General features: G+C 59.1%; 441 protein-coding genes, 11 tRNA genes and 7 pseudogenes (2 of these 459 only partly in view). 211 read left to right on the top strand and 248 right to left on the bottom strand.

Features of this window, described 5'->3' with window-relative positions:
* On the top strand, positions 1-676 hold the 3' portion of the coding sequence (locus tag FHT86_RS08115; RefSeq protein ID WP_133706330.1) for a porin. It extends 425 nt beyond the left edge of the window; only the last 676 of its 1,101 coding nucleotides appear in the window; its start codon lies beyond the left edge, outside the window; its stop codon occupies positions 674-676.
* A 245-nt stretch (positions 677-921) separates the two neighbouring features.
* Positions 922-1,269, top strand: coding sequence for a hypothetical protein (locus FHT86_RS08120; protein ID WP_133706331.1), 348 nt, complete (start codon positions 922-924; stop codon positions 1,267-1,269).
* A gap of 191 nt (positions 1,270-1,460) precedes the next feature.
* Here the strand turns inward: FHT86_RS08120 and FHT86_RS08125 are convergent, their stop codons facing one another.
* Together FHT86_RS08125 and FHT86_RS08135 are read right to left on the bottom strand one after the other, a co-directional pair.
* The gene (locus FHT86_RS08125) at positions 1,461-1,634 is read right to left on the bottom strand and encodes a hypothetical protein (RefSeq protein WP_166656772.1); all 174 of its coding nucleotides are present in this window, start codon (positions 1,632-1,634) and stop codon (positions 1,461-1,463) included.
* Positions 1,635-2,284: 650 nt separating this feature from the next.
* A tRNA-Asn gene (locus FHT86_RS08135) sits at positions 2,285-2,359 on the bottom strand.
* A gap of 117 nt (positions 2,360-2,476) precedes the next feature.
* On the opposite strand from FHT86_RS08135, the gene FHT86_RS37905 reads away from it, so the two are divergent.
* The gene (locus FHT86_RS37905) at positions 2,477-2,791 is read left to right on the top strand and encodes a hypothetical protein (protein ID WP_133706332.1); all 315 of its coding nucleotides are present in this window, start codon (positions 2,477-2,479) and stop codon (positions 2,789-2,791) included.
* A 9-nt stretch (positions 2,792-2,800) separates the two neighbouring features.
* Here FHT86_RS37905 and FHT86_RS08145 read toward each other — a convergent pair whose 3' ends face one another.
* Together FHT86_RS08145 and FHT86_RS38420 are read right to left on the bottom strand one after the other, a co-directional pair.
* Positions 2,801-3,358 (bottom strand): sugar O-acetyltransferase, encoded by a 558-nt coding sequence (locus tag FHT86_RS08145; protein ID WP_133706333.1) that lies wholly within the window; start codon positions 3,356-3,358, stop codon positions 2,801-2,803.
* Between the two features lie 100 nt (positions 3,359-3,458).
* The gene (locus FHT86_RS38420) at positions 3,459-3,584 is read right to left on the bottom strand and encodes a hypothetical protein (RefSeq protein ID WP_281413643.1); all 126 of its coding nucleotides are present in this window, start codon (positions 3,582-3,584) and stop codon (positions 3,459-3,461) included.
* Positions 3,585-3,824: 240 nt separating this feature from the next.
* Between FHT86_RS38420 and FHT86_RS08150 the strand changes: the two genes are divergently transcribed.
* The 4 genes and pseudogenes from FHT86_RS08150 to FHT86_RS38840 all read left to right on the top strand — a co-directional run bounded on the left by FHT86_RS08150 (position 3,825) and on the right by FHT86_RS38840 (position 7,482).
* Complete coding sequence (locus FHT86_RS08150) at positions 3,825-5,177, top strand: extracellular solute-binding protein (protein WP_133706334.1); 1,353 nt, start codon at positions 3,825-3,827, stop codon at positions 5,175-5,177.
* 221 nt (positions 5,178-5,398) lie between these two features.
* Entirely contained in the window at positions 5,399-6,283 is an 885-nt protein-coding gene (locus FHT86_RS08155; RefSeq protein WP_133706335.1) for a carbohydrate ABC transporter permease, read from the top strand.
* A gap of 7 nt (positions 6,284-6,290) precedes the next feature.
* Positions 6,291-7,208, top strand: coding sequence for an ABC transporter permease subunit (locus FHT86_RS08160; protein ID WP_133706336.1), 918 nt, complete (start codon positions 6,291-6,293; stop codon positions 7,206-7,208).
* Positions 7,205-7,482, top strand: a pseudogene (locus FHT86_RS38840) (phosphotransferase-like protein). Before FHT86_RS08160 ends, FHT86_RS38840 begins: the two are co-directional and overlap by 4 nt.
* An 83-nt stretch (positions 7,483-7,565) precedes the next feature.
* Here the strand turns inward: FHT86_RS38840 and FHT86_RS08170 are convergent.
* The gene (locus tag FHT86_RS08170) at positions 7,566-8,678 is read right to left on the bottom strand and encodes a sn-glycerol-3-phosphate import ATP-binding protein UgpC (protein ID WP_133706337.1); all 1,113 of its coding nucleotides are present in this window, start codon (positions 8,676-8,678) and stop codon (positions 7,566-7,568) included.
* Positions 8,679-8,923: 245 nt separating this feature from the next.
* Between FHT86_RS08170 and FHT86_RS08175 the strand changes: the two genes are divergently transcribed.
* The gene (locus tag FHT86_RS08175) at positions 8,924-10,381 is read left to right on the top strand and encodes a deoxyribodipyrimidine photo-lyase (RefSeq protein WP_133706338.1); all 1,458 of its coding nucleotides are present in this window, start codon (positions 8,924-8,926) and stop codon (positions 10,379-10,381) included.
* Positions 10,382-10,383: 2 nt separating this feature from the next.
* Here FHT86_RS08175 and FHT86_RS08180 read toward each other — a convergent pair whose 3' ends face one another.
* Positions 10,384-11,214: an SDR family NAD(P)-dependent oxidoreductase gene (locus FHT86_RS08180; protein ID WP_133706339.1), complete on the bottom strand. Its 831-nt coding sequence runs from the start codon at positions 11,212-11,214 to the stop codon at positions 10,384-10,386.
* Between the two features lie 63 nt (positions 11,215-11,277).
* A complete protein-coding gene (locus FHT86_RS08185) occupies positions 11,278-11,511 on the bottom strand; it encodes a hypothetical protein (protein ID WP_133706340.1) in 234 nt (77 codons plus the stop codon).
* On the opposite strand from FHT86_RS08185, the gene FHT86_RS08190 reads away from it, so the two are divergent.
* The 6 genes from FHT86_RS08190 to FHT86_RS08215 all read left to right on the top strand — a co-directional run bounded on the left by FHT86_RS08190 (position 11,510) and on the right by FHT86_RS08215 (position 16,843).
* Positions 11,510-12,550: a cysteine synthase A gene (locus tag FHT86_RS08190; protein WP_133706341.1), complete on the top strand. Its 1,041-nt coding sequence runs from the start codon at positions 11,510-11,512 to the stop codon at positions 12,548-12,550. The two genes, FHT86_RS08185 and FHT86_RS08190, sit on opposite strands and share 2 nt — an antisense overlap.
* A gap of 4 nt (positions 12,551-12,554) precedes the next feature.
* Positions 12,555-13,292: an alanyl-tRNA editing protein gene (locus FHT86_RS08195; RefSeq protein WP_133706342.1), complete on the top strand. Its 738-nt coding sequence runs from the start codon at positions 12,555-12,557 to the stop codon at positions 13,290-13,292.
* A 53-nt stretch (positions 13,293-13,345) separates the two neighbouring features.
* Positions 13,346-14,203, top strand: a complete 858-nt coding sequence (gene sseA, locus FHT86_RS08200; protein ID WP_133706343.1) for a 3-mercaptopyruvate sulfurtransferase — start codon at positions 13,346-13,348, stop codon at positions 14,201-14,203.
* Positions 14,204-14,262: 59 nt separating this feature from the next.
* Complete coding sequence (locus FHT86_RS08205; RefSeq protein WP_133707113.1) at positions 14,263-14,775, top strand: GNAT family N-acetyltransferase; 513 nt, start codon at positions 14,263-14,265, stop codon at positions 14,773-14,775.
* Positions 14,776-14,993: 218 nt separating this feature from the next.
* On the top strand, positions 14,994-16,103 hold the full coding sequence (locus FHT86_RS08210) for a sulfite oxidase (RefSeq protein WP_133706344.1): 1,110 nt from the start codon (positions 14,994-14,996) through the stop codon (positions 16,101-16,103).
* Between the two features lie 221 nt (positions 16,104-16,324).
* Positions 16,325-16,843 (top strand): DUF1203 domain-containing protein, encoded by a 519-nt coding sequence (locus FHT86_RS08215; RefSeq protein ID WP_133706345.1) that lies wholly within the window; start codon positions 16,325-16,327, stop codon positions 16,841-16,843.
* A gap of 16 nt (positions 16,844-16,859) precedes the next feature.
* Here the strand turns inward: FHT86_RS08215 and ald are convergent, their stop codons facing one another.
* Positions 16,860-17,978, bottom strand: coding sequence for an alanine dehydrogenase (ald, locus tag FHT86_RS08220; protein ID WP_133706346.1), 1,119 nt, complete (start codon positions 17,976-17,978; stop codon positions 16,860-16,862).
* Positions 17,979-18,129: 151 nt separating this feature from the next.
* Here ald and FHT86_RS08225 point away from each other — a divergent pair, with 151 nt between their 5' ends.
* Entirely contained in the window at positions 18,130-18,591 is a 462-nt protein-coding gene (locus tag FHT86_RS08225) for an Lrp/AsnC family transcriptional regulator (RefSeq protein ID WP_133706347.1), read from the top strand.
* A gap of 18 nt (positions 18,592-18,609) precedes the next feature.
* On the opposite strand, the gene FHT86_RS08230 is transcribed toward FHT86_RS08225, so the two are convergent.
* Positions 18,610-19,419 (bottom strand): endonuclease/exonuclease/phosphatase family protein, encoded by an 810-nt coding sequence (locus FHT86_RS08230; protein WP_183868560.1) that lies wholly within the window; start codon positions 19,417-19,419, stop codon positions 18,610-18,612.
* A gap of 199 nt (positions 19,420-19,618) precedes the next feature.
* Here FHT86_RS08230 and FHT86_RS08235 point away from each other — a divergent pair, with 199 nt between their 5' ends.
* The 3 genes from FHT86_RS08235 (at position 19,619) to FHT86_RS08245 (ending at position 22,579) form a co-directional block, all read left to right on the top strand.
* A complete protein-coding gene (locus tag FHT86_RS08235) occupies positions 19,619-19,978 on the top strand; it encodes a PilZ domain-containing protein (protein ID WP_133706349.1) in 360 nt (119 codons plus the stop codon).
* A gap of 116 nt (positions 19,979-20,094) precedes the next feature.
* On the top strand, positions 20,095-20,454 hold the full coding sequence (locus FHT86_RS08240; protein WP_133706350.1) for a PilZ domain-containing protein: 360 nt from the start codon (positions 20,095-20,097) through the stop codon (positions 20,452-20,454).
* Positions 20,455-20,590: 136 nt separating this feature from the next.
* Positions 20,591-22,579: a bifunctional 2',3'-cyclic-nucleotide 2'-phosphodiesterase/3'-nucleotidase gene (locus FHT86_RS08245; protein ID WP_133706351.1), complete on the top strand. Its 1,989-nt coding sequence runs from the start codon at positions 20,591-20,593 to the stop codon at positions 22,577-22,579.
* 50 nt (positions 22,580-22,629) lie between these two features.
* Here FHT86_RS08245 and FHT86_RS08250 read toward each other — a convergent pair whose 3' ends face one another.
* Positions 22,630-23,598, bottom strand: coding sequence for a LysR family transcriptional regulator (locus FHT86_RS08250; RefSeq protein WP_133706352.1), 969 nt, complete (start codon positions 23,596-23,598; stop codon positions 22,630-22,632).
* Between the two features lie 135 nt (positions 23,599-23,733).
* Between FHT86_RS08250 and FHT86_RS08255 the strand changes: the two genes are divergently transcribed.
* Positions 23,734-24,348 carry an FMN-dependent NADH-azoreductase gene (locus tag FHT86_RS08255; protein WP_133706353.1) on the top strand — a complete coding sequence of 205 codons (615 nt, stop codon included), beginning with the start codon at positions 23,734-23,736 and terminating at the stop codon, positions 24,346-24,348.
* Between the two features lie 58 nt (positions 24,349-24,406).
* Here FHT86_RS08255 and FHT86_RS08260 read toward each other — a convergent pair whose 3' ends face one another.
* A complete protein-coding gene (locus tag FHT86_RS08260) occupies positions 24,407-24,994 on the bottom strand; it encodes a TetR/AcrR family transcriptional regulator (RefSeq protein ID WP_133706354.1) in 588 nt (195 codons plus the stop codon).
* Between the two features lie 106 nt (positions 24,995-25,100).
* Between FHT86_RS08260 and FHT86_RS08265 the strand changes: the two genes are divergently transcribed.
* Positions 25,101-25,877, top strand: coding sequence for an SDR family NAD(P)-dependent oxidoreductase (locus FHT86_RS08265; RefSeq protein WP_133706355.1), 777 nt, complete (start codon positions 25,101-25,103; stop codon positions 25,875-25,877).
* 72 nt (positions 25,878-25,949) lie between these two features.
* Here FHT86_RS08265 and FHT86_RS08270 read toward each other — a convergent pair whose 3' ends face one another.
* Together FHT86_RS08270 and ilvA are read right to left on the bottom strand one after the other, a co-directional pair.
* Positions 25,950-26,291, bottom strand: coding sequence for an HlyU family transcriptional regulator (locus FHT86_RS08270; RefSeq protein WP_133706356.1), 342 nt, complete (start codon positions 26,289-26,291; stop codon positions 25,950-25,952).
* A gap of 37 nt (positions 26,292-26,328) precedes the next feature.
* Positions 26,329-27,579: a threonine ammonia-lyase gene (ilvA, locus tag FHT86_RS08275; RefSeq protein WP_133706357.1), complete on the bottom strand. Its 1,251-nt coding sequence runs from the start codon at positions 27,577-27,579 to the stop codon at positions 26,329-26,331.
* Between the two features lie 707 nt (positions 27,580-28,286).
* Here ilvA and FHT86_RS08280 point away from each other — a divergent pair.
* A tRNA-Leu gene (locus tag FHT86_RS08280) sits at positions 28,287-28,372 on the top strand.
* A gap of 113 nt (positions 28,373-28,485) precedes the next feature.
* Here the strand turns inward: FHT86_RS08280 and FHT86_RS08285 are convergent.
* Positions 28,486-28,803 (bottom strand): hypothetical protein, encoded by a 318-nt coding sequence (locus FHT86_RS08285; RefSeq protein ID WP_133706358.1) that lies wholly within the window; start codon positions 28,801-28,803, stop codon positions 28,486-28,488.
* 230 nt (positions 28,804-29,033) lie between these two features.
* Here FHT86_RS08285 and FHT86_RS08290 point away from each other — a divergent pair, with 230 nt between their 5' ends.
* Entirely contained in the window at positions 29,034-29,336 is a 303-nt protein-coding gene (locus tag FHT86_RS08290) for a hypothetical protein (RefSeq protein WP_133706359.1), read from the top strand.
* A gap of 70 nt (positions 29,337-29,406) precedes the next feature.
* Here the strand turns inward: FHT86_RS08290 and wrbA are convergent, their stop codons facing one another.
* The gene (gene wrbA, locus FHT86_RS08295) at positions 29,407-30,006 is read right to left on the bottom strand and encodes an NAD(P)H:quinone oxidoreductase type IV (RefSeq protein WP_133706360.1); all 600 of its coding nucleotides are present in this window, start codon (positions 30,004-30,006) and stop codon (positions 29,407-29,409) included.
* Positions 30,007-30,247: 241 nt separating this feature from the next.
* Between wrbA and FHT86_RS08300 the strand changes: the two genes are divergently transcribed.
* The 5 genes from FHT86_RS08300 to FHT86_RS08320 all read left to right on the top strand — a co-directional run bounded on the left by FHT86_RS08300 (position 30,248) and on the right by FHT86_RS08320 (position 39,066).
* Positions 30,248-31,021, top strand: coding sequence for a competence/damage-inducible protein A (locus FHT86_RS08300; protein WP_133706361.1), 774 nt, complete (start codon positions 30,248-30,250; stop codon positions 31,019-31,021).
* Between the two features lie 117 nt (positions 31,022-31,138).
* Positions 31,139-31,981 carry a universal stress protein gene (locus tag FHT86_RS08305; protein WP_133706362.1) on the top strand — a complete coding sequence of 281 codons (843 nt, stop codon included), beginning with the start codon at positions 31,139-31,141 and terminating at the stop codon, positions 31,979-31,981.
* A 343-nt stretch (positions 31,982-32,324) separates the two neighbouring features.
* The gene (gene gpt / locus FHT86_RS08310; protein WP_133706363.1) at positions 32,325-32,822 is read left to right on the top strand and encodes a xanthine phosphoribosyltransferase; all 498 of its coding nucleotides are present in this window, start codon (positions 32,325-32,327) and stop codon (positions 32,820-32,822) included.
* 770 nt (positions 32,823-33,592) lie between these two features.
* Complete coding sequence (locus tag FHT86_RS08315; RefSeq protein ID WP_133706364.1) at positions 33,593-37,402, top strand: vitamin B12-dependent ribonucleotide reductase; 3,810 nt, start codon at positions 33,593-33,595, stop codon at positions 37,400-37,402.
* Between the two features lie 857 nt (positions 37,403-38,259).
* Positions 38,260-39,066: a class I SAM-dependent methyltransferase gene (locus tag FHT86_RS08320; protein ID WP_133706365.1), complete on the top strand. Its 807-nt coding sequence runs from the start codon at positions 38,260-38,262 to the stop codon at positions 39,064-39,066.
* Positions 39,067-39,207: 141 nt separating this feature from the next.
* Here FHT86_RS08320 and FHT86_RS08325 read toward each other — a convergent pair whose 3' ends face one another.
* Positions 39,208-40,488 carry a serine hydrolase gene (locus tag FHT86_RS08325; RefSeq protein WP_133706366.1) on the bottom strand — a complete coding sequence of 427 codons (1,281 nt, stop codon included), beginning with the start codon at positions 40,486-40,488 and terminating at the stop codon, positions 39,208-39,210.
* Between the two features lie 162 nt (positions 40,489-40,650).
* Here FHT86_RS08325 and FHT86_RS08330 point away from each other — a divergent pair, with 162 nt between their 5' ends.
* Positions 40,651-41,124 carry a hypothetical protein gene (locus FHT86_RS08330; RefSeq protein WP_133706367.1) on the top strand — a complete coding sequence of 158 codons (474 nt, stop codon included), beginning with the start codon at positions 40,651-40,653 and terminating at the stop codon, positions 41,122-41,124.
* Positions 41,125-41,241: 117 nt separating this feature from the next.
* Positions 41,242-41,925 (top strand): HAD family hydrolase, encoded by a 684-nt coding sequence (locus FHT86_RS08335; protein ID WP_133706368.1) that lies wholly within the window; start codon positions 41,242-41,244, stop codon positions 41,923-41,925.
* Between the two features lie 735 nt (positions 41,926-42,660).
* Here FHT86_RS08335 and FHT86_RS08340 read toward each other — a convergent pair.
* Together FHT86_RS08340 and FHT86_RS08345 are read right to left on the bottom strand one after the other, a co-directional pair.
* Positions 42,661-43,521 (bottom strand): hypothetical protein, encoded by an 861-nt coding sequence (locus FHT86_RS08340; RefSeq protein ID WP_133706369.1) that lies wholly within the window; start codon positions 43,519-43,521, stop codon positions 42,661-42,663.
* Between the two features lie 165 nt (positions 43,522-43,686).
* Positions 43,687-44,259: a hypothetical protein gene (locus tag FHT86_RS08345; RefSeq protein WP_133706370.1), complete on the bottom strand. Its 573-nt coding sequence runs from the start codon at positions 44,257-44,259 to the stop codon at positions 43,687-43,689.
* Between the two features lie 481 nt (positions 44,260-44,740).
* Here FHT86_RS08345 and FHT86_RS37910 point away from each other — a divergent pair, with 481 nt between their 5' ends.
* The gene (locus tag FHT86_RS37910) at positions 44,741-45,394 is read left to right on the top strand and encodes a hypothetical protein (protein WP_133706371.1); all 654 of its coding nucleotides are present in this window, start codon (positions 44,741-44,743) and stop codon (positions 45,392-45,394) included.
* 1,258 nt (positions 45,395-46,652) lie between these two features.
* Positions 46,653-47,159 (top strand): GrpB family protein, encoded by a 507-nt coding sequence (locus tag FHT86_RS08350; RefSeq protein ID WP_133706373.1) that lies wholly within the window; start codon positions 46,653-46,655, stop codon positions 47,157-47,159.
* 138 nt (positions 47,160-47,297) lie between these two features.
* Here FHT86_RS08350 and FHT86_RS08355 read toward each other — a convergent pair whose 3' ends face one another.
* Entirely contained in the window at positions 47,298-47,519 is a 222-nt protein-coding gene (locus FHT86_RS08355; protein ID WP_133706374.1) for a hypothetical protein, read from the bottom strand.
* Between the two features lie 94 nt (positions 47,520-47,613).
* Between FHT86_RS08355 and FHT86_RS08360 the strand changes: the two genes are divergently transcribed.
* From FHT86_RS08360 to FHT86_RS37915, 4 genes and pseudogenes are all read left to right on the top strand, one after another.
* Positions 47,614-48,030 carry a GNAT family N-acetyltransferase gene (locus tag FHT86_RS08360; RefSeq protein WP_133706375.1) on the top strand — a complete coding sequence of 139 codons (417 nt, stop codon included), beginning with the start codon at positions 47,614-47,616 and terminating at the stop codon, positions 48,028-48,030.
* A gap of 282 nt (positions 48,031-48,312) precedes the next feature.
* Entirely contained in the window at positions 48,313-49,065 is a 753-nt protein-coding gene (locus FHT86_RS08365; protein ID WP_133706376.1) for an aminoacyl--tRNA ligase-related protein, read from the top strand.
* Between the two features lie 129 nt (positions 49,066-49,194).
* Positions 49,195-49,386: pseudogene (locus tag FHT86_RS38845) on the top strand (DUF982 domain-containing protein); the annotation flags it as partial.
* A 677-nt stretch (positions 49,387-50,063) separates the two neighbouring features.
* On the top strand, positions 50,064-50,261 hold the full coding sequence (locus FHT86_RS37915) for a hypothetical protein (RefSeq protein ID WP_246779409.1): 198 nt from the start codon (positions 50,064-50,066) through the stop codon (positions 50,259-50,261).
* 1,172 nt (positions 50,262-51,433) lie between these two features.
* Here the strand turns inward: FHT86_RS37915 and FHT86_RS08380 are convergent.
* Positions 51,434-52,486, bottom strand: coding sequence for an aldo/keto reductase (locus tag FHT86_RS08380; RefSeq protein ID WP_133706378.1), 1,053 nt, complete (start codon positions 52,484-52,486; stop codon positions 51,434-51,436).
* Between the two features lie 135 nt (positions 52,487-52,621).
* On the opposite strand from FHT86_RS08380, the gene FHT86_RS08385 reads away from it, so the two are divergent.
* A complete protein-coding gene (locus FHT86_RS08385) occupies positions 52,622-53,524 on the top strand; it encodes a LysR family transcriptional regulator (RefSeq protein WP_166656773.1) in 903 nt (300 codons plus the stop codon).
* A gap of 6 nt (positions 53,525-53,530) precedes the next feature.
* On the opposite strand, the gene FHT86_RS08390 is transcribed toward FHT86_RS08385, so the two are convergent.
* Positions 53,531-54,265 carry an SDR family NAD(P)-dependent oxidoreductase gene (locus FHT86_RS08390; protein WP_133706380.1) on the bottom strand — a complete coding sequence of 245 codons (735 nt, stop codon included), beginning with the start codon at positions 54,263-54,265 and terminating at the stop codon, positions 53,531-53,533.
* A gap of 183 nt (positions 54,266-54,448) precedes the next feature.
* On the opposite strand from FHT86_RS08390, the gene FHT86_RS08395 reads away from it, so the two are divergent.
* Entirely contained in the window at positions 54,449-55,354 is a 906-nt protein-coding gene (locus tag FHT86_RS08395) for a LysR family transcriptional regulator (protein ID WP_133706381.1), read from the top strand.
* Between the two features lie 427 nt (positions 55,355-55,781).
* On the opposite strand, the gene FHT86_RS08400 is transcribed toward FHT86_RS08395, so the two are convergent.
* Positions 55,782-55,973: a hypothetical protein gene (locus FHT86_RS08400; protein WP_133706382.1), complete on the bottom strand. Its 192-nt coding sequence runs from the start codon at positions 55,971-55,973 to the stop codon at positions 55,782-55,784.
* Between the two features lie 107 nt (positions 55,974-56,080).
* Here FHT86_RS08400 and FHT86_RS08405 point away from each other — a divergent pair, with 107 nt between their 5' ends.
* Together FHT86_RS08405 and FHT86_RS08410 are read left to right on the top strand one after the other, a co-directional pair.
* A complete protein-coding gene (locus FHT86_RS08405) occupies positions 56,081-56,644 on the top strand; it encodes a type II toxin-antitoxin system VapC family toxin (protein ID WP_133706383.1) in 564 nt (187 codons plus the stop codon).
* A 68-nt stretch (positions 56,645-56,712) separates the two neighbouring features.
* Positions 56,713-58,026 carry a hypothetical protein gene (locus FHT86_RS08410; RefSeq protein ID WP_133706384.1) on the top strand — a complete coding sequence of 438 codons (1,314 nt, stop codon included), beginning with the start codon at positions 56,713-56,715 and terminating at the stop codon, positions 58,024-58,026.
* A 468-nt stretch (positions 58,027-58,494) separates the two neighbouring features.
* Here the strand turns inward: FHT86_RS08410 and FHT86_RS08415 are convergent, their stop codons facing one another.
* The 3 genes from FHT86_RS08415 to FHT86_RS08425 all read right to left on the bottom strand — a co-directional run bounded on the left by FHT86_RS08415 (position 58,495) and on the right by FHT86_RS08425 (position 60,506).
* Positions 58,495-59,475, bottom strand: coding sequence for an SDR family oxidoreductase (locus FHT86_RS08415; RefSeq protein ID WP_133706385.1), 981 nt, complete (start codon positions 59,473-59,475; stop codon positions 58,495-58,497).
* Between the two features lie 343 nt (positions 59,476-59,818).
* Positions 59,819-60,043: a DUF2798 domain-containing protein gene (locus FHT86_RS08420; protein WP_133706386.1), complete on the bottom strand. Its 225-nt coding sequence runs from the start codon at positions 60,041-60,043 to the stop codon at positions 59,819-59,821.
* 37 nt (positions 60,044-60,080) lie between these two features.
* Positions 60,081-60,506 (bottom strand): ester cyclase, encoded by a 426-nt coding sequence (locus tag FHT86_RS08425; RefSeq protein WP_133706387.1) that lies wholly within the window; start codon positions 60,504-60,506, stop codon positions 60,081-60,083.
* A 166-nt stretch (positions 60,507-60,672) separates the two neighbouring features.
* Between FHT86_RS08425 and FHT86_RS08430 the strand changes: the two genes are divergently transcribed.
* A complete protein-coding gene (locus FHT86_RS08430) occupies positions 60,673-61,587 on the top strand; it encodes a LysR family transcriptional regulator (RefSeq protein ID WP_133706388.1) in 915 nt (304 codons plus the stop codon).
* Between the two features lie 166 nt (positions 61,588-61,753).
* Here the strand turns inward: FHT86_RS08430 and FHT86_RS08435 are convergent, their stop codons facing one another.
* A complete protein-coding gene (locus tag FHT86_RS08435) occupies positions 61,754-62,461 on the bottom strand; it encodes a type 1 glutamine amidotransferase domain-containing protein (RefSeq protein ID WP_133706389.1) in 708 nt (235 codons plus the stop codon).
* A 706-nt stretch (positions 62,462-63,167) separates the two neighbouring features.
* Here FHT86_RS08435 and FHT86_RS08440 point away from each other — a divergent pair.
* Positions 63,168-63,368, top strand: a complete 201-nt coding sequence (locus FHT86_RS08440) for a hypothetical protein (protein WP_133706390.1) — start codon at positions 63,168-63,170, stop codon at positions 63,366-63,368.
* Between the two features lie 221 nt (positions 63,369-63,589).
* Here FHT86_RS08440 and FHT86_RS08445 read toward each other — a convergent pair whose 3' ends face one another.
* Positions 63,590-64,597, bottom strand: coding sequence for a transporter (locus tag FHT86_RS08445; RefSeq protein ID WP_133706391.1), 1,008 nt, complete (start codon positions 64,595-64,597; stop codon positions 63,590-63,592).
* A 196-nt stretch (positions 64,598-64,793) separates the two neighbouring features.
* Here FHT86_RS08445 and FHT86_RS08450 point away from each other — a divergent pair, with 196 nt between their 5' ends.
* Both FHT86_RS08450 and FHT86_RS38850 read left to right on the top strand, forming a co-directional pair.
* The gene (locus tag FHT86_RS08450; RefSeq protein ID WP_133706392.1) at positions 64,794-65,567 is read left to right on the top strand and encodes an adenylate/guanylate cyclase domain-containing protein; all 774 of its coding nucleotides are present in this window, start codon (positions 64,794-64,796) and stop codon (positions 65,565-65,567) included.
* A gap of 264 nt (positions 65,568-65,831) precedes the next feature.
* A pseudogene (locus FHT86_RS38850) lies at positions 65,832-66,008 on the top strand (cupin domain-containing protein); the annotation flags it as partial.
* 195 nt (positions 66,009-66,203) lie between these two features.
* Here FHT86_RS38850 and FHT86_RS08460 read toward each other — a convergent pair.
* Positions 66,204-66,626, bottom strand: coding sequence for a helix-turn-helix domain-containing protein (locus FHT86_RS08460; protein ID WP_133706393.1), 423 nt, complete (start codon positions 66,624-66,626; stop codon positions 66,204-66,206).
* A gap of 71 nt (positions 66,627-66,697) precedes the next feature.
* On the opposite strand from FHT86_RS08460, the gene FHT86_RS08465 reads away from it, so the two are divergent.
* The 3 genes from FHT86_RS08465 to FHT86_RS08475 all read left to right on the top strand — a co-directional run bounded on the left by FHT86_RS08465 (position 66,698) and on the right by FHT86_RS08475 (position 72,790).
* A complete protein-coding gene (locus FHT86_RS08465; RefSeq protein WP_133706394.1) occupies positions 66,698-68,956 on the top strand; it encodes a heavy metal translocating P-type ATPase in 2,259 nt (752 codons plus the stop codon).
* Positions 68,957-69,293: 337 nt separating this feature from the next.
* Entirely contained in the window at positions 69,294-71,015 is a 1,722-nt protein-coding gene (gene poxB, locus FHT86_RS08470; protein ID WP_133706395.1) for a ubiquinone-dependent pyruvate dehydrogenase, read from the top strand.
* Positions 71,016-71,167: 152 nt separating this feature from the next.
* Positions 71,168-72,790 carry an ABC-F family ATP-binding cassette domain-containing protein gene (locus FHT86_RS08475; RefSeq protein WP_133706396.1) on the top strand — a complete coding sequence of 541 codons (1,623 nt, stop codon included), beginning with the start codon at positions 71,168-71,170 and terminating at the stop codon, positions 72,788-72,790.
* Positions 72,791-72,848: 58 nt separating this feature from the next.
* On the opposite strand, the gene FHT86_RS08480 is transcribed toward FHT86_RS08475, so the two are convergent.
* The 7 genes from FHT86_RS08480 to FHT86_RS08510 all read right to left on the bottom strand — a co-directional run bounded on the left by FHT86_RS08480 (position 72,849) and on the right by FHT86_RS08510 (position 80,591).
* Entirely contained in the window at positions 72,849-73,787 is a 939-nt protein-coding gene (locus FHT86_RS08480; protein WP_133706397.1) for an SGNH/GDSL hydrolase family protein, read from the bottom strand.
* Between the two features lie 158 nt (positions 73,788-73,945).
* Positions 73,946-74,938 carry an OmpA family protein gene (locus FHT86_RS08485; protein ID WP_133706398.1) on the bottom strand — a complete coding sequence of 331 codons (993 nt, stop codon included), beginning with the start codon at positions 74,936-74,938 and terminating at the stop codon, positions 73,946-73,948.
* On the bottom strand, positions 74,932-75,969 hold the full coding sequence (locus FHT86_RS08490) for a hypothetical protein (protein ID WP_133706399.1): 1,038 nt from the start codon (positions 75,967-75,969) through the stop codon (positions 74,932-74,934). The genes FHT86_RS08485 and FHT86_RS08490 overlap by 7 nt, the downstream gene beginning before the upstream one ends.
* Positions 75,969-76,784 carry a hypothetical protein gene (locus FHT86_RS08495; RefSeq protein WP_133706400.1) on the bottom strand — a complete coding sequence of 272 codons (816 nt, stop codon included), beginning with the start codon at positions 76,782-76,784 and terminating at the stop codon, positions 75,969-75,971. Before FHT86_RS08495 ends, FHT86_RS08490 begins: the two co-directional genes overlap by 1 nt.
* Positions 76,762-78,210, bottom strand: coding sequence for a hypothetical protein (locus FHT86_RS08500; protein ID WP_133706401.1), 1,449 nt, complete (start codon positions 78,208-78,210; stop codon positions 76,762-76,764). Before FHT86_RS08500 ends, FHT86_RS08495 begins: the two co-directional genes overlap by 23 nt.
* A gap of 205 nt (positions 78,211-78,415) precedes the next feature.
* Positions 78,416-78,634 (bottom strand): hypothetical protein, encoded by a 219-nt coding sequence (locus FHT86_RS08505; RefSeq protein WP_133706402.1) that lies wholly within the window; start codon positions 78,632-78,634, stop codon positions 78,416-78,418.
* A 40-nt stretch (positions 78,635-78,674) separates the two neighbouring features.
* Positions 78,675-80,591: a hypothetical protein gene (locus tag FHT86_RS08510; RefSeq protein WP_133706403.1), complete on the bottom strand. Its 1,917-nt coding sequence runs from the start codon at positions 80,589-80,591 to the stop codon at positions 78,675-78,677.
* A gap of 377 nt (positions 80,592-80,968) precedes the next feature.
* On the opposite strand from FHT86_RS08510, the gene FHT86_RS08515 reads away from it, so the two are divergent.
* The 6 genes from FHT86_RS08515 (at position 80,969) to FHT86_RS08540 (ending at position 84,508) form a co-directional block, all read left to right on the top strand.
* Complete coding sequence (locus tag FHT86_RS08515) at positions 80,969-81,985, top strand: ketopantoate reductase family protein (protein WP_133706404.1); 1,017 nt, start codon at positions 80,969-80,971, stop codon at positions 81,983-81,985.
* A 258-nt stretch (positions 81,986-82,243) separates the two neighbouring features.
* Positions 82,244-82,471, top strand: coding sequence for a hypothetical protein (locus FHT86_RS08520; RefSeq protein WP_133706405.1), 228 nt, complete (start codon positions 82,244-82,246; stop codon positions 82,469-82,471).
* A gap of 14 nt (positions 82,472-82,485) precedes the next feature.
* Positions 82,486-83,427: a 4-hydroxy-tetrahydrodipicolinate synthase gene (dapA, locus tag FHT86_RS08525; protein ID WP_133706406.1), complete on the top strand. Its 942-nt coding sequence runs from the start codon at positions 82,486-82,488 to the stop codon at positions 83,425-83,427.
* A gap of 139 nt (positions 83,428-83,566) precedes the next feature.
* Complete coding sequence (locus tag FHT86_RS08530; RefSeq protein ID WP_133706407.1) at positions 83,567-83,764, top strand: hypothetical protein; 198 nt, start codon at positions 83,567-83,569, stop codon at positions 83,762-83,764.
* A gap of 31 nt (positions 83,765-83,795) precedes the next feature.
* Positions 83,796-84,065 carry a hypothetical protein gene (locus tag FHT86_RS08535; protein ID WP_133706408.1) on the top strand — a complete coding sequence of 90 codons (270 nt, stop codon included), beginning with the start codon at positions 83,796-83,798 and terminating at the stop codon, positions 84,063-84,065.
* Positions 84,066-84,175: 110 nt separating this feature from the next.
* Positions 84,176-84,508, top strand: a complete 333-nt coding sequence (locus tag FHT86_RS08540) for a DUF1883 domain-containing protein (RefSeq protein WP_133706409.1) — start codon at positions 84,176-84,178, stop codon at positions 84,506-84,508.
* Positions 84,509-84,516: 8 nt separating this feature from the next.
* Here the strand turns inward: FHT86_RS08540 and FHT86_RS08545 are convergent, their stop codons facing one another.
* Both FHT86_RS08545 and FHT86_RS08550 read right to left on the bottom strand, forming a co-directional pair.
* Positions 84,517-85,833 (bottom strand): replication-associated recombination protein A, encoded by a 1,317-nt coding sequence (locus FHT86_RS08545; RefSeq protein ID WP_133706410.1) that lies wholly within the window; start codon positions 85,831-85,833, stop codon positions 84,517-84,519.
* Positions 85,830-87,233 carry a DegQ family serine endoprotease gene (locus FHT86_RS08550; RefSeq protein WP_133706411.1) on the bottom strand — a complete coding sequence of 468 codons (1,404 nt, stop codon included), beginning with the start codon at positions 87,231-87,233 and terminating at the stop codon, positions 85,830-85,832. The genes FHT86_RS08545 and FHT86_RS08550 overlap by 4 nt, the downstream gene beginning before the upstream one ends.
* A gap of 174 nt (positions 87,234-87,407) precedes the next feature.
* Here FHT86_RS08550 and FHT86_RS08555 point away from each other — a divergent pair, with 174 nt between their 5' ends.
* Positions 87,408-87,755: a lysozyme inhibitor LprI family protein gene (locus tag FHT86_RS08555; RefSeq protein WP_133706412.1), complete on the top strand. Its 348-nt coding sequence runs from the start codon at positions 87,408-87,410 to the stop codon at positions 87,753-87,755.
* 195 nt (positions 87,756-87,950) lie between these two features.
* On the opposite strand, the gene ilvD is transcribed toward FHT86_RS08555, so the two are convergent.
* A complete protein-coding gene (gene ilvD, locus FHT86_RS08560) occupies positions 87,951-89,789 on the bottom strand; it encodes a dihydroxy-acid dehydratase (protein WP_133706413.1) in 1,839 nt (612 codons plus the stop codon).
* Between the two features lie 356 nt (positions 89,790-90,145).
* On the opposite strand from ilvD, the gene msrP reads away from it, so the two are divergent.
* A complete protein-coding gene (gene msrP, locus FHT86_RS08565) occupies positions 90,146-91,093 on the top strand; it encodes a protein-methionine-sulfoxide reductase catalytic subunit MsrP (RefSeq protein WP_133706414.1) in 948 nt (315 codons plus the stop codon).
* Complete coding sequence (gene msrQ / locus FHT86_RS08570; RefSeq protein ID WP_133706415.1) at positions 91,093-91,746, top strand: protein-methionine-sulfoxide reductase heme-binding subunit MsrQ; 654 nt, start codon at positions 91,093-91,095, stop codon at positions 91,744-91,746. The genes msrP and msrQ overlap by 1 nt, the downstream gene beginning before the upstream one ends.
* 46 nt (positions 91,747-91,792) lie before the next feature.
* Here the strand turns inward: msrQ and FHT86_RS08575 are convergent, their stop codons facing one another.
* The 36 genes from FHT86_RS08575 to rpsL form a co-directional block, all read right to left on the bottom strand.
* Positions 91,793-92,686, bottom strand: a complete 894-nt coding sequence (locus tag FHT86_RS08575) for an HlyD family secretion protein (RefSeq protein WP_133706416.1) — start codon at positions 92,684-92,686, stop codon at positions 91,793-91,795.
* The gene (locus FHT86_RS08580) at positions 92,683-92,892 is read right to left on the bottom strand and encodes a DUF1656 domain-containing protein (protein ID WP_133706417.1); all 210 of its coding nucleotides are present in this window, start codon (positions 92,890-92,892) and stop codon (positions 92,683-92,685) included. Before FHT86_RS08580 ends, FHT86_RS08575 begins: the two co-directional genes overlap by 4 nt.
* Before the next feature lie 4 nt (positions 92,893-92,896).
* Positions 92,897-94,966, bottom strand: a complete 2,070-nt coding sequence (locus tag FHT86_RS08585) for an FUSC family protein (RefSeq protein ID WP_133706418.1) — start codon at positions 94,964-94,966, stop codon at positions 92,897-92,899.
* Entirely contained in the window at positions 94,963-95,439 is a 477-nt protein-coding gene (locus FHT86_RS08590) for a MarR family winged helix-turn-helix transcriptional regulator (protein ID WP_133706419.1), read from the bottom strand. Before FHT86_RS08590 ends, FHT86_RS08585 begins: the two co-directional genes overlap by 4 nt.
* A gap of 133 nt (positions 95,440-95,572) precedes the next feature.
* Positions 95,573-95,953 carry a DUF2809 domain-containing protein gene (locus FHT86_RS08595; protein WP_133706420.1) on the bottom strand — a complete coding sequence of 127 codons (381 nt, stop codon included), beginning with the start codon at positions 95,951-95,953 and terminating at the stop codon, positions 95,573-95,575.
* 193 nt (positions 95,954-96,146) lie between these two features.
* Positions 96,147-96,569: a 50S ribosomal protein L17 gene (rplQ, locus tag FHT86_RS08600; RefSeq protein WP_107107815.1), complete on the bottom strand. Its 423-nt coding sequence runs from the start codon at positions 96,567-96,569 to the stop codon at positions 96,147-96,149.
* A 48-nt stretch (positions 96,570-96,617) separates the two neighbouring features.
* Positions 96,618-97,628: a DNA-directed RNA polymerase subunit alpha gene (locus FHT86_RS08605; RefSeq protein ID WP_028753958.1), complete on the bottom strand. Its 1,011-nt coding sequence runs from the start codon at positions 97,626-97,628 to the stop codon at positions 96,618-96,620.
* Between the two features lie 103 nt (positions 97,629-97,731).
* Positions 97,732-98,121 (bottom strand): 30S ribosomal protein S11, encoded by a 390-nt coding sequence (rpsK, locus tag FHT86_RS08610; RefSeq protein ID WP_004118426.1) that lies wholly within the window; start codon positions 98,119-98,121, stop codon positions 97,732-97,734.
* A gap of 133 nt (positions 98,122-98,254) precedes the next feature.
* Entirely contained in the window at positions 98,255-98,623 is a 369-nt protein-coding gene (gene rpsM, locus FHT86_RS08615) for a 30S ribosomal protein S13 (protein WP_004118424.1), read from the bottom strand.
* A 218-nt stretch (positions 98,624-98,841) separates the two neighbouring features.
* Positions 98,842-99,492, bottom strand: coding sequence for an adenylate kinase (locus FHT86_RS08620; RefSeq protein WP_133706421.1), 651 nt, complete (start codon positions 99,490-99,492; stop codon positions 98,842-98,844).
* Positions 99,489-100,829, bottom strand: a complete 1,341-nt coding sequence (secY, locus tag FHT86_RS08625; RefSeq protein WP_133706422.1) for a preprotein translocase subunit SecY — start codon at positions 100,827-100,829, stop codon at positions 99,489-99,491. The genes FHT86_RS08620 and secY overlap by 4 nt, the downstream gene beginning before the upstream one ends.
* A gap of 225 nt (positions 100,830-101,054) precedes the next feature.
* Positions 101,055-101,525, bottom strand: coding sequence for a 50S ribosomal protein L15 (gene rplO / locus FHT86_RS08630; protein WP_133706423.1), 471 nt, complete (start codon positions 101,523-101,525; stop codon positions 101,055-101,057).
* A 16-nt stretch (positions 101,526-101,541) separates the two neighbouring features.
* The gene (rpmD, locus tag FHT86_RS08635) at positions 101,542-101,754 is read right to left on the bottom strand and encodes a 50S ribosomal protein L30 (RefSeq protein ID WP_007690786.1); all 213 of its coding nucleotides are present in this window, start codon (positions 101,752-101,754) and stop codon (positions 101,542-101,544) included.
* A gap of 13 nt (positions 101,755-101,767) precedes the next feature.
* Positions 101,768-102,337, bottom strand: coding sequence for a 30S ribosomal protein S5 (gene rpsE, locus FHT86_RS08640; RefSeq protein ID WP_133706424.1), 570 nt, complete (start codon positions 102,335-102,337; stop codon positions 101,768-101,770).
* Positions 102,338-102,465: 128 nt separating this feature from the next.
* Complete coding sequence (gene rplR / locus FHT86_RS08645; RefSeq protein ID WP_028753963.1) at positions 102,466-102,828, bottom strand: 50S ribosomal protein L18; 363 nt, start codon at positions 102,826-102,828, stop codon at positions 102,466-102,468.
* Positions 102,829-102,840: 12 nt separating this feature from the next.
* Positions 102,841-103,374 carry a 50S ribosomal protein L6 gene (gene rplF, locus FHT86_RS08650; protein ID WP_133706425.1) on the bottom strand — a complete coding sequence of 178 codons (534 nt, stop codon included), beginning with the start codon at positions 103,372-103,374 and terminating at the stop codon, positions 102,841-102,843.
* 42 nt (positions 103,375-103,416) lie between these two features.
* A complete protein-coding gene (rpsH, locus tag FHT86_RS08655) occupies positions 103,417-103,815 on the bottom strand; it encodes a 30S ribosomal protein S8 (protein WP_112572299.1) in 399 nt (132 codons plus the stop codon).
* A gap of 12 nt (positions 103,816-103,827) precedes the next feature.
* Positions 103,828-104,133 carry a 30S ribosomal protein S14 gene (gene rpsN / locus FHT86_RS08660; RefSeq protein WP_133706426.1) on the bottom strand — a complete coding sequence of 102 codons (306 nt, stop codon included), beginning with the start codon at positions 104,131-104,133 and terminating at the stop codon, positions 103,828-103,830.
* Between the two features lie 33 nt (positions 104,134-104,166).
* Positions 104,167-104,724: a 50S ribosomal protein L5 gene (gene rplE, locus FHT86_RS08665; RefSeq protein ID WP_133706427.1), complete on the bottom strand. Its 558-nt coding sequence runs from the start codon at positions 104,722-104,724 to the stop codon at positions 104,167-104,169.
* Positions 104,717-105,025 carry a 50S ribosomal protein L24 gene (gene rplX / locus FHT86_RS08670; RefSeq protein ID WP_133706428.1) on the bottom strand — a complete coding sequence of 103 codons (309 nt, stop codon included), beginning with the start codon at positions 105,023-105,025 and terminating at the stop codon, positions 104,717-104,719. The genes rplE and rplX overlap by 8 nt, the downstream gene beginning before the upstream one ends.
* 11 nt (positions 105,026-105,036) lie before the next feature.
* Positions 105,037-105,405, bottom strand: a complete 369-nt coding sequence (rplN, locus tag FHT86_RS08675; protein ID WP_003573790.1) for a 50S ribosomal protein L14 — start codon at positions 105,403-105,405, stop codon at positions 105,037-105,039.
* Between the two features lie 224 nt (positions 105,406-105,629).
* A complete protein-coding gene (gene rpsQ / locus FHT86_RS08680; RefSeq protein WP_133706429.1) occupies positions 105,630-105,869 on the bottom strand; it encodes a 30S ribosomal protein S17 in 240 nt (79 codons plus the stop codon).
* A gap of 12 nt (positions 105,870-105,881) precedes the next feature.
* The gene (rpmC, locus tag FHT86_RS08685; protein WP_007690763.1) at positions 105,882-106,082 is read right to left on the bottom strand and encodes a 50S ribosomal protein L29; all 201 of its coding nucleotides are present in this window, start codon (positions 106,080-106,082) and stop codon (positions 105,882-105,884) included.
* Positions 106,083-106,093: 11 nt separating this feature from the next.
* A complete protein-coding gene (gene rplP / locus FHT86_RS08690) occupies positions 106,094-106,507 on the bottom strand; it encodes a 50S ribosomal protein L16 (RefSeq protein ID WP_003547555.1) in 414 nt (137 codons plus the stop codon).
* Positions 106,508-106,543: 36 nt separating this feature from the next.
* Positions 106,544-107,269, bottom strand: a complete 726-nt coding sequence (gene rpsC, locus FHT86_RS08695; RefSeq protein WP_133706430.1) for a 30S ribosomal protein S3 — start codon at positions 107,267-107,269, stop codon at positions 106,544-106,546.
* Positions 107,269-107,658, bottom strand: coding sequence for a 50S ribosomal protein L22 (gene rplV / locus FHT86_RS08700; protein WP_133706431.1), 390 nt, complete (start codon positions 107,656-107,658; stop codon positions 107,269-107,271). Before rplV ends, rpsC begins: the two co-directional genes overlap by 1 nt.
* A gap of 2 nt (positions 107,659-107,660) precedes the next feature.
* Positions 107,661-107,939, bottom strand: a complete 279-nt coding sequence (gene rpsS / locus FHT86_RS08705) for a 30S ribosomal protein S19 (protein ID WP_120663682.1) — start codon at positions 107,937-107,939, stop codon at positions 107,661-107,663.
* Between the two features lie 15 nt (positions 107,940-107,954).
* A complete protein-coding gene (rplB, locus tag FHT86_RS08710) occupies positions 107,955-108,791 on the bottom strand; it encodes a 50S ribosomal protein L2 (protein ID WP_133706432.1) in 837 nt (278 codons plus the stop codon).
* A gap of 11 nt (positions 108,792-108,802) precedes the next feature.
* On the bottom strand, positions 108,803-109,096 hold the full coding sequence (locus FHT86_RS08715; protein ID WP_028753972.1) for a 50S ribosomal protein L23: 294 nt from the start codon (positions 109,094-109,096) through the stop codon (positions 108,803-108,805).
* Positions 109,093-109,713: a 50S ribosomal protein L4 gene (rplD, locus tag FHT86_RS08720; protein ID WP_133706433.1), complete on the bottom strand. Its 621-nt coding sequence runs from the start codon at positions 109,711-109,713 to the stop codon at positions 109,093-109,095. The genes FHT86_RS08715 and rplD overlap by 4 nt, the downstream gene beginning before the upstream one ends.
* Before the next feature lie 13 nt (positions 109,714-109,726).
* Entirely contained in the window at positions 109,727-110,368 is a 642-nt protein-coding gene (gene rplC / locus FHT86_RS08725) for a 50S ribosomal protein L3 (protein ID WP_028753974.1), read from the bottom strand.
* Positions 110,369-110,407: 39 nt separating this feature from the next.
* On the bottom strand, positions 110,408-110,716 hold the full coding sequence (gene rpsJ / locus FHT86_RS08730) for a 30S ribosomal protein S10 (RefSeq protein ID WP_003547547.1): 309 nt from the start codon (positions 110,714-110,716) through the stop codon (positions 110,408-110,410).
* Positions 110,717-110,875: 159 nt separating this feature from the next.
* Positions 110,876-112,051, bottom strand: coding sequence for an elongation factor Tu (gene tuf, locus FHT86_RS08735; RefSeq protein WP_133706434.1), 1,176 nt, complete (start codon positions 112,049-112,051; stop codon positions 110,876-110,878).
* A 67-nt stretch (positions 112,052-112,118) separates the two neighbouring features.
* The gene (gene fusA, locus FHT86_RS08740) at positions 112,119-114,218 is read right to left on the bottom strand and encodes an elongation factor G (protein WP_133706435.1); all 2,100 of its coding nucleotides are present in this window, start codon (positions 114,216-114,218) and stop codon (positions 112,119-112,121) included.
* Between the two features lie 30 nt (positions 114,219-114,248).
* Complete coding sequence (gene rpsG, locus FHT86_RS08745) at positions 114,249-114,719, bottom strand: 30S ribosomal protein S7 (RefSeq protein WP_028755233.1); 471 nt, start codon at positions 114,717-114,719, stop codon at positions 114,249-114,251.
* Positions 114,720-114,796: 77 nt separating this feature from the next.
* A complete protein-coding gene (rpsL, locus tag FHT86_RS08750; RefSeq protein ID WP_003507760.1) occupies positions 114,797-115,168 on the bottom strand; it encodes a 30S ribosomal protein S12 in 372 nt (123 codons plus the stop codon).
* Positions 115,169-115,675: 507 nt separating this feature from the next.
* Here rpsL and FHT86_RS08755 point away from each other — a divergent pair.
* A complete protein-coding gene (locus tag FHT86_RS08755; RefSeq protein WP_133706436.1) occupies positions 115,676-115,969 on the top strand; it encodes a transcriptional regulator in 294 nt (97 codons plus the stop codon).
* Between the two features lie 110 nt (positions 115,970-116,079).
* Here the strand turns inward: FHT86_RS08755 and rpoC are convergent, their stop codons facing one another.
* The 12 genes from rpoC to FHT86_RS08815 all read right to left on the bottom strand — a co-directional run bounded on the left by rpoC (position 116,080) and on the right by FHT86_RS08815 (position 131,531).
* Positions 116,080-120,291, bottom strand: coding sequence for a DNA-directed RNA polymerase subunit beta' (gene rpoC, locus FHT86_RS08760; RefSeq protein ID WP_133706437.1), 4,212 nt, complete (start codon positions 120,289-120,291; stop codon positions 116,080-116,082).
* 189 nt (positions 120,292-120,480) lie between these two features.
* The gene (rpoB, locus tag FHT86_RS08765) at positions 120,481-124,623 is read right to left on the bottom strand and encodes a DNA-directed RNA polymerase subunit beta (RefSeq protein ID WP_133706438.1); all 4,143 of its coding nucleotides are present in this window, start codon (positions 124,621-124,623) and stop codon (positions 120,481-120,483) included.
* Positions 124,624-124,886: 263 nt separating this feature from the next.
* Positions 124,887-125,264, bottom strand: coding sequence for a 50S ribosomal protein L7/L12 (rplL, locus tag FHT86_RS08770; RefSeq protein WP_133706439.1), 378 nt, complete (start codon positions 125,262-125,264; stop codon positions 124,887-124,889).
* Positions 125,265-125,322: 58 nt separating this feature from the next.
* Positions 125,323-125,841, bottom strand: a complete 519-nt coding sequence (gene rplJ, locus FHT86_RS08775; protein ID WP_133706440.1) for a 50S ribosomal protein L10 — start codon at positions 125,839-125,841, stop codon at positions 125,323-125,325.
* A 334-nt stretch (positions 125,842-126,175) separates the two neighbouring features.
* Positions 126,176-126,874, bottom strand: a complete 699-nt coding sequence (gene rplA, locus FHT86_RS08780; protein WP_133706441.1) for a 50S ribosomal protein L1 — start codon at positions 126,872-126,874, stop codon at positions 126,176-126,178.
* 4 nt (positions 126,875-126,878) lie between these two features.
* Positions 126,879-127,310, bottom strand: a complete 432-nt coding sequence (gene rplK / locus FHT86_RS08785; protein ID WP_104822776.1) for a 50S ribosomal protein L11 — start codon at positions 127,308-127,310, stop codon at positions 126,879-126,881.
* A 178-nt stretch (positions 127,311-127,488) separates the two neighbouring features.
* A complete protein-coding gene (nusG, locus tag FHT86_RS08790) occupies positions 127,489-128,019 on the bottom strand; it encodes a transcription termination/antitermination protein NusG (protein ID WP_075857230.1) in 531 nt (176 codons plus the stop codon).
* 18 nt (positions 128,020-128,037) lie between these two features.
* Positions 128,038-128,238, bottom strand: a complete 201-nt coding sequence (secE, locus tag FHT86_RS08795) for a preprotein translocase subunit SecE (RefSeq protein ID WP_133706442.1) — start codon at positions 128,236-128,238, stop codon at positions 128,038-128,040.
* Between the two features lie 196 nt (positions 128,239-128,434).
* Positions 128,435-128,510: transfer RNA gene (locus FHT86_RS08800), tRNA-Trp, on the bottom strand.
* A 214-nt stretch (positions 128,511-128,724) separates the two neighbouring features.
* Positions 128,725-129,582 carry a 3-deoxy-manno-octulosonate cytidylyltransferase gene (locus FHT86_RS08805; RefSeq protein ID WP_183868758.1) on the bottom strand — a complete coding sequence of 286 codons (858 nt, stop codon included), beginning with the start codon at positions 129,580-129,582 and terminating at the stop codon, positions 128,725-128,727.
* Positions 129,583-129,626: 44 nt separating this feature from the next.
* On the bottom strand, positions 129,627-130,313 hold the full coding sequence (locus FHT86_RS08810; RefSeq protein WP_133706444.1) for a glycosyltransferase: 687 nt from the start codon (positions 130,311-130,313) through the stop codon (positions 129,627-129,629).
* Positions 130,314-130,637: 324 nt separating this feature from the next.
* A complete protein-coding gene (locus tag FHT86_RS08815; protein WP_133706445.1) occupies positions 130,638-131,531 on the bottom strand; it encodes an NAD(P)-dependent oxidoreductase in 894 nt (297 codons plus the stop codon).
* Between the two features lie 164 nt (positions 131,532-131,695).
* Here FHT86_RS08815 and FHT86_RS08820 point away from each other — a divergent pair, with 164 nt between their 5' ends.
* Complete coding sequence (locus FHT86_RS08820) at positions 131,696-132,235, top strand: GrpB family protein (protein ID WP_133706446.1); 540 nt, start codon at positions 131,696-131,698, stop codon at positions 132,233-132,235.
* 9 nt (positions 132,236-132,244) lie between these two features.
* On the opposite strand, the gene FHT86_RS08825 is transcribed toward FHT86_RS08820, so the two are convergent.
* The 3 genes from FHT86_RS08825 to FHT86_RS08835 form a co-directional block, all read right to left on the bottom strand.
* On the bottom strand, positions 132,245-132,763 hold the full coding sequence (locus FHT86_RS08825) for an AAA family ATPase (RefSeq protein ID WP_133706447.1): 519 nt from the start codon (positions 132,761-132,763) through the stop codon (positions 132,245-132,247).
* A 71-nt stretch (positions 132,764-132,834) separates the two neighbouring features.
* On the bottom strand, positions 132,835-134,010 hold the full coding sequence (gene tuf / locus FHT86_RS08830) for an elongation factor Tu (protein WP_133706434.1): 1,176 nt from the start codon (positions 134,008-134,010) through the stop codon (positions 132,835-132,837).
* A gap of 382 nt (positions 134,011-134,392) precedes the next feature.
* A complete protein-coding gene (locus FHT86_RS08835; protein WP_133706449.1) occupies positions 134,393-134,836 on the bottom strand; it encodes a DUF3597 domain-containing protein in 444 nt (147 codons plus the stop codon).
* Between the two features lie 346 nt (positions 134,837-135,182).
* Here FHT86_RS08835 and FHT86_RS08840 point away from each other — a divergent pair, with 346 nt between their 5' ends.
* Positions 135,183-135,518: a hypothetical protein gene (locus FHT86_RS08840; RefSeq protein WP_133706450.1), complete on the top strand. Its 336-nt coding sequence runs from the start codon at positions 135,183-135,185 to the stop codon at positions 135,516-135,518.
* A 185-nt stretch (positions 135,519-135,703) separates the two neighbouring features.
* On the opposite strand, the gene FHT86_RS08845 is transcribed toward FHT86_RS08840, so the two are convergent.
* Positions 135,704-135,777 (bottom strand) — tRNA-Gly (locus FHT86_RS08845).
* A gap of 24 nt (positions 135,778-135,801) precedes the next feature.
* A tRNA-Tyr gene (locus FHT86_RS08850) sits at positions 135,802-135,886 on the bottom strand.
* Between the two features lie 198 nt (positions 135,887-136,084).
* Between FHT86_RS08850 and rlmB the strand changes: the two genes are divergently transcribed.
* The 3 genes from rlmB to FHT86_RS08865 all read left to right on the top strand — a co-directional run bounded on the left by rlmB (position 136,085) and on the right by FHT86_RS08865 (position 138,636).
* Positions 136,085-136,993 carry a 23S rRNA (guanosine(2251)-2'-O)-methyltransferase RlmB gene (gene rlmB / locus FHT86_RS08855; protein WP_133706451.1) on the top strand — a complete coding sequence of 303 codons (909 nt, stop codon included), beginning with the start codon at positions 136,085-136,087 and terminating at the stop codon, positions 136,991-136,993.
* Between the two features lie 40 nt (positions 136,994-137,033).
* Positions 137,034-137,729, top strand: coding sequence for an AprI/Inh family metalloprotease inhibitor (locus FHT86_RS08860; protein ID WP_133706452.1), 696 nt, complete (start codon positions 137,034-137,036; stop codon positions 137,727-137,729).
* 112 nt (positions 137,730-137,841) lie between these two features.
* Entirely contained in the window at positions 137,842-138,636 is a 795-nt protein-coding gene (locus FHT86_RS08865; protein ID WP_133706453.1) for a class I SAM-dependent methyltransferase, read from the top strand.
* 114 nt (positions 138,637-138,750) lie between these two features.
* On the opposite strand, the gene FHT86_RS08870 is transcribed toward FHT86_RS08865, so the two are convergent.
* The 3 genes and pseudogenes from FHT86_RS08870 to FHT86_RS08880 form a co-directional block, all read right to left on the bottom strand.
* The gene (locus FHT86_RS08870) at positions 138,751-139,044 is read right to left on the bottom strand and encodes a hypothetical protein (protein ID WP_133706454.1); all 294 of its coding nucleotides are present in this window, start codon (positions 139,042-139,044) and stop codon (positions 138,751-138,753) included.
* Between the two features lie 152 nt (positions 139,045-139,196).
* Positions 139,197-139,466, bottom strand: a complete 270-nt coding sequence (locus FHT86_RS08875) for a hypothetical protein (protein ID WP_133706455.1) — start codon at positions 139,464-139,466, stop codon at positions 139,197-139,199.
* A 469-nt stretch (positions 139,467-139,935) separates the two neighbouring features.
* Positions 139,936-140,159, bottom strand: a pseudogene (locus FHT86_RS08880) (aldo/keto reductase); the annotation flags it as partial.
* Positions 140,160-140,227: 68 nt separating this feature from the next.
* Between FHT86_RS08880 and FHT86_RS08885 the strand changes: the two are divergent.
* From FHT86_RS08885 to FHT86_RS08890, 3 genes and pseudogenes are all read left to right on the top strand, one after another.
* Positions 140,228-140,554: a hypothetical protein gene (locus FHT86_RS08885; RefSeq protein WP_133706456.1), complete on the top strand. Its 327-nt coding sequence runs from the start codon at positions 140,228-140,230 to the stop codon at positions 140,552-140,554.
* 113 nt (positions 140,555-140,667) lie between these two features.
* Positions 140,668-140,850: pseudogene (locus FHT86_RS37925) on the top strand (integrase); the annotation flags it as partial.
* A gap of 274 nt (positions 140,851-141,124) precedes the next feature.
* Positions 141,125-141,361, top strand: coding sequence for a hypothetical protein (locus tag FHT86_RS08890; RefSeq protein WP_133706457.1), 237 nt, complete (start codon positions 141,125-141,127; stop codon positions 141,359-141,361).
* A 2-nt stretch (positions 141,362-141,363) separates the two neighbouring features.
* On the opposite strand, the gene FHT86_RS08895 is transcribed toward FHT86_RS08890, so the two are convergent.
* Positions 141,364-141,439: transfer RNA gene (locus tag FHT86_RS08895), tRNA-Thr, on the bottom strand.
* Positions 141,440-141,606: 167 nt separating this feature from the next.
* Here FHT86_RS08895 and FHT86_RS08900 point away from each other — a divergent pair.
* Positions 141,607-142,380, top strand: a complete 774-nt coding sequence (locus FHT86_RS08900; RefSeq protein WP_133706458.1) for an NAD kinase — start codon at positions 141,607-141,609, stop codon at positions 142,378-142,380.
* A 91-nt stretch (positions 142,381-142,471) separates the two neighbouring features.
* Here the strand turns inward: FHT86_RS08900 and prfB are convergent.
* From prfB to FHT86_RS08915, 3 genes are all read right to left on the bottom strand, one after another.
* A protein-coding gene (gene prfB, locus FHT86_RS08905; protein ID WP_133706459.1) for a peptide chain release factor 2 occupies positions 142,472-143,603 on the bottom strand; the annotation gives its coding sequence in 2 pieces (ribosomal slippage) (positions 142,472-143,533 and positions 143,535-143,603; 1,131 coding nt in all).
* 126 nt (positions 143,604-143,729) lie between these two features.
* The gene (locus FHT86_RS08910) at positions 143,730-146,195 is read right to left on the bottom strand and encodes a penicillin-binding protein 1A (protein WP_133706460.1); all 2,466 of its coding nucleotides are present in this window, start codon (positions 146,193-146,195) and stop codon (positions 143,730-143,732) included.
* Between the two features lie 261 nt (positions 146,196-146,456).
* Positions 146,457-147,632, bottom strand: a complete 1,176-nt coding sequence (locus tag FHT86_RS08915; protein WP_409527584.1) for an N-acetylmuramoyl-L-alanine amidase — start codon at positions 147,630-147,632, stop codon at positions 146,457-146,459.
* A gap of 723 nt (positions 147,633-148,355) precedes the next feature.
* On the opposite strand from FHT86_RS08915, the gene FHT86_RS08920 reads away from it, so the two are divergent.
* Positions 148,356-151,244, top strand: coding sequence for a ribonuclease E/G (locus FHT86_RS08920; protein ID WP_133706462.1), 2,889 nt, complete (start codon positions 148,356-148,358; stop codon positions 151,242-151,244).
* A 198-nt stretch (positions 151,245-151,442) separates the two neighbouring features.
* On the opposite strand, the gene FHT86_RS08925 is transcribed toward FHT86_RS08920, so the two are convergent.
* Positions 151,443-152,600, bottom strand: coding sequence for a pyridoxal phosphate-dependent aminotransferase (locus FHT86_RS08925; protein ID WP_133707114.1), 1,158 nt, complete (start codon positions 152,598-152,600; stop codon positions 151,443-151,445).
* Positions 152,601-152,811: 211 nt separating this feature from the next.
* Here FHT86_RS08925 and FHT86_RS08930 point away from each other — a divergent pair, with 211 nt between their 5' ends.
* Complete coding sequence (locus FHT86_RS08930) at positions 152,812-153,579, top strand: DsbA family protein (protein WP_133706463.1); 768 nt, start codon at positions 152,812-152,814, stop codon at positions 153,577-153,579.
* 281 nt (positions 153,580-153,860) lie between these two features.
* Here FHT86_RS08930 and FHT86_RS08935 read toward each other — a convergent pair whose 3' ends face one another.
* Positions 153,861-154,580: an SDR family oxidoreductase gene (locus FHT86_RS08935; RefSeq protein ID WP_133706464.1), complete on the bottom strand. Its 720-nt coding sequence runs from the start codon at positions 154,578-154,580 to the stop codon at positions 153,861-153,863.
* A gap of 155 nt (positions 154,581-154,735) precedes the next feature.
* Here FHT86_RS08935 and FHT86_RS08940 point away from each other — a divergent pair, with 155 nt between their 5' ends.
* The 6 genes from FHT86_RS08940 (at position 154,736) to FHT86_RS08965 (ending at position 159,588) form a co-directional block, all read left to right on the top strand.
* Positions 154,736-155,314 (top strand): TetR/AcrR family transcriptional regulator, encoded by a 579-nt coding sequence (locus FHT86_RS08940; RefSeq protein WP_133706465.1) that lies wholly within the window; start codon positions 154,736-154,738, stop codon positions 155,312-155,314.
* A 291-nt stretch (positions 155,315-155,605) separates the two neighbouring features.
* Positions 155,606-156,043 carry a type II 3-dehydroquinate dehydratase gene (aroQ, locus tag FHT86_RS08945; RefSeq protein WP_133706466.1) on the top strand — a complete coding sequence of 146 codons (438 nt, stop codon included), beginning with the start codon at positions 155,606-155,608 and terminating at the stop codon, positions 156,041-156,043.
* Positions 156,044-156,066: 23 nt separating this feature from the next.
* On the top strand, positions 156,067-156,531 hold the full coding sequence (gene accB, locus FHT86_RS08950) for an acetyl-CoA carboxylase biotin carboxyl carrier protein (protein WP_133706467.1): 465 nt from the start codon (positions 156,067-156,069) through the stop codon (positions 156,529-156,531).
* Between the two features lie 5 nt (positions 156,532-156,536).
* The gene (accC, locus tag FHT86_RS08955; RefSeq protein WP_183868562.1) at positions 156,537-157,889 is read left to right on the top strand and encodes an acetyl-CoA carboxylase biotin carboxylase subunit; all 1,353 of its coding nucleotides are present in this window, start codon (positions 156,537-156,539) and stop codon (positions 157,887-157,889) included.
* Positions 157,890-157,892: 3 nt separating this feature from the next.
* Complete coding sequence (aat, locus tag FHT86_RS08960) at positions 157,893-158,516, top strand: leucyl/phenylalanyl-tRNA--protein transferase (protein ID WP_133706469.1); 624 nt, start codon at positions 157,893-157,895, stop codon at positions 158,514-158,516.
* 433 nt (positions 158,517-158,949) lie between these two features.
* Positions 158,950-159,588 carry a DUF1062 domain-containing protein gene (locus FHT86_RS08965; RefSeq protein WP_133706470.1) on the top strand — a complete coding sequence of 213 codons (639 nt, stop codon included), beginning with the start codon at positions 158,950-158,952 and terminating at the stop codon, positions 159,586-159,588.
* An 83-nt stretch (positions 159,589-159,671) separates the two neighbouring features.
* On the opposite strand, the gene FHT86_RS08970 is transcribed toward FHT86_RS08965, so the two are convergent.
* The 6 genes from FHT86_RS08970 to FHT86_RS08995 form a co-directional block, all read right to left on the bottom strand.
* Positions 159,672-160,112, bottom strand: a complete 441-nt coding sequence (locus tag FHT86_RS08970) for a DUF2155 domain-containing protein (RefSeq protein WP_133706471.1) — start codon at positions 160,110-160,112, stop codon at positions 159,672-159,674.
* A gap of 104 nt (positions 160,113-160,216) precedes the next feature.
* Positions 160,217-160,615 (bottom strand): NADH:ubiquinone oxidoreductase subunit NDUFA12, encoded by a 399-nt coding sequence (locus tag FHT86_RS08975; RefSeq protein WP_133706472.1) that lies wholly within the window; start codon positions 160,613-160,615, stop codon positions 160,217-160,219.
* 105 nt (positions 160,616-160,720) lie between these two features.
* A complete protein-coding gene (locus FHT86_RS08980; RefSeq protein WP_246779411.1) occupies positions 160,721-161,194 on the bottom strand; it encodes a GNAT family N-acetyltransferase in 474 nt (157 codons plus the stop codon).
* 15 nt (positions 161,195-161,209) lie between these two features.
* A complete protein-coding gene (locus FHT86_RS08985) occupies positions 161,210-161,713 on the bottom strand; it encodes a GNAT family N-acetyltransferase (RefSeq protein WP_133706474.1) in 504 nt (167 codons plus the stop codon).
* A gap of 5 nt (positions 161,714-161,718) precedes the next feature.
* Positions 161,719-163,224, bottom strand: coding sequence for an Asp-tRNA(Asn)/Glu-tRNA(Gln) amidotransferase subunit GatB (gene gatB / locus FHT86_RS08990; protein WP_133706475.1), 1,506 nt, complete (start codon positions 163,222-163,224; stop codon positions 161,719-161,721).
* A gap of 87 nt (positions 163,225-163,311) precedes the next feature.
* Positions 163,312-163,821, bottom strand: coding sequence for a GNAT family N-acetyltransferase (locus FHT86_RS08995; protein ID WP_133706476.1), 510 nt, complete (start codon positions 163,819-163,821; stop codon positions 163,312-163,314).
* A gap of 300 nt (positions 163,822-164,121) precedes the next feature.
* Between FHT86_RS08995 and FHT86_RS09000 the strand changes: the two genes are divergently transcribed.
* Positions 164,122-164,379 (top strand): YjhX family toxin, encoded by a 258-nt coding sequence (locus FHT86_RS09000; protein ID WP_133706477.1) that lies wholly within the window; start codon positions 164,122-164,124, stop codon positions 164,377-164,379.
* Positions 164,380-164,454: 75 nt separating this feature from the next.
* Here FHT86_RS09000 and gatA read toward each other — a convergent pair whose 3' ends face one another.
* The 3 genes from gatA to FHT86_RS09015 form a co-directional block, all read right to left on the bottom strand.
* Positions 164,455-165,936, bottom strand: coding sequence for an Asp-tRNA(Asn)/Glu-tRNA(Gln) amidotransferase subunit GatA (gene gatA, locus FHT86_RS09005; RefSeq protein WP_133706478.1), 1,482 nt, complete (start codon positions 165,934-165,936; stop codon positions 164,455-164,457).
* 60 nt (positions 165,937-165,996) lie between these two features.
* Positions 165,997-166,284, bottom strand: a complete 288-nt coding sequence (gene gatC, locus FHT86_RS09010) for an Asp-tRNA(Asn)/Glu-tRNA(Gln) amidotransferase subunit GatC (protein ID WP_133706479.1) — start codon at positions 166,282-166,284, stop codon at positions 165,997-165,999.
* A 68-nt stretch (positions 166,285-166,352) separates the two neighbouring features.
* A complete protein-coding gene (locus tag FHT86_RS09015; RefSeq protein ID WP_133706480.1) occupies positions 166,353-167,063 on the bottom strand; it encodes a metal-dependent hydrolase in 711 nt (236 codons plus the stop codon).
* 118 nt (positions 167,064-167,181) lie between these two features.
* Here FHT86_RS09015 and ruvX point away from each other — a divergent pair, with 118 nt between their 5' ends.
* Positions 167,182-167,676 (top strand): Holliday junction resolvase RuvX, encoded by a 495-nt coding sequence (gene ruvX, locus FHT86_RS09020; RefSeq protein WP_133706481.1) that lies wholly within the window; start codon positions 167,182-167,184, stop codon positions 167,674-167,676.
* Here ruvX and FHT86_RS09025 read toward each other — a convergent pair.
* The 5 genes and pseudogenes from FHT86_RS09025 to FHT86_RS09045 form a co-directional block, all read right to left on the bottom strand.
* On the bottom strand, positions 167,613-167,945 hold the full coding sequence (locus FHT86_RS09025) for a DUF6105 family protein (RefSeq protein WP_133706482.1): 333 nt from the start codon (positions 167,943-167,945) through the stop codon (positions 167,613-167,615). The genes ruvX and FHT86_RS09025 overlap by 64 nt on opposite strands.
* Before the next feature lie 299 nt (positions 167,946-168,244).
* A complete protein-coding gene (locus FHT86_RS09030) occupies positions 168,245-168,904 on the bottom strand; it encodes a TetR/AcrR family transcriptional regulator (RefSeq protein ID WP_133706483.1) in 660 nt (219 codons plus the stop codon).
* A 103-nt stretch (positions 168,905-169,007) separates the two neighbouring features.
* Complete coding sequence (locus FHT86_RS09035) at positions 169,008-169,625, bottom strand: GNAT family N-acetyltransferase (protein WP_133706484.1); 618 nt, start codon at positions 169,623-169,625, stop codon at positions 169,008-169,010.
* A 63-nt stretch (positions 169,626-169,688) separates the two neighbouring features.
* A pseudogene (locus FHT86_RS09040) lies at positions 169,689-169,793 on the bottom strand (type II toxin-antitoxin system RelE/ParE family toxin); the annotation flags it as partial.
* 18 nt (positions 169,794-169,811) lie between these two features.
* A complete protein-coding gene (locus tag FHT86_RS09045) occupies positions 169,812-171,470 on the bottom strand; it encodes an acyl-CoA dehydrogenase family protein (RefSeq protein WP_133706485.1) in 1,659 nt (552 codons plus the stop codon).
* Positions 171,471-171,655: 185 nt separating this feature from the next.
* On the opposite strand from FHT86_RS09045, the gene FHT86_RS09050 reads away from it, so the two are divergent.
* The 10 genes from FHT86_RS09050 (at position 171,656) to rpmG (ending at position 183,301) form a co-directional block, all read left to right on the top strand.
* The gene (locus FHT86_RS09050; RefSeq protein WP_133706486.1) at positions 171,656-172,612 is read left to right on the top strand and encodes an aspartate carbamoyltransferase catalytic subunit; all 957 of its coding nucleotides are present in this window, start codon (positions 171,656-171,658) and stop codon (positions 172,610-172,612) included.
* On the top strand, positions 172,609-173,898 hold the full coding sequence (locus tag FHT86_RS09055; protein ID WP_133706487.1) for a dihydroorotase: 1,290 nt from the start codon (positions 172,609-172,611) through the stop codon (positions 173,896-173,898). The genes FHT86_RS09050 and FHT86_RS09055 overlap by 4 nt, the downstream gene beginning before the upstream one ends.
* 87 nt (positions 173,899-173,985) lie before the next feature.
* The gene (gene plsY / locus FHT86_RS09060; protein ID WP_133706488.1) at positions 173,986-174,603 is read left to right on the top strand and encodes a glycerol-3-phosphate 1-O-acyltransferase PlsY; all 618 of its coding nucleotides are present in this window, start codon (positions 173,986-173,988) and stop codon (positions 174,601-174,603) included.
* The gene (gene dprA, locus FHT86_RS09065; RefSeq protein ID WP_133706489.1) at positions 174,603-175,754 is read left to right on the top strand and encodes a DNA-processing protein DprA; all 1,152 of its coding nucleotides are present in this window, start codon (positions 174,603-174,605) and stop codon (positions 175,752-175,754) included. The genes plsY and dprA overlap by 1 nt, the downstream gene beginning before the upstream one ends.
* Before the next feature lie 240 nt (positions 175,755-175,994).
* Positions 175,995-178,685, top strand: a complete 2,691-nt coding sequence (gene topA, locus FHT86_RS09070; protein ID WP_133706490.1) for a type I DNA topoisomerase — start codon at positions 175,995-175,997, stop codon at positions 178,683-178,685.
* Positions 178,682-181,060 (top strand): ribonuclease R, encoded by a 2,379-nt coding sequence (gene rnr / locus FHT86_RS09075; RefSeq protein ID WP_133706491.1) that lies wholly within the window; start codon positions 178,682-178,684, stop codon positions 181,058-181,060. The genes topA and rnr overlap by 4 nt, the downstream gene beginning before the upstream one ends.
* A gap of 30 nt (positions 181,061-181,090) precedes the next feature.
* Positions 181,091-181,546, top strand: coding sequence for a DUF983 domain-containing protein (locus FHT86_RS09080; RefSeq protein ID WP_133706492.1), 456 nt, complete (start codon positions 181,091-181,093; stop codon positions 181,544-181,546).
* Entirely contained in the window at positions 181,543-181,842 is a 300-nt protein-coding gene (locus FHT86_RS09085; RefSeq protein ID WP_133706493.1) for a hypothetical protein, read from the top strand. Before FHT86_RS09080 ends, FHT86_RS09085 begins: the two co-directional genes overlap by 4 nt.
* A gap of 10 nt (positions 181,843-181,852) precedes the next feature.
* Positions 181,853-183,037 (top strand): MFS transporter, encoded by a 1,185-nt coding sequence (locus FHT86_RS09090; protein ID WP_133706494.1) that lies wholly within the window; start codon positions 181,853-181,855, stop codon positions 183,035-183,037.
* 96 nt (positions 183,038-183,133) lie between these two features.
* Complete coding sequence (rpmG, locus tag FHT86_RS09095; protein WP_003587245.1) at positions 183,134-183,301, top strand: 50S ribosomal protein L33; 168 nt, start codon at positions 183,134-183,136, stop codon at positions 183,299-183,301.
* A gap of 821 nt (positions 183,302-184,122) precedes the next feature.
* On the opposite strand, the gene FHT86_RS09100 is transcribed toward rpmG, so the two are convergent.
* A complete protein-coding gene (locus FHT86_RS09100; RefSeq protein ID WP_133706495.1) occupies positions 184,123-185,496 on the bottom strand; it encodes a PleD family two-component system response regulator in 1,374 nt (457 codons plus the stop codon).
* Between the two features lie 16 nt (positions 185,497-185,512).
* A complete protein-coding gene (locus FHT86_RS09105) occupies positions 185,513-185,884 on the bottom strand; it encodes a response regulator (protein ID WP_028754034.1) in 372 nt (123 codons plus the stop codon).
* A gap of 131 nt (positions 185,885-186,015) precedes the next feature.
* On the opposite strand from FHT86_RS09105, the gene FHT86_RS09110 reads away from it, so the two are divergent.
* Both FHT86_RS09110 and FHT86_RS09115 read left to right on the top strand, forming a co-directional pair.
* The gene (locus FHT86_RS09110) at positions 186,016-186,324 is read left to right on the top strand and encodes a DUF3572 domain-containing protein (RefSeq protein ID WP_133706496.1); all 309 of its coding nucleotides are present in this window, start codon (positions 186,016-186,018) and stop codon (positions 186,322-186,324) included.
* 2 nt (positions 186,325-186,326) lie between these two features.
* Positions 186,327-186,974 (top strand): hypothetical protein, encoded by a 648-nt coding sequence (locus FHT86_RS09115; protein ID WP_133706497.1) that lies wholly within the window; start codon positions 186,327-186,329, stop codon positions 186,972-186,974.
* A 17-nt stretch (positions 186,975-186,991) separates the two neighbouring features.
* Here FHT86_RS09115 and FHT86_RS09120 read toward each other — a convergent pair whose 3' ends face one another.
* A complete protein-coding gene (locus FHT86_RS09120) occupies positions 186,992-187,573 on the bottom strand; it encodes a GNAT family N-acetyltransferase (RefSeq protein WP_133706498.1) in 582 nt (193 codons plus the stop codon).
* A gap of 80 nt (positions 187,574-187,653) precedes the next feature.
* Here FHT86_RS09120 and FHT86_RS09125 point away from each other — a divergent pair, with 80 nt between their 5' ends.
* Positions 187,654-188,943, top strand: coding sequence for a DNA polymerase IV (locus tag FHT86_RS09125; RefSeq protein ID WP_133706499.1), 1,290 nt, complete (start codon positions 187,654-187,656; stop codon positions 188,941-188,943).
* Here the strand turns inward: FHT86_RS09125 and FHT86_RS09130 are convergent.
* Positions 188,913-190,676, bottom strand: a complete 1,764-nt coding sequence (locus tag FHT86_RS09130; protein ID WP_133706500.1) for a GNAT family N-acetyltransferase — start codon at positions 190,674-190,676, stop codon at positions 188,913-188,915. The genes FHT86_RS09125 and FHT86_RS09130 overlap by 31 nt on opposite strands.
* A 201-nt stretch (positions 190,677-190,877) precedes the next feature.
* Here FHT86_RS09130 and FHT86_RS09135 point away from each other — a divergent pair, with 201 nt between their 5' ends.
* Positions 190,878-192,143 (top strand): L,D-transpeptidase family protein, encoded by a 1,266-nt coding sequence (locus FHT86_RS09135; RefSeq protein ID WP_133706501.1) that lies wholly within the window; start codon positions 190,878-190,880, stop codon positions 192,141-192,143.
* Here the strand turns inward: FHT86_RS09135 and dnaE are convergent.
* Entirely contained in the window at positions 192,140-195,637 is a 3,498-nt protein-coding gene (gene dnaE, locus FHT86_RS09140; RefSeq protein ID WP_133706502.1) for a DNA polymerase III subunit alpha, read from the bottom strand. The two genes, FHT86_RS09135 and dnaE, sit on opposite strands and share 4 nt — an antisense overlap.
* Before the next feature lie 355 nt (positions 195,638-195,992).
* Here dnaE and FHT86_RS09145 point away from each other — a divergent pair, with 355 nt between their 5' ends.
* A complete protein-coding gene (locus FHT86_RS09145; RefSeq protein ID WP_133706503.1) occupies positions 195,993-196,589 on the top strand; it encodes a hypothetical protein in 597 nt (198 codons plus the stop codon).
* An 84-nt stretch (positions 196,590-196,673) separates the two neighbouring features.
* The gene (locus FHT86_RS09150) at positions 196,674-197,141 is read left to right on the top strand and encodes a DUF5680 domain-containing protein (RefSeq protein ID WP_133706504.1); all 468 of its coding nucleotides are present in this window, start codon (positions 196,674-196,676) and stop codon (positions 197,139-197,141) included.
* Between the two features lie 9 nt (positions 197,142-197,150).
* Here FHT86_RS09150 and FHT86_RS09155 read toward each other — a convergent pair whose 3' ends face one another.
* From FHT86_RS09155 to FHT86_RS09275, 25 genes and pseudogenes are all read right to left on the bottom strand, one after another.
* A complete protein-coding gene (locus FHT86_RS09155; protein WP_133706505.1) occupies positions 197,151-197,834 on the bottom strand; it encodes an ABC transporter ATP-binding protein in 684 nt (227 codons plus the stop codon).
* Positions 197,835-197,849: 15 nt separating this feature from the next.
* A complete protein-coding gene (locus FHT86_RS09160; RefSeq protein ID WP_133706506.1) occupies positions 197,850-199,160 on the bottom strand; it encodes a lipoprotein-releasing ABC transporter permease subunit in 1,311 nt (436 codons plus the stop codon).
* Positions 199,161-199,184: 24 nt separating this feature from the next.
* Positions 199,185-200,507 (bottom strand): proline--tRNA ligase, encoded by a 1,323-nt coding sequence (proS, locus tag FHT86_RS09165; RefSeq protein ID WP_133706507.1) that lies wholly within the window; start codon positions 200,505-200,507, stop codon positions 199,185-199,187.
* Positions 200,508-201,144: 637 nt separating this feature from the next.
* Entirely contained in the window at positions 201,145-201,423 is a 279-nt protein-coding gene (locus FHT86_RS09170; protein WP_133706508.1) for a DUF1467 family protein, read from the bottom strand.
* 198 nt (positions 201,424-201,621) lie between these two features.
* Positions 201,622-202,035: a methylmalonyl-CoA epimerase gene (gene mce / locus FHT86_RS09175; protein WP_133706509.1), complete on the bottom strand. Its 414-nt coding sequence runs from the start codon at positions 202,033-202,035 to the stop codon at positions 201,622-201,624.
* Between the two features lie 35 nt (positions 202,036-202,070).
* Positions 202,071-203,747: a ribonuclease J gene (locus FHT86_RS09180; protein ID WP_133706510.1), complete on the bottom strand. Its 1,677-nt coding sequence runs from the start codon at positions 203,745-203,747 to the stop codon at positions 202,071-202,073.
* 13 nt (positions 203,748-203,760) lie between these two features.
* On the bottom strand, positions 203,761-204,528 hold the full coding sequence (locus FHT86_RS09185) for a biotin--[acetyl-CoA-carboxylase] ligase (RefSeq protein ID WP_133706511.1): 768 nt from the start codon (positions 204,526-204,528) through the stop codon (positions 203,761-203,763).
* Positions 204,528-205,970 carry an NADH-quinone oxidoreductase subunit NuoN gene (gene nuoN / locus FHT86_RS09190; RefSeq protein WP_133706512.1) on the bottom strand — a complete coding sequence of 481 codons (1,443 nt, stop codon included), beginning with the start codon at positions 205,968-205,970 and terminating at the stop codon, positions 204,528-204,530. The genes FHT86_RS09185 and nuoN overlap by 1 nt, the downstream gene beginning before the upstream one ends.
* Before the next feature lie 18 nt (positions 205,971-205,988).
* The gene (locus FHT86_RS09195) at positions 205,989-207,500 is read right to left on the bottom strand and encodes an NADH-quinone oxidoreductase subunit M (protein ID WP_133706513.1); all 1,512 of its coding nucleotides are present in this window, start codon (positions 207,498-207,500) and stop codon (positions 205,989-205,991) included.
* A complete protein-coding gene (gene nuoL, locus FHT86_RS09200) occupies positions 207,500-209,494 on the bottom strand; it encodes an NADH-quinone oxidoreductase subunit L (RefSeq protein WP_133706514.1) in 1,995 nt (664 codons plus the stop codon). Before nuoL ends, FHT86_RS09195 begins: the two co-directional genes overlap by 1 nt.
* Before the next feature lie 7 nt (positions 209,495-209,501).
* On the bottom strand, positions 209,502-209,810 hold the full coding sequence (gene nuoK / locus FHT86_RS09205; protein WP_120703848.1) for an NADH-quinone oxidoreductase subunit NuoK: 309 nt from the start codon (positions 209,808-209,810) through the stop codon (positions 209,502-209,504).
* A 30-nt stretch (positions 209,811-209,840) separates the two neighbouring features.
* Positions 209,841-210,455: an NADH-quinone oxidoreductase subunit J gene (locus FHT86_RS09210; protein ID WP_133707116.1), complete on the bottom strand. Its 615-nt coding sequence runs from the start codon at positions 210,453-210,455 to the stop codon at positions 209,841-209,843.
* 150 nt (positions 210,456-210,605) lie between these two features.
* Entirely contained in the window at positions 210,606-211,097 is a 492-nt protein-coding gene (gene nuoI / locus FHT86_RS09215; RefSeq protein WP_028754013.1) for an NADH-quinone oxidoreductase subunit NuoI, read from the bottom strand.
* Between the two features lie 40 nt (positions 211,098-211,137).
* On the bottom strand, positions 211,138-212,181 hold the full coding sequence (gene nuoH / locus FHT86_RS09220; protein WP_133706515.1) for an NADH-quinone oxidoreductase subunit NuoH: 1,044 nt from the start codon (positions 212,179-212,181) through the stop codon (positions 211,138-211,140).
* A gap of 12 nt (positions 212,182-212,193) precedes the next feature.
* Positions 212,194-214,275 carry an NADH-quinone oxidoreductase subunit NuoG gene (gene nuoG / locus FHT86_RS09225; protein ID WP_133706516.1) on the bottom strand — a complete coding sequence of 694 codons (2,082 nt, stop codon included), beginning with the start codon at positions 214,273-214,275 and terminating at the stop codon, positions 212,194-212,196.
* 248 nt (positions 214,276-214,523) lie between these two features.
* Positions 214,524-215,255, bottom strand: coding sequence for a 5' DNA nuclease (locus tag FHT86_RS09230; RefSeq protein ID WP_409527574.1), 732 nt, complete (start codon positions 215,253-215,255; stop codon positions 214,524-214,526).
* A gap of 5 nt (positions 215,256-215,260) precedes the next feature.
* Positions 215,261-216,565, bottom strand: a complete 1,305-nt coding sequence (gene nuoF, locus FHT86_RS09235) for an NADH-quinone oxidoreductase subunit NuoF (RefSeq protein ID WP_028754009.1) — start codon at positions 216,563-216,565, stop codon at positions 215,261-215,263.
* Positions 216,566-216,620: 55 nt separating this feature from the next.
* A pseudogene (gene nuoE, locus FHT86_RS09240) lies at positions 216,621-217,400 on the bottom strand (NADH-quinone oxidoreductase subunit NuoE); the annotation flags it as partial.
* Positions 217,401-217,415: 15 nt separating this feature from the next.
* Positions 217,416-217,733, bottom strand: a complete 318-nt coding sequence (locus tag FHT86_RS09245) for a hypothetical protein (protein ID WP_133706518.1) — start codon at positions 217,731-217,733, stop codon at positions 217,416-217,418.
* Positions 217,733-218,923 carry an NADH-quinone oxidoreductase subunit D gene (locus FHT86_RS09250; protein ID WP_133706519.1) on the bottom strand — a complete coding sequence of 397 codons (1,191 nt, stop codon included), beginning with the start codon at positions 218,921-218,923 and terminating at the stop codon, positions 217,733-217,735. Before FHT86_RS09250 ends, FHT86_RS09245 begins: the two co-directional genes overlap by 1 nt.
* Positions 218,924-218,990: 67 nt before the next feature.
* The gene (locus tag FHT86_RS09255; RefSeq protein WP_133706520.1) at positions 218,991-219,593 is read right to left on the bottom strand and encodes an NADH-quinone oxidoreductase subunit C; all 603 of its coding nucleotides are present in this window, start codon (positions 219,591-219,593) and stop codon (positions 218,991-218,993) included.
* A gap of 18 nt (positions 219,594-219,611) precedes the next feature.
* A complete protein-coding gene (locus FHT86_RS09260) occupies positions 219,612-220,193 on the bottom strand; it encodes a NuoB/complex I 20 kDa subunit family protein (RefSeq protein WP_133706521.1) in 582 nt (193 codons plus the stop codon).
* Positions 220,184-220,720 carry an NADH-quinone oxidoreductase subunit A gene (locus FHT86_RS09265; protein WP_133706522.1) on the bottom strand — a complete coding sequence of 179 codons (537 nt, stop codon included), beginning with the start codon at positions 220,718-220,720 and terminating at the stop codon, positions 220,184-220,186. The genes FHT86_RS09260 and FHT86_RS09265 overlap by 10 nt, the downstream gene beginning before the upstream one ends.
* Before the next feature lie 88 nt (positions 220,721-220,808).
* Positions 220,809-220,885 (bottom strand) — tRNA-Asp (locus FHT86_RS09270).
* 52 nt (positions 220,886-220,937) lie between these two features.
* Positions 220,938-221,014: transfer RNA gene (locus tag FHT86_RS09275), tRNA-Asp, on the bottom strand.
* Positions 221,015-221,406: 392 nt separating this feature from the next.
* Here FHT86_RS09275 and FHT86_RS09280 point away from each other — a divergent pair.
* Positions 221,407-221,482, top strand: a tRNA-Val gene (locus FHT86_RS09280).
* A 100-nt stretch (positions 221,483-221,582) separates the two neighbouring features.
* On the opposite strand, the gene FHT86_RS09285 is transcribed toward FHT86_RS09280, so the two are convergent.
* From FHT86_RS09285 to FHT86_RS09315, 7 genes are all read right to left on the bottom strand, one after another.
* The gene (locus FHT86_RS09285; protein WP_133706523.1) at positions 221,583-221,819 is read right to left on the bottom strand and encodes a hypothetical protein; all 237 of its coding nucleotides are present in this window, start codon (positions 221,817-221,819) and stop codon (positions 221,583-221,585) included.
* Positions 221,820-221,905: 86 nt separating this feature from the next.
* Complete coding sequence (locus FHT86_RS09290; protein ID WP_133706524.1) at positions 221,906-223,207, bottom strand: capsule biosynthesis protein; 1,302 nt, start codon at positions 223,205-223,207, stop codon at positions 221,906-221,908.
* Positions 223,204-224,781 carry a sulfatase-like hydrolase/transferase gene (locus tag FHT86_RS09295; RefSeq protein WP_246779412.1) on the bottom strand — a complete coding sequence of 526 codons (1,578 nt, stop codon included), beginning with the start codon at positions 224,779-224,781 and terminating at the stop codon, positions 223,204-223,206. Before FHT86_RS09295 ends, FHT86_RS09290 begins: the two co-directional genes overlap by 4 nt.
* Positions 224,782-224,923: 142 nt before the next feature.
* Complete coding sequence (locus FHT86_RS09300; protein ID WP_133706526.1) at positions 224,924-225,778, bottom strand: SDR family oxidoreductase; 855 nt, start codon at positions 225,776-225,778, stop codon at positions 224,924-224,926.
* Between the two features lie 18 nt (positions 225,779-225,796).
* Entirely contained in the window at positions 225,797-227,218 is a 1,422-nt protein-coding gene (locus tag FHT86_RS09305) for an aminotransferase class I/II-fold pyridoxal phosphate-dependent enzyme (RefSeq protein ID WP_133706527.1), read from the bottom strand.
* Positions 227,215-234,687 carry a type I polyketide synthase gene (locus FHT86_RS09310; protein ID WP_133706528.1) on the bottom strand — a complete coding sequence of 2,491 codons (7,473 nt, stop codon included), beginning with the start codon at positions 234,685-234,687 and terminating at the stop codon, positions 227,215-227,217. Before FHT86_RS09310 ends, FHT86_RS09305 begins: the two co-directional genes overlap by 4 nt.
* A gap of 341 nt (positions 234,688-235,028) precedes the next feature.
* Positions 235,029-236,207: a polysaccharide biosynthesis/export family protein gene (locus tag FHT86_RS09315; protein WP_133707117.1), complete on the bottom strand. Its 1,179-nt coding sequence runs from the start codon at positions 236,205-236,207 to the stop codon at positions 235,029-235,031.
* 666 nt (positions 236,208-236,873) lie between these two features.
* Here FHT86_RS09315 and FHT86_RS09320 point away from each other — a divergent pair.
* The 7 genes from FHT86_RS09320 (at position 236,874) to FHT86_RS09350 (ending at position 245,567) form a co-directional block, all read left to right on the top strand.
* A complete protein-coding gene (locus FHT86_RS09320; RefSeq protein ID WP_246779413.1) occupies positions 236,874-237,734 on the top strand; it encodes a class I SAM-dependent methyltransferase in 861 nt (286 codons plus the stop codon).
* Between the two features lie 141 nt (positions 237,735-237,875).
* Positions 237,876-238,961, top strand: a complete 1,086-nt coding sequence (locus FHT86_RS09325) for a hypothetical protein (RefSeq protein WP_133706529.1) — start codon at positions 237,876-237,878, stop codon at positions 238,959-238,961.
* Positions 238,942-240,237: a capsule biosynthesis protein gene (locus FHT86_RS09330; protein ID WP_133706530.1), complete on the top strand. Its 1,296-nt coding sequence runs from the start codon at positions 238,942-238,944 to the stop codon at positions 240,235-240,237. Before FHT86_RS09325 ends, FHT86_RS09330 begins: the two co-directional genes overlap by 20 nt.
* 14 nt (positions 240,238-240,251) lie before the next feature.
* Complete coding sequence (locus FHT86_RS09335; RefSeq protein WP_133706531.1) at positions 240,252-240,905, top strand: ABC transporter ATP-binding protein; 654 nt, start codon at positions 240,252-240,254, stop codon at positions 240,903-240,905.
* 29 nt (positions 240,906-240,934) lie between these two features.
* Positions 240,935-242,200, top strand: a complete 1,266-nt coding sequence (locus tag FHT86_RS09340; RefSeq protein WP_133706532.1) for a capsule biosynthesis protein — start codon at positions 240,935-240,937, stop codon at positions 242,198-242,200.
* On the top strand, positions 242,197-243,327 hold the full coding sequence (locus tag FHT86_RS09345) for a hypothetical protein (RefSeq protein WP_312862265.1): 1,131 nt from the start codon (positions 242,197-242,199) through the stop codon (positions 243,325-243,327). The genes FHT86_RS09340 and FHT86_RS09345 overlap by 4 nt, the downstream gene beginning before the upstream one ends.
* A gap of 53 nt (positions 243,328-243,380) precedes the next feature.
* On the top strand, positions 243,381-245,567 hold the full coding sequence (locus tag FHT86_RS09350; protein WP_183868564.1) for a glycosyltransferase family 2 protein: 2,187 nt from the start codon (positions 243,381-243,383) through the stop codon (positions 245,565-245,567).
* 61 nt (positions 245,568-245,628) lie between these two features.
* Here the strand turns inward: FHT86_RS09350 and FHT86_RS09355 are convergent, their stop codons facing one another.
* From FHT86_RS09355 to FHT86_RS09365, 3 genes are all read right to left on the bottom strand, one after another.
* A complete protein-coding gene (locus FHT86_RS09355; protein WP_133706534.1) occupies positions 245,629-246,024 on the bottom strand; it encodes a cupin domain-containing protein in 396 nt (131 codons plus the stop codon).
* A gap of 118 nt (positions 246,025-246,142) precedes the next feature.
* Positions 246,143-249,604 (bottom strand): YhaN family protein, encoded by a 3,462-nt coding sequence (locus FHT86_RS09360; protein WP_133706535.1) that lies wholly within the window; start codon positions 249,602-249,604, stop codon positions 246,143-246,145.
* Between the two features lie 3 nt (positions 249,605-249,607).
* Positions 249,608-250,843 carry an exonuclease SbcCD subunit D gene (locus tag FHT86_RS09365; RefSeq protein WP_133706536.1) on the bottom strand — a complete coding sequence of 412 codons (1,236 nt, stop codon included), beginning with the start codon at positions 250,841-250,843 and terminating at the stop codon, positions 249,608-249,610.
* 219 nt (positions 250,844-251,062) lie between these two features.
* On the opposite strand from FHT86_RS09365, the gene FHT86_RS09370 reads away from it, so the two are divergent.
* Positions 251,063-252,049 (top strand): aldo/keto reductase, encoded by a 987-nt coding sequence (locus FHT86_RS09370; protein WP_133706537.1) that lies wholly within the window; start codon positions 251,063-251,065, stop codon positions 252,047-252,049.
* 131 nt (positions 252,050-252,180) lie between these two features.
* Entirely contained in the window at positions 252,181-252,918 is a 738-nt protein-coding gene (locus tag FHT86_RS09375; RefSeq protein WP_133706538.1) for an SDR family oxidoreductase, read from the top strand.
* Positions 252,919-253,063: 145 nt separating this feature from the next.
* Here FHT86_RS09375 and hupB read toward each other — a convergent pair whose 3' ends face one another.
* The 4 genes from hupB to clpP form a co-directional block, all read right to left on the bottom strand.
* A complete protein-coding gene (hupB, locus tag FHT86_RS09380) occupies positions 253,064-253,339 on the bottom strand; it encodes a DNA-binding protein HupB (protein ID WP_120703827.1) in 276 nt (91 codons plus the stop codon).
* A gap of 207 nt (positions 253,340-253,546) precedes the next feature.
* Positions 253,547-255,967, bottom strand: a complete 2,421-nt coding sequence (gene lon / locus FHT86_RS09385; protein ID WP_133706539.1) for an endopeptidase La — start codon at positions 255,965-255,967, stop codon at positions 253,547-253,549.
* 420 nt (positions 255,968-256,387) lie between these two features.
* Positions 256,388-257,665 (bottom strand): ATP-dependent Clp protease ATP-binding subunit ClpX, encoded by a 1,278-nt coding sequence (clpX, locus tag FHT86_RS09390; protein WP_133706540.1) that lies wholly within the window; start codon positions 257,663-257,665, stop codon positions 256,388-256,390.
* Positions 257,666-257,969: 304 nt separating this feature from the next.
* A complete protein-coding gene (clpP, locus tag FHT86_RS09395) occupies positions 257,970-258,602 on the bottom strand; it encodes an ATP-dependent Clp endopeptidase proteolytic subunit ClpP (protein WP_133706541.1) in 633 nt (210 codons plus the stop codon).
* Between the two features lie 410 nt (positions 258,603-259,012).
* Here clpP and FHT86_RS09400 point away from each other — a divergent pair, with 410 nt between their 5' ends.
* Positions 259,013-260,266 carry a sensor domain-containing diguanylate cyclase gene (locus tag FHT86_RS09400; RefSeq protein WP_133706542.1) on the top strand — a complete coding sequence of 418 codons (1,254 nt, stop codon included), beginning with the start codon at positions 259,013-259,015 and terminating at the stop codon, positions 260,264-260,266.
* A 41-nt stretch (positions 260,267-260,307) separates the two neighbouring features.
* Entirely contained in the window at positions 260,308-261,552 is a 1,245-nt protein-coding gene (locus FHT86_RS09405; protein ID WP_133706543.1) for a cytochrome P450, read from the top strand.
* Positions 261,553-261,746: 194 nt separating this feature from the next.
* Here the strand turns inward: FHT86_RS09405 and pstB are convergent, their stop codons facing one another.
* From pstB to FHT86_RS09440, 7 genes are all read right to left on the bottom strand, one after another.
* Entirely contained in the window at positions 261,747-262,583 is an 837-nt protein-coding gene (pstB, locus tag FHT86_RS09410; protein ID WP_133706544.1) for a phosphate ABC transporter ATP-binding protein PstB, read from the bottom strand.
* 29 nt (positions 262,584-262,612) lie between these two features.
* The gene (gene pstA / locus FHT86_RS09415) at positions 262,613-263,464 is read right to left on the bottom strand and encodes a phosphate ABC transporter permease PstA (protein WP_133706545.1); all 852 of its coding nucleotides are present in this window, start codon (positions 263,462-263,464) and stop codon (positions 262,613-262,615) included.
* A gap of 11 nt (positions 263,465-263,475) precedes the next feature.
* Positions 263,476-264,447, bottom strand: coding sequence for a phosphate ABC transporter permease subunit PstC (pstC, locus tag FHT86_RS09420; RefSeq protein WP_133706546.1), 972 nt, complete (start codon positions 264,445-264,447; stop codon positions 263,476-263,478).
* Positions 264,448-264,518: 71 nt separating this feature from the next.
* Complete coding sequence (pstS, locus tag FHT86_RS09425; protein ID WP_133706547.1) at positions 264,519-265,544, bottom strand: phosphate ABC transporter substrate-binding protein PstS; 1,026 nt, start codon at positions 265,542-265,544, stop codon at positions 264,519-264,521.
* Between the two features lie 270 nt (positions 265,545-265,814).
* Positions 265,815-266,159 carry a cupin domain-containing protein gene (locus FHT86_RS09430; RefSeq protein WP_133706548.1) on the bottom strand — a complete coding sequence of 115 codons (345 nt, stop codon included), beginning with the start codon at positions 266,157-266,159 and terminating at the stop codon, positions 265,815-265,817.
* A 34-nt stretch (positions 266,160-266,193) separates the two neighbouring features.
* Positions 266,194-267,477 (bottom strand): O-acetylhomoserine aminocarboxypropyltransferase, encoded by a 1,284-nt coding sequence (locus FHT86_RS09435; protein WP_133706549.1) that lies wholly within the window; start codon positions 267,475-267,477, stop codon positions 266,194-266,196.
* Positions 267,478-267,647: 170 nt separating this feature from the next.
* The gene (locus FHT86_RS09440; RefSeq protein ID WP_120703816.1) at positions 267,648-268,076 is read right to left on the bottom strand and encodes a CoA-binding protein; all 429 of its coding nucleotides are present in this window, start codon (positions 268,074-268,076) and stop codon (positions 267,648-267,650) included.
* A 111-nt stretch (positions 268,077-268,187) separates the two neighbouring features.
* On the opposite strand from FHT86_RS09440, the gene FHT86_RS09445 reads away from it, so the two are divergent.
* The gene (locus FHT86_RS09445) at positions 268,188-268,514 is read left to right on the top strand and encodes a hypothetical protein (protein WP_133706550.1); all 327 of its coding nucleotides are present in this window, start codon (positions 268,188-268,190) and stop codon (positions 268,512-268,514) included.
* Positions 268,515-269,378: 864 nt separating this feature from the next.
* Positions 269,379-270,215, top strand: coding sequence for an EamA family transporter (locus FHT86_RS09450; protein ID WP_133706551.1), 837 nt, complete (start codon positions 269,379-269,381; stop codon positions 270,213-270,215).
* Between the two features lie 39 nt (positions 270,216-270,254).
* Here the strand turns inward: FHT86_RS09450 and FHT86_RS09455 are convergent, their stop codons facing one another.
* Entirely contained in the window at positions 270,255-270,455 is a 201-nt protein-coding gene (locus tag FHT86_RS09455) for a hypothetical protein (protein WP_133706552.1), read from the bottom strand.
* On the opposite strand from FHT86_RS09455, the gene rplM reads away from it, so the two are divergent.
* From rplM to FHT86_RS09485, 6 genes are all read left to right on the top strand, one after another.
* Entirely contained in the window at positions 270,454-270,918 is a 465-nt protein-coding gene (rplM, locus tag FHT86_RS09460; RefSeq protein WP_004122374.1) for a 50S ribosomal protein L13, read from the top strand. The genes FHT86_RS09455 and rplM overlap by 2 nt on opposite strands.
* A gap of 2 nt (positions 270,919-270,920) precedes the next feature.
* Positions 270,921-271,391 carry a 30S ribosomal protein S9 gene (rpsI, locus tag FHT86_RS09465; protein WP_133706553.1) on the top strand — a complete coding sequence of 157 codons (471 nt, stop codon included), beginning with the start codon at positions 270,921-270,923 and terminating at the stop codon, positions 271,389-271,391.
* 486 nt (positions 271,392-271,877) lie between these two features.
* Positions 271,878-272,255 carry an antibiotic biosynthesis monooxygenase gene (locus FHT86_RS09470; RefSeq protein WP_133706555.1) on the top strand — a complete coding sequence of 126 codons (378 nt, stop codon included), beginning with the start codon at positions 271,878-271,880 and terminating at the stop codon, positions 272,253-272,255.
* Positions 272,236-273,189, top strand: a complete 954-nt coding sequence (speB, locus tag FHT86_RS09475; RefSeq protein WP_133706556.1) for an agmatinase — start codon at positions 272,236-272,238, stop codon at positions 273,187-273,189. The genes FHT86_RS09470 and speB overlap by 20 nt, the downstream gene beginning before the upstream one ends.
* Before the next feature lie 83 nt (positions 273,190-273,272).
* Positions 273,273-274,199, top strand: a complete 927-nt coding sequence (gene argC, locus FHT86_RS09480; RefSeq protein ID WP_133706557.1) for an N-acetyl-gamma-glutamyl-phosphate reductase — start codon at positions 273,273-273,275, stop codon at positions 274,197-274,199.
* A 461-nt stretch (positions 274,200-274,660) separates the two neighbouring features.
* On the top strand, positions 274,661-276,196 hold the full coding sequence (locus tag FHT86_RS09485; protein ID WP_246779415.1) for a tlde1 domain-containing protein: 1,536 nt from the start codon (positions 274,661-274,663) through the stop codon (positions 276,194-276,196).
* Between the two features lie 36 nt (positions 276,197-276,232).
* Here the strand turns inward: FHT86_RS09485 and FHT86_RS09490 are convergent, their stop codons facing one another.
* Positions 276,233-277,336, bottom strand: coding sequence for a COX15/CtaA family protein (locus tag FHT86_RS09490; protein ID WP_133706558.1), 1,104 nt, complete (start codon positions 277,334-277,336; stop codon positions 276,233-276,235).
* A 114-nt stretch (positions 277,337-277,450) separates the two neighbouring features.
* On the opposite strand from FHT86_RS09490, the gene FHT86_RS09495 reads away from it, so the two are divergent.
* Complete coding sequence (locus FHT86_RS09495; RefSeq protein ID WP_028755205.1) at positions 277,451-277,660, top strand: DUF2842 domain-containing protein; 210 nt, start codon at positions 277,451-277,453, stop codon at positions 277,658-277,660.
* 142 nt (positions 277,661-277,802) lie between these two features.
* Positions 277,803-279,062 carry a GNAT family N-acetyltransferase gene (locus FHT86_RS09500; protein WP_312862268.1) on the top strand — a complete coding sequence of 420 codons (1,260 nt, stop codon included), beginning with the start codon at positions 277,803-277,805 and terminating at the stop codon, positions 279,060-279,062.
* On the opposite strand, the gene FHT86_RS09505 is transcribed toward FHT86_RS09500, so the two are convergent.
* Positions 279,063-281,279 carry a GumC family protein gene (locus FHT86_RS09505; protein WP_133706560.1) on the bottom strand — a complete coding sequence of 739 codons (2,217 nt, stop codon included), beginning with the start codon at positions 281,277-281,279 and terminating at the stop codon, positions 279,063-279,065.
* 193 nt (positions 281,280-281,472) lie between these two features.
* On the opposite strand from FHT86_RS09505, the gene FHT86_RS09510 reads away from it, so the two are divergent.
* The 6 genes from FHT86_RS09510 (at position 281,473) to FHT86_RS09535 (ending at position 287,688) form a co-directional block, all read left to right on the top strand.
* Positions 281,473-282,048, top strand: coding sequence for a polysaccharide biosynthesis/export family protein (locus FHT86_RS09510; protein ID WP_133706561.1), 576 nt, complete (start codon positions 281,473-281,475; stop codon positions 282,046-282,048).
* A 12-nt stretch (positions 282,049-282,060) separates the two neighbouring features.
* Positions 282,061-283,206, top strand: a complete 1,146-nt coding sequence (locus FHT86_RS09515; RefSeq protein ID WP_133706562.1) for a glycosyltransferase — start codon at positions 282,061-282,063, stop codon at positions 283,204-283,206.
* 76 nt (positions 283,207-283,282) lie between these two features.
* Positions 283,283-284,845, top strand: coding sequence for an undecaprenyl-phosphate glucose phosphotransferase (locus FHT86_RS09520; RefSeq protein WP_133706563.1), 1,563 nt, complete (start codon positions 283,283-283,285; stop codon positions 284,843-284,845).
* Positions 284,842-286,101, top strand: coding sequence for an O-antigen ligase (locus FHT86_RS09525; RefSeq protein WP_133706564.1), 1,260 nt, complete (start codon positions 284,842-284,844; stop codon positions 286,099-286,101). The genes FHT86_RS09520 and FHT86_RS09525 overlap by 4 nt, the downstream gene beginning before the upstream one ends.
* Positions 286,098-287,303 (top strand): glycosyltransferase family 4 protein, encoded by a 1,206-nt coding sequence (locus tag FHT86_RS09530; RefSeq protein WP_133706565.1) that lies wholly within the window; start codon positions 286,098-286,100, stop codon positions 287,301-287,303. The genes FHT86_RS09525 and FHT86_RS09530 overlap by 4 nt, the downstream gene beginning before the upstream one ends.
* Positions 287,304-287,433: 130 nt before the next feature.
* Positions 287,434-287,688: a DNA-binding protein gene (locus FHT86_RS09535; RefSeq protein WP_246779416.1), complete on the top strand. Its 255-nt coding sequence runs from the start codon at positions 287,434-287,436 to the stop codon at positions 287,686-287,688.
* A 3-nt stretch (positions 287,689-287,691) separates the two neighbouring features.
* Here the strand turns inward: FHT86_RS09535 and FHT86_RS09540 are convergent, their stop codons facing one another.
* Together FHT86_RS09540 and FHT86_RS09545 are read right to left on the bottom strand one after the other, a co-directional pair.
* A complete protein-coding gene (locus FHT86_RS09540; protein WP_246779417.1) occupies positions 287,692-288,711 on the bottom strand; it encodes an alpha/beta hydrolase family esterase in 1,020 nt (339 codons plus the stop codon).
* A gap of 212 nt (positions 288,712-288,923) precedes the next feature.
* Positions 288,924-289,136 (bottom strand): hypothetical protein, encoded by a 213-nt coding sequence (locus FHT86_RS09545; RefSeq protein ID WP_133707121.1) that lies wholly within the window; start codon positions 289,134-289,136, stop codon positions 288,924-288,926.
* 486 nt (positions 289,137-289,622) lie between these two features.
* Here FHT86_RS09545 and FHT86_RS37935 point away from each other — a divergent pair, with 486 nt between their 5' ends.
* The 5 genes from FHT86_RS37935 (at position 289,623) to FHT86_RS09570 (ending at position 291,959) form a co-directional block, all read left to right on the top strand.
* Positions 289,623-289,778, top strand: coding sequence for a hypothetical protein (locus FHT86_RS37935; RefSeq protein ID WP_246779418.1), 156 nt, complete (start codon positions 289,623-289,625; stop codon positions 289,776-289,778).
* A gap of 91 nt (positions 289,779-289,869) precedes the next feature.
* Entirely contained in the window at positions 289,870-290,544 is a 675-nt protein-coding gene (locus FHT86_RS09555) for a thermonuclease family protein (protein ID WP_133706568.1), read from the top strand.
* Positions 290,545-290,722: 178 nt separating this feature from the next.
* Positions 290,723-290,799, top strand: a tRNA-Pro gene (locus tag FHT86_RS09560).
* 580 nt (positions 290,800-291,379) lie between these two features.
* Positions 291,380-291,682 (top strand): hypothetical protein, encoded by a 303-nt coding sequence (locus tag FHT86_RS09565; protein WP_133706570.1) that lies wholly within the window; start codon positions 291,380-291,382, stop codon positions 291,680-291,682.
* A gap of 52 nt (positions 291,683-291,734) precedes the next feature.
* Positions 291,735-291,959: an Sf3a2-prov protein gene (locus FHT86_RS09570; protein WP_133706571.1), complete on the top strand. Its 225-nt coding sequence runs from the start codon at positions 291,735-291,737 to the stop codon at positions 291,957-291,959.
* 262 nt (positions 291,960-292,221) lie between these two features.
* On the opposite strand, the gene FHT86_RS09575 is transcribed toward FHT86_RS09570, so the two are convergent.
* The gene (locus tag FHT86_RS09575; protein ID WP_133706572.1) at positions 292,222-292,611 is read right to left on the bottom strand and encodes a BA14K family protein; all 390 of its coding nucleotides are present in this window, start codon (positions 292,609-292,611) and stop codon (positions 292,222-292,224) included.
* Between the two features lie 181 nt (positions 292,612-292,792).
* Between FHT86_RS09575 and FHT86_RS09580 the strand changes: the two genes are divergently transcribed.
* Positions 292,793-293,053: a hypothetical protein gene (locus FHT86_RS09580; RefSeq protein WP_133706573.1), complete on the top strand. Its 261-nt coding sequence runs from the start codon at positions 292,793-292,795 to the stop codon at positions 293,051-293,053.
* 102 nt (positions 293,054-293,155) lie between these two features.
* Here FHT86_RS09580 and FHT86_RS09585 read toward each other — a convergent pair whose 3' ends face one another.
* Both FHT86_RS09585 and FHT86_RS09590 read right to left on the bottom strand, forming a co-directional pair.
* Positions 293,156-293,485 (bottom strand): hypothetical protein, encoded by a 330-nt coding sequence (locus FHT86_RS09585; protein WP_133706574.1) that lies wholly within the window; start codon positions 293,483-293,485, stop codon positions 293,156-293,158.
* A gap of 316 nt (positions 293,486-293,801) precedes the next feature.
* A complete protein-coding gene (locus FHT86_RS09590; protein ID WP_133706575.1) occupies positions 293,802-294,902 on the bottom strand; it encodes a porin in 1,101 nt (366 codons plus the stop codon).
* A gap of 398 nt (positions 294,903-295,300) precedes the next feature.
* Here FHT86_RS09590 and FHT86_RS09595 point away from each other — a divergent pair, with 398 nt between their 5' ends.
* Complete coding sequence (locus FHT86_RS09595; RefSeq protein WP_133706576.1) at positions 295,301-295,588, top strand: hypothetical protein; 288 nt, start codon at positions 295,301-295,303, stop codon at positions 295,586-295,588.
* 169 nt (positions 295,589-295,757) lie between these two features.
* Here the strand turns inward: FHT86_RS09595 and FHT86_RS09600 are convergent, their stop codons facing one another.
* From FHT86_RS09600 to FHT86_RS09625, 6 genes are all read right to left on the bottom strand, one after another.
* Positions 295,758-296,300, bottom strand: a complete 543-nt coding sequence (locus FHT86_RS09600) for a MerR family transcriptional regulator (protein ID WP_133706577.1) — start codon at positions 296,298-296,300, stop codon at positions 295,758-295,760.
* A gap of 229 nt (positions 296,301-296,529) precedes the next feature.
* On the bottom strand, positions 296,530-296,868 hold the full coding sequence (locus FHT86_RS09605; RefSeq protein WP_028753299.1) for an integration host factor subunit alpha: 339 nt from the start codon (positions 296,866-296,868) through the stop codon (positions 296,530-296,532).
* A gap of 107 nt (positions 296,869-296,975) precedes the next feature.
* Complete coding sequence (locus FHT86_RS09610) at positions 296,976-297,947, bottom strand: beta-ketoacyl-ACP synthase III (protein WP_133706578.1); 972 nt, start codon at positions 297,945-297,947, stop codon at positions 296,976-296,978.
* 19 nt (positions 297,948-297,966) lie between these two features.
* Complete coding sequence (plsX, locus tag FHT86_RS09615) at positions 297,967-299,013, bottom strand: phosphate acyltransferase PlsX (RefSeq protein WP_133706579.1); 1,047 nt, start codon at positions 299,011-299,013, stop codon at positions 297,967-297,969.
* Positions 299,014-299,115: 102 nt separating this feature from the next.
* Entirely contained in the window at positions 299,116-299,673 is a 558-nt protein-coding gene (locus FHT86_RS09620; RefSeq protein WP_133706580.1) for a DUF177 domain-containing protein, read from the bottom strand.
* A 9-nt stretch (positions 299,674-299,682) separates the two neighbouring features.
* Positions 299,683-300,318 (bottom strand): ubiquinol-cytochrome C chaperone family protein, encoded by a 636-nt coding sequence (locus tag FHT86_RS09625; RefSeq protein ID WP_183868762.1) that lies wholly within the window; start codon positions 300,316-300,318, stop codon positions 299,683-299,685.
* Positions 300,319-300,540: 222 nt separating this feature from the next.
* Here FHT86_RS09625 and FHT86_RS09630 point away from each other — a divergent pair, with 222 nt between their 5' ends.
* Positions 300,541-301,050, top strand: a complete 510-nt coding sequence (locus FHT86_RS09630) for an outer membrane protein assembly factor BamE (RefSeq protein WP_133706582.1) — start codon at positions 300,541-300,543, stop codon at positions 301,048-301,050.
* Between the two features lie 71 nt (positions 301,051-301,121).
* Here FHT86_RS09630 and FHT86_RS09635 read toward each other — a convergent pair whose 3' ends face one another.
* From FHT86_RS09635 to FHT86_RS09645, 3 genes are all read right to left on the bottom strand, one after another.
* A complete protein-coding gene (locus FHT86_RS09635; RefSeq protein WP_133706583.1) occupies positions 301,122-303,260 on the bottom strand; it encodes a sodium-translocating pyrophosphatase in 2,139 nt (712 codons plus the stop codon).
* A gap of 249 nt (positions 303,261-303,509) precedes the next feature.
* A complete protein-coding gene (gene nusB / locus FHT86_RS09640; protein WP_133706584.1) occupies positions 303,510-303,992 on the bottom strand; it encodes a transcription antitermination factor NusB in 483 nt (160 codons plus the stop codon).
* A gap of 4 nt (positions 303,993-303,996) precedes the next feature.
* Entirely contained in the window at positions 303,997-304,452 is a 456-nt protein-coding gene (locus FHT86_RS09645) for a 6,7-dimethyl-8-ribityllumazine synthase (RefSeq protein ID WP_133706585.1), read from the bottom strand.
* Positions 304,453-304,653: 201 nt separating this feature from the next.
* On the opposite strand from FHT86_RS09645, the gene FHT86_RS09650 reads away from it, so the two are divergent.
* Together FHT86_RS09650 and FHT86_RS09655 are read left to right on the top strand one after the other, a co-directional pair.
* Positions 304,654-305,157 (top strand): cupin domain-containing protein, encoded by a 504-nt coding sequence (locus FHT86_RS09650; protein WP_133706586.1) that lies wholly within the window; start codon positions 304,654-304,656, stop codon positions 305,155-305,157.
* Between the two features lie 52 nt (positions 305,158-305,209).
* Positions 305,210-305,731 carry a GNAT family N-acetyltransferase gene (locus FHT86_RS09655; protein WP_183868566.1) on the top strand — a complete coding sequence of 174 codons (522 nt, stop codon included), beginning with the start codon at positions 305,210-305,212 and terminating at the stop codon, positions 305,729-305,731.
* A gap of 27 nt (positions 305,732-305,758) precedes the next feature.
* Here the strand turns inward: FHT86_RS09655 and FHT86_RS09660 are convergent, their stop codons facing one another.
* Together FHT86_RS09660 and FHT86_RS09665 are read right to left on the bottom strand one after the other, a co-directional pair.
* Positions 305,759-306,328, bottom strand: coding sequence for a cytochrome b (locus FHT86_RS09660; protein ID WP_133706588.1), 570 nt, complete (start codon positions 306,326-306,328; stop codon positions 305,759-305,761).
* Positions 306,329-306,749: 421 nt separating this feature from the next.
* On the bottom strand, positions 306,750-307,712 hold the full coding sequence (locus tag FHT86_RS09665) for a LysR family transcriptional regulator (RefSeq protein WP_133706589.1): 963 nt from the start codon (positions 307,710-307,712) through the stop codon (positions 306,750-306,752).
* A gap of 111 nt (positions 307,713-307,823) precedes the next feature.
* On the opposite strand from FHT86_RS09665, the gene FHT86_RS09670 reads away from it, so the two are divergent.
* Positions 307,824-308,453 (top strand): nuclear transport factor 2 family protein, encoded by a 630-nt coding sequence (locus FHT86_RS09670; protein WP_133706590.1) that lies wholly within the window; start codon positions 307,824-307,826, stop codon positions 308,451-308,453.
* 146 nt (positions 308,454-308,599) lie between these two features.
* On the opposite strand, the gene FHT86_RS09675 is transcribed toward FHT86_RS09670, so the two are convergent.
* The 7 genes from FHT86_RS09675 to FHT86_RS09705 form a co-directional block, all read right to left on the bottom strand.
* Positions 308,600-309,220, bottom strand: coding sequence for a riboflavin synthase (locus FHT86_RS09675; protein WP_133706591.1), 621 nt, complete (start codon positions 309,218-309,220; stop codon positions 308,600-308,602).
* Positions 309,220-310,329 (bottom strand): bifunctional diaminohydroxyphosphoribosylaminopyrimidine deaminase/5-amino-6-(5-phosphoribosylamino)uracil reductase RibD, encoded by a 1,110-nt coding sequence (ribD, locus tag FHT86_RS09680; RefSeq protein ID WP_133706592.1) that lies wholly within the window; start codon positions 310,327-310,329, stop codon positions 309,220-309,222. Before ribD ends, FHT86_RS09675 begins: the two co-directional genes overlap by 1 nt.
* A 2-nt stretch (positions 310,330-310,331) precedes the next feature.
* On the bottom strand, positions 310,332-310,808 hold the full coding sequence (gene nrdR / locus FHT86_RS09685; protein ID WP_028753312.1) for a transcriptional regulator NrdR: 477 nt from the start codon (positions 310,806-310,808) through the stop codon (positions 310,332-310,334).
* 9 nt (positions 310,809-310,817) lie between these two features.
* Positions 310,818-312,116, bottom strand: a complete 1,299-nt coding sequence (gene glyA / locus FHT86_RS09690; protein WP_133706593.1) for a serine hydroxymethyltransferase — start codon at positions 312,114-312,116, stop codon at positions 310,818-310,820.
* A gap of 174 nt (positions 312,117-312,290) precedes the next feature.
* Positions 312,291-313,604, bottom strand: coding sequence for a murein L,D-transpeptidase (locus tag FHT86_RS09695; RefSeq protein WP_133706594.1), 1,314 nt, complete (start codon positions 313,602-313,604; stop codon positions 312,291-312,293).
* A gap of 518 nt (positions 313,605-314,122) precedes the next feature.
* Positions 314,123-314,638, bottom strand: coding sequence for a transcriptional regulator LdtR (gene ldtR / locus FHT86_RS09700; RefSeq protein WP_133707122.1), 516 nt, complete (start codon positions 314,636-314,638; stop codon positions 314,123-314,125).
* A gap of 131 nt (positions 314,639-314,769) precedes the next feature.
* Complete coding sequence (locus FHT86_RS09705; RefSeq protein WP_133706595.1) at positions 314,770-315,207, bottom strand: DUF6163 family protein; 438 nt, start codon at positions 315,205-315,207, stop codon at positions 314,770-314,772.
* 145 nt (positions 315,208-315,352) lie between these two features.
* On the opposite strand from FHT86_RS09705, the gene hemB reads away from it, so the two are divergent.
* The 4 genes from hemB (at position 315,353) to FHT86_RS09725 (ending at position 318,857) form a co-directional block, all read left to right on the top strand.
* Positions 315,353-316,366, top strand: a complete 1,014-nt coding sequence (gene hemB, locus FHT86_RS09710) for a porphobilinogen synthase (RefSeq protein WP_133706596.1) — start codon at positions 315,353-315,355, stop codon at positions 316,364-316,366.
* Positions 316,367-316,545: 179 nt separating this feature from the next.
* Positions 316,546-317,004, top strand: coding sequence for an RDD family protein (locus tag FHT86_RS09715; RefSeq protein WP_133706597.1), 459 nt, complete (start codon positions 316,546-316,548; stop codon positions 317,002-317,004).
* A 194-nt stretch (positions 317,005-317,198) separates the two neighbouring features.
* Positions 317,199-317,975 carry an arginyltransferase gene (locus FHT86_RS09720; RefSeq protein WP_133706598.1) on the top strand — a complete coding sequence of 259 codons (777 nt, stop codon included), beginning with the start codon at positions 317,199-317,201 and terminating at the stop codon, positions 317,973-317,975.
* On the top strand, positions 317,976-318,857 hold the full coding sequence (locus FHT86_RS09725) for a DMT family transporter (RefSeq protein ID WP_133706599.1): 882 nt from the start codon (positions 317,976-317,978) through the stop codon (positions 318,855-318,857).
* Between the two features lie 184 nt (positions 318,858-319,041).
* Here the strand turns inward: FHT86_RS09725 and parC are convergent, their stop codons facing one another.
* Complete coding sequence (gene parC, locus FHT86_RS09730) at positions 319,042-321,300, bottom strand: DNA topoisomerase IV subunit A (protein ID WP_133706600.1); 2,259 nt, start codon at positions 321,298-321,300, stop codon at positions 319,042-319,044.
* Between the two features lie 227 nt (positions 321,301-321,527).
* Between parC and FHT86_RS09735 the strand changes: the two genes are divergently transcribed.
* Positions 321,528-322,715, top strand: a complete 1,188-nt coding sequence (locus FHT86_RS09735) for a hypothetical protein (RefSeq protein ID WP_133706601.1) — start codon at positions 321,528-321,530, stop codon at positions 322,713-322,715.
* Positions 322,716-322,888: 173 nt separating this feature from the next.
* Here the strand turns inward: FHT86_RS09735 and FHT86_RS09740 are convergent, their stop codons facing one another.
* Positions 322,889-323,545, bottom strand: coding sequence for a TetR/AcrR family transcriptional regulator (locus FHT86_RS09740; protein ID WP_183868568.1), 657 nt, complete (start codon positions 323,543-323,545; stop codon positions 322,889-322,891).
* 66 nt (positions 323,546-323,611) lie between these two features.
* Here FHT86_RS09740 and FHT86_RS09745 point away from each other — a divergent pair, with 66 nt between their 5' ends.
* Complete coding sequence (locus FHT86_RS09745; RefSeq protein ID WP_133706602.1) at positions 323,612-324,781, top strand: serine hydrolase domain-containing protein; 1,170 nt, start codon at positions 323,612-323,614, stop codon at positions 324,779-324,781.
* Positions 324,782-325,023: 242 nt separating this feature from the next.
* Positions 325,024-326,208, top strand: a complete 1,185-nt coding sequence (locus FHT86_RS09750; RefSeq protein WP_133706603.1) for a hypothetical protein — start codon at positions 325,024-325,026, stop codon at positions 326,206-326,208.
* Between the two features lie 87 nt (positions 326,209-326,295).
* Here the strand turns inward: FHT86_RS09750 and aspS are convergent, their stop codons facing one another.
* The gene (aspS, locus tag FHT86_RS09755) at positions 326,296-328,086 is read right to left on the bottom strand and encodes an aspartate--tRNA ligase (protein ID WP_133706604.1); all 1,791 of its coding nucleotides are present in this window, start codon (positions 328,084-328,086) and stop codon (positions 326,296-326,298) included.
* Positions 328,087-328,352: 266 nt separating this feature from the next.
* Between aspS and FHT86_RS09760 the strand changes: the two genes are divergently transcribed.
* The 4 genes from FHT86_RS09760 (at position 328,353) to FHT86_RS09775 (ending at position 333,789) form a co-directional block, all read left to right on the top strand.
* Complete coding sequence (locus FHT86_RS09760) at positions 328,353-329,747, top strand: multicopper oxidase family protein (protein WP_133706605.1); 1,395 nt, start codon at positions 328,353-328,355, stop codon at positions 329,745-329,747.
* A gap of 137 nt (positions 329,748-329,884) precedes the next feature.
* The gene (rnd, locus tag FHT86_RS09765) at positions 329,885-331,030 is read left to right on the top strand and encodes a ribonuclease D (RefSeq protein WP_133706606.1); all 1,146 of its coding nucleotides are present in this window, start codon (positions 329,885-329,887) and stop codon (positions 331,028-331,030) included.
* A 207-nt stretch (positions 331,031-331,237) separates the two neighbouring features.
* Positions 331,238-332,290, top strand: a complete 1,053-nt coding sequence (locus FHT86_RS09770) for an adenylate/guanylate cyclase domain-containing protein (RefSeq protein ID WP_133706607.1) — start codon at positions 331,238-331,240, stop codon at positions 332,288-332,290.
* Between the two features lie 140 nt (positions 332,291-332,430).
* Positions 332,431-333,789 (top strand): esterase-like activity of phytase family protein, encoded by a 1,359-nt coding sequence (locus FHT86_RS09775; RefSeq protein ID WP_133706608.1) that lies wholly within the window; start codon positions 332,431-332,433, stop codon positions 333,787-333,789.
* Between the two features lie 48 nt (positions 333,790-333,837).
* On the opposite strand, the gene ppx is transcribed toward FHT86_RS09775, so the two are convergent.
* The 4 genes from ppx to FHT86_RS09795 form a co-directional block, all read right to left on the bottom strand.
* Positions 333,838-335,358: an exopolyphosphatase gene (ppx, locus tag FHT86_RS09780; protein ID WP_133706609.1), complete on the bottom strand. Its 1,521-nt coding sequence runs from the start codon at positions 335,356-335,358 to the stop codon at positions 333,838-333,840.
* 11 nt (positions 335,359-335,369) lie between these two features.
* Positions 335,370-337,571: an RNA degradosome polyphosphate kinase gene (locus FHT86_RS09785; RefSeq protein WP_133706610.1), complete on the bottom strand. Its 2,202-nt coding sequence runs from the start codon at positions 337,569-337,571 to the stop codon at positions 335,370-335,372.
* Between the two features lie 77 nt (positions 337,572-337,648).
* Complete coding sequence (gene hdaA, locus FHT86_RS09790; protein ID WP_133706611.1) at positions 337,649-338,362, bottom strand: DnaA regulatory inactivator HdaA; 714 nt, start codon at positions 338,360-338,362, stop codon at positions 337,649-337,651.
* A gap of 2 nt (positions 338,363-338,364) precedes the next feature.
* Positions 338,365-339,495 (bottom strand): AI-2E family transporter, encoded by a 1,131-nt coding sequence (locus tag FHT86_RS09795; RefSeq protein ID WP_133706612.1) that lies wholly within the window; start codon positions 339,493-339,495, stop codon positions 338,365-338,367.
* A gap of 222 nt (positions 339,496-339,717) precedes the next feature.
* On the opposite strand from FHT86_RS09795, the gene purM reads away from it, so the two are divergent.
* Positions 339,718-340,791 carry a phosphoribosylformylglycinamidine cyclo-ligase gene (purM, locus tag FHT86_RS09800; protein ID WP_133706613.1) on the top strand — a complete coding sequence of 358 codons (1,074 nt, stop codon included), beginning with the start codon at positions 339,718-339,720 and terminating at the stop codon, positions 340,789-340,791.
* Positions 340,788-341,465: a phosphoribosylglycinamide formyltransferase gene (purN, locus tag FHT86_RS09805; RefSeq protein ID WP_133706614.1), complete on the top strand. Its 678-nt coding sequence runs from the start codon at positions 340,788-340,790 to the stop codon at positions 341,463-341,465. The genes purM and purN overlap by 4 nt, the downstream gene beginning before the upstream one ends.
* A gap of 11 nt (positions 341,466-341,476) precedes the next feature.
* Here purN and FHT86_RS09810 read toward each other — a convergent pair whose 3' ends face one another.
* From FHT86_RS09810 to FHT86_RS09820, 3 genes are all read right to left on the bottom strand, one after another.
* Positions 341,477-342,646, bottom strand: coding sequence for an alpha-D-ribose 1-methylphosphonate 5-triphosphate diphosphatase (locus FHT86_RS09810; RefSeq protein WP_133706615.1), 1,170 nt, complete (start codon positions 342,644-342,646; stop codon positions 341,477-341,479).
* A 152-nt stretch (positions 342,647-342,798) separates the two neighbouring features.
* Entirely contained in the window at positions 342,799-343,392 is a 594-nt protein-coding gene (locus FHT86_RS09815) for an NUDIX domain-containing protein (protein ID WP_133706616.1), read from the bottom strand.
* Positions 343,389-345,512, bottom strand: a complete 2,124-nt coding sequence (locus FHT86_RS09820) for a molybdopterin-dependent oxidoreductase (RefSeq protein ID WP_246779419.1) — start codon at positions 345,510-345,512, stop codon at positions 343,389-343,391. Before FHT86_RS09820 ends, FHT86_RS09815 begins: the two co-directional genes overlap by 4 nt.
* Positions 345,513-345,593: 81 nt before the next feature.
* Between FHT86_RS09820 and FHT86_RS09825 the strand changes: the two genes are divergently transcribed.
* Positions 345,594-346,445 (top strand): 23S rRNA (adenine(2030)-N(6))-methyltransferase RlmJ, encoded by an 852-nt coding sequence (locus FHT86_RS09825; protein WP_133706618.1) that lies wholly within the window; start codon positions 345,594-345,596, stop codon positions 346,443-346,445.
* Positions 346,446-346,476: 31 nt separating this feature from the next.
* Positions 346,477-347,073, top strand: coding sequence for a glutathione S-transferase (locus FHT86_RS09830; RefSeq protein WP_133706619.1), 597 nt, complete (start codon positions 346,477-346,479; stop codon positions 347,071-347,073).
* A 12-nt stretch (positions 347,074-347,085) separates the two neighbouring features.
* On the opposite strand, the gene FHT86_RS09835 is transcribed toward FHT86_RS09830, so the two are convergent.
* On the bottom strand, positions 347,086-347,988 hold the full coding sequence (locus FHT86_RS09835) for a LysR family transcriptional regulator (protein ID WP_133706620.1): 903 nt from the start codon (positions 347,986-347,988) through the stop codon (positions 347,086-347,088).
* Between the two features lie 123 nt (positions 347,989-348,111).
* Here FHT86_RS09835 and FHT86_RS09840 point away from each other — a divergent pair, with 123 nt between their 5' ends.
* Positions 348,112-348,954 carry an oxidoreductase gene (locus FHT86_RS09840; RefSeq protein ID WP_133706621.1) on the top strand — a complete coding sequence of 281 codons (843 nt, stop codon included), beginning with the start codon at positions 348,112-348,114 and terminating at the stop codon, positions 348,952-348,954.
* 74 nt (positions 348,955-349,028) lie between these two features.
* Here FHT86_RS09840 and FHT86_RS09845 read toward each other — a convergent pair whose 3' ends face one another.
* Positions 349,029-349,661: an outer membrane protein gene (locus tag FHT86_RS09845; RefSeq protein WP_133706622.1), complete on the bottom strand. Its 633-nt coding sequence runs from the start codon at positions 349,659-349,661 to the stop codon at positions 349,029-349,031.
* 363 nt (positions 349,662-350,024) lie between these two features.
* Between FHT86_RS09845 and FHT86_RS09850 the strand changes: the two genes are divergently transcribed.
* The 5 genes from FHT86_RS09850 (at position 350,025) to FHT86_RS09870 (ending at position 354,360) form a co-directional block, all read left to right on the top strand.
* Positions 350,025-350,792: an SDR family oxidoreductase gene (locus FHT86_RS09850; protein ID WP_133706623.1), complete on the top strand. Its 768-nt coding sequence runs from the start codon at positions 350,025-350,027 to the stop codon at positions 350,790-350,792.
* Entirely contained in the window at positions 350,789-352,831 is a 2,043-nt protein-coding gene (gene uvrC, locus FHT86_RS09855) for an excinuclease ABC subunit UvrC (RefSeq protein ID WP_133706624.1), read from the top strand. The genes FHT86_RS09850 and uvrC overlap by 4 nt, the downstream gene beginning before the upstream one ends.
* Before the next feature lie 211 nt (positions 352,832-353,042).
* Positions 353,043-353,630, top strand: coding sequence for a CDP-diacylglycerol--glycerol-3-phosphate 3-phosphatidyltransferase (pgsA, locus tag FHT86_RS09860; protein ID WP_133706625.1), 588 nt, complete (start codon positions 353,043-353,045; stop codon positions 353,628-353,630).
* Complete coding sequence (gene moaD / locus FHT86_RS09865) at positions 353,630-353,884, top strand: molybdopterin converting factor subunit 1 (RefSeq protein ID WP_120706312.1); 255 nt, start codon at positions 353,630-353,632, stop codon at positions 353,882-353,884. Before pgsA ends, moaD begins: the two co-directional genes overlap by 1 nt.
* A 5-nt stretch (positions 353,885-353,889) precedes the next feature.
* Complete coding sequence (locus FHT86_RS09870) at positions 353,890-354,360, top strand: molybdenum cofactor biosynthesis protein MoaE (protein WP_133706626.1); 471 nt, start codon at positions 353,890-353,892, stop codon at positions 354,358-354,360.
* Positions 354,361-354,363: 3 nt separating this feature from the next.
* Here FHT86_RS09870 and FHT86_RS09875 read toward each other — a convergent pair whose 3' ends face one another.
* A complete protein-coding gene (locus tag FHT86_RS09875; protein WP_133706627.1) occupies positions 354,364-355,260 on the bottom strand; it encodes a branched-chain amino acid ABC transporter permease in 897 nt (298 codons plus the stop codon).
* 63 nt (positions 355,261-355,323) lie between these two features.
* Between FHT86_RS09875 and FHT86_RS09880 the strand changes: the two genes are divergently transcribed.
* Together FHT86_RS09880 and FHT86_RS09885 are read left to right on the top strand one after the other, a co-directional pair.
* Positions 355,324-355,875 (top strand): CGNR zinc finger domain-containing protein, encoded by a 552-nt coding sequence (locus tag FHT86_RS09880; RefSeq protein WP_133706628.1) that lies wholly within the window; start codon positions 355,324-355,326, stop codon positions 355,873-355,875.
* Positions 355,872-356,381, top strand: coding sequence for a hypothetical protein (locus FHT86_RS09885; protein WP_133706629.1), 510 nt, complete (start codon positions 355,872-355,874; stop codon positions 356,379-356,381). The genes FHT86_RS09880 and FHT86_RS09885 overlap by 4 nt, the downstream gene beginning before the upstream one ends.
* Positions 356,382-356,454: 73 nt before the next feature.
* Here FHT86_RS09885 and ndk read toward each other — a convergent pair whose 3' ends face one another.
* Positions 356,455-356,877 carry a nucleoside-diphosphate kinase gene (ndk, locus tag FHT86_RS09890; protein WP_028753351.1) on the bottom strand — a complete coding sequence of 141 codons (423 nt, stop codon included), beginning with the start codon at positions 356,875-356,877 and terminating at the stop codon, positions 356,455-356,457.
* Between the two features lie 421 nt (positions 356,878-357,298).
* Between ndk and FHT86_RS09895 the strand changes: the two genes are divergently transcribed.
* The 5 genes from FHT86_RS09895 (at position 357,299) to FHT86_RS09915 (ending at position 364,280) form a co-directional block, all read left to right on the top strand.
* Positions 357,299-357,805, top strand: a complete 507-nt coding sequence (locus tag FHT86_RS09895; RefSeq protein ID WP_133706630.1) for a hypothetical protein — start codon at positions 357,299-357,301, stop codon at positions 357,803-357,805.
* Positions 357,806-357,854: 49 nt separating this feature from the next.
* Positions 357,855-359,744, top strand: coding sequence for an ABC-F family ATP-binding cassette domain-containing protein (locus FHT86_RS09900; RefSeq protein ID WP_133706631.1), 1,890 nt, complete (start codon positions 357,855-357,857; stop codon positions 359,742-359,744).
* A gap of 210 nt (positions 359,745-359,954) precedes the next feature.
* Entirely contained in the window at positions 359,955-360,845 is an 891-nt protein-coding gene (locus FHT86_RS09905) for a polysaccharide deacetylase family protein (RefSeq protein WP_133706632.1), read from the top strand.
* Positions 360,846-360,967: 122 nt separating this feature from the next.
* Positions 360,968-363,028: a prolyl oligopeptidase family serine peptidase gene (locus FHT86_RS09910; protein WP_133706633.1), complete on the top strand. Its 2,061-nt coding sequence runs from the start codon at positions 360,968-360,970 to the stop codon at positions 363,026-363,028.
* A gap of 145 nt (positions 363,029-363,173) precedes the next feature.
* Positions 363,174-364,280: a TRAP transporter substrate-binding protein gene (locus FHT86_RS09915; RefSeq protein WP_133706634.1), complete on the top strand. Its 1,107-nt coding sequence runs from the start codon at positions 363,174-363,176 to the stop codon at positions 364,278-364,280.
* 81 nt (positions 364,281-364,361) lie between these two features.
* Here the strand turns inward: FHT86_RS09915 and FHT86_RS09920 are convergent, their stop codons facing one another.
* Positions 364,362-366,113, bottom strand: coding sequence for a TRAP transporter large permease subunit (locus tag FHT86_RS09920; RefSeq protein WP_133706635.1), 1,752 nt, complete (start codon positions 366,111-366,113; stop codon positions 364,362-364,364).
* A complete protein-coding gene (locus FHT86_RS09925) occupies positions 366,113-366,688 on the bottom strand; it encodes a TRAP transporter small permease subunit (protein ID WP_133706636.1) in 576 nt (191 codons plus the stop codon). Before FHT86_RS09925 ends, FHT86_RS09920 begins: the two co-directional genes overlap by 1 nt.
* A 235-nt stretch (positions 366,689-366,923) precedes the next feature.
* Between FHT86_RS09925 and FHT86_RS09930 the strand changes: the two genes are divergently transcribed.
* On the top strand, positions 366,924-367,847 hold the full coding sequence (locus tag FHT86_RS09930) for a Gfo/Idh/MocA family protein (RefSeq protein ID WP_133706637.1): 924 nt from the start codon (positions 366,924-366,926) through the stop codon (positions 367,845-367,847).
* Positions 367,848-367,919: 72 nt separating this feature from the next.
* Positions 367,920-368,465, top strand: a complete 546-nt coding sequence (locus FHT86_RS09935; protein ID WP_133706638.1) for a GrpB family protein — start codon at positions 367,920-367,922, stop codon at positions 368,463-368,465.
* Positions 368,466-368,500: 35 nt separating this feature from the next.
* Here the strand turns inward: FHT86_RS09935 and FHT86_RS09940 are convergent, their stop codons facing one another.
* Positions 368,501-368,950 (bottom strand): DNA polymerase III subunit chi, encoded by a 450-nt coding sequence (locus FHT86_RS09940; RefSeq protein WP_133706639.1) that lies wholly within the window; start codon positions 368,948-368,950, stop codon positions 368,501-368,503.
* 32 nt (positions 368,951-368,982) lie between these two features.
* Entirely contained in the window at positions 368,983-370,479 is a 1,497-nt protein-coding gene (locus tag FHT86_RS09945) for a leucyl aminopeptidase (RefSeq protein ID WP_133706640.1), read from the bottom strand.
* A 260-nt stretch (positions 370,480-370,739) separates the two neighbouring features.
* Here FHT86_RS09945 and FHT86_RS09950 point away from each other — a divergent pair, with 260 nt between their 5' ends.
* The 7 genes from FHT86_RS09950 (at position 370,740) to rsmA (ending at position 379,241) form a co-directional block, all read left to right on the top strand.
* Positions 370,740-371,471 carry a phosphatase PAP2 family protein gene (locus FHT86_RS09950; RefSeq protein WP_166656801.1) on the top strand — a complete coding sequence of 244 codons (732 nt, stop codon included), beginning with the start codon at positions 370,740-370,742 and terminating at the stop codon, positions 371,469-371,471.
* 103 nt (positions 371,472-371,574) lie between these two features.
* Positions 371,575-372,753 carry an LptF/LptG family permease gene (locus FHT86_RS09955; protein ID WP_133706642.1) on the top strand — a complete coding sequence of 393 codons (1,179 nt, stop codon included), beginning with the start codon at positions 371,575-371,577 and terminating at the stop codon, positions 372,751-372,753.
* Positions 372,750-373,835 carry an LPS export ABC transporter permease LptG gene (lptG, locus tag FHT86_RS09960; RefSeq protein WP_133706643.1) on the top strand — a complete coding sequence of 362 codons (1,086 nt, stop codon included), beginning with the start codon at positions 372,750-372,752 and terminating at the stop codon, positions 373,833-373,835. Before FHT86_RS09955 ends, lptG begins: the two co-directional genes overlap by 4 nt.
* Positions 373,836-376,226, top strand: coding sequence for an LPS-assembly protein LptD (locus FHT86_RS09965; protein ID WP_133706644.1), 2,391 nt, complete (start codon positions 373,836-373,838; stop codon positions 376,224-376,226).
* A gap of 263 nt (positions 376,227-376,489) precedes the next feature.
* On the top strand, positions 376,490-377,380 hold the full coding sequence (locus FHT86_RS09970; protein WP_246779474.1) for a peptidylprolyl isomerase: 891 nt from the start codon (positions 376,490-376,492) through the stop codon (positions 377,378-377,380).
* An 8-nt stretch (positions 377,381-377,388) separates the two neighbouring features.
* Positions 377,389-378,414 carry a 4-hydroxythreonine-4-phosphate dehydrogenase PdxA gene (pdxA, locus tag FHT86_RS09975; RefSeq protein ID WP_133706646.1) on the top strand — a complete coding sequence of 342 codons (1,026 nt, stop codon included), beginning with the start codon at positions 377,389-377,391 and terminating at the stop codon, positions 378,412-378,414.
* Positions 378,414-379,241 carry a 16S rRNA (adenine(1518)-N(6)/adenine(1519)-N(6))-dimethyltransferase RsmA gene (rsmA, locus tag FHT86_RS09980; RefSeq protein WP_133706647.1) on the top strand — a complete coding sequence of 276 codons (828 nt, stop codon included), beginning with the start codon at positions 378,414-378,416 and terminating at the stop codon, positions 379,239-379,241. Before pdxA ends, rsmA begins: the two co-directional genes overlap by 1 nt.
* 7 nt (positions 379,242-379,248) lie before the next feature.
* Here rsmA and gmk read toward each other — a convergent pair whose 3' ends face one another.
* From gmk to FHT86_RS10020, 8 genes are all read right to left on the bottom strand, one after another.
* On the bottom strand, positions 379,249-379,911 hold the full coding sequence (gmk, locus tag FHT86_RS09985) for a guanylate kinase (protein WP_133706648.1): 663 nt from the start codon (positions 379,909-379,911) through the stop codon (positions 379,249-379,251).
* A 3-nt stretch (positions 379,912-379,914) separates the two neighbouring features.
* A complete protein-coding gene (locus FHT86_RS09990; protein ID WP_133706649.1) occupies positions 379,915-380,802 on the bottom strand; it encodes a YicC/YloC family endoribonuclease in 888 nt (295 codons plus the stop codon).
* Between the two features lie 110 nt (positions 380,803-380,912).
* Positions 380,913-382,133 carry an endolytic transglycosylase MltG gene (mltG, locus tag FHT86_RS09995; protein ID WP_133707124.1) on the bottom strand — a complete coding sequence of 407 codons (1,221 nt, stop codon included), beginning with the start codon at positions 382,131-382,133 and terminating at the stop codon, positions 380,913-380,915.
* A gap of 219 nt (positions 382,134-382,352) precedes the next feature.
* On the bottom strand, positions 382,353-383,615 hold the full coding sequence (gene fabF / locus FHT86_RS10000) for a beta-ketoacyl-ACP synthase II (protein ID WP_133706650.1): 1,263 nt from the start codon (positions 383,613-383,615) through the stop codon (positions 382,353-382,355).
* 114 nt (positions 383,616-383,729) lie between these two features.
* Positions 383,730-383,966 (bottom strand): acyl carrier protein, encoded by a 237-nt coding sequence (locus FHT86_RS10005; RefSeq protein WP_003547058.1) that lies wholly within the window; start codon positions 383,964-383,966, stop codon positions 383,730-383,732.
* A gap of 295 nt (positions 383,967-384,261) precedes the next feature.
* Entirely contained in the window at positions 384,262-384,999 is a 738-nt protein-coding gene (fabG, locus tag FHT86_RS10010; RefSeq protein ID WP_133706651.1) for a 3-oxoacyl-[acyl-carrier-protein] reductase, read from the bottom strand.
* Positions 385,000-385,028: 29 nt separating this feature from the next.
* Positions 385,029-385,973: an ACP S-malonyltransferase gene (gene fabD, locus FHT86_RS10015; protein ID WP_133706652.1), complete on the bottom strand. Its 945-nt coding sequence runs from the start codon at positions 385,971-385,973 to the stop codon at positions 385,029-385,031.
* Positions 385,974-385,977: 4 nt separating this feature from the next.
* Entirely contained in the window at positions 385,978-386,136 is a 159-nt protein-coding gene (locus FHT86_RS10020) for a hypothetical protein (RefSeq protein ID WP_166656777.1), read from the bottom strand.
* Between the two features lie 32 nt (positions 386,137-386,168).
* Here FHT86_RS10020 and FHT86_RS10025 point away from each other — a divergent pair, with 32 nt between their 5' ends.
* The gene (locus FHT86_RS10025) at positions 386,169-387,212 is read left to right on the top strand and encodes an aldo/keto reductase (RefSeq protein ID WP_133706653.1); all 1,044 of its coding nucleotides are present in this window, start codon (positions 386,169-386,171) and stop codon (positions 387,210-387,212) included.
* Between the two features lie 177 nt (positions 387,213-387,389).
* Positions 387,390-387,833 (top strand): hypothetical protein, encoded by a 444-nt coding sequence (locus FHT86_RS10030; protein ID WP_246779420.1) that lies wholly within the window; start codon positions 387,390-387,392, stop codon positions 387,831-387,833.
* A 177-nt stretch (positions 387,834-388,010) separates the two neighbouring features.
* On the opposite strand, the gene FHT86_RS10035 is transcribed toward FHT86_RS10030, so the two are convergent.
* Positions 388,011-388,538 carry a cupin domain-containing protein gene (locus FHT86_RS10035; protein WP_133706654.1) on the bottom strand — a complete coding sequence of 176 codons (528 nt, stop codon included), beginning with the start codon at positions 388,536-388,538 and terminating at the stop codon, positions 388,011-388,013.
* A gap of 266 nt (positions 388,539-388,804) precedes the next feature.
* Between FHT86_RS10035 and FHT86_RS10040 the strand changes: the two genes are divergently transcribed.
* From FHT86_RS10040 to rplI, 6 genes are all read left to right on the top strand, one after another.
* Positions 388,805-389,251: an SRPBCC family protein gene (locus FHT86_RS10040; protein ID WP_133706655.1), complete on the top strand. Its 447-nt coding sequence runs from the start codon at positions 388,805-388,807 to the stop codon at positions 389,249-389,251.
* Positions 389,252-389,499: 248 nt separating this feature from the next.
* Positions 389,500-390,558, top strand: coding sequence for an adenylate/guanylate cyclase domain-containing protein (locus FHT86_RS10045; protein ID WP_133706656.1), 1,059 nt, complete (start codon positions 389,500-389,502; stop codon positions 390,556-390,558).
* 313 nt (positions 390,559-390,871) lie between these two features.
* Positions 390,872-391,324 (top strand): 30S ribosomal protein S6, encoded by a 453-nt coding sequence (rpsF, locus tag FHT86_RS10050; RefSeq protein ID WP_133706657.1) that lies wholly within the window; start codon positions 390,872-390,874, stop codon positions 391,322-391,324.
* A gap of 13 nt (positions 391,325-391,337) precedes the next feature.
* A complete protein-coding gene (rpsR, locus tag FHT86_RS10055; RefSeq protein ID WP_004122103.1) occupies positions 391,338-391,586 on the top strand; it encodes a 30S ribosomal protein S18 in 249 nt (82 codons plus the stop codon).
* A 162-nt stretch (positions 391,587-391,748) separates the two neighbouring features.
* The gene (locus tag FHT86_RS10060) at positions 391,749-392,729 is read left to right on the top strand and encodes a DUF2232 domain-containing protein (protein WP_133706658.1); all 981 of its coding nucleotides are present in this window, start codon (positions 391,749-391,751) and stop codon (positions 392,727-392,729) included.
* 19 nt (positions 392,730-392,748) lie between these two features.
* Positions 392,749-393,327 carry a 50S ribosomal protein L9 gene (rplI, locus tag FHT86_RS10065; RefSeq protein WP_133706659.1) on the top strand — a complete coding sequence of 193 codons (579 nt, stop codon included), beginning with the start codon at positions 392,749-392,751 and terminating at the stop codon, positions 393,325-393,327.
* A 108-nt stretch (positions 393,328-393,435) separates the two neighbouring features.
* Here rplI and FHT86_RS10070 read toward each other — a convergent pair whose 3' ends face one another.
* From FHT86_RS10070 to FHT86_RS10080, 3 genes are read right to left on the bottom strand one after another with little or no spacing between them, the layout of a single operon-like run.
* Positions 393,436-394,500, bottom strand: a complete 1,065-nt coding sequence (locus FHT86_RS10070; RefSeq protein WP_133706660.1) for an HlyD family secretion protein — start codon at positions 394,498-394,500, stop codon at positions 393,436-393,438.
* 17 nt (positions 394,501-394,517) lie between these two features.
* Positions 394,518-396,164, bottom strand: a complete 1,647-nt coding sequence (locus tag FHT86_RS10075; RefSeq protein ID WP_133706661.1) for an MFS transporter — start codon at positions 396,162-396,164, stop codon at positions 394,518-394,520.
* An 8-nt stretch (positions 396,165-396,172) separates the two neighbouring features.
* Positions 396,173-396,616, bottom strand: coding sequence for a MarR family winged helix-turn-helix transcriptional regulator (locus FHT86_RS10080; protein ID WP_133706662.1), 444 nt, complete (start codon positions 396,614-396,616; stop codon positions 396,173-396,175).
* A 345-nt stretch (positions 396,617-396,961) separates the two neighbouring features.
* Here FHT86_RS10080 and FHT86_RS10085 point away from each other — a divergent pair, with 345 nt between their 5' ends.
* Complete coding sequence (locus FHT86_RS10085) at positions 396,962-398,458, top strand: replicative DNA helicase (protein WP_133706663.1); 1,497 nt, start codon at positions 396,962-396,964, stop codon at positions 398,456-398,458.
* A 112-nt stretch (positions 398,459-398,570) separates the two neighbouring features.
* On the top strand, positions 398,571-399,734 hold the full coding sequence (gene alr, locus FHT86_RS10090; RefSeq protein ID WP_133706664.1) for an alanine racemase: 1,164 nt from the start codon (positions 398,571-398,573) through the stop codon (positions 399,732-399,734).
* A gap of 42 nt (positions 399,735-399,776) precedes the next feature.
* Here alr and FHT86_RS10095 read toward each other — a convergent pair whose 3' ends face one another.
* A complete protein-coding gene (locus FHT86_RS10095) occupies positions 399,777-400,412 on the bottom strand; it encodes a LysE family translocator (RefSeq protein ID WP_133706665.1) in 636 nt (211 codons plus the stop codon).
* Between the two features lie 155 nt (positions 400,413-400,567).
* On the opposite strand from FHT86_RS10095, the gene radA reads away from it, so the two are divergent.
* The 11 genes from radA to rarD all read left to right on the top strand — a co-directional run bounded on the left by radA (position 400,568) and on the right by rarD (position 411,863).
* On the top strand, positions 400,568-401,971 hold the full coding sequence (gene radA, locus FHT86_RS10100; RefSeq protein ID WP_133706666.1) for a DNA repair protein RadA: 1,404 nt from the start codon (positions 400,568-400,570) through the stop codon (positions 401,969-401,971).
* Positions 401,972-402,065: 94 nt separating this feature from the next.
* Positions 402,066-402,692 (top strand): CvpA family protein, encoded by a 627-nt coding sequence (locus FHT86_RS10105; RefSeq protein WP_133706667.1) that lies wholly within the window; start codon positions 402,066-402,068, stop codon positions 402,690-402,692.
* A gap of 165 nt (positions 402,693-402,857) precedes the next feature.
* Positions 402,858-404,345, top strand: a complete 1,488-nt coding sequence (purF, locus tag FHT86_RS10110; RefSeq protein ID WP_133706668.1) for an amidophosphoribosyltransferase — start codon at positions 402,858-402,860, stop codon at positions 404,343-404,345.
* 51 nt (positions 404,346-404,396) lie between these two features.
* Positions 404,397-405,137, top strand: coding sequence for an SDR family NAD(P)-dependent oxidoreductase (locus FHT86_RS10115; RefSeq protein WP_133706669.1), 741 nt, complete (start codon positions 404,397-404,399; stop codon positions 405,135-405,137).
* 211 nt (positions 405,138-405,348) lie between these two features.
* Positions 405,349-406,740 carry a cysteine--tRNA ligase gene (gene cysS / locus FHT86_RS10120; RefSeq protein ID WP_133706670.1) on the top strand — a complete coding sequence of 464 codons (1,392 nt, stop codon included), beginning with the start codon at positions 405,349-405,351 and terminating at the stop codon, positions 406,738-406,740.
* Positions 406,737-407,216 carry a GFA family protein gene (locus FHT86_RS10125; RefSeq protein ID WP_133706671.1) on the top strand — a complete coding sequence of 160 codons (480 nt, stop codon included), beginning with the start codon at positions 406,737-406,739 and terminating at the stop codon, positions 407,214-407,216. Before cysS ends, FHT86_RS10125 begins: the two co-directional genes overlap by 4 nt.
* Complete coding sequence (locus FHT86_RS10130; RefSeq protein WP_133706672.1) at positions 407,213-407,701, top strand: GFA family protein; 489 nt, start codon at positions 407,213-407,215, stop codon at positions 407,699-407,701. Before FHT86_RS10125 ends, FHT86_RS10130 begins: the two co-directional genes overlap by 4 nt.
* The gene (locus FHT86_RS10135; protein WP_133706673.1) at positions 407,694-408,170 is read left to right on the top strand and encodes a GFA family protein; all 477 of its coding nucleotides are present in this window, start codon (positions 407,694-407,696) and stop codon (positions 408,168-408,170) included. The genes FHT86_RS10130 and FHT86_RS10135 overlap by 8 nt, the downstream gene beginning before the upstream one ends.
* A complete protein-coding gene (gene pip / locus FHT86_RS10140; protein ID WP_133706674.1) occupies positions 408,167-409,126 on the top strand; it encodes a prolyl aminopeptidase in 960 nt (319 codons plus the stop codon). The genes FHT86_RS10135 and pip overlap by 4 nt, the downstream gene beginning before the upstream one ends.
* A gap of 98 nt (positions 409,127-409,224) precedes the next feature.
* Positions 409,225-410,841 carry a citramalate synthase gene (gene cimA / locus FHT86_RS10145; RefSeq protein ID WP_133706675.1) on the top strand — a complete coding sequence of 539 codons (1,617 nt, stop codon included), beginning with the start codon at positions 409,225-409,227 and terminating at the stop codon, positions 410,839-410,841.
* A gap of 110 nt (positions 410,842-410,951) precedes the next feature.
* The gene (rarD, locus tag FHT86_RS10150) at positions 410,952-411,863 is read left to right on the top strand and encodes an EamA family transporter RarD (protein ID WP_133706676.1); all 912 of its coding nucleotides are present in this window, start codon (positions 410,952-410,954) and stop codon (positions 411,861-411,863) included.
* 28 nt (positions 411,864-411,891) lie between these two features.
* On the opposite strand, the gene FHT86_RS10155 is transcribed toward rarD, so the two are convergent.
* Positions 411,892-412,515: a TIGR00730 family Rossman fold protein gene (locus FHT86_RS10155; RefSeq protein ID WP_133706677.1), complete on the bottom strand. Its 624-nt coding sequence runs from the start codon at positions 412,513-412,515 to the stop codon at positions 411,892-411,894.
* 155 nt (positions 412,516-412,670) lie between these two features.
* On the opposite strand from FHT86_RS10155, the gene FHT86_RS10160 reads away from it, so the two are divergent.
* Positions 412,671-414,734, top strand: coding sequence for a LysM peptidoglycan-binding domain-containing protein (locus FHT86_RS10160; protein WP_133706678.1), 2,064 nt, complete (start codon positions 412,671-412,673; stop codon positions 414,732-414,734).
* Between the two features lie 303 nt (positions 414,735-415,037).
* Positions 415,038-416,924, top strand: coding sequence for an ABC transporter ATP-binding protein/permease (locus tag FHT86_RS10165; RefSeq protein WP_133706679.1), 1,887 nt, complete (start codon positions 415,038-415,040; stop codon positions 416,922-416,924).
* A gap of 10 nt (positions 416,925-416,934) precedes the next feature.
* Here the strand turns inward: FHT86_RS10165 and FHT86_RS10170 are convergent, their stop codons facing one another.
* Positions 416,935-417,426, bottom strand: a complete 492-nt coding sequence (locus FHT86_RS10170; protein ID WP_166656779.1) for a MarR family winged helix-turn-helix transcriptional regulator — start codon at positions 417,424-417,426, stop codon at positions 416,935-416,937.
* Positions 417,427-417,778: 352 nt separating this feature from the next.
* Between FHT86_RS10170 and FHT86_RS10175 the strand changes: the two genes are divergently transcribed.
* The 3 genes from FHT86_RS10175 (at position 417,779) to FHT86_RS10185 (ending at position 419,790) form a co-directional block, all read left to right on the top strand.
* Positions 417,779-418,477, top strand: a complete 699-nt coding sequence (locus tag FHT86_RS10175; protein ID WP_133706681.1) for a phosphatidylserine decarboxylase — start codon at positions 417,779-417,781, stop codon at positions 418,475-418,477.
* Between the two features lie 20 nt (positions 418,478-418,497).
* Positions 418,498-419,358: a CDP-diacylglycerol--serine O-phosphatidyltransferase gene (gene pssA, locus FHT86_RS10180; RefSeq protein WP_133706682.1), complete on the top strand. Its 861-nt coding sequence runs from the start codon at positions 418,498-418,500 to the stop codon at positions 419,356-419,358.
* Between the two features lie 291 nt (positions 419,359-419,649).
* Positions 419,650-419,790 (top strand): hypothetical protein, encoded by a 141-nt coding sequence (locus FHT86_RS10185; protein ID WP_166656780.1) that lies wholly within the window; start codon positions 419,650-419,652, stop codon positions 419,788-419,790.
* Between the two features lie 77 nt (positions 419,791-419,867).
* Here FHT86_RS10185 and FHT86_RS10190 read toward each other — a convergent pair whose 3' ends face one another.
* Positions 419,868-420,632 carry an SOS response-associated peptidase gene (locus FHT86_RS10190; RefSeq protein WP_133706683.1) on the bottom strand — a complete coding sequence of 255 codons (765 nt, stop codon included), beginning with the start codon at positions 420,630-420,632 and terminating at the stop codon, positions 419,868-419,870.
* 43 nt (positions 420,633-420,675) lie between these two features.
* Positions 420,676-420,996 carry a YnfA family protein gene (locus FHT86_RS10195; RefSeq protein ID WP_133706684.1) on the bottom strand — a complete coding sequence of 107 codons (321 nt, stop codon included), beginning with the start codon at positions 420,994-420,996 and terminating at the stop codon, positions 420,676-420,678.
* Positions 420,997-421,163: 167 nt separating this feature from the next.
* Here FHT86_RS10195 and FHT86_RS10200 point away from each other — a divergent pair, with 167 nt between their 5' ends.
* The 7 genes from FHT86_RS10200 (at position 421,164) to FHT86_RS10230 (ending at position 425,331) form a co-directional block, all read left to right on the top strand.
* Positions 421,164-421,583 (top strand): NUDIX hydrolase, encoded by a 420-nt coding sequence (locus FHT86_RS10200; protein WP_133706685.1) that lies wholly within the window; start codon positions 421,164-421,166, stop codon positions 421,581-421,583.
* Between the two features lie 101 nt (positions 421,584-421,684).
* A complete protein-coding gene (locus FHT86_RS10205; protein WP_246779421.1) occupies positions 421,685-422,122 on the top strand; it encodes a TIGR02301 family protein in 438 nt (145 codons plus the stop codon).
* Between the two features lie 104 nt (positions 422,123-422,226).
* Entirely contained in the window at positions 422,227-422,484 is a 258-nt protein-coding gene (locus FHT86_RS10210) for a hypothetical protein (RefSeq protein WP_133706687.1), read from the top strand.
* 16 nt (positions 422,485-422,500) lie between these two features.
* Positions 422,501-423,271: a hypothetical protein gene (locus FHT86_RS10215; protein WP_133706688.1), complete on the top strand. Its 771-nt coding sequence runs from the start codon at positions 422,501-422,503 to the stop codon at positions 423,269-423,271.
* Between the two features lie 73 nt (positions 423,272-423,344).
* Positions 423,345-424,184 carry a folate-binding protein YgfZ gene (locus tag FHT86_RS10220; protein ID WP_133706689.1) on the top strand — a complete coding sequence of 280 codons (840 nt, stop codon included), beginning with the start codon at positions 423,345-423,347 and terminating at the stop codon, positions 424,182-424,184.
* Entirely contained in the window at positions 424,181-424,801 is a 621-nt protein-coding gene (locus tag FHT86_RS10225) for a YfbR-like 5'-deoxynucleotidase (RefSeq protein ID WP_133706690.1), read from the top strand. The genes FHT86_RS10220 and FHT86_RS10225 overlap by 4 nt, the downstream gene beginning before the upstream one ends.
* On the top strand, positions 424,798-425,331 hold the full coding sequence (locus tag FHT86_RS10230) for a tyrosine phosphatase family protein (RefSeq protein WP_133706691.1): 534 nt from the start codon (positions 424,798-424,800) through the stop codon (positions 425,329-425,331). The genes FHT86_RS10225 and FHT86_RS10230 overlap by 4 nt, the downstream gene beginning before the upstream one ends.
* Positions 425,332-425,391: 60 nt before the next feature.
* Here FHT86_RS10230 and FHT86_RS10235 read toward each other — a convergent pair whose 3' ends face one another.
* From FHT86_RS10235 to FHT86_RS10245, 3 genes are all read right to left on the bottom strand, one after another.
* Positions 425,392-426,042, bottom strand: coding sequence for an EF-hand domain-containing protein (locus FHT86_RS10235; protein ID WP_246779422.1), 651 nt, complete (start codon positions 426,040-426,042; stop codon positions 425,392-425,394).
* Between the two features lie 262 nt (positions 426,043-426,304).
* The gene (locus FHT86_RS10240; RefSeq protein WP_133706693.1) at positions 426,305-426,811 is read right to left on the bottom strand and encodes a superoxide dismutase family protein; all 507 of its coding nucleotides are present in this window, start codon (positions 426,809-426,811) and stop codon (positions 426,305-426,307) included.
* Positions 426,812-426,955: 144 nt separating this feature from the next.
* Entirely contained in the window at positions 426,956-427,288 is a 333-nt protein-coding gene (locus tag FHT86_RS10245; protein ID WP_133706694.1) for a hypothetical protein, read from the bottom strand.
* A 301-nt stretch (positions 427,289-427,589) separates the two neighbouring features.
* On the opposite strand from FHT86_RS10245, the gene FHT86_RS10250 reads away from it, so the two are divergent.
* The 5 genes from FHT86_RS10250 (at position 427,590) to FHT86_RS10270 (ending at position 436,050) form a co-directional block, all read left to right on the top strand.
* Complete coding sequence (locus FHT86_RS10250) at positions 427,590-430,343, top strand: DUF2339 domain-containing protein (RefSeq protein WP_133706695.1); 2,754 nt, start codon at positions 427,590-427,592, stop codon at positions 430,341-430,343.
* A 72-nt stretch (positions 430,344-430,415) separates the two neighbouring features.
* Positions 430,416-431,069, top strand: a complete 654-nt coding sequence (locus FHT86_RS10255) for an HD domain-containing protein (protein WP_183868570.1) — start codon at positions 430,416-430,418, stop codon at positions 431,067-431,069.
* Positions 431,070-431,078: 9 nt separating this feature from the next.
* Entirely contained in the window at positions 431,079-431,927 is an 849-nt protein-coding gene (locus tag FHT86_RS10260) for an MOSC domain-containing protein (protein ID WP_133706696.1), read from the top strand.
* Positions 431,928-432,053: 126 nt separating this feature from the next.
* Positions 432,054-435,296, top strand: coding sequence for an adenylate/guanylate cyclase domain-containing protein (locus tag FHT86_RS10265; protein ID WP_133707126.1), 3,243 nt, complete (start codon positions 432,054-432,056; stop codon positions 435,294-435,296).
* 73 nt (positions 435,297-435,369) lie between these two features.
* The gene (locus FHT86_RS10270; protein WP_133706697.1) at positions 435,370-436,050 is read left to right on the top strand and encodes a peroxiredoxin-like family protein; all 681 of its coding nucleotides are present in this window, start codon (positions 435,370-435,372) and stop codon (positions 436,048-436,050) included.
* Here the strand turns inward: FHT86_RS10270 and recO are convergent.
* From recO to rpoZ, 11 genes are all read right to left on the bottom strand, one after another.
* Positions 436,047-436,826, bottom strand: a complete 780-nt coding sequence (gene recO / locus FHT86_RS10275) for a DNA repair protein RecO (protein WP_133706698.1) — start codon at positions 436,824-436,826, stop codon at positions 436,047-436,049. The two genes, FHT86_RS10270 and recO, sit on opposite strands and share 4 nt — an antisense overlap.
* A 58-nt stretch (positions 436,827-436,884) precedes the next feature.
* Positions 436,885-437,271, bottom strand: coding sequence for a response regulator (locus FHT86_RS10280; protein ID WP_133706699.1), 387 nt, complete (start codon positions 437,269-437,271; stop codon positions 436,885-436,887).
* A 335-nt stretch (positions 437,272-437,606) separates the two neighbouring features.
* Positions 437,607-438,359, bottom strand: coding sequence for a Crp/Fnr family transcriptional regulator (locus FHT86_RS10285; RefSeq protein ID WP_133706700.1), 753 nt, complete (start codon positions 438,357-438,359; stop codon positions 437,607-437,609).
* 82 nt (positions 438,360-438,441) lie between these two features.
* Positions 438,442-439,386 carry a GTPase Era gene (gene era, locus FHT86_RS10290; protein WP_133706701.1) on the bottom strand — a complete coding sequence of 315 codons (945 nt, stop codon included), beginning with the start codon at positions 439,384-439,386 and terminating at the stop codon, positions 438,442-438,444.
* Positions 439,387-439,408: 22 nt separating this feature from the next.
* Positions 439,409-440,128, bottom strand: coding sequence for a ribonuclease III (gene rnc, locus FHT86_RS10295; RefSeq protein WP_133706702.1), 720 nt, complete (start codon positions 440,126-440,128; stop codon positions 439,409-439,411).
* On the bottom strand, positions 440,125-440,871 hold the full coding sequence (gene lepB / locus FHT86_RS10300; protein WP_133706703.1) for a signal peptidase I: 747 nt from the start codon (positions 440,869-440,871) through the stop codon (positions 440,125-440,127). The genes rnc and lepB overlap by 4 nt, the downstream gene beginning before the upstream one ends.
* Positions 440,872-440,986: 115 nt before the next feature.
* Entirely contained in the window at positions 440,987-441,391 is a 405-nt protein-coding gene (gene acpS / locus FHT86_RS10305; RefSeq protein WP_133706704.1) for a holo-ACP synthase, read from the bottom strand.
* Positions 441,392-441,431: 40 nt separating this feature from the next.
* Positions 441,432-442,019 carry a DUF2062 domain-containing protein gene (locus tag FHT86_RS10310; RefSeq protein ID WP_133706705.1) on the bottom strand — a complete coding sequence of 196 codons (588 nt, stop codon included), beginning with the start codon at positions 442,017-442,019 and terminating at the stop codon, positions 441,432-441,434.
* A gap of 229 nt (positions 442,020-442,248) precedes the next feature.
* The gene (locus FHT86_RS10315; protein WP_133706706.1) at positions 442,249-442,398 is read right to left on the bottom strand and encodes a DUF3563 family protein; all 150 of its coding nucleotides are present in this window, start codon (positions 442,396-442,398) and stop codon (positions 442,249-442,251) included.
* A gap of 192 nt (positions 442,399-442,590) precedes the next feature.
* Positions 442,591-444,816, bottom strand: a complete 2,226-nt coding sequence (locus FHT86_RS10320) for a bifunctional (p)ppGpp synthetase/guanosine-3',5'-bis(diphosphate) 3'-pyrophosphohydrolase (protein ID WP_133706707.1) — start codon at positions 444,814-444,816, stop codon at positions 442,591-442,593.
* A 99-nt stretch (positions 444,817-444,915) separates the two neighbouring features.
* The gene (gene rpoZ, locus FHT86_RS10325; RefSeq protein WP_133706708.1) at positions 444,916-445,320 is read right to left on the bottom strand and encodes a DNA-directed RNA polymerase subunit omega; all 405 of its coding nucleotides are present in this window, start codon (positions 445,318-445,320) and stop codon (positions 444,916-444,918) included.
* A gap of 311 nt (positions 445,321-445,631) precedes the next feature.
* Here rpoZ and FHT86_RS10330 point away from each other — a divergent pair, with 311 nt between their 5' ends.
* Positions 445,632-446,216 carry an NYN domain-containing protein gene (locus FHT86_RS10330; protein ID WP_133706709.1) on the top strand — a complete coding sequence of 195 codons (585 nt, stop codon included), beginning with the start codon at positions 445,632-445,634 and terminating at the stop codon, positions 446,214-446,216.
* A gap of 62 nt (positions 446,217-446,278) precedes the next feature.
* Here the strand turns inward: FHT86_RS10330 and smpB are convergent, their stop codons facing one another.
* Complete coding sequence (smpB, locus tag FHT86_RS10335; protein ID WP_133706710.1) at positions 446,279-446,758, bottom strand: SsrA-binding protein SmpB; 480 nt, start codon at positions 446,756-446,758, stop codon at positions 446,279-446,281.
* A 138-nt stretch (positions 446,759-446,896) separates the two neighbouring features.
* On the bottom strand, positions 446,897-447,781 hold the full coding sequence (dapA, locus tag FHT86_RS10340; protein WP_133706711.1) for a 4-hydroxy-tetrahydrodipicolinate synthase: 885 nt from the start codon (positions 447,779-447,781) through the stop codon (positions 446,897-446,899).
* A gap of 218 nt (positions 447,782-447,999) precedes the next feature.
* Between dapA (FHT86_RS10340) and FHT86_RS10345 the strand changes: the two genes are divergently transcribed.
* Both FHT86_RS10345 and FHT86_RS10350 read left to right on the top strand, forming a co-directional pair.
* Positions 448,000-450,054, top strand: a complete 2,055-nt coding sequence (locus tag FHT86_RS10345) for a lytic transglycosylase domain-containing protein (protein WP_133706712.1) — start codon at positions 448,000-448,002, stop codon at positions 450,052-450,054.
* Between the two features lie 83 nt (positions 450,055-450,137).
* Positions 450,138-451,031 carry an alpha/beta fold hydrolase gene (locus FHT86_RS10350; protein ID WP_133706713.1) on the top strand — a complete coding sequence of 298 codons (894 nt, stop codon included), beginning with the start codon at positions 450,138-450,140 and terminating at the stop codon, positions 451,029-451,031.
* A 129-nt stretch (positions 451,032-451,160) separates the two neighbouring features.
* Here the strand turns inward: FHT86_RS10350 and FHT86_RS10355 are convergent, their stop codons facing one another.
* The 3 genes from FHT86_RS10355 to FHT86_RS10365 all read right to left on the bottom strand — a co-directional run bounded on the left by FHT86_RS10355 (position 451,161) and on the right by FHT86_RS10365 (position 454,547).
* Entirely contained in the window at positions 451,161-452,255 is a 1,095-nt protein-coding gene (locus tag FHT86_RS10355) for a porin (protein WP_133706714.1), read from the bottom strand.
* Positions 452,256-452,714: 459 nt separating this feature from the next.
* A complete protein-coding gene (locus FHT86_RS10360; protein WP_133706715.1) occupies positions 452,715-453,830 on the bottom strand; it encodes a porin in 1,116 nt (371 codons plus the stop codon).
* Positions 453,831-454,456: 626 nt separating this feature from the next.
* Positions 454,457-454,547 (bottom strand) — tRNA-Ser (locus FHT86_RS10365).
* A gap of 522 nt (positions 454,548-455,069) precedes the next feature.
* Between FHT86_RS10365 and FHT86_RS10370 the strand changes: the two genes are divergently transcribed.
* Together FHT86_RS10370 and FHT86_RS10375 are read left to right on the top strand one after the other, a co-directional pair.
* Positions 455,070-455,270: a hypothetical protein gene (locus tag FHT86_RS10370; protein ID WP_183868572.1), complete on the top strand. Its 201-nt coding sequence runs from the start codon at positions 455,070-455,072 to the stop codon at positions 455,268-455,270.
* Positions 455,267-455,524, top strand: coding sequence for a hypothetical protein (locus FHT86_RS10375; RefSeq protein WP_183868574.1), 258 nt, complete (start codon positions 455,267-455,269; stop codon positions 455,522-455,524). Before FHT86_RS10370 ends, FHT86_RS10375 begins: the two co-directional genes overlap by 4 nt.
* Here FHT86_RS10375 and ligD read toward each other — a convergent pair.
* Positions 455,521-456,567, bottom strand: coding sequence for a non-homologous end-joining DNA ligase (ligD, locus tag FHT86_RS10380; RefSeq protein WP_183868576.1), 1,047 nt, complete (start codon positions 456,565-456,567; stop codon positions 455,521-455,523). The genes FHT86_RS10375 and ligD overlap by 4 nt on opposite strands.
* Before the next feature lie 103 nt (positions 456,568-456,670).
* Here ligD and FHT86_RS10385 point away from each other — a divergent pair, with 103 nt between their 5' ends.
* Complete coding sequence (locus FHT86_RS10385; RefSeq protein ID WP_183868578.1) at positions 456,671-456,979, top strand: hypothetical protein; 309 nt, start codon at positions 456,671-456,673, stop codon at positions 456,977-456,979.
* Positions 456,980-457,002: 23 nt separating this feature from the next.
* On the opposite strand, the gene FHT86_RS10390 is transcribed toward FHT86_RS10385, so the two are convergent.
* Positions 457,003-457,431 (bottom strand): DUF1515 family protein, encoded by a 429-nt coding sequence (locus FHT86_RS10390; RefSeq protein WP_183868580.1) that lies wholly within the window; start codon positions 457,429-457,431, stop codon positions 457,003-457,005.
* Positions 457,432-457,548: 117 nt separating this feature from the next.
* Positions 457,549-457,593 carry the 3' end of a hypothetical protein gene (locus FHT86_RS10395; protein WP_183868582.1) on the bottom strand. It continues 327 nt past the right edge of the window, so the window shows 45 of its 372 coding nt (coding positions 328-372); the start codon falls outside the window, past its right edge — the gene reads right to left on this strand; its stop codon occupies positions 457,549-457,551.

Here is a 457,593-nt window from a genome sequence, read left to right on the forward strand (position 1 = left end):
CCAGTTCGTTGGTTACGCCGGCGACGTCATCAACGACGACGTGATCTATGACGGCCCGTACGAACTCAACCAGTTGACCTACAACTATGACGCCGGCAACGGCTTCACGGCTGTGGTTTCGCTCGAAGATTCCAACTCCGGTTCGGACTCTACCACCTACGACGGCGCTTGGGTTCAGTCCAAGGCTGACCACTATGCTCCGAACGTTGTTGCCGGTGCTGGCTACAAGGCCGGCGCATGGTCCTTCAAGGTCGTTGGTGGTTATGACTCCATCGTCGAAGAAGGTGCCGTCAAGGCTCGCGTCGACGCTGACTTCGGCGCCTTCTCGGCCTTCTTGATGGGCGGCTGGAACACGGACGGCGACAAGCTCAACCAGTATGCCGGCTCGAACCAGAACATCTCCGCTTGCACGGCACCGGATGGCACCGTTCATGGCGCAAAATGCGGCTGGGGCGATTGGGCAGTTTGGGGTGGCGTTGGCGTACCGTTCAATGACAAGCTGAAGTGGAACCTGCAGCTTGCTTACACCGACTCGAAGATCTTCGAAGCAACGACAAACCTGAAGTTCAACCCGGTCAAGAACCTCCTGGTCGAGCCGGAACTGACCTACGTTCACTATGACGTTGCCAAGGACGATACCGTCGCCGGTATCCTCCGTTTCGAACGCAACTTCTGACCTGATCTGACTTGACCTCCGATCAGAGAAGAGAGGGGCCCAGCTTTCCCTGCTGGGCCCCTTTTCTATGTTGATACCTCCTGAAGGCATAGCCTCGCCATAGTCCCTCACAGACAGCGCTGATCTCACTGTCGCCGTCGCATCGCGCGTCGCCGCGGAAAATCGCGTCAACTTTAAAGGGGAACATTGCCGCCGTCGCAGCGTTAGGTCGTCAAGGGACGCAGTTCCAACAAAGGATCGGTGCTTTGAGAAACTTTGCTTCGATAGCCCTGGCCGCCGCACTTGCCATGGGAACAGTGCTGGCCGCCGTGCTTCCAGCAACGGCAATGCCGTTGACAAACTCGCCTTCGCCCAGCCTTTCCGGTGTCATCATGGTTCAGGAGCACGGATCCAGACGAAACCAGGACTGGGATGATGGGCGACGGGAATATTGGCGCGACCGTCACCATAATCGCCGCTATTGGCGCGACAGCCGCTGGGATCGCCGCCACTATTGGGGTGATCGCCGCCGCTATGGGGATGATGACTGGCGCTACGGCCGCGGCTACTACCATCCACGCCGCGGAGGCATCATATTCGAAATCAGGCCTTGATCCATAGCTGCAGGCCACGGTCGTTTGGGCGCTCTATCACGGCGTCCGGCGCATGGCTGTTGCCGTAATGAAAAATGAGCGAGTCCCCCTGCTCGTACCCAAAAACATTCCGGCCGTTGCCGAAAAATATTCGGCAACGGCCGGTTTATTTCGCCGACGACAAAGGCCACCGGCTGGAAGCTGTTACCGAATTAACGGCAGACGCGTTCCTTCTTAACGACCCAGTGGCCGTGAACGTGATGCCGTACGGTCTTCACAACGCAATGATGATGATCGACATGCTTAATCATAGCTGCTTCCGACTGCGTGCTGATGCCAACGAAGGAAGCCAGAGCAACGGCGGAAGCAAGAATCAGGTTTTTCATTTCGAACCTCTAGAGCATTTGGGGGAATATGCTGCGCGATGGCGCAGGACGTTCATGCTCCGATTCACATTAACGATACATGAACACGTCCTCACATTTCCGAGAGCAGCCGGACCTGGGGGTGAAGTGCGTCAGAACGCCACGCGCGGCGCACGGAAAAGTCGCTTCTCCTCCGCGTCAACTAGCCTATCCCACCAGCCAAGCGCAGCTTGGTTTCTTCGGATCGATCACCCTATTTCGCCGCTTGCTTCATGGCATCGGTGCGCTGGCACATCTCAGTTCGCAATTGAACCGCACGAGCAGAGTAGCGAATTGCACGCTTTCCTCGTCCGAGAAGACTTCGCGTAGTTCCTGCCAGGATTGTCGTTGCAGCAGCTTGACGGTGTTCGACACCGCCTCGCCAGCCGGTGTCAGCGAGATGCGTTTCGCGCCGCGGCCGAGGGGCGCTGGGCGACATTCAGCAAGGCCGCCGGCCTCCAAGGCGTCTATGGCCTCCGTAGCCGTGCAGGCGGCTGCCCGAAACCAAAGGGAGATCCGGTGGCGCGTGAAAAATGCCTGTCGGCGCTGCTAGTCGGCCACTTCGGCCACCGCTGGAAGGATGGAAAATAAAAAGCCACATTCCCGATTAGGTGAATGTGGCTCTTAAAAACTGGCTCCCCGGGCCGGATTCGAACCGGCGACCTGTCGATTAACAGTCGAATGCTCTACCGCTGAGCTACCAGGGAATACCGCTTGGCGCGGCGTGAGTGGGCTAATACAAATGCTTTCCCGATTTGCCAAGCGGTTTTTTCAAAAAAATCCATTTCCCTTGTATTATTTCGTCGCCTTACCATTTCCTGTGGATGACCGATCAAGGCAGAACCAAAGAAAATACCGATCGCAACGGCAGCGGAAAGGCGCGGCGCTTCGGAATAGATCACGTCACACACGAGCTTGTCCTCGGCTCCATTCGTATTCCGCTTCCTCGATCGAGACCCGCCCGCCTCGGCATCGGCCTTGCGCTGATCTTCGGCGGTTTTCTCGGCTTCCTGCCCGTCCTCGGCTTCTGGATGTTGCCGCTTGGCTTCATCGTGTTGTCGCATGATATGCCGCTCGTGCGGCGCTGGCGCCGACGCCTTGCCGTTTGGTGGACAAGACGGCGGCGACCGGCAGACTAACGGTCTCGCCTATCTGACGACCAAACTCCTCGCCGGATTGCCGACCACGGTCGCACCTACCTCCACATTCCTTGTAACGACTGCGCCCGCTCCGACGATCGCACCATCGCCGATGGTCACGCCGCCAAGGATGATGGCGCCGCCGCCGATCCAGACATCCCTGCCGATCTCGACCGGCCGAGCGATTTCCAACCCCGCGCGCCGTTGCGCCAGATCCTTGTGATGCTCGGCACAATATATATGAACGCCCGGCCCCAGCATACTACCTTCGCCGATGCGCACCGTGGCGGTATCGAGAATGATGCAGCCGGCATTGAAATAGACCTGCGGGCCGAGCGAGATGTTCATGCCGTAAGTGCAGTGAAACGGCGCTTCGATGAACACGCCCTCGGCGACACCGGCAAGAAGCATCGACAGTGCGGGGCCGATATTGCCGCGCTCGCCGGGCGGCATGGTGTTGTGTTGATGTGCAGCCTCTCGAGCAAGCGCTCGCAGAGCATCCAGCTCGGGATCGATGCAGCAGTACCATTCCCCCGCCGCCATCTTCTGCCGCTCGCTTTGGCCCATTGATCCGCTCCCCTCCCGACGCTTCCCGTTACTATGTCGGGGTAATCATGCACACGATACGGCTGGGCAGCAAGAAGGCTCCCAGCTTAGTTCGCAGCCCTCAATATGCAGCGATCAACAGCGTCAAAGGGACGAGTGCAATCAGGGCAAGTGCAGCTATGATCAGAAGCAACTCCTTCATCATATAGCGTTCCATCCTGATGAGGCGCCGGGATTGACGACTCATGAGCGATTCCTCCCGATATCCAAAACATTAGGGGCACCTTATGTGATACATAAAGCGCCGTCTGCCCCTCCCTCCGGATTAATCCGCGATAGCTCTTTAAAAGCGTTTGCAGAGACGCAAAACCGCTGCTGACAAGAGATTTTCGCCCTCAACAAACTGTCACACAGCTTGTCTATAACGCCGCTGCCGCGGACTTGCGCAAGGCTATCGGTTCCGAGCTTTCAAAAGGAAATAGGGATTATGTCGAAACTTAAAAACTGCATCTCGGCGGCTGCCGCCGGCGTCATGAGCTTAGCGCTGGCCCTGCCGGCTGCTGCTGCTCCCGTCAAGTTCGATTTCTGGTTTGGTCTGTCGGGCCCTCTGGAGGGCGTCGTTCAGACGATGTGCAAGAACTTCAATGATTCTCAGACCGATTATCAGGTCGTCTGCACCAGCCAGGGCAACTACGACGCCACGCTGCAGAACACCATTGCCGCCTTCCGCGCCGGCAAGCAGCCCGCCATCGTTCAGGTCTATGACGTCGGCACCGCGACCATGATGCTATCCGGCGCCTACTATCCTGCCGGCAAGCTGATGGCTGAAAACGGCTACAAGATCGACTGGAACGACTATTTCCCGGGCATCGCTCGCTACTACGCAACGTCGAAGGGCGAACTGCTCTCCTTCCCGTTCAACTCGTCGACCGCTCTCCTCTACTGGAACAAGGACGCTTTCGCCAAGATCGGCAAGACCGAAGCTCCGAAGACCTGGGAAGAAGCCGGCGAAGACCTGAAGGCTCTGAAGGCCGCTGGCTATGATTGCCCGATGGCATCCAACATCTCCGGCGACGAAAGCTGGCAGATCATGGAGCAGTTCTCTGCTATTCACAACCAGCCGGTTGCCACCGAAAACAACGGCTACGACGGCCTCGACGCCCGCCTCGATGTCAACAAGACGCTGTTCGTCAAGTACGTGACCGACCTCAAGAGCTGGTATGACCAGGGTCTCCTGAAGATCAAGTCGAAGCAGCTCGGCCAGGACCCGGTCCAGGCATTCTCGGCTGGCGATTGCCAGATGATCATGACCTCGGTCGGCGACCACGGCACTGTTGGCAAGACCGCCAAGGCTGGCATGAACTGGGATGTGGCTGAACTTCCGGTATACGCCGGCACCGAGCGCAAGAATTCGCTCGTCGGCGGTGCATCGCTTTGGGTTCTCTCCGGCAAGTCTGCTGATGAGTACAAGGGCGCCGCAGCGTTTCTGAACTTCATCCACGACCCGAAGACCGCTCTCTTCTGGTCGACCAACACCGGCTACATCCCGGTCACGAAGTCGGGCTTCGATTTCATGAAGTCGAACGGCTTCTACGACAAGGCTCCCTATAAGGGCCGCGAAATCGCCATCGCCAGCCTGACGGCTTCCGATCCGACCCCGATCACCCGCGGCGTTCGCCTCGGCAACTTCACGCAGATCCGCGCCGAATTCGGCAACCAGATGCAGGCGATCTTCGCCAACAAGGAAAGCGTTCAGCAGGGCCTCGACGCTCTGGTCGCCAACGGCAACCAGGTTCTCGATCGCTTCGAGCAGACCTACAAGGGCAAGCAGCTCCCCTAATCCCTTCTGAAATGCGCGCCGTCCACCTGGGTCATCCCTGGTGGACGGCGTTCTCATGCTCGGAACGACGTGGCGATTTGGGACTTCCCGCCTTCAGCGGCACATGGGCCAGCGACGCCTCGCAATGAGCAAGACGCTTTTGAATTCAATGATCTAGGGCGACCTTTACGCGTATGGACCAACGCGCAAAGGTCGCTCCAGAGCAAACGCCGGAAGACGTGATGGAAAAAAAGACAACATTCAATCGATGGACGGTCGGCATCCTGTTCGCAGTGCCGCAGCTTATCCTCATCTTCACCTTCTTCTACTGGCCGGCCGGCCAGGCGGTCTTCTGGTCGCTGACGCTGCAGCAGCCCTGGGGCGGCGGCAACATCTGGGTCGGGCTCGACAATTTCATATCGATCCTCGAGGATCCGAACTATTGGGACTCGGTGACGATCAGCATGATCTTCGCGGCGATCAGCACCGGCCTCGCCATGGCGATCGGACTGATACTCGCCGCCCTGACCGACCGGCAGCTCCGAGGCTCGAAGTTCTACAGGGTGGTGTTGATCTGGCCTTATGGCATCGCGGCTCCGGCGTTGGCCATGGCTTTCCGCTTCATCTTGGCGCCCGAGGCCGGCCTTATCGCCGTCGTCAACCAATGGTGGCCGGGCATATGGGATCCGGGCCTCAACGGCGCCGACGCGCTGGCCTCGGTCATCGTCGCCTTCTCGTGGAAATATATCGGCTATAACTTCATCTTCTTCCTGGCTGCTTTCCAGGGCATTCCGCGCTCATTGATCGAAGCGGCCGCCATGGACGGTTCCAGCGTGCTGCGCCGTTTCTGGGACGTCCAGTTCCCGCTGGTCACGCCGACGATCTTCTTTCTTCTGGTGATCAACATCACCGAGAGCTTCCAGGACTCCTTCGGCATCGTCGACATCATGACATCGGGCGGTCCGCACAACTCGACCAATCTCATGGTCTACAAGATCTATTCCGACGGCTTCAAAGGCCTCGACTTTTCCGGTGCCGCCGCGCAGAGCATCATCCTGATGCTGCTGATCATTCTGCTCACCATCTTCCAGTTCCGCTTCATCGAGCGGCGCGTGCACTACCGCTGAGGCTGACATGGTCGAACGTACACCCATTCTAGATTTCTTCACCCATCTGATCCTGTTCATCGGCTTCCTGGTCGCGGTCGTGCCGTTCCTCCTCGTCGCAATCGCAGCCTCCCACAATATCGTCGACGTCAACCGCGTGCCGATGTCGCTGATCCCGGGAACGGATTTCTGGACCAATATCCAAGCCGCGTGGACGACGGCCAATCTCGGTCGCACGTTGCTTAACAGTTTGATCCTGGCTGTTGGCGTTGCTGCCGGCAAAGTGTTCATCTCGGCGCTGACGGCCTTCTCGCTCGTCTACTTCAACTATCCCGGCCGTAAGCTTATCTTCTGGTTGATCTTCGTAACGCTGATGCTACCGCTCGAAGTGCGTATCGTGCCGACCTATGCCGTGGCCGCCAACGTGTTGGCGCCCTATCAGGCGATCCTCGATATCACCGGCATCAGTTGGATAATTCAGGCGGTTTCCGGCGTAGAAGTTTCACTGAATCTTGGCCTTCTGAATACCTATGGCGGCCTGATCCTGCCGCTGGTCGCCACTGCTACCGGCACTTTCCTCTATCGCCAATTTTTCATGACAGTGCCGGACGAACTGACGGAAGCGGCGCGCATGGATGGAGCAGGTGCGCTACGCTTCTTCGTGGACATTTTGATGCCGTTGTCGCGAAACAACATGGCGGCTCTCGGTACCATCATGTTCCTCTATGCCTGGAACCAGTATCTATGGCCGCTGCTGATCACCACCGATCCCGCCTATTTGACGTCCGTGATGGCGCTTAAGAGCCTCATTCCAAACGAAGGCGGCGGTGTTCCCACCTGGAATATCGCCATGGCCGGCACTCTGATCACCATGCTGCCGCCGCTCTTCGTGGTCGCGCTGATGCAGCGTTGGATCGTTCGGGGCCTGATCGTTACCGAGAAATGAGAGGATTGTTGCCGCGCCTTGCTGGAGGGCGCGGCAACGGCTTGACGCTCCCCGCGGCGCTCCTGTCCGATTTCTCTCTGCATATCGTTGGTGTTCTCGCCCCCCTCGATGTTCTTGAGGCGCGGGAAAGGCAGCGTGGTGACCGGCCGATCGGGCTGCGCGATGGCGATATGATCGCGTCCACCGGGATGTCAGCTACAACCTGGAAATCGACACCAGCACGGCAACGCCGATGGAGCGCGCGGTGCGGACAAGGGACAGGTTCGGCCTTTAGCCCGCTCTCTTCCAAGCAACAAATGAAAAGCCCGGAAATCCATGGGATCTCCGGGCGCACTTCCTGAAAATTTATATCTGAAATTAGTTTGCCACGACCTTGAGGGGCGTGACGGAGGCAATGGCGTCTAGCCTCAGGCCTGTGTCCTGAGCAAAAAGATGCGTATTCTGCTGGGGAAGCTCCAGGCCGACGGCGTCGCCCGTTTGGCCCGTGGTATGGTCGGCGACGGCAACGGCGAAGTTCGATCCATTGATGTCGCAATAGATGACGCGGCCGGCGCCGAGTTCTTCGACGAAATCGATCGTGGCGGGAACGGCGCCCGGCGTACCGGCCGGCACCAGGCGAGCATGTTCGGGACGAATGCCGAAAGCAACCGGCTGGCCGGCGTGGCGCTTGCCGATATTGGCATCGACGGCGATCGGCAGTCCGTCGAAAATGAACTGCTCGCCGTTTGCCGAAAAGGAGCCTTCAAGGAAGTTCATGGCCGGCGAGCCGATGAAGGAGCCGACGAAACGGGTGCGCGGCGTGTTGTAGACTTCGAGCGGCGTGCCGACCTGCTCGACATTGCCCTTGTACATGACCACCAGCTTGTCAGCGAGCGTCATGGCTTCGACCTGATCGTGGGTGACGAAAACCGAGGTGGCCGACAGGCGCTTATGCAGGCGGCGGATTTCGACGCGCATCTGCACGCGTAGCTTGGCGTCGAGGTTGGAGAGCGGTTCGTCGAAGAGGAAGACCTTCGGTTCGCGGATGATGGCGCGCCCCATGGCGACGCGCTGGCGCTGGCCGCCGGAAAGCTCGGACGGCTTGCGGGCGAGGAAATCTTCCAGGCCGACGATGCGAGCCGTTTCCTTGATGCGGCGGTCGCGCTCTTCGCGCGGCACACCGGCCACTTTCAACGCGTAGCCCATATTCGCGGCGACATCCATGTGCGGATAAAGCGCGTAGTTCTGGAAGACCATGGCGCAGCCACGTTCGCGTGGCTCGAGTTGATTGACGACCTTGCCATCGATGACGATCTCGCCAGACGAAATGTCCTCAAGACCGGCGATCATGCGCAGCAGGGTGGATTTACCGCAACCGGAAGGGCCGAGAATGACGACGAACTCGCCGGAACGGAAGTTCAAATCGACGCCGTGCACGACCTGATTGCGTCCATAGGCCTTGCGGACTTGCTCGATCCGGATTTCTGCCATCTTGCTCTTCCCTGCCTGTCAATTCTGGGCCTGTCAGTTCGCTGGACTGCTAGCGAACTTGCATTACAAAACGGTGACAAGGACCCTTATATCACACGAGGTACCCCGAATTCCTCACGGGAGTTGCGTGCCGATTCCCTTATGAAACGCGCAGTGGTGGAACCATTTCACTGCCGACGCCGTATATTGGTTCCGGCATCAACGAAGCACATGAAAAAATTGAGGACGGGCGATCGGCCAGGACCATGATCACATCGAAGAAAGAGCCGAATCCCGTCCTGCTGTGGTTTCGCAAGGATCTCCGCCTTGACGACAATCATGCCCTGCACGCCGCCGCGATATCCGGCCGGCCCGTCATTCCCATCTATATTCGTGAGCCGGAAGCGAAGAGTTGTGGGCCGCTCGGTGCAGCGCAAGAGTGGTGGCTGCATCATTCGCTGGCCGCGCTGCAGAAAGCTCTGGGCGCGCTCAATAGCCAGCTCATTCTTCGGCAAGGCGACGCGCAAACGGTGCTCGAAAAGCTTCTTGCGGAGACGGGCGCCGCGTCCATCGTCTGGAATCGGCGTTACGATCCGGCTGGCATAGCAGTCGACACCCAGGTCAAAAAGGCTCTTCACGACTGCGGTATCGAGGCTAGTAGCTTTGCCGGCCAGCTTCTGCACGAGCCGTCGCGTTTGCGCACCGGCACCGGCACGCCTTACAAAACCTACACGCCGTTCTGGCGCGCACTGGAGCTATCCGGCGAACCACCATGCCCGATCGAAGCGCCCGAAATGCTCGAAGCCCCCGAGCATTGGCCTGAATCGGACTCGCTCGCCTCCTGGTCGCTGCTGCCTAGCAAGCCGAACTGGGCATCCAATTTCCCGGATATGTGGACACCGGGTGAAGCCGGCGCGCGTGAGAAGCTGGAGAGCTTCCTCGACACGGCTCTCGAGAGCTATGCGGTCGATCGCGATTTTCCCGACAAGCCGGCAACCTCCCTACTTTCGCCACACCTGGCGCTCGGCGAAATCTCGCCTGCCCGCATGTGGCATGCCACGCAGGGGCTGGCCGGAAAGTTTCAGACGGACAATATCGTTCGCTTTCGCAAGGAGCTTGCCTGGCGAGAATTCTGCTATCACCAAATCTTCCAGTTCCCGAAACTCGGTTCCGACAACTGGAACGATCGCTATGATGATTTTCCGTGGCGCTCGGATGCAAAGCTGTTCGATAGCTGGCGGCGTGGTCAAACGGGCTATCCAATTGTCGATGCCGGCATGCGGCAGCTCTGGCAACACGGTTGGATGCACAATCGCGTTCGCATGATCGTCGCCTCCTTCCTGATAAAAGACCTGCTGATCGATTGGCGCGTAGGCGAGGCCTGGTTTCGCGACACGCTAGTCGATGCCGATCCGGCAAACAACGCCGCGAACTGGCAATGGGTGGCGGGCTCCGGCGCCGATGCCTCTCCGTTCTTCCGCATATTCAACCCGGTGCTGCAGGGGGAGAAATTCGATCCGGACGGTGGCTATGTCCGGACATTCGTGCCGGAACTGGCTAACCTCGATAGCAGATATATCCATCGGCCGTTCGAGGCGCCCGACGATGTGCTAAAGCGTGCAGGCATAGTGCTTGGCAAAGACTATCCTCGGCCGATCGTCGACCACGCCATGGCGCGGCAGCGCGCACTCGATGCGTACGCATCGCTGAAAAACGAAGGATAGCCTTACTCCGCCGGATGCGGAGTCGCTCGCGCGCCGACGGATTGGCGCTTGCGACCGCTGCCGAGAAAATATCTGATCACTCGGAAATAGAGGCTATAAGGCAAGAATTTCAAAAGCTTTGCTCGATAGACCATACCCTTCGGGAAAGAGATATCGAAGGCCGGTGATTTCAATCCGGCGGCAATCGCATCGGCCGCCTGTTGTGCCGACACTATGTCCGGCATCTCGAACTTGTTTTCTGCCGTCAGTGGCGTGTCGACATATCCCGGGGTTACGAGCTGGATATGGATGCCCATACGATCAAGCTCGAAGTTCAGGCTTTCGGCCATGTTGATAAGGGCAGCCTTGGTCGCGCCGTAAGCTGCGCTGCCGGGCAAGCCGCCATAACCTGCCACCGATGATACGATGGCAATCTGGCCATATCCCCTGGCTCGCATCTCCCGGACCGCCGGAACGAGACAATTGACGACGCCATGAAGATTGACTGCAAAACTGCGCTCGAAGACCTCATGATTGAGGTCTTCGCCCCGCGCCGGCAAATAAATGCCGGCGTTCAGAACCGCCAAGGCAACGGGGCCGTGCTGATATTCGATCGCGGCAACGGTGTGCTCCATGTCCTTGGCATCGGTCACGTCTCCATCGAGAACGACTATGCTGCCGGTAAGCCCGCTTGCCTCCGATTGCAACGCCAAGAGCTTGTCATGGCTGCGAGCTGTGACGGATACTTTGTACCCTTCCTCCGCCAGTTTCAGCGCGAGCGCGCGGCCGATCCCAGAACTGGCGCCGGTAATCCAAACGACTCCGTGTTCAGGACGTGCGATGAACGGGCTCATGGCTCTTCTCCTTGGCTGGCGACCGGCTACATCAAACGCTCAATCCCGGCCGTCCGTAGCATTTTAGAGATAGCGCATCATTGTGGCCGCTTTCGGCCAGTTTAGCGGTTCGATGCCGAAATCAACGTCACCAATCAGTGACTTCAACATCGCAGCAGTGCTTCGCCAAATAAACCCGACCAAGTCGAATTTTGCAGCTTGAACAAATAGCGGGGAACAGAATTTCTTGCCTGCGCAGCCTTGTGAAGGGAAAAGACCGTTCTTACAGTAGTCCTGAACAGAAGGCAGAGATTCCATGACCGTCCACCCCTCCGTCCTAGAAGCGATCGGCAACACGCCACTGATCAAGCTCAAGGGTGCCTCCGAGGCGACGGGCTCGACCATTCTCGGCAAGGCGGAGTTCCTGAACCCCGGCCAGTCGGTCAAGGATCGCGCCGCGCTTTACATCATCCGCGATGCCGAAAAGAAAGGCCTGTTGAAACCCGGCGGCGTCATCGTCGAGGGGACCGCGGGCAATACCGGCATTGGCCTGACGGTGGTTGCCAAGGCGCTCGGCTACCGCACCGTCATCGTCATTCCGGAAACGCAGAGCCAAGAAAAGAAGGACGCGCTGAAGTTGCTTGGCGCTGAACTCGTCGAGGTGCCTGCGGTTCCCTATAAGAATCCGAACAACTACGTGAAGATTTCCGGCCGGCTTGCTGCGGAGCTGGCGAAGACCGAGCCGAACGGCGCGATCTGGGCGAACCAGTTCGACAATGTCGCCAACCGTCAAGCGCATATCGAAACGACGGCCAAGGAGATCTGGCGCGATACCAACGGCAAGATCGACGGCTTCATCTGCTCGGTCGGCTCCGGCGGCACGCTGGCGGGCGTGGCCATGGGGCTGCATGCTTTCAACAAGGACATCAAGATCGGCATCGCCGATCCCGAAGGTGCCGCGCTTTATGAATTCTACAAGAATGGCGAGTTGAAATCCTCCGGTTCTTCGATCACCGAGGGTATCGGCCAGGGGCGCGTGACGGCGAATCTGGAAGGCTTTACGCCCGACTTCGCCTATCAGATCACCGATGCGGAAGCCCTGCCCTATGTCTTCGATCTGGTCGAACACGAAGGGCTTTGCCTCGGCGGCTCGACGGCGATCAACATTGCCGGCGCCGTGCGCCTTGCCCGGGATCTTGGCCCTGGCCACACGATCGTGACCATCCTCTGCGACTATGGCAATCGCTATCAGTCCAAACTTTTCAATCCGGATTTCCTGAAGTCGAAGGGTCTGCCGCTGCCGGCTTATCTGACGGCGAATTCCGATATTCCTGTTCCTTACGAGAACCTAGCGTGATCTTATGCCGGTGAATGCCCTCTACCGTGACGATTTCTATCTCTCGACCACCGAAGCTGTCGTAACCGCAATTCACGAGGATGGGGGCATAGAGCTCGATCAAACCTGTTTCTACGCGACCTCGGGCGGACAGCCAGGCGACACCGGTTTCTTCGAGCGGGCCGACGGTTCGAAAATCGTGCTTGGCCAGACCAAGCACGGGGCGACGAAGGATATCATCGTCCATGTGCCGCTCGAAGGCGAAGCACTGGCTGCCGTCGGCGAAAAGCTGGTGCTGCACGTCGACTGGCCGCGCCGCTACAGACTGATGCGCATGCACACGGCCTGCCACCTGCTCTCGGTCGTCTGCCAGTATCCGATCACGGGCGCGGCGGTCGGCGAGGATGAAAGTCGCGTCGATTTCGACATGAGCGAGACGATCGACAAGGACGAGGTGACGGCAAAGATGATGGCGCTCGTCAAAGAGAACCATCCCGTCTTCGTCCAGTGGATCACGGATGATGAGCTTGCAGCCAATCCGGGTATCGTGAAATCCAAGAATGTGCGCCCGCCGATTGGCCTCGGCCGCGTCAGTCTTGTCTGCATCGGCGACAACTCCGCCGTTGACAGCCAGCCCTGCGGCGGCACACATGTGTCGGAGACGCAGGAAGTCGGGGCAATCTACATCGCCAAAATCGAGAAGAAGGGCAAAGAGAACCGCCGCTTCCGTATCCGTTTCGGCACGCCCACCGACGAAGCTTGAGCCGACGGTTCCTGGTATAAACAAGGCCCGATATAAATCAGGGAGAAATCATCATGACAGCGGAGAAGAGCCGTTTCGTCGTATCCGCCGATTGGCTGCAGAACGAATTGGGCGCCAAGGATCTGCGCATCCTGGACGCGTCCTTCTATCTGCCGGCTCAGAAGCGCGATGCCGATGCCGAATATGCCAGCGGCCACATTCCTGGCGCCATCCGCTTCGATCAGGACAAGATCGCCGATCATTCCACCAACCTGCCGCACATGGTGCCTTCGCCAGAATTTTTCGCGGCTGAGGTCGGCAAGCTTGGTATCAAGGAGACTGACCGGATCGTCGTGTATGACGGCCCCGGCGTCTTCGCATCGCCGCGCGTCTGGTGGCTGTTCCATGTCGTCATGGGCGCCCCGAACGTCTTCGTACTCGACGGCGGCCTGGACGGTTGGAAGGCGGAAGGACGGCCGCTGGAAACCGCCCTGCCCACATTCCCCTCCGTCACTTTCAAGCCGAATTTCAGTGCCGCCCGCATCGTCCCGTTCGACGAGATGCGCGAAATCGTCGACAGCAGCTCTCTGCAGATTGCCGATGCCCGCAGTGCCGGCCGCTTCGCCGCCACAGAGCCAGAGCCGCGCGAAGGCATGCGCTCCGGCCACATGCCGGGCGCGAAAAGCCTGCCGTCCGGCAGCTTTGCTGTAAACGGCAAGTTCAAATCCCTGCCGGAACTGCGCGAGACGATCGAGAAGTCCGGCATAGATCTCGAAAAGCCCGTGGTGACCACCTGCGGCTCCGGGATCACCGCCGCTATCATCACGCTGGCGCTGGAATCGCTCGGCCATGGCGCCAACCGGCTCTATGACGGCTCCTGGTCGGAATGGGGCAGCCGGCCGGATACCCGCATCGTCACTGGCAAAGACTGAGCGGCGCGGTCCCCGTGAAAACGCCATCGTCGCTCAAAGTCCATATTACCCGACTGGAAATGACAGCGCCGCCAAAGGCGAGCCTGCCTGTGCCCGTCAACATCCAGACGGCAATCATGCGCTCGCCCGGCATCCCGCTGCCTTTCTACCGCTATCTTTATCGCCAGGTCGGCGCCCGCTGGCATTGGGTCGATCGGCTTCGCATGCATGACGAGGAGCTGACGGCAGTCCTGCACGACCAGCGCAACGACATCAGCGTGCTCTATGTCAACGGCGCCCCGGCCGGCTTCTTCGAATATTTCCGTGAGGATGAGGAGACGATCGAGCTCAGCCATTTCGGCCTTATCGAGCACGCTCTCGGCCTCGGCATCGGCAAATGGTTCCTGTTGCAGGCGCTCTACGCCATGTGGACACTGAGCCCGCAACGCATCACCACGACCACCAACAATCTCGACCATCCGCGAGCGCTCCAGCTCTACCAGATGTTCGGCTTCTCCCCGGTGTCGACCGGCGAAGGTATTGTGCGGCCGCTGAGCGACAAGGAATTGCTGGAGTTGGCGAAGAAGAGCTAGCCGCACGAATCCCAGCCACTAACCCAAGTGTGGAATCGCTCAAATTTTTCGGTCCCGCACCTTTGACCACGGCTGCTATCGGTCGATCCAAGGAACGTGCGGTATGTGCTAGAATGCGGCCCGAAGGCGGAATGCGACAGACGCACTGCGAGGGGCGGTGTGATCGAACCGGAATCCGCGCGACCGAGAGCCGACGTTGTGCAGGGGAGACGAGGACGATGCCGACACCACAGCAACCCAGTCTAATAGTTCGACAGAAATCCCCACAGAACATCGAGTTTCCGTTTGCGTCGCTCTCCGATTGGCTGATCCCAACCGAGCTGTTCTTCGTGCGAAACCATTTCCAGTCGCCGGACCTCGATGCGCGAGACTGGAGATTGCGCGTTGGCGGGGCGGTGGAGCGGCCGATCGAACTTGACCTCGACAGCATCAAGGCGATGCGGAGCACGACTTTCACCGCCGTCGTCGAGTGCGCAGGGAACGGGCGCGTCTACTATGTGCCGCCGAAGGAGGGGTTGCAGTGGCAGAACGGAGCCGTCGGCAATGCCGCGTGGACAGGTGTTCTTCTGCGCGAGATTTTGGAAATGGCGGGCGTTAAGCGAACCGCACGTGAGGTTCTGCTCGCAGGCGCCGACAGCGGCGTCGTCGACACGAACAAGAAAACGGCTTCTCCCGGCCCCATCGCTTTTGCGCGCAGTTTACCGCTTGAGAAGGCCATCGCTGACAGCACGATCCTTGCCTATTCGATGAACGAGGAGGCGTTGACGCGCGATCACGGCTACCCGCTACGCGCGGTCGTGGGTGGCTGGTTCGGCATGGCTTGGGTCAAGTGGATCACGCATATCACGGTTGTGGAGCAACCGTTCCTTGGCTACTGGCAGGCGCGCGACTATTTCCGTTGGGAGCGCAGCCTCGGGGAACCTAGGCTGGTCCCCCTTGCGGAGATGGAGGTCAAAGCGCAGATCGCGCGTCCCGTACAAGGGGCGCATCTCATCGCCGGCCAACCGTACCGGATTTTCGGAGCCGCCTGGAGCGGAGAGGCTGTTATCCGGCAGGTGCAGGTCTGCACCGGAGATGGCAGGGGCTGGCGCGAGGGAAGGCTCCTCGAAACAGAACGTCCCTTTGCATGGCGCTTGTGGGAGTACATGTGGACCCCTGAAGAAGTGGGGCGATATATACTGCGATGTCGCGCCATCGATGGGGCGGGGTGCGTGCAGCCCGACCTCCAGCGTTCCGACTGCGAGAGCTACGGGGCCAATTGGATCGTTCCGGTGGAGGTTACGGTCGTTCCCGAGCCACAGACGTACGAGGAGGAATTCGTGATCTAATCACCCGCATGGAGCGGAATGGTGGCTTGTGGCGCAAAGCCCTCATCGCCTTGCGGGAGATATCTTCAGACCAGAAAGTAATCTCGTCGGTTTGCAGAACAACGGGCATTCACGTGAATGGCTTGGCGATTCCACATTTGGGTGAGTGGCTGGCGCAGGAATCGGGTGGATTCTCCTGCCATCGCGGCGCATCACATGACAAACCAAGAAGGAGATTTGTCATGTCCGCCATTGCTTTTGCCGCCATGCCCACGTCCGATGCCCAAGCCCTCTGGAATTGCGGCGTGGATGCCTATGGTCACCGACCGGAGACAATGATCTCGGACGGTCCTGGCCATCCCTGCCGCCATTGCTTGCGAAATATCGATGCGGGCGTAGAGCTTTTTGTCTTTGCCTACCGGCCGTTTCCGGAGTTGCAGCCCTATGCCGAGACGGGGCCGGTATTCCTGCATAAGGTACCTTGCGAACGTTATACGGCCAAGGAAGTCCTGCCGCCTGTACTGACGACGAGCCCGGATTTCATCGTGCGTGGTTACGCCGAAAATAACCGTATCGTCTACGGCACCGGCGCGGTGACGCCGATCGGTGACATCAAGACCTACGCTGCCGAACTCTTGAGCCGCGAGGGCATCGCCTATGTGCATGTCCGCTCGGCACGCAACAATTGCTACCAATGCCGGATCGACAAAGTCGATAAAAAAGAAGCGCCGGCATATGAGAATGCCAGCGCCTCCATATGACTCAGCGCGATGGGATTTACGCTACGTTCAAGACGCTTTCCGGTGCAAAGGCTTCGTAGCCGAGGGCTTCGGCTACCGGCCTGTTGGTGACACGGCCCTTGTGGATGTTGAGGCCGTTGCGCAGGTGCTTGTCCTCAGCGATGGCGCGCAGGCCGCGGTCTGCGAGGGCGAGGCCGTGATAGATGGTGGCATTGTTCAGCGCTTGCGCCGAGGTAACCGGAACCGCACCCGGCATATTGGCGACGCAATAATGCACGATGCCGTCGACCTCATAGGTCGGCTCGGAATGGGTAGTTGCATGCGAGGTTTCGAAGCAGCCGCCCTGGTCGATGGCGACGTCGACGATGACGGCCCCCTTCTTCATGCCCGACAGCATTTCGCGTGTCACGAGCTTCGGGGCGGCAGCACCGGGGATCAACACCGCGCCGATGACGAGATCAGCGGCGAAAACCTCTTCTTCCAGCGCCTGGATGCTGGAATAGCGCGTATGGACACGGCCGTTGAAGATATCGTCCAACTGGCGCAGGCGCGGCAGCGAACGATCGAGAATGCTGACATCGGCGCCGAGGCCGGCCGCCATCTTGGCGGCATGCAGGCCGACGACGCCACCGCCGATGATCGCGACTTTGGCCGGCAAGACGCCCGGTACGCCGCCAAGCAAGATGCCAAGACCGCCATTGGCCTTCTGCAGCGCGGTTGCGCCGGCCTGGATCGACAGGCGACCGGCGACTTCCGACATCGGTGCCAGCAGCGGCAGGCCGCCGCGCTCGTCGGTAACGGTTTCATAGGCGATGGCGGTGACGCCGGAGGCGATCAACCCCTTGGTCTGCTCCGGATCGGGCGCGAGATGCAGATAGGTGTAGAGAAGCTGGCCATCGCGCAGTTGCGCCCATTCGGAAGGCTGTGGCTCCTTGACCTTCACGATCATGTCGCACTTTTCGAAGATGTCCTTCGCGCTGGCGGCGATCTTGGCACCGGCGGCGATATAGGCGTGATCATCAGCGCCGATGCCGGCTCCGGCCTTGGTCTCGACCCAGACCTCATGACCATGGGCGACATATTCACGGACGGATGCGGGCGTCAGACCGACGCGATATTCGTGATTCTTGATCTCTTTCGGGCAACCAACGCGCATTTTGTTTCTCCCTGAATGCTTATTCGTTTTGCAACTGCTCCAGCAAGAATGAGACCACCTTCGCTTTGAAATGTCCTTGCAAAGACAATTTGCAAATAGCTATTTTTCGTGAATTATTGCGCAAAATAGGAATTTTTCGAAGGATCTTCGAATGCCAGATATAGACGCCATGGATCGTTCGATTTTGCGGGTGCTGCAACAGAACGCCAGGATCACCAATGCCGAGCTTGCCGAAAAGGTGGGCCTATCACCGTCCGCCTGTTCGCGCCGGCTCGACATTCTGGAAAAGGACGGCGTCATCGGCGGCTATCATGCCCGGCTGTCGCACAAGGCGCTGGACTATAAGATGATCGCGATCGTGCATATCTCGCTGTCCGGTCAATTTGCCAAAACGCTGTCGGAATTCGAAGCGGCGGTGAAGCGCTGCCCGAATGTGCTCGTCTGCTATCTCATGTCCGGCGAATATGATTATATCCTGCGCATCGCCGCGCGCGATCTCGAGGATTACGAACGCATCCACCGCGACTGGCTTTCGGCTCTGCCGCATGTGGTGAAGATCAATTCCAGCTTCGCTCTGCGCGAAATCATCGACCGGCCGAATGTAGGTCTTTAAGCCACGCGACCGGCCGAACTACCGCAGATCCAGCAGCAAGGCGCGGTGGTCGGAGACTTCCGGCTCGGCGACCGCGTCGAACGTCATCACCTCCACCGCTGGGGTCACTAACATATAGTCGGCGAAACGCGGCTCCTTGCTGTAAAAGGAGGTCCGTGTGTCGCGGTGACCGCGCGAGGTAATGAGGTCGGAAAGTCCCAATGCGCTGAGTGCGTCGAAGGTTACGCTCCCCGGCAGGACATTGAAGTCGCCGCACACGACCAGCCTCTCATCACCCTGCCGAACTTGCCGAATGAGTTCCACAAATGCATTTGCTTGGTGACGGCGTGCCGGCGTGTCACCCTTGCCGTCGATGTCGCGCAGGCCATGCATCTGGGCGACGGTGACGGCAAAACCGCCTTCATAGTTGTAGAGGCGGATGCAATGGGCATTGCGGGAGCGAGGATGTGGCCCCCAGCCGCCGGCGGAGAATTCCCCATGCACGAAACCCGAGGCCTGGCCGATGACCGGATAGGACTTGCGCACGAAGGTCGCCAGGCCGAATTCGGAAGCAATCCGTCGATCGCCATCGAAGAGATCACCCCGCGCTGTCGGGCTGAAGAAGGCGTCGTGCGTGGGCAGGGCTGCGCCGATCTCCTCGAAAAGATTGGCTCGCTGTGGAAGTTCGACGCCGTGGTCGCGATAGACCAGCCATTCGGATTGTGCATCCTGGGTGCGCGTGACCTCCTGCAGGCACAGAACATCCGCTTCGACATCAACCAAATACCGCATCAGCGGTTCATGCAACCGACCGCCCCAAACATTCAATGAAACAATGCGCAATGTCATCTCTCCCCACAACCCCTTATTCAACCTGCATACGAAGGTTGCAATCCACTACTTTCGCGTAACGCGTCGCGCGCTCCGAAATTAACCTTTCCGACTGAAAGAACAATAGGTTAGATCGCATTTTAACCATTTTACTAGGTTTGGCTTAACGAGGGAAAGTTAACGGTGCCGGCATAGATATTTAACCAAAGTTATTTTCATGCCTGCTCAAATTAACCTTTACTCATCAAGCACTTCGACGCAAAAGGGACGGCGGGCGGCGCGCACGCGCTGTCGGATAGCAGCAACATTGACTTACCTCGGCAGACCCACTCCGGGACAGGTGACCGATATTTCGACAACTGGCCTAGCCTTCGATCTCGGCGGACCGTTCAACGGCATTCGCGGCAGCAAGGTCCGGATCGAGTGCCGGGAGCTCGGCGCCCTGGAGGGCACTGTGCGATGGCTCAGAAGCGGACGGATCGGCGTGGAATTCGACGGGTCGTCCAATGCGGCAGCACAGGTGACGGCCTATTTCCGTTTCTATCACAAGGACGCTAGTCCGGTGCTGCAACGTTAAGAGAAGCCGGTCCCGATTCAGTACGGATGATTTCAATTTTACCGGTCGTCCTAAGCGCCTTTCAATGCATGCCTGTTATTCGTGTGGTCAGAGACACGTACGCATCGAGGCCAGTCATGCAGCCGATTTCAAAACCGCTCACCCAGAGCAATCTGAAAATCAAGGCGAGGCGTTCGCCGCGCAACCGTACCCGGTTGATGGGACGGGTTCGGTATTTCGCGAGGGCGGTCGCCGGCCGCGTGGTCGATATTTCCACCAGCGGTATCGCACTCGACCTGCAATCGCCGATCCATGCCGCCGCCGGCAGTAAGGTTCGTGTCGAGTGCGACGATATCGGCATATTGGATGGCGTCGTACGCTGGATCCACAGCGGCCGAATCGGCATCGAATTCGATCCCTCCTCCAACGCGGCGGCGCAGGTTGCCTCCTATTTCCGCTTTTTCCACAAGGACATACAGCCCGTTCTCAAGCGTTGACGGCCGCTTGCGCCCTCGGCGGCGAGGTCACAATAAGCCTGTCATATTAGTAGTGCACACCTTCACAAATCGTCCTAGTCTCCCTCACCTCGAGAGGTGATCGAGGGCCATAGATTTATCGTTGAAGGAGTGTTTCATGTCTTCCATTCTGGAATTGCCCAGCATGTCGCGCCGTTCCCTGCTGCAGGGCCTCAGCGCCACCGCCGCGCTCATCGTTCTGCATCCATTCGCGGCCCGCGCGGCCAGCAATCAGGCGCATCTGCGGCTGATGGAAACCACCGACATTCACGTCAACGTCTTCCCCTACGACTACTATGCCGACAAGCCGAACGACACGATGGGCCTGTCGCGCACGGCGACGATCATCGACAACATCCGCGCCGAAGCCACCAACTCGCTGTTGATCGATAATGGCGACGTGCTGCAGGGCAATCCGATGGGCGATTACATGGCCTATCAACACGGCATGAAGGATGGCGACGTCCATCCTGTCATCAAGGCGATGAACACGCTTGGCTACGAAGTCGGCACGCTGGGCAACCATGAATTCAACTACGGTCTTGATTTCATGTTCAAGGTGCTCGGCGGCGCGAATTTCCCCTTCGTCTGCGCTAACCTGACCAAGGGCCAGCTGGCTTCCGACCCGAAGAAGGACGACCTGTTCTTCAAGCCGTACATGATCCTCGAAAAGAAGATCAAGGACGGCGCCGGTAACGAGAACACGATCAAGATCGGCTTCATCGGCTTCGTGCCGCCGCAGATCATGCTCTGGGACATCAAGAATCTCGAAGGCAAGGCACAGACGCGCGATATCGTCGAGGCCGCCAAGGCCTGGGTACCGGTGATGAAAGAAGAAGGCGCCGATATCGTCATCGCCCTCTCGCATTCCGGTATCGACGGCAGCGGCCCGGCCGACAAGATGGAAAACGCCTCGCTCTATGTTGCCGGCGTTGACGGCATCGACGCGATCTTTACGGGTCACCAGCACCTCGTTTTCCCTGGCCCGAAGACCTGGGACGGCATCAAGAACGCCGATCCGGTGAAGGGTACGCTACAGGGCAAGCCTGCTGTCATGGCCGGCTTCTGGGGTTCGCATCTCGGCCTGATCGACCTGCTCCTGGAAAAGGACGGCAATAGCTGGAAAATCGTCGACTTCACCTCCGAGGCACGGCCGATCTATCACCGCGACGACAAGAAAAAGATCATCGCCGACGTTGCCGACAAGAAGGAAGTGGTCGAAGCAGCCAAAGCCGAGCACGAAGCGACGCTCGCCTATGTCCGCACGCCCGTCGGCAAGACGTCGGCGCCGCTGTATTCCTATTTCGCGCTCGTTGCTGACGATCCGTCGGTGCAAGTCGTGAGCCAGGCGCAGACCTGGTACATCAAGGACATGCTGAAGGAGACGCAGTACAAGGATCTTCCGGTGCTTTCGGCAGCGGCCCCCTTCAAATGCGGCGGCCGCAACGGCGTCGACTATTATACCGACGTCCCCGCTGGCGATATCGCCATCAAGAATGTCGCCGACCTCTATCTCTATCCGAACACGGTACAAGCGGTCGTCATCAACGGCGCGCAGGTGAAGAACTGGCTGGAAATGTCGGCAGCGATGTTCAATCAAATCCAGCCGGGCTCGAAAGATGTTCCGCTTCTGAACGACAGCTTCCCCTCCTTCAACTTCGATGTCATCGACGGTGTCACCTACCAGATCGACTTATCGCAGCCACGCCGCTTTGGCGACGACGGCAAGCTGCTGAGCGCTGACGCCAACCGCATCCAGAACCTGCAATTCGACGGAAAGCCGATTGATCCGGCTCAGAAATTCCTGGTCGTCAGCAACAACTATCGCGCCGGCGGCGGCGGAAACTTCCCGGAAATCGCATCCGACAAGGTCGTCTATCAAGCTCCGGACACCAACCGCGACGTCATCGTCCGTTATGTCCACGACCAAGGCACCATCAATCCGACCGCCGACGGCAATTGGACCTTCAAGCCGCTGCCGGGCACGACTGTCGTGTTCCAGAGCTCGCCTAAAGCCAAGGATTTCCTGGCCGAAGTCAAGAGCGTCAAAATCGAAGATGCCGGCGAAGGTACCGACGGCTTCCATAACTTCCGGCTGGTTCTTTAGGCCGCCAAATAGCTTCGCGAATAAATCGGGCGCCTCAAAAGGCGCCCGATTTATTCTGCGGCGAGTGGCTCCTCATCCGCATCAAATGTTTCGAAGAACGTTTTGAAGTCTGCCCGACCCGGGCACATGGAAAGGCGCATACGGAAGGCTTCGATCATCCAAGCGGCGGCGGGGCCGGGAGGATTGGAGAGCTTGCGCACGGCATAGACCGGATATTCGCCTTGTTCATAAGCATCGAGGTCGAGGTGCACCAACCGGCCCTTCTGCAGATCTTCGAGAATAAGCGAGGCCGGCAGGCCGCCCCAGCCGAGGCCACCACGAATCAGATGATGTTTGGTGGCGATATCGCTGACATGCCAGGTCTTGTAGGATAGCACGTTGAAATCCCGGCCCTTGGTGAGGCCCGAAGCGTCGGTGACGACCAATTGCACCTCCTCCCGCACATCGCCGAGTGTGAGCGGCCCCTTGATGTGAGCGAGCGGATGGCTCGGCGAGGCGACCGGCATCATGAAGGCGTGGCCGATGCGCTCGATGACCAGCGAATCATCCTGCTTCAGCACAGCGCCGCCGATGCCGATCGTCGATTTGCCGCTGGCGACGAGATCCATCATCATGCCGAGCTCGCCCGTGTCGAGCCGCAATGAAACCGATGGAAAACGCTCGCGGAATTCACTCAGGACCTCGACCAGGACATTGGTCGGCACCATGACGCTGATGGCCGCAGCCACTTCGGCCTCAAGCCCGGTCTTCATACCTTTGACACGTGCGCGCATGACCTCAAGGTCGCCGACGATGCGGCGCGCATCCTCCAGCATCGCCCTGCCCGCATCCGTCAACGTCGGCTGGCGCGAACCGGAACGTTCGAATAGCGGCATTTCGAGCTGAGCCTCGAGGTTGGCGATCGTATAGCTGATTACCGACTGCGCACGATTGAGCATGCGCGAAGCGGCCGAAAAGCTGCCGGATTCGGCAACGGTCAAAAAGACCTGCAGCTGGTCGAGAGTGGGATTGGGAAGCATTGGCCATCCATTCTATCGATAATTCCGATCCATATTATCACAGTTTTTTCGATGGCACTGCAGACTTATTTGTTTCTTCGAACGGGGTCGACTTCCCGGCTCGACTCTAGCAACCCATTGAAAAGGAACATTACCATGTCCTCTATTCTCCTGCTGACCTCCAGCCCGCGCAGCGATTCGCTCTCCACCAGGATCGCAAGCGAGCTTGCCGACAAGATCAAGGCCCAGAACCCGGGCAAGACGATCGCCCATCGCAATCTGGCCATCGCGCCGCTGCCGCATATCGATGAGCTCTTCACCGCTGCCATCCGCACGCCGGTCGAGGCTCGCACCGCCGAACAGGCCGAAGCCATCAAGGTTTCCGACGAACTGGTGGACGAGTTGCTCGCCGCCGACACCGTGGTCATCGGCACCGGTCTCATCAACTTCAACATCTATTCGTCGCTGAAGGCCTGGATCGACAACGTCGCCCGCGCCGGCCGCACCTTCACCTACACGGAAACCGGCCCGAAGGGTCTGGCGACCGGCAAGAAGGCCTATATTGTTCTCGCTTCCGGTGGCGTCTATTCCGAAGGCCCGGCCGCTCCGCTTAATCACGCCGTTCCCTATCTAAAGTCGGTTCTCGCCTTCATCGGCATCACCGATGTCGAGACGGTTTATGTCGAAGGCCTCGCCTTCGGTCCGGAAGCCGCTGAAAAGGCGATCGGCGCTGCCCAGGCCCGCGCAGCCGAGCTGGCGCTGGCCGCTTAAGCCTCCAAAACAATTGCAATTCTTTGAGAGCGGCCGGCCCCCCCACCGGCTGCTCTTTTTATTTCCCGCCGTCTTTCCCCAGTTCCTTCACGAAGCCCCTCGCGGCCTCCAGAATTTCGTTGGAAAGCTCTTCGTCGTTTACCATCCGTGCAAGGCCAACAGCGCCAGTCATCAGACAGGACGCGATGATGGCATTGCGCCGTGCGTCTGCAGCATCCGGCCGCGGCATGCGCGCTGTCATCGATTCGATGTTCTTCCGTATTCCCTCGGTCCCGATTGCCCGGACGGCATCGCCGCTGCGCGCGATATCGGCCGTCAACGCGGCATAGGCACAGCCCTCGCCGCGATGGTCACGATGACGCGCACTCAGATAATCGTCGGCATATTGTTCCAAGGTGACATCGGCCGGATCAATCCCCTTCCCCTCCAATTGCCGCCGCCATGACTCCACCGCCACCTGAACGGCCTCGGCCACGAGTTCGTCCCGCGAGGCGAAATGTTTGTAGAAGCCGCCAACCGTCAGGCCCGCTTCCTTCATGAGATCGGCAACGCCGATACCCTCCAACCCCTCCTCCCGCAGGCGTTTGGCGGCAAGCGTTACGATCCGCTCATGCGTCTTTTGCTTTTCCAACTGCGAATGGCCCATCAAAAAATCTCCCTGGAGCACCTTGACGAAAGTGGATTATAATCATAATCCTTATGGAGAACGATCATAATCCAGATCGCGGTTGAAGCCAATAGGAGTTACGAACATGCGTCTCAAGAACAAAGTTGCCATCATCACCGGCGGAAACAGCGGCATCGGCCTTGCCACCGCCCGCGTCTTCGTCAACGAAGGCGCCAAGGTCGCCATTACCGGCCGCAATCCAAAAACCCTTGCCGCCGCCGTCGAAGCTCTTGGTGGCAACGTATTGCCGCTGCAGGTCGACGTGACCGATGTTGCAGCCACGGAGAAAGCTTTCGCTCAAGCGGCTGAAAAGCTTGGCAATTTTGACGTTGTCTTCGCCAATGCCGGCATCGGCGGCGCAACGCCGCTCGGCCAAACCTCGCTCGAACAGTTCGAAACCATCATCCGCACCAATCTGACCTCGGTCTTCTTCACCGTGCAGGCAGCCCTGCCGCATCTCAACGACGGTGCGTCAGTGATTCTCAATGGCTCCGTGCATGCCGTTCTCGGCTCGGCCGGCTGGTCGGCCTATGCCGCCAGCAAGGGCGCCGTCCGCTCAATGACCCGCAACCTCGCGTCTGAGCTGGCGCCGCGTAACATCCGCGTCAACCAGGTCACTCCCGGCGGCACGAAGACGCCGATCTGGTCGCCGATGGCGCAGACGGAAGATGCGATGAGCCAGTTGGAAGCCCGCCTCGGCGGCATGAGCCCACTTGGCCGCATGAGCGAAGCCGAAGAAATCGCCAAGGCCGCTCTCTATCTCGCGTCTGATGACTCGAGCAACGTCTCGGCAATCGAAATTACAGTTGACGGCGGCATGACAAGCGCACCCTCGGGCGCCAAGGTTTTCCGGGCCGCCTAGTCGCGATCAATCAATCGAAAAAGAGAAGGCCGCCATTCGGCGGCCTTTGTCGTTCAAGTCAGTTTTCTAAACTTAGACCTGGCGAACCTTCTCGCCATCGCCGAACAGCGACGGACCATTCTGGTCGATGATCTGCTGCGCCTTGCGGAAGGTCGACTCCAGCGCATCGTCCGACGAGGTGAAGACATCGGCGCGGATGAAATTGCGCACCAGCGTCTCGCCGTTCACTTCTTTCTCGATCCGGCCCATCAGGCGGAACTGACTGCCCTCGCGCTGCGGCGTCGCGTAGATCGTGCAGCCGCCATGCACCTGCGGCTCAGCGGTGACGGAAGAACCGCCAGCCTTTTCGGCGCTCGTCGTCGAAGCGCCGCCACCGGTGAAGATCGAGAGAATATTCGACAAGATCGAAGCCATGAATCGCCTTTAGCATGAAGGACGTGGGGTGGCAAAGTTAAATAATCAGGTTCGCCAGAATGTCGTTCTCGGTGATGTCCTCATAGCCCATGCCGGCGCGTTCGAAATTCTCGACCAGTTGCTTGAAATTGTCGGGATCCTTGGTTTCGATGCCGATCAGGATGGAGCCGAAATTGCGGGCGCTCTTCTTCAGATATTCGAAACGGGCGATGTCGTCGTCGGGACCGAGCAGATTGAGGAAATCGCGCAGCGCGCCGGGACGCTGTGCCAGTCGCAGGATGAAGTATTTCTTCAGCCCGGCATAGCGCAGGGCACGCTCCTTGACGTCGGGCAGACGCTCGAAATCGAAATTGCCGCCGGAGACGACCGCAACGATCGTCTTGCCGCGAATGCTCTCACGATCCATCGCCTCGAGTGCGGTGATCGCCAGCGCGCCGGCGGGTTCCAGCACGACGCCTTCGACATTCAGCATATCGGTGATCGTCACGCAGATGGCGTTTTCCGCAATCAGCATGACCTGCTCCGCCGCAAAATCCTTCAGCGCGGCGAAATTCAGGTCGCCAATACGGCCGACGGCCGCGCCGTCGACGAAATTGTCGACCTTAGCCAGCGTCACCACGTGCCCGGCCTCCATGCTGCGCCGCAGGCTGGGTGCTCCCGCCGGCTCGGCAAAGACGAATGACTCCTTGGTGAGGCGATCGGCAAAATAACCGGTGATGCCGGCCGCCAATCCGCCGCCGCCGACGGGCAGCACGATGCGGTCTGGCACAACACCATCTGGCAATTGCTCGGCGATTTCGGCCGCGACCGTCGCCTGCCCCTCGATGATATCGACGTGATCGAAAGGCGGCACCATCACACCGTCAATATGCTGCACATGCTCGCGCGCTGCCTGGTAGCATTGGTCGAAGAAGTCGCCGAACAGCTTGATGGTGATGAATTCACCGCCGAACATGCGGGTTTTGTCGATTTTCTGCTGCGGCGTCGTCACCGGCATATAGACCACGCCCGGCACCCCGAAGTGGCGGCAGACGAAAGCAAAGCCCTGCGCATGATTGCCGGCCGAAGCGCAGACGAAAGTCTTGCCGGTACCGCCCGCGGCAATCACCTTGCGAAAGAAATTGAAGGCGCCGCGAATCTTGTAGGAGCGCACCGGCGTCAGATCCTCGCGCTTCAGCCAGATGTCCGCACCATAACGAGCGGAAAGATGCTCGTTCAGTTGCAGCGGCGTTGCGGGAAAAAGGCCACGCACGGCCTCGGTGGCGTTGGAAACATCCTGCTTGTCCACGGGTTTGGTCCGTTCCTGTTCAATCCACCTTCGCTATGACACAGGAAACCTGAGTAAAGAAAGCCTCTTTGGTGCGCTTTCCGGCTTGTCCAAGCGACATTGCGACCATCAAGCGCGCAACTGCTATGTTTCGCGCCACCATGTTACATCCGGTCGCAACACAAGATCTTCGAATTGACAGGAAGGATGGGCCTGCTTCCAATGCGAGCCAGCCATCATGACGATGGTTAGAGGCCCGCTCCAATCCGGTTCATCCGGTGCCGGCGGGCTTCGCTTGAAGCTCAAGGTTGCAGAACAGCTCGCATTGTCACGCCGGACGCGCTCATTGTGAAAGCACTGCAAAAATGGCATCTGGCTTCCCGGATTTCTCGGAGAGCTTGGGATGCGTTTTGTTTTAATTGCGGTTGTCTTGGCCTCTTCGCTGGCTTCGTGTGAAACACAGGGACGCGGATCGACGCGAACGGTCATCGTGACGCCGAAACAGGCGAGAGAGATGCTGGCGGATGCCGAAAAGACCTGCTCATACCTGGGCAGCGACAAGAACCCTCTCAAGAATTATTGCCTGGAGACATACCTCAAAAATCTTCTGAGAAATCTCCCCACCGAGGGCACGACCGCCAAATCCGGCACCTCCAAATCCACGAGGAAGCATATATAAGCGAACAACCGCTTGACTGAATCGGGCAACTGATTGATTGGAAAGGCACGCGGACGTGGCGAAATTGGTAGACGCAAGGGACTTAAAATCCCTCGGCCTTAGGCTATACGGGTTCGACCCCCGTCGTCCGCACCAGATCCCTGGATAGCCGCTGAGCTCTTGCCCCTCCCCCTATCCGAAGCGGAATAGCCATCAAAAACAAGGCGGCCCCGTTGGACCGCCTTGATATCTTTGTCGACTTTAAACTCTTAGCGAATGATGATCGTGAATGCTTTGCGCGGATACCACCAGCCGTCGCTGTGGCGGCGATAGCCCGGACGGGCGTATTTATAACCGTGATAGCCGTTCCAATAGCCGGGACGATAATGCGGCGGACGGCGGTGCGGGTGGTGTCCGTTGTTATCCCAATGCCGGCGGTCCGGCTGATGGTATTGCACTAGCTCGATAGCGGTGCTTGCTGCTGGCTTCGTCTGATAAAGCGGTGCGGCGACTGAGGGGGCGACGGATGCGAGGCCCATGACCAGGGTCAGCGCACCAACGCCGACGATGCTGAAAATTTTGCTCATGATAGCTCCTATCTAAAATTTGCAGCTGCTCATTGAACCAGGATTGGTGAACGGAATATGAATTCCACCTGAAATAGCGATCACATCGCCGGCATCGCCCATTGCTGCACATTGAAATTTGTGATGACCAAAGGCTGCCGGGAACGACTTCAACGACGACCCGTGGATCGATTGCTAGAGACCGGCGGATCGGCTCTCATGGTAGTTAATAGAGCCTCATGGAGAGTTGCATGCCCTTTTCCATTCTTCTCGCGCATTTCCTGGCCGGTGTTTTTCTTGCCAACGGCGTGCCGCATTTTGTCAGTGGCGTGCTTGGCCGACCGTTCAGAACGCCCTTCATCCGCTTGCACGACGGCAGGGTCAGTTCACCGGGATTGAACGTATTCTGGGGCTGGCTGAATTTCGCCGTCGCTTTTGCGCTCTTCTTCTATATCGGGCCATTTTCGGCGGCAGCGACGTCCGATCTGATCGCGGCGGCGGCCGGCATCTTGCTGACGGGGCTGCTGCTGGCGCGCATCTTTGCCGAAAGCTAAGCCGGTTGCGGCACGCAAAAAGGCGCAGCTTTCGCCGCGCCTTTCTTTAGGTCAATGAGCGCCGGTCGAATTAGGCGACGAGCTTGGCCGCAATCTTGGCAACATGGGCGCCCTGGTACTTTGCAGCTTCCAGTTCGATCTCCGAAGGCTGGCGCGAGCCGTCGCCGTTGGTGATCGTGGACGCGCCGTAAGGCGAGCCGCCCTTGACTTCTTCGGTGCCCATCTGGCCCTGGAATGCATAGGGAAGGCCGACGACGGCCATGCCGTGGTGCAGCAGGGTCGGAATGAAGCCGAGGATGGTCGATTCCTGGCCGCCGTGCTGGGTAGCCGAAGAGGTAAACACCGAGCCGACCTTGCCGACAAGCTTGCCGCCGAACCACAGGCCGCCGGTCTGATCCCAGAAATTGCGCATTTGCGACGTGACCGTGCCGAAGCGAGTGCCGGAGCCGACGATGATGGCGTCGTATTCGGCCAGTTCTTCCGGCGATGCGATCGGTGCTTCCTGATCGAGCTTGAAGTAGGAAGCCTTGGCAACCTCCTCCGGCACCAGTTCCGGCACGCGCTTGACGGTCACGTCGGCACCGGCCGATTTTGCGCCTTCAGCGACGGCATAGGCCATCTTCTCGATGTGACCATAGGCGGAATAATAGAGAACCAGAACCTTAGCCATATACGTCTCCTGTTGTTGGACGTGTTGATTTTCGAGCTGACTTGTATCAGCGGGAAAACGAAGGCGCAGCCCCTGCAACTGGAACGCACTGTTCACCCGATGTAGACGAATATTCACTTGCGGATGCTTTTTGACGGCCGCCAAGGAAACGAAAACGGCAGTTTGCATTCGCCGCAAACGGCGCTACCTATCTCAGACGTTTTTTTCGAACGCGCGGCTGCGCAATTCCACGGATACTTCCATGACCAATGAAACCATTGTCACCGCCGCCATGCTGGCCATCGGGGACGAACTGCTCTCTGGCCGAACGAAAGACAAGAATATCGGCCATCTCGCCGATGTCATGCTGCTTTCCGGCATCGACTTGAAGGAAGTTCGTATCGTCGCCGACGACGAGGATGCCATCGTCTCAGCGCTCAACGCACTGCGCGGCCAATACGATTACGTCTTCACGTCCGGCGGCATCGGCCCGACGCACGACGACATCACCGCCGACGCCGTCGCCAAGGCTTTCGGTGTGCCTTGCGAACACGATGCCGAAGCGATGCGGCTGATGGCCGAGATGTACGCGCGGCGCGAGATGGAATTTACCGAGGCCCGCCAGCGGATGGCGCGTATGCCGGTCGGCTCCAAGCACATTGCCAATCCGGTTTCGACCGCGCCGGGTTTCAACATCGGCAACGTCTATGTCATGGCCGGCGTCCCACAGGTTTTTCAGGCGATGCTCGACAATGTCGTGCCCACCCTGCGTTCCGGCACCCGCATGCTTTCGACGGCGATTTCCTGCCCTTACGGCGAAGGTGAGATCGGTACGCCGCTCGGCGCCATCCAGAAAGCACACCCGGAGACCAGCATCGGCTCCTATCCGCGCTATATCGGTCAATCCTTCTCGACGGAGATCGTCGTGCGGGCCCGTTCCGCCGAGCTGGTTGAAAGTGTCGCTGCCGAAGTGCGCGCCATGATCGAAACCATCAGGCGGGCGAAAGCCAAGGAAAATCAGTCCGCTGAAGCATGACATTCAACGAGTGCCTTTAACTCGCCAGGGAACCGCTGTCATGTCGGCGCATTATTATCAGGCGAAACACTGATATAATGAAACGATCCGGACCTTTCCGCACGGGAGATCAATGTCATGTCCTATAAAACCATCCTCGTCATTCTCGACACCCCCGACAATACGCGTGTGGCGGTCGATTTTGCTGCCGCGCTCGCTAAGGAACATGGCGCTCATATCGTAGGCCTGCATGCGGAAATCGTCTCGGCTGTTCCGCTGGTGGCGCCGATGGAAATCCCCGATCCGATCGCGGTACAGGCACTACAGGATATGGCGCACAGCCAGGCGGTCGATATCGAGCGGCTGTTTCGCTCGAAAATGGAACGCGAGGGCATCGCCTATGAATGGCGCAGCTTCGCCAGCACCGTCGGCTATGGCTCGCAGCCGCTGATAGAAAGCGCCCGTAGCGCCGACCTGTTGGTCGCCGTGCAGCCCGACCCGCACAAGTCTTCTGACTCGCATGTCGATGTCGAAAGCTTCCTGTTCGAAAGCGGCCGTCCGGTGCTGCTCATTCCCTACATCTTTACCGAGCCGAAGCCGATCCGTCGTGTCCTGATCGCCTGGAACGGCTCGAAGGAAGCTGCCCGTGCCACCTTCGATGCTCTGCCGTTTCTGAAGGCCGCCGATTCCGTTGAGGTTTTCTCGGTCGACACGTCCGATAGTTCGACGCATTCGCCGACAGAAACCGGTTTAGAGATTGCCGCTACGCTTGCCCGCCATGGGATTCGCGCCAGACTGGAAACGGCGACCTGCGGCGGCAAGACGCCATCGCAGGTCATCGAAAATCGCCTCGCCGACGACAGCATCGATCTGCTCGTCATGGGTGCCTATACACATTCGTGGCTTTGGCAGTTGATCTTCGGCGGCACGACGCGAACGTTGTTGCAGTCGATGACGGCGATGACGCTGCTGGCGCGCTGACCAAATATAGGACTCTGTTTGAGGGCAGGCTCAGGCGCGGGCTCAAAGCGCGCCTGGGTCCCGTACCGCCTGCCGGATATGCGGCGGCTCTTGCCTTTTGGCGGCAAATCCAGCAGAAAGCAGCGACCGATGAGAGAATTCCCGCCAGGGAACCATTCGCGTGGTCCACGGAACGTGATCCCAAAAAGATCCAAAGCGTTTTTTGGATAGAGATCGTGTTTGGTCGGACCAGCGAACTGCGTTTCAGGATTTGGTCCATGGTCCGCGCCCGTCGCGGGGTCTGCTCAGGGTCGCCGGCAGCGCCGGTGCGTTGTCATCCTCTGCCTCCCGGAGCTTCTCAGCCATGTCCCTGCCCGATAAAGCCTTTCCCGTATCCTGGGATCAGTTCCATCGCGATGCCCGCGCCCTTGCCTGGCGGCTGGCCGGCCTCAAGCGCGATTTCAAGGCGATCGTCTGCATCACCCGCGGCGGCCTCGTCCCTGCCGCCATTATCTCGCGCGAACTTAATATCCGCCTGATCGAGACCGTCTGTATCGCCTCCTACCACGATTATTCGAGCCAGGGCGAAATGAACCTGCTCAAGGGAATAGCGCCGGAACTCGCCGCTGACGGCGGCGAAGGCGTGTTGGTCATCGACGACCTGACCGATACTGGCAAGACCGCCGCTGAAGTGCGCACCATGCTGCCAAAGGCGCATTTCGCCTGCGTCTATGCCAAGCCGAAGGGGGTGCCGACCATCGACACCTTCATCACCGAGGTCAGCCAGGACACCTGGATCTATTTCCCTTGGGACATGGGTTTCACCTACCAGGAGCCGATCGCCAAGGGTCATCGCGGGTGACGCTCGTGGGTCTCACGCGAATCACTAGTGATTCTGCGTGATGTGCCGAAACCGGACAAAAACATCAGCAATAGAGGTGGGCGCTTCAGCGCCCACTATATTTAGTGGTTGTCGAGATACCAAGATTACGTGGGATTCAAGGCCTTCTGCGCGAATCATGAGGGGTTGCTGCATGCTTTTGCCCCTCTGCCAATGGCTCCGAGGTCACGGTCACAATATTGTCGCGTTTATTTCCGTCGGCGGTAGCATTCGACCCGTCAGCGGTCGCGCGAAGGGCGAACAATTTCCGCCAAGCGCTTGAATCTTCTGATCTCCTGGCGTTTCCCCAATTTCCACAGGCAAGCCCACAAGATATTGTGGTTAAAAATCCGTCGCAAACCACCCCTTGACGGAATCGGGTCTTTCAAAGTTAATGACTGACGTTGTGGCGGCGACTGGACCGGACGGATTAACGGGGGCTGGTCCTTAACTCGAAATCGGATTTGGATTCAGGGCGATACACCATGACTGGTGGCGCCGTGAGGGTTTTTGTGCCGATGTCGATGCTGCCAAAAAAAGACATGCGGGGACTGGCGGCAATAAGCTGTTAATACTATATTTAGTGTTTGCAGCCACCATCACCACAAGATACAGGAAAGTCATCTCCGGGTGACACCTCCTGTCAGAGGACAGAGTGAACACTGGCTGCGCGTTGAAATCGCGAGGCCGGACAAAGATTTTTGCGCCCTGTTACGAGGCAGGTGCGCGTCAACGAATGAGGTTATGGGACCATGCGCATCGAACGCCGTTTTACGAAGGCAGGCCAGTCACCCTATGCGGAGATCGAGTTCCGCAAAGCGACCAGCGAGATCAAGAATCCTGACGGCTCGATCGTCTTCCGCCTCGAAAACATCGACGTGCCGGCGCAGTTCTCGCAGGTTGCTGCCGACATCCTGGCGCAGAAGTATTTCCGCAAGGCCGGCGTGCCCGCCAAACTGAAGAAGGTCGAGGAAAACGACGTTCCTTCCTTCCTGTGGCGCTCCGTGCCCGATGATGCGGCCCTGAAGGATCTGCCGAAAGAAAGCCAGACCGGCTCCGAAACCGACGGACGCCAGGTCTTCGACCGTCTCGCCGGCACCTGGACCTATTGGGGTTGGAAGGGCGGCTATTTCTCTTCCGAAGAAGACGCTTCCGCCTTCCGCGACGAGCTTGCCTATATGCTCGCGACCCAGCGCGTCGCGCCGAACTCACCGCAGTGGTTCAACACCGGCATGCACTGGGCCTACGGTATCGACGGCCCCGGCCAGGGCCATTTCTATGTCGACCCCTTCACCGGCAAGATCACCAAGTCCAAGTCGGCCTATGAACATCCGCAGCCGCATGCCTGCTTCATCCAGTCGGTCGAGGACGATCTCGTCAACGAAGGTGGCATCATGGACCTCTGGGTTCGTGAGGCGCGTCTCTTCAAGTACGGTTCCGGCACCGGCTCCAACTTCTCGCTGCTGCGCGGCGAAGGCGAAAAGCTTTCCGGCGGCGGCCGCTCCTCCGGCCTGATGAGCTTCCTGAAGATCGGCGACCGCGCCGCCGGCGCCATCAAATCGGGCGGCACGACACGCCGCGCCGCCAAGATGGTCGTCGTCGACATCGATCATCCGGATATCGAGGAATATATCAACTGGAAGGTGAAAGAAGAGCAGAAGGTCGCCGCACTCGTCACCGGCTCGAAGATCGTCGCCAAGCATCTGAAAGCGATCATGAAGGCCACCGTCAATTGCGAAGGTGACAACGGCGATTGCTTCGATCCGGCCAAGAACCCTGCCCTGAAGCGCGAAATCCGCGCCGCCAAGAAGGACCAGGTTCCGGAAAACTACGTCCAGCGCGTCATCCAGTTCGCTCGCCAGGGCTACAAGGATCTCGAGTTCAAGACCTATGACACCGATTGGGATTCGGAAGCCTATCTGACCGTTTCCGGCCAGAACTCCAACAACTCCGTATCGATCAAGGACGACTTCCTGCGCGCCGTCGAGAACGACGCCGACTGGCACCTGACCGCCCGCAAGGACGGCAAGGTCGTCAAGACGCTGAAGGCGCGCGACCTTTGGGAGTCCATCTCCTACGCCGCCTGGGCATCGGCCGATCCGGGCCTGCACTTCAACACGACGATGAACGACTGGCACACCAGCCCGGCCGCCGGCCCGATCCGCGCATCCAACCCGTGCTCGGAGTACATGTTCCTCGACGACACGGCCTGCAATCTTGCTTCGCTGAACCTGATGACCTTCAAGGATGCCGCCTCCAAGCGCATCAACATCGACGACTACGAGCATGCCGTTCGTCTGTGGACCGTCGTTCTCGAAGTCTCTGTGATGATGGCGCAGTTCCCGTCGCGCCGCATTGCCGAACTCTCCTACGAATACCGCACGCTCGGCCTCGGCTACGCCAATATCGGCGGCCTGCTGATGTCCTCCGGCATTCCTTACGACTCGGACGAAGCCCGCGCCATTGCCGGTTCGCTGACCGCGATCATGACCGGCATCGCCTATGCGACCTCGGCCGAAATGGCTTCCGAACTCGGGACCTTCCCGATGTTCAAGCCAAACCGCGAACATATGCTGCGCGTCATCCGCAACCACCGCCGCGCCGCCTATGGCGAGACCTCGGGCTATGAAGGCCTGTCGGTCAATCCGGTGGCGCTGATCCACTCCGAAAATCCTGATCAGGATCTCGTTGCCCATGCCAAGGCTGCCTGGGACAAGGCGCTGGAGCTCGGCGAAAAGCACGGCTACCGCAACGCCCAGGCAACCGTCATCGCGCCGACCGGCACGATCGGCCTCGTCATGGATTGCGACACCACCGGCATCGAGCCCGACTTTGCGCTGGTGAAGTTCAAGAAGCTCGCCGGCGGCGGCTATTTCAAGATCATCAACCGCGCCGTTCCGGAAGCGCTGCGCGCACTCGGCTACAGCGAAAGCCAGATTGCCGAGATCGAAGCCTATGCCGTTGGCCACGGCAACCTAAACCAGGCGCCGGCCGTCAACCCCTCGACGCTGAAGGCCAAGGGCTTCACGGACGAAAAGGTGGAAGCCGTCAACGCTGCTCTGAAGAGCGCCTTCGATATCAAGTTCGTCTTCAACCAGTGGACGCTCGGCGCCGACTTCCTGAAGGGCACGCTGAAGGTTTCCGACGAGCAGCTGACGGACATCAGCTTCAACCTGCTCGACCATCTCGGTTTCTCCAAGAAGGAGATCGAGGCTGCCAACATCCATGTCTGCGGTGCGATGACGTTGGAAGGCGCGCCGTTCCTTAAGAACGAGCACCTCGCCGTCTTCGATTGCGCCAATCCCTGCGGCAAGATCGGTAAGCGCTACCTCTCGGTCGAAAGCCACATCCGCATGATGGCTGCCGCTCAGCCCTTCATCTCGGGCGCCATTTCCAAGACGATCAACATGGCCAACGAAGCGACCGTCGAGGATTGCAAGAACGCCTATATGCTCTCCTGGAAGCTCGGCCTGAAGGCGAATGCGCTTTATCGCGACGGCTCCAAGCTCAGCCAGCCGCTGAACTCTTCACTGATCGAAGACGACAATGACGAGGATGCGCTGGAGGAACTGCTGCAAGCCCCGGCTGCCGCCCAGGCCGTCACCGTCACCGAAAAGATCATCGAGCGGGTCATCGAAAAGGTTGTCCGCAGCCAGGAAAAGCTCCCCGGTCGCCGCAAGGGTTACACCCAGAAGGCCAAGATCGGCGGACACACCATCTTCCTGCGCACCGGCGAATATGACGACGGCCGTCTCGGCGAAATCTTCCTCGACATGAACAAGGAAGGTTCGGCACTACGCGCCTTCATCAACAACTTCGCCATCTCTGTCTCGCTCGGCCTGCAATACGGCGTGCCGCTCGAAGAGTATGTCGACGCCTTCACTTTCACCAAGTTCGAGCCGGCCGGCATCGTCACCGGCAACGACGCGATCAAGAACGCCACGTCGATCCTCGACTACGTCTTCCGTGAGCTCGCGATCTCCTATCTCGGCCGCCACGATCTCGCTCATGTCGACACCTCGGATTTCTCGAACACGGCGCTCGGACGCGGCGTATCGGAAGGCAAGGCTGATGTCGTTTCCAAGGGCCTGACCCGCGGCTACAAGCCGACGCTAGTGCCGACATCGGGTGAACGCCAAGCAGCAGAGGTCAAGGGTTCGGCTACGGCCGCTCCGGCGCGGGCCGCCTCGGTCGCGACGATCACCGCTTTCGCCGGCAATACCGTGCGCAAGCTTGAGCCGGCTACTGCCGTCACCACCTCGGAAGTCGTCGCCTTCAAGCGTGACTATGAGGAACGCGCCAAAGAACTGGCCGAAGAGATTGTTGAGGAATTGGCAAACGAAACCGCCGAAGCCTCCACCGCCCTCTTCACCGACAAGGCGGCGGATGACGCGGCAACGGCGAAGGCGGAAGCCAAGAAACTGGAATCCGAACGCCGCGCCCGCTCCATCATGCAGGGCTACACCGGCAACATGTGCACCGAATGCCAGAACTTCACGATGGTCCGCAACGGCACCTGCGAGAAGTGCGACACATGCGGTGCAACGAGCGGATGCAGCTGAGGTGCCAGTCACAAGGTGTGTCGTCGATCCAATCAAGGTATTGCGCAAAACCAATCCTAACTGCGCAAAATGACGTGGGTCGCGTCCAATCCAACTTTTCCCTGGCATAGAAATTTTGGAATTTTGGACGCGATAGGCACAAGAAAGAACAGAAACCTAATAAGCGCACGGATTGCTCAAATAATCCCAAGATAAAATCAGCAGAGAAACTGTTGAATGGAGTAAACGAAGAGGCGACTCAATGCGTTTAAAGAAACGTTGAGTCGCCTCATTTCGTTTTAGCTTCGGAAGTATTTAGCCTCATCACAAAAGCGGAGAATTTCCCTCAATGAATGGCGCCAAAATACTGAAAGTAAGGGATTTTTAACGGATTTATATTTACATAATCCCTGATTTTGGCTATGTTACTCTAGGTGATTCGGAGAAACGAAAGAAGGATCGACGCAAAGGAAGTGAAATCGGAGAACCTTTCTCCGCGATGCCGCAACCGAGACTGCAATCTCGGCCACGACACCTTGCGAATAACCTTTGAGCATTCGCATGACCGACAGACCTTAGTCCGCCAGCCGCTTAAGCAAGAGCACTATAGGAGGATTCGGGTCCTACGTCCCGCCAAAGCAGGGAGCTGGTCTCGAATGCTTGGCGATCGCCCGCGGCTGCCTAAATGGCAATGCAGCTGAAGCACTTCACCTGCTAAATCGATCCGACCGATATGCCGTGACCTAACGCACGTTAAGGGCAGCTCCAAGACGTCCGCTTCGGGCCGACTGCGATCTTGGCCGGATCGCACCAATTGCGGTCGTTGCTGTGAATGGTCTACAGTTCTGCGCCTGCGGGATTATCGGACGGACCAGTGAATGACTGAGGCATGCATCAATACCTACAGTCCACGGCAATTGCACGCCAAGGCCTGGGCCGAAGAATACGAACTCATTGACCGCCAGCTTTCTCCTCTTGGCCTACGAGCCATGGAGGAGCTGCGTTTGGGTCCTATGGATACCGTCATCGATGTCGGTTGCGGGACGGGGCAGACGATCTTGCAACTAGCGGATCGGGTCGGTGAAGAAGGGCTGGTCTACGGCGTAGATATTGCAGAACAGCTCCTCTCGGTCGCCGGTCAACGCACAAGCCATCGCAAATGTGTTCGCTTGATTGAGGCCGATGCTCAGGTGGTGGAGCTACCCTCTCGCAGTGTGGATGCGGTTTTCTCCCGCTTTGGCGTGATGTCACTTCGTGATCCAATAGCCGCTTTCTCCAATTTCCATCGCTCGCTGAAGCGGGATGGCAGGATTGCATTCTGCTGTTGGGGGCCTTTTCTGGACAATGAATTGGACAGGTTTCCGTTACTTGCGGCGGGATTTCAATCGCCAGAAGACGAAACCCCTTTCAGCTTTTCAGACCCGGAATATGTCCGCAACGTTCTCATGTCTGCCGGATTTAAAGACATCGCAATGGTACCTTACGACGAAGCAGTGACCAGCGGTGACGTTGACGCAATGACGCGCGTGCTGCTGAGCGTTGGCCCGCTTGGTAAAATTGCTCGCGAGAACCCCGCGATCAAGTCGGCGGCTGAACCCAAGTTGCGCGAAGCGCTCGCAGGCCTTGGCCACGCAGCGAGTGTGGCACTTGTCGCCTCGATATGGATCGTGACAGCGAGGGCCTGATACCCTCTATGACAATCAGTTGGACTATTCGCAGTGACCGCTTCGGGCCGACAGCCCTTTCGGCCGGATCGCGCCAGAGGCAGTCATTCTGATCAATCCAACTGGAGCATGAGAAAATAAACGGCCAAGCCGCAAGACCGGCTAATCAGTCGAAAACTGCTTGAGCGCAGCGTTCCAAACATCGAGCAACTCGCTTTCCGCCAGGAAAGGCGTGTCTGGTTGGACAGCTGTCTGCACAAGCACCAGATGGGTTGTCGGATCAACAATGATGTGTTGCCCCCTCGATCCATCCAACCAAAACATGCGATGGGGTCCAGGGAATACCCAGGTCAGATATCCGTATCCCCACGGATGGGTTGTTTCGTCGAGAGCTAAGAAAGAACCCTGCTCAACAGGTTGCGTCGCATCGAGCAGCCATTGGCGCGGGATGATCTGGCGACCATTCCAAAAACCGTCATCGGCAAGGAGCAGACCGAAACGGGCATAGTCTCTTAGGGTAGCGCTGAAACCAGCGTAAGCGCATTCCTGCCCAGAATTATCAACCATCCACGTTGCGGAAGACTCTGCCCCCATTGGCTGCCATATCCGCGTTTGCAAGTATTCGGACATCGTCATATGGGTCGCGCGGGCAAGAACCAAGCCCAAGACTTCGACGTTTAGGCCGCTGTAATGCCAAAGGGTATCGGGAGGAGCAATTCGTTTGTTGAATTGCGACACAGCTTCCACCGTGCTGATTTTCACTTTGCCAAACAGCAGGTGATTGAGCTTGGCGTTGTCATCTGTTCCGCTGTAGTCTTCTGTAAAGGCGATGCCTGATGCCATATGGAGCAAAGCGCGTAGCGGGGTGCTGCCAATCTCAGTGCCCTTCAACTCAGGCACGTAGGTCTCGGCCGTGTCATCCACCGATTGGATCGCACCTTCGGCAATCGCAATTCCAATAAGCATGGCAGTGATAGTTTTAGCCATCGACTGCGAAAGAAATCGGTCGTGGTCGGTGCGACCATACTGGTAATGCTCATATAGAATAGTCTGGTCATGCGCGATCAGGAGCCCCGTCGCCGGGTTGCGTGCAAGGTAGTCCGGCAAGGTAGCCGTAGAGGTGGCGAAGGTATAGGTGTCACCGAAGGGGTAAGAAACCGTGATCTCGTTCCGAGCCCGCAGCAACGGGGACGGTTTGTCGGCAGCAGCTATCGTATGTACCGGTTCTAGTTGATCCAAGTGACTGTAGTTGCCGACCATATTTTGTTGCTTGTTCAATGGCCAACCAACGGGATAACCGAGCTGCTCACCGTAATCTTCGGCACGAGGCCCGGTCTTGGAGAAGACAGGATCGGCTTTTTGCGGCTCCTGCCCATGCGCTGCGCATATTTGAAAGACGATTGACGATGCGGCCACCAATACGATGCTGCGCCAATTGGACATAGGTATTCTCCGCCCTTTAAACAGGAAACATCTACAGCACTTGGCCCCGCGCTTTTGTGACGGCAATTGCCACCATGAGGATTTGGATTCGGCAAAGCTGTCGGATTTTGCGCCTAGCCTTCGTCGGCTTTGGATCGACAGCGGAAGAGCGCCTCTTCCGCAATGCGCCATAAGCAGTCGTTTACCATCACCAGGCATGAATTTTCTACTGAGCAATTCCTGATTGCAAGGCTCGATACCATTCGGCAACTTGCCACGCGGTCACCACGCGCTGGTTTGCTAGGGTTGTATATGCTGAAAGAAATTAAAGGCCGCGATCTTTTAAGGGCTCTGATCCTAAGTGCCTTAAGCTTAGGACTTCTTAGCCTGTACTTTTATGTCCGTGGCGGGTTCAGCGCTACGATATTTCAGGGGTTATTGGCGATTGTCATAATCACCGCCATCTTCGATACCTGTTGGCTGAATGCCAAACGGACACGACTGCTATCTGCGCCTGAAAATCCGATCTCGCCTGCCGAAAAACGGGAAAGACAGATAAAGTTAGGGCGCAGGGTTTCACTGCTGGCAGGCAAAGTCGTAATCGCGGGCCTGACAATCCAGCTTCTAGTTAAGCTTTGGTTTTTACTCCATCGATAACTGCTACGGGACGACTGCGGACGATGTTGACGGCCGGATCGCGCCAATTGCGATCATCCGGCTTTCATGGTTGCGGTGCATGAGAGCGAGATTGAGTAATAACAACATGGATGGAAAATGAAGCTGCCTCATATACCAGCCGCCGTGATCTTCGACATGGACGGGCTAATTTTCGATACAGAAGCTCTCTACCAACAAGCGTTTCTGGCGGCTTCCAGCGCTGGGGGGCACAATCTGCCGACAACGCTTATTCAAAGCACCATAGGAGTGCCGTGGGTCCAGAGCAGACTATTGCTCTTGGAGCAAATGGGATCAGATTTCCCCGTTGATCAGTATGGCAGAGAGGTGACGGAACGGTTCAAAGTACTGGCTAGCACGCAACTTCGGCTAAAGCCGGGTGTCGTCGAACTCCTCGATATCCTTGATCAGCTCGAATTGCCACGATGCATCGCGACATCGTCGGCCCACTCTACGGTACGGAGCCATCTGTCCGCTCATGGCTTAGCGGGCCGGTTCGATGCGGTCATTGCGCACGGAGATTACGCCGCAAGTAAACCCGCGCCTGACCCGTTCTTGACCGCTGCGAAGCGGCTTGGTGTAAATCCCACCCTATGCCTAGCGTTAGAAGATTCCTTCAACGGGGTTCGTTCTGCCTCAGCCGCCGGGATGATGACCTTCATGGTCCCCGATCTTCTTAGCCCAACACCGGAAATCCATTCCCTATGCACTGGCGTTGTCAGCGACCTCCATGCCGTGCGCAAGCTCATTCTAACCGCCTCGGCTGCTGGCACCATTAGGTGACGACACCGGCCATGACAGCGATGCGCCATGAGCGGTCGTAATAATTTTCTGATAGTGAGATGAGGATGATCCAACGAGGCCTCACTATGCCGCGCTACCTCTGGGCAAGCTTGGCAATATCCGCCCTGATTTGGGCGCTCTGCTGGATGGGCGGAAATGACCCCCGTGTTGCGTTTGCAGATTTCAGGGACTTCGGTAGTGCGGCTTCCGTCGGTCGGTTGGAGATTGGATCGGCTTACGGTCCCTGGAAACGCAGTTCTCTCTCCGTGATATGCACGTCTGGCCACACCTTCAATCGTGTTGAAAACGCGGCTCTTCCCATTCGACAGGGATATGGTTCAGAAAGTAGCTCCCGTTAATCAAGGTGACGCCTCGTTGATCTTCGTCGGAAAGGCAAGAGAGTTTGATCATCACCTACAGGCGTCGCTCAAGGTGGAGCGGTTCGGAGTGATCGACACGATCATCTCCTCGGAGATAGACTTTGATCGGCTAAGAGACATAGTCGGCAAGTCGGGCCCAAAGCCGCCTGAGATGTGAGTGCCCAGTCGCGAGCCTTCGGTGTAAGCATGACTGGAGCCGCCACGGCATCCGATCTGGGTGGCTTTCGGCAAGTATGCCTTCAACACCTTGAGAGCATGTAGTTTGTGAACTGCACCAGGTGGCCGCTTCGGGCCGACAGGCGACCACGGACGGAACGCGCCCGCCACATGCGGTCATTCGGCGTAGAACCAACACTCAATTGGAAACATGCTTCTCCAGCTGCCATCGGCTCAAAAGCGTTCGAAGGCCGTCGACGATGATCGCATGTTGAGAAACAGCGACCTTGTTGAAGATAAGTGTCGCTTCCAGGTTTAAATCCTTGAAATCGACGTCCCCCATGCACCGCGTTGACGAAGGATCGCATTGGATGACTAAATCCTCGATCTCGCTCGACCTGAACCAGTAGATCGTTTTTAGGTCGCCCACAGGAACTGTTGTTCTCCACAGCCCATCATCTTGAATTATTCCGGCCGCACCCGCAGCGAGATGCCGGGACCCGATCAACCAACCCGCCATCGGACGTTTATCATAGAAACCTTCGCCGTAAGGTTTAAGCATAGCCCGGACCACAGACTCGTCCGCTTTCGGATTTGGTCGACGCTCTTCAGCTGGGCTGTCCGTCTTGGCGTTATAGCTGATATCAGCTTCCGGGGCATCAAGGGTTGGAATCCAATACTGCAACCACAGGGCATCTACCGAGTGAGGGCAGTTGAGTGTTCGAACCAATGGGCGGCCTTCCCAGTAACCCCATGGAACAATAAGTTTCCACGGCCCTAGATTTACGTCGATAGGATGGGTCAACTCGATCAGCGCACTGCGTCGCCGGTTCAATTCGAAATTTTCTTGCGATGTATCGAGCTTCGCGTCGTCGCAAGGTAGATTATAAATATCTTCTCGCGTCTCCTGTTTGCCAAGTGCAGACCGATCGTGAATTGAAAGCACGCCCCACATGTTAAGCCCTGCGACCAGGAAGGCAGTTCCGGAACCAACGCCGATGACGGCCAATCCGCTGACCAGCAAGAGCCGTTTGAAGAACTGGAGAAGCCGCCTGAGCATTGCCGATTATTGTGCTTTCGCTCGTCCACTTCAAGGCGCATGACGGCTCTAATCGCGCTGTGGTTGTTGAAATCCTAATTGACTTAAGTGAGATTTTATCAGGGCCATGTCGGCATCGGGCCCACAGCGGACGAGCGCCTCTTCCGCAATATCCGCCACAAGCGGTCACTCATTGCTGCCGACCCCGCTCTCATGCCGACTTTGCGTATTCAGTCTCTTCCGACGTCTCTGAAGATACCTGACCAAGATTGCGACACTAAGCGATACCAACAGTATGGCCACAAATGCCATGGAAAATACGGCGGCATAGAAAACGAACGGATTGCTCCCTGATGTGTAAATCACATCAGTTGGATCGTATTTCCCCCGCCTGATCTCAAATTGCCCGGAGACAACGATTGAGAATACCGCGAAACACCAGATGATAGCCAGAAGCATCAATCCCACTGTGCCTGCCAGAAACTGAAAAGTCTCGTTACGCGACGGCTCGTATTGCCCCAGTGTCTTTGTGGCAGGGGCGTATATTTGTCTGTTTTCCGAATCAATTCGAAGGATGTGCGGCGTCTGCTTGGCTCGCGCTCTCCATTCAACGATAGAAAACGACAAAGGCCCGAATAAGAAACCCATCAATGCTCCGAACCCGCCACCAAGCCCACGGGTTTTAGAGAAGAATGCACAGACACCGGCAAAGAGCAGCATCACCAGAAGCGGCAGAATTGCTGTATGAAGCAAATGCATCGGATCAAATCTCGTCTTTGAGGCCGCCAAATACAGTGCCCACACATACTATGCGCAACTTAAGACTGAGTAAAAATCAGTATCGGCAATTCAAGGTACTGCACAGGCGACGCCTTTGTGCCACTAGTGGTCATCAGAACTTGAACTGTTCAACCGCAGACACGCATTACTGACAGATTGTCGAGGATCACATGCCCTCTAATTTCGTCGCCAACGGTGCAGAAGCATATGAGGCCAGCATGGGCCGTTGGAGCCAGCGCCCGCGTCCGTCGCGGCAGAGATAGAGCGCACGCCGATTCCGCGTTCACTGAAAATGCTTTAGAGGCCAGCTCTATTTGTGGTACTCTACAACCAAAATTCGCAACTGCGGAGGCCTTGCATCAGGCCCCAACGCTTGATTCAGACCGGATCGGACTGAAGGCATACGGCGTGGCCGTCGAGTCATCCAGCTTCGTGTGTGTCTGCTCTTCGGAGTTCGTGAATGGAGTCGCTCATGAGCGGTCGCCTATTATTTGTAACCTTGCTCGCACTCGCGGCAGCGGCTTGTCCGACGCAAGGGGAGACCAGGTCCGGTTCTGCGTCTAGCGGCGATGTAGCCGTTCCGACAATTTCTGCGACGACACCACGGAATATAGCCACGGCAGCGCGGTCTCAACAAAAGGTAGGGCGATTTTTCATTGAGTTCCGTTCCCGCTATGCCCTCAGCTACGGCCACACCTACGTAATTTTTGGGCGTATGGGCAAGACGGGCAACATAATTGATCGCGAAGTAGCCGGTCTGCACCCGGCGTCGAATAGTGCCTTACCCTACATCCTGGGCCATTATATACCGGTGCCAGCCGAGACCGGGGAGAGCGACGGAGATCTCGATGACAGGTACAGATCGGCTAGCTGGCGCGTTACGCTGAACGAACAGGAATACAAGAAAGTTGTTGCGTACATACGCAAGCTGCAGGCCAGTTCCCGTTTCTGGCAGGCGACAGTTAGTAACTGCAATGCCTTCGTGGGGAAAATCGCACGTTCCATGGGGTATAAGACGCCCGGCATCTGGCTCCGCCCGCAGCTGTACGTTGTCAAGCTACGAGAGATGAACGGGGGGCCGAATGCGGTCGGCTACACCGGGCCTCCAGGTTAGATTTTAAAAAAGACCACTGTGTCTATGCGTTTTTCAGCCGATGACTGTTACTCCTCTACGATCCGATCGCAATTTCCAGAGCTACGGTGTTGTAGAAGCTCCAGTTATCCAAAGCACCGGCCCATCGGATCACATCGTCACGTGTCAGGCATTCTGGCTGTTTATTGATCGCGAACTGCAGGAAGTTAGACATCGCTATAGCCACTTATCGGGTCTTTCCGATAAACGTATGGATGCCACGTGCTCCAGGGTCAACGGCAGCAAAAGGCCGCCAACAGCGGTCATCGCTAATTCCTGAAATCGCCGTACGGTTTGCGGCAACTCACAGCTAAAGCGAGCTACTCGGGAAATGATAAAGGACTGGGAGCAGATAGCCGACTACTTCAATGCTATGCGCGAGCGATCGAGCAATGAAGCTATGAGAGCAGCGTTGACTGGGGTCAAAGAAGCCATCGATTTTATAAATCAAGGCCCACTTAGACAGACGCTGTTCGGTTGGACTTCGGTTGGTGACTTATGCGTCCAGCAGGCGGATATCCAGCCCTATAGCGGCCCCTACCTTCGCCTGTCTCCGCTGGCATCGGGCTTGATCGAATTTCGCTATGTGGACACGGCCATCGAACGCCGACAGTGGCACCGCACGGAAGTTCCAAACCTCGCAATCCAGCGGCTGGAAACATTCTTCGACCAGCTCTGTTGGCGTCCTCGGCCTACGCAACCAGGTGCCGGTGATGTTAACCGGCGAAACTCAAATTAAAAGCATGTACGCGGGACCGCAATGGGCCGATTGTCGTCATGACGCTGATACGCCAAACGGGACTTTGCGCCCGGTTCAAAAGAGCATACTGGAGGGAGAGATGCAGATTTGGTTTGAACGGGATAGTGTATGTGCTGGTGACGATGTGCTCGCGCCAAACAGTAAGGTTGTAGCCTTTCGAGCAACGCCTCGCATAAGTGAAATCTTGCACGAAGCCGGGCCGATCATCGACTATTTGCCTTGCGTGCACGCATCGCGGGCTCACTGGCTTGTATTCATTGACAAGGAATGTGTCGCCAGGGTCAGTTTCACCTGTGAACCGTGTCGTTCGCTTGCCGTCACGATGCTGGTCTCTGATCGACACGTCGAAGCAGAACGGGTCTATTTTAGCGCCGCCGGACAAGAGCGCATTAGGTAGGGCTATGGTGGGAATGTCCGCAAAGGGCCCAACAAGCGGACGTCGTCGCTGATATGTCACTGTGCTGAGCTAAGTTTTTTTTCATGAAGCCTCCAATAGTTCTTGAGCCGCATGATCCTGGTTGGGCCGCCTTATTCGATGCGGAGCGTCTTGCTATGGAAAGTGTGGACGAAGGTTGGTTCAAGGCTATCCATCATGTAGGCAGCACTTCCATCCCCGGGATCGCCGCAAAGCCGATCATCGACATATTGGTCTCCTTAAACCGCAACGAAGATGGCCCGGCTTGCGCGGATGCAATGAGGAAACTGGGGTATGAGTATCGCGGTAATGGCGGCATTTCCGGCCGCCATTACTACCGAAAGGGAAACCCGCACACCCACCACATTCATATGTGGGTTGAGAGCAATCCAGAATTTGGGCAACATCTTAGATTTCGCGATTTCCTGCGGTCGCACCCGGCTGAAGCGCAAGCTTACGAAACGCTTAAAAAGGAACTCGCAGAGCGGTTTGTGTCGGACACTCTCTCGTACTCTCTCGCAAAAGACGAATTCTGCCAGCGCATTGATCGGCTGGCGCGTGGGGAAGAATGAGCAGAATTGACCAGCTCGATGACCGCATTGGGCCGACAGCGGAAGAGCGCCTCTTCCGGAATGAGCCAGAAGCGGCTATCACGAACGTCCCCCCTCTTCTGGCAACGATGTTCCTTGGCCGCATCGCGCCAACAGCGGTCATAGCGCGAGTCGATAGCCCGCGCTTTGCAGGATCGAGATCACGACCAAACACACGCCGATTTCTACTCCCAACGCGATCATCAAGGCTACTCGATAGGCCAACTGCCGCCCTATGCTGTCCGAGGTGGACGTTGGATAAAATCTCTGGGCTATAAATGTTGCTCCGCTCCTCAGAGCGAGAAATACAAAAATCCCGTAAAAGAAATAGACCTTCTTCATCCAGCCCCCAACGGAAATGTGGTCCGCCAACACCAGTTATTGCGGCTAAGCTGACTATCCTTATAATCGCCCCGTTATAACGTGGGCCGTTCATATGAAGCTCGTGCGGGTATCAAGCCAATCTGAATGGGAAGCCTACCATCAAATTCGGCGGCAGGTATTATTTGATCTCCGTGGATTGACTGGGTATGACGACCAGCATCCTGATGACCATAGACCAGAGAATATTCCTTTGATCTTGGTCGACAAGGCTGAGCCGGTTGGCGCGGTTCGTCTCGATGTTGCCGAGAACGAGCATGGTATAGTCCGCATGGTCGCAATTGTCCCGGAGAGACAGCGGCAAGGCCTTGGTAGAACGATGATGAACGCTGTCGAGAGATTAGCCCGGACGCAAAATGTAAGTGTGCTCGAAGTCCACGCTGCATCCGATGCAGTGGCATTCTACGAGCGGATTGGTTGGGAAATGGTCGACGCGGACCGGGCAAGCCCTCTGATGGCGAAGACCTTGTAATGACCGCACAAGGCCGGAAGCAGACGAGAACATCGACAGCTCTATGCCAGACGCTGGCAAAATAAAGATTGACCCTTTGCACTGACGAATGCATTCATGCGCGTTATGAGCAACACACACGCAGCATCGATGAATGAAGGCCGCAACCAGCGGGCCGTCGTCGCATGCGTGTTCGGAGGACGAGGTCTTCGCGTCCGGTCGTGATGCCGCGCGTATTCGCGCGACCGACTGGACGTAAAGCATCCACCCCATCCTTTTAATGGCCATCATGGAGATTCGGCCATGCTCAGCATTCTGAATGTAAATTCGCTCGTGCACTGGGAGGAACGTGAAATCCTCCGACGTGAAGAGTTTATCCGCTTTTTTTCGGAGGAAGTCCGCGCCTTCCTCCGGTCCATTAATCCGGCCTGGGACATGCGGCGCGTGGAAGCTCCCACGCTCCTCCCCCGACACCTTATCTCCGATGCTTACGAGAATGCCGATGTCTGGATGCAAGAGAAGTCGACGGGCGCAGAAACGGAACTTGTCCTTCGTCCAGAGACCACCCCTTCTACCTACGCCTACATGGCACATCTCCTCGACACTCATTCCGGCGCTAAGTTGCCGCTCTGCGTCTGGCAGGCTGGACGCTCTTACCGTCGTGAGCAGGTGCAGACGACGGCGCACATGCGCCTGAAGGAGTTCTGGCAGATCGAATTCCAAGCGGCCTTCACCACTGACACTGGCATGGACTACCACTCCGCCTGCCTTGAGCCCGTCCGCAAGATGATCGCTTCTGTCATAAACCTCCCCACCCGCGTCATCGAGTCCGACCGCCTCCCAAGCTACTCGCAGGTCACGACGGACATCGAGGTCGATAATGGGTTCAAGTGGATGGAGGTCTGCTCTATCTCGCGACGGACGGACTTCCCACGCAAGTTCGTCTCCCGAGCGAAGGGGGGCGCGACCCGCGAACACGACGTCCTGGTCCTAGAGATAGCCATCGGCCTAGACCGTTGCCTTCACAATTGGGCAATAGCCGCAGACCGGGCCTAATCGAGATCAACAGGTGCCGTTGTCGTCTCGGTCCGAGCCGAGGCGACACATCGAAAAATATCCATAAGATAAGGCTTTTCGGCATGGGCTACGCGATTTGATACCTTGATAGTTTGACAATGGCCGGGAAAAGAAGACGGCAAGGCTTTCACTGCAGCCAAACAGGCGTTGATCGACGCGCACGACGGGCGGCTGACACCTGCCGAGGCGCGAGCTGCCTTTCTGCCGCCGCTGAGGAAGCGCGGATATTCTTCTTCAAGCAGTAGGTCCGGGCCAATAATACCGGAAGCGCTAAATCGAAGCCCGCCGCTGCGGTTGTGACGCAAGCGACGGGCTAAGGTATCGCTATTAGGTGAGTGCGATACCCGGTGACACCCCCATGCCACCCACTTTCAAAGCCGCTACTCTGAACCTATTGAACTGGAAATTTCTCCGCCACCCAATCGGACCTTCGTTCTAGCCCGGACCACGCCTTGATGAGGCAAGCGGCTGCCACAACATGGCGCTGCATCCTGCAAAATTTGTTGCGATAATATTCGATCGGCTCGGCCATCCTCTGGCGGCCGGGATCTCGTGTTGCGTCCTGAGCGAGGGGGCTCCTGCCTCCGTCCACCCGTGCCGCACGCCCTATGGTATGCTGCTGACGCAGCAGGTGGACGCGAAGCGATGACAGTATAATGCGACAGGAGCCCTCCGATCGCGGCAGATCACTGGCGATATATTTGCCGCGATCAGACGTGAACAGAAGTGAACAGAAGCGGTGCAATGTGGCGGGCGGATGCCCGAATTGATGCACAGATACATGGGGTGGCTACACACAGTCACTTTAAAGGAAAACTACCATGTCCATGCTTCGTAAAATCGCTGCAACGAGTCTGATTACTCTGTCGCTTGCAGTCACTTCTATCGCAACGGTAACACCCGCATTGGCCCAAGGCGGCCACGGTGGCGGTCACGGTGGAGGCCATGAGGGAGGCGGGCATCGGGGAGGAGCTGCCATGAGCAGCCAGATGAGCGGAGAGGCAAGCCGCGGCGGCGGGTTTGCTGGCCGAGACCACTTTTCCAGCCGGTTCCGCGACGATGGACCTTTCTCCTCTGGCGACTATGAAAACTATCTCTACAATCAATGCCAATGGCAATGGAGCCACGACCACAACCGCCTCGGCAATCCAGTCAGGACGGATGTATGCTCCTGATCGATGAGACGCAAAGGCCTTCATGGAATGATCTATGAGTAGCGCGAGCCCAAAAACAGCGCTGCGGGCGAATATTCTTGAAAGCTATTGTATTCTCTGGGAGGATCGCCGTCCGCAGCGTGCTTGATGCACGGCTGCGGATCGCGGGGATCGCTTCGCCTCTCCGTTTGGTGAAGCTCCGGCCTACATCGCCAACCAACGAGGCGAGCCGTCTGCAAGGAACCATCAGCGTAGGGGCGTTTTCCATTTCCCGCGCGAAGTGGCTTACAAGATTTTCGCTCTCTTGATGTTGCGAGCAGCGACAAGCAACTGGCGACCCTCAGACGACTGACACGGATCGAAGGAAGTGCCGATCTCAGCTTCATCACGGAAAAGCCTCAGACCGGTGTCGAACGCCGCCAGTATTGGCCGCGCCAGAGGTCGCGCCGCCTCAGCTATCTGCAGACAAAGCTCATCGTCTTCACGATCATTCTCGCAGCAATCCTTGTGGGCCATGCATTTCAGGGTGGCATGAGCTTCCTTCGGCTTTCGTCCAGCTCGGTATCCGCCGCACTGCCGCCGGTTTGTCAATTCAGCACGCAAAGCTTCTCGATCACCGACGGCGACACAATCCGCATGCCCCAGAGCAACTTTGTCAACAGGACCTAGTGCAGGCAATCTGTGACAAGGCGGGAGCGCTTTTCATTCCTATGTTACAGATTGATCTGAATCGTGCTCGCCAACCACCATGGCGGCTTCCCGTTGCATTTGGAGTCGCGCGAATTCGAGCCTATGATCGGCTGGCTGGCTCCCGCGCCGCTGCCCTCGTCATCAGGAGTCGGCTAATTCGGATGCGTCACTCATTGGTTTCGCCTGGATCGATACTCCGCCGTCAAAGCAGTCGATCAACAAATCTCCACTTGGGACGCTCAGCGGGAGGGGGCGCAGACGTCGGCTTTTTTGGATTCGATCCCGCAAGCTGCCGGTCAGCTTCCGGCCCCATAGCGGACATTGACTGTCCAGCCATTAAAGGACAGCTTCGCGCCAATCTCGGCCATTCAGCTTGGCTGGGTCAATTGCCGAGAGCAGACGTTGATGCCGGCCAAGCTATAGGCGCAGCAACAAGCTACTACATATTCCAATGGTCAACTGCTGATCCCTCTCGAGCATTGGCTCTCCCGGTAGTTTCAGCCTTAATCTCTGCGGCGACCGGGATCGTTGGGGGCGTAGCGCTCTCCTGCGATCCGATCCGGCGCGAAAATCGCACTGAGATAGGCAATCTCGTCGCGACTAAGGGCGACGTTCGTCGCGGCAAGGTTCTCGCGCACATATTCGACATGCTTGGTGCCGGGGATCGGCACGATGTCGAAGGGCTGGGCCAGGAGCCAGGCGAGCGCGAGCTGGCCAGGACGACAGTGCTTGCTCTCGGCCAATGCCGCGAGCGCCTCTACGGGGGCAAGGTTGGTGGCGAGGTTTTCGGCCGAAAAGCGCGGATCGGTGATCCGGAAATCTCCTTTGGCGAAGCGCGTCTTAACACTGACCGCGCCGGTCAACATGGATCGCCCGAGTGGGCTGAATGGCACGAAGGTGATGCCCAGTTCACGACAGGCGGGCAGGATTTCCGCCTCGACGCCACGCTCCCACAGCGAATATTCGGACTGTAGCGCCGTTATGGGGTGAACCCCATGGGCCTGGCGTAGCTGGGCCGCGGTTACTTCGCTGAGACCGATGGAGCGCACCTTGCCCTGATCGACAAGCCGGGCCATGGCCCCGACCGTATCCTCCACCGGCACGTTCGGATCTAGGCGATGGGCATAATAGAGGTCGATGACCTCGACGCCGAGACGGCGCAGGCTCGCCTCGCAGGCGGAGACGACGTAATCGGGATGCCCGTCGATGCGCACGCTCTTGCCGTCATCGGTGAGCCTGACGGCGAATTTGGTGGCCAGCACCACCTCGTCGCGGCGCCCTGCGATGGCTCCGCCAATCAATTGCTCATTGTGTCCGAAGCCGCGGTTCTCGGCGCCCACTAGCATATTGGCGGCGCCATAGATATCTGAGGTGTCGATGAAGTCGACGCCCAAATCTAGGGCCTCGCGGATGGTTCCGGCCGACTGCGCGTCATCGGCCTCACCATAAAATTGCGACATGCCCATGCAGCCCAGCCCGACCGGACGGACGACCAGATCGGAATGGCCCAGCAGGACGCGCGCCGATCCGGCAATATCATCGGAAGTAAAAGTCATTTCGGTTGCTTCCTCGCAGATGCAGCACATAGCCAGGGCAACCCCGGCCGTTGGAACTTCCCATCTCATCTAGGAGGAATTGATCGTTGTAACAATTGCGATAAAACAGATCTCAGAGTAACGGAAAATGAGATAATGCGACCAGCCAAGCTCCTCGAACTCGAAGCCATACTGGCGATCTCCCGTCGCGGCAATTTTCGCGCCGCGGCTCGGGACCTGGGCATTTCTCCCACCGCCATCGGCAATGCTGTGGCCGGGCTTGAGGATGAATTGGGGGTCAGACTTTTCGACAGGACCACCCGGCGGGTAGACCTCACGGCGGCCGGCCACGACCTCGTGCGCGCCATCGCTCCGGCCCTGTCCGATATCCACGCCGCTACCGAGGCCGCCCGTAGCCAGCGCGGCAGTCCGAAAGGCACATTGCGGATCAACTGCTCGATCGCCGGCGGGCATCAGATTCTCGTTCCCTTCATCGTCGAATTCATCCGCCGCTATCCCGACGTGAAGGTCGATATCGTGACCGAGGGGCGCTTGGTGGATATCGTGCAGGCGGGCTTCGATGCCGGAGTGCGTATAGCGAGCGCTGTTCCGCCCAACATGACCATCGTTCCTCTGGGCCAGAGGCTGCGTTATCGGGTGGTTGGATCGCCGGACTATTTCAAAACCCGTCCGCGCCCGGTTCATCCCAATGAGCTGGGTGGGCATGATTGCATCCGCATCCGTTGGCCGAGCGGGGCACCCTATGAATGGGAGTTCGAGAAGGATGGGGAAGTCATACAGGTCGATGCGCCCTGGTCGCTCAGTCTCGACAATCATGGCTTGATCGCCCGCGCGGCCTTGGCGGGCGTGGGCCTTGCCTATGTCGCCGAAGCCGAAATTGCCGACTATGTCGCCTCCGGGCGGCTTGTTCCGGTTCTGAGCGACTGGATGCCGCCCAGTCCGGGCTTCTGCCTCTACTTTCCCGAGCGCCGCCCGACTGTCGGATTTGCTGGCGCGCTGGCGCAGGTGATAGCGGAACTGGGCGGCGGAGGCGATTGATGCCGGTCAGACCTGGCTCAGCCCGCCATCGACACACAGGTCGATGCCGGTGATGAAACTGGAATCCTCGGACGCCAGAAACAGCGCGGCCGTGGCGATTTCGCGCGGTCGACCGAAGCGCCCGAGCGGTACCATGGCCGTCATCGCATCTTTCCAACCCTGTGGCGCGGGCTGGGTGAACGGGGTATCGATCGGGCCGGGACTGATGACATTGACGCGGATGGCGCGATCCTTAAGCTCCATCGTCCAGCCGCGGGCGAAGGCCCGGACGGCAGCCTTGCTCGCGCTATAGACGCTGGCGCCCGGCATGCCCTTCAAATGCGCGATGGAACTGTTGAGGATGATCGATCCACCGTCGCGAAACAGTGGCAGGGCCTTTTGCACCGTGAACAGCACGGCCTTCACGTTGACGTCGAAGGTGTGATCGACCAGTTCGGACGATACGCTTGCCACGGGCTCGCCCATATGCCCGGCGCCGGCACTGGCAAACAGCACGTCGATATGGCCCTTCTCGGCCTTGACGGTGGCAAACAGGCGATCGAGATCGGCAGGGTTGGATACATCACCTTGAATGCCGGCGACGTTTTCTCCAATATAGGCGACGGCTGCATCGACCACGTCCTGGCGCCGGCCGGTCACGAAGACATAGGCTCCTTCCTCGACGAAGACTTTCGCTGTTTCCAATGCCATGCCGGAGGTTCCCCCGGTAATGACGGCGACTTTTCCACTCAACCTGGACAATTTGGCCTCTTTCGTTGGTTGCATGCCCGGCAATGGCCGGGAACGCCCATTACTTACGGGCCGGACGGCGATTTCCAATTCAGGTCGAACGAATAGCTTGAATTCCAGTCTGGAATATCGATCTTCTTTTTTATTCCGTTTTATGCTCTTTGGGACCCGATATCGGCGAGTGGAGACGGGAAATTGGATCAGCTCAAAAGGATGCGGCTGTTCGTGCGCACCGTGGAAACCGAAAGCTTTTCACGCGCCGGCAAGGCAGAGAGTGTGGCGCAGTCAACCGTCAGCAAAGAAGTCGCGGCATTGGAAGCCCACTTGGGCACATTACTGATCCGGCGCAGTCCGCGCGGACTGAGCGTGACCGACAAGGGCCGGGAATTCTACGACTTCGCCATCGGCATGCTCAGCGATCTGGAAACGGCGGAGGCGCGCATACGCTCGGGGGAGATGTCTGCCAGGGGTCGGCTGCGGGTGACCTGCTCGCCGGTGTTTTCCAATCGGCTGATAGCGCCGCGCCTGCCGGCTCTGTTCGCCAGTTATCCGGACCTGACGATCGATCTGGAAGTTTCGGAGCGCTATGTGAGCCTGATCGAGGACGGTGTCGACGTTGCCATTCGCATCGGCGAGCTACCCGATTCCGGCCTGCTCGCGCGCCAGATTGGCTGTGTGGAGGCCACAGTGGTCGCTTCCCCTGCCTACCTCGCAGAGCATGGCACCCCGGCTAACCTCGATGACCTGGCCAACCATAGCTGCCTGCCGTTCACCTTCCAGGGCAATTCCAAGACCTGGAAATTCCAAGGCCCCGAGGGTCCGGTGGTCGTACCACCTTTCGGCCCGCTCCGCACCAACGACCCCGAAAGCGTCCATGCGGCAGTGCTGGCAGGGATGGGTCTAGCCCAGGGGCCGAGCTGGATGTTTGCCGACGATATCGAGGCTGGCAGGCTGGTGTCGGTCCTGGAGGACTATAGGCCGCGGCTCTATCCAATACAGGCCGTCAGTTCCACGACCCGCCGTATGACGGGGGCGATCAAGGTCTTCGTTGATTTCGTCGCCGGCCTGCTCAAAGACGAGCCACACCTGCGCCTGCGATAATCTACGCAAGTCGCGCATGGAGGTGAACGCTTCAGAGATGGCAGCCCTGATTGACTCGCCTTCGCGAAGTGTGTCAGCGGAATGAGGCATCTGTACTTGGGATCGACCGCCGTACCGGACCACAGCGCGTTTGTGAGATCAGCAACCAGGCCTATCCGGCCGGGCGGCTCCCCTTCTACACGCATCTCCTTGGTGTGCCGCGGGAAGCCCCATGGGATCGACTTGAGCATCCTCAGACCGTCCTTCTCGATGACGACTAGTCCGTACGCACCTTCGACAGTCTCCGTCGGCACCTCGACGGACGCCGGAACGTCGACCTCGAAATGGGCCGTGATCGCATCCATCGTTCGTGCGAATCCGAAATCCACCGACGCAGAAGCATAATGAAGCGCATGCGTTCAAGATGGGGAACACCAGCAGGGAGTAACTAGAGCTCGTCGTCGTCTTCGAGAGTTCCCGGAAGAGCCGCCCAATCCTTAATCGACCCTTTCGATCCTCGTTCGTAGCGAAGGATGAAATGTCCGTCCTTGTCCTCGACGATTTGCGGCTTGTCCTTCGCGGCGTCGAAGAATGCCCTGGGGTCTTCCTCCACCTGCTGCCGGGTCCACAAGTTATTCATGGGTTCCGATATTCCTTGTCGCCGTCGTCTTGGCGATTAAACTTTTGACGCCGGGAATAAGCTACTGTTTCTTTTGAACGGGGGCAAATCCATCTTTCGAGCATAGGATGCCAATCCAGAGCAATGTCATCAATGACGGGGCGCGACCGCTGCTGCTCCTGGACACTTCGATCTTGAGCGCGCGGGCAAAAATACGCCCTCCTGCAGGGCTCCGATCGTGGTTAGAAGACGTCGCAGAGATCGCCCACCTCTGTGTCTGCTTCCCGGTGTTGATTGAGATAAAGCGGGGCTTGTATATGTCGAGAGACCCGGCGACGGCGGCGCGAGTCCGAAAAGTGATCGAGGACATAGAGCAGTCGGACTTCTTATACCTTGCCCTTGGCCGAGACACTGAGGACATCTTCGCAGCCATGATGGCGACGCCGGCCCTGAAGCGGTTCTGGCACCCGGACCCAAAGGCGAAACATCAGCGCGTCAGCCACGACCTTACAATAGCTGCCATAGCGATAACCTACGACACTCCTATCCTCACCACAGACAGCGATTTCGAGGACATTCATCGGCACTTCAGCCTCCCAGGCGTCTACAATCCGCTAACCGAAGAGTGGCTGGTCGAAGCTAGGATGCCGATCGAGCTTCCAGGCTTGCGGCCGGATGCTCCCGCCATCTGACAAGTGGGCATGGTCGCAGGCACCAGTCGAGATTTCGAAATTCTTTACCCTCTCTCTAGGCACGTCAGTTGAGCTACCCCTTCGAATGGTACGTCGAAGACAGGCTGGCAGGGCGGAATCCGAAGTCTCGATGGATCGACGAGTTCCCCCTATACGTCGTAGCACGCCTCTGCGAGACGATCGGCGCCACCGAGATGATAGGAAAAGATTTCCTCTCGGAAGCCCTCACCGAGCCGGATTGGGCGGAGGCGGCCCAGATCGGATTCGAGGTGATGAGCGAAGGCAACGCGGCTTTCGAAGATCACCTTCGTTCCTGGCACGAGTCGTTCTGGACGACGAAGCACCACGTCGGCGGGCGGTCGCTGTACGGCCGGCTGTACGACCGGCTGGCGCACGAGATCGTCGACCCTGACTACGATCCCATTCGCAAGATCATGTACGACGTCACGCTGGACTCCCTCCCTATGGGACCCGGCGATTTTTTGTTCGGGCCGATCGAGGAGCGGCGCCTGCATTCGGTTCGTTCCGCGGCGATCGAATACGGCATCCTCCCGAAAACGATGCGGAAGCTCGTGCAAAGCGCCGGTATCGTCCTTCCCGGCAGCGCCTTACCCGGCAGCATCTTGTCTTACGAACGGCAGCTTGTACGGAGCGATGCGGTTTCGCGCTTGATGAAGAAGGTCGGGACAGCCCTCGACTGGGAGGAGGCCAAGGCCCGCCTCGGCGTGACGAGGACGATGTGGGACACGCTGGCGGACGGGTATGTCCGGCTGCTCCCGGAGCTTCGCCGGAACGTGAAGATGCATGCGTTGTACGGTACCGAGGAGATCGACGCCTTCATCGAGACAGCCTTTTCGAAAGCGACGCTTTCCTCCGAAGCTGCCGAGGACCTTCTGCCTATCGAGAAGATCGTCAGGAAGACGAACTGCAAGTTCAAGGAGGTCCTCGACCTTCTGCTCGACGGCCGCCTCGCCCGCGCCGCGGTCGGCCTTCGAGGCGTCGGACTGGGACGTCTCCGTTTCGACCTTGAAGAAATCGCGGAGCTGATCAGGCTCCCCGATCATGGCGGGCTGAGCCTGCGTGAAGTCTCCAAGAGGCTGACCACCAATGAGCGCGTCGTCCGGAGGCTGGCGGACTACGGGTATCTCGAAACTGAGACGGCCATCAATCCCGTCAAGAGGTGCAACCAGCAAATCGTCCTCGAAGATGTCCTCGACCGGTTTATGGCGGAGTTCGTCGCGCTGTACGTCTTCGCCCGAGAACGGCGGTGGAACATCGGAGTTACGAAACGGAAGCTCGCCTATATGGGGATCGAGCCGGCGTTCCCCTCGGAGGAGATCGGCGCGACGTTCTACAGACGGCGAGACCTTCCGCCAGAATGACAGACCTACGCCCCGCCCTCGTGCCGGGTTTTCTTTTGTTAGCCGGGAGTTGTTCTGCATTGAACGGGAGGGGTTTCGTTTGGATGGGTCAGGGATTCTGCTTTGTTTTCAATGCCCGGTTTTTGCTGTCGGAGCGTTTCTTTGGTGGACGCGACAGCTCTAGGCAGCCAGCCATTCTGTCCCAAACCGCTTGATTTGACCCACTAACCAATTTGGCCGCATCCCTGATGCGGCCAAATCGCGTTTATTGGGAAGACATGTTTCATACCCCAAAAAGCCAAACGATCCCGCACGGAAAAACGTAGCCGTCAAATCGCGAACAAAATGGCATCAGACGGCGCAACAACGATCAGGCAATTGCCTCAAACGCAGCGGCGCCGTTAGCTGTCCGCAACCGGCAGACAGCGGAAGAGACTCCATCTTCGGCTTCGCGCCAAATGCCAAGGCTAAACTCGTCAACAGACCGGCCTAGCCGAGAGCGCTCTGCTCCTGGCAAATCCGATCGACCAAATGATCAAGATCGCCCTTTGGTGGACGGCTCTTGGCCAGGCGCTGCTTGAGGTGCATGACCGGCTCCGCCAGAATTTCCTCAAGGCTTTCGGCGCAGGTGAAGTTGCCCGCCACGCTTTTGACCTTTGAATTGTCAAAGATCGCCGTCCAGGCCTTGTCGCCCAGGAGGGGGCCAACCCAATCCGGATTGTACCGGACAAGGGTCTCGGTCGGGACGTGTACGATCTTGGCCTCGACGCCCAACAATCTGGCGATCGCCTTTTGAATATCATCCCAGATATGCGCGCGATCGGAGGTGATGTGGAAAATCTCGTCCAACGCCGCCGGCTTGCCGAAAAGTCCGACAAAAGGCACCGCCAAATCAACCGAGCGGGTGAGCGTCCAGGGCGTGTGGCCATCGCCCGCCACGATAGTGGGCTCGCCATCCAGCATGCGTCTCGCCATGACGTCGCTGTCGCCCATCATGATGGGTAGGCCCGTGCGAACGGTGTGACTGGGGCGGACGATGGTCCAGGCCAGATTTTCGGCATTCTTAAGCAGCGCCTCGCAGGCAATCTTATTCTGGCTATAGCGCCAGTAGGGGTTGATCGCCGGTGTCTGCTCGGTAATCACATAATGGCGCGCCGGCTTTTCATAGACCGAAGCCGAGGAGATGAAGATGTACTGGCCGCAGTGCCCCGCGAACACATCGATGTCCCGCGCGACTTGATCGGGTGTAAAGGCAATGAACTGGCACACGACGTCATAGTTAGCCTTGGCCAGGTCCGCATAGGTCGGCGCTGCGAGATCGCCAACGATGGAGGTAACCCCGGCAGGCAACAGGTCACCTCTCAAACCGCGGTTATAGACGCTGACATGGTGGCCTTGAGCAACGGCACGCTCGACGCATGGATATGAAATCTGGCCGGTGCCGCCAACGAAAAGGATTTTCATAGGCATATGAAGGACCTCAGTGTCAGACGTGGTGGGATTTGTGGTCAGTCTTCATAGCGCGAAAGAACTTGGTCGTCTTCTGCAAAATCTCGCCCACCCATGATTGCGCCGCAAGTGCCGGAGCGTCGCTTCGCGCCAACAGCTGACACGTCCGAACTAGGGGGAGCCGCGCCAATAGCGCCCGCGTCCGGATGGCATCCCATGAAATATACTCGGTGGTCGACGCAGGGCGGTCGCCCGAAGCGATCGAACTGCTTCGGCCCATCGTCGAGCGTAGTAATCCGCCACCGGCGCGGTGTCGGCATCCCAATCCTCAGCCACGGGATGCACCGAAATCTCGCCTTGCCCTTCAGTCCGTGAGCGCATCAGCAAGCCGGCGGATGACAGGCGCTGCGATCATCACAACCGGGAGCATGACCGTCCAGGAGAAGAGATAGGCCCGCAACCAGTGGGCGGCGAAGCTTCCCTCCGCATAGAAGGGCAGGCTCGCGATCGCCGCCGCAACGGCGCAGGTTATCCCCGACTGGAAGATGCCGAAGACGAAATGGCGGTATTTCCGGGGAATTCTGGGCATCGCTGATGATCCTTGGGGCGGCGCCGTCGCGCGGAAGTCAGGCGACGTGCTCTACTCCACCCAGGCTGCGATGCACCTCGAGCGCATTGCGCTCCACCCAGTTATGCTGAAGGAGCCCGTCCTCGCGCACATGCATCACGGCGGTGCCGGTCATAGTGATCGGGGAGCCGCAGGCCGGCGAGCCCATGAAGCCTTTGTTTCTGCCTGTGACGATCCAACGGGAGACGACGCGGTCGCCCGTCTCGTTCTGGAAGATCTCGACGACGTCGAACTGGAAGTCGTCGATGCTCGCAAGAAAGGCCGCGACCCACTTCTTGAAGGCTCCCCTCGAGCGGACCTCGACGCCGCCCGTGGTGATGACGAATTCTTCCGCCACCAGCCGGTCGACGGCCTCGGGGTTCTTCGATTGCCACACTTCCCGCCAGAAATTATTGACGATTTCGACCGAATTTCTGTTTGCCATGTCCATATCTCCTTTAGAGCGCTGCGCGCCCGATAGGACGTGCAAAGGGCGCTCGATCACTTTGAAACAGCGTGCGTTGCACGTTCGTTTCTGGCGTCATTGTTGGAGATTGCGATAAAGAAGAAAAGCGAATAGTATTAATCGCATCTAGTTGAAAGGCTAATCGATGACGATACTACCCGATCTGGAACCGGATCTGCTCCGCGCCTTCGTGGCGGTGGCCGAGACCGGCAGCTTCACCGCGGCCGCTGAAGTGGTCGGCCGCTCGCAATCGGCGGTCAGCCAGAAGATCCTCCGCCTCGAGGACATCCTGCAGATGCGCGTCTTCGACAGGACCAGCCGCTCGCTGAGCCTGACGTGCGACGGCGAGCGGGTTCTGGTGGCGGGCAAGCGGCTACTTGCCCATTATGAAAGCTTCATGCAGGAGCTGCGCGATCCGCCAAAGGTCCCGCTCCTCAGGCTCGGGATCTCCGAGAATCTGGTCCAGACGCAGCTTCCCCGGCTGCTCTCCCGCTTCAGCAACCTCCATCCCGACGTGCAATTGGAGCTGACGACGACGGCGAGCGAGGAGCTGCTCGCCGAATACGAGGCTAGGCGCCTCGACATCGTCATCGCCAAGAGGCGGAAGGACGGTTCGCCCCATCCCGGCCGCGTGGTCTGGCGCGAACCACTGGTCTGGATCGCCGGCCCCGATTATCGCATGGATGACCGCAGGCCCGTCCGCCTGGTGATGATGCGCCCGCCCTGCATCTATCGCGGCGTCATGACGGAGGCGCTCGATGCGATCGGCCGCGAATGGGTGACGGCCTGCACGGCAAGCAACCTCATCGGCATCGAGGCCGCCGTCCTTGGCGGCCTCGGTGTCACCGTCCTCGGCAAGTCCTTCGTCCAGAACGGCATGAAGATCCTGCCCCCTTCCGAGCGCTGGCCGGCACTCCCCGTCGCCGAAGTCTCCGTCATCGGTGAAAACCCCGCCCTGCAGCATATCGTCCAGCCACTGGTGGCGCTCCTGACCGAGGCCCTGCTAGAAAGCACGAGTCTGATCCTCGAGACGCCGCTGACGGCCGCCAACGGGAGGTAGCGCGACCGCCTCTCCTCGCTAGGAGGCAGCAATTGTGACCACCCTCAACGTGGACGCCAATTTTGCGCCATGGATAGGCAGCTCAGGGTGGCTCAGGTCCCCGGCCAAAAGCCGGCGATCAACGTGCCATGGTGCAATTCCACCGCTCATTGAGCGCCAAAGTGCCTCACGCACCGCTCGAACCAGCCGCCGACTGCATGTCGGATAGAAGCTTAGCAAGGGCCTGAGCCCCAGCGGTCGAGGATGCTGGATTTTGTCCAGTAATCAACCGGCCGTCCGTGATGGCGAATGGCTGCCAGTTGGGCGCTTTTTCGTATACTCCGCCGAGCCGCTTCAGTTCATCTTCGACCAGGAACGGCACGACCTTCGTGAGTTGTACCTCTTCTTCTTCGCTATTCGCGAAGCCTGTAACGCGCTTGCCCTTGACGATCGGCGCACCCTTGTAGTTCACGCGATGGAGGACTGCGGGTGCATGGCAGACCGCAGCAACCGGCTTACCCGAATTATAGAAGGATTCGATCAGGGAAATTGAATCCGGATTGTCGACCAGATCCCACATCGGCCCATGACCTCCGGGGTAGAACACGGCGTCGAAGTCCTCCGAACGCATGTCCTTGAGTTTCAAGGTGGTGGCGAAGTCGTTCTGCGCCGACTTGTCCTGCTTGAACCGTGCCATGGCGGGCGTCTGGTTTTCGGGCAGATCGCTCTTCGGATCGACCGGAGGCTGACCGCCTTTTGGGGAAGCGAGCGTGAGCTCGACACCAGCATCGCGAAACACATAGTAGGGCGCGGCGCCCTCCTCAAGCCAGAAGCCGGTCTTGCGACCGGTATTTCCCAATATGTCATGGGATGTAAAAACCATCAGGATTTTCATCGTGGGCTCCTTCCGATCTTGTGTTGCAGCCAGCGGCTGCGCGGGTGGAAGCGTGCCGATTATCCAGAACAGGCGCAGTTGCACATTGGTATCGGCGATACCTTTGTATCACCCTGAGACAGTTCACACTACGGCGCGACGGGTTCGTGCCACATTGCTCCCGCGGCGGCCTATTCAGCCGTCTTGTCTCCCTCGAGCGGCTGCGCATCGAAATGCCGCCCGAACTCGCGACCAGGCTGCAGAACTAGCACCCCTCGCATAAGACGCCTCACACTCAGGTCTATGTTTGGCCAACCTCAGTATAATTTCAAAGGAGGTGCTTTAATGTTAACCTTTCTCATTGGCTCGACATCTTCCTCCCATGGGGCGACCGCCCACCAAGCACTTTGGTGTCCCCCCCTACACACCAAAGGGCCGCGGATGCCAATCCGCATTGACCGCCTCGCCCGGACTCGAGGCGGTCATTTCCATGGTGTGCATGACGGCAGGACAAAAAACCCACCAACTGGTCAAACCGATGGACTGCCCTGCTGGTGGAATCCTGCAGGTTGGTACCCTGGCGAGGCTTTGGACGCGAGCGGCAAGCACGTGGCGAAGGCTGCATCTAATTGATGATCACTTGGCGTCGCCCACGCCCCTCCCTCAGAACATTGATTTTATCCATACGATATGTCTAATTTAGCATTCTCTTTTCGGAGGATGCGCAATGGTCGAACAGACGCACATGGATATGGATGAAATTCGCGCTAAGCTTGACGCGCTCGCGAAAAAGGCGCGGGCGATTTCGGAGCAGGTGATCGTGATGACACAGCCGCAGCCGATTAAAGCTCTGACAGCAACTGCGCGGGGCCGGCGACGTGGCCGATCCGAGGGTGCGTCCGCACTTCGATTAGTTGCCAACCGCTAGCTGCTTTCACCGCGGCCGGCGGGTGCCCTCAACCGGTTCTTCAACCCGGCGCGTGGGCATCGGCGAATGGCCAACGAACGGCGTTTCCATTGGTGGTCTGTCCTGCCCAGAGCAACGCGTTGGAGGCGAACCCACCTCGCCGGACACGAGGCGAGGAAGCTCAAATGGTTAATTGTCGAAAACCGACAGACAAGCGCTGGGCGATGTGGAATCTTCCCCGTTCAGCCTCCCTTCTTGGCGGCCGGGGTAAAGGCAAGCGTCAGCCAGACGTTCCAGCCTTCCGGCCGGTTCTGAGCTCCGAACTCATAAAAGCCCTTTAGATTTACATATCCGTCGGTCTTGTCACCTGCCGAGAACTTGTAGCCGACCTGCGGACCGATGCCGAAGACCCGCGATTTGAAATCTCCTAGAGTTGCCCCTTCGCCGCTGTCGCCAGTAAGCTGCTGGAAGGCGTAGCCCGCCAGACCGATATGGACGTGTTCGTTCAGGAATTGCGATGCTGCCCAGTCTATATGGCTATCGATGCCGTTCTTGTAGTTCGTGTCGGTATTTTCGAAGTTGTAGGTCAGTCCGCCGACGATCGAAAATTCACGGCCCGTGCTTGGATCGAGATATGTATAGCCGATGCCACCGTCTATGGCAGAGTGACCGAGGCCAAGATTGGCGAGTCGGTCGGGATCATACGAGCCGACAGGAATATCGCCCGTGACGTAGCCCATATAGTTGTTGACGCCCTGATTCCACTTGAGCGTGAATTGCGGGATGACATCGCCGAAGGCAGTAAGAGATTGGCTCTCGTGAGCACTGATCTCGTTGCCTCGCGGCCCAGTCAGCGTGGCGCCGACCGAACCGACACTTCGGCCACCAACGCCGAGCAGGCTGAATGAGGCCTGACCTCCCCAGACCGGCTGCTCGAAGGTGTAAGTTGGCCCGAACAGCAACAAATCGGCTCGGCCATCGACGCCGAGATCAACGCGTCCTCCTCTTAAGAACGGCTTACCAGCTCCCGCATCGGCGCTGCTGTGGAGATAGATTGTTGCGAACGACCAACCGGGCTCGCTGGGGGCGGCTGAAAAGCTCCCGAACGTACCGGGCAGCCAGAAGCTTAGGCCTCCTTCATCGGCGAGGGCCTGGCTGGCCGATAGCGCAATCGCGGCCAACGCCACCGCTGGCCTTACCGCCCATTTTAGCAGAACCTTCGCCCCCTTGCGGATAAACCACTCGCGCATCGCATCCCCCACGATTCGGTCGATGCCAGCATATGATAATTCGCAAACATATCCCAGAAAGCAGCGGAACTTCACAACACGCGACGTCACCTCCCTATCGCATGGAATATTCCGCGAGTTGCAAAAAGCGAAAGAATATTAGAAGCTCGTTGCATTGCGGTCCTAGGGTCTGATCAGCCGGAGCAGATTGCGGAACATGACAACTGCCTCTCCCCCTGTGCCTGCCAATCATAGCAACGCCAGCATCTGCCGGGGTTGCTGGGATCAGATGCGCGTGCCCATCCCGATCCGCGGCCCACTCGCCCTGCCCTTTCGCGCATTCGGCATCACCCGCAGCAAGATGAATCCGGATATCTGCACGATTTGCGAGCGTTCCTTTCAATACGTCAAGAAGCAGCGTCAAATCTCTGCCAGCGCAACCATACTGTTTGCGGACATCAGGGGCTTCACGGACCTGTCGGAACGCATCGAAGCGGTAAAATTGAGCGAGATCGTAAGCCTGTTCCATGATCGGTGCGCACAGGCGATCTGGGCCCACGATGGCATCGTCAACAAACAGATGGGCGACGGCCTGATGGCGATCTTCAATTTTCCGATCGTGAGAAAGGATCACGCCACCGCAGCGATCATGGCCGCGGTAGACATACAGCGGTCCTGCACCGCAGCTTTGAACAGCTTGAACCCTGATATCGGCGGGTTGCCGGGCCGCGCGCTCGGCGTCGGCATAGGCATCCATACCGGCGATGTCCAGATCGGTGAGTTTTCAAGCTTTCGCAGCGATTTCACTGCGATCGGCGGCGTGGTCAATCTGGCTGCGCGGCTCGAATCCCAAGCCGCCGCCGGCGAAATTCTCGTGTCGGCCGAGACGGCTACTCAGGATCCGGATCTCACGGCAGGAGCCGAAGTGCGTCCGCTTATGCTCAAGGGCATAGAACAACAGGTGCAGGCAAGGGTGCTGGTCAAGAGCTAACCTGCTGCGCCACCGCGCCCCAGCTTTCTCCCGAGTGTCGATCCCGCCCCCGTCGCCTGTACGATCCGTGGAAAGGAAGCGACAATGAGTGATATCGACAGCAAGGAATTCGTTCTTGCAGGCGTCGTCATGAAACGCCTGCTGTGCGGAGAACAGACCGCGGGGCAGTTCTGCCTCTTGGAGAACAAAAGCGGCGGAAACACGAGGACGCCGATCCATGTCCACGCCAAGGACGACGAGGCGGTTTACGTCATCGAAGGCGAGATGACCGCGGTGATCGACGGCCAGCCCCGGCGTCTGACCGTGGGCGAGAGCATCTTCCTGCCGCGCGGCATTCCGCACCAGCTTATGAACATAAGCGGCAATCCTTGCAGATACATCTTGATCGGGACTCCCGCCCTGTTCGACCGGTTTCTCGAGGAAAGTGGCCACGAATTCGACGGGACGAAGTGGTGGGGCCTCCGACACCCGAGGAGATCGAGCGTCTCCGCGAGGCTTCGCCAAGGTTCGGCATCACTTTGCTCCCGGATTGGCCATCGCCCCAGTGACGCAGTTATCCTGGGCATCAAGAAGTCGTTGACGCACGACCAATCCCCTCGCCTTCTTGCGGCGTGCTGGCCGCCACGCCGCGTTGGATCAATGGTGCGGATGCATGCACTGCCCGTGATCGGCAAGGACTTCGATCACCCGGCATTGGTCGACGCGGCCGTGGCCGCAACCTTCGACCATCATCTCCAGTTCGGCTTTCAGTGCCGTCAGGCTGCGTATCCGCTGCTCGACTTCGATCAAACGCGCCTTGGCGATGGCATCGGCCGAGGCACAGGATTGATGCGGATCATCCTGCAGGGCAAGAAGCGTGCGGATCGCATCGACTTCGAAGCCCAGTTCCCGAGCATGGCGGATGAAAGCCAGCCTGTGCAGATGCCACGGCTCGTACGAGCGCTGATTACCCTCGCTCCGGTCCGGTTCCGCAAGAAGCCCGATGCTTTCGTAATAGCGGATCGTCGGGACCTTCACGCCGCTTTGCCGGGCGGCTTCGCCGATCGTGATCTTTTTCATGATTTTCCTCTTGCACCTCTAGCCACTAGAGGATGTAGGAAAGGTGCCACGGTTTGACAAGGAAACGGATCATGGCAGCGGCGACACAGACGCGATACGCAGTCGGAGGTATGGATTGCGCGGCTTGCGCGACCAAGATCGATACCGCTGTGCGACGGATGCCTGGTGTCGAGGATGTCTCGGTTTCGGTGACCGCCGGGACAATGACCGTTCACCACGACCAGACCAGCAACCTTGCAGCCATCGAAAAGAAGGTGATGGGGCTCGGCTACACCGTTGCCCCGCTGGCGGGCAAGGCAGCATCCACGCCCTCCAAACATCCGCACGATCATGACCATCAGCACGGTCACGACGGCCATGACCATTCCGCCCATGACCACGCCGATCATGATCATCACGACCATGCCGAAAAAGAAATCGAGGGGCTGCACGGTCACGACCATGCCCCAATGAATGGCCCCTGGTGGGCCAGCAAAAAGGGTCGGCTGACGATCATGTCGGGCGCGGCATTGATCGCTGCCTATGCCGTCGGCCATCTCGTACCCTCAATCGCGCCCTACGCTTTCATCGTCGCCATGCTCGTCGGTCTCGTGCCGATCGCGCGGCGCGCCGTCATGGCGGCGTTGGCGGGCACGCCGTTTTCCATCGAGATGCTGATGACCATAGCAGCCGTCGGCGCAGTCATCATCAATGCCGGCGAAGAGGCGGCGACCGTCGTCTTCCTCTTCCTCGTCGGCGAGCTGCTGGAGGGCGTTGCCGCAGGAAAGGCGCGCGCCAGCATCCAATCGCTGACGACGCTGGTTCCGAAGACAGCGCTGGTGGAGGAGAACGGGCAGACCCGCGAGGTTCAGGCTGACAGCCTGGAAGTGGGTACGGTCATTCTCGTGCGCCCCGGTGACCGCATCGCCGCCGACGGCGTGATCATCGAAGGCGAGAGCGCCATCGACGAGGCGCCGGTCACCGGAGAGAGCACGCCCGTGCGCAAGAGCGTGGATGCCAAGGTCTTTGCAGGCACCATCAACACGGACGCCGTGCTGCGCGTCAAAGTCACCGCCGCTGCGGCCGACAACACGATTGCCCGTGTGGTGAAGCTGGTCGAAGAGGCGCAGGAATCCAAGGCCCCCACGGAGCGGTTCATCGACCGCTTCTCGCGCTACTATACGCCAGGCGTTGTCGCCGTCGCGGCACTGGTCGCGGTAACGCCGCCGCTGGCGACAGGGGCGAGCTGGCTGGAATGGATATACAAAGGTCTGGCCATCCTGCTCATCGGCTGCCCCTGCGCCCTCGTAATCTCGACCCCCGCCGCAATTGCGGCAGCTTTGTCCGCCGGCGCCCGCAGCGGCTTGCTGCTGAAGGGTGGTGCCGTTCTGGAGATCATGGGCAAGGTAACGACGGTCGCTTTCGACAAGACGGGCACCTTGACCGAAGGTAAGCCCAAGGTGACGGATATCGTCGGCTTCGGCCAAACCGAGGCGCAGGTGCTGTCACGAGCGGCCGCGCTCGAAAACGGCTCGAGCCATCCGCTTGCGGTTGCGATCCTGGAACGGGCGAAAGCTGATCATGTCCCGATGCCGCCTGCGGCCGAGGCCAGGGCCTTGCCGGGCAAGGGCGTCAGCGGCCGTGTCGGTGGCGAGACCATGTCGCTTCTCTCCCCACAGGCGGCGCGGGAGGTAGAGCCATTCTCCGCCGAACAGGACGCACGGGTCGAGGCTATGAACGACGAAGGCAAGAGCGTCTCCGCCCTTGTGATCGAGGGCAAGCTCGCCGGCCTAATCGGCATGCGCGACGAGCCCCGCGCCGATGCTCGCGCAGGGGTCGAAGCGCTCCGAACAGTCGGAATCGGTGCCGTCATGCTGACCGGCGACAATGCCCGCACGGCCAGTGCCATTGCGAAGGGCCTCGGCATTGAACCTCGCGCGCAGCTCCTGCCGGAGGACAAGCAGCGCATCGTGCGCGAACTGCAGGCGCAAAAGCAGATCGTCGCCAAGGTCGGCGATGGGATCAACGACGCGCCCGCGTTGGCGGCCGCCGACGTTGGCATCGCCATGGGCGGCGGCACCGACGTCGCGCTGGAAACAGCGGATGCGGCGGCGCTCCACGGTCGCGTGACCGACGTCGCCAACATGGTCGTGCTGTCCCGGACGACGATGACCAACATCTGCCAGAACATCACCATGGCGCTCGGCCTCAAGGCGGTATTCCTGGTGACCACGATCGTCGGCATCACCGGTCTCTGGCCGGCGATCCTGGCCGATACCGGCGCAACGGTGCTGGTCACCGCGAATGCAATGAGACTGCTGAGATGGAAAGGCGCGTTCATCGCAAGATAGACGGTGGCCGGACGGCTTCCCCCAATTCCTCTAGACTCTTCGTTTTCGCGGCAGCTCGGATCATGGCCAGAATAGATAGGGATCAAACCCAGCCACGTCCTGCAGTCTCGCTACGCGCAGCCATTGCCGTCGTTTAATCTTCGTTGAAAAGCCACTTGCCGGATTTGAACCCGGCAACATGTAAATGAGCGTTAAGCCGTCAACCTTGATCGGCGGGCGGTTCATCCTGAACACTCATCCTGCCGACCTCAATCCCGGCTGCATTCAACGATACCCCTGAGCGGAAGCAACGGCTCATGACGTCTTCGACCGTGGGCGCGAAACAAGGAGACCCCTGATGTCTATGACTGCTGCAGAATTCATGGCCTCGGCGCTCGATCTGGCGGGCGTCAAAAGGATCTATGGTGTTGTCGGCGACTCCCTCAATGGCTTCACGGACGCCCTGCGCCGGATGAAGACGATCGAGTGGGTCCATGTGCGGCATGAAGAAGGTGGAGCATTCGCAGCGGCGGCCGAAGCGCATTTGACAGGAGAGCTGGCAGTCTGTTGCGGTAGCTGCGGTCCCGGCAACCTTCATCTTATCAACGGGCTCTTCGATGCCCATCGAAGCGGTGTTCCCGTGCTGGCGATTGCGGCTCATATTCCCAGCACCGAAATTGGGATCGACTATTTTCAGGCGACGCATCCCGAGAGCCTTTTCAAGGAATGCAGCCACTATGTCGAGTTGGTTTCAAGTCCCAATCAGCTACCGCAAATCCTTTCGCGCGCGATTCGAGTCGCCGTTGCGAAGAAAGGTGTCGCGGTCGTCGTCATACCAGGCGACGTCGCGCTGAAGCCCATTTCTGCGAAAGTTCCGGCTTGGCTCGTGCCGAGCAAGCCCGTCCTGCGGCCGAATAGTGACGATATCGCAGCGCTGGCAGCGATGTTGAACGGCGCAACGAAAGTGACGTTGATGTGTGGCGCCGGATGCAACGGGGCTCATTCCGAGGTCATCGAATTGGCGCGCCGCCTGAAAGCTCCCATCGTGCACACTTTACGCGGAAAAGAACACATCGAATACGACAATCCTTACGACGTCGGCATGACCGGGCTGGTGGGCTTTGCGTCCGGCTTCAACGCGATGAAGGATTGCGAAACGCTGCTGCTTCTCGGGACGGATTTCCCTTATCGCCAGTTCTATCCCGAGAATGCGAAAATCGCGCAGGTCGACGTGCGTCCGGAAGCCCTTGGCAATCGATGCGCTCTTGACCTCGGAGTTCTCGGTGACGTCAAATCGACGCTCGAAATCCTGATACCGCAGATCGACGAGCAACAGGATCAAGACCATCTCGACGCTTGCCTCGCCGATTACGAGAATGCCCGCCGAGGCTTGGACAGGCTGGCGGAGTCCGATCCAGACAGCCAGACGATCCATCCTCAATATGTCACGCGTCTGGTGAGCGAGCTGGCGAATGACGATGCGATCTTCACCTGCGACGTCGGCACGCCAATCGCCTGGACGGCCCGCTACCTCAAGATGAACGGCAAGCGACGGCTGGTGGGATCGTTCAATCACGGCTCGATGGCCAACGCCATGCTGCATGCCATCGGCGCGCAGGCCAGCTTCCCCGACCGCCAGGTGATCTCCATGTCCGGCGATGGCGGCTTCACCATGATGATGGGGGATTTCATCACGCTGTCGCAGATCGGTCTTCCGGTGAAAGTGATCCTCCTCAACAACGGCACGCTTGGTTTCGTCGAGCTGGAAATGAAGGCTGGCGGTTTTGTCGATGTGGGATGCGATCTCGACAATCCGAACTTTGCCGCGATGGCAGAAGCGATGGGAGTAAAGGGAATCCGGGTCGAAAAGCCTCAGGATCTGAAGGCGGCGCTGTCCGAAGCCCTGGCCCACAACGGTCCGGTTCTCGTGGACGTTGTGAGCGCTCGCCAGGAGCTGGTGATGCCGCCGAAGACGACGGTCGGCGAAGCCTACCACTTCGGCGTGTTCATGATGAAGGCCGTCCTCGACGGGCGATGCAACGAGCTGATCGACCTTGCCAAGGTGAACCTTTCACGCTGAGGATAAAGCCGTGTTCCCGAAAGGCATGGCGAAGGTGGAGGTGTTCGTATCAGCGACGATTTTCGATGAATCATGAGGCTGAAAAGCTGCGACAGGCCGCGCGACACATGGCATAAGGGCGCCGAATCTTTTTCGGGCCTCGCGTAAAAAACATGATTCGTATTGAAAATATCAGCAAGCAGAACAGCCATCGCATTCTCTTCATCGAGGCGTCCGCGGCGCTTAATAGAGGCGAGAGCGTCGGGCTCGTCGGTCCGAACGGCGCCGGCAAGACGACGCTTTTCCGGATGATCACGGGACAGGAGCAGCCCGATGAAGGACAAGTGTCCGTCGATAAGGGCGTCACCATCGGCTACTTCAATCAGGATGTCGGTGAAATGGAGGGGCGTAGCGCCGTCTCCGAGGTCATGGAGGGCGCCGGGCCGGTGAGCGTCGTTGCCGCCGAATTGCGGGAGCTCGAAGCGGCCATGGTCGATCCCGACCAGGCCGACGACATGGACCGGATCATAGAGCGCTACGGCGAAGTGCAGGCGCGCTACGAGGAGCTGGACGGCTACGCCCTCGAAGGACGCGCCCGCGAAGTTCTAGCAGGCCTGAGCTTCAGCGAGGAGATGATGGACGGCGACGTCGGCGCGCTGTCGGGCGGCTGGAAGATGCGCGTCGCACTCGCCCGCATTCTCCTCATGCGCCCCGATGTCATGCTTCTCGACGAGCCGAGCAACCATCTGGATCTGGAAAGCCTCATCTGGCTGGAAGAATTCCTGAAGGGTTACGAGGGCGCATTGCTGATGACCTCGCACGACCGCGAGTTCATGAACCGCATCGTCACCAAGATCATCGAAATCGACGGTGGTTCATTGGCGAGCTATTCGGGCGACTATGCATTTTACGAACAGCAGCGGGCGCAGAACGAGAAGCAGCAGCAGGCTCAGTTCGAGCGCCAACAAGCCATGCTGGCCAAGGAAATCAAATTCATCGAGCGTTTCAAAGCGCGCGCATCGCATGCCTCGCAAGTGCAGAGCCGCGTGAAGAAGCTGGAGAAGATCGACCGGGTGGAACCGCCGAAACGTCGCCAGACGGTTGCCTTCGAATTTCAGCCGGCACCGCGTTCGGGCGAAGACGTGGTCAACCTGAAGAGCGTGCACAAGAAGTATGGCAGTCGCATCATCTATGAAGGACTGGACTTCATGGTGCGGCGGCGGGAGCGCTGGTGCATCATGGGTATCAACGGCGCCGGCAAGTCCACTTTGCTGAAGCTGGTGGCGGGCTCGACACAGCCGGATGAAGGCAGCGTCGCTCTGGGTGCCAGCGTAAAGATGGGGTATTTCGCCCAGCATGCCATGGACTTGCTGGATGGCGAACGCACCGTCTTCCAGTCGCTCGAACACGAGTTCCCCCAGGCGGGACAAGGCTCATTGCGCGCTCTGGCCGGGTGCTTTGGCTTCTCCGGCGATGATGTCGAGAAGAAGTGCCGGGTGCTGTCAGGCGGCGAGAAGGCGCGGCTCGTCATGGCGATGATGCTCTTTGATCCGCCAAATCTTCTCGTGCTGGACGAGCCTACGAACCATCTGGACCTCGACACGAAGGAAATGCTCATCAAGGCCCTGTCGCAATACGAAGGCACCATGCTGTTCGTCTCGCACGACCGGCATTTCCTGGCAGCGTTGTCCAACCGCGTGCTGGAATTGACGCCCGAAGGCATTCACCAATATGGCGGCGGCTACACCGAATACGTGGCACGCACCGGCCATGAGGCTCCCGGCCTGCGGAGTTGAGCCGCAATGGCCCCGGTGGCGTGAGATGACACGTTCTCTCATGCCATCGGGACGGAGTTCAAACGAGAGCATCGCCAAGATGCACGAGCAGCTTGTCCGCCAGCTCTTTCGCGCCGCCATTCGTCGGGTGCAGCTCATCGAACCATTGGCCAGCGCCCAGCGTTCCGCGGAAGTCGATGTAGGTTACGAATTCATAGTGATGAGCGATCAGGGCCAGGCGCTCATTGAATTGATCGATTATGTAGCGAACGATCGCCCGGCAAAGCTCACCATATGGGCGCGGATAGAGACCACGGCGCTCGAAATGCTGACCCAGGAATACGCCATGCTCGATCGGCCGCGCATAGTCGTATCCGTGCACGAACAGCTTGGTTTGCGGCGAATTCTTCGCCACCTGCGTGACGATCTGCCGGTATTGAGCCTCGACCGCATCCAACTGTTCGAAGAACAGGCGGCGCACGTAAAACGACGCGTGCTCCGGGTCCGGAAATCTGGCATCGAACAGGTTCAGGCACTGCTCGAGGTTGGTGCCCAGAACGTCGTTTCCACCGGCCGAAAACAAAAGGACTTTCGTCTTCTTGTCCTTCAAATAAGGGATATATTCTCCCTTGCTGATCATCTGCTCCAGCGTATCCCCCCAATGCGCCAGATTATCGATCGGCACCTTCCTGGCGACGTAGTACAGCATCGCATTCTGATAGATGCGGGGAAGCCGAAACCAGGAATCTCCTTCGGCGACATGTAGGACGCTGCCTCTGGCGGTCGCGCGCCGCGCCAACGGCTTTTCGGAGGCATCCATGGCCAGGCCGTGACCGGCGGTCGCCGCTGCGGCTTCCAATCCGGTGACGTCCACGGTGTCGTAATTGATCCGAAAACGCGGATTGAAAGGGGTCGACTCGTTGGCATCGAGCACGAAATATCGCCGCAGCTCCGCCTCGCTCAGCCTTTCACTTTGGGCACGCTTTACGAGATCGGAATAGGAAATTTTCTCCGGCATCGGCACACCTCACGTAGATAGCGTGTTAATGCTCAAGAATGCAACCAATACCATCAACAACAGTAAATTGCATACGGATTATTTTAGGGATAGATAATTTAACATCCAATTATTCCAACTCACTATCGGAAGTATCGGAATATCGAGGGTCAAGGCGCTCAATGAACGCTGACGGGGAGTGCCGTTGCATCATTGACGACGGCAACGGGCGTAGTCCTGCCGCGCACCCGGATTTCGATACGTCGCCGGGATTCCACGGCACCCGCCTGCCCCGCGGTGATCGTATCGCCGGGCAGGATCAGTTGGGCGGCCGACATTGGCAGGATGGTGACATTCTTCAGCTTCGGATTGGCTTTCAGAACATTGGCGACGGCGATTGCCCGCGCCAGACCTAAACCGGCATTATCCGCAGGCTCGACGGCCGATATCGGCAGCTTGCCATCCATCGCCCCGATCAGCGTATCGTCGAGGTTCGAGCTTCCTCGCGATACGCGTTGCTCGTCCGTGTGGCCGATCACCTCGACAATATCGGCGTCGTAGAGGCTGAGATTGCTGGCAATCTCATTCGAGATCGTGGTGTCGAGCATCCGTTCAAAGGTCTTGGTCAATTCGGCGCTGCCCGACTGGAAATAATTCTTCTTGGCGTCGTCGAGATTGATGATCGGCGGCCAATCATGGGCGCCTTTTCCAGTGCCGTCCCCTGCTAGCAGCTTGCTCACCTCGTCGGGTGCTTTGGCGAGATCGACTCCATGCTGCTTCAGCACTTCCGCGACTTTGGCAAGCTCCTGCAAATCCTCCGGCTTCGTGCCGTCCGCACCCATGCTGTCCAACGTCTGCCGCGCCAGCACCAGCTCGCGCCATTCCTTTTGCAGCGTCGCACGGTCCGCCGCCGAGAGATCACCGGAAATCAGCTTCGATTGCAGTTGCACGATGAGCGAGGCCTGCTCGGATTGTTTCTTTTCCAGCAGCGCAAGCCGCCGCTCGGCCTCATAACGGTGGTTCCTCTCCGCGGAAATCATGGCCGCAGCGACCAGCAGCAGGCAGAAGACCAGCAGCAGCATGGATTCGGCCATGGTCAGGCCGAGGATGAGGCCACGATTGTAGCCCTTATGCTCCAGCTTCGGCGTAGTGTCCGAGACGCGGATCACCATAGACGCCACCGGCGTTTGCGCCGAGCCGTATCAACCGGCGGCTCGTTTTCGTTGGCCGAATTGGTTGCGATTGCCTCCGAGAGCGGCTTATCGTCCATGGGTTCATTTTGGTGGGCGGACCGTTTTTCCGCCTGCGGCACCCATAGGGGATCTACCTGTTTTAGTTCAGGCGAAAACGATCGACCCGGCAAATCCGCCATGTGGCTCAGGGTCTGTTCGATATTCCTCAGGGGCTGCAGTTGCGCCTCCGCCATCTCCCTGATGGCGGCGATAGCCGGGGCCAGCTCGGCGCGGACAACGTCTTCTGGGGAGCGGATCTCTTCGAGTTTCTTGCCGACGGTTTCGACGGCCGTGCCGAATTTCCCGATGATCTCGGACAGTTGCGACGTCGTTTCCGTCAGTTGCGCTGACGCCTCACTGATGGGTTTGACCGCCTGCTTCGCCAAAACCTCCAGGATCTTCTGAATTTCCTCGCCGTTTCGTTCTGCCTGACGCGCGATCTCTTCAAAACCTTCCGATAGCATCTGATTGCTGACACGCCGGTAGTGAGAGAATTCACGCGACGACGAGTCCAGTTCCGTGCGCACGCGCCGCGTCATCTCGGCCAGCTCGTGGCGGACGCTGCGCTCGATGTCGATGGGATCGCGCCGCATCTGGTTGAAGAGAATGCGCAGCGTCACACCGGCGATGGTGGAGGTGACGGCAATGCCGAAATTGCGGACGATCGTCTCGATCGACGTCTCGCCCGCGAAGAGGTAGAGAGATACGCCGAGGCTCGACAGGGTGAAGAGAAAGCCCATGTAGTAGAGATTGTCGCCTGCCTGCTCGTTGTGCAGGCGAAAACCGGCGAAAGCCAGCGAGATCACGAAGTAGATCGCCATCAACAGCAGCGGCACACCCGTGACGATCGGCAGCGGCCAGTCCAGAAGCTTCGACGTCCAGATGAAGATCATGCCGCCGATGGTAACCAGCGCAAAGAGGGCCATCGGCCCATAGTCGCGCATGGCTAACCTTGCCTCAACGTTGGCCATCAGCGTATCCCCTCCAATCGGACGAAGCCGTCGAAATAGCCATTATTACTCTTGATCCACTGCGCCCAGAAATTTGCAAGATCCTCCATACTGAACTTCATGTTCGGCCTTTGAAAGGCGAGGATCTTGATCATGACACCATCCAGTGACGTCCGGAATTTGTCCCGCGCGGGGCTCTGCTGGAATTTCTGGTAGGAGGCGCCGTCGCGGTAGTTCGAGAAGGCGTCGGTGTGCTCGACCATGTCGGAGGCGATGTAGAGATGTTTCGGAATGTCGGCAGCGCTCGCGAAGACCTCCAGATTGATCTTCTGGATGCCGGCCATGATCGGCGATTGCTTGCCCGCCTCGCCGACGTTCAGCTTGCCTGCAATATTCTGGAGCGGCTTTGCGAAGCCCTTTTCCCAGCGCGCCTGCGCCAGGCGCGGATTGCTGGTCCATTCATCCACATTGGCGCCGCTCCCCGGGTTGCAGCCGTGGAAGGTCTGTATAAGCTCGCCCTCCTTCTCCGTCAGGGCATAGATGTCGATCTCACCGCCGATGGGCACATCGGCAACGATCTTCTGGAACTGATTGCGCAGGTCGAGCGCCGTCGTGTCCGAGATCGGATCGGTAACATCGAGCAGGATCGCCGTTTCCGCCTTTGGGCCGTCCACTGGGCAGAGCGAAGCCTGGTCCACCGCTACATTGCCGCTTGCCTTGTAGCGCAGCCAGCCGTAGCCGCCGACAATACCGAGGGACAGAACGGCGAGGCAAACCGTCGCGATGATAAGACCGGCCGAGCTGCCGCCTCGGCTACGCCGCTTGCGTCGTGCCAATGGTGCTCTCCGGGAAAAGATTGTCGAGCTGGTGATATTTCTCGATAGCGCTTTCGAACTCGTCGCCGATCCGTTTGATCTGCTGAGTCAACTCGGCCTGCGCACTCTGGATCCGCTCGCCGAGCACCTTGTCATCCCAGTCCTCGTCGGTGTGCAGGACCGGCATCAGCCGCACAAGCTGATAGTGGGATGCGAAGTAAGGCGGCTCCGGCTCCGTACGCGCACTTCTGTTCGCCTCGCGATAGATGGTCAGAAGCGTGTTGGCAGTGCGTTCGAGATGATTTTGGTGTTCGGCGAAGAGGCCCGCCGTTCTGGCGCGATGAGCAATGATGGCGGCGGTCTCCTGCCGACGCATGCTGAGATCGCGGATAATCTCTTCGATCTTGCCATTGTGTTCGTCGCGGATATCCCGGAGATCGTCAATCAGATCGAGCTTGCGGTCGATGTAATTGCTCCTCGCCGCATCCAGGCGCTTCTGCACGCCGGCGAATCCAGGATAGGGATCGGTCAGGTAACAGCCGTCGATGAACGCAAATAGCGAGAACATCAGGCCGACAGCAAACAACATCCAGGAATTCAGCTCCTGTAGACCCAGCGGCGCAGTCTTCAGCCGCTGCATCACCTCCGTCCCGGCACCGGTGAGAATGGTTGCCGACACTTCGCGGTAATGCGCCAGCGCGATGTTGATCGCGAGCGCCACGACGACGTAGGCGACCAAGCCGAGCAGACCGAGCAGCTTCAGGAAAAACGACCTATGCACCAGGAAACGGACGCAGAAGAAGGAAAACATCAGCGCCGCGCCGATGTTCAGGAAGGCGAACGCCGCCGCTTCCGTGACACCGCCGACAATCCCCTGCTCGCTTCCCTTGGCAAGGAAGCTGCCGTTCATCACCATCTCGGTGAGGATGAGGAAGAGGATCAGCGCGACCTTGAAGCTCCAGGCCGCCTTGCTGGACACCTTCGCGGCGCGTTGCAGCCTGTGCCGGGACTTGAAATCCACCATCTCGTCCTCGGCGGTCTTCAGATTGCGGCGCAGGCCGTGCAACTCGTCGACGCCGCTCGCAACCTCCGCCTTGAAATCGGAAATACTGGAGGCATTCGCTTGCCGGATCAGCCCGAACTGCCCCTCGAAATCGAGGTTGCGCAGGCGGCTGTCGAAAGTCTGGAATTGGTCTTCGAGAACCTGATAGGAGCTCTTCTTCTCGGCCTCGACCCAGGCGATGACCCGCTGCTCGGTCTCATCGAAGGACTGGGCGCTTTGCCCCGGCCGATTGAGCCCGCCGTTGGCCGCGCCCTTCTCCTTCAGGCTGAGCGTGGTGCTCAGCTGCTCGACATCGACAACGGGAAATACGTCGGTAGAGGCCCGATAATCATGGCTGGTCTCCCGAACGGTCTCCCAGAGGCGGTTTAAGGCTTCGAATCGCAATGATCTTCCTCGGCGACACATCAACTTTAAAAGGACCACCGAAAAACCGATACCGCAATGGTTGTTTCTGGTCCAGCGTTGCCGCCAAGGTTAAGATGCGATTGTGGTAAAGAATAGCCCGAGCGGACGATGTCCGGCTCGAACCCCATACTCGTTCTGAAAGGGCAGAAGTGCCCATCGAAGGGCACTTCGGTTCTCGCGTTCTTTAGCCGTCGAAATGGCCCGAAAACGCGGAATCCGCCGCCTTGACCGTAACGGCCAGATCGACACCCTTGACGATGGATGCACCGCTCGCCCGGAGATCGGCAACAGCCTTGAGTGTCCCTGCCTTGGGTGGATGGAGGGGCGTCACGCTCCTCGCGCTGAGATCGACCACCCACAGCCCCTCTTCGCCTTTAATGCCGATAACAACAACCTTTGTCATGCCGATATCCCTTCGTTACGGTTGACTTGAAAACTGTTTCCTAAAAGCCTGCTTTCTTTAGACCTTCTCGATATATGTCCTTGTGCCATTGCTCTTTGATCGGCACGACGGACAACCATTTGTCGACATCAAAGTCGGGATTGCTTTCGCGAGCCCTATGAACGAAGAAGCCCGCCTTCTCTTTATCGCCCAGCATCGCCCAACTTGCGGCCGAAAGCCTGTCCGCCAAACTGCCGTCGGCCATTTTATTGATATAACTCAACGTGGCATCGAACTCACCGAGGGCATAATTGGCTCCCGCGGCGGTCCAGAGATAGGAGTCCGGGCTCAAAGGGTTCAACTCGATGGCGCGCTCGATCTTGCGCAAAGCGAGGCCCGGACGCGACCAATGGGTCAGTGTATCGGCGTGGTCGGCGATGACATCGGCATAGTGGGGGCTGAGCGTTTCGGCCAATTCCAGCGCTTCGACGCTTTCGTCGATCGCCCCTTGCAGCACCTTTGCGACACCAAGCTCGCGATAGCCGTCGGCCATGTTGTGCCGAGCCGCAATCGCCTGCATCGCATATTTTTCGGCCGCCTTCAGCAGCTCAACATCGCCGCGTGCCGTCAGCAACCATTCTTTCGAATAGGTTCGGGCGATCGAACTCAGCGCCAAAGCAAAGTTTTGGCTTTCCTCAAGCGAGGCTATCAGCTCCTTGCGCGCCCGCTGCAAGTTCGGCAGCGTCAGACGGTTGAGATATCGGCGTCCCATGAGATAGCGGTGATAAGCCGTTGGTTTTTCCTCGAAATGCGACCGCATCATTTCGTGGCGCTCGATCTGGCTCGCTACGGACAGCGCGATGCGCCGGGAAATATCCCGTCTTTGATGCACGAGGGACGACAATTCCAGGCTGAAGCGCTCCGCCCAGACGATTTCACTGCTGGCAAACTCTATCAGTTGCGAAAACAACGACATCTCGCCGTCTTGTCCGCTTAGTCGTGTGTCCAGAACATACGCGATGTCATGCCGCTCGAATGTCACGAGCGGATCCTCGTTTTTTTGCCGGCTGATCTGAACGGCGGTATAGGGGGCAATCACCTGCAGGCTGTTCAGCGCGCAGAAGCCGATGGTGATATCTTCGATAAGAGACTCCGCAATCATCGCCCCACTGCTTTTGCGGCTGTAATTGCTGGGCGGGAGTAAGACGAGACGCGGTATTTTGATCTTCGGCGCCGTCTGGGCCTCTGTCTTGAACATCGGCATCGAACCGGGCTCGCGAACTTGTTCCAGAACCGGAGAGGATTTGGCCCTCAGCCGCGACCACGAAGCCAGAAGCTCGCCACGCCCCTCAAATATCTGCCGAAAATACTCCACCTCCCCGGCGGCGTCGAAGATCTTCAGGAGCATCCGGTGGATATCCGCATCTTCTGGATCGGCGCTGAAGATCAGCAGAGCTGCCTCCTTTACAAGCGCGATCTCTTCCTTCGCGACCGCCCTTGCCGCGGCAATGGTCAAGGTCTCCTTCAGAAGGCCGGCATGCCCGTCTTTCTGGGCCCGCAGCCAGCGGCGAAAAATCGGGCTTTGGCAATTGGCTCCCGCCAAGAACTCGGATTCCATCGTCTCCACCAGCTGCGCCAGCTTTGAAAGTGGCTCATCGGTGCCATCAATGAACGACATATCCGAAGCGAGCGACGACGGTTCAAGCTCGATCACGGTTTCGGTGAAGCGGAGGAATTGCACACCCAATTCGGCCTGACGACTCTTTATTCTCGAAACCAGCTTGCGGAGGTTGACCTGCGCACTGCCGTTATCATCATGTCCCCAAAGGAACTGCGCGATGGTGCTGCGAAGTTCTCGCTCCATCGAACCCGCCAACAGATAGCCGAGGATCAACAGGCCTTTCTCCGGAAAAGCGACATCATGACCGTCGCTGTCCAGAAGCTTCAAACCGCCGAATGTGCGCAGCGAAAACGTCATCAAGTCCCGAAATCCGTAGAGGCGAGGTTCGTAGACAACTCAACCGGGTCTAGTACCGGATTAGGCGTATTTGGGCTTGGGCTCGGTCATGAAATAGGCTGAACGTCCCTCGTCCCCATTAATGTGAACGAAGGCCGGGCGAATTTCAACTCAAACTGCAATCCACAGGCGACATAAGTGTTCCATCCCGACACACGGCAAGATAGTGAGAGTTCATCGGCGGAGCGTGACATCGAGCGGATCCTGATTTGGCCACTTTTGCCGGTTGAGCCACGACGAAAGGGGGCAAATTTTTGTGATCGCCTCGATAAACTGCTAGCCAAATCATGGAGATGACCTAACTTGCTCCGATCGCTACAGACCCGGAGATCAAGGCCATGGCATCCCCCTCACTCAAAACCATCTGTATCTACGGCGCAGGCGCGCTTGGTGGCGCAATTGCGGCAAAACTGGCTTTAGGACTGAGGGAGCAGGCAACCGTTTCAGTCGTCGCACGCGGCGCGCATCTGGAAGGCATTCGCACGCATGGCATGCGTGTCTGGGAGGCCGGAGCAGCCAGCCCGCTGGTGGCAAAGGTGAAGGCAACCGACAATGCGGAGGAACTGCCGCCGCAGGACCTGGTGATAACAGGGCTCAAGGGCCACCAGCTCGGTGCAGCAGTACCCGGTCTCGCCAAACTACTGCATGCCGGCACGCGAGTCGTGATGGTCCTGAATGGCATACCCTGGTGGTATTTTCATCGGGATGAACAAAGCGGCCATGCCGAACGCCAGATGGAGGAGCTTGATCCGAACGGCGATCTCTGGCGGTTGATCGGGCCTGAGCGCGTCATCGGCTGCGTTGCCTACCAGGGCGCCGAAGTCATCAATCCCGGCGAGATCAAGCTCAGCAACAATGGCCGTTTCGTCCTCGGCGAACCCTCCGGCGAAGCGACTGGCGACATCGAAGCGATCGCGGGCCTGCTGGAGCGAGCCGATATCAACGTCTCGGTCTCGCCGCGCATCCGTGATGAGATCTGGAGCAAGCTGATGGGCAATGCTGCCTTCAATCCGATCAGCGCGCTGACACGCGCACTGCTGTCCGACATCATGGGCAATCCTACCCTGTCGGCTATGGTCGGCCAGGTGATGAACGAAGTGAAAGCGGTTGCGGAAGCCCTGGGCTCGCGTCTGGCGATTTCGGTCGAAGAACGCCTCGAACGCTCCCGCCAGATCGGCCCGGTACGCACCTCTATGCTGCAGGATCTATTGGCCGGCAAGGCGCTGGAAATCACGCCGCTGGTCGGCATGGTCGTCTCGCTCGGTAAATTGATAGGTGTTGCAACGCCGACCTCGGCAACAATCCTGGCGCTGGTGACGCAGTTGGACGGAGAGAACTTGCGAGCGGCGGGATAGCCAAAACCCTTCTTCCCGCACTACGGAGGGAAGTGGCCGAGAGCTGTTGAGCAAAGCAATATGGCGATCTGTCGAATGCTTTCTCGGATCGACTTCGAGCATCGTCGGTACTGACTTCTTCCCCTCTCCCGTTTGTGCGGGCGAGGAAGCCACTCCGTCGGCATCTTTATATCTCCCCTATTTCTTCGCCTTCCGCCTCGAATGGATTTCCTATGCCGCTCGGCACTACCGTGGAAATCGAATGCAGAGGTAGATGCCATGCTTGACACACATTCCCCCAATCTCACCGAGGCTATCCGCTTTCTTGTGCGCGACAGCGACGAAAGACACGATCGCATCGCCGCTTCTGCCTTAGCTGGCAAAGCCCAGCGGAAACTTCGGCTCCGCAACCGGCAGATCCGTGAAAAGCGCACGTTCTATGCGATGTTCGCCTTCGGGCTGTTGCTCGGCGGCCTCGAGCTTTTCATTGTGCTGCACTATCTCTGAGCGGCCAGAAGATCATGATGAGACCGGCCTTACAAAGGCGTGTCGGTGGCGCGATCACCGCGTTGGTCACGCCGTTTCGCGACGGCGCGATCGATACCGTCGGCTTGATGGCACATGTTGAATGGCAATTGCTGAACAGCGTTGACGGGTTGCTGGCCTGCTCTTTGATCGGTGAGGGACCTGTGCTCACGGAGCCCGAGCGAGCGCGGATCATCGATATCTGCGTCGAGTTGGCGGGAGGCCAGGTCCCAGTTGTCGTCGCCACCGGCACCAACGACACGGCGACGACGATCGAGGAGACGCGGCAGGCCCAGAAACTCGGCGCGGATGCCGCCTTCGTCACACTTCCCTATTATTCCAAGCCAAGTCAGAAGGGTCTGGTCCATCACTTCCAGCGGCTGGCCGACAGCACCGACCTGCCGCTGATCATCCATAACCTGCCCGCTCATACAGCCATCGACCTGATGCCGGCGACGATCGCGCGTTTGGCGGAAATCCCGACCATAATCGGCATTGCCGACGGCAGCGGCGATGTCGGCCGTGTCGGCGCTTGGCGTCCTTTGCTGCCGGAACGGATCGGGCTCTACACGACCCATGACGCAACCGCGCTCGCCTTCACCATCGCCGGCGGACGGGGTGCGTTTTCGAGCGCTGCCAACATCGTGCCGCGGCTTTTTCATTCCATGCAGCTATCGGCCGGATGCGACCACGTGGCGACAGCGCGACTGATCGACGACCGGCTGCGGCCGCTGTTCAAGGCGCTCGCGTGTGAAACAGAACCGGCAACGGTTAAGCATGCCCTGTCTCTGCTGAAGGGCATGAGCCCTGAAGTGCGTTTGCCGCTGACCGGCGTCGAAGCCGAGACGGATGCGGCGATCCAGGTGGCGGTGGCCTCGCTTCAACTGGACTTTCATAGCCGCGCGCCCTTGCCTTCGACTTTCAGCCTGGGATTATAAAAGCTCTCTATCCCTATGAGATTTTTATATTTTAGCCTTTCCTGCCAAATGGAAATCATACCGCATCATCCATAGATTTATCTGCGTGGCGCTTACATCGATTCAAATCGACAGCGCCGGTGACACTTGGAAAGGAACTATGATGTCACGCTACATGCAATTCGGCGCTGCCGCCGACCCGCTCCAACGCCCTCGGGCTGCTGCCCTTGCCAGGGCGAAGCGGCCGACCTCTTCGAATGCTCTAAAAAACGGCCTTCTCGCCATCGCCCCGCGCCTGGCGCTGGTCTTCTTGGCCGCTGCCGTCATCCAAGTGCTGATGCACTGGGCTGGCAACTGAGCATATCGAAGCGATCTACGAGGGAAAAAATATGGCAAACGCACAGCATATCCAGCGCCGCACGGCGCACATCGCAGCCAATCCGGCACCTGCCCGTTTCATCATCGGGCGCGATCGTCGCGGCACCTGGATCGTTCAAGACCGGCAGGGCTTGGTTGGCGGCCTGTTCGCTAATGAAGAGGCCGCGCTGCATTTCGCAGCGGAAGAATGCAACTATAACCCCGCCGATATCTGCCGCGCCCCTGAGGGGTCGGTGCTCGACCTCGACGGCTTCGCAATGCCGTCCTCAAACCTGCATTAAGACGTAGCAATTCAAAACACCCTTCGACCGCCTCACGCACCCGGCCCAACGCTTCTTTAACCCGCCCTTGGGTAAAATGACGGCCGGGTGCCATCAGAAGTGAAAGAGCAATGTCGAAGCCTGCCTTCCGTTATAGCCACTACGATCTCAACGAACAGCGTGCCGGTACCGTGATCGAAATCACGCTATCGGCCATCGCCAATGTCCGGTTAATGAACAGCTCGAATTTCGAGCGCTTTACGGAAACCTTGAAGCACCAGTTCCTCGGCGGCGTCGCCAAAAAATCGCCGATCCGACTGGCCATTCCGGAGGCCGGCCATTGGCATCTCGTGGTGGACATGGAAGGCCATAACGGCCTGGCGGAATCGAGCGTCAAGATGATCGACAAGACCTCCGCGCCGCGCATACAGAAGGCCGCCTTGGAAAACGTCACCAACAGGTGATGTTCAGACTACCGTTCACCGCGCTCCTTGCGCAGTTTCGCCCACCAGTCCAGCCGCTTGCGGATTTCACGCTCGAAACCGCGTTCCGGCGGATCATAGAAGGTCTGGCGGCCCATCTTCTCCGGAAAATAATTCTGGCCTGAAAAGGCATCCGGCTCGTCGTGATCATAGCGATAACCGTCGCCGTAACCCTCCGTGCGCATCAGCTTCGTCGGCGCATTGAGGATATGCTTGGGCGGCAACAGCGATCCGTTTTGCTTGGCAGCCTGCGTGGCAGCCTTGAAGGCAGTATAGACGGCGTTCGACTTCGGAGCGGTGGCAAGATAGACGCAGGCCTCGGCCAGAGCCAATTCACCTTCCGGTGACCCCAGATAATCGTAAGCGTCCTTGGCGGCGTTGCAGATGACCAGCGCCTGCGGATCGGCAAGCCCGATATCCTCGACCGCCATCCGCACCAGCCGCCGTCCAAGATAAAGCGGGTCTTCGCCGGCATCGAACATGCGCGCAAGATAGTAGAGCGCCGCGTCGGGATCGGAGCCGCGCACCGACTTATGCAGCGCCGAAATCAGATTGTAGTGGCCGTCCTGCGCCTTGTCGTAGACCGGCGCACGGCGCTGCACGATCTTGATGAGCGCATCGGGATCGAAGAGTTCGTCCTTGCGTGCGGCGCGCCAAACTTCTTCGGCCAGCGTCAGCACCGAGCGGCCATCACCATCCGCCATGCGGATCAGGCTGGCGCGGGCATCCTCCGTCAATGGCAGCGGCCGGCCTTCAGCCATTTCGGCGCGGCGCAGCAACTCTTCGAGGCTTTCCTCGTCATGCGAGCGAAACGTCAGGACGCGTGCGCGAGACAGGAGCGCGGCGTTGAGCTCGAAAGATGGATTCTCGGTCGTGGCGCCGACCAGGATGACGGTGCCATCTTCCATGACCGGCAGGAAGCTATCCTGCTGGGCGCGGTTGAAGCGATGGATCTCGTCGACGAAAAGAAGTGTCTGGCGGCCATCCATGCGGCGCAGACGCGCCGTTTCGAACACCTTTTTGAGGTCTGCAACGCCGGAGAAAATTGCTGAAATCTGCTCGAAGGCTAGACCCGCCTCGCCCGACAACAACCGCGCCACCGTCGTCTTGCCGGTGCCGGGCGGACCCCAGAAGATCATCGAGCCTAGAGAGCCGGACTCTATCATCCGTCTCAGCGCACCGTCCTCGCCCGTCAGATGTGGCTGCCCGGTGACATCGGCCAGCGTTTGCGGCCGCAGACGATCGGCGAGAGGTCGCCTATTGGCGATCTCTTCCGGTATCCGCGGTGCAAACAGGTCATCACTCATCGGAAAAACTGCCGAATGCGCTGTCCGTCGCGCTCGATTTCAACGCGCCAGAAGCTTGGATTGCCGCTAACGGTCTGCTGTAGCACATCTGTCGATGTGATTGCTGTGCCATTCACGGAAATAACAATATCCTTCGGCGCGAATCCCAGGCGATCGGCCGGAGAATCGGCCTTCAGGTTCTCCACAACGACACCGGCGGTATCCGGCGGCAGGTGCAATTCGTCGGCCACGCGCGGCGAAAGATTGGCAACCGTGGCACCCGAGAAGGGATTGTTGCCCTGGATCAGCTTTTCATTTCGCGGCGTCGATTCAGGCGCGGATGCAAGCGTCATGCTATCCTCATGCGCCTTGCCGTTGTCGAGCACGGTTAAGGAAACCGTGGCTCCAAGGCCCGCCGTCGTCAGGCGGTATCCCAAGGCATCTGGATGCTCAACCGGAATATTGTTGACAGCGGTGACGACCTCACCCGCCTTCAAACCTGCCTTCGCCGCCGGCCCGCCATCGACCACCTTGGTCACGAGTGCGCCGCGCACCTTGTCGAGGCCGAGCGCTTCAGCGACATCAGAAGTCACCGGCTCGAAGGACGCGCCGATATACGGACGATCGAAGGTCTTGTCACCGCGATCCGATGCGGCAAGGAAGACCTTGACCAGATTAGCCGGGATCGCGAAGCCGATGCCGTTCGAGCCACCGCTCTGCGAGAAGATCGCCGTGTTGAGGCCGATGAGTTCGCCAGCCATGTTCATCAGCGCGCCACCGGAGTTGCCGGGATTGATCGAAGCATCAGTCTGAATGAAGAAGCCGACCTCATTCTTCACCTGATTGCGGGCCAGAGCCGAGACTATGCCACTTGTGACAGTCTGCCCGACACCGAAGGGATTGCCGATCGCCAGCACGAGATCGCCGACTTCCACCGCATCGGAATTGGCGATGGGCAGGATTGGGAAGGTTTCGTTCTTGGATTGAATCTTCAGTACCGCAAGATCGACCCTGTCGTCCTTCAGCACCACCGTGCAGGGGAATTCGCGGCCATCAGACAAGGCGATCTTGATGTCGTCAGCGCCGTCGATGACGTGGTTGTTGGTGATCACGGTACCGTTCGCCTCGACAATGACGCCAGAGCCAAGCGATGCCTGCTTTTCCGTGCGGTTCGGCATGCGTTGACCGAAGAACTGCTCGAAGAACGGATCGCCTGCGAAGGGGGACCGCTGCTGCACCAGCCGCTCAGCATAAACATTGACCACAGCGCCGGCCGTCTGCTTGACCAGCGGCGCGAACGAAAGCTGCATTTGCATCTGGCTCTGAGGCACCGACTTCGCAGTCTGCGCCTCAGCGGAAAGCGGCATCGTCATGATGAGGGCAATCATCGAAACGGCGGTGCGCTTCAGCAGGACCTGCATGGAATTTTCCTTTTTTAATGCTCTTGAAACAAGGTTGTAGCGTCCGACGCTAGAAAGAAAAGAGGGCGGAAGCATGAACCAAAAATGGTTGTCCGCGCTCGCGAAAAACAGGCAAGTTGAACAAAAACACGTGATTGCGCATTTTGCTTCGGAAACCGGCACGTGGAGCAAATCATGCGATCAAACAGCCTTGCGGCAGTCCTTCTTCTCACCTTCCTCACGGCCGCCAGCACATCCCAGGCCGCGAGCTTCGATTGCGATGCGCAGAACCTTCAGCCGGACGAGAAGACGATCTGCGATAAGAGAGCGCTCAACGATGCGGACGTAAAGATGGTTACGACCTTCGACCTGCTCTCCGGCCTGCTTGCCATGGGCGCACGCGGCACATTGCAGGATGAGCAGACGGCCTGGCTGAAGAAGCGACAGGCGTGTGGAGCTGACGTCGCATGCATCAAGGCGGCTTATGACGAGCGGTTGAAGGCACTGGATGAGACGTATAAGCGGATCAATCGACCGCTATAGCGGTGCGCCCCTGCACGGTCGTCCCCTCTCCCCGTCCAAACGGGAGAGGGCTAGGGTGAGGGGCTACCGTGGGTCCGGCAAACTTTGCCGTCGCGGCTGATTTCGAAAAGGCCCCTCATCCGACCTGGAACAATTTTGTTGTGCTCAATTGTCCCAGCGCACCTTCTCTCCGCCTTGCGAGGCGAAGGGCCCTTACTACTTCCCGCTCAGATCTCTGACCGCGCCGCGGTCCGCGCTGGTTGCGAAAGCCGCATAGGCCTTCAGGGCCGTCGTGACGTTGCGCTTGCGCACTTCTGCTGGGTGCCAACCCTTGGCGTTCTGCGCTTCGCGGCGAGCAGCGAGCTCCTTGTCGTCGATGCGCAGGCTGATGATGCGATTCGGAATGTCGATGTCGATCATGTCGCCTTCGCGCACCAGGCCGATCGTGCCGCCGTTTGCAGCTTCCGGCGAGACGTGGCCGATGGAGAGGCCCGAGGTACCGCCTGAGAAGCGACCGTCAGTGATCAAGGCGCAGGCTTTGCCGAGGCCCTTCGACTTCAGATAGCTGGTCGGATAGAGCATTTCCTGCATGCCGGGGCCGCCCTTCGGGCCTTCATAGCGGATAACAACGACGTCGCCGGCCTTGACCTCGTTGCTGAGGATGCCCTTGACGGCTGCGTCCTGGCTTTCGAAGACCTTGGCCGGGCCGGAAAATTTCAAGATCGATTCATCGACGCCCGCGGTCTTCACGATGCAGCCGTCCAGCGCCAAGTTGCCCTTCAGGACAGCAAGGCCGCCATCCTTGGAAAAAGGATGCTCGACGCTGCGAATGACGCCGTGCTCGCGGTCGGTGTCGAGCTCATCCCAGCGGGAACTCTGGCTGAAAGCAACCTGGGTCGGAACGCCGCCGGGTGCAGCGCGGAAGAATTCGCGGACGCTTTCGCTATTGGTACGGGTGATGTCCCAGCGATCGATCGCATCGCCCAGCGTTTCGGCGTGGACGGTCGGGCAATCGCGGTTGATCAAGCCACCCTTGTCGAGCTCGCCAAGGATCGACATGATGCCGCCGGCGCGATGCACGTCTTCCATATGCACGTCGCTCTTTGCCGGTGCGACCTTGGAAAGGCAAGGCACCCGGCGCGACAGCGCATCGATATCGGCCATGGTGAAATCGATCTCGCCTTCATGCGCGGCGGCCAGAATATGCAGCACCGTATTGGTCGAGCCGCCCATGGCGATATCGAGTGACATTGCATTTTCAAACGCCTGCTTCGAAGCAACGTTACGCGGCAGGATCGTCGCGTCTTCCTGCTCATAGTAGCGGCGAGCAAGATCGACGATCAGATGGCCGGCTTCGACGAAGAGGCGTTTGCGATCGCCATGGGTTGCGAGCGTCGAGCCATTGCCGGGCAGCGACAAGCCGAGCGCTTCCGTCAGGCAGTTCATCGAATTGGCGGTAAACATACCGGAGCAGGAACCGCAGGTCGGACAGGCCGAACGCTCGATGACCTGGACGTCCTCGTCGCTGATCTTGTCGTCGGCAGCGGCAACCATGGCGTCGACCAGATCGAGAGCGACTTTCTTACCGTGCAGGACGACCTTCCCGGCCTCCATCGGGCCGCCGGAAACAAAAACGCTCGGGATATTGAGGCGCAGCGAGGCCATCAACATGCCGGGGGTGATCTTGTCGCAATTGGAAATGCAGACCATGGCGTCGGCGCAATGGGCATTGACCATATATTCAACGCTGTCGGCGATCAGTTCGCGCGAAGGCAACGAATAGAGCATGCCGTCATGGCCCATGGCGATACCGTCGTCGACGGCGATGGTGTTGAATTCCTTGGCAACACCGCCGGCCGCTTCGATTTCGCGCGCCACGAGCTGGCCGAGATCCTTGAGGTGGACGTGGCCGGGCACGAATTGGGTGAAAGAATTGACCACCGCAATGATGGGCTTGCCGAAATCGCTGTCCTTCATACCCGTCGCGCGCCAAAGGCCGCGCGCGCCGGCCATGTTGCGGCCATGGGTCGTGGTTCTAGAACGATAAGCTGGCATGGTGTCTTCCTCGTCGTCTCGGAAATTATGAGGAGCCGGCCGGCCTGGGGCTTTGCGCCGAAGGGAGCGCCGACAATCCTGCTTTTTGGAATTGTCCTAATCCAATCGCACCGGACTGTCACTATCAACTAGACCGAATCCGGTACGCCGCAAGGGCGAACGTAGTCTCTGGCTCTTATCCGGCTCAGTCACCAGCCAAATGACATAGACAACGCGGAAGGCGGTTTATTCCATCACGAACGCACACAAAAAATTGGTTTCCGTTCAAAAGAAATAACGTCGTAAGACGGTAACAAATCGTGCTTCTCCTGCGTAGAGGTCATATTATCTCTACGATCGTAGAAAGGAACATCGCAATGCCTTCCTATCGCCCGCCGAAGGTCGCCTCCTCCGAGATCACGCCGCGCTCGGTCTATCTGAGGCGCCGGGAATTCCTGGCGGCTGCGGCCGGCGCCGGCATCGCGATCGCCGGCGGGAAAAGCGCCTTTGCGGATACGTTGAACGCCACCAAGAGCAACTATACGGTCGACGAAAAGCTGACCCCGATCAAGGATGTCACCACCTACAACAATTTCTACGAATTCGGTCTCGACAAGGCCGATCCGGCAAAACTTTCGGGCAACTTCAAGCCGCGGCCCTGGACCGTCAAGGTCGATGGCATGGTCGGCAAACCCGGCACCTTCGACATCGATGCGCTGATCAAGGAATTTCCGCCGGAAGAGCGCGTCTACCGAATGCGCTGCGTCGAGGCCTGGTCGATGGTCATCCCCTGGGACGGTTTTCCTTTGTCCGCGCTGCTCGACAAGGTGGAGCCGCTTGGCAGCGCCAAGTTCGTCGCCTTCGAGACGGTCGTGCGGCCGGAGGAGATGCCTGGGCAGTCGGGCGTTTTCCAGTCCTTGAACTGGCCCTATGTCGAAGGCCTGCGGCTCGATGAAGCGCGCAATCCGCTGACGCTTTTAGCCGTCGGTCTCTATGGCGAGACATTGCCGAACGCGAACGGCGCACCGATCCGCCTCGTCGTGCCATGGAAATACGGCTTCAAGGGCATCAAGTCGATCGTGCGCATCACGCTCACCGACAAGCAGCCACTGAACACCTGGCAGGCGACGAACAGCCAGGAATACGGCTTCTATGCCAACGTCAATCCGGCAGTCGACCATCCGCGCTGGAGCCAGGCGACCGAACGCCGTATCGGTGAAGGCGGTTTCTTCGGTGCCAATCGCCGACCCACCCTGCCCTTTAATGGCTATGCCGATCAGGTCGCAAGCCTCTATGCCGGCATGGACCTGAGGGCGAATTTCTGATGGCCTTTTCCTTCGCCTTGCCCAAACGCTGGCAACCGGCTTCGGTCTGGGCGCTTTATGTCGTCGGCCTGATGCCGGCGGCATGGGAGTTCTATCTCGGCGCCACGGACCAGCTCGGCGCCGACGCGGTCAAGACCTTCGAGCTTTTCCTCGGGCTCTGGGCGATCCGCTTCCTGCTCCTGACGCTCGCCGTCACCCCGGCGCGCGATCTCTTCGGCTGGAACTACCTGCGCTATCGCCGGGCACTCGGCCTGCTTTGCTTCTACTATGCGCTGATGCATCTGACGGTCTACATGGTCCTCGACCAGGCGCTGGACGTGCAGGCGGTCATCGACGACGTGCTGAAGCGGCCCTTCATCATGTTCGGCATGGCCGGGCTGGTGATGCTGCTGGCGCTTGCCGTGACCTCCAACAACTTTTCGATCAAACGTCTCGGCAAGAAATGGATCTGGCTGCATCGGCTGGTCTATATTATCGCCGCCTGCGGCGCACTGCATTTCGCGCTGTCGACCAAGGTGCTGTCACTTGAGCAGTATATCTATATCGGCCTGCTGATCGCCATGATCCTCTACCGATCGTACCGGCCGATCATGATGGAGAAACGCAGGGCGGCACGGAAACCGGCTGCAGTTTCCCGCTCCAGAGCGGCTTAGGATTGGAGTTGAAGCCCGCGACGATCCATTCTCGCGCATCAACTCGTCATTCGACAGCTGCTCCGAGGGCGACCTTGCTTTGCTGCTCCGAAACCTCCACGGTCGCCGTCAGGCCGGCGATCAGCTTCGTGCCGTCGGGCACCTTGTCGAGAGCAATGCGCACGGGCACGCGCTGCGCCAGACGGACCCAACTGAAGGTCGGGGTGATATTGGCGAGCAAGCTGCCCGAGGTACGCTCGCGGTCTTCGATGCCGGTGGCGATGCTCTCCACATGGCCCGTCAGCTTTTCCGCCTGCCCCATCAGATGGATCGACACCTCATCGCCGATTTGAATGCGCGGCAGCTTGGTTTCCTCAAAATAGCCCTCCACCCGCAGGGAGTCGGCGTCGATCAGAGCGACCTTCGCAGTGCCCGCGGTAACATAGTCGCCCGGACGGAGACTGAGATTTGAAACGCTGCCATTTACTGTCGCCTTGACCTCGGAACGGTCGAAGTTGAGCTGGGCGAGAGCGCGATTGGCAGTGGCCTGGCCAAGGGAGGCCTCCGCTTGCTCCTCTGCGGTTTGCGCCTGCTCCTTCTGTTGGACAGAGGCAGCATCGCCGAGACGCTGCTGTCGCTCGCTTTCGCGATGCGACTGGTCGAGTGTCGCTTTGGCGCCCTGGAGCGCAGCATCGGCCTGGGCCAAGGCAATGGTGAAACGCTCGCGATCGACACGAAAGAGAACATCGCCTTTCTTGACGACCTGATTGTCCTTTACCAAGACTTCACTCACCAAACCGGAAACATCGGGTGCGATACCGACGACATCGGCGCGCAGGCGCGCATCGCGTGTCCACGGCTCGTGCATATAGTGGCTCCAAAGCTGACGGCCGACAAAAACGGCCGCGACGACGAAGACAAGGGTGACGGCAATCCGGCCGATAAGTTTGAACGCGTTCATATGAAGTACCAACGGGTAAAAGAGGAAACGGCCCCAAGAAGCAGCACATAGAGGGCAAGGTCGAAGAGACCGCGATGCCAGACGAGGGAGTAAACGCCAAGCCGAGCTAGAACACGCCGAAGGACAATGATCAGCACAAGGCTAAGAAGCATCAGAACGAGGAGGCGCGGCACGTAGACGCCGTAAAGATCAAATTCTGCAGGCATGGCTTTATTCCGCGGCAAGGGAAAGAGGTATGGAGACCGGTTGATTTGATCGCCAATTCTCCGGCGGCGATGCTTGAGGGTAGAGTGCGCGGCGTAGCCCCACTAAAGCATCGAGGCTATCGCGGCCGTTGCCGGCATTCTCGTCGGCAATCACTCTCAAGCTTTCATCGATCGATTGACGGAGATCATCGGGAGCATCGAGCGGCTGGCCGGCCTTCAGCCTTGCACGGTAGAAATGCGAAATGCCGGACAAAACGACCCCGATGGCCGATGCGCTGGACGCGCCAAGACGTGCCCGCTCCTTCTGCAGCATCAGCACATTGAAACCCAAGCGGACGTCTGCAAATCCGTCGACTTTCTTCAACTCACGATCCTCGACCGCGGCAAGGCGCGGCACGAGCTGGCCCAAACGATCGAGAATGCGGGCAGACAGGCGCTCGTGATCGCCGTGGCGAGCACCGGCTGCTGTCTCAGCGAGATCCGCCCAGCCGGCCTGCACCAGCCGTCGGGCAGCGATCTCGGCGCCGAACGGTCGGGCGATCAGCGTCCAGACAAGCGCGAAACCGATACCTGCCAAGGCGGCGATCGCCTCGTTGGTGAAGGTGGTGAAGTCCGAGGTGTAGCGGTCCTGAAGCGCGATGAACGAGGCGCTGTTCACCGTCAGCAGCATGGCCAGCATGTTGGACTGCGGCTTCGGAATGAGCAGGCCCAGCAACAGGAACGGAGGCGCGAAGGCGACGACCAGCATCTCATAGCTATTCATGGCGGGCAGAATGGCGAAAATGTAGACGAAGGCGATGACCAGGCTGATGGCGCACCAGACAAACATGGATGTGATGAAGGGTGCCGGACGGTCGAGCGCGGCAAAGAAGGAACAGGCGACTGCGGCCATGGTGACGAAGCCGGCGCCATTCTGCCAACCGGTGAAAATCCAGAAAAAGCAGGCGATCGCTGTGCCGACAACCACGGAGCCGGCGGAAAAGGCCAGCAGTGCATAATCATAGTGCCGGTTACGTCCAACGACCCTGCGGTGCCGGAAGGCGGGCCACCAGGTACCGCGCTTGCCGCCGGCAACGATCTGATCGCGCAACGTCAGGCAGTCCTGCCAGAGATCGACGATTTCCTTCAGCCGCGCCAGCGCGCTCGATAAAACGAGATCATCCCAGCCGAGATCAGGATCGCTTAACTGCAAATCCTCGATCTTTCGCGACAGAACGTCGACGGTGTTGTCGGCCTTACTGCTGCCGCCTTGTCCGAGCCAATCGGCAACTTCGTTCAGGACCACGACGAGCTCCTGAGGTAGAGTTTTCTCACTTGCCTTCAAGGCATGCAGCCGGTCGGCGAGAGAGGAAAAGAGAGGCAGCAGCATCAAAAGGCGGCCGCGCAGTTCACGAGAGTGGCGGACGATATCCCGGCTGCCGGCATCGTAACCGAGCTGGCTGATGATGAGATCGAGCCCGGTGACGTCGGCGGCGAGCTTCTGCCGTTTCAGCGGCGTCGCGGGTGACGCGCCCTCCCCGCGCAGGATCTCATCCGCCCAACTGCCCGCATCATCGAGCCATGTCGTGATACGTTGGCCGAGAACGGTGCTCACGCTGGTTGGAAAAACGGTCGCGCTGACGATGCTGGCGCAAACGATGCCGATGATGATCTCCTCCGAGCGGGCAAGTGCGACGTCAAAGATGGATTCCGGGGAGCCGACGGTCGGCAAGGCGATCAGTGGCAGCGAATAGCCGGCGAGCATGAACACGTAGCTGCGGGAGGTCCGATCGAGCATCGATATGAACAGCAGCGTTCCTGTCCATAACGCTATCACAATCGAAAGGAGTTCAGGAGCATCGACGAAGAGCGGAACGAAGAAGACCGCGGCGGATGCCCCCAGGAGAGTGCCGAGAGCGCGATAGAGCGCTTTCGAACTCGTTGCCCCTGCGAGCGGATTGGCAACGACATAAACAGCCGCCATGGCCCAATAGGGACGCGGGAGATCCAGCGACAGTGCGATGAACAAAGCGAGCATGGACGCAAGAAAGGCCTTGGCCGAAAACAACCAGTCACGCCAGGAAGGAAGATTCATAACACGCCTTCGCCTTGCTGATTGGATTCGGAAGGTCTCGGCGTTTCGAATTCATCGAAGGCCTGCAGCACACGGATCGCGGCTTCGATATCGGCCTTATCGACATTGGCAAGGATCCTGCCCCGCAATTCGTCAAGCGTCTCTTCCATACGGGCGGCGAGTACTTCGCCTTTGGCAGTCAGCCACAAGCCCTTGGCCCGGCGATCTGTCGGATCGTCCTTGCGAATGACAAGCTCCAAACCTTCGAGCTGGTCGAGTAACCTCACCAGCGACGGCCCCTCGATACCGACATAATTGGCAAGAGCGACCTGCCGCACCCCGCCGCCAAGCCGACCGATCCACAAGAGTGGTGCGGCGGCAGCCTCCGAAATGCCATGGGAGCTGAGCGCAAGATCGACAGCCCGTCGCCACTGGCGGCCGGTCGAAAGGAGATTGGCGGTGAATATCCGTTGCAAGGCGCTAAATGATTTCATAGCAATCTATTAGCATTAAACTAGTTAGCATTCAAACTATTTTCTGATAATGACGCCTGGAAAATGAAGGCCCTGGTCCGGCGCGCGCTCAACGGACGGCAGGCCTGTTTTCAGCCAGCCGATCAACCGACCTCTACTGCGCGTCCCTAGTCCTCGAAAAGGTGAGATCGAACGCAAAGGCGATGACGGTCCCAACGACATAGGCCAATATATTCCATAGGGAAAACACCCGCCCCAGCAGCAGAGCACCCGCAATCGTCAGCCGGAAGGCATCCAGCCATGGTGTGTGAACCAGCCGAAAGAATTCGACAGCGACGGCAACGATCAGCGCGGCTGCAGCAATCCTGGACGGTTTTGTGCCTGCGACTATCGTGGCCAAGAGGGCATAGACCATCGCCCCCCATAGGACCGAGCCGCCATATTTGACGACGACGAAGGGAAGATGCATCGCATAGCCATACCGCCTAAGCACAAGACCGCAGATGATGACGAATATCAGCGTCAGAAATAGCATCGCTCGTCTTGATATCCGTCGCAGCGCAGTTTCCAACAGTCCATTCCTCCCAAGTCAAAAACGCGGCCAGCGGTGTTCGAAGCCGCAATTTCAGCTATCGCATTTTGCCGAAAACAGGGCTTCCGAAGTGCAGACAAACAAAAAGGCCGGATGATCGCTCATCCGGCCTTCAATCTCTTGTCCGAAGCGAGCCTTAAGCGGCTGCGGCTTCTTCCTCGGCAGCAACGCGAGCCTTGTCGGCTGCGCCCTTGGCGAGGGTGTCGCGATCGACGAATTCGACGACGGCGAGAGCGGCATTGTCGCCCTGGCGGAAGCCGGCCTTCATGATGCGCAGGTAGCCGCCGTTGCGGGTGGCGTAGCGCGAAGCAATCGTATCGAACAGCTTCGAGACAACGGCTGCGTCACGGATCTGCGAGATGGCCTGACGACGAGCGTGCAGGTCGCCGCGCTTGCCGAGGGTGACCAGCTTCTCGACGATCGGACGGATTTCCTTCGCCTTCGGGAGCGTGGTGACGATCTGCTCATGGGTGATGAGCGAAGCCGCCATGTTGGCGAACATCGCCTTACGGTGACTAGCGGTTCTATTCAGCTTGCGGCCGGCTTTACCGTGGCGCATGGCTATTCTCCTTCACTTGCAGGCATCATCCACCTGCAGTTTGATTGGTTAGTATTGGTCTTCGTAGCGCTTGGCGAGATCTTCGATGTTCTCAGGCGGCCATGCCGGCACTTCCATGCCGAGGTGCAGGCCCATGGAAGCGAGAACTTCCTTGATTTCGTTCAGCGACTTGCGACCAAAATTCGGCGTGCGGAGCATTTCTGCTTCGGTCTTCTGAATGAGGTCGCCGATATAGACGATGTTGTCGTTCTTCAGGCAGTTTGCCGAGCGAACAGACAGTTCCAGTTCGTCCACTTTCTTGAGGAGCGCCGGGTTGAAAGCAAGTTCGGTGACTGCTTCTTCTTCGGCTTCCTTCTGCGGCTCGTCGAAGTTGACGAAGACGCCAAGCTGATCCTGGAGGATGCGAGCCGCGAAAGCGACGGCATCTTCGCCGGTGATCGAGCCATCGGTTTCGATCGACATGCTCAGCTTGTCGTAGTCGAGAACCTGTCCTTCGCGGGTGTTTTCAACCTTGTAGGACACCTTCTTGACCGGCGAATAGAGGCTGTCGACCGGGATGAGGCCGATCGGAGCATCTTCCGCACGATTGCGCTCGGCCGGGACATAGCCCTTGCCGTTATTGACGGTGAATTCCATGCGGATTTCGGCGCCCTCGTCGAGCGTGCAGATGACATGCTCGGGGTTGAGGATTTCAATGTCGCCCACCGTCTGGATGTCGCCAGCCGTTACCACGCCGGGGCCCTGCTTGCGAACCACCATACGCTTGCTGTCATCGCCATCCATCTTGATGGCGATTTCCTTGATGTTCAGCACGATGTCCGTCACGTCTTCCCGGACGCCCGGGATAGAGGAGAACTCATGCAGCACGCCGTCGATCTGCACGGCCGTCACAGCGGCGCCGCGCAGAGAGGACAGCAGAACGCGACGCAGCGCGTTGCCGAGGGTGAGACCGAAGCCACGCTCCAGCGGTTCGGCCACGAGCGTTGCCTTGGTGCGGCCGCTCGAGGAGAACTCGACCTTGTTCGGCTTGATCAGTTCCTGCCAGTTTTTCTGAATCATGTTCTTGCCTTCCGTTCGTTGCCACCATCCAATCGTGACAACCGAGCTTGTGAAGCACCGGGCCGGACGCATAAGCACCGGCCGGTGTCGTGAGTGGCGATGATCAGACGCGGCGCTTCTTGCGCGGGCGGCAACCATTGTGCGGGATCGGGGTCACGTCGCGGATGGACGTGATCATGAAACCGGCAGCCTGGAGCGCGCGCAGAGCGGATTCACGACCGGAGCCCGGACCGCAAACTTCGACTTCCAGCGACTTCATGCCATGTTCCTGGGCCTTCTTGGCGCAGTCTTCAGCAGCGATCTGAGCAGCGAACGGGGTCGACTTGCGCGAACCCTTGAAGCCCTTGGCACCAGCGGACGACCAGGCAATGGCGTTGCCCTGCGCGTCGGTGATGGTGATCATCGTGTTGTTGAAGGTCGAATTGACGTGCGCAACGCCCGACGTGATATTCTTGCGCTCGCGACGGCGAACGCGGACGGCTTCCTTGGCCATGGTAGTCCTTTCTTGGATCTCTTCACCGCCGTAATGCCAGCGGCTACACCGGAGCGGTGCCTAAATGGTCCCGTTCCAAACTCAAAAGAGGCCGGCGCAGACCGCCAGCCTCCCACATCCGGTTTCCCGGAAATTACTTCTTCTTACCAGCAATAGCCTTTGCCGGGCCCTTGCGGGTGCGGGCATTGGTATGGGTGCGCTGGCCGCGAACCGGCAGGCCGCGACGATGACGCAGGCCGCGGTAGCTGCCGAGGTCCATCAGACGCTTGATGTTCATCGCGGTTTCGCGACGAAGATCGCCTTCGACCTGATAGTCCCGGTCGATGGTTTCGCGGATCTGAAGAACTTCGGCGTCCGTCAACTGATTGACGCGACGCTCGGCCGGAATACCGACCTTCTCGCAGATTTCCTGTGCAAACTTCGGTCCGATCCCGTGAATGTAGCGAAGCGCAATAACTACGCGCTTTGCAGTCGGGATGTTGACGCCAGCGATACGAGCCACGCCTGTTCTCCTTGCATTCCTTTTGCCTGAGCAAAGGGCTTTGTTATGCAGCCCGAGAGCTGCTTGTTCAATTTGGGTCCGTAACACGTCAAAACGACCGTACCCGGACTTCCCTACGGAAATCCGCGCCGATCGCATGGCATGTCGCGAGTTGGCGCGGTGTTTAGCGGAATCAGCGCAAAAAAGCAACCGCCCCCGACAAGTTTATTTCAAGCTATCTAAAGCTTAGAGAGGATGGCCTCGATATCGGCCGTCACATGCTCGATGTCGGCCATGCCGTCGACCGACTGAAGCTTGCCCTTGGCATAATAATAGCCGATGAGCGGCGACGTTTCCTTGTAGTAGACCTGCAGACGCTCGACGACCGTTTCTCTGTTGTCATCGGCACGGCGCTTGAAATGCGTGGAACCGCAACGGTCACACACACCTTCCACTTTCGGCTTCAGGTTTTCGTCGTGATAACCAGCGCCGCAGCTGGCGCAGGTATAACGGCCCGAAATACGATCGGCGAGCACGGCGTCATCCACCTTGATCTCGATCACGACGGAAAGGTCGAGCCCTTTCGCCTTCAACATCGCTTCCGTCGCATCAGCCTGAACGAGCGTGCGCGGAAACCCATCGAGAATAAAGCCCTTGGCGCAATCCGGTTGATCGATACGCTCGGACACGATGGCGTTGACGATTTCGTCTGAAACAAGCTTGCCGGCATCCATGACGGCCTTGGCACGCTTGCCTACTTCAGTCCCGGCTGCCACCGCGGCCCTCAGCATATCACCCGTGGAAAGCTGCGGAATGCCATGCTTTTCCACGATACGCTGGGCCTGGGTCCCCTTACCTGCTCCCGGCGGCCCCAAAAGTATCAATCTCATCGCCCCCTCTTTCCTCCACGCAACTTCGATTTCTTGATCAGGCCTTCATATTGCTGTGCGATCAGGTGACCCTGAATCTGCGCCACCGTATCCAGCGTTACGCTAACCACGATCAGAAGCGACGTGCCACCCAGAGACAGCGGAATACCGGTCTGGGACACGAGAATTTCGGGCAGAATGCAGACGAAGACAAGATAGATCGCGCCGATGACCGTGATGCGGGTCAGCACGTAGTCGATATATTCGGCGGTGCGCTCGCCCGGACGGATGCCCGGAATGAAGCCGCCATGCTTCTTCAGATTGTCGGCCGTGTCCTTCGGATTAAAGACCAGCGCGGTGTAGAAGAAGGCGAAGAAAGCGATCAGGCCGGCGTAGAGCACCATATAGATCGGCTGGCCGTGACCGAGGGCCGCGACGATCGACGTGACCCAGGTCGGAAGGGCAGTGTTGGTGCCGAGACCGGCGACGGTCGCTGGCAGCAGTAGCAGCGACGATGCGAAGATCGCCGGAATAACACCCGACGTATTCAGCTTGAGCGGAAGATGCGAGGTATCGCCCTGGAACATCCGGGTGCCAACCTGGCGCTTCGGATATTGAATCAATAGGCGGCGCTGGGCGCGCTCCACGAAGACGATCAGCGCGATGACCAGGACAGCCACGACAAGCACGGCAAGAATCAAGCCGGTGGACAGAGCGCCCGTGCGGCCAAGTTCGAGGGTGCCGGCAAGCGCGGTCGGCAGGCCGGCTGCGATACCCGCGAAGATGATCAGCGAAATACCGTTACCGATGCCGCGCGACGTGACCTGTTCACCGAGCCACATCAGGAACATCGTGCCGCCGAGAAGTGTGACGACGGTCGAAAGTCGGAAGAACCAGCCTGGATCAAGGACGACGCCGTTACCGTGCTCAAGGCCGATCGCAATGCCATAGGCCTGCAAAGCGCCGAGCAACACCGTGCCGTAGCGGGTGTACTGGTTGATGATCTTGCGGCCCTGCTCCCCTTCCTTCTTCAGGTTCTCGAGCGCCGGCACGACCGAAGTCATGAGCTGCACGATAATCGAAGCGGAGATGTAGGGCATGATGCCGAGCGCGAAAATCGCCATGCGCTGCACGGCGCCGCCGGAAAACATGTTGAAAAGGCCCAGAATGCCGCCGGACTGATTCTGGAAGGCCTGGGCGTAAGCCGCCGGATTGAGCCCCGGAAGCGGGATATGGGTACCCAAACGGTAGACGAGGAGAGCGCCGAGCGTGAACCACAGGCGCTTCTTGAGATCCTCGGCCTTGGCAAAGGTCGAAAAATTGAGATTGGACGCCAATTGTTCCGCTGCAGAAGCCATGCAAATCTCCGCACTACCAATTCCGGCATAATCGGCCGGGTCCGGAATCAGTATTCAAATTGTTCAAAAGCCGGGCTTCGGACGGATTGCGCTGCAATCGGATGCCTCACCCTTGGTTCCCGTTTTCCCCCGGAAAGACGCAGCTGCATCGTTCAGGTTCGTGAGGCTCACATATGGGAGCAAAATCGCCCGGTGTGAAGCACCCCGGGCGATTTATTGATAAGATTATTCTGCGACAGAAGCGAGCAGCTTGATGGAACCGCCTGCCTTTTCGATCTTTTCGACCGCCGGCTTGGAGGCCCCTGCGACTTCCAGCGAAAGCTTCGCCTTCAGTTCGCCGTCCGAAAGGATGCGAACGCCGTCCTTGACGCGGCGAATCACGCCAGCAGCCTTGAGAGCGGCGGCATCGACAGTTGCCTTGGCATCGAGCTTGCCGGCATCGACAGCAGCCTGGATGCGGGCCAGCGATACGACGACATAGTCGGAAGCGAAGATGTTGGTGAAGCCGCGCTTCGGCAGACGACGGTAGATGGGCATCTGACCGCCTTCGAAGCCGTTGATGGCAACGCCCGAACGGGACTTCTGACCCTTCACGCCACGGCCGCCGGTCTTGCCGGAGCCGGAGCCGATGCCGCGGCCGAGGCGCTTGCGGCTATGGGTCGAGCCTTCGTTATCCTTGATCTCATTCAGTTTCATAGCGAATACCTCCGGCTCACTTCTCGTCGACAACGCGAACGAGATGCTGGACAGCACGGATCATCCCGCGAACGGCCGGAGTGTCTTCCAGCGTGCGGCGACGGTGCATCTTGTTCAGTCCGAGACCGATCAGCGTCTTCTGCTGAACATCCGGACGGCGGATCGGGCTGCCAATCTGCTCGACCGTAACGGTCGCCTTGGCTTCAGCCTTCTTGGTCGTCTTGGCCATAGGTCAAACTCCCTTATTCTTCGGCGGCGTTGCCCGAGGAGGTACGGCGAGCCTGCAGGGTGGCATACTTGATGCCGCGCTGAGCTGCGATGTCCTTCGGGTGAACCTGGTGCTTCAGGGCGTCGAACGTAGCGCGAACCATGTTGTACGGGTTCGACGAACCGGTCGACTTGGCAACGACGTCGTGAACGCCGAGCGTTTCGAAAACGGCGCGCATCGGGCCGCCGGCGATGATACCGGTACCGACCTTGGCCGAGCGCAGCAGAACCTTGCCAGCGCCATGACGGCCATGGACGTCGTGATGCAGCGTACGGCCGTCACGCAGCGGTACGAAAATCATGTCGCGCTTAGCGCTTTCGGTTGCCTTGCGGATCGCTTCCGGCACCTCGCGTGCCTTGCCATGACCGAAGCCGACGCGGCCCTTCTGGTCACCGACGACGACGAGAGCGGCGAAACCGAAACGGCGGCCACCCTTTACAACCTTGGCGACGCGGTTGATCGCGACCAGCTTGTCGACGAATTCGCTATCGCGCTCTTCACGGCTCTGGCGGTCTTCCCGCGGAGCCCTCTTTTCCTGTGCCATTGTCCTCTTCCTTTTTCTTTTCCGGGTGCAATCGGCAAACAAAACGAAGACCGCATCGACCTCCCGAAGGGGATCAGCGGTCCGGTGAAATCCGGCCGGTGCTCGAAAGCCGCCGGCCGGAAACTCGATCAGAAGGTCAGGCCGCCTTCGCGGGCTGCATCGGCCAGAGCCTTGATGCGACCGTGATAGATGAAGGCGCCGCGGTCAAACACGACTTCCTTGACGCCGGCCTTGGAGGCGCGCTCGGCTACGAGCTTACCAACGAGGGCTGCGGCTGCGGTGTCGGCACCAGTCTTCAGAGAACCGCGCAGATCCTTGTCGAGAGTGGAGGCAGACGCGAGCGTCTTGCCAGCCACATCATCGATGACCTGGGCGTAGATGTTCTTCGACGAGCGATGAACCGACAGGCGCGGACGGCCATTGGCCACCGACTTGAGTTGACGGCGCACGCGGTTGGCACGACGTGCAAGTGCTTCTTTCCTGCTAGCCATTTCGCGTGATCCTTACTTCTTCTTGCCTTCTTTGCGGACGATCCGCTCGTCGGCATACTTGACGCCCTTGCCCTTGTAGGGCTCGGGACCGCGGTATTCGCGGATTTCAGCGGCAACCTGGCCGACCTGCTGCTTGTTGATGCCGGTGACGACGATTTCCGTCGGCTTCGGCACAGCAATCGTGATGCCCTGCGGCGGCTCGTAGACCACGTCGTGGCTGAAGCCGAGCGCGAGCTGCAGGTTCTTGCCCTGCATGGCGGCACGGTAGCCGACGCCGTTGATTTCGAGCTTGCGCTCGTAGCCGTCCTTAACACCCTTCAGGATGTTCTCGATCATCGTGCGGGACATGCCCCACTTTGCGCGAGCATCCTTGGAGTCGTTGAGCGGCGTCACGACAATTGCGTTATTTTCCAGCTTGAGACCGATTTCGTCGTTAGCGACGAAGAACAGTTCGCCCTTGGGGCCCTTAGCAGTCACCTTTTGGCCATCAACCGAGGCCGTGATTCCTGCAGGCACCTGAACGGGCTTTTTACCGATACGAGACATTTTTTCGAACCTGTCTGTTTCGAAGGAGATCCCTGTTCGATCTTAGAAGACCGAGCAGAGAACCTCGCCACCAACATTCTGTTCGCGAGCCTGGTGATCGGCCATCACACCCTTCGGGGTAGAAAGGATGGTGATGCCGAGACCGTTCGCGACCTGCGGAATGGACTTGACCGAGACATAAACTCGGCGGCCCGGCTTGGACACACGGCCGATCTCACGGATCACCGATGCGCCTTCATAGTACTTAAGCTCGATGTTGAGCTCAGACTTGCCGTTGCCGAAATCGACGACGGAGTAGCCACGGATGTAGCCTTCAGCCTGCAGAACATCGAGAACACGCGCACGGAGCTTGGACGCAGGCGTCGAAACCGACGACTTGCGGCGGGAAGCGCCATTGCGGATACGGGTGAGCATATCGCCCAAAGGATCAGTCATAGTCATCTAATCTGCTCCCTACCAGCTCGACTTGACGACGCCCGGCACTTTGCCGAGGTTGCCGAGTTCACGCAGCGCGATACGCGACATGCGCAGTTTGCGGTAATAGGCGCGCGGGCGGCCCGATACTTCGCAACGGTTGCGAATGCGGGTCTTCGATCCATCGCGCGGGAGCGATGCCAGCTTCAGTGTGGCCTTGAACCGGTCTTCGATCGGAAGAGACTGGTTCATGATGATTGCCTTAAGGGCAGCCCGCTTCGCGGTCTGGTTGGCAACCGTATTGCGGCGGCGCTTGTTCTTTTCGACTGCGCTTGTCTTCGCCATATCAGGGTTCCTTTTCTACGCTCGTCGTTACGGTTATTGACGGAACGGGAAGTTGAACTCTTTCAGAAGAGTCCGTGCTTCGTCGTCCGTTGTCGCCGTCGTGCAAACGATGATGTCCATGCCCCACATCTGATCAACCTTATCGTAGTTGATCTCAGGGAACACAATGTGTTCCTTGATGCCCATGGCGAAATTGCCACGACCGTCAAAGCTTTTCGGGTTCAGGCCGCGGAAGTCGCGAACGCGCGGAAGCGCGATGTTGACCAGACGATCCAGGAACTCGTACATGCGGGCGCCGCGCAGCGTCACCTTGGCGCCAATCGGCATGTTTTCGCGGACCTTGAAGCCTGCGATAGAGTTGCGCGCGCGGGTGATGACCGGCTTCTGGCCAGCAATCGCTGCAAGATCGGCCGCAGCAACAGTCGGCTTCTTCGAATCAGCCGTTGCTTCGCCGACGCCCATGTTGATCACGATCTTTTCCAGCTTCGGGATCTGCATCTCGTTGGCGTAGGAGAACTTCTCCTGCATCGCCGCGCGGATGCGGGCATTGTATTCCTTCTTGAGCCGCGGCTCGTACTTTGCCTCAGCCATCGATCACTTCTCCCGAGGTCTTGGCCACACGGACCTTCTTGCCATCTACAACCTTGAAACCGACGCGGGTCGGCTTGCCGTCCTTATCGACGATCGCAATGTTGGACAGGTGAAGCGAGGCTTCCTTGTTGATGATGCCGGCTTCTTGGGTCTGCGTCTGGCGCTGGTGGCGCTTGACGACGTTGACGCCACGGACGACCGCGCGGTCTTCCTTCGGCATTACTTGAATGACTTCGCCGGTGCGGCCCTTGTCCTTGCCGGCCAATACGACGACCTTGTCGCCTTTACGGATCTTTTGCATCGCTCCGCTCCTTACAGTACTTCTGGAGCCAGCGAGATGATCTTCATGTGGTTCTTGGCGCGAAGTTCGCGCGGAACCGGTCCGAAGATACGGGTGCCGATCGGCTCTTTCTTGTTGTCGATGAGGACTGCTGCATTGGTATCGAAGCGGATGACGCTGCCATCCGGACGACGGATGTCCTTGGCGGTGCGAACGACAACCGCCTTCATCACGTCACCCTTCTTCACACGGCCGCGCGGAATGGCTTCCTTGATCGAAACGACAATGACGTCACCGATCGAGGCATACTTGCGCTTCGAGCCGCCCAGCACCTTGATGCACATGACACGACGTGCGCCGGAATTATCCGCCACGTCGAGGTTTGTTTGCATCTGAATCATGTCAGGTCGCCTTCTTGTTGTTACCGGAATGGTTGGGCTGAACAGCCCCCTACCCCGGCTTATGGACTAGTGTCTTGTCTGATTTCTCCAGCGCTTGGGATCATTTGGATCCCTTCGCCAGCCATCAATAAAGCAAAAGAACGCCCGTTCTCGAGCGTCCTGCTTCCAAGCTCGTGCTTCATACAGATATTTCGCCCAAGCGCAAGGGCTTGAGCGAAATTCTGTTACTTGGTCTGGGCGGAAACGACCGTCCAGGCCTTGTCCTTGGAGATCGGCGCGCATTCCTCGATGGAAACGACGTCGCCGACCTTGTACTGATTGTTTTCGTCGTGGGCCTTGTACTTCTTGGAACGACGAACAGTCTTCTGGAGCAGCGGGTGAGCGAAACGACGCTCTACGCGGACAACTACCGTCTTCTCGTTCTTGTCGCTGACCACGACGCCCTGCAGAATGCGCTTCGGCATGTTATTTTTCCTTTAGGCCTTTGCTTCTGCCGCCTTCTGGCGGGCAATGGTTTTCACACGAGCGATGTCCTTGCGGACTTCGTTGATGCGCGAGGACTTCTCAAGCTGGCCGGTCGCCTTCTGAAAGCGCAGGTTGAACTGTTCCTTCTTCAGCTTGGCAAGCTCGTCCTTGAGTTGGTCGGCGCTCAGGGCGCGAACATCTGCGGCTTTCATGAGCTTCTTCCTTACTCTGCAATGCGCTGCACGAAGCGCGTCTTGACCGAGAGCTTGGCGGACCCGAGGCGCAGAGCCTCACGAGCGATTTCTTCGCTTACGCCATCGATCTCGAACATCATACGGCCGGGCTTGACCTTGCATGCCCAGTATTCGACGGAGCCCTTACCTTTACCCATGCGGACTTCGGTCGGCTTTTTGGTGACCGGAACATCCGGGAACACGCGGATCCATACACGGCCGGCACGCTTCATATAGCGCGTGATCGCGCGGCGAGCCGCTTCGATCTCACGAGCGTTAACGCGGTTGGGTTCCTGCGCCTTCAGACCGAATTCACCAAAAGCCAGATCAGAGCCGCCCTTGGCGACGCCCTTGATGCGACCCTTGAATTGCTTACGGTACTTCGTACGCTTTGGCTGCAACATTTTCTTATTCTCCGAACTTATCTGCCACGTACGCTATCAAGCGTTGTCGCGGCGGCGGTCTCTATCGCGATCGCGGCTAGCCGGACCCTGGGCGTCGCCTTCCAGCGCGCGGCGTTCGGAGGCCATCGGATCATGCTCGAGGATTTCGCCCTTGAAGATCCAAACCTTGATGCCGCAGATGCCGAATGCGGTTTCTGCTTCAGCCGTGCCGTAGTCGATGTCGGCGCGCAGCGTATGCAGCGGCACGCGACCTTCGCGGTACCATTCCGTACGAGCGATTTCTGCACCGCCGAGACGGCCGGCGCAGGTAATCTTGATGCCTTCGGCGCCAAGACGCATCGCGGACTGAACGGCGCGCTTCATGGCGCGACGGAAAGCAACACGGCGCTCGAGCTGCTGAGCGATCGACTGGGCAACCAGCGTCGCGTCGATTTCCGGCTTGCGCACTTCAACGATGTTGAGATGCGTTTCGGAATTCGTCATTTCCGACAGCTTCTTGCGGAGCTTGTCGATGTCAGCGCCCTTCTTGCCAATGATCAGGCCCGGACGAGCCGAGTGGATCGTGACGCGGCACTTCTTGTGCGGACGCTCGATGACCACCTTGGAGATACCGGCCTGCTTCAGTTCGTTCATGACGAACTTGCGCATCTTCAGGTCTTCGTGGAGGAGCTGGCCGTACTCGGCATTGTCCGCAAACCAGCGGCTATCCCAGGTACGGTTGATGCCAAGACGAAAACCGATCGGATTGATTTTCTGACCCATTATGCGGCCTCCCCTTGAGCTTCCACTTCACGAACGACGATCGTCAGATGCGCGAACGGCCGCTCGATACGAGATGCGCGGCCGCGGCCACGAGCGTGGAAACGCTTCATGACGATCGACTTGCCGACGTAGGCTTCCGCCACGACCAGCGAGTCAACGTCGAGATCATGGTTGTTCTCGGCATTGGCAATCGCAGATTCGAGCGTCTTCTTGACGGCGCCTGCGATACGCTTGCGGGAGAATTCCAACTCAGCGAGTGCGCGATCAACCTTCTTGCCGCGGATCGAAGCCGCGACCAGGTTAAGCTTCTGCGGGCTGACGCGGAGCGTGCGCGCAATTGCCTGCGCCTCATTGTCCTTCAGCCGGCGTTCGGTTTTTGCCTTGCCCATTGTTACTTCCTCTTCGCCTTCTTGTCCGCACCGTGACCATAATAGGTGCGGGTCGGGGCGAACTCGCCGAACTTGTGTCCGACCATGTCTTCATTGACGCTGACCGGAATGTGCTTGCTGCCGTTGTAAACACCAAAGGTGAGACCAACGAACTGCGGCATGATGGTGGAGCGACGGCTCCACATCTTGATTATTTCGCTGCGTCCGCCTTCGCGCACCTTCTCAGCCTTCTTGAGAAGATAGCCGTCAACAAACGGACCTTTCCATACTGAACGAGCCACTTGAGACTTCCTCTCTTACTTCTTGCGCTGATGGCGCGAACGCATAATCATCTTGTCGGTCGACTTGTTCGACCGCGTACGCTTGCCCTTGGTCGGCTTGCCCCACGGGGTCACCGGATGGCGACCACCAGAGGTGCGGCCTTCACCACCGCCGTGCGGGTGGTCAACCGGGTTCATGACGACACCACGGTTGTGAGGCTTCTTACCGCGCCACCGCGAACGACCGGCCTTACCGTCATTGATGTTGCCGTGATCCGGGTTGGAAACGGCACCGATCGTTGCAAGGCAAGTGCCGTGAACGAGGCGCTGTTCGCCCGAGTTGAGGCGAAGGATTGCCATGCCCTGGTCGCGACCGACGAGCTGGGCGTAAGCGCCAGCCGAACGTGCGATCTGACCACCCTTGCCCGGCTTCATTTCCACGTTGTGGATGATGGAGCCGACCGGGATGAACTGAAGCGGCATGGTGTTGCCCGGCTTCACGTCGACAGCCTTCTCAGAAGCGATGACCTTGTCACCGGAAGCGAGACGCTGCGGCGCAAGGATATAGGCCTGATCGCCGTCAGCATACTCCACCAGAGCGATGTATGCGGTGCGGTTCGGGTCGTATTCGATGCGCTCGACGGTTGCTTCGACGTCAAACTTGCGACGCTTGAAGTCCACCAGACGGTAGGTACGCTTGTGACCGCCGCCCTGGAACCGCACGGTGATGCGGCCGGTGTTGTTGCGGCCACCCTTCGAGGTCAGGCCTTCCGTCAGCGTCTTGACCGGCTTGCCCTTGTAGAGCGAAGAACGGTCCACGATGACCAGCTGTCGCTGGCTCGGGGTCGTCGGATTGAATGTTTTCAATGCCATTTTCTTATTCCTCAGAGACCGGTGGAGACGTCGATCGACTGGCCTTCGGCGAGCGTCACGACTGCCTTCTTCACGTCCTTCTGCTTGCCGACGAGACCTTTGAACCGCTTGGTCTTGCCCTTGCGAAGCAGAGTGTTGACGGCCGTGACCTTGACGCCGAACAGCGCCTCGACGGCAGCCTTGATTTCTGGCTTCGTCGCGGTCTTGGCAACGTTGAAAACAACCTGGTTGTTATCCGAAACCAGCGTGGACTTTTCGGTGATCGCAGGAGAAACGATCACATCGTAATGGCGAAGATCCGTCACTTGAACCGCTCCTCTAGAGCTTCAACTGCAGCCTTGGACAGCACGAGCTTGCCGCGGCGCAGGATGTCGTAAACGTTGATGCCCTGAACCGGCAGAACATCGATATTCGGGATGTTCTGGGCTGCGAGCTTGAAGTTGCTATCGAGCTCGGCACCACCGATGAAGAGCGCGTTGGTCAGCCCCAGCGTCTCGAAAACACCGGCGAGAGCCTTGGTCTTGGCATCGGCTGCGACCAGGTTGTCGAGGACGATGACGTCTTCGGCCTTGATCTTGGCGGACAGAGCGTGACGCAGGCCGAGGGCGCGAACCTTCTTCGGCAGATCATGCTCGTGGCTGCGCACGACCGGGCCGTGAGCCTTACCGCCGCCGCGGAACTGCGGAGCACGAGCCGAATGGTGACGAGCGCGGCCCGTACCCTTCTGCTTGTACATCTTGGCGCCGGTGCGGGACACTTCAGCGCGGCCCTGGGCCTTGTGCGTGCCCTGCTGCTTCTTGGCGAGCTGCCAGCGAATGACGCGTGCGAGGATGTCCTCACGCGGCTCGAGGCCGAAAATCGCGTCAGAAAGGGAAACCTTCCCAGCGTCTTTTCCCTCGAGGGTCTTGACGTTCAATTCCATTGGTTTGGCTCCCTTACTTCGCTGCCGACTTGACGGCATCGCGCACGATGATCCAGGCACCCTTGGAGCCGGGAACTGCGCCCTTGACGAGGATCAGACCGCGATCTTCGTCGGTCGATACCACTTCGAGGTTCTGCGTCGTGACGCGCGTCTGGCCCATGTGACCAGCCATCTTCTTGTTCTTGAACACCTTGCCCGGATCCTGGCGCGAGCCCGTCGAACCGTGCGAGCGGTGTGAAACCGACACACCGTGCGTGGCACGCAGACCGCCGAAACCGTGGCGCTTGATGGCGCCGGCAAAGCCCTTACCGATCGTCGTGCCGGTCACGTCGACGAGCTGACCCGCCGTGAAGTGAGCTGCCTTAAGCTCGGTGCCGACTTCAAGCAAATTATCATCCGTGACACGGAATTCTACGAGCTTGGCCTTCGGCTCAACGCTGGCAACGGCAAAGTGACCGCGCAGGGCCTTCGTCGTGTTCTTGACTTTCGCCTGGCCGGCACCGAGCTGAACTGCGGTGTAGCCATTCTTTTCAACTGTGCGCTGGGCCACGACCTGGCAGCCATCTAAACGCAATACGGTTACCGGGACATGCTCGCCGGCGTCGTTATAGACGCGGGTCATTCCCACCTTCTGTGCAATCACACCTGAACGCATCGGTTCAATCCTTCTCACTCAGCTCGAGAACCGGAGGTCTCAGAGCTTGATCTCAACATCGACACCGGCGGCGAGATCGAGCTTCATCAGCGCGTCCACCGTCTGCGGGGTCGGGTCAACGATATCGAGAAGGCGCTTGTGCGTGCGCATCTCGAACTGCTCGCGGCTCTTCTTGTCGATGTGCGGGGACCGGTTAACCGTGAACTTCTCGATGCGGGTCGGAAGCGGAACGGGGCCCCGGACGCTAGCACCGGTGCGCTTAGCCGTCGATACGATCTCGCGCGTGGAAGCGTCGAGAATCCGGTGATCGAACGCCTTAAGGCGGATGCGGATATTCTGGCCGTTCATTCGACTTTATCCTTGTGTCTGTTATCCGCGTGCCTCTCTAAGAGACACGTCTTTACCTTTAGTTACGCGAGGCGGGCCACCGGTTTCAAAGATCGAGAGGGACACCCAACTCGGTGTCCCCATGCTTTATCTCCGGGCTTTGGCCCAGCCGCTTATTACTTACTCGACGATGCTTGCGACGATACCGGCGCCGACGGTGCGGCCGCCTTCGCGGATAGCGAAGCGCAGCTTTTCTTCCATCGCGATCGGAACGATCAGCTCGACGTCAACCGTGATGTTGTCGCCAGGCATAACCATTTCCGTGCCTTCCGGAAGCGTCACGATGCCCGTAACGTCCGTCGTGCGGAAGTAGAACTGCGGACGGTAGTTCGTGAAGAACGGCGTATGACGGCCACCCTCTTCCTTCGTCAGGATGTAGGCTTCCGCCTTGAACTTCTTGTGCGGCTTGACAGTGCCCGGCTTGGCAAGGATCTGGCCACGCTCGACGCCGTCACGGTTCACACCGCGGATCAGCGCGCCGATGTTGTCGCCGGCCTGGCCCTGATCGAGCAGCTTGCGGAACATTTCAACGCCGGTCACCGTCGTCTTCGACGTCGGACGAATGCCGACGATTTCGACTTCTTCACCAACCTTGACAATGCCACGCTCGACGCGGCCCGTCACAACCGTACCACGGCCGGAGATCGAGAACACGTCTTCGATCGGCATCAGGAACGGCTGGTCGATCGGACGCTCAGGCGTCGGGATGTAGGCGTCAACCGCTGCCATCAGCTCGCGGATCGCATCTTCACCGATCTTCTTGTCCGAATCTTCCAGAGCAGCAAGCGCCGAACCCTTGACAACCGGGATGTCATCGCCCGGGAAGTCGTAGGACGACAGAAGCTCGCGCACTTCCAGCTCGACAAGCTCGAGAAGCTCGGCGTCGTCAACCTGGTCGACCTTGTTCAGGAACACAACGATCGCCGGAACGCCGACCTGGCGCGCCAGCAGGATGTGTTCGCGCGTCTGCGGCATCGGGCCGTCAGCAGCCGAGCAAACCAGGATCGCACCGTCCATCTGTGCCGCACCCGTGATCATGTTCTTCACATAGTCAGCGTGGCCGGGGCAGTCGACGTGCGCATAGTGACGTGCTGCTGTCTCATATTCAACGTGCGCCGTCGAAATCGTGATACCGCGCGCCTTTTCTTCCGGAGCCGCGTCGATCTGGTCATACGCCTTGAACTCACCGAAGTACTTCGTGATCGCTGCCGTCAGAGACGTCTTGCCGTGGTCAACGTGGCCGATCGTGCCGATGTTAACGTGCGGCTTATTGCGCTCAAACTTACTCTTTGCCATTTTCGGCTCTCCGTTTTTCTTGTCCCCGAAGGGATCGATTCTTGTTATCGGTCAATTGGTATTCCGGTCACTTCTGACCGGAATACTTTGCCTGGATTTCCTGTGCGACATTCGACGGGACCGGCGAATAATGATCGAAGGTCATCGTGTACTGCGCGCGGCCCTGAGACATGGAGCGCAGGTTGTCGACGTATTTGAACATGTTTGCCAGCGGGACGTTCGCATTGATGACAACAGCGATACCGCGGCTTTCCTGGCCTTGGATCTGGCCACGACGCGAGTTCAGGTCGCCGATGACGTCGCCGACGTAATCTTCCGGCGTCACGACTTCGACCTTCATCATCGGCTCGAGGAGCTGGGCACCAGCTTCACGCGCTGCTTCACGGAAGCAGGCGCGGGAGGCGATTTCGAAGGCCAGAACCGAAGAGTCAACATCGTGGAAGGCACCGTCGATCAGCGTCGCCTTGACGCCGAGCATCGGGAAGCCAGCCAGCGGGCCCGAAGACAGAACGCTTTCGATGCCCTTCTGAACGCCCGGGATGTATTCCTTCGGAACAGAACCGCCGACAATCTTGGACTCGAACTTGAAATCGTCGCCTTCCGGGTTCGGTTCGAACACGATCTTGACGCGAGCGAACTGACCGGTACCACCCGACTGCTTCTTGTGCGTGTAGTCCTTCTCGGTCTGGCGAGTGATAGTCTCGCGGTAAGCAACCTGCGGCGCACCGACGGTAGCTTCGACCTTGAATTCACGACGCATGCGGTCGACGATGATGTCGAGGTGAAGTTCACCCATGCCGGCGATGATCGTCTGACCCGATTCCTGGTCCGTCTTCACGCGGAAGGACGGATCTTCTGCAGCCAGGCGGTTGAGCGCGAGGCCCATCTTTTCCTGGTCGCCCTTGGTCTTCGGCTCGATCGCGATCTGAATAACCGGCTCCGGGAATTCCATACGCTCGAGGATAACCGGCTTCAGCGGATCGCAGAGCGTATCGCCAGTGGTGGTTTCCTTGAGGCCAGCCAGAGCAACGATGTCGCCGGCGAAGGCTTCTTCGATGTCTTCACGCGAGTTCGAGTGCATCTGCAGCATGCGGCCGACACGCTCGCGCTTGTCCTTGACCGTGTTCATGACCGATACGCCCTTTTCGAGCTTACCGGAGTAGATACGGGCGAAGGTCAGCGAACCGACGAAGGGGTCGTTCATGATCTTGAACGCCAGCATGGACAACGGCTCGTTGTCGTCGGCATGACGTTCAATCTCGGCGTCGGTCTTGAAATCGATGCCCTTGATCGCCGGAATGTCGAGCGGCGACGGCAGGTAGTCGACAACGGCGTCGAGCAGCGGCTGAACACCCTTGTTCTTGAAGGCAGTGCCGCAGAACATCGGATGGAACTTGACGTCGATGGTGCCGCGACGGACGAGCGCGCGAATCTGATCGTTGTCCGGCAGGTTACCTTCGAGGTAGGCTTCAGTCGCGGCTTCGTCGATCTCGACAACCGTCTCGATCAGCTTTTCGCGATATTCTTCAGCCTTGGCCTTCATGTCTTCCGGGATTTCGACGACGTCCCACTGAGCGCCGAGCGACTCGTCGCGCCAGATGAGAGCATTCATCTCGATCAGGTCGATGACGCCCTTGAATTCGGTTTCGGCACCGATCGGCAGCTGCATGACGACAGCGGTGGCGCCGAGGCGGGTCTTGATCATTTCGACCGAGCGATAGAAGTCAGCGCCGGTCTTGTCCATCTTGTTGCAGAAGATCATGCGCGGAACATGATACTTCTCAGCCTGACGCCAGACGGTTTCCGTCTGCGGCTCAACACCGGCGTTGGCATCGAGCAGCGCAATAGCGCCGTCGAGAACGCGCAGCGAACGCTCGACTTCGATGGTGAAGTCTACGTGGCCGGGGGTGTCAATGATGTTGAAGCGGCGGGTCTTGCCGTCGCGGCCCTTCCAGTAGGTCGTGGTGGCAGCAGAGGTGATCGTGATGCCACGCTCCTGCTCCTGCTCCATCCAGTCCATGGTGGCTGCGCCGTCGTGGACTTCGCCGATCTTGTGCGACTTGCCGGTGTAATAAAGAATACGCTCGGTCGTCGTGGTCTTGCCGGCGTCGATGTGCGCCATGATACCGAAATTGCGGTAGTCTTCGATTTTATATTCGCGAGCCATAGTGGACTGCCTTTCGGAAACCGTTCGGGATTACCAGCGATAATGCGAGAACGCACGGTTGGCGTCAGCCATCTTGTGCGTGTCTTCGCGCTTCTTGACGGCAGAGCCGCGGTTGTTGGAGGCATCAAGAAGTTCGCCGCAGAGACGGTCGACCATGGTGGTTTCGTTGCGCTTGCGGGCAGCAGCGATCAGCCAGCGAATGGCAAGAGCCTGACGGCGCTCGGGACGAACGTCGACCGGAACCTGGTACGTAGCACCACCGACGCGGCGCGAACGGACTTCAACGTGCGGAGCGATGTTATCCAAAGCCTGATGGAACACGCCGAGCGGTTCCTGCTTTGCCTTGCCCTGCACGGCGTCAAATGCGCCGTATACGATGTTTTCAGCTACGGACTTCTTGCCGTCCAGCATGATGGCATTCATGAACTTCGTGACGACCAGATCGCCGAACTTCGGGTCCGGATTGATCTCGCGCTTTTCTGCTCTGTGACGTCGGGACATACTTCTCGTCTCTCAACTGTTAGCGGCGCTTTACAACGCGGAGAACCTCGCGCAGCGCCGGATTATCTAAAACCGAATTACTTCGGACGCTTTGCACCATACTTGGAACGGCGCTGCTTGCGGTTCTTGACACCCTGGGTATCGAGAACGCCGCGGATGATGTGGTAGCGAACACCCGGAAGGTCCTTAACGCGGCCGCCACGGATCATGACGACAGAGTGTTCCTGAAGGTTATGGCCTTCACCCGGGATGTAACCAATGACTTCGAAGCCGTTGGTCAGGCGGATCTTTGCGACCTTACGCAGAGCCGAGTTCGGCTTCTTCGGCGTCGTCGTGTAGACGCGGGTGCAAACACCGCGCTTCTGCGGGTTCTCCTGAAGAGCGGGAACCTTGTTACGCTTTACCTGCGCCTGGCGAGGCTTGCGGATCAGCTGGTTTACGGTAGGCATTCAACCATCCCTTGTAAATCTATCTCGACACCCTTGCGGGCTTAACTCTCGCCGTCTCCGGCAACGACGCACGTTCGTCTCAATGCGCAAAACGTGGCCCGATCCGCTTTCGCAGATGGACCACAAAAAAGCAGAGGACGCAGTAAACCGCGTCTTGCGTGCAGCATTCGTGTCTTCAACGTGCGTTTAGAACCTTGTTTGAGGTGAACTCCAGAGCGCGTCGCTCCGAACAGCCATGCCTCACATGGGTCCTGATGGCGGCGGTACTACTGGTTTCCCGCAGGTTCGTCAAGGCCGGTTAAGAAATTATCTTTGTCACAAAGCCCGAAAAGGCAGGGCAAACCAGCCGTTTGGCGCCTGAAACAAGGAAATGACATCGCCCCGGCAAGATAGACTTGGGTATTTCGTTAAAATCCCTATAAGGAATCACAGAAAGACAGTTTCACCTGACGGCGGCGGCAATTCAAGGAATCGCCCGGCCGAATCGACGCTACCGAAGGAAGGCCTATGATCACCGTGCCAGACAACGACAACAATTTCGACGGCCCCATGGTCTTCATCATCATCGGCAAGGGGTATGAGACCGACGGCAGCGAGGGCATTGACCTGCATGTCATGCTGAAGGCGCCGGACGACGACACTGCCGTGCGCGAAGCGCTGAACGCCCTTGCGGAGGAAGGCTTCATCGAGGCCGATCTCGATCAGATCGGCATGCTGACCGACGTACCGGACGAGGAACCGCACGCCTCGGCCTATCAAGGCGCGCTGGAAGGCGAAGTGGCGATCATACGCTTCCGCTGAATACCGCCGCACAAAACCGCAGCGGTCGCCCTCCCCTTTACATATGCATGCAAAAAGAAACCGCCCGGATCGCTCCGGGCGGTTTTGATTTTAGCTGAACCTCCAGCCGCTTATTCAGCAGCCGGAGCGTTCTCGTCAGCCATATCCTGCAGCATCGGCGTAGCGACGGCGGCACCCGTGCCCTTGCGGCGCTCTTCCAGGATCAGCTCGTCGCGAGCCGTCGCAATGCGGCGGATCTGCGTCATGGTACCGCCGGTACCGGCCGGGATGAGGCGGCCGACGATGACGTTTTCCTTCAGGCCCTGCAGGCCATCAGTCTTGCCGGCGATGGCAGCTTCCGTCAGCACCTTCGTCGTTTCCTGGAAGGAAGCGGCGGAGATGAAGGACGGGGTCTGCAGCGACGCCTTGGTGATGCCGAGCAGAACCGGATCGCCGTAAGCGGGCTTCTTGCCTTCTTCGATCAGGTGGTCGTTGGCGTCATCCAGTTCGATACGGTCGACATTGTCGCCGACGATGTACTGGCTGTCGCCTGCATCGGTGATTTCCACCTTCTGCAGCATCTGACGGACAATCACTTCGATGTGCTTGTCGTTGATGACAACGCCCTGCAAGCGGTAGACTTCCTGGATTTCGTTGACGAGGTAGGAAGCCAGAGCCTCCACGCCCTTGATTGCCAGGATGTCGTGCGGAGCCGGGTTACCGTCGAGGATGTAGTCACCCTTTTCGATATAGTCGCCTTCCTGAAGGTGGAAGGGCTTGCCCTTCGGGATCAGGTATTCGACCGGCTCGACACCGTCTTCCGCCGGCTCGATGATGACACGGCGCTTGTTCTTGTAGTCGCGGCCGAGGCGGATCGTACCATCGATTTCTGCGATGATGGCGTGGTCCTTCGGACGACGGGCTTCGAACAGTTCGGCAACGCGCGGCAGACCACCGGTGATGTCCTTGGTCTTGGCGCTTTCCAGCGGCGAACGGGCAAGAACGTCGCCCTGCGACACCTTCTGGCCCGGCTCGACGGACAGGATCGCGTCGACCGAGAGCAGGAAGCGGGCTTCACCACCACGCGACAGCTTGGCGACATTGCCGTTGGCGTCCTTGATGACGATTGCCGGCTTCAGATCCGAACCGCGCGGCGTCGAACGCCAGTCGATGACCTGGCGCTTGGTGATGCCGGTCGACTCGTCGGTCGCTTCGAGAACCGAGAGGCCGTCGACGACGTCTTCGAAGTGTACCGTACCGGCCAGTTCCGTCATCATCGGACGGGTATACGGATCCCATTCCGCCAGACGCTGACCGCGCTTCACCTTGTCGCCTTCGTCGACATAGATCTTGGAGCCGTAGGCGACGCGCTGCGAGGAGCGCTCGACGCCGCGTTCATCCAGGATCTGCACCGTCATGTTGCGGCCCATGGCAACCAGGTTGCCATCGGAGTTGCGCAGCATGTTGCGGTTCTTGATCTGCACCGTGCCCTCATACGAGGCTTCCAGGAACGACTGGTCGACCACGGTCGCCGTACCGCCCAAGTGGAAGGTACGCATGGTCAGCTGCGTGCCCGGCTCACCGATCGACTGGGCGGCGATAACGCCGACAGCTTCACCGATGTTGACAGGCGTACCGCGAGCAAGGTCACGGCCGTAGCAGACCGAGCAGACGCCCGTCTGGATTTCGCAGGTCAGTGCCGAACGAATACGGATCGACTGGATACCAGCCTTTTCGATCTCGACGACATCCGGCTCCAGGATCATCTTGCCGGCGTCGACGATGCGCTCACCCGTGACCGGGTGATCGATATCGTCCAGCGCCGTGCGACCGAGGATGCGGGCGCCGAGCGAGGCGACGACCTGACCGGCATCGACGATGGCGGTCATGGTGAGGCCGGTCTCGGTGCCGCAATCGACGTGCGTGACAATGCAATCCTGCGCGACGTCGACGAGACGGCGGGTCAGGTAGCCGGAGTTTGCGGTCTTCAAGGCGGTGTCTGCCAGACCCTTACGGGCGCCGTGCGTCGAGTTGAAGTACTCGTTCACGGTCAGGCCTTCCTTGAAGTTCGAGATGATCGGCGTCTCGATGATTTCGCCCGACGGCTTGGCCATCAGGCCGCGCATGCCGCCCAACTGACGCATCTGGTTCGGAGAACCGCGGGCGCCCGAATGGCTCATCATGTAGATCGAGTTCATCGGCTTCTGACGACCGGTCTTTTCGTCGAATTCGACGGCCTTGATGCGAGCCATCATTTCTTCGGCGACCTTTTCCGTAGCCTTGCCCCAGGCATCGACAACTTTGTTGTACTTCTCGCCCTGAGTGATCAGGCCGTCATTGTACTGCTGCTCGTATTCCTTCACGAGCGCTTCGGTATCGCCGACGATCTTCGCCTTGGTGCTCGGGATGACCATGTCGTCCTTGCCGAACGAAATGCCGGCGCGGCAGGCATGGGCGAAGCCGAGCTGCATGATACGGTCGCAGAAAATGACCGTGTCCTTCTGGCCGCAATGGCGATAGACCGTGTCGATCATCTTCGAGATGTTCTTCTTGGTCATTTCCTGGTTGCAGATGTCGAAGGTCACCTTGCCGTGCTTCGGTAGCAGTTCGCCGATCAACAGGCGGCCAGGTGTCGTCTCGTAGATCTTCGAATAGGGCTTGCCGTCTTCGTCGACCGACTTGAAGCGGCCGCGGATCTTCGAGTGCAGCGTCACGACCTTGTTTTCAAGAGCGTGATGCAATTCACCGAGGTCGGAGAAGGCCATGCCTTCGCCCGGCTCGTTCTGGTTCAGGATCGACAGGTAATAGAGGCCGAGAACCATGTCCTGCGACGGAACAATGATCGGCGCACCGTTTGCCGGATGCAGGATGTTGTTCGTCGACATCATCAGGACGCGGGCTTCGAGCTGGGCTTCGAGCGACAGCGGCACGTGAACGGCCATCTGGTCGCCGTCGAAGTCGGCGTTGAAGGCCGTGCAGACGAGCGGGTGCAGCTGGATGGCCTTGCCTTCGACCAGCATGGGTTCGAAGGCCTGGATACCCAGGCGGTGCAGCGTCGGCGCACGGTTCAGGAGAACCGGATGCTCGCGGATGACCTCGTCGAGGATATCCCAAACTTCCGGCTTTTCCTTTTCAACCAGCTTCTTGGCCTGCTTGACGGTCGAGGAATAACCCTTGGCGTCGAGGCGAGCGTAGATGAACGGCTTGAACAGTTCGAGCGCCATCTTCTTCGGCAGGCCGCACTGATGCAGCTTCAGCTCCGGACCGGTCACGATGACCGAACGGCCGGAATAGTCGACGCGCTTGCCGAGCAGGTTCTGACGGAAGCGGCCTTGCTTGCCCTTGAGCATATCGGACAGCGACTTCAGCGGACGCTTGTTGGCGCCGGTGATGACGCGGCCGCGACGGCCGTTATCGAACAGCGCATCGACAGATTCCTGCAGCATGCGCTTTTCGTTGCGGATGATGATGCCTGGAGCGCGCAGTTCGATGAGGCGCTTCAGACGGTTGTTACGGTTGATCACGCGGCGATACAGATCGTTCAGGTCCGACGTCGCGAAACGGCCGCCGTCGAGCGGCACCAGCGGACGCAGGTCCGGCGGGATGACCGGGACGACCTTCATGATCATCCATTCCGGACGGTTGCCGGACTCCATGAAGTTCTCGACGATCTTCAGGCGCTTCATCAGCTTCTTCTGCTTGAGATCCGACGTAGTGTCGGCAAGCTCGGAGCGCAGATCGCCGGCGATCTTCTCGAGGTTCATGCTGGCCAGCATCTCGTAGATCGCTTCAGCGCCGATCATGGCGGTGAACTGGTCTTCGCCGTATTCGTCGACGGCGAGCATGTACTCTTCTTCCGAGAGAAGCTGATGCTCCTTGAGCGCGGTAAGGCCCGGCTCGGTGACGATGTAGTTTTCGAAGTAGAGAACGCGCTCGACATCCTTCAGCGTCATGTCGAGCAGCGTGGAGATGCGGCTCGGCAGCGACTTCAGGAACCAGATGTGAGCAACGGGAGCGGCGAGCTCGATATGGCCCATGCGCTCACGGCGAACGCGCGACAGCGTGACTTCGACGCCGCACTTTTCGCAGATGATGCCCTTGTACTTCATGCGCTTGTACTTGCCGCACAGGCACTCGTAATCCTTGATCGGCCCGAAGATTCGCGCGCAGAAGAGACCATCGCGTTCCGGCTTGAACGTACGATAGTTGATCGTCTCCGGCTTCTTGATCTCACCATAAGACCAGGAAAGAATCTTCTCCGGCGATGCGATCGAAATCCGGATGGAATCGAAATTCTGTGCAGGCACCTGCGGATTGAAAAGATTCATGACCTCTTGGTTCATGCCTGTCTCCTTTAGGGGCGAAACGCCCTCGACATGCGATCAGTGCCGGCAAATTCCCGGGAACCGGACTGACGCCTTAAAACGACAATAACCGCAGAATGCGGCGAAATCGTCCCTGCCTGCGCTACACGAAATCGTGCGCCGGCGGGAACGGTGCGCGCTGACGGTCAGCGCGCACCCTATCGGCTATTACTCGGCTGCGTCCGGAAGCTGGCCCGCTGCCTGCAGATCGTCGACCTTGGAGTTTTCCAACTCGACGCTGAGGCCCAGCGACCGCATTTCCTTGACCAGAACGTTGAAGCTTTCCGGAATGCCCGCTTCGAAGGTATCGTCGCCGCGGACGATTGCTTCGTAGACCTTGGTGCGGCCGGCCACGTCGTCCGACTTGACCGTGAGCATTTCCTGCAGCGTGTACGCTGCGCCGTAAGCTTCGAGCGCCCAGACTTCCATTTCGCCGAAGCGCTGACCGCCGAACTGCGCCTTGCCGCCCAGCGGCTGCTGCGTCACCAGCGAGTACGGGCCAATCGAGCGAGCGTGGATCTTGTCGTCGACCAAGTGGTTGAGCTTCAGCATGTAGATGTAGCCAACCGTGACCTGGCGGTCGAACTGCTCGCCGGTACGACCGTCATAGAGCGTCGACTGACCGGTCTGCTTCAGACCTGCCATCGCGAGCATCTCGTTGACGTCGACTTCGCCGGCGCCGTCGAAGACCGGGGTCGCGATGGACACGCCACGCTTCCACTGATCGGCCAGGCGGAGAACCGAGTCATCATCATACTCGTGAACCTCGTCGCTCTTCGGACCGTCGCCGACGACCATATCGATCGTCTGGCGCAAAGGCTCGATGTTGCCGCTTGCCTTATAGGCTTCGATCAGCTCGCCGATCTGACGACCCATGCCGGCGCAAGCCCAGCCGAGGTGCGTCTCGAGGATCTGACCGACGTTCATGCGCGACGGCACGCCGAGCGGGTTGAGCACGATGTCGACATGCGTGCCGTCTTCGAGGAACGGCATGTCTTCGACCGGTACGATGCGCGATACCACACCCTTGTTGCCATGACGGCCGGCCATCTTGTCGCCCGGCTGGATCTTGCGCTTCACAGCGACGAAGACCTTGACCATCTTCATGACGCCCGGAGGCATTTCGTCACCGCGCTGGACCTTTTCGACCTTGTCCATGAAGCGCTGTTCGAGGCGCGACTTGGACTCGTCGTACTGGCCGCGCAGAGCTTCGAGCTCGCCCTGGACCTTCTCGTCCTCGACAGCGAACATCCACCATTGCGAGCGCGGATATTCGGAGACGACTGCGTTCGAGAGTTCCGTGCCCTTCTTGAAGCTCTTCGGACCGGCAAGCGCTACCTGGCCGCGAAGCATCTCGATCAGACGGCCGTAGACGTTACGGTCGAGGATAGCCTGCTCGTCGTCGCGGTCCTTGGCAAGACGTTCGATCTCTTCGCGCTCGATCGCCATGGCGCGTTCGTCCTTTTCAACGCCGTGGCGGTTGAAGACGCGAACTTCGACGACCGTACCGTAGGTACCGGGCGGCATGCGCATGGAGGTGTCGCGAACGTCGGAGGCCTTTTCGCCGAAGATGGCGCGCAGAAGCTTTTCTTCCGGCGTCATCGGGCTTTCGCCCTTCGGCGTGATCTTGCCGACGAGGATATCGCCCGGCTGAACTTCGGCGCCGATGTAAACGATGCCGGCTTCGTCCAGGTTCTTCAGCGCTTCTTCCGAAACGTTCGGAATGTCGCGGGTGATTTCTTCCGGACCGAGCTTGGTGTCGCGCGCCATCACTTCGAATTCTTCGATGTGGATGGAGGTGAACACGTCGTCGGCAACGATACGCTCGGAGAGCAGGATCGAGTCTTCGTAGTTGTAGCCGTTCCACGGCATGAACGCGACGAGCACGTTGCGGCCGAGCGCCAGATCGCCGAGATCGGTCGACGGGCCGTCAGCCAGAATGTCGCCCTTGTTGACCACGTCACCGACGGTGACCAGCGGGCGCTGGTTGACGCAGGTGTTCTGGTTCGAACGCTGGAACTTCATCAGGCGATAGATATCGACGCCAGACTTCGACGGATCGAGATCTTCGGTGGCGCGGATAACGATACGGGTCGCGTCGACCTGGTCGACCACGCCGCCGCGACGGGCACCGATGGCGGCACCGGAGTCACGAGCGACGACCGGCTCCATGCCGGTGCCGACGAACGGCGCTTCGGCGCGCAGCAGCGGCACGGCCTGACGCTGCATGTTCGAGCCCATGAGCGCGCGGTTGGCGTCGTCGTTTTCGAGGAACGGGATGAGCGCGGCCGCAACGGAAACTAGCTGCTTCGGCGAGACGTCCATCAGGTTGATGTTGTCGCGCGGAGCAAGCATGACTTCGCCGGCATGACGGCAGACGACGAATTCCTCGATGAACGAGCCTTCGGCATCCAGCTCGGCGTTCGCCTGGGCAACATAGTACTTCGCCTCTTCCATGGCGGAGAGGTAGAGCACATCGTTGGTCACCTTGCCGTCGATGATGCGACGGTAGGGGCTTTCGATGAAGCCGTACTTGTTGACACGGGCGAAAGTTGCCAGCGAGTTGATCAGACCGATATTCGGACCTTCCGGAGTTTCGATCGGGCAAATACGACCATAGTGGGTCGGATGCACGTCGCGGACTTCGAAGCCGGCGCGTTCGCGGGTCAGACCGCCCGGGCCAAGAGCCGAAAGACGGCGCTTGTGGGTGATTTCCGAGAGCGGGTTCACCTGGTCCATGAACTGCGAGAGCTGCGAGGAGCCGAAGAATTCGCGAACGGCAGCAGCGGCCGGCTTCGCGTTGATCAGATCCTGCGGCATGACCGTATCGATCTCGATCGAGGACATACGTTCCTTGATCGCGCGCTCCATGCGGAGCAGGCCGAGACGGTACTGGTTTTCCATCAGCTCACCGACCGAGCGGACGCGACGGTTGCCGAGGTTATCGATGTCGTCGATTTCGCCCTTGCCGTCGCGCAGTTCGACCAGCATCTTGACCACGGCCAGGATGTCGTCCTTGCGCAGGATGCGAACGGTGTCGGCAACGTCGAGGTCGAGACGCATGTTCATCTTTACGCGACCGACAGCGGAGAGGTCGTAACGCTCCGCATCGAAGAACAGCGAGTTGAACATCGCTTCGGCCGATTCCATGGTCGGCGGCTCACCCGGACGCATGACGCGATAGATATCGAACAGAGCGTCCTGGCGGTTCTCGTTCTTGTCGGCCGACAGCGTGTTGCGGATGTAGGCGCCGACATTGATATGGTCGATGCCGAGAACCGGGATTTCGTCGAAACCAGCCTTGAGGATGACCGGCAGGGTCTTCTCGTCGATTTCGTCGCCGGCTTCGAGATAGATCTCACCGGTCTGGACGTTGACGATATCTTCTGCCAGGAACAGCCCGTAAAGCTCTTCGTCGGTGGCCTTCAGAGCCTTGAGGCCCTTGTCCTGCAACTGACGCAGCAGACGCGGGGTCAGCTTCTTTCCGCCTTCGACTACGACTTCGCCGGTATCGGCGTCGATCATGTCGGTGACGGTCTTTGCGCCCTTCAGCGTCTCAGCCTTGAAAGGAATCCGCCAGCCATCGCCAGAGCGCTCGTAGAGCGACTTCGTGTAGAAGGTCGACAGGATTTCTTCGCCGTCCATGCCGAGCGCCATCAGCAGCGACGTCACGGGAATCTTGCGGCGGCGGTCGATACGGGCGTAGACGATGTCCTTCGCGTCGAATTCGATGTCGAGCCAGGAACCACGATACGGAATGACGCGGGCGGCAAAGAGCAGCTTGCCGGAAGAGTGGCTCTTGCCCTTGTCGTGATCGAAGAAGACGCCCGGCGAACGGTGCATCTGGGACACGATAACGCGTTCGGTGCCGTTCACGATGAACGTACCGTTGTTCGTCATGAGCGGCATATCGCCCATGTAAACGCTCTGTTCCTTGATGTCCTTGATGGACTTCGCGCCGGTATCCTCATCGATATCGAACACGATCAGACGGAGAGTGACCTTCAGCGGCGCAGCGTAGGTCAGGTCGCGCTGGCGGCACTCGTCGACGTCGAACTTCGGCGGTTCGAATTCATAGGACACAAACTCCAGCATGGAGGCGCCGGAGAAATCGGTGATCGGGAAAACCGACTTGAACACGGCCTGGAGACCCTCGTCAGGGCGGCCGCCCTTGGGCTCTTCGACCATGAGGAACTGATCGTAGGATGCCTTTTGAACCTCGATGAGGTTCGGCATCTCTGCGACTTCGGGAATCTTACCAAAAAACTTGCGTACGCGCCTGCGACCGTTGAACGAAAGGGTCTGAGCCATCGTCGCTCCTTTAAAATCCTGCACCCGGGCCTACAACGGATGGGAACCGCTGGCCAGGCGATCCCATCAATCAATGAGTAGTTCAATCTCGTCTAACTAACCGAAAACCGCTCGGCACGGATTGCGTCGCGGTTCGGTCTGAGACCATCCTCTTGAAGAACCCATTACCCAAAAGCCGTTTTGCCCGCGGCTTTTGGGTAATTTGTTCAGAAAAACGGCAAATGGGAGGCGGCAACATGCCACCTCCCAAAGCAATTTCAAGCTTACTTGACGTCGGCCTTTGCGCCAGCGTCTTCAAGCTTCTTCTTGATGTCAGCGGCTTCAGCCTTGGAAACAGCTTCCTTGACAGCCTTCGGAGCGGCTTCGACCAGATCCTTAGCTTCCTTGAGGCCGAGGCCGGTGATGGCGCGGACTTCCTTGATGACGTTGATCTTGTTGGCGCCAGCCTCCGTGAGGATGACGTCGAACTCGGTCTTTTCTTCTTCAACGACAGCAGCAACAGCAGCACCGCCAGCAGCAGCAACAGCTACCGGAGCAGCGGCGGAAACGCCCCACTTTTCTTCGAGAAGCTTGGACAGTTCTGCGGCTTCGAGAACGGTCAGCGAGGAGAGGTCGTCTACGATCTTTGCGAGATCAGCCATTTTTGTAGTTCCTTTTGTTCGGTTCGAACTGGTTGATTATGAACAGCGAAAAACCGCCTTACGCGGCTTCGTCCTTCTTGGCGTAGGCCGAGAACACACGAGCAAGCTGGCTTGCCGGTGCTGCAACAACACCTGCGATGCGGGTAGCCGGCGTCTGGATCATGCCCAGCAGCTTCGCACGCAGCTCGTCGAGCGAAGGCAGGGTCGCGAGCGACTTGACACCTTCGGCGTTGAGCGTTGTTGTTCCCATGGCGCCGCCCAAAACAACGATCTTGTCGTTGCCCTTGGCGAAATCCACGACGACCTTCGGAGCGGTAATCGGATCGGTGCTGTATGCGATCAGCGTCTGACCCGTGAAGAGATCAGAAATCCCTTCCGCATCCGTGCCCTGAAGAGCAATCTTGGCCAGGCGGTTCTTCGCGACTTTGACGGTGCCGCCAGCAGCGCGCATCTTGGAACGAAAATCGTTCATCTGTGCGACTGTGGCACCAGCATAGTGGGCCACGACAACCGAGCCCGAAGCCTTGAAGACTTCGTTCAGTTCCGTGACGAATTCGCGTTTTTCCGCTCTTTCCACTGCTTTTCTCCAGTTGACAGGACCGCAATAGACGGACCTGCCGGGGTTGCCTTTTGCCTCCTGGGATCAGGTAAGAGATCCCAAGCGACGCTTGAGGATCCTGTCCCCTCGCGCTCGAGCCCGAAGGCTCAAAGGCACAAGGCATCCAAGGCTCGAACCGAGTTCATCGAAGCAGAACTTCTTCAAAATTCGGGTCTTACCCGTCTCATGCAGGCAAAGTGATTAAGGTCTCAACCACCTGCAATCTCGGACAGGAATTCCGGATTTCTCCGGATATCCCGGCCTCGAAAGGCCAGGAATTCTTAAATGCCGGGCATGACACCCGGCAAAATCATCAGGCGGTCGGAGCCGTAACCGACGACGGCTCGATCTTGACGCCTGGGCCCATGGTCGAAGAGATGGCTACGCGCTTGACGTAGTTGCCCTTTGCACCAGCCGGCTTCGCCTTGATGACGGCATCAGCGAAGGCGCGGATGTTTTCTTCCAGAGCCTTGGCGTCGAACGAAGCCTTGCCGATGCCGGCATGGACGATACCAGCCTTCTCGACGCGGAACTCGACAGCGCCGCCCTTGGATGCCTTGACAGCACCAGTGACGTCCATGGTGACCGTACCGACCTTCGGGTTCGGCATCATGCCGCGCGGGCCGAGAACCTTACCGAGACGGCCGACGAGCGGCATCATGTCCGGGGTCGCGATACAACGATCGAAGTCGATCTTGCCGCCCTGAACGATTTCAACCAGGTCTTCGGCACCGACGATGTCAGCACCGGCAGCCTTGGCTTCGTCAGCCTTGGCGCCACGAGCGAAAACGGCAACACGAACCGTACGGCCGGTGCCGTTCGGCAGATTGACGACGCCACGAACCATCTGGTCGGCGTGACGCGGATCGACGCCGAGGTTCATGGAGATTTCAACGGTTTCATCGAACTTGGCGACAGCCCGTTCTTTGACCATACCGATAGCCAGGCCCAGTGCGTAGAGCTTGGTGGGATCAACGCCTTCGCGGATCTTCTGAATACGCTTTGCAACCATGATCTTAACCTACCACTTCCAGGCCCATCGCACGGGCAGAGCCCTCGATCATGGCCATTGCGCCTTCGATATCGGCGGCGTTCAGATCCTTCATCTTGGCTTCGGCAATCGACTTGACCTGAGCCTTGGTGAGCGTGCCAGCCTTGGCACCCTTGCCCGGGGTCTTCGAGCCGGACTGGATCTTCGCTTCCTTCTTCAGGAAGTAGCTGACCGGCGGCTGCTTCATTGCGAAGGTGAAGGACTTGTCCTGGTAGTAGGTGATGACGACCGGGATCGGCATACCCTTTTCCATTTCCTGCGTGGCGGCATTGAACGCCTTGCAGAATTCCATGATGTTAATGCCACGCTGACCAAGCGCAGGACCGATCGGCGGCGACGGATTCGCCGAGCCGGCCTTAACCTGCAGCTTGAGCTGGCCTGCAACTTTCTTAGCCATATCTCTCTGCCTTTCTAACTGACCGGTCACCCGGCCTTTTGTGCCGGATCGCTCCGGCGGCTGCGGTTGCGTGGTGCGGATGAAAAGGTCCGGCTAAGACCCCTGCCCTTCCACGCGGATTGCGGCGACGCCGCGGGATGTAAGAAAACGCTTGCCTACATCCAAATTCAAACGAATATCAGACCTTTTCGACCTGACTGTATTCCAGCTCGACCGGCGTAGCGCGGCCGAAAATCGACACTTCCACCTTCAGGCGCGAACGCTCCTCGTCCACATCCTGAACCGTGCCGTTGAACGATGCGAACGGACCGTCGGAAACGCGGACCTGTTCGCCGATCTCGAAGGATACGGAAGCCTTCGGCCGCTCGACACCTTCCTGAACCTGACCGAGAATGCGCTCGGCTTCATAATCCGGAATCGGAACGGGCTTATTGTCGGAGCCGAGAAAGCCTGTGACCTTCGGCGTATTCTTGATCAGGTGATAGGCTTCATCCGTAAGATTGGCGCGCACCAGCACATAACCCGGGAAGAACTTGCGCTCGCTGTCAACCTTGCGACCGCGACGCACCTCAACCACCTTTTCGGTCGGCACAAGGATCTTCTCGAACAGATGCTCGAGACCCTTCTGCTTGGCCTTCTCCTCGATGGATTCGGCCACCTTCTTTTCGAAATTAGAATAAGCGTGGACGATGTACCAACGTGCCGCCATGTTCATCTCCACTCGATATCAATTGCCGGTATTCAGCACGTAGCCGAGAACCCAGCCGATGAGCTGGTCAGCAGCAAAGAAAAACAACGAGGCGAAAACGACCATGACAAGCACCATCACCGTCGAGATCATCGTCTCGCGGCGGGACGGCCAAGTGATTTTCGACGTCTCGGAGCGGACCTGCTGCAGAAACGCTAGTGGATTCGATTTGGATGCCATTGACTGCCCACGCAATTACGGCGCGTAAAGCTGAACATATCAGCCCCACGCACCGCGTGTCTGTTGAACCCTACATAAACATCGATTCCCAATTTAACAAGAGGGAATTCGGTGCTTTCGAAAATTTGCCGCCAATCCGGCATAATCCCCGACCCAAGAAGCAGCGAAACAATCGCGCCAGTCGAACCGAGGAAAATGGCAGGGGCAGCAGGGCTCGAACCTACGACCTGCGGTTTTGGAGACCGCCGCTCTACCAACTGAGCTATACCCCTTCATGCTTCGAGCACTCGCGCCGTGCAGTTGCCCGCCAGAGCCTTTCGAAAACATGGCGCTCCTTTAAGACGGGACGAAACGATTGGCAAGTGCGTTTTTCGTTTTTTCCAAACGGGGTCCACAGCGTCGATGGATGCGGTCGATTCACGACGCCGCCGGCGACGGGAATTGCAACCTTTGTGGCGCTCCCCTGAGGCGTCGCACAGACAATTCTCAGCCCTCCTTCTGCTCCCCCGGCGTTCCCTTGGGCTTCCGCTTGAGGAACTTCGGCCTCAGACGGCGCAGGAAATTGTCTGTGGAGCGAATCACATTGGTCAACGAGATTAGCTTGTCGACTTCGGCATCGGTATTGCTGAGCCGCTCGGACAATACTTCCGCAACCGCCAGCGAAATCTCGGCGGGTGGAATTTCGGAAAAGCGTTCGGCCAGCTTGGCGTAGGGATTGGCAGACACGCCGCCGTTTATGGTGATCTTCCCCAGCCGGGCAAAGAGGCGCAGGAATGTCTGCTCGAAGGTCCAGTCGTGAACCGACACCACCCTCCATTTTTCGCTACGCTTGGCCGAGAACCCGGCGAGCACAATAGCGCCGGGTAACTTCAGATCACTCAACCAAAGCGCCATGGCAAAGCCGCTGGTTGGCGTCTTTCCCTCCGTATAGAAATCGTTGCAAAAGCCGACGAGATCGAGATGTCCGGTCGGGGCGCCCTGGAAGTCTGCGGCGGGATTCAGTTTTTCCTCAAGCCCGAGACGGATGTTCATGATGCCGAGGAAATATTCCTTCGGGAAAAATTTGACAACGTCGCCAACCTCACCCCGATAGACGATGTTGGCGCCGCGGGGCTGTCCGCGCGAGATCAGCAGCGAATGACCGTGGAACGGACGATCGAGGACCTTGTAGACCTTGTTGAAGAAGACGAAGAGCGCGCTCGACGGAAACTGCGCCTGAAGGCTGCCGATATCAACCGCATCGCTGTTTGCGACAAGAACGATATGGGAGAACGCCGCCAGTATGGACCGCCAATCATCGACGGTCGTCAAACCTGCGGCGGCGCCTGCAGCCGGGAAGTCAATCTTGCCCGTTCCGGTTTCGGAGGCCACGCCCTGATCCAGCCCGGTTACTTCTGCTGGACGTGCAGCATGCGATCCCGCATGGCAAACCATTCCTCGGCATAGTCATCGTTGCGATACTCGTCGAAATACGGGCCGCCGTCGGTGAAATGCACCAATTGCGCATCCGGCCGGTAGTCATATTCGTTGACGAGATAATTCCAGGTCACCGGGACCTCACCGATCTGGTCGTCGCTTTCCAGCCACTTGAACTGATGGAGTTGAAGCCCCGTGGCGGTGTTGACGTAATCCTTCGTCAATGCGCGGCATTTGGCATTGTTGAAGAGGATCATGCTCGACCAATTCTTCTTTTCATATTTGGTCTGAGTCTGGCCAAGGAACTTCGTTTCGATCTTCGGCTGATAGTCATGCTTGACGCACATTGCGGCATAGCGATCGTCGCGCAACTTCCAGAGTTCGGCAATATCGGCGCGGGCGAGCATGTCGCAATCCATGAAGATGCTCCAGCCCTCGTAATCGCTGAGGTAGGGAACCAGGAAGCGGGAGAAGGAAAACTCGGTCGACTGCAGCGGATTGCGCTCGCGCGTGAAAATGCCGTCGAGATTGCTGAGAACGATCGGTGAAAACACCACCGGGATCGAAGAGCGCTCGATTATGCTTTGCGCGAGGACGTGATAGGCGACGACCTCCTTGGAATCAAAGCCGACAAAAATACGTGCAACACCGTCGTTCATGGTCCCTCCGAAGCGGCTGACCGCCAAAGAGATCAGCCGGTTGAACTAGCTTTCCATCGCAACGCAAATCGCGCTGCCTAACATCCTGCAGGCCCGTAAGCCACATGATGTTCATTCATAACACGAAGCGCGAATGCCACTGCAATTTCCACGATACGCCTCGCGAACGCAAACCTACTTACTTCAACCCGGATATTTGTCGAGTGTTTGCGGAAGCATTTTTGGTTTTCGTCCGTAACAAATGGAGAGGGACCCCTCCCTTTGCGAGGTTTCGACCGGGCGTCGCGACGGCGCCCGGCTTTCATATTGGCCGGTAGTGTAGTTTCAAACCTTCACGTAACGGCGCCAGTTGTGCTCTTCCTTGAACCCCAAAACCTCACGGATCTTGCGGTTGGAGAGCAGGCCTTCATATTCGCCGATCTCGCGGGTGAAAGGCACGTTCGGGTAGTACTTGGCAGCCAGTTCCCGGGACGGCGTGTTGGCCGATACCGTGTCGTTGGCGGCGTTGAACACCTGAAAGCCGAGACCGCTTTTTTCGATGCAGAGATGGACGATCTGACCGAGATCACGGGCGTCGATATAGCTCCAGGCGATTCGCTTGCGGATATCGGTATTGGCGAAATACTCCGGGAAGCGCTCATATTCGTGGGGCTCGATGACGTTGCCGATGCGTAGCGCATAGACGTCAATGCCGAACCGCTCGGCGAAGGCGCGGGCCGTCTTCTCGTTCAAGACCTTCGACAGACCGTAGGAATCCATCGGATTGACATCATAGTCCTCCTCCAAGGGGAACTGGTGGAAATCCCGATGGCCTTCGGCGAAGCAGACGCCATAGGTCGTTTCGCTGGAGGCAACGATGATCTTCTTGATGCCGAGCTTTGCCGCTGCTTCGATGACGTTGTAGGTGCTCATCGTATTGATGCGGAAGGTTTCGTTGTCCGGCTTCAGCAGGATGCGCGGCACAGCGGCGAAATGCACGACGACGTCAAAGGGCTGCACACCCTTACCCTGATCGAGATCGGGGAAATCCCGATGCATCGTGAGCACGTTGTAGACTTGTCCCGCATCGGTGACATCGGCATTCAGATTGGTGACGCCGGGGCTGTTCAGCGGCACGAGATCGACATTGTGGACCTCGTAACCGGCATTGACCAGCCAGGGAACGGTGTGACGCCCGGCCTTGCCGCTGCCGCCGGTAAACAATATGCGCTTTTTCATGAAACATCCTCCTGGTGAAATCGAGCGATAGATAGACCCTTTCTGGCATTTCGCAAGGCGGGCGAAGCAGTTAGATTGCCTCCACCGGCCGATAGGCAACGCGCACAACGGGCTTCCCAGCCACAATTTCGTGATGCACGGGCGAAGGAGAGTCAAAGAGCGAAATGCGTGCGATTGGGCTTGTCGACTACGATCCTGCATGGCCGGCTCTCTTCGAAAGCCGGCGCGAGGCAATCGCCGCCCTGCTCGGCCATCCGGCCGCTATTCACCATATTGGAAGCACAGCCGTCCCCGGACTTTGCGCCAAGCCCAAGCTCGATATCGATGCCGTGCTCTCATCGGATGAAGCAAGGATCGACGCCACGGAACGTCTAGAGAAAGATGGCTATATCTTCCATGGCGATCTACACGGAGCCGGCAGATGGGCTTTCACCAAGAACGAAACGCCTTATGGCACACGCCTCTATCTATGCATGCCGGGCAATCTCGCCCATCATGATCGCATCCTCTTTCGCGATTACCTTTGCTCCCATCTCGAAACCGCCAAGAGCTACGCGGCACTGAAGCGGCGCCTGGCAGAGGAAGCAAACGGCGATTGGGATTACTATACCGGCGGCAAGACCGATTTTATTGCCGATATTCTCCGCAGGGCTCTAGTCGAACTGGATAGCTTGCCGAAAGTCACCGACCAGAGACTTGGCTGATGGAGTGATTTATAGCGCCTGTCCGCGCAAATGCTTCCGCACGTGGGCGGCGCATTGGTCGAGCGAAAGCTGGCTGGTATCGAAGATCTCGCAACCGTTCAGGACCGCTTCCCTGCGCAGATAGGCTGCCCAATTCATCATGTTTTGATCCGCGAGCTCCGGCTGGCGTCTCCCGACTGCGAGCCGCTGCGCCCTGGTCGTGTCGTCGCAATCGACCAATAGCAGCCTGTAGCCGTCGATATCTGCCGCCGTGGCCGCTTCGGTGATGAAGGAAATCCGCATCTGCCCTTCGAACAGGACGGGCTTTCCACTCCCTGCAACCTTCGCCAAGCGCGCCATCCATTCGATAGTCTTGTCGCGCTGCCAGGCTTCCGGCGACCCGTGATCCCTGATCATCGCATCGACCGGCGGTACAGCGATGCTATCGAACCGATAGACCGCAAAGTCATCCGGATACCTCTCGGCAATCGCGTCGGCGATCGCCGTCTTTCCGGAACCGGATGCGCCTGTCAAAACGATCAATCCCATCAGCTTCCTCCGAAATGCGAAAGGCCCCGCTGTTTCCAGCGGGGCCCTCGTAACCAACGAATAATTCGAGATTACTCGACGATGCTTGCGACGATACCGGCGCCGACGGTGCGGCCGCCTTCGCGGATAGCGAAGCGCAGCTTTTCTTCCATCGCGATCGGAACGATCAGCTCGACGTCAACCGTGATGTTGTCGCCAGGCATAACCATTTCCGTGCCTTCCGGAAGCGTCACGATGCCCGTAACGTCCGTCGTGCGGAAGTAGAACTGCGGACGGTAGTTCGTGAAGAACGGCGTATGACGGCCACCCTCTTCCTTCGTCAGGATGTAGGCTTCCGCCTTGAACTTCTTGTGCGGCTTGACAGTGCCCGGCTTGGCAAGGATCTGGCCACGCTCGACGCCGTCACGGTTCACACCGCGGATCAGCGCGCCGATGTTGTCGCCGGCCTGGCCCTGATCGAGCAGCTTGCGGAACATTTCAACGCCGGTCACCGTCGTCTTCGACGTCGGACGAATGCCGACGATTTCGACTTCTTCACCAACCTTGACAATGCCACGCTCGACGCGGCCCGTCACAACCGTACCACGGCCGGAGATCGAGAACACGTCTTCGATCGGCATCAGGAACGGCTGGTCGATCGGACGCTCAGGCGTCGGGATGTAGGCGTCAACCGCTGCCATCAGCTCGCGGATCGCATCTTCACCGATCTTCTTGTCCGAATCTTCCAGAGCAGCAAGCGCCGAACCCTTGACAACCGGGATGTCATCGCCCGGGAAGTCGTAGGACGACAGAAGCTCGCGCACTTCCAGCTCGACAAGCTCGAGAAGCTCGGCGTCGTCAACCTGGTCGACCTTGTTCAGGAACACAACGATCGCCGGAACGCCGACCTGGCGCGCCAGCAGGATGTGTTCGCGCGTCTGCGGCATCGGGCCGTCAGCAGCCGAGCAAACCAGGATCGCACCGTCCATCTGTGCCGCACCCGTGATCATGTTCTTCACATAGTCAGCGTGGCCGGGGCAGTCGACGTGCGCATAGTGACGTGCTGCTGTCTCATATTCAACGTGCGCCGTCGAAATCGTGATACCGCGCGCCTTTTCTTCCGGAGCCGCGTCGATCTGGTCATACGCCTTGAACTCACCGAAGTACTTCGTGATCGCTGCCGTCAGAGACGTCTTGCCGTGGTCAACGTGGCCGATCGTGCCGATGTTAACGTGCGGCTTATTGCGCTCAAACTTACTCTTTGCCATTTGAATGCTTCCTGTGAACGTAAATGGGTGACCCCGGCGAACCGGTTTAGTGCCGCCGTTTAAGGCTTTCGTCGCATTTGCGCAAGACTTAATTGCAGGCCCTATTCTTGGCGAACTGTAGCCGATGGCGGACAATACGCGCCTTCGACATTGATTCGCCGCGAAGGTTTCGCCGGCCGATCCGGAAAGACGTAAAAGCATTTGCCGGTTCAGGTGCTTAGATAGGCATGCTGAGGAAATAGTTCCAGATGTCCAAGCCGCCTCCGGAAACCAAGCCCATCTGTGGATCACCGAGCAAGAAAGACACCCTCCCCAACTAAAGAGAGGGCGCGATGATAGGCAGCCTTAGAAAGGACGCTGCCCTTCGAACAATGTGCTGCAATCAATCAAGCAGGTCGGCCGGTACTTTGCCACCATTCTCCGAGAGCTTCTTCATCAGAGCCTTGTGCAGGAACATGTTCATCTTCGCGGAATCCCCGGCGTCGCCGGTATAGCCCAGCTCCTGTGCAAGCTCCTTGCGTTCTGCAAGGCTCGCATCCATGCCGAGCGCCTTCATGAGGTCGACGATCGAATGTTTCCAGTCGAGTTTCTGGCCGCTCTTTTTAACGGCTGCATCCAGGATCGATGCGATATCCACAGGCGCGGCTTGGGCCGGCGCGGCCTGGGCACCCGCGGTTGGTGCCGATCCCGCAGAAGAAGAAGGTGCCTGTGCAGGCGCGGCTGTCGGAGCTCCACCGGCAGCGGCTGTTTGAGTGGCCGCAGGCTTAACTTCCGCCGCCTTCGCCTCGCCCCAGATCGCGCTCTTGATTTTGGCAAAAATTCCCATTGGGTACTCCCCCATTTAAGCTGGCTTGTTGCTATCTATCGCCCCTTTCTGTTTAAGCAAGGCCTCACGTTAAAGATGCAAAGCAGGCAGTCCTGTCGCGATATGGCCGGGGCGAAGACCGGCATGCACCATTCTCGCAATGGCAATGGCGCACGATGCGAACGATCGACAAATCGCCCAACCTCCGATTCGGCGCGCGGTACATGTATCGACCGAGTAGCTGCCGCAAAGACTTCGAGCCTAGGCAACGGTCGGCAAATATTTGAAACTACAGCGGAGCTTTCGTCCGTTCCCTCAATTGCCGGTCGCATATTTCGCTCCATATAGCTCTGCAGGAGGAACATTCATGCGGAGCAAATCTCTACTCGCGGCCGTCGTCCTAGGGCTCGCTGGCCTGCTTTCGAGCTGTGTCAGCGAAAGCGGCCCTTACGGCTACAACGGGTACACCGGCGGCTACTACAGTGGCGGCTACTACGGCGGCACGGTCATATATGGCGGCAATAACTGGTACCGACCGCAATATCGCACCGAACGCTATCGATATCGCAATGATCACCGCAGCTACCACAGACATGGACGACCCGAGCATTCGATGCATCATCGCCCTGAATATCGCCGCGACGGCCGGCCGGGCGGCCATTATCACCGCATAATTCTGCCCCGTGCCGAAGGGAACAAATAGCGACACTGGCCGATAGGTCGGCAGATCCGATGGCAAAGCTCTCGCACTCTCTTTGCGCGCTTGGGGGGTGACGGCAATTGGGCCGCCGCCTAGGCATCGACAGATTGGAAGCAAACGGAAAATAAAAGACGCCCGCACTGAAAAACACCAGTGACACGAGGGCATAGCTAACTGTTTGAAGAACTTGGAGCGGGTAGCGGGAATCGAACCCGCGTATTCAGCTTGGAAGGCTGCTGCTCTACCATTGAGCTATACCCGCGGGTGGCCAAGATCCTGTGCGGAATGGTGGAGGGAGTTGGATTTGAACCAACGTAGGCTGAGCCAACGGATTTACAGTCCGTCCCCTTTAACCACTCGGGCATCCCTCCAGTTTTCCGACTGGATCTTGCGACCAAGCTTGCCAGACCGGACGTCGCCGCCGCGATCTGCGCCGCGTATATGACCGCACCGTTTCCGTCTGTCAACATGAGGTCCCGCCAAAAATGACGAAAAAATTTCAACTTGCTGCAAAAGCCCACAGACGAAAGAGGACTATGCGCTCAAGGGCGCTCCCGCTATAAAGCCGCATGAGCAAAGACAAAATATCCGGCCGTTCCGGCCCTGAAAACACCGCTGGCGATAAGTCGGCCCAAGACACGCACTACGCCACCCTGCGGCGCGCGCATCGCGATGCCAAGCGTGAGCGTGGCGAAATCCCGACGCCGCAACCGCAGAAGCGCAAACGACCGGGCGCAGATGACTGGAAGCCACCGGCGCTGGCGCCCGATCAGGTCTATCTCTATGGCCTGCATACGGTCCGCGCGGCCCTTGCCAACCCCGAGCGCAAGAACATCAAGCTGTCGGCAACGCAAAACGCGCTGGTGCGGCTTGAGATCGGACCGGTCGACGAACTCAGCATTCCCGTCGAGATCGTCTCGCCGCAGGATATCGACAAGGTGCTTGGTCCCGAAGCGATCCACCAAGGTGTGATGCTGGAGACGAGTCCCCTGCCCGTGCGTCGCCTGGAGGCGTTAAAGGACAGCCCACTGCTGCTGGTGCTCGATCAGGTGACCGACCCGCACAATGTCGGCGCCATCATGCGCTCGGCCGTGGCATTCGACGCCGGCGCCGTCATCACCACCCAGAGGCATAGTCCGACCGAATCGGGCGTGCTGGCGAAATCCGCTTCCGGCGCGCTGGAGCTGATACCTTATATACAGATCACCAATCTCGCCGATGCGCTCGGCGAGCTGCACCGCCTCGGCTTCGTCACCATTGGCCTTGATTCGGAAGGGCCGACGCCGCTCGAAGGCACGTTTTCGGGCGAGAAAGTCGCCCTCGTCCTCGGCTCCGAGGGCAAGGGGCTGCGCCAGAAGACGCGGGAAACGGTGAACGCGCTGGCGCGGCTCGACATGCCGGGAGCGATCAAATCACTCAACGTCTCGAACGCGGCCGCGATCGCCCTCTATGCAGCGCGGTCCTATCTGAAAATCTAGCGGCACTGGGGCTGCCGCAACAGATTTGGGGGAATTTGCCTTGATCCGCACTTTTGGTCTCGCGGCGGCTTCGGCCGTCCTCATTCTCGCCAGCCAACCGGCTGACGCAGCCGATGACGAACTCGTCAAGGCGCAAGCCGGCACATGGCTGCTGGCGCCCGAGAGCGGCGCCAAGGGTTGCCGCCTCACCTTCGAAACAAGTCCCGCGACCGGTGGCTACGCCATCAGTGGCGCGGACGCCTGCGCCACGGCCCTGCCCCCGCTTGCCAAGGCGACTGCCTGGAATTTCAGCGACGACGGCTCGCTCACACTTATTGACGCGACGCAGAAGGTGATAGCTCGTTTCCAGGAGGAAGAAGGTTCGCCCTGGGAAAGCGAAGAGGGCGACCCGATGTGGCTGTTGCCGGCGGTTGGCGATGCAGACCACGTTCCAACCATCGCAAGTCTTGCCGGCACCTGGCAGATCCAGCAGCCTGACGGCAAAGCCGTCTGCAGCGTCACGCTGTCAAGCGATACAGACCAAGACGGGACACCAAAAATGTCACTGGGCGGCGACTGCCCCGCCGACATCCGCGATCTCAAGCTTTCCCTCTGGGTTATGGAGGGTTTCGGCCTGGTCATGATGGGCACCGACGGCTCTTCGCTCTCCTTCGACATGCGGCCGGATGGCAGCTTCCAGATATCCGAAGAGGAAGAAGGAGAACCGATGGTATTGGTCCGCAAACAGGGCGGTTAGGGACCGATATTCCGCTCACGGGTTGACGCCCGAGAATTGTGACTATGTTAGGTTAAGCCGGTCTGAACCCCGGTCATTATTGTCACATATCGGGAAAACAGGCACAGGGCGCATGATATTATCGAATATCCGTAAATTCATCTTCCACGAATTGCGTAGTGTGGAAGGATACATCGATCCGCCGGATGCCCTTGTTTATCTTTCTATTTTGGAACGTCAGCGAGAACATGGATTGGGCGGCGGAATTGCCGAAATCGGCGTCTTTTTCGGTCGTTCTTATTTTCTCCTGAAGAAGATCGCATCGCCGGATGATCGTGTACTCGGCATAGATCTCTTCGATATCGGGGAGATGTCGGATGGGATTTCCGAACAGTACCGATCGTTTCTCGAGAATGGCGAGCGGCTCGGCCTGCCCGTCAACGAGGACCTGCTTGTCGTCGGTGACAGCTCGGAGCTATCGCCGGAAGATATATTGAGCAAGGTCGGCGAGGTGCGCTTCTTCAGTGTCGACGGCGGGCACATGTTGCCGAATCTCGTAGCCGACAGCCGGTTGGCAAAGGAGACAGCAGCCGATCATGGTGTCATCGTCTTCGACGACACTTTCAATCCCGCCTGGCCGGAAGTCACCGTCGGCGTTGCCGATTTTCTCCGCGACAACGATGAGGCCTTCTCGGCCTTTTGCATGACCAAATACAAGACCTATGTCTGCCGGCGCGAATTTCATGATTTCTATCGAGCGGCAATCCTGCGGGCGCCGCATCTCAGAGCCTTCGAATTGGCGGAAACGCATTTTCTGGGGTCCGACGCCGTCCGTCTGCACAATCCCTTCGGCCGGCGCATTCTCTACGAACTCATGACCCGCTCGGGCATGAGCGCCATTTCGGAGCGCGCATACCGTTGCCACTAGAGCGGTTCAGCTTTTTACGGAATCGCAGAACCGCTCTATCCCTTTGTTTTTCCGCAATTCCGGACGGAAAACCGCTTCGCGCTTTTGCTGGAATTGCTCTGGGTAGAAAACTGTTCAGCGAACCGCAATCGGCTGCGGATGCCAAGCCGATTGCTGCCACAGCGACCGCTCTGTGATCGGGCATCCATCCTGCAGCTTCGACCAGGAGGTGACGTTAAGGTTCATCTCGCACTGCGCGAGATAGCTCTTGCCGTCCACTGTCACACAGGCGACCTCGCCGACCGTGTGTAGCTTCCCGTCCCTGTTTTTACAGTAGCAGTCCTGCCCAGCCAACGCCGGTGCGTTTGCAATCACCGCGATCACAACAAGCGACAATCCTAAGACAATATGCCTTGATGCCTTGCGCATGGACGTTCCCTCGCCCGCCGCTGATGGGAGAGAGTGTATGCCTATTTTAGAAGTTGTAAATGCGCAGATCCCCGACGGATCCTCTGCCGGAGGTCCGGCTGCGCCTGCCGACGCCAATGCACCCAGAGCCATACCGAGCGCGCGAGCGCAGCTTAGTGAACCATAGGATCCGAATCGTCAAAGAATGTTCTGATGCCATCGCGTGCGATCGTCGCCAGGAATTCATCGAAGGCTTCGCGGTCGGTCGCGAAAGGCTCTTCCCATTCGATCAGATCCTCTTCAGGCGTGATGACTTCCATGCGCCAATCTTCTTGCGTGCCTGCGGGACGGAAGATATCGACGAGCACGGTCACGCCGTCCTCGGTAAATTCGCCGGAGAGCTCGGAGTGTTCGAGTTTGGGCTTCTTGGGCTTAACGGTCATATCTTCCTACACGCTGCGATGACGAGAATCGTATGTTAGCGATCCTGCTGACCATTTCAAAGGGCAGCGGAATTTCAATAGCGTGCCGTCGCCGCTGGTTTTCTGCACCAGCGGTGAGCGGCGAACAACTCAGCTAAATCGTTGAAATAATTTGGTGCCCCCGGCAGTTATGCCAACAATGGGCATTATCAATCACTTAGGATCGAAATTGAGGGCAATCAAGCCAATTGATATTGCTGTGGAATTTCCACGGCTCCCCTCACCGCTACCCATCAGAATTCGCAGAGGCGGCTTGTTCGGCTCCTGAAGGCTAGCTGATGGTTCGAGATATCCATCCATGACGCCGACGCGCTCCATCCCCCTTCCTTTGCGGGGTGCTTTATCACCCGACGCATCTGATGGCAGCCTGCCGATACCCCAGGGCGACCAGCGATCCGAGGCACGCCAATGGCGATGACGATATCGCCTCGATCGCCCGACCGACCACCTCTTCGAAATGCCCTGCTCCATAATTCGAGGCGGTGTCGAAGAAGCGAATGCCGAGATCCACCGCCCGTTCGACAGCGCGGATCGATTCATCGTCACCGACTTCGCCCGGCCAAGCGGTACGTCGCCGGCATAAAACGGGCCGCCGATCGCCCAGCATCCCATATCGAGGCAGGGAACCTCGCGGCCGTCCCAGAGGGCCACCAGCGCTTCACGCCGCGCTCAATTCCTGACATATTTGCAGTGAGACAGCCAACCGTCGTGGATATCGCGTCATGAACTCGCAAACACGTGGAAAAAGCAACATGCGCGCACCTACCGGGTCCGTTACAGGGCTTTGCTCTGCCTCCGCCACCATGTTTGCAGTGGGAATGGCCTTTCTGGGTTACTGGGGGGTGTATGAACAGGGGCGCTGGCATACAATCGATTATCTTGTGATGGTTATAGCTATCGTCGGATTTGCAGCACTTGGTTCCGTGCCTTGGATTGTGACCACACCTGTAGCGGAGGAGGATGGAGACAAAGTCGTCGTCGCCAGGCGAGCGATGGCACTGGGGACGACGTTAATCTGGATGGCTGTCTGTATTACCGTATTTGCCTGAGTTGCCCTGTGTCACCCCATACGACCGCAAAATGGATCCATTTGAAGCGATAGGCCCCCGACCGACGTCCAAAAAATAACTAACCTTAAAGCATTTCACTCTTAGCCGCTGACGATCCAAAATCGGTCAACAATATCGTCAAGCGGCGTGCGGCGATGGCCGGGCTGGAGCGTGGAGAGTTTTAGGCTCATGGGCCGCGGTTGGGCGTTCCTCTCCTTGAAGCGATGCAGCAGTCGCGCCACCGCTCGGTTCAGCAAGCCGCCGAATATTATAATCCTGTGAGAGGCGCGCTATAGACCGTTCCAGCTCGGGAAGACGGAAAGCTGGCCAACGGGCTTCAGGACGATTGTGGGCCTTTTCCTGTTCGGCAAGGCGTTCGTTTGGCGGCTCCTGAGGGACAGACAGAACATAATGATTTCAGATGGCTACTGGACCGGTCAGCCAAGGATGTTTCAATATCGTTCCCATTGTTTTGCCATGCGCAAGATAGGACCCGAAATGGATTGCGGCTCAACTTCTGCCAGCGCTTTGCCTCTACCGCCGCCAGAAGAATAGCACGGCGTGGGGAAATTGGCGGCGACGCTCGCCGCAAATGGCGGCGCGACTGCTCACGAACTGATGAGCCAGTTCGGCTGGGCGAACTCAAAACAAGCCGAAGTTTACACCCGCGGAGCCGATCGCGCCCGACTCGGCGTGAAGTCTTCGCGCATCGTTTCAGAACAGCTCGAGAACATTCTAGCCCCTCACCCTAAATCCGGTGAGGGATTTAGCGCGAAAAACGCAGCAAAATCAAAAGCCAAGAAATAAGATGGTGCCCCCGGCAGGGTTCGAACCCGCGACCCCCTGATTACAAATCAGGTGCTCTACCAACTGAGCTACAAGGGCACATCGGCATGCCAAGTAGCAGATTTTTCTTTCCTGTAAAGAGAAAATCGGCCGTTTGGCTTTGGTACCGCAGATCAAAGATCCCTACGGATTCACCAGTCTTTGCAAAACGTCTTGTCGCATAGGGTGAATATCATTACCTAGTATGGCTATTCAAAGGACATTGCATGTCACGCGCTTTTCAATCTGTTTGTTTTCTCGCATCCACCGCATCGGAAGCCCAAGCCGCGCGGGAGGAATTGATTCGCCTTTACGGCCAGACGCCACAGGAAGATGCGGATATCGTCGTTGCGCTCGGCGGCGATGGCTTCATGCTGCAGACGCTGCACAATACGATGAACTCCGGCAAGCGCGTCTATGGTATGAACCGTGGCTCCATCGGCTTCCTGATGAACGATTACCACACCGAATGCCTGGCCGAGCGCATTGAAGCGGCTGTCGAAAATGCCTTTCATCCGTTGCAGATGAGCACGCGCAACGCAGACGGCAGCACGTCCGTCGCGCTCGCCATCAACGAGGTGTCATTGTTTCGCCAGTCCTATCAGGCGGCCAAGCTCAGGGTCGAGATCGACGGCCATGTCCGTCTGCCGGAGCTGATCTGCGACGGGCTGATGGTGACGACGCCGGCCGGCTCCACCGCCTACAATCTCTCCGCCCACGGCCCTATCCTGCCGCTGGAGGCGCCGCTGCTCGCCATCACCCCTGTCAGCGCCTTTCGCCCGCGCCGCTGGCGTGGCGCGCTTCTGCCCAATAAGGTGACGATCGACATCGCCGTGCTGGAGGCGGAAAAACGCCCCGTCAACGCCGTCGCCGACAATACCGAAGTCAAATCGGTCGTGAGCGTCAGGATCGCCCAGACCGAAGATACGACGGCGCGCATTCTCTCCGATCCGGACCGATCATGGTCGGAGCGGATACTGGCGGAACAGTTTTCCGATTGAGAATTGCTTGCGCATGGATGCAAAAGCGGCATCTCAGCCAACAAAAAGCCCCGTTTCCGGGGCTTTTTCATCCATCAAACAGGTCCGGCTCCTAATCCACGTCGTCCACGACTGCATCGGCCGCGCCGCTGATGCGGTGCGCGAGGGCGGCTTCCATGAACTCGTTGAGATCGCCGTCGAGCACGTCGTCCGGGGCCGTGCTGGCAACGCCGGTCCGCAGGTCCTTGACGAGCTGATAAGGCTGCAGGACGTAGGAGCGGATCTGGTGACCCCAGCCGATATCGGTCTTCGAGGCGGCTTCGGCGTTGGCCGCTTCTTCCCGCTTCATCAATTCCGCTTCGTACATGCGGGCGCGCAGCATGTCCCAGGCCTTGGCGCGGTTCTTGTGCTGCGAGCGTTCCTGCTGGCACTGCACGACGATGCCGGTCGGGATGTGCGTGATGCGCACGGCCGAGTCTGTTGTATTGACGTGCTGGCCGCCGGCGCCGGACGAACGGTAGGTGTCGATGCGGCAGTCGCTTTCGTTAATATCGATCTGGATCGAGTCGTCGACGACGGGATAGACCCAGATCGACGAGAAAGACGTATGACGACGCGCGTTACTGTCATAGGGCGAGATGCGGACCAGGCGGTGAACGCCCGATTCGGTCTTCAGCCAGCCATAGGCATTATGGCCCTTCACCAAAAGCGTTGCCGACTTGATGCCGGCTTCTTCGCCGTCATGGACTTCGAGCAACTCCACCTTGAAACGCTGGCGTTCGGCCCAGCGGGTATACATGCGCAGCAGCATGTTCGCCCAGTCCTGGCTCTCGGTGCCGCCGGCGCCTGAATGGACTTCGACATAGGTATCGTTGGAATCGGCTTCGCCCGAGAGCATAGCCTCTACCTGCCGGCGCGCAGCTTCCGCCTTCAGGCCTTTGAGAGCCTCTTCGGCTTCGCGGACAACGTCGGCATCGCCCTCTTCCTCGCCAAGCTCGATCAAATCGATATTGTCGGTAAGCTGCTGCTCGAGAGCGCGCACGCCGCTGATGCCATCATCGAGCTGCTGGCGCTCGCGCATCAGCTTCTGCGCCTCGGCGGCATCGTTCCAGAGGGTCGGGTCCTCTGCCTTATTGTTCAACCAGTCCAGTCGCCTTACCGCCTGATCCCAGTCAAAGATGCCTCCTCAGCAGGCTTATGGCCTGCTTGGTTTCGTCGACTATTTTCTCGATTTCCGCTCGCATAATCCTGCTTCTTTATTCGGCCGTTCGATGTGAACCGCTGTTCAATTCAAAGAGTGCTGGTGACATAGATATACATGCCGCGACTGTAAAGCCCCGCGGCAAGATCATTGGACAAACCCGATGGGATCAGAAGAGACCGCCCGCACCTGAAGTAACCGCCTGGTTGGCCTGCGGCGAGGTCTTCAAAATTTCCTCGGGCGCGACCTGCGCCGAGGCATCGCCGCCGCCAATGACCGTATAGGTCGTGGCCGGGCCGGTGCCGGGCTTGAAGGCCTCCATGATGGCGTCAGGATCACCGGGCTGTGCAGCCATGCCGGTCGCGCGGTTGACGGCCATCATGTTCATACCTGCCGGAACCTGAAACTTCTGCGGCGGCTGATCCTTGGTGGCGGCCTGCATGAACTCGTTGAAGATCGGCGCGGCAATCGAGCCGCCGGTCGCGCCGCGGCCGAGTGTGCTTGGCGTGTCGTAGCCGACATAAAGGCCGGCGACGAGGCTCGGCGTAAAGCCGACGAACCAGGCATCCTTTTCGTCGTTGGTCGTACCGGTCTTGCCGGCGACATCGGTATTGAGCTTCACCTTGCCGGCTGCCGTGCCACGAATGACGACGCCCTGCATCATCGACGTGACCTGATATGCAGTCATCGGATCAAGCACCTGCTCGCGATTGTCGGCAATGACGGGCTCATCCTGGTTCTGCCAGTCGCTGACGTTGCAGGTGTCGCAGACGCGTTCTTCGTGCTTGAAGATGGTCGCTCCGTAACGGTCTTGAATGCGGTCGATCAATGTCGGCTTGATCTGTTTGCCGCCATTGGCGATGACCGAATAGGCCGAAACCATGCGCAGCACCGTCGTTTCCCCGGCGCCAAGCGCCATGGCAAGCACCGGGTTCATTTTGTCGTAAATCCCGAAGCGGTCGGCATATTCGGCGACTAGCGGCATGCCCATATCGGCGGCGAGACGCACGGTCATCAGGTTGCGCGAATGCTCGATGGCAAAGCGCAGCGTATGGGCGCCGCCGCCCTCACCTTCATAGTTTTCCGGCTTCCAGACCTGCCCGTTGCTGAGCGTGATCTGGAGAGGATCGTCGAGAATGACCGAAGCCGGCGTGTAGCCATTGTCCATGGCCGCTGCGTAAACGAAGGGCTTGAAGGACGAGCCCGGCTGGCGCTTTGCCTGGGTGGCGCGGTTGAATTCCGACTGCGCATAGGAGAAGCCGCCGACCATGGCCAGCACGCGGCCGGTATGCGGGTCCATCGCAACGAGGCCACCCTGCACCTTCGGAGGCTGGCGGAGGCGATAGGTGCTAGAATCCGCATCGCCGGTCTTCTGCACGTAGATCACGTCACCAGGGTTCAGCACACCGTTCGGCGATTTCGCCGTCTTGCCGCCATTGGCGGAGCGATAAGCCCAGCGCATGTCTGCCGCGGCGATCGTACCACGCTTGCGGTCGGTCGCGACCTTGCCGGCGGCGTCGACATCCGGCTGCAGGCCGATATCGACTGTCTGGTCGGAAACGGAGAGCACAACGGCCAACTGCCATTCCGGCACATCACTAAAGGCCGGGATCTTGGCGAGCTCCGGACCCCAGTCCTGCGATGTCGCGATCTGCTTGATCGGCCCGTGGAAGCCGCGGCGCTCGTCATAGTCGACGAGACCGTCTTGTAGTGCCTTGCGCGCTTCCAGCTGCATTTGCGGATCGAGCGAGGTGCGTACCGAAAGCCCCCCCTCATAAAGCGTCTTCTCGCCATACTGGTCGATCAACTGGCGGCGGACTTCTTCGGAGAAATAATCAGAAGCGAAGAGCGACGGGCCGTTCTTCGGCGGCACGACGCCGAGCGGCTGCTTCTTGGCGTCTTCACCGTCGCTCTGGCTGACATAGCCATTCTCGACCATACGGTCGATGACCCAGTTGCGGCGGGTCATTGCAGCATCGGGGTGGCGGAACGGATTATAGTTGGACGGACCCTTGGGCAGCGAGGCGAGGTAGGCCGATTCGGCAATGGTCAGCTCGTTCACCGACTTGTCGAAATAGGTGAGCGCGGCACCGGCGATGCCATAGGAATTGAGGCCGAAATAAATCTCGTTGAGATAGAGTTCGAGGATCTTGTCCTTGCTGTAGGTCTGCTCGATGCGGAAGGAGAGGATCGCTTCCTTGATCTTGCGGTCGAAGGTCTGGTCGGCCGAAAGCAGGAAATTCTTGGCGACCTGCTGGGTTATGGTCGACGCGCCGACAAAACGGCGGCCGGAACCGATATTCTGGAGGTTGACCGCGACGGCGCGCATCAGGCCGCCGACGTCGACGCCGGGATGATTGTAGAAGTTCTTATCTTCCGCTGAGAGGAAAGCGGCCTTGACGCGGTCCGGAATGGCCTGGATCGGCAAGAACAGCCGGTTCTCCCGCGAATATTCCTTCATCAGCGCGCCGTTGCCGGCATGAATGCGAGTCGTCACCGGCGGCGCATACTTCGCGAGGACCTCGTAGTCGGGCAGATCCTTGGAGACGACGCTCAGATAAATAGCCGCCGCAGCCGCCGCACCCAGGAAGAGGATGCAGCCCAGTCCAAAGAAATATCCAATCAGTCTGACCATATGATGCTACCGGTGCTTCTTCTTCATGCGGCGCATGTGCGAGACCATCGCACATTCACGGGCGTTTTGCACGCTCACGGTGTTAATGCAAGACGGCAACGGCACAAAGCCGTGCATGCCGCCCGCGGGCAAACAATACTTCGCTGTAAAGGCGGGAATGTGAGCAAAATAGGGCTCACCGCCAGTATTCCTCACTTCATCCCAGCCCATAAGCAGTGGCTGTTACATGGAAGACACGAACGGCGCTCACCGTCCACATTCTCAGCCGCCGTTCGCAATGGTCGAAGCGCGGTATTGTTTCACGGCATCGGTCAGCCGGTCGGCCAATTTCTGCCGCCAATCGGGATCGAGCAGCAGCTTCTCATCATCCTTGTTCGAAAGGAAGCCAAGTTCGAGCAGAATGGAGGGAACATCGGGCGCCTGCAGCACCCGGAAGCCGGCATGGCGATGCGGATTGTTGATCATAGAGATCTGGCCATTGAACGAGGTCAGCACATCCTGCGCCAGCGATATGGAAAACGCCTGCGTCTCACGCCGCGTCAAATCCATCAGGATGTCGGCGACGGCCGCAGGCTGGGTCTGCGTCTCGGCACCGGCGAGCTGATCGGAATTGTTCTCGCGGTCGGCGACTTCACCTGCGAGCTTGTCGGAGGCCTTGTCGGAGATCGTGTAGACCGTGGCTCCTCGGATATCCTTCTGCTTCAGCGTGTCGGCATGCAGCGAGATGAACAGCGAGGCATGGTTCTGCCGGGCGATGGTCACCCGCTCCGACAGCGACAGATATTCATCCTTGTCGCGAGTCAGGAAGGCCTTGATGCCGGGTTGGGCGTTCAATTTGTCAGCCAGGAGCTTGGCGAAGGTGAGCGTGATTTCCTTTTCCTGCGTGACGCCGTCGCTGGCTGTCGCGCCGGCGTCTATACCGCCGTGACCGGCGTCGACAGCTACGAGGAACGTGCTCGGATCAGCCTTTTCGATCGGCGCCACCGGACCGACATCCTTTGCCGTGTCATCGTTGGTCCAGCTCTGCTGCTTGATAAGGTCAGCAAATTGCCCGGCAGGCAGCATCTCGGCGTCGAGGACAAGGCGATGCCCCTTGCCGCTTTCGTCGGGTTGCACCTTGGCCATGACCAGCTTCACCGGCTTGGTCGCGGTCAGCACGATGCGCGCGCTGTCCTCATCCATGGTGCCGTAGCGTATATCCTTGAAGAGGCCGATCGGCTTCAGATCAGCAGCCGGAAAGCCGAAGGCGGTTGCCGGAAGGTCGATGATGATGCGCACGGGGTTGTCGAGATAATGGACCGAGAACGTCGGCTCGCGGTCCAAATCGATGACGATTCGCGTGCGAGCATCGTCGCCGGCGATGCGTGCGCCATAGGCGAGCAACGGATCGGCTGCGGCCACAGCCGCCGCAGGCGGCGAAAGAATTGGAAGAGCCATCATTGTGAGGGCCACTGCTGCAATTCGCAAAGCCCTCACGCCATTCTCCGTCGCATGCCGCAATCCCTTTAACAACTGCCCACCGCGCCCCATATTGATTCTGACGCTGTTTTTGAAGTCCAAAAATAACGGGAAAACCACGGATGACGCGATAGTGCCGATGTGATGGCGCGCCGGGAGAAGAATCGGAAACGCCGTCCCCGCACCTTCATCATACGACGAATCCATCAATATTATGGCATACTTGGCTTTCCCCTTGCTATTGTGACAGATAAAACATACAACGCATATTAGGGTAGAAGTGTTGACGGGATAGAGTCGCCGCAAAGGCAGCCGCCTCGAGTACTAGGCGCCATAAGCGGCCGTCATCCGCCGTCTCCAGTGCTTCTGCTCCTATACTGGATATCTGAATTTCCGGTTTGCGCGGGAAATTCATCGGTGGAGAGCCACCAAACGCTCTTTAGAGAGCACATTCATCGGACCCGTTTGTTGGGTCTTAGGCATTGTCGATCTCGTTTGGTTACGGATGGTACCGCAGCAGCTTTTTCAGGAAGTGAACAGACCCCGGGGAACTGATGTCCCGGCCGTTGTCTGGCTGCTGTCATCGCAAAACAACCAATCGCGACTTTCATTATCCGGTGCAGCAATGGTGGATTGCATCCAGCCTGTCCTAGCGACAGGCGGGCCCCTTTCCGCATGCGGGCGCCGAGGAGCACAGCTTTCATGGCAGACAAAATGCTTATCGATGCGTCTCACGAGGAAGAGACGCGTGTTGTTGTCGTTCGCGGGAACCGCATAGAAGAATTTGACTTCGAGTCGCAGCACAAGAAGCAAATCCGCGGCAACATCTATCTCGCCAAGGTGACGAGGGTCGAGCCCTCGCTACAGGCCGCCTTCGTGGATTACGGCGGCAACCGGCATGGATTCCTGGCCTTTGCCGAAATCCATCCTGACTACTACCAGATCCCGCTCGCCGACCGGCAGGCGCTCTTGAAGGCGGAAGCCGAAGAGCATCGCCGCGACGACGATGTCGAACATGTCGAAACCGCGCTCGATCTTTCCCAGCAGGAACAGCCTGACATCGGCATCGTCCATAAGGACGAAGCCGAAGCCGATATTGCGCAAGAGGCCCCTGCCCTCGAGGTAGCGGCTCCCGCCGAAGAAGAGGCTCCGGTAAAGAAGGCCAAGCCGCGCCGCAGCCGCAAGAAGGTGGTTGCGGAAGCTCCTGCCGACGAGGCGCCGGCAGTCGAAGCGACAGCAACGGTCGACGCACCCAGCGAGGACGAAGAAGGCCCGTCCGGCGAAATGGCCGCGATGGTCGAAACCGACTCGATTTCCGAAGACGTCGACGTTTCCAAGCGCCGTCATGACGATGACGACGACGATGATCACGACCAGGAAGAAGAAGTGATCGAATCCGTCGGCGCCGAAGACGCGATGGAAGAAGTTCCGGATCGCGTACAGCGCAAGCCGCGCAAGCAGTATCGCATCCAGGAAGTCATCAAGCGCCGGCAGATCCTGTTGGTGCAGGTCGCCAAGGAAGAGCGCGGCAACAAGGGTGCGGCGCTGACCACCTATCTCTCGCTTGCCGGCCGCTATTCGGTCCTGATGCCGAACACGGCGCGTGGCGGCGGCATCTCCCGCAAGATCACCAATCCGCAGGACCGCAAGCGCCTCAAGGAAATCGCAAAGATGCTCGAAGTGCCGCAGGGCATGGGCGTCATCCTGCGCACCGCCGGTGCCAACCGCACCAAGGTCGAAGTCAAGCGCGACTTCGAATATCTGATGCGCCTGTGGGAAAACGTCCGCACCCTGACGCTCGCTTCGACAGCACCTTGCCTCGTCTACGAAGAAGGCAGCCTGATCAAGCGCTCGATCCGCGACCTCTACAACAAGGACATCAGCGAAATCATCGTGGCCGGTGAAGAAGGCTACCGTGAAGCAAAAGACTTCATGAAGATGCTGATGCCGAGCCACGCCAAGGTGGTTCAGCCCTATCGCGACATTCATCCGATCTTCTCGCGCTCCGGCATCGAGGCACAGCTCGACCGCATGCTGCAGCCGCAGGTGACGTTGCGCTCCGGCGGCTATTTGATCATGAACCAGACGGAAGCGCTGGTTTCGATCGACGTCAACTCCGGCCGTTCAACGCGTGAACACTCGATCGAAGATACCGCCCTGCAGACCAATCTGGAAGCAGCGGAAGAAATCGCGCGCCAGCTGCGCCTGCGTGACCTTGCCGGCTTGATCGTCATCGACTTCATCGACATGGAAGAAAAGCGCAATAACCGCGCAGTCGAGAAGAAGCTGAAGGAATGCCTGAAGAATGACCGCGCCCGCATCCAGGTCGGCCGCATCTCGCATTTCGGCCTATTGGAGATGTCGCGTCAGCGCATCCGCGCTTCCGTTCTCGAAAGCACCACGCAGATCTGCTCGCATTGCGGCGGCACCGGCCACGTGCGCTCACAGTCTTCCGTTGCACTGCATGTTCTGCGCGGCATCGAAGAATATCTGCTGAAGAACACGACGCACGACATCACCGTGCGTACGACGCCGGATATTGCCCTCTACCTGCTCAACCACAAGCGCCAGACGATCGTCGATTACGAAAGCCGCTTTGGCGTCTCCATCGTCATCGGCGCCGACAATGCCGTCGGCACTCAGCATTTTGCGATCGACCGCGGCGAGCCGGTGGAAAATCCGGTGAAGATCGAATCTCTGTTCAACTTCGCCGCCATTCCGGAGGATGAGGACGACGATATCGTCATCGAGGCCGACGAGGACGAAGACGAAGAGCTCGAAGAAAAGGCCGCTAGCGTCGAGCAGCAGCCGGTCGCCCGCTCCGAAACCAATGAAGGCGGCCGCAAGCGCAAGCGCCGCCGCCGCCGTCGCGGTCGTGGCAGTGACGCCCAGGTAGCTTCCGAGTCGGCCGACACCTCCCGAGAGGATGGTGACGAGGACGCTGATGAAGGCGACGAGGACGACAATAGCGGCAGCAGCGAGGTCTCTGCCGTGTCCAGCGACGATGGTCAGCAGAAGCGCAAGCGCCGCCGCCGCGGCAAGCGTGGTGGCCGCCGCAACCGGGACGGTGAGGGCAATGAATTGGCCGCCGGCAGCGAAGCAGCCGGTTCCGACGAAGGTGCTGACGATGAGGATGACGGCGAAGACGATGTCGCTGTAACCGTCGCCGAAATTGTTGTTGTCGAAGGCGAAGCCGCCGTCGAAAGCCAGCCGGCTATGGCGGCTGTCGAGACCGCAGCCGTGGTCGCCGAAGACGTGAAGCCCGCCAAGAGCCGCAGCCGTCGCAAGCCGAAGGCAGAAGCGTCGCCCGTTGAAGCGCCGGTCGCTGAAGAGGCGCCCGCGGTTGACGTCGAGGCCGAAACGGTTGCAGAAATCGCTGGTGATCTTGACATTGCCGTCGAACCGATAGCCGCAGCAGAGCCCGAAGTGACCGAGGCCGAAGCCAAGCCGGCACGCGCCAACCGCGAGTCGAACGTCTCCTCCTCCGAGCCGGTGGTCAGATCCACCCGCACGAGCGAAGGCGGCGAGGGCGAGGGCGAGCCGACCAAGCCGAAGAAGGCTGGTTGGTGGCAGCGCCGCGGTTTCTTCTGAACACTGCTGTTTGGAACGAGATAAACAAAATCCGGCCGTGGCAACGCGGCCGGATTTTTGTTTTGGACGACCGTAGCGGATAGGGTCGATATGCGTCTTGGTGTTGCCGTAAGGTGCTCACACAGCGCCTTCGCAGCCTTAGTTCAAGTACTTCCTAAAATACTTTCAAAACTCACCGCAAATCTCTGATACAAGACTCTATTTCAGCCACGCCGCCATGCGTTCCGCCGCTTCCTCGATCTCCGCGTTCGAGCCTGCATAGGAGATCCGCATCGCCCGGTGTCCTTCGATTGGATCGAAGTCGAGGCCGGGTGTAGCGGCGACGTTGATTTCGGCCAGCATCTTGCGGGCGAAGGCCATGCTGTCGTTGGTGAACCGGCTGACATCGACATAGGCGTAGAAGGCACCGTCCATCGGTGAAGCGATGGAGAAGCCGATCTCCGGCAGGCGACGCATCAGGAAATCGCGGTTGCGGCGATAGCTCTCGCGGTAGACGTCCAGCTCGGCCCCTGCCCCGAGCGCCGCCGCAGCGGCGATCTGCGAGAGTTCAGGCGCTGAGATATAGAGGCTCTGAGCGACGCGCTCGATCGGGCGCACCAGACGCTCCGGCAACACCATCCAGCCAATGCGCCAGCCGGTCATGCAATAATATTTCGAAAAGGAATTGATGACGATCGCCTCGTCGGTCAGCTCCAGCGCGCTCGTCTCCTCGCCGACGAAGGTCAGGCCGTGATAGATTTCGTCGGATATGAAAGCGATCGCACGGTCGGCGCAATAGTCGGCAAGCGCTTTTAGCGCCGCCCTGCCCGTCACCGTGCCGGTCGGATTGGCGGGGCTTGCGAGCAGCACGCCCTTCAGCCGCTTGCCGCTGGCCGCTTGCGCAGCCTCCAGGCTTTCCGGTGTCAGCGTGAATTGCGTTTCGGCGGTGACGGGTACTTCCAGGACATCGAGCCCAAGGGCAGCGAGAATATTGCGATAGGCCGGATAGCCGGGCCGGGCGATGGCGACACTGTCGCCGGGATCGAACAGCGTCAGAAAGGCGAGATTGAAACCAGCCGACGAACCGGTGGTGATCGCGATCCGCGCGGGATCGATGGTCAGCCCGTGGCGAACTCGGTAGTGACCGGCAAGTGCTTGTTTCAGCGCCAGCGTGCCAAGAGCGTCCGTGTAGCCGATGCGCCCGTGACCGAGCGCTTCGCGTGCCGCCTCAAGTGCCGCCTGCGGCGTTGGATGCGACGGCTGGCCGACAGCCATCGAGATAACGGCATGTCCCGCCTGACGCCGACGCGTCGCCTCCGCCAGTACATCCATGGCATGGAAGGGCTCGACATCACTGCGTTTGGATAGGGAAAACAAGGTCAATTCTTTCTCGGATCGGACTAGCGCCAGACAATTGCCGCAATATCAGCCTGTTCACAATCCCGCGATTGCGGCTTTGTCGTGAAAATTCCTGTTTCTGGAAATAAGCATGCACCGTAAATTGCACATAGGCATTTGTGGATTTTAACCTCGCGGTGATATCCCCAACCAAACGATGAGTCTCCGCACCTACCCAAACGAGGATCCGATGACCCTTTTTTCCAAGACCCTGCTGACGGCTTCAGCGATCGCCATCGCCGCATCGTTCGCCACGGTCCAGCCCGCAGCCGCGCTGGATGACCAGCAGAAGAAGGAGTTCGGGGAATTCATCAAGGAATATCTCGTCGAGCATCCGGAAGTTCTGCTGGACGCACAAGCGGCGCTCGAGAAAAAACAGGAGGAAGCGCGCCTTGCCCAGTCTGCTAAGGCTGTCGCTCAAAACAAAGACGCCATCTTCAATTCCAAGGATGATGTCACGATCGGCAATCCTAAGGGCAACGTCACCGTCGTCGAATTCTTCGATTATAATTGCACCTATTGCCGTCATGCGCTTGGCGACATGGACACGCTGCTGAAACAGGACACGAACGTACGTTTCGTGCTGAAGGAATTCCCGATCCTCGGGCCGGATTCGGTTGCCGCATCCAGAGTATCCGACGCTTTCCGTAAGCTGGCTCCGGAAAAATATGCAGAGTTTCACCGTGCGCTGCTTGGCAGCGACGGCCGCGCCTCAGAAGACAGCGCCATCGACGTCGCGACCTCGCTTGGCGTCAACGAAGCGGCAATCCGCGCCGAAATGGCGAAGAGCCCGAACAATGATTCGGTCAAGGCCACGTATCAGCTCGCCTCCGATCTCAACCTCACCGGCACGCCGGCCTATGTCATCGGCGACGAGACGATCTCGGGCGCCATCGGTCTCGAGGCCATTCAACAAAAGATCGCCAATGTCCGCAGTTGCGGCAAGACCACCTGCTAAATTTGGGTTGAGGGCTCGCTTTATCAGAGCCAGACGATGATGGCCGCTGCTACGCATTCTGAGAAGGTGCAGGGGCACGCAGCGGTCGCAGCGGGCGTAACGCCATAGATCAATACATCAAATTACTCCCGGCAGCGGCGGCTCGCCAACCATTGAATCAGTCGGTGGATGGCGCCGCAGGTGGCAAATGCCACCTGCTCTGCTAGCCAGAAGTGGCCACATCAGTTAGACAGAACCTAACGCAGACCTATGGAATGACGGAAACTCTCGTCGTCCCAAGCTCAGGCCTCGATGGCCATGGCTTCTTCAAGCCGACGCCCATCGTTGGCCCACAGATGCTCGATCTGCAAGGCTGTCGGATCGGGGAAGATATAGACGTCGCCGTTCTCGATTCCTCGGACAATGTTCGTGGCTACATGTTCCGGCGTGGCTTTTTCGAGAGGAACGTCCCTTGCCAATTCTGTATCGACAGGACCCGGATAGATGCCGATGACATCGATGCCAGATTTTTTCAAAGTTCCTCGAAGCGTCTGCGTCAGCGACTGCAGAGCAGCCTTCGACGCGGAATAACTACCCAAAGGCGGCGCGGAAACAAGCCCAACAATGCTGACGACATTGACAATCGTCCCAGAACCGCGGGCAATGAACCGCGGGGTAAACGCGCGAATAACGCGAAGCGTCCCATAGAAGTTTGTCTTCATATCAGCGTCGAGCGCATCGTGTGGGCTGGTGATGAAGTCGCTGAATGCAAGACTGCCGGCGTTATTTAACAATACATCGATATCTACCGCACCCTCAGACGCGCGGTTGACCGAGCCCTCATCTGTTATGTCGAGCTGCATCGGCACAACCCGAGCGTCACCGAAATCGGGAAGGGTCTCCAGACTGCGAGCGCAGGCGTAGATCTTTTTCACATCGGCTCGCAGGAGCTCTCTAACTGTCGCTGCTCCAATGCCGCGGTTTGCTCCAGAAACTAGGACGACTTTGTTCTTCAATGACATGATGTTCCTTTCTGATTGATTGCTTCTGTCGGCGAGCAGTGGAGGTCAAGGCGACAAAGTAAACAATTCTGTTTACATGCCGCATGTAAAACAGATCTGTTTACCGAGTCAACGAATTTTGGTAGATGTGCTGCATATTTCACCAAGGAGCATCCATGTCTGGCGAGGCGCCGGTTCCGGCTAAGAAACTTGAAATCCTGAAACTGGCCTTTGATCGTTTCTACGACGGCGGGTTTCACGCTACCGGCATCGACACGGTCATGGCCGACAGCGGAATTTCGAAACGCACGCTTTACAAGTATTTCCCGTCAAAGGAGGATTTGATCGAGGCAGTGCTGGATCAATATGGCCAGGGCATTGCTAGTGCATTTTTTGGCCCGGTGATGGGTGCCAATAGCGATGCCCACCAACAAATCCTCGCTTGTTTTGATAGCCGCCGGATGATGCTGGAAGCGGATCGGCGAGGCTGCCTAGGGATAAAGGCATCGCAAGAATATGTCGGAAAGCATGAGGGAATTGCATCTCGCGGCAAAGCACTCGGTTTCTATGTCGAGCAGCGCTTCATTGAAATGTGCGAGCGCTTGGAGGTGTCAGAGCCCGCCGTCTTGGGAAAGCAGGTCGCTATTTTGTTTCAGGGGGCACTTCTCTTGTCGCAGGTATATGGAAACGCCGATCCTTTTGTGTCCGCCAAGGCTGCGGTGGAAATCCTTTTGGAAAATGCGGCACGACAATGAGAGGGCGGTCGATCGGATTCTATCGACCCTGACGATTTGGATCAGCACATTCTGGATCTCGGCATGGATGCTGTTCCTAGGTGCCGTCACTGCGCCAAGCATCTCTCCCAACAGGCAATGAATCTAGAAGCAGGCCTGATCCTCTCCTAAATCGCACCGATTTGGGGATCAGGCGCAAAATCGCCAAAATCAGAGCGTTTCCACACTTGCACAAACGCAACTCTGCCCTGGGGGCTTTCCTATATGCCGTTGGGAGGCTATAGGTTGCGCTGCAATTTGACGGAACCTCTAATGGCGCAAACCATTTTCGTCCTGAACGGACCCAATTTGAATGCCCTTGGCAAGCGCGAGCCAGGCATCTATGGCGGCAAGACACTCAAGGATATCGAAGCCGATTGCAAATCCGTGGGCGAAAGCCTCGGCTTCATTGTTGACTTTCGCCAGAGCAATCATGAAGGCGTGCTGGTCGACTGGCTGCACGAAGCCGGAGACGTCGCCGCCGGCATCGCCATCAACCCCGGCGCTTATGGCCATACGTCGATCGCGCTTCATGACGCCATCCGAGCCATTTCCATTCCGGTAGTGGAGGTTCACATCTCCAATATTCACGCGCGCGAAGAATTCCGGCATAAATCGATGATCGCGCCCGCTGCCAAGGGCATGATCTGCGGTTTCGGACCCCATAGCTATATCCTGGCGCTGCATGCGCTGAAATCCATCACGCAATAACAAGAATACAGGGCAAAACATCCATGGCTGAAAAGAAATTGGGCATCGACCAGGCGCTGATTCGCGACCTCGCCAATATTCTCAACGAAACCGATCTGACCGAGATCGAAGTCGAGCAGGAAGATCTGCGCATCCGTGTTTCCCGCGCCGGCACGCCGCAATATGTTCAGGCACCGATCGCAGCACCCGCTTATGCTGCAGCGGCGCCCGCCGCTCCGGCTGCGGCTGCTCCCGCCGGCAAGTCGCGCAACCCGGACAACGTCGTCAGCGCACCGATGGTCGGCACGGTCTACATGGCACCCGCTCCGGGCGCTGCCGCGTTCATTGAGGTCGGTGCCTCCGTCAAGGAGGGCCAGACGCTGCTGATCATCGAAGCCATGAAGACGATGAACCAGATTCCTGCGCCCAAGTCCGGCGTTGTGACCGAAATCCTCATTCAGGACGGACGCCCGGTCGAATACGGCGAAGCCCTGGTCGTCATCGAGTAGGCCATATGCCCATGATTTCGAAGATACTCATAGCCAATCGCGGAGAGATCGCCCTTCGTGTACTGCGCGCCTGCAAGGAGCTCGGCATTGCGAGCGTCGCGGTGCATTCGACCGCCGACGCCGACGCGATGCATGTGCGCCTGGCGGATGAAAGCGTGTGCATCGGCCCGCCGCCGTCGCGCGAAAGCTATCTCAACATCCACCAGATCGTCGCAGCCTGCGAGATCACCGGTGCCGACGCCGTGCATCCGGGCTATGGGTTCCTGTCGGAGAACGCCAAGTTCGCCGATATTCTCGAAGCGCATGGCATTACCTTCATCGGCCCGACCGCGGAGCATATCCGCATCATGGGCGATAAGATCACCGCCAAGACGACGGCGCAGCAGCTCGGCATTCCCGTCGTTCCCGGCTCGGACGGCGAAGTGAAGACCGAGGCGGAAGCGCTGAAGACGGCGAAGGAAATCGGCTACCCCGTGCTAATCAAGGCGACCGCCGGCGGCGGCGGACGCGGCATGAAGGTGGCGCGCACGGAAGCCGATGTCATCGAAGCCTGGTCGACAGCACGCACTGAAGCGGCAGCCGCCTTCGGCAACGAATCCGTCTACATGGAAAAATATCTCGGCAAGCCGCGCCACATCGAAATCCAGGTGTTCGGCGACGGCGAAGGCAATGCCGTGCATCTTGGAGAGCGCGACTGCTCGCTGCAGCGCCGCCACCAGAAGGTCTGGGAAGAGGCCAATTCACCGGCGCTCAACGTCGAGCAGCGCATGAAGATTGGCCAGGTCTGCGCCGACGCGATGAGGAAGCTGAAGTACCGCGGCGCCGGCACGATCGAGTTCCTCTACGAGAACGGTGAGTTCTATTTCATCGAAATGAACACCCGCCTGCAGGTGGAACATCCGGTTACCGAAGCCATTACCGGCATCGATCTCGTGCATGAACAGATCCGCGTCGCCTCGGGTGGCGGCCTTTCCGTGACACAGGAAGATGTGCACTTCCACGGGCACGCCATCGAATGCCGCATCAATGCCGAGGACGCACGCACCTTCGTGCCCTCTCCCGGCACGATCACGCATTTCCATGCGCCTGGCGGCCTTGGTGTGCGCATCGATTCGGGCGCCTATCAGGGTTACAAGATCCCGCCCTATTACGACAGCCTGATCGGCAAGCTGATTGTGCACGGCCGCACCCGCGTCGAATGCATGATGCGTCTGCGCCGCGCGCTCGACGAATTCGTGGTCGATGGCATCAAGACCACCCTGCCGCTGTTCCAGGACCTTGTTTCCAACCAGGATATCGCCAACGGCGATTATGATATCCACTGGCTGGAAGACTATCTGGCGAAAGGCTCGGCTTAACCGATGGCAGGACCGCGCGGTAGAAATCCCGGCATTACTCCGGAGATTCTGCTGCGCGCCTATTCCATCGGGCTCTTCCCAATGGCGGAATCGGCTGATGATCCGGAAATCTTCTGGGTCGAACCGGAGCTACGCGGCGTGCTGCCGCTCGACACTTTTCACGTTTCGAAAAGCCTGGCGAAGACCATCCGCCGCAAGCCCTTCGATATTCGTTTCAACACGGATTTCGACGCCGTCATCGCTGCCTGCGCCGAGCAGACTAACGGCCGGCCGAGCACCTGGATCAACAAGACCATCAGGTCGCTCTATTCGACGCTCAACCATATCGGTCACGCCCATTCCGTCGAAGCTTGGGAGGACGGCAAACTGGTCGGCGGGCTCTATGGCGTATCGCTGGGCTCGGCCTTCTTCGGCGAGAGCATGTTTTCACGCCGCACAGACGCCTCGAAGATCTGTCTTGTCTGTCTCGTCGAGCGCCTCAGACAGCGCGGCTTCACTTTGCTCGATACTCAATTCACCACCGAGCATTTGAGGACATTCGGCGCGATCGACGTGCCGAAGGATGAATACGCAAAGATGCTGGAGAAAGCGATGGAATCGCCCAATCTGAGCTTCTCAGGCGGTTGAAATTCCACAATCCGGATCGCCGCCATGGCATGACGGACATGATCGCCGTTGGCACTGAATTGAAGATCGTAGCGAAGCTCCCCTTCCTGCAGGTTGTCATCGACTTTTCCGTGCATCAACGGCTTTAAATCTGTGGTTTTATTTGCTAACGCTCAACATGAAGAGCGTTGGTGCATTGAGGTTCCACTTTGCCGTCGTAAATACCGGTCTCATCCAATTTCACCCTGTATGTCAGGGCAGCATTATTGCTGCCGGACGTATGATCACGTTCATCGGGTGGTGGCCTGAGACCGGTTTGGCATTGTTGAAATGCGCCATGCGCAGCCATTGCTGTCTCAGCTCTTCAGCCGTCCGAAACATCGCCACGCCGCGCCCGTAATGGGCTTGTCTTATCGCCAACTTGGTGAACTTCCGAACGGAAGACCAAGACGGTATGTGCAATATTCTGAAGGTCCGATGGACCATCAATCCTCGAACGGCCCCTCAGCCGTGGATCGCCTGCAGCGGATGCGGTTGCCTCAAACCTTTCAAGTCCAGCGGCAAGATCAGGCTCAACGCCAACGGCAAAAAACTCGATGCCTGGCTCGTCTATAGATGCACGGACTGCGACAAGACATGGAACCGGACGCTCTTCGAGCGCCAGACCATTCGTGATCTCAATCCCCTTGTTCTGGAGGCGATGCAAGGCAACGATCGCGAGTGGATACGGGCGCGGGAATTCGATCTCGATGCCGTGAGGCGCAAGGCTCAACGTATTGACGAGTTTGCCGATGCCGATGTTCAAAAAGAGGTGCTGGACGAACCGGAAAGCTGGACAATGCTGGAAATCGATTTGGTGGCCACGCTTCCCATCAGTGCGCGTCTGGACCGCCTTCTCGCCTCGGAGTTCGGCATCTCACGATCCCGGCTTCAGGCTTTGCATGAAGGGGCGAAGCTGAAAATCCATCCGGATCGCGCCGATGCCATACGGCGAAGGGTCAAGGATGGCTCGCGCATTGTTGTCGATCTCTCTAACGAAACCGATCGGCATTTTATTTGGAAAGCCGCCACTTCTGGCACAGAGGCCGGCTGACCAGATTGCCGCAGGATTGCTCGCGACAGCCTCGCTTTCGTGAGCCAATCTTGCGGCATTACCAATGTTTGGAGAGAATCGCTTTACTTGGCGCCGGCGCTATCCGGCGGCGGGATGTCTGACTTCTGCTTGCACTCTTTCAGCCAGACGTCATAGATCGGATGTTCGACGGCGTTGAGGCCCGGGCTGTCGGCGAACATCCAGCCGGTGAAGATGCGGCGGATGCGGCGGTCGAGGGTGATCTCGTCCACCTCGACAAAGCCGTCGACCTTCTGCTGCTCGGTATCGTCACGCGAATAGCAAGCCTTCGGCGTCACCTGGAGGGCGCCGAACTGCACGGTCTCGTTGATGTAGACATCGAAGGTGGTGATGCGGCCGGTGATCTTGTCGAGGCCGGAGAAGACGGCGACGGGGTTGGAGATGCGGGCCGCTTCGGCGGATGGCGGCAACAGAACGCCCGCAGCAAGGGCAAGCGCTACTCCCGATATCGCACGCAAAGAAGCGCTCCGCGTGAAAAACGTCATATCCGCCAATCTCCGCTTGGTCTCGGTCAAAGCGCCGAGCACGAGCCGGCATGTACTGCGCCTAAAGGTCAATTGTGGCCAAAGGACGGGCCGGCCTTCTATGCTCAGTTGCCCGGGGTCCAGGCATCGTAGTCGCCGGTGACGCGCGGACGTTCGCCGGCAACGGCGAGCGAACCCGGCGGACGATAGGCCTGCGGCGAGCCGGTCTGGTTGGCGCGATGATCCTTTTCCCATTCCTTGGCGACGTAATTATCCTTGGTCGGCGGAACGTCGGTGCGGTGGTGCATCCAGCCATGCCAGCCCGGAGGAATGGCCGAAGCTTCGGCATATCCCTTGTAGATCACCCAGCGCTTCGGGAGGCCGTAAGAGGACATGCCGCCTTCATAATAGACATTGCCGAATTCATCCTCGCCAACACGCTTGCCGAACCGCCAGGTCGCAAAGCGGGTGCCCATCGTCTGACCATTCCACCACGTGAAGGTTTGCACGAGTAAATTCCACATGTCTTTATCCTTGTGCCCGTTGGGAGCAGGCGAAACCAGAATTCGATCGTTTGCTTATGCCGCCTGACAAACCGATTGTCCAGAGATTCGCATGGGAAACGCGCTTCATTTCAAGGCCATCTTGAAGCCGAGATGGCTCGGCCTGAAACCCAATCTCTCATAGAAACGATGGGCATCCTTGCGAAGGGCGTTCGAGGTAAGCTGCACCAACCGCACGCCGCGGCCTTTTGCCTCGGCGATGCAAAAATTGATCATCGCGGCACCAATCCCCTGCCCGCGCAGATCCGAGCGCGTCTGAACGGCTTCGATGATCATCGAGGAAGAACCGCGGCCAGTCAGCGATGTCGTGATCATGGTCTGGAACGTGCCGGCGACCTCGCCGCTGAGTTCGGCGACATAGAGCGTCTGGTCCGGCGAAGATTGGATGGTGCGAAAAGCACTCAGGTAATCGTCATAAGCCGCCAGATCGTTAGTATCGCCATGACCGCCGAGGCCATCGGCGGCGAAGAGCGCTATCAAAGCCGAAAGGTCGCCCTCGCGGGCTTCGCGGATCAACAGATCGGTTCCTTTCGTGGTCAAATTCTTTCGATCCATTTAGTGGCTTGCCAGCCGCTTCTCAAATACCAACGCCGGAATGCCCGACTGTCCCGGGCCAGCATTCTCGTTGCGGCCGACTTCGGCAAAACCGTGGGCCTCGTAGAAGGCGATCGCTTCGGCATTCTCAGGCTCGACATCAAGCCGCATGACCTCGGCGTCCGGAAAGCAGGTTTCGAGCTCGGCGAAGATATCGCGACCGATGCCGTTGCGCTGCAGTGAGGGGCGGACATAGAGCATATGCAGAAGAACGGTCTTGGTCATCTGCTCGGACATGACGGCATAACCCATGCCGCCGATATCTTCGCCATTGTCCGCCACCAGGAACTCCGAATGCCGCTTCGCCAACCGCGCTCTCAGCTTGGCCGGCGACAAAAGAAGTTCGATCAGTTCATCGACCTTCGCCGCGCCGTAGTGCCGGTCATAGGCGGCATGCCATGTCTCCACGAGCAGGTCGTGGACCTTCCCGAGATCCTGCTCGCCGGCCGTGCGGACGAAATACACTGGGCCTATTCCTCTTCGATGCCGAGCTTGGCCTTGACGAGAGCCTGCACGGCCTGCGGATTGGCCTTGCCACCGGTCGACTTCATCACCTGACCGACGAACCAGCCGGCAAGCGTCGGCTTGGCTTTGACCTTGGCAACCTGATCCGGATTTGCGGCGATGATCTCGTCGACGGCCTTCTCGATGGCGCCGGTATCGGTGACCTGCTTCATGCCGCGGGCTTCGACGATCTCGGTCGGGTCGCCACCTTCGGTGAGCACGATCTCGAACAGGTCCTTGGCGATCTTGCCGGAGATGGTTTCGGCCTTGATCAGGTCGATGATGGCGCCGAGCTGGGTGGGCGAAACCGGAGTCTCTTCAATGGTTTTGCCGGTCCTGTTCAAGGCGCCCAAGAGGTCGTTGATCACCCAGTTTGCCGCGATCTTACCGTCACGGCCAGCGGCGACAGCCTCGAAATAATCGGCAATCGCCTTTTCCGAGACAAGCACCGAGGCGTCATAGACCGACAGGCCAAGCTCGCGCACGAAGCGCTCCTTCTTGTCGTCGGGCAGTTCCGGCAGATGCACTTCCAGATCCTTGATGAAGGCATCGTCGAATTCGAGCGGCAGCAGATCTGGATCGGGGAAGTAGCGGTAGTCGTGCGCGTCTTCCTTCGAGCGCATGGAGCGGGTCTCGCCCTTGTTCGGATCGAACAGACGGGTTTCCTGGTCGATCGCGCCGCCGTCCTCCAGAATGCCGATCTGGCGGCGTGCTTCGTATTCGATCGCCTGGCCGATGAAGCGGATGGAATTGACGTTCTTGATCTCGCAGCGCGTGCCGAACTCGCCGCCGGGGCGGCGTACGGAGACGTTGACGTCGGCGCGCATGGAGCCTTCGTCCATGTTGCCATCGCAGGTGCCGAGATAGCGCACGATCGAGCGCAGCTTGGTCATGTAGGCCTTCGCCTCATCCGACGAACGCATGTCCGGCTTCGAAACGATTTCCATCAGCGCCACGCCGGATCGGTTCAGGTCGACATAGGACATAGTAGCGTGCTGGTCGTGCATCGACTTGCCGGCATCCTGCTCCAGGTGCAAGCGTTCGATGCCGATCTCGATGTCCTCGAACTGGCCTTGGCGATCCGGACCGAGCGAGATGACGATCTTGCCCTCGCCGACGATCGGGTCCTTATACTGCGAGATCTGATAGCCTTGCGGCAGATCGGGATAGAAATAGTTCTTGCGGTCGAAGACCGAGCGCTTGTTGATCTGAGCCTTCAGGCCGAGACCGGTGCGCACAGCCTGCTTGACGCATTCCTCATTGATGACGGGCAGCATGCCCGGCATGGCAGCGTCGACCAGCGAGACATTGGAATTCTGCGGCTTGCCGAACTCGGTCGAAGCACCGGAGAAGAGCTTGGATTTGCTCAACACCTGGGCATGGACTTCCATCCCGACGACAACTTCCCAATCACCGGTGGCACCGGGAATGAAGCGCTTCGGATCTGGCGTACGGACGTCGACAATGGTCATGAGAGGCTCTTGAGATGCTGTTCTTCTGAACTTTGTGAGGTAGAGCAATTGGCGGTGCGGTGCAAGGCTTTCAGCACCGCGCGGAACCTATATGCCCAAGCCATAGGTTCCGTCGCTGCTATCGAGCAGCGCTTTTGAAAGTCCGACGGTCGGCACGTCACGATCGAGCTTCGGAGAATAGTCGACGGAGAGCCAATGGATGGCATAGCCATGCGCCTTGAAGAATTCGATCGCATCGGTGTTGCCGGCGTGAGTCTGCACTGCGACCTTCTCCAGCCCCTGCCCGAGAACGTCCTTCTCGATCTGTGCCAGCAGCGCGGAACCAAGTCCCCGTCGCAAATGATCGGGATCGATCCAGAAATCGGAGATATTCTCATCCAGGGCCTCACGCGCCGCCCAACCGGCGACCAGCCCGTTCAGCTCCACGACGGTGATCGTCAGCCAGGCCCCGCGGGTGAAATTCGAGAAGGCTTCGCTGGCGCTTTCCAACAACGCATCCGTGCCGCCGATCGATCCCATGGCCGTCTGCCATGACCGCAGGCCGATATTGACCAATATCTCCGTCTCTCCCTCGTGCGCATTGCGAATATGGATCATCGGGCCCCCGCCGTTTTCGACAGTAAAACACCGGAAAAGGGCTTTTTCCAGCCGCCAAATGAGATTGGGCGCGCGATGGCGGCCTATGTTTAACAAGGGTGAAACTTGACCGCTGGCTACAACCTGCGTTAGGCTCGCGGTGTCGATGGAGTTTTGATGTCCACCTTTTCTCAGACCCGGTAAAGGCCCCGCCCGCAAGTCTTCTTGCGCGCTGGGCCCGAAACGAAGCCCCGACTTCCACTAACGGGAGCGTCGGATCGTTTTGTTGCGCCTTATGGCGCTTTCCGGATCTTGACAACCATGGACATTTCCCGCGCTGAACAGCGCATCCTGCATTTGCTCGCCCAAGGCGGCCGCATCGAAATCAACCGCTCTGAAAACAAAAAGATAGAGACCGCTAGTTGCTTCACACGCGACGGCTGGCTCTATCCCGGTTTCGGGCTCGAGCTCTTCCGCAAACTCAAACGCCTGAGGGCCATAAAATCCTCCGGCGGTCATCCTTATCGGATTACCGAGCAGGGATTGAGGTTGGTGAGGGCGCAGCTGGACAATAGATAAACTGAAGACAGTGGGGCCCTCACGGAGCTCCAGTTTATCTTTTGCAGTTTTGATGCAGGCGTTACTGGCCGCTGTTTACCACCACTTCGCCGGGGTGAACCTGCCGGCGGCCTGTTCGATGACATGCGCTGTCCTGAACAGCGTCTCTTCGTCGAACGGCTTGCCGATGAGCTGCAGGCCGAGCGGCAGGCCCTTCGGGTCGAGGCCGGCGGGGACGGCGATGCCGGGGAGACCGGCCATGTTGACCGTCACCGTGAAGATGTCGTTGAGGTACATCTTGACCGGATCGGAAGCGAGGTTCTCGTCGGCAATGCCGAAGGCCGATGACGGCGTGGCGGGCGTGAGGATGGCGTCGACGCCGGCGTGGAAGGCGAGTTCGAAGTCGCGCTTGATCAGCGTGCGGACCTTCTGGGCACGCAGGTAATAAGCGTCGTAGTAGCCGGCTGACAGCACGTAGGTGCCGATCATGATGCGGCGCTTGACTTCCTGGCCGAAGCCCGCAGCGCGCGTCTTCTCGTACATGTCGACGATATCCTTGCCGTCGACGCGCAGGCCGTAACGCACGCCATCGTAGCGTGCGAGGTTCGACGAGGCTTCGGCCGGCGCTACGATGTAATAGGCTGGCAAAGCGTATTTCGTGTGCGGCAGGGAGATGTTGACGATCTCGGCGCCCGCATCCTTCAGCCAGGCGATGCCCTGCTGCCAGAGCGTTTCGATCTCTTCCGGCATGCCATCGACGCGGTATTCGTTCGGGATGCCGATTTTCATGCCCTTCAGCGACTGGCCGAGCGAGGCTTCGTAGTCCGGCACCGGCAGATCGACGGAGGTCGTATCCTTGGTATCGACGCTGGCCATTGATTTCAGCAGGATCGCCGCATCGCGGACGTCGCGGGCGATCGGACCGGCCTGGTCAAGCGAGGAGGCGAAGGCGACGACGCCCCAGCGCGAGCAGCGGCCATAGGTCGGCTTGATGCCAACCGTGCCGGTGAAGGCAGCAGGCTGGCGGATGGAGCCGCCGGTGTCGGTAGCAGTCGCGCCGGCGCAGAGATGCGCGGCGACGGCAGCGGCCGAACCGCCGGAGGAACCTCCGGGAACGAGCTGCTGGTTGGAGCCGGCAGCGCGCCAAGGGTTGATGACCGGGCCGTAGTAGGAGGTCTCGTTGGAGGAGCCCATGGCGAACTCATCCATGTTGAGTTTGCCCAGCATGACGGCGCCGTCATTCCAAAGGTTCTGGGTAACGGTCGACTCGTAGCGTGGCTCGAAACCGTCGAGAATGTGGCTGCAGGCCTGGGTGTGGACGCCTTCGGTTCCGAACAGGTCCTTAATGCCCAGTGGAATGCCTTCAAGCGCCCCGGCCTTGCCGGCGGCAAGACGCGCGTCCGATGCCTTGGCCATATCGCGCGCCTTTTCCGGCGTCACCTTGACATAGGCGTTGAACTGACCATTGGCCGCGTCGATCGCCGAGAGATAGGCCTCGGTCAGTTCGGTAGCGGTGATGTCCTTGGCGCGCAGCTTGTCGCGGGCTTCGGCAATGGTCAGGCTGGTCAGTTCGCTCATCGTGTTTCGCTTCAGATTTGGAAAAAGGGCAATGGGTCGGAACAGGCTCGAAGCGAGCCGTTATTCGACGACTTTGGGCACCATGAAGAAATTATGATCTGTGACCGGCGCGTTGGCGACGATGTCGGAGGCCTTACTGCCGTCGGTAACATCGTCTGTTCGCTTCTTCATCGCCATTGGCGTGACGGAGGTCATGGCCTCGACACCATCGACATTCACTTCGGAAAGCTGCTCGACGAAGCCCAGGATGCCGTTCAGTTCGCCCATCATCCGCTCGGCCTCGTCATTGCTGACGGCGATGCGGGCAAGATGGGCGACGCGTTTCACGGTGGCAAGATCGACGGACATGGCATTCTCCGGATAGGATTTTCCTACCCGCTATAAAGACCATGTCCGCCATACGCAACGTACTTTTGTTAGGCGGAAACGCTCTCGCCCGGCTTGGGCGCTGCGACCGCCGTCTTCGAACCTTCGAGGCCAGCGATGAACTTTTCCGGTGTCTGGTCGATGATCGGGAAAGTGCCGTAGTGGCAGGGAATGGCGGTCTTGAAGTTGAAGAAGCGCTGGCAGGCGAGCGCGGCAACGGCGCCGCCCATGGTGAAGCGGTCGCCGATCGGCACGATGCCGATGTCCGGCCGGTGCAGTTCGTTGATCAGGCCCATGTCGGAGAAGATGTCCGTATCGCCCATGTGGAACAGCGTCGGCTCGTCATCGAAATGCAGCATCAGGCCGTTCGGGTTGCCAAGAGAATGCGAAACACCGTCCTCAGTGAGCTGGGCGGACGAATGCAGCGCATTGGTGAAGGTGGCCGAAAAGCCGCCGAGACCGACCGTACCGCCGGTATTGCCCATTTCCAGCTTCTCTACACCCTTGGAGCCGAGCCAGGCGGCGAGATCGGCATTGGCGAGAACGACGGCGCCGGTGTCCTTGGCGATCTGAACGGTATCGCCGACATGATCGGCATGGCCGTGGGTCAAAAGAATATGCGTGACGCCGGCGGCGGCATCCTTGATGCAGAGCCCCGTGCCGGCGAAGGACTGATTATAGCTCAGAAAAGGGTCGATAAGGATTTTCGCCTTGGCCGTTTCGATACGGAAAGCGGCGTGGCCGAGCCAAGTGATCTTCATGGATTTTCTCCTTAATGCTTGATTTCAAATGCAAGACTGGTGTCTTAGGACATATCCGAAACCGCCACAAAGAAAAGCGGTGCCGACTTCAATTTGTTTTGACGGGGATGAGAGCCTGATGACGACGCTGACCATTGAAGACCTCGCCGTTATGCTCCTGCCCAGCCAGCCGATCGCCGGGCTCGATCTCGGCACCAAGACAATCGGGCTCGCCATGTCCGATCTCGGCCGGCGGTTCGCGACGCCGCGTCCGGTGATCAAGCGCGTAAAGTTCACACAGGATGCCCAGGTGCTGCTTGCCTTCGCCGAAAAGGAAAAAGTCGCGGCCTTCGTCATCGGCCTGCCGATGAACATGGATGGTTCGGCCGGGCCCCGCGTGCAGGCGACGCGGGCCTTCGTGCGCAGCATGGCCGACAAGACCGCCCTGCCCTTCGTCTTCTGGGATGAGCGGTTGTCAACCGTCGCTGCCGAGCGGGCGCTCCTGGAAATGGACGTGTCACGCGCCAAGCGCGCCGAGCGCATCGACTCGGCCGCCGCCAGCTTCATTCTTCAGGGAGCTTTGGACAGGCTTTCGGCGCTCGGCAGGCCGGTGTTTCCCGATCTCGAGGCCTGACGGCTCTTCCACCATGCCAGGATGACGGCGCGTTTGCGAAAGCCGAGGATGGCGAAGACCAACAGGCTGTCGAACGCGATGGCACGGGCGACCAACGGCGGAATGGTCTCGGGCGGAATGCCGAGGATCTTGCCATAGATCTGGAAGACGAGGTCGTGCATCTGCCGCGTGAACATGAAGACGCCGAAACTCATGTCGTAGTACGACAGGTAGTACCACGCCCCGAGAAACGAGACAGGCGCGGCCCAGAATATCAGCAACCACTTCATGCGGTTCCCCTTCGACGCTGGTATTGCGTCGCTTCAGTCGAAAGGACCAGCCAATTCGACAGTGCCATGGCGCTCAACACCAGTGCCGGCACAGTTATATCTAGTGCCAGAACGGCGAAGAACATCATCGCCGCGACAAGAAACGCGATTTTTGCGGGTCTGGACCCCATGGCTGCACGCTTGGTGGTTAACAATCGGTCTTCGCACAGTGGCGAGTTAACCGATGCGGCGCAATGTAAACCATTTGTTAAGGTTAACGGCCGAGCGGAGTTGTGGATATCTCTTGCGCGACTGGAAGGTCAGCCGTAAACGCCACGTACGATCCGCTTCAGTGCGGTGGCGGCCTTCTCCCAATCCTTCGGCGTTTTCAGTGCAAGACCGGCACATTGACCGCTAACGGTCGCCGAAAGAACGAGATGCTGTATGGCGGCGAAGATCATGGCATTGACGCCCACCGCATCGATCCCCTTCGGTGGGGTCAGCGAGCCGCGCATGCGGTCGATCCAGCCGGCAAGCGCCTTCGAGCGAGCTTCCGAAAGCCGCCGCACCTGCTCGGTATTCTCTGACACCTCCCAAGCGACGATGCGGCGCATCAGCGGATCGGCCCGCAACGCATCGAGGAAAAGCAGGGCCAGCCGTTCCATCAGATCGCCATAGGTCAACAGGAACATACCGCCGGTATCGTCGGGGATGCGATCCTTCACCCAACTACCGAGATCAGTGCCGATCGCCTCTACCAGACCATCGAGGCCGCCGTAATAGCGATAGATCAGTTGCTTGTCGCAACCGGCGCCGCGGGCGACGGCGTTGATGCCAAAATTCTGGAACCCTTCTTCCGCTAACAACCGTTTGGCGGAGTCGAGGATCGCCTGTTCGGTGGCGGCGCGGTTGCGCACCCGCTTCTCCGGCTCAGCCGGCGTTTCGATCGGATTTTTCAGAACGGCGTTTGCGCTCGGCATCGTGTCGGCTCCAACCTGTCACCAGCCGGTGAATAACAAGCCGTACATAAGCTAACAATGACGCGATGAGCTTCGATACATTTAAAACTGTGGAATCCACAGATTAGAGATATTGGCCGAACCAGACGGTGCTTTCCGAGGCCAATCCCGGCGGCAGTTGCAGCCGGGAAAATCCGCGTGATGCCCAGAAGCGCACCCCATTGTGATTGCCGACATTTGCGCCCAAATGCACGCCTTTAACGCTGTGGGCGCGGGCATTCGAGAGCCATCTATCGAGAAGCGCACTGCCGATGCCCTGCCCCTGCGTGTGTGGCAGAAGATTCATATGAATATGCGCCGGAAACGGATCGGTAAGAGCAGCGGGCGTTCGCCTCGGGCGGTGGATCGCAAAACTTCTCTGCTGATCCGCATCCCAGGTCGAGGGATCGCCGGATGGCTCCGCATAGCGTTTGCGCAGCTCCGGCCACCACTCACGCTCCAGTCTTTCCTCGAAAGCAACCGTATCGAAGGCGCCGGCGATATAGCCGCAGACACCTTCCCCTTCTTCCGCGACGAAGACGGTTTCCGGGCTAAGCACCGCGTAGGGGACCGAATAGATATGCCCGATCATCCGCCCATCGCGATGGAGCGCCGTGGCATCCTTGCCGGCATCGCCGGTGGCCAGGGAGATGGCATAGAGCTGGTCGATGTCGTTGGAATGGACGGGGCGGAGGGTGATCATGGAGGACCTTTGTGGGCGGTGGAATATAAGGAGACTATCATCGACTGAGGTCGCGAAAGCCCTCTAGAGGTGACGACTAACGTCCATTCGCCTGTGCAATATTCTAATGATGGCAATGTCGGCATCTTGCTGCCGATAATAGATCAGGTGGGAGCCAACGGCATATTTAAAATGGCCTTCACGGCTCTAAGTCGCCGGTGGATAGAGCAAATCCACAATATAGCTCGCATCGAACCGCGCATCCAGCATGCCGTAAGTGGAACGCCAGCCGCCCGCCAGGCGGGTTTCGATGAAGGCATCGGCGATCTTGCCTGCGCCGAGCCGATAGAGTTCGGCGGCGCCGGCGGCAAGCGCCATCTGTTCGATCAGCAGGCGGGCCGCTCCCTCGTCCTGCTCGCAAAGCGCCATGGCGGCGCGCAGAACATCGATGGTCTTCTTGCCGGCCGGGCCGAGGTCGCGGGCAAGGCCGGCAAAGACGGTTTCGAACAGGTCCCTGCCCCGGTTCAGAACGCGCAGCACGTCCAGCGCCATGACATTGCCAGAGCCTTCCCAAATCGCATTGACCGGCGCTTCGCGGTAATGCCTTGCGATCGGGCGTTCTTCGATATAGCCGCTGCCGCCGATGCACTCCATCGCCTCGTAGATCAGCGCGGGTGCGATCTTGCAGCACCAATATTTGGCGACCGGCGTCATGACGCGGGCATAGGCCGCGTCTTCGCTGCTGCTGCTTGCCTTGTCGAAGGCTTCCGCCAGGCGGAAGGCGAGCGCGGTTGCGGCGGCGACATCGAGCGCCATGTCGGCAAGCACGCGCGTCATGATCGGTTGCTGAACCAGCATCTTGCCGAAGACGCTGCGGCCGCGCGCATGGTGCACGGCTTCGGCGAGCGAAGCACGCATGATGCCGGCGGACGCAAGAGCACAATCGAGGCGCGTCAGCGTCACCATATCGAGAATGGTGCGAATGCCGCCATCTGGCGCGCCGAGCAGGAAGCCAAAGGTATCGCTGAACTCGACTTCGGAAGAGGCGTTCGAGCGATTGCCGAGCTTGTCCTTCAGCCGCTGGAACTGCAGTCCATTGGCCGAACCGTCCTCGAGCAGGCGTGGCACCAGGAAGCAACCCATCCCGTCCTTGGTCTGCGCCAGCATGATGAAGGCATCGCTCATCGGTGCCGACATGAACCATTTGTGGCCCGAGAGCCGATAGATGCCGTCACTGACCTTGTCGGCGGTCGTCTTGTTGGCGCGCACATCCGTGCCGCCCTGCTTTTCCGTCATGCCCATGCCGATGGTGACAGCGGACTTCTGCATGGCCGGCTTGTTGGACGAATCATATTTGCGCGAGAGAACCTTCGGCGCCCAATCCTTCTGGACCGCCGGAGACGCCATCATCGCGGCGACCGAAGCGCTGGTCATGGTCAGCGGGCAGAGATGGCCGCATTCCAACTGTGCCGTCAGGTAAAAGCGCGCGGCGCGAACCTTATGCGACTGGCCTTTCGCGTCCGGATCGGCCTGGGGATCCCAGATCGAGGAATGCAGGCCCGACGACATGGAGCGGCGCATCAGCGCATGCCAGGCCGGATGGAACTCGACCACATCCAGCCGTTCACCGCGCGGGCCGTGGGTGCGCAGTTGCGGCACGCCCTGATTCGCCATGCGCGCCAGTTCCTGCGCCTCGTGCGAGGTGACGTAACGGCCCATCTGCTCGAGATCGTCTCGCGTCGAGCGCGGCAGACCAGACGTCAAATCGACGATCAACGGATCGGAACGATAGGCATTGATGCCGGACCAGAGGCTCGGCTGGTTCAGTTCGGCAAATGTGTCGTCAGTCCGGGTCGTTTGGGTCATGGATCGCTTGTAGAACAAGAGGGTTGCAAAAGGAAACTGGAAGTTTCGTCTCCCAACAGCATAGCTGCTGTAGCGGGATTCGGGCGAAATTGCATGGGGAACAAACGGGCGTGACGAAAGCCCACGCTTGCCCCTGAGGCGCTCCCTCTTTATAGACCCCCTGACGAAATCCAGAGGGCAGGTTCATGGTCTTCTTTCCCCACCGCCACCTCATCGGCATCAAGGGCCTCACCGAACAAGATATCACCTATCTTCTCGACAAGGCCGACGAGGCGGTGAAGATCAGCCGCCAGCGCGAAAAGAAGACATCGACGCTTCGCGGGTTGACGCAGATCAATCTCTTTTTCGAGGCTTCCACCCGCACACAGGCCTCCTTCGAACTGGCCGGCAAGCGGCTCGGTGCCGACGTCATGAACATGTCGGTCGGCAATTCCTCGGTGAAGAAGGGCGAAACGCTGATCGATACGGCGATGACGCTGAACGCCATGCGCCCCGATGTTCTCGTCATCCGCCATTCGAGTGCGGGTGCCGCTGCGCTTCTCGCCCAAAAGGTCTCCTGCTCTGTCGTGAATGCCGGCGACGGCCAGCACGAGCATCCGACGCAGGCATTGCTCGACGCGCTGACCATCCGCCGGGCCAAGGGCAAGCTTTCGCGCATCACTGTGGCGATTTGCGGCGACGTCCTGCATTCGCGCGTCGCACGCTCGAACACGCTGCTGCTCGGCGCCATGGGCGCACGGATCCGGGTCGTTGCGCCGGCCACGCTGCTGCCCTCGGGGATCGCCGACATGGGCGTGGAAGTCTTCCATTCAATGAAGGAAGGGCTGAAGGACGCCGACGTGGTGATGATGCTGCGGTTGCAGCGAGAGCGCATGTCCGGTGCCTTCGTGCCTTCGGTGCGCGAATACTATCATTTCTATGGGCTCGATGCCGAGACGCTGAAGGCGGCCAAGGAGGATGCGCTGGTCATGCATCCCGGTCCGATGAACCGCGGCGTCGAGATTGCCTCTGAGGTGGCCGACGGCCCGCAAAGCGTCATCGCCGAGCAAGTGGAAATGGGTGTCGCTGTACGCATGGCGGTCATGGAGGCGCTGCTGATCTCACAAAACCAGGGGCCGCGCACCGAGGGAGCTGGCGCATGAGCAACTCGATCGTCCTCCAGAACGTCCGTATCATCGATCCCTCGCGCAATCTCGACGAGGTCGGCACGATCATCGTCGAAAACGGCGTCATCCTCGCTGCCGGCAAAGATGTGCGCAGTCATGCGGCTTCGAAGGGGACTGTGGTACGGGATTGCACCGGCCTCGTCGCCGCGCCCGGTCTTGTCGACGCTCGCGTCCATGTCGGCGAGCCCGGCGGTGAACATCGCGAGACCATCGCTTCGGCGAGCCGTGCGGCTGCGGCCGGCGGCGTTACCTCCTTCATCATGATGCCGGATACCGATCCCGTCATCGACGACATTGCGCTTGTCGAGTTCGTGAAAAAGACAGCGCGCGACACGGCCGTCGTCAATGTCTATCCGGCAGCAGCAATCACCAAGGGTCTCGCCGGCGAGGAGATGACGGAAATCGGTCTGCTCAGGGAAGCCGGCGCCGTGGTCTTCACCGACGCGCATTCCGGCGTCTACGACACGCAGATCCTGCGTCGCATCATGACCTATGCGCGCGAATTCGGCGCGGTTATCTCCTGTGAGACCCGCGACAAATATCTCGGCGCCAATGGCGTCATGCATGAGGGGCTGCTTGCGAGCTGGCTGGGGCTTTCAGGTATTCCGAAGGAAGCCGAGCTCATTCCGCTCGAACGGGATCTGAGGATCGCGGCTCTGACCCGTAGCCATTATCACGCCGCGATGATTTCGGTGCCGGAATCGGCCGAGGCCATCCGCCTCGCCCGCTCGCGCGGTGCAAAGGTCACCTGCGGCATCTCGATCAACAATCTGGCCCTCAACGAAAACGACATCGGCGAATACCGCACCTTCTTCAAGCTCTATCCGCCGCTGCGTTCCGAGGATGACCGCACGGCCATGATCGAGGCGCTTGCAGACGGCACCATCGACATCATCGTTTCGTCGCACGACCCACAGGATGTAGATACCAAGCGCCTGCCTTTTGGAGAGGCGGAGGACGGCGCGATCGGGCTGGAGACGCTGCTTGCCGCTGCACTTCGGCTGCATCACAGCGGCGAAGTGAGCCTGATGCGGTTGATCGACGCCATGTCGACACGGCCCGCGCAGATCTTCGGTCTTGATGCCGGGACGCTGAAGCCTGGTGCGAAAGGGGATATCGTTTTGATCGATCTCGACGAGCCTTGGCTTGTCGCCAAAGACATGCTTCTTTCGCGCTCGAAGAATACACCATTCGAAGATGCACGAATGACCGGCAGGGCGGTCGCAACCTATGTCGCGGGCAAGCTGGTTCACAGTCTCTAGATTCAAAAAACATGGAGCGACCTTTGTGCGTTCAAATGAATGCACGGCGCTCTAGGCAAAGCTGAGGCTTATGGGGAATAAAAAGTGATGGCGGATTTCTGGACATGGCAGTTGACCCTGCCGACGGCACTGGCAGCTATTGTCATCGGCTACCTGCTCGGATCTATCCCCTTCGGCCTGGTTCTGACGCGCATGGCCGGCCTCGGCGATGTCCGCAATATCGGCTCCGGCAATATCGGCGCAACCAATGTGCTGCGCACCGGTAACAAGCCGCTGGCAGCGGCAACGCTGCTACTCGACGCCCTCAAAGGCACGGTCGCCGTGCTGATCGTGTCGCATTTCTTCGGCGAGGATGCGAGCGTGCTCGCCGGCTTTGCCGCCTTCATCGGTCACATCTTCCCAGCCTGGATCGGCTTCAAGGGCGGCAAGGGCGTCGCGACCTATCTGGGTATTGTGCTGGGCCTCGCGCCGTTGATGGCATTGATCTTCGCCATCGTCTGGCTGGCCATCGCCTTCACCACCCGCTACTCCTCCCTCTCCGCGCTGGTTGCAACCCTTGTCATTCCGGTTGCACTATGGATACTGGGGGCAGACAAAATCGCCGCGGCCATGGCGCTGATGACCATCATCGCCTGGTACAAGCACAGGGCGAATATTGCCCGGCTGACCGCCGGCACGGAAAGCAAGATTGGAGCGAAGGGGTAATGGGAACAGGCAGCGCAGGACGAACCGGGATTGCGCTGACGGAAAAACAACGGATCGCCTGGCTCCGCCTGATCCGTTCCGACAATGTCGGCCCTTCCACCTTTCGCGACCTCATCCGCCATTACGGCTCCGCCGAAGCCGCACTCGCCGCATTGCCGGAACTGTCGCAGCGCGGCGGTTCGACGCGTGCGATCCGTATTGCCAGCGAGCAGGACGCGCTGCGTGAACTGGAAGCCGCGCATCGTTTCGGTGCCCGCTTCCTGGCCATCGGCGAACCGGACTATCCGCAGGCGCTGAGGGAGATCGACGGTGCGCCGCCGCTTGTCGCCGTCAAAGGGAGTCTGCCGATGGCGACACGGCCGGCGATCGGCATCGTCGGCTCGCGCAACGCCTCGATCAGTGGCGCCAAATTCACGGCGATGATCGCTCGCGCCTGTGGCCAGGCCGGCTATGCCGTCGTCTCTGGCCTTGCCCGCGGCATCGACACGGCAGCACACCGCGCCAGTCTGGAAACCGGCACGATCGCCGCCATGGCCGGTGGGCTCGACCAGCCCTACCCGCCGGAGAACATCGGCCTGCTGAATGAAATATGGGACGGCAACGGCCTTGCCGTTAGCGAAATGCCCTTCGGCTGGGAGCCACTGGCACGTGATTTCCCGCGCCGCAACCGGCTGATATCAGGCATTGCTCTTGGCGTGGTCGTGGTCGAGGCGGCAACGCGCTCCGGCTCGCTGATCACCGCGCGCCTCGCCGGCGAGTTCGGGCGGCTGGTGTTCGCAGTACCCGGCTCACCGCTCGATCCGCGTTGCGAGGGCACCAATGGTTTGCTCAAGGACGGCGCGATGATCGTGACCAGCCCGGACGACGTCATCGAGGCGTTGAAGCCGCTGGCTCAACCCGATCTTTTCCGCGCGCAGCTTGCCGAGGCACCCACCGAAAAGAAAGGCAATCCGCTGTCGCTGCCACCAGACGATACCGACCGCTGGCAGATCATCGATGTTCTCGGGCCGACACCGGTTGAGATCGACGATATCATCCGGCATACCGGTCTATCGGTATCCTCCGTCCATTCGGTGCTTCTCGAACTGGACATGGCCGGCCGGCTGCATCGCCACCCAGGCGGACTGGTGTCGATCTCGATGCTGGATTGAAAGTGTCGCGAACCATCCCGATATGATGACAGCACCCCGCCGGGAGCTCCGGAAACGTTTATCCAGGATTGTAGCATTGATGCCATCCTGCAAGGATCGCATCGCCGCACCGACCGCAAAAATCGACTTCGCCTCTTGACCGCGACGAATTCCCTGTCCATGTCGGAAGGCCGGGGAAACGGAAATACCCGGCCTCTCCCGCGCCCTTTTCCGGCGCGACCTCGTATTCAGAGAATTATAATGAACGTTGTAGTGGTGGAATCGCCTGCCAAGGCCAAGACAATCAATAAATATCTGGGACCCGGATATAAGGTTCTTGCCTCCTTCGGCCATGTGCGCGACCTACCCGCCAAGGATGGTTCGGTCCTGCCCGATCAGGACTTCGAAATGCTCTGGGAAGTGGATGGTGCTTCGCAAAAGCGCATGAAGGACATCGCCGACGCGGTGAAATCCTCCGACGGCCTGTTTCTCGCGACCGACCCGGATCGCGAAGGCGAAGCGATTTCCTGGCATGTGCTCGACCTTTTGAACAAGAAGCGCGTCATCAACGGCAAGCCGGTGAAGCGCGTCGTTTTCAACGCCATCACCAAAAAGGCCGTTCTCGACGCGATGGCTGAGCCACGCGATATCGATGTGCCGCTGGTCGATGCCTACCTCGCCCGCCGCGCGCTTGACTACCTCGTCGGCTTCAATCTGTCGCCGGTGTTGTGGCGCAAGCTGCCTGGCGCCCGTTCGGCGGGCCGCGTGCAGTCGGTGGCACTGCGTCTCGTCTGCGACCGCGAGTCGGAGATCGAACGTTTCATCTCCGAAGAATATTGGAACCTCTCAGCGATCCTGACGACACCGCGCGGAGACGAATTCGAGGCTCGGCTGGTGACTGCCAACGGCAAGCGCCTGCAGCCGCGCTCGATCGGCAATGGCGAAGAGGCCGGCAAGCTGAAGGCGCTGCTGGAAGGGGCCGCCTATGTCGTCGACACGGTCGAGGCAAAGCCGGTCAAGCGCAATCCGAGCCCACCTTTCACCACCTCAACCTTGCAGCAGGCTGCCTCCTCCAAGCTCGGCTTCTCGGCATCCCGCACGATGCAGGTCGCGCAGAAGCTCTACGAGGGTGTCGATATCGGCGGCGAGACCGTCGGTCTCATTACCTATATGCGTACGGACGGCGTGCAGATGGCGCCGGAAGCGATCGACGCCTCACGGCGCGCTATCGCCGATCAGTTCGGCAATCGCTACCTGCCGGAAAAGGCACGCTTCTACTCGACCAAGGCGAAGAACGCTCAAGAGGCGCACGAAGCCATACGTCCGACCGATTTCGATCGTTCGCCGGACCGCGTCCGCAAATTCCTCGATGCCGACCAGATCCGGCTCTACGACCTCATCTGGAAGCGCGGCATCGCCAGCCAGATGGCCTCGGCCGAGATTGAGCGGACCACTGTGGAGATCCTGGCTGATAATGCCGGCCAGAAGGCGGGTCTGCGCGCTGTCGGTTCGGTGATCCGCTTCGACGGCTTCATCGCCGCCTATACGGACCAGAAGGAAGACGGCGAGCAGAGTGACGATAACGACGACGAAGATGGCCGTTTGCCGGAGATCAATGCCCGCGAAAATCTCGCCAAGCAGAAGATCAATTCTACACAGCATTTCACCGAGCCGCCGCCGCGCTATTCGGAAGCATCGCTGATCAAGAAGATGGAAGAACTCGGCATCGGCCGCCCGTCGACCTATGCGGCGACGCTGGCGACGCTGCGCGACCGCGACTATGTGACAATCGACAAGCGCAAGCTGGTGCCGCAGGCCAAGGGCCGACTTGTCACCGCCTTCCTTGAAAGCTTCTTCACGAAATACGTCGAATACGACTTCACCGCCGATCTCGAAGAGAAGCTCGACCGCATCTCCGCCGGCGAACTGAACTGGAAAGACGTTCTGCGTGACTTCTGGCGCGATTTTTTCGCCCAGATCGAGGACACCAAGGAGCTGCGCGTCACCAATGTGCTCGACGCGCTGAACGAGGCTCTGGCGCCGCTGGTCTTCCCGAAGCGCGAAGACGGCAGCGACCCGCGCATCTGCCAGGTCTGCGGCACGGGCAACCTGTCGCTGAAGCTCGGCAAATACGGCGCCTTCGTCGGCTGCTCGAACTATCCGGAATGCAACTACACCCGCCAGCTTTCGTCCGAAGGCGGCACGGAAGCGGAATCCAACGGCTTGAACGAGCCGAAGGCACTCGGCACCGATCCGGTAACCGGCGAAGAACTGACGCTGCGCTCCGGCCGCTTCGGGCCCTATATCCAGCGTGGCGACGGCAAGGAAGCCAAGCGCGCCTCGCTGCCGAAGGGCTGGAAGCCCGAAGATATCGACTACGAAAAGGCCATGGCGTTGATCTCGCTACCGCGCGATATTGGCAAGCATCCCGAAAGCGGCAAGATGATCTCGTCCGGCATCGGCCGCTACGGGCCATTCCTGCTGCATGACGGCAGCTACGCCAATCTCGAGACCGTCGAGGATGTCTTCACAGTCGGTCTCAACCGCGCCGTCACGGTTCTTGCCGAAAAGCAAAGCAAGGCAGGCGGCGGTAGCCGCAGCGGCACGCCCGCGGCTTTGAAGGATCTCGGCGCGCATCCGGACGGCGGTGGCTCGATCACCGTGCGCGACGGCAAGTATGGTCCCTACGTCAACTGGGGTAAGGTCAATGCGACCCTGCCGAAGGGTACGGACCCGCAGGCGATTACAGTCGAGGAAGCGTTGGCGCTGATCGTCGCCAAGGCCGGCAAGTCCGGAGGCGGCAAGCCGGCAAAAGCGCCCGCCAAGACCAAGACCGCTGCGGCCGCGAGTAAGGCGACCAAGACTGCCGCCAAGCCAAAGGCCAAGGCGGCTGCAAAGGCCCCCGCCGCCAAGGCGAAGACGGCCAAGACAACAAAGAAGAGTGCAGAGTGAGCAGAGAACCGCGCGGCAGAATTTCATCGTCGGAGCGACGCCCCGGCAAGGTTGGCCGTGTGACGAAAGATAGCGGTGATGCAGAGCCGATGATGGCGATCGTTCATGGCGTCCTGCCGCCGCGCGAGGTCATCCTGCGCTTCATCGCCGATCATCCACAGCAGGCTTCCAAGCGGGAGCTTGCCAAGGCCTTCGGATTGAAGGGCGAGAGCCGCGTCGAGCTCAAGAACCTCCTGCGTGAGCTTGAACAAGACGGCATGGTGCAGAAGAGCCGCAAGTCGCTCATCCGCCCCGGGGCGCTGCCGCCCATCGCGGTGCTGGACATTACCACGCGCGACAAGGACGGCGAGCTGATCGGCCGTCCCACCGAATGGCCGGAAGACAGCGGCGTGGCGCCGGCCGTGATGATCAAGCAATCCTCTTCACCTGCCGGCCGCAACGGCAAGGGCAAGGCTCCCGTCGCCGGCATGGGAGACCGCATCCTTGCCAAGATCTTTCCGGCTGTCGATCGCGGCGGCCCGGCTTATACCGCACGCATCATCAAGGTCATTGACAAGCGTATGGCCGCGACCATGGGCGTCTTCCGCGAAACGCCGGGCGGCGGCGGGCGGCTGATGCCGATCGAGCGGCGCGGCGAGGAAATGGTCATCGATCCGGATTATACCGGCGGCGCCAAGGACGGCGATCTGGTCGAGGTCGAAGTGGCTCGCCTCGGCCGTTTCGGTCTGCCGCGCGCCAAGGTGTTGTCGGTCGTCGGCTCCGTCGCTTCCGAGAAGGCGATCTCGATGATCGCTATCCATGCGCACGGCATCCCGCATGTCTTCCCGCCGGCCGCCATTGCGGAAGCGGACGCCGCAAAGCCCGCCACCATGTCGCATCGCGAGGATTGGCGCAGCCTGCCGCTGATCACCATCGATCCGGCCGACGCCAAGGACCATGACGATGCGGTCTACGCCGAAATGGACCCCTCGCCCGACAATCCCGGCGGTGTGATCGTCACCGTCGCCATCGCAGACGTCTCCTGGTATGTCCGCCCGGGCTCCGCGCTGGATCGGGAGGCGCTGAAACGCGGCAATTCGGTCTACTTCCCGGATCGTGTCGTGCCGATGCTTCCGGAGCGCATCTCCAACGATCTCTGCTCCCTCAAGGAAGGCGTCGACCGCCCTGCCCTTGCCGTACGGATGATCTTTTCCAGGGAAGGCCGCAAGGCGGGCCACACCTTCCATCGCATCATGATGAAGAGCGCCGCCAAACTCTCTTATCAACAGGCGCAGGCGGCGATCGACGGCAAGCCGGACGACAAGACCGGCCCAATGCTGGAACCGATCCTGAGGCCGCTCTGGCATGCCTATGAGATCATGAGGCGCGGGCGCGACCGGCGCCAGCCGCTCGAGCTCGACATGCCCGAACGCAAGATCCTGCTGAAGCCGGATGGCACCGTCGACCGGGTCTTCGTGCCGCCGCGTCTCGACGCCCACAAACTCATCGAAGAAATGATGATCCAGGCAAATGTCGCCGCCGCCGAAACCCTGGAAAAGAAGCGGCAGGTGCTGATCTACCGCATCCACGACGGCCCGACTCTCGCCAAGCAGGAAGTGCTGCGCGAGTTCCTTGCGACCCTCGGCATCTCGCTCGTCAAGGGCGGCAGTGTCCGCGCCAACAGCTTCAATGGCATCCTATCGAAGGCCGAAGGCACAGCGCATCAGACCATGGTCAACGAGATGGTGCTACGCTCGCAGAGCCAGGCGATCTATAGCCCCGACAATATCGGGCATTTCGGCCTGAACCTGATGAAATATGCGCATTTCACCTCGCCGATCCGCCGCTATGCGGATCTGATCGTGCATCGCGCGCTCGTCGGCTCGCTCGGCTTCGGCGAAGGCGGCATCACGCCGGACGAGGAAGCAGCGCTCGACGACATCGCCGCTGAGATTTCTACTTTCGAACGCCGCGCCATGGCCGCCGAGCGCGAGACCGTGGACCGCCTGATTGCGCATCATCTCGCCGGGCGTGTCGGCGAGGAATTCGAGGTCCGTGTCGGCGGTGTCACCAAGTCGGGACTTTTTGTCACCCTTCCCGACTATGGCGCCGATGGTTTCATCCCTATATCTACGCTCGGCTCCGACTATTTCATCTATGACGAGGCGCATCAGGCGTTGACAGGTGAAAAGACGGGGCTCGGCTTTCGTCTTGGCGACAGCGTTACGGTGCGTTTGGCGGAAGCAATCCCGCTTGCCGGTGCCCTGCGCTTCGAAATGCTCAGCGACGGCCGCGCCATGCCGACGGCGGTGCGCTCCTTCCACAAGGCGACGCGACGCGACAAAAGCCCGGCCCGCAAGAAGGCCGGAACAAGACCGCCGCGCGGACGCCGATAAACGGCGGCTGCCGGCAGGAAGGAAACGTTCATGACGAGCAGCCCGTCCGATCCCATTATCCGCTATGGCGGCCCCGATGAGGCTGAACGCCCGCTCGGGCGCTCGATTGTCCGCGGCTTGTTGAACCGCTGTCCGCACTGCGGCACGGGGAAACTCTTCGGCGCTTTCTTAAAACCTGTCGACCGGTGCGCTGTCTGCGGCGAGGAGCTGTTCCATCAGCGTGCCGACGACCTGCCACCTTATCTGGTGATCCTGGTGCTCGGCCATCTCGTGGTCGGTGGCTATATGCTGACGGATATGGCCTTTCACCTGCCGATCTGGGCGCATCTCGCCATCTGGGCCCCGATTACGGTGATCACCGCACTCGCCGCAATCCAACCGATCAAAGGCGGCGTCATCGGCCTACAATGGGCACTGCGGATGCATGGCTTCGGCGGCCATGACGACAGTCCGGAAGAATGGGATCAGGGGAACGGCCGGTCGTGAACGATGTACTCGAACTGATATCACCAGCCTTGCTGGCTGGCGGGACTTGGCGTGCGCCGTTACTCCCTTCGGACAGAACCGGTGTCGATCCACCGCATATTCATGATTCGCGGGAATTGCTTGATCTCCAATGGCTTGACATCGGCGGCATTTCTTGTCTGAACATGCCGGGCGTCGAGAGGATCATTCCGGAGGATGTGATCGATCCCATGAAAGCCGACCCGTCACCTAGATTTGGCCGTGCCGTGCCTTTCTATCTCCTGCGTTGCGAACGATTCGTTCGCCACATGCTCTAAGGATCAATTCATGTTTGAACCGACGAACGGCAAGGCCGGCCATGTCGAAGAAATTCATTGGCCTTCGCTCGTCGCCGCCATTTCGTCCGTTTCCGCGGTCGGCATCGCCATCGGCCTCGGCCTTCCGCTTCTCAGCATCATCCTGGAAAAACGCGGCATTCCCTCGAGCCTGATCGGCCTGAACACGGCGATGATGGGGGTTGCCGCGATGATAGCGGCCCTGATCACCACCAAGCTTGCCCACCGCTTCGGTGTCGTGCAGACGATGATCTGGGCCGTCGTACTCTCCGCACTGAGTTCCCTGGGATTCTATTACGCCGAAAGTCTGCTGCTCTGGTTTCCGCTGCGCCTGATCTTCCACGGAGCCACCACCACCCTGTTCATCCTGTCGGAATTCTGGATCAATGCGGCCTCCCCGCCCTCCAAGCGCGGCTTCGTTCTCGGTCTCTATTCCACAGTTTTCTCGCTTGGCTTCGCGGCCGGTCCCCTGCTTTTCTCGCTGGTCGGCAGCGAGGGGCTGATGCCCTTCGCCATCGGCGCCTGCATCATTCTGGCGGCGACCATTCCGATCTTCATCGCCCGCAACGAGAGCCCCATCGTCGACGAAAAGCCGGAACTGCATTTCATCCGCTATGTCTTCCTGGTGCCCACTGCCACGGCCGCGGTCTTCGTGTTCGGCGCCGTGACCGTCGGTGGCGGGTCATTGTTCACCAGCTATGCGACTCGTCTGGGTTTCAACGAATCGCAGGCCGCACTGCTGCTGACCGTGATGGGCGTCGGTAACTTCGTCTTTCAGATTCCCCTGGGGCTGCTTGCAGACCACCTGCGCGACAAGCGGCCGCTGCTATCGATCATGGCAGCCATCGGACTGGTCGGCGCGCTTCTCTTGCCCTCGCTTGCCTCCAATTGGATACTTCTGGCGGTTATCCTGCTGTTCTGGGGCGGCTGCGTCTCCGGCATGTATACGGTCGGCCTGAGCCATCTCGGAACGCGGCTGACGGGCGCAGATCTTGTGGCAGCCAATGCCGCCTTCGTTTTCTGTTATGCGATTGGCATGGTCCTCGGCCCACCCACGATCGGCACTGCCATGGATATTGCCAACCCCAGCGGTTTTGCCTGGGCAATCGCCTTTTTCTTTGGGCTTTATGTCCTGCTTTCGGCGATACGGCTGCTTTTCATGGGCAGCAGGGGTTGACTTTTTGGGCGCGATTTGTAGTTTCGCGCCAGAATTTGCCGTGGACCTCCGCACTGGCCGTCCACGGCTTTCATTTTTCTTAAAGGCAGGACGACCATGGCCAAGGCTACCACCATCAAGATCAAGCTGCTGTCGACGGCCGACACCGGTTTCTTCTACGTCACGACGAAGAACAGCCGTACGATGACGGACAAGATGACGAAGACGAAGTACGACCCGATCGCTAAGAAGCACGTCGAATTCAAAGAAACGAAGATCAAGTAAGTTTCCTAAACTTCTGATTACAAAAGGGCGCAACCGTAAGGTTAGCGCCCTTTTTCTTTTGGCGGCTTTCTTTTTCTGTGCAAAACCTCATGAAGGCTTCAGAACAACAGTCTCTCCTAAAATTCAACTTTCTGATATTAAACAGCAAAGAAAAACGCCGCACTTCGTTTGGAAGGCGGCGTTTTAAGTTGGGGGCCGGCTAGCATGCAAAACGGCACGAGGAACCGCTTGAAATTGCCTGCCAGCCGACCGACCCCACGACCCAGGAGATGCGGCGGACCTGAGCATCATGGGGTATTTCCATGCCCCTTGTGGGCTATCCTTGTATGGGACTAAATTTGCGCGAAATCGAAAGAAAATCAACAAATTCTTAATGATAAAAAATTCTTGTCTGGCCGGATGGTTAAAATTCCCGTTTTCACTGAATTCTATTGCTTGAAAAAATAACAATCCAAAAGCGAGTACATCTCAAAATCGAAGAGATAACTATCGTAGGCATAGCAAATTCTCACTACAGATATTTAAGCATATTTGCATACTATAATGACAGTTATGTTATGCATGGAATACTCAAAGATTTCTACTAATTAAACTTGCAATCCATCAAACTTATTGCAATATATACATATTAGACATGATATTTCTATCAATATAATAAGTATATTTTCGGACTTGTTGGGCCGATTGCAGAGCCTATTCTTGCTGGGATATCGGCGCACATATGCCTGTGGAACAAAGATTACAAATTTTTAATCACTGTTCAAAACTCAGAAAAGCCCGTGGATATTAAGGGGCCCTCAATTTGTACTGAATCGTTTCGGTCAGGCGGCTGCCGCAACAACCCGGTTGCGGCCGGCGTTCTTGGCCTCGTATAGGGCGCGATCGGCCTGCTTCATCAAATGCTCAGGTGTCTCTACCGTCTCCAAACGTGATGAAATACCAAAGGAAGCGGTGACATTGAGCGCAACCCCTGAGTCCCGCAGCGTGAAAGGCATGGTCTCCACGGCTGCGCGCAGGCGCTCGGCAACGGTGGCAGCAACCTCGGGGGGCGTATCCGGCATAACTACGACGAATTCCTCGCCGCCGTAGCGGCAGGCCAGATCGGCGCCGCGTACGGTGGAGCGGATACGAGCTGCAAACTCCCTCAGCACTTCGTCGCCGGCATCGTGGCCATGGGTGTCGTTCACCTGCTTGAACCGGTCGATATCGGTAATCAATACCGAAAGAGGCCGTCCGCGTGTCAGAGAGCGATTGAAGAGGATCTTCAGGTGATTGTCGAGATAGCGTCTATTATTGAGGCCGGTGAGCGCGTCTGTGACGGCCAGCTCGATCGTATGCTGCACGCTCGCGCGCAGACGGTCGTTGTACCGCTTGCGGCGGATCTGTGTCAGGCAGCGGGCAACCAGCTCGTTCGGATCGAGGGGGCGGACAATATAGTCGTTGATGCCGAGATCGAGCGCCCGGACGATCATCTCGTCAGCCCCTTGCTCCGTCACCAGCAGCACCGGCAGGAAGCGCGTGCGCTCAAGCGAGCGGAGCTGCGAGCAAAGCCGTAGCGGGTCGTAGTCATCGAAATTCGAATTGACGATGACGAGCTCAAACGGTCTTTCCGCAGCTTCGAACAGGGCCGCCTGCGGATCGGATGTTGCCGTCACCTCTGCAATCGGTTTCAGAGCGCGGATGATGCGCTCCTGCGAATTGGCGCGGCCGTCGACCAGCAGCACATGGCCGTTCTCATCCGCGCGACCATCGCCCAGGCGCAGCAAGTCGTCGATGCCGAAGTTGCGCGCCGTCTCGCTACGCATGCGCAACTCATCGCTGAGCGTCTTCAAGCGCAGTAGGCTTTTGACCCGTGAAATGAGCTGCAGGTCGTTTACCGGCTTGGTCAGAAAATCGTCGGCACCAGCTTTCAGACCACGCACCCGGTCGGCCGGTTGATCGAGCGCCGTAACCATGACCACAGGGATATGCGAGGTACGCGGATCGGACTTCAGCCGCTCGCAAACATCGAAACCGTCTATGCCGGGCATCATGATGTCGAGCAGGATGAGATCGACCTGGGTGCTGTCGCAGATGGCGAGCGCCTTCAAGCCGTCCTCAGCCGTCAGCACGTCGAAATATTCGGCCAGCAGCCGCGCTTCGAGAAGCTTCACATTCGCGGGAATATCGTCAACCACCAGGATACGCGCGGTCATCAGTCTTTCCCCGCGCTCAGGCGTCGCCCAAATAAGTCTTGATGGTCTCGATGAATTTCGGGACGGAGATCGGCTTGGAGACATAGGCTTCACAGCCACCCTGACGAATGCGCTCCTCGTCGCCCTTCATCGCAAAGGCGGTCACCGCGATCACCGGGATGACGTGCAAATCATCGTCTTCCTTCAGCCACTTCGTCACCTCCAGCCCGGAGACTTCGGGAAGCTGGATATCCATCAGGATCAGGTCCGGGCGATGTTTGCGAGCAAGATCAAGTGCTTCCATGCCATTTCTGGTCTGGATCGTGGTGTAGCCGGACGCCTCGATCAGATCGCGAAAGAGCTTCATATTGAGCTCGTTGTCTTCTACAATCATCACTTGCTTAGGCATGGAGAGCTGTCCCTGCATCCGGTATTGCATCCATTCTATGAAAATATAAGGTCGCGAGAAATCGATTCCAGAAATACTTGAATCCGACACTAGCGGCATTTGGTTGAAAAATAGGTAACTTACCCCTCAAAATGCAAAGTAACTTCAAGAACTCGAAGAAAGCGGCTGCCGACCCGCAGGAAACTGCGATCGCCGTTCTTGGCTGGCTCGTCAATGAACCGGACATGTTCGGCCGCTTCCTGGCCTTGACCGGCGTCGAACCGGCACAGGTGCGCAATGCCATCAACGAACCCGCTTTTCTTGCAGGCATGCTGGATTTTCTGATGAACCACGAGCCGACATTGCTTGCTTTCTGCCAAGCAACCGGAATCGCGCCGGAAACAGTTGCCGCCGCCTCGGCGCATTTCTCGCCGCCCGGCCTATCCTCAGGGGAATATTGACGGTGGACGCCCCAGTCGAATTGGACACATCGCATGTCCGCCTTGGAGACCGGCCGCTGATCGTCTGCGATGTCGATGATGTCGTGCTGCACTTTTTTGCGCCTTTCCTGGTCTTTCTCGATGGAGAAGGCCATGAATTCCTGCCGCGTTCGTTCCGGCTGACCGGCAATGTCATTTCGAAGTCCAGTGGCGCTGCGCTCGAGGAAAAGGAAGTCCATCGCCTGATCGGCGCCTTTTTCGAAGCGCAGGAACAGTGGCAGACGCCCTTCGATCGCGTCATCGATACCCTCGGCGCCTTCTCCAAAGACGCCGATATCGTCTTCCTCACCGCCATGCCGCCGCAATTCTGGGCTCAACGCCGCCGCCTTCTCGACCGGCTGGGTCTCGCCTATCCGCTGCTCGCCTCGCTGCAGCCGAAGGGGCCGATCGTGCAGGCACTGCACGGCGAGCGCACGCTGCCCGTCGCCTTCGTCGATGATATGGCGCATAATCTGCATTCGGTTCGCGACCACGTCGCAAGCTGCCTTCTCATCAATCTGAGGCCGGATTCGATCGTCCACCGCATGGCACCGGCTGTCGCGGCCGATATTCCCCAAGCGAACGATTGGGCTCAGGCGGCGCCATTGATCCACGCCCATATCGCCCGCTGAGTTCGCCCGCGCCGGCATCAGAGAACAAGGCGCATCAAAGGTCGCCCGTCCTTTCGTTTCGCAACTTCAGAAAAACCGGCCGCCTCGAATATGCGCAGCGAGCCGACATAGAGGCCGACAGATTTCGACTGTTTCGTCCGCTCGATCGGACAGCCCTCCAGAATGCGTGCGCCGGAGGCCTTGGCAAAATTCACCGCCTCCGAAAGCATGCGATGGCTATATCCCTTGCCGCGATCGCGCGAATTCATGAAAAAGCAGCTCACGGCCCAGACCGAGTTGTCTTCCGCATCAGCCGGATCGAGCGGCCGTGATACGGTTTTCGGAGAATTCCACTGGGGTAGCTCCGATCGCGGGCCGACTTGCGCCCAGGCGACCGGACGCTCGCCGATATAGCCGAGAAGTCCGGGCGGCGGGCCGGCAGCGACCCGAGCCTGCATGAATTCTTTCTTCGCCGCACCATCCATCGTTTTGCGGTCGGATGTCGGAACACGGAAATGGGTGCACCAGCACCCGTAGCAGGCGCCGCTCGGTCCGAAAAGCGTTTCGAAATCGTCCCAGCGATCCGACGTCAACGGCAATGCTTTCAATTCCTGCAACATCCCCTCCTCTGCTCTTTTCCGTCTTGAGACTCACGAGCTTAAAACATAAGGTAGCGATGTTCAATTTTTGTTCTATTTTTATGACCAGCGCGCCCGACAAAGTTTCCGGTTTTTGCCGCGATTGCCTGAGCGAGCAATCGGTCGAGCGCACGCGTTGCCGGGCCTGTGGCAGTCCGCGCCTAGCCTATCATCGCGAACTCTACGGGCTGACGCTGGCGCATATCGATTGCGATGCCTTCTATGCCTCAATCGAGAAGCGCGACAATCCGGAACTGGCCGACAAGCCGGTCATCATCGGCGGCGGCAAGCGTGGCGTCGTGTCCACAGCCTGCTACATCGCCCGCATCCATGGCGTCCGGTCGGCCATGCCGATGTTCAAAGCGCTGGAGGCCTGTCCGCAGGCGGTCGTCATCCGCCCGAACATGGAGAAATATGTCCGCGTCGGCCGCGAGGTGCGCATGTTGATGCAGGAGCTGACACCTTTGGTGCAGCCTCTTTCGATCGATGAGGCCTTTCTGGAGCTCGAGGGCACGCAGCGCCTGCACCATGATCCGCCGGCTCGCATCCTGGCTAAATTCGCCAAGCGCATCGAAAGCGAGATTGGCATCACCATTTCGGTCGGCCTTTCCTATTGCAAATTCCTCGCCAAGGTCGCTTCCGACCTGCAGAAGCCGCGCGGCTTTTCCGTCATCGGGCGGCAGGAGGCCGTATCGTTTCTGGAGCCGCGTCCGGTGACCACCATCTGGGGCGTCGGAAAGGCCTTTGCGGCGACGCTGGAAAGCGACGGCATCCGCACCATCGGCCAGCTCCAGACCATGGCGGAAGGCGACCTGATGCGCCGCTACGGCGTCATCGGCCAGCGGCTTTTCCGTCTGTCGCGCGGCATCGACGATCGCACGGTGCATCCGAACGAGGCGGCAAAGAGCGTATCGTCGGAGACGACCTTCTTCGACGACATTTCCCGCCACGACGATCTGGTGCCGATCCTGCGCGATCTCTCGGAGAAGGTATCGCGTCGCCTCAAGCGCAGCGGCATCGCGGGGCAGACGGTCGTGTTGAAGCTGAAATCGGCCGATTTCAAAAGCCGCACCCGCAACCGCCGGCTGGAGGACCCGACCCAGCTTGCCGATCGTATTTTCCGTACCGGCCTGCGATTGCTCGAACATGAAACGGACGGCACCAAGTTTCGTCTGATCGGCATCGGCGTCTCCGACCTCTGTGACGCCGCGCGCGCTGATCCGCCCGATCTGGTTGACGAACAGGCAACCCGCCGCGCCGCAGCGGAAGCGGCGATGGACAAGCTCAGGGAAAAGTTCGGCAACAAAACGGTCGAAACCGGCTACACATTCGGCGGCAAGCGCGAGAGCTGAACGACGGCCGGCAGCATGTCCGTCTCTTCATCGAAAAGCGCAGCTCGATTGGCGAGCGCCTGTTCGTAATTCGGCCTGATCGCAATCGCCTTTTCATAACTCGCCAGCGCCTCGTCGGAACGCCCCAGGCGGCGCAACGCGTTGCCCTTGTTGTTATAGGCAATCGCATGACCTGGCTCCAGGGCGATCGCTTGGTCATAGCGGACAATAGCGCCTTCGAAATCCCTGATCGCGGCGAGAAGGTTGCCGTATGTGCAGTGGGCTGCGGCGGAGTCGGGACGAAGCTCCAATGCTCGCCTGATTTCGGCCTCCGCCTCCTTGGCCTCGCTGCGCAGCAACAGAAGTATACTCAGCCGATGAGCCGCATCGAAGTCTCCCGGATTTTCGGCGATCGCAGCGCGACATTGTTTTTCCGCCTCGGCGCGGTCGATGGCGCCTTGATTGTCGGCGGCGGTATTCGTGACAACATCATCCGATGAGATTGCCTGCCAGAGCATTCGCGACGCCACAATTTCACGGTAGAGCGTCAAGGCTTCCTTATGCATCGGCTCAATCGCGAGAACCTGCCGGCAGCCAATCTCGGTATCGGTCAGATCGCCGGCGGCATGCAGGTTTTCGATGCGGGCAACCACGAACGGCAGGCAATGTGGGTCCAGCCGCTCGCCGAGGTTCCGCCCCGTCCTTGTGTCGATTCGGAAACGCTCGATGCGCCGGCTGACGGAGCCGAAAATATACTTGTGCGCATAATTGCCAGCACCGAGATCGTAGATTCGAAAGCCGTTCTCTATCGCCCAGCGGATCGTATAGGCATGCACCATCAGGCCTGGAGACATATCGCGTACTGTGACATCCCGCCCGCTCAGGAAACAGATCAAGCTCTTTCTGGGGCGATCGAGAAGTACGGCGGAAGCCGCTATAGGCATTTGGTCATGCCAGAGGATCGGCAGAAAAAGACCGCCGCCGCGAAAGCAATCCGGCAGAACGGATCGCGAATTGTCGAGGACGTAGTGCATATAGCCAGGATTGCGCCATCCCCATTGCTTCTCCCAAAGGCTCAGCAGAGTCGCCAAATCCTCTTCGACGGTTCCGGCGTCACCATGAGTCATCCGGAACGCCGCTGAGCCATCCAGCTTGCGCAGGCATTGGCGGATATTCCGCCGAGCCCGCCAATGCAATTTCTCGCGAAGGAACGATTCGAAATCCGCCGGCAGCGTCACATGGACATGGATCTCCGGATCGATCCTCTCGGCCGCATCCGAAATCTGTGCAGGACGTTTGACCCTGTCGCCGACAAAGTCCGTTGGCGGGAAACACTCGAGGAAAGACCCGATCCGCGCGGACGACCGATCGATATCGTCAAGATGCAGGCTGCTCCAATGAAGGGACCGAATACGATCGGCAAAGGCTGAGACGGCGGCATCGGCAAAGGCGGGATCGCAAAGAATGCCGGTGTAGGCGGCGAAATAGGAGCCGCCCATGACGATGGTGTTGTAGAAGCCTTTGCCACGGTCGAGCCCGGTGCCGAGCTGGATCGGGAAGAAGGCCACATAGGCGCCATCAGCATCTTCCCTTGCCACCAATACCAGCCAGGGTAGAGAACGCGAGGCAAACCAGCTCGACATCCAGGTCCAGGACAAAAAACAGTGCGCTTCCGGGTCGATCTCATAGATCCGGTCCCAGTCGTCTTTCAGCGCCCGCAGATCTTCCAGCTTTTCGATCACGTCCACATGCATGTCGAACGCCCGCCCCGGCTCCCCATTCTGCAATTTAAGATTTACATAAAATACATCCTGTCGCAATTGCGTCTATTAGGCAGGCCTTTGCCTGATGACGGGACGAAAAAGCAATTTAGGCGGAGGGCCCGTCTTCAAGTCTTCCTTAAACTTCGAAGTCTAACCTGCGGCCATACGAGTATTGCGTTTTGGTATGTGTATATGAAGTCGCGTTTTCTTTTCGGACTTGGCCTGCTGTCGGCCACAGCCCTCATTCATCCTGCCTTTGGCGCGGAAGATGCCCGCACTTTGCAGATCGTCGTGTCGAAGGACCGACAATCGCTTGCCGTCTATGACGGCGACAAGGTGGTGGCGACGTCGAAGGTTTCGACCGGAAAACGCGGCCACGCGACGCCAAGCGGCATCTTCTCCATTCTGGAGAAGGAGGTCTATCACGAGTCCAATCTCTATTCGGACTCGCCGATGCCCTTCATGCAGCGGCTGACTTGGTCCGGTATCGCGCTGCACGAATCCAATTCCGTGCCGAACTATCCAGCCTCGCATGGCTGCGTGCGTATGCCCAAGGCTTTTGCCAAGATGCTTTACCAGATGACTGAACGCGGCGTGCATGTCGTCATCGCCGACCAGCCGCTGGTGCCGCAGCCGTTCGAACATGCCATGCTGTTCCAGCCTGAAGTAGCGCCCGCCGCCGCTCTCTTCTCCGATCTCGAACTGCGCCCGACGACGGCCACCTTCCTGCTGCAGGCGCAACCGGTGCAGGTCGCCACCAACGATGTCGCCGCCCTGCCCATGCCACAAGCCGCACAAGCAGCAGCCGTCGATCAGGCTCCGCTTGGCATCCTCATCACCCGCCGCGGTCTGCGCGAAAATGTTCGCGACTTGCAGGGGCTGTTGAACGGCATGGGCTTTGCGACCGGCACACCGGACGGCATGCTCGGACCAGCGACGGTGGAGGCTATCGAGGACTTCAAGAAGGCGCATAACATCACGACATCAGGCGGACTTGTCAGCCCGGCTCTGATGAAGGCCGTCTATGCCGTCGCCGGCAAGGGCGAGCCGCCGAACGGCGAAATCATGGTTCGGCAGAACTTCAAGCCGCTGTTCGAAGCACCTGCAGTTATCGCCGAACCGCAGGAAGCGCTCGGCACGCATTTTTTCACCGCCCACACGATCGACAAGGTGAACGGCAAGGCGGACTGGTTCGGCGTGACGCTGGAAGATGATCTTTCCAAGGATGCGAAAAAGCGGCTCGGCATCACCAGCGAGGCGCAAGCGGAATCGCTTGACGCCGCCGACCGCGCGCTCGATCGCATCACCATCCCCGACGACACCAGGCGCAGGATCGAGGATCTGCTGACGGCAGGTTCGTCGCTGACGATTTCCGACACCGGCATCGGCCCGGAAACCGGCAACGAGACTGATTTCATCACCATCACCAACCGCGGCGCGCTTGGGAAAAAGGGCTAGACCAGTTCGACGTCGATCACACCGGGCGCGGTGCGCAGCGCCGCAGCGATCTCCGGGGTAATGCGGTATTTCTCCGGCAGCGCCACCTCCACCTCGCGCTTGCCCTCCTCCTTGATGACGATGAAGGAGACGAGACCGTCGCCCTTGGCATTAAGGTGCGCGGCCACCGCCTTCAGCGGGCCGGAATCGCGGACATAGACGCGCAACGCCTTCTGCATCTGCAGCGACTTTTCCTCTAGCGACTGCGCCGTTTGCAGGCGCAGGCTGATGCCTTCCGGCCGCTCATCCGCCTGTGCGGTAAGGACGTAGGATTTGCCGACTTCGAGCACGTCGCGATATTGATTGAGCACTTCCGAGAACAACACGGCCTCGAACTGGCCTGAGGCATCGGAGAAGACGAAGATGCCCATCTTGTTACCGGTACGCGTCTTGCGCTCCTGCTTCGAGATGACAGTGCCAGCCAGTCGGCCGTTGCTGGCCCCCTGCTTCACCGCCGCCGAGAAATCGGCAAAGGTCTGCACCCGCATCTTGTTCAGCACGTTCTTGTAGGTGTCGAGCGGATGGGCTGTGAGATAGAAGCCGAGCACCTGGAATTCACGCAGCAGCCGCTCCGAGGCGAGCCATGGGGTGAAGGACGGGAGCGAGATCTTCTCAGGTCCCGAAGCCGCACTCCCGAACATGTCGGACTGACCGCTTCGCTTGTTTTCCTGCGCGACTTGCGCATAGCCGATGACCCGGTCCAGCCCGCCGATCAGTTGCGAACGGTCGATGTCGAAACAATCGAACGCGCCGGCGGCAATCAGGCTTTCCAACACACGGCGGTTGATCTGCTTTGGATCGATGCGCAGGCAGAAATCCTCGATGCCTGCAAAAGGCTGGTCGCCGCGCACTTCGACAATATGGTCGACGGCAGATTCGCCGACACCCTTGATGGCGGCCAGCGCATAATAGATGCGGTTTTCGCCCGTCTCAAAATGACGGAACGAAGTCTGGATCGATGGCGCGATGACTTCGATGCCGAGACGCTTGGCGTCCTGGCGGAAGTCGTTGACCTTTTCGGTGTTTGCCATATCGAGCGTCATCGACGCCGCGAGGAACTCCACCGGATAGTGGGCCTTCATATAGGCCGTCTGATAGGAGACGATGGCATAGGCGGCGGCATGCGATTTGTTGAAGCCATAGTTGGCAAACTTGGCGAGCAGGTCGAAAATGACGTCCGCCTGGCCCTTCGATACACCATTCTTGACCGCGCCATCGACGAAGCGTTCGCGCTGCTGGTCCATCTCGGCTTTGATCTTCTTGCCCATGGCGCGGCGCAGAAGATCGGCCTCGCCGAGCGAATAGCCTGACAGGACCTGGGCGATCTGCATCACCTGCTCCTGATAGACGATGACGCCCTGCGTCTCCTTCAGGAGATGGTCGATCGTCGGATGGATCGATTCGATCTCCTCTTCGCCATGCTTTCGGGCATTATAGACCGGGATGTTTTCCATCGGGCCGGGGCGGTAGAGAGCGACCAGCGCAATGATATCTTCGATGCAGTCCGGGCGCATGCCGATCAGCGCCTTGCGCATGCCGGCACTTTCCACCTGGAACACGCCGACCGTCTCGCCGCGCGAGAGCATATCGTAGGTCTTCTTGTCGTCGAGCGGGATGCTGGCGAGATCCAGCATAATGCCGCGCTTGGCAACAAAATCGACGGCCGTCTTCAAAACCGTCAGTGTTTTCAGGCCGAGGAAGTCGAACTTCACCAGGCCGGCCTGCTCCACCCATTTCATGTTGAATTGGGTGACCGGCATGTCGGAGCGCGGGTCGCGATACATCGGCACCAGCTTGGACAGCGGCCGGTCGCCGATGACGATGCCGGCGGCGTGTGTCGAGGCATGGCGATAGAGGCCCTCGATCTTCTGGGCAATGTCGAGCAGCCGCGCAACGACCGGTTCCTTGTCAGCTTCCTCCTGCAGACGCGGCTCCTCCTCGATCGCCTTGCTGAGCGGTGTCGGATTGGCAGGATTGTTCGGCACCAGCTTGCAGATCTTGTCGACCTGGCCATAGGGCATTTCCAGGACGCGGCCGACGTCGCGAAGGGCGGCGCGCGCCTGTAGCGAACCGAAGGTGATGATCTGCGCCACCTGCTCGCGGCCGTATTTGGCCTGCACGTAGCGGATCACCTCTTCACGGCGATCCTGGCAGAAGTCGATATCGAAGTCCGGCATCGACACGCGTGACGGATTGAGGAAGCGCTCGAACAACAGCGAGAAACGCAGCGGATCGACGTCGGTGATCGTGAGCGCATAGGCGACCAGCGAGCCTGCACCCGAACCACGGCCCGGCCCGACCGGGATATCATGCTGCTTGGCCCATTTGATGAAGTCCGCGACGATCAGGAAGTAGCCGGGGAATTTCATGCGCTCGATAACGCTGAGCTCGAATTCCAGCCGCTCGCGATAGTCTTTCTCCACATAGCCGGGCGCCATGCCGAGCGATGCGAGACGCCGGTCGAGACCTTCGACCGCCTGGGCGCGCAATTCCGACGCCTCGGCTCGTTCGGCCTCCTCCGGATCGTCGGTGGCGCCGGTAAAGCGCGGCAGGATCGGCTTGCGTGTCTTAAGGACGAAAGAGCAGCGCCGGGCGATCTCGACGGTGTTTTCCAACGCTTCCGGCAGATTGGCGAACAGCTTCGCCATATCGGCGCGGCTCTTCAAATAATGGTCCGGCGTCAGACGGAAACGGGTATCGTCCGAAACGATGGCATTGTGGGCGACCGCCATTAGCGCGTCATGGGCATCGTAATCGTCGCGGGTCGGGAAGAAGGCCTCGTTGGTCGCGACCAGCGGCACGTCGTGCTCGTAGGCAAGCGCGATCATCTTCTGTTCGTGGCGGCGATCGTAGGTGCCGTGACGCTGAAGTTCGACATAAAGCCGGTCGCCAAACAGGTCTTTCAGCACCAGCAGACGGGAGAGCGCCTGCGGCGCATGGCCCTCCTTCAGCGCGATATCGACCGGACCACCGAGCGAACCGGTCAGCGCGATCATGCCGTCCGTGCCGATCTCCTTCAGCCAGGAGGCGGTGATATGGACAGCCTGATTGCCTTCACCGCTGAGATAGGCGCGGCTGACGAGATCGACCAGCCGCTCATAGCCCCGCTCGGTGGCGGCAAGCAACACGATGGAGGGCAGCTTGGCCAGCGCCTGATGCGGACCGCGCTTCTCGCCCTCCACACCGTCTTCCATGTCGATCGACACCTGGCAGCCGATGATCGGCTGCAGGCCCTCGTCCATCGCCTTCTGTGAGAACTCCAGCGCAATGAAAAGGTTGTTCGTATCGGTGATGGCGATGGCCGGCTGATTGTCGCCGCCCGCCTTGGCCAAGATCTTCTTCAGCGGCAACGCGCCTTCGAGCAGAGAATAGGCGGAATGGACGCGAAGATGCACGAATTCCGGCGTATCTCCGACCGGCCCACCCGTCGCGCCGCTGCTACCCATATCCGCCATCGTATGCCCTTCCGCATGCCCAAATGAATCGGCTGCATTGTCGGCATAGCGGACGATAAAGTCCAGAAGTTGACCTCATGAATCACGGGCACATCGCAACACCCGTGGGGATAAGATTCACATCGCCATCATGATCAGGGAAAAGCTGGCGACAAACATGACGATGGAGGTGAATGCTGCAACGTCTCGAATGATATCGGTCATTTACGCGCTCCTTACTCGTTATGTTTCTTTTTTGTTCTATTTTTGTTCGAGAGTCAATAGGTGCATCAATAAATTTCATCATCGTTTTTTGAGCGTGTCGATGGACGGAAGTACAACCCCAAGCTATGAAAAAGCGAACGGGGACATCACCATGAAACATCTAATTCTAGCAGCCCTCATCTCGCTTACAGCGGCCACGACAGTGTCCGCCGAAACTACCGTTGCGCCCCAGCGCATCATCGACGCGGCGATAGGCGACTGGAACAAGGACGGGAAGCCGGATCTCGCTCTGCTCGTGGCATCGCCCCCCGACGATCAAGCGGATAACACTATCGGCATCTACATCTATCTGCGCGACGACGAGCATTCGCTGCTGAAGCTTGCGGTCGCCGCGCCGGACAAGGTGTCGGGCGACATCGAGCCCGGCGGCATGGTCGGCGAGGAACCGTCGATCAAGGCGCTGCCGAACGGCTCGATCGCCGTCGTCTCGCAGAACGATGCCGTCGGGCGCGAACGCTGGGAACAGACACTGACGCTCGCCTTTCGCAACAATGCCTTCGTGGTTGCCGGCTACACCTACAATTACCGCGACACGCTTGACCCCAATGCCGGCTTCACCTGCGACTACAATGTTCTGACCGGCAAGGCGACGAAGGGCGGCAAGGACCTTAAGGCCGAAGCCAAGACCATCAATATCCAGGATTGGAATGACGATATCGGTCAGAAGGGCTGCGGCATAAGCCAGTAATGAACAGCAATTTGTTCACTATATGTTCTTTACATGTCGCGGCATGCATGGCATCCTGACCTCTCATCATGAATGGAGAGGACCGTGCCGGATCTTGCCGAGCTGAACGATTTTATTGTCACCGCGAAGGCCGAAACCTATGTCGGCGACGGCGAAAGACTGCCGTCCTGCCGCACCGGTTCGCATGATATCGGCTATGCCGGCGGCCGCTGGCGCTATCTCGACAGTTATTTCGGCGGCACGGATTTCGCCGGACAGGAGCTGATCTGGCTCGATGACGAACCGGTCTGGGCGATGAACTATTTCGGACGGATCGTTGAGCCTGATCTGATCGATGGCAAGGCTGCAGGGATGGTCATCAAGGCAGCGCTCATGCGGCTTTACCTCGATGAGAAACGCTTTCTCGGCGGCTTTGAATTCGACCATCCGCTTGGCCGCTATGTCGACCGCAGCACCGGCGGCTGCGATCATTTTATCGGCCATGAGGTCATCTTGGTGAACGAGCGCAAGGCCTATGAGTTGGACTATCGCGGCGGGCTGATCGTCCCCTGACGGACGCCGTCAGAATTCGACGACCTTGCCGTCATGGATGGTGACACGGCGATCCATGCGAGCGGCGAGTTCGTGATTGTGCGTGGCGATCAATGCCGCAAGACCCGACTGCCGCACCAGTGCTTCGAGCGCGTCGAAGACATAGTGGGCGGTATCGGGATCGAGGTTGCCGGTCGGCTCGTCGGCCAAAAGCACCAGCGGTGCGTTGGCGACAGCGCGGGCGATGGCGACACGCTGCTGTTCACCACCGGAAAGCTCGGCCGGGCGATGGTCGGCGCGGTGGCCGATGCGCATATAGTCGAGCAACTGGGCAGCGCGGGCGCTCGCCTCTTTCCGGGAGAGACCGGAAATCAACTGCGGCATCATGATATTTTCCAGCGCCGAAAACTCCGGCAGCAGATGGTGGAACTGATAGACGAAGCCGATCTCGCTGCGACGGACGGCCGTACGCTTTTCATCGGACAGTCCCTCGCAGGCATGGCCGTTGATCGTCACCTCGCCGCTATCGGGATGCTCGAGCAGGCCTGCGACATGCAGAAGCGTCGACTTTCCCGTTCCTGACGGTGCGACAAGAGCAACGATCTCGCCACTGCTCAAGGCGAAATCGGCACCTTTAAGGATCGACAGACGCGTTTCGCCCTGCCCGTAATGACGCTCCACGCCCGTAAGCTGGAGAACGACGTTGCGTTTCATCAAATGTGGAATTCCTTATTCGTACCGTAGCGCCTGCACCGGATCGAGCCGCGAGGCGCGCCAGGCCGGAAAGATCGTGGCGAGGAAAGACAGCGTGAGCGCCATCACGACCACTGAGATGGTCTCGCCGAGATTCATTTCCGCGGGCAACTTGCTGAGGAAGTAGACCTCGGGATTGAAGATCACCGTACCAGATATCCAGGAGAAGAACTGGCGAATCGATTCGATGTTGAGGCAGACGACGACACCGAGGGCAACGCCGGCGACAGTGCCGACAATGCCGATTGCCGCACCCGTCATGAAGAAGATGCGCATGATCGCCCCGGAGGTCGCGCCCATGGTGCGCAAAATGGCGATATCGCTTCCCTTGTCCTTCACCAGCATGATCAGGCCGGAAATGATGTTGAGTGCGGCGACGATGACGATCAGCGTGAGGATCATGAACATGGTGTTGCGCTCAACCTGCAGCGCCGAGAAGAAGGTCTCGTTGACCTGACGCCAGTCGGTCAGAAAGACCTGCCGCCCCGCCGCCGCCTCGATCTTCGGCCTGAGCTCGTCGACATCATCCGGGTTGCTGACGAACAGCTCGATCTTCTCGACGATCCCTTCGGCGTTGAAATAGAGCTGCGCTTCCTCCAGCGGCATGAAGACCACGGAGGAATCATATTCCGACATGCCGACTTCGAAGATGCCGGAGATCGTATAGGCTTTGACGCGCGGATTGACCCCGAAGGGCGTTACATCACCGTCGGGCGCCGTCAGCGTAATCTGATCGCCGACCGTAAGACCCAGTTGCCGGGCCAGACGCGAACCGACCATGACGCCCTGGCCGGCGGCAAAGCCGACCATGTCGCCATCGACGATGTGGTCTGAAACGGTCTTGAGCTTGGTGAGGTCTTCGGACCGGATGCCGCGCACGAGCGCGCCCGTGCCGGAACCGCCGCGGCCAGAGGCAAGCGTCTCGCCCTCGACGAGCGGCAAGGCCATGGTGACACCGGGGACGGCAGCCAGTCTCTGCGCCAGCGAGGCATAATCATTTAGCGGCGAATCCACGGGCTGGACAACGACATGGCCGTTGAAGCCGAGGATTTGCTTGAAGAGCTCAGCGCGAAAACCATTCATGACAGCCATGACGATGATCAAAGCTGCGACGCCGAGCATGATGCCGACCAGCGAGAAGCCGGCGATGACCGAAATCGACGCCTCCTTGCGCCGAGCGCGAAGATAGCGCCAAGCGACAAGCCGCTCGAAACCGGAAAACGGACGCGATGACGGGCTGGCTTTGAAAGCCTTCTCCTGCTGCTCCACTGCCGCCCTTACCGCCATTCGCTTTTCTTCCTATCGGTTTTATCAGCCTGCCAGCCGATTGATCGCCGCTTCGACGGTCATCGTCTCGCGGGCGCCGGTCTTTCGATCCTTGACTTCCACTTCGCCGTTCGCGATCGAACGCGGCCCGACGATAATCTGCACGGGCACGCCGATCAGATCGGCGGTGGCAAACTTCGTTCCGGCGCGATCGTCCCTGTCGTCGAGCAGCACATCCTTGCCGGCCTTCGAAAGCGCTGCATAGACCGTTTCGCAAGCGGCATCGCAGGCCTGATCGCCGGCCTTCATGTTGATCACGACGGCATCAAAGGGGGCGACCGAAGCCGGCCAGATGATTCCGTTTTCGTCATGCGATGCTTCGATGATGGCGGGAACAAGGCGTGTCGGACCAATACCGTAAGATCCCCCGTGGACGGCATGCTCCTTACCGTCAGGACCCTGCACTTTCGCGCCCATCGGCTCGGAATATTTGGTTCCGAAATAGAAGATGTGACCGACTTCGATGCCGCGGGCCGACAGGCGCTCGCCTTCGGGAATCGCATTGAAGGCCGCCTCGTCATGCATCTCGGAGGTTGCCGCATAAAGCGATGTCCACTTGTCGAAGATGCCCTTCAGCCCTGCGACATCATCAAAGTTCGTGTCTTCCGCGGGGATATCGAAATTGATGAAATCCTTGTGGCAGAAGACCTCCGATTCGCCGGTGTCGGCGAGGATGATGAACTCATGGCTGAGCTCGCCGCCGATGGGGCCGGTGTCGGCGCGCATCGGGATTGCTCTCAGGCCAAGACGGTCGAAGGTGCGCAGATACGCGGTGAACATCTTGTTATAAGCATGCACGGCGCCTTCAAGCGTCAGATCGAAGGAATAGGCGTCCTTCATCATGAATTCGCGCGAGCGCATCGTACCGAAGCGCGGACGGATCTCGTCGCGGAACTTAAGTTGGATATGATAGAGGTTCAGCGGCAGGTCCTTGTAGGACTTAACGTAGGAACGGAAGATGTCGGTGACCATCTCCTCATTGGTCGGCCCGTAGAGCATGGGGCGCTCCTGGCGGTCCTGGATGCGCAGCATCTCCTTGCCATAGGCGTCATAGCGGCCACTTTCCTGCCAGAGCTCAGCCGACTGCAGCGTCGGCATCAGCAGCTCGATGGCGCCGGAACGGTTCTGTTCCTCGCGTATGATATTGTTGACCTTGTCGAGAACGCGCTTGCCCAGCGGCAGCCAGGAATAAATGCCCTGCGACTGCTGGCGGATCATACCGGCGCGCAACATCAGCCGATGAGAAACGATTTCAGCCTCTTTGGGATTTTCCTTCAGAATGGGCATGAAGTAACGAGACAGACGCATGGGGTGATTCCAGATGGTTTGACGTTCCGCGTCCGGCGGAATCGCTAAAAAATTGACTGCTGGAGGCGTTCATAACCGCTTCGGCGCAGGAAAGAAACCCGCATTAGCGCGCGCAAACCGAGTGAACACCCGCAAACGCAAGGCGATATCATGCATTTTGATAAATTCGAAAAAATGCACGTTTATAAGGATTTGTAAGGGAAATCTGTCAACAGAAAAATTCTGCGCGACTGTAGCAAAAATGCAAAAAAACAGATGACAAAGCTCAATCTTTGAGCTAATTTTAGCTCACAAAAGAGGCAAGAAGGCTAAATTCTTGTCGTTTCGCGGTCAAGTCTTGGGAGGATCAGATCTTAGGCGCGCTCGCTCGCAGCCCCGGCAACGGATAAGGATCACGCGATACTTTAAAACAAGGCTTATGGCCTTGTTTTTTTTTGCTTTCTTGCCTCGATCGATCACCCGCTTCTTCGGTCCGACAGGCTTTCAACCATCCTCCCGACGTAACCAACTCACGTAACGGAAGGACCGGCGTTGCGCAGCCTCTTTGCCTCAGACAGATGACAGGGGTATGACGGATTGACGGCTATTCAGTGGCGCATGATTTTCGTCCGAAAATAGCGAAAAAATTTCGGAAGCATCAGCCGTCATAGCGCGGAATGATCGGCGGGATCGAGTTGAAGCCAAAGCCGAAATAGTGCGCACTGACGTACCATGCGGCATAGATCACGCCGGACACCAGTGTCGTGATCAGCATCACCCTCCAGCCGCGGAATTTCGTCGGTGCACTTTCGACGGTGCCGAGGATCACGTGATTGTCTTCGGCTTGTGTACGTAAACCAAACGGCAGAACGGCAAAAAGCGTGATCCACCAGACAACGAAATAGACGGCGCAAGTCGAAAAAATCTGCTGGGCCATTATGCTCCCTCAAGACAGGCAGCAAACCTGCCCGCCCTCTCCTCATCCAACCAGCTTATAGAGCCAAAAGACCCGCGTTTCAAAGTGCTGCTCAGCGCCCTAATGTCACACTGCTGCGCCGCGCGTCCTGTTGGACGCACAAACGTCGCGGTAGTATTTTGGATTGCGCACAAACCTTTTCCTTAAATCCGCTCGGATTTAAGGAGTCGTGCGCTGCTCGAGTTCAATGAGAGTCCCGAAGAAGTCCTTGGGATGCAGGAAGAGCACCGGCTTGCCGTGAGCGCCGATCTTCGGCTCGCCATTACCAAGCACGCGGGCACCGGCGGCAAGAAGCTGATCACGTGCCGCCAAAAGATCGTCCACCTCGTAACAGATATGATGCATGCCGCCATCGGGATTCTTGGCAAGGAAGGCCGATATGGGCGAGGCATCGCCGAGCGGTTCCAACAGCTCAACCTTGGTATTCGGCAATTCGATAAAAACGACGGTGACGCCGTGTTCCGATAGCAATTGCGGCGCCGATACCTTGGCGCCAAGCGTGTCGCGGTAAGTGGCGGAAGCGACAGCCACGTCAGGGACGGCAATCGCAATGTGATTGATGCGCCCGAGCATGGCTGTCCCCTTTTTCCTCATTCAGATCGAAATGGCTATTGCCCCGTGACGCGCGTGACGAACACCGTCACGACAGGCTTCTTGCCCCAGCCGTGGTTGGCGGCGGCGCGCACGGCGCGACGCACCGCTTCCTGCAGCATGTCGATGTCCTTGCGGCGTGCGCGCGGAATACTCTCGATGGCGCTGACGATGGCGTCGAAGAGCGTATCCTCCATCTCTTCGCCCTCGTCGTCATAGGCCGGCAGGCCGATCGCCACGAGATCAGGATCGCCGACGATCTCATAGCGGGCATCGAGCACGACGTTAACAGCGACATGGCCGACATAGGAGAGCTTCTTGCGCTCGCCAATGCCCATCTCGTCAAAATCGCCGATCAGCATGCCGTCCTTGAAGATGCGGCCATGCGGCGCTTCGCCAATCACCTCGACTGGCCCCGGTGCCAGCCGCAAAATATCGCCATTGCGGACCCGAGGCACGATGGAGATGCCCGATTGTTCGGCCAGTTCCTTGTGCGCGGTCAGATGCGTCGCTTCGCCGTGCACCGGCACCACGACCTTCGGCCGCGTCCATTCATACATCCTCTGCAGTTCGTTGCGGCGCGGGTGGCCGGAGACGTGGACTAGCGCTTCGGCATCCGTCACCACATGCACGCCCTGCTCGGTGAGGCCGTTCTTGATATCCTGAATGGCCTTCTCATTGCCGGGAATGGGGCGGGAAGAGAAAACAACAATATCGCCGGCAGCGAGCGCGACATTGCGCATCTCGTCGCGCGAGAGTTTGGCAAGGGCGGCGCGCGGCTCGCCCTGGCTGCCGGTCAGGATGACGACGACTTTGTCGCGCGGGATATAGCCATATTCGTCTTCGGCGATGAACGGCTTGATGCCCTCCATGATACCGATGTCACGGGCGACATCGACAACACGCTTCAGCGAACTGCCAAGCAGCAATATCTCACGACCCGCCGCCTCGGCGGCTTCAGCGATAGTGCGGATACGGCCGACATTCGAGGAGAAGGTAGTGATCGCCACCCGGCCCTCGGCATCCTCGATGATCTTGCGCAGGCTTTCTGATACGTCCTTTTCCGAGGGAGAGACGCCGTCGCGCAACGCATTGGTGGAGTCGCACATCAGCGCCAGCACGCCTTCATCGCCGAGCTGCCGGAAACGCGCCTCGTCAGTCAGCGGTCCAAGCGATGGCTCGTGGTCGATCTTCCAGTCGCCGGTATGGATGACATTGCCGACCGGCGTACGAATCATCAGCGACATCGGTTCGGGGATCGAGTGATTGACGGCCACGCCTTCGATGCTAAAGGGGCCGACATTGATACGATCGCCGGCCTTGAACGGCGTGATGGGAATCTCGCCCATCGCCTTCTCATAGTCGCGCTTGGCTTCCAGTAAACCTGCGGTAAAGGCCGACGCATAAACGGGGACGTTCAGGCCTGGCCAGAGGTCGTTCAGTGCGCCGTAGTGATCCTCATGAGCATGCGTGATGATGATGCCCTTGAGATTCTTGCGTTCCTTGGCGAGGAAACGGATATCGGGGAGCACGAGATCGACGCCCGGCAGATCCGGCCCCGGAAAGGTGACCCCGCAATCGACCATGATCCACTGGCGATGCTCCGGCGCGCCGTAGCCGTAAAGTGCGAGATTCATGCCGATCTCGCCGACGCCGCCGAGTGGCAAAAACACCAGTTCGTCTTGGTTTGCCATATCTATCTTTTACCTACGATCTGAAAAAAACATCGCCCGCGGCGATCGGCAAAATCTTGCCGCCGCCTGTATCGAGCATCAACAAGCCATTATCATCGATTCCGGCGAAATGGCCGGAAATCGAACGGTCCGGCAGGTTCACGGTGATCTTTTCACCGATGCCGCAGGCAACCTTGCGCCAACGGGCGGTCATCTCCCGAATACCTTTTCCGCCATTCCAGACTGCCAGCGCCTCGGCCATGGACGCATAGAGATGCGCAAACAGCTCCTCCGGCGATACTGTCGAGCCGTGCTCGTGCAGGCAAGTGACCGGATAGAGCGGGTTTTCCGGCTTGACGGCAACATTGATGCCGATGCCGATGACCAGTGCATAGCGCCCGTCGGAAAGAGCCTCCCCCTCGATCAGAATGCCGCAGGTCTTCTTGCGGCCGATCAGGATATCGTTCGGCCACTTGACCTCGACAGGCTCCGCGGCCAGAGGCAGTACGCTGCGCACCGCCTGATGTACGCCAACTGCGACTGCCAGCGGCAAGGAGCCGAGGCGATCCATCGGAGCCGGATCGATCAGAAGAAGGGAAGCATAGAGATTACCGCGTTCGGACACCCAAGGGCGCCCGCGGCGTCCGCGGCCGCCCGTCTGGCGGCCCGCCGTCACCCAGAGATTGCCGGCATCGCCTGCCCGCGCCCGCTCCAGGCATTCGCTATTGGTGGACGCAGTCTCTGAAAGGGCATCATGCCGGAAGTCGGCGAGCGACTTCCGGCCGTTCGTGTCAGACGCCATCAAAACAGCGTCGCGGCAGCGAGATCGGCTGCACCGCCGATAGCACCGCCGAAGAAGACGTAGGTGATGACGAAGAGACCGGAAAGGCCGAAGACCAGACGCAGCGAACCGGCCGTGCGAGTGAATTCGTCCGTGGCTTCATCGAACCACATCACCTTGATGACGCGCAGATAATAGTAGGCGCCGACGACCGATGCGAGAACGCCGATGATGGCAAGCGCATAGAGATGGGCCTGAATGGCCGCGACGAACACGAAGTACTTCCCGAAGAAGCCGGCGAGCGGCGGGATACCGGCAAGCGAGAACATCAGCGCCGTCAGCACGACCGCCATGAAGGGATTGGTCGTGGAAAGGCCGGCGAGATCGTCGACATTCTCAACCTGACGACCGTCCTTACGGCGCATTGCCATGATGATGGCGAAGGTGCCGAGCGTCATGACCATGTAGATGACCATGTAAAGCATGACACCGGAGACACCAGTCTTGTTGCCGGCGGCGAGGCCGACCAGCGCGTAGCCCATGTGACCGATGGAGGAATAGGCCATCAGTCGCTTGAAGTTGCGCTGACCGATCGCGGCGAAGGAGCCAAGCAACATCGAAGCGATCGAGATGAAAACGATGATCTGCTGCCAGTCGGCAAGCACCGGCTGGAAAGCGGTGACAACGATACGGGTCAGGATCGCCATGGCCGCAACCTTCGGCGCGGCGGCGAAGAAGGCCGTGACCGGGGTCGGCGCACCTTCATAGACGTCCGGCGTCCACATGTGGAACGGCACGGCGGAAATCTTGAAGGCCAAGCCAGCGAGAACGAAGACCAGACCGAAGACGAGGCCGAGCGAGCGAGTCTCGGCGTTGAGCGCCGTGGCGATGGCGTCGAAGGTGGTGTGACCCGTGAAGCCGTAGACCAGCGACATACCGTACAGCAGCATGCCCGAGGAGAGCGCACCGAGCACGAAATACTTCAGGCCAGCTTCCGTCGACTTGATGCTGTCGCGGTTGATAGCGGCAACGACGTAGAGCGCCAGCGACTGCAGCTCCAGCGACAGATAGAGCGAGATCAGGTCATGCGCCGAGATCATCAACAGGATGCCGAGGGTCGCCAGCAGCAGCAGCACCGGGAATTCGAAGCGGTCGAGCTGCTGCTCGCGCGCCTGCCCCATGCTCATGAACATGGCGACGATCGAGCCGATCAGGGCGACGATCTTCATGAAGCGCGAGAACCCATCGGCAAGATAGGCACCGCCGTAAGCCAGGCCCTCGCCCGGCACGAAGATGATCCAGAGACCGGCCACCGCGAGAACCGCAATGGCAAGACCGGTGACGGTCGGTCCTGACCGTTCGCCTGCGAAGACGCCGATCATGAGCAGCACAAGTGCACCGACCGCGAGGATGAGCTCCGGGATGGAAAGATGCAGGCTTGCAAGAATTGTGTCAGCAGTCATGTCGAAAAAGTCCCGTCATCATTTCATCGACAGCGCAACATTCTGCGCGGCGTGCAGGGCTGCGGTGTAGTTGTTCACGAGCAAGTCTACCGAAGCGGCCGTCGCATCGAAGATCGGAGCCGGATAGACGCCGAAGAAGATCGTCAGCGCGATCAACGGATAGAGAATGAGCTGCTCACGCGGCGACAGATCCAGCAACTTCTTCAGGTTTTCCTTTTCCAGCGCGCCGAAGATGACGCGACGATAGAGCCAAAGCGCGTAAGCGGCTGAAAGAATGACGCCGGTCGCAGCGAACAGCGCAACCCAGGTATTGGCGCGGAAGACGCCGATCAGGGTCAGGAATTCACCGATGAAGCCGGAAGTGCCGGGCAGGCCGACATTGGCCATGGTGAAGACCATCATCGCGACGGCATATTTCGGCATGTTATTGACGAGGCCGCCATAGGCCGCGATCTCGCGGGTATGGGTGCGGTCGTAGATCACGCCGACGCAAAGGAAGAGCGCGCCGGAGACGATGCCATGCGACAGCATCTGGAAGATTGCGCCCTGAACACCCTGCTGGTTCGCCGCAAAGATGCCCATGGTGACATAGCCCATGTGCGCGACCGAAGAGTAGGCGATCAGCTTCTTGATGTCTTCCTGCATCATCGCCACCAGCGAAGTGTAGATGATGGCGATGACCGACAGAGCAAAGACGAGCGGCGCGAAATACTCCGACGCATTCGGGAACATGCCGATCGAGAAGCGAATGAGACCATAGCCGCCGAGCTTCAGAAGAATACCGGCCAGGATGACCGAGCCCGCCGTCGGCGCCTGAACGTGCGCGTCGGGCAACCAGGTGTGAACCGGCCACATCGGCATCTTCACCGCGAAGGAGGCGAAGAAAGCCAGCCATAGCCATGTCTGCATCTGCGGCGGGAACTTGTAGGCAAGCAGCGTCGGGATATCCGTCGTGCCGGCCTGCCAGTACATCGCCATGATGGCGAGCAGCATCAGCACCGAGCCGAGCAGGGTATAGAGGAAGAACTTGTAGCTGGCGTAGACGCGATCCTTGCCGCCCCAGACGCCGATGATCAGGAACATCGGGATCAGACCGGCTTCGAAGAAGACGTAGAACAGCACGATATCCAGCGACGTGAAGACGCCGACCATCATCGTCTCGAGGACGAGGAAGGCGATCATGTAGTCCTTCAGGCGCTTCTCGACCGAGAGCCAGCTCGCCAGCACGCAGAAGGGCATCAGGAAGGTGGTGAGGATGACGAACAGCATGGAAATGCCGTCGACGCCCATGTGATAGCTGATGCCGGAGCTGAGCCAGTCATGCTTCTCGATCATCTGGAAGCCGGGATTGGCATTGTCGAAGCCAATCCACACGAACAGCGAGACGACGAAGGTGAAGACCGTGGTCAGCAGCGATACGTTCAGGATGTTGCGGCGGCCGTTGGGTCCATCATCCCGCATGAACAGCAGGAGAAGAACGCCAACCAGGGGCAGAAACGTGACCGTTGAAAGAATAGGCCAATCGGTCATCAGAGGGAACTCCCGAGCATCATCCAGGTAACGAGGGCCGCAATGCCGAGCAGCATTGCGAAGGCATAGTGATAGAGGTAACCAGTCTGCAGGCGAACGACGCGGTTGGTGACATCGACGACGCGGGCGGCAACACCGTTCGGGCCGAGCGTGTCGATGACCCCGATATCGCCCTTCTGCCAGAGGAAGCGACCAAGCGCCTTGGCAGTGCGAACGAAGAGGAAGTCATAGAGCTCGTCGAAGTACCACTTGTTCAAGAGGAACTCGTAGAGCACGCGATGCTGCTGCGCCAGGATGCGCGGCGTTTCCGGCGACTTGATATACATGTACCAGGCCAGCACGAAGCCGATAGCCATGGCGACGAAGGGGCTGACGCTGACCCATGTAGGAACATGCTCCATCTCTTCGAGGACATGGTTGTCCGGCAGGGTGAAGAGCGCCGACTTCCAGAATTCGCCATAGGCTTCACCAACGAAGTGGCTGCTGAACACCATACCGGCGAGAACGGCACCCAGCGCCAGCAGATAGAGCGGGATCAGCATGACGTTCGGCGATTCATGCACATGGTGCATGACCTCGTGCGAAGCGCGCGGCTTGCCGAAGAACGTCAGGAAAGCCAGACGCCAGGAGTAGAAGCTGGTGAACAGCGCGGCGATGACCAGGAGCGTGAAGGCGAAGCCGGCGACCGGGCTATGCGAAGCATAGGCCGCTTCGATGATCGCATCCTTGGAGACATAACCGGCAAAACCAATATGCGTGAAAGGGATGCCGAAGCCGGTCAGCGCCAGCGTGCCGATGGTCATCATCCAGAAGGTGAGCGGGATATGCTTACGCAGACCGCCCATGTGACGCATGTCCTGCTCGCCGTCGACGGCGTGGATGACCGAACCGGCACCAAGGAACAGAAGCGCCTTGAAGAAGGCGTGCGTAAACAGGTGGAAGATGGCGGCACCATAAGCACCGACGCCGAGAGCGACGAACATATAGCCGAGCTGCGAACAGGTCGAATAGGCGATGACGCGCTTGATGTCGTTCTGCACAAGGCCGACCGTCGCCGCGAAGAAGGCGGTGATCGCACCGATGACGGTTACGAATATCAGGGCATCCGGGGACAGTTCGAAGATCGGCGACATGCGGGCGACAAGGAAGACACCGGCAGTGACCATGGTCGCGGCATGGATGAGCGCCGACACCGGGGTCGGGCCTTCCATGGCGTCCGGCAGCCATGTGTGCAGCAGGAACTGCGCCGACTTGCCCATCGCGCCCATGAAGAGCAGCAGGCAGACGCCGGTCAGTGCATGTGCGCGATCAAGATGCATGCCGAAGAGGTTGAGCACGATATCACCCGGCTGACCGCCCTGCCCTGCAGCAAAGCTCTGAGCGTTGCCGAAGATGACGTCGAAATTGATCGAGCCGAAGAGAACGAAGACGCCGGCAATGCCGAGCACGAAACCGAAGTCGCCAACGCGGTTGACGATGAAGGCCTTTATCGCGGCAGCGGACGCCGAGGGCTTCTTGAACCAGAAGCCGATGAGCAGATAGGAGGCCAGACCGACGCCTTCCCAGCCGAAGAACATCTGCGCGAGGTTGTCGGAGGTCACCAGCATCAGCATGGCGAAAGTGAAGAGCGAGAGGTAGGCGAAGAAGCGCGGACGATGCGGATCGTGATGCATGTATCCGATCGAGTAGATATGAACCAGGGTCGAAACCGTGTTCACGACGATCAGCATCACCGAGGTCAGCGTATCGATGCGCAGCGTCCAGGAGACGTCGATGCCGCCGGACTGGATCCAACGCAGCACTTCGACTTTGATCGGGCCATCGGTGTGGCCGAGCGCAACTGTGAAGAAGACGATCCAGGACAGAACCGCGGCGATGATCATCAAGCCGCTGGTGACATATTCCGAAGCCTTGGCGCCGATCCCGCGGCCGAACAGGCCAGCGATGATCGCGCCGATCAGGGGAAGAAAGACGATAGCCTTATATAAAAACATAGCTGTATCAGCCCTTCATCATGTTGACGTCTTCGACCGCGATGGAACCGCGGTTGCGGTAGAAGACGACGAGAATTGCAAGACCGATAGCCGCTTCGGCAGCAGCGACGGTCAGAATGAACAGAGCGAAGACCTGGCCGACGATATCGTTGAGGAACGACGAGAAGGCGACCATGTTGATGTTGACCGCGAGCAGGATGAGTTCGATCGACATCAGGATGATGATGACGTTCTTGCGGTTAAGGAAGATGCCGAAGACGCCGAGCACGAAAAGGATGGCGCTGACCGTCAGGTAGTGGGAAAGTCCGATGACCATATTCTTGTTCCTTTGACCCTCGTGCTCGCCTTAGACGCCCTGCCCCGGCTTGACCTTGACCACCTCGACGGCAGTCGCGGGCGTGCGGGCGACCTGTTGGGGAATGTTCTGGCGCTTGATGTGGGTGCGATGCTTCAGCGTCAGCACGATCGCGCCGATCATCGCGACCAGGAGCACAAGGCCGGCGATCTCGAAGAAATAAACGTAGTTGGTATAGAGCACGTCGCCGAGCGCGGCGGTGTTCGTCCGGGTCGTCACCGCGGGGATCGGCATTGCGACCGACTTGGCGATGACAGGCGAAATCACGCTGCCGCCAATGACGACGATCAGCTCGGCGGCGAGGATGATGCCGATCAGCGCACCGATCGGAGCATATTCCAGAATGCCCGCCCTGAGCTCGGAGAAATCAATGTCGAGCATCATGACGACAAAGAGGAAGAGAACCGCAACGGCGCCGACGTAGACGACCAGCAGGATCATCGCCAGGAATTCCGCCCCCATCAGGAGGAAGAGGCCGGCGGCATTAAAGAACACCAGGATGAGGAACAGGACCGAATGGACCGGATTCCGCGCCGAGATAACCATGAACGCCGACGCCACCGCGACAAAGGCGAAGATATAGAAAAAAAGAGCCTGCAGACCCATGTTGGTGCCTTTTTCGTCTTCCCCCGGGCAGCCGGGAGTGTCCCTGCCCGATAGGACTTGGCTGGACACGCGTCCAACAAAGCCCCGATCTCTATTCGACCGCGACGGCGACAATCTTAGCCGCCCGTCACGGCATATTCAAAAGTCCGCTTAGCGGTACGGCGAGTCCATCGCGATGTTGCGCGCGATTTCGCGTTCCCAGCGGTCGCCATTCTCCAGAAGCCGCGCCTTGTCGAAATAAAGCTCTTCGCGGGTTTCGGTGGCGAATTCGAAGTTCGGCCCTTCGACGATGGCGTCGACCGGGCATGCCTCCTGGCAGAAGCCGCAATAGATGCACTTCACCATGTCGATGTCGTAGCGCACCGTGCGGCGGGTGCCGTCGTTGCGGCGCGGCCCGGCTTCGATGGTGATGGCCTGAGCAGGACAGATGGCTTCGCAGAGCTTGCAGGCGATGCAGCGCTCTTCACCATTCGGATAGCGACGCAATGCATGTTCGCCACGAAAGCGCGGGCTGACCGGTCCCTTTTCGAAGGGATAATTGATCGTCGCCTTCTGTTTGAAGAAATAACGCATCGACAAAAAGAATGCGCCGACGAATTCCTTGAGGAACAGTGAGCTGACGGCGTTGGAAATTCCGGCCATCTTCAACCTCCAAATCTGCTTGAAGCGAGGATCGACATCATCATGCCCATCCTGTCAGCTTCAGCACGAATGCAACGATAACGACCATAGCGAGCGACAGCGGGAGGAACACCTTCCAGCCGAGGCGCATGAGCTGGTCGTAGCGGTAGCGCGGCACGAACGCCTTGACCATCGCGAACATGAAGAAGACGAGACACGACTTCAGCAGGAACCAGATGATGCCCGGGACCCAGTTCAGGATCCAGATATCGACCGGCGGCAGCCAGCCGCCGAGGAAGAGGATCGTGGTCAGCGAGCACATGAGCACGACGGCGGCATATTCGCCGAGCATGAACATCATGTAGGGCGAGGAGCCATATTCGACCATGAAGCCGGCAACCAGTTCCGATTCCGCTTCCGGAAGATCGAAGGGCGGACGGTTCGTTTCAGCGAGTGCCGAAATGAAGAACACGATGAACATCGGGAACAGCGACAGCCAGTGCCAGTCGAGGAACGAGGCAGGCAGGCCGAGTTTGGTGCCGAGGCCAGTCTGCTGCGACATGACGATATCAGTCAGATTCAGCGAGCCGACGCAGAGCAGCACGGTGACGATGACGAAGCCGATCGAGACTTCGTAGGACACCATCTGTGCGGCAGAACGCAGCGCGCCGAGGAACGGATACTTCGAGTTCGAAGCCCAGCCGCCCATGATGATGCCGTACACCTCGAGCGAAGAAATCGCCAGAATGTAGAGGATGCCGACATTGATGTCGGCGACAACCCAACCATGCGCCACGGGCACGACGGCCCAGGTGGACAGCGCCAGAACCACAGAAACCAGTGGGGCCAGCAGGAAGACCGTCTTGTTGGCGCCGGCCGGGATGATCGGCTCCTTGACCATGAACTTCAAAAGGTCGGCGAAGGACTGGAAGAGGCCGAAAGGACCGACGACGTTCGGGCCACGGCGCAGCTGAACCGCCGCCCAGATCTTGCGGTCGGCAAGAAGGATATAGGCGATGAAGATCAGCAGGCAGACCAGGAGCAGCAGGGACTGACCGATGATAATCAGCGCCGGCCAGAGATAGGTCGAAACGAATGAATCCATAGTCCTCTGCCCTTACTCTGCCGCAGCCTGGAAATTGTTGCGGGCCAATGCCGAGCACTCGGCCATGACCGCCGAGGCACGCGCTATCGGGTTCGTCAAATAGAAGTCTTTGATCGGCGAAGCAAACCCGGATTTGCCCATCGCGCCGGCTTTTTTCGCAAGTGCGACAATTTGGGCGCTATCGCCTTCGGCGATCTCGTCGATGCCTGCGAAATGCGGGAATGCGGCATAGAGCTTAGCGCGCAATTCTCTCAGCGAATCAAAGGGAAGCTTCTTGCCGAGCACATCGGAAAGGGCACGGATGATGGCCCAGTCCTCGCGGGCGTCGCCCGGCGCGAAGCCGGCGCGGTTGCCCATCTGGACGCGGCCTTCGGTGTTGACCCATGTGCCCGACTTTTCGGTGTAGGTCGCAGCCGGCAGAATGACGTCGGCATTGTGGGCACCGTTGTCGCCGTGCGAGCCGATGTAGACGGTGAACTTCGCGCCCTTGCGGGTGAAGTCCAGCTCGTCAGCGCCGAGCAGGAAGAGCACGTCCATCGAGGACAACATCACCGCAGCGTTGACACCCTTCGCGCCCGGCACGAAGCCGAGATCGAGGCCGCCAACGCGAGAAGCCGCGGTATGCAGCACGGCAAAGCCGTTCCAGCCGTCCTTCACGACGCCGACAGCGGCAGCAAGCTTGGCGGCATTCGCCAGCACTTCAGCACCGTCTTCGCGGATCAGTGCGCCCTGGCCGATGATGATCATCGGCTTCTGCGCATTCTTCAGAACGTCGGCAAAGCTGTGCGAACCGCTGACGACATCGGCCAGCGTATCCGGGCCGGCGCCGAGATAATCATAGGAGTAACGCAGGTCGGCATGTTCGCCGATCACAGCGATCGGGAACTTGCCGCGACGCCAGCGCTTGCGGATACGCGAGTTCAACACGGCCGCTTCGAAGCGCGGGTTGGCGCCAATGATCAGCAGCGCATCGGCAGCTTCGATGCCCTCGATGCTCGGATTGAAGATGTAGCTTGCGCGGCCAAGCGACGGATCAAGCGCCGTCCCGTCCTGGCGACAGTCGAGATTCTCCGAGCCCAGCGACTTCAGCAGTTCGGAGAGTGCGTACATCTCTTCGACGGAAGCGAGGTCGCCGGCGATCGCGCCGATCTTGTCGCCGCTGGTGGCGGCAACCGCCGACTTGATGGCAGCGAAGGCATCGCTCCAGGTCGAAGCCTGCAGGCGGCCATCCTTGCGGACGTAAGGCTTGTCGAGGCGCTGCGTCTTCAGGCCGTCCCAGATGAAGCGGGTCTTGTCGGAGATCCACTCTTCGTTGATCTGCTCGTTGACGCGCGGCAGCACGCGCATGACTTCGCGGCCGCGGGTATCGACGCGGATGGCCGAGCCGAGCGCGTCCATGACGTCGACCGATTCGGTCTTGTTCAGTTCCCACGGACGGGCCGTGAAGGCAAAGGGCTTCGAGGTCAGCGCGCCGACCGGGCAAAGGTCGACGACGTTGCCCTGCAGCTCGGAGGTCATCGCCTGCTCGAGATAGGTGGTGATTTCTGCGTCTTCGCCGCGGCCGATCAGGCCGAGTTCGGAAATACCGGCGACTTCCGTCGTGAAGCGGACGCAGCGCGTGCAGTGGATGCAGCGGTTCATCACGGTCTTGACGAGCGGGCCGATATATTTGTCCTCGACGGCGCGCTTGTCTTCCTGGTAGCGCGAACTATCGATGCCGAAGGCCATGGCCTGGTCCTGCAGGTCGCATTCGCCGCCCTGGTCGCAGATCGGGCAATCCAACGGGTGGTTGATCAGCAGGAATTCCATCACGCCTTCGCGGGCCTTCTTGACCATCGGCGTGTTGGTGAAGACTTCCGGAAGCTCGCCGTTCGGGCCGCCGCGGATGTCGCGCACGCCCATGGCGCAAGAGGCCTGTGGCTTCGGCGGACCGCCCTTTACCTCGACGAGGCACATGCGGCAATTGCCGGCCACCGACAGTCGTTCATGGAAGCAGAAGCGCGGGACTTCGGCGCCGGCTTCCTCGCACGCCTGGATAAGCGTGTAGTGATCCGGAACTTCGATCTCTTTACCGTCAATCTTCAGTTTTGCCATCGTCCACTCAGTCCTATGTCACGTCTGCCGCCGAACCTGGCCGCAGACAATTTCATGACCGCAATACCGTCTCGCCACCGGCACGGCATTTGAGCCGCGTGGCACCGGTCTTGCTTACAATCACCTTTGCCGAACCTTGCCCCCACAAGACCAGCATCCCGGCTGGAACATTGCAGGCCACGCCTGCAACATGCTCACCGCCTTATTTCACGCTCTTCGGCCGCTTGGGGCATAGCCGAAGAAAACTCTCAATTCCGGCCTTTCGGCTGGAGTGCCTTTGCCTGACCGACCCAGTCGTCGCGACGGATACGGCCGTCAAAACCGAGCTCCGCATCGATCCGCTCGATATCCGCCTGATTCCAGGCCGCCAGATCGGCAAAACGCAGAATGCCCCGCCCGTTTAGAACCTGCTCCAGCTTCGGACCGATGCCCGAAATCAGCTTCAGGTCGTCTGTCTTCGCGGCCGCCTTGCGACGACGCGGGGAAACGGCAGCCGGCTTTGCCGCGTGAGTCTCCGCAGCAACGACCTTGGCCTTAGCCTTGACTTTGGCCGGAGCCTTTGCTGGCGCAGATTTCGCTGCGACCGGCTTCGGCTCGACCTTCTTCACATTGGCCGGCTTTGCTTCGACCGGCTTGGCAGCGGGCGATGCCTTCACCGGCTTCGCCTCCCCCGCCGCATCACCTTTTGCCGCCGGCTTTTCCTCGGCAGCGGCATTTTTCTTCTCGTCAAGCGCGACCGCGAGCTTGTTGGTCGCCTCGACCGCACCTTGCAGCGCGCCGAAGAACGCGCCCGCCATCTGCGATGAGAAGCCGAACCCGATCGCGGTGGCCGCAGCAAATGCAGCCGCCGGATGCGCCATCAACGGGTGGATCGGCAAGACAGGCGAATTGCGCAGCATATCCGCGGCAATACGGCTGGGCTCGGCCGATGCATCGGCCGCTCCGCTGTTCTGCCTGGTATCTGAGGTCTTCGCCATCATCGTCCTTACTCGGCCGCTTCCAGCACCGCACCGTGGCTCGTCGCATTGGCCGTATATTGGTCGATGCGCTTTTCGATTTCCGGGCGGAAATTGCGGATCAGGCCCTGTACCGGCCATGCGGCAGCGTCGCCGAGCGCACAGATAGTATGACCTTCGATCTGCTTGGTCACCTGGAACAGCATGTCGATTTCGCGCTTCTGCGCATTTCCTCGGGCCATACGCTCCAGCACGCGCCACATCCAGCCCGTGCCTTCGCGGCACGGCGTGCACTGGCCGCAGCTTTCATGCTTGAAGAAGGCCGAGATACGGGCAATCGCCTTGATGATGTCGGTCGACTTGTCCATGACGATCGCAGCCGCCGTACCGAAGGACGACTTGACTTCGCGCAAGCCGTCGAAATCCATCGGGCAATCGATGATGTCGGCCGCCGGAACGACCGGGCACGACGCGCCGCCGGGAATGACGGCAAGCAGATTGTCCCAGCCGCCGCGAATACCGCCGCCATGCTTCTCGACCAGTTCGCGGAAGGTGATGCCCATCGTTTCTTCGACCGTGCACGGACGATTGACGTGACCGGAAAGCATGAAGAGCTTCGTGCCAACATTGTTCGGGCGGCCGAAGGAGGAGAACCAACCGGCGCCGCGACGCAGGATCGTCGGGGCAACGGCGATCGACTCGACGTTGTTGACAGTGGTTGGGCAGCCGTAGAGACCCATGTTGGCGGGGAACGGCGGCTTCAGGCGCGGTTGGCCTTTCTTGCCTTCCAAGCTTTCGAGAAGCGCGGTCTCTTCGCCGCAGATGTAGGCGCCGGCACCGTGATGAACAAAAACATCAAAGTCCCAGCCGAGCTTGTTGTTTTTGCCGAGAAGTCCGGCATCGTAGCATTCGTCGATCGCCGCCTGCAGGGCTTCGCGCTCACGCATGTATTCGCCGCGAACATAAATATACGCGGTGTTCGCACCCATGGCGAAACCGGCGATGACGCAGCCCTCGATCAGCGTATGCGGATCGTGGCGCATGATATCGCGGTCCTTACAGGTGCCTGGCTCGGACTCGTCGGCATTAACGACGAGGTAATGCGGACGGCCGTCGCTTTCCTTCGGCATGAAGGACCATTTGAGGCCGGTCGGGAAGCCGGCGCCACCGCGACCGCGCAGCCCCGACGCCTTCATCTCGTTGACGATCCAGTCCCGGCCCTTCTCTAGGATCTGCTTGGTGCCGTCCCAGTGGCCGCGGCTCATCGCGCCTTTCAGGGATTTGTCCTTGAGACCGTAGATATTGGTAAAGATGCGATCCTGATCCTGTAACATACCTTACCTCTTACTCAGCCTTGTTGCCGACAGCCGTATTGTCTTCTTTGGCGGGAGCTGCCTGCGGATGTTCGGCGGGCAATGCCGTCTTGCCATCGGCCGGGCTCTTCAGCGCCGGATTGGTCTCAGCATCGCTGCTGACGGGCTTCGCTGCCTCGGATGGCGGCACAGCGACCGTTTCGGCGACAACCTTAGCACCGGCCTTCTTCTTCGTCTTCGTCGCCGGCGAATCCAGAAGCGATGTCAAACCACCTTCCGGTGCAGAGAAAAAGCGATCGATCTGCGGGCCGGTCGGGACTTCGCTGCCCTTGCCTGCGACGAATGCATCGATGATCTCTTCGAGACGTTCCGGCGTCAGATCCTCATAGGTATCCTTGCCGATCACGACCATCGGTGCGTTGACGCAGGCGCCCTGACATTCGACCTCTTCCCAGGAGAGCGTACCTTCGGCATTGCGCTCGAGGGCATGGGCGGCGATCCTGCTCTTGCAGACCTTCACCAGGCCTTCGGCGCCGCGCAGCATGCAGGGCGTCGTGCCGCAGACCTGGATATGGGCGCGGCTGCCAACCGGATGCAGTTGGAACTGCGTGTAGAAGGTGGCAACTTCGAGCGCGCGGATATAGGCCATATCAAGCATATCGGCGATCTTTTCGATGGCCGCCTTGGTGACCCAGCCATCCTGCTCCTGCGCACGCATCATCAGCGGGATGATCGCGGATTGCTGGCGGCCCTCGGGATATTTCTTGATCGTCTTTTCCGCCCAAACCGCATTCTCATCGCTGAAAGCGAAAGCGGCTGGCTGGAATTGATCTTCGGCTAGTCGACGAACGGACATCTTTCACGCCTTATCTCAGTTTAAGGACCCACACCGCGTATCCGTCAGAGACGAAAATTCGCAGGCGTAGGCCGACTGGTCTTTCTGCATAAACACAACGAACTTGCCGCCGTTCGGCACAGCGGCCTTTATTTCATAGCCGCGTGACACGAGATCGGCCATGGTCGATACCGCGCTCTGCGAAGCCGTATTTCCGCTCTTCGCAACATTCGAGCTTTTCGCATTCGAACCTTGCACAGAGATGCTGGGCAACGTCTGCGTCTTGCCGACCTGCTGAGCCGAAGCCCCGGAAGCAACAAGAAGCACAGCAACGATGACCGGCCATAGCTGCATCAGCGATCCACCTCGCCGAACACGATGTCGAGCGAACCGAGCACGGCCGCGACGTCGGCAAGCTGATGGCCGCGGCACATGAAATCCATGGCCTGCAGATGCGCATAGCCCGGAGCGCGGATCTTGCAGCGATACGGCTTGTTCGAACCATCGGAGACGAGATAGACGCCGAACTCGCCCTTTGGCGCTTCGACGGCGGCATAAACCTCGCCGGCCGGCACGTGATAGCCTTCGGTGTAGAGCTTGAAGTGGTGGATCAGCGCTTCCATCGAACGCTTCATCTCACCGCGCTTCGGCGGCACGACCTTGCCGTCGAGCGAAGAGACCGGACCGGTCTTCGCATCGCCGAGCAGGCGATTAACGCACTGCTTCATGATGCGGACGGACTGGCGCATCTCGATCATGCGGATCAGATAACGGTCGTAGCAATCGCCGTTCTTGCCGATCGGAATGTCGAATTCGAGATCGGAATAGCATTCATAGGGCTGCGCACGGCGCAGGTCCCAGGCAGCACCCGAGCCGCGGACCATGACGCCCGAGAAGCCCCAGGCCCAACAGTCTTCTAGCGAAACGACGCCGATATCGACGTTACGCTGCTTGAAGATGCGGTTGCCGGTCAGAAGGTCGTCGATATCGTCGAGCGCCTTCAGGAAGGGATCGCACCAAGCGCCGATGTCCTGAACGAGCTTTTCCGGAAGATCCTGGTGAACGCCGCCCGGACGCACGTAGGCCGCATGCATGCGCGAGCCCGAGGCACGCTCATAGAACACCATCAGCTTTTCGCGCTCCTCGAAGCCCCAGAGCGGCGGCGTCAGCGCGCCGACGTCCATGGCCTGCGTCGTGACGTTCAGAAGATGCGACAGGATGCGGCCGATTTCCGAGTAGAGTACGCGGATCAACTGGCCACGAATCGGGATTTCGATGCCGAGCAGCTTTTCGACGGCAAGCGCATAAGCATGTTCCTGATTCATCGGCGCCACATAGTCGAGGCGGTCGAAATAAGGAACGGCTTGCAGGTAGGTCTTCGTTTCGATCAGCTTTTCCGTGCCGCGATGCAGCAGGCCGATATGGGGATCGACGCGTTCCACAATTTCGCCGTCCAATTCAAGGACAAGACGCAGAACGCCGTGCGCCGCAGGATGCTGCGGACCGAAATTGATGTTGAAGTTGCGAACGTTGTGTTCTGTCATGGCGGCGATGCTCGCGTTTTCAGATATTCAGTGAATGGCAGGCTTTCGCCCGCCACACGCCATCAAATTATGCCTTCGCCTTTTCATCGCCCGGCAGCACGTAATCCGTGCCTTCCCAAGGGGACAAGAAGTCGAAGTTGCGGAATTCCTGCTTCAGTTCAACCGGCTCGTAAACGACACGCTTTGCCGCGTCGTCATAGCGAACTTCGACGAAACCGGTGGTCGGGAAATCCTTGCGCAGCGGATGGCCTTCGAAGCCGTAGTCGGTCAAGAGACGGCGCAAGTCCGGATGACCGGTGAAGAGAACGCCGTACATATCCCAGGTTTCACGCTCGAACCAATCGGCGCCAGGATAGACGCTGCAGGCCGACGGGACCGGCTGATCTTCGGCGACCGGAACCTTGACGCGAATGCGCAGGTTCTTCTTCGGCGACAGCAGGTGGTAGACCACATCGAAACGATCGGGGCGCTGCGGCCAGTCGACGCCGCAAATATCCGTCAAATTGACGAAACCGCATTTGGCGTCATCACGCAGGAACGTCAGCAGCGCGACCACATTTGCAGCTGTTGTCGTCACGTTCAGCTCGCCATACTTGATCTCGGACGACGAAATCAGGGCGCCGCGAACTTCCGCGAGATAGGTGGCGAGCTCGTTCAGGGCTTCACTCATATTGCCTTGTCCCCTGCCTTACCGTTCGATCGTGCCGGTGCGCCGGATTTTCTTCTGCAGCAGAAGCACGCCGTAAAGCAGCGCCTCCGCCGTGGGAGGACAGCCCGGTATATATATGTCGATCGGCACGATGCGGTCGCAACCGCGTACAACCGAATAGGAATAGTGATAGTAACCGCCGCCGTTGGCGCAGGAGCCCATCGAGATGACGTAACGCGGCTCCGGCATCTGGTCATAGACCTTGCGCAGGGCCGGAGCCATCTTGTTGGTCAGCGTGCCGGCGACGATCATCACGTCCGACTGACGCGGCGAGGCGCGGGGCGCGAAACCAAAGCGCTCGACGTCGTAACGCGGCATGGAAACCTGCATCATTTCAACGGCGCAGCAGGCAAGACCGAAGGTCATCCACATCAGCGAGCCGGTACGGGCCCAGTTGATCAGCTCGTCGGTCGAGGTGACCAGGAAGCCCTTGTCGGCGAGTTCATTATTGATCTCGCCGAAGAACGGATCGTTGCTGCCAACCGGCTTGCCGGTTGCGGGATCAATGATCCCCTTCGGCTGCGGCGCAACGAGCGTCGTGTTGCTTGGGGCTACTCCCATTCCAGGGCTCCCTTCTTCCATTCATAGATAAAGCCGATGGTCAGCACCGCCAGGAACACCATCATCGACCAGAACCCGAACCAGCCGATTGCACCGAAGGATACGGCCCAAGGGAAAAGGAAGGCTACTTCCAGGTCAAAGATGATGAAGAGAATCGACACTAGGTAGAAGCGGATGTCGAATTTCATGCGGGCGTCGTCGAATGCGTTAAAGCCGCACTCATAGGCCGACAGCTTTTCCGAATCAGGCGCCTTGAAGGCGACGGCAAACGGCGTGATCAACAACGCCAGGCCGATCACCACGGCAATACCAATGAAAATCGCTATCGGAATATAGGAACTGAGTAGTCCAGTCATCATGTCCATCCCTGCTTGCCATGGGCGCCGGGGCGGCGCCTCTGAGCAAATGCCCAGCAAGCGAAAGAGCGTTGCAACAAAGCCGTGGTTAGCGCAGCCGGGGCGCGGGCGCAAGCCTTTTGAATGTGTCGTTTCAAGCACTACCGGACTTGGCTTATCAATATGCTGCAACGATATCGCGACAAATCCGCGCAAACGCGGAGCGGCTTTTTCGCACTCGCAGCAAATTGATGATTGATTGTAATGGCTTGAAACAAAATGGCGCGAGTGACGGGGCTCGAACCCGCGACCTCCGGCGTGACAGGCCGGCACTCTAACCGACTGAGCTACACCCGCGCATTGTTTGACCCATCGGCCAGGCGAAAAATCCGGAATTGATGCTTTAAAATGGCGCGAGTGACGGGGCTCGAACCCGCGACCTCCGGCGTGACAGGCCGGCACTCTAACCGACTGAGCTACACCCGCACTTCATTTCAAGCATTCCGGACGCTTTCGCACCCATCAAAGCGGCCTTGCCGTTCGATGAGCGGCTAACTACGGGGTTCGTGTTTGGGTGTCAAGCAGGTTTAAATACAAATCCATGACAGAGTGCGAATTGTTTTCACAACCGCCGCCGACACATTTCGGCTCCATCGATTTGGCATGGCAGGTTCGCGTCTCACGCATTTCAAAAGCGGCTCATACGCGCCTCTCTAGCCAGGGCTGCTTTCGCGAAAGTGCAAAGTGTTGATATCGCCCTGACGGAGCGACGCCATCAAAAAAATCAAAAAATCTTCACAAACACTCTTGCGGTTTTTTGCCGTTCCGCATAGATCACGGCCACCGAACGCGGCGGGCAAATGCACCGCTTGCTATAAGGGCGATTAGCTCAGTTGGTAGAGCGCCTCGTTTACACCGAGGATGTCGGGAGTTCGAGTCTCTCATCGCCCACCATTTTCCAGACATGGAACTGATTGGCTGAGATAATAGTTTGCTGACTAGCCGGCAGCGCTTTTGCGCGTACGGACAGTACCACCGCCTATTCAGCGCCCATTCAATAGTTACCGGTAATCACGATCGTCAGTAGTACCGCTGAAACAAGCACGAGGGCTGCGATGATTGCCAGCAGCTCCTTCAGCATAAAACGTTCCAATTTGCTGCCATCCATGACGTTTGCTCCCTGCAAACCGCTTATTCGCTCTTTGTCCCAACGTCGAATCGCTGCGTTAAGTTCACCGCGAATCCTCACATAAGTGGCCGTTATGTCAATTTCAGGATTAGCGATTGCCAAAGGTGACTCTTATGCTTGGCAAAAGATGAACACCGTCGCTTTTCCGAGGCTGATCATAGATTCTTGCTCAATGATCATTCGAACAGTCAGGGAATCTCAATCTTCATCGGCCTTCGCCGCGGTTGCGGGTCGGTATAAGCAGCCGGCAGATTGACAGTCTGCGACAGAAGACGCGTGACGATCTCAGCCGATGCAGACCGTGCACCGGCGCGGGAATAGAAGTTCCCGCGCACCTGGACGGATGCGCCAAGCAGCTTCAGAAATGCGCTGCGAATGTCGGATGACGGCGTCGCTGGATTGTCCCAGAAGAGATCAAGCGGCTTTTGGTCGGTCAAACCTTCGATATCGTAGATGGCTGCTCCCAAAACTTTTACCGCCCTATCAGTTTGCAGGGCAGAAAGTGCGGCCGTGGAATTGACCGTCACCATGCCTCGGCTCGCCGAGATCAATTTTTCGAGATTGCCGCCGTCGATAAAATGGACGCGGGACGACAAGGCAAGCTTCGCACAGATGCCGTCGATATAACGTTTCCAGTCGACGAGGCCATTGTCGAGCGGATGAAGCTTTATCACCAAATGCAGGTCCGCAGCCGCATGTGCAGCAAACGACCGCAGGATCTGCCTGATAGCATCCTGTTGCTGGTGGAATGGCGAGTGTGAGCGCAGTTGATAATCCGTCTGAAGCTGCAGGGGATAGACGAAGAATCGCGTCCTGTCAGCGATCAAGCGCTCGCTCGTAGCCTCAGCGTCCTGTGCGCGCCTGCCGCTCGATAGCAGCCGGCGGAGCCAGCCCACATATTCCACCAGCGGATGATAGAGCGCATGGCGCTGATAGCCGGGATAGAGAAACCACAGAAAAGCATTGGGAAGATTGTAGAGGAGATCATACCCCGCCTCTGCGAGGAAGCTGTGACTGAAGCGACGGGTCCAATCCGGTTCAGGAAGGCTCGACGCAGCCTGAACAATGTAGCGTGGATCGACAGGAAAGCGGGAATTGGATGACATTCCGTCACGCTCAAACGTCACCCAATCCGGCCGCAGGTATCCCATCTCGACGACATTGATACTGGCGCCCCATCGTCGCGCCTCTTCGATGGCAACTTGATGATACGGACGCTCCTCACCGAGAAGAATCACGTCCGTGACTTTGCCGGTCTCGATTCGGCAGCGAACGTAGTCGCGCCAACCGGCAAAGCCGCCGCGATAACTGAAGGCGCCGCGGTAGCGCCAGAATATCCAGTCGCCTGGGTTGAGGTTGATGCGGATGCAACGGTGGCCTGCGGCTTCCAGTCCCCTGGCGATTTCAACGAAAAGCGGGGAGGACGGCCCTTGCAGGAAGAGAAAGACGCGCTGAGAGGCCGCTGCATCCCCCTGCCCGCCGGCTGTCACTCCGGAACCTCGGTGCTAAGGCCGGCGTAACGCAGAAGCGTGCCGATGAGATTCCACGGCGCTTCTTCCTGCGGCGGCATCGGCTTTTGCGAGTGCGACCGAGCGCGGCCGAGCGGAACGATGATGTAGTCCGTGCGCGGATCGGGGAAAGGATCGGCGAAGGCCTTCAACAGCGGCGCGTGATCGCCGTAGAACAACAGCCACACAGGACGGTCAAGCCGATCCAGATGATGCGCAAGATTGCCGAGCGCATGGTCGGCGCGCATCAGGAGCTCGCTATAGATATCCACCGGATTCGTCAGGTCGCCGCAGCGACCGGGCTCCCAGGGTCCATGATTCGCCATGGAAGCGACAAAGACGAAATTTTTCGCGGTGCCATCCCCATCAATGGCCCGAATCACGCTTTTCGTCAGCGACAGGTCGCTGACATAGGGGCCGTCACGTTCGGGTCGATGGTCGAATTCGTCCAGCATCATCATCCGGTCGAAACCGAGCTGCGGCATGGCCTTATGGCGCAGGAAAAAAGTCTTGTCGTAAGGGTGGATGAACTGCGTCTTCCAGCCGGCCTTCCGCAGCCGCTGCGGCCAGACGACATCCTTGTAGTGGCTGGCACGCAGATAGGGATAGCTCGCGTCGATATGGACGTTTTCGGGCAGGAGACCGCTCAGCACCGCAAACTCGGTGCGCAGCGTATAGCCGCCCTCGAAGACGCTGGTCATTCGGCCCCATTGCGCTGCTTGATCGCGCAGCCGGTCAAGATTGGGCAGTTTGACGTTTTCCACGCCGAAATGTCGGAGGTCGATGAAGGATTCTGATTGCCATATGACGATCAGCGGCTCGTCGTCGCCATGCTCCCAAAGCTCATGAAGGGCGGAAATGAAGCGTTCCGACAGTTGCGTGACGATCGCCTCGCGCCTCACGCCCACCCAGATGACAAAATGAAAGACAACGGATTCAAATGTGCCGAACCTGACCGTATCCTTCTTGACGTCGACCTTGCCGAGAACGTTCTGCGTGAAACGGCAGACGGGGTCACTGACGATCCTGCTGAACAAAGCGAGCCAGGGACCGAAGGCGATCGCCAACATCACAAGAACCCAAAAGAAGCCGTTGTGATTGGGCAGGATCGACGGCTCGAAATACATATAAAGAGAGCTGACGCCGAACACATAGGAAAGCGCGATGACCCAGAAGAAGATATTCAGAGACGTCGCGTAGAAAATCTCTTTGTATTTGAAAACGTCAACCACGAGAGCGATGTCGGAGAAGACCAGAGGCTCGCGGATGAACTCGAATTTTGCGCGCGAAATTCCGGTGAAGATGACGAAGAAACTGATCGCACCCTGCGCGCCGTAAATCGGGCGCCAGGAAATCGCAAAGAAGCCGGCGTAGATAAGGGCGATGACAGGAATTCGTGCGGCCCACTCAAAAGCCAGTCGCTTCAAATTTCTCTCTGTATGATTTTGCTTGTTGACGAGGGCGGGCATCGCGAACGGATCGGTCAGGAATATGACGACGCATGAAAAAGCGAAGCAGGCAACCGTCAAAAGAGCCGGAAAATCATGAATTCTCAAAACTATACCGTCCAAAAATTGTAGTCGCTGCAGCAACTTCCGAAAACCGGAAAGAACTAGCCGCCAATTCTAAATTTTATCGTCTTTTTACCCGCGTCCCGTCGAGACCGCAGGTGCATTACATGAATTATGGAAACTGCATTCAGCTTCGATGATCAAAGCCTCTGTCCATCGCGTCGGCAAGGCTTCCATCCCGTGCTTGCCCAGATATTTTTCTTAGCCTGCGGGAAAACCACCACATTAATAGCGGCTTTATCAACGGACCGAAATAGCTGAGAGCGGCCAGTGACAATCCAAAGTGAATTTGCGTTCTGCCGCGATCCAGGCCGCGGACAATTTTCGCCGCCACGGCTTCGGCGCTCCACGGCTTGACCGTCCCCATCAGAAGCTCCGCTTCCGCGGGCCGAATCGACATTTCACGGCGATATTGCGGAGTGAGCGTATCCGGCGGGAAGCAGATCGAGACACGCACCTCGGAAATGCCGGCTTCAGCGCCCAAGGCCTCCGCAAATCCGACCAATGCCGACTTGGAAGCGCAATAGGCGGTGTAACCATAAATACCGATCAAGGCCGCGCCGGATGAGATCATCATGATCTTGCCGCTGCGGCGCGTCTTCATGCCCTTATAAACAGCCCGCACGACATTCGCCGTTCCGATGAGATTGGTGGTGATCTGTTCGTCGAATACCGCGGCTGGCATCCTATCGAAAGCAGAGGGCTCGACGATACCTGCCGAGGCGATCAGGACGTCGCAAGGCCCGAAGGAGCGTTCACAGTTCTCGACGACTTCCAGAACCTGATTGGCGGATGCAACATCGACGGAGGCAACCTGGATACGCGAAGGATCAGCGCCGGAGATGGCCGCGATCTCGACGTGCGCCTGTTCCAGACGTCCGGAATGACGGGCGAGAAGGGAAACCCGATCGCCTCTGATGGCATAGAGCTTAGCTATCGCCAGGCCGATTCCGCTTGAGCCTCCGGTGACGATAACATGCATGAACTGATCGCCTTGATGTTATGCCTTGCCGGAGGCTTGGCGCGTCGGCAACAACTGCATCACCTTGTCCATGTCGATGGACCCTAGGCCGAAATTCCGATCCTGTAAATCTTTGAGTTTTCGGGCAGTTACAGCGACAGAATGGCGGATTTGCTCTTCGGTGTGATTGCAAGTGATGAAAAAGCGCAGGCGTGCCATACCCTCGGGTACGGCCGGATGAATGATGGGCAAAACATTGATGCCCTCGCTTAGCAGATCGTTGGAAAGCTGCACCGCTCGCAGGGAATCGCCGACGATGACGGGAACGACGGAAAAACCCAGGCTCAGACCGGTATCGAGGCCCGCCGCCCTGGCGCATTGCAGGAAAAGACCGCCGTTGCGCCTCAGTCGGGCGGCTCTGTCCGGTTCCGATTCCAGAATTTGCAGGCCGGCGATGGCCGCCGTCGCCAAAACGGGAGCGAGGCCGACACTATAGACGAAACCGCCCGCCTCGGCCTTCAAGATATCGGCGAGCGCGCTGCTGCCGGCGATATAACCGCCGCAGCTCGACGTCGTCTTCGAGAGCGTTCCCATCCAGATGTCGACATCGCGCGCGTCGATCCCAAAATGCTCGAAGGTGCCGCGGCCGTTCTTGCCCAGGATGCCGAGCGCATGCGCCTCATCTACCATCAGCCAGAACCCGTAGCGGGCCTTCAGCTCCAGCAATGCCGGCAGGTCGGCAACATCGCCGTCCATTGAATAGACGCCTTCGACGACGACCAGGATACGGCGAAAGTCCGAGGACAGCGTCTTCAGGATAGTTTCCAGATTTTCGGCGTCATTGTGCTTGAACAGGCGCCGCGCCGCGCCGGAAAGCTTGATGCCGGCAAGTGCACTGTTGTGGATGAACTCATCGTGGATGACCAGGTCCTGCGGCCCCAGCAGACAGCCGATCGTCGCGACATTGGTCAGGTAGCCGCTGACGAAACAGACGGCGGCATCGACGCCGTAGAGTTTGGCAAGCTCCTGCTCCAGTTCGACATGTACCGGCCGCTCGCCGGCGACAAGGCGGCTGGCTGAGGCAGAAATGCCAAAACGGTCGATGGCCTCCTTTGCACGGGCGGCCACGAGCGGATCGGTGTTGGTGGCGAGATAATCGTAGGAGGCGAAGTTGATGAATTCACGCCCGCCCATTCGTGTCGTCGCGCCAGCGGCGATATCATGCGAACGATAGAAGGGATTGGCGATGCCCGCCATCTCACCCGCAATCTTCTGAGTCATGACACGCTTATATTCCGGCAAATCCTCGAAGCGCTGAGCTTGACGGACTGGCTGTTGCGGCTGCCTGTTCAGCCGTTCCGCGCGGTTGCGTCCGGAGGATTCGTTGGCACGGCGCATCTGCTCCAGCAGGCTGCTTTTCTTGTCACCGGGCGAGACATCGTCATTGGCGTCTTGCGTCATGACTGAGCGGCTCTCTTCTGCTGCGGCTGCAAGGAGTGGCTTTGCACCAGTCGGCTGACCACTTGATCCTCGCTCGCCGCCGAGCCTTCCGCCTCTCCGCCACCGCGGTTCATCACCCTGTCACGCAACCGGCTAACGACGTCACCGACCGTAGTCCCCTCCCCAACCCCACTCAACGGAATGTCGAAACCGGTCTTCTGCTGGAAGCTCATGCCAAGCTCCATCGCCATCAGGCTGTCGAGACCGATATCCTTCAACACCTTGTCCGGAGTGATCATATCTTCGGTCACGCGCAGGATCGCCGCAATTTCCGAGGCGACGAGTACGTGCAGAGCCGCTAGCGCCTCGTCCTCCGACTTGCCTTTGATCAATTCCCTGAGATCGATAGTGTCGCCATCATTCAGGGACTGATTGCCACTCGCATGGCGCATCAGCGACTCGAACAATGACCGATTAGCGATCGGTAACATGCGCGCGGCGCCCCAGTCGATTTCAGCGATCATAACGGCTGCAGCATTGACCCTGCCGGTATCGGCAAGCATGTAGCGCTCGACCTGCTCCAGCGCATCCCGCGCCTTCAAAGCGGCCTTGCCGATACGCTTGGACAAGAGTTCGTTGACCTCGATATTGCGGGCAAGGAATCCTTTGTCCGAAATGGCGCCAAAGCCGACGGCAAGCGCCGGCAGGCCAGCGGAGCGGCGCGCGCGTGCCAAACCTTCGAGGTAGCCGTTTGCAGCGACATAATTCGCCTGGCCCGGATTGCCGAGCATCGTCGTTGCCGACGAAAACAGCAGAAACAAATCGAGGCTGTCGTTCAGAGTCAATCGATGAAGAATGTCGGCGCCCCGGACTTTCACCTCGATGACCGGCCGGTTACGCTCCGGCGTCAGGTTGGCAAGAAGCCCATCGTCCAGGACCATGGCGGCATGAATGATGCCCTTCAGCGCCCCCTCGGAGCGAAGAGAGCCAAGCAATGTCTCGACGGCAGCTTCATCCGTGATGTCGCAGGCATGCAGCGTTGCCACTACGCCTTTCTTTTTCCATTCGTCAACGGTCTTCAGCGTTTCCTCGTCGGCCACGCCCCGGCGCGAGCACAGCGCAATGCAGCGTGCACCTTTGGACACTAGCCAATCGGCAGCGGCGAGGCCGAAACCGCCGATCCCGCCAGCCACGAGGAATATACCGGCGGAATCGAGCCGAAGCGGTTGGGCCGGCGCCGGCAAGACATGATCGACGCCAAGAACAGGCGGGCGAACCACGATCTTGCCGATGTGGCCAGCATTCTGCATCAGCCGGAAAGCGCTGCCGATCTCGTCGTAACCGAAGGCCCGATAGGGCAGCGGCGTCAGCTTGTCATCGGCAAAGAGCCGGCCAATCTCCGCAAAGATCCGCTTGGTTAGGGCGGGAGCGTTGACCAGCAACTGGTCGGCATCGATGCCGAAATAGCTGATATTGCGGCGGAAGGGGCGCAGGCCGATCTTGCGGTCGGAATAATAATCGCGCTTACCCAATTCCAGAAACCGTCCGAACGGCTTGACCAGCTCGATGCTCCGCTCCATCGCTTCGGAGAACAGCGAATTCAGAACGAGATCGACGCCTTCGCCTCGGGTGATGCGGCGAACGCCCGCAACAAAATCCAGCGAGCGGGAGTCGAGCACATGGTCGGCGCCAAGCATTTGAAGGAAACGGCGCTTCTCGATCGTGCCCGCAGTGGCGATCACCTTGGCGCCCTTGAGTTTGGCGATCTGCAGTGCGGCAAGACCGACGCCGCCAGCTGCGCCGTGGATCAGGATTGTTTCGCCGGGTTGGATATGTCCGAGCTCGACCATGGCGTAGTAGGCAGTCAAGAAGGCAACGGGCACTGTGGCCGCGGCAACCGTTTCCATTGTTTCAGGCAGCTTGGTGACACCATCGCGGCGCACGCGCACATGCGTCGAAAACGCGGCGGGGCCGATGCCCATGACCTTGTCGCCCGGCTGGAGGTCGCCGACTGTAGAGCCGGTTTGCAGCACGCGACCGGCGAACTCCATGCCGATCGTCGCGCCGGCGAACCCGTCCTCCAGTGCCTCTTCCGGCAATAGGCCCATTGCCCACATGACGTCGCGGAAATTGAGGCCGGTGGCTTCGACGGCAATGATGACCTCGTCGTCCGACGGCGCCGGCATATCAGCCTCTTCCCAAACAACGCTGTCCAACCGGCCGCTGGTATGTTGCCGGATCGCCGCCGCGGCAACATCGCGACGGTTCGTCTCGGTCACGGCAAAAGGTCCCGCCAAGGCCCGGATTTCGCGGATATCGCCGGTTACCCTGTCGACCACCCATTCCCGGTTATTGGTCTCGGCAAGAAGCAGGGTCTCAACCGCCGCAATCGCGCGCTCGTCGTCCGTTTCGGCGTCAAGTAGGTGCACGTCGAAGGTGTCGTATTCGTTCTGCAGAACGCGCGCGAGGGCCCACAACCCCGCATTGGCGCCATCAATCCGCTCGCTGGCCAATGGCGAACCGCCCGGAGCCATGATCACAAGGCACGGCCTGTCGTCCTGAGCATATCGGGTCAAGGCATCCGTCAGGTCCGCAATCGCCTGCAGCCGTATCTGCGACAACTCGGACGCGTCGCTGCCGCCTTCCCGTTCTGCCACATAGAGTATACGAAGCGGATGATCGGACGATGCCAGGACATCGGCGAGATTCGAAGACGCTGTTCTCACATCGACTATGACCGTTCGCATATCGGAGATGCCGATGTTGCTCTCTCCACGCTCAGACAGAACTAAAAGCGGCGTATCGAAGCGGGATACGGCAGGTTTGTCTTCGGAATGACCGTCCGACGCGGCCGCAGCCGTGATCAGCACACCCTCGGGAAAGACCTGTTCCTCAAGCTGCGCCCTGCCGAAGCCGAGCGTCGCGAGGATATCCTCGACCTGCTGCAGCGTGCCAAGCTGGCCCACGGGGAATTCAGGCGACTGGCTGCCGGCGAACCACGCTTCCGACAGGCCAAAGGCAAAATCGTTGAAGACGCTAGGCGCACGATCGGCGAACAGGAGTTGCGCGCCACGTGCGGCGGTGGTGCGGATGGCGGCTCTCAACCCATCGTCATAGGACAAAAGATGCTGGCTCTGATCACCAGACGCGACAATAATGTCGGCGAGCGGTTGATCGACCAGCTTGCCGGGCTCGGTGACGATGACATGCGCGTTCCGCTCGAAAGCGATTTCAAGCGCGCGGCGCACCTGCTCCCGCGGCTCGACTATTATCAGGCTAGCGCCGGCTTTGGCCGCAATCGCCGCTAGCCGCTGGCTGAAGGCTGTGGATGTCGAACCCGCTTCCAAGATGTGGCCGATAGTGCCTGGATTGGTCTCGACAGCAACCACCAATGCTTCAGCAATCAACGAAAGCCGCCTGCTGCTCAAAGGAGAGTGAACGAGCACGTGCTCCAGCGTCGCCCCTCCCACCGTATGAATAACCGCCTCGGCGCGTTGTTGGCCCAGAACGTGTTTGTGGACGGCAGCCAGTCGCTCTAGGGTTTCGCGATAGGCATTGTTAACGAGAACGGCTTCGGCAACCCGGCCGGCATCCTCACGATAAAGCTCCTGCAGGACGTCGCTCACCGGTGGCAAGGTGAAATCAAGCGGAACATGCCACTCGCCATCAACAGCCGAAGCAATGCCGGCATCCTCCAGAATATAAAGACAGTTGACCAGAAACGGCCGGAATTCCGGATCATCGGGAAGGTTGGAAAGCGAGACCGCTCCGTCTCTACCTGCAATCGCCAGTGCGATCTCGTGGCATGCCCGATAGATGGCCGCGTCAAGAAGCAGGGTCGCACTGTTGAGCGAGTGATTTCCATTGAGCCCATGCAGCGCCGAAGCATCCGGCAGCGCCAGGTTCGACATTGGCTCTCGCCTGAAGATGGTCGATGGCACGGTCTCATAGTGGAAGGCGACCGAATCGAGCGTCGTGTGCCGGCGCAGATAAGTGCGGCGGAAGCGGCAATCGTCGAAAGCGGCAATCTGACCGCCAAGGGCGTCGAACATCCGGAAACGGGCCTTGATCGAATTCCGACTGAACCGTTCGATCTCTATGACCGCTTTGGCAACCGGTCTCCCCTTGCCCGCTACCCGCACCGCGCCGAAGCGAACCGGAATATAGGGAGCTCCAGCCTCGTCGCCGGACAGTTGATCGAATAGCGCCACAAGACCATGGAACGCCGCATCGACCGACATCGGATTGAGATTGTAAGTTACGAACGGATGTGTGGGAGCGGCTGCCGGCTTGAGGTCCACTTCGATGACATCGCGCCCGAAGGCGACAGCCTTCGACAAAAGTCTGAAATGCGGACCATATTGCAGCCCGAAACGCTCCGCCGTTTCATAGGTCTTCTCGGATGTCAGGACGGATTTCCGCTCTTCGGTCCGCCATTCGGCGCGGTCCTCGGCCGCGCCATTCGCGATCGGCTTGCGACCGCGCGCAATCGCATGAACGGTCCAGTCGTCATTGCTTAGGCGCTCACGCGACCGAATTTCGATATCGCCAGTCTCAGGAGACAGGACCGTCGACAGTTCCACCATGCGGTCCTGGCGCAGTTCTAATGGTCTGACGATTTCGAGGTTGCCGATCTCGACCTCATCCGTCTGGTAATATCGCTGAACCGCCGTGACGGCGATTTCAATGAAGCCGCTACCCGGCAGGATCGCCTTGCCGTCGACAACATGTTCAGCAAGATCAGCAAAAAGATGCGCGTCCAGATGGTTCTTCCAGGTGGAGCCGTTAGGGTCGGTGCGCCAGCCGAGCAGGGTGTAAGGGCTTTTGCCGTCCCGGCCGAATATATCGATCTCGTCTGATGTCGGCTGCGAACGCAATTCCACCGGCTCGAACGGCAACGGCGGCAGTTTGACGAAAGCATTGCGCGTGGCGCTGCCGCGTGAACGCAGCGCCGGCGCGCCATGAGCAACGGCGCGCGCAAAAGCCTGTGACACCGGATCGCGGCCGCGGAGTGGGGTCTCCCGCAGCAATGTCGGTATTGCAACCGCCTGCATGGACGCCTGCTTGGCGATATCTGTCACATAGTTCGACAGGATCGGACGCGGGGCAATTTCAATGAACAGATTGCATCCGCTCGCCATAGCCGCCTGGCAGGCGCTCTTGAAAAGCACCGGATCGCGGACGTTGCGCCACCAATATTGGGCATCCAACAGGCGACCATCGCAGGCAGCGCCGGTCACTGTCGAGATGAAGGTGCCGGTGCCAGCATCCGGCGCGACATCCGGCAAATCGGCGAGAAAAGCGTCCTTCGCCCTATCGATGATCGGATGATGGAAGGGATAGTTGATATCGAGGATATGCGCGACGATTTGCGACTTGCGGGCGGCATCCTTGAACGCCTCGATCTCGTGGACGGGGCCGGAAATCGTTATCGAATTCGGCGCGTTAATCGCAGCGACACAGATGTTATAAAGTCCATGAGATTTGGCGAATGCGAGTGCTGCGTCCTCGTTGAGGACGACCGCGGCCATCTTGCCTTCACCGGCGAGAAGATCCTGATGCAGCGAACGCTTGGCAACGATCGCGACTGCCTCTGCTGCCGTCAGCGCTTTGGCCGCATAGGCGGCGGCGATTTCGCCAACGGAGTGGCCGAGGACGGCGTCAGGCCTCACACCCAGCGCCGCCAGGCAATCCGAGAGGGAAGCTTGAATTGCAAAAAGCACAGGCTGCGCAATCTTGGTGTCGGCGAGGCGCAAAGACAGGTCGGAGGAAACCAGGATATCCGTCAGCTTCTCGCCGAGATAATATTCGAAGAGCGCGCTGAACGATTGGAAACACTGCCGGAAATGGCTGTTTTCCTGATAAGCCTCGACGCCCATGCCCGCCCATTGCGAGCCATTGCCGGAAAAGACGAAGGCAATCTTGACCGCCTGGCCCGGCACTTCACCGGTTTCCCCGATAGAATTTTCACCCGCAAGATGCGCATCGATCGCTGCAAACACTGCTGCGCTATCCTTGGCTTTAGCTGCGAAACGGTGGCGCATCGGTTCGCGATTGGCGGCAGCGGACGCGATGACCTGCCGGGCTTCCTTGGGCTGGGCGCGCTCGAGACGGGTCCTGTAGTCCTCGAGCAGCTTCGAAAGCGCCGAAGCAGTGTGGGCGCTGGCAACAAAAATCGTGCCGTCGCCTCGCATCTGTGGTTCAGGTGGGGCGACCGGATCGGGATCACTGATGACGACATGGGCATTCGTGCCACCGAAGCCGAAGGAATTGATGCCGGCAAAGCGCGGCCGTTTGGCCGGAAGGAGCTCGATGGCCGATGTGTTGACCCGAACGTTCAAGCCTTCGAAATCGATGGTTTCATTCGGCTGCTCGAAATGCAGCGATGCCGGCAGGAAATTGTTCTCCAGCGCAATCATCGCCTTCAGCAGGCCGAAAAGGCCCGAAGCAGGCTCGGTATGTCCGATATTGGACTTGATTGAACCGACCGGCACCGGCGCCCTGCGGTTCTGCCCAATCACATCGCCGATCGCCCAAATCTCGGCGGGATCACCGACCCTGGTTCCCGTGCCGTGACCTTCGACGAAGGCTATGCGATTGACGTCGATGTTCTGCCCTTCATAGATCGAACGCAGCAAAGCAGCTTGCGCGTCCCGCGACGGCAGCGAAATGCCGTTCGTGCGGCCGGAAGAATTCACCCCCACCGCATGGATCCGCGCGTAACTGCGATCTTTCTCGCGCAAAGCCCGATCCGTCCTGCGCAGGATAATGGCGGCACCGCCTTCTGCGCGGACGTAGCCGCGGCCATTGTCGTCATAGGCGCGGCAGAGCCCTTCCGGCGACAACATGCGTGCTTGGGAAAAGCCGACGAAGGATAGTGGGTGGACCAGAAGGTTGATGCCGCCGACGATTGCCGTGTCGATATCGCCGCATTCCAAGGCCCTCACCGCCTGATCGAGCGCCACAAGCGACGACGAACAGGCCGTGTCGATCGTCATGCTGGGCCCGCGCAGGCCGAAAATATGTGAAATGCGATTGGAGACGATCGAGAGTGTGTTGCCCGTCATGAAATATGGGCTGCCGGATGCCGGATCTTCGGCGGTGAGATTACCGTGGTCGAGTGACGAAGCTCCGACATAGACGCCGACCCTCTCGCCTTCGAAACTGTCGACAGGCAAGTTCGCATCTTCCAAAGCCCGCCAGACGAGGTTCAGAAGGATGCGCTGCTGCGGATCCATCTGCATTGCTTCTCGCTGTGAGAGGCCAAAGACTGCGGGGTCGAAAGAGTAGATGTCCGCCATGACGCCGGCGGCGTAACTGTAAGTTTTTCCTTGAGTGCCAACGACAGGATGCCAAAAACGCGCGAGATCCCAGCGTTCATCGGGGATATGGCCAACAGTGCAACGACCTTCCTTGAGGACGAGCTGCAGCTCTTCAATCGAACCCGCCCCTGGGGCGACACTCGCCCGCCCGATAATTTCAATCGTCATGATCTCTCGGCGTCATTTAAAAATTGCGTAGGATGAAAGTAGCCATATTTGCTTATCAACTGTTCACACCACAATTATCTGCGGTTGTCACCTGCAAAAAGCCGGGTGCAGAACACCATATTTAACAAAGAACGCCAATGTGACCCGAAGCGGATAGTCTCGATGGACTACAACCCTTTATAGAAAACCCGTTACAGGAATCTCAAAACCGCGACACAGCCCTGCCAGCTCTCGGCATTCTCAGTTGATCCGCAAAATTCCAGTCTTTCGACGATACGATTATGCTGACACCGGCATTGGAACTCCCAGCAAAGCGTACAATTCCGCGCGCCTCGCCAACATCATTGCCCCAGATTGACCGCCGTCGCAGCACCCTGAGAGGCTATATTGAGGGGCGTACCGACAAGCGTCAGGAATTTCCGAATGTCGACTGAGGGATGACGCGATACATAGATGACGTCGCGGCTCTTGACGGGGAACGTCTGGCCGACGATGAGACTGTCGGGATGCGACATGTCGAATTTATAGACGATCGGATAGCGTCCCTTGGAATCCGGCGACATTCCCTTGCGCACGAGCTCTTGAAAGCGAGCGGCGCCGAGCAGGCTCTGAACGATTTCCGGTTCTTCGTAACGGAACAGGAAAAATCCTTGTGCGTTGGCCGCTTCATCGATCGCGCCATGGCCCAAAGCGACGGCCTCCAACAGATTCAGATCATTGGCCCCGAACTCGAGACGGCCATCACCCTTGATGGCACCAAGCAGGCTAAAGGTCCTGGGATCACGTACGAGGAAGATCTGGTCGCCAGGCTGGACATAAATATCTTCGGTAGGATGCTCGATGATCGACTTTAGAAGAGCCGTTCCGGTCCTGTTGCCCCGAACCAACGTTACATATGTTTCATAAGGCTGGGTGACCGGTCCACCCGCCTTGGCGATTACCTGCGTGATCTTTTCGCCGGTCAAATCCAGAGGAACCAGCGAGGGACGGCCGACAGCGCCGGAAACGGTCACGGTGCGCGATGCCGTTCCGGTGCTCGTTACGATAACATCGGGCTCCACCGCCTTGGTGGCCAGCGCTGCCAAAATCGCTTGACGGGCCTGCTCCAGCGTCTTGCCCGCAAATTTGACTGTACCAGCATAGGGGATCGCCGCAGTCCCATCCGGCTGAACAACAATATCCAGCGACACCTGCTTCGACTGAGCCGTCGAGAACAAGCCGTCGGCGCCTGCCTCAAAGATGGTCACTTTCAACGAATCGCCGACACCGATAACAACCCGTCCGACAGAGCCGCCTATTCCGAACCGACGATTGAGTGCGCTGGAAACATAGTCGGAGACAAGACGCGCTGTACGACTGTCTATGTCGACAACATCGAAAACGGCTGCATTCTTGCGCCCAAGTTCGGCGCCCGATTGCCCAGCGTCATCATCTATCGCGCCGGCCAGAGGCCCTTCGCTCGAGACGGAATTACACCCCGCCAGAACTACGCAAACTAGTACCGCCGCTCCTACGCGAATCAATTGAATAACCTCAAAAATTAATATCGGCTGCCGTGATCGAGTCGGTCAGACCAGCGCATTATTCATAAAATCCGTCGGCGCCTTGAAAAGCATAATGGGAGCCCCTCAACAAGCCGATTCAGTACAAACGCCGTCAAAAAAATTCGTGTGCGATCTTATGACCATACTTCTCAACTTACGTAACGGCCGTTCGGCCACCTGTGATATAGGCCGGAAACGCAAATAACGCAATTTATGCCAGCGTTTTCTGAACAATTTAAATTAATATTCACTGAATGATAAAGGAATCCGTTAAGTAATGACTTTAAGCGAAATCTAAAATCTTCCATGTCGGAAACTCACGAAAAAACGGATCCGAGCGCCTCTTCCTTTTTATGAGGGCGCCCTTGCCTATCACAGCCTTGGGCTCTAAACCGTGACTAACGCATGGGCGGGCGTATAAAACAACCCAGGATTAGCACAGCGTCGGATTCATCCTTTGCGGGATTGCCATGAGAGCAAGGAAAATTGGAACAAGTCTTTGGGATGGCCGCAAGGCCCCGAAAAAGATTGTGACGCGGATTGTGCCGACCAAGGAAGATGCTGCGATAGTTTGGAAAACGGCGACCGAAGTTCGGCCTGTTATACCGGCTTAGAGGCGCCTCGAAACTGGACAAAATACCGATGGAAATGAAGGTGCTGTCAATGCTCGGTTTTGCGAAGCGATCCAAGAAAAGGACGCCAGGGAATTCTCTGGAGGCGATATTTGACCAATACGAGCAAGGCAAGCCTGATCATCAGAATGCGATTGACGCCCTTCCCGGCTGGAATAGCGCCTTTCCCGCCGCCCTTAATTTGAATGCCGGAAAACATCATCTTTATGCGGATGACCGAATAGATTGGGCCCTGCGATCGTTTGGCTCGATTGAGGGGAAGAAGATCCTGGAAGTCGGACCGCTGGAAGGGATGCATACCTATATGCTGCACCGCGAGCGTCCGGCGCGAATCGACGCTATCGAGGCAAATCGGCTTTGTTTCCTGCGATGTCTGGTGACAAGGCAGATTCTCGATATCAGCACCGCTTCGTTTCTGTTGGGCGATATTCAGGCGTGGCTCACCGGGCACGACGAAGTTTATGATTTTGCTGTCGCTTCGGGCGTCCTCTATCATATGGCCGATCCCGGAGAATTTTTGAGACTGTTGGCCAGCCGCGCAAATGCCGTCTTTATCTGGACGCATTTTTTTCTCGAAGAGGCGATGCCAGCGGGTGACGTGCGCCGCAATCCTTTCAGCGGAAAGGTCGAAACGAAGATTATCGAGGGCATTCCGGTACGCTATTACGAACGCAGCTACCAGCACGCCAACTCGAACGCGTCCTTCTGTGGTGGTATGAAGGATCGGCATTTCTGGATGCATAGAGACGACATATTGACGCTATTGGAGAAGCTTGGATACGGCGACATCGTAGTCAAGGATCAGAACTTCGGCCATCCCGGCGGACCGTGCTTTTCTCTCTTGGCGCGCAAAACGCATGCGGCTCCGTAACAGAGACATGCATGCCCAAGCTCAACACCGAGAGTATTTTGGATAATCTTGACGTGTTTGAAGGCACATATAGCAATTTGACGGTTTTTGAAGGCCGGTGCTCCTTCCGTGCCGATAGGGTTGAGACGCCGGAGGGCATCCGTGCTGTTTAATCTCGAATATGATCGGGGTACGGTTCTGGAAGGCTATCTCATTCCGGACGGCTTTTCCGATTTGCCGCATATCAGGATATCCGATGCGGACGGCGAGCTGATGGTCTTGCCCTGCGATCAAATCAAGCAGGCGGTTGTCGACTCGGGTCGACACGAGAACGGGCGGGTCGGTTTCAAATTGGACACGACGATCATTCCGGGTATTGCCGAGCGAAGCACGCTGATGATCCACGACGCCAAGTCGGGATTGTTGATCTATCGGCGACCACAGGTGTCGCAACCGGTTCCGCTGAAGATCTTGCGGCTGGAAACACAGCTCCTGCCCATGGCCAAATTCGACCACCACTGCGGCCGCCATTTCCAATATGAGCTGTCGTCCGTAGAGCGCTTCGGCCACGAAACCGCTCTCCAGGCCTTTCATCTCAACGCCATCCAATCGATCTATATCAGTGGGCGGCTGCTGCTGCGGAATTATGAGGAGTTTCTCGACAAGGGATTCAAGGCCATCGTTCTGCTCGCGGATCCTTATTACGAATTGGCCCTGCGCATATTTCTTTTGAAACGAATGGCAAAAACCCAGATCTCCTTCTTTGGCGACCGAGATAAGATCATCCTGGCGCCAGCGGCCGAACACTTCGCTGAAGTCAACCTCGAAAGTGAGGCATCCCTCAAATCGGCGCTCAAGAAAGCACCACAGAATGTCAGAAACGTTCTGGTGTCCCCCGTTACCCGCCAGCTGGTCGCGACCACCCCGGAACAACTCGTCGCGCGCAGCGACGTCGCTGCGGCGATCGACCTACTCTCACGTTTCACCATCGTCGGGCATGATGCCGACAGCCTTCATTTTCAGGACGCGATTGGTGAGCTATTCGGCATTTCCATAAACGATCTTCCGCTGCTCTCCCGACACACCGCTCTGGAGGACGTTGCGACAAGATTGCGCTCGTTGCATATTGCCGAACTGATGCTCGAGGAAGACCTTATTTTTGATCATTATGTGCGTGAGGCGATGAAACCAACCGCGCCGGAATTGCGGAAAACGAGTGCAAGCCGACATGCCCAAAATAGCCATTGAAGAGACGATCGATCACCAATATTCGCCGGTGAAACCGGCGCGGCACATCCTGCCGTCGTTGTTTCGGCGAAGGGTACCCGAGCGGCGCCAGCAGAATGATCTCGAAGACATCGAGTATATACCGGCGCCTGGTATCCAGGATCCCATACCACAATCCGGCGGCAAGCCGCCGCTTCGGCTCCTCAGTTTTTTATTCATCGTTATCCTGCCGTTTCTGGCGAGTTTGATCTATTTCGTCTTCATTGCTTCGGATCAGTACGTTGCCGAATCCCGCTTCGCCGTCCGTGCTCTCACCAGCTCAGACGACAAGGGCGACGGTAGCGGCGGATCCGACAATAGCGGCGGCGGGGCGGCAGGCCTCCTCAGCATGCGTTCTGCATCGCAGGATGCTTACGTCGTCACGAGCTTCATTCACTCCACAGAGATCCTCAAACGGATCGGCGAGAAAATCGACTATCGATCCATGTTCGCGCGGCAGGATGCGGATTTTCTATCTCGCTTCCGCTCCTCGGATTCCGATGAGGACTTTCTGGACTATTGGGAAAACCACGTCACTGCCTACATCGATGTGTCTTCCGGCATCATCACCTTGAAGGTGCGCGCATTCGCGCCCGACGATTCCGTAAAGCTCTCCAACGCCATCATCCAAGAGAGCGAATCGCTGATCAACGAGCTCTCGCAACGCGCACGCAACGACATCGTGCAGAGCATGCAGGCGGATCTTGAGAAAAGCGGGAAAGCCTATAACGACACCTTGATCGCGCTCAATCAATTTCAGCATCAATCCGGGCTTCTTAGTCCGGAGACTCAAGCCAAGGACAGCAGCACACTGCTGACGGGACTCCTTGCGCAGAAGCTCGAATTTGAAACGCGCCTTTTTGTGATGAAGCAGTCACATGCCGAGGGCTCTCCGACCTATCAGCAACTGACCCTTGCCCTGCAAAGCCTTGACGCTCAGATCGACAAGAAGAAAGCGGAGCTGACCGGACCGGAAAATGCAAGTCTTGCCAAGGCGCTGCTGGAATACTCCAAGCTCGACACAAATCGGATGATTGCGGAGAAGCTCTATGAGGCCTCCCAGAGGAACTACGACACTGTGCTTGCCGAAGCGCTTCGCAAGTCGCTTTACCTGGCCGTTTTCGTAAATCCGGCGCTTCCGGACGAAGCCGTCTTTCCTCACCGGATCACCACACCACTGATCATTTTGCTTGGCTTGGCCGTTCTCTGGACAACCCTTTCGTTGATCTGGGCGTCCGTGCAGGATCATCAGATATAAGTGGGTAATGCGCGATGATCCGCTTCAAAAACGTATCGAAACACTTCAAGACCCAAAATAGCAAAAAGGTGATCTTGGATCGCGTGAGCTGCGAATTCATGTCTGGCTATTCCTATGGCCTACTCGGCGTGAACGGCGCTGGAAAGTCCACGACGATGCGGATGATTGCTGGCACGATGCTGGCAAATTCAGGCAGGATCACCAAAGACGTTCGCGTGTCCTGGCCGTTGGGCCTCGCCAGCGGCTTCAATCCCTATATGACTGGCCGCGCGAATCTTCATTTTGTCGCCCGCGCCTATGGCGAAGATGTCAGGCGAGTCTCCCGTTTTGTCGAAGAGTTCGCGGAACTTGGCGACTATATCAATGCACCGGTGCGCACCTATTCTTCCGGCATGGGGGCACGATTGGCCTTCGGGCTTTCCATGGCGATCGAATTCGACTGCTATCTGGTCGATGAAGTTTTGGCCGTGGGCGACGCTCGGTTCCAGGAACGCTGTCGCGTTGCATTTGAGAGCCGGCGGAAATATTCCGACATCATTATGATCTCGCACAGTATGAGCATGATCAAAAAGCATTGCGATAAGGGAATGGTGCTCGTCGACGGCAGACTTATGATTTTCGACAAGGTCGAACAGGCTATCGAAGCGTACTACAGATTGAACAGATAAGATGCGACGGATTGTCAACAAGGTCCAATATGGCTCACGATACCGGAAAGACGTCTGAAACTGTTCAGCTCAGTGCGATCCAGCACAGCCGCGATGTCGCCGCAAAACTGTCGGTGACTGCGCGCAAATTGCGCTTTTCGACATCGAAGCGAAGTCAGATCTTCAAGGTAGTCGGATTACGTCCGCGCCCGCTGGAACAAATTCTCGGCAGGATGATATTGGCTTGTACGGTATTGCTTCTTGTTATTCCGAACGCCGCTTCGATCTATTACTTTACACGCGTTGCTTCGAATCAATACCAGTCGGAAACGCGCTTTACCGTCCGGTCATCGACCCCGGCACTGGGGAAGGACCAATTGGCCAAGGTAACCGGCCTGCCTTCAGCGCAAATTGTTCAAAATACGCAGATCGTTACCAATTTCATCACCAGCAAGGACATGGTGGCTGCTCTTCAGGCCAAGGTCGATTTCCAAAAGCTTTACGGAAACCCGGCGATCGACCCGCTGGCGAGGCTAAAACAGGATGCGACGTCGGAAAAGATGCTCGACTATTGGGAAGATATGGTCTCCGTCAAAACCGACGCGAACAGCGGTATCGTGACGGTCAAGGCCCGTGCCTTTTCGGCCGGCGATGCACAGAAGGTATTGCAAGAGGTTGTTGCTGCTGCCGAAGCCGTGGTCAACGACGTCAATAACCGCATCTGGCGCGATGTCATCGCCACCGCTCAAACCAATTTGGAGAATGCAAAGAATCAACTGCAGAAAACACGGGAGCAGCTTCAGCTTGCCCGCAATCAAACCGGCGTCCTCAGCGTCGAGGGATCATCGGCAATCCTCACGGGTTTGATCACGAACGTTCAGACGGACAGAGTCAACCTTCAGCAGAAATACGATGCGCAGCTTGGAACAGTATCGCCCAATGCGCCACAGATGAAGGTTCTGAAGCGCGAAATCGACAGCAAGCAAAAGCAACTGGACGATCTGAACAGCCAGGTGGCAGGGCAGAATAAATCCGAGCAGAACCTTGCCGACGTATCGGTCGATATGTCTCAGCGAGAGTTGGAGCAAAGCCTGGCCGAACAGCAATTCGCTGCGAGCATGAGGACGCTGGAGCAAGTGCAGTTTGTCAGCAAACAACAGCTCCTTTATCTCGACACGTTTCTTGCGCCGGACCTGCCGGATGAAGCTCAATATCCTAAACGCGCGCTCTGGATCGGTGGCGTTTTGGGGGCGACCTTAGTGATTTGGGGCATCGTTGTCGGGCTGCTGACAACGGTGCGAAATCGTCTAGGGTGATCACGCTCGGTCGATCATCCATGCAAAGTCTGCGCGACATCGTCTACGGATTGATACCCAGGCCGCAGCCTTCAGCGACATCTCTTGACAGTATGGGGGGCACTGCAAAACGACTTCTCATCCTATCGCGATACCCTAATCCCAGTGCCAGCTATTATCTGGATGAGCGAACCAAAGCCCTTGCCAATATTCCGATCGTCGTGAAGGGGCTCGACGACAGATTGGATGACGTCGATGCTGAAGGGCTTTTTGTCATCATCTGCCGCTATATCAAGGAGCCACAATTGCGCTGGCTGGAGGACAGGCGTGACCGCCTGGCGGGGGTAGCGTATTTCGTTGACGACGATATCCCCGCCGTCGTCACAGGCGACGAAGCGAGTTGGCCTTATAAATTCAGGCTGCTCAATTTTGCAGTCCGGCCGCTCCCGCGCCTCAACCGATTACTGACTCACCTATGGGCATCGACGGAGGCCCTCGCGGGCACACTCGCGAATGCGGGCCACACGGTGGAGATCCTTGCGCCGATGCCTGCGTGGCCGGCACGGAAATCAGCTGAGATCACCGGGCGAACGGCTGCGTCACTGAAGATGGTCTATCATGCGACCGGTATTCACCGCCATGAGCATGAGTTCCTGATGCCGATCGTCAGCTCGGCAATGCGCAAGCACGGGAATTTGCATTTCGAGGTTTTTGCCGATGGCAATCTTGCGCGCCGATGGAAGCGCCAGGACATTGAGCCAGGCAGAATGACGATAACCCCGCAGTTGCCGTGGTCGTCCTACCTCGCGAGGACCACAGATCATGGCGCCGACATTGCCTTGGCGCCGCTCTTGGCGGGAAGGACCAATGATAGCCGGGCGGACACCAAGCGGATCGATATAAGCCGCATGGGGGCCGCAGCCATATTTTCCCGCTGCACGACTTTTGCACGTTGTGCCGTCGCCGGAGAGTTTCACATTGCAAACACAATGGAGGAATGGCTGATGGCAATCGATCAGCTTGTGGAGGATGGAGACCGGCGAATTATCGCGCGCAATGCCACATTACAGTCCATAGAAAAAATGCGCCAAAGCGCGACGCTGGCATTTCCAGGCATACGTTTCGATGAACTTGGTGATATGGCTTGATGGCCAGCCATGGAGGCGCTATCCGCTGCTGGGATTTGGATATTAAGAAATCAATGACACTTAAGATTTTACCAAACGACGATCTTGAACAAGAGATTTCTCCCAATACGAATTCCAATCTTTGGAAATCCCTTGGCGACGATCCTGCCTTCGAAATTCGATTCGCACCCGTCAGAAAAAAGCTAGTCGTCATTCATATAGCCGGCACCGATGAAGCCATCGACCCGAAGTTCTACGTCAATCGCGGTCGCGGCTTCCGGGAAAAGGATGCGGTCGCGTTGCCGGCAGGGCGTCGCTTCATAGTCACAGCCGACGTGGGTGCCGTCGGCACCATCTGCTCGCTGCGCGCCGACCCGGCAAGTTTCCCAACCACGTTCAGCTTCGATGTTGCGGCATTTTCGTCGGCCAAATCAGCCGAGAAGCATATTTCAGCTCTACTCAGTGCGCATGGGCAAGCCGAACGGATCGATCTCGGCAAACTGGCGCAATACTGGACGAAGATACCGAAGCTGCCCTTCGGAAAGCGTTCGCCGGGCACGGCGATTCAATATGCGGAGGCGAGCTATCGGCTTGCCTCCGATCTCATTGCACTACCTGTTTCCTCGACGCAGGGACTGTGGCTGAGCGTTGTCGTTCCGGTCTACAACGCGCCGTCTCGGTATCTCGACGATCTCGTAAGATCCTTCGAAGCACAAAACGAAGAGGGTACGGAGCTCATTCTGAGCGATGACGGATCGACCTCGCCGGAAACACGGCGATGGTATGAGACGCAAAGATCGAAAGACAATGTCCGTTTCGTTCTGAACGAGAAGAACGGCGGCATAGCGGCCGCCACCAATGCCGGACTTTTGCACGCGCGCGGTCTCTGGGTCGCTTTCCTGGACCATGACGACGTGATCGCCCCTCATGCCTTCAAAGTCGTGCGACACACGTTCGAGCAGAATCCGAATGCGAACTTCCTATACACGGACGAACTGGTTGTCGACGATACGCTGAAGCCCACGGGTCTGATGTTGAAACCTGCCTATGACACCGTTCTTCTGACAGGCGTCAACTACATCAACCATTTCTCCATCTATCGCCGCAGCCGGCTTCAGGAGATCGGCCATCTCCGCACCGGATTTGACGGCTCTCAGGACTACGACCTCCTGCTGCGCTATCTGGAAGGATTGCCCGACAATACCATCCTTCACCTGCCCTACCCTGCCTATTGGTGGCGGCGCAATGGCCGCACCTATTCGCGAAAATTCATGGATGCTGCGACCACCAACGCCAGAAAAGCGCTTGTCGAACGATTTGAGCGCCAACAGCAGTCCATTCGCGTCGAGGGGGCATTGACGAATACTTTGCATCGCGTGGTGTTCGAGCGTCCGGAGAATTCATGGCCGAAGATCTCCATCATTATTCCCAGCAAGGATAGTCTCGACCTGATTTCCAGGGTGCTGAAGGATATCTTCGAGCGAACGGACTATGCCAATTTCGAGGTGCTTGTCATCGACAACGGTTCTTCGGACAAAACCGTTCTGGATCTCTACGAGCACTACCGCAAAAAGCATCCGCAGTTTTCAGCCTCGATCACGCCGGAGCCCTTCAATTTCTCCCGGTCGATCAATCGCGGTCTGCGCGCCGCCAAGGGCGAGCATTATCTGATCCTCAACAACGACGTCGAAATTGTCGATCCAGGCTGGCTGAAGGAGATGGTGGCCTGTCTCGCCTACGAGGGGACTGGCATCGTCGGCGCCAAGCTCCTCTATCCGAACGACAAGATCCAGCATGCCGGCGTCATCGTCGGCTTCGGTGGGCTGGCGGGTCATTGGTACATGAACAAGCCCAAGGAATTCGGCGGTCCGATGAACAGGCTACATGTCCGCAACTCGATGACCTGCGTGACAGGTGCGGTGATGCTGATTTCCGGCGACTGCGCCGAAGCAATCGGGACGTTCGATGAAGAGAATTTCGCCGTCGCCTATAATGACGTCGACTATTGCCTGCGCGCCCACAAGGCCGGTTTTCGCATCATATGGACGCCGTTTGCCTGCCTCTACCACCATGAATCGGTTTCAAGGGGATCGGACAAATCGGGGGAGCGGAAAAAGCGATTCGAACGAGAGAAAGACAATTTGCGCCGGCTGCACGGCACCCAGACCTTTGCGGACCGGGCGATCAATCCAGCGTACAGCCGGGACAAATCTGACCCGAAGATTTTGCCAGGGACGAAGCTGCATATCCCGTCGATGTAAGGTCTCAGCGCCCGTCACGGGCTGAAGGAACCGCCGTGTTTGCAAACCGATCGAGCCGCCTTTATCCGCGATACTGCTCCTCGGTTACATATTCCATCCAGTCGGCGGCCTTGCCGTCCTGCATTTCCTGAATGGCGATGTGCGTCAATGCGCTATCCGGCCCCGCGCCGTGCCAGTGTTTTTCGCCCGGCGCAAACCAGAGGACGTCGCCGGCGTTGATTTCCCGGATTTCACCGCCCCAACTCTGCGCAAGGCCTTTGCCGGATGTCACCACCAGCGTTTGGCCAAAGGGATGCGTATGCCAGGCCGTGCGGGCGGCTGGGTCGAAGCTGACATTGACGACCTGGACGCGAGCCGGTGCCGGCGCCTGCATCAATGGTTCCTGGTGTACGATGCCGGTGAAATATTCGGCCGGCGCCTTGAGCGAAGGGCGCGATCCATTAGGCTTGATCTCCACGGCGTTTCTCCTGATTTTGCCGATATGGCGGCGTCTTGCCGCACCTCGTTCTCTGCCGCCAGCCTATGTCATTCAATGACGTCATCCAAGCGACAACGCCGATGATTTGCCTGACGCTTTACAGTTGGATCAGATCCAGATCCTTGCCGATCTCCCGTTTGGCAATCTCTACCAGGCTCATTTCATGGGTGAAGAGAATGGTCTGGAAACGCTCCGCCGTGCCGGCGAGCGCCTTGAGGCCAGCGCTGACACGATCATCGTCGAAAGTCTGGAAGATATCGTCGACGATCAACGGCGCGGGCTCGTTGCGGGACGAATAATCTTCGAGGAAAGCGAGCCGCAAGGCGAGATAAAGCTGATCGCCAGTGCCCTCGCTCAAGCCCTCCAGTGGCACACGCTCGCCGCCCGAACGCTCCGCCAGCAATTGCAAAATGTCCTTTTCGTCGTGCTCCTCGACCAGTCGCGTGAAGCGGTGGCCGGTCAGCAGCGAGAACAAATCCCCTGCCCGCGTGATGACCGGATCGGCCTGCTGCGCGCGATAGGCGTCCATCGAGCTTGCCAACATCCGTGCCGCGAGTTTCAGCACCACCCATTGCCGCGCCAGATCCTTGGCCTCCTGCTCGGCGGAGAGTTTTTCGAAGACGGCATGTTCGGCGCTGACCCCGGTCTCCAGCGCACGCCGCTGGCGCTGGTTTTCCGCAAGGCGCGCCATGAGTTCACCATGCGCAGTGAATTGCCGGAGATCTTCGGCGGTCAACCGTTCGATCTCCAGTTCCGCGGCGACGCGCTCGAAGCCGGCGAGCTGGGCGCGAGTTTCGTCCTCGTTGTCGCCGTCGGCCTGTTGGCGGAAACGGTTTCGACTTTCCATCAACCGCGTATTCAGCCGGGCACGCTCGCGCAGGCGCGACAGCAATGCCAGCAGATCGACATTCTCGGGCAGATCGGCCGTTAGACGGGCAAGATCGGCCATCACCATCGCAAACGCCTCGCCACAGCGGATAGCCTGCGCCTCCCCTTGCTGACGCTCCTCGTCGAGCCGGTCGCGCTTCTTCTGTTCAGCGCGCATCGCATTGACGCGGGCGTGCAGCGCCTCGGCCGCGGCGTCCGGCGGCAGGTGGTCGAGTTCATAGCCGGCGCTTGCGGCAAGCGTTGCGAGACGCCGCTCGAAATCGGCCATGTCGCGGCGCATGCCGCTGACGCGGCGCTGGCGGTTGTCGTGCTCCGCCAGAACATCCGGCAGCTCGGTCCATGCCTTCAAAGCGGCGGCCGCCATCTCCAGTGTCGCATCTGCGGGAAGACCGAACGGCAGGATTGCCTTGCCGAAGGTATCGCGCCAAGCGGCCTGCCGACGCTCGATATCCTGCTGCTGCTCGCCAAGACGTGTCAGCCGGTCGCGTGCCGAGACGATCTCGCCCTCGCGTGTGCGACTCTCACTCCAATACCCCGAAAGCAGACGGAGATGTTTTCGTAGCCCCTCCGCTATCGCACTCGGTGGCAGCCGGCCGCTTCTGTAGCCGGTGGCGTCGGCGATATCCTTCAGGGCCGGTGAGACACGCGCTTCAGCAAGGGCAGCTTCATCCCGCTCGTCCAGCAGATCGCGCAGAGCGCGGCGCTCCCGGAACAGTGCTTCGACCGCGCGTCGCCACTCCAGCATGGCCGCAGGATCGAGGGCGGTGACACCGCAGGGCTCGAATAGAGCCGCAAAGATCGCAAGTGCCTTTGCCAATGTTTCTTCGCACTGTCGCAGTCGCTTTGCCGCAGCCTCGCGCTCCCTTTGCAGCCGCGCCTGACGCAACCGATTGTCCGCGTGGCGCGAAACACGGTCCGCGTCACTCAATGCCGCATCGGCCAAGCGATCCGCTTCGACAAGGCTTGTCGTGAAGGTGGCAATTGTTTTGCCATCTGGGGCTGGGCCACCATCCGCAAACCCATCGCGGATCGATTGCCATAGGACATCACGAGCGTCGCGCACGTCGGCGATCTGTTCACGCGTGACGATCGGGCCGGTGCGCTCGGCATCCTCCAGCGCCTGCTCGATCTCGGCCAACTGCTCATCATGGACGCGCGCCTTGTCGGACGCCTCGCGCAGACTGCCACGGATGGCGTCGATCGTTTCGCGATGCGCGGCGATCTCGGCGCCATCCGGCAGCGGCGCGGCAAAGAGCCCTTCGATATCGGCAACCGGTGGGCGCAAGCGACCGGCGGCCTCCTGAAGGTCCGTTTTGATGCGGCGAATATGTGTCTCCAGCGCATCGAGACGGGCAAGAGTGGAGAGATCGCCGGACAATGCCTCCAATTGGTCGATATAGGACCGGGGATCGATCAGGCGGCCCGCGAGACTGTCTTTCTCCAGCGCCGCCAGTTGTCTGCGCTCGCTGTCCACTTGCTCTGCGATCCCCTGGCCCTGGAGGAGCAAACGCCTGCCTCCTTCGACCAGTTCGGAGAGGCGGGCGCGGTCGGCATCGCTCGGCTGCCGCTTGTCCACCTGCGCGACGTCGGCAAAGCCAAGCCGGCGGGCGAGTTGGGCAAGCACCGTGTCGTAACCTGCCAACTCCTGATCGACGCGCGGCAGATCATGTCGCTGGCTGCGGTAGTTGCCGGTATCGGCAAAGAGCTGCGTGATATCGTCCGATATCTGCAGCAGATTTTCGTCTATCTCAATCGACGACAGCTCTTCGCCGGTACGCTTGGCCAGCTGCTGGGCACGGCGCAGCTCGTCCTCGGCAGAGCGCTTGTCGTTGAGACTCTGCTCCAGCCGATCCGCAAAACCATCCGGTATCACGGCAAGATCGGCGAGGCGATCAAGTGCCGCCATCTCGCCATCGATTTCGGTTAACAGCGGCTGCAGCGTCTTTAACCTCTGCGATCGGTCGAGCGCCTGTCGCGTCTGATGGCGCTGGTCCTGCAGGCGCTCAAGCTCGGCTTCGAGCTCCGCGGATTCCGCCAGCAGCTTTTTCCAGTCGCCGGATTTGAGCTCATTGTCGCGTTCGGTCTTGCGAGCCTCGTCGTGGCGGTCCAGCGCCCGGTAAAAACCGCGATCCTTCGACCGCCGCTGGGCGAAGATGCCGTCCGCTTCACCCTCAAGAGACTGCCGCAGACGTGAGAGGCCCGTGAGGCCGGAGGCGGCGGAAAACAACAGGCTGCCGATCTCTCCGCCGCTGTGCAGCATGGCCGTCGCCCCTTGCCGCAATCGGAGAGAATCGAGACCGAAAGCGCGCTCGAAAACGTCGCGGCTCAAATTGCCAAGGAACGGCGCCAAGGCATCTTCGGCAAGCGGCGTCTCCTTATCGTCAGGAGCTAGCAAAGTGTTCTTGCGCCCGCGACGACGGCGAAAAGCGAGTGTCGCACCATCACAAGTGCTGATCGCCGCGCCGACACGCAAGCTTGTCGGCTCATGCAGAAAGCTTTGTTCGGCCGCAACGGGAAAGCCGAAAAGGAGATCGGAAATGGCGCTGAGCGCCGAGGACTTGCCGGCCTCGTTCGGCCCGTAGATGACATGCAGCTTCGCGCCGGCGCGAAAATCGAGCGTGCGGTCGGTCAGCGCCCCGTAGCGGAGAATGTCGAGCCGATTGAAGCGCATCGGTCAGCCTGCCCCCTGCCCGCGCGCCAGCAGCAATTGCCGCGCCTCCTCGATCAACATCTCGACGCTGTCATCCAGCGGCAGGGCCGCCGCACCCAGGCCGGACGGTAAGCGTATCGCGATCTCACCGACAAGCCTGTTCGCTTCCGCCACAATATCCGCATCGCCGACATGTTCGGCCAGCAATTGCCCGAGATCGAGTGTGCCGTTGGCCTCCACCGCACGCGCGACAGGTGGATCCAGCCGCAGCTCCAGCTTCTCCAGCCAGATATCCTCGTGCACGCGATGGCAGGCGGCCTCGACTTCGTCGCGCCATTGCTGGCGGTTGGCCGCAATGGCGCCCTGCAGCGGCGTGATACCCGACAGCCGGACGCGTAGCGCCATCATGCGCCCCGCCATATCATCGGCAAGCGGCTGCACTGCCAGCTCGACGCGGCGTAGGATCGCTGCCTGATCATCCTCGGGGTCGACGGATATATCGACCTGCCCAAACCGCGCCTCGTCGACGATCAGGCGTTCATGGCTGATACGACCCTCCTCAACGGTGACCAGAACAGCGCCCTTGGCCCCGCGCTCGCGGATGCTGCGGCCCTGCAGATTGCCCGGAAAGATCACCAGCGGGTCGCTCGCCACCACCTCATAGTCGTGCACATGGCCGAGCGCCCAATAGTCGTAGCCGCGCGACCGCAAGTCATCGACCGAGCACGGCGCATAGGGCGCGTGCGGCTCGCGGCCGGTGAGCGATGTGTGGAGGATGCCGATGTTGAACCAGCCGGACACTGGGGCGGGATAAGCCAGCGCCAGATTGTCATTGGCCGAGCGCTCGGCAAAGCCTTGCCCGTGCAGCGCTACTTGCAGTGCCTCCAGCTTCACCGAGCCGGGCTTATTCGTTGGGAATTCGTGGACATTGGAAGGCAGCGTGATGGTCTTGGTGATGACGCTGGCGGCGTCGTGATTACCGCGCAGCAGATAGACCGGAATGCCTGCCCGCTCCAACCGTGCCATTTCCCGATTGAAGAACAGGCCGATTTTGTTGTCCTTCCAATCACCGTCATAGACATCGCCGGCGATCAGGAAGAAATCGACCTGTTTCTCGATCGCCAGCCCGACCAGTGTCGAAAAAGCCTTGCGGCTGGCCTCCACGAAAACGGAGGCGACGGCAGCATCCTTCAACGCCAGCCCCTGGAAGGGACTGCCGAGATGCAGGTCGGCGGCATGGATGAAGCTGAAAGAGGGCATAAGCTCCGGTCATCGTCAGATATCTGGCACCCTCTTTTAGGGAAATACGAGTTCAATGAATACCTTGTGGCATCGGTCATCCAACGCTTTCGTCTATTGCCGGCTGCTGTCATACTCCTATGTCACGCAATTGCGATCTTGGAGCTTCGCCATAGGCTTGTCCGCGCTGTGGGCGGCTGGTAGTGCCTTGGCGATTTCATCACGAACGGAGACATTTTCATGAGACACCATGCTTTCGGCCGCACGCCCTTTATCGTTACGGATGTCGGCTTCGGAGCCTGGCAGATCGGCGGCGCCTGGGGCGATGTTAGCGAGGCAGACGGCCGCGCTGCATTGAATGCCGCTCTTGACGCCGGCATGACCTTCATCGACACGGCTGACGTCTATGGCGACGGCCGCTCGGAAAAAATCATCGCCGATGTGCTGAAGGCGCGCGGCGGCACGCGTCCCATGGTCGCGACCAAGGCCGGCCGCCGACTGAACCCGCATGTCGCCGACGGCTACAACAAGGCCAATCTCGAAGGTTTTATCGACCGCAGCCTGAAAAACCTCGGAGTCGACAGCCTGGATCTGGTGCAACTGCATTGCCCGCCGACGGAGGTGCTCTACCGCCCGGAAGTCTTTGCTGGCCTCGACGAATTGCAGAAGGCCGGAAAGATCAAGGGATACGGTGTCAGTGTCTCGAATGTCGAGGAGGCATTGAAGGCGATTGAATATCCCGGCGTGCTCAGCATCCAGATCATCTACAACATCTTCCGCCAGCGTCCTGACCATCTGTTCTTCAAGGAGGCCAAGCGCAGACAAGTTGCGGTCATCGCGCGCGTGCCGCTCGCTTCCGGCCTGCTTTCCGGCAAGATCACCCGCGACACTCAGTTCGCCAGCGACGATCATCGCAACTTCAACCGCCACGGCGAAGCCTTCGATGTCGGCGAGACCTTTGCCGGCGTGCCCTTCGACGTCGGCCTGCAGGCGGTCGAAGAAGTCCGCAAGCTGGTCCCCGCAGGCGCCAGCATGGCGGCCTTCGCGCTGCGCTGGATCCTGATGAATGAAGCGGTCACGGTCGTCATCCCCGGCGCCCGCAATGCCGAGCAGGCCAAGGCCAATGCCGCCGCCGCCGACCTCGCGCCACTTTCGGTCGATGTCATGTCGGCAACGCGCGAGATCTACGAGCGCCTGATCGCCCCGCACGTTCATCATCGCTGGTAACGGCACGAGTTTCTCGGAAAACAGGTGGCCGGGCACGGACCCGGCCATGATTTGTCAGGCCTCGGCCGGCACTCGAAAACTACGCGCGGCAGCTGTCTGTCTCGAACGCAGAATCCAGGGAGGAAAATTCAATGAAAGTGGCTCTCGTAACCGGCGCATCGCGCGGACTTGGAGCAGTTATCGCGCGGGAACTCGCGGAGGCGGGTTGGGCGGTGGCTGTCAACTATGCGAACGATACCCGCGGAGCGGATGCGGTGGTCGACGCGATCCGGCAGCGGGGCGGCCAAGCCTATGCGGCAAAATTCAGCGTCATTGACAAACCTCAGCTTACCGACGGCCTTAATGCAATCCGGGAGGCACTAGGGCCCGTAGACCTGATCGTAAACAATGCGACAGGGCCGCAGCCGGAAATGCCGCTGATGGAGCAATCCTGGCAGACCCATCTCGACCAGCTTCAGTTCTTCGTCAAAGCGCCGCTTGAGCTGCTTCAAGCCGTGCTGCCGGACTGGCGCGCGCGCAAGTCAGGGCGCGTCATCAACATCGGCTCGGAAGTCGCAGAACTCGGCAATCCCTATTTCGGAAACTATGCGTCGGCAAAAGGCGCCATGCTTTCCATGACTCGTTCCTGGGCCCGAGAACTTGCGCCGGAGGGAATCACGGTCAATCTCATAGCTCCCGGCTGGATTCCCGTCGAACGTCACGCAGGGGCGTCACAGCAGTCGATCGATGGCTATCTCGCTCAAACGCCGCTTAGACATTTCGGAACACCGGAGGATGTCGCCCACATGGTGGCATTCCTCGCCTCGAGCAAAGCAGACTTCCTCACAGGTCAGAAATTTGCGGTCAACGGAGGGCGGACGCTTCTTTGATCGCCATATGAATTCGATACGGAACTGAACTTCAGGGCTGCGTGGCGATACCACCGCCTGCCAACAAAAAGGGGGTTCGAAATGCTTCGAACCCCCTATATCCTCCACCATGGAGCAAAAGCCCCGATAGGCGGGTGAAAACGGATCAGCCGTTGACAGCGTCCTTCAGGCCCTTGCCGGGCGTGAACTTCGGCACGTTGCGAGCCGCGATATCAACCTCAGCGCCGGTGGACGGGTTACGACCCTTCGTGGCTGCACGGTGAGAAACGGTGAAGCTGCCGAAACCTGCGAGACGAATGTCGCCGCCCTTCTTCAGTTCAGCCTGGACAGTATCGAAAACAGCATCAACAGCGGAAGCAGCGTCAGCCTTCGTAATACCGGCTTTCTCGGCCACTGCGGACACGAGCTCATTCTTATTCATGTTTCCACCCCTTTCTACTGGTATGAAACGACTCATCTTGTAAGCGGGGCGCAGAATACGAATGCTCCAGCCCGCCGCAATCCCCAAAAGCCCTGCAAATCAAGGAAAAGCAAGCGCTGTCAAAAGCTTTTCACAAAAAAAGACCGGCAAAAATGCCGGTCTTTTCTGGTTTTATGTCAATTCGGCGTAAATGAGGCGAAGGCACGCTTAGTGTGCGATGGTTGCTCCGACATCGTCGACACCTTCAACCGTTGCGATCACGGGTGTTTCGACGGTGCCGTCCCACTCGATCGGCTCAGGCCTGCGGACCAGCGCATGCTTGATCACCTCGCCCATGCGGGATACCGGGATGATCTCCATGTTGTTCTTCACGTTGTCCGGAATCTCCGCCAGATCCTTGGCGTTTTCCTCCGGAATCAGCACCTTCTTGATGCCACCGCGAAGCGCTGCAAGCAGCTTTTCCTTCAGGCCGCCGATCGGCAGCACGCGGCCTCGCAGCGTGATTTCACCGGTCATGGCGACATCCTTGGAAACCGGGATGCCGGTCATGATCGAGACGATGGCGGTCGCCATGGCGACGCCGGCCGAGGGACCATCCTTCGGCGTCGCACCTTCCGGCACGTGCACGTGGATGTCGCTCTTGTCGAAGAGCGGCGGCTGGACGCCGAAATCGACGGCGCGCGAGCGGACGTAAGAGGCCGCCGCGGAAATCGATTCCTTCATGACTTCCTTCAGGTTGCCGGTAACCGTCATGCGGCCCTTGCCGGGCATCATCACGCCTTCGATCGTCAGCAGCTCGCCGCCAACTTCCGTCCATGCGAGACCGGTTACGACACCGACCTGATCGTCACGCTCGGCTTCGCCGTGGCGGAAGCGCGGAACGCCGAGATACTCGTCGATATTCGCCGCGGTAATCGCAACGGACTTGGTCTTGCCCTTGATGATCTCGGTGACCGCCTTGCGGGCGAGCTTCATCAATTCACGCTCGAAGTTACGGACACCAGCCTCGCGGGTGTACTGCTGGCTGATCGCCATCAGGGCGTCGTCGCTGACCGAAAATTCATTCGGCTGCAGCGCATGTTCCTTGATGGCCTTCGGCAGCAGGTGCCGCTTGGCGATTTCGCGCTTTTCGTCTTCGGTGTAGCCGGCGATACGGATGATCTCCATGCGGTCCATCAGCGGCGCAGGGATATTCAGCGTGTTCGCCGTCGTGATGAACATCACGTCAGACAGATCGTATTCGACTTCCAGGTAATGATCCATGAAGGTCGAGTTCTGCGCCGGGTCCAGCACTTCCAGCAGGGCCGAAGACGGATCGCCGCGGAAATCCATACCCATCTTGTCGACCTCGTCGAGCAGGAAGAGCGGATTGGACTTCTTGGCCTTCTTCATCGACTGGATGATCTTGCCGGGCATCGAGCCGATATAGGTGCGGCGGTGACCGCGGATTTCGGCTTCGTCACGAACGCCACCAAGAGCCATGCGGACGTACTCACGGCCGGTAGCCTTGGCGATCGACTGAGCGAGCGAGGTCTTGCCGACACCCGGAGGGCCAACGAGGCACAGGATCGGGCCCTTGATCTTGGTTGCGCGCGCCTGAACGGCCAGATACTCGACGATACGCTCCTTGACCTTGTCCAAACCGAAATGATCCGCTTCGAGGATCTTCTCGGCATTGTTCAAATCGGTTTTGATCTTCGACTTCTTGTGCCAGGGGATGCCCAGCAGCCAATCGAGATAGTTGCGTACGACGGTGGCTTCCGCCGACATCGGGCTCATCTGACGCAGCTTCTTCAGCTCCGCATCGGCCTTTTCCTTGGCTTCCTTGGACAGCTTGGTCTTGGAGATGCGCTCTTCCAGTTCGGCCATCTCGTCGCGGCCTTCTTCGCCGTCGCCAAGCTCCTTCTGGATCGCCTTCATCTGCTCATTCAGATAGTATTCGCGCTGGGTCTTCTCCATCTGGCGCTTGACGCGCGAGCGGATACGCTTTTCGACCTGCAGAACCGAAATCTCGCCTTCCATGAAGCCGAGCGCCTTTTCCAGACGGCCCTTGACGCTGGTGGTTTCCAGCATCTCCTGCTTCTCGGTGATCTTGATCGACAGATGCGAAGCGACCGTATCGGCAAGCTTCGAATAATCATCGATCTGGCTGGCCGCACCAACCACTTCCGGCGAAATCTTCTTGTTGAGCTTTACATAGCTTTCGAATTCCGAAACGACCGAGCGGCTCAGCGCCTCCAGTTCGACCGGATCTTCATTCGGCTCATGCAGGATATGGCCGAGGGCTTCGTAAAAATCCTCGCGGCTCGTATAAGCGTCGATCTCTGCGCGTGCCCGACCTTCGACCAGCACCTTAACGGTACCGTCGGGGAGCTTCAGGAGCTGCAGCACATTGGCTACGGTGCCGACCCTGTGGATTGCATCCGGAGCGGGATCGTCATCACTGGCATTGATCTGGGTGACGAGCATAATCTGCTTGTCGGACCCCATGACCTCTTCCAGCGCGCGGATGGACTTCTCCCGTCCGACGAACAGCGGCACGATCATGTGGGGGAAAACCACGATGTCGCGCAATGGCAATACCGGATAGGCAATGCTCTCATTTGCCGCAGACGTTTTCTTAGTCATGTCATTTCCTTTCCGTCGTCCCGTTCCCGGGCTCTCTGCCGGCTTGGGGGAATTAGCCGGCTCTCTCACTTGGGTTAGAAGTGGAGCTTCACATTATTTATTTCAAGTCGTGCAGGACGCGTCGCCAGACAACGAAACGCGCATTTCACGAGGAGGAACGCAACAACAAACACCGGACCCCGGCTACTCGAACACTGACGGCAACGCGGTACCCGGAGGACCAAAGCCGCACGCAAAAATCGATATCCGCCGAGGATTCCCGGAATCATGCCATCATGGCCGCGGCGGGCGCTCTTCACAACCGGTTTAGTCGGCGTTCCAATAAGCTTATCCCGGACTTTATCAGGAAACTGTACGATTTTTCAAATAGAAAGGGGCCCGTCAACGACGAGCCCCAAATTTAGGCCTTGAATCCGGCGATCAGGCGGTAGCGTTGGCCTTTTCTTCCTGCCGATCGGCATAGATGTAGAGCGGTCGGGCGGAGCCGCGGACGACCTCTTCGGAAATGACCACTTCGCGAACACCTTCCAGCGCCGGCAGATCGAACATGGTGTCGAGCAGGATCTTTTCCATGATCGAACGCAGGCCGCGGGCACCGGTCTTGCGCACGATCGCCCTGCGGGCGATTTCGCGCAACGCATCCTCGTGGAAGGTCAATTCGACGTCTTCCATCTCGAACAGGCGCTGATACTGCTTGACGAGCGCGTTCTTCGGCTCCGACAGGATTTGGATCAGCGCATCCTCATCCAGGTCTTCCAGCGTTGCCAGGACAGGCAGACGGCCGATGAATTCCGGGATCAGGCCGAACTTGACCAGGTCTTCCGGCTCCAGTTCGCGCAGCACTTCGCCAACGCGCCGGTCATCGGGAGCCTTGACAGCGGCACTGAAGCCGATCGAGGTCTTTTCGCCGCGGGCGGAGATGATCTTGTCGAGACCGGCAAAGGCGCCGCCGCAGATGAACAGGATGTTCGTCGTGTCGACCTGCAGGAATTCCTGCTGCGGATGCTTGCGGCCACCCTGGGGAGGAACCGAAGCGACAGTGCCTTCCATGATCTTCAACAGAGCCTGCTGCACGCCCTCGCCCGAAACGTCGCGGGTGATCGACGGATTGTCCGACTTGCGCGAGATCTTGTCGACTTCATCGATGTAGACGATGCCGCGTTGGGCGCGTTCGACGTTGTAGTCGGCAGCCTGCAGCAGCTTCAGGATGATGTTTTCGACGTCTTCGCCAACATAGCCGGCTTCAGTCAGCGTCGTAGCGTCAGCCATGGTGAAAGGCACGTCGATGATACGGGCCAACGTCTGTGCAAGATAGGTCTTGCCGCAGCCTGTCGGGCCGACGAGCATGATATTCGACTTCGCCAGTTCGACATCGCCGTTCTTGGACGCATGTGCCAGGCGCTTGTAGTGGTTATGAACAGCCACCGACAGGATCTTCTTCGCCTGTCTCTGACCGATGACATATTCGTCGAGAACCTTGATGATGTCCTGCGGTGTCGGCACGCCGTCGCGGGACTTGACCATCGAGGACTTGTTCTCCTCGCGGATGATGTCCATGCACAACTCGACGCATTCATCGCAGATGAAGACGGTCGGTCCGGCAATAAGCTTCCGGACTTCATGCTGGCTCTTGCCGCAGAATGAACAATACAGAGTATTCTTGGAGTCGCCGCCGTTGCTGCCGCTGACTTTGCTCATATCATTTTCCTTCCAGCACGCCGCTGACTTCCAAATTGAAATCGCGGTCCACTCAATGCGCCCGCCGGACCTGCCCCTCATTTCATCAGCAGATCGCGGCGCTCTTCGGGGTACTGAACGTAGCCCTGACACCCATGCCCGGGCTGCGGTGGCAACGAATCCCCCTTCGAATGCCGAATGCTATGTCATAAAAACGCTACATAGCATTAATGCTTACTATTACCGTGTTCTACATCACATTAAACCCCTATTCGATCACAAATGGGATAGAACTGTGGCGTAGAAGACACCGCCCGTGGATAACTCAGGCGGCGGTTTCACCTTCCATTTCAGTACGAGACGTCAGCACTTTGTCGATCAGACCCCACTCCTTGGCCTCGTCGGAGGACATGAAATGGTCACGATCGAGCGTCTGCTCGACCTCTTCGTAGGTGCGGCCGCAATGTTTGACGTAAACTTCGTTCAGGCGGCGCTTCATCTTGATGATGTCGCGGGCGTGACGCTCGATATCCGAAGCCTGTCCCTGGAAACCACCGGAAGGTTGGTGAACCATGATACGCGAATTCGGAGTGGCGAAGCGCATGTCCTTGTCGCCGGCAGCGAGCAGCAGCGAGCCCATCGATGCAGCCTGACCGATGCAAAGCGTCGACACGGCGGGCTTGATGAACTGCATGGTGTCGTAGATTGCCATGCCGGCGGTGACGACGCCGCCAGGTGAATTGATATAGAGCGCGATCTCTTTCTTCGGGTTTTCCGCCTCGAGGAAGAGAAGCTGGGCGCACACTAGCGTCGCCATCTGATCTTCCACCGGGCCGGTCAGGAAGATGATGCGTTCCTTCAGCAGGCGAGAATAGATGTCGTAAGACCGTTCGCCCCGGTTGGTCTGCTCAACAACCATCGGCACCAGAGCCATAGCTGTATCGACTGGATTTCTCATGTGCGTCCTTTACCAAGCTTGCCCCCGGCGGCGAAAACGCCGGGAATCGAATAAAAATCCTTTTACCCTACATAGAGTGTCACTGCCCTGTACTTCAAGACGCGCGAAAGGATAACGTCAAAAAGGCTAATGGCTCAGCAGATGTTGAGGAAGCGTTTCTAACCGCTGATTTCCGGATGCCAATAGACCTGATGACCCGATGCGCGCGGTCCACCGCTTTTCCGAACTGCAGGGTGAAGGAAGGATGAAGCGCAGACGTTGTTGGTACAGCGCCAATTCCATGCGCAGGCAAAATTTACCACGCAACTTAAGGAACTCACCATCTTCTTCGGCGATGATGTGTCCATTGCAAGCGTTACCGTGTCCTTTGCGCCGACGAAGTCGCGCCGCGGTAGGGGAGAAACGCTATCGTGCTTAATATCACGACGGGACTAACCATCTGGTGTTCGGAAGCGATTACACTCGCTACCGTGCTTTTCTTTGCTTGGCGGCATGATCGCCAGACGCCTGCTTATCTGATGTGGGCGCTGGGCTTCACCGTCAGTGCCGTCGGATTCGCGCTTGTGGCAGCGCGCGGTATCATTCCGGATATCCTGTCGATCGAAATCGGCAATGGCATCGCTCTGCTCGGCGAAAGCGCCTGGATCGCCGGCTTTTGCTGCATGGACAAGCGCAAGCCGGAATGGTCGGCGCTGTTGCCGCCGGTCATCTGGTTTGCCGGCGTCGAGCTGCCGTGGATTCACGAGAGCTTCGCCAATCGCGTCATCCTTTACGATCTCGCCGGCGCTGTCGGCGCCACGCTGCTGGCCTCGGCGGTTCGGCCGGCAGAGGGCAGGCGCGAGGCGGTGCGCGGCCAGCTGGGCTTCGTTTTCATGGCGCTCGCCTGCGTTTCTTTCGTTTCCGCCATCTCGATGACGCTCCTGCGACCAGGTCCCCAAGACGCGTTGATCTATCGCGGCTACACCGCCCTTGGCAGCGCGTTTTTGATCACCACGGCGATTGCGCTGAGCGGCCGACTGCTGATGGAGCGGTCTGAGCGGCGTTGGCGGGCGATCTCGATCACAGATACGCTGACGGGCGTCCTGAACCGGCGCGGCTTGCAGGATTATTTCGAGCTTGTCGCCGGAAAGGCCACCAAAGACTCGCAGAAGATCGCCACGCTGCTGTTCGATCTCGATCACTTCAAGGCGATCAACGACCGTTATGGCCACCAGACGGGCGATATCGTGCTCGCCGAATTCGCCCGTATCGGACGTCAGTTCGTTCCCCGCAGCGGTGCGTTTGGCCGCATGGGTGGCGAGGAATTCACCGCCTTCATCCTCGTCGACGATCAAGCGGAGGCCGAGGCGATCGCCGAGACAATCCGCGCGGATTTCTGCCGGGTGCCGCTGCTTGCCGGCCGCTCCTTGGTGCCGGCGACCGTCAGCATCGGTCTGGCGATCATGCCGCGCGACACCGCCAACTGGGACCGGCTCGTCTCGGCCGCCGATCGGGCGCTCTATGCCGCCAAACGCGCCGGCCGCAACTGCACGATCGTCTTCAGCGAGACGGAGGCGGCAATGGCAACGGACACGCCGCCCGATCCGAATGGTGGCGAGCTTGTGCCGACGCTCGATGATCAGATCCATGCGCTGCGCCGCCTCGGTACACTGTCGAGGATGTAACGGTCTTTTCCCATCCGATTTATTCCGATAATCCTTTCGTCATGACCACATCCTCTGTCTTCTCCATCGATCCCGTGGCGCGTCGCCTGTCCCTCAATGGCCGCGATCCCGCCTTCTACAGCAATCCAAACGCCGTCTACGCCGCCTTGCACGCCGAATGCCCCACCTTCTATTGGGAGCAGCAGAAGCAATGGTATTTCATCGGCTATGATCATGTGAACGGCCTACTGCGAGACCGCCGCTTCGGCCGGCAGATCCTGCATATCGCCACCCGCGAAGAGCTCGGCCTGCCCGCCCCCCTGCCGCATTTGAAAAATTTCGATCTTGCCGAGCAACATTCCCTGCTCGAACTGGAGCCGCCAGAGCACACGCGCCTTAGAACACTCGTCAACCGCGCCTTTGTTTCCCGGCATGTCGAGAAGATGAAGCCGGAGCTGGCCGAGCTAGCCAACCGGCTGATCGACAAATTCGAGAAAAAAGGCGAGGTCGAACTGCTGTCGGCCTTTGCTGATATCATTCCCGTCACCATGATCGCCCGGATGATCGGCATTCCGGAAGAGATGGGGCCGCAGTTGCTGAAGTGGTCGCATGCCTATGTGCGCATGTACATATTCGGCCGCACACGTGAGGACGAGCTTGCCGCCGATCAGGCGGCCGAGGAATTTGCCGACTATGTAAAAACCGTCATCCGTGAGCGCCGAGCCAATCCGCGCGACGATCTGCTGACACACATGATCACCACCGAACACAAGGGCCAGTATCTGACTGAAGACGAGCTGGTCTCGACCACGATCGTGCTGCTCAATGCCGGCCACGAAGCGACGGTTCACCAGATCGGTAATTCCGTCCGCGTCATCCTCGACAGCGGCTATGCGGCGGCCGATCTTTTCAAGGACGAGGCGACGACGGAGCGTACGGTGGAGGAGTCGTTGCGCATCTGCGCGCCGGTACATATGTTCCAGCGCTGGTGCCTGGAGCCGGCTGAGATCGATGGCGTTTCCTTCCAACGCGGCGACAGGGTGGCGTTGATTCTTGCCGCCGCCAATCTGGACCCCACGAAATTCTCCGATCCCCTTACCTTCAAGCCCGACCGCAACGAAGCGCCGAACCTCTCCTTCGGCGCCGGCATCCATTTCTGCATCGGCGCGCCGCTCGCGCGGCTGGAATTGAATGTCGTGTTGCCGATCCTGTTCGAACGCCTGCCCGGTCTGAAGCTTAGGACAAGGCCCGAGGTCAAGGACGTCTATCAATTCCACGGCCTCGAGAAGCTGGAACTGAGCTGGTGAGTTAAGGGTGGCCTCTCGCTGAGATCAGGTGCCGGCACAAGCCTTCGAGTTTGCCCGACAATCCGGATTGCCTGGATGCGTCGACGGCTGGTCGATGCCTTCGGTTCACAGATTCATCCAAGACGCAAAATGGCGCGCCAAGCCGGCGCGCCATCGCAAAATCGGTGACAGCGGGCGGCATCCGCCTTGCCATATCAGCCGTAACGGCCGGTGATGTAGTCTTCCGTGCGCTTGACCTTCGGCGCCTGAAAAATCTGCTCGGTCGGGCCGTATTCGATCAAATCGCCGAGATACATGAAGGCGGTGTTGTCGGAAATACGGCTCGCCTGCTGCATGTTGTGCGTGACGATGACGATCGTGAACTCGCCCTTCAACTGCGACACCAGTTCCTCAACCTTGGCGGTCGAGATCGGGTCGAGAGCCGAGGTCGGTTCATCGAGCAGCAGGACTTCGGGGCGAAGGGCAATGGCGCGGGCGATGCATAGGCGCTGCTGCTGACCGCCGGAAAGGCCAAGTCCGCTCTGGTGCAGCTTGTCCTTCACTTCGCTCCACAAGGCTGTTTCCGTCAGCGCTGCTTCGACGCGCGCGTCCATTTCCGACTTGGAAATCTTCTCATAGAGCCGGATGCCGAAAGCGACGTTTTCATAGATCGACATCGGGAACGGCGTGGGCTTCTGGAACACCATGCCGACCTTGGCGCGCAAATCGTTCAGATCGACGTCTTTGGTGAGAATATTGCGGCCGTCCAGCAGGATCTCGCCCGCAACCGTCTGGCCCGGATAGAGATCATACATCCGGTTGAAGGTGCGCAGCAGCGTGGACTTACCGCAACCCGAAGGGCCGATGAAGGCGGTGACCGCATTCTTGCGGATATCCATATTCACGCCCTTCAAAACGCGATGGCCGTTCTGATAGGTGAAATCGAGGTTCTTCACCTCAAGTTTCGCGAGCATGCCGGCACCCGACTGGGAAGCGGCGTCCTTCCCCTGCTGTGCGGTGACACTCTGGAAATTGCTATCGCTCATGTTCATGGTTTGATTCCTATCGTTCGGCAGCTGCGTCACTGGCGGCGCCCACTCAAGACACGGGCAAGGATGTTGAGGCCAAGGATGGCAACGGTGATGATCAGCGCGCCGGCCCAGGCTAGTTGCTTGAGATCCTCGCCCGCATCGGCGGCGAGCGTGTTGATGGCAACCGGCAGCGTGGCGATTGGACCGGTCAGGCTCGAATTCATGAATTTGCTGTATCCGGCCGTGAAGAGAAGCGGCGCGGTTTCGCCGCTGATACGGGCGACGGCCAACAGGATGCCGGTGAGGATGCCCGTCCAGGCGGAACGGTAGATCACCATCGTCATGGACTTCCAGCGCGGGGCGCCGAGCGCGGCGGTCGCCTCACGAAGCGCATTTGGCACCAGCAACAGCATGTCCTGCGTCGTGCGGTTGACGACAGGAAGGGCGATCAACGCCAGCGCGAGGATGCCGGCGATGGCAGAGTTGCCGTGCATAGGTACGACCACGGCGCCGTAAACGAACACGCCGATGATGATCGAGGGTGCGGAAAGCAGGATGTCGTTGATAAACTTGGCGGCCTCGGCAAGCTTGCTGCCGTTGGCATATTCCACCAGATAAGTTCCGGCGAGAATGCCGACCGGCGCGGCGATCAGGATGGCGAGGCCCGTGACCAGCACAGTGCCGTAGATTGCGTTGATCAAGCCACCGCGCGAGCCCTGGGCCGGAATCGACATGGTGAACACGTCGAGGCTGAGCGCCGATACACCGCGATAAAGCAGGGTCACAAGGATCACGCTAAGAAAGAATATGCCGAGGATGGCCGCGAGGAAGGACAAAGCCATCATCACCCGGTTCTTCCCATAGCGCCGCGATACGATGTTCTGACGAATTGCATTTTCCATGGGTTTTTTCCTCAAAGCGAGTCGACGCGACCGATCATCCATCTCGCCAGCGCAAGCACGCAGAAGGAAAGGATGAACAGGAGCAGGCCGAGCGCCATCAGGCTCGACAATTGCAGACCGTCGGCATCGCCGAAGTTGTTCGCGATCTGGGCGGAAATGGTGGTGGACGGCGAGATGATCGACGCCTGCAGGCGGCTCACCGAGCCTATAACGAAGGTGACGGCCATGGTTTCGCCAAGGGCGCGGCCGAGGCCGAGCATAATGCCGCCGACGAGGCCGCGACGTGTATAGGGGATCAGGATGTGGCGAGCGACTTCCCATGTGGTCATGCCCATGCCGTAAGCGGATTCACGCAGCATCGGCGGCACGGTGGTGAATACGTCCCGGGAGATCGCGGTGATGAACGGCAGGATCATAATGGACAGCACGAGGCTTGCCGTCAACAGGCCGACGCCCGGCGCCGGCGGCTGGAACAGCAGGCCGATCACCGGCACCTGGCCGATCGTCATCATAAGGAAGGGCAGAACATAGGTCTGCATCAACGGCACGAGGATGAACAGACCGACGATGCCGTAGATGATTGAGGGAACACCAGCAAGAAGCTCGATGGCCGTACTGATCGGACGTCGCAGGCTGCCCGGGCAAAGTTCCGTGAGGAAGATGGCGATACCGATGCCCATGGGAACAGCAATCAGCATGGCGATGAGCGAACTCACCAGTGTACCGACCAAGGCAGGCACAGCACCAAAGATATTGGCGGGAGCGCTCCACTTCGTTCCCCAGAGGAACGAAAACCCAAAGGTCTGGAAGGTTGGCAAGGCTTCGACGACAAGAACCGCAAGGATTGCCAGCAGCAGAAGCACGACAAGAGCAGCCGAGCCAAGCGTCATAAAATAGAAAATCCGATCCTGTGTCCGGAATTTTCGGGTGCTGGCGCTGGTATCCACTGCCTGGAAGCCAGCCGTCTGAGTCGCGTCGGCCATCGATGTCCCCTTGCTCTGTCACGAAAGGCGGACAGGGCCATACCCTGTCCGCCGCAACTTCTCAGCCGAAATTACTTCGTGCCGAAGTCCTTCTTCCAGGACTCTTCGACAACCTTGGCAACAGTTTCCGGAACCGGAAGGTAGGAAAGGTCAGTCGCTTCCTTCTGGCCCTTTTCATAGGCCCACTTGAAGAACTTCAGGGCTTCTTCGTTGGCAGCAGCATCGGCCGGCTTCTTGTAGAGCATAACCCAGGTCGAAGCTGCAATCGGCCAGCTCTTTTCGCCCGGCTGATTGGTGATGATCAGGTTGAAGTTCTTGGCATGGGCCCAATCGGCGTTAGAAGCAGCAGCCTTGAACGTGTCGAGGCTCGGCTCGATAACCTTGCCGGCAGCATTCTTCATCTTCGCGAAACCGATGTGGTTGGCGACGACGTACGAATATTCAACATAGGAGATCGAACCAGCCGTCTGGTTGACGGTGGTGGAAACGCCTTCAGAACCCTTGGCACCGAAGCCGACCGGCCATTCAACTGCCGTGTCCGAACCAACCTTTTCCTTCCACTCCGGAGAAACCTTGCCCAGGTAGTCGGTGAAGTTGAAGGTGGTGCCGGAGCTGTCGGCGCGATAAACGACGGAGATCGGCGTGGAAGGCAGCTTCACGTCGGGGTTGAGGGCCTTGATGGCCGCATCGTCCCACTTAGCGATCTTGCCGAGGAAGATGTCGGCCAGCGTCTTGCCGTCGAGAACGAGTTCGCCCGGCTTTACGCCAGCAACGTTATAGGAAACGACGATGCCGCCGGAGATCATCGGGAACTGGGCAATGCCGTTCTTCTCGAGGTCAGCGTCGCTCATCGGCTTGTCCGAAGCGCCGAATATGATGGTCTTGTCGAGGAGCTGCTTGATGCCGGCGCCCGAACCGACCGACTGATAGTTGACGGCGTTTTTCGTCGCAGTCTTGTAGTTTTCGGCCCACTTGGACATAACCGGCGCGATGAAGCTCGAGCCGGCGCCGGAGATGTCGGCAGCCATAGCCGAAGCAGCCATGGTAACGACCAGGCCTGCGGTCAGGCAAAGGGTACGGAGTTTCTGGTTAAGCATGATAGACTCACTTCCTCAAGTGATGAAAGGATGGCGAGCAGGAGTCTGGCGCGAAGTGTCCCATCGTTAGTAACGCCACACCTGAATCTCCTGGCGACAGTGATGCGTCTAAAGGCGCAGTGTTTCAGTTTGATGACAGTTTCGTGAAAGGCCGGTGACACAACTTGCGGCAATGGAAACGGCTGCTGTGCGGGCTACATGACTAAGGCCGGGCCGCATCCGAAACGGGGCCAGCCTTAGACCAGCTTTGTGACGCGATCCGAAGCGCTTTCAAAGGCGGATCACATAATCCTTTCGAGTCGTTTCAATGACTTCCCAAGTCCCTTTGAAGCCGGGCCTGAGGATCATCCGATCGCCCGCACGCAGGTGAAAAGCCTCGCCATTTTCAGCGGTTACCACCGAATAGCCGGAAAGAATGTGGAAATATTCCCACTCGTCATAGGCGATTTGCCATTTTCCCGGCGTCGCCTCCCATATGCCGGCGTAGAGCCCGCCGTCGGCTTCGTCGACATTCCAGGTGCGGAACTTTGGCGCACCGGAAACGATGCGATCGTTGGCCGGGGCGCCGGCTTCCGGCTCGATGCCGTCGGTGTCCAATCGTAAATATGCTGTCATAAATCTCCCGTCCGGAACCCGAAACGCTCCATTGTCAAACCTTTGCCAGCGCCTGTTCGAGGTCTGCAATGATGTCCTTGACGTCTTCGATGCCGATCGACAGGCGCACGACATCGGGACCGGCGCCGGCGGCGATTTTCTGCTCGTCAGTGAGCTGCTTATGCGTCGTCGAGGCGGGGTGAATGACCAGCGAGCGCGTGTCGCCGATATTGGCGAGATGCGAAAAGAGCTCCAGGCCCTCCACCAACCCCTTGCCCGCGTCATAACCACCCTTCAATCCAAAAGTGAAGACAGAACCCGCCCCCTTGGGCGAATAGCGCTGTTGCAGCGCATGGTTTGGATCGTCCTCAAGGCCGGCATAGTTTACCCAGGCTACCTTGTTCTGCTCTTTCAGCCACCGGGCGACGGCGATCGCATTGTCGGAATGGCGCTGCATGCGCAACGGCAGCGTCTCGATGCCCGTGAGGATCAAGAAGGCATTGAAAGGGGAAATGGCGGGGCCGAGATCGCGCAGGCCGAGGACGCGGCAGGCTATGGCGAAGGCAAAATTGCCGAAGGTCGCGTGCAGCACGATGCCGTTATATTCCGGTCTCGGAGTCGAAAGCATTGGATAGTTGCCGGAGGCCGACCAGTCGAAGGTACCGCCGTCGATGATCATACCGCCCATGGAATTGCCATGGCCGCCGATGAATTTGGTCAGCGAATGCACGACGATGTCGGCGCCGTGTTCCAGCGGCCGGATGAGATAGGGGCTGGCCATAGTATTGTCGACGATCAGCGGCAAACCGTGCCTGCGGGCAACCGCGGCAATCGCCTGGATATCGACGAAGGTGCCGCCGGGATTGGCGAGGCTTTCGATGAAGATGCCGCGGGTACGGCTGTCGATCTGCGCCTCGAACGAGGCTGGATCGGCGGAGTCCGCCCAGCGGACATGCCAATCGAAATTCTGGAAGGAGTGACCGAACTGGTTGATCGAGCCGCCGTAGAGCCGTCTGGCGGCGATGAAATTGTCGCCCGGCTGCATGATGGCGTGGAAGACGATCACCTGGGCAGCATGGCCGGAAGCAACGGCGAGGCCGGCCGTTCCGCCTTCGAGGGCGGCCACCCGCTCCTCAAGGACGGCTTGGGTCGGGTTCATGATGCGCGTATAGATATTGCCGAACTGCTGCAGCCCGAAGAGCGCGGCGGCGTGGTCCGCATCCTGGAAGACGAAGGAGGTTGTCTGGTAGATCGGCGTCGCGCGCGCCCCCGTCGTCGGGTCCGGCTGCGCGCCTGCATGAATAGCCAGCGTATCGAAACCCGGGTTGTTCGTCGGCATGCTCTCTCCTCCCGCCAATATTGTTGTGACTGGAAGATCATAGCTACTCAGACCTGAAAGTTAACCGCGAACTTTGCCGAGCTTTTGCACGCGCTGAAAAAACCTACCCATTTTTGACGGTATCGCGCCACGGATGGGTAGGCCTAGCAGTCAAACGCGACCTGCCGGCATCAGGCGACCAGTCGCGGATATTCGATAGCAGGGCAGCGATCCATGACGACCTTGACACCGGCTGCTTCAGCTCTCGCTGCGGCGGCGTCGTCTCGCACGCCGAGCTGGCCCCAGATGACCGGTGGCCGCGGCTCGATCATGATCGTCTCTTCGACCACCGACCTCAGATATTCCGGTGCGCGGAAGACGTCGACCATGTCGACAGGTTCAGGAATATCGGCCAGGTGGCCAAAGACCCACTGGCCGAGAATCTCCTTGCCGGCCTGTCCGGGATTGACAGGAATAACGCGATAGCCCCGGGCCAATAGATAGGCCATGACGCCATTGCTCGGGCGTGCCGGATTGGGTGACGCGCCGACCAGCGCGATGGTCCGTACGGATAAAAGGATATCGGCGATATAGGAATCGTCATAACGGTCATGGTTCATCACAAGCCTCCCATTTAAATCACACTTGCGTTTTGCCACAAATCCGGAAACCACGGCCGCGGCTTTCGCGTATATATAATTATTATAACAATTTCGAGGAGGATTGCTGCGATGAAAAAAATCATCCTGCTGGGCCTGCTGATTGCGTCGGCCGCCACGCCGGCCTTGGCGATTTCGCGTTATAACTCCTTGTCTTTCACCTGCGCCCAAGCCAAAGCGATCATCAACCGCGAACGCGCGGTGATTATGCGCTATCCGTCTACCAGAGTGCGCAACATGACGCTTTACGATCGCTTCGTTACCGACAGCGATGCCTGTGATCCCGGCTTCTATGCCTATCAGGACTATATGCCGACCAAGGACAGAAGCGATTGCCCCGTCTATACCTGCCGGCCGTCGACCGACTTCGACGACGATGAGTTGTTTATTCCGCATTAACGTCAGGCCGATAGGGGCCGGTGTGCCGCCGATCTTCTCTCATCGATCTTCACCCCAGCTTGCCTTTCAGCCGGTGGTCCTGACGCGGTGTTTGATGAGTTTTTAGCGTGGCATAGTTTATCGCGCTGCGATTTCCGGCCGCTCTTCAAAGCGCATTCAAATAACGCCATTCCAAGTTAGATAGTCAGGTTCTCATGAAATGCGATTTTTGTTCACTATTCATTCGGATGTTAATTAGCGAAGCCTCATGATGAGCCGATGAATTAAGAACCTGATTGGAAATACAAGGTATATGCAGTTACACAATTTCTCACACGAAAAAATTTCGTCGCAGTAGATATTTGTTCTTAAGCAATATATCCCGGAATGCCACATCTTCGATGATAGACGCTCATCCGTGATTTTTGCCGTTGCCTCAATCTAACTGCGGCTTTTCGCACCGCAGCACGGAATTCATACTCCATTTGGGTGATCATCACGCGAGTCGACATCACCAAATTGGGTGATGCACACCGGCTCCCAACGATGAGTCAATATATTCTCATTCATGTTATTCAAATAACATTTCACAGCGCTTCGAATGTTATCGTCGCAATCTCCGTCAAACGTTCACCCGGCATCCAATTTTTGTTCTCGCTTCATTCCCATGTCAATTAGAAACATCTCATGGTTGCGCGACCAACCAGAACAAAGATGGAACGATGGAACTATGCTTTTCCATTGATTTGCTGTGACAGGGGGCTACTGCTAAAAGCTTATAAGCCCGCACACTTGTTGCTTTCTGATGCATTGAGGATCAAATGGCAGCGGCATATCCGCAAATCGCCGAATTTCTATCCTTCGCTGCCCATTTCTGAGGTTTTCGTGTCCCTTGACGTTCTCGCTCTGGTTCTCTTCGGTGCCCTGCTACATGCGACCTGGAATGCGATCATCAAGGCCGGAACGGACAAGTCCCTGGATGCCGCAATGGTTGCAGCAGGCGGCGCGGTCACTGCCCTGCCCTTCCTGCCGTTTCTGCCGCTGCCGGCTTCGACCGCTTGGCCCTTCATCGGCGCATCGGCGATCCTGCAGTTCGTTTATTTCCAGTTGGTGGCTGCCGCTTACCGCGCTGGCGACATCGGCCTCGTATACCCACTGATGCGTGGGGTCGCGCCGCTGATCATCGTTTCGACCAGCGGTTTCATCCTGAAAGAAGCCCTGTCGGGCGGAGTACTGATCGGTACCATGACCATTTGCGCCGGCATACTGACGCTAGCTTTCGAGGCGCGAAAGGGCGGCCGGCAGGCGATAACCCTAGCGCTTTCCAATGCCGTGGTCATCGCCACCTATACTTATGTCGACGGCATCGGTGCTCGGATCTCCGGCAATTCCATTTCCTATACGCTGTGGATGTCGCTCTTGCCGCCTGTGCTTTTGTTCGCCTGGGCGATCTCGCGGCGCAGCGTAAGCGTGGTTGCCGCTCATGTCCGCTACAACTGGTGGCGTGGCCTGATCGGCGGGGCTGGCTCGATTGCCTCCTACGGCGTTGCGCTGTGGGCCATGACAAAGGCACCTGTTGCGACCGTTGCAGCCTTGCGCGAAACCTCGATCCTGTTCGCGCTAGTGATTTCCGCAGTTATATTGAAGGAGCGCTCAAGCATCTGGCGGTATGTTGCCGGTGCCATTATTACAGCGGGTGTATTGGTTTTGAAGCTCGCCTGAAATCAATCGATATGAGGTAAAATGATACCTTATTCATAACTATATGATTTTGCTTTGAAATTTTTCCAGCCGCAAAATTCCTTTATATTGACGTATCCACCTATCCACTTTATAAGCCACGCCAGATCGCAGCCTTTCCGGGCTGCTTTCTTTTTGGCGCGCTTTTCGCTCGCCAAACCAAGCAACAAGAAACGCCCTGATGCCTTCAGGTCCAGGGTCCCAAGAGAGAGTATTCAACATGGCAACCTTCTCCCAGAAGCCTGCAGAGGTGGAGAAGAAGTGGGTTCTCATCGACGCCGAAGGGCTGGTCGTTGGCCGTCTCGCTTCTATCATCGCAATGCGTCTGCGCGGCAAGCATAAGGCTACCTTCACGCCGCACGTAGACGACGGCGACAACGTCATCGTCATCAATGCCGACAAGGTCGTCTTCACCGGCAAGAAGTACGAAGACAAGGTTTACTACTGGCACACCGGTTATGCCGGCGGCATCAAGGAGCGCACCGCTCGTCAGATCATCGAAGGTCGCTTCCCGGAGCGCGTCGTTGAAAAGGCCGTCGAGCGCATGGTTCCCCGCGGACCGCTCGGCCGTCGCCAGATGAAGAACCTGCGCGTCTACGCCGGCTCCAACCATCCCCATGAAGCCCAGCAGCCGGTCGTTCTCGACGTGGCCAAGCTGAACAAGAAGAACGTAAGGAGCGCCTGATAATGGCTGATCTCTCTTCCCTGAAGGATCTCGGCACGACGTCGGAAGCAGCTGCTGCTCCGGTTCACGTCCGCAAGGTCGACTCGCTCGGTCGCTCCTACGCGACCGGCAAGCGCAAGGACGCCGTCGCCCGCGTATGGCTCAAGGCCGGCTCCGGCAAGATCATCGTCAACGGCAAGGACTACACGGCATACTTCGCCCGTCCGGTTCTGCAGATGATCCTGCGCCAGCCGATCGTCGCTGCTGCCCGTGACGGTCAGTTCGACATCATCGCCACCGTTGCCGGCGGCGGTCTTTCCGGCCAGGCCGGTGCGGTTCGCCATGGCCTGTCGAAGGCTCTGACCTACTTCGAACCGGGTCTGCGCTCGGTCCTGAAGAAGGGCGGCTTCCTGACCCGCGACAGCCGCGTCGTCGAACGCAAGAAGTACGGCCGCGCCAAGGCACGCCGTTCGTTCCAGTTCTCCAAGCGTTAATCGCTTATCCGAGATCGGATTTTGGAAAGGCCGGGTTCTACCCGGCCTTTTTGTTTTGTGCATCTTGGGCCACGGCCGCATGGTCATGCAGGCAAATCGCGCATTTTGTGGCACACTCCGGCTTTATCTAGGAAGGGGGCCGGGATGACATGGACGACGCTTAGGTTCATCTCATTGCTTTTGCTCGCAACGGTCGGCCCGGTGCCCGCTTATTCGGCGGATCCCGTCCAGACACCGGAAGGGGAGCAGACGCGGATGGAAAGCATGAAAGACTTCATGCGAGCCAATCCCGACTGCCAGCAATTCACCGATCAATGTTCATTCTGCACGGTCGCCGACGGAAAGGCTCAATGCTCGACACCGCAGATCGCGTGTATAAAACAGGCGTATCAATGCACGCTTCCGCCAAGCAAATAGGCGCGCACTGACCGCCACTTGCAATCTACACCTCCTGTCCTCTAGTTCTTTCCCTTCAGGAGACACGTCATGCCCCACAATCGCGCATCGCCTTTCGCCGCCACGCCGAAGCCGCCCTATTACATCGTTTCCTTTTCCTCCGTTCGTACCCGCGGCGACCATGGCTATGGCGCCATGGCGGACAGAATGGAGGAACTGGCACTTGCCCAGGACGGCTGTCTTGGCGTCGAGAGCGCCAGAGGGCCGGATGGCTTCGGCATCACCAATTCCTTCTGGCGGGACGAGGAGAGCATTCGCGGATGGAAGAACGTCGTCGCGCATCTGGCGGCGCAGAAGCTCGGGCGCGAGCGCTGGTATGAGCAATATCATGTTCGCATCGCGCGTGTAGAACGGGACTACAAGTTCAGCGTATCCGAGGGAGAATCTCGTGCCGAGCACGTCGATTGATCATGCCTTTACGGCCACTGGCCTGACATCCGCGGCCAGCGACCCGACCTTTGCGGGTGCGCTCTCCTTCATGCGCCGGCGTTTCACCAAATCGCTCGAGGGTGTCGACGCCGTCGTCTGGGGCATTCCCTTTGATGCTGCAACATCCAATCGGCCGGGAACGCGCTTCGGGCCGCAGGCTATCCGCCGCGCCTCGGCGATTTTCGACAATGATCCGCAATATCCTTTCCATCGTGATCTCTTCGCTGAAATGGCCGTCATCGATTATGGCGATTGCTTGCTTGACTACGGCAATCACCAGGAGACACCGGCGGCGATCGAGCGGCAAGCGAACACCATCCTCGATAGCGGCGCTTTCCTGCTTACGCTCGGCGGCGATCATTTTATCACCTGGCCGCTGCTGAAGGCGCATGCGGCCAAACACGGCCCTTTGGCGCTGGTGCAGTTCGACGCGCATCAGGACACCTGGTTCGATGACGGCAAGCGCATCGACCATGGCTCGTTCGTTGCTCGCGCCGCCCGCGACGGCCTGATCGATCCCGACCGCTCCCTACAGATCGGCATCCGTACCCATGCGCCTGACGATTATGGTATTCGGATTGTCTATGGCCACGAGGTCGAAGATATGGCTGCGGCCGATATCGCCTCGATGATCATCTCCCACACCAAGGGGGCGCCCACCTACTTGACCTTCGATATCGACTGCCTCGATCCGGCGTACGCGCCGGGCACGGGAACGCCTGTTGCCGGCGGTCCCTCGAGCGCGAAAATCCTGTCGACGCTGCAACATCTGCATCAGCTTGATGTCAGGGGCGCCGATGTTGTCGAAGTCTCTCCGGCCTATGATCATGCCGACATCACCGCCATTGCAGGGGCAACGGTGGCGATGTATATGCTCGGGCTCCACGCCGAAAGGCGCGCGAACGGCCGCTGATACCGGCCGTTATCATTTTGAATCAACTCCATGGCAAACTGAGTCCGGAAATACTCTGAACTGATTGAAAGAGCAGGATTAAAATGGCACCGAAAATCTTCATCGATGGCGAAGCTGGAACGACGGGTCTGCAGATCCGTGAGCGTTTGGCTACGCGCCGCGATATCGAGATTCTGTCCATTCCGGCAGAGAGCCGCAAAGACAAGGCAGTGCGTGCGGAGCTGCTCAACGCTGCAGACATCGCCATCCTCTGCCTGCCGGACGAAGCGGCCAAGGAAAGCGTCAGCCTGATTGCCAATGAGACGACGAGAGTGATCGACGCCTCGACCGCCTATCGTGTCGCCGAAGGCTGGGCCTACGGATTTCCGGAAATGAGCAAGGATCAGGCTGATGTCATCGCCAGAGCCAAGCGGGTTGCCAACCCTGGTTGCTGGCCGCAGGGCGCCATTGCTACGCTCCGTCCTCTGATCGAAGCCGGGCTTGTCGCCGCGGACTATCCGGTCACCGTTCACGGAATTTCAGGTTACAGCGGCGGCGGACGCTCGATGATCGAGGATTATCAGGCGAAGGGTGAAGACGCTCCGGAATATATGCCCTACGGTCTGACGTTCAAACATAAGCATCTGCCGGAACTGCAGGCCTACGCCAAGCTTTCGCGCGTTCCGCTGTTCCAACCAATCGTCGGCAATTTCGCTCAGGGCATGGTCGTTAGCGTGCCGTTGCAGCTTTCGGTCCTATCGACGATTCCGAAGGGCACTGAATTGCATGCGGCTATCGCCGACTACTATGCAGGGCAGAAGGGCGGCTTCGTCGAAGTCGCGCCGTTCGACAATCCCGAGCGGACGCCGGAGCTCAATCCGGAAATCTACAACAACACCAATCGCATGCGCTTGCACGTTTTTGCCAATGACGACAAAGCGCAGGCCATGCTCGTCGCCGTCTACGACAATCTCGGCAAGGGTGCTTCGGGAGCTGCGGTCCAGAATATGGACCTGATGCTGAACGCTTGAGGTTTCAGGCCTGATCAACATCACCAAAACTGAAGGAGCCTGACCAATCGCCTCATCCAGGTCGATCGGCCGGGCTCGACTTATTCCAGCTGAAATTATCTTCGGCGCCCCTGCTATTTAAGACATCCCAGATCATTGGCGGTCGCGATTTGAGATCGCCCTATTGGTGTGGATCCGGCGGATCGCGCCCTTTCCTGTATATTTTGTAACACTTTATTAGTCATTATCGATTGTTGGCCACAAATCAGCCCTTATCGCCTGTTCCCGCTTTCGCCGCCGCAACAGTCGCGGTGATCAGCACACTCAATTCCAAGATCGGGTCGGCGTAAAGGAATTGGTTACCATAATTCGGCATGCTTTCCGACAGCCGGCAAAGTGACGGCCGGACGCAGTTCTGCGTCCCGGCATAAGCGTTTTTTGTGAGCCGGTATGGTGCGTATAAAGTTTGGATAACGAGTATCATGGCGTTTGCGACCGAGACATTCGGTAACATCAATTCCCGTTCCGGAAATGCTTCGCGCCGGAATAAATCTCCAGGGATCAGTCCCGGTACCGTCGTCACCGGCGTCGCGGTGGTGGTTTTCGCGTGGGTGGCGGCAACGCTGATCACCACGCAATCGATGGTCCTGTCCCTCCCCGGCGCAGATACTACGCTGCAGGATTCGCTGACGCCGAGGGCCTCTGCCTTCATCGTTCCAGAGGAGCACATCCTGCATGCGGCGCGCCTTGCCAGTCAAACCGTGCCCATGGGCGGAAGAACACGGGTAAGCGGTATATCCACCGATGCGGAGAAGCGGCTGGCCATCGCACGTTCCAAAGCGATCCTGGCGCGCGGGCTGGTCAAGCAGCAATTGGCGAGCGCGCTATCGCAGCAGGCTTCAGATCTCGCGCGGGCTCAGGCGGCTTCGGCCATTGCCAAGAACGACGCACCGATCTCGCCGGAAACTGTTGCACATCTGCGCGATGTCGCCGCCCTCGCCCTGACAAATGCCGGGAAGTCCCTCATACAGAGCAAGATCGTTGGGGCGGCAGTCTCGATCACGGCCCTCGCCAGCTCTATCCCGCGGCCGGCAGAGGTTGCACTGAGCAACCCCGCAATCCAAGCCGCAGGGCCAAATTCGGCTGCCCTGGATCATTCGGGCAAGGACAGTCTACCGATCGCAGCATCGGCTAGCGATGCACCGCCCACCGAGATGGCGTCGGCCGCTCCATCGGCCGGAGCGATCGATCGCGCAGTTGCGGAGAGCCTCGCGACGAGCGCTTCCAGCGATCCCGCGTCGCAGCCCTTCGACATCATCCCGATACCACGTCCGGACCAGACGCCCGCCACAGATAATGCCGCATCGTCGGACGCCGGAACCATCGATCTTGCAGAAGCCGAAGACGCTTCGGTTGTCGAGGAACTACCTACCGTCGTGCCGCTGCCGCGTCCGGCCCGTGTCGTTGCAAGGGCCAGCGCCTCGGACAGCGCAAGCACGCCGGACGAAGCTGACACGTCGCCGACGCGCGCTTTGGCCTATGCCAAGCCGGACGAAGAGGTCAAGCGGTCGCGGTCGTCCCTCAACCCGTTCGCCGCCCTTAGCCAGCGGGGCGGAACCGCCATCTACGATATCTCGGCGGGAACAGTCTACCTGCCGAGCGGCGAACGCCTCGAAGCGCATTCCGGCCTCGGCTACATGCGTGACAATCCCCGCTACGTCGACCGCAAAAACACCGGCCCGACGCCCCCTGAAACTTATGACCTGACATATAGAGAAAGCCTGTTCCATGGCGTGCAGGCGCTGCGCCTGACACCTGCAAACGGCGCCCGCGTCTATGGCCGCGACGGCTTGCTGGCTCACACCTACATGCTCAGAGGAAGCCGCGGCGACTCGAATGGCTGCGTGGTCTTTAAGGATTACCGCCGCTTCCTGGCCGCCTTCAAGCGCGGCGAAATCAAGCGTCTGCAGGTGGTGGCGCGTCTGTCGTCGGCGCCCAGCAATATCGCCTCGCGCTGAGTTTTGCGAACCAGGAGGGCGAGGCGATCATGCGCCTCAACCCCTCACGGCAATAACCGTCTGGTGCGGATATTCGCCATAGAAACCGCGCCAATTGGCGATGGCAAAGCCGAAGACGATGAGAGCGCCGGCTTGATGGGCCAGCGCCAGATGCAGCGGCACCTGCAAGAGCAGCGTCGAAATGCCGAGGATCGCCTGGATGAGCACCAGCACGAACAGCACGACCGAACGGCGGGCATGCGTCGTCTGCGTTGCAGCGCGCAGCGAGATGATCATGTTGATCGCAACCACGGTGAAGAGCGCATAGGCGCCGAGGCGGTGGACATATTGCACCATCTTCGGGTTCTCGAAGAAATTGATCCAACCCGGTGATTGCGCGAACAGCCCGCCCGGCACCACAGCTCCATCCATCAGCGGCCAGGTATTATAGGAAAGGCCGGCGTCGAGGCCGGCAACCAGTGCGCCGAGATAGATCTGGAACAGCGCCATGAAGGCGATGAGACCGGCAAGTTTTGCCGAATAACGCGTCGGCGCCGGGTCGTTCGAATGCGGCGACAGCGCGCGCATGAACCACATGCAGGCAGCAAAGATCAGGCAAGCGGTGACAAGGTGGGTGGCGAGACGATACTGGCTGACGTCGGTGCGCGCTTCGAGGCCGGACGACACCATCCACCAGCCGATCGCGCCCTGCAGACCGCCGAGCACGAAAATACCGCCAAGCGGAAGCCACAGCTTCCGCTCGACGCGACCGGTCAGAACGAAGAACAGCAATGGCACTCCGAAGATGACGCCCATGGCACGGGCAAGCAGGCGATGCGCCCATTCCCACCAGAAGATGCCTTTGAACTCATCGACCGTCATGTCCTTGTTCAACTGCTGGAACTGCGGGATGCGTTTGTAGAGATCGAACTCCTCCTGCCATTCCTGCGCATTGAGCGGCGGGATGACACCATGGATCGGCTGCCATTCGGTGATCGACAGACCGGAATTGGTCAGACGCGTCGCCCCGCCGACCAGCACCAGAGCAAAGAGTGCCAAAAGCACGCAGGCAAGCCAGATGCGGATGGCGCGGCGATTGCGGTCCTGGCGGGCCACTTCCTTCAAAACGGCCTGTTCCGACGTGAAATTAGCGACAGCCATGGGGTCTCCCTTCAATCCGGCTGTTGATTTGCCTGATAGGGGCGTGCAAAACAAGTCCCGAGACTTTGCGGCATGCCGTCGCGGCGTCTCGTTTAAAAGAGGAAGACCAGTCCCTTGCCCCTTCGCCTGCGCAAATTCATCGGCATGATCCTGCTCGTTCTGCTGGTCGTCATCTATGCGATCGTGGCGATGATCGTGGCGGTGCGCACGCTTGGCGACCAGCCCGGCTGGGTGCATTTCCTCTATTTCCTGTTCAGCGGCATCATCTGGGTGCTGCCCGCAATGGGGATCATCAAGTGGATGGCCGGGCCGCGCCCGCAGTAAGAGCCTGTATTCAAGCGATTTCGGATTTACGTAGAGATAACCGTGATCAACGGGAAACCTGCCTAACCATCGCGCCTTAAACCAAAAATAAGCTGCCTGCTCCAAAGATTGCATGCGAATGCTGTCCGATTGGAGATGCCAGGTGCAAACGCAGAAGCTCGACATCGCAAACGTGCCCATTGCAGGGGCACTGCGTAGGGACATGGCATCCGCCGCTGCGCGGTCTGCGGCAGGGGACGGCATGCGCATCGAAATCTTCGACAGCATGCCACCGCTGGAAGCCGAGTGGCGGGCATTGGAGCAAGACGATCTTGCTTCGCTCCATCAGAGCTACGACTGGTGCGCCGCCTGGGCCGAGACCTTTCGGCATCCGCTGGCCATCATCCGCGGCTCTTTCGATGGCCGCACCGCCTTCATCCTGCCGCTCGAAATCATCCGCACCCAAGGTATTCGTCGAGCCGAATTCATCGGTACCCGGCACAGCAACATCAATACCGGCCTGTTCTCCGCCGAATTTCTGGGGACAACAGGCAATGGCCTTGCGGCATCGCAACAGGCAGAGATTGTGCGGGCGCTGCGGGGCAAGGCCGACCTAATGGTCCTGCGCAATGTGCCGCTGGACTGGCGCGGTCGCAAAAGCCCCCTCGCCTTGATGCCAGCCATCCAGAACCAGAACCATGCTTTTCAACTGCCTTTCCTCGGCGCCTTCGAAACGACTTTGAAGCAGGTGAACGCCAAGCGGCGGCGCAAGAAATTCAAACATCAGACCCGCATTCTCAACGACAAAGGCGGTTATGACTATGTAATCGCGGCGCCTGATCAGCGGGATGCGCTGCTCGAGCTGTTCTTCCGGCAGAAAGCGGTTCGCTTCGAAGCGGCCGGCCTACCGGATGTGTTTCAGGATGCGCCGACCCAAACGGTCCTGCACCGCCTGCTGGCGCTCCGAGATGGCGACCGCTATGCCGCCCTGGAGATGCACGCATTACGGCTGAAGGGCGAGCATGAGGGGCATATCCCGGCGGTCGCAGCCCTGTCACGCAAGGGCGATCACGTCATCTGCCAGTTTGCATCGATCGACGAGACACTGGTTCCGGAGGCCAGTCCCGGCGAACTGCTGTTCTGGTTGATGATCGAACGGCTACACCACGAGGGCGCCGCCCTTTTCGATTTCGGCATCGGCGACCAAGGCTACAAACGCTCGTGGTGCCCAATGGAAACGACGCAGCACGACCTGATCCTGCCAATTTCGGCGGTGGGGCAAGTGGCGGCTTTCGCACAGCGTGGGGTGACGCGCGCCAAAGCGTCCATCAAAGCCAATCCGCAGCTCTATGGGTTCATCCAGCGGCTGCGGGCGCGGCAAGGCGGCAGCGATACCTCGGTGGAAGAGGTAGAGAAGGATTGATCAGGCCGCGTGTTGACGAGCGTCAGGGCCATGCTCCTCGCGCCAGCCGGACATCAGGATGATGTGCTCATAACCGGCCTTCTGGAATTCCGTCATTGCCGCAATGAACTGGTTTTCGTCCGGCTCCGGCATGGAGAGAACGATTTCCGTATCCTTGCTACGCGTCAGCCTCGCGACGCCCGAGACATCGGCGGCGCCGCATTCGACGAGGACGATATCATAGGCCGAGCCGAGCGCATCGAGGATCAGCGACAACCGGTCGGCGCCGCGCATAGCACGGCCGACGTCGCTGGTACCCTGCGGCACGAGATGAGCATCGGAGAGACGGTCGGGATGAATGGTATCCGCAAAGGCAGTCTCACCGCAAAGCAGATCGGTCACCCCGGAAAGGCCGGCAGTTTCGGCCATCAGCCGTGAGGGGCAGCCGGTTCCGGTCATATCGACCAGTACGATGCGGCGTCCGGCATCGGCGATAGTGCGGGCCAGCATCACGGTCGCCGTGGAACCATTGTCGCCGGTCGGTGATATGGCAATGGCAAGACGGGAGTCGCGTTCGACCAAATAATCGGCGACCGACTGAATGGAAAAATCCTCTTCGTCTTCCGCCTCCTCAACGGCCTCCTGTGGCCGGTGCCCAAGATCGACTGCTCCTTCCATCTCCCGCGCCAACGCCTCATCGGCAGCGACAGAGAGCATGCTTGCCGGCACTTCGCCTTGACGCGATGCGGCTGCGACTTTCGCGGGAGCAGCTTCGACAATGGTTTGCGAATTAGCGGCAGTTTCCCTCCGGACCAGAACTTCACGATCGACCGGACCGACCGGACGCAACGCGCGGCCACTGAAGAGCTCTGCCAGCATGATGACGATGGAGGTCAGAATAAAGGTCGCAAGCGTGGCGACGACGACGATCGGCCCGATCTTCGGGAAATAGGGATCGACCGGTTCCACAGCCTTGGAAACCACGCGGGCATCCGCCGGGCTCGAATTCTTATCGACGCGAGAAGCGGCTTCGCGGTAGCGGGCGAGATAGGTTTCCAGCAATTGCCGCTCGGCAGCTGCTTCACGTTCCAGTGCATTGAGGCCGACTTCATCTTCCCCTGCCCGGGCGCTATCGGACTTCAGCGTGTTCGACTGCGCCACAAGCTGCTGTTCGCGCAGTTGTGCCACCTTGGCTTCATTCTCGATGCTGGCAAGGATCTTCTTTGTTTCGCGGTCGATCTGCTGGCGGATATCGGCGAGTTGGGCGCGCAGGCTTTTCAGCCGCGGGTGGCCATCCATCAGCGTCGTCGAAAGGTCCGAGATTTGCGATTCCAGATTGGACTCTGTCGCTTTCAGTCGCTGGATAGTCTGCGAGCCCGAAACGTCGGCAAGCGTATCGGTGGAGCGGCCGGTGGCGAGCGCGTTGCGCACGCCTTGGGCACGCGCCTCGGCATTGGCCCTGTCGCCGCGCACCTGCGCCAATTGGCCGGAAATATCGGCAAGCTGCTGCGTCGCGAAGGTATTGTTGTCACTGGTCTGCAGCAGACCGTTGGCGGAGCGATAGTCGGCAACCTTCTTCTCGGCTTCGTTGACCTTGTCGCGCAGATTGGCGATCTCAGGCTCCAGCCAACGCGTCGCCTCGCTATTGGAATCGAGCTTCGCGCCGCTCTGCGTCGACAGATAGACCTGAGCCATGGCGTTCGGGACGCTGGCCGCCAAATCCGGATCGCGGGAAGTGAAGCTGATGCCGATGACGCGCGAGCTATTGATCTGGTAGACCTGCAGCTGATTTGTGAACGCGTCGAGCATCCGCTCTTCCGGCGCCTTGTCGAGCGGGTTCTTTTTCAGATGCAGTTTGACGAGAATATCGGAAAAGGCCGAGTTGTTGGCGTCGGCGAACTCCGGCCGCTCGTAGAGCTTGAGATTGGTAATCACCTGCTTGATGAGATCGGCCGATTGCAGGATCTGCACCTGGCTGGCGATGTTGAGTTCATCGAGCAGCGGACCAGAGCTGGCATCGTTGTTCTGCGTCGTTGTCGCAAAAGCCGGCGCGCGCTGCTCAATCAGGATGCGTGTTTCACTGCGATATTCAGGCGAGACGACCTTGGCGACGGCAAATGCCAGACAAGCACCGACGAGCGTGATGGCGATGACGCGAAGCCGGCGCTGCCAAACGGCGCGAAAAAGCTGTGCGAGGTCGATATCGACATCCTGCTGGCTATTGTTGACGCCGGGCATATACAAGAACTCCGTAATATAAAGCCAGAATTAAGCGTAAACGACTATGGTAACCCAAGCGTTAATAGTACTTTCCATGTATTATTTTCGAAATTTCTAATAAAGAACATGGAATTTTTCTTGCTCTTTACCGACCGTTAACCCTAACGGATCGATAACGACGACAGTGATTTTCATCTCCTGTGAGCGCGAAATGCCCTTCGCAAAGCCAAAGATTGTCCTAGCACTCGGCATGGCTGCCGTGAGCGCTGCGCTCAGTGGCTGCAACACCTATCAGCCGGCGCCGAAAGCCTTCAGTGAAGCAACGATTCAGCCCTACACGCTGGATAGCGGCGACCGCCTGCGCGTCACCGTCTTCGACCAGGAAGGTTTGACGAACACCTATACGGTCGATCAGGCCGGCTACATCGCCTTCCCGCTGATCGGCCAGGTCCCTGTGCGCGGTCGTACGCAGCAACAGCTTTCCGGCCAGATCGCGCAGAAACTTCGTCAAGGCTATATCCGCGATCCCGACGTCACTATCGACATCGATCGCTACCGCTCGGTCTACATCATGGGCGAAGTCGGCCAGCCCGGTCAGTATTCTTATGTGCCTGGCATGACGATACAGAACGCCATCGCGGTTGCCGGCGGCTTCAGCAGCCGCGCGAATCAGTCCAATGCCGACGTCACGCGCAAGATCAATGGTCATGTGATGACCGGGCGGGTCGGCATCTCCGATCCGGTCCTGGCGGGAGACACGATCTATGTCCGCGAACGGCTATTCTAACCGTTCCCGATCATGGCAAAACCGCTCCGCATCCTTCATTGCTTCAGGTCTCCGGTCGGCGGGGTGTTCCGCCATGTCCGCGATCTGGCGGAGGAACAGAGCAAGGCGGGACATGAGGTCGGTATTCTCTGCGATAGCCTCACCGGCGGAACGCATGAGGATTTGCTGTTCGACGATGTCAGGCCCTTCCTCTCGCTCGGCGTGACGCGCCTGCCGATCAAGCGTCACATCAGCCTGTCCGACGCCACGACGCTCTGGAACAGCTACAACAAAGTCAAAAGTTTGCGGCCGGATGTGCTGCACGGGCACGGCGCCAAAGGCGGCCTGCTTGCGCGCATCCTCGGCTCAGCCTTGCGGGTGAACAAGTATCGCGTAGCCCGCCTTTATACTGCGCATGGCGGCAGCCTGCATTTCTCGCGCGCCTCGCCACAAGGCCTGTTGGTCCACACTTTGGAGCGGCTGCTGGAATTTCTGACCGACGGGCTGATCTTCATCTGCGAATTCGAGCGCCGAAGTTACGAAAACAAGATCGGCAAGCCCCGAACGCGCACCGCGATGATCTACAACGGCATCAGCGAGCGCGATTTCCGGAACATACCCACGCGATCGGACTCCGTGCATTTCGTCTATATCGGCATGCTGCGGGACCTAAAAGGTCCCGATCTGTTTGTGGACGCCTTCGCCAAGACCGAACGGCAGATCGGCCGGCCTCTATCCGCATTGATGATCGGCGACGGACCGGACAAGGATAAATATCGTACCATGATGATCCAGCGGGGCCTTGGGCACCGCATCGGCATGCTGCCGGCCATGCGCGTGCATGAAGCCTTTTCCATGTCGCAGAATGTCGTCGTCCCGTCACGCGCTGAAGCCATGCCTTATATCGTGCTGGAAGCCTTGGCGGCCGAGAAAGCGGTGATCGCCTCGCGTGTCGGCGGTATTGCCGAAGCGCTTGGTGAGCACAGCCCTGCACTCGCGGAGTCAGGCAATGCCGACGATCTTGCTCGCGTCATGGCGGCGGCGATTACCGAGCCGACGTGGCGTCAGCAAACCATGCCGGATACCGAGACGATCCGATCGACATTTTCGGCCTCGGTGATGGCAAGAGATACTATAGAATTATATTATAATATACTTGCATACAGCGACGAACATTAGAATACAAACAAGTGTTGTAAGCGTTTCTTAGCTCATATCTGCTAGGCAATCTCCGGTAACGACCGGATGAATTGCCATGAACCATATCGAAAAGTCCGAGCAATTTAACTTGGACAATATTCGCAAGCAGGTTTCGGAAATCCGCACTCGCAGTGCTGAGGAACAAGGCGCCGATTATCAGGCCGGCGACATAAACGCTTATGCCCGTCAAATCGCCGAGCAATTTCGCGAAGACAATCAGACGCCGGCGATCATCATCGGACAATACCGGCTTTTCGAATTCCTGTCGTTGCTTGCCGTCGGGCTTGCAGTTATCTTCTTCCAGACCACGCCCGGGACTTATCCCTTCCTGTCGCAGGCAGTGGTAACGATCGCGCTCTGCGGTCTCGCCATCGTCTTCCTGCAAGTGGCGGACGCCTATCAGATCCCGATATTGCGTGCGCCACACCGTTTCCCGCACCGCATCCTGGTGTCATGGGTGGCCGCGTTTGCGGTGATGGCCCTTGCACTGCTGCCCTTCGATCTGCGCCATATCTATTCGATCCGTATGCTCGCGATCTGGCTCGCTGCCGGCACAGCCTTCCTCGTGGTCGCGCGAGCGGTGTTTGCCTATGGCATCCGCCACTGGGCGCGCAACGGCATCATGGAAAGACGCGCCGTCATCGTCGGCGGCGGTGAGCCTGCCAAGGAACTGATCCGCGCGCTGGAGCACCAGCCCGACAACGATATCCGCATCTGCGGCATCTTCGACGATCGCGGCGAGAAACGCTCGCCGGTGATGGTCGCCGGATACCCGAAACTCGGTACTGTCGCCGAGCTGGTCGAATTTGCCCGGCTGACACGCGTCGATATGCTGATCATCGCGCTGCCGATCAGCGCCGAGGACCGTATTCTACAGCTCCTCAGGAAGCTTTGGGTGCTGCCTGTCGATATCCGCCTGGCAGCGCATGCCAACAAGTTGCGCTTCCGTCCGCGCGCTTATTCGCATGTCGGCGCAGTGCCGATGCTCGACATCTTCAACAAGCCGATCCGTGATTGGGACGGCGTCGCCAAGCGCATCTTCGATGTCTTCTTCAGCCTGCTGGCGCTCTGCCTGCTCTGGCCGATCATGCTTGGTGCCGCAATCGCCGTGAAGACGACGTCGAAGGGGCCGGTCTTCTTCATGCAGAAGCGCCATGGCTTCAACAACGAGATCATCAACGTCTTCAAATTCCGCTCGATGTACACCAATTTGAGCGACCCGACGGCCCGCAATGCCGTAACCAAGAACGATCCGCGCGTTACACCGGTCGGACGTTTCATCCGCAAGACTTCGATCGACGAATTGCCGCAGCTCTTCAACGTGCTGCTCGGCAGCCTGTCGCTCGTCGGCCCGCGCCCGCATGCGGTGTTGGCGGCAAGCCACAACCGCATTTATGCCGATGTGGTCGAAGGCTATTTCGCCCGCCATCGCGTCAAGCCCGGCGTCACCGGCTGGGCGCAGATCAACGGCTGGCGGGGCGAGATCGACAGCGACGACAAGATCAAGTTCCGCACGGCTTACGATCTCTACTACATCGAGAACTGGTCGCTGTACTTCGATCTGAAGATCTTGTTTCTGACGCCCTTCCGTCTTCTCAACACGGAAAACGCCTATTGACCGCGATCGATCTCCCCTATCAGCGCGTCGACCGGCCTCAGCTCGCAGCATTGCGGCTGATCGGCACGGCTTGCGTTGCCTTCGGGGTCTTTCTGTCAGGCTTCGTTATCGCCGAACCGGCGCCCTATGAGCTGTGGGTCGCCTTTCTCATCGGCGTCTGGTTCGTCCTCGGCCTGAAAATCTCGCGCAATGTTGCGCCGCTCCTGGCGCTGTTCCTGACCTTCAATGTCGGCGGCATGCTGTCGCTGACACAGATGCGCGACCTCGGCGGCGGTCATCTCGACGGACCGATCTATGTCGCCGTCTCTACCTTCCTGGCGCTGAGTTCCGTCTTCTATGCCGCAATCATCGAAGACAGCGAAAAGCGGTTGAAGCTGATCTTCAACACCTGGGTCGTTGCCGCGCTGATCACAGCGAGCCTCGGCATTCTCGGCTACTTCCACGCCTTTCCCGGCGCTGAAATCTTCACCCGCTACGATCGCGCCATGGGCGTGTTCCAAGACCCGAACGTCTTTGGTCCTTACCTGGTGACACCGACCATCTATCTCATGCACGGCATCCTGATCGGCGACCTGAAGAAGGCGCCGATCAAGGGGATAGGTCTGTTCGTTCTGGCCTTCGGCATCTTCCTCTCCTTCTCGCGCGCCGCCTGGGGATTGTTCGCCTTCGCTTCGGTGGCGCTGATCTTCTGCATGCTGTTGAAACATCGCAGCAATGCCTTCCGGCTACGCATCCTGGTGATGTCGCTGACGGCGATCATTCTCATGGTCGTCCTCCTAGTCGTCGCGCTGCAGTTCCATCAGGTCAGCGACCTGTTCTCGACGCGCACGCAACTCGTGCAGGACTACGACGGCGGCCATCTCGGCCGTTTCGAACGTCATCGCCTCGGTTTCATGTTGTCGATGGAAAGGCCGCTCGGCATCGGCCCCCTGGTCTTTTCCACCCTCTTTCGGGAGGACGAGCACAATATCTGGCTGAAAACACTGACCACCTATGGCTGGCTTGGCTTTTTCTGCTGGGTCAGCATGATCTGCTGGACCGTCTATATCGGCTTCCGCAACCTTTTGAAGGAACGGCCCTGGCAGCCCTACGTGATGATCGCCTGGATCGTCATTCTCGGCCATGTCGGCATCGGCAACGTCATCGACACCGACCATTGGCGCCATCTCTACATGCTTATCGGCATCGTCTGGGGCTGCGGGGCGCTCGAGCAACAGTATCAGCGTAGCTTGGCCCGAAGGGAAGCAGCACCGTGAACATCAACGTCGGCTTCAAACGCCTTTCGCTGCTGCAAGTTCTCGAACCAAGCGGCGGCGGCTCCGGGCGGCACTTCCTGGACCTCTGCCGCGCCATGCAGCGCCGCGGCCATTCGGTCACGGCGATCTATTCGCCTCTGCGCGCCGAAGCGGCTTTCGTCGCGGAGTTGGAAGGCATGGGCCTCGACAGCGTCATCTCTCTCGCCATGCGGCGTGCGCCGGGGCCATGGGATGTCACCGCCTGGTGGCAAATTCGCCGGATCATTGCTCAGCAGGGGCCGTTCCATCTGGTTCATGGCCACAGCTCCAAGGCGGGGGCGCTCACGCGACTGAGATTGCCGGGTCCGCATATCCCGGTGATTTATACACCGCATGCCTTCCGCACCATGGACCCGACACTCGGATCAAGAGGCCGGATGATCTATGGCGGGATCGAAAGACTGCTCGGCACCTGGCTATCCGATCGCCTGATCTGCGTGTCCCGCGACGAATACAATCACGCGCTGTCGCTCGGCATTCCGGAGGATCGGCTGCGTATCGTCGTCAACGGCGTCAGCGCACCCCCATCCGGTCAACGCGCCGCCATCCGTGCACGCTATGGGATACCGCAGGACGCTCTGCTCTTCGGTTTCGTCGGCAGGCTGACGCCACAGAAAGCGCCGGAGCGACTCGTCGAGGCCTTTGCCCGCATCGCGACGGACTTGCCGCAGGCGCACCTGCTTATGATCGGGATAGGCGAACTGGCCGACACCGTCAGCGGCATGATCAAGGCCGCCGGCCTCGAAGATCGCGCCCACCTCGATGGCGCCATTCCCGGCGCCACCGCGGTCGACGCCTTCGACGTCGTCGTCATGCCGAGCCGCTACGAGGCAATGTCCTATGTCATGCTGGAAGCTGCGGCGGGCGGCAAGCCACTTCTGCTGACCGATGTCGGCGGCGCGCGCACGGTGATCGAGCCCGGTAAGAACGGCTATATCGTCGCCAACAGCGACGATCCGTCGGAGCTGGCGGCGGCGATGACGCGTTTTGCCGACTCCAAATTACTGCGAAGCTTCACCGCCGAAGCACGGCGGCGCAAGGACGGCTATACGCTCGCCGGCATGGCCGATGCGACCGAGGAAATCTACTTCGAATTACTTGGCTATCGCGTTCCTAACCTCCTAAGAACGCCGGAGAAAGTGGTGCTGCGCAGCGCTTCCTGAAGGATGTCCAAGGCGCGGCAGGATCTGATGTCTGCGCACAATTCGTTTCCGAAAATCAGTTCCGATTTTCGGGGTTATGCGCTAGATTTCAACCATGATAACTTCAGCGCAAATACGTGGCGCGCGCGCCATGCTGGGACTTACGACAGAAATACTCGCTACCGACAGCAAGCAATCCATCGCGTCAATAGAAGCGCTGGAAACGGATGTCAGTTCGGTGGATGCCAAGGTGGTGGTCGCGGTGCGTGCCGCACTCGAAGCCCGGGGTATATCGTTCATTGCAAGTGGCAGTGACGAAGCCGGCGGCGCCGGCATTCGTTTCAAGCACTGGGATCAAGATGGTGGCATCCGGCCGGAAAATCTGAACGCCACCAACGACGACTAGCGCTTAAGCCAGCCCCCAACTCCGAACCAGTTGCTCCGGCGCAGAAACGGCGGCCGGCAAAATGAAGCGCTCGGTATCGTTGGCCGGCTCCCTGCCCTCGATGACGGGACCGATCGGTAAGCCGTGACCGAAGTCGTTCAGGGTCACCAGTTCCAGCACCATGTCGCCGTAGTCGTTACGCCATTCGCGCCGCTCGCCGCCTTCGAACAGCCGCAACCGGCCCTTGGTCTGCGGACGTCCATGCACGGCCAGCCACTGCGCGACCGACGCTTCGGCATTGCGGAACGATACGACGTTGTCATCAGTTCCGTGCCAGATGGATATTGCCGGAAAACGGGCGGCATCCGGCGAGACTTCGCGGACGAGTTCCGCCCATTTTTCGGCAGGGCGGACAGCGGCTCTATTCATCACATCCAGTGCGGACATGGCATCGCGGGCAGCGCCAAAAGGCAGGCCACCGATGATGGCACCGGCTGCAAACAGATCCGGATAGGTAGCAAGCAGCGCCGAAGCCATGGCACCGCCGGCCGACAGGCCCATGACGAAGATCTTGCTGTCGTCGATTTTGTGAAGCTGGCGACTGAAATCGATCATCTCGCGAATCGAACCCAGTTCGCCGCGATCACGGGTCACCAGGCTCGGGCGGAACCAATTGAAACAGAGATTGGCGTTGTTGGCGAGCTTCTGCTCGGCATAAAGCACAGCGAAACCATGCTGACGCGCCAAGGCCGTCCAGCCGCTAGCGCGATCGAAATCCTCGGCATTCTGGTGACAACCATGCAAAACGACCACCAGCGGCATCGGACCTTCGACGCCCGGCGGCACATATTCCAGCATGCGCAGGTCGCCAGGATTACGCCCGAACCACAGGACCTCCGTCAGACGCTGCGGCACCAGTCGCGTGGATACGCGCCGGCGTGCCGGTTGCGATTGCGGCCGCGTCACGGGAAATTTGAGCTGTGGCAACTCAACGGAATCAACGAGCATACGGCGAAGCCGGCTCGGAACTTTGAAATTCATCATGGACCTTTCAAATTATCCGCGCCCACCGTTGTTGATTTTGTTTGGCGGGCGGCCGCACATTGACCCCGCAGGGGCCGACGACATCGAGCAATCGACTCTGTTTGTGCGATGCAGCAAATATAAGGCGGCAAAGCGGATTCGAACAGGCACAAAGCATCATTGCTGCTATGTGAAATTGGCTTAAATCGATTAGATGGCCGACAACGAAAGTGTCAGAGATAGGCTCTTGCAAGCGCGACAAGCTTCGCATCTTCCTTCACGCCCTGGCGATAGAGCTGGATGATCAGTGCGCCAAGGCGCTCGGCTTCAGGGCTGCGGGAACTGATCCCGCGATCTTCGCAGACGGCATCCAAGACCTTTTCCAAACGATCCAAATCGTCTGAAAACAGGGGTAAATCCTGAGGGTGGATGGAGGTTTCCAACATAGGCGCCGCCTTGTCCATCGGGCAGCACGCAAATACGGTCGCCGGTGCCCGCTTTATAACCGGCGATAACAGAAAGTGACTATGCGCTTTGCTCGGGGGCTTGGCAAGGAAGGTTTTGTGGGCGCGGCCTTTATGTTGAAGCATTCCTGACTCGCAAGAATACACGCCACAACCCTCACTGTATTACAATTTTAAGTTACACAATCACGAAGCCTTCATCGAAGCCTGAGATAAGAAGCCGAAGAAACGGAGGCTTCCTATGAAAAAGCGCATGATCCCGGCAGCATTGCTCCTCCTCAGCGCGGCGGCGCCCGCCTTTTCACAGTCCCTTTCAGCGTTGCCGTTGCGCAATCCGCACCAAATTCCCGACGGCTATATTTCCGTGCAATCCGGGATATCGCTTTCCATCCCGATCACGGACGGCAACGATGAAAAGCAGCAGCAGGACGCAATCAAATCCTTCGTATTGCCGCCAGCAACTGCACCGTGCTGCTCGACACGATCGCGGATGATTGCCAGATCAACGGCCTTTCCAGCAATACCGATGTCACCAACATCGACGGCCGCGGGCTGAAGCTAATGGTGCGCGGCCAAGTCACTATGGCGGTAAAGCTGAAGCCAGCCGCCAACGCCTCGAAGTGAAGAAGGGTCCGGCGCAGCGCCGACAATTGAAAAGCCAACGGATCGGTAAGAAATCTTGGCGATAATTCCCCGGTAATCGAGGAATGAAGCCATGGCAAAAGCGAAACGGCGCACGCGGCGCAAGCCACAGTCCAAAACGGGCAATTCGATGTGGCTATGGGGCATAGTCGGTCTGGGGGCCGTGGCGGGTATTTTCGCCTATGAGCATCGCAGGGATATGCCGTCATTGCAGGCCTATGCCGGCACCATCGGCGTTCGGCATGTGCCGCAGGATACGCCGTTGCCGACCGCCAAGCCCAAAATAAGAACGGCTGTCGTCGTTCCCGAACACCCGGCTTCGACCTTGCCAGTCCCACCCAATGTCATTCCCGTTGCAGTGCCGGCGGACCGGACACTGGTCGCCGCCCCGCCTGAAACCACCGGGCGATTCGGCCTATGCGGCGGCGAGGCCGGTATAAACTGTGTCGTCGACGGTAACACTTTCTGGCAGAACGGAATCAAAATCCGCCTGGCGGACATCGATGTACCTGATATCGAGCCGTCCCATTGCGCCGGCGAGCGGCAAAAAGCCACCGCCGCGAAACTACGGTTGCAAGCCCTTCTCAACGGCGACACCTTTGTGCTCTCCGCCAGTGGGCGCGGCGACGACCAACACGGCGGCAAATACCGCATCGCCATGCGCGCCGGCCGGTCCATTGGCGATCAGCTGGTTGCTGAGGGGCTGGCCCGCCGCTGGACAGGGCAGACGGCGTCGTGGTGCAGCTAAGTCGGTGATTGGAGGGCAAACAAAAATTCGGCCTATGATCGTCGCGCGAAACTTTCGCAGGATGGCACGCAGCAACTATCCTGCCGCACTGCTTGTTCCATTTTTATTCCGGCGACTGCATTTTCCACTTGCATCCTGAAAGCCGAAACCATAAACGAAACAGGCCTTTTCGGCAGGTCGGGGCGTAGCGCAGCCCGGTAGCGCACTTGACTGGGGGTCAAGGGGTCGCTGGTTCGAGTCCAGTCGCCCCGACCATTTATCTCCTTGATATCCCTGGTTAATTTGGTTTTCACCGAGCGGTGGGCCGGAAAAGACGAAACCAAAAGCACACAAAGTGCGCGTTTTAGAAAACGCAAAGTCCCGAAAATATCTCGAACAAGATGCTCACAGTTCCGCGTTCGTTTCAGTCGATGGTTTCCCAATTTCGTAGGGGAGAAATCGTATCGCTGAGATCGTTTGGCTTTTCGACAGTAGTGTCACACGAGATTGGACGAGGTTAGACGGACACTCCCCGTACCGCACCATTTTTTCATCGTCGGAACCTTTGTTGCAGCCAAAGGTTTATGGTGTGGAGGAGTATAACCATGAGCAATGATCTCAATCGACCAAGCCCAGACCTGAGAACTACGCCGCTTTCACGCCGCCCTCCTTGGGCGCAGTGGGTGGTTATCTTGGGGGCTATTATCCTAGCCGCATTGGCGTGGAGCTTCTGGCCTCGTACCAGCCCGACGGATGCAACGCCTCCGCCGGCCCAGACCACCACGACGCAGCCACCGGCAACAGCGACGCCGCCTGCGACGGCCCCTGCTCAGCAATGAGAGAAAGCCCGCCAGCAATGGCGGGTTTTACGCTAAGGTTCACGGGGTCCCTTGATGTTTCTGAACGTCATCACGATATTTTAGAGATGATTGACATTCAGCCGCCGCCCGTCGGGCAAACGGACCCTGATCGCTATTCTTGGTGCCAATTCGCACTCCATTCCGCCTTTGCGGAAGTGGCGAAGCGCGCCGTCGCGGCCGGATGGAACGAGCGGGAAGTTGCCGCAGCTCTCGTTGATTTGGCCGATCAACACATGCTGGGCCTGGTCACGATGGGTGAACTTGAGGCGATTATCGAAGCGATCAAAAAACAGTCCTGATAATCCAAGGGCGGAGAAGGCCTGCGGTATCGTTCTCCAGGGAGATGAAATTATGGCAAAGCATGAGGACCAACCTCTCATAGCCGAAGCTCCCCACGATGAAGAGGCTGCCGCGTACGCGTGTGGAATAGAAGCTGGAAAAAAACAGAGCGAACCCGAAGAGAATCCGTATCCGGAAGGCAGCCCACAGGCGAAGGCATTCGAGCACGGATATCTGGATGGACAAAAGATCAGAAGCGACGACAAGCCGCCCGGCAACATAAACGTTCGACCCTAGTTTTTATGTTTGCCCCTGCAGCTCAGGATATATGCGTTGGCAACTGGGGCGTGAGCCCGTCGCAACTACCGACCGCCGGTCTGCGGCAGCTTTTTATTGCCCTCAGGCAAGCATCAAGGCGGCCGAGCGAGAATAGTTTGTCTATATCTTCTCGTTTGCCTGACCATCCATCTCCTTGATATCGCCGGTTGGCTCCATAGGAATATCCTTTTGGGGCACCGCTAACGATACGAGCGATGCTTTTCGTTGACCACCAGTCGGCTCACCGGCACACCCGCCGCGGTCCGTGACTCGGTTGGTATGTATTGTCCGAGGCGCGGTAGGATGGGTAGCGGTCGGCGCAGGCCTGTGCGCGGCCGCTGTAATAGCCTTCCGTGCGCTGCCTGTTGAAGAGCGTACCGGTCACGAAGGACTTGAAGAGCACGCCGCTGTCAGAGTCATCGTCATAGTAGCCGTCGAAGCCATGGATCTGATGGCCGCGCCAACGGCTGTTGTTGTGGCAGTGTCCATGGTCGTGGACCTGGATAATGTCGGATTTATGCTCCGGTACCGAGAGCGTGGGCATGATGATGGCGCCGGCAGGCATGGCTACGCTTGCCGCCAGCAATACACCAAAACCCGCAGCCGCTATCAATCTGGTGATCGTTCGCATGTGTCACTCCTTCAAATTGCAACGGCGGCGGATCCAAGCAAATCTGCGTGAAAAAACCTTGCCGCCGACCACTCCGGCATTACTTCTATATAGTGGCTTGGAGCCGCGCTCACAGATGCTTTTCCGTCTTTCTTCCAGGGCGGATTTTCATTGAATAAGAAGTGATTAGAAAGTTACGGCGATGAAGCCCCTGATTGCCCTCCTGCTATGCGCGCCGCTGCTGGCTGCATGCACGACAACCGAACAATCCCTGCAACCGATTCCCGGCAGCATCACCTATCGCGGTCAGCCGCAAATGAAGCTGACACTATCGCCTCCAGGCACGCGGATGCAGCACCATTTCGTCAATCAGTGGGGACAGGATGTCTACGAAACCTACATCATCCAGCCGGATCGCAGTCTGAGGCTCGTCAGCAGGGAAGTGATGACCCGACCGTTCTAGCGGTTCAGCTTTCCACTAAATCGTGAGCAGAACCCGGCAAAAAAACTCCGCCGACGCGGTGTCTGCGGAGTTTTCGTTTTTCAGGCGGGCTGATCGCCAAGGCTACCAGCAGCGATAGCAACGATGGTAGTAGGGACGGCCGTAATAGCCGTGATGGTAATGATCGTCGCTGACCGCAGCGCCGACGAGAACGCCGCCGATGATGCCGGCAGCAACGCCTGCGGCAGCCTGGTTTTCGGCCTGCTGCGCCTGGGCCCGGTTGGCCTGGTAGGTGGTACCGACGCAGCGGCCATAACGCTGAGTCCCCGGGCGCAGACCCTGGGCCTGACAGGTCATTTCGGCACTGGCAGCAGATTCCTGCGGCGTCTGGCAGCTAGACAAAATGGTCGATATGGCGAAAAGACTGATCGCCATGGCAGCACGTATGCGCATACTCTTCTCCGGCAATTTAAAGTGTTGTTTCTGCGCAGCGGAGTACAGCCAAGGGTACGTAAGCGCAAGCCTCCCCTTACCAACTAGTTAACCAGATGACACCATCGGTGCGGCATATTTCGATTGCCACGCAGCGAAGCCGGCCGAGGAGGGATTTTACGACCCGGCGCCAACAAAACGACTTTAAAAACAAAGGGCCCGGCACTGTGGCCGGCCCCTTCTTCCATTTTCCAATCTTATATCTGTGGCCGCATGAAATGGCAGCGATTTGCGAAATCATGCGCCAATGATCGAAGATCGGTCCAATCAGATTTGATCAGAAATTCCGCTCGAAACGGAGGACGCCGGCAACCGTATCATCATTGATGAAGTCGTAGTGCATATAGGTCAATTCCGGTTCGATGAGCAGGTGCTGGACTGGGTTGAACCTGACGTTGGTTGTCGCCTCGAACATCTTCGAGTCGGTATAAGCGAGCTGCAGGTTCCACTTCAGCTTGTCGTTTATCGGTACACCAATGCCGCCCCATACGGCCCAATCACCCCAGCCGCACTTTGCCCCATGGACAACACCATCAGGGGTCGTGCAGGCCGATTCATCCTGATAGGAGCCGGCATACTGGTTGAGCTTATCGCCATCCGTATTCCAACCGCCCATCAGGAACGCTTCCACGCCGCCGAACTTGGCATCGATACGGGCCTTGATAGCGCCTTCCTCGACGATGGAGTCGTAGCCGCCAACGACCTTCAAGCCCAGCGTGCCGGTCGTGTAGCCCAGGCCGGCGACGACGTTGGGCGCATAGTGGTCGGCCTTAGAGGTAACCCAAGCGCCGCCGTAGCTATCCGAGTCCGACGTCGAATTGCTGTCTTCCAACGAAATGACGCCAGTGAAGCCGTTGCCGCCATCATAGTTGTAGGTCAACTGGTTGAGTTCATACGGACCGTCATAGATCGCGTCGTCGTTGATGACGTCACCGGCATATCCGGCATAGAGGTTGTACTGCGAGTCAAGCTTGCCGACGGTGAAGCCGCCGAGACTGATATTGGCAAACAGCAGCTTCGAAGCGGTATCTCCTCCGTCATTCCATTCCCAGCGCAGGATAAGATTGGTCTTCAGGGCACCATATTCCGTGTCCGTCGCCGTATCGACATTCAACTCGGTGCGATCATGCCAGAGCGTGCCGACCTTGCTCTTGGGATTATAGGCATCGTACCATTCGCCTTCCGTGCGGACTTTGCCGCCAATCTTGAGGCAAGTGTCCGTGCCGGGAATAAAGAAATAGCCGGTACCGTAGGCATCGCAGATACGCACATATTGCAGCGGCTCGGGTTCGGCCGCAACGATGGCGTCCGCAGCATGGGCGCCGGTCACCGCTGCCATTGCAGCAGCGGAGCCGAGAAGAAGGCTCTTGATGTTCATGGTGTCTCCATTCGAATGTCCACCAGGAATGGGCTTGCGGCGGACAGTGTCGGGCCGCCCCATTAACCTGATCTAAGTCCCCCTCATGGTGAGGGCGAAGCAATGAAGCTTCGACGCCGAAGCTGGACCCGGCACCGGGACCTTGCAAGTTAATAAGTAAGGCATACTAATTGTCACATTAATGTAGAATCCTATAAGTGACAAAAATATCACTTACATTTGCCCTTATATGTAGCAATTGCTCACAATGAAGCGTCTAGGAATTGTCATCCTTCATCAGCAACGTATTTTAGTTGTGTTGAATGATCGCGATAAATAAATACAATCCGCGGGCCGGGATTACCGTGTCTCTGACAGCCGAACGCCGGTGCAGATGACCAGATCAGCAGGAAAAGCTCATGTTTTTCAGGATTTTAAGCGTATCTCTCCTCACCGTCGGCATGGTCACGACGGCAATGGCGGAGTCCAACGGCCGTGGATTTGGCGGCGATCGCGGCGGCTGGGGCGATAGTCCGGGCGCGGACGACTACGGCAACTATCGCAACACCATTACCGGTGGAGGCGACACGAGCGACACGGACGAAAAAGACCCGAACGCGTGCTGGACGCTGCCCCGCTCCGCCGACGGCAAATCGATCGTTGCGCCAAGCCAGGCAAATCCGGTCGTTCCACGCAGGTGTAACTGATCTCCCAATTCGCAGATAGGCGGGGATTTCGGCAAACGGTCGATCCGCCTCCAGGCGCCAGCCGAACCCACCTGGTTGCGCGGCGTTCAGCGCGCAATTCCAGGCGCTGCGTCAGCGACATCACAAACATCAGGTAGAGGAGAAGAGTTTCTCAGAGTGCGGCGTTGCTTTACCGCACCTGATCCAGCAGTCGCTTGCACTCCAGCAGGTCGTAGAGCGTCTCCTGCAACAGTGCCCGATCTTCCTTGCCGACACTCGATTTGCCGATGGAAACATCAGGAACTTCGTCTTCCCCGCTGACGAAATTAAAGAAGCGGCGGCTGATCGGCGCCTTGGCGCGGCCGACGATCTGGTCATCGTCGGGTGAGCCGACGCGCGGCTCGGCCACGGCCGGCTCTTGCGTGGCAGCGGCAAGTGCCTCGACGCTCGCGAGATCGCCATGGCCGACGGCAATAACGAATTTGTTGCCATTGGTTTTCAGAAGCTTCTGAACACCCTTGATCGTATAGCCGTGGTCATAGAGCAGATGGCGGATGCCGTTCAGCAGGTCGACGTCTTCCGGACGATAGTAGCGCCGGCCGCCGCCGCGCTTCATCGGCTTGATCTGAGGGAAACGGGTTTCCCAGAAACGCAGGACATGCTGCGGCAGATCAAGGTCTTCCGCGACTTCGCTGATCGTGCGAAAAGCATCCGGGCTCTTGTCCATCGTCATACTCCCACAGCATGACTCCGGCGCCATTCAGGCCAGATCATGCGAAACCGGATATCCGCACCGCGGCTCATCGCGATACGACTCATCACATTTCAACGGTTTGCCGGGAGAAATTCAAGTCGTCTCTTCAGCTCTTTCACAAGCAAGCCGAAAAATAACCGCGAAAGGCTTGGAAAACAGCGTGCCAGCACGCGTGCCGCGGGCGCTGCCAATGTCTGTCTTGAGTGGATCAGGAAACGGGGTTTGCCGGCCGGGCTTTTGCCTTGCGGCTGGCATGGGCCTTCAGGATGCGCGTCTTAAGAACATTGGACGCCTTGAACGTCATCACGCGGCGCGGAGAGATGGGCACCTCCTCGCCGGTCTTCGGATTTCGACCGATGCGTTCATTCTTATCGCGCACCTGAAACGTCGCGAAGGAGGAGAGTTTTACAGTCTCGCCACGCACGATGGCGTTGCAAATTTCATCGATAACCGTTTCGACGAGTTCCGCCGATTCGGTCCGGGAGAGGCCGACTTTCCGGAATACCGACTCCGCCAAGTCCGCGCGCGTCACTGTCTTGCCCGTCATAGTTCCCCGCCCATATTGCTACGTAATTTTATCCAAGCTGCAAGAGACTATTGCCCTTGCACCAAACGGTCAAGCTCTTGTTAGGAATCGGATTTTAGAGACGCGGCCTACCAGCGCAGCAGGACGGCGCCCCAGGTAAAACCGCCGCCCATGGCTTCCAGCATCACCAGATCGCCCTTCTTGATTCGTCCGTCACCTGCCGCAACGGCAAGCGCGAGCGGGATCGATGCTGCTGAAGTATTGCCATGAAGGTCCACGGTAATCACAACCTTCTCGGGAGCAATTCCGAGCTTTTTGGCCGAGCCGTCGATGATGCGGCGGTTTGCCTGATGCGGCACCAACCAGTCGAGATCATCGGCTGTCAGCCCTGCGGCGTCGAAGGTGGCCTGGATGACATCCGTGATCATCCCGACCGCATGTTTGAACACCTCCCGGCCCGCCATGTGCAGCACGCCGACCGTTCCCGTCGAGGAAGGGCCGCCGTCGACATAGAGCTTGTCCTTGTGCGCTCCATCGGAACGCAGGCTGGCCGTCAGCACGCCACGGTCGGTGCTGACGCCGGTCCCCTCGCCTGCCTCCAGAATAATCGCACCGGCGCCGTCGCCGAAGAGGACGCAGGTCGTGCGGTCCGTCCAGTCAAGAATGCGGGAAAATGTTTCGGCGCCGATGATGAGGACGCGCTTTGCAAGGCCACCACGGATATAGGCGTCGGCGGTCGTCACCGCATAGACGAAGCCCGTACAGACGGCCTGGACATCGAAGGCGAAGCCATGATGCATGCCGAGGCGGCTCTGGATGTTCACAGCAGTCGCAGGAAACGTGTTATCCGGCGTCGAGGTGGCGACGATGATCAGATCGAGATCATCTGCCGTCAGGCCGGCATTGGCAAGCGCCGCCCGCGCCGCTTGCTCGCCGAGCGAGGCGGTCGTTTCGCCTTCGCCGGCGATATAACGCTGGCGAATGCCGGTGCGCTGCACAATCCAGTCGTCGCTGGTGTCGACGACTTGCTCCATCTCGCGATTGGTCATGGCGCGCTTGGGGAGCGCCGACCCAAATCCGCGAACAACTGAACGGATCATTCTTGTTATACCCCGTCGCTCATGCCGCTTCCGGTCCGATCGGCGGCTGCCGTTTGGCATGATATTTTTTCAGATCGTTTTCGATTTTTTGAGTGAGGCCATTCTTGGCCATGTCATAGCCGACATCGATGGCGGCCGCGAAGGCCTCGGCATTGGCGCCGCCATGGCTCTTGATGACGATACCGTTGAGGCCGAGGAAAACCCCGCCATTAACCTTGCTCGGATCGAGCTTCTCACGCAACAGGTCGAAGGCGCCCTTGGCGAAGATATAACCGATGCGGGCGAGCAGCGTGCGCGTCATGGCGGAGCGCAGATAGGCGCCGATCTGCTTTGCCGTACCCTCGGCGGCCTTCAGCGCGATATTGCCGGAAAAGCCCTCCGTCACCACCACATCGACCGTGCCCTTGCCGATATCGTCGCCCTCGACGAAACCGAAATATTCGAGCGATTCAAGATTGGCTTCGCGGATCAGGCGGCCGGCTTCCTTGACATCTTCCTGGCCCTTGATTTCTTCGACACCAACATTCAGCAGTCCGATGGTCGGTCGCTCGATCTCGAAGAGCGCGCGCGCCATGGCGCCGCCCATCAAGGCGAAATCGAGCAATTGCTGCGAATCAGCGCCGATCGTCGCGCCCACATCGAGCACAATGCTTTCGCCCCGCAATGTCGGCCAGATCGCGGCGATTGCAGGACGTTCGATATTGGCCATGGTGCGCAGGCAGAACTTCGCCATGGCCATCAGCGCACCGGTATTGCCGGCGGAAACGACCACATCGGCATCGCCAGTTTTCACCGCCTCGATCGAGCGCCACATGCTGGATATGTAGCGGCCGCGGCGCAGCGCCTGGCTCGGCTTTTCATCCATGCTGATAGCGACATCGCACTCGTGAAAGACGGATTTTTCGCGGAGTTTCGGATATTTACCGAGGATCGCTTCGCACCGTTCCTTCATGCCGTACATGATGAAGGTAATATCGGGATGCCTATCCAGCGCCTTGGCCGCGCCAGGAATAACAACCTCAGGGCCGAAGTCGCCACCCATTAGGTCAAGAGAAATTCTGATCACGCGTCCCTAGTCCTTCTTGTCCGCCGGGCCCGGCGAAATTGGCGTCAAAATACCGGTTTCTCCCCGCGTTACAACTGAATTGTGTTCAATTACCAGGGTGATCTATTCCTTTTTCCAGTCTTTCAAGACCGCGAATGGCGAGGGTTTCTTGTCCTCTTCGCCTGTGTCCTCGATGTGATCCTCGAACTCGATACCGGGCTTGCGCGGGTAAGGATCGATGGCAAGCGCGGCAAATTCGGTCACGACAGCGCCGGCATCAATCGTATCGCCGGTGAACGTTTCCGGAAGATCCGGACCGTCGGGATCGAGCACCATTTCGCCGGCATCCATGGACGGGGCGCGTGCCAGCTTCGAATCCTCCGGGATGAAAATATGCTCGAAATTCTCATCGATCTCCGATTCGACCGGATCGAGCGTGACGACACAGGCCTGGACGATCTTCGCGCGAACATTGCCCTTGACGCGGATGCCATCGCGCTTCCAGCGCGAAATCTTCAGATCGGCCGCGAGCTTCTCCACGGAAAGCACTTCCCAAAGCTTGGCCAGGCCCGCAAGCTCCCGGCTATCCGCTTCGAGATGCACATCAACCGGGTTGGCGGAGATATGGCCGACCTTCACTGAATAGGAAAAGGGCGTTTCGTCGGAGTTGGGTCTTTTCATTTTTGTCTCCTAAGGTGCGTCTTTGCCAGCGTGAGGTACGGCGTCATCGATCTGAGACGGCTGCGGGAGTGTCGCGGAGCCGGTGGCGATCTCCGTTTCGGTAACTCCTGCCAGATGCGCCTCTGCCGTCATCATCCAATCCGCCAGTCCGGTCATCGGGGGAGCACCCTCGCCTGCCTTGGGGTAGATATTGCGCTGAAGTGCGACGGCCAGCGCGGTCCTGTCATTACCGTCCATCGCGGCGGCATAGCTTTCCAGCCGCCCATAAAACATGCCGGCCAGTTTCTTCATCCGCTTCGGCACGCTGTTGTCGCCAATTCCAAGTTCGCGGATGGAATAATCGATATCCTCGAAAAAGGCATCGACGATTTCCTGCGCGAGCTCCTGGCCGCTGGTCTCGGACGAACGCGTCCGGCGGAAAAACAGGATCATCACCACCGACAGCAGCTCGAAACGGCCCATAACCGTGTCGGGCACGTCATAATCCGTATAGAAACCCGGCTGCCGCGCCATGGAGGTCAGGACGTCATACTGCCTGACGACGATGATCTGGTTATGATTTCTTTTGCGGAAGAGCCCAAAAATCATGAAAATTCCCGGAATTGGCTCATTCAGAGCGCCCCGTTGCGCTCGGCCTTGTTGCATCCACTTGAAAGCTGGTTTACCGAAGCAGGCGCGAATTGCAATGCCGTTTGTGCCCACTTCAAGGTCCCGCCCCAAACCGTCGTCACACTGTGCATGATTGGTGATGAAGAGTGCCGAACAACATCGCTGAGGCCTCCGCAATCGCGGAATGGCCACAATGATGTGCACAGCAAGGTCATATCGGCCGCTCGGCCATCGGTTTGATTCATTAGGGGAGATGAGATGTCGTTGACGAGACGGTATTTCAAGTCTGACAGAACTTTCATCAGTAGTGCCGCTATCGCCCTGGTGATTGCGACCGCGGGGCTCACGGGCTGCCAGACCAGCGAGGTCATGAACAACGGCTACATCTTCGACCAGCAATCGCTCAATCTCGTGCCTGTCGGCTCGAGCCGCGAGCAGGTGCTGCTTTCGCTCGGAACGCCGTCGACGACAGCGACCTTCGATGGCGAAGTCTTCTATTACATCTCCCAGAAGCGCACACGCGCCGTGGCCTTCATGAAGCCGAAGCTGGTCGACCAGAACATTCTGGCGATCTATTTCGACAAGGACGGCGTGGTGAAGCAGGAAGCCAACTACACGCTGAAGGACGGCAAGGTCTTCGATATGATCAGCCGCACGACGCCGACCGGCGGTCGCGACATCACCTTCCTGCAACAGATTCTGCAGGGCGGCGGCAACGGTATCAACGGTGCGAAGAACTTCCTCAACAACCTCAATCCGGGCCAATAAGCCGGATAGACCGCATCAAAAAACCCGCGAAGCCAGGCTTCGCGGGTTTTTCATTTGTTCGGCGTTCGCCTTTATCCGGCGAGAACGGCAAGCAGCAACAGCGCGACGATATTGGTGATCTTGATCGCCGGATTGACGGCGGGGCCGGCGGTGTCCTTGTAGGGATCGCCGACGGTATCGCCGGTCACCGAAGCCTTGTGCGCCTCCGAGCCCTTCATGTGACGCACGCCATCCTTGTCGACAAAGCCGTCTTCGAAGCTCTTCTTGGCATTGTCCCAGGCACCGCCGCCCGATGTCATGGAAATTGCAACGAACAGGCCGTTGATGATGACGCCCAACAACGAGGCGCCTAGAGCGGCAAAGGCCGAAGCTTTCGAACCCGAAATCAGCAGCACGCCGAAATAGACGACGATCGGCGCCAGCACCGGCAACAGGGACGGAATGATCATCTCGCGAATGGCGGCCTTGGTCAAAAGGTCGACGGCCCGGCCGTAATCAGGACGCTCGGTGCCCTGCATGATGCCCGGCTTTTCGCGGAACTGCTTGCGCACCTCTTCGACGATCGCGCCGGCCGCACGGCCGACGGCCGTCATGGCGATGCCGCCAAAGAGATAGGGGATCAGGCCGCCAAACAACAGACCGGCGACGACATAGGGGTTGGAGAGATCGAAGGAGATCGTGCCCACATTCGCGAAATATGGGAACTGATCGCCATGGGCTGCGAAATATTTCAAGTCGTTCGAATAGGCGGCGAACAGCACCAATGCACCGAGACCGGCCGAGCCGATAGCATAGCCTTTCGTCACCGCCTTGGTGGTGTTGCCGACCGCATCCAGCGCGTCGGTCGATTTGCGCACTTCTGGCGGAAGATGCGACATTTCAGCGATGCCGCCGGCATTGTCGGTGACCGGACCGAAGGCGTCGAGTGCAACGATCATGCCGGCAAGGCCGAGCATGGCGGTAACCGCAATGCCGGTGCCGAACAGGCCACCGAGCTGATAGGTGGCAAGAATGCCGCCGACGATGACGATCGCCGGCAACGCTGTCGATTCGAGCGAAACGGCGAGGCCCTGGATGACGTTGGTGCCATGGCCGGTAACCGAGGCCTGGGCGATGGAATTGACCGGCCGCTTGTTGGTGCCGGTATAATATTCGGTGATGACGACAATCAGCGCCGTGACGATCAGGCCGACGATGCCGCACATGAACAGGTTCGTTCCGGTGACATCGAAGCCTGAGACCGCACCGATCGAACCCCAGCCGATAGTCAGCGACGTGGCCGCCGCAAGACCGACGATCGACAGAATGCCGGTGGCAATCAGGCCCTTGTAGAGTGCGCCCATGATCGAGCCATTCGCCCCGAGCTTGACGAAGAAGGTACCGATGATCGAGGTGATGATGCAGGTGCCGCAAATCGCCAACGGATAGGCCATGGCAGAGGCAAGCACCGGCGTGCCTGCGAAGAAGATCGCGGCGAGAACCATGGTGGCAACGACGGAGACCGCGTAGGTTTCGAAAAGGTCGGCAGCCATCCCAGCGCAGTCGCCGACGTTATCGCCGACGTTATCAGCGATGGTCGCGGGATTGCGCGGATCGTCTTCGGGAATACCGGCTTCGACCTTGCCGACGAGGTCGCCGCCGACATCGGCGCCCTTGGTGAAGATGCCGCCACCCAGACGGGCGAAGATCGAGATCAGCGAGGCGCCGAAACCGAGAGCCACCAGCGCATCGATAACGTCGCGCGAGCCCGGTTCATGACCGAGAATGCCGGTCAACACGTAGAAATAGATGGAGACGCCGAGCAAAGCGAGGCCGGCGACCAGCATGCCGGTTATGGCGCCCGACTTGAAAGCAATGTCGAGACCGGCCGACAGACTGTGCGACGAGGCCTGCGCGGTACGGACGTTGGCGCGCACGGAGACATGCATGCCAATGAAACCGGCGGCCCCCGACAGAATGGCGCCGATCAGGAAACCGATGGCAGCTTCGCCCGACAGGAGCAGCCAGGCCAGGATGAAAACGATGACGCCGACTATGGCAATGGTTCTGTATTGACGCGCCAGATAGGCTTGCGCGCCTTCCCGAATATAACCTGCAATCTCCTGCATGCGTGCATTGCCCTGGTCGGCGGCAAGCACTGACCGGGTTGCCCAGACGGCGTAAATCACCGAGAGCAGCCCGCACGCTATAACACCTAAAAGAATCGACATTTCGCTTTTTCCCTCCAAAAAAGCCGGCGGTTCACTCCTCCTCCGGCCGCCTGCGACAAAAGCCAGCCCCTTCCTCCAAGGTGATCGGCAGATGTGCAAGGCGAGATTGCGTTTGGGAAAACGTCGCGTCAAGACCAACCGCGGGTAAAACACCCGATGAAGGTTCAAAAGAATATTCGTTTATGAAATCGGGCGCGAACGAAGGAAACGAAAGCGGCCTGGCACAAGCACCGGCGCCGACGTCGAACCTTATTTCTTGGCTTCGCCGCGGACCTGCTTGGCGATTCGATCCAGCACCGCATTGACGAGCTTCGGCTCATCCTCTTCAAAGAAGGCGTGAGCGATCTCGACATATTCGGTGACGATGACGGCAATCGGCACGTCCTTGCGGTCGAGAAGCTCGAAGGTGCCGGCGCGCAGGATAGCGCGCACGGTGCTGTCAAGACGCGACAGCGCCCAATCGTCCTGCAGGGCGGAGCCGATCAGCGGATCGAGCCGGGTCTGCTCGCGCACGACGCCGGAGACGATGGAGCGGAACCAGGATGCGTCGGCCTTCAGATAGGTCTCACCGTCCAGCTCCTGACCAAGACGGTGTGCCTCGTACTCAGCCACCACCTCCAGCACGCCTGTTCCGCCGATATCCATCTGATAGAGCGCCTGAACGGCGGCAAGGCGTGCTGCGCCTCGCTGGTTCGCGGTCTTTGCCGGTCGCTCGTTATCCTGATTGCCCATGAACTTATGCACCCAACTTTTGTTTCAGCGCGATCATCGTCAGCGCTGCACGGGCGGCAAAACCGCCCTTATCCTTGTCCGAACGGCGCGCGCGCACCCAGGCCTGATCGTCGTTTTCGACAGTCAGGATTCCGTTGCCGATCGCCAGGGATTCGCTGACGGCCAGATCCATCAGCGCACGCGAGGATTCGTTGGCGACGATGTCGAAATGATAGGTCTCGCCGCGGATGACCATGCCGAGGGCGACATAGCCATCGTATTCGGTGCCGCCGTTGTCGGCGCCATCGAGCGCCATGGCGATGGCGGCCGGAATCTCCAGTGCGCCGGGCACGGTGACAACGTCATACGTCGCGCCGGCCTCTTCGAGCGCGGTCTTGGCGCCGTCGAGAAGAGCGTCGGCCATGTCATCGTAGAAGCGGGCTTCGACGATGAGGATGTGGACATTGGTAGAGCTGGACATACGTCACCTGCTGAGTGAGAGGGCGGGCAGCACCTTGATAACGGCGGGTCAAACCACGGCGGGCCGCGCTTGGCAAGTGTTTTTCGGCTACCTGCGCCGATTCTGATCCGGATTTAAGGAACATTGAATTGTGCCAGAGATTGTATCTTCCACCGGCACACTCGCTTCGATAATGATTTGCGACCGGCAAGGAGGAGCCTGATGACAGAGAAAACCAGACACGCCGTCAACCTTGGCGAGCTACAGCTCGATCATTGGCAGCAGGGCGATTTTTTTGCGGGCAGCGACGCCTCCTTCGGTGCACTGCTCGGGCTGAAGGATCTCGGCATCAGCTATAACGAGGTGCCGCCGGGCAAATCAGGCTGTCCGTTTCACAATCATCACGTCGAGGAAGAACTCTTCGTCATTCTCGACGGCGAAGGCGAATATCGCTTCGGGAGCGGGCGAATTCTGGTTGCGAAAGGCGATGTCTTGGGAGCGCCCGCCGGTGGCCATGAAACCGCCCATCAGCTCATCAATATCGGCCCGGGCGTGCTGATCTATCTCGTCATCTCGACCAAAGCCCGGACGGAGATCGTCGAATATCCGGACTCCGGCAAGTTCATGGCGAAGACCAATCGTGCCGGCGAGACGCCGCGGCGATTCAGCTTCATCGGGCGCGAGGGCGGCGGTGTGGATTATTGGGATGGCGAACCGGGGGCATGAAACGATGAGCATGAATGCTGAAACGGTAGACAGGAAGGAAGCCGCTCCCGCTATGACCATAGTTCCGACGTTGATGACCGAACGCCTCATTCTCCGCTCTCATCGGCTGGAGGATTTCGAGGAATATGCCGTCTTCTGGACGCAGGAAGATCTTGTCCGTTACATCGGCGGCGAGACGTCGACGCGCGAACAAGCCTGGTCGCGTTTGTTGCGGTATGCCGGTATGTGGCATTACCTCGGCTTCGGTTTCTTTGCTGTCGAAGAGCGTCATAGCGGCCGCTTCATCGGCGAAGTCGGCTTCCTCGACCTACATCGCGATATGAGCCCGACCACCACGGAAGGGACCTTGGAAGCCGGTTGGGGGATCACGCCGGCACTACACGGCAGAGGTTATGCGACAGAGGCCGTCAGCGCGGCGATCGCCTGGGCCGACGACAAGTTCGCGGGCCGGCGCATGACCTGCATCGTCGATCCGGAAAATACGCCTTCGCTGCGGGTTGCGGAAAAGGTCGGTTTCCGCCGGATCGGCGAAGTGTTCTACAAAGACAAACCAAACGTCATGTTCGAGCGGTAGCAGCGGAATGGGCCGCTACCGCTCCATTCAGTTGAACGGCAGCATTCGCTTCAGTACGTCGTCGCGCAGCAGATAGTGGTGCGTCAACGCCGCTATGGCGTGGCCAGCGGCGAGGATGATGATGATCCAGGCCGTATAATTGTGCAGCCATTCGAAGATGTGCGACAGCGCCTTGTCGGGGCCGAAGAGGCTTGGAACCGAAAACAGGCCAAAAAACAGAAAGGGCTCGCCCTGCGCCCAGCGCAGCAGGAAGCCCAGCAGGACCTGCGCCGTCAGCAGCGCATAAAGAAGAATGTGCATGCCCTTGGACAGAATACCGATCGCGTCGGCCTCCGTGGCGAGCCGGCGGCCGCGTGACGAGCGCCAGAAGAGTCTGATAACGAAGACCACCGTGAACAACAGCCCAAAGGAAATATGAATCGCCTGCAGCCATTTGCGCAACGGCGTGCCCGGCGGCAGTGAATTCCAGACGTAAGCGGCGGCGAAGAGGCCGACCACGAGCAAGGCGGTCAGCCAGTGCAGACAAATCGTCCAGCAGTCGTAACGGGCTTTGGAAACGGGAGCGTGCGCAGCGGCAACGGCTTGGTCGAGAGCCATCTGATTTTCCATATTTAAAAAGTTGAGCTATAGGCAGGAATTTTCCGCGGCATAGCCTGCGGAGAAATCGGCTGCAATGACAACAATTTAGAGGTATTTTGCGTGTGAGAACGATGACCCGATAAAATATGATTTGAAATATCAACTTATAGGGAGGCCGGTCGTTTTTGCGCCTTTGAGAAAGACGATCACATCTTCGTGCGCCGACAATGGCAACCCGAAGTTCATCGCTGCGGATACAAAAGCACGTTATTAGGTAGCATTGCCATCAGAGGCGGCTTATGGCCTGAAGCGCCCTCAGGTGGAAAGCGGAAGTTCTGGCTATTGCCGTCTGTGACAGGGCCGCGGAAATTCCCGACAGTTGCGCTGGGCGCAGCAGAGTCGCGATCCGGCGCCCTCTGCGGACCAAGGGTTCGCCGAGCTATGGCAGATTGTTACCCGAGCATGCGTGCTTGGGGGCAAGCAGATCGAAGATCCATGCCAGGCCCGCATCCATCATTGCTGCCCCCGACGCGATGGCGTTGAGTTGGAAGGTTGTCGGTGGGAACGGGGCTTCCAGGCTTATCACCCCGAACCGCGCCGCATGCATTGCGACAAATCTCCTCGGTAGAGCCGAAATCAGGTCAGTGTCGGCAATGACGGCGAGTGCGAACATGAAGTTGGGAACAGTCAGCGCTATGCGACGCGTATAGCCGTGTGTCGCCAGAACCTCGTCCACAAAGCCATGAGGATCGCCGCTGAACGAGACGACCAAGTGCTGCATCTCGCAATAGCGCTCCAACGTAGGATCGTCCGCGAAGGGATGCCCGGCCCGCATCGCAATGACAAAATCCTCGTGGTAGAGGCTGCGTGCGTGAAAGCGCGTGGGAATATGGCCAGATGGAATGACGGCAATGTCCATCGCGCCTGCCTCCAAATCGGCAAAGACGGTGCGCCAAGCGCGCTCGGGCGACATTTCTCCCGGGGCGGGAAGCAACTGACGCACGCCGATGTCTATGCCGGGCGCTACCCGATGCAACTCGGCGAGAAGCGGCAACAGGAAGACCGCCGCGGCGCCGTCAGGAGCGCCGATCGCAAACCGGCGCGTGGAGTGCGCGGGGTCGAATGGCTCGGCAGTCGAGATTACATTCCTTGTCCGCGCCAAGATATCGGCGATTGGCCCGGCCAAATCCATCGCGCGCGCCGTCGGCACGACACCTCTGGGCGTTCTGAGGAAAAGCGGGTCGTTGAGAAGGCGGCGCAACCGACCGAGTCCATGGCTGACTGCTGAGGGCGTCAAAGCTAGTCTCTCGGCCGCCCGCCCGACGTGACGCTCATTCAGCACGACCTCGAAAAGAACGAGGAGGTTGAGGTCCGCGCGAGAGAGGTCAATTCTGTTCAGCATATTAGTGAAATCATATCACTGGATTCAGTATCATCGAAGTGCAATCTCCTTAGGCAAGCGGGTAGCGCAAGGCGTACTCCGCAGTGATGGAACAGTGCAGGAGAGACCGGCATGTCAGTATCCCGACGTTCAATTCTCGCCGCAGCAAGTGCCGGCAGCGCCGGCCTCACTTTGTCACCTACTGCAAGATCGGCGAAGGCCTCGGCACAGGCTCACGAGGAGGCCGTTGTAGATCAAACGGTTGCAGACCTCGTCCGGCGTTCCGAGGAAGCGCACGCAGCGCTTATGCGCGGAGATGTAAAGAGATACTGCGAAGCCATCACATATACTGATGATTTCACGCTGATGTCTCCGTTCGGGGGAAAACCAACGCGGGGCTCCGAACTCACCGTCGAGCGAATCGAGGCGATGGGCCGTTTCTTCAAGAACGGCACTTTCGAGCAGGAACTTATTCAAGCCTACGGTTCCGCAGACATGGTGGTCCTCGCGCTCATTGAACGGCAGCATGTCGAGGTCGGCGAGCTGCCCGCCCAGGACTGGCCGCTGCGGGTTACCCTGGTCTATCGCCGCGAAGGAGCGGAATGGCGATTGGCACATCGGCATGCTGACCCGCTGGTCAAGGGCGTGAGCCTGCAACAGGCGGCCGCCCTTGCAAGCGGCGAAGTCGCGCGTGATGTGAAGAGCGATGCCGGCGTTGCCCTTCCGCCTGATCCGACCCCGGGAACCAAGCACAGGAGTTGATTGCCACTATGCAATAGTTAGCTTCTGGCGCAATTCGGCCGCTCATAGCTTTCCGAAGTGGCTGATGGAATTGCCTCACGGTTCCGCAAAAACGCCGCCATCAAACCGATGGCGGCGGACAATATCCGCGATTGAGGCGCCTCGGATCAGCCTTCCAAGGCAGCCGGAAATTCCGCCAGCCGCGCCGCATAGCGGGCCATGGTGTCGACTTCGAAATTGACGAAATCACCAGCCTTGCGCTCACCCCAGGTGGTGACCTCCAGCGTATGACGGATCAGGAGAACGTCGAAGTCGGTGCCGTCGACGGCATTTACCGTCAGCGACGTACCGTCGAGCGCGATCGAGCCCTTGGGAGCGACGAATTTTGCGAGATGCGCCGGTGCGCGCAGGCGAAAACGGGTGGCGTCACCTTCCGCCGTCACCGACAGGATCTCCGCCTTTCCGTCGACATGGCCGGAGACAATGTGGCCGCCGAGCTCATCGCCGATCTTCAGCGAGCGCTCGAGATTGATATTGCTGCCAGCCTCCCACGTGCCGATGGTGGTCAACCGTAGAGCTTCTTCCCAGGCTTCCACTTCAAACCAGCGGCCATTGCTGCCAGCTTCCGGCAAGCCTGTCACCGTCAGGCAAATGCCGGAATGGGAGATCGAGGCACCCATGTCGATCGTTGCCGGATCGTAATTTGTTGCAACACGCAGCTTGATGCCTTCCTTGAGCGGAGAGACGGATTCGACCTTGCCGATATCGGTGACAATTCCGGTAAACATCAAAAACCTCTTTCAAATTCGTCGCAGCGATCATCGCCAAACTGGCTCGCGCGGATATGTCTGAAACTCGCTGGGATATTGGTCTTCGTGATCGGCGATTCAATACCGCCCTCGCCGATCGTATTTGGTCCCTGGAACAGAAGGATGCGGTCGACGAGATCGGCAGCGAGAAAGCGTTGCGCCGTCCTTGCACCCCCTTCGATCAGCAAAGAGGAGATGCCGCGCGTTCCCAGCGCTTCAAGCAGTTCCCCCGGTTCGTTGGAATTGGATTGCAGCACTTCGGCGCCCGCGGCATCGAGCGCGGCGCGGCGGCCCAAGAAGGCCTTGTCGGTATTTTCATCGAAAGGCGGCGGATCATCGGCAACGACCACAAGCCCATATTGTTGGGCTGTCTTCACGAGCTTGCTGCCGAGCGGAAGCTGGAGCTGCTCGTCGATGACGATGCGCAATGGCGTGCGGCTTTCCAACCCCGGCAAACGGCAGGTCAATTCCGGGTCGTCTGCTATCGCCGTGCCGATGCCGACAAGAATGGCATCGCTTTCGGCGCGCAAGACCTGCACCTGGGCCCGGGCGATATCGCCGGTGATACGCACCTGTCCCTCACCCGTTTTGCCGATCATTCCGTCAGCGGAAACAGCAAGTTTGAGAGTCACATACGGCCGGTTTCTCGTCTGACGCATGAGATAGCCGGCAAGCGAACGCCTGCCTTCCTCCTCAAGAATACCGGCATCGACTTCGATACCCGCATCCTGTAGCATCGCGATGCCGCGACCGGAAACACGCTGGTCTGGATCGGTAACGCTGATGACGACGCGGGCGACGCCGTAGGCAATGAGCGCTTCAGCGCAGGGTGGCGTCTTGCCGTAGTGGGAACAGGGTTCAAGTGTCACGTAGGCCGTCGCACCCCTCGCCGCCTCGCCCGCCTCAGCCAAGGCCTGGGGTTCGGCATGCGGCCTGCCGCCAAGTGCGGTCACGGCACGGCCGATGACGGCATTGTCCTTGACGATCAGGCAACCGACGGAAGGGTTTGTGGCAGTAAGCCCCAGATGCCGGCGCGACAAGCGGATCGCCGCGGCCATAAAACGTTCGTCCTCTGGCCGGAGCGCCATGGTCAAGGGTCCAGCGGATCGCGCGCGATCTTGGCGTTGATCTCGGTGATCACCTGCTCGAAGTCCTCCGCATGCGAGAAATCGCGATAGACGGAAGCATAGCGCACGAAGGCGACGTCATCGAGGCTCTTGAGGGCTTCCAGCACCTGCAAGCCGATCTGCTCCGAACTGATTTCCGTCTCGCCGGAGCTTTCCAGGCGACGGACGATGCCGGAGACGGCACGCTCGATGCGATCGCGGTCGACCGGGCGTTTACGCAGCGCGATCTCGAAGGAACGCACCAGCTTGTCCCGATCGAAGGGCACCTTGCGGCCAGTCTTCTTGATGACCATCAGCTCGCGCAGTTGCACGCGCTCGAAAGTGGTGAAGCGGCCGCCGCAATCCGGACAGATGCGCCGCCGGCGGATGGAGGTGTTATCCTCCGCCGGGCGCGAATCCTTGACCTGGGTATCTTCCGAACCGCAATAGGGGCAGCGCATGCGCTCTCCTCAACCCATGTAGCCGTACATGGGGAAGCGGCCGGTGAGATTGACCACCTTTTCACGCACTGCGGCCTCGACGGCAGCATTGCCTTCATCGGAATTGGCGACTTTCAGGCCATCCAGCACTTCGATGATGAGATTGCCGATCTCGCGGAATTCGGCTTCCTTGAAACCGCGCGTCGTGCCGGCCGGTGTACCGAGACGGACGCCCGACGTGACGAAGGGCTTCTCCGGATCGAACGGGATGCCGTTCTTGTTGCAGGTCACATAGGCGCGGCCGAGAGCTGCCTCGGCGCGCTTGCCGGTGGCATTCTTCTTGCGCAGGTCGACCAGCATCAAGTGGTTGTCCGTGCCGCCCGAAACGACGTCAAGACCGCCGGCGATCAGCGTTTCCGCAAGCGCCTTGGCATTCTTGACGATCTGCGCGGTATAGTCCTTGAACTCCGGCTGCAGCGCTTCGCCGAGCGCCACGGCCTTCGCGGCGATGACATGCATCAGCGGGCCGCCTTGCAGCCCGGGGAAGACAGCCGAATTGAACTTCTTCGCCAGATCCTCGTCATTGGTGAGGATCATCCCGCCACGCGGGCCGCGCAGCGACTTGTGGGTCGTGGTCGTTGCAACATGGCAATGCGGGAACGGCGACGGATGCTGGCCACCGGCAACCAGGCCGGCAATATGGGCCATGTCGACCATCAGGTAGGCGCCGACGCTGTCGGCGATCTCGCGGAAGCGCTTCCAGTCCCAGATACGGGAATAAGCGGTGCCACCGGCGATGATCAGCTTCGGCCTGGTTTCTTCGGCCTTGCGCTGAACAGCATCCATGTCGAGCAGGTTGTCGCCTTCACGCACGCCGTAGGAGACCACGTTGAACCACTTGCCGGACATGTTGACCGGCGAACCATGCGTCAGGTGCCCGCCCGAATTGAGATCGAGACCCATGAATGTGTCGCCCGGCTGCAGCAGCGCCAGGAAGACCGCCTGGTTCATCTGCGAGCCGGAATTCGGCTGCACGTTGGCGAAATTGACGCCGAACAGCTTCTTTGCGCGCTCGATGGCAAGCTCTTCGGCGATATCGACGAACTGGCAGCCGCCATAATAGCGCTTGCCCGGATAACCCTCGGCATATTTGTTCGTCATGATCGAGCCCTGCGCTTCCAAGACGGCGCGGGAAACAATGTTTTCCGAGGCGATCAGCTCGATCTCATGCCGCTGACGACCCAATTCCTTATTGATCGCGCCAAAGATTTCCGGATCGGTATCGGCGAGCGAGCGATTGAAGAAAGGTTCGGTGGAAGCATTGGTCATCGTGGAAGCTCCTGAACGGGCCGGAACGGCAATGGAGACGGTATTAGCGTCAGGGTCGCCCGAGAGCAATACGATCAGCGACATTTGCTGGGCATTCTACGATGAGCGGCTCGGACATATGAAAAAGCCGCGTCAAACGACGCGGCTTCGATCATGCTCTGGATGCGGAGCCGATTACTGAACCGGCTGCTCCATGCCCTGGGTCGTGTCGAGCGCCAGCTCGGCATTTCCGTCGAGCTGATAGATATCGTCACGGAACTGCACGATACCGTCGGCAGCACTCCAGGCAGAAATATAGACGAAATAAACAGGCACTTCCGTCGCCAATGTGATCGGCGTATTGACGCGAGTGGAGATGACCTGCTCGATGTGCTGGCGCGGCCAGCCCGGAGTTTCGGCAAGCAGCCAGGTCGCTAGGTCACGCACGTTCTGAACGCGCACGCAGCCCGAGCTGTCGAAACGCATCAGCTTGTTGAACAGGCCCTGTTCGGGCGTGTCGTGCATATATTCGTTGTTGGGATTATGGAAGTTGATCTTCGTGGACGCCATGGCGTTGGTCTTGCCCGGGTCCTGGCGAAACATCAGGTCCGGCGCCTTGTCCGAATTCCAGTCGATCGTCTCGGGCGCGACTTCCTGGCCCTTGCCGTCGAGAAGGCGGATGTTGCTCTTCGTCAGGTAGGTCGGATCCTTCCGCATGAGCGGCATGATGTCCTTGATGATGATGGAGCGTGGCGCCGTCCAGTACGGGTTGAGGATGACTTCGTAGATCTTTGAATTGATGATGTGCGTCGGTCGCGATTCCCGGCCGACGATCGCCTCGTGGCGCAGCGCCACCTGACCGTCCTGCACGGCTTCGACACGGGTCGCCGGGATGTTGACCATGACGTGACGGCGGCCGAGATCGGCCGGGAACGTCTGCAGTCGGACGAGGTTGGTGTTCAGTTGCTGCAGGCGGACATCGGCGGGGATGTTGATCGCCTTCAGCGTGAAATCGCCGATGACGCCATCCGGCGGAAGACCGTGGCGGGCTTGGAAACGCTTGACGGCACCATCGACGTAGGAATCGAAGGCGGACGAAATGCCAGCCTCGCGCGGCAGGTCGCCGGTGACCATTAGATGCTGGCGCAGCGACTGCACGGCGGGATCGGTAGCGCCGAGCTGCAGCGGCTGCTGGCTCGTCGGGTTGATCTGCGGCCAGCCACCATTGGCGACGATGCTCTGGTACTGGGCGATCGCCTGCTGGATATTCGGAACGGAATCAGGCCCGAGGATCGGCGTGTTGGAAACAACCGCTGCAGCGGTCCGCGCGGCGGCCTTCGCATCGAACTGATCGTCCCAATTGCCGCGGGCGCGGTTGTTGATCAGCGCGTCGAGAGGCGTCTGGTCCTGTGCAAGAGCCGGGGCTGCCAAAGCGGCCACGCCAAAAGTTGCCGCAGACCGCAGGAAGGAGCGGCGCGAGAAAGGTTCAATTCCGTTTTTCTTCGACATATCCCACCGTTCGACGCTGCGACCAATTTCATCCGCAGCCAAGAGAGAAAGCAGTAAACACCGCAGCTTGCCGCCAAGTAACGCAGCCTAGTATCAATCCGTTGCCTTAGAGCACCACAAAAACTTCGCTCCGGACCATCACAATATTGCGAGCCCAAAGCGCTAAGGCATGAAGATCAAGACTTGAAAAGCGCCGTTTGCCGTTCGTTTCCGCTGTCATAGCAATATGGCCAATTCGTGTCGTCCGGCATGAAACTTGCTTTCGCTTGCCGTAGCGGAAGAAAGACCATTTTGCGTTGCTAAAATACCACTCGATAACCGTGGTTCATAGCGGCTGATGCTTCGACGTCAATGGCACAGATGCCGCAGATACTGTTGTGCACCGCAAGGTCATGGCGGGACGTGGCAAAAAGCCCACAGAAGATGTGGTATTCCCGTCTTGAACAGGCGGAAGCCGGACGCGCAGGGAGCGCATCCGGCCTATTTTACTGGAGAGTCTCGTAGTTTGCCGCCGTTATTTACAGGCGATAAAGGATCTGGTCGTTCCAGAAGCGGTCGAGGCGCTGCAGGAGCTTGTTCATCTGGGTGAACTCGTCGGTGCCGATACCGCCGACCTTGTCGATCGAGGTGATGTGACGCTCGTAGAGCTTGGCGACGGTTTCGGCGATGTCCTGGCCGGTTTCCGTCAGGCTGATGCGGACCGAGCGGCGGTCGATGCGGGAGCGCTGATGGTTGATAAAACCGAGGTCGACCAGCTTCTTGACGTTGTAGGAAACGTTGGAGCCGAGGTAGAAACCGCGGGAGCGCAGCTCGCCGGCAGTCAGCTCGGAATTGCCGATGTTGAAAAGGAGCAGCGCCTGGACGGCGTTGACGTCGTCGCGGCCTTGGCGGTCGAACTCGTCCTTGATAACATCGAGGAGACGGCGGTGAAGACGCTCCACCAAGTGGAGGGATTCCATATACAGACCACGGATGTCATCGATCTGCTGGTCCCGAGCATTCGCAACTGCCTGCGGCTTGATTTTCGTGTTCATCATGACTTGGCCTCACTGTTTTGTTTGGCGGTGTCGTTTTCTTCCCGCCTTGAGTGAGACCCTATCGAATACACATAAAATTCTACTTAAACTGCAGGCTTAACAGCACCTTACCATGAGGTCTTGGTGTCTCAGGGTAAATCAACCATTACCTGCTGCCGGCGCCGGCGCTTTTCCTGCCACAGCAAAATGCGGAAAATGCAGTAGAGCGCGGCGACGCAGGCATGCAGAATCACGATCAATGGATTGGAGCCGAAGATCTGCGGCCAAAGGCCGTACATCAGCACCTGACCGCCGGCTGCCAGCACCCAGATGACCGGTCCCCAGGACACCGTCAGCCACAGGCCGAGGGCTGCGACCGGGAAGACGACGGCAAGGCCGGCGCCTGCCACTTTCCAGGGCAGATTGAGCAGATCGAAACGGGCCTGGCCAGCCAGCGAATACCCGACCAGCATCGACCAATATTGCAGGCCAAGCCAGAAACAGCCGATCGCGATCAGCCGCAGGAACACTACGAACAAGATGTCCGTCAGCGTGTTCTTGGGTATGGTCGAAGAATCAGATTCCATGTGCGAACAATACGTAGGAGGCCATAGGCTCGCCAGAGCCATAGTGGCTGCGGCCTTTCGCCGGGTTTTGAATCCTGGGGACAGCGTGATAGGTACGCTGCTTACAAATTGAGGCCATAGATAGACTAAAAAGGATGGCGGCACCATGCAGGACAAGACGCATCTTGTTGACGAGATCACCGGGCATCGGCGCATGCGGCGCAACCGCAAGGCCGATTGGACACGCCGCCTGGTGCAGGAAAATCGGCTGACCGTCGACGACCTGATCTGGCCGATCTTCCTGATCCCCGGCAGCGGCATCGTAGAGCCGATCCCGGCCATGCCCGGCGTCTCCAGACTGACGGTCGACAAGGCCGTGGAAGCCGCAAAGGAAGCGGCCGACCTCGGCATCCCCGCGATCGCCACCTTCCCGAATATCGAAATGGAACTGCGCGACGAAACCGGCTCGAACAGCCTGGAAAAGAATAACCTCATCAATCTTGCCACCGCCGCCATCAAAAAGGCCGTGCCGAATATCGGCGTCATCACCGACGTCGCCCTCGATCCCTTCACCAGCCACGGCCACGACGGTATTCTGCGCGGGTCCGAGATCGTCAACGACGAGACGGTCGAGCAGGTGGCGCGCGCCGCCGTCTACCAGGCAGACGCCGGCTCCGATATCATCGCGCCGTCGGAAATGATGGATGGGCGCATCGGTGCCATCCGCCATGCGCTCGACGCTGCCGGTCACCAGGGCGTCGGCATCATGAGCTATGCCACCAAATTCAGCTCGGCCTTCTACGGCCCCTATCGCGAGGCGATTTCGACCGGCGGCCTGCTGAAGGGCGACAAGAAGACCTATTATATCGACCCGGCCAACGGCACCGAGGCGGTGCGAGACGCTGCCCTCGATGTCGAGGAAGGCGCCGACATGCTGATGGTCAAGCCCGGCCTGCCCTATCTCGACATCTGTTGGCGGCTGAAAGAGGCTTTCGGCCTTCCGACCTTCGCCTATCAGGTCTCCGGTGAATATTCGATGATCAAGGCGGCCGCCGCCAATGGCTGGATCGATGGCGAACGGGTGATGCTGGAAACCCTGCTCGCCTTCAAGCGCGCCGGCTGCGACGGCATCCTCACCTATTTTGCGCCGGAAGTGGCGAAGCTGCTGGCAAAGAGGTAATCACTGGCCACAAGCTTATTGCATTTGCCGGACCTCACACCATATGTTCGGCAAATGTTTCCCTACTGCGCCGCGCCTCCTATGGGACGCGCAAAGGTCGCAGTAGAATCTTTAAGCTGCGCATAAGCCTTTCCTTAAATCGGAATGATTGAAGGGGTTATGCGCGAAGGAGGAAGACGATGAGCCTGAACCCCAGCCCGCTTTATGCAGCACCGGACGACTGGCGCGCCTATAGTGGCGTGCTGAGCCGGCGCATCTTCGCCTTCATCGTCGATTATGTCATCGTCGGTTTGCTCTGCATCCCGGCAGCGATCGTGTTGTTCTTCGTCTCGATCCTGACGCTTGGGCTGGGCTTCCTGCTCTACCCCGCTCTCTTCATCATCGTTGCCGGTCTCTATTTCGGCTGGACGCTTGGCGGACCGCATCAGGCTTCGCTCGGCATGCGGGCCATGGGCGTTGCCATGGTGCGAGTCGATGGCCGGCCGATGGATTTTCTCACCGCGATCGTGCATCTGGCACTGTTCTGGATCCTGAACTCCGTTCTGACGCCGCTCATCCTGCTGGCAGGCCTGTTCATCGAACGCAGCCGCCTAGTGCATGACCTGTTGCTCGGAACTGTCATCGTCCGAACGGCGTAAATCAGGGCGATATTCACCAACACCATATCCAAACGGTCCGGTCGTCCGGGCCGGCCATCGCTCACGGAAGGGCGTCTTGCTTCTGAACAAGCCGGGAAACTGTGACCTTGCACAAAGGACATAGTTGACGTTTTCTAAACTTGGGCCATGCTTGTGAGAAGTCGAATGCCGAACGAAAGGTTAATCAGCGGCAGATGAACACGCAGTCGACGCCATCCCCGCAGTTTTATCTGACGGCACCGGCTGCCTGCCCGTACCTGCCGCGCGAGATGGAGCGCAAGGTCTTCACCCATCTCGTTGGCCCCCGTGCGGCGGAGATGAACGACATTCTGACACAGGGCGGCTTCCGTCGTTCGCAGAACATCGCCTACCGCCCCGCTTGCGAATCCTGCCGCGCCTGTATTTCCGTTCGTATTCTCGCTCAGGAATTCGAGCCCAGCCGCTCGATGAAGCGTGTCCTGACATCCAATAGCGATATCATCGCCACCGAATTCCCGGCGCAGCCGTCAAGCGAGCAATATTCCCTCTTCCGCCGCTATCTCGATGATCGCCATCAGCAGGGCGGCATGTCCGACATGACCGTGCTCGATTATGCAATCATGGTCGAAGACACCCACGTCAACACCCGCATCATCGAGTATCGCCGGCGCGAGGAAGGCTCGGGGTTGGAGCAGCGGCCGAAGGGCGAGCTGCTGGCGGCGGCGTTGACCGACGTTATGAGCGACGGGCTATCGATGGTCTATTCCTATTTCAATCCCGATCTCGACCATCGCTCGCTCGGCACCTTCATGATCCTTGATCACATCAAGCGAACCAAGGCGCTGGGCCTGCCGCATGTCTATCTCGGCTATTGGGTCAAGGGTTCACGCAAGATGGACTACAAGACGCGCTTCCAGCCACAGGAGCATCTGACGCCCCGCGGCTGGGAGCGCTTCGATCCTGCGGACGCCGGCGAAGATCACTCTCACTGAATGGTCTCCCATCTCTCCGATCACAGAAAAGGCTTGCTGCTGACCACGATCGGCGGTCTCGCGCTGTCGATGGATATCCCGCTCATCCGGCTTTCGAGCGGCAATGTCTGGTCAGTCCTGGCGGCGCGCAGTCTCGCGACGGTCTTCGTCGCGTTTGTCGCTCTGATCGTCATCCGTCGTGTTACGGGATCGTTGCGCAATACGTTGCCGGGCTGGATCGGGCTTCCTGTCGGCCTCTTCTACGGCCTGACGACCATCACCTTTCTCCTCGCCATCTACTACACGACGGCGGCGAATGTGGTGTTCATCATTGCTCTCAATCCTATGTTCGCTGCGCTGCTCTCCTGGATTTTCCTGAAAGAGCGCCCTGCTCTTTCCACCATCGTCACCATGATCGTGATGATCTTCGGCGTCGGCCTAATCGTATGGGGCGGCATGGAGGGCGGCCATTTCCTCGGTGACGCGCTGTCGGTTCTCGCTTCTTTTTCCATCGCCTGCGCCATTACAATCAGCCGGGCCTCGCGCCGGGATATGGGCTTCGCGTCCCTACTGTCCGCCATTATCCCGGCGGCAGTCGGACTCTACCATGTCATCCCGTCAAGCATCGCCATCGATCATCCCGCCTGGATCCTGCTCGACGGCGCAGTCCTGATGCCCCTCTCCTTCTGGTGCCTCGCCACCGGCACACGCTTTTTATCGGCGCCGGAAGTGGCGATGTTCTATCTGCTGGAAACGATCCTGGCGCCGATCTGGGTCTGGCTGATCTTCGCCGAAGCCCCAAGCAGCATCACGCTCGCCGGCGGCCTGGTGCTGATCCTGGCGCTTGCAGTGCATTCGTTGTGGCAAGTGTGGGTCAGGGGTAGAGCAGCGGTCACAGGGTAGCGAACTGTATGATTCGACGAAGGAGCCACGCGCTTCTTCAGGGATTTTACCAAGCCGCCAGCATAGCAAACGTGGAGAAAGGCTCTCCATCCGCCGTACAACCCGGCCCTTCGCTACCGCTCAGGGCGCTCGTCGCTGCAATCGACCCACTGGGTCGATTGCTCGGGCTTTACCCGACCGCTCCTCACCCCGAAAACCTGCCGCTTCTGGGGAAGCCTTTCGGCACCGTGCGGCCAGCTACGGCGCGGTCGCCGAGCCATTCTGTCAGTTCGTCCTTGGTCCTGGTGAAAATCCGGCCGGCGCTATCTTCCCAGGTCAGACCATCGGCGATGGCAAAGCACTTGATATCGCCAACGCCGCCATCCTTATAGCGCTGCAGACGCACGCCCTTGCCGCGCGACATTTCCGGAATCTGCGCCAGCGGGAAAACGACCATCTTGCGGTTCTCGCCAACGACGGCGACGTGATCGCCCGAGACCGGCACGAGCAGCTTTGTCTCATCCGGCGTCGTCAAGTTCATGATCTGCTTGCCCTTTCGGGTATTGGCGACCAGTTCCCCTTCCGGCACGACAAAGCCGTTGCCAGCCGTCGAGACAACCAGTTGCTTGCGCTGAGGGTCGTGGACAAAGGCGGTCAGCACGTCCTGATCATTTTCCATGTCGACCATGATGCGCAATGGCTCGCCGTGGCCACGGCCGCCGGGCAGCTTGTCGCCACCGAGCGTATAGGCCTTGCCACCGGTCGTGACGATCAGGATCTTATCGGTCGTCTGCGCCGTGAAAGCCACCTTCAGGGCGTCGCTCTCCTTGAACGTGAGCGTCGAGGTGTCGGAGATGTGGCCCTTCAGCGCCCGGATCCAGCCCTTTTCCGAGACGACGACGGTGATCGGTTCCTTCTCGATCATCGCCTGCTGGATCGCCGCGTCATCGGCCTCAGGCGCTTCGGCGAACTGTGTTCGGCGGCGGCCGAGTTCGGTCGCCTTGGCGAATTTCTTCTTTACCTCGCCGATTTCCCAGGCGACCGTCTGCCACTGCTTGTCATCGGAGGCGAGCAAGGCCTCGATATCGGCCTTCTCCTTGGTCAGACCGTCGAATTCCTTGCGGATTTCGAACTCCTCGAGCTTGCGCAAGGAGCGCAGGCGCATGTTGAGAATCGCCTCGACCTGATTGTCGGTAAGCCCGAACCGCTCCATCATGACAGGTTTCGGCTCATCCTCCTCGCGGATGATGGCGATGACCTCATCGATGTTGAGGTAGGCGATCAGGAAGCCGCCCAGGATTTCCAAGCGCTTTTCTATCGCCGCGAGCCGGAAGCGCGAGCGACGCTGCAGGACCTCGCGGCGGTGGTCCAGCCATTCCTTCAGCACCTCGTTCAGCGCCATGACCTTCGGGATGCGGCCCATGGACAGAACGTTCATGTTGAGCGGGAAACGGCTTTCCAGCTCCGTCAACTTGAACATCGATTCCATCAGGATCGTCGCATCGACGCTGCGGCTCTTCGGCATCAGGACGACGCGGATGTCCTCAGCGGACTCGTCACGAATATCTTCGAGTAACGGCAGTTTGCGCGCCAGAAGCAGCTCGGCGATCTTTTCGATCAGCCGCGACTTCTGCACCTGGAACGGAATTTCGGTAACGACGATCTGGTAACCGCCACGGCCGAGATCCTCGATCTCCCATTTGGCGCGGACGCGAAATCCGCCGCGACCAGTCTTGTAGCTTTCGATGATGCTCTGACGATCGTCGATAATGATGCCCCCGGTCGGAAAGTCCGGGCCGGGAATGTACAGCTCAACCAGCTTCTCAACAGTGGCGTCGCGGTCGCGGATCAGATGCAGGGCGGCGTCGCAGAGTTCGTGTGCGTTGTGCGATGGGATCGAGGTTGCCATGCCGACAGCGATGCCGGAGGAGCCGTTGGCGAGCAGGTTCGGGAAAGCGCCGGGCAGCACGATCGGTTCGGAATTCGACTCGTCGTAGGTGTCGCGGAAATCCACGGCGTCCTGGTCGATGCCTTCGAGCAGCAGTTCTGAGACTGGCGTCATCTTGGATTCAGTGTAGCGCATGGCGGCGGGGCTATCGCCGTCGATATTGCCGAAATTGCCCTGGCCATTGACCAGTGTGTAGCGCTGCGAGAAATCCTGCGCCAGGCGGGCCAACGCATCATAGATCGATTGGTCGCCATGCGGATGATAGTTACCCATCACCTCGCCGACGATCTTGGCGCATTTGCGGAAGGCGGCGTTTGGGCGCAGGCCCATCTCGCTCATCGCGTAAACGATGCGTCGATGAACCGGCTTCAGGCCATCGCGAACATCCGGCAAGGCGCGATGCATGATCGTCGACAAGGCATAGGCCAGATAACGCTCTTCGAGCGCGGCCTTGAGGTCGACCGGAAGGATGCTGTCGTCGTCGCCGCCACCAGGCGGTAAAAGATTTTGTCCCATGGCTCTTGACTAGCGGAGATGCCGATTCCGGGCAAGAAATCAGTGGAAAGCACTTGTGGATGACGCCTCAGTTCAAGCATGATCTGACGTAACGTTGGACACAATTCTCGTGCATATATTTGCTATTGCATTGTCATTGGAATTTTAGGCAAACGTGAATATAACTCGCCGCAGTACACGCAAAATATGTACGCCCGCCTACACCAGCTCTATGAGGAAAAGCCATCATGACTTTCTATCGGACAACACGGCTGATGCTGTCCAGCGCCGCCATTCTGTCTTTCGCCAGCTCCGCCTTTGCGCTCGACGGCAATGACCTCCTGAAGAAGATCAATGACGCCTACGCTCAGCAGGGCGGCTCGCTCGCTGCCGAAAGCATCGATGTCAGCGGCACGACGGTGACGCTGAAAGGCGTGAGCTTCAAAGCGGCTGGCACGCCCGATGGCTTCAAGCTGGGCGATATCACTTTGACCGGTGTCGCCGAAGCAGGTGGCGGTTACACCGTCGATCAGGTCGCTTTTCCCGACGTCGCCACGACCAAGGACGACGTTACCATCGCAGCTTCTGACCTGAAGATGAATGGCGTCGAAATCCCGGCAGACGCAACCAAGGGCGATCTCGACTCCCTGCTGTTCTACAAGACCGCACATGCTGGCTCCCTCTCCTTCACCAAGGACGGCACGCAGGTCTTCTCGATCTCAGGCGCTGATGCAACGATGAACAAGCGTGCCGACAAGTCGGGTCTCGACTTCGATGCCGAAGTCAACGGCGTCAAGGCTGATCTCAGCAAGGTCAACGATCCGCAGACCAAGGAAGCCATCAGCCAGCTCGATCTACAGCAGTTGAGCGGCAAGATCGCCATGAAGGGCAGTTGGGAGATTGCTCCGGGCAAGATCGACATCACCGAATATTCCTTGGATTTCAAGGATGTCGGCAAGCTGAACATCGCGCTCAGCCTCTCGGGCTACACGCCCGCCTTCGCCAAGTCGCTGCAGGATGCGCTCAAGACCGTCCGCTCCAATCCGAACCAGCAGGATGCGCAGCAATCCGCCGGTCTTGCCATGCTCGGCCTTCTGCAGCAGCTAACCTTCAACAGCGCCCAGATCCGCTTCGACGACGGCTCGATCACGTCCCGGGCACTCGAATTTGCCGGCAAGCAGCAGGGCGTTTCCGGTAAGCAGCTGGCTGACACGCTGAAGGCGATGACGCCGATCATGATGGCTCAGCTCAACATTCCGGAACTGCAGAACGCCGTCTCCGCCGCCGTCAGCACCTATCTCGATAATCCGAAGAGCCTGACGGTCACCGCTGCACCGGACAAGCCGGTGCCGCTGCCAATGATCATTGGCGCCGCCATGGGCGCCCCGCAGTCGATCCCGCAGGTCATCGGTCTCAAGGTTTCGTCCAACGATTGATCGAGGCTTCGATCCTGACAATATAGAAACCCGGCGATTTCGGTCGCCGGGTTTTTCTTTGCCGTCGGCTAGAGCATCCCGCTTTCAGGTGGAATCACCTGCAAGCGGATAAGATGCTCTAGATTCAAAAATACTAGAGCGACCTTTGTGCGTTCATATGAACGCACGGCGCTCTAGGTTTCCCGCCGCAACTGATATTTCCTCAGTTCGCTGAGCGCATGCGACAACAGGGCAAGCAATTCATCGGTGGTGGCACCGTCGCGCGCCTGAACGGACATGCCTTGCAGGATCGCGCCCAGAAAACGTGCAAGCGACCGAGCGTCGGCATCCGACCGTATGTCACCTTCCGCAATGCCGCGCTCAATCCGGGCCGCGAAGATGTCAAGCGTTTGCAGGCGCATCGATGCGACGTGATGGGCGATCGGCTCGCTTTCCTCGGCGCAATTCAACACCGCCGTCGATATCATGCAGCCTTTCGGATGCTCCGGAGCCGTGAAGATCTTGGCGGAATTCGTCAGAAAGCGTTCGAAGGCCGTCACCGTATCCAGCTTGTCCAGAAACGGATTGCCAGGCTCCGGCCGCGGCATGCGGCGATATTGATCGAGCGTCTCGCGATAGAGCTCCGCCTTGGACCCGAAGGCCGCGTAGAGGCTTTGCGGCGTGATCCCCATCGCGGCGGTCAGGCCCGCGATGGAAGAGCCGTCATAACCATGCTTCCAGAACGTGTCCCGTGCGGCGGCAAGAACCGTCTCCCGATCGAAGGCGGGCGGGCGCCCACGCTTCCGCGGCAATGAATTTTCGGCCTCTTCGTTATTTTTCACAATGGTCACTCTAGAAATATTCTCCGATCTGGTTTATTCAGGAATGGTCATTGTGATTATAGAAGGTTTTGCCCCATGAGTCTTCCCGTGGAAAATTCCGCACGCCCGAGCCGTGGCAGCCTTGTTGAAGGCGTCGATGCTGCGATTGATTCCGCCCTGGCTGACAAGAGGCTGGTCGGGACCGTGGTCCTGATCGCCCGGGACGGAGAGCCGGTCTATCGCCGCGCCGCCGGTCTGGCAGACCGGGAAAACAAGGTAGCGATGCGGGAGGATGCCATATTCCGGCTTGCCTCCATCACCAAGCCGATCGTCGCCATCGCCGCCATGCGGCTTGTCGAACAGGGCCGCCTCGGGCTCGACGATCCGATCACCAAATGGCTGCCGGATTTCCGGCCGCGGCTACCCGATGGAACGGAGGCCGTTATCCGTATCCGGCATCTTCTGACGCACACGTCCGGACTGGGTTACACGTTCGCGGAGGAGCAAGACGGCCCTTATCATCGCGCCGGCGTATCCGACGGTCTGGAGACACCCGGCCTGTCGCTGGCTGATAACCTCAAGCGCCTCGCCAGCGCGCCTCTCCTCTTTCCGCCCGGCGAAAGCTGGCGTTATTCGCTGGCTATGGACGTGCTCGGCGGCATCATCGAAAAGGAAACCGGCGGTAACCTCGATAGCGCAGTCGCGGAGCTGGTGATGAAACCGCTTGGTCTCTCCGATACCGCTTTCTCCGTTCGCGATCGCAGCCGCCTGGCAGCCGCCTATATGAATGGCGTATCGGAGCCGCAGCGGATGGGGGATGAGGCGCTCGTCCCGATACTTGACGGCACGATCCGCTTTGCGCCGGACAGGATATTCGATCCCGCCTCCTATCACTCCGGCGGCGCGGGTATGGCCGGAACGGCAAGCGACGTGCTTGCTATTCTGGAAACGGTGCGCAACGGCGGCGCACCGCTACTGTCTGCCGATACCGTGAAGACGATGATGGCCGATCACGCGGGCGGCCATATGCAGGCACTGCAAGCCGGCGTCGGTTTTGGCTACGGATGGTCCGTGGTCACAGACCCCATTGCAGCGCAAGCCCCGTTCTCAGCAGGCACAATCAAATGGGGTGGCGTCTACGGTCACAGCTGGTTCGTCGATCCCGAGAAAAGGCTCAGCGTCGCTGCACTCACCAATACAGCCCTCGAGGGCATGTGGGGACAATTCACCGTCGACCTGGCCAAAGCGGTCTATGCCGCGATCTAGCGGGTATCGACATGCCAAATAAAAACCCGGCGTTTTTTTCGCCGGGTTTTTGCTTCTCATGAGAATGGGCTGTGTGAAGCCATGATACCGTAACACCTCATCGAATAGCGGAGATGAGGCCGGAAATTCTAGAGCCAGAATACAACTATTATTGGAATTTCTGCGAGATGTTGCTAGAGATTGTAGCGATATGTGCAATCCAACCGTGTAGATCAACGCCTTTCCAGCCGGGATGCCCCATCATGATCTTCTATCGAATGAGTCAGCTGACAGTCGTCGGCACCGGACTTGTGTTCTTTGCGAACTCCGCTTTCGCGCTCGATGGGGCCGACGTCCTCAAGAAGCTCAACAATGCCATAGTCGCGCAGATAGGAGACTCGATCGAGGCCGGAAGCGTCGCTGTCAATGGTTCAACCGTCGTCCTGAGAAACGTGACATATACGCCGCGAGGAAGAACCGGCATTGCCCTCGGCGATGTCACGATGACTGGTGTGGCCGAGCAGGCCGGCGGTTATACGATCGAGAAAGTGCTCATCCCCGATGTTACAATAAAGCAAAAAGACTTCAGTGTCAGTGCCGCAGGACTAAGGGTGGATGACCTCGAAATTCCCGTGAATGCGACGTTGAGCGATATGAACTCGATATTCGTTTATCACGCACATGTGGGCCCGGTGTCCTGCCTGAGGGTCGGCGAAAAGTTTTTCTCCATATCCGCTGCCGATTCCGTCTCCACGAAACGTTTGGACAAAAAGGGCGTCGATTCCAGTTTCACAATTGTTGGAATTGTTGCCGACCTTTCCCTTGCCCAGATGCAGTTAAGCTCTGAAGCAATCAGGCACTTTGAGCTGCAGAACCTGCACGCAACGTTTTCCATGAAAAACAGCTGGGAGCTTTCCACCGGCAAGTACGACCTGACGGAATACACGTTTGATCTGGAGAATATAGGGAAGCTGAATGTCCAGCTCAGCTTCTCCGGTCTTACCCCCGCGTTCTACAATACCGCAGAGGCCCTATACTCCCCGATGACCGGCACCGCGGACGATCAAAATACCAAGAATGCTAAATACTTGTTGGCTCTCGCATTCGTTCAACAACTGACCTTGAATAGCGCTCAAATCCGTTTTGACGATGCTTCATTCACCGATCGCATATTCGATTATATCAGCAAATGGGATCATGTGACGCGCGCGCAATCGGCAAACACCTTTGCGGCAGAAATTCTGGCGGGGATATCTCAGTTCGGGATTCCCGACCTCCAGGAAGCTTTCTCAACGGCCGTCGTCGAATATTTCAACAATCCCAAAAGCCTGACGATCAGCGCTGCGCCCGCCAACCCCGTCCCCATGTCGACGGTCATAGAAGCCGCTAAAAACGCAAAAGAGTCGATCCCGAAGATGATTGGCCTGAAGATCACATCGAATGACTAGGCAGGGAGCGATTGGGAAGGCGGCGTCGAGAGGGAAGCCCGGCGACTTCAAACACGCCGCCGGGTCAATTCGATATGGCTAGAAGCCTCAGTCCTTCTTGACCGGCGGTACCGGGCGGATGGCCAGTTCGCGCAGCTGCGTCGGCGTTGCGGCCGAGGGAGCGCCCATCAGCAGATCCTGTGCCTGCTGGTTCATCGGGAACAGCGAGATTTCGCGCAGGTTCTTGGCGCCGACCAGCAGCATAACGATACGGTCGATGCCGAAGGCAGCGCCGCCGTGCGGAGGCGCGCCGTACTGGAAGGCGCGATAGAGACCGCCGAAGCGCTCCTCGACGTCCGCCTGGCTGAGGCCGACCTTTTCGAAGGCGGCGACCATGGTCTCCGGCGACTGGTTACGGATCGAGCCCGAGGCGATTTCGAAACCGTTGCAGACGGCGTCATACTGGAAAGCCTTGATCGTCAGTGGATCCTGGCTCTTCAGCGCCTCAAGGCCGCCCTGGGGCATCGAGAACGGGTTGTGTGCGAAGTCGACCTTCTTTTCTTCCTCGCTCCATTCGAAGAACGGGAAGTCGACGATCCAGCAAAGCTCGAAACGGTCGCGGTCGACCAGGTTCAGCTCCTCGCCGGCCCTGGTGCGAGCCTCGCCGGCAAACTTGTAGAACTTGTCCGGATCGCCGGCAACGAAGAAGCAGGCATCGCCATCATCGAGACCAAGCTGGGTGCGGATCGCATCCGTGCGCTCCTCGCCGATGTTCTTGGCAAGCGGGCCAGCGCCCTCGAGCTTCTCGCCTTCCTTGCGCCAGAAGATATAGCCGAGACCGGGCTGGCCCTGGCTCTGCGCCCAGGCGTTCATGCGGTCGCAGAAGGCTCTGGAGCCGCCGGTCTTGGCCGGGATCGCCCAGACTTCGACCTTCGGGTTCGAGGCGATCATGTTGGCGAAGACCTTGAAGCCGGAGCCGGCAAAATGCTCGGTCACCGCTTCCATGACGATCGGGTTGCGCAGGTCCGGCTTGTCGGAGCCGTATTTGCGGATCGCGACGTCATAGGGGATGCGCGGCCATTCTTTGGTGACGGGCTTGCCGTCGGCGAACTCCTCGAACACGCTGGTCATCAGCGGTCCCATCGTGTTCCAGACATCTTCCTGGGTAACGAAGCTCATTTCCAGGTCGAGTTGATAGAATTCGCCGGGCAAACGGTCTGCGCGCGGATCTTCGTCGCGGAAGCACGGCGCGATCTGGAAGTAGCGGTCGAAGCCGGCGACCATCAGCAATTGCTTGTACTGCTGCGGCGCCTGCGGCAGGGCATAGAAGGTGCCGGGATGAATGCGGCTCGGCACCAGGAAGTCGCGCGCACCTTCGGGCGACGAAGCCGTGAGGATCGGCGTCGTGTATTCGGTGAAGCCTACTTCGCCCATATGGCGGCGCATCGAGGAAATGACCTGCGTGCGCTTGACGATGTTCCGGTGCAGCGTTTCGCGGCGCAGGTCGAGGAAGCGGTACTTCAGGCGCACGTCTTCCGGATAGTCCGGCTCGCCGAAGACCGGCAACGGCAATTCCTTGGCAGCGGAGAGCACTTCGATCTCCTGCGCATAAAGCTCGATCTCGCCGGTCGGCATGTTCTTATTGATCGTGTCTTCGGTACGAGCCTTTACCAGGCCGTCGATGCGGATAACCCATTCGCCGCGTACGGTTTCCGCCAGCTTGAAGGCCGGAGAATCCGGATCAGCGACGACCTGTGTGATGCCGTAGTGATCGCGCAGATCGATAAACAGCACGCCGCCATGATCTCGGACGCGATGAACCCAGCCGGAGATGCGGACGGTCGAACCGACGTCGGACTTGCGCAGGGCGGCGCATGTGTGGCTGCGATAGCGATGCATAGTGTAATATCCTGGACTTGGCGGACGGCGGCGAATGCGGACAAAAGCCCCTCGCCTGCCGACGAGAAAATCGGGCGGAAAAGCGCACGGTGCGCCTGATTTGTCAAGGCTCGAACGCCGGCGAGTCGGTTTAAAGCTGCTTTCGTGAACTCGCTACATCGACAGCTATTGGTAGCCGATGCGGCAATTCAGCTACCTCAGTGCTATTGCTGAACGCCAGAGTCAACTTTAAACAGGCAGGCGTATCCTTGTGCCCGGAGCCTCGCATGCCCATCCTCACCCGCCGCAATCTTCTCAAAACCTCTGCCGTTGCTGGTGCCTATGGTGTGGGGCTCGGCATCGCCGGCAGGTTCGGCGGCAAAGCTATGGCGGCGCCGGAACCGCAGGTGTTGAAGACTACGAAGATCCAAGCCAAATTGATGGATGGCGGGGCGACCAAGGACATCTTGACCTATGGCGATGCCGGTATGCCGCCGGTCGTGCGCATGAGGAAGGGCGAGCCCTTCGCCGCACGCCTTGTCAACGGCATAGACGATCCGACGACGATCCACTGGCACGGCATCCGCCTCCCGAACAAGATGGACGGTGTGCCCTTCCTGACGCAGCCCTACGTCTATACGGGCGATCACTTCGACTATGCCTTCACGCCCCCGGATGCCGGCACCTTCTGGTATCATCCGCACTGCAACACGCTGATCCAGATGGGACATGGCATGACCGGCGTCATCGTCGTGGAAAATCCGAAAGATCCGACATTCGATTCTGAAGTGGTCCTCAATCTGCGCGACTGGCGGCTCGGCGGCGACGGCCAATTCATCGCACAGTTTCGCCCGCGCGATTCCGCCAAGTCGGGGACCTACGGAACGGTGCGGACGGCCAATTGGCAGCAGCAGCCGCAATATGATGCGCCCTCCGGCGGGCTGGTGCGCCTGCGCCTCGCGATCACCGATGTCACGCGCATCTATAATTTCCGAATGGAGGGTACCACGGCGACCGTGATAGCCATCGACGGCAATCCGGTGCCGCAGCGCTTTCCGCTCGATGTGCTGCAGCTGGGGCCTGGTCAGCGCCTGGAACTGGCCGTGCGCATGCCCGATGACGAAGGCGCGATCGTCAAGCTGGAGGATGTCAGAGGCACCGATCCGAAGGTGCTCGCAACGCTGCGTTCGGTCGGAAGTTCACTGAAGCACGATGTTCGCGATCTGGCGCCGCTCGAAGACAATCCGGTCGCAAAGGCTGATATCGGATCGGCGGAACATATTCCGTTGATCCTCAGCGCCACGGCGGAAAATACCGCCGACAACACTATTTGCGGCTCGCTCGGCTACAGTTTCTGGGCGATCAACAAGGTGCCGTGGCCGGGCGATACGCCCGATCCGACCGCGCCACTCGCTGAATTGAAACTCGGCAAGAGCTATGTCATCGACATGGAAAACCTGACGCCCCATACGCACCCGATCCATCTGCATGGCATGAGCTTCACCGTGCTCTCCTCTTCGACGCGCCAGGTGCAGCCCTTCGTCTCCGACACCTATCTGATCCAACCGAACGAGAAGGTACAGCTCGCCTTCGTCGCCGACAATCCCGGCGACTGGTTGCTGCATTGCCATATCATCGAGCATCAGAAGACCGGCATGACGAGCTATGTACGCGTCGCCTAACGCAACCCCTAAAAAAGTACGAAGCGCTTTGGATAAGATAGGGATAGCGTTGAGAGCTTCGACTTTCGACGTATTGACATATCCGGTTGAAAGGAGAAGGAAGGTTAACGAACTATTTTACAGATGAATGTGTTGATATGATCGAAACTACCGCCCAGTTGGAGGCGGCCTGCCAAGAGCTGGCCAAGTCAGAATTCATTACCATCGACACCGAATTCCTGCGCGAGACGACCTTCTGGCCGGAGCTTTGCCTGATCCAGATGGCGAGCCCGACGATCGAAGTGCTGGTCGATCCGCTGGCGAAGGGCTTGGACCTGAAACCTTTTTTTGAGCTGATGGCCAATCCTGCCGTCATGAAGGTGTTCCACGCCGCACGCCAGGACATCGAAATCATCTTCAATCGCGGCAACCTCATCCCGCATCCGATCTTCGACACGCAGGTGGCCGCCATGGTCTGCGGATTCGGCGATTCGGTCTCCTACGACCAGCTGGTCAGCCGCATCAAGAACGTCCACATCGACAAGTCCTCGCGCTTCACCGACTGGAGCCGCCGGCCGCTGTCGGAAAAGCAGCTCGACTACGCGCTGGCCGACGTCACCCATCTGCGCGATGTCTATCTTTCACTGAAAGAACAGCTCGAGCGCGAGGGCCGAGCGTCCTGGCTGCTCGAAGAAATGGCGATCCTCGAAGCGCGCGAGACCTACGACCTGCATCCCGATGATGCCTGGCAGAGACTGAAGATGCGGCTGCGCAAGCCGCAGGAGCTGGCCGTATTGAAATACGTCGCCGCCTGGCGCGAGCGCGAAGCGCGCGCGCGCAATGTGCCTCGCGCCCGCGTGCTGAAGGACGACGCCATCTACGAAATCGCCCAGCAGCAGCCGAAGGATATGGAAGCGCTCGGCCGGCTGCGCACGATCCCGAAAGGTTGGGAACGATCTGCCTCCGGCACGGCCGTGTTGGAAGCGATCAACGAGGCCCTGGCGCTGCCCAAGGCTGACATGCCGCATGTGCCACGGCATCAGCAGGCTCCAGAGGGCACTGCCGCTGCGGCTGAACTGCTGAAGGTGCTCCTCAAGCTGATCGCTGAAAAACACGGCGTCGCCCCGAAAGTCATCGCCAACAGCGAAGACCTGGACAAGATCGCCGCTGAAGGCGAGAAGGCCGAAGTGGCTGCCCTCACCGGCTGGCGACGTGACCTTTTCGGCGAGACGGCGCTGCAGCTTATCCAGGGCCAGGTGGCCTTGCGCTTCGTCGGCAAGCGCGTCGAGACGGTCAACCTCTAGCCCCGCGACCTTCGCCGGCCGTTCGGCGATCCCGAACGTTTGGCGGTTGCGTGCCATCCAAAAATAGAGATGCTGGTTGCGAATGCGATTGTGCCGCACATCCGACAGAATGGATAATTAGCGCAATCACATAATTGATGGCGCACAGGTCTTTCCCCAAACCGATCCCGGCTTGGGTATATGCGCTGGCTTTTGGCGGATTGCAGCATGGGAAGATTCCCTTCGGCGCTCAACTGGATTTTCACCGCGATCTTCGTCGCCGCAAGCGGCGTTGCCTATGGCAGGCTGTTTTTCGAGGGATCGCCGATGTATATCGGCGCAACCTACGCATTGTTCTGCGGCATGCCGCTGCTGGCCTTCGAGCGCCGCATGCTCCTGCCGAGCCTGAACCGCTGGATGCATCGCCTGCCCACCCCAGTGTTTATCCTATCGGCGCTGGTTGTCGATTTCGCTCTGATCGCCATAGGCTTTGCGGTATCCGGCGGACTGCTGAAGTCCCTGGGCCTGATAACCGGCGCCTGGGCCGATGTCATGCTGCTGCAGGTCGATGTCTACATCTACGCCGTTGTGGTGACCGCAATCGTCATCTTCGTCGGGCGTGTCCGGGAATTGCTCGGCCGCGACGTCTTCCTCAGCCTGTTGACCGGCCGTTATCGCAACCCGGTGCAGGAAGAGCGTGTGTTTCTCTTCATCGACCTCGTCGGTTCGACGGCTTTCGCCGAAGAGCATGGCGATCTCAGGACACAGGAATTTCTGGGCTCGATATTCAGCGCCCTTGCCGAGCCGGTGCGGCGGCACAATGGCGCGATCGACGACTATATCGGTGATGCTGCCATCATCACCTGGCCGCTCGAACGTGGCGTGAAGAATGCTCGTTGCATTCGCTGCGTTTTCGACATCCTTGCGGATATCGAGGCAAATGCGGAGACATGGCTGAAATCCTACGGCAGAGTGCCGCGTCTAAGGGCCGCCTTGCATGGCGGCGGCATCGTCACCGCCGAAATCGGCGTCGACCACCACAAGATTGCCTATTTCGGCGATACGGTGAACACCACTGCCAGGCTGGAATCTCTATGCAAGACACTGGAGCGTCAGGTACTGATCTCGGCCGACCTTGCAAGACGGATGGAACTTCCTGATGAAATCGCCAGGGAAGACCTCGGAGATCATGCCGTTCGCGGTCGTGACCAGACGCTCGGGGTGATCGCCTTGCATATGCCGAGACAGCAGGCACGAAAAGCAATAAGCAGTGGGCAATAGCAACATCTGTTATTGCCTCAGCCCTACAGCCTATGAGTTGTCCACAGTCACCAAAGCTTCACCTAAGCGTTAATTCACCGACATAGCTCGCCTGTTAAGCGAGGATTGTTTTTGCCAATCCCCGTTAACAAGGTGACACGATGACCCGAATTCTTTTCGCTTCCACGGCACTTTTTGTTCTGATTGCCGCCTCGGCGCAGGCCGATGAAACGCAGTTTCCCGCAAAGCTGACCTCCCAGGCCATTCTGCCGGCCAACACCATTGTCGCGGCACCGGCCGATGCACCGGATTTCCTGAAAACCTCCGGCAAGTTTACGACGCCGGACCGCAAGCGCACCGAAGCCCTCGGCACGGTTCCGGGCATGGACGGCGCCCGCATGACCGACCTGAAACTGCCTTTCAACGGCCAGCCGGTGCAGGGCTTCTCCGGCATCAAGGCCATGCCTGACGGCACTTTCTGGACGCTGTCGGACAACGGCTTCGGCTCCAAGCAGAACTCCAGCGACTCCATGCTGTTCCTCCATCAGCTCAAGTTCGACTGGGACAATGGCAAGGTCGATGTCGTCAAGAATCTGTTCCTGTCCGACCCGAACAAGAAGGCCCCCTTCCCAATCGTCCTCGAAGGCACAGATACGCGTTATCTGACCGGTGCCGACTTCGATATCGAGTCGGTCCAGCCGGTCGCTGACGGCTTCTGGCTCGGCGACGAATTCGGTCCTTATCTGCTGAAGTTCGATACGAACGGCCACCTGACCGACGTCTTCCCGACCACGCTCAACGGCAAGCCGGTCATGTCTCCTGACAACCCCCTGCTGCAATTGCCCGGCAATCCGACGCAGAAGATGCCGGCCTTCAACCTGAAGCGCTCCGGTGGCTTCGAAGGTCTTGCGATGTCCAAGGACGGCAGCAAGCTCTATGGTTTGTTGGAAGGCGCAATCTACCAGGACGATGGCAAGATGGAGAGCGTCGACGGCCACACGGCTATCCGCGTCATCGAATTCGACGTCGCCTCGAAAAGCTGGACCGGCCGGAGCTGGCTCTATCCGTTCGAAGACAAGGGCGTCTCCATCGGCGATTTCAACATGCTGGACGACAGCACCGCCTTGGTTATCGAGCGCGACAACGGCGCAGGCACGAAGGACAAGGCCTGTGCCGATCCGAAGCAGCCGAAGCCGGATTGCTTCGAGGCTCCGGCCGAACTGAAGCGCGTCTATAAGATCGAATTCAACGACGCCAATGTCGGCAAGGCCGTTCGCAAGATCGGTTACATCGATCTGCTGCACATCGAAGATCCGGATCACAAGCGTCGTCAGGGCGGTGGTGAAGGCTTCTACGACATGCCGTTCGTTACGATCGAAAACGTCGACCGCGTCGATGCTACTCACATCATCATCGGCAACGACAACAACCTGCCCTTCTCGGCCGGTCGTGCTGTTAATAAGGCCGATGACAACGAGTTCAGCATTCTCGAAGTCGGTGATTTCCTGAACGCCAAGTAAAAATCGTCGCGAACCCCTCTCCCCGCCATGCGGGGCGAGGGAACGATTTCATTCAAACCGAAACGCCAATCTTCTGTTTGTCAGCCTGCCGAGCTGTTGCAGCCGACCTTCCAGTCTTTCACCCGCAAAATCGTGGTACTCGGCGGGCACCACGAATTCGAGATCCAGATCCGGGCTTGGCGAGCGGCGGAACGAAAGGTTGCGGACCACGCCCGGCATGGAAGCCGAGAAGAGGTAGACGACGCGCAGCAGGCCGCCAAGCAGTTTGGCACGCTCGACGAGTTGCGGCGTGGCGATCGTCGCCAACGGCCCGGTGGCGCCGTCGTCGTGCAGGCCCTCGAAACGATAATAGTTGGCAAGAGCTATGAAGGCGCGGCCGGCATGGGTGATGCCGACGAAGGAGGTGTGGGCGATGATGTTCAGCGCCTGCAAGCCGCGATAATCGGGATGGGCACGCCAGCTAATGTCGGCAAGCAGGCAGGCGGCCTGGCGATAGCGGCTCTCCTCTTCCGTCTCGGTGATGCCGAAGAAGGGCATCATGCGGCCAGTCCACTCGGCAAGTTCACGGGCATGCTCCGGCGAGCGAGCGCGCAGAATGGCAAGTTCACCCGCAGCCACCAGCAACGGGTCGCTATGGCGCTCCGCCTCGGTCAGCAGCGAATAGAGGTAGCCCTCGCGCACGCCTTGGGCCGAGAAGGACACGACTGAGGGCTTCATCTCCGCCAGCACCTCACGCATCGCCACCGCGCCGAAGGGCAGTAGCGAACGGCGATGCTTGGAGATCGACAGCAGCGCCGGCTCCTTCGTATCCCTTGCTTCGCCGATCTGATCGAGGAAGCGCATCATCTCGTCCAGCGGCACTTCGTAGCCCTGCATCATATGCAGCGGGTATTTGCGGATCTCCATGTGCAGCTTGGCTATATTTCGCCATGTGCCGCCGACCGCATAGAAGATGCGTCCCTCGCCCTTGCTGAGCAATTTCGCAGTTTTCACATGCTTGCGGGCAAAGCTGCGCGCTCTGGCGAGCGAACCGTTGGCATATTCCGAAAGCCTGAGGCCGCCGAGCGGCAGGGTGATGCCCTTGCCGATCTCCTTGCCCTTGATGTCAATGAGTTCGAGCGAGCCGCCGCCGAGGTCGCCGGCAATGCCGTCTGGGCTGAAAAAGCCGCTGACGATGCCAAGTGCGGAAAATTGCGCCTCTTCCTCGCCCGAAAGCACGCGCACCTTGCGCTGCAGGATCGATTCGGCCTGATGGATGAATTCCGGGCCGTTGCTCGCCTCGCGGGCCGCGGCCGTCGCCAGGACGTAAATGGTCGATGCGCGCGCCTGGTCGGACAGCGCCTTGAACCGGTGCAGGGCTGCGAGTGCGCGCGCGACGCTCTCCTCATCCATCTTTCCCGTCAGCGCTATGCCCTTGCCAAGGCCACAAAGCACTTTCTCGTTAAAAAGAATGGTTGGCGACCGCGAATGTCCTTCATAGACAACAAGACGAACCGAGTTCGACCCGATATCGACGACGGAGACAGGGGCTATACCGGGAAGGCGCCCCTGGGCTTCTGATTCAACCATGCAGGTCCAGTTTATTTCTTGCGGCCCGACAACAGCCCGGCGATCAGTTTCGGCGCACTGGATTTCAGAGCTTCACCACGGCCGGACAGGCTGGGATTGGTCATGAAATACTGCTGCGCGTTGAATGGCTCTTCCCCCTTGCGCACCTCCGTGCGCCGCGAAGTACCGTCCGGCAATATCTCGTAGCTCTGCTGATTGTCAATGATATTGCCCAGCATGATCTGTGAAAGAACCTGCTCATGCACGGTCTTGTTGGTCAGCGGAACGAGGGTTTCGACGCGGCGGTCGAGGTTTCTCGGCATCATGTCGGCCGAGCCGATATAGACCAGCGCCTTCTCGGACGGCAGGCCCTGGCCATTGCCGAAGCAGAAGATGCGGCTGTGTTCGAGGAAGCGGCCGACGATGGACTTGACGCGGATATTCTCGGAGAGGCCCGCCACCTGCGGGCGCAGGCAGCAGATGCCGCGCACGACGAGATCGATCTCGACACCGGCGTTGCTGGCGCGGTAGAGCGCGTCGATGATATCGGGATCGACCAGCGAATTCATCTTCATCCAGATCGCCGCCGGCTGACCGTTCTTGGCGTGCAGGATCTCTTCCTCGATATGCTGGAGGATGCGCGGACGCAGCGTATAGGGCGAGACTGCGATCTTCATGTCGTGTTCCGGCTCACCGTAGCCGGTAATGAAATTGAAGATGTTCGCCATGTCATGGGCGATCTTCGGATCACAGGTGAAATAGGACAGGTCGGTATAGATCTTGGCGGTGATCGGGTGGTAGTTGCCGGTGCCGAGGTGGCAATAGGTCCGCAACTTGCCGTCCTCGCGACGCACGACCATCGACATCTTCGCATGCGTCTTGAGCTCGATGAAGCCGAAGACGACCTGCACGCCGGCGCGTTCCAGGTCGCGCGCCCAGCGGATGTTGGCCTCTTCGTCGAAACGAGCCTTGAGTTCGACCAGCGCAGTAACCGACTTGCCCATGTCGGCAGCATCGATCAGCGCACGCACGATCGGGCTGTCGTTGGACGTGCGATAGAGCGTCTGCTTTATCGCCAGAACGTCAGGATCGCGCGCAGCCTGGAGCAGGAACTGGACCACCACGTCGAAGGATTCATAGGGATGGTGGACGACCATGTCCTTTTCGCGGATCGCGGCGAAGCAATCGCCGGCATGTTCGCGGACGCGCTCAGGAAATCGGGCATTGTAAGGCTCGAAGCGTAGATCGTCGCGCGGGGCCTTGGCGATTTCGGAGAGCGTGTTGAGGGCCAGCAGGCCCGGCAGAACGGCGATGCGGTTTTCCGGCACATTCAGCGACTCCACCACGAACTGGCGCAGCTCGAGTGGCATTTCCGAGTCGGTCTCGATACGGATCACAGAGCCGCGGCGGCGGCGTTTCAGCGCCGTTTCGAAGAAGCGAACCAGGTCTTCGGCCTCTTCCTCGACTTCGATATCACTGTCTCGGATAAGGCGGAAGGTACCCGAACCCTGCACTTCATAGCCGGGATAGAGCCGGTGAATGAAGATGTTCACCACATCTTCCAGCGTAATGTAGCGGATGACGTTGCTGGCGTCCGGCAGGCGGACAAAGCGGTCGAGCGCCGGCGGCAGGCGAAGCAACGCCGTCATCGGCTCGCGACCGTTCTTGCTGTTCAGTTGCAGCGCGATCGAGAAGCCGAGATTCGGAATGAATGGGAATGGATGCGCCGGATCAATGGAAAGCGGCGTCAGTACCGGGAAAATCGCCTGCTCGAATTCATTGGCGAGCCATTGCCGGTCGACCTCGGAAAGTGCTGGCGGGCGGACGATCAGAATGTCTTCCTTGGCGAGATATTGCTGCAACACGGCAAGCGACGCCTGCTGCTCCATCTGCAGGTTGTCGATTTCGCGCAGGATGTCGTCAAGCTGTTCGGCAGGTGTCTTGCCATCTGGCGTGCGCACGAGGATCTTCTGGCGGACCTGGCCTTCGAGGCCGGCGACGCGCACCATGAAGAACTCATCGAGGTTGGCAGCGGAAATGGAGAGGAAACGGATGCGCTCCAGAAGCGGATGCGCCGTGTTCAACGTTTCCTCGAGAACGCGGCGGTTGAACTGCAGCCAGGAGAATTCGCGATTGATGAAGCGCTCGGGGCTGGTCAGCAATTCGTTGATCGGCGGCGCGGCCTCCGGGGCTTGCTGGATGGTGTCCTGATGTTCCGTTAGTGCCGAGTCCATGTTCCACCTACCCTCATCTCTAACCATGTGCCACGTATAGCAGTTTGACGACGGAACTGTGACAGTTCACCAATCGCTCAATCAGCCGGATCGGAATTGCCCAATTCATTCAATACTTCTGCGGCCAATAGGCGGGTGATCCTGGTGCCGCGGCCAAGCGCCAACCGGTCCAGCCGGTCGACAATCAACTGCGCGGCGTTCAGGGACCTCTCCATTCGATTGACTATATAAAGGACCAGTTTGTCATCGATATAAAGCTGACGGTCAGCGAAGAGTTTTACGATCACTTGCGACAACAACTCCTCGTCCGGCTCGCCGATCTCGACCACGGTCGCCGCCTTCAGCCGGGAGCGCAAATCGGGGAGCGCGACTGGCCAAGACATGGGCCAGAGCCTGCTCGTCATCAACAAGCCTGTGCCGTTTTCCCTGACACTGTTGATGACGTGAAAAAGCTCGGTGTCGTCAAAGCCCAGGCGATCGACGTCCTCGAAGATGACGGGACCGCTCGCGGCCACAACTGCGGCGCCCGAGCCAGCTTTCGGGTGGATGGCGATTGCGCCGCTCCTTTCGCGCCAGATGCTGGCGAGATGCGATTTTCCCGAACCGACCGGGCCGGCGAGAATGACCACCGGCGACGGCCAGTGTGGCCATGAATCGACGATCTTCACCGCTGCACTCAAGGGGTCGGCGACCCGCAGATCGTCTCGCCCGCTCGCGGCGTCATGGGTAAAGGCCAGGGGCAGCTGTTCGGCCGGCTTGCGCCTCAAATCAGCGTTCTTCGCGTCGGTCATGTCTATTTGTTCTCAGGATTGCCGGCCTTGGCTCTGCGTGCCTTACCGGCTTCCGAGCGTCCATGATAGAGGTCGCTTTGAAGGTACCGCGAAAGGGCGAAGCGGACAAGGACGCCGCAGGCGGCCGCGGCCGGAACGGCGACCAGCAGGCCGACGAAACCGAAGAGTGCGCCGAAGGCAAAGAGGGCGAACATCAGCCAGACCGGATGCAGGCCAACGCTTTCGCCGACCAGCTTCGGCTGCAGCACATTCCCCTCCAGAAACTGGCCGGTGAAGAAGACGGCAAGCGTCAGGCCGATCCAGAGATAATCCGGCCAGAACTGCACCAGCGCGACGCTGACCGCCAGGAAGAGGCCAACGAGCGAACCGACATAGGGGATGAAGCTGATCATGCCGGCAAACAGGCCGATCAGCAGGCCAAAGTTCAAACCCACCAGCGACAGGCCGACGCCGTAATAGACACCAAGGATGATGCAGAGCGAGCCTTGGCCCCGAATGAAGCCGGCGATTGCCTGATCCACCTCCCGGGCGATCTGGCGCACGGTCAAGACATGATCGCGCGGCACCCAGGCATCGACCTTGGCGATCATCCGATCCCAGTCGAGCAATATATAAAAGGCGACGACGGGAGTGACGACCATCAGCGAGATGATATTGACCAGCGCCTTGCCGGAACTCCAGATCTGCGCGAACAAGCCGCCGACAAAGCTCAGGCCATCAGACAATATGCTGGAGAAATTGTCCTTGATGGCGCCGAGCTGACTGCGAATCCAATCCGGCAGCATCGTCGTCTGCGTATGAGTGATGAACTGCTGGAATTGCTCCACGTAGCCCGGTATATGGCGAAGGAAATCGTTGAACTGATTGATGATGATCGGAATGAAGATCGTCAGTGCCGACGCAAAGACCAGTACGAAGGCAACCAGGATCACGATCGTCGCCATAAAGCGGCTCAAGCCCAGCTTCTCCAACCGGTCGGCGACCGGATCGAGGAAATAGGCGACGCTCATACCGGCGATGAAGGGCAAGAGGATCGAGCTGAAGAGGTAGAGAAAGACAACGAAGACGGCGAGCACGATCACCCAGAAGGTGACCTGGCGCTTGAGGCTTGCTCCGCTGACTTTTTGCTCCATCGACTTCCCCACTACCCGCCGCCTGTCTGCTGCTTGCTTAGGACATAGGATGACGCCGCAATTATGGTCAAGCCTGCGGTCCGAAATCGGCCTTTGAGCGCTGTGAAGCGGGGGAAATCGAGGGTTTGCCTACGTTAGCGCCTTGCATAAAGGTTGCTGTCATGCAATGGCGACCCGATTAAAATTATTCCAATTGGAATGATGGCCATCGGAGGCGGAAGCATGAGCCAGTCTGGAAAAAACGGTCTGACCTATAGCGACGCGGGCGTCGACATCGATGCCGGCAACCTGCTGGTCGAAAAGATCAAGCCGGCGGTTCGTTCGACCCGCCGCCCCGGCGCTGACGGTGAAATCGGCGGTTTCGGCGGCCTCTTCGATCTGAAGGCTGCGGGCTTCACCGATCCGGTGCTGGTTGCCGCCAATGACGGCGTCGGCACCAAGCTGAAGATCGCCATCGATGCGAACTACCACGATACGGTCGGCATCGACCTCGTCGCCATGTGCGTGAACGATCTGGTCGTCCAGGGCGCGGAGCCGCTGTTCTTCCTCGATTACTTCGCCACCGGCAAGCTCGATCCCGAGCAGGGTGCTTCGATCGTCGGCGGTATCGCAGCCGGTTGCCGCGAGGCAGGCTGCGCGCTGATCGGCGGCGAGACCGCCGAAATGCCGGGCATGTATTCCGACGGCGACTACGATCTGGCCGGTTTTGCCGTGGGTGCGGCCGAACGTGGGCAGCTTCTCCCCTCCGGCAATATCGCCGAGGGTGATGTCATTCTCGGCCTCGCTTCCTCCGGCGTTCACTCCAACGGTTTCTCGCTGGTACGCAAGATCGTGGGCCTCTCCGGCCTTGGCTGGGACGCGCCGGCTCCATTTGCCGACGGCAAGGCGCTCGGCGAAGCCTTGTTAACGCCGACGCGCATCTACGTGAAGCCGCTTTTGAAGGCGATCCGCGAGACCCATGCCATCAAGGCGCTCGCCCATATTACCGGCGGCGGCTTCCCAGAGAATATTCCGCGGGTGCTGCCGAAGCATCTCGCTGCCGAGATCGACCTTGCCGCCGTCAAGGTGCCGCCGGTCTTCTCCTGGCTCGCCAAGACGGGTGGCGTCGAGGCCAAGGAAATGCTGCGCACCTTCAATTGCGGCATTGGCATGATCGCCGTCGTCGCGGCCGAGAATGTCGAAGCTGTCAAGGCGGCGCTTGAAGCCGAAGGCGAAACCATCGTCGCGCTCGGCCGCATGATTGCCCGTGACGAAGGCGCTGCCGGCACCTTCTACAAGGGCACGCTGGCGATATGAGCTCGGCCCGCAAACGCGTCGTCGTCTTCATCTCGGGCAGCGGCTCCAACATGATGGCGCTGGTCAAGGCCGCGACGGCTTCCGATTATCCGGCCGAAATTATCGGTGTGATTTCCGACAAGGCGGACGCCGGCGGCTTGGCGAAAGCCGCTGCCGAGGGCATCGCCACCTTCGCCTTCGTCCGCAAGGATTTTGCCAGCAAGGACGCGCATGAGGAGGCGATCCTCGCCCAGCTCGACGCCCTGTCGCCGGACATCATCTGCCTTGCCGGCTATATGCGCCTGCTCTCCGGCCGTTTCATCCAACGCTACGAAGGCCGGATCATCAATATCCACCCTTCATTGCTGCCGCTTTTTCCTGGCCTGCACACGCATCAGCGCGCCATAGATGCGGGCCAGCGGATCGCCGGCTGCACCGTGCATTTCGTCACCGAGGGCATGGACGAAGGCCCGGCGATCGGCCAGGCCGCCGTGCCGGTGTTGACCGATGATACGGCCGAAACACTCGCCGCCCGCGTGCTCACGATCGAGCACCAGCTTTATCCGCAGTCGCTGCGCTTGCTGGCTCAGGGAAAGGTGCGCATGGAGGACGGCAAGGCAATTGCCGCCGCAAAGATACCCGTTGCCGATGGGCGGCAGATCCTATCACTGATCGGTGACATCAATAATATCTAGCTGCATTCCCCTTACGCGGCCATTGCCATCAGCGGATGCAGGGTGCCGTCGCTGTAGACGATGCGGCCGTTGCGGAAGGTGGCGCGGATGCGGTGAACCGCGCCATGCTCAACGGCCACCAAATCAGCCTTCTGACCAACGGCAATCTCGCCACGGTCCGTCAGGCCAGCAGCGCGCGCGGCACCGGCCGTCGCCATCGCCACGGCTGCCGGCAGACCGCCACTGGCGACATCGGCAATCTTGAAGATCGCCGGCACGAAGGCGGCCGGATGATAATCAGCGGCGATAATGCCTAGCAGGCCGGCGCGGGCGGCATCGAGTGCGCTCAGATTCCCGGACATGGATTGGCCGCGCAGCGCGTTCGGCGCGCCCATCAGCGTCCAGAGACCACGGCGGCGTGCCTCTTCGGCGGCCGGCAACGTCACTGGGAACTCGCTGATCGTCACGCCGAGGTCGAACATTTCGGCCACCTTTTCCGCGCTATCATCATCATGCGAAGCAAGGGACAGCTTGTGCTTCAAGGACAGGCCGACGATGTCGCAGAGCTTGTGTTCGATGTCCGGGTCCTGTCGCATCGCGATGCGTCGCGCCACGACCTCTTCTGCCGCCTCGCGCGACATGGAACGCCGCTCGGACATGCTGAGGATGTAGCTCTCGATATTGTTGTATTGCCCCTGCCCCGGCGTATGGTCGGTCAACGACACCATGTCGACGAAACCATCCTCCAACAGACGCTCCAGCGTCGGCGCTGCGCCGACATTGGTGATCTCGTAGCGAGCATGAACGCGGTGGTCGATCAGGAGATGGTCGCGCAGGCTGTTGATACCCTTGATCACTGCCGAGGTGGTCTCCAGCGAGCGGACGTGACCGTAGACGCTTTCGGTGGCGAAGGAGACGGCGGCATAGGCGGTGGTGACACCGGCCGCGGCGAGTTTCTTGTCGAGTTCGTGAATGCCGAAATCGATCGGCATCGTCGCGTTCGGCCGCGGCGCGATTTCGCGCTCGATCATATCGCCGTGCAGATCGACGAAGCCTGGCATCAGCAGCCGCCCGCCGCCATCGAAAGTCGCAGCCTCCACCAGCTCGGGCCGGATCTCTGCGATCACGCCATCCTCTATGCGAACAGACCCCTGATCGACGACCTCATCGGGAAGAACGAGCGAGAAATTGCTGAGCCACATCGGCTTTCTCCTGAAATAGCATCAATCGTTTTGAAGGTATGGTGGTGGTCCGGACCTATCCGGCGGGCGCCCCTCGGTAGTCGCGATTCGTGACATCATGATGAAAGTCGCAACATTGATTTGGCAGTATTAAAAACTGCCGTCGAACGGCTCTATTTCAGGCTCGCCCTGTTCAACATTGCCCATTGCAGCAAGATGATCGTCTTGGCGTCACAAATCTCGCCGGTTTCGATCATTGCCATGGCTTTTGTAAGCGCCACTTCGAGCACCTCGATATCCTCGTGTTCGTCGGCGAGCCCGCCGCCGTTGCCGATACGATCCGTCATGTCGACTACGGCGGCGAAGAAATGGATGATCTCGGTGACCGCGCCCGGCGAGGTGAATGCCTTGAAAAGAAACTGGACATCGCGGACGCGGAAGCCGGTTTCCTCCATTGCCTCGCGACGGATCGCCTCCTCCGGATGATCGCCATCGAGCAAGCCGGCGGGCACTTCGATCATCCAGCCGGGAAAGCCGGTGAGATGGGCCGGCAGACGGAACTGCCGCACGAGGATGACCGTTTCGCGCTTGGGATCGTAAAGCAGGATGCAGGCGGCCGGCGTGCGGTGATAGATTTCCCGCTTCACCCGATGCGTCTCGCCCATTGAATCCGTGTAGTCGATGTCGAAGCTGCTGAGCCGCGTCCATTGGTCCGAAAGCGTTTTCTCGCTGACGATCTCGACCTTCGCCTTGTCGAACTTTCTCATGCTCCATCCTTGCGCAGCCAGACTTTGTTATCGTGAACCGCCGCACCGCCATAGGGCGCGACGGGATCGGCGCCGGTCAGAACATTGATGCCTTCGCCATCGACATGCGCCTTGTTCGGCCACAGTCCCTCGGCGATCAGTACGCCCGGCCTGACCTCGGTCGTGATGCGCGCATGGATGCGGATATCGCCCCTGACATTGCCGATCTGAACGAGATCACCATGGGCAATGTCCAATGCCTCAGCGTCTGCCGGATTGATCATCACTTCCGGGCGACCTTCTTTCTGGCGCGAGGTCTTCGTTTCCGCAAAGCTCGAATTCAAGAAGTTGCGCGACGGCGATGTGGCAAGCCGGAACGGATGGTCTGGATCGGCAACTTCGATGACGTCGACCTGATCCGGAAACTCCGGTAGCGCGACATGGGGACCGAGCAGGCCGACAGCCTCCGGCGGCCGGTTCGGGGCCGGCTGATTGATCCAATCGGGACGGAAACGGAATTTGCCATCGGGATGTGCGAAACCGCCGAGGAAATGCGCGTCCTCGAAAGCCGGCTGGCGATCGAACCATTTGTGCTCGAGGAAATATTCGTAGTCGGGAAGGCCGCTCTTCGACAGAACGCGATCGACCATCTCGCGCGCCGTGAAGCCGAAACCTGGCTTGTCGGCAACGCCGAGGCGTCTCGCCAGCTCCTCGATGACGAAGAGATTGGTACGCACCGTCGGCGGCGGCTCGACCAGCTTTGGGCCAAGCAGGATATGGTTTTGGCCGCCGGCGCGGTAGATGTCGTCATGTTCGACGAACATGGTGGCGGGGATGACGATATCGGCCATCTCCGCGGTATCGGTCATGAACTGTTCGTGTACGGCGACGAAGAGGTCGTTGCGGGCAAAGCCGCGCTTCACTAGCCGCTGTTCCGGCGCGATATTTACCGGATTGGTGTTCTGGATCAGCATGGCCGTCACGGGGCCGCGATGGCGCAAAGCGACGGCATCGCCGGTCAGCGCACGGCCGATTTGCGACTGGTCGATCATACGGATATCCGGGTCCTTCATCGACCGACCGGTCAACTCGCTCGCATCCATGCGAAAGATATCGCTGTTGGAATGGAAAGCGCCGCCGCCCTCGTATTGCCAGGAGCCGAGCACGGTGGCGATCGAGGCTGCCGCGTGCATCGCGACCGCGCCGTTGCGCTGGCGGGTAAAGCCGTAGCCGAGGCGAAAATAGGTCTTCTTCGTTCTGCCCACGAGCTCGGCAAAGGCCTCGATCTCATCGACGGACAGGCCGGTGATCGCTGCCGCCCATTCCGGCGTCTTGGTCTTGAGATGCGCTTCGAGACCCACCGGGTCGTCGGCATATTTGGACATATAGCCGTGATCGGCATAGCCGTCCCGGAAGGCGATATGCATGACAGCACAGGCAAGTGCTGCATCAGTGCCTGGCTTGACGATCAGCGCCAGGTCGGCCTGTTTCATCGTCGGATTGTCGTAGATGTCGATGACGACGATCTTGGCGCCGCGCTCTTTGCGCGACTTCACCGCATGGGTCATCACATTGACCTGGGTGGCGACCGCGTTGGTGCCCCAGATGACTACGCAATCGGTACGGCCCATCTCGCGCGGATCGGGGCCGCGCAGCGTACCCGTCGCCATGGTGAAACCGGTCCAGGCGGGGTTGGTGCAGATCGAGGAGAAGAAACCGGAATAGCGCTTCGCATGGCGCAGCCGATCGATGGAATCGCGCTGCACCCAGCCCATGGTGCCAGCATAGAAATAAGGCCAGATCGATTCGCTGCCGTCTTTGGCCTCGGCCTTGACGAAGGCATTGGCGATCTCGTCCAGCGCGTCGTCCCAGGAGATCTCCTGCCAGCGCCCCTCGCCCTTGGCGCCGGCGCGACGCAACGGCTTCATCAGCCGATCTGGATGGTAAAGCCGCTCGGCATAACGGGCGACCTTGGCGCAGATGACGCCCGACGTGTAGGAATGGTCGTTGGCACCGCGCACGCGGCCAATCTTGCCATCCTCCGTCAAATCGATCTCCAACGCGCAGGTGGAGGGACAGTCATGCGGACAGGCCGTGTGGCCGATCCGGGATTTGGCGTGAATAGGGGTCGCAATGTTCATGATGTTTCTATATTTCAACGCATGTCCGGTCAAAAGACATAAACTGCCCCATCGCAACAATTCATGCGGACTTCACCGACAATGAACTATCGGCATATCTACCACGCGGGCAATTTCGCCGATGTGCTGAAGCACGCGGTGCTTGCCCGTCTCGTCCGCTACATGCAGAACAAGGACAAGGCCTTCCGTGTTCTCGACACCCATGCCGGCATCGGACTTTACGACCTCTCTTCGGAAGAGGCGCAGAAGACCGGCGAATGGCTGGATGGTATCGGCCGATTGCTGGAGGCGGAACTCGTTCCGCAAGTCGCAGATCTGCTGGAACCCTATCTCACTGCCGTTCGCGAACTCAATCCGGAAGGTGGACTGCGGTTCTATCCTGGCTCGCCGAAGCTGGCCCGCATGCTGTTCCGGCCGCAGGACCGCCTATCGGCGATGGAGTTGCATCCGGAAGATTTCCAGCGGCTGCATCGGCTGTTCGAGGGCGATCACCATGCGCGCATCACTGAACTCGACGGCTGGCTGGCGCTCGGCGCACATCTGCCGCCGAAGGAGAAGCGCGGCATCGTCCTGGTCGATCCGCCTTTCGAGGAGGACGGCGAATACGAGCGGCTGGTGGACGGCCTTGCGAGAGCGTGGCGCCGTTTCCCCGGCGGCACCTATTGCCTCTGGTATCCGCTCAAGAAGGATGCACCGATCAAGGCTTTTCATGAGGCATTGCAGGCATTGGAAATTCCCAAGATGCTCTGCGCCGAGCTGACGGTCAAAAGCGATCGCGGCTTCACCGGCCTGACAGGCTCCGGCCTCATTGTCGTCAACCCGCCATTTACACTGAAGGACGAGCTGCACGCATTGCTGCCGGCCCTGAAGGATTTGCTGGCGCAGGACCGTTTCGCCTCGCAACGCGCCTTCTGGCTGCGGGGCGAACACTGATATTTCTTCCGCACATCGCACAGGTGATTCCATGAAGCTTCTCTGCTCGCCCACTTCCCCCTTCTCCAGCAAGGTGCGGATGGCAGCCCGCCATCTCGGCATCGAGCTCACCGAAATTCGCGTCGACACCAATGCCGGCCCGGCCGTGCTGGTCGACAACAATCCGCTCGGCAAGATCCCGACGCTACTGACGGAAGACGGCGTATCGATCTTCGACAGCCGTGCGATCATGCATCATTTCAACCGGCTGAAGGGCAAGACGCTTTATCCTGCCAAGGATGGCAAGCGCACCGAGGCCGAGGTGTTGGAAGCGCTTTGCGACGGCACCAACGAGTGCCTCCTGTCGATCGTATATGAACGGCGCTTCCGCGATCAGGAGAAGCAGCACCAGCCTTGGATCGACCGGCAGTGGGCAAAGGTCAGCCGCACACTCACTCATCTCAACGCCGAACCGCCGAAGATCGGCAAGAAGCTGCATGCCGGGCATTTCGCACTCGCCTCCATGCTGGGCTACCTGCAACTGCGCTTCGAGGGACAGTGGGAAGCGGACCATGCTGACCTGCTCACTTGGGCACGCAAGTTCGAGAAGCATTTTCCGGACTATCAGGCGATGAAACCGCAGGGCTGATGTCCCCGGAGCCTAGCTTTGGCGGACACCGCCGTTCCTGACGAAATCGACAAAAGCGCGCAAGGCCGTCGGCAACTGCCGGCGGCTTGGATAATAGAGGAAGAAGCCGGGATAATAAGGGCACCAGTCCTCCAGCACGCGGATAAGCCGGCCATCCTCCAAGGCGGGCAGCGCATGGGCCTCGAAAAGGAAGGCAAGACCGGAGCCGTTGACCGCAGCGTCGAATATCATGTCGGGATCGCCGAGCGTCAGCGGCCCCTGTACCTCGATCTCCAGCTCGATGCCACCGCGCTCGAACTCCCAGCGATAGTAGGTGCCGCTCGGGAAACGGTAGCGGATGCAGGGGTGATCCTTCAGATCATGCGGCGTGACCGGTTTGGGGAACCGCTGAAAATGCTCGGGTGAGCCGACGATCGCCGTCCGCTGACGAGGGCCGATGGCGACGGCGATCATGTCGGCCGCGATGCTTTCTCCGAACCGCACGCCGGCGTCGAAACCGCCGGCGACCGTGTCCACGAGCCCATCGTCCACCACGATCTCCATTTCGACGGCCGGATAAGCCCTCAGAAACCGTGATATGATCGGCAGCAACACCGTCTTGGCGGCGGCGCGCGGGGCGTTGATACGCAGCCTGCCGTAGGGCTGGCCACGGAATTTATCGAGATCTTCAAGCGCATCGTCGATGTCGAGGAAAGCCGGACGGATGCGGTCGAAAAGGCGCTCGCCGGCCTCCGTCAACCCGACGCCGCGAGTGGTGCGATTGACCAGTCGCACGTCCAGCCGTTCCTCGATCGCACGCAACGAATGGCTGAGGGCGGACGCCGTCACGCCGAGCTCCACCGCAGCTTTGCGAAAGCTGCGGTGTTGGGCAATGGCGAGGAAGATCGCCAGATCGGTCGAACGGATGCGTCGCATTGATGAGATATTCTCAGCACTTCATAGAGGAGAAAGTAGATTATCTCATCAGAGCCATCAAGCTACCTTTTCCCTGCAAGCGAATTCCACCCACGGAATTGCAAACCCACGAAGGAGAAAGTCATGCGCGTTTGGTTCATTACGGGTGCATCCCGCGGCTTCGGCGCCCTCATCGCTCAGGAAGCCCTCAATGCCGGCGATGCCGTTGTCGCCACGGCCCGCAACCCCGCCGGCCTGGCGGAGAAGTTCGGCAATCACCCAAACCTCCTGCCCGTCGCCCTCGACGTTTCGAACGAAGCACAGGCTCATGAAGCCGCTGCAGAAGCCGTCAAGCGCTTCGGCAAGATCGATATCCTCGTCAACAATGCCGGCTACGGGCTGCTGGGTGCAGTGGAAGAGGCAAGCGCCGAGGCAATCGAAAAGCTTTACGCCACCAACGTCTTCGGCCTGCTGAAGGTCACGCGCGCCGTGCTGCCGCATATGCGCCGACAGCGCTCGGGCCATGTGATCAACATGTCCTCGGTCGGCGGCTATCAGAGTTTTGCCGGTTGGGGCGTCTATTGCTCGACGAAGTTCGCGGTGGAAGGCCTGTCCGAGGCAATGAAGGCGGAGCTGCAGCCGCTCGGCATCAAGGTCACGGTTGTCGAACCCGGCTTCTTCCGGACCGACTTCCTTGACGAAAGTTCGCTCGCCGTCAGCCCGAGCTCGATTGCCGACTATAAGGACACGCCTGCCGGGGCGATGCGCGATTTCGCCGCCGGTCACAACCACGGCCAGCCCGGCGATCCGGCACGGCTTGCAAAGTCGATGATCACGCTTGCACATTCGGCTAACCCGCCGCTGCGCATGCCTTTCGGCTCCGATACGGTCGGCGCGATCGAGACCAAGAATGAGTATGTCGCCAAGGAGCTGGCCGACTGGCGGGAGCTCGCCATGTCGACGGACTTCCCGAAGGACGCCGCGTAAATATTCAGAGGCATGAAACGGAAAAAGCCGGGGCATGAACCCCGGCTTTTTCGTCAGATTATGCCATCAAATTATTAGAACTTGACGCCGATACCGACCTTAACGCTGTTCTCGTCGTAGCCGCGCGAGAAGCTGCCGGAGTCGAGGTTGAAATCCTTACGACCGTAGTCGGTGTAACGATATTCGATACGAGCTGTGACGTTGTTGGTAATGAACGTTTCAGCACCGGCACCAACCGTGTAACCGACAGCCGTCTTGCTTTCAGACGAGGTAGCGTCCTCGAGCTTGTTCTGGCCGATTGCCAGACCGGCCGTGCCGTACAGCATGAACGGGTTGAAGTCGTAGCCGATACGGCCGCGAACAGAACCGTTTACGCCGTTCTTGGCGGTGAGGCCATTGCGGGTCGAATCGGAGTCGGCATAGCCGAGGTCACCTTCAATGCCGTACACGATCTGGCCCTGCTGCCAGTTGTAGCCGGTGAAGGCCGAGCCACCCCAAGCATAGGAGTTACCGTTGTGGTTGAAATGGCCCATGTTGTAACTGCCGGTGCCACCGATGTAGAAGCCCGACCAGTTGTTGATGGCCGGCGGAGCCTCCTGGGCAACGGGCGGCTGCGGGATCTGCTCCACAGCATCGGCTGCATGAGCCGCGGTGAAGCCGCCGAGAGCGAAACCTGAGACCATGAGGGTCATAATAAGAGTACGCATACTTTTCTCCTTTCAGTCCCGTGTTCTTCGTCTACTGTCGTCGACTTCGAAGCACCACGAGCAATTACTAAATGTCCCTCCCGGATCGACACTGAAATTGGAATGCAATTGAGGAATTCGAAGAGCTAAAATATGATATCATTGTGGCACAGAGGTGGCTGAATTTCGATGTTGCTTGATCGCAACAGACGAATTGTTAACCCTAATGATTGATTAAAGCGCGTATACTTATTTTTATCGAAATAAAACCAAAGTTTTACATAGATCATCGGCGCCGCCCGACCGACAGAAGCACCTTTTCATATGGTGTATCGGCACCCTATATGAGCTCTAGTTGGGTAATGGCGAGGAAAAGGCAACATCTTGAGCCAGGAAACACTACGCACCGCACTGATATCGGGTGCATCAAAAAGAATAGGCCGAGCAATCGCAGAGGATTTGTCGGCTAACGGCTTTGCGGTCGCGCTGCATGCCAATCAATCGCTCGCCGAGGCGACGGAGCTTGTGGCGAAATTGCGGCAAGAGGGCAAAAAGGCGGTCGCGATCAGGGCTGACCTGCAAAATTCGGCAGAGACATCGACGCTGATCGAAAGGGCTGTCGCGGAGCTTGGACCGCTGGATCTCCTGGTCAACAATGCCTCCGTTTTCCAGGGTGATTCTGCCGAACGTTTCGATGCTGAAGCTTTCGACGCGCATTTTGCCGTACATGTCCGCGCGCCGTCGATTCTTGCAGCGGATTTCGCGCGGCAGCTTCCGCAAGGCGTTCCGGGGCTGATCGTCAACATGGTGGACCAGCGCGTGTGGGCGCTGAACCCGCGCTTTTATTCCTATACGTTGTCGAAGGCTGCCCTGTGGACGGCGACTCAGACGATGGCGCAGAGCTTCGCGCCGCGCATCCGCGTCAACGCCATCGGTCCGGGTCCGACGGTACGCAGCGTTCGCCAGACGGAAGAGGACTTTCAGGCACAGATTGACGGACTCATATTGAAGGCTGCGCCCGGGCTCGAGGAATTCGGCCGCACCGTCCGCTTTCTTTTTGACACGCCTTCGATCACGGGCCAAATGATAGCGCTCGATGGCGGCCAGCATCTTGCCTGGGAAACGCCTGATGTGGCGGAGAGCATGGAATGAACGGACGAAAGCTGCCCGACGGCGGCATTCTCTATGACGAATCAGAGGACATTGAAGACGACATCGAGGTGGAAGGCGATGCCGGCGCCTCCCCTGTCGCGCCCGTCGACTGGAACGAAGGTGGCAAGAACGAAACCGGCCTTCTAGGCGCGGAACTGATCGCCGAATTCGTCAAGCGCCTGCCGAACAATCCCGGCGTCTACCGCATGTTCAATGAAGCTGGTGACGTGCTCTACGTGGGCAAGGCACGGAGCCTGAAGAAGCGCGTCGCCAACTATGCGATGGGCCGGGTGCATTCCAACCGCATAGCCCGCATGGTGCGCGAAACCGCCAACATGGAGTTCGTCACCACCCGCACTGAAACCGAAGCGCTGTTGCTGGAAGCGAATCTGATCAAGCGCTTACGGCCGCGCTTCAACGTATTGCTGCGGGACGACAAATCCTTTCCCTACATTCTGATCACCGGCGATCACAGGGCACCTGCGATCTTCAAGCATCGCGGCGCGCGTGCCCGCAAGGGTGAATATTTCGGTCCTTTCGCCTCGGCCGGCGCCGTCGGCCGTACCATCAATTCGCTGCAGCGCGCCTTCCTCATCCGCACCTGCACCGACAGCGTTTTCGAGACACGCACCCGGCCCTGCCTGCTCTATCAAATCAAGCGCTGCTCGGGACCTTGCACTCGTGAGATCAGTGACGAGGGCTATGCCGAGCTTGTGCAGGAGGCGAAGGACTTCCTGTCCGGCAAGAGCCAGAACGTCAAAGCGCATATGGCCGAGGCCATGAACGCTGCCGCCGAAGACCTCGATTTCGAGCGCGCCGCCGTCTATCGCGACCGGCTGGCGGCGTTGTCGCATGTGCAGAGCCATCAGGGCATCAACCCCGCCGGCGTCGAGGAAGCAGACGTCTTCGCGATCCATCACGAGGGCGGCATCTCCTGCATCCAGGTCTTCTTCTTCCGCACCGGTCAGAACTGGGGCAACCGCGCCTATTTCCCGAAGGCCGATCCGTCGCTTTCCGGCGCCGAAGTGCTGAACGCGTTCCTCGCGCAGTTCTATGACGACAAGCCGGTGCCGAGGCAGATCCTACTGTCGGAGACGGTCGAGGAGATCGAACTGCTGGCGGCCGCGCTCAGTGAAAAGGCGGGTCACAAGGTCACGATCCTGGTGCCGCAGCGCGGCGAGAAGCGCGATCTGGTCGATCACGTCGTTGCCAATGCCCGAGAGGCGCATGGCCGCAAGCTCGCCGAGACCGCCTCGCAATCACGGCTGCTCGAAGGCTTCAAGGATACATTCCAGCTTCCCTACGTGCCGCAGCGCATCGAGATCTATGACAACTCGCACATCATGGGCACGAATGCGGTCGGCGGCATGGTGGTGGCCGGGCCAGAAGGGTTCGTCAAAGGCCAGTACCGCAAGTTCAACATCAAATCGACCGATATCACGCCCGGCGATGACTTTGGCATGATGCGCGAAGTCATGACTCGGCGCTTCTCCCGCCTTTTGAAGGAAGAGGGCAAGCCGGATCGCAGCCTGAACATGGAGACCGCAGCCGTCGACGCTGCGGATCAACCTTTCCCCGCCTGGCCGGACGTGATCCTCATCGACGGCGGCCAAGGGCAGATGACGGCGGTGCGTGCCATTCTCGAGGAGCTCGGAATTACCGACAGCATCATTGCCATCGGCGTCGCCAAGGGTGTCGACCGCGATGCCGGACGCGAACGCTTCTTTGCGCCTGCCCGCGAGAGCTTCACCCTGCCGCCGCGCGATCCCGTGCTCTACTTCATCCAGCGCCTGCGCGACGAGGCGCATCGTTTCGCCATCGGCTCGCACCGGGCGCGGCGCAAGAAGGAAATGGTAAAGAACCCGCTGGACGAAATCGGCGGCATCGGCCCTTCGCGCAAGCGGGCGCTGCTGCAGCATTTCGGCACCGCCAAGGCCGTATCGCGCGCCGCACTATCCGATCTGATGGCCGTCGAAGGCATATCGGAAGCCGTGGCGCGGCAGGTCTACAACCATTTTCACGAGGACGCCGCGAAATAAAAAAAGCTGGTCGCAAATTCCACGCAATGACGATGAAAAAACGGAAACAATATTGACGGTAAGGTCCTCAAACCGTCATCTAGGGCATGATCCCAAGAAGTGCGGAGCGGTTTTTGGATAAGATCATGCTAAATCAAATAGCTGGAACGAGATGACGGCTTAAGGCAAGGCCATTTTGATCCAGCGAAACAAACGAAACGAAACGATTTCCATGGCTTCGCGCGCATACAGCATTCCCAATCTGCTCACCTATGGCCGCATCCTTTGCGTACCGTTGATCGTCCTGTGCTTTTTCATCGAAGGCAAATTGGACAGTTCCGATTTCGCACGTTGGGTGGCGCTGTGGATTTTCGTCATCGCCTCGATCACCGATTTCCTGGATGGCTATCTTGCGCGCATCTGGAATCAGACCTCGAACATCGGCCGCATGCTGGACCCGATCGCCGACAAGCTGCTGGTCGCCTCGATCCTGCTTTTGGTCGCTGCCGACGGCACCATTGCCGGCTGGTCGCTCTGGGCCGCGATCATCATCCTCTGCCGCGAGATCCTGGTCTCGGGCCTGCGGGAGTATCTCGCGGCGCTGAAGGTCAGCGTGCCGGTGACGCGCATCGCCAAGTGGAAGACGACCGCGCAGCTCGTCGCCATCGCCTTCCTGCTGGCTGGGCCGGCAGGCGACAAGGTGCTACCCTATACGACAGAGCTTGGCATCGTCCTGCTCTGGATCGCGGCACTTTTGACGATCTATAGCGGTTACGACTATTTCCGCGCTGGATTGAAACATGTTGTGGACGAAGAATGATGACGAAGCTCGTCTATTTCGCCTGGGTGCGTGAGCGGATCGGCAAGGGAGAAGAAGAGATTTCGCTCCCGGCGGAGGTGATCACGGTCGGCGATCTCCTGAATCATTTGAAGACGTTGGGCGAGGAATACGAGACGGCGCTTCAGTTTCCGGAGGCGATCCGTGTGGCCATTGATATGGAACATGCCGATCATGACGAGCCGATCGCCGGCGCCCGGGAAATCGGGCTATTTCCGCCAATGACTGGTGGGTGATGACCATGGCCGCCGAGCCGTTTGTCAGGGTTCAAACCGAAGATTTCGACCTTCAAACCGAGATCGACCGCCTAACGAATGGACGGCATGATATCGGCGCGGTCGTCACCTTTTCCGGCCTCTGCCGCGACGAAGGCGGAACGCTTGGCGCGCTGGAGCTCGAACACTATCCCGGCATGGCGGAAGCGGAGATCAGTCGCATCGCAATGCTCGCCATCGAGCGCTTCGAACTTCGCGGCCTGACCGCGATTCATCGTTACGGCAAGATTGCGCCCGGAGAAAACATCGTCCTCGTCATCGCCGCCGCCTCGCATCGGCAGGCCGCCTTCGATGGTGCCAATTTCGTCATGGACTTCCTGAAAACCTCAGCGCCTTTCTGGAAGAAGGAACATACGAAAGGCGGCAAGGAAGGCGATTGGGTTTCGGCCAAGGATGCGGACGACGACGCCCAGGCTAAATGGGCCGATAAAGAATAGTCCTCAGGGGGCCACACGCTCGCGCCGGCTCAACACCAGCAGCAGGACGAGCAACGTGAAGATTACGAAATCGCGCCACAGGAATGGCCCGTAGGCACCCCACATGGTCTCGAACAGGCCAAGCAACGCTGCGCCGCCTGCCGATTTCAGCGGATCGGAATAGCCGCCGACAGCGGCAATCATCAGTACCTTCAGTCCGAACATCAAGCCGGCGCCGAAATCCATTGTGCCGTAGTAGGAGGTCGCCAACAGGCCGCAAACGGTTGCGACCAATGCCGAGGCGATATAAGCCAAGAGGAAGACGCGATTGGCGCTTGTGCCGCAAAGCTCGGCCGCCAGCGCATCGTCCGTTACCGCCCGCCAGACACGACCCCATCCGGTATATCTGAGGACATAGGCTCCGCCGAGGATCATCAGAATCATCAACGCGGTGTTGATGAGCTGGATCTCGGTCAGCGTTACCCGGAAATCGCCGCTATCCCAGAAGACGACCATGTCATTCAGGAAGGGCGGCAGCCATATGCCGCGCGTATTGGAAGCCAGCCGCGCTGTCTCCATCAATATGATCATCATGCCAAGCGCTGCGACGATGATCGTGTTGGGCGATTTGCGCGACAGCGGCAGCATGATCGAACGGCCGATGAGAAAACTCGTTCCCAAAGTATAGCTGAGCGCGATGAGCGCGCCAAAGGCGAGTGCGGCCGGCAGAATGAGAAACATCCTCGTGTAGCCGACGTCGGTAAACAGGACCAACATCTGGCCGGCGAAGGCAAAAAGGGCTCCATAGGTGATATCAGCCCGCTTCATCACACCGAAGGCAACGGCATAGCCGAAGGCCAGCGCCGCATAGAGTGCGGCGAGCGGAACGGCATTCGCCAATTGCTGCAGGAGATAGGCCATGGAACCTCCGGATGTCGATGAATAGTAACTAGTAAAATCCATTTTACCAGTTATAATTTGAGCATGAGCTTTTCCTGGACCCCACATCGGTTTTCCGGCGGTGCGCTGGCACTGGATGTCGCCAACAGCGTCATCCTGCGCCATGACGACGAGCGGCGCACCGATCGTTTCGAGGCGCCGGGTCAGATGGAGAGTTTTCCAAAAGCGGCAGCGAATTTCTGCGCCGAACGGGCTTTGTTCGGCGATATCCTGCCGGTGCGGCAGGAGAACAAACCCGACTTCATCGATCTGCGTGAGGCGATCGACCGCTATTTCCGCGCACGCGTTCTCGATCGTAACGTTGAAGCAATGCTGGCGGATTTGCTGGAGGCGCTGTCGAAGGTGCTGCGACGGGCTGCCTCGCCCGATGGTCTCGATGCCGCAACGGTGCATTCGACGCTACGGCTGATTGCCATGCCCGATCCGGATCGCATGAAAATCTGCCGCAACTGCGGCTGGCTGTTCATCGACCGCAGCAAGAACAGAAGCCGGGCCTGGTGCGACATGGCGGTCTGCGGCAACCGCGCCAAGGCAAACCGGCATTATCGCCGCAAGAAGGAGGAGAGTGCATCATGAAAACCCAGGCGATCTTTTTGATGGCCGCAATTGCGGGCCTAATGCTCGCCGGCTGTCAGCGGCAGAGCGAAGACGGCCCAACCGAACTCAGCGGCCGGCTCTTCGTCTTCAACTATCGCGTTGCGAGCGCCACCTACATGATCACGCTGAAAAAGATCGCGCCGATCTCGGAGGGCACGACGGCGATCGCGGAATTCGAAAATCCGACGGGTGGTGATCCTCTGGTCGTCCGACAGAAGATCTATACGTTCTGGGACAAGATCACGCTCGAGAGCCCTGATCTGCGCTGCGTGCGCAAGGACCGCCCCTATTCCGTCTCGATCAAGCTGGTGGATGCCAGCGACAAGACGATCCAGACTATCAAGACCCAGGTGAAATCCGATCTCGACCAGACCGTGCTGCCGACAAGGCCGCTCGTGGTCGGCCCGATCTATACGAAAAACCCGGATGTCTTCAAAGCCGACGGCAGCATCGACTATGGGCATGACGACGCCTGCCCGGCATGAAAAAGCCGAGGCGCGAGGCCTCGGCTTTCCTGAATCAATTCAATCTCTTCAGCGCGCAGGCTGAATGACTGATTCAGCCGACGATTTCGGTTTCGGAGAACCAGTAGGCGATTTCTACAGCAGCAGTTTCCGGAGCATCCGAGCCGTGAACGGAGTTTTCGCCGATCGACAGAGCATGGATCTTGCGGATTGTGCCTTCGGCGGCATTGGCCGGGTTGGTCGCACCCATGATCTCGCGGTTCTTCAGGATAGCGCCTTCGCCTTCCAGGACCTGAACGACGGTGGGGCCGGAGGTCATGCCTTCGACGAGTTCGCCGAAGAAGGGACGGTCCTTATGAACGGCGTAGAAACCTTCGGCTTCGCGCTTGCTCATCCAAACGCGCTTGGAAGCGATGACGCGCAGGCCATTGTCCTCAAAAATCTTGGTGATGGCGCCGGTTAGGTTGCGCTTGGTTGCGTCCGGCTTGATCATCGAAAAAGTGCGTTCAATCGCCATGGGTCAATTCCTTGTCGTCAGAGAAAAGTGGGCGGTCTTTACCCGCCCCACAGCCTGAAAACAAGGGGGATGCGCCAATTTCACGCTGCTGTCACAGTCTGGACGATCGATTCGGAGCCAGTATAGCGAGCGGCCGGCAACCGATCGGCAAGCTTCGTGAGCGCCATCAGCCACTATCCGTTGATGACGACAATAGGCAAGCCGTCGCGAGGTTTCGATCTGATCTATCTCCTGCACGCGGATGGGAAGCGCCGGATATAAAGCACAGCGCGAGCCACTATTCGCTATATACAGTCACGCGTTGTTCGATTGTCTAATTTTGCTGCAAGATCACATCGATATGATGCTTCGTTCATGTTGTGTTAACCCGCGAGCCTGCAGGTTTACGAGATATATCAGCCGGTAGTGTCAGAGAGTACGCATGAAGAGTTCGCAGGCAAGTGTTTCAGCGTATACCGTTGGCAATGACGACAGCGAGGTCGCGAGCGATCTCGAGATGATTGGTCGCCATATGGCCAAGCTGAGGATCAAGGGCCTGCCCCGCAACTACCAGCTTTTCCATGAGGCGCTCTACGGACAGGATCGCAAGATCGCCGGCGAGATCGCGGCGCTCGGCCCCGCCCCTTCGCAAGCTAGTCTCGACGACATCGGCTTGAAATATCGCCTCGTCAGCCACTGCGGCCTGGTCGCCCGGAAATCCGAGACCGATGCCGCCGAGATGCTGCGCGAAGTGGCTGATCAACTGGCCGAGGGGCTGATGAAGAAACAGAGCTTCGCCCGCGAGATGGAAACGGCGCCGCATACCGCCGCCGCCATGGACAGTCTCAATGCGTCGCTCAGCAATCTGCTGCTCTACGAAACCGAACTGACGGAGAGGCTGAAGGACTGCGGCGGCCTGTCGGCGCAAGCAGGCGGCAGCCGCGCCTAAGCGCTCTCCGGCTCTTGCCTTCGGCGCGGAGTTCGGCCAAAACCGCGCCATGATTTCGATTTCTGACCTTTCCGCCCGCATTGCCGGCCGCCTCCTCATTGACCAAGCCAGCGTGACGCTTCCAGCGGGCACGAAGGCGGGGCTTGTTGGCAAGAACGGCGCCGGCAAGTCGACGCTATTCCGGGTGATCACCGGAGATCTCGCCGCCGAAAGCGGCTCGGTCTCGATCCCGCGCAATGCCCGCATCGGTCAGGTGGCGCAGGAAGCGCCGGGGACCGAGGAGCCGCTAATCGAGATTGTGCTGAAGGCCGACAAGGAACGTACCGCCCTCCTCGCGGAAGCCGAAACGGCGACCGATCCTCATCGCATCGCTGACATCCAGACGCGACTTGCCGATATCGGCGCGCATTCCGCCGAAGCACGTGCTGCCAGTATCCTGGCCGGCCTCGGATTCGACCACGAGGCGCAGCACCGCCCCGCCTCCTCCTTTTCCGGCGGCTGGCGTATGCGCGTGGCGCTTGCTGCCGTGCTCTTCTCGGAGCCGGACTTGCTGCTGCTCGACGAGCCGACCAACTATCTCGACCTCGAAGGCACACTCTGGCTGGAAGATTACATCCGCCGCTATCCGCACACGGTCATCATCATCTCGCATGACCGCGATCTGCTCAACACCGCCGTCAATTCCATCGTTCATCTCGACCAGAAGAAGCTCACCTTCTATCGCGGCTCTTACGACCAGTTCGAGCGACAGAAGGCAGAGGCTGACGAACTGCAGATGAAGGCGAAAGCCAAGAACGAGGCGGCGCGCAAACACCTGCAGAGCTTCATCGACCGCTTCAAGGCCAAGGCGACGAAGGCCCGGCAGGCACAATCGCGCGTCAAAGCGCTGGAGCGCATGGGCACGGTCGCCGCCGTCATCGAAGATCATGTGATGGGCTTCAGCTTCCCGGAGCCCGAAAAGCAGGCCGCATCGCCGATCATCGCCGTTAGCGGCGGCGCGGTCGGCTACGAGCCTGCCAAGCCGATCCTGAAACGCCTCAACCTGCGCATCGACGCCGACGACCGCATCGCCCTGCTCGGCTCCAACGGCAACGGCAAATCCACCTTTGCGAAATTCGTCTCCGGCCGTCTCGACGCCGAAAGCGGCGATGTGAAGCTGGCGCCGAACCTGAGGATCGGCTTCTTCGCACAACATCAGCTCGACGACCTCATCCCCAATCAGACCGCTGTCGAGCATGTGCGCCGCCGTATGCCCGATGCGCCGGAGGCGAAGGTACGCGCTCGCGTGGCGCAAATGGGTCTGGCGACTGAGAAGATGGACACGCAGGTGAAAGATCTCTCCGGCGGCGAAAAGGCGAGGCTATTGATGGGCCTTGCAGCCTTCGACGCGCCGAACCTCCTGATCCTCGACGAGCCGACCAACCATCTCGACATCGACAGCCGCAATGCGCTGATCCAAGCGCTGAACGACTATTCGGGTGCGGTCATCCTGATCTCGCACGACCGCCATCTGATCGAGGCAACGGTCGACCAGCTGTGGCTGGTACGCGACGGCACGGTTTCGACCTTCGATGGCGACCTGGAAGACTATCGCAGCCTCGTTATCGCCAGCCCCAAGCCCAGGGACGACAAGGCCAAGACAAACGGTGCCGACGATTCCGTCTCCAAGGCGGATCAGCGCAAGCTCAACGCCGACCGCCGCGCCTCGCTCGCGCCGCTCAAGAAAAAGATCAACGAAATCGAATCCTTGACCGGCAAGCTGGAGAAATTGATTCAGGCGCTTGATGCGGAACTTGCAGATCCCACCCTCTATGAGAAGGCACCCGCCAAGGCCGCCGAAAAGGCCAAACAGCGCTCCGACGCGGCGGAAAAGCTTGCCGCCGCCGAAGAGCAGTGGCTCGAGCTCTCATCGGAATATGAAAGCGGGATGGCCGGCTAGAGCGCCCTGCTTTCAGGTGGCACCGCCTGCAGGCGGACAAGATGCTCTAAATTCAAAAGGTTAGAGCGACCTTTGCGCGCTCATCTGAACGCGCCGCGCTTCAGAAACGGTTAATTCCTGTGGCATCCGTGCGCCAATCCTAACCGATCGTTAACCATAATCGGGAAAAATAAGCCCAACATTCATTGACATATATGTTGAGCGATTCCGATGACTTACCGTCTTCTCCTGGCCGGCCTTGCCGTGACCCTATCCCTTGCCGGCTGTGCGACGAAGCCGGGCAACGACGCCTCGCTGAAGACAAGTTTTGCTGCGGAAGAGCCGCATCATAAGCCGTTGAAGGCCAACGACCCCGTCGACATGGAGCCGACCAAATGGGCTGGTGCCGAGCTCGAAACGAGGGAAACAGGCGACACTGGCGGCCCGCATCACCTGGCCGGGCGCACGCTGGAAGTTTCCTCGCTGCACGACCTCAAGCTTGCCGACAAGGAAGTCATTCTCAGCTTCGACGACGGCCCGGCCCCAGGCAAGACGGAGCGCATTCTCGCCACCCTCGACAAATTCGGCGTCAAGGCGACCTTCATGATGGTCGGCGAAATGGCGGAGGCGCACCCGGCCACCGCCCGCAAAGTCTTTGATGACGGCGACACCATCGGCAGCCACACCTTCCGGCATCCCGATCTCGACAAGATGAGTTTCGACATGGCGATGGCCGAGATCGCCCACGGCGAACACGCTGTCGCCAAGGTCATCGGCACGGATGTCTCCTTCTTCCGCTTCCCCTATCTCGCCGATTCCAAGCGTCTGCGCACCGCCGTCGCCATGCGCGACCTCGTCGTCATGGATGTGGATATCGACAGCAAGGACTATTTCAACACGACACCCGCTGCCGTCGCGACGCGCACCATGGATCTGCTGCACAAGCGCGGCCGCGGCATTATCCTGATGCACGATATCCACCAGCGCACCGCCGCCATGTTGCCGACCCTTTTGACGCGTCTTGAAAGAGAGGGTTACAAGGTCGTGACATTGAAATACAAAGGCACATCCGCACCAACAACCGATCTGGTTGCTCAGGCCAGCATCAGGGTTATGCGCTAAGGGCGGATAAATCTCAGAAAACTGTATGACCGGATATATTCGGGGAAGCACTGTTGCTTCCCCGAATATATTTTGATTTGATTATATATGATTCACTTCATCAATGGCGTGTCAGGTCCCTTATGAATCTCCATCTCGAGCATGACGACGATCCACTAACCCTGCAATTCGTCGCCGAGAGGGATGCACAGTCTGAGCAGGCCCTTATGACGCCTGAATTCGAGGTGGACAGCGCAGCGATCAAAGCGCTGATCGAGCGTGAGGATCGGCTGATCCAGGCGGTACGCCGCGGCAATTGGCTGTTCGACTTCCACCGCAGCGCAGATCATCCCCTCGGTATGTGGTTCCGGCTGCCGGCCAATCTCGCACCTACGCCCAATGCGCCCTGGGAGCCGATCTTCGATCTCGATGCTTTCTGCGCGGCGGAGAATAAGCTTTGGCTTTGGCGCGGCGCGATTACCTGCCCTTGGGAGCCGACGCGGGTGCTATTGTGCCTTTCCGACGGCGGCTCCGATCTTGGGCGTCTCCTGGAGTTCGATTGCGAAGCCAAGAGCATCGTCGAAGGTGGATTCGACACGCCGCCGACGCGTTGCCACGCGACCTGGCTCAGCCGCGACGAAATCGCCTATTTCGGCTCTATCGACCGCCTCTCTTCGACGCGCTCCGGCTGGCCCCGCGTCGGCCGCCGCCTGAAGCGTGGCCAATTGCCGGCAAAGGCGCCCCTCCTTTACGCCACCGCCGATACCGACGTCTACGGCTCCTGCCTGGTGTTCGATCCGGTGCTCGCCGGCATTGCCAAGAAGGGTATGGCAAAGCCGATTCGCCTGTTTATCAGCGGCCATCAAATCGGCAATTCCAGCGTCTTCGTCAAAGAGCAGGATTTTTCGCTGCGGCGGATCGATCTGCCGAAGGATATCGACATCCAGCTCAGCTATTCCTATTGCCTCTGGCTCGCCAAGACCGACGAGCGCATCCCCGCCGGCAGTCTGGCGTTGCAACCCTTGCCACGGCTGGCCACCGATGCCAGCGCGGAGGCGATGCGCGTGTTGTTCGTGCCCGGCGAACGGCAATCAGTGTCGCAATTCCTGCTGATGCGCGAATGGTGCGTCTTCGTGGTTTCGGACAATCTGCAGCCACGTCTTTTCGTCTTCGACCTGACCAAGGCGGATGCGGCTGTCCAGGAGATTTCGCTGCCGGTCGATGTCCAGACGGTGACTGTCTGGCCGCTTTATTCCGATTTGCATCTCGGCGACGACACGCTGCAGGTCTATGGCGAAGGCTTCCTGCAGCCGCCCTCCTGCTATCGCCTGGATCTTGCAAACCGCAAGAAGCCGCTTGAACTCGTTCATACCGCCAGCTCGCCGGCCTATTTCGATACCGATGGCATGACCTCCGAACTACTCGAAGCTACTTCCGAAGACGCCACAAGGGTGCCGTACCGGCTGGTGTTGCCGAAGACATGGACCGAAGGCGAACTGCCGGTGCTGATGTACGGCTATGGCGGCTTCGATTTCTCCGTTCGTCCGCAATACTCCGGCGTCATCGGCCGCTGGCTGGAACAGGGTGGCGCCTATGTGCAGGCCTATATTCGCGGCGGCGGTGAACTCGGTCCGAATTGGCATCGCTCCGCCAAAGGCCATGGCCGCCATAGAGCTTTTGCCGATTTTGCAGCCGTCGCCCGCGACCTCGTCGCCCGCGGCTATACCAAGCCGTCGCGCATCGCCGCCAATGGAGGCAGCAATGGCGGGTTGCTGACCGGCGTGATGCTGACGCGCTATCCGCGCGACTTCGGCGCAGTCTGGTGCCAGGTGCCGGTGCTCGACATGACCCGGTTCCATGTTTTCCCGGCCGGCCAGGCGTGGATCGACGAATATGGCAATCCCGACGACCAGACGGACCGGGATTATCTGCTTTCCTACTCGCCGCTGCAGAACCTCAAGCCCGCCTCGGAGATCACCTATCCGCCCATCTATATCGAAAGCTCCAGCAATGACGACCGGGTTCATCCCTCGCATGCGCGGCGGTTTGCGGCGCATATGGAGGAGCTCGGCCACCATCCGCTGTTCCACGAATTCCGGTCGGGCGGCCATGGCGGCGACGGCGCATCGACACAGCTCGCAGCGCGTATTGCGCTTGGTTACAGTTTCCTTCGGGAGACGATTATGAAACCGTCAGAGATTTGAGTTCAGCCCTTTAAACGTCAAACAAAAATCAGCGGTTGTAAGATTGTTCGACGCGCTTGAAACGCGTCTGGCGACATGATTAGTTGCAGCGTGATCACGAAGAGCGGGTCAATCCGCCCGCTCAGCTCTTGGGGGGAGTATATAGATGGATCGTCGCTCATTTCTGAGGAAAGCCGGCGTCGCCGGCGCAGGCTCGGTTGCCGCCGCAGCCCTTGCGGCCCCGGCCGTTGCTCAGAGCAGCCCGAAAATCAACTGGCGCCTGACGTCGTCGTTTCCGAAGTCACTCGACACGATCTACGGCGGCGCCGAGGTGCTGTCGAAACAGGTGTCGGAAGCGACCGACGGCAACTTCACCATTCAGGTCTTCGCCGCCGGCGAAATCGTCCCCGGCCTGCAAGCAGCCGACGCTACATCGGCGGCCACGGTCGAAGCCTGCCACACAGTCTCCTATTATTATTGGGGCAAGGACCCGGTCTGGGCACTCGGCGCCGCCGTTCCTTTTGCGCTCAATGCTCGCGGCATGAATGCCTGGCAATACCACGGCGGTGGCATCGATCTGTTCAACGAATTCCTGGCGACGCAAGGGCTGATCGGCTTCCCCGGCGGCAATACCGGCGTGCAGATGGGCGGCTGGTTCCGCAAGGAAATCAACACGGTCGCCGACCTCAAGGGTCTGAAGATGCGCATCGGCGGTTTCGCCGGCAAGGTCGTCGAGCGGCTCGGCGTCGTGCCGCAACAGATCGCCGGCGGCGACATCTATCCGGCGCTGGAGAAAGGTACGATCGATGCGGCCGAGTGGGTCGGCCCTTACGACGACGAAAAGCTCGGTTTCTACAAGGTCGCGCCCTACTACTACTATCCCGGTTGGTGGGAAGGTGGCCCGACCGTGCACTTCATGTTCAACAAGGCGGCCTATGAGGGCTTGCCGAACGCGTATCAGTCGCTGCTGCGCACCGCCGCTCAGGCAACCGACGCCAACATGCTGCAGAAATACGACTATCTGAACCCGGCCGCCATCAGACGCGTCGTCGCCGAAGGGGCGAAGTTGCGTCCGTTCAGCACCGACATCCTGAACGCATGCTTCGACAAGTCGAACGAAGTCTATGCCGAGATGGAAGCGTCGAACCCGACCTTCAAGAAGATTTGGGGATCGATCAAGGCGTTCCGCGGCCAGCACTACCTCTACGCCCAGGTCGCCGAATACAGCTACGACGTCTACATGATGACGCAGCAGCGTGCTGGGAAGATCTGATCACTGGATTGGAACAAGAAACCCCGGAGCGTCGCTCCGGGGTTTTTCTTTTGAATGCGGCGGGCGGTTTCGTCCCTCCGCTCAATTGAAGGACGGCGGCTGGCTGAGGTCATTCGCGGGCGAATTGTTCTTTCCGCCGCCCTGGTCCGCCGGCTTGTTATCCAGCGGGCTGCCACCCGGCAGACCGAGGCCGCCGCCATTGTCCTGGCCGGGCGCGCCAAAGCCCGGTACTTCGATCTTGATCGTATTGGGATCGATGCTCGCTCCGGCTCCCTTGTAGTGCATGACCATCTGCGGGAACATGATCGTCAGCGCCACCATCAGGATTTGAATTCCGACGAAGGGTACTGCGCCCCAATAGATCTGCCCCGTCGTCACCGGAGCTGTCATCTTGCCTGTGACTTTGTCGAGGTAAGGCACCTTTGCAGCCACCGAGCGCAGGTAGAACAGAGCAAAGCCAAAGGGCGGATGCATGAAGCTCGTCTGCATGTTGACGCCGAGCAGCACGCCGAACCAGATCAGGTCGATACCGAGCTTGTCGGCAGCGGGCGCCAGCAGCGGCACGATGATGAAGGCGAGCTCGAAGAAATCGAGGAAGAAGGCCAGCACAAAAACCAGCAGGTTGACGGCGATCAGGAAGCCGACCTCGCCGCCGGGCAGCGACACCAGCAGATGCTCCACCCAGACATGGCCGTTGACCCCGTAGAAGGTCAGCGAAAAGACGCGCGAGCCGATCAGGATAAATAGCACGAAGGAGGAGAGCCGTGTCGTCGACGCCAATGCCGAGCGCACGACATCCATGCTCAATCGGCCCTTCGCCGCCGCCATGATCAACGCGCCGACCGCACCCATCGCACCGCCTTCCGTGGGCGTCGCGATGCCGAGGAAGATGGTGCCGAGCACGAGGAAGATCAGCGCCAAGGGCGGGATCAGCACGATGACCACCTGCTGCGCCAGCCGGGACATCAGGTTGAACTTCATGGTCTTGTCGATGACGGCGACGATATAGATGAAGGCGACACCGACGGTTGCGCCGAGAATATCGGCATTTTCACCGTAGACCGGCGTCAGATAGACATGGGCTGCATAGGCAACGCCGGCGCAGACCAGGAGCGCGATGAAAAGCGAGGTCACGCCGGAGCCGAGCGAGCGCGCCTCCTTCGGCAGCGCCGGCATCGACTTCGGCCGGACGATCGACATGATGAGCACGTAGAGCATGTAGATGCCGGTCAGCACCAGGCCGGGTATCAGCGCGCCGGCATACATGTCGCCCACCGAGCGGCCGAGCTGATCCGCCAGCACAATGAGCACCAGCGACGGTGGAATGATCTGCGCCAACGTGCCCGACGCAGCGATGACGCCGGACGCGAGGCTGCGGTCATAGCCGTAGCGCAGCATGATCGGCAGCGAGATCAGACCCATGGCGATGACCGAAGCCGCGACGACGCCGGTGGTGGCGGCAAGCAGCGCCCCGACAAAGATCACTGCATAGGCAAGGCCGCCGCGGATCGGGCCAAAAAGCTGGCCGACCGTATCGAGCAGATCCTCGGCCATCCCCGAGCGCTCCAGCACGATGCCCATGAAGGTGAAGAAGGGGATCGCCAGCAACGTGTCGTTAGACATCACCCCCCAGAACCGGTCCGGTAGCGCATTGAGCAACGGCCAGGAGAGATTGATCGATCCGCCCGAATAGGGCGCCAGTTCGACGCCGATCCAGAAGAACAGCAGTCCGTTGGCAGCCAGGGCAAAGGCTACGGGGTACCCGATCAGCAGGAAAATGATCAGCGAAACGAACATGATCGGGGCCATGTTCACGGCGATGAATTCCATCATCAGCGTGCCTCCCCGACGGGCGTTTCGATTTCAAGGGGCGCGTGCGTCGGGACATGCGGCGTCGGGTCGTCCATATCGCCGCGCATGACGGCGATCTTCTTGATGATTTCGGAGACACCCTGCAGCGCCAGCAGAAAGAAGCCTACCAGCAACAGCGCCTTGCCTGGCCAGATGATCAAGCCGCCGGCGCTGGACGAAACCTCGCCGGACCTGAAGGACATCCGGACATAGGGCACGAGGTCATAGACCATCAAAAGCACGAAGGGCATAAGAAACAGGCAATGGCCGAGAAGATCAATCCAGTGCTGCACGCGCCGCGACAAGGCGCCGTAGACGATGTCAATGCGGATATGTTCGTTCTGTCTTAGCGTATAGGCGGCGGCGAGCATAAAAGCGGCGCCGAACAGATACCATTGCGCTTCCAGCCAGGCGTTTGACGAGATGTTAAACACCTTGCGGACGATGGCGTTTCCGGCGCTGACAAGCACGGCGACCAGAATGAGCCAGGAAACCGACTTGCCGATGATTTCCGTCACAGCATCCACGAGTCGGCTGAAGCCGAGCAATGCTTTCATGATTTTTTCTCCCCCGCAGCGGTGTCTTCCCCAAGATCTTCCTGCCACGCACAGGCAGAGTGCCGATTTCAGGCGGTGAATCAAGAGCGTAAGCTGGTTTTCCAAGTGTGATGATGGCACAGGAGAATTGCTGCGCGTCCGGTTGATTGCTCGCAATTACGCTTGCCCGGCCTTGCCCACCTGCGGCATTCTGATAAAAGATCCCACAAATAATCATACTAATCGAGAAACGCCCATGTCCCCCATCAACCTCGCCATCGTCGGCGTCGGCAAGATCGTCCGCGACCAGCATCTTCCGTCCATCGCGAACAATCCGGATTTCAAACTGATTGCCACGGCAAGCCGCCACGGCACCGTCGACGGCATTCCCGCCTTCACAACCATCGAGGCCATGCTCGACGCCGTTCCCGAGATCGATGCCGTCTCGCTCTGCATGCCGCCGCAATATCGCTACGAGGCAGCCTACAAGGCTCTCCAGGCTGGCAAGCACGTCTTCCTGGAAAAGCCGCCGGGCGCGACGCTGAGCGAAGTCGCCGATCTCGAGGCGCTTGCCAAGGCGAAGGGCGTTTCCTTGTTTGCTAGCTGGCATTCGCGCTACGCGCCCGCTGTCGAGGCCGCCAAGGCCTTCCTCGCCGGGACGACGATCAAGAGCGTCCATGTCATCTGGAAGGAAGACGTGCGCCACTGGCATCCGAATCAGGAATGGATCTGGCAGGCCGGCGGCCTTGGCGTGTTCGATCCGGGCATCAACGCACTGTCGATCGTCACGCATATCCTGCCGCCGCTCTTCCTGACCGGTGCTGTGCTGGAATTCCCCGAAAACCGCGATTCGCCAATCGCCGCCGACCTACAGTTTAAGAGTGGCCAAGGACTCGCCGTCCATGCCGAATTCGACTGGCGCCAGACCGGCAAGCAGAGCTGGGATATCGTCGCCGAAACCGATGCGGGCCAGATGGTGCTGGCTGAGGGCGGCGCCAAGCTTTCCGTGAACGGCGAATTGAAATTCACGGCCCCTGAGGCGGAGTATCCTTCGCTCTACCGTCGTTTCGCCGAGATCGTCAAAGCCGGCACCTCGGATGTCGACCTGGCACCGCTTCGCCATGTCGCTGACGCCTTCATGCTCGGCAAGCGCAAGTTCGTGGAGGCTTTCCACGACTAAACTCCATTGATCGATGGGATGCGCCACGCGGAATGCTAAGGTGGTGCATCTTCATTGGTCAGGGAGATTGCGATGTCGTCGGAAAGCGAGGAAACCTTCGGGCTGGGTGCGAAGCACAAGCTCGTCAGGCTCGCCGAGCCGAATGCGCGCTGGCAGGAAGCCTATGCGCAGGAAGAAGTGGCCATTCGCACGGCGCTCGGCGATCTCGCCCTTGAAATCCAGCATTTCGGCAGTACGTCGATACCGACGATCAAGGCCAAGCCAATCATCGACATCGCCATCGGCGTCAGGCATTTCGACGACGGTTTCCGCTGCATCAATCCGATGGAAGAGATCGGCTACGAGTATGCCGGCAACGACATCGTTCCCGACGATCATATTTTCGGCCGTGGCATCAAAGGCGAGACGCGCACGCATCTCGTTCACATCGTCGAGCATGGCGGCGCGCACTGGAGCCGGTTTATCCTGTTCCGCGACAGGCTCCGCGCGAACTCCGCTCTTGCGCAGGCTTATGAAGCGATGAAAATCTACCTGGCCGAGGAATATGCCGACAATCGCGCCGCCTATACGGAGGCAAAGAGAGCCTTTATCGACAAAGTCGTTGCAAACGGCGATTGAGCTTCATCCGCGCCTCGGCAAGGAGAAGGAAATGATCAGGCTTTCTTCTCCCAGCGGCCGTCCTGGGTCTGCTGCCAATAGGTGAGATTGTGCCCCTCGCCTTTCAACTTCTTCCATTGCGCGCGGGCACCTTCCAATTGCTCCTGATCGTAACCGTCGAACATGAAGACGACACGCTGGTAAGTCTCGATATCCGAGGCTTCCGCGCCATCGATGAAGAAGCGGACAGTGGCATTGTTCGGATTAGCCGGCGAGACAGTCAGCAGGACCGGCTGCTTGTCCGGCATTTCGCTTTCGTCGGTGCCATGCGGCAGAAAGCTGTCCTCACGATAGGTCCACAGATGGGCATCAAGCGAATCACGTCGCGCCGGCTCGCGCGTCTGGACAGCAACCTGCCAGCCGCGCTCGACACTTTTGTCGATCAGGGGTGGCAGGGCATCTTCCAGTTTCGATTCGGTCAGGTGATAGAAGAGAACGTCAGTCATGCCGTCCCTTCTATCTCAAACACCTTTGAAGGTCACGATTCGTAGTTCTCGCGGACCAGCTCATCGAGCAGGCGTACGCCGAAACCCGAGCCCCAGGACTGGTTGATCTCGTCCTGGATCGAACCCATCGCCGTACCGGCAATATCGAGATGCGCCCATGGCGTTTCCTGCACGAAACGCTTAAGGAACTGTGCCGCAGTGATCGAACCAGCATGGCGTCCGCCGGTATTCTTCATGTCGGCGAACTTGCTGTCGATCATCTTGTCGTAGTCCTTGCCGAGCGGCATGCGCCACAGGCGCTCATTGGTAGCAAGGCCGGCGGCGGTCAGTTCGTTTGCCAACTTATCGTCATTGCAGAACAGGCCGGCATGCAGATTACCGAGCGCCACCATGATGGCGCCGGTCAGCGTTGCCAGGTTGATCATGAACTGCGGCTTGAAACGGTCGTTGGTGTACCAGAGCGCATCGCAGAGAACGAGCCGGCCTTCCGCGTCCGTATTGATCACTTCGATCGTCTGGCCCGACATCGAGGTGACAATATCGCCAGGGCGCTGGGCATTGCCGTCAGGCATGTTTTCCACCAGGCCGATGACGCCGATGGCATTGACCTTGGCGCCTCGGGCGGCGAGCGTGTGCATGAGGCCTGTAACGGCGGCGGCTCCTCCCATATCGCCCTTCATATCCTCCATGCCGGCAGCCGGCTTGATGGAAATGCCGCCGGTATCGAACACCACGCCCTTGCCGATGAAGGCGACTGGCTTGTCCTTCGGCTTGCCGCCCTTCCACTGCATGATCACCAGGCGCGGCGGACGCACGGAACCCTGGGCCACGCCAAGCAGAGCGCCCATGCCTAACCGGCGCATTTCGCGCTCGGTCAGGATCTCCACTTCGACCCCGAGCTTTTCCAACGCCTTGGCTTTAGCGGCAAACTCGACCGGACCGAGAACGTTCGGCGGCTCGTTGACGAGATCGCGGGCCAGAATCACGCCGTCGGCGATCGCTTCCGATGCAGCGAAGAGCTTCTTTGCGGCAACGACATTCGGCGTGACGATGGTAACCTTGACGGACTTCTGCGCGCCGTTCTTGTCCTCGTCGTCGTTCTTCTTCGTCTTGTAGGTATCGAAACTATAGGCGCGCAGCAGCATGCCGAGGGCGAAGTCGGCAGCCGCCTTGGCACCGGCCTCGACACCGGGCACATCGATAAAGATCGCGGCCTTCTCGACATTGCGGATTTTCGCAGCCGCGCCGCCGCCGAGCTTCAGCCAGTCATGCGCATTGAGATCCTTCGCCTTGCCGGTGCCGATGACGAAGATCCGATCGACCGGCGAGCCCTCTGGCGCAACGATATCCAGGCTGCTCAAACCCTTGGCGGTGAAACGGGCGATGCGTGCGGCCTTGGCGAAGACATTCGCCGGATCGGCGCTTTCGGCCCCTGCCGGCAACTCGCTGTCCATGTCTTTCAGGAGAATGGCCAGGCCGCCATTCAGCCGAACCGATTTGGCAAAGGAAATCTCGAATTTCACAGACATTTCTGCTCCGATAAAACGCGTAGTGCAAAATAGAATTATACACTCTCAATCATTCAAGGTTTCCTTATCAAATACAAGCTTTTGGCGAGGTATTCCGCGAAGAAACACCTTTGCTACATTCAAATCCTTGTCATCTATCGCAGCTAGCCTAACGGCGTAGATATTGGGGCCGCCGCCTTATCGGTCTGATCATTTATCGGAATACCACCTTGATCATAGATTTCAGTAGCTTCGATCGCCGGGATCGTTTCCCCGAAATCATGCGACCGCGCACGGCAGGTGATGCTTTCGTCGTTCTCTTCTGCCTCTGGTGGGTGCTGCTCTGGCTGTTTTCGATTTTTCCACAGATCGATCTTACAGTCGCCAATATGTTTTTCATGCCGGAGCAATGTGTCACTCCCGCGAGATCCGGTCAGATTTGCGGCATTTTCCCTTATAATGACGATCCGCATATGCGCCTGCTCAGGGAGATTTTCTTCCAGGTACCCTATATCGTGGCGGTAGGCCTCTGCTGGATGCTGGTCCAGTGTTGGCAGCAGCACGGCGCTACCTTCAAAACCTTGAGAGCCCGCAATCTGAAGATCGCGCTCGGCTCGCTGCTTCTCGGCCCTGTGTTGATCGTGAATCTCTGGCTCAAGGCCTTTTCGGGCCGTCCCCGGCCTCGGCAGACCGATCTCTTCGGCGGCATGCTCGATTTCGTACATGCCGGTTCTTTCGCCGGGAAATGCGTGAGCAACTGTTCCTTCATTTCCGGCGAAGCCGCTGCCGCAGGCTGGCTGTTTTGCCTGATTTTCATCATCCCACAGCCGGCGCGAACAGCTCTTGCCCTGCCGATCGCAGCCGTCTCGATTCTCATGCCAGCCCTTAGAGTGGCTTTCGGCGGCCACTACCTATCGGACGCCGTCCTGGGCTGGCTTTCCTCGCTTGTCATATTTTCTTCTCTTCTGGCTTTATCCCAAACGACACACGGCAGAAGAATTTCGGAAAATTAACGATTTTTTTGCGAGTGGGTTGTCGCCAAAAAAACGCAAACAGCGTAGAGGAGGATGAATCTCTGCTGGCTCGCACGGCGGAGTATTGCGTTTAAGGGCCGGCATGAAGTTATTCGAAACATATATCGTACGGCGTGTCGGCATGATGTTCCTGGTAGCGCTGCTGCCGGTGCTCGCTATCATCTGGACCACCCAGGTGCTGCAGCGCATCAATCTTGTTACCGACAGCGGCCAGTCGATTGGTTCGTTTGCTACGCTTGCGACTCTCATCCTGCCGACGATCATCCCCGTGGTCCTGCCCTTCGCATTGGTGATCGGCATCACGCAAACGCTGACCGCGATGAACAGTGATTCGGAACTGACCGTCATGGAGGCGGCCGGCGCACGACGCAGCATCATCATCCGCCCGATCATGATTCTCGCGATAGCTATCAGCGTTTTCTCATTCGTCGTCGACAATATGGTGGAGCCTAAGGCCCGCGTCGCCGCCCGCGAGATGGTCGCCGAAGCCTATGCCGACCTGCTCTCGACCGTTATCGAAGAGAAGAATTTCCGGCGGATCGAAGACGGGCTTTATGTGCAGATCACTCAGCGTCTGTCGGGACGAATCCTGAAGGGCCTCTTCGTGGTGGATTCGCGCGATCCAGGTTTTGATCTCATCTACTACGCCAAGGAAGGCGCCGTCGATCAGAGCGGCAAGTCGCTGCTGATGAAGGATGGAGAAGTTCACCGCAAGACGCCGGATGGCAACGTTTCCGTGATCAAATTCGACTCCTATTCCTTCGATCTTTCCGACATGACGCAGAGTCGCGGCCAGGCAACGCTGCGCGCCGGCGACCGCGATCTCGGCTTCCTGCTAAACCCTGACCCGAACGACGCAGATTACAAAGCAAAGCCAGGCGGTTACCGCGCCGAGTTGCACCGGCGTCTCAGCGACTGGGCGCTGCCAGCCATCTTTGCTCTCATATCCCTGGTGATCGCCGGAGATGCGCGATCCCATCGTGAAGCGCGGCTACATCCGATGGTATCGGCACTCACCATCGCTTTTGCGCTGCGTTGGGCGGATTTTTATGCGGCTAACCAGATCGAGAATGCACCCTATTTCATCGGCGTCCTCTATGCGGTCAACATCGGGGCAGCCCTGATTGCGATCGCCCTTCTGTTCAGGAATCGGAAGATGTCGATGCCAGCGTCGATCCGCAACCGCTTCGGCAACTGGCGCCAAAAGATCCAGGATCGCATGCCGATAGTGCCCGATAGTTCTGATGGGGGCGGTGCATGATCTTCAGCACGCTCGGCCGCTACTTCTTCATGCGTTACGTCATCACCACCTTTTGGTTTTTCCTGGGTGTGATCTCGATCGTCTATCTCGTCGACTTCAGCGAGACTGCCGGCCGGCTTGCCGGCCTTCCCGGATACACAGTCAGTGTCGGCCTGCTGATGACGGCCGTCAGATTGCCGTTCATCCTGCAGCAGACTGTGCCGTTCATTGCCCTCTTCGTCGGCATGACGGTGTTGATTGCGCTCAACAGGCGCCGCGAACTCGTGATTGCCCGTGCAGCCGGCATCTCCGTCTGGCAGTTTATGACGCCCTTCGTAGTCGGCGCCTTCTTTGTCGGCCTGCTGACCATGTTCGCCCTCAATCCGGTTGCGGCATGGGGACAACGGCAGGCGGAAACGATGGAAGCCGATCTGCGCGGCGATCCGTCCTATCACAACTCACTCTCGATTCCGTGGCTGCGCCAGTCGAGCGGCAAAGACGACGTCATCATCGGCGCCAAGGCCGTTCTCGACAACGGAACGACGCTGATGAACGTCGTCTTTATCCACTTTGATTCACAGGGGAATATCGTTCTCCGGCAGGATGCACAGTCGGCTAAGTTGGAAGATGGTTACTGGCTTCTTAATGGTGTTGTCGAGCGCACCCCCGGTGAAATTCCCGTTCACAAGGCCACGGATCAGGTTCGTACGAATCTGAAACAGGATTTCGTCTCCGAGCGTTTGGCACAGCCGGAAACCATTGCTTTTTATGATCTTTCTAATCGAATTGCGATTGCAAAGTCTTTTGGCATCTCAACCAAAGCTCTCGAGACGCAATTTCACTCGCTGTTGTCGCAGCCATTCCTCTTGGTAGCAATGACCCTGATTGCAGCAACCGTGTCTTTAAAATTCAGTAGATTCAATCAATCGCGCTCCGTTATTCTGGGTGGAATCCTCTCTGGCTTCGTGCTTTATGTTGTCACCGTGCTTGTAAAGGCATTCGGGAGCAGCGGAGTGGTTCCTCCCTTCGTGGCGACATGGATACCCGTGATCGTCGCTTTGGCATTCGGAGCAACGATCCTGCTTCATCAGGAGGACGGCTAAGTGGCGGCAGGCAACCGCAAGAGTATCAGGGAATTTGTGGCTGCCCTCGTCATGGGCGCGGCTGCGTACGCATTTGTCATGAGCCCGGTCGTAGCCTACGCCCAGGACAATAATAATAACGGCGGCACCGGCGCTGTGGCCTCTCCTGTTAAGGTCAAAGTGCCGGAAGGCTCCAAGCTGATCCTTTCGTCGAACGAATTGGTCTACAACAAGGATACACAAATCGTCACCGCCACCGGCGCGGTCCAGATCAACTATGGCGGCTATAAGATGGTCGCGCAGAAGGTTGAATATAATCAGAAAAGCGGGCGGATGACGGCGATCGGCAATGTCGAGCTGATCAGCCCGGACGGCAATCGCATGTACGGCGACAAAATGGATGTCACCGACAGCTTCTCCGACGGCTTCGTCGACGCTCTGCGCATCGAAATGCCTGACAATACCCGCATGGCCGCCGAGAAGGGCGAACGCGTCGGCGGCACGCAGTTGATCCTGACGAAGGGCGTCTACACTGCCTGCTTGCCTTGCTCCGAACAGGGCCGCGCGCCGCTATGGCAGGTCAAGGCGCAGCGCGTGGTGCAGAACGGCGTGACGCATACCGTCCGTCTCGAGCATGCGCGTTTCGAGCTGTTCGGGCAACCGATCGCTTACGTTCCGTGGATTGAAGTTCCCGACAACACGGTAAAGCGCAAGTCCGGCTTTCTGTTTCCGTCGGCGAGCATTTCGCAAAATCTCGGCTTTGGTCTGAAGGTTCCTTATTACTACGTCATCTCGCCGAGCATGGACGCGACGATCAGCGCTACCGGCTATACAACCCAAGGCCTGCTGCTCGAAGGCGAATTCCGCCAACGCTTTGAAAACGGTACGCATGTTCTGCGTGTCGCCGGCATCAGCCAGATGAATCCCGGGCAGTTCGACGCCAACACCAGTGATGCCGAACACAAGACCCGCGGCATGATCACGTCGAAGGCCGATTTCAGAATCAACCCTCGCTGGACATTCGGTTGGGATGTCATGGCGCAAAGCGACAACAACTTCTCGCGCACCTATGGCCTGGACGGTCTCGACCAGAGCACCCACACGAATGACATTTATTTGACGGGTCTCGGCAAGCGCAATTATTTCGATATGCGCGCCTTCTACTATGACATCCAGGATGCCGATAACAACAGCAATGCTGAAAAGCAGCAAGCAATCGTCTATCCGAGCACCGACTATCACTATGTCGATCCGAAGTCGGTATATGGCGGCGAGCTGTCCGCGAATGTGAATTTTACGCACCTCTCGCGCGATCAGGCTTCCGTGCTGGATAACGCCAACAATCTCGGCGACTCCAGCCTGAACGATCGCTTTCTCGGTCTTCCCGGCAGCTACACCCGCCTCAGCACTGAATTGCAGTGGCAGCGTACCTTTACCACCGATCAAGGTCTGGTTCTGACACCGCTGCTGGCAGCCCGTGGCGACGTCTATGGCCTGAATATGGAATCACCCAACTCGTTGGGTCCGTCCTTCAGCTATCCCGGCAACTACGATACCAACGACTATGCCACGCGTGGCATGCTGACGGCCGGCCTTGAAGCCAAATATCCCTTCCTCATCACAACCAGCAACAGCTCGCATGTGTTCGAGCCGATCGCGCAGATTTATGTGCGCCCGGACGAGACGCTTGCCGGACAGTTGCCGAATGAGGACGCGCAGAGCTTCGTCTTCGATGCAACCAATCTGTTCGACCGCGACAAGTTCTCCGGCTATGACCGCATCGAGGGCGGCACGCGCGCCAACCTCGGCTGGCGCTATACGGGCAGCTTCGACAGTGGCTACAAGCTGCAGAGCATCTTCGGTCAATCGTTCCAGCTTGCCGGCCGCAATTCGTTCGCAACGGACGATCTGGTCTCCGCTGGTGCGGAATCGGGGCTTCAAACCACCCGCTCCGATTATGTCACCATGTTCGGCCTCACCACGCCCCAGGGCATCTCGCTCTCGACGTCCTACCGCTTTGACGAAAAGGATTTCGCGTTCCGTCGTGGCGACACTGCGGTCGGCTTCGCAAACGACGACTTCCAGACATCGGTGACCTACACCCATATCGCCGCTCAGCCGCAATATGGCTTCACCACGGACCAGGACGAAATCCAGACCCGCGCACAGATCAAATTCAAGAACTATTGGTCTGTCTTCGGCACGGTTAGCTACGATCTCAACGACAGTGAGATCACGCGCCAGGGCGTCGGCCTGTCCTATGAGGACGAATGCACGATCTTCAGCGTCTCCTTCCTGGACAAGAAGGATTCAACGAACCAATCGGGAAGCGACTGGTCTATCGGTGCCCGCATTACGTTCCGTACGCTCGGCGACGTCAAACTTGGCAACGTCCAGGACGCTACGTTCTGATCAATCAAATCCCAAAAAGGGCCGGCTCCAAAGCCGGCCTTTTTTGCTTTGAATCGGATCGCTATTCGCTCCGCGTCATTGTTTCGCCGCAAGGATTTTGCAATTCGTCGTGCTTGTTGTAGATATCGGCACAAAATTGCCGTATTGCGCCAACGGCGTCCCAATGTGACGCAGTGCGGACAAGGACCTTTGGGAAGGGGTAGTTGATGTTCTCTGGAAAGACACCGATGCGCGCTGTGCTATTCGGCGCCGTAGCGTTGGTTATGGCCGCTTTTGCTGTGCCAACCAGCGATGTTGCCTTCGCAGCAAGTGAGGTGAAGGTTGTCGTCAACAACACGGTGATCACATCGGGCGATATCGCCAAGCGCGTCAACTTCCTGAAATTGCAGCACGCGAAAGGCGACCTCAACAAGCTGGCGCAACAGCAGCTCGTCGATGAGACGCTGAAGCGTGCGGAAATCGCCCGCGTGCGCATGTCGGTATCGACGACGGACGTTGACAACGCTTTTGCCCGCTTCGCCGCCAGCAACAAGATGTCGCCGCAGCAGCTTGGACAGATCCTGGACAAGATGGGCGTCACCACCGATCACTTCAAATCCTATATCGCCATCTCCATGAGCTGGCCGCGCGTCGTCAATGCTCGCTTTGGTTCGAGCGGCGGCCGTATGTCGAACGACGACCTCGTGACGCGCATGACGGAAAACAAGACGAAGCCGGTAACGACGGAATATTTCCTGAAACAGATGGTCTTCGTCGTCCCGGCTGCGAAACGCAACGCAATTCTTGGCAAACGTAAGGCCGAGGCGGAAGCCTCGCGGGCCAAGTTCCCCGGTTGCGATCAGGCGAAAGTCTTCGCTGCGACGATGCATGACGTTTCCGTTCAGGATCTCGGCCGCGTGCTTGCCCCCGATCTTCCGGAGGCCTGGAAGCCGCTGCTTGAAAAGGCGAAGGGTAACACGACCGATGCGATCGTGACCGATCGTGGTGTCGAATATGTAGCCATTTGCTCACAGCGCCAGGTGAACGACGACGTTGCCGCAGCTGCCGTCTTCCGCGCCGAAGATCTCGGCAAGGCGGATGCTCAGGGCGTCAGCGCCAACGACAAGAAGTATATCGACGAACTGCGCTCCAAGGCGCAGATCCTCTATCGCTGATCGCTCCGATGCCCTCGCGCCCTTCCCGCCCCCTTGGACTCACGCAAGGGGATCCAGCAGGTATCGGACCTGACATCACGCTCGCCGCCTGGCTTCGCCGCGGCGAGCTTGGTTTGTCGCCCTTCCTGTTTCTCGGTGACCCGAACGTTCTCGCAGCGCGAGCGCGCCAGTTGAACCTGTCCGTGCCACTGCGGGAAGCCGACGCTTCGACAGCCTTGGATGTCTTTGCCAGCGCCTTGCCGGTGCTGCCGATCGCTGCAGGTATGGATGTGGTTGCCGGCGAGCCGCACGTTGTAACAGCCCAGGCGACGATAGCGGCTATCGAGATGGCGGTCTCCCTCTGCATGAAGGGAGATACCTCCGCGGTTGTGACCAATCCAATCGCCAAGTCGGTTCTCTACGATGCCGGGTTCGGCTTTCCCGGCCATACCGAATTCCTCGCCGATCTTGCAACACGCGCGACGGGCAAGCCGGTTATGCCGGTGATGCTGCTGGCCGGGCCGAAGCTGCGGGCGATTCCCGTCACCATCCACATCCCGCTGAAGGATGTGCCGCAGGCGCTGACGACGAATCTCATCGTCGAGACCTGCCGGATCACCGACCACGACCTCAAGACGCGTTTCGGCATCGCAAAGCCGCGGCTGGCCGTTGCTGGCCTCAATCCGCATGCCGGCGAAAGCGGCGCAATCGGCAAGGAGGATGAGGAGATCATCCATCCGGCGATCGAAGTGCTGCGCAACGAGGGCATCGATGCCTTTGGCCCCCTGCCCGCCGACACGATGTTCCATGACGATGCGCGCCGTCGCTATGATGTCGCCGTCTGCATGTATCACGATCAGGCTTTGATTCCGGCCAAGGCGCTTGGCTTCGACGATTCCGTCAATGTCACGCTCGGCCTGCCCTTTGTCCGCACTTCGCCTGATCATGGCACAGCCTTCGGCATCGCCGGCAAGGGCGTTGCAAAGGAGGACAGTCTTGTGGCAGCTCTCAAGCTGGCGAGCGAGATCAGCCGCGCGACGGAAAGCAAGCGCTGATGGCCGCACTCGACGGTCTGCCGCCGCTTCGTGATGTGATCCAGCGTCACGGCCTTGATGCGCGCAAGGCGCTCGGGCAAAACTTTCTGCTCGATCTCAACCTGACACAAAAGGTTGCCCGCACGGCCGGATCACTGGACGGCGTCACCGTCTTCGAAGTTGGACCGGGGCCAGGCGGGCTGACGCGTGCCATTCTGGCTCTTGGAGCCGCCAAGGTCATTGCCGTGGAGCGTGACCCGCGCTGCCTGCCGGCGCTCGCCGAGATCTCGGATCACTATCCCGGCCGGCTGGAGGTCATCGAAGGCGATGCGCTGAAGACGGACTTTGCTGGGCTGGCACCCGAAAGCCCGGTCAAGATCATCGCCAACCTGCCCTATAATGTCGGCACGCAGTTGCTGGTGAACTGGCTGCTGCCGGGCCATTGGCCGCCCTTCTGGCAGTCGCTGACGCTGATGTTCCAGAAAGAGGTCGGCCAGAGGATCGTCGCCGATGAGGACGACGATCACTATGGCCGTCTCGGCGTTCTCTGCGGTTGGCGCACGAATGCATACATGGCCTTCGATGTGTCGCCGCAGGCCTTCACACCGCCGCCGAAGGTGACCTCGACGGTCGTGCATTTGACGCCGAGGGAAAATCCGATCCCCTGCTCGGTTGACAAGCTGGAAAAGGTGACCCAGGCCGCCTTCGGCCAACGGCGTAAGATGCTACGGCAGAGCCTGAAGTCGCTCGGTGGCGAGGCCTTGCTACAGAAAGCCGACATCGACCCTCAACGGCGCGCCGAAACGCTGTCCGTCGAAGAGTTCTGCCGGCTGGCAAACTGCCTTTGATCGCGATTCAAAGCTTCGGCGTTTCTTCCAGCAGGCCACGAACAAAATCGAACATGCCGTGACGGCGGTCGCGGCGCAGGCGCTCGGCCTTGACGATGGACTGAACCGCGTCGAAAGCCGCGTTCAGATCATCGTTGATGATGACGTAGTCATACTCGCGCCAATGGGCGATCTCAGCGCGCGAATTGGCAAGCCGTGTGGCGATCACCTCTTCGGAATCCTCGGCGCGGCGGTGCAGGCGCGATTGCAGCTCAGTCATGGTCGGCGGCAGCACGAAAATGGAGACGACATCGGCGGGCATCTTCTCCTGCAATTGCTGCGCGCCCTGCCAGTCGATGTCGAAGAGCATATCGCGGCCCTCAGCCATCGCAGTTTCCACCGGCTCGCGCGGCGTGCCGTAGAAATTGCCATGGACCTCCGCCCATTCGAGTAACGAGTCGGAATCACGAAGCCGCTCGAACTCTCTCAACGAGACAAAATGATAGTGCACGCCGGCGATCTCGCTCGGCCGCCGTTGCCGCGTCGTGACGCTGACGGAAAGACCGACCTGCTTGTCGGTGTCCAACAGCGTGCGTGCGATCGTCGATTTGCCCGCACCTGATGGCGAGGAAATGGCGAGCATCAGCCCCCGGCGGGCAATCGAAATGGATGTGGATGTCGCCGGCTTCATGGCTTACTCCAAATTCTGGACCTGTTCGCGGAACTGGTCGATGACCACTTTCAATTCGATGCCGGCGGCGGTAACCGCTGCGGCATTCGACTTCGAACAGATAGTATTCGATTCCCGGTTAAATTCCTGTGCAAGGAAATCAAGCTTGCGGCCGACCGGCCCGCCCTTGGCGATAAGATCGCGAGCCGCCGCCACATGCGCCTTCAGCCGGTCGATCTCCTCACGCAAATCGGCCCTGGTGGCGATGAGAGCGGCCTCGGCATGCAGCCGGTCACGATCCAGGCCGGAAGTTCCGTCGAGAAGCATGGCAACTTGCGCCCCCAGCCTCGCAGCGATCTCCTGCGGCGAACGTGACGGATCACGCTCCACTGTCGTCGTCAGCGTCGCGATGACGGCGACGTGGCCCAGCAGGATTTGGCCGAGCGCCTGCCCTTCCCGCCGCCGCATATCGCTGAGATCGACGAGCGCGGCTTCGAGACCCGCCATGATGTCGGCATCGCGCGCGGCAAGCGCTTCTTCGCTCTCCTCGGCTTCCTTGAACTCAACTATGCCACGGATGGCGAGCAGCGTGTCCAGGCGCAGCGGCGCAGGATCGATAACGCCGGTAAGCTGGCCGCGCAGCGCCAGCACCGTCGCCAGCGCGTCTTGATTGACGACTGCTTCGACGCGGCTTTCATCGACGGACAAGGAGAGGCCGACCTGCAGATTGCCACGCGAGAACCTGTCGGTGATGAGCTTGCGTACGTCGGTTTCCAGGCGCTCCAGTCCCGGCGGGAGGCGCAGACGGAAATCCAGGCCCTTGCCGTTGACCGATCGCAACTCCCATGCCCAGCGAGAGCGCCCACTTGTTCCCTCACGCCGGGCGAAACCGGTCATGGACTGCAATACCATGCAAGCCTCCGATAGTTCACATCCAAAATCCCTTCAAAATCAAAGGGACATGGACCAATGCAAGGTGAGACTTCGCCGAGCGCCCGATCAAAAGTACGGCGCAGCAAAGATCAGTTCGTCTTCTTTTTCTGTTGTGTGCCGGAGGCAGGGGCGGCAGCGGCGCCGCTATCGTCCGGCTGACCATCAACGGCGATTGCACTGGGGTCCTCGCCCTTTTCTGCAACGAGCTTGCGCCAGCGCTTGACGTTGGCATTGTGATCCTCGAGCGTCGCAGCGAAGACGTGGCCGCCCGTACCATCGGCAACGAAATAGAGGTCCTGTGTCTTCCAGGGGTTGGCAACCGCGTCCAGTGCGTCCTTGCCCGGATTGGCAATCGGCGTCGGCGGCAGGCCCCTGACGATGTAAGTATTGTAGGCCGTCTCTTTTTTGAGATCCGATTGGTAGATTGGGCGATCGGCCGGTTTGCCGTCACCGCCGAAGAGCCCATAGATAACCGTCGGGTCGGATTGCAGGCGCATGCCCTTGCCGAGACGGTTGAGGAAGACGGACGCCACATGGGCGCGCTCATCCGCAAGCCCGGTCTCTTTTTCAACGATCGATGCCAGCGTGACCAGATCCTGCTTATTCGTCAGCGGCAGTGACGGATCGCGTTTGTCCCATATCTCATCGACCAGCTTTTCCTGCGCTGCCTTCATCTGATCGATGATCTCCGTGCGCTTTGCGCCACGTGTGAATTTATAGGTATTTGGCTCCAGGCTGCCTTCCGGTGGCAAGGCCGAGGGCAGATCGCCTTCCAGCACCGGATCGGCCTGCAGCTTGTTGAATATCTGTCGTACGGTCAGCCCTTCCGGCAAGGTAACCGAATAGAGGATCGACTTGCCGGATTTCAACAACTCCATGATATCCTTCATGGAAGCGCCGGCCTTGATCTCGTATTCGCCGGACCGCAACGTCTCGCCGTTGTGCAGATGGGTTGCCGTCAGATAGCGGAAGATGCGCGCATCGGAAATGATGTTGCTGGCTTCGAGCCGGCTCGATATCTCGGCGAGGCCAGCGCCGCTACGCACGATGAAATTGGTGTTGGTCGTCAACGGCCCAGGGCTCTGGTAGGCTGAAATGGCGTAGTACGTGCCGATGATCGCCAGAACGATGACGAAGACGACCAGCGTCATCAGAAAGTTCAGGAAGATCACCATTTGGCTACGGGCTTTGCGGGAGCGCTTCGGCGGATCCGGAACACGCTCCGGACGCAGAGCTTCATTGGCCGATTTCGGGATGATCGGCCCCTTCTGCCCGTTCGGAGTTCCGTTGTTCTGGTTCGTATCGCTCACCGGCAATCCCTTCATTTTGTCGTTGCCTGCTCTTTGGCCAAGCAATGCGGCAAAAAGCAGGTTCAGAAGATAAAGCGGAGCCTGGCGAGGATCCGCTTTCGACCGATCAGACATTACTGCGTCGCTTCCCACGGGGCACGCAAAGGACGCAGTAACATTCAAGGATGGCGTACAGCCTTGCCGAAAAGCACTCCCGCTTTTCGGAATTATGCGCTGTTTTTATGCCTCATAGCGACGCAGGACAAGTGATGCGTTCGTACCGCCGAATCCGAAGGAATTCGATAGTGCAACATTAATGTCCCGCTTACGGGCCTTATGTGGAACGAGATCGATGGCCGTCTCCCGTTCCGGATTATCCAGGTTCAGCGTCGGCGGCGCGATATTGTCGCGAATGGCAAGCGTCGAGAAGATCGCCTCGATTGCGCCGGCGGCTCCCAGAAGATGGCCGGTCGCTGACTTGGTCGACGACATCGAAATCGTCGAGGCAGCATTGCCGACCAGCCGCTCGACAGCGCCGAGCTCGATCGTGTCGGCCATGGTCGAGGTGCCATGCGCATTGATATAGTCAACATCTGCCGGTGTCAGGCCGGCACGCTTCAGGGCCGACGTCATGCACCGGAACGCGCCCTCGCCGTCCTCGGACGGCGCGGTGATGTGATAGGCGTCGCCGGAGAGGCCATAGCCGACCACTTCGGCATAGATCTTGGCTCCGCGCGCTTTGGCGTGCTCCAGCTCTTCCAGCACGACGATGCCTGCGCCCTCGCCCATGACGAAGCCGTCACGGTCGCGGTCATAGGGACGCGAAGCCTTATGCGGATCGTCGTTATGCTGTGTCGAGAGCGCCTTGCAGGCGGCAAAGCCGGCGAGCGCGATACGGCAAACCGGAGCCTCGGCGCCGCCGGCGACCATGACGTCCGCATCACCGAGCATGATGAGCCGGGCCGCATCGCCGATCGCATGTGCGCCGGTGGAGCAGGCCGTGACGACGGCGTGGTTCGGGCCGCGCAGCTTGTGGCGGATCGAGACCTGGCCGGAAACGAGATTGATCAAACGCCCCGGAATGAAGAAGGGCGAGATCCGGCGCGGGCCCTTGTCACGCAGCGTATAGCCGGCCTCGACAATGCCTTCCAGGCCGCCAATGCCGGAGCCGATCATGACGCCGGTTGCAATTTGGTCTTCATCGGATGTCGGATGCCAGCCAGCATCGCGCAGCGCCATATCGGCGGCAGCCATACCGAAAATAATGAAAGGATCGACCTTTCGCTGTTCCTTCGGCTCCATCCAGTCGTCGGCATTGAAAGTGCCGTCGCTGCCATCACCGACCGGAACGCGGCAAGCAATCTTCGCGGCGAGGTCCTCGACCTCGAATTCCGTCACGAGACGCGCGCCGTTTTGTCCAGCGATCAAGCGTGACCAGGACACCTCCGTGCCACAGCCCAAAGGTGATACCATGCCGGTACCCGTGATAACGACACGTCTCATCGCCCGCAGACCCCCGTCTTTTTATCATGCCATGCGTATGAATATAGCTCGCCCGACCCTGCCGGACGAAATAGGGCGGACTCAGAGAGCCCGCCCGTCACAAAGCGCAAATGATTAGGCCTGGGCCTTTTCAATGAACTTTACCGCGTCGCCGACCGTCAGGATCGAGTCGGCAGCGTCATCGGGGATTTCAACGCCGAATTCTTCTTCGAAGGCCATGACCAGTTCGACCGTGTCGAGCGAGTCCGCGCCCAGGTCGTCGATGAAGCTTGCGCTTTCAACAACCTTGTCGGCGTCGACGCCAAGATGATCAATAACAATTTTCTTTACGCGTTCTGCGATATCGCTCATGTCGGTTTCCTCGACCTTATTTATGTCCTGATCAGAATGCCGTGTGACATCCCTACCCTGTTCAAGCCTGCAGAGCCTGCATTGGCTCCGCTGGCAAACCCGTTCAACCCGGCCTTGAGATCCGGCCCGGCCGTCGTACACGCGGCCCAGTCCGTCTGCATTTTCGGGACGACTGATCACAGTCATGGCCCGCTTAACACGGTTTAAGTCTGTCGCAAAGCCAGAAAATCGCCGCTTCCAGGTTGCTCAACATGCTATTGGAGGGGAAAGTCCCCCCCAAGAGACTTTTCCTTTTTCAGATCATTGCCATGCCGCCATTGACGTGGATCGTCTGGCCCGTGACGTAGCTTGCTTCCGAGGAAGCGAGATAGCCAACGGCGGATGCGACTTCGGCACCGTTGCCCATGCGCTTCATGGGAATGGCGCCCATGATCGCCTCTTTCTGCTTGTCGTTCAGCTTGCCGGTCATGGCACTCTCGATGAAACCGGGAGCGACGCAATTGACGGTCACGTTGCGCGTCGCGATCTCTTGCGCCAGCGACTTCGTGAAGCCGATCATGCCGGCCTTGGAGGCACAGTAGTTGGCCTGGCCAGGATTGCCGGTGACGCCAACGACGGACGTGATGTTGATGATGCGGCCATAGCGGCGGCGCATCATCGGATGGGTCAGCTCTCGCGTCAGCCGGAAAACGGCGGTGAGGTTGACTTCCAGGACGCTATCCCAGTCCTCGTCGCTCATGCGCACGAACAGGCCGTCCTTGGTGATGCCGGCGTTGTTGACGAGGATGTCGACGCCGCCGAGTTCCTCTTCCGCCTTGACGCCGAGTGCCTTGACTTCGTCACGGTTGGAAAGATTGGCCGGGAAGATCTTGACGCGGTCGCCAAGTTCGGCGGCCAGAGCCTCGAGCTTCTCGACGCGCGTGCCATGCAGGCCGACGATGGCGCCCTGCTTGTGCAGCAGCCTTGCGATCTCTTCGCCGATGCCACCGGAAGAACCGGTTACCAGGGCCTTGCGGCCGGTCAAATCAAGCATGTGGTTTCCCTCGTTCCTTAATTTCTGTATCAGCCAAGCAGGCCAGCGAGCGCAGTATCGATATCGGCGGTCGAATTCACCGCGATGCCATTCACCGATTTGTCGATGCGCCGGGCTAGACCCGTCAGCACCTTGCCAGCGCCGATTTCATACAATGTTGTCACATTGTTGGCGGCGAACCATTCCACCGTCTCGCGCCAGCGCACCTGGCCCGTAACCTGCTGGACCAGCAGATTGGCGATCTCACCGGCGTCCGTTACCGGAGCCGCGCGAACATTGGCGATGACAGGCACGACCGGATTGGATTTCGCAACGTCTGCCAAGGCCGCGCGCATAGTGTCGGCGGCGGGCGCCATCAGCGACGAATGGAAGGGTGCGGACACCGGCAGCAGGATGGCGCGCTTGGCACCCTTGGCGGTCGCAAGCTCGGCAGCCTTTTCGACCGGAACCTTCTCGCCGGAAATGACAATCTGACCGCCGCCATTGTCGTTGGCAATCTGACAGGCGCCGATGGTCGAAGCTTCAGTGCACACCGCAACGACATCGGCATGTTCCAAGCCGATGATCGCCGCCATTGCGCCGACGCCTACGGGAACTGCCGCCTGCATGGCATTGCCGCGAATGCGCAGCAGCCGCGCCGTATCGGCGAGCGAAAAAGTGCCGGCGGCACAAAGCGCCGAGTATTCGCCAAGCGAATGACCGGCAACATAGGCAACCCTACTCTTCAGATCGAGGCCGCGCGCTTGGAGAACGCGCATGACGGCGATCGATACGGCCATCAGAGCCGGCTGAGCATTCGCAGTCAACGTCAGCTTATCTTCGGGCCCGTTGAAGATGATGTCAGAAAGCTTTTCACCGAGCGCTTCATCGACTTCCTCGAAGACGGCACGCGCTTCGGCGAAATTGTCGGCGAGATCCTTGCCCATGCCGACGGTCTGGCTACCCTGGCCGGGAAATGTGAAAGCAACAGTCATTATATTAGGCTTCCTTCGGGGTCGTTTCGCTTCCCAATGACATTGTTTGCGGTGGAGTCAATAGCACAGACCCTGCAGTCACTGCCTTTTGCATATGCGAGAAGTCTCGATTTTCTTCTTGCGCTTGCTCATTTCCCGCATAGATTTGCGCGACCTTTTCCATACGACTTTTCCTGCCAGCATCAAGGTTCCCCCATGAAGTATAAGAATTTAGGCCGCACCGATATTTCCGTTTCGCAGATTTGCCTGGGCACGATGACCTGGGGCACGCAAAACAGCGAGGCCGAAGCGCACGAGCAGATGGATTATGCCCTCCACAAGGGCATCAATTTCTTCGACACAGCCGAAATGTATCCGACGACGCCGGTTGGCGCGGAGACTCAAGGCCGCACCGAGGAATATATCGGCACCTGGTTCGAAAAGACCGGCAAGCGCCGGGACATCGTGCTCGCCACCAAGGTCGCCGGCCCCGGCCGCGACTATCTGCGCGGCGGCCAGGGCGCGGATGCCGTCAATATCCGTGCGGCGATCGACAGCAGCCTGAAGCGGCTGAAAACCGATTATATCGATCTCTATCAGGTGCATTGGCCGAACCGCGGCCATTTCCATTTCCGCCAGAACTGGCGCTACAACCCCTTCACCCAGGACCGCGAAAAGGCGATCGCCAACATCGCCGAAATCCTGGAGACGATGGGCGAGCTGGTGAAGGCCGGTAAGATCCGCGCTATCGGCCTTTCCAACGAGACGACCTGGGGCATCCAGAAATATCTGACGATCGCCGAGCAAAAGGGCCTGCCGCGTGTTGTCTCGACGCAAAACGAATACAATTTGCTCTACCGGCACTTCGACCTCGATCTCGCCGAGCTGTCGCATCACGAAGATGTGGGCCTGCTCGCCTATTCGCCGCTCGCCGGCGGCATTCTCAGCGGCAAATATGTCGGTGGCGCACGGCCGGCCGGCTCGCGCGGCTCGATCAACACCGATATCGGCGGCCGCCTGCAGCCGTTGCAGGAACCGCCGGTCAAGGCCTATCTGGAGATATCAGCCAAGTATCAACTGGACCCGGCAAAGCTCGCGCTCGCCTATTGCCTGACCAAGCCCTTCATGACCTCCGTCATCATCGGCGCGACCTCGATGGCCCAGCTCGAAACCGACATCGCTTCGGCGTATGTCACATTGCCGGAAGAAGCGATTGCCGAGATCGAAAAGGTACACCGGCTGTATCCTCTGCCGATGTAACATCCAATGAAAGCGCCTTGCCGCTACGGCAAGGCGCAAGGACCGTCGGATGTCTTTGCCTTTCAAATCCCCTTTGCGAGGGATCCTCCCAAAAATGAAAGTTGAAACGGCCAACGCAACGAATACTAGTCGCTGACATGTGCCTCACTCGATCACCACTGACAGTCGAAAGAAAACATGGGCTTTTGGGACCTGCTGACAGGAAAGAAATATCCGGCAAAGGGAGTACCTCGCCAACCCGTCTCCGCGCTTCGCGATAGCCTGCTCTCGATCAACCGGGATACGGCGCCTTACTTGGTCCGCGACGGTGCTCTAGAGGGCGTGGATATTGTCGCGGAATGGAAGATTGTCGATGCCCAATGGTATGAGGTTTTTGCAAAAGCCGGGATTGAGCGTCTTTTCAAGGTGCTGATGCGTTTCGACGAGACAAAGGCGGAAGTCCGTGCGGTAGACCAGGAATGGTCGGTCGAATGGCGGGCAGGCATTCCAACGATGGCGCTCACCGCGCAGGCATTTCGCGGTCAAACATGGGAAAAGAGTTTCGGGAAGGAAATCGGTTTCCGCGAAGACGGATCGTTCGGCGTCATCTACGAATATTCTTTCAATCACCGACGAAATTAGGAAGCCACTACAGAAGGCCGCCTTGGAGGCTGGCTGGATTTGGAAAGGCGTCGCTTTCGCCAAACTATGAGCCTCATCGAGATTAACGTGCTGCCTTTGCCGCGGTGATGTGTCGTTGCCTGCGGTTCGATTTCCGTTATCTGGGCGACAGCCGGCAGCAGTTCGCCCTCCAGGAACCTATTTGTCCTTTAGTCGGGACTTCGCGATACGCACTAGGTCCGACATTCCGTCGTGAGGCCCCAGGCCGTGCGTCGGATGATCGTTCCACCAATCAGGGTGCAGCTCTCTGCGATCGAGATGGAGCGGATAGAAGACGCGGTTCTCGGGCTTGGTCCGTTCGCCCACAACGAGCAGTCGTACTTCGGTCTCGGTGTTGTTGAGGAAGCTATGCGCGAGCCCTGTACCGGCAGGAAACCCGACGGCATCGCCTGGCTTCAGCCGATGGAGATGACCGTCCAACCAGACATCGGGCTCGCCTTCGATGACGTAGACGAATTCTTCGTCCGCGCTTTCGGCGTGTGGAAAGGAAGTGCGTCGGCCGGGCGGCAATCTTTCGTGATGGATGCCGAGCTTCCTCAGTCCGAGATACCTGCCGAAAGGCGCGCCGATGCTCATGAGCTCGTCATCTTCATCATAATGCGTGTCGTCCGGTTGCTCGATCTCACGCCAATGAAAGATGCAGGATGGACGTTCTGGCGTCGCCATGGGTATCCTCCGGTGCTGCGTGTTAGGATTGCTCACGATAGTGCCAGCTTCTCCACCCGTTGCGAACATTAAAGATCGAGTACACGGCGATCAGCGATCATCTTCCCCCAGCGATGCCATCGTAAGCGCCGTACGGCGCTCTTGCTCAGGACAAGCTTCCGCCTACATGCTGTAGCATGGGGACATCCTACGATAGAGTAGGATTGGATGCGCCCGTCCTCCTCTGCCTCAGGTGGGACAGGCCATGTCAACCATAGGAGAGACCGATGCCAGAGCCCATCGTCGTCCGCCAAGAAAGACACATCCCAGCCCCGCCTGCCGCGGTGTTCGCCCTCCTGACCGATCCGGAGAAAATTTTGCGCTGGATGGGAACGGAGGCGCAGGTCGAACCTAAGCCTGAAGGATTGTATCTCGTCAACGTCACCGGCGCTCGCTTCGCTCGCGGTTCCTTTCGCGAGGTGGTGCCAGTACACCGCCTCGCCTACAGCTTCGGCTGGGACGGCAGCGAGGTGGTCCCACCGGGGTCGAGCTTGGTCGAGATCGATCTGATCGAGCAGCCGGACGGAACGCTGCTGTGCCTGACCCACACCGGCCTGCCCAATGCCGAGCAATGTGCCGGCCATGCTGAAGGGTGGGCTCATTATATCGGACGGCTGGCCGAGGCTGCCGCCGGGCGTAACCCGGGTCCGGACCCTTGGGCTGGCAGAACCTGACTGCTTTCCGCTCCCGAAATTTCGGCCATGAGCCAATTGCAGCTTCAAGGCAAACGCTCGGTCGCAGACGTTGCGAAGGCAGTCGCATCGACGATTGGACGGTGCGTCCGGAATATGGCTCGACGTGAAGGGGCCATTGTTATGGCGGCAGTCCCACGGCTTCACTGTAGGTGTCGCCTCTCATCACAGACATATGCGCCATCCCTGCGGCGGATGACAGCCTGGGGCCGCCGTGGCATGATCGAGGCATGGATTTACCCACCCCTCTTGCCTGGTTGGTTGATGAAGCCGGCACTTCGGCCGGCCCTGAACGATTTCTGGCCGAACTCGGCGGCCGACTATTGGCCGACGGCCTGCCGCTTGCCGGCGGAGCCCTGTCGCTGGCGGTGCCGCATCCGATCATCGCCCGGCGCATTTGGCTATGGCGGGCGGAAACTGGGACGGTGATCGAGTCCCTGGGCTTCGCCGGCGGGCCGCCCAGCCAGGCAGGACACGACTGGCTAGCCGGGCTTGGGCCGATGCAGGAGGACACGGTCGGCTCGGCGGCGGACAGCCCGGTGCTGGGCTGGGCCGGGACCCGGCCATTCGGTCCCGCCGAAACCGGCCGGCTGCGCGAGGCCGCGCGCTTCGCCGCAGCGCCCCTAGGTGCCCTGGCCGCACAGGCGGCGCTGGCAGCGCTGCTCGAGGCCTATCTCGGCCGGCGCAGCGCCGCCCGGGTACAAGCCGGCGCGCTGCGCCGCGGCACTGGGGAAACCATCCGCGCTGCGCTGCTCTGTGCCGACCTGCGCGACTTCACCGCCCTGTCCGAGGCGACGGAACCAACGGCAATGATCGCCGCTCTGGATGCTTGGTTCGACCGCGTTGCCGGGGCGGTGCACGCTTTCGGGGGCGAGGTGCTGAAGTTCATCGGTGACGGTGTGCTGGCGATTTTCCCGGTTACCGGCGCGCCGGGCGACGCCTGCGAGGCGGCGCTGCGTGCGGTCGCCGCCGCCCGCGCCGGCATGGCCCATCTCGATACGGTGCGGCAGGCGCAGGGGCTGCCGCCGCTGCCCTTCGGTGCGGCACTGCATTTCGGCGAGATGTTGTGGGGCAATATCGGCGCAGCCGACCGGCTGGACTTTACCGCCATAGGTCCCGCGGTCAATCTGGTCAGCCGGCTCGAAGGGCTGTGCAAGCCCCTGGGCCGCAGTGTGCTGATCTCGGGCGCGGTGGCGACGCAGACATCAACCACTTTGATCTCATTGGGCGAGCACCCATTGCGCGGTATCGCCGCCCCCTGCGCCGTCTTCACCTTGCCGGAGGATTGAGCCTGCCGGCCGATGGGTCAGGCAAGCATGTCTGTGTCAAACAGCGCAATTTGCCTCCTCCCCTTGCCTTTCCCAGAAAAATCCGTATAAGCCGCCCTGTTCGCAACCCGGTCTTCTGGCTGGTGGCTGAACGGAGGGCCGGTTTTCTTCTGTGAAAATCGTCGGAACGGAAGCGTTCCAGCCTCCCGTGTCTCCGCTCTCGACCGTCTCGGAAACGCTTTTCTTGCTTGGGGTCATCCCTCTCAGGAGCAGTCGTTGAGGCTTAGCCGCCGAATATCGGGTTCAGATCAACGCAAGAAAGGCGAAGCTATCCATGGCTCTTTATGAACATGTATTCCTTGCCCGACAGGATATTTCCGCTCAGCAGGTCGATGCCCTCGTAGAACAGTACAAGGGTGTCATCGAAGCTAACGGCGGTAAAGTCGGGCGTATCGAAAACTGGGGCCTCAAGTCCCTCACCTACCGCATCAAGAAGAACCGCAAGGCTCACTACGCCCTGATGGACATTGATGCACCGGCCGCTGCCGTCCAGGAAATGGAACGTCAGATGCGCATCAGCGAAGATGTCCTGCGTTACATGACGATCGCTGTTGAAAAGCACGAAGACGGCCCGTCCGCCATGATGCAGAAGCGCGACCGCGACGACCGTCCACGCCGCGATGGCGACCGTCCGGAGCGCAGTTTCGGCGACCGTGACCGTGGTCCGCGCCCGGATCGTGGCGACCGCGACGACCGTCCGCGCCGTCCGCGCGAAGATCGCGTATAAGGAGATTTGAGAGATGTCTGAAGTTTCTTCCGCACCGGTCCGCCGTCCGTTCCATCGCCGCCGCAAGACCTGCCCGTTCTCGGGTGCCAATGCGCCGCGTATCGACTACAAGGACGTCCGTCTTCTGCAGCGCTACATTTCCGAGCGCGGCAAGATCGTTCCGTCCCGCATCACGGCCGTTTCCCAGAAGAAGCAGCGCGAACTCGCCCAGGCGATCAAGCGCGCCCGTTTCCTCGGCCTGCTGCCCTACGTCGTCGCTTAATCGCGACCGGCGCTCAATGATCTAGGGGAAGGCAGTCATGCCTTCCCTTCTCCCTTCCGCGGTGGGCGCGGATCGGAACCTTAAACCCCATGTTGGGGACCGCTTTCAGACTGGAGTGTCGGAAGCATCCTCTAACTGCTCGATGCGAAGCAGGACAGCGACGTGAAAAAGTTGAACCCGAAAGTGCTGGCCATCGGCGCCCTTGCCGGTCTTACCGCCGCCCTACTTGTGTATGGCGCGACGGTGCAGCCGTTGATGTTCATCCTGTTCGGTGCGCTTTCCGCCCTTCCGATCCTCATTGTCGGCCTCGGCTGGGGCAATATCGCTGTTATCACCGCTGTCGTGACGGCTGGCATTGTCGGCGCAGTCGGTTATTCTCTGTCATTCGGGCTTTTCGCCGTGCTGTTGGCATTGGTCCCAGCCTGGCTCAGCCACCTTGCCAATCTTGCACGTCCGGCCTCCGAACTCGGCGGTCCCGACCATTTGATCGCCTGGTATCCGCTATCGGACATCATGCTGCATCTCTGCGGCCTTGCGACTGCGGTCATCGTCATCGTCGGCGCGATCATGGGCTACGGCACCGAACTGGTCGGCCAGGTCGTCGATCTCTATGTCACGGTCATGAAGGACCAGCAGCCCACCCTGCAGCTCGATCCGGAGGCAGTCGCCAAGACGAAATCCTTGATGCTCTACGCCGTTCCCGTCGTCTGGGGCATCGTCTGGGTCCTGATGCTGCTGGCCGCCTACTACATCGCCATCCGCATCGTTGCGGCATCGAGCCGCAATCTGCGTCCGCGCGAAGACATTCCATCGGCGCTGCGTATGAACCGGAATGCAATCTTCGTCTTCCTCGCTGCCATCGTCGCCGTCTTTTTTGGCGGCATCCCGGCATTGATCGGCGCTGCCGCTCTTGGTGCCTTTGGCGCCGGATTCCTGGTCTCCGGCTTCGCAGCGCTGCATTACCGCACCCGCGGCAAGGACTGGCGCATACCCGTGCTCATCCTCTGCTACCTGACGTCGCTGATGCTGACGGTGCCCGCCTTAGTCATCCTCATCCTCGGTCTTTCCGATACGCGCAAGGCGATCGCACTGACCCCGAACAAGAACGCCGATACCCCTAAACAACCAGACACGAAAATCTGAAAAAGAAAGGAACAACAAAATGCAAGTCATCCTTCTCGAACGCGTCCCCAAGCTCGGCCAGATGGGCGAAGTGGTCAAGGTCCGCGACGGCTTTGCCCGTAACTACCTGCTGCCGCTCGGCAAGGCGCTCCGCGCCAACGCTGCCAACACGGCCCGCTTCGAATCCGAGCGCGCTACGCTCGAAGCTCGCAACCTCGAGCGCAAGAGCGAAGCTCAGAAGGTCGCCGACGTTCTCGCCGGCAAGTCCTTCATCGTCGTTCGCTCGGCTGGCGAAACCGGCCAGTTGTACGGTTCGGTCGCCGCTCGCGACGTCGTTGAAATCCTCGCAGCGGAGGGCTTCAACATCGGCCGCAACCAGGTTCACCTGAACACGCCGATCAAGGCCATCGGCCTGCACAATGTTGCGATCGCACTTCACGCCGAAGTCGAAATCACCGTCGAGCTCAACGTTGCCCGTTCCGCTGAAGAGGCCGAGCGTCAGTCCAAGGGCGAAATGCTCACCTCCGCTGACGCTATCTACGGCGTCGACGAAGATGCGCTGCGTCCGGAAGACTTCTTCGATCCGGAAGCTGACGGCAACGCCGAAGACGAAGCTTGATTCAAGCCTTCGCATCGCTGCGAACATGAAAAAGCCTGGGTCTCGCGACCCAGGCTTTTTATTTGTTTGGTTTGCCCAGCGGCGGTTACGGGTTCACCCGCTGCTGTCTCAATTCTCCGCTGTATCCTGCACCGGCGCCGAACCCTTGTCGACAGAGACGACCACCGACATGCCGGGCGCAAGATCTTGCGCCTGGGGCTGATTTTCGTCGATCTTGACGCGTACGCCGACGCGCTGTGCCACTTTGGTGAAATTGCCCGTGGCATTGTCAGGTCTGATGACGGCGAATTCCGAGCCCGCCGCCGGCGAAAAGCGCTGGATATGGCCCTTGAGCCCGCGGTGACCGAGCGCATCGACGGAGATCGTCACGGGCTGGCCGACTTTCATGCCGTCGAGCTGGGTTTCCTTGAAATTGGCGATGACCCAAACATCCTTAGGCACCAGGCCCATCAGCTGCGTGCCCGGCGTCACATATTGGCCGAGGCGGACGCCGACTTCGCCGATACGACCGTCACGCGGAGCGATGATCGTCGCATTCTCCAGATCGATTTCGGCGAGTTGCACGGCCGCTTCCGCACCGCTGACCGCCGCCTCAAGCGAGGCCCGGTTGACTATGATCGTTGTCAAGTTTTGCTGCGATACGTCGAGGCCGGCCTTTGCCTGATTGACCGCTGCTTTCGCCTGTTCCAGTGTTGCTTGCGCCTGTTCCGAATCGCTCGTCGTCGATACGCCCTTGGCCACCAGCGTCGCGACGCGGTCCCAGGCAAGCTGGGCGCGTTTCAGCGCGGCGTTGGCGCTATCGATCTGCGCCTGGCTCGACGCGATACCAGCTCGTGCCGCCTGTTCCTGTTGTTGCGAATTGGCAAGCGCCGCCTTCTGCCCGTCTAATGTCGCCCGCGCCTGCGCCACCTTTTGCTGATAGATGCGATCGTCGATCTTCGTCAGCACGTCGCCTTGCTTGACGAGCTTATAGTCCCTGACCGGCACGTCGGTAATGTAGCCGCTGACCTGCGGGCTGATAGTCGTGACATAGCCTCTGACATAGGCATCGTCTGTTGTCTCGACCGAACTTTGGAAAGGCGGCAAATGCCAAGCATAGAGCACCAGCATGACACCGCCGACACCGGCGAGGACCGCGATAACTTCGATGGGGGAGCGAACAAGCCTCGACATGGAGCTACTTCATATCCTCACGGGTTGGATGCCATGGTCCGCGGCCGACCGTTGGCAAGCCGCGCCTTGATGAAACGGAAAAAGACATGCAGCGAAAGTGCGGCCAGCGACACGACCGCAATGACACCGGCAACGAAGAAGGCGTCGGCATAGGCGAGCGTATTCGCCTCGCGGCTAACCTGTGCGCCGAGTAGCGCCAACCCTTCGCCCTTCAACAGTGCACTGTCGCCGATCACCCTGCCGTAGGACGATGAGAGCTGGCTAACGCGCTGGGCGACGTCGGGGTCGGTCAACAACACATGTTCGGTCAGGACGGCGGAATGGAATTTTTCGCGGATGATGATCAGCGTACCGTAGAAGGCCGAGCCGATCAGGCCGCCGATACTTTGCGTAAAGGTGAAGACCACGAAGAAGGTCACCAGGTAAGGCGCCCCTTTCGCAAAGGCGGCCTTGAAACCCTGTGACATGGAAGGCGGCAGGAAAAGAGCGGCACCCGCCGCCACCAGCGCCTGACTGAGATACATTTGTTCCGGTCGGGTCAGGGTGGTGACCTGCGCATCCATGAAGGAGCCGGCACCCATCATGACGAGCGCGACAAACTGGATCTGCCAACTCAAGCCATAGCTCATCAGCACTGTGCAGATGAGGCCGCCGACAATCGAGAAAGCCAGGATGATCCAGTAAAGCATCGCCAGTTGATCATAGAGCAGGCCGACCGCATTCTGATAGAAGGTCATGATCACCGAGGTCTGCTCGGCGGCGATCATGCGAAAGATCAGGAGGATTCCGGTCAGATGCAAGATCTCCGGACTGAGCAGCCAGCGGACATCGATCAGCGGTGCCGGCCGGCGCAGGTCGATGACGGCGGCGAGCGTGACGGTGGCGATGCTGACCGCCAGCAGCACGCCGAGCCAAGGCACTTCCAGCCACCAATAAAGTCGCCCGACGGAAAGAACGATGGCGAGGCTACCAAAACCGATAGCGACCAGCAGATAGACGATAATATCTCCGAAAACGATGACCTTCACTCTTGGCGGCGGCGTTAGCGGCAGCAGGTAGATGATCGGCATCACCAGCAGTGCCAATGCCATTTCCAGCGTATAGAGCCCTCGCCATTCGCCGTAATCGAGGAGCGACGGAGAGACGAGACGGGTGATGGGCGCTGCCAGAAGCGTATTCATCATCGCCAGGCTGACGCCGATCGTCAGCTTCTTGGCCGGCTCGAAGGCTTCCAGCATATAGAGGAAGCCAAGCGTCGACAGCGGCGCGCCGGCAATGCCGCTCAAAAAGCGGACGACGATGGCCGAATGCAGGTCGGAGACGAAGAGATTGAGCAGCGAGGCGACGACGAAGCCGAGAATGCTGACTTCGGCAAAATTGCGTACGCCATATTGCAGACGGATTTTAACCAACGCGATGGCGAGGCTGACGTTCGGCGCCATGTAGGCCGCCGACAGCCATGCGGATTCAGTGGTGGTGGCAGCAATGGTTCCCTGGATCTGCGTGAGATTTGCAAAGGCTAGATTGAGACCGAGGCCCTGCGTCAGGAAGAACATGACGGAGGCGCCAATGTAAAGCGGCACCTTCCAGCGCGGCACCGGTGGCGGGGCGGCTGGCACGGCGACGTTGGCTTCCGCGTTTATCGGGGCCGGCTCACCGCTCATACCCTACCTCATGACTTGCCCACATTCTGCAGATTGGCGGTCATTGCGCGGATGACCTTGAGAGCCATGCCGACATCATCGTCCGAAATCCCCTGCAGGATATCCGCACGCACGCCGGTGGCAAGAGCTTCGATTTCGGCTGCGACCACTTTTCCGGATTCCGTCATGAATATTTGCTTGGCGCGTCGATCCGACTGCACCGCACGGCGCTCGATGAAGCTCTGCGCCTCCATGGCGTCGAGGATACGCACCAAAGTCGGCGTCTCAAGCTCGAGCTCATCGGCAAGCTCACGCTGATTGATACCATCACGTTTTGAAAGCTTATGGAATACCCGGGCTCTGGCCAGCGTCATGCCATGCTCGCGAACCAGGCTATCAAACGCGGCTCTCAGCTTCCGATTGAAAGCGGAAAGCTCGTCGAATAGTTCTCGGCGTGATGGCGCACCAGACATTATTGCTACTTTATACTATTAGTATCCTACCCTATTTCAACGAAATAGCCGGGTTCTCACATCTTTTCAAGCGCGATTGCCAGCTTGCCGGATGTCACCGGAGACAGATCAGGCTAAAATGATTGATAGAAGTTCTCGTATGTGATTCGTGTGTCGGTCGTTCCGTTGCAAAGTGGCGACAAAGGCTTTTTTTGCTGCGAAGAGTTTGTCCCTGTGGATGAGTGGAACAATGTGAATAGCTCGAGGGAATTGATGCCGCACGACGCGGCAGCGCTCTTCTGCAATTGACCGTGACACAAGATCGTCGCAAACCACTCGGCACTCCAAAATACGAAGAGACGGAAAATGAACGAAGCTGCGCGAAAGATCGCCGCCATTGCTCCCGCCGAACCGCATTACCGCGAAGCGCCCAACAATATTGAGGCCGAACAGGCCCTGCTCGGCGCTATCCTCGTCAACAATGACGCCTACTATCGTGTCTCCGACTTCCTGAAACCCATTCATCTCTACGAGCCGCTGCATCGAAAGATCTTCGAGGTGGCAGGCGACATCATCCGCATGGGCAAGACCGCCAATCCGGTGACGATCAAGACCTTCCTGCCCGCCGAGGACAAGGTTGGCGACATGACGGTGGCGCAATATCTCGCCCGTCTCGCGACCGAAGCCGTTTCGATCATCAATGCCGAGGATTATGGCCGTGCCATTTACGATCTGGCTTTGCGTCGGGCCCTGATCACCATCGGTGAGGACATGGTCAACATCGCCTATGATGCGCCGCTCGACATGCCGCCGCAGACGCAGATCGAGGATACCGAGCGCCGGCTGTTCGAACTTGCGGAAAATGGCCGCTACGATGGCGGCTTCCAGGCCTTCAACGATGCCGTGGCGCTGGCGATCGACATGGCGGCCGTCGCCAAGGAGCGCGATGGCGGTCTATCGGGCATTTCCACCGGCATTCATTCGCTCGACAGCAAGATGGGCGGCCTGCAGCGCTCGGACTTGATCATCCTTGCCGGCCGTCCGGGCATGGGCAAGACTTCGCTCGCTACCAATATCGCCTATAACATCGCCGCCACCTATGAAGGTGAAATACAGCCGGATGGCTCCACCAAAGCGAAGAACGGCGGCGTCGTCGGCTTCTATTCGCTGGAAATGTCGTCCGAACAGCTCGCCACCCGTATCATCTCCGAGCAGACGGAGGTCTCCTCGTCGAAGATCCGCCGCGGCGACATCAACGATGCGGATTTCGAAAAACTCGTCGCCTGCTCGATGATGATGCAGAAGGTGCCGCTCTATATCGACCAGACCGGCGGTATCTCCATCGCCCAGCTCGCCGCTCGTGCCCGTCGTCTTAAGCGCCAGCGCGGCCTCGACGTCCTGGTCGTCGACTATGTGCAGCTTATGACAGGCTCCAAAAAGGCCGGAGAAAACCGCGTCCAGGAAATCACCGAAATCACCACGGGCCTGAAGGCGCTCGGCAAGGAGCTGAATGTGCCGATCATTGCCCTCTCCCAGCTCTCGCGCGCCGTCGAAAGCCGCGATGACAAGCGGCCTCAGCTTTCGGACCTGCGCGAATCCGGTTCGATCGAGCAGGACGCCGACGTCGTGCTTTTCGTGTTCCGCGAGGAATATTACGTCAAGAACGCCGAACCGCGCGATCCGGCCGATCCGAAATATACGGAATGGGAAGCCCTGTTCGACAAGGTGAAGGGTACGGCCGACGTTATCATCGCCAAACAGCGTCATGGACCGACCGGCACGGTGAAGCTCGCCTTCCAGTCGGAGTTCACACGCTTCGCCGATCTCGCCGACCCGTCCTTCCTGCAATATGAAGAGCACTGATGAAGGCTGCCTCCAGCGCATATGTGCAGTGCAGCACTTTCTCTTTCCATCGATGATCAGTATTCTGGCCGGAGCAGCATCCCCTCCGGCCATTTTTTATTCAGGCGGCTCCATGACAGATAGTTTCGAAGACAATGACGCTTTCGCTTCCGCCGGCCTTCGGCTGACGGTCGATTTAGGCGCCTTGGTCGAGAACTGGCGGGACATGGCCCGCCGCTCCGGCAGGGCACGGACCGGGGCTGCGGTGAAAGCCGACGCTTACGGCCTGGGGATCGAAGATGTCGGCGAGGCACTCTATCTCGCCGGCACCCGCGATTTCTTCGTCGCCACTGCCGACGAAGGCGTGACGCTCCGGCTTTACGCGCCGGATGCCCGCATCTTCGTGCTCTGCGGCATTTGGCCGGGGACCGAGCGGCTGTTCTTCGAAAACGATCTCGTGCCGGTTATCGCTTCCGAGGAGCAATTGACCTTCTGGATGTCGGTGCTCGCCGACTACGGCGACCATCCCTGCGCGCTGCAGGTCGATACCGGCTTCAACCGGCTGGGACTACCGGTTGAAGACGCCATCGCGCTCGCCAACGACGTCTCGCGCCCGGCGAGTTTTGCGCCTGTCCTGGTGATGAGCCACCTCGCCTGCGGCGACGACCCGGCCAATGCAATGAACAAACAGCAGCTCGAGGCGTTCCGCACGGTCAGCGCCGCCTTCGAAGGCATCGAGGCGAGCCTCGCCAACTCCGCCGGCATCTTCCTCGGCTCCGAATATCATTTCGACCTCACTCGTCCCGGTATCGCCCTCTATGGCGGCCAGCCTGTAAACGGAACGGCGAACCCGATGCGGCCGGTTGCAACCGCCGAGGCGCGCATCATCCAGATCCGCTCTGTCAGAGCCGGCGAGACGGTCAGCTACGGCGGGGCGCAGCAGCTCACCCGCGACAGCCGGCTTGCCATAGTATCGGCCGGCTATGCCGACGGCTATATGCGCAGCCTGTCCAGCGGCGGCGTGCCGCTGCGCCAGACCGGCCTGCCAGGCGGCCAGGGTTTTATCGCCGGCCACAAGGTTCCCGTGGCGGGCCGCATCACCATGGATCTCGCCATCTTCGACGTAACCGACATCCCGAACCATCTCGTTCGCGCCGGCGACTATATCGAACTCTTCGGCACGAATATCCCCGTCGACGATGCGGCCCTCGCCGCCGGCACGATCAGCTATGAAATGCTGACCGGCATGGGGTTGAGGTATGAGCGGCGCTACATTTCGGACGAGGCCGAAGAATAGGAATTTTGTCGGCGGGCAAACACGAGATTTGAGCGATCTTGGCTAACGCGCACTGATCGCCAAGCGGACACCAAGCGCTACGAACAATGTTCCGAGCCCCCGGTCCAGCCACAGGCCGGCGTTCCGATTGCGCCGCAACGCCTCGGCAAGACGACCTCCGAGAAGAATAAGCGGTGGCTCGATGAAGGCGGCAACCACGATGATAAGGCAGCCGTGGAGCAAGAGCTGCGCCCAGACAGGGCCGGCGCCTTCAACGACGAATTGGGGCAAGAAAGCGAGAAAGAAGATCGCCACCTTCGGGTTGAGCAGCGAAACCAGGATGCCTTGCCGATAGATGCGGCTCCAGGGCAATGCCTTTCCCGCCTCCTTGATCCAGGCGCCCTCATCCTTCGAGCGTAGCGCCTGTATCCCAAGCCAGATGAGATAGGCAGCACCGGCCCATTTCACTGCCGAAAACGCGATGGCTGATGCCGCCAATATCGCAGACAGCCCGGCCGCGGCCATCAGCACGTGGAGGCAGGCGCCGCTCCATATGCCGAACAGTGCGGCAAAGCCGGAGCGTATACCGCTTCTGATCGTATGGCCGAGAATGAAGGCGATATCCGGCCCTGGCGACAGATTGAGCAGGACTGCGGCCGAAAGAAATGTGAGCCAATGTGCAAGCGTGTAGTCGAACATGCGTCACCATCGATCGAAAACCCAGCATAAACGCTGACACAATCGCCGTTGATACGGAAATCATTAGTTTTGATCTGTCGCGAAAGACATTATCTGACAGCCAGCCGCGATTCGCTTCGAACAGCGAAGCATTTGAACATTGAGAACAGCATCTGATGGCAAAAGCCCGTACACAATTCGTCTGCCAGAACTGCGGCACGGTTCATAACCGCTGGGCAGGCAAATGCGATGGTTGCGGCGAATGGAATACCATCGTCGAGGAAGACCCGATGGGCGGCATCGGCGGGGGACCCGCCAAGGTGCCTAAGAAGGGGCGGCCGGTGACGCTGACGGCGCTGTCGGGCGAAATCGAGGAGGCGCCTCGCATCCACACCGGCATCTCCGAACTCGATCGGGCGACGGGAGGCGGTTTCGTGCGCGGCTCGGCCGTGCTGGTCGGCGGCGATCCCGGCATCGGCAAGTCGACGCTCCTCATGCAAGCGGCAGCCGCACTTGCCAGGCGCGGTCATAAGATCGTCTATGTCTCGGGCGAGGAAGCCGTTGCGCAGGTGCGGCTTCGCGCGCAGCGGCTGCACGCTGCCGACACGGACGTGATGCTTGCTGCCGAAACCAATGTCGAGGACATCCTCGCGACGCTCGCCGAAGGCAAACGACCCGATCTGGTCATCATCGATTCCATTCAAACGCTTTGGAGCGAGCTCGCGGAATCCGCGCCCGGCACGGTAACGCAAGTGCGTACCGGCGTGCAGGCGATGATCCGCTTCGCCAAGCAAACGGGTGCGGCGATGGTTCTGGTCGGCCATGTCACCAAGGATGGCCAAATTGCCGGGCCGCGCGTGGTCGAGCACATGGTCGACGCCGTTCTCTATTTCGAGGGTGATCGCGGTCATCATTACCGCATCCTGCGCACCGTGAAGAATCGCTTCGGCCCGACCGACGAGATCGGCGTCTTCGAGATGTCCGACAAGGGTCTGCGCGAAGTGGCCAATCCGTCCGAACTTTTCCTTGGCGAGCGCAATTCCAAGTCGCCGGGTGCTGCCGTCTTTGCCGGCATGGAAGGCACACGGCCGGTGCTGGTCGAAGTACAGGCGCTGGTTGCCCCGACATCGCTCGGCACGCCCCGCCGCGCCGTGGTCGGTTGGGATTCGGCAAGGCTGTCGATGATTCTCGCGGTTCTCGAGGCACATTGCGGTGTTCGCCTCGGCCAACACGACGTTTATCTCAATATTGCCGGCGGTTATCGCATTTCTGAGCCGGCTGCCGATCTTGCGGTCGCCTCTGCACTGGTTTCATCCCTGGCTGGTCTTGCCCTTCCCGCAGATTGCGTCTATTTCGGCGAAGTCAGCCTGTCGGGCGCCGTCCGGCCGGTTGCGCACACCGCTCAGCGCCTCAAGGAAGCCGAGAAGCTGGGATTTTCTGCAGCGCTTCTCCCCACCGCCTCCGCCGACCTGCCGAAGGGCAATGGCGGACGCTGGAACGAGATCGACAGCCTGCCGGATCTGGTGGCGCGCATAGCCGGATCGAAGGGCGCGCTCAAGCGCGCAGAAGACGAAGACTGAGCCTTACTTCAGCCGTTCTTGACGGCGAGAGAGGCACATATTTGAGGCCGATGGCAGCCATGCTCGGCATGGCAAGTCTTGGAGTGGATTATACATGCCCATTACGATTTTTGACGGTATTGTTATCGGCGTCATTTTGTTCTCCGCCGTTCTGGCCATGGTACGCGGTTTTTCCCGCGAAATTCTCTCAATCGTCAGTTGGGGCGGCTCGGCTGTCGCCGCCTACTATCTCTATTCGCTGCTCGTACCTTATGCGCTGCATTACACGGCAGACACCCGTATCGCGACCATCGCTTCCGCCGCCGTCATTTTCCTGATCGCGTTGATCATCATTTCCTTTATCACCATCAGGATCGCGGACTTCATCATCGATAGCCGCATCGGCGCGCTCGATCGTACGCTCGGCTTCCTCTTCGGCGCCGCCCGTGGCCTGCTGCTGATGGTCGTCGTCGTCGCCTTCTGGAACTGGTTGGTTGCGCCACCTGCACGCCCGGAATGGGTCAACAGCGCCAAGTCGAAGCCTTTCCTCGATTCGCTGGTCGAAAAGCTCAAATCCGCACTTCCGGAAAACATCCAGGCGATGCTTCCCGCCGAGATCATCAACAAGATCGCACCGAACCAGCAGCAACAGCAATCGCAGCCGCAGGATGGTGGCGATAACGGCACAACGAACGATACCGCGCCGTCCGATGACGCGCCTGCGCCGCAGACTAACAATTAACAGTGCGTTTACAGGCTTGACCCGCCGGGCGATAATCGCCATGTGAGCGGCGCGAAATCCGAAGATCCGGCCCGATATTCTTTCCGTCCGGATTTTCAGTTATTTTTGTATTCAGTCGCAACGCCGCCCTGACCCGCCCCATGTTGAGAGCAAAGGCCTGCAGCCATGAACCATTCCCTTTCTATCGAGGATGATATCGACGGCGACACGCTGCATGAGGAGTGCGGTGTATTCGGCATTCTCGGCCATCCCGACGCGGCGACGCTGACGGCGCTCGGCCTGCATGCTTTGCAGCATCGCGGCCAAGAGGCGGCGGGTATCGTCTCCTTCGACGGCCAGCGCTTTCATTCCGAGCGGCGCATGGGCCTCGTCGGCGATCACTATACCGATCCGGCCACGATCGCACGCCTCCCCGGCGACCGTTCGATCGGCCATGTGCGTTATTCGACAACGGGCGAGACGATCCTCCGCAACGTGCAGCCGCTGTTCGCCGAATTGGAAGTCGGCGGCATCGCGATTGCTCACAACGGCAATTTCACCAATGGCCTGACCATGCGCCGACAGTTGATCGCGGACGGCGCCATCTGTCAGTCGACGTCGGACACCGAAGTCGTTCTCCATCTCATCGCGCGCTCCAAGCACCCCTCCTCCTCCGACCGCTTCATCGATGCTATCCGTCAGATGGAAGGCGGCTATTCGATGCTCGCCATGACGCGCACCAAGCTGATTGCAGCGCGCGACCCGATCGGCATCCGGCCGCTGGTGATGGGCGAACTCGACGGCAAGCCGATCTTCTGCTCCGAAACCTGCGCGCTCGACATCATCGGCGCAAAGTACATCCGCGACGTGGAGAACGGCGAAGTCGTGATCTGCGAGATCCAGCCGGACGGTTCGATCACCATCGACGCACGCAAACCCGACGTTGCCAAGCCGGAGCGGCTCTGCCTGTTCGAATATGTCTATTTCGCCCGCCCTGATTCCGTGGTCGGCGGCCGCAACGTTTACGTCGCCCGCAAGAACATGGGCATCAATCTCGCCAAGGAAGCACCCGTCGAAGCCGATGTCGTGGTGCCGGTGCCGGATGGCGGCACGCCGGCGGCGATCGGCTACGCCCAGGCAAGCGGCATTCCCTTCGAGCTAGGCATCATCCGCAACCATTATGTCGGCCGCACCTTCATCGAGCCTACACAGCAGATTCGCGCTTTCGGCGTGAAGCTGAAGCATTCGGCCAACCGCGCCATCATCGAAGGCAAGCGTGTCGTTCTGGTGGACGATTCCATCGTGCGCGGTACGACGTCGGTCAAGATCGTGCAGATGATCCGTGACGCCGGCGCCCGCGAGGTGCATATCCGCGTCGCCAGCCCGATGATCTATCATCCGGATTTCTACGGCATCGACACGCCGGACGCCGACAAGCTGCTCGCAAACCAGTACAGCAGCCTGAAGGCAATGTGCGATTTCATCGGTGCCGATTCGCTGGAATTCCTGTCGATCGACGGCCTCTACCGCGCCGTTGGCGGAGCCTCGCGCGACAATGCGCAGCCGCAGTTTACCGACCATTATTTCACCGGCGACTATCCGACCCGTCTGCTCGACAGGGAAAGCAGCACCAGCAATGTCCGCAAGCTCTCCATGCTTGCCAGCAATGGCTGACATGGGGCCTTTCTCCCCTCTCCTTCCCTAGTGCATTCGGACCACGGCAACATGAGCATAGATCTTAAGGACAAAATCGCCCTCGTTACCGGCGCGTCGCGCGGTATCGGCTATTTCACCGCGCTGGAACTGGCCAAGGCCGGCGCGCATGTGATTGCTTGCGCCCGCACGGTCGGTGGCCTTGAAGAGCTCGACGACGCCATCAAGGCTGTCGGCGGTTCCGCAACGCTCGTGCCATTTGATCTTGCCGACATGAACGCAATCGATGCGCTCGGCGCATCGATTTTCGAGCGCTGGGGCAAACTCGATATCCTCGTTGCCAATGCCGGCGTGCTCGGCGTCATCTCGCCGATCGGCCATGTCGAGGCGAAGGTGTTCGAGAAGGTAATGACCATCAACGTCACCGCGACCTGGCGGCTGATCCGCTCAGTCGAGCCGCTGCTGATGCGCGCAGACGCGGGTCGCGCCATCATCCTCTCATCGGCCGCCGCCCATCGCTGCCGGCCCTTCTGGGGTCCCTACTCGGCGTCCAAAGCGGCCGTCGAGGCGCTTGCCCGCACCTGGGCCGGCGAAACCCAAAGCACGACGCTGCGGATCACCAGCGTCGACCCCGGCGCCACCCGAACCGCGATGCGCGCACAGGCGATGCCCGGCGAAGATCCGGACACGCTGCCGCATCCTCGCGACGTCGCCCAAGCCATCCTGCCACTCGCCGGTCCGGACGTCACCGAAACCGGCAGGCTCTTCATCGTGCGCGAGAACAAGCTCGTCGACTACCGGATACCGGAATAATCGGTCATCGCGGCCCTATCCCGGCTCTTGACCAATCACCGTAGTCGCGCGATAAAGCCCGCCATGAAAACGGTTATCTGCATTATCTGCCGGAAGATTATTCGCTAGCGTTTCGCTGGCCTGGCCGTTTTCGTCTCCCAAAATCCAAGATGACAAACGTCCCGGCCCGCCGGTGACAATATTTATTGGATCTATGCCTTGGGAGAATGAAATGGGCACCGAGCCGCAACTGAAGTTTTACAACACGCTGACGCGCGAAAAGGTCGACTTCAAGCCGATCGACCGCGAGAACGTCCGCCTGTATGTCTGCGGTCCTACGGTCTATGATTTCGCCCATATCGGCAATGCCCGCCCGGCCATCGTTTTCGACGTGCTCTTCCGGTTTCTGCGGCAGGTCTATGGCGAAAGCCATGTCACCTATGTCCGCAACATTACCGACGTCGACGACAAGATCAACGCACGGGCGCTGCGTGACCATCCCGGCCTGCCTCTGAACGAGGCGATCCGCCTGGTCACCGAGAAGACCGAAACGCAATATCGCCAGGATGCGATCGCGCTCGGCTGCCTTGAGCCGACGGCGCAGCCGCGCGCGACGGAAAACATCCCTCAGATGATCGAGATCATCGAAAAGCTGATCGCCAAGGGCCATGCCTATCAGGCGGCCGGCGAAGTGCTTTTCGACACCAAATCCATGGCCGATTACGGCCAGCTTTCGAAACGTAATCTCGAGGAGCAGCAGGCCGGTGCCCGCATCGCCGTCGACGCGCACAAGAAGAGCCCGGGTGACTTCGTGCTCTGGAAGCTGTCGGACGAAAACGAGCCCGGCTGGGAAAGCCCCTGGGGCCGCGGCCGTCCGGGCTGGCATATCGAATGCTCGGCCATGAGTGGGCGCTATCTCGGCGATGTCTTCGACATCCATGGCGGCGGGCTGGACCTGATCTTCCCGCACCACGAAAACGAGATCGCCCAATCGCGTTGCGCCCATGGCACGGATGTGATGGCGAATATCTGGATGCACAACGGCTTCCTGCAGATCGAAGGCCGCAAGATGTCGAAATCGGAAGGCAATTTCGTCACCATCTACGAACTGCTGCACACCGAAAAACTCGGCGGCCGCATATGGCCGGGCGCGGTGCTGCGTCTTGCCATGCTGATGACGCATTACCGCGAGCCGATCGATTTTTCGGTAAAGCGGCTGGAAGAGGCTGAACGGCTTCTGGCAAAATGGCCGGCAGCGGATATCGGCGATGCCGCACCGGATGCAGCCGTGCTGGCAGCCCTTACCGACGATCTCAATACCGTCGCCGCCATCCAGGCTCTGCATGCCTTGGCGCAAGCCGCCAATGCCGACGCCAGCGTCCTGCCCACCTTCGCCGCCAGCGCTGCCCTTCTCGGCCTGTTACCCGAGAAGGTGGAGGTGGATGAGGCCGTGGTCTCGGAAATCAATGGGCGCGTGCGGGCGCGGCTGGAACTACTGAAGGCGAAAAACTTTGCCGAAGCGGACAAGATCCGCGAGGTACTTTTGGCTGAGGGCATTCAGTTGAAGGACGGCAAGGACCCGGTGACGGGTGAGCGGACGACGACGTGGGAGGTCAAGCGGTGAGTGTGACCTACACCGGCGGCTGTCAATGCGGTGCGGTGCGTTTCCGGGTTCGGGGCGAGCTCAAGGACGCGTCGATCTGTCATTGCCGCATGTGTCAAAAAGCGTTCGGTGCCTATTATGCGCCGCTGGTTTCGACGCGCGGTGCCGAGCTTGTCTGGACGCGGGGAGAGCGTAAAAAATTCCGGTCGTCGAATTTCGTCGAGCGCGGTTTTTGCGGCGATTGCGGCACGCCGTTGACCTATGAGGCACCGGATGGCGTGGCGGTTGCGGCGGGCGCTTTCGATGATCCGTCGCTACTGCCGCCCGTGGTGCAATTCGGCGTGGAAGGCAAGATCGACTTCGTCGACAGGCTGCATCTGTTGCCCGGTCACCGGACGGAGGAGGATGCGGAACAGGCGCCCTTTGTGCTGGAAATCGTATCCTACCAGCATCCGGATCACGATACGGCAGCATGGCCACCGGAGGCAGGCAAATGACGATGGCGGGATACAGCGGCGGATGCCAATGCGGTGCGGTGCGGTATCGCGCGGCCGGCGCAATCGGCTATCCCCATCTCTGCCATTGCCGCATGTGCCAGAAGGCTTCGGGCAATTATGCACTGCCGCTCGGCAGCGTCCAGCGCTCCGATTTCGAGCTCACGCGCGGAGAACCCTTGTGGTTTCATTCCTCCGACCTTGTGCGCCGCGGTTTTTGCGGCTCCTGCGGTACGCCATTGTTCTATGACATTCCCGGCACGGATTTCATCAATCTGACTCTTGGTTCCCTGGACAAGCCAATGGCGGTGCAGCCCGTCGCCCAATCGAACCTAGCGGCAAAAATGCCATGGTTCCATGCGCTCGATGCCCTGCCGGCGGAGCCGGATGGCGATGATTCCGATCGTGCCTTGGCGATCCGTTCATCCAACCATCAGCACCCCGATCACGACACCCAAACCAGGCCACAGGAGAAGAGCCATGACTGAAGCCATCAGAAGCGGAGGATGCCAATGCGGCGCAGTGCGGTTTCGCATTCGCGGTCAACTCGGGCGCCCCTCGATCTGCCATTGCCGCATGTGCCAGAAGCAGTTCGGCAGCTTCTTCTCCGCCCTGGTAACGGCACCGAATGACGGCCTGGAATGGACGCGCGGCGAGCCGACCTATTTCCAGTCTTCCGTCAACATCGACCGTGGCTTCTGCAAGAATTGCGGCACGCCGCTAACCTATCGCCATCCCGGCGGGCTGGAGATCGCCATCGGCGCCTTCGACGAACGGGACGATCTGGCGCCGCAAATCCAGGTGAACTATGCCTCGCGCCTGCCTTGGGTCGAAACCATATTTCAGCAGCCGGTCCATCAGGACCCGGATTTTTACGCACGGCAGGAGCAGATCATCTCCTTCCAGCACCCCGATCACGATACGGATATCTGGCCTTCCGAAGGATTGAAAATATGACGGATATATTGCGTACGCTTTACCCGGAGATCGAACCCTACGCCTCCGGCCATCTCGATGTCGGCGATGGCCACGTCATCTATTGGGAGCGCGTTGGCACGCCAGGTGCAAAGCCCGCCGTTTTCCTGCATGGCGGACCTGGCGGCGGCATCTCTCCAACGCATCGTCGCCTCTTCGATCCAGCACTTTATGACGTCACACTGTTTGACCAGCGCGGCTGCGGCAAGTCGACGCCGCATGCCGAACTCAACGCCAATACCACGTGGCATCTCGTCGCCGATATCGAGCGGCTGCGCGACATGGCCGGCGCAGAAAAATGGCAGGTCTTCGGCGGCTCCTGGGGCTCGACACTGGCGCTCGCCTATGCGGAAAAGCATCCCGAACGTGTCTCCGAACTGATCGTGCGCGGCATCTACACGCTGACCCAGGCGGAGCTCGACTGGTATTATCAGTTCGGCGTTTCGGAAATGTTTCCGGACAAATGGGAGCGATTCATCGCGCCGATCCCACCCGAGGAGCGCCATGAGTTGATGGTCGCCTACCACCGCCGGCTGACCCACGAGGATAAGGCCGTGCGTCTCGAGGCCGCCAAGGCCTGGGCGATATGGGAAGGCGAAACCATCACCCTGTTGCCGGACCCTGCGACCAGCGGAAAGTTCGAAGAAGCCGAATATGCGCATGCCTTCGCGCGTATCGAAAATCATTTCTTCATTAATGGCGGCTGGCTGGAAGAAGGCCAGCTTCTTCGCTACGCCTTCAGATTGCGGGATATCCCCGGCGTCATCGTTCATGGGCGCTACGATATGCCCTGTCCGGCGAAATATGCCTGGGCTCTGCACAAAGCATGGCCGAAAGCCGAGTTCCACCTGATCGAAGGCGCCGGCCACGCCTTTTCGGAACCCGGCATTCTCGATCAGCTCATCCGCGCGACGGATAGGTTTGCCGGGAAAATTTGAGCCCAAGAGGCCCCTCGCCCAAGCCTTTTCCCCGCCTGTTCGAGAGTCCCGGGGCGGGGAACGACTGAAGAAGAAACCGGCTCGCCGGAGGAAACAGAATGACACGCGAAAAAATCTATCTCTTCGATACGACCTTGCGCGACGGGCAGCAGACACCCGGCATCGATTTTTCGGTCGAGGACAAGATTTCCATCGCCACCATGCTGGACGAGTTCGGTCTCGACTATGTCGAGGGCGGCTATCCCGGCGCCAATCCGACCGATTCCGCCTTCTTCAATGAAAAGCGGACGCAATCGGCTTCCTTCGTCGCCTTCGGCATGACAAAACGCGCCGGCGTTTCCGCCTCCAACGATCCGGGCCTCGCAAGCCTGATCCAGGCAAAGGCCGACGCCATCTGTTTCGTCGCCAAGAGCTGGGATTATCACGTCAAGGTCGCACTCGGCTGCACCAACGAGGAAAACCTCGAATGCATCGCTGAAAGCGTCAAAGCGGCTGTCGAAGCCGGCAAGGAAGCGCTCGTCGACTGCGAGCATTTCTTCGACGGCTACAAGGAAAATCCGACCTATGCACTCGCCTGTGCCAAGACGGCCTATGAGGCCGGCGCGCGCTGGGTCGTGCTCTGCGACACCAATGGCGGCACACAGCCACCGGAAGTGCGCGCCATCGTTGAAGCCGTGATCGCCGAGGGCGTACCTGGCGACTGTCTTGGCATCCATGCCCATAACGACACCGGTCAGGCGGTCGCCAATTCGCTCGTCGCGGTCGAAGCTGGCGTGCGGCAGATCCAGGGCACGCTGAACGGCATCGGCGAGCGCTGCGGCAACGCCAACCTGATCACGCTGATCCCGACGCTGGCACTGAAAAGGGCCTATAGCGAACGCTTCGAAACGGCGATCGATGGCGAACGGCTGTTGGGACTTACCAGCCTGTCGCATGCCTTCGACGAATTGCTGAACCGCTCGCCGGATCATCAGGCACCCTATGTCGGCGCCTCCGCTTTCGCCACCAAGGCCGGCATCCATGCCTCCGCGCTGCTGAAGGACCCGCGCACCTATGAACATGTGCCGCCCGAAAGCGTCGGCAATTTCCGCAAGGTCATGGTATCCGACCAAGGCGGCAAATCGAATTTCATCAACGCGCTGAAGCGGCGCGGCATCGAAGTCGGCAAGGACGACCCGAAGCTCGACCGGCTGATCCAAATCGTCAAGGAACGCGAAGCGTCCGGCTATGCCTACGAAGGCGCCGATGCCAGCTTCGAGCTACTGGCGCGCCGTACCCTCGGCACCATCCCCGAATTCTTCGCGATCGACGGCTTCCGCGTCATGGTCGAACGCCGTTTCGACTCCCACGGCCGGGTGAAGATCGTCTCGGAGGCAGTGGTCAAGATAATCATCGACGGCCAGACCATCATGTCCGTCGCCGAAGGCGACGGTCCGGTCAACGCGCTCGACCTGGCGCTGCGCAAGGACCTCGGCAAATACCAGCATGAGATCGACGATCTGGTGCTTGCCGACTTCAAGGTGCGTATCCTCAACGGCGGCACGGAGGCCGTGACCCGCGTTCTAATCGAATCCACCGATAGCGACGGGGTGCGCTGGTGGACCGTCGGCGTTTCGGAAAACATTATCGACGCCTCGTTCCAGGCGCTGATGGATTCCGTCATCTACAAGCTGATGAAAAACCGGCATATGGCGGGCAAGATCGCGGCGGAGTGATCCGCCGCCTATCAAAAACCTTGACGACGCCGTCAATGAAATGAATTGGCCCCGCAACACGCGTTGGAGTAAGCCCGTCGTAAAAGAATATATTGCGGCGGGAAACACCAATGGCCACCGATACGGTCGCACCTGACATCAAGAACGAGGACAGTACGCGCGGATTCGGCTTTGTGCTGACGGCCTATCTGCTTTGGGGCGTCCTGCCGCTCTACATGAAGGCCATGGCGCATATTCCGGCGATGGAGGTCATCGCCCATCGCATTTTCTGGTCCGTACCCGTCGCTGGCGCTGTACTTCTGGCGCTCGGCCGCATGGGCGATGTAAAGGCGGCGCTCGGCAACCGACGCACGGTCGCCATGGCCTCGGTGACCGCGATGCTGATTACCGTCAATTGGGGAACCTATGTCTGGGCCATCGGCGCCGGACATTCGCTCGATGCGGCGCTCGGCTATTTCATCAACCCGCTGTTCAGCATAGCGCTCGGCGCACTGCTGCTGAAGGAGAGGCTTGCGCCGGCGCAGATCGTCGCGATCGGCCTTGCGGGCGCAGCGGTCGTCATTCTGACCGTCGAAGCCGGGACCCTGCCCTGGGTGGCACTGTCGCTGACGTTCTCCTGGGGCTTCTACGCCTTTTTCCGCAAGACTCTGCCGGTTGGGCCGAATCAGGGCTTCTTCATCGAGGTGCTGCTGCTCTGCATCCCCGCTCTGCTCTACATCCTCTATCTCGAAGCGCGCGGCGAGGGCCATCTCTATCGCACCGGCGTCTCGGATATGGCGCTTCTGCTTGGTTGCGGCCTGGTGACCGCGCTGCCGCTGATGATCTTCGCCAACGGAGCGAAGCTCTTGAGGCTCTCCACCATCGGCATCATGCAGTATATCGTGCCGACCATGGTCTTCCTCATCGCTGTCTTCCTGTTCAAGGAGCCTTTCGGCACGACACAGATGATCGCCTTCTCGCTGATCTGGGCGGGGCTGGTACTCTATAGCTGGTCGATGCTGCGTCAGAGCCGGATGCGCTAACCATGCGACATGGTTAGCAAATCCCTAATCAGAGCTTTGAGATGACAGCCGCTTCGCCGCCGCGGGACCCCACCGTTTCGGTGGCATGCTTGCGGATCGCAGGGATGATATCGGCGACCTTGTCGATGACCAGCGGCTGCACGCGATGGGCGGTATGGATGAAGCCTTCCTCGGTCATATGACGGATGAGTTCCATCATCGGATCCCAGAAACCGTTGATATTGGCGAAGACCATTGGCTTTTCATGGCGGCCGAGCTGGGCCCAGGTCATGATCTCGACGATCTCCTCCAGCGTACCGATGCCGCCCGGTAGCGCCACGAAGGCGTCTGCGCGCTCGAACATGGTGTGTTTGCGCGTATGCATATCAGGGGTTATGATGAGTTCGTCCAATTGACCGAGCGAATGGCGCGTCGCTTCCATATCAACGAGGAACTCCGGAATGATGCCGGTGACCTGACCGCCATGCGACAGAACGCCGCTCGCCACAGCGCCCATGATGCCCTTCGTTCCGCCGCCATAGACAAGGCGTAACCCGCTCTCGGCGATGTTCTTACCAAGCTCGCGGCCCGCAGCCATGTGGGAAGGATCGCGGCCCGGCCTGGAGCCGCAATAGACGCAGATGGATCGAATTGGCACAGAATCGTCAGTCATGAATGCAAACAACTATGCTGCAAATGCTCAGTCAAGAATTTTCAAAGGAAAACTTGTGCCCGAGCATGCGGAAATGGCTGAGAAAGCTTGTAAAAGCAGGCGAAATCGTTAGCAATTTCAAGAGTGGAGACGACTCCGCCGCTTGGAGATAAATGATGATGAAGAACCGTGCCGGCTTGCTGGCTCTGTTGGTGCTGGTAGTTGCGACCATCCTGATGGTCTTCTTTGTGATGCCGCGCATCAACGGCGACAAAAAGCCGATCGGCGACGCCATCAATCAAGCCGGCGACACGGTGAAGAACACCATCACGGAGAATGGGCAAAAAGCTGACAACGCCGCGCAAAAGGCCGGCGAGGCAACGCAGGGTGCCGTCGCAACCGCTACCAACGCCGCAGATGTCACCAAGAAGCTCACCGATCTCAGCGGCATGGCGGTTGGCTCCCTCGCCGATCTCAAGGCGCTCTTCAACGATGGCAAGGGGCCGACCGAAGATGTCTTTACCGCAGCCAAGACGAAGGTGATCACTGCGCTGCAGGCGATCGTCGATTTTGCCGTTCCCCAGGGCACGGATGCCACAACGACCGCCTTGGTCAACAAGGCACATGACGGCGCCGGCAAGGCGCTCGCCATCATCCAGTCGCTTCCGCAGAACATCGCCGATGCCGTCGTCGCGATCGATAAGGCGCGGGCAGCCCTCACCGGCCAGACCGCGCCGCAGACGCAGGCGGCAGGACCGGTGACGCCATCCTTCGACGTGCTGCGTGTCGAGCCTGATGGTTCCACCGTCATCGCCGGCTCGGCAGAGCCGAATTCCAAGCTCGAGATCGTCGATGGTGACAAGGTGGTGACGACGACCGAAGTCGGACCGAGCGGCGATTTCGCCGCTGTGCTCGACGATCCGCTACCGCCCGGCGATCACGAACTGGTGCTGCGCGCAACCGGCAAGGACGGCAAGGCCGTCACCTCCGAGGAAGTTGCTACCGTTTCGGTGCCGAAGGACGACAAGAGCCAGCTTCTCGCCATGGTTTCCAAGCCCGGTGCGGCAAGCCGCATCATCACCGCACCGTCAGCCAAGCAAGGGCGCGTCGCACCGGACGAGCAGGCGCCGGCGGCCAACGCACCCGCGAACGATATCGGCAGCGCAACCGCCAACGACGCCACTGGCGCTAAACCGCAGGACAACGCTGCCGTTGCTTCCGCCAATCCAGCCGGCAACACGGTGACCTCATCCGCAGCGACGACCGGTGACCAGCCCGAGGTGATGGTCAATGCGGTCGAGATCGAAAACGACCATATCTTCGTTGCCGGAACGACAAAGCCGAATGCCAAGGTTCGCGCCTATGCCGACGACAAGCTGATCGGCGAGATCGCGGCGGGAGCAGACGGCCATTTCGTTGTCGACGGCAAGATGCCGCTGACGGTGGGTGACCACAAGATCCGTGTCGACGTCCTCGACGGTGCCGGCAAGGTCGCGGTGCGCACCAGCGTCAATTTCACCCGCCCCGAGGGCAATCAGGTGACGGTCGCGGCACAGGCACCGGCAGCTTCCGGCACCGGCGGCAACGCTACGGCCACCGCCATGGTGCCGCTCGACGAAGGTGAGCTTGGCAAGCTGAGGGAAGATGCTGCCAAGGCTTTTGCGCTGCTGAAGAGCCTTTTTGCGGACGGCAAGCAACCGAATACAGAACAACTCGCCGCCGCCCGCTCGGGAACGGAAATTGCCCTGAAGTCACTTTCGGAATTCCGTCCGGCGATCGATGCCAGCGCGGCACTGAAACAGGCAGCCGCCGATGCCTCCAGTGCGGCCGCGAGGGCGCTTGCCGTGTTGCAAGCTCTACCGAAGGATCCGAAGTCGGTCGGCAATGCGCTGCCCAATCTCGGGGAGATGATCGCCGCCGTCACCAAGCCGGAGAATGCGACCCCGGCACCGGCTAGCGTCGAAACCTCCTCCAGCGGCAGTGGTCCGAAGACCCTGCAGCAGGCACCGCTTTCGCAGAACGCCAATGCCGTCATCATCCGCCGCGGCGATACGCTCTGGCAGATCTCCCGCCGCACCTACGGCGCCGGCGTGCGCTACACGACGATCTATCTCGCCAATGAGGATAAGATCAACAACCCGGACCGGATCCTGCCCGGTCAGGTCTTCGGCCTGCCCAAAGATGCGCTGCCCAATTCGGAAGAGTTGCATCGCAAGCGCCTTTCGGGCGAACATCTCTAGGACACAACCTTTCACAACAGGACCGGCGCGATGCGGCCCGAGCATCCCGCTTTCAGGTGATTCACCTGTAAGCGGATGGGATGCTCTGGATTCAAAAAGCTAGAGCGACCTTTGTGCGTTCAAATGAACGCACGGCGCTCTATGCGCAATCAACGCCTGGCCGCTGCTTTTACCTGACATAAAAATAGTATAAGCGTGCCGCCGACCCTCATCGCCCTGCTCACTAGCTGACGGGGCCTTTTCAGCCAGGCTGCGCCAGCGCGCCACTACCCGGCTGTTTCAGATATTCGCCCGGAGACGGACATGGCAGACCGCAAGAAGACCATATCGGCGGATTCCAGCAATCCATTGAATACGATCGTCAATCTCTGGCCCTATATGTGGCCGGCGGGCCGCATGGACCTTAAGATGCGGGTCGTCTGGGCAACCGTATACCTTTTGATCTCGAAATTCTTCCTGTTGCTGGTTCCCTATTTCTTCAAATGGTCTGTCGACGCCCTGAACGGCAAGCTGGACATGCAGGGCATCCTGCCGGCCTTCATGGTGGGCGCTATCGCGCTGATCATCGCCACCAACGTCACGCGCCTCATCCAGCTCGGCCTCAACCAGTTGCGCGACGCGCTCTTTGCCAGCGTCGGCCAATATGCCGTGCGCCAGCTCGCTTACCGAACTTTTTTGCACATGCACGAGCTGTCGCTGCGCTTTCATCTCGAGCGCAAAACCGGCGGTCTGTCGCGCATCATCGAACGCGGCACCAAGGGCATCGAGACGATCGTCCGCTTCACGATTCTCAACACCGTTCCGACCTTCGTCGAATTCCTGCTGACCGCGATCATCTTCTGGCGCGGCTACGGTTTTTCCTATCTCGCCATCACAGCGGTGACGGTCTGGCTCTACATCTGGTTCACCGTCCGGGCGAGCGACTGGCGCATCTCCATTCGTCGGGCGATGAACGAGAGCGACACCGACGCCAACACCAAGGCGATCGATTCGCTCCTGAACTTCGAGACGGTCAAATATTTCGGCAACGAGGATATGGAGGCCAGGCGCTTCGATCAATCGATGTCGCGCTATGAAAAGGCCGCCACCGATGTCTGGACTTCGCTCGGCTGGCTGAACTTCGGCCAAGGCGTGATCTTCGGCCTGGGCACCACGGTCATGCTGATATTCTCCGGATGGGCTGTTCTCAACGGCCACCAGACTGTCGGCGACTTCGTCTTCATCAACGCCATGCTGCTGCAGCTCTCGGTGCCGCTTAATTTCATCGGCTTCGTATATCGCGAAATCCGTCAGGGCCTGACTGACATCGAAGAGATGTTCGATCTGCTGGAAGTGAAGCCGGAAGTGATAGACGCATCCGACGCCAAGGAGCTGGTCATCGGCCAAGGCGCTATTTCCTTCAAAGATGTGCATTTCGCTTATGACGCCGCCCGGCCGATCCTGAAGGGCATCTCCTTCGAAGTGCCGGCCGGCAAGACTGTCGCGGTTGTCGGCCCTTCGGGCGCCGGCAAATCGACCCTGTCGCGGCTTCTCTACCGCTTCTACGACGTGCAGAGCGGCACGATCACCATTGACGGCCAGGATCTGCGCACGGTGACGCAGAAGAGCCTGCGCAAGGTGATCGGCATGGTGCCGCAGGATACCGTGCTCTTCAACGACACCATCGCCTACAATATCCGCTATGGCCGGCCGGGCGCGAGCGAGGCCGAAGTGACGACCGCGGCTGAGATCGCCCAGATCGGCGATTTCATCCGCCATCTGCCAGAAGGTTTCGAGACAAAGGTCGGCGAGCGCGGCCTAAAACTCTCCGGCGGCGAAAAGCAGCGCGTCGCCATTGCCCGCACGATCCTCAAGGCTCCGCCGGTGCTCATCCTCGACGAGGCGACCTCAGCGCTGGACACGACGACCGAGCGGGAAATCCAAGCGGCGTTGGACGTCGTCTCCAAGAACCGCACGACGCTGGTCATCGCCCATCGGCTCTCCACCGTCATCGGGGCCGACGAGATCATCGTGCTGAAAAGCGGTGAGATCGCCGAACGCGGCACACATGCTGCCCTCCTGGAGCAGAACGGCCTCTATGCCTCGATGTGGAACCGCCAGCGCGAGGCGACGCAGGCGGAAGAACATCTGAAGCAGGTGCGCGAGAGCGACGACCTCGGCGTCGTCGATCGGCTGGCACCGGCGAACTGACGTTCAGCCCCTATTCACTCGCTTCTTCGGCTTCTGCCTTCATGCCGATGTCGATCAGAGCGGCAAGGGTTGCGCGCGTGTGTTCGACATGTTCGACGCCTACCCTGGCAATCAGTGTTTCGTCCACTTTTCTCCTGGCGCCGGCCTGAACGCTGGCAGCCATTCTTCCGCGCTTGGTCAAGGTAATGGTCAGTTTGCGGCGGTCGTCCGCATCGACGGTCCGCTCCAGATAACCGCGCGTCACCAACGTATCCACCAGTTGTCCGGCGGCCTGCTTTGAGATTCTAAGTTCGGCAATAAGCTGGCTCAGTGGCACTTGGATCGTCTCCAGCGCCAACCCGCCGATGACATAGAGGCCGTTTTTCGGCATGTCGTCGCAGCCGGCGGCGGCAAGTGCGCGGCGCATGGCCGTACCGTAGGTCGTACGCGCATGCCGCAGCAACGCCGGTATGGCAATTTCATCGGGAGCGTCTTGTTCACGAGACAAGTCCTGGGCTGTCATCGGTTTCCCCTTTGGTGTCCAACTGACGATACGAAGCATGTCGTAAAAATCTATGACAGTCAATAAACTTTACTATCAACTTCCTTTCCATTTCGAACCCCATGGACTCGACTCTTTCAACGCATGGCCGCAATTGTCTTCTCCTGCTGCATCCAGGCATTGTGCGGAAAATTCAAGGGTGTTGTTGAAAGCGGTGCTGGCATTGCCCATGACGGTTTTTGCCTGTAGTCACCGTCAGTCTGGTAGTTAGGGCAAGGTGACTCAATCTTGTTCTTGTCTTTTGGCCGGCATGATCTTGCCCGAAAATCGCCGCCCGTTTTTCGGGATCATGCTTTAGTGGAGTCCGCCATCGATGAGCTTGTTGAATAGCATTCGCAACACGATCGTCCCCGTGCACAAGGAAGGTTACCCCTTCGTCGCGGGTTTCTTTGTTGCGTCGCTGGTTCTTGGCTGGATCTTCAAGCCGCTCTTCTGGGTGGGGCTGATCTTCACGCTTTGGTGCGCCTATTTCTTCCGCGATCCCGAGCGTATGACGCCGCAGGACGACGATCTCGCCATATCGCCCGCTGACGGCAAGGTCTCCGGCGTGCAGATGGTGACGCCACCTGCCGAGCTCAATCTCGGCCTCGAGCCTATGCTGCGCATCTCGATCTTCATGAACGTCTTCGATTGCCATGTGAACCGCTCGCCCATGCGCGGCCGCATCACCAATATCGCCTATCGCCAGGGCAGCTTCCTCAATGCGGAACTTGACAAGGCAAGCGAACAGAACGAACGCAATGGCCTCGTCGTGGAGACGAAGCATGGCGAGATCGGCGTCGTACAGATTGCCGGCCTTGTCGCCCGCCGCATCCTCTGCTTCGTCAATGAAAACGAGCCGCTTGACGCGGGCGAGCGTATCGGCCTGATCCGTTTCGGTTCGCGCCTCGACGTCTTCCTGCCGGAGGGAGCGGCCGCGCGCGTCTCGGTCGGCCAAAGGGCGATCGCCGGCGAAACGGTGATTGCCGAATTCGGCTCGTTGAAGGGCCCCATCGTTAGCCGCCGTAGCTGAGCCTTGAGGAAACGAGCGAGATGAAGACGCCTTTTCCGCCATTCGAGCCGCATGGTCCTAACGACGAGGCGCGCGGGCCGCGCCTCCGGGAGATCCCCCTGCGGCTGATGGTGCCGAACATGATCACCGTGCTGGCGATCTGCGCGGGCTTGACCGGCATCCGCCTCGCTTTCGAAAACCGCTACGAGCTCGCGGTCGTTGCCGTGCTGGTCGCCGCCTTCCTCGACGGCGTCGACGGTCGCGTGGCACGGCTGATGAAAGCCACGTCCAAGTTCGGCGCACAGATGGATTCTCTTGCCGACATCGTCAACTTTGGCGTCGCGCCGGCGCTTGTCGTCTATGTCTTCCTGCTGGATCAGGCACGCTCGCTCGGCTGGATCGCAGCCCTGATCTATGCCATCGCGGCCGGCCTGCGGCTTGCGCGCTTCAACGTTATGGCGGAACGTGAGAACAAGGCGTCCTGGCAGTCGGAATATTTTGTCGGCGTACCGGCGCCGGCCGGCGCGATGCTGGTGTTGCTGCCGGTCTATCTCGGCTTCCTAGGGGTGACACCCGGCAGGACCTTTGCCTATTGGGGCGCCGCCTACACCGTGTTGATCGCCTTCCTGCTGGTCAGCCGCCTGCCCGTCTGGTCCGGAAAATCCGAAGGCAGCCGTATCCGCCGCGATCTCGTGTTGCCGATCATGCTTGCCTTGGTCGTCTATGTGGCGCTGCTGATGAGCTACACCTGGCATGTCATGGTGGTAACCGTGGCTGCCTATCTCCTGTCGCTGCCCCTCGGCGCCCGTTCCTGGGCGCGAAAATACGGCACCTTCACAATCAATGGCCCCGCCGATCCCGATGTCGACGATTCCAACGACGATATCGGCCGGCATATCTAGCCGAAAAGCAACAGCAGTTTGACGCTTGCGACCGCGGGCGGCAAACACTCGTGTCTCAAAAAGCCGTATCCCGTTCGGATTCAGCTGTATTTACGCAACTCTTTAACGAAAAATAAATATCTAAATTAGATATATTTTAATGCTAAATTTTCGCGTTACGCTCGCGAAATATGGTCGGTGTTTACAAAAGCTGATTGGCGAATGCCTTTGATTTGTCATGATTTATGACAAAAAGAACACTGCACGGCAGTGAATCAAAAAACACCCTAGGGAACACGTGAGGAGTAACACATGACCACGAAGAAAGAAGAAGCGGCACAACCGCAGGCGAAGATCGACCCCAGCACACTCTATCGTCCGCTCGGCCTCAAGGCCGTCTTGGCAGCGCATCTGATGCTGAAAACCAAACCGCTGAAGAAGAAGCTCGCCTAAGCCTGCCGTGTCCGCCAACGGTCACGCAGCTAGAGCACCTGTAGGTTCATGACGACGCCGATCCGGTAGAAAGCCGTTCAGAGGAGGCTTAGCTGGCCATCGCCTGCGTCCGGCTTCTTCGGCGGCTTGGTCGAAGGTTCGATCATCACTGGCGTGTGCAACTCCGCCCCCATATTGGCAACCTTATTGACGCGATCCGAAACCGGAATCGCCTCGAAAAAATCCTCCTGAACCGGCACCATCAGATCGAGGACCTCACGCGGTTCCTGCGTCTTGCAATCAAGCCAGCGGGCAAAATCCTCTGGCTTGATGACCACAGGCATGCGGTCGTGAATGGGCCGCATTGTTCGGTTCGCCGATGTCGTCAGGATCGCGCCGGTATCGACTTCGGAGCCATCGGCCGACGACCAGGTCTCCATCAGGCCGGCAAAGGCAATGACGCCGCCGCGCCGCGGACGGATCCAATAGGCCTGCGATTTCTCGCCGCTCTCCTTGGAGGGGCGTCGCCATTCGTAAAAGCCCGATGCGGGGATCAGGATGCGCCTGTGACGCATGGCCGCGCGGAACGAAGCCTTGCCGATCGCAGTTTCTGCGCGGGCATTGATCAAAAGCGGAAATTCCTTGGGATCCTTCACCCAAGCCGGCGTAAAACCCCAGCGAACAAGCAGGGCGCGGCGATCCGGCAGATTGCTACCCCGTTCCGGCCGGTCGCCTGAAATGACGACCAGGATCGGCTGCGTCGGAGCTATATTATAGCGCGCGGGAAAATCTTCATGCTCGAGATAACCGAGCAATTCCCGCACCTTCTTCTCAGTTTCCGTCAATGCAAATCGTCCGCACATTTGGCTTGTTTTGCACCCCCAAAGAGTCGGGTCAAGGAGAAGGTCAGTTGCGAGGGCCGAAGAGAATGATGGCCGCGCCCGCCAGACAGACGGCGGCGCCAGAGAGATCCCAGCGATCCGGCAGACGTCCCTCGATCAGCCACAGCCAGAGAATGGAGGCAACGATGTAGACGCCGCCATAGGCCGCAAAGGTACGCCCCGCAGCGTCGCTCGGCACCAGCGCCAGCAGCCAGGCGAACAGCGCCAGCGACACCAGACCTGGTGCTAGCCACCAGATCGGCTTTGCCAGCCGAAGCCATGCCCAAAAGGCAAAACAGCCGGCGATTTCAGCCAGTGCAGCGAGGGCGTAAAGTCCATAGGTCATCATGATTTTAGGCGGTCTGGCTGGCGGACTCGAATCGCCGCCATTTTCATTCGTCAGTAAAAGGGCTTTCATCTCGGACAACAAGGGCCGTATCTTACGGAGTTGAAAGCTCCTCTGCCCGCATATCATTCGTCGCCCGAAATTTTCATCAGAATCCGAATTGACCCATGACCTCCATCCCTCGCCCCGCCTCTTCCGCAATCCTCGAACGTGACGGTCGCTTCCTGCTGGTGCTGCGACGCAATCCGCCGTCCGCCGATATGTATGCTTTCCCGGGCGGGCGGGCCGAAGATGGCGAAACGCCGGCGGCGACGGCATTGCGGGAGTTCAAGGAAGAGACCGGAATAACCGCCCGCAACCCCCGTCTGTTCGAAACTTACGATCTCAGGAGCCATGCAGCAGACGGGACGCTCACAAGTCATTTCTTTCTGTCGGTCTTCCTGGTCGATGCCGACGAGAATGCGATCGCCGAGGCCGCCGATGATGCCGCGGCGATCGGCTGGTATTCGCTGGAAGAGATCCGCGTCCTGCCAGTGCCAGCAAGCGTGCTCGAATGCGCCGAACGGCTAGCGGAGGCTCGAGTCTGATCAAGTGTCAGGGCTCGCGCATTAACGATGTGAAACAATAACGGCGTGGAAAGCGAGCTTTTCGCCTTGTTCCCGTCATGCTTGCCATATCAATTGGGCGTATGAATCATCGTCGCCTAATCACTCTGCTTTCGATCTGCGCCGCGCTCGCGGCCGCATTTCCGGCATTTGCGCAGCCCGCGGCGACCGTTCCGGAGGTGCAGACGCCGGGCGACACGGATAGTGCAGAGCGACCCACGCCTTATGACGATCAGTTGTCACGGCTCGCCGAAATTCTTGGCTCGATCCACTATCTGCGCAATCTCTGCAACACCGGAAAAGAGGATTCCTGGCGAGCCGATATGCAGCAACTTCTCGACACGGAGACCAAAGACGAGCCGAAACGCAAAGAAAGACTGACCGCCTCGTTCAACCGAGGATATAGGTCCTTCGCATCGGTTTACACGGATTGCACGCCGCAGGCCATCGTTGCTGAGGAGCGCTACCGTAACGAAGGTGCAACACTTGCCACAGAAATAACCGCCCGCTTCGGAAATTGACGATTTATTAACCCCTTTTCGTGCCGAGCCGTGTCGTTTTAGGAAAAGGCTGATAAAGTCGTTAATCAAGCGGTAAGGACATGGACGTCTCGAGGAATGAAACAATGGAACCAAGCCTGAACGACATCGACGACATGATTGTCCACGAAAAAAGGCAGGCGGCGCTGGAATACCAGAACGAGGCCTGGGCTGACGGGATGGCTGACGGAATCGAGCCAGAAATCATCGCCGACGCCGCAATTGCCCATGCCATCCGCGAGACTATTCGCATCCATGGCGAACAGGGCGCAGAAGTCTTGCTCGAATCGCTTAGGGAACGCATGCTTGCTGGTGAATTCTCGCCGAACCGCACCCTGCAATAACAGCCAGAGATCCCTTATGCACATCGTACCGGGCAATGAGTTTCGACGTTCCATTGCCTTGCTTGCCGCCGCGACCATGTTTTTCGGCAGCCTTGCCCTCCCCTTGCCGGCTCTTGCATTCTCCCAGCTCAATCCGTCCGCCACCCAGCCGAATGCGGCAGGGAAATCAGCGCAGCCGAGTCATGACAAGCCGGTCGAAGAGGCGCTTGAGGCGCCATCAAAGACAATTCCCATGCCCGATCCGCTGATCAACAACCAGGCCGGACAGAGCAGCAGCAACACAGCCTCCAGCAATGCCCCGAACAGCGGCAAGCCGGTGGAGATTCTCTTCGATATCAGCAAGGTGCCGGAGCCGGTGCGCAAGCTGCGCGAGGAGATCGTCGAGGCGGCCGCCTCCGGTGATCTCGAGCGCCTGCGTCCATTGATGAATGTCGGCGGCGGCCTCAATCAGACACAGGTGACGGCTGACGATCCGGGCGAAGACCCGATCAAGACGCTGCATGACCTTTCCGGCGATCCCGATGGCATCGAGATCCTTTCCATTCTCCTCGATATCATGTCGACCGGCTTTGCCCATGTCGGCCAGGGCACATCGGATGAGATGTATGTCTGGCCCTACTTCGCGGAGAAGGACATCAAGACCCTGACGACCCCGGAAAAGGTCGATCTGATGCGCATCGTCACTGCCGGCGATTTCTCCGACATGCAGGAATTCGGCGGTTATAATTTCTACCGCGTCGGCATCACGCCGGACGGCAAATGGAAATTCTTCACCTCCGGCGAATGATCCGGCCGCAGAACTTGCGGTTCTCGACTGGAGGCCCTACCTCTGATCGATAGGCCAAACTAGCGGATCCACCATGCCAGCCGTATTCCTGAGAGATCGGTCCTTTCTTCGCGTCACCGGCGCGGAGGCAGAGGCCTTCCTGCATAATCTCGTCACCACCGACCTTGTTTCGCTCGGCGCGGACGAGGCACGCCCTGGCGCGCTGCTAACGCCGCAGGGAAAAATCCTGTTCGACTTCATGATCTGGCGAGATGGTTCCGGCTTTCTGCTGGAGACCGATGCAGTGCAAAAAGACGGCCTTCTGAAACGGCTCACCATGTACCGGCTGCGTGCGCCGGTCGATTTCGCTGCCATCGAGTCGGAAGGCGTCACTGTTGCCTGGGGCGAGAATAAGGTTGAAAACCGCAGGGACAGCCGGTTCGCAAAGGCAGGTATTACGCTGACGCGCACCCCCGGCCAACATGGCGACGATACCGAGGCGCTCTACCAGACGGTGCGCATCGCTAATGGCATTGCGGTTTCCGGCCTGGATTTCGCCCTGCAGGACGCTTTTCCGCATGACGTGCTGATGGATCTCAACGGTGGCCTCGGCTTTCGCAAGGGCTGCTATGTCGGGCAGGAAGTGGTTTCCCGCATGCAGCATCGCGGCACGGCGCGCCGGCGGGTCGTCATTGTGACCGGCAGCACCGGTTTGCCTGCCACCGGTACCGAATTGACCGCCGGCGGCAAGCCGATCGGCACGCTGGGTTCGACCGACGGCACCAAGGGCCTCGCTATCGTTCGCATCGACCGCGCCGGCGAAGCCATCGCAGCCGGCACGCCAATCCTGGCGGTGGATCGCGAAGTTTCCGTTGCGCTGCCCGCCTGGTCCGGCCTCTCCTTCCCCGCGCAGGCAGATGAGGCTTCGGCATGACAGCGGGTGATACCCCGCGCGCCTGGCAGCGCATGCTGTCGGGTCGCCGGCTCGATCTACTGGATCCCTCGCCGCTTGACGTCGAGATCAGTGACATCGCCCACGGGCTTGCCCGCGTGGCGCGCTGGAACGGCCAGACCTCCGGGGATCACGCCTTTTCCGTGGCGCAACACAGTCTTGTGGTGGAGGCTATCTTCCGCCGCCTCAACCAAGCGACACCGGACGAGCTATTGGCGACGTTGCTGCACGATGCTCCGGAATATGTCATCGGCGATATGATCTCGCCGTTCAAATCCGTGGTCGGCGGCGACTACAAAGCGGTGGAGAAGCGCCTGGAAGCTGCGATCTACAGACGTTTTGCGCTACCGCCCCACTGTGGACCGGAGTTGAAGGAAAAGATCAAGAAGGCCGATACGGTTTCCGCCTATTTCGAGGCGACGCTGCTCGCAGGCTTTACGCCGCAGGAGGCGCGCAAGTTCTTCGGCCAGCCTCGCGGTATTGCGCGGGACATGTTGCCGATCGAACCGATGCCGGCGATCGAAGCGCAGCGGCTTTTCCTGGCGCGCTTCGACGCGATCGAGGCCGAACGTGCCGCCGCCGTGAGAACCGAGGCATGACCGCGATCGTCATATCGCCGCTGGCGCGCATCGCGGAGATGGCCGTTCGCCACGGTGCATCCGAAATGATCAGCCTCATGGCGAAGGAACAAACGTTCCACCGGCCGGCGGTGATCAGGGCGGAACGGCACCTGTTGCTGGGCATGAACGACATCAGTTTTGCCGGTACCGGCGATCTCGTCGCTCCGCAGGAGACGCACGTCCGCGACATCATCGATTTTGCCAGGAGTTGGGATCGCACCTCGCCGCTGCTGATACATTGCTGGATGGGCGTGTCGCGGTCGCCCGCTGCAGCGCTGATTGCGGCGCTTGCCGTCCACCCCGAAGAGGACGATCTGGCGCTTGCCCGTCGCCTGCGTGTCGCCTCGCCCTATGCGACGCCGAATACACGGCTGATCATGATCGGCGACCGGATGCTTGATCGCAAAGGCCGGCTCGTCGACGCAGTCAAAGCAATCGGCCGCGGCGCCGATGCGGACGGCAACGCGCCCTTCGTCCTGCCGCTGCTGAACGAAATCGGCGTCACATAAAAACGGAGACTGCACTTGCGCAGTCTCCGTCCGTTTTCCAGGCTATGCGAGGGCGGCCGATCAGGCGGCAACACTATCAGACGGATCAGGGTCATACTGACCGTAGGTATTCTGGTAGACATTCATCGAGGCTTGCATCTCGCTGATGAAGACTTCCAAAGCGTTCTGGTCGGCATTGCCGCTGGTGCTCGTGCCATCGCTGTTGCCGCTGGAGGTCTGTTCCAGCGACAGCATGTCGGCGGCAGATGAGTCCGTGGGCTTCAGCACGTCGAGACCTTCGGCGAACTGATCCTTGTTCAGCGAGCCGGAGCCCTGGGTATCCAGGCTCTTGAACAGGTTTTCGGCGTCACTTTCACTCATGTCCTTCGGCCGTCCGGCCACGAACTCGTCGGACGAAACCTTGCCGTCGTGGTTGGTATCGAGGCTGGCAAACAACTGGTCCATCGGCGACTGATCCGACGAACCGTCGCTCGACGAATCCGTGCCGGTCTGGCCGCTGCCACTGGCGCCGCTCTGCTGCATCTGCAGCAGCATCGATGCCAGATTACTCGAGAATGCGTCCGTCGCGCTCGGGTCGCTGCTGCTATTGCTATCTTCGTCGGTGAGTACGCTTGCCGACAGAAGACCGGACTGCGCTGCTTCCTGCAGCTCTTGGGCGTCCACAATGCCGTCGTGATTGGTATCAAGGGGACTGTACGAGGCAGCGGTCATGCTGCTTCCAACTGAAGAAATACCACTCATCCAAATCTCCTAAAGTAAAACGCCATCAAGCGTTTTCGGTGGGACGCAGTACGCTCGTTGAAATGCCAATTGGGATAGGCCGATTTTCAGAGGCGGTCAAAGATAGGTGTTAATTGATCATTAACCCCAATTGACAGGCATCGAATCATATTGGCGGTGGGCCTCCGTGCGATGGAGACAACCGGTGCTTTGCAAGAATCGAGACGAATGCCCGAATCACCCTTGAGGCAATCTATTCGATAACTGCGCAAGCCAGCCGCTTGCCGGCACCGCCAACGGGCTGGCTGCGGTAATCATCCGACTCCGCATGGATCATCAGCGTCCGGCCGCGAATGCCGTTCTGCCCGTTCAGCGTCACCATGCTGTTGAATACCTGCGCCCGCAGCTTGCCATACTGATCGACATATTGATTGGGCATGTCGCCTGCATGCGGGCCGTTGGCCGCGAGCAAGCCGTGCTCGGCCTTGGTAGGATTGAAATGGCCGCCGGCGGATTCGAACCCGTGCCTATGGTCGCAACGATCATTCTCATGGATATGGAAGGCAACCCAGCGGTTGACCGGCAGACCGGAGACGTCGAGTTCGATCAGGACACCCGTCTTCGCCTCAGTCAGGACCGCCCGCCCTGCCTGTTTGCCATCGGGACCGACAAAATTGGCAATCGCCGTCTGCTTGTCCTGCGCCATCACAGGCAGGCCTGCCGCCAAGGCCAGAGCCGCGGCAATAACAATAGTCCTCATGGAACATCCTCCCGTTTAACGTCAATGCAACGCATCACAGGGACGGGTGTTCCCGCAAAGAGAGAAATGAGCAAGGTTCGAACACCAATGAGCGGTCCGCCGTTAACCGGCGAACCGCTCCGATTGTTTGAGCAAAACGGCCGGTCAGGCCGCCATGCTGTCCACGTCGTACTGGCCGTAAGTGCTGTTGTAAGCATCCATCGGCGTCAGCAGATCGAGGTCGAAAGCGCTGTTAGCTTCGGGCGATTTACTCGCCGTCGTAGCGCCGCCACTGGGTAGTTGCATGAGCTTTGCCATCAGACTGCCCAATGCGCCGTTCGCGTTGCCGTTGTCGATCGCATCGGTTTCGAGAATGCCCGGACGCTCGTCGGCCTCGCGCTCTTCACGACTCAAAACACCATCGCCATTCGCGTCGAGCCGCGAAAGCGTACCGCGATAAGGATAAGTACTGTTGGATGTGGAAGATACATGGGACATACAAACCTCCTAGGGTAGGAGCCGCCTCATGCGACGTCGTTTGTACGCAATACGTTCTGGTTAAACTACATGTGTAGATAGGCTGATTTGCCGCTTGGGTAAAGACGAATTGTTAATGAGTATTAACAATAGTTCCCAAGTTATAAATCGTAATTCACTAATAAGACGATGATGGTGGCCCCTGCGATGCGTTTTACATCTCATCGCGTAATTCCCTGGAATCATAGGGAAAATCGGCTGACCGCCCCTTACTGTCCCGCTCATTTCGTATAATGTGACGACAAAGGCCCATGGAGGGGACATGACGGAACTGCTGCTGATCTTGATTGTGGTCGTGGGCATTTTGATACTTCGCAGCTACAATCAACGGCTACAACGGCTGGAAAGCCGCATTCTAGAGCTGCAAAATGCGATTGCCGGCCATGTGTTGGCTGTTGGAACCGGCGAATCAGCAACAGCCGCAGAGTCTGCTGAGATGGCCTCCCAGCTCCCCGACATTCCAACACAACTATCGACCGAAACCGTCGCAGAGCCAGTGGCCGAATCGGAAGCGGCTGATGTCGCTGCACGCAGTTCCCCAGAGCAAGCGGAGGACGTAATCGCCGCCCCGATTGCGCAGAATAACGAAAGCCTGGAGAGCACGATCGGTGCCCGCTGGGCCGTATGGGTGGGCGGCATCGCGCTGGCGCTCGGCGGCGTGTTCATGGTCAAATATTCGATCGAAAGCGGCTTGCTCAGCCCCGCGGTGCGACTGGTGCTTGCCGCCGTCTTCGGCTTGATCCTTGTCGCCGCCGGCGAAATCATCCGGCGTCGGTCCGGGCCGGTGCTTGCCAATACCTTCCAGAACGCGATGATCCCCGGCGTGCTGACAGCGGCTGGCGTCGTCGCGCTGTTCGGCTCGACCTATGCTGCTCATGGCATTTACGGCTTCATCGGGCCGGCGAGCGCCTTCCTCCTTCTCGGGCTGATCTCGCTCGCCACGCTTGGCCTGTCGCTCCTGCATGGCCAGGCGCTTGCGGGTCTCGGGTTATTGGCTTCCATGATCACGCCGGCACTTATCGCCCCGACGGCGCCGAGACCCTGGACGCTGTTCGGCTATCTCGTCTTTACCTGGCTCGCCACCACTGCCGCATCGCGCCTGCGCCGGTGGCACATCGCACCGTCCTTTGCCAATGCCCTTCTCAGCATCTGGCCACTGCTTTACATCTTCAATAGCGACGTGGTCGACCTGGCACCGGTCACTCTGGCCATGCTGGGGATGATCGCCGGCACGATTTTCGTTTGGCCGGGACGCTATGAAGCAGCAGCAACGGCCGGGGAAAGTGCCCGATCGGCCGAAACCGATGGACCGTCGACCTCGCCACCCGCCAGCCATTGGACCGCGTTCCTGACGCGTGCGCCGCTTGGGATGACGCTGACGGCATCCATTGGCGCCGCCGCAGTCGCCTTGTCGTTGCTGGCCTACAGCCTTTTGAACGGATACCCGCTTCCGGATGCCTCTCTTCTCTTTGCTGCGATTGTTGCGACAGTCGCGGCCTTCGGCGCCGGTCGTATATATGCGGCTTGGGCGGCAATCTTGTCTTCCATAGCCGCCGGCTTTGGCATGTTCGTCGCTCTTGCGCACCCAACAAGCGGCACGGATTGGAACATCGTAGAGGTCGTCCCGGCGCTCTATGACGTTGTCGTCTACGATGGTCTCGGCCTCGGCGCGGCCTTCGTCCTTGTCGGCTTCTTCTTTCTCAAGCGGTTCGGCGAAAGCGAAAGGCCCTTTGCGGCGCTGTGGAGCGTCATCATGGTCGCCACGCCGCTGACGATCGCCGTGATCAGCTACGTCACCTTCGGCAACTGGACGCGCGACTGGCTTCACGGGCTTTATGGCATCGGGCTTGGCATTGTTCTGCTGGCGCTCGCCGAATGGCAGAACCGCCTATCCCCGGAAAACGAAATGGCGCTGCCGACCAATATCCTCGCCGCCGGTTCCTTCGCCGCTTTCGTCTTCGCCCTGCACACGCTTACCCATGACGCCACCCCGACGATCCTGCTGCCGGTGCTTGGCATGGCCTTTCTCTTGGCTGGACGCATTCGCTCCTGGCCTGCCTTGCCCTGGACGATGGTCGCGGCGCTGATCATCACACTGGGGCGCATCGCCTGGCAGCCGACCATCGTCGACCCGGGTGAGCTCGGCACGACGCCGGTTTTCAACATGCTGCTTGCCGGTTACGGTATCCCCGCGGCACTCGCCGTCTGGGCCGCCTTCGAGGTCAAGCGTTCGCCGGACCTCAGACTGCGCAACACCCTGCAGGCACTCGCAAGCTTCCTGGTGCTGCTGACGATCGCCATCCTGGTGCGCCATGCGATGAACGGCGGCGTCTTGAATGCGAACGTTCCGACGCTTGGCGAACAATCGATCTACACATTGCTGGCGATCGGCGCTTCGGCGACGCTGATGGCGCTCGATCTCAGCGCATCGAGCCCCGTCTTACGTTATGGCGGAATGGCGCTCGGCGTCCTCTCCGTCATTCTGATCCTGACGCTGCATCTGGTCGGGCTTAACCCCTTCGTGACAGGCGAAAGCACAGGGCGGATTCCCTTCTTCAACCTCCTGCTGCTCGGCTATCTTCTGCCAGCGCTCGCCTATGGAGGGTTGGCGTTCTATGCGCGGAGCAAACGGCCCCTGCCCTATGTGACGATGCTTGCCGTCGCCGGTGCGGTCATGGCCTTTGCCTGGGCAACGCTGTCGGCGCGCCGCTTTTGGCAGGGCGAATATATCCCGTTCTGGAACGGCTTCATTCAAGGAGAGCTTTATTCCTACTCCGTCGTCTGGCTGCTGATCGGCATCGCCCTTCTCTGGCTTGGCGCGCGCTTCGATGCCCGCAGCCTGCGTATCGCATCGGCCGCGCTGGTGTTCGTCGCTGTCGTGAAGGTCTTCCTGATCGACATGGCGAACCTGGAGGGCTTTCTGCGGGCGCTGTCCTTCATTGGTCTCGGCGCAGTGCTGATCGGCATCGGCCTGTTCTACCAGAAGGTCCTGACCGGCAAGAAAGCAACGGAATGATTGCGGCGAATCTCTGCGCTCGGTAGGAACGCAGGGATTATTCCGACAGATCATTCCGACGCGGGGCCGAAGATGGACACCAATAGAATGGCGCGGGCTTTTGCCCCGTTCGAGGCGCTGGCTGCAGACCTCATTCCGCACGCAGCCAACGGCGACGACGGCTCGCACGACATCGCCCATATCCTGCGCGTCTTCAAGAACGCGATGTCCATCCAGGCAGAAGAAGGCGGCGACGCTCGCATCCTTGCCGCCGCCGTGTTGCTGCATGACTGCGTCTCGGTGGAGAAAAATTCGCCGCATCGAGCGCAGGCATCAAGGCTTGCGGCCGAGAAGGCCTCAGGCATCCTGAGGGAGCTTGGATGGACCGGCGAGGATATCGCCGCCGCGGCGCACGCTATCACCACGCACAGCTTCTCCGCCAATATTCCGCCGGAGACGCTGGAGGCGAAAATGTTGCAGGATGCCGACCGACTGGATGCGATCGGCATGGTCGGCGCTGCCCGTTGCTTCTATATTGCAGGCCGCTTGGGCTCCGGCCTCTACGATCCGTTCGATCCTCTCGCCGTAGAGCGGCCACTGGATGACAAGCGCTTCGCCATTGACCATTTCGAGACAAAGCTGTTCAAACTGGCGGACGGGTTCCAGACCGAAACCGGCCGGAGGTTCGCGGGCGAGCGGCATGAGCGGTTGAAGACGGTGCTGGCAATGTTCATCGACGAAATCTGAGGGCTATTCATGCGGGTCAGCGATCTCTTCATCTATCCGCTCAAGAGCGCACGCGGCATTGCCATTCCATCCGCCACTATCGACGCTTTCGGCCTGATCGGCGATCGTCGTGCCATGCTGGTCGAACCTTCCGGCCATTTCATCACGCAACGCGAATTGCAGGATCTTGCCCGCATCGACGTCCAGCCCGGCCCCTCCTACCTGCGTCTGAAAATGGAGGGCAAAGCTGACATTATCGTGCCTCCGCCGCACCAGGACAACCGCATGGACGTGGACGTCTGGAAAGCGGTCGTCAACGCCTCCGTTGCCGACGACGAAACGAACAAGGCGTTGTCGGTCTGGTTCGGACGCCAGGTCAAGCTGGTCTTCTTCGACAGTTTCGCCAAGCGGATCGCCAACCCTGAATGGGCTAGCGGCGAGACGCCGGTTACCTTTTCCGATGGATATCAGATCCTCGTCACCACCACCGGCTCGCTCAAGGCGTTGAATGCCGATCTTGCCGCTCATGGCGAAGGTTCGGTCGGCATGGAGCGCTTTCGTCCGAACATTGTCATCGATTGCGACGAGGAATGGCTCGAAGACCGCTGGGCGGCGATCGAGATCGCGGGTATCCGCCTCGATCTGGTCAAGCCCTGCGCCCGCTGCATCATGACGACGCAGGACCAGAAAACCGGATCGCGCGACGTGCCGAACCCGATGCCGGCCATGGGGCGCGTCCGCATGTCCGCGGACCGCCGTGTCCCTGGTCCGCTCTTCGGCTGGAATGCCGTGCCGCGCGGCGAAGGCTCGGTGAAGATCGGCGATACGATGACTGTGATCGAAGAACGGCCGGAGGGCTGGACATTCAAGCGGCGATAGTCGCTCCGCCGCCCATGTTTGGTACTTGCGGGGCTGGGGCAGCAGGTTCATGCTTAGCGCCTGTTTTGAAGCCCGCAGTTGCGGTTGGAATAGCCGTAACACATGGGCTTTCGCGAGGTGCGTGCGATGGAGTGCGCCGGCTGCGGTTTCGATATTCGGAGCGGCTTTGCTTTCTGTCCGCGATGCGGCGCAAAGCAACCCATCTCCTGCGCTGCTTGCGGCTATCCCTGTCAGCCTGATTTTGCCTTCTGCCCCAGGTGCGGCGCCTCGATTTCCGACAAGACCCAACTCCCAACGAAGCCAACCATCGAGGCCATGCCGGTAAAATCTGAGGGCGATGCCGACCGACGGCCGGTGACAGTGCTCTTTGCCGATCTCTGCGGCTTCACGACGCTGAGCGAGCAGATCGACCCTGAAGTCATGCGGGTGCTGCAGAACGAGTTGTTCGAAGAGATGACTCAATCGGTCGAGGCTTATGGCGGCTTCGTCGACAAGTTTGTCGGCGATGCGCTGCTGGCGCTGTTCGGCGCGCCGGTCGCGCATGAGGACGATCCGGTACGGGCGCTGAATGCGGCACTCGATATGATCGATCGGGCGACGCAGGTCGGCGAGCGCTGGCGGCGACGCGCCGGTGTGCCGCTTCGCCTGCATATCGGCATCAACAGCGGCCCTGTCGTCACCGGCGGCTTCGGCGCGGTCAATACCAAATCCTATTCCGTGACCGGCGACACAGTGAACACCGCCCAACGCTTGCAGTCCATGGCCGGCGAAAACGATATCCTGGTCGGGCCGCTGACCTATCGCCTCACCCGCCATGCCTTTGCCTTCGACAGTCTCGGTGCGCAAACATTGCGCGGCAAAAGCGGCGACGTCCTTGTCCATCGGCTGACGGGACCATTGGAAGCGCCGCATACAGCGCGCGGGCTCGAAAGTTTCGGCCTTCAGGCGCCGATGATCGGACGCGATACGGAATTGTCGCGGTTGCTGACGTGCCTCGATCTCGCCTGCGGCGGTGCGGCGCAGCTTGTCCGACTGATCGGCGAAGCGGGTATCGGCAAGTCTCGGCTGGTCAACGAATTCATCGGCATCGCCGGTAATGCTGCCCGCTTCCAGGGTCTCGCCATCCGCAAAGCGACCTGCTCTCCTCTCGGCGAACAATCCTATGGCACGCTTGCCGCGGTCGTGCGCAGCGCTTACGGCATCGGCGAACGGGATAATCTCGATAGGACGCGTCAGTTGCTGACGACAGGATTCCGCGCGCTCGATCTCACACAGGAAGATGTCGACGGGCTTTTGCCGCTCTTTCTGCATGTCCTCGGTCTCGGTGATCCCAATGGAGCGCTACGGCACATCGAGCCGGAGCAGTTGCGGCGGCAGATCTTCTATGGGGTCCGCACCGTGTTCGAACGGCGGCTGGCGCAGGGTCCGCTACTGCTTGTCATCGAGGATCTGCATTGGGCGGACGCCGCTTCGCTGGAGGTGCTGCGCTTCATGATGGATCGGCTGGAGCGTAGCCGGCTGATGCTGCTTGCGATTTACCGGCCGACATCGCAGATCGACCCGTTGGACTCCAATCGTGTGAGCGTCACCGTGCAACGTCTTGGCCCGTTGATTGCAGCCGACGGGCAGAAGCTGCTTGCCGCCTTTTTCGGCGAGGTTCACGGCAAGTTGGTCACGATGCGTAAGCGCATCCTCGACCGCGCCGGCGGCAATCCGCTCTTCATCGAAGAAATCCTTCGAGGTCTGATCGACATGGGCACGTTGCACAACGACGGTCAGCGCTGGCATGTTGCGGCGGAAGACACGGATGTTGATATTCCGGTGAATCTGCAGGCCCTGTTGCTCGCCCGTGTCGATCGTCTGCCTCAGGAAATAAGACGGTTGGCGCAGGAGGCGGCGGTGGTCGGCCCGAAGTTCGATACCGCCCTGCTTCGCAGCGTCGCCACCGAACCGGCTGCAATAGACGCTGCGCTGGATTATCTCTGCGATGCCAACATCATCGAGGAATTGCGCGGGCCCGATGCCGGCGTTTCTCCCACCTATCGCTTCAGCCAATCCCTGTTGCACGACGTCATCTATCATAATCTCCTGCAACAACGGCGCGTGGAGCTTCATCGCCGTATCGGCGGGGTTCTGGAACGCCAATACGGTTCGGCGCCCGACCGGCCCGAGCATCTGGCGCAACTCGGCCATCACTTCAGCCTCACCACCGAGAAGGCCAAGGGAGCTACCTATCTGATGGCGGCGGGCGATATAGCACGGAAGACGTATGCCAATGACGATGCGATGCGTCTCTACCGTCAGGCGCTTGCCGCCTTAACAGACGAGCCGGAGGTGACGTCGGAGCAATTGGCGCTTCTGGAGCGTCTTGCCGATCTCTGCGGTCCCGCCGGTCTCCGCGACGCCGCCTTGAACCATTATCAGCGAGCGCTTGCGACCCACCGCAGCCGAGACGATCGGATCGCCGCAGCAAGGATATTGCGAAAAATCGGCCGCTTGCATCTCGATGCGGGGCGCCGCGACCAGGCGGAGACGCATTGTGCCGAGGCCGAAGCCATGATCGCGACGATCGATGCGCCGGTCGAACATGCGCATCTCCTGCAGGAGCGCGGCCATCTGGCCTTCCGCATGGGGGACCAGGCGGCCGCCGCCGAATGGGCGACGCAGGCCCTGCAATGTCTGCAAACGCTACCTATCGATGGAACGACAGAGGCCGGACGGGAAGCGGCGCGAGCGATGGCCGAGGCACTGAATACCAAGGGTGCAGCACTTGCGCGGCTCGGACGTCGCCGCGATGCCGTGCAGGAGGTGGAGCACAGCCTGTCTGTAGCCGAAAAGGCCGATCTGCAGAGCGCGGCCTGTCGCGCCTATTCCAATCTCGGCGTCCTCTACACGATTGTCGATCCGGCCAACGCCATCAAGATCTGCCGGCGGGGGCTGGAGGTTGCAACCCGCATCGGTGATCTCGGCTTCCAGGCACGCCTTCTCGCCAATCTCGCCGTTTCCTGTTGTACCTTTACCGATCGCTGTGCCGCCGAGGGTGTGCCGGCAGCGGAGAGGGCAGTCGAAATCGACCGGGCACTCGATCAGCGCGACCATCTCTCCGTCCCATTGATCGTCCTTGGACAGATCCATCAATGCCACGGGCAGCCGAAGCTAGCTCGTAAGTATTACGAGGAAGCCCTTGAGGTTGCGAAGGAAATTGACGAGCCGCAACTGCTCTTTCCGTGCTATGATGGTTTGGCGACACTGAGCCTCGAGCATGACGACATGGACGAGGCGGAACGGTATTTCACGCTGGCACAGGATGTGTGCACCCGCCACAATCTCGATCCAGGCACACTCGTCGTGTTGCCGTTTCTTGACTGATTGTCCCCGTCGCAATGACCGCCGGAGATCCGTTAGGCGAATCGATTCAGGTACATAGATGGAGGAACGAAACATGCAGGATAACCACGCCGAAAGACCATTGAAGCCTGGAGATCGCGCGCCGAACGTGGTGCTGGATGCGATCACCCGCCAGGGCAAGATCGCCATCGACGATTTTCGTGGCCAAAAACCGGTGCTCGTCGGGTTGTTCCGCGGGCTGCATTGTCCCTTCTGCCGCCGGCAGATCGCCGCCATGGCCGAGCTCACCGATGCATTGCAGGAGAAAGGCATCGATAGCCTGACCGTCGTCAACACGCCGATCGAACGCGCGCGCCTCTATTTCCGCTACCATCCGCTTCCAAATCTGCTGGCCGCTTCCGATCCGGATCGGGTATCGCACAGAGCCTTCGGCCTGCCCAACATGCAATTTACCGACGAGGAGACCGACTGGCCACGTCATGTCAATATCGATGAGGTCAAGTCGATGCGCGTGGACATGCCGGGCGAACTCCCTGAAGCAATGGACCCGTATGCGGCTGTCGCCTTCCTGGACAAGGCGGACCAATATGATTTCACAGAGGATGACCGGCAGATGATCGCAACCGGCGAAGGCCAGCTCGTCGGCGAATTCCTTTTGGACCGCGACGGTGTCGTACGCTGGGCCTTTACCGAAGTCGAGGGTGACGGCCGCCATATGTTTGGCATTCCGGCGCCACGCGAGGTGATGTCGGCGGCATCGAATATCGCTGTCTAGCGTTTGGCGGCGATGACCGGCTGCTCCAGCGGTCGTTCGAGGGACGCGGCGTTCACTGCCTTCAGCGCCGCTTGGATGAAACCATCGCGCGCTGCGGCGATCTCTATGCCGCGCGGCTCGTAGACATGGCGATGCAGGAAGAAGCCGGTGAGCCGGAAGGCAGCGACAAGGCTTTCGCCATCAGCCGCCTCGGCGGCACCGGCGGCAAGGAAGGGCGGCAGCGGCAGCATCTTGTCAGCCCATGGCAAACCTGCCGCACGGCAGACGGCACGTCCTGTCTTCGGTGAAACGAAGGCGAGATCGTCGCGCACGCCTGTCGCTGCACATTCGGTCAGGTCAAGACCGAAGCCAAGATCGTTGAGTACGGCCAATTCGAACCGAACGAAGAGCTCGCCGGCATCCATCGGATTCTGCAGGTTTTCCAGGATAACATCGAGTGCGTCATAGAGATGCGGATGCGGATCCCGCTCCGGCAACAGACGCAGTAGCGCACCCATCGCCTGCACGCCATAGACGGCGGTCGCCGTTTCCATCAGCCGTGCCGCCCGCAATCGCACCGGCTCCATGCGGAATTCGCCGAGATGTTCGTGCAGCCGCGCCCGCCATGTCACTTCGACCAGATTGCCCGCCTGCAGTACCGGCTGCATGGCGCGCGACCGGCCAGAGCGCACCAAACCCATATGCCGGCCGCGATCACGCGTCATCACCTCGGCGATGACGCTGGTCTCGCCGAGGCGCTTGACGCCCAATACGATTGCCTGATCCTGCCACTGCATCGGCCGGTTTATCCCGCAGAATGTCGTGATTCGAGTTTAGGACAAACGGCAGGCGCTGTCACATGGGAGACGATCCGCTCGACGGGCTGCTTGTCGATGATAATTTGTCGACGAATGCCCGCATGGCAGCTTCATCGAAAGGCTTGTTGAGCAACGGCACGTGCCGCAAGTCCGGTGGGAAGTCGAGCGTATCCGGATAGCCGCTGACGAAGCCGAAGGCGATGCCACGCTCGACCAGCAATCGGGCAAAGCCGAAACTCATCGACTCCCCGAGATTGACATCCAGCATCGCAAAATCATAACGCTCCGTATGAACGGCGTTGACCGCCTGCTCCAGGTTCGAGGCGATTTCCACCTCCTCGACCCCGACAAGACGAAGGATTTCCTCCGCCTCCATGGCAATGATCAGATTGTCTTCCAAAATGAGAACGCGCTGAACCGTCATATCAGCGCCATCCTCGCATTCGTACGCCAAGTGGCGCCGTGCCCCGTATAAATTCCCACATCTATCCCTCCGGCGCCAATCATCGGCCCGTGTTGAATGGATGGCATTCCCCCATCCGTGTTGGCTAGATCTCATGTGACATGACCTTGCCCTCACCGCTTCGCACTTTTTGTCCCGCGGGACTATGGGCTCGTCATCATGCTCCAATCGCATTTGCCGCCGCGGTTAGTAAAAGGTGAAACTGGTCGAAAAGTGACGAGAACGGTAGTCTATGCTGATACACCAGCCACAACATTTAAAAAAGACATGCTGCAGGTCACATCAATTTCGTGGGGTCAGATGAATGGCCGCGCGCCCGCATCCAACCCTTCCCACTTGGCGAGGGCCGCGAGCCCTTCACCATTCAACACATCGCAACCGCGTTCCTGCCAGCGGATCAGCCCGCGCCCCGACAGCTTTTTCAATGTCTTATTGGTATGAACGATGGAGAGGCCGAGCGTATCGGCGATGTGCTGCTGCGTGATCGGGATGACTTTGCTGCCGTTGAAGAGATGCAGGACACTGGCCCGCTGATGCAGGTAGGCGAGCAGATAAGCAGCTCTTTCCAGCGCAGACCGGCGACCGATGCTTAAGAGATGTTCGTCCAGAATGCGTTCTTCCCGCGCGGCGATCCATGTGAGATCGAAGGCGAGCGACGGATGCTTGTTGTAGAGCGTCATCAGTTCCGCGCGCTCGAAGACACAAAGCGAGACCGGCGACAAAGCCTCGGTCGAATGCTGCATCTCGCCCATGATCGAGCCCTGCAGGCCGATTAGGTCGCCGGGCATGACATAATTCAGAATCTGCCTGCGCCCGTCTTCGAGTGTCTTATAGCGAAAGCCCCAGCCGGAAAGAATCGTAAAGAGGTGAGCGCTATGGGCACCCTCGAGGAAAATCGTCGCGCCAGCGTCGACGACAAGTTCGCCCTTCTTGAATTCTGCGACGAAACTCAGTTCCTCGCGATTGAATTCACGGAAATGCGGCAGTTCCCGCAGCGGACACTGTTGGCACGGCGTTTTTTGCCTGTGCATCGTTGTCGTCTTGGCCATGGACATCCCTCGGATCGCGCCGGCTGAAGCGATCTGCACGACGACTGTCGCAATGTAAGACACTCAACGGGAAATTGTTCCATCAGCGCGGAAACTCGAGCCCCATTTCACGGAAGCGTTCCGGATCGTCGCCCCAGTTCTCACGCACCTTGACGAAGAGGAAGAGGTGCACCGGCTGTTCGAGAATTTCGGACAGTTCCTTGCGCGAGGCGGTCGAGATCGCCTTGATCGTCTCACCCGCTTTGCCGAGGGCGATCTTCTTCTGACTTTCGCGCTCGACGTAGATCACTTGCTCGATCCGCACCGAGCCGTCCTTGCGCTCTTCCCATTTTTCAGTCTCGACATGCGAGGAATAGGGCAGCTCCTGGTGCAGGCGCAGGAACAGCTTCTCGCGGGTGATTTCCGCGGCGAGCTGGCGCATCGGCAGGTCGGAAATCTGGTCCTCGGGATAATACCACGGACCTTCCGGCAGCGTCTTTGCCAGATAGTCCATGACATCGTCGCAGCCCGAACCGTTTTCGGCCGAGATCATGAAGGTCTGTTCGAAGGCAATCTTCTCGTTGGCGGCGGCGGCAAGCGCCAGCAGATCTTCGCGGCGAACGCGGTCGATCTTGTTCAGAACAAGGATCTTCGGCTGGAAAACTTCCTTCAGCCCTTCGAGAATGGCTTCGGCATCGCCGCGTATTCCGCGCTCGCTGTCGATCAGGAGCATGATGAGATCCGCGTCCTTGGCACCGCCCCACGCGGTGGTCACCATGGCGCGGTCGAGGCGCCGGCGCGGCTTGAAGATGCCGGGCGTATCCATGAAGACGATCTGCGCATTGTCATGGATGGCGATGCCGCGCACGATGGCGCGCGTCGTCTGCACCTTGTGGCTGACGATCGACACCTTGGCGCCGACGAGCCGATTAACGAGCGTCGACTTGCCGGCGTTCGTCGGGCCGATGAGAGCCACGAAACCCGAATGCGTCGGTGAATTGTTTTCGGCTACGCCTTCACCGGCGGCCACGTCTTCCTGATCTGTCATTATATCCGTCGTTTCTGGGCAGTCATTTCTGAGTAGGCTGGGCCTGCCAAATACCTTCGCGCTCCAAAATCCGTGTCGCGGCCACCTGCTCGGCGGCGCGCTTGGAGCGTTCTATACCGGTCTCGGGCGCTGTTCCTGCCACTTCCACCGTCACCGTGAAGCGGGGATCATGATCCGGTCCGCTGCGGTCATCAACCCTATAAACGGGTGTGACGCCGAATTTCGCATGCGCCCATTCCTGCAACTCCGTCTTGGCGTCGCGTCTTGCGCCATCGGGACGGATGGCGCGACGCTCCCAGTACCGCAAAATGAACTTGCGCGCCACTTCGAGGCCGCCATCGAGATAGAGCGCTGCAATCAGGCTTTCGACGACGTCGGCGCGCACGTTCAACATGCGCTTGCCCGTCAGTTTCTTCACGTCGGCGCCCGTGCGGATGAAGAGATGCAATTGCATCTCATCGGCGACTTCGGCGCACGTCTCGGCACTGACCAACTGATTGAGGCGCACCGAGAGCTCACCCTCCGTCGCTGTACCGAAGGTTTGAAAAAGCAACTCGGCGATGCACAGGCCGAGAACCCGATCGCCGAGAAATTCCAGCCGCTCGTAATTGCCGGCCTTGTGCGTTCGGGCGCTGGCATGCGTCAGAGCCCATTCGAGGCGCCCCTTCTCGGCGAATTCGTGGCCTATTGCGGCTTCAAGCCTGACACGATCCGCCTGCGGGAGCGTCTGCGTCTTCGTCATTCGACAACCTTGAAGAGGCGATCCCAACGCATGTTGGTCGGCCATTTCCAGATTTCACGGAACGAGGTGTCGTGACCGAGCGAGAAGAAGATAACGCTGGCGCGACCGATCAGATTCTCGGCCGGCACATAACCGACGTCGAAACGGCTGTCGTCGGAATTGTCGCGGTTGTCGCCCATCATGAAATAGTTGCCCGGCGGCACGACATATTCCTGCGTGTTGTCACCGCGCGACGTCTGCGACAGGTCCAACGTATCGTAGACCTTGCCGGTATCCGGCAAGCGCTCGCTGTAAACGGGAATATCGTCGCCGGGCTCCTGGCTGTAATCCGAAGCGAAAGTGCCATGCGGCTCACGCGGAACGGCCTGGCCGTTGATGTAAAGGATGTCGTTCTTCACCTGAATACGGTCGCCCGGCAGGCCGATGACGCGCTTGATATAGTCAACATCCGGGTTCGGTGGGAAGCGGAACACCACGACGTCGCCACGCTTGGGTTCGCTGCCGAAGATGCGACCACTGAACAGATCCGGCGAGAAAGGCAGCGAATATTTCGAATAGCCGTAGGCGAACTTGTTGACGAAGATATAGTCGCCGACAAGAAGCGTCGGCATCATCGAGCCGGACGGAATGGTGAAGGGTTGAAATAGTACCGTGCGGATGATCATGGCCAGGACCAGAGCCTGTACGATGACCTTGATGTTTTCCCACAGGACATTCTGCTGTTTTTCGGCTTTCTCGGACACGCAGTCTTATTCCTTTTTCGCACCCCACCGGCGCACTTTACTTTCAGGCACTCTCTATCCGCTTCATACCACGGCGGCAATGGCGCAGGTATTAAAAGCGACACACGGTCGTCATTCAGCCCGCAATCGGCAGTGCCTCGATTATCACGAAGGCTTGAGCGAGAGGGAAATCATCCGTTATCGTCAAATGAATGGCGGCGCGGTGATTTTCCGGCACCATCGCAGCCAGTCTTTTGGCCGCACCGCCCGTCAACTGCATCGTCGGCTTGCCGCTCGGCAGGTTGACGACACCCATGTCGCGCCAGAAAACGCCCTGCGCCAAGCCTGTGCCAAGCGCCTTGGAGCAGGCCTCCTTGGCGGCGAAGCGCTTGGCGTATGACGCTGCCTTATTCTTGCGCCCCTCGGATTTGGCGCGCTCGATGTCGGTGAAACAGCGTTCCGTGAACCGCGCGCCAAAGCGCTCGATCGATTTTTCGACACGGCGGATATCTATAAGGTCGCTGCCTATCCCGATGATCATGAGAAGGCCCTCCAGCCGGCCGCCGCGACGTCGCGCTCCGTCAGACGCTCGATGCGTTTTCGGCAAGCGCCAGGCGCTCGCGCGCCCGCTCCATCAGCCGCGCCTTGCGGCGGCTCTTGAAGCTCTTCACACCATAATAGGTCAGCGCGTAGACGATGATGCCTGTGACGATTGCCGGTGGAATGCCTCCGATCAGCATCGGTTTCAGGATCGGGTCCCAAATCTGCAGGAGATCGCCCTTGTGCCATAGCGCCGGAAGGTCGATCCCACCACCCTGCCCGCCGCTGTCGCGCGCCAGGATCAGATGGCCGATTTCCCATGTGAGGCCCCAGATGAAGGGATAGGTGATGGGATTACCGGCAGCCAAGCAGCCGAGCGCGGCCGCGATCACGTTGCCACCGACGAGATAGGCGATGATGATCGCCATGACGAAGTGCACGCCAATGAACGGGGTCCAGGAAACGACGATGCCCGCGGCAAAGCCGGCTGCCACCGAATGAGGCGAGGCGGCAAGGCGCACCAGGCGTTTTCCGAAATATTGGAACGAGCGAACGAAACCCTTGCGGGGCCAAAGGTGCTCCCACAATTTTTCCTTCAACGTCAGTGGTTTTCGGCGGCGAAATAACATGCGGCTTATCTAGTGCACCGAGGGCCGTCATGACAAGAGCGGCAAAGCGTATCATGCGCTGATTATCCAGCCGCAAAGACTATACTCTTCGGAGCAGCCGTATGTTCAAAGAACAGGAAAAGGCCACTCTAGCTTTTTTGATCTGGAACATCCTGTCCGCGTTCAGCGGAATGCTCCAAGGGCGCAACAACAGGTACGCCCCTTCCCATTTTGGAAGTATTATCAGCGTTTAACGATGGCGGAACATGCCGCGATCGACCTGACGCTGACGATATTCAAGGTCAAAGCGGTCGTGCGAGCCATTCAGATAGGCCATTTCACGTTCTGCGGCACTCGGAACACGCAGGGCGCGGGCGAATTTCTTGATCGGACCAAACATTGTCTTATCTCATCTCTGTTTCGTTTCTTCGATGACCAGAAGATAGGCGTGACAAAGGTTAATTACCACCGCTCTAAAATACACACAGCCATGCAATAAACGCATAACCGTGTGTGGGAGTGGCCAAATTTGATCACAAAATGATCACAAAATATGCAATCCGCATCGGATCGGGGCGATCGCCAAGGATAATTATTCGTAAAGCCGTTTTACGGTGGCGATGCAATCGAGCTCCTTGAGCTGTACAAGGAGCTGATTGAGCTGGCGCAGGTCCCAGACTTCGACATCCAGGGCCATCTCGGTAAAGTCGGCAGCAACGCGCACAGTGTTGAGAACGCGGATGTTGACGTCAATGTCGGCGACCGTCTGCGCAACCTTGGCGAGCGTGCCCGGCTCGTTAAGCGCATTGATCAGGATACGGGCGGCGAAACGGGACTTGTTGGCCTCATCCAGATCCCACCGCACGTCGATCCAGCGCTCCGGCTGGTCGTCGAAACGCTGCAGTACCGGCGACTGGATCGGATAGATGGTGATGCCCTTGCCCTTTTCCATGATACCGACGATGCGGTCCCCGGGAACGGCGCCGGTCGGAGCGAAATGCACTTCGACGTCAGCCGCCAGGCCACGGATTGGCAGGGCATCGACACCTTCGACGCTCGCGGCGAGATCAGCCTTGGTCTTGCCGGGGATCTTGAAGATCATGCCGGAGGCGCTGCGGACGTTGAACCAGCCTTCATCGCCGGCGGGCTTGACCGTGACGCGTTCGTCCTGATGATCGGGATAGACGGCGCGCAACACATCGAGCGACGACATTTCCCCTCGCCCGACGGCGGCGATTGCATCCTCGACATCCTTCTGGCCGAGGCGGTGCAGCGCCGGCTTCAGCGCGTCGCGCGAAAAGACCTTGCCAGCGCGTTCGAAGGTGCGCTCCAGGATACGGTGGCCGAGGCCAGCATATTGCTTGCGGATGGCAAGTCGCGTGGCACGGCGGATGGCGGCGCGCGCCTTGCCGGTCACGACGATCTCTTCCCAGGCGGCCGGCGGCACCTGCACGCCGGAGCGGATGATCTCCACTTCGTCGCCATTGGTCAGACGCGTCACCAGCGGCATGATGCGGCCGTTGATCTTGGCACCGACCGTGGTGTCGCCAATATTGGTGTGAACGGCGTAAGCGAAATCGATCGGTGTGGCACCGCGGGGCAGCGCGATCAACTTGCCCTTCGGCGTGAAACAGAAGACCTGATCCTGGAACAGTTCAAGCTTGGTATGCTCGAGGAATTCTTCGGGGCTGTCGCCCTCCGCCAGCGCCTCGATGGTGTGGCGCAGCCAGGAGTAGGCGTTGCTTTCGCGCGACAGCAGCTCGCCATCACCATTGTTGTTGGTGCCGTCTTTATAGAGCGTGTGGGCGGCGATGCCGAATTCGGCGATTTCATGCATGCGCTTGGTGCGGATCTGCAGCTCGATGCGCTGGCTGGACGGACCGACGATGGTAGTGTGCAGCGAGCGGTAATCGTTCTGCTTCGGCGTTGAGATATAATCCTTGAACCGGCCAGGCACGACGCGCCAGCGCGTATGCACAATGCCGAGCGCGCGGTAGCACGACGGAACGTCGTCGACGAGGAGGCGGAAGCCATAGACATCGGAAAGCTGTTCGAAGGAAAGCGACTTCGACTGCATCTTGCGGAAGACCGAATAGGGCTTCTTCTGCCTGCCCTTGACCATGGCGTTGGCGAGGCCGTTGGCAACCAGCAGGTCGCGCAGTTCGGTCTCGATCTTCTTTACCAGACCCTCATTGCGCCGCGACAATTCTTCGAGACGCTTGGTGACCGTGTCGTGCGCTTCGGGATTGATGTGGCGGAAGGACAGCTCCTCCAGCTCTTCGCGCATGTCCTGCATGCCCATGCGGCCGGCAAGCGGCGCATAGATTTCCATCGTCTCTTCGGAAATGCGGGCGCGCTTCTCCGGCGACATGTGGTCGAGCGTACGCATATTGTGCAGGCGGTCGGCCAATTTGACCAGGAGGACGCGGACGTCGTCGGAAATGGCAAGCAGCAGCTTGCGGAGATTTTCAGCCTGCTTCGCCTTCTTGGTGACGAGATCAAGCTTCTTAATCTTGGTCAGCCCTTCCACCAGGCGACCAATATCCTCGCCGAACAACTCATCGATTTCGGCGCGCGTCGCGGTCGTGTCTTCGATCGTGTCATGCAGGAGGGCGACGGCGATCGTCGATTCATCCAGACGCATGTCGGTCAGGATGGCAGCAACTTCGAGAGGATGGGAAATATAGGGATCGCCGCTGGCACGCTTCTGCTGCCCATGCTTCTGCATCGCATAAACATAGGCCTTGTTGAGAAGTGCTTCATTGGCATCGGGCTTGTATTTCTGCACACGCTCAACAAGCTCGTATTGCCGCATCATTCCCAAGCTACTCCAGCAAAATAAAAGCGCGCCAGTCATACGACCGGCGCACGCATCATTTCATCATATCGCTCTTGGTTAGAGCATCAAGCTCGACGATCAGTAATCGTCGCTTTTTTCCGGCGGAACAAGGCCTTCGATGCCCGCCAGAAGCTCTTCTTCCGACATCTGGTCGAAGGTGACGGCTTCCGGCTGATCTTCTTCTTCATCGCCCGAAGCCGAAGCGGTACCGCCGCCAGCCAGGAGGCTTGCCGGATCAGGTTCGGGCTCGTCGACTTCGACGTGCTTCTGCAGCGAATGGATCAAGTCTTCCTTCAGATCGTCGGGAGACAGCGTCTCATCGGCGATTTCGCGCAACGCAACGACCGGGTTCTTGTCGTTGTCGCGGTCGATAGTGATCGAGGAACCCTGCGAAATCAAGCGGGCACGGTGGCTGGCGAGAAGCACCAGCTCGAACCGGTTTTCTACTTTATCAATGCAATCTTCTACTGTGACACGGGCCATTGCCTGTCCTTTGCGGTCGTGATGTCGTCATCATGTCTCGGAGTAGCACGCCCGATACAAGCAAACGATGGCAAATTCAAGTTTTTCCTGCTTTAGGGCTGCCAATCCCCTTACAATGCGCTAAAATTCATTAGACAACTTACGTATTCAACTTAAGATTGCTTGGAATATCGCGAATCGTGCCCTAAATCTCGGTTATATGAATAATTCATAAAGTAATAAGAATTATTCTTGGGGGTCATACAAGACATTGTTTTGACTGCATTTTGAGTAAAAGTAATTGCGTTATGGTAACAATGGATATGTAAGCGATGTTCGATCCACGCGAAAAAATTGCACTTTTTATCGACGGCGCCAATCTTTACGCCGCATCAAAAAGCCTCGGTTTTGATATCGATTATCGTAAGCTGCTAAAGGCTTTCCAGAAGCGCGGATATTTGCTGCGTGCCTACTATTACACGGCACTTATCGAGGATCAGGAATATTCTTCGATCCGCCCGCTGATCGATTGGCTAGACTATAATGGCTACAAGGTCATCACCAAGCCGGCGAAGGAATTCACCGACTCCATGGGCCGCCGCAAGATCAAGGGCAACATGGATATCGAGCTGGCGATCGATGCCATGGAGCAGTCGGAAACTGTCGATCATCTGGTGATCTTCTCCGGCGACGGCGACTTCACCACCCTGGTGGAAGCGCTGCAGCGCCGCGGACGCAAGGTGTCCGTCATCTCCACCATGGCGACCCAACCGCCGATGATCGCTGACGACCTGCGACGTCAGGCCGATCACTTCATCGACCTCGTATCGCTAAAGGCCGAAATCGGTCGTGATCCCTCCGAGCGCCCACAGCGCCCCGTTGAACCGACACCTGCCGCTGCGGATGTAGAAGAATAGTCAAGGAAATGCGGAGCTTTATCTCGCCTATGCGTACGAGATAAAGCTCCGCATTTGCCTATTCACCCATTGTCCTTGAGCAACCGGCTCTTCTGCCGGTTCCAGTCGCGTTCCTTCTCGGCCTCGCGCTTGTCGTGGATCTTCTTGCCCTTGGCGAGCGCCAGTTCGAGCTTGGCGCGGCCGTTGTCGTTGAAATAGATCTTCAGCGGGATCAGCGTCATGCCTTCGCGATTGACGGCAGAGCGCAACCGGCCGATCTCGCGACCTGAGAGCAACAGCTTGCGACGGCGGCGCGGCTCGTGATTGAAGCGGTTCGCCTGAAGATATTCCGGCAGATAAGAATTGATCAGCCAGATCTCGCCACCCTCGTCCGAAGCATAGGATTCGGCGATGTTGGCCTTGCCCTCTCGCAGCGACTTGACCTCCGTGCCCATCAGCACGATCCCTGCCTCGTAGGTATCAATGATCTCGTAGTTGAAGCGCGCCTTGCGGTTTTCCGCGACGATCTTCTTCACCACGCGTTGGCTGCCTTTGGGTGCCATGGTTCTTCTTCTTTTTTCGTGCGTCAATTCCGGCAGCGGCCACCGGCGCGCAAGGTTTCAAACCTTAAATAAGCGAGACCGCCCTCCTTGTGAAGAGAGCGGTCTCGACAGAAGATTAGCGAGCGCGTTTGCGTACCGTCAGTTCAAGAGACCGGCGTGGCGCATGGCGGCATCGATTGCCGCTTCCGTGCCCGGCTCCAGTGTCGAGAGCAGTGGCGAACGCACATTGCGACTCATGCGGCCGAGACGAGAAAGGCCGTACTTCGCTCCACAGAGGCCTGGTTCCAGGAAAATCGCCTTATGCAGCGGCATCAGGCGGTCCTGATAGTCCAGCGCCTTGGCATAGTCACCGGCAAGCGTCGCCGCCTGAAATTCGGCACAGAGACGCGGTGCGACATTGGCCGTCACTGAGATGCAGCCGACGCCGCCATGAGCATTGAAGCCAAGCGCCGTCGCGTCCTCGCCGGAGAGCTGGCGGAAGTCGCGGCCGCAGGTGATGCGCTGTTCGGAAACGCGCTCGATCTTGCCGGTCGCGTCCTTGACGCCAACGATATTGGCATGCGCCTTGGCAAGCGCGCCCATGGTCTCCGGCGTCATATCGACGACTGAGCGGCCGGGAATATTGTAGATATAAATCGGCAGCTTCACTGCTTCGGCGATGGCCGAAAAATGTGCGTAAAGCCCCTTCTGCGTCGGCTTGTTGTAGTAAGGCGTAACGACCAGAACCGCGTTGGCGCCGACCATCTCGGCATGCTGCGCAAGCTCGATCGCCTCGCGCGTATTATTGGAGCCGGCGCCGGCCATGACCGGAACGCGCTTGCCCGCCACTTCGATGCAGAGCTCGACAACCCGCTTGTGCTCATCATGCGACAGGGTCGGCGATTCACCCGTCGTGCCGACGGGAACGAGTCCACTGCTGCCCTCTTTGATCTGCCAATCAACGTGGGAAGCGAAGGAAGCTTCATCCACCTTGCCGGCGTCAGTGAAGGGCGTAACGAGTGCGGGAATGGACCCCTGGAACATGCAAGTCTCCTCGCGGCGCCGCTTTCATGCTTCAGCCGCAATCCATGGTTATGAATCCGCGCACCATAGAGCGCCCACTTGACGGCGACAAGCACGCTTTCGATGGTACAGGGCAGTTTCCGATATCATAATTGATTGAAATTCGGGCCAACGCTAAGGTTTCGTTAATATAAGTTTCGGCAAATGGAGGGGGCCTATTTTTTGTTGTGAGTAGCCGGATGAAAAGACCTGTCATGATCTTGACCGCTATGGGCGTGGCGGTCGCGTGGAGTACTTTTGCCTCACAGCTTCCCGGCGAACAGACATCGGTCCCAGAGACAACCGATGTGGCGATGACTATGCCGGATCCGTTGAACACTGGATCGATTCCGCGCGGCTCTGCCATCGCGCCCGTAAGCGGCGACCTGAAGGCCGGCCTCGATGCACTCTCCAGCAAGAATCCGATGCAAGCGCTCGCCATCCGCAACAGCATGGGCCAGGGTACGCTCGACCGTCACATCTTGACCTGGGCGATCGCCACCTCGGGCCAACCCGGCGTTCCCTCCGGCGAAATTGCCGCGGCTGCACGCGAGCTCGCCGGTTGGCCGGGTCTTGCCAGCCTGCGCGGCAATTCCGAACGCGCGCTTTACACTGAAAATCCGCCGGCCGATCAGGTGCTCGCTGCCTTCGGCAATACGCAGCCGGAAACCCCGGAAGGCGCGGTCGTCCTGTCTCGCGCGCTGGTTTCGCGCGGTGCGTCGGCGCAAGCTGCCAAGCTCATCCGCAAGATCTGGCGCAATGAAGGACTCGATAAGACTTTCGAAGACAAGATCCTTGCCGAATTCTCCAGTCTGCTGTCGCCGGCTGATCACAAGGCGCGCATGGACTATCTGCTCTATCGCGGCCGCACCGCGCAGGCCAAGCGTTTCGGCGACCTCGGAAGGGCGCAATCGCTCTACAAGGCTTGGGCAGCTATCAACAATCGCTCGGCCAATGCTGGAGCTTTGCTTGCCAGTATGGATCCGCAATGGCGCAAGGACCCCGCCTATCTTTTCATGCGGATCGAGAACCTGCGCCGCCAGGATAAATATGATGATGCCGCCAATCTGCTGACGCAAATGCCGCGCGACCGCAGCGCGCTCGTCAATACCAGCCAATGGTGGGACGAGCAGCGCATCGTCAGCCGCGGCCTGGTGGATCAGGGTGAGTTCAAGGCCGCCTATCGCGTCGTCGATGCCAACGTCGCGGAGAACCCGCAGGATGTCGGAGAGGCGGAATTCCATGCCGGCTGGTATGCGCTGCGCGGGCTGCAGGACGGTGCGACGGCCGAGGCCCATTTCCGTAAGATTCTGCAGGTATCGAACGGTCCGATCTCGCTATCGCGGGCCTGGTACTGGCTCGGCCGCTCCGCTGAAGCTGGCGGTCCCGGTAAGGCGGCAGATTTCTACGTCAAGGCCGCCTCATATCCGAGTACGTTCTATGGCCAGCTCGCCGCCGAGAAACTTGGCCGGCGGACGCTGAACGTCGCCTACCCCTCGCCGACAACCGAAGACCGGCAGCGCTTCCAGTCCCGCGAAGCCGTGCAAGCCATCGCACGCCTCGAGGCAGCAGGTCATGGCTGGAGGGCTGACGCCCTCTATCGCGCATTGGCGAAACAATTGCAGAGCCCCGGCGAGATCGCCATGCTGGCGGCGCGGGCCGAACGCTCCGGAAATCATCAGCTTTCCCTTCAGGTCGGCAAGATCGCCTATGGCCGTGGTGTCGATGTTGCAGCACTCGCCTTCCCGATCGGCGTCATTCCGGACAATGCCAATATCTCCGGCTCGGGCAAAGCGCTCGCCTATGCCATCGCCCGGCAGGAAAGCGCCTTCAACCCGGCAGCGGTTTCCTCCGCCAATGCGCGCGGCCTGCTGCAGCTTCTGCCGAAAACGGCCAAGGCAGTCGCCGGCCGTCATGGCATGGCTTATTCTGCGGACAAGCTGACACAGGACGCCGGCTACAACGCCACATTGGGTGCCCACTATCTCGGCGAGCAGATCGACGCCTTCGGCGGCTCCTACATTCTGACCTTCATTGCCTACAATGCCGGCCCGAACAAGGTTCCGGAGTGGATCAGCCGCTACGGCGACCCGCGCGGCAAATCAATCGACGATGTCGTCGACTGGATCGAGCGCATCCCCTTCCCCGAAACGCGCAATTATGTCCAGCGCGTCATGGAAAATTATCAGGTCTACAAGGCCCGGCTCGGCCAGAAGACCGATATCGAGCACGATCTGATCTACGGACGCGGCTGACCTCTGCGTCGGAAAGTGCGATTGTTCAAGCCGCTAAAATAGCGTTACATCCCTCGTACAATGCTATTCACGAGGGGTTATCCATGAGCAGTGACGATGAAAGCGGCTTTATTGTCAGAACAATCTCGGCACCGGACGGGTTAAGGCTCTATGCACGCGATTACGGCCGCGCCGATTTGGCGACCTCGAGCTTGCCGCCGATCGTCTGTCTGCCGGGTCTGACGCGCAACTCGCGGGATTTTCATCAGTTAGCATTGCTTTTGTCGCGTGATTCGATCGTGCCGCGCAGGGTGATTGCGCTCGATGCCCGCGGACGTGGCTTGTCGGCGTGGGACGACGACAAGAGCCACTATAACCTCGTGGTCGAGGCCCAGGACGTGCTCGCAACATGCGCGGCTCTGAATATCCCAAAGGCCATTTTCATCGGTACGTCGCGCGGCGGGCTCATCCTGCACGTGCTTGCCGCCAGCCAACCCGATATTCTGAAGGCAGTCATTCTCAACGACGTCGGCCCCGTTCTCGAAAAGGAAGGGCTTGGCGATATCCGCGACTATCTGAACCGCGACAGGAAACCAGCCGATTGGAATGACGCCATCGAAATTCTCCAGGAGAATCACGGCCGCGCTTTCACGACACTTACGGGAGACGACTGGCGCGACATGGCGCGGGCGATCTATACTGTCGCCGATGGGAAAGTCGTAGCGGATTTCGATCCCGCTATTGCCGCGCAGATGAAGTCGCTTGATCTTGAAGCGCCGCTCCCGGATCTCTGGCCACAGTTCGAGGCGTTTCAGAACATCCCGCTGATGGTGATTCGCGGAGAGAACTCGAAACTCCTGACGACGGCTACGCTTAAAGAGATGGCAAGGCGCCATCCCGGCATGACGACAAAGATTGCCGGCGGGCAAGGACACGCTCCGATTCTGCATCTTGGGGATGTTCCGACTGCAATCCAGGATTTCCTTGCGACGGTTTGAATTCCACGCATCGCCAATAGCCGCAGTGCAAAAAAGAAAAGGCCCGGTTGGGAAAACCGGGCCAATCCTCTTCTGATCGGAGGTCAGATCAGAGTATGAACGACGTCAAATTCGGTTCTGCGAACCGAATTAGAAGTTGCGCTGGAAGCGGAGGATACCAGCCCACTGATCCTGGTTGACAGAATCGAAGTTGGTGTAGGTAACTTCCGGCTCGACGAGCAGGTTCTTGACCGGGTTGTAACGAACGTTGGCGGTAACTTCCAAGATCTTCGAGTCGGTGTAGGCAACCTGAGCGTTCGCCTGCAGCTTGTCGTTGATCGGAACGGTGAAGCCACCCCAAACTGCCCAGTCGCCCCAGCCGCAGAGATCGCCACGGTCAGCCGGGCAAGCAGATGCGTTCAGGTTGGTACCAGCGTACTGGTTCAGCTTCTTGCCGTCGGTGTTCCAGCCGCCCATCAAGAAGGCCTTGAAGACGCCGAAGTCGGCATCGACGCGAGCCTTGATAGCGCCTTCTTCAACGATGGAGTCATAACCGCCGACAACCTTGAAGGCCCATGCGCCAGCCTTGTAGCCAGCACCGGCAACAACGTTCGGAGCATAGTGGTCAGCCTTGGACTGAACCCATGCGCCGCCGAAGGTCGTCGAATCAGAACCAGAGTTGCTGTCTTCGAGCGAGACGATAGCCGTGAAGCCGTTGCCGGCGTCGTAGCTATAGGTCAACTGGTTGAGTTCGTACGGGCCGTCATAGATCACGTCGTCGTTGATGACGTTGCCGGCGTAACCCATGTACAGGTTGTACTGCGAGTCCTGCTTACCGACCAGGAAACCGCCGAGGCTGATGTTAGCCCAGAGCAGCTTGGTGGTGGTGGCGCCGCCGTCGTTCCAGTCGAAACGGTAAACGGTGTCGGTCTTCAGCGGACCGTATTCCGTGTCGGAAGCCGTATCGATGCTGAGCTGAGCGCGGGTATGCCAGTAGGTGCCGCGGTTACCGGTCGGGCCCGGATTGTAGGCGTTGTACCAGCCGCCTTCCGTACGGACCATGCCGCCAACCTTGAGGCAGGTATCGGTGCCCGGGATGAAGAAGTAGCCAGCGCCGTATGCGTCGCAGATGCGAACGTATTCGAGCGGCTCCGGCTCAGCTGCGACGATGGCGTCAGCTGCATGAGCACCGGAAACTGCTGCCAGCGCAGCAGCGGAGCCGAGAAGAAGGCTCTTGATGTTCATAATAACTCCAGTTCTAATATCAATTAGGTATGAGTTTTCGCGCCGAAAAACGACGTGCCCTACCCCACCATGTGTTCAAAGTTGACCCCTGATCTGGGAGAACCAAGACGATAAGCCTTGCTTCCGATTTGCGAACCTACAGATCGAATTTTTCAGAGCAATATCAGAGACAAACTATAATCATATGTGACGCTTGTTTCGAATATCGCGTTGCACAAAAATCACGTCGTAAATTTGTCACATGGTTGGCATGTTCAATATTGAACTATACTTGGCATTACTTTCGAAAATACTCAAGTTATACTTAATTAGAAAATTCTAATTCAAAATAAGAGGACATCATTTTTTCAGTACTCGAAGCAGACGAGATCGATTGCCCTGAATACAAAAAGCCCGGCTCTAAAGCCGGGCTTTTCGTCACTAACGTGACAATCAGATTTTGACTAAGGTCAAATCAGATTAGAAGTTGCGCTCGAAGCGGAGGATACCAGCCCACTCGTCCTGGCCGATCGAATCCCAGTTGGTGTAGGAGATTTCCGGCTCGATGAGGAGGTTCTTAACCGGGCTCCACTTGACGTTCGTCGTAGCGGCGAAGATCTTCGAGTCGGTGTAAGCAAGCTGCAGGTTCCACTTCAGCTTGTCGTTGATCGGAACGCCAACGCCACCCCAAAGTGCCCAGTCACCCCAACCGCAATCGGCGCCATGAATGGTGCCGTCCGATGACGTGCAAGCCGACACGTCCAGGTTCGAGCCGGCATACTGGTTCAGCTTGTCGCCGTCCGTGTTCCAGCCGCCCATCAAGAAGGCCGAGAAAACGCCGAAGTCAGCGTCGAGACGAGCCTTGATGGCGCCCTCTTCGACGATGGAGTCATAACCACCGACGACCTTGATGGACCAAGCGCCAGCCTTGTAGCCAGCACCGGCAACGACGTTCGGAGCATAGTGGTCACCCTTGGACTGATCCCAAGCACCGCCATAGGTGGAAACGTCGGTAGCAGAATTGGAATCTTCCACCGAGATCACCGCCGTGAAGCCGTTGCCGGCGTCGTAGTTGTAGGTGATCTGGTTGAGTTCGTACGGACCGTCATAGACCACGTCGTCGTTGATGACGTCGCCGGCGTAACCAACGAACTGGTTGTACCAGGAGTCCTGCTTACCGACGCTAAAGCCGCCGAGGCTGATGTACGCCCACAGAAGGTTCGTGCTCGTGGAGCCGCCTTCCTGCCAATCCCAACGAAGGATGGTGTTCGTCTTCAGCGGACCGTATTCGGTGTCGGTCGCGGTTTCGAGCTTCAACTCAGCACGGGTGTGCCACAGCGTGCCGAAGTCCCAGTTACCAGCCCCGCCATGATTGCCATAAGCGTCGCCCCACTGGCCTTCCGTACGCACCTTGCCGCCGATCTTAAGGCAGGTTTCGGTACCCGGAATGAAGAAGTAGCCTGCACCGTATGCGTCGCAGATGCGAACGTATTCGAGCGGCTCCGGCTCAGCGGCAACAACAGCGTCAGCCGCGTGAGCACCGGAAACTGCTGCAAGGGCAGCAGCGGAGCCGAGAAGAAGGCTCTTGATGTTCATTATTGACCTCCAGTCAAAGTTTCAATCGAGAATGAGAACTACCCGAAGGTATTCCCTGCCCCATCCTCGTGTTTCAAGAAGTGGACGATCAATCGCCCTCGCTTCCGAGATTGAAAATACAAGACGCGAACTGTCACGCAATCTACATCTTATCGGAAAGGGTGATTTGCATGAGCCTTCCGCAATCCCTGTTGCCGAAAGGACACAAGTCCGCGATACGGACGCCGCATTTGTTTATATCTTGTTAAGAAAGCCGTTACGATACCAGCACTTACAAGCCGGTTTTACATGATAACGTGGAGATGAGGCCAGCCGTCGCCATGGCCGATCCTGGGCAAATTCATGGGTTCCGTCACGTCATGTTCGCCATTTCCGACATTTGCCGACACAACCATCAACAGTGCGGAGCAAGCAAATCCACTCTGAGCGCCTCGGGACGCCATCGTTAGCCGGCGATTCTACGGCAGCCGATTCGATGGAGAACAGTAATCGCCCACCATCCGCCGGAAAGATTGCAGCGGGATGACAAAAGGAGAATCGACAACGCCCAGGGTAGAGAAATCATGGTGATATCAACGGCGAAGGAAAAATAGTCGTCCTGGGATGCACGGTGGCTTGAAGCAGGATGGCGGAGAAGATGGGATTCGAACCCACGATACGCTTTTGACGTATACTCCCTTAGCAGGGGAGCGCCTTCGACCACTCGGCCACCTCTCCGGTGCGGCCTAACTATGGTGATGCGCTTAGGATTGCAAGGGTTTTTTGGCGCAAATCCAAAAAACCTGTCTTTAGATATATTGCAGGTTCATGCGGGTAAAAACGGAACGATTCAGGTACGCGTTGGCACAAACGGCACAAATTTGGCACACAGAGTTCGCGAGTCGTTCACCTAGGACTAGAGGAGAGTGGAATGTCTAAAATCAAACGCCTCATTTGCCAGATGGCGGGGCACAAATTCACCTGGAAAACAAAACTGGATAGGGATGGATTCCGCTGCGCTCGCTGCAATCGTCTCGTGCGGTCTCAGACCGGCAAGGAAGCCAAAATCAGGAACGCCCGATGCGCCGCTTTGAATACTACGGCACAATAGGACTTATCGGCCTTATATGTGGGTTGGCGTACTTGGCAGGGAAAGGGATTTGGGCATGGCTTATGTACCAATGATCAACGTAAAATATCTTGGAAATGGCTCGGCAGATCTCGCGGGCCGCTTCAGATCACAATGAGAGGGGGTGTACTATGACCACAGACAATATGCCATACAGCCAATTTTCTAAGGCCGCACTGAGCGAACTTGATCAGATCCACGCCATGATATCAAAGGCGGTCGGCGAGCAGGACACCGACCGCGCGGTCAAGCTTGCCGTTGAATATGGCATGCTCCTGCAGCAATTGAGTGATCGTCGCCAAGCGGATATTGATCAAGCGCTAGGACAATGATCCGCCAGAACAACAAATATTCATCGCCCTATCTGTCAGATTATCGAGGCGGCAAAATCATCGTCCGCTGCGAAAAATGCGGGATGAGCAAACAATACGATGCGGATACCATGCTTGAGCGCGTAAAGGACAAGGCTATGCCGGATCTGCTCAACGACATAGCCCGCGCCGAAGGTTGCAAGCAGATAGACGACCAGTATTCGGACAAGTGTGGTTTGAGATTCGATCTCGAGGCAATGCGGAAGTCTCGCTAGGAACGCGGTTCCAATTCATAGACATCGGCGTTGTCCTGCGCATCTCGGAGTCCCTTATAAGAAGCGTGCCGCAGCTTTCCGTCATCCGTCCAGGCGCGATACTCTATCTCTGCAATTAATGTCGGCTGCACCCATATGGCGCCCTTGCGCTTGATCGGGACTGGAGCGTTTGGTGTCTTTAGATTGTCGAGATCCTTGCGCAGCTTCATCGTCTCGCGCATCTTAAACCCGGTCCCTACCCCGCCGACATAAACGAGATCATTTCCCTTGCGCGCGGCCAGCAATAGCCGGCCTATGCCACCCAGCGCCGCCGTCGACGGCTCATAGCCCACAATAAAGAAAGCGTCGCTCTGGATGCATTTGATCTTTACCCAATCACCAAGGCGGCCGGAGCGATAGGGTTGGTCCGTACGCTTTGCAATGATCCCTTCAAGACCGTGCTCGCAGGCAGCGGCGAAGAAAACATCGCCCTCGGCATCTACCTCCTCCGACAGGCGAATGGTAGCGAGGCTGTCGCCGATCACATTCTCCAGCATATGGCGCCGGGCAGTGAGTTCCATGCCCGTCAGATCATGCCCATCGTAATAAAGCAGGTCGAAGGCGTAGAAGATCGCTTCGCCTGCCGGCCGCTTGCCGCCCCGGCCTCCGAGCGAATTTTGAAGCGCTCCGAAATCCGGTCTGCCCTGGTCATCGAGCACGACCGCTTCGCCGTCCAGGATCATTGTCGTGCCGAGCACCTTGGCAGCCCTTGCAATGGTCGGGAACCGATGCGTCCAATCGTGACCACCCCGTGTAATGACGCGCACACCTGACGGCTCGACATGCACAGCGAGGCGGTAGCCGTCCCACTTCACCTCAAAGGCCCATTGCGGCCCCACAGGTGGCTTTGGGACGAGCTTGGCGAGGCAGGGCTCGATCCGTGCCGGCATCGGGTCAAGGGCAAGCTGTGGCTGTGATTTATCGGGGCGCCGTCGCACACCACCCTTTAGCGGCGCATCTTTATTAAGGAGCGGGCGAGATGACTTCCGAGGAACCTTTGTCATGGAAATAGTCCAGCAGACAAAGCTTAAAGAGTCGAGTCTGAACTCGCGATCTTGACTCCCTCGCCTACCAAGAACATTTTGAGAACAAAAAACGGAGCTGAAGGTGACCGAAAAAGCTGACGCGCCGGCGGCCGCGGCGCTGCGATACAAATGGCGGGTGACCTGGCCGAATCCAGAAGACGCAGACAGCCACAAGACGGATTTCTGCGGATGGGATGGGAAGATCAGAATAGGCCGGATCAGGCTAGAGCCGGGTGGACCGGTAAAAGGCCTGTGGCAGTGGAGTGGTCAAGGGCCGGAGGTCAGGCAGAGATTGCTGCCGCACCAAGGATATGAAAAGACCGCGAGGAAAGCTGCCTGGATGGTCGAAGACTATTACGACCGGCTGATGGCGCACCACAGGATTGATTGATGGCAGAGCGGTTTCGGCACTGGCTAATTGAGTTTCAGCCAATGGCGGATGGCAGTGACTGCATTGTCACCAAACCACGCGATAACAGTCCCGATCGTAAGCCCTGAAAAAGCGATGAGGCCGCTGATTCCGACGCCTAGCGTCTTCATCCGCTTCCACTCCTCAATGGCCGGGGATACTTCCTGGTGATTCTTCTCGACAACTTCCTTGAGGGCGGCAATCTGATCGCGGAGCTGGGCGTCTACCTCGCCGCTGATCGCAACCGTTGTTTCAAGATGTGCAAGTTTGTTGCTATGCTCATCTAGCCTCCTATGAATAACAGCTCGGCTTTCGTGGGCATTCTTCTTTTCGTCCTGAAAATCATCTCGAAGCAACTCAATCGTCTCACGAGATCGTTCTTGTCCTTCGAGCAACTTCCCGAGGGTGAGCATTACGTCGTTTAATGATGCCATCGCAAATGCCTTTTGCCCTAGGGGCGAATATCGCTCAAAATGAATGCCACTCCGGCCAGATAAAGTCGGCCAGAGTGGCGGCACTTAAAATGAAGCCTATGAAATTAAGGATGTGAGCTATTTCTGCGCCGGCGGAGTTGTCCCGATAGGCGCCTTTGCCCT

It is taken from the genome of Rhizobium sp. BK313, from assembly GCF_014193655.1.
Taxonomy (GTDB): Bacteria; Pseudomonadota; Alphaproteobacteria; order Rhizobiales; family Rhizobiaceae; genus Rhizobium.

Bases quoted from the DNA above. Each gene is read 5' to 3' on its own strand.
- FHT86_RS08125 (WP_166656772.1), bottom strand. From the start codon at position 1,634: ATGAAAAACCTGATTCTTGCTTCCGCCGTTGCTCTGGCTTCCTTCGTT.
- FHT86_RS37905 (WP_133706332.1), top strand. From the start codon at position 2,477: ATGACCGATCAAGGCAGAACCAAAGAAAATACCGATCGCAACGGCAGC.
- FHT86_RS08145 (WP_133706333.1), bottom strand. From the start codon at position 3,358: ATGGGCCAAAGCGAGCGGCAGAAGATGGCGGCGGGGGAATGGTACTGC.
- FHT86_RS38420 (WP_281413643.1), bottom strand. From the start codon at position 3,584: ATGAGTCGTCAATCCCGGCGCCTCATCAGGATGGAACGCTATATGATG.
- FHT86_RS08150 (WP_133706334.1), top strand. From the start codon at position 3,825: ATGTCGAAACTTAAAAACTGCATCTCGGCGGCTGCCGCCGGCGTCATG.
- FHT86_RS08155 (WP_133706335.1), top strand. From the start codon at position 5,399: ATGGAAAAAAAGACAACATTCAATCGATGGACGGTCGGCATCCTGTTC.
- FHT86_RS08160 (WP_133706336.1), top strand. From the start codon at position 6,291: ATGGTCGAACGTACACCCATTCTAGATTTCTTCACCCATCTGATCCTG.
- FHT86_RS08170 (WP_133706337.1), bottom strand. From the start codon at position 8,678: ATGGCAGAAATCCGGATCGAGCAAGTCCGCAAGGCCTATGGACGCAAT.
- FHT86_RS08175 (WP_133706338.1), top strand. From the start codon at position 8,924: ATGATCACATCGAAGAAAGAGCCGAATCCCGTCCTGCTGTGGTTTCGC.
- FHT86_RS08180 (WP_133706339.1), bottom strand. From the start codon at position 11,214: ATGAGCCCGTTCATCGCACGTCCTGAACACGGAGTCGTTTGGATTACC.
- FHT86_RS08190 (WP_133706341.1), top strand. From the start codon at position 11,510: ATGACCGTCCACCCCTCCGTCCTAGAAGCGATCGGCAACACGCCACTG.
- FHT86_RS08185 (WP_133706340.1), bottom strand. From the start codon at position 11,511: ATGGAATCTCTGCCTTCTGTTCAGGACTACTGTAAGAACGGTCTTTTC.
- FHT86_RS08195 (WP_133706342.1), top strand. From the start codon at position 12,555: ATGCCGGTGAATGCCCTCTACCGTGACGATTTCTATCTCTCGACCACC.
- sseA (WP_133706343.1), top strand. From the start codon at position 13,346: ATGACAGCGGAGAAGAGCCGTTTCGTCGTATCCGCCGATTGGCTGCAG.
- FHT86_RS08205 (WP_133707113.1), top strand. From the start codon at position 14,263: ATGACAGCGCCGCCAAAGGCGAGCCTGCCTGTGCCCGTCAACATCCAG.
- FHT86_RS08210 (WP_133706344.1), top strand. From the start codon at position 14,994: ATGCCGACACCACAGCAACCCAGTCTAATAGTTCGACAGAAATCCCCA.
- FHT86_RS08215 (WP_133706345.1), top strand. From the start codon at position 16,325: ATGTCCGCCATTGCTTTTGCCGCCATGCCCACGTCCGATGCCCAAGCC.
- ald (WP_133706346.1), bottom strand. From the start codon at position 17,978: ATGCGCGTTGGTTGCCCGAAAGAGATCAAGAATCACGAATATCGCGTC.
- FHT86_RS08225 (WP_133706347.1), top strand. From the start codon at position 18,130: ATGCCAGATATAGACGCCATGGATCGTTCGATTTTGCGGGTGCTGCAA.
- FHT86_RS08230 (WP_183868560.1), bottom strand. From the start codon at position 19,419: ATGACATTGCGCATTGTTTCATTGAATGTTTGGGGCGGTCGGTTGCAT.
- FHT86_RS08235 (WP_133706349.1), top strand. From the start codon at position 19,619: ATGCCTGCTCAAATTAACCTTTACTCATCAAGCACTTCGACGCAAAAG.
- FHT86_RS08240 (WP_133706350.1), top strand. From the start codon at position 20,095: ATGCAGCCGATTTCAAAACCGCTCACCCAGAGCAATCTGAAAATCAAG.
- FHT86_RS08245 (WP_133706351.1), top strand. From the start codon at position 20,591: ATGTCTTCCATTCTGGAATTGCCCAGCATGTCGCGCCGTTCCCTGCTG.
- FHT86_RS08250 (WP_133706352.1), bottom strand. From the start codon at position 23,598: ATGCTTCCCAATCCCACTCTCGACCAGCTGCAGGTCTTTTTGACCGTT.
- FHT86_RS08255 (WP_133706353.1), top strand. From the start codon at position 23,734: ATGTCCTCTATTCTCCTGCTGACCTCCAGCCCGCGCAGCGATTCGCTC.
- FHT86_RS08260 (WP_133706354.1), bottom strand. From the start codon at position 24,994: ATGGGCCATTCGCAGTTGGAAAAGCAAAAGACGCATGAGCGGATCGTA.
- FHT86_RS08265 (WP_133706355.1), top strand. From the start codon at position 25,101: ATGCGTCTCAAGAACAAAGTTGCCATCATCACCGGCGGAAACAGCGGC.
- FHT86_RS08270 (WP_133706356.1), bottom strand. From the start codon at position 26,291: ATGGCTTCGATCTTGTCGAATATTCTCTCGATCTTCACCGGTGGCGGC.
- FHT86_RS08285 (WP_133706358.1), bottom strand. From the start codon at position 28,803: ATGAGCAAAATTTTCAGCATCGTCGGCGTTGGTGCGCTGACCCTGGTC.
- FHT86_RS08290 (WP_133706359.1), top strand. From the start codon at position 29,034: ATGCCCTTTTCCATTCTTCTCGCGCATTTCCTGGCCGGTGTTTTTCTT.
- wrbA (WP_133706360.1), bottom strand. From the start codon at position 30,006: ATGGCTAAGGTTCTGGTTCTCTATTATTCCGCCTATGGTCACATCGAG.
- FHT86_RS08300 (WP_133706361.1), top strand. From the start codon at position 30,248: ATGACCAATGAAACCATTGTCACCGCCGCCATGCTGGCCATCGGGGAC.
- FHT86_RS08305 (WP_133706362.1), top strand. From the start codon at position 31,139: ATGTCCTATAAAACCATCCTCGTCATTCTCGACACCCCCGACAATACG.
- gpt (WP_133706363.1), top strand. From the start codon at position 32,325: ATGTCCCTGCCCGATAAAGCCTTTCCCGTATCCTGGGATCAGTTCCAT.
- FHT86_RS08315 (WP_133706364.1), top strand. From the start codon at position 33,593: ATGCGCATCGAACGCCGTTTTACGAAGGCAGGCCAGTCACCCTATGCG.
- FHT86_RS08320 (WP_133706365.1), top strand. From the start codon at position 38,260: ATGACTGAGGCATGCATCAATACCTACAGTCCACGGCAATTGCACGCC.
- FHT86_RS08325 (WP_133706366.1), bottom strand. From the start codon at position 40,488: ATGTCCAATTGGCGCAGCATCGTATTGGTGGCCGCATCGTCAATCGTC.
- FHT86_RS08330 (WP_133706367.1), top strand. From the start codon at position 40,651: ATGCGCCATAAGCAGTCGTTTACCATCACCAGGCATGAATTTTCTACT.
- FHT86_RS08335 (WP_133706368.1), top strand. From the start codon at position 41,242: ATGAAGCTGCCTCATATACCAGCCGCCGTGATCTTCGACATGGACGGG.
- FHT86_RS08340 (WP_133706369.1), bottom strand. From the start codon at position 43,521: ATGCTCAGGCGGCTTCTCCAGTTCTTCAAACGGCTCTTGCTGGTCAGC.
- FHT86_RS08345 (WP_133706370.1), bottom strand. From the start codon at position 44,259: ATGCATTTGCTTCATACAGCAATTCTGCCGCTTCTGGTGATGCTGCTC.
- FHT86_RS37910 (WP_133706371.1), top strand. From the start codon at position 44,741: ATGGAGTCGCTCATGAGCGGTCGCCTATTATTTGTAACCTTGCTCGCA.
- FHT86_RS08350 (WP_133706373.1), top strand. From the start codon at position 46,653: ATGAAGCCTCCAATAGTTCTTGAGCCGCATGATCCTGGTTGGGCCGCC.
- FHT86_RS08355 (WP_133706374.1), bottom strand. From the start codon at position 47,519: ATGAAGAAGGTCTATTTCTTTTACGGGATTTTTGTATTTCTCGCTCTG.
- FHT86_RS08360 (WP_133706375.1), top strand. From the start codon at position 47,614: ATGAAGCTCGTGCGGGTATCAAGCCAATCTGAATGGGAAGCCTACCAT.
- FHT86_RS08365 (WP_133706376.1), top strand. From the start codon at position 48,313: ATGCTCAGCATTCTGAATGTAAATTCGCTCGTGCACTGGGAGGAACGT.
- FHT86_RS37915 (WP_246779409.1), top strand. From the start codon at position 50,064: ATGAGCAGCCAGATGAGCGGAGAGGCAAGCCGCGGCGGCGGGTTTGCT.
- FHT86_RS08380 (WP_133706378.1), bottom strand. From the start codon at position 52,486: ATGACTTTTACTTCCGATGATATTGCCGGATCGGCGCGCGTCCTGCTG.
- FHT86_RS08385 (WP_166656773.1), top strand. From the start codon at position 52,622: ATGCGACCAGCCAAGCTCCTCGAACTCGAAGCCATACTGGCGATCTCC.
- FHT86_RS08400 (WP_133706382.1), bottom strand. From the start codon at position 55,973: ATGAATAACTTGTGGACCCGGCAGCAGGTGGAGGAAGACCCCAGGGCA.
- FHT86_RS08405 (WP_133706383.1), top strand. From the start codon at position 56,081: ATGCCAATCCAGAGCAATGTCATCAATGACGGGGCGCGACCGCTGCTG.
- FHT86_RS08415 (WP_133706385.1), bottom strand. From the start codon at position 59,475: ATGCCTATGAAAATCCTTTTCGTTGGCGGCACCGGCCAGATTTCATAT.
- FHT86_RS08420 (WP_133706386.1), bottom strand. From the start codon at position 60,043: ATGCCCAGAATTCCCCGGAAATACCGCCATTTCGTCTTCGGCATCTTC.
- FHT86_RS08425 (WP_133706387.1), bottom strand. From the start codon at position 60,506: ATGGCAAACAGAAATTCGGTCGAAATCGTCAATAATTTCTGGCGGGAA.
- FHT86_RS08430 (WP_133706388.1), top strand. From the start codon at position 60,673: ATGACGATACTACCCGATCTGGAACCGGATCTGCTCCGCGCCTTCGTG.
- FHT86_RS08435 (WP_133706389.1), bottom strand. From the start codon at position 62,461: ATGAAAATCCTGATGGTTTTTACATCCCATGACATATTGGGAAATACC.
- FHT86_RS08440 (WP_133706390.1), top strand. From the start codon at position 63,168: ATGGTCGAACAGACGCACATGGATATGGATGAAATTCGCGCTAAGCTT.
- FHT86_RS08445 (WP_133706391.1), bottom strand. From the start codon at position 64,597: ATGCGCGAGTGGTTTATCCGCAAGGGGGCGAAGGTTCTGCTAAAATGG.
- FHT86_RS08450 (WP_133706392.1), top strand. From the start codon at position 64,794: ATGACAACTGCCTCTCCCCCTGTGCCTGCCAATCATAGCAACGCCAGC.
- FHT86_RS08460 (WP_133706393.1), bottom strand. From the start codon at position 66,626: ATGAAAAAGATCACGATCGGCGAAGCCGCCCGGCAAAGCGGCGTGAAG.
- FHT86_RS08465 (WP_133706394.1), top strand. From the start codon at position 66,698: ATGGCAGCGGCGACACAGACGCGATACGCAGTCGGAGGTATGGATTGC.
- poxB (WP_133706395.1), top strand. From the start codon at position 69,294: ATGTCTATGACTGCTGCAGAATTCATGGCCTCGGCGCTCGATCTGGCG.
- FHT86_RS08475 (WP_133706396.1), top strand. From the start codon at position 71,168: ATGATTCGTATTGAAAATATCAGCAAGCAGAACAGCCATCGCATTCTC.
- FHT86_RS08480 (WP_133706397.1), bottom strand. From the start codon at position 73,787: ATGCCGGAGAAAATTTCCTATTCCGATCTCGTAAAGCGTGCCCAAAGT.
- FHT86_RS08485 (WP_133706398.1), bottom strand. From the start codon at position 74,938: ATGGTGATCCGCGTCTCGGACACTACGCCGAAGCTGGAGCATAAGGGC.
- FHT86_RS08490 (WP_133706399.1), bottom strand. From the start codon at position 75,969: ATGGCCAACGTTGAGGCAAGGTTAGCCATGCGCGACTATGGGCCGATG.
- FHT86_RS08505 (WP_133706402.1), bottom strand. From the start codon at position 78,634: ATGACAAAGGTTGTTGTTATCGGCATTAAAGGCGAAGAGGGGCTGTGG.
- FHT86_RS08510 (WP_133706403.1), bottom strand. From the start codon at position 80,591: ATGACGTTTTCGCTGCGCACATTCGGCGGTTTGAAGCTTCTGGACAGC.
- FHT86_RS08515 (WP_133706404.1), top strand. From the start codon at position 80,969: ATGGCATCCCCCTCACTCAAAACCATCTGTATCTACGGCGCAGGCGCG.
- FHT86_RS08520 (WP_133706405.1), top strand. From the start codon at position 82,244: ATGCTTGACACACATTCCCCCAATCTCACCGAGGCTATCCGCTTTCTT.
- dapA (WP_133706406.1), top strand. From the start codon at position 82,486: ATGATGAGACCGGCCTTACAAAGGCGTGTCGGTGGCGCGATCACCGCG.
- FHT86_RS08530 (WP_133706407.1), top strand. From the start codon at position 83,567: ATGATGTCACGCTACATGCAATTCGGCGCTGCCGCCGACCCGCTCCAA.
- FHT86_RS08535 (WP_133706408.1), top strand. From the start codon at position 83,796: ATGGCAAACGCACAGCATATCCAGCGCCGCACGGCGCACATCGCAGCC.
- FHT86_RS08540 (WP_133706409.1), top strand. From the start codon at position 84,176: ATGTCGAAGCCTGCCTTCCGTTATAGCCACTACGATCTCAACGAACAG.
- FHT86_RS08545 (WP_133706410.1), bottom strand. From the start codon at position 85,833: ATGAGTGATGACCTGTTTGCACCGCGGATACCGGAAGAGATCGCCAAT.
- FHT86_RS08550 (WP_133706411.1), bottom strand. From the start codon at position 87,233: ATGCAGGTCCTGCTGAAGCGCACCGCCGTTTCGATGATTGCCCTCATC.
- FHT86_RS08555 (WP_133706412.1), top strand. From the start codon at position 87,408: ATGCGATCAAACAGCCTTGCGGCAGTCCTTCTTCTCACCTTCCTCACG.
- ilvD (WP_133706413.1), bottom strand. From the start codon at position 89,789: ATGCCAGCTTATCGTTCTAGAACCACGACCCATGGCCGCAACATGGCC.
- msrP (WP_133706414.1), top strand. From the start codon at position 90,146: ATGCCTTCCTATCGCCCGCCGAAGGTCGCCTCCTCCGAGATCACGCCG.
- msrQ (WP_133706415.1), top strand. From the start codon at position 91,093: ATGGCCTTTTCCTTCGCCTTGCCCAAACGCTGGCAACCGGCTTCGGTC.
- FHT86_RS08575 (WP_133706416.1), bottom strand. From the start codon at position 92,686: ATGAACGCGTTCAAACTTATCGGCCGGATTGCCGTCACCCTTGTCTTC.
- FHT86_RS08580 (WP_133706417.1), bottom strand. From the start codon at position 92,892: ATGCCTGCAGAATTTGATCTTTACGGCGTCTACGTGCCGCGCCTCCTC.
- FHT86_RS08585 (WP_133706418.1), bottom strand. From the start codon at position 94,966: ATGAATCTTCCTTCCTGGCGTGACTGGTTGTTTTCGGCCAAGGCCTTT.
- FHT86_RS08590 (WP_133706419.1), bottom strand. From the start codon at position 95,439: ATGAAATCATTTAGCGCCTTGCAACGGATATTCACCGCCAATCTCCTT.
- FHT86_RS08595 (WP_133706420.1), bottom strand. From the start codon at position 95,953: ATGCTATTTCTGACGCTGATATTCGTCATCATCTGCGGTCTTGTGCTT.
- rplQ (WP_107107815.1), bottom strand. From the start codon at position 96,569: ATGCGCCACGGTAAAGCCGGCCGCAAGCTGAATAGAACCGCTAGTCAC.
- FHT86_RS08605 (WP_028753958.1), bottom strand. From the start codon at position 97,628: ATGATTCAGAAAAACTGGCAGGAACTGATCAAGCCGAACAAGGTCGAG.
- rpsK (WP_004118426.1), bottom strand. From the start codon at position 98,121: ATGGCCAAGGAAGCCGTCCGCGTTCGCCGTCGCGAGCGCAAGAATATC.
- FHT86_RS08620 (WP_133706421.1), bottom strand. From the start codon at position 99,492: ATGAGATTGATACTTTTGGGGCCGCCGGGAGCAGGTAAGGGGACCCAG.
- secY (WP_133706422.1), bottom strand. From the start codon at position 100,829: ATGGCTTCTGCAGCGGAACAATTGGCGTCCAATCTCAATTTTTCGACC.
- rplO (WP_133706423.1), bottom strand. From the start codon at position 101,525: ATGAAACTGAATGAGATCAAGGATAACGAAGGCTCGACCCATAGCCGC.
- rpmD (WP_007690786.1), bottom strand. From the start codon at position 101,754: ATGGCCAAGACGACCAAGAAGGCTGAAGCCAAGGCGACCGTTACGGTC.
- rpsE (WP_133706424.1), bottom strand. From the start codon at position 102,337: ATGGCACAGGAAAAGAGGGCTCCGCGGGAAGACCGCCAGAGCCGTGAA.
- rplR (WP_028753963.1), bottom strand. From the start codon at position 102,828: ATGGCTAGCAGGAAAGAAGCACTTGCACGTCGTGCCAACCGCGTGCGC.
- rplF (WP_133706425.1), bottom strand. From the start codon at position 103,374: ATGTCTCGTATCGGTAAAAAGCCCGTTCAGGTGCCTGCAGGAATCACG.
- rpsH (WP_112572299.1), bottom strand. From the start codon at position 103,815: ATGACTATGACTGATCCTTTGGGCGATATGCTCACCCGTATCCGCAAT.
- rpsN (WP_133706426.1), bottom strand. From the start codon at position 104,133: ATGGCGAAGACAAGCGCAGTCGAAAAGAACAAGCGCCGCCGCAATACG.
- rplE (WP_133706427.1), bottom strand. From the start codon at position 104,724: ATGGCTGAGGCAAAGTACGAGCCGCGGCTCAAGAAGGAATACAATGCC.
- rplX (WP_133706428.1), bottom strand. From the start codon at position 105,025: ATGCAAAAGATCCGTAAAGGCGACAAGGTCGTCGTATTGGCCGGCAAG.
- rplN (WP_003573790.1), bottom strand. From the start codon at position 105,405: ATGATTCAGATGCAAACAAACCTCGACGTGGCGGATAATTCCGGCGCA.
- rpsQ (WP_133706429.1), bottom strand. From the start codon at position 105,869: ATGCCGAAGCGCATTCTGCAGGGCGTCGTGGTCAGCGACAAGAACGAG.
- rpmC (WP_007690763.1), bottom strand. From the start codon at position 106,082: ATGAAAGCCGCAGATGTTCGCGCCCTGAGCGCCGACCAACTCAAGGAC.
- rplP (WP_003547555.1), bottom strand. From the start codon at position 106,507: ATGTTGCAGCCAAAGCGTACGAAGTACCGTAAGCAATTCAAGGGTCGC.
- rpsC (WP_133706430.1), bottom strand. From the start codon at position 107,269: ATGGGTCAGAAAATCAATCCGATCGGTTTTCGTCTTGGCATCAACCGT.
- rplV (WP_133706431.1), bottom strand. From the start codon at position 107,658: ATGGGCAAGGCAAAAACCGAACGCCGGCTGAAGGACAATGAGGCGCAG.
- rplB (WP_133706432.1), bottom strand. From the start codon at position 108,791: ATGGCATTGAAAACATTCAATCCGACGACCCCGAGCCAGCGACAGCTG.
- rplD (WP_133706433.1), bottom strand. From the start codon at position 109,713: ATGGAATTGAACGTCAAGACCCTCGAGGGAAAAGACGCTGGGAAGGTT.
- rplC (WP_028753974.1), bottom strand. From the start codon at position 110,368: ATGCGTTCAGGTGTGATTGCACAGAAGGTGGGAATGACCCGCGTCTAT.
- rpsJ (WP_003547547.1), bottom strand. From the start codon at position 110,716: ATGAACGGCCAGAATATCCGCATCCGCCTTAAGGCGTTCGATCACCGG.
- tuf (WP_133706434.1), bottom strand. From the start codon at position 112,051: ATGGCAAAGAGTAAGTTTGAGCGCAATAAGCCGCACGTTAACATCGGC.
- fusA (WP_133706435.1), bottom strand. From the start codon at position 114,218: ATGGCTCGCGAATATAAAATCGAAGACTACCGCAATTTCGGTATCATG.
- rpsG (WP_028755233.1), bottom strand. From the start codon at position 114,719: ATGTCCCGACGTCACAGAGCAGAAAAGCGCGAGATCAATCCGGACCCG.
- rpsL (WP_003507760.1), bottom strand. From the start codon at position 115,168: ATGCCTACCGTAAACCAGCTGATCCGCAAGCCTCGCCAGGCGCAGGTA.
- FHT86_RS08755 (WP_133706436.1), top strand. From the start codon at position 115,676: ATGATCACCGTGCCAGACAACGACAACAATTTCGACGGCCCCATGGTC.
- rpoC (WP_133706437.1), bottom strand. From the start codon at position 120,291: ATGAACCAAGAGGTCATGAATCTTTTCAATCCGCAGGTGCCTGCACAG.
- rpoB (WP_133706438.1), bottom strand. From the start codon at position 124,623: ATGGCTCAGACCCTTTCGTTCAACGGTCGCAGGCGCGTACGCAAGTTT.
- rplL (WP_133706439.1), bottom strand. From the start codon at position 125,264: ATGGCTGATCTCGCAAAGATCGTAGACGACCTCTCCTCGCTGACCGTT.
- rplA (WP_133706441.1), bottom strand. From the start codon at position 126,874: ATGGTTGCAAAGCGTATTCAGAAGATCCGCGAAGGCGTTGATCCCACC.
- rplK (WP_104822776.1), bottom strand. From the start codon at position 127,310: ATGGCTAAGAAAGTTGCAGGCCAGCTCAAGCTGCAGGTTAAGGCCGGC.
- nusG (WP_075857230.1), bottom strand. From the start codon at position 128,019: ATGGCGGCACGTTGGTACATCGTCCACGCTTATTCTAATTTCGAAAAG.
- secE (WP_133706442.1), bottom strand. From the start codon at position 128,238: ATGGCATCCAAATCGAATCCACTAGCGTTTCTGCAGCAGGTCCGCTCC.
- FHT86_RS08810 (WP_133706444.1), bottom strand. From the start codon at position 130,313: ATGAACGACGGTGTTGCACGTATTTTTGTCGGCTTTGATTCCAAGGAG.
- FHT86_RS08815 (WP_133706445.1), bottom strand. From the start codon at position 131,531: ATGAAAAAGCGCATATTGTTTACCGGCGGCAGCGGCAAGGCCGGGCGT.
- FHT86_RS08820 (WP_133706446.1), top strand. From the start codon at position 131,696: ATGCGTGCGATTGGGCTTGTCGACTACGATCCTGCATGGCCGGCTCTC.
- FHT86_RS08825 (WP_133706447.1), bottom strand. From the start codon at position 132,763: ATGGGATTGATCGTTTTGACAGGCGCATCCGGTTCCGGAAAGACGGCG.
- tuf (WP_133706434.1), bottom strand. From the start codon at position 134,010: ATGGCAAAGAGTAAGTTTGAGCGCAATAAGCCGCACGTTAACATCGGC.
- FHT86_RS08835 (WP_133706449.1), bottom strand. From the start codon at position 134,836: ATGGGAATTTTTGCCAAAATCAAGAGCGCGATCTGGGGCGAGGCGAAG.
- FHT86_RS08840 (WP_133706450.1), top strand. From the start codon at position 135,183: ATGCGGAGCAAATCTCTACTCGCGGCCGTCGTCCTAGGGCTCGCTGGC.
- rlmB (WP_133706451.1), top strand. From the start codon at position 136,085: ATGAGCAAAGACAAAATATCCGGCCGTTCCGGCCCTGAAAACACCGCT.
- FHT86_RS08865 (WP_133706453.1), top strand. From the start codon at position 137,842: ATGATATTATCGAATATCCGTAAATTCATCTTCCACGAATTGCGTAGT.
- FHT86_RS08870 (WP_133706454.1), bottom strand. From the start codon at position 139,044: ATGCGCAAGGCATCAAGGCATATTGTCTTAGGATTGTCGCTTGTTGTG.
- FHT86_RS08875 (WP_133706455.1), bottom strand. From the start codon at position 139,466: ATGACCGTTAAGCCCAAGAAGCCCAAACTCGAACACTCCGAGCTCTCC.
- FHT86_RS08885 (WP_133706456.1), top strand. From the start codon at position 140,228: ATGAACTCGCAAACACGTGGAAAAAGCAACATGCGCGCACCTACCGGG.
- FHT86_RS08900 (WP_133706458.1), top strand. From the start codon at position 141,607: ATGTCACGCGCTTTTCAATCTGTTTGTTTTCTCGCATCCACCGCATCG.
- FHT86_RS08910 (WP_133706460.1), bottom strand. From the start codon at position 146,195: ATGGTCAGACTGATTGGATATTTCTTTGGACTGGGCTGCATCCTCTTC.
- FHT86_RS08915 (WP_409527584.1), bottom strand. From the start codon at position 147,632: ATGGCTCTTCCAATTCTTTCGCCGCCTGCGGCGGCTGTGGCCGCAGCC.
- FHT86_RS08920 (WP_133706462.1), top strand. From the start codon at position 148,356: ATGGCAGACAAAATGCTTATCGATGCGTCTCACGAGGAAGAGACGCGT.
- FHT86_RS08930 (WP_133706463.1), top strand. From the start codon at position 152,812: ATGACCCTTTTTTCCAAGACCCTGCTGACGGCTTCAGCGATCGCCATC.
- FHT86_RS08935 (WP_133706464.1), bottom strand. From the start codon at position 154,580: ATGTCATTGAAGAACAAAGTCGTCCTAGTTTCTGGAGCAAACCGCGGC.
- FHT86_RS08940 (WP_133706465.1), top strand. From the start codon at position 154,736: ATGTCTGGCGAGGCGCCGGTTCCGGCTAAGAAACTTGAAATCCTGAAA.
- aroQ (WP_133706466.1), top strand. From the start codon at position 155,606: ATGGCGCAAACCATTTTCGTCCTGAACGGACCCAATTTGAATGCCCTT.
- accB (WP_133706467.1), top strand. From the start codon at position 156,067: ATGGCTGAAAAGAAATTGGGCATCGACCAGGCGCTGATTCGCGACCTC.
- accC (WP_183868562.1), top strand. From the start codon at position 156,537: ATGCCCATGATTTCGAAGATACTCATAGCCAATCGCGGAGAGATCGCC.
- aat (WP_133706469.1), top strand. From the start codon at position 157,893: ATGGCAGGACCGCGCGGTAGAAATCCCGGCATTACTCCGGAGATTCTG.
- FHT86_RS08965 (WP_133706470.1), top strand. From the start codon at position 158,950: ATGTGCAATATTCTGAAGGTCCGATGGACCATCAATCCTCGAACGGCC.
- FHT86_RS08970 (WP_133706471.1), bottom strand. From the start codon at position 160,112: ATGACGTTTTTCACGCGGAGCGCTTCTTTGCGTGCGATATCGGGAGTA.
- FHT86_RS08975 (WP_133706472.1), bottom strand. From the start codon at position 160,615: ATGTGGAATTTACTCGTGCAAACCTTCACGTGGTGGAATGGTCAGACG.
- gatB (WP_133706475.1), bottom strand. From the start codon at position 163,224: ATGACCATTGTCGACGTCCGTACGCCAGATCCGAAGCGCTTCATTCCC.
- FHT86_RS08995 (WP_133706476.1), bottom strand. From the start codon at position 163,821: ATGATCCATATTCGCAATGCGCACGAGGGAGAGACGGAGATATTGGTC.
- FHT86_RS09000 (WP_133706477.1), top strand. From the start codon at position 164,122: ATGGACATTTCCCGCGCTGAACAGCGCATCCTGCATTTGCTCGCCCAA.
- gatA (WP_133706478.1), bottom strand. From the start codon at position 165,936: ATGAGCGAACTGACCAGCCTGACCATTGCCGAAGCCCGCGACAAGCTG.
- gatC (WP_133706479.1), bottom strand. From the start codon at position 166,284: ATGTCCGTCGATCTTGCCACCGTGAAACGCGTCGCCCATCTTGCCCGC.
- FHT86_RS09015 (WP_133706480.1), bottom strand. From the start codon at position 167,063: ATGAAGATCACTTGGCTCGGCCACGCCGCTTTCCGTATCGAAACGGCC.
- ruvX (WP_133706481.1), top strand. From the start codon at position 167,182: ATGACGACGCTGACCATTGAAGACCTCGCCGTTATGCTCCTGCCCAGC.
- FHT86_RS09025 (WP_133706482.1), bottom strand. From the start codon at position 167,945: ATGAAGTGGTTGCTGATATTCTGGGCCGCGCCTGTCTCGTTTCTCGGG.
- FHT86_RS09030 (WP_133706483.1), bottom strand. From the start codon at position 168,904: ATGCCGAGCGCAAACGCCGTTCTGAAAAATCCGATCGAAACGCCGGCT.
- FHT86_RS09035 (WP_133706484.1), bottom strand. From the start codon at position 169,625: ATGATCACCCTCCGCCCCGTCCATTCCAACGACATCGACCAGCTCTAT.
- FHT86_RS09045 (WP_133706485.1), bottom strand. From the start codon at position 171,470: ATGACCCAAACGACCCGGACTGACGACACATTTGCCGAACTGAACCAG.
- FHT86_RS09050 (WP_133706486.1), top strand. From the start codon at position 171,656: ATGGTCTTCTTTCCCCACCGCCACCTCATCGGCATCAAGGGCCTCACC.
- FHT86_RS09055 (WP_133706487.1), top strand. From the start codon at position 172,609: ATGAGCAACTCGATCGTCCTCCAGAACGTCCGTATCATCGATCCCTCG.
- plsY (WP_133706488.1), top strand. From the start codon at position 173,986: ATGGCGGATTTCTGGACATGGCAGTTGACCCTGCCGACGGCACTGGCA.
- dprA (WP_133706489.1), top strand. From the start codon at position 174,603: ATGGGAACAGGCAGCGCAGGACGAACCGGGATTGCGCTGACGGAAAAA.
- topA (WP_133706490.1), top strand. From the start codon at position 175,995: ATGAACGTTGTAGTGGTGGAATCGCCTGCCAAGGCCAAGACAATCAAT.
- FHT86_RS09080 (WP_133706492.1), top strand. From the start codon at position 181,091: ATGACGAGCAGCCCGTCCGATCCCATTATCCGCTATGGCGGCCCCGAT.
- FHT86_RS09090 (WP_133706494.1), top strand. From the start codon at position 181,853: ATGTTTGAACCGACGAACGGCAAGGCCGGCCATGTCGAAGAAATTCAT.
- rpmG (WP_003587245.1), top strand. From the start codon at position 183,134: ATGGCCAAGGCTACCACCATCAAGATCAAGCTGCTGTCGACGGCCGAC.
- FHT86_RS09100 (WP_133706495.1), bottom strand. From the start codon at position 185,496: ATGACCGCGCGTATCCTGGTGGTTGACGATATTCCCGCGAATGTGAAG.
- FHT86_RS09105 (WP_028754034.1), bottom strand. From the start codon at position 185,884: ATGCCTAAGCAAGTGATGATTGTAGAAGACAACGAGCTCAATATGAAG.
- FHT86_RS09110 (WP_133706496.1), top strand. From the start codon at position 186,016: ATGCAAAGTAACTTCAAGAACTCGAAGAAAGCGGCTGCCGACCCGCAG.
- FHT86_RS09120 (WP_133706498.1), bottom strand. From the start codon at position 187,573: ATGTTGCAGGAATTGAAAGCATTGCCGTTGACGTCGGATCGCTGGGAC.
- FHT86_RS09125 (WP_133706499.1), top strand. From the start codon at position 187,654: ATGACCAGCGCGCCCGACAAAGTTTCCGGTTTTTGCCGCGATTGCCTG.
- FHT86_RS09130 (WP_133706500.1), bottom strand. From the start codon at position 190,676: ATGCATGTGGACGTGATCGAAAAGCTGGAAGATCTGCGGGCGCTGAAA.
- FHT86_RS09135 (WP_133706501.1), top strand. From the start codon at position 190,878: ATGAAGTCGCGTTTTCTTTTCGGACTTGGCCTGCTGTCGGCCACAGCC.
- dnaE (WP_133706502.1), bottom strand. From the start codon at position 195,637: ATGGCGGATATGGGTAGCAGCGGCGCGACGGGTGGGCCGGTCGGAGAT.
- FHT86_RS09145 (WP_133706503.1), top strand. From the start codon at position 195,993: ATGAAACATCTAATTCTAGCAGCCCTCATCTCGCTTACAGCGGCCACG.
- FHT86_RS09155 (WP_133706505.1), bottom strand. From the start codon at position 197,834: ATGAAACGCAACGTCGTTCTCCAGCTTACGGGCGTGGAGCGTCATTAC.
- FHT86_RS09160 (WP_133706506.1), bottom strand. From the start codon at position 199,160: ATGGCGGTAAGGGCGGCAGTGGAGCAGCAGGAGAAGGCTTTCAAAGCC.
- proS (WP_133706507.1), bottom strand. From the start codon at position 200,507: ATGCGTCTGTCTCGTTACTTCATGCCCATTCTGAAGGAAAATCCCAAA.
- FHT86_RS09170 (WP_133706508.1), bottom strand. From the start codon at position 201,423: ATGGCCCAGCAGATTTTTTCGACTTGCGCCGTCTATTTCGTTGTCTGG.
- mce (WP_133706509.1), bottom strand. From the start codon at position 202,035: ATGCTCGGGCGCATCAATCACATTGCGATTGCCGTCCCTGACGTGGCT.
- FHT86_RS09180 (WP_133706510.1), bottom strand. From the start codon at position 203,747: ATGGCAAACCAAGACGAACTGGTGTTTTTGCCACTCGGCGGCGTCGGC.
- FHT86_RS09185 (WP_133706511.1), bottom strand. From the start codon at position 204,528: ATGGCGTCTGACACGAACGGCCGGAAGTCGCTCGCCGACTTCCGGCAT.
- nuoN (WP_133706512.1), bottom strand. From the start codon at position 205,970: ATGACTGCTGACACAATTCTTGCAAGCCTGCATCTTTCCATCCCGGAG.
- FHT86_RS09195 (WP_133706513.1), bottom strand. From the start codon at position 207,500: ATGACCGATTGGCCTATTCTTTCAACGGTCACGTTTCTGCCCCTGGTT.
- nuoL (WP_133706514.1), bottom strand. From the start codon at position 209,494: ATGTTTTTATATAAGGCTATCGTCTTTCTTCCCCTGATCGGCGCGATC.
- nuoK (WP_120703848.1), bottom strand. From the start codon at position 209,810: ATGGTCATCGGACTTTCCCACTACCTGACGGTCAGCGCCATCCTTTTC.
- FHT86_RS09210 (WP_133707116.1), bottom strand. From the start codon at position 210,455: ATGGGTCTGCAGGCTCTTTTTTTCTATATCTTCGCCTTTGTCGCGGTG.
- nuoI (WP_028754013.1), bottom strand. From the start codon at position 211,097: ATGGCCGGAATTTCCAACGCCGTCAGCTCACTGTTCCTCAAGGAATTC.
- nuoH (WP_133706515.1), bottom strand. From the start codon at position 212,181: ATGGATTCATTCGTTTCGACCTATCTCTGGCCGGCGCTGATTATCATC.
- nuoG (WP_133706516.1), bottom strand. From the start codon at position 214,275: ATGGCAAAACTGAAGATTGACGGTAAAGAGATCGAAGTTCCGGATCAC.
- FHT86_RS09230 (WP_409527574.1), bottom strand. From the start codon at position 215,255: ATGATGGCGAAGACCTCAGATACCAGGCAGAACAGCGGAGCGGCCGAT.
- nuoF (WP_028754009.1), bottom strand. From the start codon at position 216,565: ATGTTACAGGATCAGGATCGCATCTTTACCAATATCTACGGTCTCAAG.
- FHT86_RS09245 (WP_133706518.1), bottom strand. From the start codon at position 217,733: ATGCAGCTATGGCCGGTCATCGTTGCTGTGCTTCTTGTTGCTTCCGGG.
- FHT86_RS09250 (WP_133706519.1), bottom strand. From the start codon at position 218,923: ATGACAGAACACAACGTTCGCAACTTCAACATCAATTTCGGTCCGCAG.
- FHT86_RS09255 (WP_133706520.1), bottom strand. From the start codon at position 219,593: ATGAGTGAAGCCCTGAACGAGCTCGCCACCTATCTCGCGGAAGTTCGC.
- FHT86_RS09260 (WP_133706521.1), bottom strand. From the start codon at position 220,193: ATGGGAGTAGCCCCAAGCAACACGACGCTCGTTGCGCCGCAGCCGAAG.
- FHT86_RS09300 (WP_133706526.1), bottom strand. From the start codon at position 225,778: ATGCATGTTATCGTCACCGGAGGCTCAAGCGGAATCGGCCTGGCGATA.
- FHT86_RS09305 (WP_133706527.1), bottom strand. From the start codon at position 227,218: ATGACGCAAGACGCCAATGACGATGTCTCGCCCGGTGACAAGAAAAGC.
- FHT86_RS09310 (WP_133706528.1), bottom strand. From the start codon at position 234,687: ATGACGATTGAAATTATCGGGCGGGCGAGTGTCGCCCCAGGGGCGGGT.
- FHT86_RS09320 (WP_246779413.1), top strand. From the start codon at position 236,874: ATGGAAATGAAGGTGCTGTCAATGCTCGGTTTTGCGAAGCGATCCAAG.
- FHT86_RS09330 (WP_133706530.1), top strand. From the start codon at position 238,942: ATGCCCAAAATAGCCATTGAAGAGACGATCGATCACCAATATTCGCCG.
- FHT86_RS09335 (WP_133706531.1), top strand. From the start codon at position 240,252: ATGATCCGCTTCAAAAACGTATCGAAACACTTCAAGACCCAAAATAGC.
- FHT86_RS09340 (WP_133706532.1), top strand. From the start codon at position 240,935: ATGGCTCACGATACCGGAAAGACGTCTGAAACTGTTCAGCTCAGTGCG.
- FHT86_RS09350 (WP_183868564.1), top strand. From the start codon at position 243,381: ATGACACTTAAGATTTTACCAAACGACGATCTTGAACAAGAGATTTCT.
- FHT86_RS09360 (WP_133706535.1), bottom strand. From the start codon at position 249,604: ATGCGCTTCAATCGGCTCGACATTCTCCGCTACGGGGCGCTGACCGAC.
- FHT86_RS09365 (WP_133706536.1), bottom strand. From the start codon at position 250,843: ATGCCCTCTTTCAGCTTCATCCATGCCGCCGACCTGCATCTCGGCAGT.
- FHT86_RS09370 (WP_133706537.1), top strand. From the start codon at position 251,063: ATGAGACACCATGCTTTCGGCCGCACGCCCTTTATCGTTACGGATGTC.
- FHT86_RS09375 (WP_133706538.1), top strand. From the start codon at position 252,181: ATGAAAGTGGCTCTCGTAACCGGCGCATCGCGCGGACTTGGAGCAGTT.
- hupB (WP_120703827.1), bottom strand. From the start codon at position 253,339: ATGAATAAGAATGAGCTCGTGTCCGCAGTGGCCGAGAAAGCCGGTATT.
- lon (WP_133706539.1), bottom strand. From the start codon at position 255,967: ATGACTAAGAAAACGTCTGCGGCAAATGAGAGCATTGCCTATCCGGTA.
- clpX (WP_133706540.1), bottom strand. From the start codon at position 257,665: ATGAGCAAAGTCAGCGGCAGCAACGGCGGCGACTCCAAGAATACTCTG.
- clpP (WP_133706541.1), bottom strand. From the start codon at position 258,602: ATGAGAAATCCAGTCGATACAGCTATGGCTCTGGTGCCGATGGTTGTT.
- FHT86_RS09405 (WP_133706543.1), top strand. From the start codon at position 260,308: ATGACCACATCCTCTGTCTTCTCCATCGATCCCGTGGCGCGTCGCCTG.
- pstB (WP_133706544.1), bottom strand. From the start codon at position 262,583: ATGAACATGAGCGATAGCAATTTCCAGAGTGTCACCGCACAGCAGGGG.
- pstA (WP_133706545.1), bottom strand. From the start codon at position 263,464: ATGGAAAATGCAATTCGTCAGAACATCGTATCGCGGCGCTATGGGAAG.
- pstC (WP_133706546.1), bottom strand. From the start codon at position 264,447: ATGGCCGACGCGACTCAGACGGCTGGCTTCCAGGCAGTGGATACCAGC.
- pstS (WP_133706547.1), bottom strand. From the start codon at position 265,544: ATGCTTAACCAGAAACTCCGTACCCTTTGCCTGACCGCAGGCCTGGTC.
- FHT86_RS09430 (WP_133706548.1), bottom strand. From the start codon at position 266,159: ATGACAGCATATTTACGATTGGACACCGACGGCATCGAGCCGGAAGCC.
- FHT86_RS09435 (WP_133706549.1), bottom strand. From the start codon at position 267,477: ATGCCGACGAACAACCCGGGTTTCGATACGCTGGCTATTCATGCAGGC.
- FHT86_RS09440 (WP_120703816.1), bottom strand. From the start codon at position 268,076: ATGAACCATGACCGTTATGACGATTCCTATATCGCCGATATCCTTTTA.
- FHT86_RS09445 (WP_133706550.1), top strand. From the start codon at position 268,188: ATGAAAAAAATCATCCTGCTGGGCCTGCTGATTGCGTCGGCCGCCACG.
- rplM (WP_004122374.1), top strand. From the start codon at position 270,454: ATGGCAACCTTCTCCCAGAAGCCTGCAGAGGTGGAGAAGAAGTGGGTT.
- FHT86_RS09455 (WP_133706552.1), bottom strand. From the start codon at position 270,455: ATGTTGAATACTCTCTCTTGGGACCCTGGACCTGAAGGCATCAGGGCG.
- rpsI (WP_133706553.1), top strand. From the start codon at position 270,921: ATGGCTGATCTCTCTTCCCTGAAGGATCTCGGCACGACGTCGGAAGCA.
- FHT86_RS09470 (WP_133706555.1), top strand. From the start codon at position 271,878: ATGCCCCACAATCGCGCATCGCCTTTCGCCGCCACGCCGAAGCCGCCC.
- argC (WP_133706557.1), top strand. From the start codon at position 273,273: ATGGCACCGAAAATCTTCATCGATGGCGAAGCTGGAACGACGGGTCTG.
- FHT86_RS09485 (WP_246779415.1), top strand. From the start codon at position 274,661: ATGGCGTTTGCGACCGAGACATTCGGTAACATCAATTCCCGTTCCGGA.
- FHT86_RS09490 (WP_133706558.1), bottom strand. From the start codon at position 277,336: ATGGCTGTCGCTAATTTCACGTCGGAACAGGCCGTTTTGAAGGAAGTG.
- FHT86_RS09505 (WP_133706560.1), bottom strand. From the start codon at position 281,279: ATGCCCGGCGTCAACAATAGCCAGCAGGATGTCGATATCGACCTCGCA.
- FHT86_RS09510 (WP_133706561.1), top strand. From the start codon at position 281,473: ATGCCCTTCGCAAAGCCAAAGATTGTCCTAGCACTCGGCATGGCTGCC.
- FHT86_RS09515 (WP_133706562.1), top strand. From the start codon at position 282,061: ATGGCAAAACCGCTCCGCATCCTTCATTGCTTCAGGTCTCCGGTCGGC.
- FHT86_RS09520 (WP_133706563.1), top strand. From the start codon at position 283,283: ATGAACCATATCGAAAAGTCCGAGCAATTTAACTTGGACAATATTCGC.
- FHT86_RS09535 (WP_246779416.1), top strand. From the start codon at position 287,434: ATGCTGGGACTTACGACAGAAATACTCGCTACCGACAGCAAGCAATCC.
- FHT86_RS09540 (WP_246779417.1), bottom strand. From the start codon at position 288,711: ATGATGAATTTCAAAGTTCCGAGCCGGCTTCGCCGTATGCTCGTTGAT.
- FHT86_RS09545 (WP_133707121.1), bottom strand. From the start codon at position 289,136: ATGTTGGAAACCTCCATCCACCCTCAGGATTTACCCCTGTTTTCAGAC.
- FHT86_RS09555 (WP_133706568.1), top strand. From the start codon at position 289,870: ATGGCAAAAGCGAAACGGCGCACGCGGCGCAAGCCACAGTCCAAAACG.
- FHT86_RS09565 (WP_133706570.1), top strand. From the start codon at position 291,380: ATGGCGGGTTTTACGCTAAGGTTCACGGGGTCCCTTGATGTTTCTGAA.
- FHT86_RS09570 (WP_133706571.1), top strand. From the start codon at position 291,735: ATGGCAAAGCATGAGGACCAACCTCTCATAGCCGAAGCTCCCCACGAT.
- FHT86_RS09575 (WP_133706572.1), bottom strand. From the start codon at position 292,611: ATGCGAACGATCACCAGATTGATAGCGGCTGCGGGTTTTGGTGTATTG.
- FHT86_RS09580 (WP_133706573.1), top strand. From the start codon at position 292,793: ATGAAGCCCCTGATTGCCCTCCTGCTATGCGCGCCGCTGCTGGCTGCA.
- FHT86_RS09585 (WP_133706574.1), bottom strand. From the start codon at position 293,485: ATGCGCATACGTGCTGCCATGGCGATCAGTCTTTTCGCCATATCGACC.
- FHT86_RS09590 (WP_133706575.1), bottom strand. From the start codon at position 294,902: ATGAACATCAAGAGCCTTCTTCTCGGCTCCGCTGCTGCAATGGCAGCG.
- FHT86_RS09595 (WP_133706576.1), top strand. From the start codon at position 295,301: ATGTTTTTCAGGATTTTAAGCGTATCTCTCCTCACCGTCGGCATGGTC.
- FHT86_RS09600 (WP_133706577.1), bottom strand. From the start codon at position 296,300: ATGACGATGGACAAGAGCCCGGATGCTTTTCGCACGATCAGCGAAGTC.
- FHT86_RS09605 (WP_028753299.1), bottom strand. From the start codon at position 296,868: ATGACGGGCAAGACAGTGACGCGCGCGGACTTGGCGGAGTCGGTATTC.
- FHT86_RS09610 (WP_133706578.1), bottom strand. From the start codon at position 297,947: ATGATCCGTTCAGTTGTTCGCGGATTTGGGTCGGCGCTCCCCAAGCGC.
- FHT86_RS09620 (WP_133706580.1), bottom strand. From the start codon at position 299,673: ATGAAAAGACCCAACTCCGACGAAACGCCCTTTTCCTATTCAGTGAAG.
- FHT86_RS09625 (WP_183868762.1), bottom strand. From the start codon at position 300,318: ATGCAACAAGGCCGAGCGCAACGGGGCGCTCTGAATGAGCCAATTCCG.
- FHT86_RS09630 (WP_133706582.1), top strand. From the start codon at position 300,541: ATGTCGTTGACGAGACGGTATTTCAAGTCTGACAGAACTTTCATCAGT.
- FHT86_RS09635 (WP_133706583.1), bottom strand. From the start codon at position 303,260: ATGTCGATTCTTTTAGGTGTTATAGCGTGCGGGCTGCTCTCGGTGATT.
- nusB (WP_133706584.1), bottom strand. From the start codon at position 303,992: ATGGGCAATCAGGATAACGAGCGACCGGCAAAGACCGCGAACCAGCGA.
- FHT86_RS09645 (WP_133706585.1), bottom strand. From the start codon at position 304,452: ATGTCCAGCTCTACCAATGTCCACATCCTCATCGTCGAAGCCCGCTTC.
- FHT86_RS09650 (WP_133706586.1), top strand. From the start codon at position 304,654: ATGACAGAGAAAACCAGACACGCCGTCAACCTTGGCGAGCTACAGCTC.
- FHT86_RS09655 (WP_183868566.1), top strand. From the start codon at position 305,210: ATGACCATAGTTCCGACGTTGATGACCGAACGCCTCATTCTCCGCTCT.
- FHT86_RS09660 (WP_133706588.1), bottom strand. From the start codon at position 306,328: ATGGCTCTCGACCAAGCCGTTGCCGCTGCGCACGCTCCCGTTTCCAAA.
- FHT86_RS09665 (WP_133706589.1), bottom strand. From the start codon at position 307,712: ATGCTGAACAGAATTGACCTCTCTCGCGCGGACCTCAACCTCCTCGTT.
- FHT86_RS09670 (WP_133706590.1), top strand. From the start codon at position 307,824: ATGTCAGTATCCCGACGTTCAATTCTCGCCGCAGCAAGTGCCGGCAGC.
- FHT86_RS09675 (WP_133706591.1), bottom strand. From the start codon at position 309,220: ATGTTTACCGGAATTGTCACCGATATCGGCAAGGTCGAATCCGTCTCT.
- ribD (WP_133706592.1), bottom strand. From the start codon at position 310,329: ATGGCGCTCCGGCCAGAGGACGAACGTTTTATGGCCGCGGCGATCCGC.
- nrdR (WP_028753312.1), bottom strand. From the start codon at position 310,808: ATGCGCTGCCCCTATTGCGGTTCGGAAGATACCCAGGTCAAGGATTCG.
- glyA (WP_133706593.1), bottom strand. From the start codon at position 312,116: ATGACCAATGCTTCCACCGAACCTTTCTTCAATCGCTCGCTCGCCGAT.
- FHT86_RS09695 (WP_133706594.1), bottom strand. From the start codon at position 313,604: ATGTCGAAGAAAAACGGAATTGAACCTTTCTCGCGCCGCTCCTTCCTG.
- ldtR (WP_133707122.1), bottom strand. From the start codon at position 314,638: ATGAACACGAAAATCAAGCCGCAGGCAGTTGCGAATGCTCGGGACCAG.
- FHT86_RS09705 (WP_133706595.1), bottom strand. From the start codon at position 315,207: ATGGAATCTGATTCTTCGACCATACCCAAGAACACGCTGACGGACATC.
- hemB (WP_133706596.1), top strand. From the start codon at position 315,353: ATGCAGGACAAGACGCATCTTGTTGACGAGATCACCGGGCATCGGCGC.
- FHT86_RS09715 (WP_133706597.1), top strand. From the start codon at position 316,546: ATGAGCCTGAACCCCAGCCCGCTTTATGCAGCACCGGACGACTGGCGC.
- FHT86_RS09720 (WP_133706598.1), top strand. From the start codon at position 317,199: ATGAACACGCAGTCGACGCCATCCCCGCAGTTTTATCTGACGGCACCG.
- FHT86_RS09725 (WP_133706599.1), top strand. From the start codon at position 317,976: ATGGTCTCCCATCTCTCCGATCACAGAAAAGGCTTGCTGCTGACCACG.
- parC (WP_133706600.1), bottom strand. From the start codon at position 321,300: ATGGGACAAAATCTTTTACCGCCTGGTGGCGGCGACGACGACAGCATC.
- FHT86_RS09735 (WP_133706601.1), top strand. From the start codon at position 321,528: ATGACTTTCTATCGGACAACACGGCTGATGCTGTCCAGCGCCGCCATT.
- FHT86_RS09745 (WP_133706602.1), top strand. From the start codon at position 323,612: ATGAGTCTTCCCGTGGAAAATTCCGCACGCCCGAGCCGTGGCAGCCTT.
- FHT86_RS09750 (WP_133706603.1), top strand. From the start codon at position 325,024: ATGATCTTCTATCGAATGAGTCAGCTGACAGTCGTCGGCACCGGACTT.
- aspS (WP_133706604.1), bottom strand. From the start codon at position 328,086: ATGCATCGCTATCGCAGCCACACATGCGCCGCCCTGCGCAAGTCCGAC.
- FHT86_RS09760 (WP_133706605.1), top strand. From the start codon at position 328,353: ATGCCCATCCTCACCCGCCGCAATCTTCTCAAAACCTCTGCCGTTGCT.
- rnd (WP_133706606.1), top strand. From the start codon at position 329,885: ATGATCGAAACTACCGCCCAGTTGGAGGCGGCCTGCCAAGAGCTGGCC.
- FHT86_RS09770 (WP_133706607.1), top strand. From the start codon at position 331,238: ATGGGAAGATTCCCTTCGGCGCTCAACTGGATTTTCACCGCGATCTTC.
- FHT86_RS09775 (WP_133706608.1), top strand. From the start codon at position 332,431: ATGACCCGAATTCTTTTCGCTTCCACGGCACTTTTTGTTCTGATTGCC.
- ppx (WP_133706609.1), bottom strand. From the start codon at position 335,358: ATGGTTGAATCAGAAGCCCAGGGGCGCCTTCCCGGTATAGCCCCTGTC.
- FHT86_RS09785 (WP_133706610.1), bottom strand. From the start codon at position 337,571: ATGGACTCGGCACTAACGGAACATCAGGACACCATCCAGCAAGCCCCG.
- hdaA (WP_133706611.1), bottom strand. From the start codon at position 338,362: ATGACCGACGCGAAGAACGCTGATTTGAGGCGCAAGCCGGCCGAACAG.
- FHT86_RS09795 (WP_133706612.1), bottom strand. From the start codon at position 339,495: ATGGAGCAAAAAGTCAGCGGAGCAAGCCTCAAGCGCCAGGTCACCTTC.
- purM (WP_133706613.1), top strand. From the start codon at position 339,718: ATGAGCCAGTCTGGAAAAAACGGTCTGACCTATAGCGACGCGGGCGTC.
- purN (WP_133706614.1), top strand. From the start codon at position 340,788: ATGAGCTCGGCCCGCAAACGCGTCGTCGTCTTCATCTCGGGCAGCGGC.
- FHT86_RS09810 (WP_133706615.1), bottom strand. From the start codon at position 342,646: ATGTGGCTCAGCAATTTCTCGCTCGTTCTTCCCGATGAGGTCGTCGAT.
- FHT86_RS09815 (WP_133706616.1), bottom strand. From the start codon at position 343,392: ATGAGAAAGTTCGACAAGGCGAAGGTCGAGATCGTCAGCGAGAAAACG.
- FHT86_RS09820 (WP_246779419.1), bottom strand. From the start codon at position 345,512: ATGAACATTGCGACCCCTATTCACGCCAAATCCCGGATCGGCCACACG.
- FHT86_RS09825 (WP_133706618.1), top strand. From the start codon at position 345,594: ATGAACTATCGGCATATCTACCACGCGGGCAATTTCGCCGATGTGCTG.
- FHT86_RS09830 (WP_133706619.1), top strand. From the start codon at position 346,477: ATGAAGCTTCTCTGCTCGCCCACTTCCCCCTTCTCCAGCAAGGTGCGG.
- FHT86_RS09835 (WP_133706620.1), bottom strand. From the start codon at position 347,988: ATGCGACGCATCCGTTCGACCGATCTGGCGATCTTCCTCGCCATTGCC.
- FHT86_RS09840 (WP_133706621.1), top strand. From the start codon at position 348,112: ATGCGCGTTTGGTTCATTACGGGTGCATCCCGCGGCTTCGGCGCCCTC.
- FHT86_RS09845 (WP_133706622.1), bottom strand. From the start codon at position 349,661: ATGCGTACTCTTATTATGACCCTCATGGTCTCAGGTTTCGCTCTCGGC.
- uvrC (WP_133706624.1), top strand. From the start codon at position 350,789: ATGAACGGACGAAAGCTGCCCGACGGCGGCATTCTCTATGACGAATCA.
- pgsA (WP_133706625.1), top strand. From the start codon at position 353,043: ATGGCTTCGCGCGCATACAGCATTCCCAATCTGCTCACCTATGGCCGC.
- moaD (WP_120706312.1), top strand. From the start codon at position 353,630: ATGACGAAGCTCGTCTATTTCGCCTGGGTGCGTGAGCGGATCGGCAAG.
- FHT86_RS09870 (WP_133706626.1), top strand. From the start codon at position 353,890: ATGGCCGCCGAGCCGTTTGTCAGGGTTCAAACCGAAGATTTCGACCTT.
- FHT86_RS09875 (WP_133706627.1), bottom strand. From the start codon at position 355,260: ATGGCCTATCTCCTGCAGCAATTGGCGAATGCCGTTCCGCTCGCCGCA.
- FHT86_RS09880 (WP_133706628.1), top strand. From the start codon at position 355,324: ATGAGCTTTTCCTGGACCCCACATCGGTTTTCCGGCGGTGCGCTGGCA.
- FHT86_RS09885 (WP_133706629.1), top strand. From the start codon at position 355,872: ATGAAAACCCAGGCGATCTTTTTGATGGCCGCAATTGCGGGCCTAATG.
- ndk (WP_028753351.1), bottom strand. From the start codon at position 356,877: ATGGCGATTGAACGCACTTTTTCGATGATCAAGCCGGACGCAACCAAG.
- FHT86_RS09895 (WP_133706630.1), top strand. From the start codon at position 357,299: ATGAAGAGTTCGCAGGCAAGTGTTTCAGCGTATACCGTTGGCAATGAC.
- FHT86_RS09900 (WP_133706631.1), top strand. From the start codon at position 357,855: ATGATTTCGATTTCTGACCTTTCCGCCCGCATTGCCGGCCGCCTCCTC.
- FHT86_RS09905 (WP_133706632.1), top strand. From the start codon at position 359,955: ATGACTTACCGTCTTCTCCTGGCCGGCCTTGCCGTGACCCTATCCCTT.
- FHT86_RS09910 (WP_133706633.1), top strand. From the start codon at position 360,968: ATGAATCTCCATCTCGAGCATGACGACGATCCACTAACCCTGCAATTC.
- FHT86_RS09915 (WP_133706634.1), top strand. From the start codon at position 363,174: ATGGATCGTCGCTCATTTCTGAGGAAAGCCGGCGTCGCCGGCGCAGGC.
- FHT86_RS09920 (WP_133706635.1), bottom strand. From the start codon at position 366,113: ATGATGGAATTCATCGCCGTGAACATGGCCCCGATCATGTTCGTTTCG.
- FHT86_RS09925 (WP_133706636.1), bottom strand. From the start codon at position 366,688: ATGAAAGCATTGCTCGGCTTCAGCCGACTCGTGGATGCTGTGACGGAA.
- FHT86_RS09930 (WP_133706637.1), top strand. From the start codon at position 366,924: ATGTCCCCCATCAACCTCGCCATCGTCGGCGTCGGCAAGATCGTCCGC.
- FHT86_RS09935 (WP_133706638.1), top strand. From the start codon at position 367,920: ATGTCGTCGGAAAGCGAGGAAACCTTCGGGCTGGGTGCGAAGCACAAG.
- FHT86_RS09940 (WP_133706639.1), bottom strand. From the start codon at position 368,950: ATGACTGACGTTCTCTTCTATCACCTGACCGAATCGAAACTGGAAGAT.
- FHT86_RS09945 (WP_133706640.1), bottom strand. From the start codon at position 370,479: ATGTCTGTGAAATTCGAGATTTCCTTTGCCAAATCGGTTCGGCTGAAT.
- FHT86_RS09950 (WP_166656801.1), top strand. From the start codon at position 370,740: ATGCGACCGCGCACGGCAGGTGATGCTTTCGTCGTTCTCTTCTGCCTC.
- FHT86_RS09955 (WP_133706642.1), top strand. From the start codon at position 371,575: ATGAAGTTATTCGAAACATATATCGTACGGCGTGTCGGCATGATGTTC.
- lptG (WP_133706643.1), top strand. From the start codon at position 372,750: ATGATCTTCAGCACGCTCGGCCGCTACTTCTTCATGCGTTACGTCATC.
- FHT86_RS09970 (WP_246779474.1), top strand. From the start codon at position 376,490: ATGGCCGCTTTTGCTGTGCCAACCAGCGATGTTGCCTTCGCAGCAAGT.
- pdxA (WP_133706646.1), top strand. From the start codon at position 377,389: ATGCCCTCGCGCCCTTCCCGCCCCCTTGGACTCACGCAAGGGGATCCA.
- rsmA (WP_133706647.1), top strand. From the start codon at position 378,414: ATGGCCGCACTCGACGGTCTGCCGCCGCTTCGTGATGTGATCCAGCGT.
- gmk (WP_133706648.1), bottom strand. From the start codon at position 379,911: ATGAAGCCGGCGACATCCACATCCATTTCGATTGCCCGCCGGGGGCTG.
- FHT86_RS09990 (WP_133706649.1), bottom strand. From the start codon at position 380,802: ATGGTATTGCAGTCCATGACCGGTTTCGCCCGGCGTGAGGGAACAAGT.
- fabF (WP_133706650.1), bottom strand. From the start codon at position 383,615: ATGAGACGTGTCGTTATCACGGGTACCGGCATGGTATCACCTTTGGGC.
- FHT86_RS10005 (WP_003547058.1), bottom strand. From the start codon at position 383,966: ATGAGCGATATCGCAGAACGCGTAAAGAAAATTGTTATTGATCATCTT.
- fabG (WP_133706651.1), bottom strand. From the start codon at position 384,999: ATGCTTGATTTGACCGGCCGCAAGGCCCTGGTAACCGGTTCTTCCGGT.
- fabD (WP_133706652.1), bottom strand. From the start codon at position 385,973: ATGACTGTTGCTTTCACATTTCCCGGCCAGGGTAGCCAGACCGTCGGC.
- FHT86_RS10020 (WP_166656777.1), bottom strand. From the start codon at position 386,136: ATGGAAAAGGTCGCGCAAATCTATGCGGGAAATGAGCAAGCGCAAGAA.
- FHT86_RS10025 (WP_133706653.1), top strand. From the start codon at position 386,169: ATGAAGTATAAGAATTTAGGCCGCACCGATATTTCCGTTTCGCAGATT.
- FHT86_RS10030 (WP_246779420.1), top strand. From the start codon at position 387,390: ATGGGCTTTTGGGACCTGCTGACAGGAAAGAAATATCCGGCAAAGGGA.
- FHT86_RS10035 (WP_133706654.1), bottom strand. From the start codon at position 388,538: ATGGCGACGCCAGAACGTCCATCCTGCATCTTTCATTGGCGTGAGATC.
- FHT86_RS10040 (WP_133706655.1), top strand. From the start codon at position 388,805: ATGCCAGAGCCCATCGTCGTCCGCCAAGAAAGACACATCCCAGCCCCG.
- FHT86_RS10045 (WP_133706656.1), top strand. From the start codon at position 389,500: ATGGATTTACCCACCCCTCTTGCCTGGTTGGTTGATGAAGCCGGCACT.
- rpsF (WP_133706657.1), top strand. From the start codon at position 390,872: ATGGCTCTTTATGAACATGTATTCCTTGCCCGACAGGATATTTCCGCT.
- rpsR (WP_004122103.1), top strand. From the start codon at position 391,338: ATGTCTGAAGTTTCTTCCGCACCGGTCCGCCGTCCGTTCCATCGCCGC.
- rplI (WP_133706659.1), top strand. From the start codon at position 392,749: ATGCAAGTCATCCTTCTCGAACGCGTCCCCAAGCTCGGCCAGATGGGC.
- FHT86_RS10070 (WP_133706660.1), bottom strand. From the start codon at position 394,500: ATGTCGAGGCTTGTTCGCTCCCCCATCGAAGTTATCGCGGTCCTCGCC.
- FHT86_RS10075 (WP_133706661.1), bottom strand. From the start codon at position 396,164: ATGAGCGGTGAGCCGGCCCCGATAAACGCGGAAGCCAACGTCGCCGTG.
- FHT86_RS10080 (WP_133706662.1), bottom strand. From the start codon at position 396,616: ATGTCTGGTGCGCCATCACGCCGAGAACTATTCGACGAGCTTTCCGCT.
- FHT86_RS10085 (WP_133706663.1), top strand. From the start codon at position 396,962: ATGAACGAAGCTGCGCGAAAGATCGCCGCCATTGCTCCCGCCGAACCG.
- alr (WP_133706664.1), top strand. From the start codon at position 398,571: ATGACAGATAGTTTCGAAGACAATGACGCTTTCGCTTCCGCCGGCCTT.
- FHT86_RS10095 (WP_133706665.1), bottom strand. From the start codon at position 400,412: ATGTTCGACTACACGCTTGCACATTGGCTCACATTTCTTTCGGCCGCA.
- radA (WP_133706666.1), top strand. From the start codon at position 400,568: ATGGCAAAAGCCCGTACACAATTCGTCTGCCAGAACTGCGGCACGGTT.
- FHT86_RS10105 (WP_133706667.1), top strand. From the start codon at position 402,066: ATGCCCATTACGATTTTTGACGGTATTGTTATCGGCGTCATTTTGTTC.
- purF (WP_133706668.1), top strand. From the start codon at position 402,858: ATGAACCATTCCCTTTCTATCGAGGATGATATCGACGGCGACACGCTG.
- FHT86_RS10115 (WP_133706669.1), top strand. From the start codon at position 404,397: ATGAGCATAGATCTTAAGGACAAAATCGCCCTCGTTACCGGCGCGTCG.
- cysS (WP_133706670.1), top strand. From the start codon at position 405,349: ATGGGCACCGAGCCGCAACTGAAGTTTTACAACACGCTGACGCGCGAA.
- FHT86_RS10130 (WP_133706672.1), top strand. From the start codon at position 407,213: ATGACGATGGCGGGATACAGCGGCGGATGCCAATGCGGTGCGGTGCGG.
- FHT86_RS10135 (WP_133706673.1), top strand. From the start codon at position 407,694: ATGACTGAAGCCATCAGAAGCGGAGGATGCCAATGCGGCGCAGTGCGG.
- pip (WP_133706674.1), top strand. From the start codon at position 408,167: ATGACGGATATATTGCGTACGCTTTACCCGGAGATCGAACCCTACGCC.
- cimA (WP_133706675.1), top strand. From the start codon at position 409,225: ATGACACGCGAAAAAATCTATCTCTTCGATACGACCTTGCGCGACGGG.
- rarD (WP_133706676.1), top strand. From the start codon at position 410,952: ATGGCCACCGATACGGTCGCACCTGACATCAAGAACGAGGACAGTACG.
- FHT86_RS10155 (WP_133706677.1), bottom strand. From the start codon at position 412,515: ATGACTGACGATTCTGTGCCAATTCGATCCATCTGCGTCTATTGCGGC.
- FHT86_RS10160 (WP_133706678.1), top strand. From the start codon at position 412,671: ATGATGAAGAACCGTGCCGGCTTGCTGGCTCTGTTGGTGCTGGTAGTT.
- FHT86_RS10165 (WP_133706679.1), top strand. From the start codon at position 415,038: ATGGCAGACCGCAAGAAGACCATATCGGCGGATTCCAGCAATCCATTG.
- FHT86_RS10170 (WP_166656779.1), bottom strand. From the start codon at position 417,426: ATGACAGCCCAGGACTTGTCTCGTGAACAAGACGCTCCCGATGAAATT.
- FHT86_RS10175 (WP_133706681.1), top strand. From the start codon at position 417,779: ATGAGCTTGTTGAATAGCATTCGCAACACGATCGTCCCCGTGCACAAG.
- pssA (WP_133706682.1), top strand. From the start codon at position 418,498: ATGAAGACGCCTTTTCCGCCATTCGAGCCGCATGGTCCTAACGACGAG.
- FHT86_RS10185 (WP_166656780.1), top strand. From the start codon at position 419,650: ATGACCACGAAGAAAGAAGAAGCGGCACAACCGCAGGCGAAGATCGAC.
- FHT86_RS10190 (WP_133706683.1), bottom strand. From the start codon at position 420,632: ATGTGCGGACGATTTGCATTGACGGAAACTGAGAAGAAGGTGCGGGAA.
- FHT86_RS10195 (WP_133706684.1), bottom strand. From the start codon at position 420,996: ATGACCTATGGACTTTACGCCCTCGCTGCACTGGCTGAAATCGCCGGC.
- FHT86_RS10200 (WP_133706685.1), top strand. From the start codon at position 421,164: ATGACCTCCATCCCTCGCCCCGCCTCTTCCGCAATCCTCGAACGTGAC.
- FHT86_RS10205 (WP_246779421.1), top strand. From the start codon at position 421,685: ATGAATCATCGTCGCCTAATCACTCTGCTTTCGATCTGCGCCGCGCTC.
- FHT86_RS10210 (WP_133706687.1), top strand. From the start codon at position 422,227: ATGGAACCAAGCCTGAACGACATCGACGACATGATTGTCCACGAAAAA.
- FHT86_RS10215 (WP_133706688.1), top strand. From the start codon at position 422,501: ATGCACATCGTACCGGGCAATGAGTTTCGACGTTCCATTGCCTTGCTT.
- FHT86_RS10220 (WP_133706689.1), top strand. From the start codon at position 423,345: ATGCCAGCCGTATTCCTGAGAGATCGGTCCTTTCTTCGCGTCACCGGC.
- FHT86_RS10225 (WP_133706690.1), top strand. From the start codon at position 424,181: ATGACAGCGGGTGATACCCCGCGCGCCTGGCAGCGCATGCTGTCGGGT.
- FHT86_RS10230 (WP_133706691.1), top strand. From the start codon at position 424,798: ATGACCGCGATCGTCATATCGCCGCTGGCGCGCATCGCGGAGATGGCC.
- FHT86_RS10235 (WP_246779422.1), bottom strand. From the start codon at position 426,042: ATGACCGCTGCCTCGTACAGTCCCCTTGATACCAATCACGACGGCATT.
- FHT86_RS10240 (WP_133706693.1), bottom strand. From the start codon at position 426,811: ATGAGGACTATTGTTATTGCCGCGGCTCTGGCCTTGGCGGCAGGCCTG.
- FHT86_RS10245 (WP_133706694.1), bottom strand. From the start codon at position 427,288: ATGTCCCATGTATCTTCCACATCCAACAGTACTTATCCTTATCGCGGT.
- FHT86_RS10250 (WP_133706695.1), top strand. From the start codon at position 427,590: ATGACGGAACTGCTGCTGATCTTGATTGTGGTCGTGGGCATTTTGATA.
- FHT86_RS10255 (WP_183868570.1), top strand. From the start codon at position 430,416: ATGGACACCAATAGAATGGCGCGGGCTTTTGCCCCGTTCGAGGCGCTG.
- FHT86_RS10260 (WP_133706696.1), top strand. From the start codon at position 431,079: ATGCGGGTCAGCGATCTCTTCATCTATCCGCTCAAGAGCGCACGCGGC.
- FHT86_RS10265 (WP_133707126.1), top strand. From the start codon at position 432,054: ATGGAGTGCGCCGGCTGCGGTTTCGATATTCGGAGCGGCTTTGCTTTC.
- FHT86_RS10270 (WP_133706697.1), top strand. From the start codon at position 435,370: ATGCAGGATAACCACGCCGAAAGACCATTGAAGCCTGGAGATCGCGCG.
- recO (WP_133706698.1), bottom strand. From the start codon at position 436,826: ATGCAGTGGCAGGATCAGGCAATCGTATTGGGCGTCAAGCGCCTCGGC.
- FHT86_RS10280 (WP_133706699.1), bottom strand. From the start codon at position 437,271: ATGACGGTTCAGCGCGTTCTCATTTTGGAAGACAATCTGATCATTGCC.
- FHT86_RS10285 (WP_133706700.1), bottom strand. From the start codon at position 438,359: ATGGCCAAGACGACAACGATGCACAGGCAAAAAACGCCGTGCCAACAG.
- era (WP_133706701.1), bottom strand. From the start codon at position 439,386: ATGACAGATCAGGAAGACGTGGCCGCCGGTGAAGGCGTAGCCGAAAAC.
- rnc (WP_133706702.1), bottom strand. From the start codon at position 440,128: ATGACGAAGACGCAGACGCTCCCGCAGGCGGATCGTGTCAGGCTTGAA.
- acpS (WP_133706704.1), bottom strand. From the start codon at position 441,391: ATGATCATCGGGATAGGCAGCGACCTTATAGATATCCGCCGTGTCGAA.
- FHT86_RS10310 (WP_133706705.1), bottom strand. From the start codon at position 442,019: ATGTTATTTCGCCGCCGAAAACCACTGACGTTGAAGGAAAAATTGTGG.
- FHT86_RS10315 (WP_133706706.1), bottom strand. From the start codon at position 442,398: ATGTTTGGTCCGATCAAGAAATTCGCCCGCGCCCTGCGTGTTCCGAGT.
- FHT86_RS10320 (WP_133706707.1), bottom strand. From the start codon at position 444,816: ATGATGCGGCAATACGAGCTTGTTGAGCGTGTGCAGAAATACAAGCCC.
- rpoZ (WP_133706708.1), bottom strand. From the start codon at position 445,320: ATGGCCCGTGTCACAGTAGAAGATTGCATTGATAAAGTAGAAAACCGG.
- FHT86_RS10330 (WP_133706709.1), top strand. From the start codon at position 445,632: ATGTTCGATCCACGCGAAAAAATTGCACTTTTTATCGACGGCGCCAAT.
- smpB (WP_133706710.1), bottom strand. From the start codon at position 446,758: ATGGCACCCAAAGGCAGCCAACGCGTGGTGAAGAAGATCGTCGCGGAA.
- dapA (WP_133706711.1), bottom strand. From the start codon at position 447,781: ATGTTCCAGGGGTCCATTCCCGCACTCGTTACGCCCTTCACTGACGCC.
- FHT86_RS10345 (WP_133706712.1), top strand. From the start codon at position 448,000: ATGAAAAGACCTGTCATGATCTTGACCGCTATGGGCGTGGCGGTCGCG.
- FHT86_RS10350 (WP_133706713.1), top strand. From the start codon at position 450,138: ATGAGCAGTGACGATGAAAGCGGCTTTATTGTCAGAACAATCTCGGCA.
- FHT86_RS10355 (WP_133706714.1), bottom strand. From the start codon at position 452,255: ATGAACATCAAGAGCCTTCTTCTCGGCTCCGCTGCTGCGCTGGCAGCA.
- FHT86_RS10360 (WP_133706715.1), bottom strand. From the start codon at position 453,830: ATGAACATCAAGAGCCTTCTTCTCGGCTCCGCTGCTGCCCTTGCAGCA.
- FHT86_RS10370 (WP_183868572.1), top strand. From the start codon at position 455,070: ATGACCACAGACAATATGCCATACAGCCAATTTTCTAAGGCCGCACTG.
- FHT86_RS10375 (WP_183868574.1), top strand. From the start codon at position 455,267: ATGATCCGCCAGAACAACAAATATTCATCGCCCTATCTGTCAGATTAT.
- ligD (WP_183868576.1), bottom strand. From the start codon at position 456,567: ATGACAAAGGTTCCTCGGAAGTCATCTCGCCCGCTCCTTAATAAAGAT.
- FHT86_RS10390 (WP_183868580.1), bottom strand. From the start codon at position 457,431: ATGGCATCATTAAACGACGTAATGCTCACCCTCGGGAAGTTGCTCGAA.